Here is a 461,373-nt window from a genome sequence, read left to right on the forward strand (position 1 = left end):
TTCCCGATTTTAAAAACACTGTCATATATCCGTTGTGTACAATTGGAATATACTGAACATATTCGTGATCATTGGTCCATACTTTTCTTCCGAGATTTAATGTAGATCCTAAACCTTCTCCAAAAAGTATTGCTCTATTTCCGTTTGCCGAAACTTGGTTTACAGCAATTATATTCTCAAATGATCTATAATTGTCATTAAAATCTTTCCAATCATCCTTGTCGATTCGAGTTTTAAAAGCTTCTTTTGGAGCGATTTTTATTTTATATAAAAAGGCTTGGATTCCTCTTCCTTCCCTTTTCGGATTAATATAAACAATGGCTGCATAGCCGATAATCGCAGCCAGTACAATGGATAAAATTACTTTTAAAGATCTTTTATTAAAGGTTAAATATCCTTTTAAACCAACATATAAAATCACAAACTGAATTAAATTTGTACGTGCCAAATATAAAAAACTTGACAAGCCTATTGTTGCTATTAAAAATAATCTTTGATTCTTTGAAATTTCTAGTTTAAAGTCTTTATAGAAAATGAGAATAATTAGTATATAAATCTCATAATCACTAAAATACCCTCCACGATCTCTTAAAAGATTTACACTTAAAGTTCTAAATTCTATTACTGCAAAAAGTAACATTATTAAGTGTATAATAGAAATTGCTAATCCGGTATAAACCAATACTTTTAAAGCTAGTTTGCTACTAAATCTGCAGAGTTGATATCCTACTAATAATCCTAAAATAGGTTTAACCAAATACGTAAAATCTCTTATAAATAAAAAAGCGGTTGTTTTATTGAAAAAAGTAGAAACAATTGCAATTAAAAGTATGGACAAAAAAATGGCATTGTACTGAATTATCGTAAAAGAGTATTTTCTTTTAATTGTTATCAATAACGTTAAAGACCAAACAGCAAAAGTAAGTTCATAATTGGCAAACAAAGAAACCACAATGCAAAGCAAAAATAAAATCTGATAGGGAAAATTTTTATAAATTGTGATATTCATTATTACTTATTCAATTTAATCATTGGTTTTAAAACTAAACAATAGGCAATTATCACCAGTATTTCGATAATAATTGTAGCAATAAAAGCACCTTGCAATCCGATGTTTTTTACTAATAGAAAAAATACAAGTAAACTAAAAACAGAAGAACCAATTGTAATATGTATATATACCCTATTTCTGTCTAATGCAAAAAGCAATTGTTTTAAAGCAAAAGAAATTGCCATAAATATGGGTATAATTAAACCTAACCTAAAAAAGAATGCCATTGATTCTAATTCATTTGAAGGAATATTGAAATATAACAAAATCTGCTCTGTTAAAACAAATGCAATAAATACTAATGATAGAACAAATAGATAATTTAAGCCATTATATTTCAGCCAATTATAAATACCTTTTTTTAAATTCAAGTGTATCTGCAAACAAACATCGGCATATATAAAATTAAAAAACATTTGCAGATATGTTCTAAAAGTCATTATAATCTGTTCTATAATTCTATATTGTCCTGCCATGCCATTTCCGCCCACATAACTAATTATCATTATGGGCAGATATTGATAAAACGAAAGAAACAATTGTGAAAATGTTAGAGAGAATTCCTCTTTTAACAACTGTAAAGCGTCTTTAGTAACATTGTTGTAGAACCTTAAATTGTATTTTTTTATAAGACTAGCCAATCCTATCAAACTTGAAATTATCAATCCTAATCCCAAATAAGCATTGGCATAAATATAATCATCCTTTTTATGGATAAAAATAAAAATGCCAGCCACATAGATTATTTTAGAAATAATATTAATGAAAGAGATCCATTTGTAATTTTCTAAACCCTGAAAAATCCAAGTGGGATTTATTAATTGACCTATTACATACAAAAAACTAAAAAAGAAAACGGCTTGTTCCTTATTAAAAAATGGGACAAAATAAATAAGTAAAAGAGCTGCAAATAGTAAAATTACAGTCAAAAACAATTTCATTACATAAATAGAAACTATTTTCTTTTTTATAATTTCAGGATTGTTTCTGTTAATTGATATTTCTTTAGTTCCGTTAATGTAAGAACCATAATCAACTAAAACATTTAATATTAAAGCAAACGAAAAACCAACCGCAATCTTTCCTAATCCTTCTTTTTCGCAAATAGCAACCAAATATGGTACAACCAGCAGCGGACTAACCAGATTAATAATCTGACCAATGCCGTAAATAACAAAATTTTTCATTCGGTTATTCTGCAATATCTTTAAGTATTTTGATCTAAACAAGATAATAAGATTGGTTTACAAATGCGACAAAGATTCAAGATGATTTAAAAAATAGATAGAAAGTTACAGAATCTTTTATAACGAAACTAGATAAAAAGAGCCACAAAATTGTGGCTCTTAGATATTTATAAAGTAAAGTTATTTTACGATTAATTGAATTTGATCATAAAGCGCTTTCTCTGAATAAAACAACGGATCATATTTTCCTTCTTTTGTTTTGAAGTTTTGAATAGTTGAATTTTTCTTGTCTAGAATTTTTATACAATCATTTGGTATAAAATAGTTAAAAAATAGCGAGTCTTTAGCTTCAAAACTTTTGCTATAGTATTTCATTCTAAAATTCTTAATAACAATTTCTTTTTGCGCTTCATTAGTTCCAAAATCAATTCTAATGTAATTTGGAATTACATCTTCTGGTAAGTTAAAAACAATATCTTGCTGATTCTCGTTAGCTTTTACAGCTGTCCAAACAGAATTTTCTTCTTTATAAGGAACCTCATAAGCATCCTGGCTATAATACAACTGAAAATTATCGTCTGCTTTTACAATTGCTGATAACGTTACTTGAAAATTGTTGTTCTTTACTTCAACTTCGGCTGGTTTAACCTCATCTTTATTGGCTTCTTTTTTACAAGAAGTAAACGTTACAAATAAAATTAAACTTACAAAAAATAGTTTTGTTTTCATTTTGGAAATTTTTGGCTAATTTAGTTTTTAAACTTTAAAAAAAGCTTTACCTCGATAATACTATTATATTTTTTTTAGACTGTTTTTTCTACAATTAATGACTTTTGTTTTCTGTAAAAATTCTTAAAATATTGTAGAGAAATATAAATTAAAATAAACAAGAAAGGAAATAACAATTTCTTGTGTCCATAAAGAATACCTTTTTTCTCGATATTTATTGTTGTACTAATATCTTTGATAATTTTATCGTATCCTATTAATTCAAGTCTATGGCTTCCTTGTTCATTAACTAAATCTCCTTTTGTTCTAATGACATCATTAAGCTGATTATTTTCATTATAATAAACTAATTTGTCACTTTTTTGAGAGTTTGCGTTAGCAGAAAATTCATTTAAGACCCCATCTATTTGAGCAATAGTGACTTCATTTTGTGCCATTTTTGCTTTGACATTTGCCAGTTGTGCTTCCTGAATTTTTTTATAATATTCCGCTTCGTTTAAATATTTCAAGATAGGCTCTATAATTTCTTTATCATCAATTAAACCATCAGTTCTAATTGAAATACTATGAAAACGGTAATTCTTACTAGTTATATCATCCGAAATAATCTTTTTTATATCTCCATTATCAGCCATTAACTTTATTAATTCAAAATTTTCAGGCTTATTATTTATAAAATTATAAACGTCTGCAACAGGTTCAATTTCTATAGTAACCAGTTTATTTGGTTTTTTAATACCTACATTTTTCTTTAAAAATAAGCTATCGTCTTCATTGATTTTTGAGCTTATCAAATCAATTTTTGAATATAGATATTCTATGCTTCCAAAATTTGGCGCCACAATAATCTGATGGTCATATTTCTTTTGAGTTTTGTCTAAAAAAAGACCAATACCAAACCCAACAATAATTAAAATTGCCGAAATCTTCCAATTCTTAATAAAGAACTGAATTGCATTGAAAATAGATCTTTTAGTAGATTCAAAAAATCCATTAATCTTTTTTGAAACATCAGCTAAATCAATCTCTTGATCTGTATTATCCTGCGGTACTTTTGTACTCATTCACAATTTATTTTATATTGAAAATCTGCTCTAAAATTTTAATCGTAATTAAATAAGTAGGTTTTACACCAGTTGTTCCCAATCCGCCTGAAGCCAAAGTGCTTCCTGTTTCAAGAGGATTATCTGATGCATAATAGGCGTAACGAACTTTTATATCGTGCGGAACGCTTTTTCTAATTTTTGATGCTGACTGAATCGCTTTTTGGTAATAAGAACCTTCCATTTCTAGACCGATTACACCCCAAGTCGATTCGTGGAAAAACTTCAATAAATCTCTGTTTTGCAATGACGTTCCTAAAACAGTAACCATTGCTCCTTCGTAAATATCAATGTCATTTCCTTCGAACATAGAACCTGTTAGTTCATTTTCGAAGAAATAGTTATCGGCCGTTCCTTCGTTAATATGAGCAGAAGGAATCATGATATCTCCTTTTCCACCTTCTAGAATTCCTGCTTTACCCATAATAGAAACCGATTTTATATTTAGTAAAGTTTCTTTTTTATATGGTTTTAAGAGCTCATCAATAGTTTCATAAGCCTGCTCACCAAAAGCATAATCCATTACAATGATTACCGGTTTGTCTTCGCCTACATTTGCATGTGAAAATGCTGTTTTTGACCAGTCAATTTTTGCTGTATCAAAAATCTGAACATCGATATTGGTTCCTGAACAATCTGGCAACGAAATCATTCCGTTTTTTAAAGCCAAATCTTCTACTTGAGCTCTAATTTCTTTTGAGCCAGAACTACTTAATTCTTCATAAATAAAGAAATCTGTTTTTCCTTTATATTTTGTTTTCAGCAAAGGTGTTGCAAAGATCGAATTCATTACACTATGCATATTGGCACTAATTACGTGAATTGGTCTTTTCAACAAATCGTTTGCTTTTAAAACTTCTTTAATATTTGTTGCCCAGATTTCTCCATGAATATGATGACCAAGACGCTCACGTAAAACTGGACTAAAAGTAATTGTACGTTTATTGTTTTCAACAATTTCTTCGATTGCTAATTTTCCTAACCAATAAATTACGTGCAGGAAACGATCTGGTGCAGTTTCTGAACCAAAAGCATCATAGATATCCAAAACTTCCTCAAAAGTTCTCGCTAAAATATTTGCAACATGCGAAATGGCTTTTTCTTTCTCAATCTGTGTTAGCTTTTTAGTTTGCATAACAGCTTGCTCCAGTTTCTGCCAATCGCGAGAAACCTCTCCACCATCATCGATTAAAACTCTATTTTTAATTTTATGAGATTCAATAAAAATGAAAGTCAAATGTGTTAGAATATCATAAATGTCAGAACGTCCACGTGTGATTTCTACATTCATTTGTTCTTCGTCTATTCTGTAGCAATTTCTTCTTCTTTTTGGAGGAACAATCGGCTGAAAATGCGATTTAGAATATCCTTCGTCTGAAGTTAAATTAATAAAACGGCATTGCTCAATTCCAATTGGAAGACGCTCAATAACGTATAAAAGTCCGTTTAATTCTACTTTTTCTTCTGCAATATTCCCATAAATTTCTGGACGTAACGCTAATAATGATTCTCTTAAACTATCACCAGAAACTCCCATTGGTTTGTAAAAACCACGGTTGAATAAATGGCGCATTGTAATGTACATTTTTTCTATCGCCGCAGAAGATTCCTGTGCTCTTGATCTTGATATATGTTTAGTTTCTTTCATGCTTTTTTATTTTAAAAATCTTCTTCATTTTTTTTAAGAAGATACAAATATTTCGATAAACGAAATTAGGAATTATATACAAAACTTTAATGAATTCCCATTTAACAAATTGTTAGATGACCTTTTTAAAAGCCGATTTTACTTCAAATTATCTGCAATATCCCTATTATTTGATAATCTAGGTATTTTATTCTGTCCACCCAGTTTTCCTTGCGATTTCATATAATCTTGAAATCCGTTTTTAGAAACTTTAGTGATCACTACTTTTCTTAAAACATTTCCGGTAATTAAATCGTCATAATAAATGTTTTGCTTTCGCATCGAGTTATCAATCTTTTCGGCAAAAACTTCCATGTTTTCTGGCTCTTTTTCAAATTCTACAAACCATTCGTGGTAAGGTAATCCGCTAGCTGGCGTAATTTGTGGTGCTACGGTAAATTCGTTAATAACAATATTGGTAGAATTTATAGCTTCTTTCATCGCATTTTCGACTTCATTAGCAATTACGTGCTCTCCAAAAGCCGAAATATAATGTTTAATACGTCCAGAAACTATAACTCGATACGGATCCAAAGAAGTAAATTGAATAGTATCTCCAATATTATAACGCCAAAGTCCTGCATTTGTCGAAATAATCAAAACATAGTTTACTCCTACCTCAACTTCGCCAATTGTGTATACTTTCGGGTTTTCGTTAAAGAATTCATCTGCTTTTATAAACTCATAGAAAATACCAGATTTTAAAAGTAATAACATTCCTTTTTCTTTCTGTGAATCTTGGTACGCAAAAAAACCTTCAGAAGCTGGAAACAATTCTATACTGTCTACTTTCTTGCCAATCATCTGCTCAAATTTGGCACGATACGGCTCATAATTTACACCTCCGTAAATAAACAGATTGAAATTTTTGAATATTTCACTAATCTTTTTACCACCGCTTTTTTGCTGTAAACGTTCAAAATACATCTGTACCCAAGACGGAATTCCAGAAATAACAGACATATCTTCTCGTATTGTTTCATCGACAATTGCATCTACTTTGGTTTCCCAATCTTCAATACAATTCGTTTCCCAAGATGGCATTCTGTTTTTCTGCAGATATTTTGGAACAAAATGCGCCACGATTCCAGAAAGTCTTCCAAACTTAATTCCGTATTTCTCCGTTAGAATAGGACTTCCTTGCAAAAAGATCATTTTTCCGTCAACAAAATCGGCTTTTCCCGTTTCGTTAATATAATGAAGAATTGCATTTCGAGCCGCTTCTATATGAAATGGCATAGATTCTTTAGTTAACGGAATAAATTTTGCGCCAGAAGTTGTTCCAGAAGTTTTAGCAAAATATAATGGTTTTCCTTTCCAAAGAATATCAGCTTCTCCTTTTACAACCTTTTCGACATACGGTTTTAGATCTTCATAATCTCTAACTGGAACACGTTTCTGAAAATCTTCAAAAGTTTTTATCTCATTAAAATTATGATCTTTTCCAAATTCAGTGTTTTGTGCAATCTCAATCAAACTTTTAAAAACCTCATGTTGGGTTTGAATTGGCTTATTTGCCCATTTAAGAGTTTGTTTATATATTTTTCGGGCAAAAATTTTTGCCGCAATTGACTTAATTGACATTTTTAGTGGTATTATTTTTTGTCACTTTTCTTTTTGTCTTTAGATTTTGTCTTCGTTTCTTTTTCGGTTTCAGCGACATCTTCTCTTAGTTTTATTTCGGCCTCTGAGGCTTTCATATTTAAATCTAAAGCGTCTTCAACAGACTCTGTTAATATAGAATCTTTGTTAAATTTTGAATATTCTAATTCTCCTTTTAAAACTTTCTGGATTCCTTTTATATAAATTTCATTGTGTTTTAAAGCCGTTTCTAAAGAATCTGATTTAATTGCCAGTCTCGTAGCATTTCGTTTCAATTCTGTAGAAGAATATCCCGAATAAATTCGCGAAGCGGAGTAAATGCGATAATGAAAGTAGTAACCAAAATTAGAAATATTCCGCCTAAAGTAAACGTTACAAATACATTCATTAAAGTAAGCCTAAAAGAAAAGATCTCTTCAAAAGTGTCTTCATTTAAAATTACTAATCGGTTTTTAATGAACAGTTTTTTTCTAAAATTCTTTTTATTTTTCTTAGTCATTATCCTTCTTTATGCTAGCAAATATAGTAATTAATCATCATGATATTTATTCGAAAAATTTCATGAAGAGCTATAATCTACGATTTTATAAAATATTTAACGTAGTCTTATTGAAATATTTTAAACTAAAAATACTTCTATTTCGTATATTTCTATATACCTTTGCGGGATAATTAATAAAAATCAATTTGCTTCGGCATTAAATATAGTTAGTCATGGGAAGATTAGGTCTTACAGAAATCCTTGTTATCGTAGGTATTGTGATATTACTTTTTGGAGGTAAAAAAATTCCAGAATTAATGAAAGGTTTAGGAAGTGGAATTAAGGAATTTAAAAACGCCGCTAAAGACGATCAACCTGCTGCTTCTAAAAAACAAGAAGAAGAAGAAACAAAATAAGAAATTCGAAAAAATTAAAATCCCAAACTACAATGTAGTTTGGGATTTTTTTTATGGCTCATAATGAACCTACTCAATAGTTTTGTGATTTCTCCCTTCGGTCGAAATCTTCGCTAGAAACTCTACAAAAATTGGACAATTGTAACGGAGTTACTTGTGAAGATTTTCCCTTCGGTCGAAATGACAAGATTACGCAAGTTTTTGGAATTTGGTATTTAAAAAAATTGGAATTTTTACAAAATCATCGTCAACTGAATTCTCTTTCTATCTTCATCAATCTCAGTCACTTTCACATCAACATGCTGGTGTAATTTTACCACTTCGTTTACATCACTCACGAAACCAGCTTTTAACTGTGAAATATGCACTAATCCGCTTTCTTTGATTCCGATGTCAACAAAACAGCCAAAGTTGGTAATGTTATTCACAATCCCTGGTAATATCATTCCTGTTTTCAAATCTTTGATTGATTTTACATTGGCATCAAATTCAAAAACCTTAGCCGACTTTCTTGGATCCAATCCCGGCTTTTCAAGCTCTTTTATGATGTCTTTTAGCGTAAGTAAACCAATTTCAGGTGTTACATATTTTTCGGCCTTAATAAGCGCTGTTTTATCTTTGTTTGCAATTAAGTCATTTAAAGAAATATTCAAATCCTTCGCCATCTTTTCAACAACCGGATATGCTTCTGGGTGTACAGCCGAATTATCTAACGGATTTTTAGCATTTGTAATTCTAATAAACGCTGCTCCTTGTTGATATGCTTTATCTCCTAAACGTGGCACTTTTTTAAGTCGCTTTCTATCTTCAAAAGGTCCGTTTTCAGAACGGTATTGTACAATGTTCTCTGCTAGCTTCTCCCCGATTCCACTCACGTAACTTAATAAATGCTTACTTGCAGTGTTAATGTTAATTCCAACCGAGTTTACGCAACGAATAACCGTATTATCTAATTCTTCTTTTAATTTTGTTTGGTCAACATCGTGCTGATACTGTCCTACTCCAATCGCTTTTGGATCAATTTTTACCAATTCGGCCAACGGATCTGAAAGTCGTCTCCCAATAGAAACCGAACCACGAACGGTTACATCATAATTTGGAAATTCTTCTCTCGCAATTTTTGAAGCAGAATAAACCGAAGCTCCTGCCTCAGAAACTACAAATACTTGAATTGGTTTATCAAACGCGATTTTTTTGATGAAAAATTCTGTTTCGCGAGAAGCTGTTCCGTTTCCGATAGAAATGGCATCAATTTGATACGCATTTACCATCGAACGGATTTTCTTTATCGCCATTGATTCCTCATTTTGAGGCGCGTGCGGATAAATGGTTTCGTTGTATAATAAATCACCTTTTTCGTCCAGACAAACTACTTTACAACCGCTTCTAAATCCTGGATCAATTGCCAAAATACGTTTTTCTCCCAATGGCGGAGCTAATAAAAGTTGTCCTAAATTGTTAGCAAAAACCTGAATTGAGTTTGCATCGGCTTTTGCTTTTGCTTCTTGCGCCGTTTCGTTTCCAATTGCTGGATTCAACAAACGTTTGTAACTATCTTCAATCGCCAGCTGTAAATGCGCTGTCGTATTATTTTGTTTTTTAATGATGATTTCGTCAATTACATCGTAAGCATCGTCGATATCAACATCAATTTTCATTTTAATAAAACCTTCATTTTCTGCACGAAGCATCGCTAATAAACGGTGTGCTGGCGCTTTTGTTAAAGGCTCTTCCCAATCAAAATATTGGTTGAATTTTTGTGCACCTTCTTCTTCAGCTTTCTTTTTAACCACTTTTGTAGCGATAGTTGCTTTTCGCTGAAATAATCTACGCAACTGTTTACGAACATAAATATTTTCATTAATCCATTCTGCTACAATATCTCTTGCGCCTTGAATAGTCGCTTCTTCGTTAATAACATTTTCATTAATGTATTGTGTCGAAATAAAATCGATATCGGCATCACTTTCAGATATAATCAGTTTTGCTAAAGGTTCTAAACCAAATTCGCGCGCAACATCGGCTTTTGTTTTTTCTTCTTTTTGTACGGAAGGTAGAAATCTTCTATTTCTTGTAAATCAAAACTGTCTTCAATTTTTTTCTTCAATTCTGGCGTAAGTGCTTTTTGCTCTTCGATCGATTTTAAAACAGCTTCTTTACGTTTTATAAGCGTATCGTATTCTTTCTGCAATTTTGCAATATGCTCAATAACAGTTTCATCAAGGTTTCCGGTCGCATCTTTTCGGTAACGCGAAATAAACGGAATTGTACAGTCTTCCTCTAATAATTTTACTGTGTTTTGAATACTAACTGCCGGTGCCTGAACAGACTTGGCAATAAATTGAATATTAGTCATACTTTTAATGAAATGATTTTCTTACTTAAAAATGATATAATTTACTTGTTAAAGCATTTCTGCAAAATAGTAAATCATTCGGCTAAAATAATATCTTTGTTTCTAATTTTAAGCCAATGGAAGTTTTATTACTATATTTTTTATTTATAAATGTGCTCGTTTTTATTTTCGCTGGATATGACAAATCTCAAGCTCGAAAAAATAACCGACGTGTTCCTGAAAAAACCTTGTTTCTCATGGCTCTAACGGGTGGTTCACTAGGGTTATTAACAGCAATGTTATTATTTAAACATAAAACGAGTAAAACTTCTTTTATTGTAAAGTTTACTGTGATTTTAGCAATCCAAGTAGCACTTATATATGCTCTTTTGAATTATAAAAAGTAGATATTAACATTGTTGATAACTCAAAAAACAATGTTTTTATAGAAGTTAAATAATTGAATTATAAATACTTAAATAAAAAACCGAGCAAATTAAAAATCGGCCCGGTGTGTTTATGAATAGGTGCGAAGCACCGAATTTTTTTTTGACTTTTTACGAACAAGCAATTTTATTTACTCTATTTTGGTGTCTTCCGCCTTCAAAAGCAGTATCAAGAAAAGTTTCAACGATTTCAACAGCTTGATGAATAGATGTGAATCTCGCTGGAATACTAACAATATTTGCATCATTGTGTAAACGAGTTAGATATGCAATTTCTTTAGTCCAGCATAAACCAGCTCTTACTTTCGGGTGTTTATTAACAGTCATTGCAATTCCGTTACCGCTTCCACAGATTACGATTCCAAAATCAGCTTTTCCTTCAGATACATCATTGGCAACTGGATGCCCAAAATCTGGATAATCTACTGAAGCATCAGTATCTGTTCCATAATTTGTTACCTCATATCCTCTAGCTTTAAGCATTTCAACAATTGCTTTTTTATATTCTGGCCCTGCGTGGTCGTTTCCTATCGAAATTTTCATTTTTCTATACTATTTAGTTGTGTCATGCAAATTTACTTAATAAATGTATGTTTGCCACGAATTGCACCAATTTTCACAAATTATTTTCTTTTTCAATACTATATAAACATTACAATATAAATTCGTGAACATTCGTTCAATTCATTGCAAAAACCCTTATTTTACAACTATCTTACTGTCAAAACCTTATAGGTTATTAACAATTTTGATAACTCTATAAGTATCTCAAAATCAATAAATAATATTCAGAATATTTGTTAAAATTTTGAGGTGTTAATAGGAGTTTGTAATTGCTTGATATTCAATTAACTTTAAGTTAACAGAAAATGTTAATAAGTTCGAAAAGAAAATTAGAAGTTTTTTTTGGTTGTTTAAGAAAAATGCTTAATCCAAAACGTGATTTAAATATGCAAGAAAAGTTTCGTGAATTTTTGGAAAAGTTATCAATATTAAAAATACCATTTTCAACACAAATCAACATATCAACTTATCTACAAAATCAATTCAAATTTGGTTGTCAACCGTTGTTAATTAAAATACAAAAAGTCTTAAAAATTAATCATTTAACCAAAAATAACTATGTTGATAACTCAGAATAAATAAGTAAAACGAGATTTCAATGACTTCAAAAAAAAATTTATTCGACATATTAACACGCTATAATAACCATAAATTTTTTTTAAATTTTTAAAAATCTTTTTTGTTGTATTTAATATATGTTGAAAACTAAAAAAGTTGAAAAGGAAAAAAATTTTTTGATGAATTGAATTTTACTCTGTTTTGAGTTTGTTTGAATTTTGTTTTAGACGATTTTGAGAGGATTGTTGAGATTGTCCAAGATTTGCTGAACTTCTTCGAAATCGTTTGGATGAACTTTGAGTTTGATTCCGCCAAGTGCTGTTGAGTATAATGGAACGACTGAGAGCGTCATTTCGTTTTCGAAAAAATAAGGAATTCCTTCTTGTTCCAGTAAGTGTTTGAGAACCACTGTTTCGTGCAGATAATTGAATACGGCAATCGTTTTAAAGCTTTCCATTTTAGGTCTTTTTGTAAATGTACGAAAAGTTATATTTTTAATAATTCTATTTGCTAAAAAGTATTATCTGATATCTTATTTGTAATTTTAAGCCTTATTAGAAAAGATATATGAGTAAGAAAATTAGAAAGCCGATAAAAAAAGAGAAAGATTTCTCTGGAAAAATACTTAAGATTTTATCGCAAAATGCTAATAAACCTTTCAATTACAAACAAATAGGAGCTAAGCTAGAATTAGACGATACAAAAAGCAGAAATCAGATCATAAAAGATTTAAAGATTCTTGTGACTCAAAAGAAGATTATAGAAACAGAACCTGGAAAATACTTGATTAAAGCAGTAAGCCAGGATTATTACGAAGGAACAATAGATATGACGAGCAGAAAAACGGCATATTTTATTTGTGATGAGTTTGAAGAAGATGTTTTTATTCCTACCAATAATTTGAATCGTGCATTAGATAAAGACAAAGTAAAAGTTTACGTTTATAACAGAAGAAAAGGTAAAAGACCTGAGGGTGAAGTTATTGAAGTTATAGAAAGAGATAAAACAGAATTTGTAGGTGTAATAGATATGCAACCAAATTTTGCTTTTGTGTCTACTGCAAACCCTAAAATGTATACCGATATTTTTATTCCTAAGGATAAACTTGGTGAAGCAGAAAACGGTGATGTAGTTTTAGTGAAGATTGAAGATTGGCCAAAAAGAGCCGATAGTCCGTTCGGATCTGTAATTAGAGTTTTAGGAAAACCTGGAGAACATAATACTGAGATTCATGCTATTTTAGCGGAATACGGATTGCCTGCAGATTTCCCTGTAGAAGTTGAAGTCTTTGCACAAAAACTAGATACTTCAATTCAGGAATCTGAGATTGCAAAACGTCGTGATATGCGTGATACGCTTACGTTTACGATAGATCCAAAAGATGCAAAAGATTTTGATGATGCCTTGTCTTTCAAAAAGTTAGAGAATGGAAACTTCGAAATCGGAATTCATATTGCTGATGTTTCCTATTATTTAGAAGAAGGTACAATTCTGGATGATGAAGCGTATCAAAGAGCAACTTCGGTTTATTTGGTTGATAGAGTAGTGCCAATGCTTCCAGAAGTATTGTCTAACTTTGCGTGTTCGTTACGTCCGAATGAGGAGAAATATACATTCTCTGCAATATTCGAAGTTTCTCCAACTGCACAAGTTATTAACCAATGGTTTGGAAGAACTGTAATTTATTCAGATCAGCGTTTTGCTTATGAAGAGGCTCAGCATATTATTGAAACAAAAGGAAATAATACAATTCCAGTTGATATTTCTATTACAGGAGATTCTTATGTTGTTTCAGATGAAATTGTTGAAGCTACTTTAAAACTAGATGAATTAGCTAAGATTTTAAGAAAGAAAAGAATGCAACAAGGCGCTATTTCTTTTGATAAAGTTGAAGTTAAATTTAATCTAAATGAAGAAGGAGAACCTGAAGGCGTTTATTTCAAAATATCAAAAGATGCCAATCATTTGATTGAAGAATTTATGCTTTTAGCCAATAGAAAAGTGGCAGAATATATTGGAAAACAGAAGAAAACCTTTGTCTACCGTATTCACGACGAACCAAACGAAGACAAACTGGTTGCAATGCAAACAGTTATTGCTAAGTTTGGTTATAAAATTGATTTTAGAACAAAAGGTGATATTGCTAAATCAATAAATGCTTTGATGGAAGAAGTAAACGGTAAGAAAGAACAAAATCTTATTGATACTCTTGCTATTAGAAGTATGAGCAAAGCCAAATATTCGACTGATAATATTGGTCATTATGGTTTAGCTTTTGATTATTATAGCCATTTTACATCGCCAATTCGTCGTTATCCAGACGTTATGGTACACCGTTTGTCGCAGTATTATTTGGATGGAGGAGCTTCTGTAGACGAAGAAACTTACGAAACCAAATGTCTGCATTGTTCAAACATGGAAAACTTAGCAACAAATGCTGAGCGAGATAGTATTAAATACATGCAGGTTAAATACATGCAGGATCATCAGGATGAAGAATTCCTTGGTGTTATTTCTGGTGTTACCGAATGGGGAATTTATGTTGAAATCGTTTCTAACAAATGCGAAGGAATGGTAAGAATCAGAGAAATAAAAGAAGACTACTATACTTTTGACGAAAGACAGTATGCATTGGTTGGAGCAACTTCAAACCGTTTATTGCAATTGGGAGACGAAATTTATGTGAAAGTAAAAAATGCCGATTTAGTTAAAAAACAACTTGATTTTCATTTTTTAAGAAGAGCAGAATAAATATTAATTTAAAAATAAAAGTATGAAAAAGCTAATTATAGGAGCAAGCAATTTTATTTGTACAAATGTCTTTTGGTCAGGTTACCAAAGAGTTGGGCGATTTTGATACCGTAAAAGTATTTGATAAATTAAGTGTAAAATTAGTTCCAGGTTCTGAAAATAAAATTGTAATAAAAGGAACAAGAGAAGCAGAATTAGAAGCTGTTAATAAGAATGGTATTTTAAAATTGAGAATGCCTTTTCCAAAACTCCTTTCAGGAAATGAACTTCAAGTAACTTTGTATTACAAACATTTAGAATTGATAGATGTTAATGAAGGAGCAGAGGTAAATAGCACTGAAGCTATTAAAGCAACTTCTTTTAAGGTTAGTGCTCAAGAAGGTGGTATTATTAACGTTGATTTGGATGTTGATAAATTAAAAGTAAGTTCAGTTTCAGGAGGTAAAATTACTTTAACTGGTAAAGCAACAAATCAAGATGCAAGTCTAGGAGCAGGAGGATATTTACTAGCAAGTAAATTAGAGACGTCTCAGACTACTGTAAGCGTTTCTGCGGGAGGAAAAGCTGATGTTAATGCTTCTACCCTTGTTGATGCAAAAGTAAGCGCAGGAGGCTCTATTTACATTTATGGAAAACCAAAACAAATAAATCAGAAAACAGTTTTTGGTGGTAAAATCGAAGAAGTAAAATAACACGAGATATTTGATGATAAATGATATTCTGGCTGGACTGCCATGGGGACTTGTTCTTAGTTTTATGGTTGGCCCAGTATTTTTTGTTTTATTAGAAACCAGTATTACAAAAGGTTTTAGATCTGCAATTGTTTTCGATTTAGGCGTAGTATTAGGAGATATTTTCTTTATTGCTATCGCTTATTTAGGAAGTTACAGATTGATTTCAAGTTTAAAAGACGATCCAGCTCTTTTTATTTTTGGAGGGATAATTATGCTTTCTTATGGAATTATTTCTTTTGTAAAACTAAAAAAAGAAGAAAAAATAAACGACGAAGAAATTGACCGTGATATTTTAAAAAGAAACTACGCAAGTTTGTTTGTAAAAGGGTTTTTATTGAACGTTATCAACATTGGAGTCTTAGGATTCTGGTTAGCAGTAATTATTTCTGTTGGACCAAAACTAGAAATGCAGACTCCTAGAATGATGACTTTTTTTGCCGCTGTAATCATCACTTATTTATTAATTGATTGTGCTAAAATTTTATTAGCCAAACAGTTAAAATCAAAAATGACTCCAACTAATATTCTTAAAATTAAAAAAGGAATTAGCGTTGTTTTAATGGTTTTCGGATTTGCATTAGTAGTTCAAGGTTGGTTTCCAAAAGAAAAGGAAATGGTTAAAAATGCCTTCGAAAGAATAGAGAAGAAGTAGTTGTTAATAACTCAAAAATATAAAATTAAACCTCTGAATTTCAGAGGTTTTTTTATGTTTATAACTGTTAGTTTTGAACTTTGTCAAAGTTTCAAACTTTGATAGAGTTGACAACAGTTTGTCATTTCGACGAAGGAGAAATCTTCGCAAGTAACTCCGCAACAATTATCCAATCTTTGTAGAGCTTCTCGTGGAGATTTCTCCTTCGTCGAAATGACAAGATTGTGTATAATTACGTTAAATAGAAAACCCTAGAGGTTTTTAAAACCTGTCGGGTTAATATATAGGCTTTAATTTTTTTTTAATTATACATAAAAAAAGAGACACATTTCCATATCTCTTTTTGAAGCATTGTCCGGATTTGAACCAATATATTTAATTAATTTTTCCTAAAAATTAAACACAAAAAAAGAGACACATTTCTGTATCTCTTTTTGAGGCATCGTCCGGATTCGAACCGGAGTAGGAGCTTTTGCAGAGCCCAGCCTAGCCGCTCGGCCACGACGCCATTACTTGAACGGTTGGCAAAAGTAACTAAAATCTTTAAATTTCAAAAGTTTCATAGTAACTATTTTAAAATTTTAGGAATTTAATTTTAAAAATTACTTTCTAATTTCCGTCATTTTTATAGTAACTGACTCAACATCACCACCAATAGGCGGATTTATTTTAGAAACCCAAACTGTTGTTTTTTCTACCATTTCTATCTCTGCCAGCACACGAATATTGATTCTTTTGGCCACATGTTCCAATAAATGCGAACGAATTGCCATTTCTTCGGCTACAATTTTGTTCAAATGAACATAATCAACAGTGTCTAAAAGATGATCTGTTTCTGCTGATTTCTGTAAATTGGTTTTAATTTTTAGATCTACTTTGTAATCAGATCCAATTTTTCCTTCTTCAATTAAACATCCGTGGTAAGAAAAAGTACGGATATTTTTCAATTTTATAACTCCCATTTTTATGTTGTTTCACGTTTAAAGTTTCAGGTTTTATGCCAGTTAGATAACTTTAAACCTGAAACCTGAAACCTTTTTTTTATCTTTGCTAAAATTACTATAAAATAATGGCATCAGAAGAGAAATCACTCAATTTTATTGAACAAATCATAGAGGAAGACGTAAAATCAGGTCTTTCAAATACTAAACTTCGCTTTCGTTTTCCACCAGAACCTAATGGTTATTTGCACATTGGGCACGCGAGTTCTATTGCGTTAAATTTTGGTTTAGGAATTGATTATCAATCTCCTGTGAATTTACGTTTTGATGATACAAACCCTGAAAAAGAAGAACAGGAATTTGTTGATGCTATTAAAAAAGATGTAGAATGGCTAGGATATACTTGGGCTGAAGAATGTTATGCATCAGATTATTTCCAACAATTATACGATTGGGCAGTTTTCTTAATTAAGAAAGATAAAGCGTATGTTGACAGTCAGACTTCTGAAGAAATGGCGATCCAAAAAGGAACTCCAACAACTCCAGGAACTGATAGTCCGTACAGAAATCGTTCTGTTGAAGAAAACTTAGATTTATTCGAAAGAATGAAAAATGGTGAATTTGAGGCTGGTACTCATATTCTTCGTGCAAAAATTGACATGAAATCAACAAACATGTTAATGCGTGATCCTATCATGTATAGAATTTTACACAAACATCACCACAGAACTGGAGATGCTTGGAAAATCTATCCAATGTACGATTGGGCACACGGACAAAGTGATTATTTAGAACAAATTTCGCACTCATTTTGTACACTTGAATTCTTGCCTCACCGTGAATTATACGATTGGTTTTTAGATCAGATTTTAGATGAAAATAAACTACGTCCAAAACAAAGAGAATTTGCTAGACGTAATTTATCACATACTGTTGTTAGTAAAAGAAAATTACAGCAACTAGTTAAAGAAAAGCATGTTAACGGTTGGGATGATCCAAGAATGTCAACCATTTCTGGATTAAGAAGACGTGGTTATACAGCTGCTTCATTACGTAATTTTGCTAATACAATTGGTATTGCAAAACGTGATAATTTGATCAATGTATCGGTTTTAGAATTCTGTATTCGTGAAGATTTGAATAAAATTGCACCTCGTGTAATGGCTGTTTTAGATCCTGTAAAACTGGTAATTACCAATTATCCAGAAGGAAAAGAAGAGTGGTTGGAAGCAGAAAATAATCAAGAAGATGAAAATGCTGGTTTCAGAAAAGTGCCTTTTTCTCGTGAATTATATATTGAAAGAGAAGACTTTTTGGAAGAAGCTCCAGCTAAGTTTTTCCGTTTGACTTTAGGAAAAGAAGTTCGTCTTAAAAATGCTTATATCATTAAAGGTGAATCAGTTGTAAAAGATGGAAACGGAAATATCACAGAAATTCACGTAACATATGATACTGATTCTTTAAGTGGAAGTGGGACAGAAGCAAGCCAAAGAAAAGTGTCAGGAACATTGCATTGGGTTTCTATTCAACATGCTTTAGAAGCAGAAGTTCGTTTATATGATCGTTTGTTTACAGATGAAGCTCCGGACAGTTATAAAGAGAAGAATTTCTTAGATTTTGTGAATCCAAATTCATTAGAAATTGTAACTGGATATGTTGAACCAAGTTTATCAACAGCTCAAAATGAAGATAAATTTCAGTTTCAACGTTTAGGTTATTTTACTGTTGATAAAGATTCAACTGCTTCAAAATTAGTATTTAACAAGACTGTTGGATTGAAAGATGCTTGGGAAGAAAAGGGTAAAAAAGAAGAAAATAGCATCAATAATTCTTTGAAAGATATCAACAAATATTTTAAAGTTGAGACTAAACCAGAAAGAATTGCAATTGAAAGTGCAATAGGGGAGAACATTAAAAATATCTCGACTTTTTCACTTTTGCAGAATTCTTTAAAGAAGAATATCAACAATAATAAGGCTTCGCTGTTGTTTTCTCAGTTTATTTTGAAATATTCAAACTGGAAATCAACAGATTTTGAAGAAGAGGATATTAAGAAGTTATATTCAATGTCTCTAAAAAGTGAATCGACTTATGTTAGATCAAAAGCACTTTTAAATTTAAGAGATATTGAAAGTGAAAGTTTCAAAAATCAGTTTGATGATGAAATTTTGAAATTATATTCAAATCCACCAAAAAATGCTTCTGAGAGAGAAATTGAAATTCTTTCTGAAATGGTGAAGAAGTAATATCAGATAAATTTATTAAAAGCGCTTTTATAAGCGCTTTTTTTTATTATATAGGTTAACTATTAAAAAGTAAAATTTTATAATTTTTATAGATTAAAACTGACTTTCATAAATTTAATTTAATCGAAAATAAAATTTTATTGGATAAGGAATTCATTTTTTTATTTTAAATCTATTAGAAAGCTTTATTTTGATTATGTACTTTTTTTATGTCTAATTTTTGTTTTAAATCCTTAATAATAAAATTTAATTATTTAAAATGTGTGATTTTTAATATTTTATCTATTATTAGTAAAATCTATTAATTTTAATATTTTTATTTGTTTTATATATTAAAAGTGACTTTCATAATTTAATTTTAAAGAAGAATAAAAAATATTCGAGTAGAGAAGACCTTTTTTTACTTTTCATTCATTAAAACTCTTTATTTTATTTTTTTACTTTTTTGCTTCCAGTTTTCTTCTAAAAAAACTAAAATTAAGGTTTTTTCTTATTTTTTATATTTTTGACTTTAATTTTTATAATCATAAGTTTTGATTATTATTATTGTCTAAAATTTAGTTTGTATTTATTATTTATAAAACTAACTAAAGAATATTATATAATAGTTTTTAATTATTTACAAAGCCCTTTATTTTAGTTTTTCTATTTATAAATTTTTATTATAGATTTTTTAAAAGTTTAGTTTTTAATTATTATTTATAAAAATGATTGAATTATTAAATATAATAGTTTTTGTATATTAATTTTAACCTTCATAAATTAATTTTAAGGCATTTTTTAAACGTGTTTGATAGATAACTCGTTTTTGTGATAATCGTTTATTTAAGAGCTTTATTTTAGTTTTTACTGTTATTTTAGTCAGTTTAACGGGTTGTTAACACACAATTGTTTATAAAACTGCTATTTTTAACTCAATACCAAAAGTCAGAGATGATTTTTGTAAAAAATTAAAATTTGCCGTAAAGAATCTAAGTTGAAATTTATTGTTTTTAGAAACTCGTAATTTTTATAACAATAAGTTTTCAAAACTGATTTCCTAAAAAGACAATTTTATGTTCTCATTTTTATTATGATGTAATTCTGATAATATTTCCCGTAAAAGATATTTTTTCAAATTGTGTCATAATATACAAAATACCATAATGTTGAATTTGAGTGAAAGTTTAGTTTTTAAATTTCAGGTCTGACAATTTTTAATTTAAATCTAATTTATCATGAAAATTTTATATTTCACACTAGCATTATTATTTGCAAATGTTGCAATTTCTCAAACACATCAAATTACAAAACACAACGGAGAACAACTTGATGTAAATTTTATTAAATCTGAAAATGGTTTTGTTTACTATTCTTTAAACGGAAGTTCTGAAGAAATCAAAATCAGTAAATATGCAGTTTCATCTATTACAAATAAAGAAACAAAACAAACTCAAAAAGTTTCTGATAAAATAGTAGTTGATTCAAAAGACGATTACAAAATGGTAACTGTTCTTCCGCAAGAAAAAACAATAGGACTGAAACAAGCGACTAGTTTTACAGGAGTCTCAACAAGGACAAAAGGTGAACCGCCAATTGCTAATCAGAACCAGACTGCTATGAGAATTAAATCTAGATCGGCTTCAAATGGTTATCCTTTTGTTAGCATTGTTGAAAAAGCAGATGGTAAGTACGAAGCTGTAGCTTATGTGTATTAATAAGATTGTTAATTTTTTGTAAATTGCAATTAATCAAAGTTTTATCATTTTAAAAAAGAGTATCTTTATTAATAATTTTAAATTGTAACTATCATGTCTAAGAATTTAAATACAGCAGCGACAATTTTGGCTGCGGCGGCTGCAGGAGCGGCAATCGGAATTTTATTTGCTCCAGATAAAGGATCAAAAACAAGAGCAAAAATTAAGGAAGGTATCGATGATGCTAAACATAATCTGAAAGATTCTTTTGATGCCAGCTCTGAAGTTCTTCGTGAAAAATTTACAAGTGCTACTCATAATCTTGACGGAACTTTGAATGAGTTACTTTCTAATGTCAGCCATAAAACAGAAGAAGTAATTACTTTTTTAGAAACTAAATTGGCTGAGTTAAAAGCACAAAACGCTAAACTTCAGAAATAATATTTTTATAAAGCACATTACTTGCTTATTTTTATAAGAAAGTTTTGTGCTTTTTTTATCTAAAATTTTAAATATGGCTTTTGAAGAATTAAAAGAAAACACTGAAAAAGTTCAGGATCAAGCTAAAGAATACATTGAAAGTCATTTAGCTTATTACAAACTTTGGGGTTTTAAGGTTGCAATGAAATCAACAACTTTAATCTTTAAGTTTACTTTAATTTTATTGTGTTTCAGTATGGTGATGATTTTTGGATCTTTCGCCGCAGCGTATGCTTTTGGTTCTCTGTTTGAAAGTAATGCTCTCGGATTTTTGACGGTAGGAGGAATCTATTTGGTAATAACTATTTTGCTTTTCTTTATAAAAGACAAATTTGTTGAAGGACCAATTTTGGAGAAATTTTCAGAAATCTTTTTTAATGATTAATTATGGAAAGAAAAAAATACTCTTCGTATGCTGAGATTGAAAGAGATCTAGAAATTTTGAAATTAGAAAAAGAAATCAATTATCAGAAATTGGTTTTGAGTTTTCAGAAAACTAAGGAAAGTATCACTCCACAAAATATTGTAAATGGTTTCATTTCATCTTACACAGATTACTTTTCAAATTCTTATGTAAAAATTATCCAGACCATTTTACCGTATGTAATAGGTTGGTTCATAAATAGAAAAAGAGGCGATTAAGCCTCTTTTTTATTTTATAATTATTGTTGAACATCTGGTTGAACATCATCTTCATAACCAGATTGTCTGTGAGTTGGTTTTGGTTTTTCAATTTTCTTATTTCCCTTTTTCATCATTTCGCCAACTTGGTTTGAAGCCGTAAAAGAAGCAACCATGTTATTTAGCATATCGCTTCCGGCTTGTGGAGAATTCGGAAGAAGAATTAAATTTGAGTTTGTATCAGAACCAATAGATTGTAAAGTATCATAATGTTGAGTAACTACAATTAGGGCAGAAGCTTCTTGAGAATTAATACCGACATTGTTCAAAACTTCAACACTTTCTACAAGACCTCTTGCAATTTCACGACGCTGATCTGCAATACCTTGACCTTGTAAACGTTTACTTTCTGCTTCGGCTTTTGCTTTTGCAACGATTCTAATTCTTGAACTTTCTGCTTCAAATTCAGTTGCAGTTTTTTCTCTATCAGCTGCGTTGATTCTGTTCATTGCATTTTTTACCTGAATGTCCGGATCAATATCAGTAACCAAAGTATTGATAATATCATATCCGTAAGTTGACATTGCTTCGTTCAATTCACGTTTTACTGCAACCGCAATATCATCTTTTCTTTCAAAAACGTCATCCAATTTTAGTTTCGGAACTTCGGCACGAACTACGTCAAATACATAAGAAGTAATTTGATCATGCGGATATTCTAATTTATAAAATGCTTCATACACTTTATCTTGAATCACTTTGAACTGAACTGAAACTTTCATTTTGATGAAAACGTTGTCTCTAGTTTTAGTTTCGATGATAACATCTAGTTGCTGAATTTTAAGATTTACTCTTCCGGCCAATCTATCAACCATCGGAATTTTAAGTTGTAATCCTGAATTTCTTACACTCTGAAATTTTCCAAATCGTTCGATAATTACGGAAGATTGTTGTTTCACAGTAAAGAACGACGACATGAAAATGAAGAATGCCAATACTAAAAAGATAATAAATGCTGTACTCATGGTTATTTAGTTTAATTTATGAATTTCGGTAAATTACGAAAATTCTTCTAAAAAGGAATTATCAAACATTAAAAAAACGCTAAGAACATTTGGTCGATGTTTCTTAGCGTTTCTATTTTTGAATGAAATTTTTAATTATAAAGTTTCAATTGCTTTCTGGATTCTAGAAATAGTTTCTTCTTTTCCAATGATTTCAACAATGTCAAATAGGTGAGGACCTTTTAGAGCTCCAACTAAACTTAGACGGAAAGGTTGCATTACTTTACCCATTCCGATTTCGTTTTTGGTTAACCAATCTTTTACGATTGCTTCAATATTTGCAGAAGTAAAATCTTCGATATTTTCTAAAACAGAAATCAGTTCTTGCATTAAAGTAGGAGTTTCTTCTTTCCAGTTTTTACTTGCTTTCTCATCATATGATGTTGGCGCTTGGAAAAAGAAATCAGTTAAATCCCAAAATTCAGAAACGAAATTTGCTCTTTCTTTGATAAGTGATACAATGCGAGTTGTCACTTCGAGCGGAGTCGAGAAGCCTTTTTCTTCTAAAATAGGAGAGAAGGTTTTTGCTAAATCAGCATCATTTTGTTTTACTAAATATTGGTGATTGAACCATTTGTTTTTCTCTGGATCAAATTTTGCTCCAGCTTTGTGAACTCTGTTCAAGTCAAAAGCTTCTGCTAATTCTTCTAAAGAAAATAATTCTTTATCAGTTCCATCATTCCATCCTAAAAGAGCAAGGAAGTTTACAACTGCTTCTGGAAAAAATCCTTTTTCTCTGTAACCAGATGAAACACCTTCTTCAGTTTTCCATTCTAAAGGAAATACTGGGAATCCCATTTTGTCTCCATCTCTTTTTGATAATTTACCATTTCCAATTGGTTTCAAAATCAAAGGTAAGTGAGCAAATTCTGGAGCTTCCCAACCAAATGCTTTGTATAATAAAACGTGAAGTGGCATAGAAGGCAACCATTCTTCACCACGAATTACATGTGAAGTTTCCATCAAATGATCATCAACAATATTCGCTAAATGGTACGTTGGCATTCCGTCACTTTTGAATAAAACTTTATCATCCAAAAGATTAGTTTCAAACTTCACATCTCCACGAATGATATCTTTCAAATGTAAAGTTTCATCAACTGGAGTTTTAAAACGAATTACATAATGTTCTCCATTTGCAATTCTTTTAGTAGTTTCTTCTGCAGAAATTACCAATGATGTATCTAGTTTTTCACGATTGTGGTGATTGTAAATAAATGTTTTTCCTTCAGCTTCGTGTTGTTTTCTATGTGCATCCAAAGCTTCAGGAGTATCAAATGCATAATATGCCCAACCAGAATTGATCAACTGATCTGCATATTGTTGGTATAAATCTTTACGTTCGCTTTGTCTGTATGGACCAAATTTTTCATTTTTCCCAACCGTTTCTTCAGGAGCAATTCCTAACCATTCAAGAGCTTCCATAATGTAAGCTTCTGCACCAGGAACAAAACGAGTCTGATCTGTATCTTCAATTCTCAGATAAAAAACACCATTATGTTTCTTTGCAAATAAATAATTAAATAAGGCAGTACGAACTCCGCCAATATGTAACGGTCCAGTCGGACTTGGTGCAAAACGCACACGAACTTGCTTTGACATTTGTTTAAATTTTGTTGCAAAGATACGATATTAGTCAAAAGCCAAAAGTCGAAAGTTTGAAAGGTTTTTAGCTGTGTGCTAAACTTTTGACTTTCGACTTTTGACTTTCAGACTTATTGTTATAATTACTACTTTTATAGGTTATAATTAAAACAGATTTATTTTGAAAACATCATCTGCAATATATCAAAAGTTAGAGGCTTTCATTAAGAAATATTATACCAACGAACTGATAAAAGGGATATTACTTTTTACCGGTTTTGGATTATTATATTTTCTATTTACGCTTTTTGTGGAGTACTTTCTTTGGTTAAAACCATTAGGAAGAACTTTACTATTTTGGTTATTTGTCGGAGTTGAAGTTTTCCTTTTAGTCCGTTTAATTCTTTTTCCTTTGTTCAAGTTGTTCAAACTTCAAAAGGGAATTGATTATAGTCAGGCTTCAAAAATTATTGGAAATCATTTTACAGAAGTGAGTGATAAGCTTACTAACTTTTTGCAATTGTCTTCTGAAAATAATTCAGAAAGTTCAGAATTGGTTTTAGCTTCAATTGAGCAAAAAGCAAATTCATTACAGCCAATTCCTTTTGGAAATGCAATCAATTTTAAAGCTAACAAAAAATATTTACCATTGGCTTTAGTTCCAATTTTGCTTTTTGCTGTGTTTTATATTTCTGGAAATAGTAATGTAATTTCTCAAAGTTTGAATAGAGTAGTGCATTTCAATTCTGCATTTTTGCCACCAGCTCCATTTAAGTTTGTGGTTTTGAATTCGAATTTACAAGCTGAACAAAATAAAGATTTCGTTATTAAAATGGAATCTGTTGGAAATATAGTTCCAGAGAATGTTATGATTCATATTGGAAATGAAAGCTATTTTATGGAATCTTCTCAACCTGGAAAGTTTGAATTTAAAGTGGAGAAACCAGCTGAGAATATTCAATTTTCTTTTGAAGGAAATTCTGTTGTTTCAGAAGAATACGAATTGAAAGTAATCACAGTTCCGTCTATTGCAAACTTCGAAATGGTTTTAAATTTTCCTTCTTATCTAAAGAAAAAATCAGAGACAATTCAAGGAACTGGAAATGCAATTGTACCTGAAGGAACGACCGTAACTTGGAAAATGAATACCAAATCTACACAAGAAGTTGAATGGAAAAGAGATAATGAAGTATTTAAGTTCAATAAGGTTGAAAATGACTTTAAATTGAGTAAAAATATTAGTCAAAACACAGAATATCAAATTCTTACGTCTAACGATAAGGTTAAAAACTACGAAAAACTCGATTACCAGCTCTCTGTAATCAAAGATCAGTATCCAACTATCAATGTTGGTCCTGCACCTGATAGTTTGAAGCTAGATAAGAACTATATTCTAGGAAGATTAGGTGATGATTATGGACTTTCTAAATTACAAATTGTGTATTACGAGCGTAACAAACCTCAATCTGCTAAGCGTGGAAACATTCCTGTTAAGGCTGGAGTATTTGATCAGTTTGTTTTTAATTTTCCAAGTAACCTTCCAGTAGAAGAAGGTGTTTCATACGAGTACTATTTTGAAGTTTTTGATAACGATGCACCACACGGATTTAAGTCTACAAAGTCTTCTACGTTTTCAGATCGTGTAGCTACAACAGATGAAATTCAGGATCAAGAATTACAACAGCAAAATCAAAACATCAATAGTTTATCTAAATCTTTGAAGAACCAAACAAAGCAGATTTCAGAAATGGATAAGCTTCAGAATACTGGAAAAGAAAAAGATAATTTAGAGTTTAAAGATCAGCAGAAGATCAATGATTTTATCAAACGTCAGAAACAACAAGACGAAATGATGAAGCAATTTTCTGAAAAGATGAATCAGAATCTAGATAAGTTTAAAGAGGATAAGAAAGATAAAACTGCCGAAGATTTACAAAAGCGTTTAGATAATGCACAGAAAGATTTAGAAAAGAATCAGAAATTATTAGACGAGTTGAAGAACTTAAACGATAAATTAAACAGTGAAGAGCTGTTTGATAAGATTGAAAAGTTCAAGCAAATTAGTAAAAACCAATCTCGTAATCTAGAACAATTGGTTGAGTTAACCAAACGTTTTTATGTTTCAAAGAAAGCAGAACAGGTTGCTGAGAAATTAAATAAACTGTCAGAACAACAGGAACAGTTATCAAATAAAGAGAAAGAAAATACTAAAGAAAAACAGGATGAAATCAATAAATCTTTTGATAAGATTCAGGAAGATTTAAAAGATTTGAAAGAGGAAAATAAGACCTTAAAGAAACCTTTGGACATTCCATCTGATGCTTCAAAAGAGAAAGATGTAGATAATGATCTTAATAAAGCTTCTGAAGAATTGAGTAAAAAGAATACTTCTGGAGCTAAACCAAAACAGAAAAGTGCTTGCAAAGAAAATGAAGTCTATGGCTCAAGAAATGCAGAGCGAAATGGAAGGTGGAGAACAAGAACAATTGGAAGAAGATGTAGCAATGCTTCGTCAGATTCTAGATAATCTTTTAGCTTATTCTTTGTCGCAAGAAGATGTGATGAAACAGTTCAAAGCAATGAAATTAGGTTCTTCTGCATTTACAAAAAACATAAAGATTCAGCAGAATTTGAAACAGCAGTTCAGACATGTTGATGACAGTTTGTTTGCACTTTCGCTACGTAACCCAAAGGTAGCTGAAGATGTAACTAAAGAAATTGGAAATGTTCAATATAACATGGACAAGGCTATAGAAACTTTAACTGATGTTCAGATTCCAAGAGGAGTTTCACACCAACAATATGCAGTTTCATCAGCCAATAAGTTAGCCGATTTCTTAAGTGATTTATTGAATAATATGCAGATGTCTATGTCTAAACCGGGAGCGGGGAAACCTAAACCTGGAGACGGACAAGGAATGCAATTGCCAGATATTATTCAGAAACAAAAAGGACTTGCTGATAAGATGAAAGAAGGTATGAAACCTGGACAGCAATCTGGAGATAAACCTGGAGAAGGTAAAGATGGAAAATCTGGGCAGGGACAAAATGGGCAAGGAAAAGATGGTCAGGGTAAAGAAGGACAAGGTAACAAAAGTGGAGATAAAGGTTCTTCGGGTAAAGATGGAAAGAATGGAAAAGGAGAGAAGAACGGTAATGAAGGAGAAGATGGAGAAGGAGATGCTGAAGCTATAATGGAGATTTACAAAGAGCAAGTTAAACTTCGTGAAGCACTTCAAAAAGAATTAGCAAAGAAAGGTTTAGACTCTCAAGGTAAATCTGTAATAGATCAAATGAAACAATCTGAAAAGCAGATTTTGAACAAAGGATTTAAGAATGAGAACTTGCAACGTATATTAAATATTCAGCAAGAATTATTGAAATTGAATAACGCAGTTCAGCAACAAGGTCAAGATACACAAAGACAATCTGAAACTAATAAGGCTGAATTTACTAATCGTTCCAATGCTTTGCCAAGTTCACTATTGGAATATTTAAACAGTGTAGAGATATTAAACAGACAATCACTACCTTTGCGCTCGAATTTTAATCAAAAAGTTCAAGAATACTTTAATACAAAATGATAAATTTTAATTACGAAACAGATTTTACTTTAGGAGACGAGCAGGCTTTTAGTGACTGGCTTAGTGCTGTAATTGTTTCTGAAAACAAGAATGAAGGAGAAATCAATTATATATTTTGTGATGATGAGTATCTTCATAAAATCAATGTAGAATATTTAGATCACGACACTTTAACTGATATAATTAGTTTTGATTATTCAGTTGGTAACGAGTTAAATGGAGATATTTTTGTTTCTGTAGAACGCGTTGCAGATAATGCAAAAGACTTCAATGTTTCATTTGCTGAAGAACTTAAAAGGGTGCTATCTCATGGTATACTACATTACTGTGGATACAAAGATAAGTCAGAGGAAGAAGCTCAATTAATGAGACAGAAGGAAGAAGAGAAAATGAAGATGTTTCACGTGGAACAGTAATTAAACATCTTTTTAATACATATGTTCCACGTGAAACGTTTTGGATTTTTAAATTTTTATAACGTTCCACGTGAAACATATCCGAAGAAAATAAAAGAATTTTACAACGTTCCACGTGGAACGTTAATGTAAAGAATTTGAATTAAAGATTAAATCGTTCCACGTGGAACGATTTTTTAAGTTTGAATTTGAAAGAGAAAGAATAGGATGTTTCACGTGGAACATGATTTTAAAATGTTCTTTGGAAGTTTAGAATGGAAGTTTAGAATGGAAGTTTAGAATGGAAGTTTAGAATGGAAGTTTAGAATGGAAGTTTAGAATGGAAGTTTAGAATGGAAGTTTAGAATGGAAGTTTAGAATGGAAGTTTAGAATGGAAGTTTAGAATGGAAGTTTAGAATGGAAGTTTAGAATGGAAGTTTAGAATGGAAGTTTAGAAATGTTTCACGTGAAACATTTATTGAAAAGATTCTGTTTGAAAGTTCTGTTTGAAAGTTCTGTTTGAAAGTTCTGTTTGAAAGTTCTGTTTGAAAGTTCTGTTTGAAAGTTCTGTTTGAAAGTTCTGTTTGAAAGTTCTGTTTGAAAGTTCTGTTTGAAAGTTCTGTTTGAAAGTAAATAAAAAGATGTTCCACGTGAAACGTTTTTATTTGTTTTCTGAATTTGAAGATATCAGTTTGCAGGTTTCAGTTTGAACTTGAAACTTGAAACCTGAAACTTGAAACCTGAAACTTGAAACCTGAAACTTGAAACCTGAAACAAAAATAAAAGTTCCACGTGGAACAAGAAAAATATAAATGTAATTCTAGAAACCGCGTTAGCGGTTTTTGGAGAATAATAAAACAAAATGTTTTTAGAAGAATACGATGTTATTGTGGTTGGTGCAGGCCATGCTGGTTCTGAAGCTGCGGCTGCGGCTGCAAATTTGGGATCGAAAACTTTATTGGTTACAATGAGTTTGCAAAACATAGCACAGATGTCTTGTAATCCTGCGATGGGTGGAATTGCAAAAGGACAGATCGTTCGTGAAATTGATGCGCTTGGTGGATATTCAGGAATTGTTTCTGATAAGACTGCGATTCAGTTCAAGATGTTGAACAAATCAAAAGGACCTGCAATGTGGTCGCCAAGAGTTCAAAGTGATAGAATGCGTTTTGCAGAAGAATGGAGAATGATGTTGGAGGCAACTCCAAATCTTGATTTTTATCAAGAGATGGTAAAAGGGTTGATAATCGAAGATGGAAAGATAAAAGGAATTAGAACTTCACTTGGTGTGGAGATTCGTTCCAAATCTGTGGTTTTGACGAATGGTACTTTTTTGAATGGTTTAATTCATATCGGAGAAAAACAATTCGGAGGAGGTAGAGCAGGAGAAAGTGCTGCAACCGGAATTACAGAAGATTTGATCAAAGCAGGTTTTGAAGCTGGAAGAATGAAAACAGGAACGCCACCTCGAGTAGATGGACGTTCTTTAGATTATTCTAAAATGAATGAAGAAAAAGGAGATGCAACGCCAGCTAAGTTTTCTTATTCAGATGTGACTTCTCCGTTAACGCATCAGCGTTCTTGTTACATGACGTATACGTCTTTGAATGTTCATGATATTTTGAGAGAAGGTTTTGATCGTTCTCCAATGTTCAACGGAAGAATCAAAAGTTTGGGACCAAGATATTGTCCGTCGATTGAAGATAAAATAAATCGTTTTGCGGATAAAGAACGTCACCAATTATTTGTTGAGCCAGAAGGATGGAATACTTGCGAAGTTTACGTAAACGGATTTTCAACTTCACTTCCAGAAGATATCCAGTTCAAAGCGCTTCGTTCAGTTGCAGGTTTTGAAAATGTAAAATTCTTTAGACCTGGTTATGCAATCGAATATGATTTCTTTCCTCCAACGCAATTAAAACATACTTTGGAAACAAAGTTAGTTGAAGGATTATATTTTGCAGGACAGATTAACGGAACTACAGGTTACGAAGAAGCAGCTTCTCAAGGTTTGATGGCTGGAATAAATGCACACTTGAAAGTACATGAAAAAGATCCATTGATTTTAAAACGTGACGAAGCGTATATCGGAGTTCTAATTGATGACTTGATTACGAAAGGAACAGAAGAACCATATCGTATGTTTACATCAAGAGCGGAGTATAGAACTTTGTTACGTCAAGATAATGCCGATTTCAGATTGACTCCAATGTCATACGAAATTGGTTTAGCTTCTGAAGATCGTTTACGAAGAATGGAAAAGAAATTAAACGAATCTGAAAAGATGGTTCAATTCTTTAAAGAAACTAGTGTTACGATTGCAGAAACAAATCCGATTTTGGAAGCAAAAGAATCAGCACCAATTTCTCAAGGAGATAAAATGTTTAAGATTTTTTCTCGTCCACAAATTGAATTAGAAGATATGTTGAAATTTGAAAAGGTTGAAGCATATATCAAAGAAAATGATTTGGATGAAGAAATTGTAGAACAAGCCGTAATTCAGGTTAAATATTCTGGTTATATCGAAAAAGAAAGAAATAATGCAGATAAATTAAATCGTTTGGAAGAAGTGAAAATTCCAGACAATTTTGATTATAATAAAATCAAGTCGATGTCTATTGAAGCAAAACAGAAATTAAGCAAGATTCGTCCTGTAACTATTTCACAAGCTTCAAGAATTAGCGGAGTGTCACCAAGTGATATTTCCGTGCTTTTGATTTATATGGGAAGGTAAAAAAGTTTGCATTCCTAGTTTTCAGTTTTTACTGAGACTTTAAACTGGGACTAAAAACTTTTAAATGTTCCACGTGAAACTATAATGCTTTTAGTTTTTTATTTCAGAATCGAGAATAAATCTAGAATCTAAAGTCTGAAATCTTAAATTGTTTCTGTTCCACGTGAAACCTTTTGCTGAAATAAGAATGATTTTTTTTGAAATAATTTGAATTATTAGCCGTTTCAGATGGAAAGAAAATCAAATTTGAAAAGGATATTAATTTGTAAAGAGGCTGAATAAAGTAGATTTGCAATTGTATTGAATTATCAATTTTGAAGAAATCAAAAAGAGTTTAGAAGAATAAAAGAAAAAAACAAAAATCCTAAAAGCGATAAAATTTCGTTTTTAGGATTTGCTATAAATTAAACCCAAATATCTATAAATTTAAAAAATGAACGTTTTAAACAAAAAACACTTTCTTACGGTAAAAGACCATTCTGTTTCAAAAGAAATTTTTGATTTGTATTACGATGAAGAATTAGATATGCTAATTACTTCTCCGCAGCCCGAACTTCAAAATTTAGGCAAATACTACGAAAGCGAAGATTATATTTCGCATACAGATAACAAACGTTCGTTATTTGAAAAAGCATATCATTTTGTAAAAAATATTGCGCTTAAGAATAAATTGAATCTAATCAATAGCCAGCAATCGAAAAAAGGAAAACTTTTGGATATTGGAGCTGGAACTGGAGATTTTCTTCTAACAGCAAAAAATGATGGTTGGGAAACCATTGGGGTAGAACCAAGCGATCGAGCAAAAAATATTGCGAAAGAAAAAGGAATTTCATTTGTTGAAGAAACTAGCACTTTAGAAAGTAATTCTTTGGATGTAATTACAATGTGGCATGTTTTGGAACACGTTCCAGATTTAGAACTTCAGATTCAAGAATTGAAGCGTTTATTAAAACCAACTGGAACTTTAATTGTTGCGGTTCCAAACTATAAATCGTTTGACGCAAATCACTATCAAACTTTTTGGGCAGACTTATGATGTGCCAATTCACTTTTGGCATTTTTCAAAAAAATCAATCCAAGTGCTTTTTGAAAGGGTTGATATGAAATTGGAAAAAATCCTTCCAATGAAGTTTGATTCGTTTTACGTGAGCCTTTTGTCCGAAAAATACAAAACGGGAAAGATGAATTATATTAAAGCTTTTTTCGTTGGTTTGAAATCAAATTTGAAAGCAAAAAACACAAAAGAATATTCATCGCATATTTATGTTCTAAAGAACAAATAGAGTTCAAAATAATAAATAAAAAGCTATTTCTTAAAAACATGAAGAAATAGCTTTTTTGATTAAAAAAAATGATAAAAAACAATGGTTTTTATGTTATAAAGTTGAATTATTGGTATTATTTTTTCGATAAATAAAAACAATATCATAAAATTTGCGCATTTTTTAAACTTTATGCTGATGCTATTGATTTTTTTATATTTTTGTCTTCAATACTTAAAAAAATAGAATTTAAAAAAATGAAAAAAGCATTAGTTATTATCGCACTTTCAGTTTTCGCAGTTTCTTGTAATAAAACAGCAGAGGTAAAGGAAGTAAAAACAGCTTACGTGGATACTTCGGTTTTAATGAAAGAATACACTGAGGCAAAAGATTTAGAGGCAAAGTACAAAGCTCAAGCGGAAGAAAAAGGTAGACAATTACAAGCTGAGATTTCACGTTTTAAACAAGACGCCGCTAATTTTCAAAGCCAGGCACAAGCAAACGGTCAAGCTTGGGCACAGCAAAGAGGAGCTGAATTGCAAAAAAGAGAGCAAGCAATTAGGTTATGCACAACAAGCATTAGCACAACAATTACAACAAGAAAGTGGTGTTGAAATGGATTCTCTTGTTAGTGGAGTTAAAAAATTCATTAAAGACTACGGAAAGAAAAATGGTTACTCTTACATCTACGGAACAGGAGATGCTGCATCAATTTTGTATGCTGAAGAGAAATACGATATCACAAAAGATATTGTAAAAGCATTAAACGACAAATACAAAGCAGAGCCTAAAGCAGATGCAAAACCAGCAACTGAAACAAAAGAAGGCGAAGCAAAAAAATAAAAACTACCAAACTAACTAAATTACTGAAAACCTAAATCAACTGCGATTTAGGTTTTTTCTTTTTATAAAAATGCGGTAATTTTATTTTTTTAATACAAGCCCAATGCAGAACGTTTCAGAAGCGGCAACTTATACTTTACAATTCATCAATCAGACTCAAAAATCTATTTTCCTTACGGGAAAAGCAGGTACTGGAAAAACTACGCTTTTGCGTGAAATCATCGCAACAACGCATAAAAATACTGTGGTCGTTGCACCAACAGGAATCGCAGACTTTGAATGCCGGAGGAGTAACAATCCATTCCATGTTTCAACTTCCATTTTCTGCTTTTATTCCGTCGTACGAAGCGAGCGCACAATTTACGGAAACGGTAAAGTTTGAAAACAAGGAATCACTTCGTCGCCATTTCAAAATGAATAATGTCAAGCGAAATGTTATCAAAAACATGGAGCTTCTGGTTATTGATGAAGTCAGTATGATGCGGGCCGATTTATTAGATGCTGTCGATTTCATGATGCAAACCGTTCGAAGAAACACACAGCCTTTTGGCGGAGTCCAAGTTTTGTTTATTGGAGATTTGCCGCAATTGCCGCCGGTTATTCGTGATGAAGAATGGCGAACACTGAAAAATTATTACCGAGGGAAATTCTTTTTTCATTCTCATGTTCTCCAAACGTATCCGCCAATTTATATTGAATTGTCAAAAATCTATCGCCAGACAGACGATGCTTTTATTTCGGTTTTGAACAATCTTCGAAATAATCAGATCACTCCAGAAGACATAGCCATTCTAAATCAGTATGTTAAGCCAGATTTTGATTTCAAAGAGAACAAAGGATATATTACACTTACGACACATAATGCCAAAGCAGATTCTATCAACTCACAGTCAATCAGTGATTTAGATGGTAAAGAATATGTGTATACGCCATTTGTGGTGGGAGATTTTCCAGAAAAGATATTTCCTGTCGAGGAAGAACTGAAATTAAAAGTGGGCGCACAGATCATGTTCGTCAAAAATGATTTGTCTTTTGAGAAAAGATATTTTAACGGAAAGATGGGCGTAATCAAATCTCTTTCTGAAGAAGAAATCTTTGTTCACTTTCCAGAAGAGAACATGACGCTTGAAGTTGAAAAGTACGAATGGAAAAATATCCGCTACAAAGTCAACGAACAAACCAAAGATATCGAAGAAGAGGTTTTGGGAACTTTTGCGCATTACCCAATCAAGTTGGCTTGGGCTATTACGGTGCACAAAAGCCAAGGTTTAACTTTTGACAAAGCAGCGCTCGATGTATCGCAAGTTTTTCTTCCTGGGCAGGCCTATGTAGCACTTTCGCGTTTGCGTTCGTTAAACGGGCTTATTTTGCTTTCTCCGATGCAGATGAATGGCATTTCGAACGATCAAGATGTGATGGATTACGCTTTGAATAGAGCGACAGAAGAGACTTTGGAGAAAGCGCTTCACTTCGAAACCAAAAATTTTATTCATAACTATTTGATAAACAGTTTTAATTGGGGAGAATTGGCGCAAGAATGGCGAAATCATCGTTTTAGTTATAACGAAAATGTCGCTGGCTCCGAAAAAACGAAACATGCAGTTTGGGCACACAAGCGCATGGAAATTATGGAGCAGCTTTTAGATCCTTCGCAGAAATTCATTTCGCAACTCAATAAAATTTTCATCAAAGAAACGGTCGATTTGTTTTTTGTGAAAGAAAGGGTAGATGCGGCCTACGATTATTTCTTCAAACAAATGGATAAGTTGGTCGATGATCTAATCTACAAAATGGCTGAAATTCAAAGATTTAAAAAAGTTAAAGAGTTCTATGAGGAACTTAATTTTTTAGAAGATCTTCAAACCAAAGCCGTTTTGCGATTGATGAAAGCCAAGTTATTGATCGAAGTTGTTGTTGCCGGCGAAGAAATCAGTAAAGAAAAGCTGACGTCGCCAAATATTAAAAATTACAAAGCGAACAAAACGGAAAGGATAAGAGAAGAGCTGAAAACGACAAATACAGACATTTTTAGAACAGAAGAACCCGTTGTTCGATACAAATCAGCTAAGACAGAGAAAAACGAGCTTAAAACGGCTAAAAAAACGACAGTCGAAGAAACGTACGATTTGTGGATGGATAAAAATTCTATTGAAGATATTGCGAGAATGCGTAAATTGAATGTTCAAACTATCGAAGGCCATTTGATAAGACTTATTCAGTCGAAGAAAATCGAAATTACTGATGTTCTTCCGTATGATAAAATTTTGGCCTTGCGTGAAGCGTTCCAGTTTTATCAAGAAGAATCTTTGAGTCCTTTGAAAGAAAAATATGGAGATGAATTTACTTGGGACGAATTGAAAATGTTTAAAGCGAGCATAAATTAATTTCTGAAGCGTCCTACGTGAAACACTGTTTTCTGTTTTTCAAAAATCTAATTTCTAACGCATTAAATTATTTTTGACATGAAAACATTTAAAATATTGCTAACAATTTTGGTGTTTAATTCTTCGTTTTTGATTGCTCAGGATTTGAAACCAGAATACCAGAAATTTATTTCGAAGTTTATTTTGGAAGTGAAAACAGGCGATAAAGAAGCAATTGCAAAGCGAATAAAATTTCCGTTCAAGAGAGAATATCCAATTCCGTCAGTAAAGGATAAGGCCGATTTTGTAAAAAGATATAATCAAATTTTTGATAAAGTTCTGGTTGAAAAAATAACAAAATCGGATCCTGCAAAAGATTGGTCAGAAGTAGGATGGAGGGGAATTATGCTCAATCGAGGAGATATGTGGATCGATACAGATGGAAGAATCATCAGTATCAATCATCAATCTGATGAAGAACTGAAAATGAAAAATGAACTAATCGCAAAGCAGAAAAATGCAGTAAATAATTCACTTTCAAAATTTAAAAAACCTGTTGCAATTCTGGAAACATCCAAATTCAGAATTAGAATTGATGATTTAGGAAATGATAATTATCGTTACGCTTCATGGTCCATCAAACAGGAAATGACTGAAAATCCAGATCTTATAATAGAAAAAGGAGTTTTTGTTGCAGACGGAACAGGAGGAAATCATTATTTTGATTTTAAAAAAGGCAATTTCAAGTATAGATGTTATTTTATTGTTTTGGGTCAGAAAGATTCGCCACCTGCAGTGTTGACGGTTTATCAGTCCGGAAAAGAAATTCTATCGCAAGACGCAAAAATTGTTTCACGATAAACAAAAAGCCCGATTCGTTTAGAAATCGGGCTTTTATGTTAAATGGCGAAAATTGCTTTGTCAAGTTCTTGGTAATCTACTGTTTGTTTAGAATCATGGATTTAGTAGGTAATATTTGTGTCGCCAAAGTAGGACATACAATTCTATCTATTAAATCTTGCTATGGCGCCAAAAATAATTTCATCTGTTTATTGCCAGATGATGTTATTGTTGAAATGAAAACCTCTCCAGATTGTCCACAGGTGCTGTTTAGCAGAATAAAAAATAGAATGGTAAGCGTCTATTTTTCATAGGTTCCATTTTTTAATCCTCAAGTATCAGTAATACTTGAGGATTTTATATATAGGCTATTGTTTTATCATCAAATATTTACCGCCTTTTATAATTGCTGGCTTTGGTTTTGGCTGGCCTTCCCTAACAGCCATTGGTCCCGTATACCAAATTTCTGCGATAATTGCAGGTTTTCCATTGACAGTAGTTTTTCTTATATCAATTTCTCCTACTTGAGGAGACAGTTCATCACTAAAACCTAGTCTAAGGCGTTTTTCATCTGTTGAGCAATCATCGCAGCCTAATACAGTACCTGTCAGAACCCTTTTGCCACTTATATTATTACTGTTGCTTGTCGGAGTTAATCTACTTAATGTGTTGACTTTTTCAATTCCATTTTCAATTAATTGGTATTCTCCAACAATTAAGTCTTCATAATAAGCACCATTCATAGAAGTCTTTATATTTTTCTGGAGTTTTATTTTCAAGGATGTATTGCCATTGGTATACACATAAGTGCCATCATACCCGTTTAACACATTTTTTGTATCTTTATAATATGCGCCTCTTATGCCGACAAATCCTTCTTTTGGTGTTGTTATGTCTAATATCTGACTTTGTCCCGAACAGCTATTTAAAAAATAAAAAATACTGCTAAAAAATTAATATAGTTTTTCATAATCATTTTATTATTGTTAAGTACAAGGTACAAGATTTGCTTTTTTTGTAGTTGGATTAAGTTCTAATTTGCTCCATTTAGTCAATAATGGATCTGCTTTATAAATGGATATGCCAAAAGCGCCAAATTGTTTGAGAAAACTTTCTTCTAAGGCTCCTCCGCTTTCATCATATAATACAGCCTGTTCATCATGTATTTTTTTTAATTTTTCTTTTTCTGACTTATCATTTAAATTTGGATTATTCCAGACTGAATTTACCTTACTGTCTAATAACGCAAAATCGTTAACTTTTATAGAATAAGTATTTACATTCCCGGCTTTATCTTTGGCGACCATTATACAAAAAACATCTTCTTTTCTGCTTGGAGATGCATCATTATAAGCATTTCTTAAAAATTTTACATCTCCAAAAGAAAACATTGCATAGCCATTTTTTGGGTGAGAATGTGCTCCACCAATATATGAAGAGCCTGTTGATAATGGAACTGAAAATTCATCTAGTGATGATATCTGATTATACTCATACCTGTAAGTCCCATCTGGATTCATGAGTTTTTTTACTTCAACACCGTGTTCCAATCTATTGACAGAAGCCATTACTTTTCCCTTTAACCAATCAATACTAGGTTTCATATTTCCTGTTTTTGTAACGTCTATTAATGCTTTCATTTGTCCGCAAGGATCTGTTGAATTTCCATTTTGATCTTCTCCACCTTCAGAACCAGAACCTGTACCTGTACCATGATTGGTATAAGAACCAGCATCTGAGTAATTTGGATTAGTACCACCTGTGCCATTGTAAATAATACCTCCTCCTCCCGAAGGATTTTGATAATTATTGTTTACTACAACTTCTTTTAATTGTATACCTGTATCTGTAGTTCCTCCTCCATCTACGTCACATTCTATTCCGGCAGGACAGGCGACTTGATTTGAAGGGGCTTTACCTGTAGTTTGTTTGTTTTTAAGGGCTAAGGTAAGAACACCATTTTCAATAAGTCTATTGTTTTCGAACTTAGCAGTTTTTACAAAACCCTTTTTTAAATCCCACCCTACTATATAGCCATTAAAAGAAGGACTATTAATTGATAAATTATCTGCATCTGGATATATTTCAAAGACCATCGCTTCGTAATTGTTTTCGGATAGTTTATAAATATACAATTTTTGTTCCCAAAGCTCTGTTTGATCTTTTTTTACTTCAATTATAGGAACTATAATTGTTTGTGTTCCATCTTTTGAATTTGTAATTTCTGCATCATTCCAATTGTAATTTAAGTTCTTAAGTAAAGCAAAATTTTCACCTTTTGCTTCATAGTTTTTAAACCATACTTTGGCAGATTGCATAATTTTAGCATCTGTCTGTCCTACATCATTGTCATCTTTTTGACACTTGATAGAAGTAGCAAGAATTAAAAAGACAATCATAAATCTTGCGGCATTCTTAATTTTTCTTCTCATATTTTGGCATTTAAAGGTTAATATTCTATGCAACTATTTAGGATTATAGATGTAATTATAATGATAAAATATAAGAAAAAGATTATTTTTATGGTTTTATTTGTTAAATAATGTAATATTTATTTTATAAATTTATTTTATTTAGATAAAATAATGCGAGAAGTCTAGGAAAGAAGTATAGGTATCTTACTAAATACTTTTGTTTTGATATTTTGATATCAATTGGAAATCATCAGTACGAATAAAAAAGGGAATTTTAAAGATGAATGTCATTTTACAATTTAGGCGATAATAATAGGCGCCTTAGATGTTATTAAAATATCAATTGGAAAAAGAAATTCTATCGCAAGACGCAAAAATTGTTTCACGATAAACAAAAAGCCCGATTCGTTTAGAAATCGGGCTTTTGTATTAAATGGCAAGAAGTGCTTTTCAAGTTACTTTTTCTTGAGTTATTTGTGTCAATTTTAATTTCTGCAGAGCAATATTATTCTTCTATGTTTTTTTTATCTTTTGTTTTTGAAGTTCTTCAGAGAATGAGGTTGTTGCGATTTTTGTTTTCCAAAGACAACGAATAAGTCGGCAGGAATGTTTCGCGTGGAACTTGTAATGGCTGAAAGAAATATTCAGGCCAATTCCAAATTTGATTCAATCAGAAAAAGGCAAAAAAAAATCCTGTTCGAAAGAACAGGATTAAAAGTATTTTATAGGTTTTCTACCAGAATCCAAGCTTGTGGATTTTCGCCTTTTTGTATTTCTTTTTGAGCTTGTTCAGCTTCTTTCATTGTAGCATAACTTCCGTACAAAACAGGAAATAAACCGTGTTTGTTTTCTTTGAGCATTCTCGCTTTGAAACCATCTTTAATTAGTTGGTTATAAGCTTTTCTAGCATTTTGCTCACTTCTAAACGCGCCTGCCATAATGTGATATGGCATTGTTGGTTCAACAGTTTCGACAGCAGTAGAATCTACTGAAAGAGTTACAGCTGGAAGCGGACTTTTGATAAAGAAAGTTGCTTCTTGAATTTTGTTTTGTACTTTTTTCTGAACAGCTTGTTCTACAACAAGTGTTTGATTGTCAATTTGATTTTGGTACAAAGGATAACCAATGCTTCCTGTAATTCCAAGTCCTAAAACAAGAATTGCAGGCATAACGTAAGAATCGATTTGAAGATTTGGTTTCTTCTTCATTTTCGTATAATAAAGTGGCATCTTTTTCTTTTGCTCGCAATCTTTTCGATCTTTTTCTCGAAAACCTCTTTTTTCACCATCGGAGAAACAAAAGGACTTAATCCAAAAGAAGTCGCCAAATAATTGGTCTGATCGTTTGGTCTGAAAATTATATTGCTTTCTGAATTTAAGCGCAATTCTCCAATATTTTTTAAAAGGATTACGCCACCTTCTTCCAAAGTTTTTTTCCAATTTAAAACCTCAAAAGCAATTGCGCTAACTGCAAAACCGTAAGATGTTTTCTCAGCTTGAGCAATATGATTTGCTAACAAACCGTCGTTATTTTTGATACGACTGTTGAAAGAAATGGTTTTTTTTGGAGGAAAAAACGAATTAGTGCTTTCATTCAGTTGCGCTGAGTGAGTTTCGGTTAAAAATGCACCAAATCCTGGAACCGTTACACACTGATAACGATACAATAACTGTGAGATATATACTTCGATTTTCATACTAACAAAGTTATGCATCGTGTATAGTTATCAAAATTTTATTCACAATTTTTATTAACAATTCAGAATTATTTTTATACAATTCGTTTTCAAATATTTAGCTCTTTAGTTTCTGTGTGTGGGTTTCGTTTTAGAAAAATTAGATTATATTTTAACAAGAAATAACTTTGTTTTAATGATATTTGCGATTCAAAAAATCAAAATTATTTTTTCTATTTTACATAATGTTTTAAAAAGATGACCGATCAGGATTTATTTAGTTTACTTGCCTTGTTGAAAGTTGATGGAGTGGGTGATATTTTAGGCAAAAAACTGCTCCACTCTTTTGGATCGGCTTCAGACATTTTTAAAGCCAAAAATTCTCAGCTGGCGGCGGTTGACGGTATTGGATCTGTTTTGTTGAAGAATTTGAAGGACAAAACAATATTTGAAAGGGCGGAGAAAGAATTATTGTTCATTAAAAACAATACTATTCAGGTTTCTTTTTTTCAAGATGAAAGCTATCCAGAAAGACTTAAACATTGTTTTGATGCTCCAATTTTGCTTTTTACAGCAGGAAACATAGATCTTAAAAACAGAAAAATAATTAGTATTGTTGGCACTCGACAAATCACTTCTTACGGAACCGATTTCTGCAAAAAGTTGATTGAAGAAATAGCTCCGTTAGATCCAGTAATTGTGAGCGGGTTTGCGTATGGTGTTGATATTGTAGCACATCAAGCGGCTATAGATTATAATTTGCAAACAATTGGCGTTTTGGCTCATGGCCTGAATCAAATTTATCCTCGATCGCATAAAAAATACATGGCAAAAATGGAGGAGAATGGTGGATTTATAACAGAGTTTTGGAGTGATTCAAATCCCGATAAAGAAAAATTTGTTCGTAGAAACCGTATTGTTGCTGGTATGACTGAAGCAACAATTGTAATTGAATCTGCCGATAGAGGAGGATCTTTGATTACTGCAAATATGGCAAATGAGTACAATCGTGATGTTTTTGCTGTGCCTGGGAGAGTCACCGATAAATACAGTCAAGGTTGTAATAATTTGATTAAAACTCAGAAAGCGAACGTACTGACAAGTGCAGCAGATTTAATCTATATGCTAAATTGGGATATTAAAGAAAATCCCAAAAGCATTCAGAAACAGCTTTTTGTAGAATTAGAAGCAGATGAACAAAAGATTTATGATTTTCTTCAAAAGGCTGGAAAAGAATTATTAGACATCATTGCAATAGAATGCGAAATTCCAATTTTTAAACTTTCTGGAATTCTCATAGGGATGGAATTAAAAGGAGTCATTAGGCCACTTCCTGGAAAACTTTTTGAGTCAATTTAACGCAGAAAATCTTATATTTATTTTTTTGTAAAATGTTTGTACAATCGGTATAAAATATAGATCGCCAATAATCCAAAAACGATGTTTAGGATTTGAAATACATACGGTGGAACATTATAATCTTCAATATACTTATCCATCTTTGTTTTTTTAAATGATTAATATACTTAAAGTTACAAAAAGTAAAAAGAACTTTAAAAGAAAAACGCTGACCATTTTAAAATGATCAGCGTTTTTTAAGAAACATTGTTTTGAAATTAAGATTTAGGATAATATTTAGAAATTTCAATAGAAAAAAGAACGCTTGTTATCTTCCATTTTCCATTAATCTTAATTAATTGCCAGTATTCTTCACCCCAATTTGTCATCGAATCTTCTGACCAAAAACTGTAATCGAATGTAACACTGGCAATAACATCGTCATTTTGAATAATTATCTTTTCAAACTTTTCCTCACTTTTTTTGCTTTGCAGAATAGATTGAATAAAGCTACTGTATGTGCCAGTAAAATAATTTTTTGTGATTGTTGGCTTAGCTTCGAGTCTTTTGGCTTGACTTTTTTCTTTGATTACACTAATCCAATTCACGGTTTCTTTAAAAAACAAACTATTAAAAGTTATAGAATCTTTTTTTGCGATACTTTGCATAAATGCATTTAGTATTTGATGTATTTCTTCTTGATCTTTTAATGTTTGTTGAGCAAAAGTAAAGTTTAAAGAAATGAATGATAATAAAATTGTAATTGCTGTTTTCATGTTTTTAAGATTTAATTTTTAGCATATAATTTTTAATTTTTGAAGAAGGTTTTTCTACTAAATATTTAATAAATAAGCTGATTATAATGCAGTTTATAAAACAGATGAGCAGAGCGATTTGTCCTTCGTTATCAATATTTAATTTTTGCAGAACTATTTGAGTTAAGTGAATAATTCCTTTGTGTGTGAGATAGATAGAAAAGGAAAGTGATGCGAGTTGAGTCGATAAAATCGATTTTGAATGGTATAAAAAGCAAGATTTTGAAATGGCAGACATTACAATCAATCCATAGCCAATTGAAACAGTTGTAAATCCAACCGTTGATGCTAATTGTGAAATTTGATTACTGCAAATCCAAAATGAAAAACCAACAATTATTAACCCAATTAAGAATAATTGATTGCCATATGAATTAACGAAATTTTTGAAACGCTTGGAATATTCATAGAAGAATGCAATACTAATTCCAATTGTTAAACCATCTAATCTGGTGTATGTTGGGTAATAAATTTTCATATACCAGATTCTCCATAAATCTGAGCTATTTAGGTTTGGAACTATTAGCAACTGCCATGAAATAATTCTTAAAGACAAAGTGAATAACAAGAGAAAAAGCAGAAAATATTTGATGTAGGATACTTTTTTGAATTTTAAAAATAACAGAAGAATTATGGGAAAAATTAAATAAAATTGCTCTTCTATGCATAAAGACCAAGCATGAGAAAATGTTCCAAAATGGAGAAGATCAAGTCCGATGTTTTGAGTAAAAGTGATAAACTTCCAAAATGGAGGCAGAGCTTCTTTTTCTCTAAAAAAAGGAAAAGTAAAATAAAGAAACAGGGTTAAAGCATAAGCCGGAATGATTCTGAAAAAGCGTTTGATATAAAACTCTTTGAAGCGAATGTTGCTTGAGAATTTAAGTTGTTCAAAAAGCTGTTTTGAAATGAGAAACCCGCTAAGAACAAAAAATAAATCTACACCAGTCCAGCCAAATTGCCCATATTTATCAACCCAATCTGGATGTTGAAACATGCGATAATGATATAATAGAACCATTAAAATTGCTAAAGAGCGCAAATGATCTAGGCCAAGAAATTTTTCAGATGTTTGAGAATTCATTCGTTTTTTTCGGCAAAACTATAGCGAATTTTTTCAGATTTTTTAATGGTATTTGTAAAGTCAGTTTTGATGTTTGAATAACTTAAATTCATATTTCAATGACATTATTTGCAGTTCATCATCAAAATTAAGCTGTTTACAATCAACTTATAAAAAATGAACCCCAATTACCTATTTTTGAAGCATGATAAAGAGTAATTTAAACCATAACGTGAAGCAAAGTGTCGTCTTTCAGATTTGTTTTTGGCTTCTTTTTTTTTTAATTGGGGAAGCCAAAATTTATGCTGAATATGAGCATCCGCTTTTTTCTATGATCATTCCGTATGATTTGAGTCATTTGATTTTTCAAATATTATGTTCCAATTTTATTTATTTCTTTTTAATAAAAAAGATGTTCTATAAAAAGCATTATTTTTTATTTGTTATTTCAATAATTGCCTGTATTTATTTATTTTCTGTTTTAAATAGAATTTTTGCGATTTATGTTGCCGAACCTTTTTTTATAAATGAACCTCAAGACAATTTAATAAGTATTTTGACAGATTTGAGTTATTTGTTCTGCTATTACGTAGTTCCAATCGTGACGGCTTGTTTTGTTTTTGTTTCCGTAGCATTTATGTTTGATTTAAGGAACGAAAAACAATATTCGGTACAAATACTCAAAGAAAAGGCAGAATTAGAATTAAACGCCTTAAAAACGCAATTAAATCCACATTTTTTATTCAACACGCTAAATAATATTTATTCGCTTTCAATTATTGATTCTGATAAAACATCTGAGTCGATAAGCCGTCTTTCAAATATTTTGGATTATATCTTGTATAAAGGCCAGAAAAAATTAATTCCGATTTCTGATGAATTGAAAGTAATTCATGATTATGCCGAATTAGAAAAACTGAGATATGATTCTAGGTTAGAACTTAAAATTACGGAGGAAATTAGTGCTTTAAATCTTGTTCCGCCTTTATTGTTTTTATCTTTAGTAGAAAATGCTTTTAAGCATGGAGCAGGAAGCATTTCCGGAAATATTTTTATTTCAATTTTAATTAAAACGGATGCCGAAAAAACGATTTTTAAGATTGAGAATTCTTTTGTTCCGAAAGAAAATAACAATGAAAAAAGTTTAGGCTTAAAGATAATTCAGGAACAATTAAAAATTATTTACGGAGGTCGAAGTTCCAATTTAATTCAAAATCAAGACAATCTCTTTAGTGTAGAAATAATAATTCCAGCAAATGAAAATTAATTGTATTATAGTTGATGATGAACCACTTGCAATTAAACTTTTAGAAAATCATATTTCTAAAATAGAAGAATTGCATTTGGTTGGCACCGCTGGAAATGCTTTAGAGGCTTACAAATTGACAAAGTCTAAAACCGTTGATTTGGTTTTTTTAGATATTCAAATGCCAGATTTAACTGGAATAGATTTTTTGAAATCATTAAAAAACAGACCCAAAACTATATTTACAACCGCATACAGAGAATTTGCAATAGAAGGTTTTGAACTTGAAGCGGTTGATTATATATTGAAACCAATAACATTCGAACGCTTTTTTAAAGCTGTTGAGCGTGTTTTAAGGGAAAATACTGAAAGTAAAGAAGATGAATTTATATTGTTGAAATCAAAAGGACTTCAATATAAAATTTTACTCAAAATGATTTTATTTTTTGAAAGTCAGGCCAATGACGTCAAAGTGGTTTTAAAAGAAGGAAAACCAATCATTGCAAAATATAAAATAAGTGATTTGGAGGTTTTAGAATCGAAAGGTTTTTTGCGTGTTCACCGTTCTTTTTTAGTTAATTTAAAAGAAGTTAAAGCTTTTGGCAATACGGAGTTAATAATCGAAAATTATGCAATTCCAATTGGCAGAAGTTATAAGCAAAACTATGAAAAGTATAAAAGCCGTTTTTGAAATTAAATTTAAAAAAACCTAACAGATTTAAAATTCTGTTAGGTTTTATAAATTATTTTTGAAATCCTAAAATCTCTCTAACTTTTGCTAGAACACCATCGGCAATTACAGAAGCTTTTGCAGCCGCCTTTTTTCAATAAAGCATCTACTTCTTCGAGATTGTTGATGTAGTAATTATATTTCTCTCTTTCTGTTTTGAATTTTTCAGTAATCAATTCAAACAAAGCTTGTTTCGCATGACCATAACCATAGTTTCCACCTAAATAGTTTGCTCTCATTTGCGCAGTTTGCTCTTTATTTGCTAATAAAGAATAAATAGCAAAAGCGTTGCAAGTATCTGGATTTTTTGGTGCTTCAAGAGGTGTACTATCAGTTTCAATACTCATAACTTGTTTACGTAAAGTCTTATCATCCAAGAATATATTGATAATATTATTTGCAGATTTACTCATTTTTCCTCCGTTCGTTCCTGGAATCAACATGATGTTTTCTTGAATTTTTGCTTCAGGAAGAACAAATGTTTCACCCATTTGGTGATTGAAACGAGCCGCGACATCGCGAGTAATTTCTAAATGCTTGCAACTGATCTTTTCCAACAGGAACAAATTCAGCATCATATAATAAAATATCGGCAGCCATTAACATCGGATAAGTGAAAAGTCCAGCGTTAACATCGTCCAAACGATCCGCCTTATCTTTGAAAGAGTGCGCTAATGTTAATCTTTGAAACGGAAAAAAACAGCTTAAATACCAAGTCAATTCTGTAGTTTGAACCACATCAGATTGTCTGTAGAAAGTAACTTTTTCAGGATTTAAACCACAAGCAAGCCATGCAGCAGCAGTGCTATAAGTGTTTTCTCTTAAAGTTTTTCCGTCTTTAATTTGTGTGATTGAATGCAAATCGGCGATAAACAAATAAGATTCATTTGTTGGGTCGTTTGATAACTCGATTGCCGGAATAATTGCTCCTAATAAATTTCCTAAATGCGGTGTTCCTGTGCTTTGAACACCAGTAAGTATTTTTGCCATTCTCGTTTTTTCTGAAATGCAAATGTCGTGATGTTTTTTTTAACTACAAAGTTTGTAGTTTTTTAACGCAAAGAGCGCAAAGGGTTTTCGCAAAGTAAAGAAGTTTTAATTCTTTAAGAAATTGCTTTGCAATAAGTCCGCAAAGCTTTGTTTATAAAATATAAGAAAATATTTATAAATTTAACGTTTTTTAATTATGACAGAAAACGAAATATCAAATATTGTAATTGGACTAGCCATTGAAATTCATAAAAAACTTGGACCAGGATTATTGGAAAATGTTTATAAAGAATGTTTGTTTTATAAAATTAAGCAACGTGGACTTTTTGTTGAAAAAGAAAAATCTTTGCCGTTAGTTTTTGAAGAAGTTAAGCTAGATTGTGGATACCGCATTGATATACTTGCGGAAAACAAATTGTTAATCGAGATAAAAAGTGTGGAATCTCTTACTGTTAATCATTTAGCTCAAACATTAAGCTATTTAAGACTAGGAAATTTTAAACTTGGCTTACTCATAAATTTCAATGAAATTCTTTTAAAAAATGGTATTAGAAGAGTCGTTAACAATTTATAGATAGAGCTTTGCGAACTTATCGCAAAGCAAACCTTCACAATAATCGCTTCAAAAACTTTGCGAAAATCCTTTGCGTTCTTTGCGTTAAAATAAGCGATGACTAAGAAAAAATCTTTATAATATTCATTTCGGTTTTACTACTTTTGAAGCTATGAAAATATTTAAAATTGCTTTTTGGATTCTTTGGAGAGTTTGGTTTTATGTTTTGATGGCCATTCCGATACTCATTATGTTCCCTTTTCTGGTCGTTTCTATTCTTTCTGAGAAAGGATATCCATATTTCTTTAAAATGGCTCGCATTTGGGCTAAATTTATCCTTTTCGGAATGGGTTTCTTTTATACCGTAAAACGGGAACAGAAGCTTATTAAAGGCAAAAGTTACATGATCGTGGCCAATCATACCTCGATGACCGATATTATGCTTACGTTGGCTATAATTAAAAATCCTTTTGTTTTTGTTGGAAAGAAGGAGCTGGTAAAGATTCCGCTTTTTGGATTTTTCTACAAGAGAACTTGTATTTTGGTTGATAGAAATTCTTCGAAAAGTAAAAATGAAGTTTTTAAAAGAGCTCAGAGTAGATTAAATCAAGGTCTAAGTATTTGCATTTTCCCAGAGGGTGGAGTTCCAGATGACGAAAGTATTTTGCTGGACGAGTTTAAAGACGGTGCATTCAGATTGGCAATCGATCATCAGATTCCGATTGTGCCGATTGTTTATCCAGATAATAAAGAGCGTTTTTCATATACTTTTTTGAGTGGAAGTCCAGGAAAGATGCGTGCTAGAATTTTGCCTTTCGTAGAAACAAAAGAATTAACAAGCGACAACAGAAAAGAATTACGAGATCAAGTTAGGAATATGATTTATAATGGTTTAATGGATTATCAAAAGGAATAACCATAAAAACATTATGTAAAATACAAAAGCCGGTAGACTTAATCAGTCTACTGGCTTTTCTTTGAATTAAAAACCCCCTATTTTTATTCAAAAGTTTATTATCTGTGAATTATTTTTTCTGAAATAAAACGCAGTACTTTTTTAAATCTTAATTTGGTTTTTCTTCGGTTTTTATTGTACAACAATTCTATTTTTTCTTTCATGGTTAAAAATATTAATGGTTGATAATAAATAGTTTAACTAAAAACTCAAGTTAATGCCATATTATTATGATGAAGAAAAACTAAAAAGGTTGCGTGTGAAATTTAAAAAAAATAAAAAATTGATAAAACCCGCTAGATGAAGAAAGCTAACGGGTTTTTACTCAAATAACCAACCAAAGTAAATTCTAAAAAAATACCAATATTGATATATGGCAGTATCAATGGTACACTGTTTTTTTAATAGATGAAGATTTTGTAGAAAGGTTGCGTCAAAATTTCATCTTATTTTTAAAAACAAAAAAACCGAGAGATTGTAAAAATCTTCTCGGCTTTTTAATAGTCTTTTTTTGACTTATTTTTTAAGTATTTGCCAATTCTTTTATGTGTTCTTTAATTTTAATTTCCAGTTCTTCAGCAAGTTCTGGATTATCTTTAATTAAAGTTTTAACTGCATCACGACCTTGACCTAGTTTTGTATCGCCGTAGCTGAACCAAGATCCTGCTTTTTTAACGATATCAAATTCAACAGCTAGATCTAAGATTTCACCCGTTTTAGAAACTCCTTCTCCGTACATAATGTCAAATTCGGCAGTTTTAAAAGGTGGTGCTACTTTGTTTTTAACAATTTTAACTTTAGTTCTGTTACCAATTACATTTTCACCGTCTTTAATTTGTGCAGAACGACGAATATCTAAACGTACAGAAGCGTAAAATTTAAGTGCGTTACCTCCAGTTGTAGTTTCTGGATTTCCGAACATAACACCAATTTTTTCACGAAGCTGGTTGATAAAGAAAACGGTACAATTTGTTTTACTGATAGTTCCAGTAAGTTTTCTTAAAGCTTGAGACATTAAACGTGCGTGAAGCCCCATTTTAGAATCTCCCATTTCGCCTTCAATTTCACTTTTTGGTGTTAAGGCTGCAACAGAGTCAATTACAACAATGTCTATAGCTCCAGAACGAATTAAGTTTTCGGCAATTTCTAAAGCCTGCTCTCCGTTATCTGGTTGAGAAATGATTAAGTTCTCGATATCAACATTTAATTTTTCAGCATAATTTCTATCAAATGCGTGCTCAGCATCGATAAAGGCGACAATACCGCCTGCTTTTTGAGCTTCTGCAATCGCGTGAAGCGTCAAAGTTGTTTTTCCAGAAGATTCTGGACCGTATATTTCGATGATTCTTCCTTTTGGATATCCATTAACACCAAGAGCTAAGTCAACACCTAATGAACCAGAAGAAATCGTTTCTACTTCTACAATGGCTCTGTCGCCCATTTTCATTACGGTTCCTTTTCCGTAGGTTTTGTCAAGTTTATCAAGCGTTAATTGTAGCGCTTTTAATTTGGCTTCTTTGTCTGAACTCATTTTTTTCTAAATATCTAAAATTATTATTTTGTCTTTCTGGATAAAAATAGGAAAATTCTCCTATAATTTTATTGATCAGTTTTATAATTTGTAAAATTACTTCTTTTTTGAAGTTTGATTGTTCCAAATTGTCACAAAATCAGTCTATAAAAATAAAGCCTTTAATTCTGTAGCGTCAGATGGTTTTATTTTGCCTGCAAGCAATAAACTCAATTGTTTACGACGAAGCGCGGCATCAAAACGTTGGATTTCTAGTTCGGTTTCTGGAATAATTGCTGGTACTTCAACAGGTCTTCCAGTGTCGTCTACAGCTACAAAAGTGTAGATAGCTTCATTGGCTTTTGTTCTATTTCCAGATTCGCGGTCTTCTACCCAAACGTCAATAAAAACTTCCATCGAACTTTTAAAAGATCTTGAAACTTTAGCCTCTACGGTTACAACGCTTCCAAGCGAAATTGCTCTGTTAAAAGCAACGTGATTTACAGAAGCCGTTACTACAATTCGGCGTGAATGTCTGCGAGTCGCAATACTTGCTGCGCGATCCATTCTGGCTAATAATTCGCCGCCGAAAAGATTGTTTAAAGGATTTGTTTCGCTCGGTAAAACTAAATCAGTTAAAATAGTTAGAGATTCTGAAGGATGTTTTGGATTCATTTTTTGAATAATAAATTTTGTTTTTCAGCCACAGATTTCACGGATTAAAATGATTAAAAAAAATCTGTGAAAATCTGTGAAATCTGTGGCTAACTTTTTAATAATTGAAACTGATTAATTCAACCAGTAAACAGCCATTACAGCTGGTATAAAATATATAACAATGGTTCTCGCACCATCGTAATCTTTTGCAAGTCTTTGTCCGAAAAGCATCATTAACAAACAAATACATGAAAATATAGCTCCGTAAAAACCAAATTCTCTTCCGTTATTTGTGAATAATTGAATACCTCCAACAACGCACAAGATTCCAGAAATTAATTCTAAAATTAGTAAATGTAAAAGAGCTAATGGAACTTGATTTTTTAATGGAGTTTTGGCAAAATGCTCTTTAAGCCAAGCTACATTATCTTTCCAATAAAAAATTTTTTCGTAACCTGATTGTAAAAAAGTTAAAGCTAGAAAAGCTAAAAGTAGAATTGAGGCAACATTGTTCATTATGAATTATTTTTTATGAATTAAACGAGTCAACTTGATTGATAAATCGGTGAGGATTATTTTCGCATTTCCATTTCTTTCAATATGATACATGGCATCTGAAAGTTCTTTGAATATTTCGTGAATGTTATTTCCGTTTACGAAGGGAGCAAAATTTTCCAATTTAAATTTATCTACTTTCGGTTCAATGTAAACTAAACTTTGCGCTTGGTAATTTAACATCAAGGCTTGTCGGAACATTTCGATACAGTATTGAATAAATTTTTTCTGACTTTCGCGTCCTAGCGCAGCAATCTGTTCACTCCAAGAAATTAAATCTTGAATAGCCGCAGCATTTCCTTTTGCTCTAAAAGCGGCGCGAACCCAATTGACAAACCATTGCTCGAATGGAAGATCATCATCATCTTCTTTTAATAAGTGAAGTGCTTTATTAAAATTTCCTTGTGCTTGATGCGCAATTTTTTTGGCTAGATTCGAATCTATATTTTCTTGTGCAACCAAAGCCTCAGCGATTACTTTTTCTGGAAGTCCGTTAAAGTGAATTACCTGGCAACGTGAACGTATGGTTTGGATAATATCTTCTTCATTTTCAGAAATCAGAATAAACATTGTTTTGTCTGATGGTTCTTCTAAAAGTTTTAAGAGTTTATTTGATGTCGCTATATTCATTTTATCTGCCATCCAGATAATCATGATTTTATAGCCGCCTTCGTAAGATTTTAGCGAAAGTGATTTTAAAACTTCCTGTGCATCTTCTACACGAATTTCTCCTTGTTTGTTTTGAACACCCAAAATTTTATACCAATCGAATAAACCTCCGTATGGCATTTCTTGAATAAAACCGCGCCAATCCTGAATGAAATCTAAACTCTTAGGTTTTGTCTTTACATCTTCGGTGGTAACAGTTGGATAGATAAAATGCAGATCGGGATGAGAGATGTTATCAAACTTTAGATTACAAGAATCGTTTCCGTTTGAATTTTCGTCGCCGGTATTGTTGCACAAAATGTATTGGGCATAGGCAATGGCGGTAATTAATGTACCACTTCCTTCCGGACCAACGAATAATTGTGCATGGGGAATTCTACCAGAAGCGACACTTTTTATCAAGTGGCTTTTGATATAATCTTGACCTAAAATTTGAGAAAATTGCATTGGGCAAAGATAGAAGAAAATGTGTAGTCAAAAATTTTAGAGATAAGATTATTTCGTAGTTATAATTTTCAAATTTAGAAATCGAATTTTGAAAATTTTTCTCGTCACTTTCGACAGAATTTTGTTAATAAATATCTTCAAGTTAGTAAATATCAAGATGTTTTTGTTAATATTTTTTTCCAAAAATCGTCAAACGAAGGTTTTTTTTGGTTATTTATAGAGTCAAAATCTTATTTTTTATAGTTAATATCTTACGGATTTTTAATTAACATTTTTAACAAAAAGCCCGTTAAAACGCACATTTTCTCGACATAACACTGGTTTTTAAGGTTTTTTTAAGATATTTTTTTGAAAAAAAATCCATTACAGTTGTAATTTAAGTTAATTTCTATATTTTTGTTTTTATCAACAACCAATTATAAAATAAGAATCTATGAAAGGGAAAATTATTCTATTTAGTGCTTTTTTTATCTTAACTACTGCGGCTGTTTCAGCACAAGCTAAAAACGCACCAAGAAGTATTATCAGTACAACTGCTCTTATCCGAAAATACCATGATCAAAAAGAATTGAGTGGTATGCAAAAGGGTGAACTTTTGGAATTATACATCGAGCGTATTAAAGTATTAGTTAAAACTCTCCCTTACATTGCTTTGGTTACTAAACCAGGTGTTACTATGGCAGACTTAGGTATTCCAGACGATAACGAACACAAAAAAGTTTTAGATGCTCAGGCAGTTGGTACAACAACTTTCTTGGATACTACGGTAGATTTTCAAAGAAAAATGATGCCTTACTCTGATAAAGGAAATCTAATCGCCGCAATCTTATTCTACGAAAGTACATTGAAATCATTACACGAGTTCAACGATTTGAACGAAATGTAATAAAGCATTTTTTAAAATCTTTTTTGAGAAAGTCTAAGTGAATACCAGCTAGGCATTCTTAAAAAACAAAATAAAAAAACAACTCATTCTCGAGGGTCCTGAAAAACTTCAGAAAACTCGAGAGGAGTTTTTGCATTTACGCATACCCAAATTTATTATTAACCGTAATACCCCCCTTATCATGAAAAAAATTACTCAATTGATCTGCGTTCTTTTGACAGTAGCGAGTATGAATGCTCAACAAGAGAAAGGAATTATGGGCTACACCAATTGGTTAAACAACTGGACTGAGTTTAAGCCTAATAAAGTTGATTATGGAGAAGCAAACCAAATTTTGGCAGGAAATATTTCTGTTAATACCAAATTGCTAAAAAGAAACATCTACGTTCTACAAGGAAACGTTTATGTTACAAACAATGCTGTTTTAACAATCGAACCAGGAACTGTAATTATTGGTGATTTCGAAACAAAAGGAACATTGGTAGTTACAAAAGGTGCTCAATTAGTAGCTGATGGTTTAGAAACAGATCCAATTGTATTTACTTCAAACCGCAGTATGAAAAAAGCTGGTGATTGGGGTGGAATTGTAATTCTTGGAGATGCACCAATTAACAAATTCGGAAATGTAGGTTCTTATAACCTTGATCTTGATCCTTCAATGACTACTTACGGAGGAGACAATGTAGCTTCAAACTCAGGAATTTTAAGATTCGTTAGAATTGAATTTGCTGGTAAAAAAGTAAAAGGAGCCGATACTTTTAACGGTTTGACTCTTGCTGGTGTTGGAAGCAAAACAGTTCTTGAAAACATTATGGTAAGTTATGCTGGAGGAGACTCTTTCGGAATCTTAGGTGGTGACTTAAATGCTACAAAATTCGTATCTTATAAATCAGTTAACGACGACTTTAAATTTTCTCAAGGAGTTCAATGTCGTTTCTTCAACTCTTTAGCAGTTAGATCTTCTTACTTCTCTAGTACTAAAGATGGATCTCGTTGTATGGAGGTTAAATCTTATGAGAAGAAAAGTGAAACAGATTTCACTAAAAAACAAACTTTAGTTGTTGCAAGTAATATTACAATGGTTAACGACAGTGAAAACATTAAAGCTGACATTCAAGCAGGTTTAGTAAAAGAAGCTGTTTATGTAGCAGAAAATGCTTCTCTTGAAATGAAAAGAAGTGTAATCTCTGGATTTAACCCTGCTGTATTATTAGATAGCAAAACTGAAATCAATGATGCCAACCTTAAAAAAATCAAATTTGAGGAAATGTATTTCAACTTATGTAATGGAAACATCTTTACAGAATACAATTCTAACAATGAAGATTTAGAAAGCTGGTATGGAAACAGTGTGTTCTTTAACGTGATGTCACAAAGTGACAACAAAGAAACATTCATTGACATCTTCAATCCTAAAAAGCCAGATTTCAGATTACAATTAGGAAAAATCACAGCTTCTAGCGGTAATAGATAAATAGTTTCGATTTTTATTTCCCACGCGTAAATTTTATTAATTAAGTCCCCAGACACAATTTATGTATCGTCTTACGGGCCCAAATAAAGATCAAGACATAATGGTATCTACGAAAAAATATTTTTTATATATAATATTTTTGGTTTCGCCTATATCGTTAACTCTATATGCACAGAATACAGCAGAAAAACCTACTGAGGCTGCTGATTCTGAGTGTGTGTTAACTATGGCTTTTAATAACCAAAACAACAATACTAATGCTGTTGAAAACGGCAATTTTAATCAGTTTATAGTAGGGATGTCCACCCCCAAGGACAGCCTTACTATAGCGGCTGAGTCAAATACTGTATCTAACGATTGTGAAGAGATTTCATCGGTTGCGGCTACTTCAATTCTAGCAAAAGAAGTAATTGAAAACTACAAATATGATTTCTCAGAAACATTTATAGATATCTTGTTTTTTGAGCGTATAGATCTAGCAAGAACACGCACTATATGATTCAAAAAATTACTTTATCTTTTTTTAAAGTTTTACTATTATTCAGCATAATCCTTTTTACTGAATCGAATACTTATGCGCAATCATCAATATCTCCGCAACAACTACCTTTTAAAGATATTTGTGCTGGAGATATTGTTAATGGCGCTAAATACAATGAATATCTAGCAACTTTTTCATATTTAAATTTTGCTTCAAATGTTACTTTTTCTGTTCAATTGTCTGATGAGTTTGGTAGTTTTACCAACCCAACAGCTACTACTACTCTTGATGTTATTCAATTATCAGGTACAGAGCAAACCATTAAATTCGCAATTCCTACGACACTAAAAGGTTCTAATACTTACAGTTTAAGAATAGTAAGTAGTAACGGAATTAATAGTCCGAGAGCACAAAATTTTTCAGGGTCATATTCTTTTTCAGTTTTCTATAAAGATTACGTGTCTTCGTTTTTAATAAATCAAAATAGAAATACTGCTACTTTCTGTTCTGGAGGCAGTTTTACTTTGTCAGTTGATAATCTTACTCCTGAAGTGCCAGAATCATCACCTGCAAACTATTCGAATATTAAATACAAATGGTACAAGGATGATGTTCTAATTTCAGGTCAAAATTCGTCTTCTTTAGTAGTAAATGCTGCAGGCGTTTATTATGCAGAACTTGATTATGGCCAATGTTCGAATGTGAATTTCAGTTCAAATAGAGTTACCGTTTCTTCATCATCTTCTGGGTCTGCAATTACAATAAACTCATCTTTAGGAAATCCTTTTTGTGCCAGTGGTTCAGGAACGATTTTAACTGCTACATCTGGTAACAGCTATCAATGGAAAAAAGATGGTGCAGCCATAGCAGGAGCTACTAATCGTACTTATAGCACTAACGAGTCTGGTGTTTATTCTGTAGACGTAGATTTTGGCGGTTGTATAGCAACAGGAAGCATCGATTTGAAAAGCAATAGTTTCAACGCAAGTATTGACGCTCAAGACGGATATAAATTAAATGAAGGCGAGACTATAACAGTCACTATAACTACAGACGCAACAAATCCGACTTATGAGTGGTATTTGAACGGCAACTTAATTCCTAATGAAACATCGCCATCATATGTGGTAGCTGTTAAAGGTATTTATAAAGCAAAAATTGCTCAGGCATCTGGCTGTGTTGCTAGTAAAGAATTTTCATTCAAAATAAATGGTGATTCTGCATCATCAAGCGTTATTCCGAACATTATTAAGTTAAGCGGAATGAATCCTTATTGGAATATTCCAGATGAGTATAAAAATGCAAATACAAAGGTAATGATCATTAGTTCAAACGGAGAGATGGTTTTGGATGTCGTGAATTACCAAGGCGATTGGCCTCAAAACAATATAGATTTTAAGAATGTAAATCCCGTTTATTACTATGTCATTCAATCCGACACAGGTGAAAAAAAAGGATCAATAACTGTTATAAAATAATATGAAGAAACTTTTACTATTCATCACTTTATTTTACGGTTTATCAAATGTACTCTATTCTCAAAGCGCTAGCGAGGATGGAGTTGTTTCGTTTTCATTACCTATCAGAAATTCTTTAAAGTTTAATAGATATATAATTAACCCAACATTCAGCTTTGTTAGAGAATCAAATCCATATGTAAGTTTCTATAACAAAAGGCAATGGGTTCAATTTGAGAATAACCCACAAACTTATTTTGCTACTTATTCAGGACGTTTTAGAGAAAACGAAGCATTTGCTGTTGGTCTATTTCAACAAAATTATGGTCTTATGACTGTTTTTGGAGGAATTGCCAATTTCGCTCATAATATCGTTCTGGAAGAAGATAGTAATTTGACTTTTGGTTTAAATGCGGGAATTTATCAAAGCGGTCTTAATACAGGAAAAATTATATCAGATGATTCAAGTATTCTAACTGGAGATTTTCCAAAAAGTACGCTTTTAACGGTAAATCCAGGGATTAACTATGGTACTACTTTTTTTGATTTCGGAGTAGCGATTAACAATTTAGTGCTTTACAATTTTGGATCAGGAATGGTAAAAGAAGATCCAGAAAGAGCGATTCAATTGCACGCCATGTACACGGGATACATTGACAGTTATGGTTTTTTTGACAGAAGTAAATTTTCTGGAATTGTTAGAACAGAAATTAAAAAAGATAAAACAGTTATTTCAGGTCTAGGAATGTTAGCACTTCAGCAAGGAGTTTGGGCACAATTAGGCTATAATACATTGTATGGAGTTTCTGCAGGACTTGGGGTTAATATTTCTCCAAGTATTGCTATTGAATACAATTACGAAAGAGGAATGGGCAATTTCTCTAATTTGGGCGGTTCTCATGAATTTGCTATTGCTTACAAATTCAAAAATAGAAATTACTATTACGGAGATGACGATGAGGGTTCTCTAATTGATCCTTCAAAACCAAAACCAGTTCCAGCTAAACCAAAATCTCAAGCAACTCAAGTTAATAGAACTGAAATTGCTGAAAAGAACAGATTAGTTGCTGAAGAAAAAGCAAAAGCCGATGCAGAAGCAAAACAAGCAAGATTGGCAGCAGCCGAGAAAGTTAGAGTAGATGCTGAAGTCTGCAGCAAAAGCAAAATTAGAAGCAGACAATAAAGCTAAAGCAGATGCTGAAGCTGTTAAAATAAGATTAGTCTGCTGAGGCAAAAGCAAAAGCCGATGCTGCAGCTGCTGCGAGAGCACAAACTGTAACGGCAAACAGAGCCGTTGCTACAACACAAAAAACACAAGCTCAATTGGCTGCTGATAAAGCAAGAGCTGATGCAGAAGAGCGCAGATTAAAATTAGCCGCAGATAACAAAGCGAGAGTAGATGCTGCGGCAGCTGCGAGAGCACAAGCAGTGGCAAATAAGCCAACAGCAACAGCAGCACAGAAAACACAAGCTCAGTTAGCTGTCGATAAAGCAAAAGCCGATGCAGAGGCAATGAAGTTAAAATTGGCTGCAGATGCCAAAGCGAAAGCTGATGCAGAAGCTGCGGCTAAAGCAAAAGCAGAAGCCGCAAAACCAGCTTCGGCACCGCAAAAAACAGTCTGCCCAATTAGCTGCAGATAAAGCACAAGCTGACGCAGAGGCAATGAAATTGAAATTGGCAGCAGATGCGAAAGCTAAAGCGGATGCAGAAGCAGCTGCGAAAGCAAAAGCAGAAGCCGCAAAAGTGGCAGCTCCAGCGCCGCAGAAAACAGCCGCACAATTGGCTGCTGACAAAGCAAGAGCTGATGCAGAAGCTGCAGCAAAAGCAAGATTAGCTGCTGCAGAGAAAGTGAAAGCTGATGCAGAAGCCGCAAGACAAGCTAGATTGGCCGCAGCAGAAAAAGCTAAGGCTGATGCAGAGGCTGCAAGATTAAAATTAATAGCAGACAATAAAGCGAAAGCCGATGCTGCAGAAGCAAAACGTAAAGCTGACGCCAAAGCAAAAGCAGAAGCGGCAGACATGCAGTCAATATTAGCGGCAGATGCTAAAGCAAAAGCAGATTCAGATGCATTGCAAGCGAGATTAGCGGCAGATGCTAAAGCAAAAGCAGCTGCAGAGGCTAAGACTAAAACGTCTATTGATGCTGCAAATAGAGCTAAAGCAGCAAGCAGATTTAAAAGCAAAACTTGCTGAGGAAGTCGCTCTTAAAGAAAAAGCATATGCAGATGCAAAAGCAAAAGCAGATGAAGAGGCAAGACAAGCACTTATAGCCGCAGAAGCAAAAGCAAAAGCTGATGCAGAAGCACTAAAAATAAAACAAGCTGAAGAAGCACGCCAAGCACAATTAGATGCTGAAGCAAAAGCAAAAGCCGATGCAGAAGCGCTTCAAGCTAAACTTGTTGCAGATGCCAAAGCGAAAGCTGATGCAGAAGCAGCGGCAAAAGCAAAATTAGAAGCTGAAGCGAAAGCTAAAGCCGATGCAGAAGCAGAAAAAGTGAGATTGGCAGCGGAAGCAAAAGCACAAGCTGATGCAGAAGCTGAGAAGGCAAGATTGGCTGCAGATGCCAAAGCAAAAGCAGATATGGAGGCTTTACAAGCTAAATTAATTGCTGACGCTAGAGTGAAGGCTGATGCAGAAGCTACAGCAAAAGCAAAAGCTGAAGCAGAAGCGAAAAAATTACAAGAAGAAGAAGATGCACGTCAAGCGAAATTGGCTGCAGACGCAAAAGCAAAAGCTGATGCAGAAGCAGAGAAAGCAAGAGTAGCGGCAGAAGCGAAAGCAAAAGCTGACGCTGAAGCAGAAAAAACAAGATTAGCCGCAGAAGCAAAGGCAAAAGCCGATGCAGAAGCATTACAAGCTAAACAAGTTGCTGAAGAAAAAGCAAGAGTAGAAGAAGAAGCTCGTCAGGCGAAATTAGCGAGCAGATGCGAAAGCAAAAGCTGATGCTGAAGCAGAGAAAGCTAGATTGGCGGCAGAAGCATTACAAGCTAAACAAGTTGCTGAAGAAAAAGCTAGAGTGGAAGAAGAAGCTCGTCAAGCGAAATTAGCAGCAGATGCGAAAGCAAAAGCTGATGCTGAAGCAGAGAAAGCTAGATTGGCGGCAGAAGCAAAAGCAAAAGCCGATGCAGAAGCATTACAAGCTAAACAAGTTGCAGAGGAAAAAGCTAGAGTGGAAGAAGAAGCTCGTCAGGCGAAATTAGCGAGCAGATGCGAAAGCAAAAGCTGATGCAGAAGCCCTTCAAGCGAAACTTGCCGCAGACGCGAAAGCAAAAGCAGATATGGAAGCTCTTCAAGCAAAATTATTAGCTGATGCAAAAGTAAAAGCCGATGCAGAAGCAACAGCCAAAGCGAAGGCAGAAGCAGAAGCTAAAAAATTACAAGAAGAGGAAGATGCACGTCAAGCGAAATTGGCAGCAGATGCAAAAGCAAAAGCCGATGCAGAGGCATTAAAAGCACAACAAGTTGCTGAAGAAAAAGCTAGAGCAGAAGAACAAACTCGTCAAGCGAAATTAGCGGCAGATGCAAAAGCAAAAGCTGATGCAGAAGCTCTTCAAGCGAAACTTGCTGCAGACGCCAAAGCAAAAGCAGATATGGAAGCTCTTCAAGCTAAACTTCTAGCGGACGCGAAAGCAAAAGCCGATGCAGAAGCGACAGAAAAATTAAAGGCTGAAGAAGAAACTAGGCTGTTAAGAGAAGAAGAGGAGCGTCAGGCAAAATTAGCGAGCAGATAAAGCTAAGGCAGATGCGGCAGCAGCAGCACTAGCAGCGAAAGCGAAAGATGATACTGGAAAAGCTATTGAAAACTTGACTCAGTCTGTTGAAAGTACAAGTAAAGTACAAACAGATTTATTAGATCAGTTTAAAGCAACTGTTGCGAATAAGCAAAAAGACTTGAACGATTTAAAAGAAGAGAACGATTTAAGTGAAAAGGGTATTTATAAAGAGCCAAAACCATTCAAAAGTGTAGCGGCAGAAAACAGCCAAATTGAAGCATTGAAAGTTCAGATTGCTGATGCAAATGCTAGCATGAAAAATGAGATTGCGAAACTTACAAATCTTTATAACGATAGGCTTAAAAAGTTCCCTAAAGATGATCCTTTGAATAAAGCTTATCTTGAAAAGATAAACGAATTAAAAGCGGCTCAGTTGAAAATGGAAAGTGAAGGAGCAGCTTTAATTGCCGACTTAGAGCGTATTAAAACAGGAACTGAAATTGAGCGTAAACGTAGAATTAAACGTGCGAGCTTATGAGAATGATGAAGGAAGATATGCACAAGATATTGCCGCTCTTAAACGAATAAAAGAGACAACAAAAGTAAGTAGCACGCCATTAAAAGCAAATGATTTTGATTTTGGTGAAGAGCAGTCAAATATGCAGATTATTAAAAATATTAAAAACTCTGATAGCGGATATTATTTGATTCTTGCAGTACACAACAGTGTTGAGAAACGAGATGAGTTTTTAATTAAAGCAGTAGCTGCAGGACTTACAGATGTGAATTTCTTTTATAATGTAACAACAAGTAAGTATTACATCTATTATGAAAAATACGACGGTTTACAAGAAGCGACAAAGGCATTGGAAGCAAAAGGTAACAAGCCATACAACGGTAGAATGGCTGTCGTAAAAGTCGAGAATTAGTAAAAGCACTAGTCTCTCTTAAAATGGGAAGAGAGACTTTGAAATAAATGTTATCAAATACAAATTTTTTTATTCGCTAATGCCCCTTAGAGGATAAACAGAAGTAACAAAAAAAGATTATGAGAAAGCCTACTAACCTAAGATTGATTTTATTGACTTTGTTTTTATTGCAAAGTTATCTAATGCTTGGACAAAATCATGTGCCTTTTGCACCAAGGTTTGACACAAGTATTAGAGGAGATATGATGCTTATTGGTAATAATATTGTTAATAGAGATAACAATAAAACGAATGAGCGCCCAAATGATGCTTTTACAGGAAAGACGGATAATAACTCGGAGAACATGCAATACATTGATGTTGATAATGATCCCGATACCTTTAGTTCGAGTTCTGCGACTTTAAAAGTGCCAGATGCCAGTAGAGCATGTTACAATATTGTGTATGCAGGATTGTATTGGTCTGGTATTTATACACAGGGCTCTTTAGATAGTAAAGCAGTAAAGCGAAGTGATTTAGGCAATATAAAGTTTAAGCTACCTGAGGAAACAGCTTATAATAATATTACAGGAACTTTAATTTACGATTATTATAATAATAATCCAAAAACAACAAATGGTGACCAAATACCATATGCTTATTATGCTAATGTAACACAACTTTTAAAAGATTCAAAAAATCCTGAAGGAGAATATACAGCGGCAAATATCAATTCTGCTCGAGGTAATTTGAGTAATGGAGGATATGCAGCAGGATGGTCATTATTTGTTATTTACGAAGATCCAAACTCAAGTGCAAAATATATTACTGCTTATGACGGTTTTAGCTGGATTAAAGCTGGTGGAGCCGATTTGACGTATGGTATATCAGGTTTTAAAACGATTCCAACAGGGAATGTAAAAGTAAAATTAGCTTTTGCAGCTTTAGAAGGAGATAAAAATACGTCGGGAGATACTTATTCTATAAATGGTACACAGGTTTATACTACAGAGCGTGCAACAAACAATTTCTTTTGTAGTGTAATTAATGATCTTTCGGGAATTAATCCTAATAGAAAGCCAGCCAGTACAAATACACTTGGTTTTGATGCGGGTATTATTGAATTGAATAATGCCAAAAATGCTATTATTAAAAATGGTGATACTAAAGCTAATTTAAAATTAACGACCAGTGGAGATGGTTATGGTGTTTATTTTAATGCTTTTAACGTCGAGGTTATCGCTCCTCAAATTGCGCTGACAAAAATTGTAAAAGACACAGACGGGAAGAATATCGGAGGACAGAATGTAACTCTTGGTCAGCAATTGGTCTATGAAATTACGATTCAAAATAAAGGTAATGATGATGCAACTTCATTAGTTATTACTGACCAGTTGCCAATAAACGTTATATTTAATCAAAAAGATGATTTGCTTCCTTTACCAGATGGAATTATAGTTAAAACACCTTATGACCCTGTTACAAGAAAAATTGTTTTTGAGGTAACAGATCCTAAATTAATAACAAAGAATAGTCCTACTGTAAGTAAAATCTCTTTTAAAGTTCAAGTAGTTCCTGATTGTCATTCACTAAGCGAGGCTTGCTCTAACAGTATCGACAACCAAGCTTTTGCTACTTATAAAGGGAAGGAAAATACCAGCTTTTCAATCGATGAAACAGCTCCTCAAGGAAGTGTTAATTCAACTGATGGATGTGCTGTAACACCAAAAGCCACAAACTTTTTAGTAGGAGTAGATGGTTGTGAATATACTGAAAATGTAACCCTATGTACAGATACTGTAGATCTTATTCCTGCAAAAGGATATGATAAGTACACATGGTATAGTGATGCTAAAATGACCAATAAAATTGGTGAAGGTAGTCCATTTACTGTGAGTAAAGAAGGAACATATTATGTGTATAACTTGGCTCAAGCACCATGTAGATCTATTTCTCAATCTTTTGTTGTAACTCGTTTTAAAAGTACAAGCAAAAACCCGGTGTTAGATTTCGCAAGTGAAACAGTAATTTGTGCCGATACCGGTCAACCATTTCCAAACATTTATTTGTGTGGTGGTAACGATAAAAAAGAAATAAAAACAACTATCACGGATGCTTCCAATATAGTATGGGAACGTTTTGTTGAAGGCAGCTGTACGGTGTCAACAGGTAAAAACTGTCCAAACGAATCATTGACAAGTACAGGAAATCCGAATGAATTTTGTAAATGGGAGCAAGTAGAATCAGGGCCTGATTATACTGCAGATGCAAAAGGAAGATATAGATTGACAGTTACCTATAAAGGTGGAGTTTGTTTCAATCGTTTTTATTTTGATGTTTATCAAAACCCATTAACTCCAACAGAAAAGCATAAAGATATTATTTGTTCAAGTAATGGTAGTATTACTGTTGAAGGTGTTCCAGCTGGATATGAGTATGCCATCAGCAAGGATCCTAATGGACCTATAGGAGCATACCAGTCAAGTAATATATTCCCAATTGCTACTGAAGGTTCTTATACTGTCCATGTTAAACAAACTAATGTAACTACGTTTCCATGTGATTTTGTAGTTAAAAATATTCTTATTAGAAAAACAGATGTTGATGTTAAGACAGTAATAACACAACCTCTTTGTGCAGGTAGTAAAGGTAAAGTAGAAGTTGCGGCAAATAATTCGAATCCAAATTACACTTTTGTTATTAAACAAGGTAATGCAACAGTTCAGACTATTGGGCCAGTTTCTAGTAATAAAGCTATATTCGATTTACTTGCAGGAGATTATACACTTACTGTAACAACATCTGATGGTTGTACCAGTATAAGCGATGTAAAAATAGTTGCACCAGATCCGCTTACTGCAACTTATGACGTAAAATCACTAACGGCATGTTCAGATGGAGAGATTACAGTAAATCCTAAAGGAGGTACAGCACCTTATTCTTACTCTATAAATGGTCAACCGTTTGTTTCTGAAAATAAGATTACTGTAAAAAATCCAGGCGGTAGCTACAGTATTAGTGTTGTAGACAGTAATGATTGTGAATATATAATTCCGACATTTTCAGTAAATCCTATTGCTAAACCAACAGTTACTATAAATTCGAAAAATGTAAGTTGTTACAATACTAAAGAAGGAGAAATTTCAATTTCAGTTTCTCCTGCAGATTCTGGCTATACCGTTTCTTATAGTGTTGCTGGAGTTGCTGGTGATGCATATACAACTTTACCAACAACGGGCTTAGCTGTAGGAGATTATAAGGTTACAGTAAAATATACAATAGGCGGAGTAGATTGTACTGACCCAGAAAAAGTTATTAAAATTACAGGACCTGCATCTACGCTAAGTGCTTCTGCAGGTGTTGCTGAATTATCAGGTTGTGGACCGATAGGGAATACTAAACAAGGAATGGTTAGAATTACCAATCCTCAGGGAGGTGTGCCTTTTCCTGCACCAAATTTATACCGCTATAGTTTTGACGGAGGAAATACTTATATTACAGATAATTTCGCCTACATAAACCCAAGTACATCTCCAATTACATTATATATTAAAGATGCTTGCTGGGTGTATTTTCCCAATGTCAGGTATAATGTTAGACGAAAAACCTGCTGATCCTATATTTAGTGATCCTGTTTTAACTTATAATTGTAAAGGAGAAGGTACAGCTACAGTAACGGTTAATGCTGATGCAAGTCCAAATTATAACTATTCTTACTATTTAGGTAAACCAGATCCGGCAAACCCTTCTAATTACATTTATACTTTAAATACAAATACTCCAGCTAATATTTTTAAAGATATTCCTGTTGGAGATTATAAAATTAAAGTAGAGTACAATTTAGTAGCAGTTGCTACTTATAGTAATTTATTAATAGAAGATTTTGGTAATGGTCCACCAACGACTACTACTGGTATTGCTGATGAATTTACAAATCCACCATATAAAGGATATTGCTTTAATGATCAAAGAACAGTTGGTCCATTCCCTTGTGGAACACGATCTGTTGAAGATAACCAATATTCTGTAGCTAGTTTCTTCTGGAGAAATGATACATCTTGGTTTCCATTTAAAGACCATACAACAAACCCAAATAATTTACCGAATACAGGTAGAGAAGATGGAAGATATTTATTAGTAAATATTGGAAAAGAAGCTGGACCATATGGTAGATTATACAGAAAACCTATTATTGATGTAATACCAAACCAACCTGTTATTGTCGATCTTTATATTGGTAATTTATTGAATTACGGTAAAAGCGGATATGCACCAGAACTAAGATTCGAATTAGTAAATGGAGCGGGTCAGGTTGTGGCTACTCAAAATACAGGTAAAATTGCCGAGGGTGCATATGACCCTAATAGAACAAAGTGGGTTAAAATCTCTTTATCTTTAAACCCAGGTAATTACACAAATTTAGATTTCGTTATTCGTTCAGGAAGCCAAGAATATGATGGAAACGATTTAGTAATCGATGATATCTGGGTACGCCAGTTACCAAAATCATGTTTGCAGGACAAAACTTTAACTCTTAAAGTTCCAAGTGGACAAGGATTTTCTGCAGAAGTTACAAATCTAAACGGAGTTTTATGTAAAGGAGACGCAAACGGTACCTTCAGTATTGTTGCTAAAAACTTTGACACAGATAAAGGATTTTATTATACATTAAACGGAGGGGCTACAAATCCTACTTGGGTCAATTCGAAAGTTTCGCCTGTTAATTTTACAGATAAAGCTGCAGGAAGTTATGATATTAGAGTTCGTTATGATAATAATGCTTGCCTCTTGTAACTTTACTATTCCAACGGTTGTTAAAACTCCAGATGCATTTGTTGTAGATGCTAGTGCTGGAACAGCAACTTGTAAAGTTGGTGCTACTGTAACAGCAACTGCTGTTGGAGGTACGCCAGATTATACTATTACAATTAAAGATAAAAACTCTGCATTTACTAAGACGTTCCCTAGCAGTTTAATTCTAACGGATATTCCTCCAGGAACTTATACAGTTTCAGGAAAAGACGCTAACGGATGTTTAGATGCAAAAGATACAGATTTAATTATTGGTACTCCTCAAAAGCCGACTGCTGAGATAGTTCCAAACTCTGGATTATGTTTTGATAATACTAACGCTAAAATTACCGTTAAAGTAAGCGGAGGTGTTGGACCTTACAGCTATCAGGTAAGTACAGACGGAGGTAAAACATACAGTGATCCAAGTCCAACTTTTAACGGCCCTACATTTACTTATACAGCAACAGCTGTTGGAACGTATGATTTCTTAATTTCTGACTTTAATAATTGTGAGGCTATAGCAATAAGTCAAACTATTAATAAAGCGATCACAGCGAAAGCTGATATTAGTGTTCCATTATCTTGTAAAACAGGTACTGCTGCAAATGCTACTATAGATGTTACTATAGATGGCGGAACATCACCTTATACTTATACTGTTACAAATAAAGGAACAGGTGCGGTACTAGTAAATAATGGTACTACTGCTGGTCCAACATTCTCTTATTCTGCTACAACAGCTGCGACTTATGTATTTGCTATTAAAGACAAAAACGGTTGTCCTATTACTGTAGAAAAAGAAGTGCTTGCTAAAGTTCCGGTTACGGCTACTCACGCTGTAAATCCAGTTACATGTTTTGGAAAAGCAGATGGTTATATTGATATTACGCCACAAAATGGTGTTGCACCATTTAAGATCCAATTTAATGGTACAGGAGCTTTTACAACAGTAACAACATCACCTGTTCGTTACGGTTCATTAGCAGGTTCTGTTGGTGCCGGTACTAAATATACTTATATTGTTGAAGATGCCTTAGGATGTCAACAACAATATACATTCTATGTAATCCAACCAGCTGCTGTTACACTTACAGTTTCTATTACAACGCCTTATAATTGTACCACTAATGCGGCTACTATTACAGCAAGCGCAGGTAACGGAAACGGTGGCTTTACTTATGTATTAAAAAATACAACTACTGGTGCAACTATAGAAACTAACACTACTGGTGTATTTAATAATTTAACTATTGCAGGAACTTACGAAGTAACAGCAACAGATAGTAAATCATGTCCAATAACAAAAGTTGCTGGAACTATTAATGCGTTGAATCCTCCAAAAGGAATGACACTTACGCCAACGGCAGTAAAATGTCCAAGCAATACAACAGATGTAACGATTACAAATGTTGTTAATGCTGCAGGAGTTGCTGTACCTACAACAGGTTTAGAATATAGAATTAAACTTCCTGTACCTCCGGGTACTTCTACTTACCAAACTAGTAATACTTTTACTGGATTGGCAGCAGGTAAAACATATACTTTTGAAGTTAGGGATGCTAATTTCTGTGTGTATGAAAAAATACTTGATGTACCATCATTACCAGTATTTGCTGTAGCTTTAAAATCTCAGAATAATATTAGCTGTTCTACTGCAACTGATGGTTCTGCAATATTTACTGTTACAGGATTAGGTAATGGTACTGGATACAGTTATAAAGTAGATGCATTGCCTGCGGTAACAGGATTAACAACTCCACCAGCAGGAAGTTCATTTGAGATTTCTGTACCAAATTTAAGTCCAGGACTTCATACAATTGTAGTAACAAATACAGTTACAAATTGTCCACAATCTCAATCGGTTACGATTGCGGCACCACCTGCTGCATTGGTATTAAATCCATCAACATTAGTACACGTAACTTGTGATAATAAAGGAAAAGCAACAATTAATGTAGTTGGAGGTTGGGGAACTTATGAATATACAGTTACGCCTACATCTCCAGCAGGATCAGCGATTGTTCAAACAACGACAAATGTATTTTCTAATTTAAATGCTGGTGCTTATTCTGTTTCTGTAAAAGATTTAAATGGTTGTACTGTAACAGGAACTTTTACTATTAATGATAAAGTTAATCCTACTGCGAGCATTGATGTTTCAAACTCAGATTTTTGTGTTGTAGGAACTGGAGCAAAAATTGTAGTATCGCCTAACAGTGCTCCTAATTATACGTATGTTCTAGATAATGGTGCTGTTCAAAATACTGGTACTTTTACAGGAGTAACTCCAGGAATTACTCATAAAATTAGAGTTACTGATACTTCTACAGGATGTTATACTGATTTAACTGTGCCAACAATTAATGCACCAATATCTGCTAAATTAAATCCTTTAGTAAAAGATTTAACTTGTGATGCTACAAATCCAAATGCAGTTATTGAAGTTTCTATAAAAGATGGTTATCCAGATTATAGCTATAGAGTAAGTACAAATGGCAGCGGATTTAGTGGTTCTAATATTCCAGTAGCAGCTGGTGCGACTACATTTACGTACCAAACAACTACAGGTGCTGCAGCTGCAACTTATGAATTTGAAATATTTGACAGTAAAGGATGTAGAACTACTGTAACGCAAAATATCGCGGCGAGAGTATCTCCAACAGCTACAACTACACCAACAAATCCTACTTGTTATAATGGAAATGATGGTTCTATTATCGTAAACGCTAGTTCAGGATTAGCACCTTACACTTACGAAGTTTCAACAGTTTCTGCTACAGGACCATTTACTACCATGACTAGTAAAACATATTCTAATGCTACGGCTGGAGATTACTGGTTTAGAGTTACGGATGCGAAAAAATGTCAGTTTGTAACAGCAAAAACGACTGTTTCAAACCCGCCACAATTAACAGCTAAAGCTGATCTTACTACAGCTTTAAGTTGTGGAACATCAAACGCTACACAAGCTGCTACTATTACAGTTACGGTATTATTGCCAGGAACACCATATAGCGGAACAGACAAATACAGATATAGTTTCAATGGAGTTTTACCGGCAGGAACATCAAATACCTACACGACTAGCACTCCTGGTGCAGTTACAGTAGATGTATTCGATGCAAATAATTGCCCTTACAGAATTCGGTTTCACCTGTCGTTAATACATTAAATCCGCCATCAAATATGGCTTTTTCACAAGCCAATGTTATTTCTTGTATGGCTACACAATTAGATACAGATTTAACAGTATCTTATTCAGGAGGTGTAGGACCATTTAGAGTTGAAATTACATCTACAGATGCAGTTCCAGCTCCGGCAGTTGCTGTTGCAACAGGTGTAACGGCTCAGTCTTATGTATTTAAAGATTTAGCTCCAGGTAACTACTCTTTTAAAGTTACAGATGCTAATAAATGTACAACTACTGGCGATTATAAAATTGAAAAAGTTGAATTGCCTATTGCCAACGGTTCAGTAATTTCAAATGTAATTTGTAAAGGTGCATCAGATGGTAAACTTAGTTTTACAGTTTCTGGTAATGTAGGTGCTACATACACTTATGAACTAAGAAACAGCGTAAATGCACTTGTACCAATTATTCAATCTTCAAAAACAGGAAATGTTATTGATTATGTAGGATTGCCTGCAGATACTTATACATTTAGAGTTACAAACTCAACAACAACTTGTTACGCAACAAAGGTTCTTGAAGTTAAAGAGCCGAAAGATCCATTGGCTCTTCTAGCGCCAACAATTACTCCTATCACTTGTTCACCAAACAATGGTAAAGTAGTTATTAATACAACTGGCGGTTGGGGTAACAATAGATATACATTAACTCAACCTGACGGAACTTTAGTTGGTCCTCAGCCAAGTTCAACTTTTGCCAATATAACTCAGTCTGGTACTTATGGTATTTCTGTTACAGATTTAAATGGAAACGGATGTACTGTTACAGATACATTTACTGTTGATGCAAAAGTATTGCCAAGCGCAAGTATCGATTTGACAGCTTCAGATTTATGTTATGATTCAGTTGGTAAAGCGACAATTGTAGTTACACCTACAGTTCCGTCTCCTACTTACATGTACAATATCAATGATGGTGTTTATCAAAGTAGTGGTACTTTCCCTAATTTGGAGCCAGGAAGGTATAATGTTAAAGTAAAAGATATGGCAACGGGTTGTATTTTACCATTGTCAGCAATAGATATTGAATCTGAATTGAAATTCAATGCTACTTTGAGCAAATCAGCAAACTGTCTTACTCAGAATACTGAGATAAAAGGTATTGTTTCTGGTGGAAAACTTAATTATTCTTATACTGTAACTAAAAATGGAACATTAGATCCAACTGTTATACCAGTAACTGGTACAACTTTTACTTATACAGATCCTGTAGATCCTCCGCAAGTTGGAAATACAACTTATATATTTACGTTAACAGATGCGTCAGATGCTAAATGTAGTCTTACATCTACAGTTGTTGTAGGACCAAGAACAGATCCTGATTTTACATTAACTCCTAATTCAACTATTTTATGTAATGGAGATGCAACGGGTTCTATTACAGTAGCAATTGACAAGACAAAAGGAGTATCTCCTTATACAATCTCTGTCTACAATACAACAACTTCTACCTCTTATGGTGCACAAACTACTGGTCTTCCAGCTGGTGATTATACAGTAAGAGTAACAGATGATAAAGGTTGTTATCTTGAGAAAACTACAGATATTAAACAACCTGCTAAAATTGAATTTGATATTGATGTTAAACCTATGACTTGTGATACTAGTGGTAGCGGAATATCTTATGGATCTATTACGGTTCACAATTTTACAGGAGGTTCAAGTGATATTGCTCCACTAGGACCATTTACTTATACTTTAACAAATAATGTTAATGAGCCAACGCAAGTTGCTCCACATGCAATTTCAGATGTTAGAGGTGATTATACTTTTAATATTTTAAATTTTGGTATTTATCAATTAACGGTTTCTGATAAAAACGGCTGTTCAGTTACCAAAACAATCTCGATGGCATCAAAACCAGAAGATTTAAAAATTGAGGTTAAAGCAGGAACAGCGTCATGTACAACAGCAAGTCTTGTTGTGACTGTAAATACGCCGATTATTGGAGGGCCTTATCATTTTGCTCTTTATCCAATCAATTCAGCTTCTACGCCGCCATATAAATACGCTGATAATACAGGATCATACCAAGATTCAGATTCAACGAATCCTGCAGATCCTGAATATACACAATCGACTTTTAACGGTTTATTACCAGGGGTTACTTATTCGTTCATCGTTTATGACGTAACAACAGACTGTTATTTCTTTAAACAAGCAGAAGCACCAACATTGACTTCTTCTAATTTAAATATTACTGTAACACCAGCTAATGTAACATGTCAGGGAGCTGGTAATGGAAATGTTTCATTCACGTTCACGGGTACAAAACCAACAACAGAAACAGTTAAATACGAAGTTTACAATTCGCAAAGTAATACACTAGTTACTCCTGCAGTTGGGGGTACAGTGACATTACCAACTAATTCGGCAACAAATGTAGGACCACTGGTTCCAGGGACATATTATATCTTATTTACAGAATTGGATAATACTTCAACTGTAGTTTGTATGAATACGTCTAAAACTTTTACAATAAGTGAATCAGTTGTTCCATTAACATTAAAGGTTAGTTCTCCTAAAAATGATAATTGTGGAACTGATCAAGGTATAATTGAAGCTTTTGGACAAGGAGGAACGGTTACTAAAGTAGTCGTTGATCCATCAGATCCAACAAAAACTATTACAGTTCCAGCGCCTTATTTATATCAAATTTTCCCAGATACAGGTGTGGCTGGTGTAATTGATGGTTCAGATAAACCAGTGACTGATGCTGGGCTTTCTGCTTCTTTCGACCCAGCTCTTCATACAGGAAGTACTTTTAATAAAGAATGGGGTCACTATTTAGTTTATGTAAAAGATGCAAATGGCTGTATTCAGGTAGAGTTTGTTGAAGTGAAATTAGATCCAACTCCAGTAATAACAGCTGATGTAAACAGTGTTTGTGCTGAGGAAGACTCTTTTGTAATCGATGTTGATATGACAACATTCGGTATTGCTCCATATACTTATAGTTTAGATGGTTTTGATTTTGTTCCTATGCCTGCAACACCATTTTCTATATCTAATCTTCATTCAGGAAATCATACTGTAGAAGTTAGAGATTTTAATGGTTGTGGTAATAAAGTAACATTAAACCCTATTGCTGTACCTTTAGACATCAAAGCTAAATTTACTATAGACCCTACATGTAGAGATGCTGACGGTACAATTACTGCTGTTGTAACTGGCGGATTTGCACCAAATAATTTTGAATACACTTTAAAAAATAATACTGTAGCGACAGTAGATGTTGTGCAAATTAACAATCCAAAATTTGTAGGTCAGGCAGCGGGTAATTATACTGTAACAGTAAGAGATTTAAACACAAATTGTTCTAAATCAGTTATTGTTGATTTACTTGTACCAACTCTTGTAGATTTAGTTCCAGGAGATATTACAACAACTGCTGTTGATTGTAACGGAACACAAGGAACAAACAATAACGGAACTCTTACGGTTAACTTAAGAGTCTGCTAACGACAATCCGGATTATAAATTTATCCTGACACCTGTTTTACCAGCAGGACCTGCTATTACACAGGATAGTAATTATTTTACAGGTTTAATTGCAGGAGATTATACAGTTAAAGTTATTTCTTCTAGAGGCTGTGAATTTGAGGTGCCTGCTAATGTACCTGCTCCAAGTGCAGTTTATGCAACTGCTACAGCAACACCATTTAGTTGTGCTGTTGATCCAACTACAACTACAGTTGTTGTATCGGCTGCAGGTGGTACAGGAACTGGTACATTTACTTTCAGTAAAGACGGTACTAATTATTTTACAAGTAATAGCACACCAGCTGACGATAATTACACATTTGAATTATCTGATACAGGAAGTGTTCAAGACCCTCATTATTGGGTGAAAGATGCTAATGGATGTATTTATGAAACAAGTGGTTTAGTTGCACCATTAGACCCACTACCAAAATTAATTTCAGCTACAGCTAAGAGATCTCCTTTAGCAGGATCTCAAATTGATTGTCAAAATGGTAGAGAGGTAATTCAAATTGATGTAGTTGGAGGATCCACTCCAGCTGATTTCACTTATCAAGTTTCAATTGACGGAGCTGGTTATACAACTCTTACAAATTCTGCTGGAACACCATATACTTATAATGCTACAACAGCGGGTAGTAAGTACCAGTTTAAAATTATTGATAATGAAACAGGTTGTGAGATTTTAACTAACATTTATGAGGTTCCTTTATTCGATCTTATTAGCGTAACAGCTACTACGGCTTCTGATGTAAAATGTATATCAGAAAATAATGGAACAATTCAAATCAATATTGCTGGGTATTCTGGTGCATACGATTATCAAATTTTTGATGGTCTAACTGCAGTAGTTGGAGTTGGAGCAAGCGGTTCTCACGATACTGCAACTTCAAATCCGTTTGTAATTCCTTTCGGATTACCTGCAGGAAATAATTATACAGTACACATTCAAGAAACGGGTCATCCAAAATGTCCTTCGATTTCAAATCCGTAATTATCAAAAAACCAACTGCGGCTTTAGCTTTAGATCCGTTAGTTGTTACACCATTAGGTTGTACTACTTTAGGAGCTGTAGTAATAACTGCTAAAGATGGTTGGGGTGATTATACCTATACTTTAACGCAGCCAGACTTAACAGTTGTAACAAACAAAAATGGTAAGTTTGATAATCTTAATCAAGTAGGACCAGCAGGATCTTATAAAGTTTCTGTAAAAGACGCTAATGGTTGTGAGGTGACTGATTCATTTAATTTAAGTACACCGGTTCCTCCAACAGCAAGTATCGACCCTACAACAGATTATTGTTATACAAATGCTGATAAAGCAACTATTGTGGTAATTGCTTCATCTACATCGCCTTTTGCATTGCCAACAGATACTTATGATTATAGTATTAATGGTGGTCAGACATGGCAAATTAATAATAATACATTCACTGATTTAACTCCTGGAGATTATACATTTACAGTTAGAGATAAATTTGGATGTACTGGTACTACTTCAATTACTACAATTGAAGGACAGCTTTATTCTTCAGCAGAAAAAACAAAAGATATTTTCTGTACAGGTACAGTTGAAGGTACTATTAGAGTAAAAGCATCTGGTGGATATGCGCCTTATAGCTACACTGTAGCCATAAATGGTGGTGCAGCCTTCTGCTCCAATTGCATTTGTAAACGGAACATATTCTGATTATACAGTTGTTTCTCCTCTTACAAGTACATACGATTTTGTAGTGTATGATGCTCATAACTGTCCAACTCCAGTTAGTACAGTGACTATGGTAGCGCCAACTGCAGTTACGTTTACTGCAACACCAACATCTCCATATTGTTCAGGAACACAAGGAAATGTTGATAATGGTTCTATCTTGTTTACTTTACCAACAAGTAATGATAACCCGCCTTACACATACACTGTTCAGCGTACGGCACCTACAGTTGGTTTAGTATTAACACAAGTAAACAATCCGTTGTTTACAGGATTAAGTGCTGGTACTTATGCTGTAAATGTTACATCTGACAGATTGTGTGACGCTCCAACAACCGTTGTTATTAACCCTCCAATTGCAGTAGTGGCAGAAGCTTCGGCTACAAAGTTTACTTGTACAGGAACAAGTATTAACGAGACGATTGTTACTGTTACTGGTAAATTTGGTACAGGTACAGGTTTAGTAGGAGATTATACTTATAGTAATAACAAAACAAAATGGGAAACAAGTAATACATTTACGGTAGTTGATAACCAAAATGTTCAAACCCTAACATATTATGTTAGAGATAAAAACGGATGTATTGCTGAAGTTCAGATTACTGTGGATCCATTCCCAATATTGAAAAAACCTACAGTTACACAAGGAAGAAGAGCAGCTTGTAATAATGCTGGTGAAGTTATTGATGTTGTAATCAATGGCGGAGCAAGTCCGGCAAACTTCCAATACGAAGTATATCAGGATGGTGTTTTATTAAGCGGCGGTCCATATGCTGTGACAGGAAATACATTTAGTTATACAGCTCCAACGGTTGGTCATTTCTATCAGTTTAAAATAACTGACTTGACAACGTTCTGTTATATTACTACTGATCCTTACGAAGTGCCAGTATTTAATACTGCTAAAGTTATTGCAAATGCTTCTTCGTTAGTTTCTTGTAATGGTTTAAGCGATGGTAAAATCACATTTAATATTGTAGATTACAACGGTCCATACACCTATCAGGTTTACAACAATGGAGTAGCGGTTACAGGTGCTTCAGGATCTGGAACTACTGCAACAGCAAATCCGTTTACAATTCCTTTCGGACTTTCTGCGGGAGCGAAGTATACAGTAGTAATTACTGAGACGGCTTATCCATTCTGTGATATTACATCTGCTGATGTAAACATCACTGAACCGCCAGTACTAGATCTAACGAATATGGTTGTTACGGTTAAAAACCAAAATTGTTGGACAACTGGAGCAGTTATTACTGCTGATGCTTCTACAATTGTAGGTGGAACTCTTGGATCAGGATTTACATTTGCTTTCGTACCAGCAGGAACAGTTCCAACAGCGGGTCAATATTCATCTTCAAACACTAAAACATTTGCAACAACTAAAATTGCACCGTTGTTTGATTCGTATGATGTTTATGTAAAAGATGGTAACGGTTGTCCTAAGTTTAAAACAGTAAATATTTCATTAGATCCAAAACCTGCAATTACAAATGTTGCGGTTGCGAGTCAATGTTATAATGCAGCAGGCTACAGAATCGACGTTACTGCAAATGGTGTTGGTACTCTAGAATATAGTTTAGACGGAGTACAGTTCCAAGGCGCTAGTTTCTTTACTGTTACTGCTCCAGGAAATTATACTGTAACAGTAAGAGATGCAAATAAGTGTACAACAACAGCTCCTGCTGCAGTTACAATTTATGAGCCTCTTGCGTTACGTGCAGAGGTGACAAAAGTGCCTACTTGTAAAGCTGCCGATGGTACAATCACTTTATTCGCTTCTGGCGGAAAAGTGCCAACTCCAAGTTATGTTTACACAAGAGATAATTGGTTGAATACAAGCACAAGTCCTGTATTTATAGGATTAGCTCCTGGAATAAAATATACTTTTAGAGTAAAAGATGTTAATACAAATTGTGAGGTAGAGATTGAAGAAACAATAGATATGCCAACTGATGTTACAGGAATTGTTGCAACAGCGACTCCTACATCTTGTAATGGTTATGCTGATGGTAGTATTTCGGTAACAATTGCAACATCAAACAATAATCCTAAATACAGATATAGTCTTTCTGGACCTGTAAATAGACTACCTCAGGATAGCCCGATTTTCAATGACTTACCATTTGGTAATTACGTTGTAACGGTAACTTCTGGAAGAGGATGTTTTGCGACAGCACCAGCTACAGTTAGTCAGCCACAGTCAGTGGTTGTTGCTAAACCTACAGTAACACAATACCTATGTTCTGCAGGAACAAACAATGCTGGTAACGCTACAATTACAGTAGCGCCAGGTTCTGTAACAGGTGGTTCTAACACTTATATCAGATATCAATTCATGAGAGATGGAGTTCAGGTACAAAATGATGATAGAAACACATATACCGAATCTGATTATTTAGGTGGTGACTATATCGTGAATGTATTTGATTCTAAAGGATGTCAGGGTACTTACGCTACAGTAACAATCGATCCTTACATTGGAATTGCTGATCTGAAAATTGTTGCTACGCAAATTACTTGTAAAAACGATGAAGCTATTCAAGTAACTGCGATCGCTACAACAGGAACATTGCCAGCTTTAGATTATACTATTGTTGGAATAGATGGTAATACATATCCTCTTACACCAAGTGTAAATGGATCATGGAATGATTTGAAAGTAGGTAATTATAAAATTGTTGTGACTAATCCGCTAACAGGATGTAGTGTTGAAAAAATCTATATTGTTAACGAGCCAAACACATTCAAATTTGTAGCTTCTGAAATTAAGAACCTTACTTGTTATAGTGATGAAGATGGAGCAATTACGTTGACATTAGTCGATAATATTCCAACTCCAAAAGATGATGCTGGTAGATTTGATTATGTGATTACACATGAATCTGGAACGATTCTAAGAGGATCAACTACAACAACAGAATTAAAACTTTCGAATCTGAAAAGAGGTAAGTATACTGTTGTGGCAACATTAGTAGGTTCTCCTTTCTGTGACGTTCAAACTGAATTTAACATTGAGGGTCCAGCTACAGAATTAGAAATTCTAGCGTCTAAAAAAGACATTACTTGTGTAACAGGTAATGATGATGGAGAAATCCGTATAAGCGCTCAAGGTGGATGGCCAGGCGATTATCTATATAAATTAGATGGTCCAGTAACAGTAGATTTCTCTGCTCAAAACGTATTCACAGGATTAAAAGCAGGATTGTATACAGTTTCTGTTAAAGATGCTGGAGGTTGTATTGATACCGATCAAGTTACTTTAGTAGTTCCAACACCAATTGTGGTTACAGCTTCGGCAGACAAAACATTATTATTGTGTAATGGAGATATGAGCGCGACTATTACTGCGACTTCGGTTACAGGCGGACAGGGTAGTAATTATTTATATACTTTAAATACTACTTCAGTTACTCCTGTAAGATCTTCAGGACCTCAAACTATACCTTCATTTGCTGGTTTAGGAGCAGGAACTTATACGATAACTGTTACTGACGGATTCAATTGTGTTGGCGAGTCAGCTCCAATAACAATTAATGAGCCTACTGAAGTTAAACCAAGTTTGGCTGAAACTAGAAAAATGACTTGTCTTACACAGACTCAACTTACTTTAAGTGCTACTGGTGGTACGCCTCCTTACACTTATAGTAGTGATGATGTAACATACTCAACAGTTCCTTTTACAAGTTCTGTTTCGTTTGATGTTGCTCCAGGTGCATACAAGTACTATGTGAAAGATGCAAACGGATGTGTTGATTTTGTTTCTAACGAAATTACAATTGACCCGCTTGAGCCATTGAAAGCTAATTTGGATATATCTAATGCTGTAGTATTATGTCGTGAAGATCCAAGTGGTGTAATTGTGGCAAATGCTTCAGGTGGATTAGGAAACTATCAATATACTTTACTAGACGGTGCCGGAAACATACTAAAAGGACCACAGTCAGATGGTAGATTTGATAAGCTTATAGCTGGTGATTATAAAGTGGTTGTGAAGAGTGGTGATTGCGAAACTTTACCAGAAGATGTAAATATCGATCAGCCAAAAGAAGTATTCTCAGCTGAGTTTATTCCAACAGCAGTGAAATGTTTTGGTGGAAATGATGGAACAATTGAAGTAATCGGTAAAGGTGGAACAGGAAGTTATAAATACTCTATTTCACCAAGAAACGATCAATACTTTGACAGTAACATTTTTGAGAAATTGAAAGCTGGTTTCTATACAGTTATAGCAATGGATGAACATGGATGTTATGATACAGAAGTAGTTGAGGTTAAACAACCTACAGCACCACTTTCAGTTGTTGAAACACCTGGAATGACAATGCCAGAAGAATGTGCTGGAGAACTTAATGGAGCATTTACAATTGACATTGCGGGTGGTACACCTCCTTATTTAGTTAGTTTAAATGATATTAATGGTACTTACCAACCGGTTACAGGAACACAACATACGTTTGAAAATCTTGCGGGAGGTGTTTATACAGTATTTGTGAAAGACGGCGGAAACTGTCCTCAAGAAGTAGAAGTTAGTGTACCATTGCCAGTAACGCTTAATCCGGTTGCTGAGGTAACGTATGACTGTGTGAACAACTCACAGGCAAACATGGTAATAGTAACTATTGATGCTTCTATTACAGACCCAACAGATGTAGATTATTCTCTTGATAACAATGGAACATTCCAGCCAAGTAACATCTTTACAAATGTTCCTGCTGGTGATCACTTCATCGTTGCAAGACATACTAACGGATGTGAAGTGCCAACGCCAATCTTTACTGTTAATGCAGTTGCAGAACTTGGCTTAATAGACATTACAAATCAAAGTAAAGACATCAACACAATTGTGGTTCAAGCTACAGGTGGAGTTGCTCCTTACGAGTACAGTTTCAATGGAGAGTCATTTACATCATCTAACAGTTATAGAATCTATAAAACAGGTGATTATGTAGTTATCGTGAGAGATAAAAATGGTTGTGAGAAAACAATAACAGTTCATGGAACATTCTATGATTTCTGTATGCCAAACTACTTTACTCCAAACGGTGATGGACAAAATGATACTATTGGTCCAGATTGTGGTGCATTAGCGTACAAAGAATTAACGTTCGATATTTATGACAGATATGGTAGAGTTGTTGCCAAATACCGTGTAAATGGTAAATGGGATGGTAGATACCATGGAAATGAATTGCCAACAGGAGATTACTGGTACGTTCTTAAACTAAACGATCCAAAAGATCCTAGAGAGTTTGTTGGACATTTCACTTTATACAGATAACAAAATTATAGCCCCAATGATGTTATCTAAAAATATTATTACAATGAAAAAGTTTATTTTATCCTTAGTACTCATGGCTGTAACAACAAGTTACAGCCAAGAGTTAAACCTACCAGTGTTTACGCAGTATTTAGCTGATAACCCTTTTATTCTTTCTCCTGCTTATGCTGGTATTGGAGATAATCTCCGTATTAGAGCCAACGGTTTAACTCAGTGGGTCGGAATTAAAGATGCACCAGATAACCAATCATTGTATGCAGATTTTCGTGTTCTAGATCGTTCTGGAGTTGGTATATCATTGTATAACGACAGCAATGGTAATACAAGACAAACAGGAGCAAAAGTTTCGTTTGCCCACCACTTGATTTTAGATTATCGTTCAGAACAGTATCTTTCATTTGGTATATCATATAACTTTAATAGTTTCCGAATCGATACGGGTAATTTTACAGGAGACGTAAATGGGGTTCCTGTGGCATTAGACCCTTCAATTACAGACAATCGTTACAATTCAAATAACAACTTTGACATTAGTGCATTGTACCGTAACAAAGGATTTTATTTTAGTTTTAACGCCAATAACGTTTTAAAGAAAAATACAGATAAGTATAGAGGAGTAGAACCTGATTTGCTTTCTAATTATCAGATTTATTCTGGATTTACTTTCAGAGATGGAGAAAACAGACGTATCGAATATGAACCATCGGTTTTCTTTCAATATTTTGCAAGTGACCAACGTTCTACAACTGATTTGAACTTCAAATACAGACGTTATAATCGTTACGAAGATTACTATTGGATTGGAGTTTCTTACCGTTTCTTAAATGACCAGTTCCCAAAACCTTTATCAATGGGACCTATGGCTGGTTTTATGAAATCTAAATTCTATTTTGCATATTCTTACCAGATAATGTTTAATGGTCTTGGGGCATATAACTCAGGAACACATTCAATCACCATCGGATTCGATTTCTTGCAATCAATCAGTAACTGTCCTTGTACACAGAGTCCAGTTCACGATTAAACAAGTAATTTTTATCATCTTTGAGAATAATTTTGTTTATTTTCATAATTTACAACGTTTTCGTTTTTATTAATGGATTATTTTTGCTTTTTTGAAATTTAGACTACGCTAAAAGTTCTATATTTGTTATTCTTTCAAAAAATTAAAAAAATTAGCAGATGAAAACTTTAAGCGATTTCGATTTTAAAAATAAAAAAGCAATTATCCGTGTTGACTTCAACGTGCCATTGGATGAGAATTTTAATGTAACAGATACAACACGTATCGAAGCGGCAAAACCAACAATTGATGCTATATTAGCACAAGGTGGCAGTGTGATTTTAATGTCACACCTTGGAAGACCAAAAGGAGCAGAAGAGAAATACTCTCTAAAACATATTTTAAAAACAGCTTCTGATATTTTAGGAGTTCAAGTAAAATTTGCTGAAAACTGCGTTGGAGAACCAGCTCAAACTGCGAGCAAAAGATTTAAAACCAGGCGAAGTTCTTTTATTAGAAAACTTACGTTTCCACGCAGAAGAAGAGGCAGGAGATGTAGCTTTCGCTAAAGAATTAGCTTCTCTTGGAGATATTTATGTAAACGATGCATTTGGTACTGCTCACAGAGCACACGCATCGACAACAATTATTGCACAATTTTTTCCAAACGATAAATGTTTCGGAACATTATTGGCAAAAGAAATTGACAGTTTAAATAAAGTTCTTAAAAACAGTGAAAAACCTGTAACTGCCGTTCTAGGAGGTTCTAAAGTTTCTTCTAAAATCACCGTTATCGAAAATATCTTAGATAAAGTAGATCACATGATTATTGGTGGAGGTATGACTTTTACTTTCATTAAAGCTCAAGGCGGAAAAATTGGTGAGTCTATCTGCGAAGATGATAAATTAGATTTAGCTCTTGAAATTTTAAGATTAGCAAAAGAAAAAGGAGTTCAGGTACATATTCCTGTTGATGTTATTGTTGCAGACGATTTCTCAAACAATGCAAATACTCAGGTTGTAGACGTAACTGCAATTCCTGATGGATGGCAAGGTTTAGATGCAGGTCCAAAATCTCTAGAAAACTTCAAAAAAGTAATTTTAGAGTCAAAAACAATTCTTTGGAATGGTCCATTAGGAGTTTTTGAAATGGAAACGTTCTCTAAAGGAACAATCGCATTAGGAGATTATATCGCAGAAGCTACTCAAAATGGAGCATTTTCATTAGTTGGTGGTGGAGATTCTGTTGCGGCAGTAAAACAGTTCGGATTTGAAGATAAAATGAGCTACGTCTCTACTGGTGGAGGGGCAATGCTTGAAATGTTAGAAGGAAGAATTTTACCTGGAATCAGCTGCGATTTTAGACTAAAAAATCACAATTAACATTTTTTTAAACACTTTTCTTCGATAAAGGGCTTAGATTTGCAAAAATACAACTCTTGTAATTGTTTGAATTACAGAATTTTAAAATAATGTTATATGATTGTAAAAAAATTATCATTAGTGGTTTCGGCTTTCTTCTCGTTAGCTGTCTGTGCGCAAGAAACGGCAAAGACAGATGTAGAATTGAAGCCAGAGGTTAAACTTTCATATTTAGATTCTATTAAAAGTACTTTCAAAAAAGACAATCTAGCTACAAAAGTAGACAGTCTTTGGATGAACGAATTAGTAAGTCTAGATATTTATGATGATCTAACCAAAGACATTCAAACCATTAACAAAGATGTTACTGTTGATGAAGAACTTCCAACCGAATTGCTAAAACAGCGTTTGGCGGCGATGAATCAGAAATCACCTTTTGAAATTCAATACAATCAAGGTTTAGAAAATATAATAAAGTCATTTCTTAAGAACCGTAAAAAATCGTTTTCTCGATTAATGGCTTTATCAGAATATTATTTCCCAATGTTTGAGGATGCTTTTGCAAAACAAAACGTTCCTTTAGAAATAAAATATTTAGCCGTTGTAGAATCTGCTTTAAATCCTAAAGCAGTTTCTAAAATGGGCGCCACGGGACTTTGGCAGTTTATGTACGGAACCGGAAAACAATACGCTTTAAAAATTGATTCTTATATCGACGAAAGAAGCGATCCTCTTAAAGCTACAGCAGTAACTTCAGAATACATGACCAAAATGTTTAATATTTTTGGAGACTGGGAACTGGTTTTAGCTTCTTATAATTCAGGTCCAGGAAATGTTACTAAAGCAATTCGTCGTTCTGGCGGAAAAACAAAATACTGGGACATTCGTAATTATCTTCCAAAAGAAACTCAAGGTTACGTTCCAGCTTTCTTAGCAACAATGTACCTTTTTGAATACCACAAAGAACACGGAATTAATCCAGAAAGAGCCGTAGTTAAAAACTTCGAAACAGATACTATAGCAGTCAAAAATCAAATGTCTTTCAAACAGATTGCAGATTTATTAGACATGCCACAATCGCAAATTCAGCTTTTAAATCCATCTTATAAAATGGGAGTTGTTCCGTTTTACCAAGGAGAACAGCATTTTATTCGTCTTCCAAAAGATAAAGTAGCAACTTTTGTTTCAAACGAAGATCAGATTTATGCTTATGTGAAGTATGATTCTGAAATGAAATCAACTAATTCAAGATTAGCTATAAAGTATACTCCAAAAACAAAACCAGCGGTTGCAAAACCAGCAACAGCAGTTGAAAGTGGAGATTTCGAATTTTACAAAGTTAGAAAAGGAGACAATTTAGGCGCAATCGCTTCTAAGTATAATGTAAGCATTAGCGAGCTTAAAAAATGGAATAATTTAAAAACAAATGCCGTTGCAATAGGCAGAAGTTTAAAAATTAAATCTGAAGAACCTTCACCATCAGCTATTAAAGCAAATGCAGTTATAGATAAAAAAGAAGAAGCTATTGCTTCTGCTGAAGAAAAAACGAAACCTACAGCAGTCGATATGGACTATGTTGTAGTAGCTGGAGATAATTTAGGTAGCATTGCAAAGAAATTCGGTACGACTATTGCGGAGTTAAAAGAATTTAACGATTTAACTTCAAATAACATTGGTTTAGGAAAAACACTTATTATTTCTAAAGCAACAATAGTTATAGAAGAGCCGGCTTCAACAGCAATTGCATCAAACTCGGTTGATTCATTCAAGAAAAAAGCACCTTCTAAAAACGTTAGCGAAGATTATTACGTTAAGAAAGGAGATTCTTTATACAGCATTTCTAAAAAATATCCTGGAGTAACAATTTCAGATATTAAAAAATGGAATGGTATTAAAGATGAAGATATTAAACCAGGAATGAAACTTAAAATAAACGGATAATAGAAAAATCTTATTAAATTTGGGTTTTATTTCATAAATTAAAAAAATGAATAAAACCCATTTTTTATTGCTATTACTTCCGTTTTTACTGACTTCTTGTTTCAAAAGTGAAAAACAAGAAACAGTCTCAGGGAAAACCAATACCATTTCGGTCATTATAGACGACCAGTTATGGTATGGAGAAGTGGGCGATAGTATTAGAAATAAATTTGCCTCACCAGTTCTTGGACTCACTCAAGAAGAACCACTTTTTACCATTAATCAATATCCTGCTAGATTGCTAGAAGGTTTTGTTACCGATAGCCGAAGCATTATTGTGGTAAAAAAAGCTACAGCTGATAAATTCGAAATCATTCGAAGCAAAAACCTTCCACACAATACTTTTCGCATTTACGGAAAATCAGTAGATGATATTATTTGCAGTATAGAATTAAACTCAGCTCAAATAATAAAAATTATTCACGATGCCGAAATTCAAAAGATTCAAGAAGATAATAGCACTTCACTATTAAATAAAGCCATTATAAAAAACAAATTCCATATTAATATTCAGATTCCGACAGGATATGAATACATGTTGCACAAAAGGAATTTTATCTGGCTGAAAAAAGAAATCATAAGCGGTAATACTAGCTTACTGATCTACCAAATTCCGCTTAGCAATTTTAAGAAGAAAAAAGATGTCGTAAATGCAATTGTCAAAATGCGTGATTCGGTTGGCAAATACATTCAAGGACGCGAACCCAATACGCAAATGATTACCAGCGAAGCTTACGCACCGTATTTTTCAAAGGTAACCTTAGACAATAAAGACGCCTTTGAAACAAAAGGAACTTGGGAATTGAAAAACGATTTCATGACTGGGCCATTTATCAATTACGCTATAGTAGATCCAACTTTCAATCGTGTTTTGGTTATCGAAGGATTCTGTTATTCGCCATCACATCAAGAACGTGATCTAATGCTAAATCTTGAGGCAATTATAAAAACAGTTAGAATCGATAAACGATAATGGTTTTTACTTTAGGTTTCAAGTTAATAAAGTTGCGTGATAAAATCTGCGCATTTCTCTGAGAACTTCACGATAAAATAGACAAGGCACATCAACTTAGAAACAGAAATTCGAAACCACGATTTTTTTTCGTAATTTTATTTGTAACAAACATTAAAACAAATAGTTATGAAAAAATTAACCGCAATCTTAGCAATAATAACCTTATGTTTAGTTTCATGTAAAAAAGAAGTAAAAACTGAAACGGATACTGCAAAAGACTCTCTGGCCGTAAAAACGGAAGAACCACTTATTGAAGAGCCATTAGATTCTGCTTGCGCAAATGAAAGCTTGGATCGCTTATGCAACTCCAAGTGAAGCACATAAATTAATGGCCGATGAAGTTGGAAGTTGGAACTGCGATATGACATTTTGGACAGAACCAAATGGTAAACCACAAAAATCGACCTCAGTAGCAGAAATCAAAATGATTTTAGGAGGACGTTATCAAGAAGCTGTTTATAAAGGAACAATGATGGGGCAACCTTTTGAAGGAAAAGCTACACTTGCGTACAATAACGCAAGTGAAGAATATACCAGCACTTTTATCGATAATATGGGAACAGGAATGATGGTTGGCATGGGAAAATACAATCAAGCGACAAAGAGTATGGAATTTAAAGGCGAAATGGTTAATCCTGTTAATGGCGAGAAAACACCATATCGCGAAATTTATACAATCGTTGATCCGAAAACCAGAAAAATGGAAATGTTCGATATGAAAAACGGATCTGAATATAAAAGCATGGAAATTGTAATGACGAAAAAAGTAATTTTTCTACAAGACACAAATTACAAATGAGCAAAGGCATAAAGTTTATATATGAATATAACTTTGTGCCTTTACTATTTCTATTAGAAACTTTAGCATAGCAAAAAAAAATATAACTTAGCGTCTTCGTGCCTTTGTGGCAAAAAATAAGGAAGAATGGATTTAAAATGGAAAATAAAGCCTTTTGAGGCATTAACTGTTCATGAGTTATATGATTTACTCAGATTGCGTAGTGAGATCTTTGTAGTAGAGCAAAATTGTGTTTATTTGGATCTAGATGGTAAAGACAAGAAAGCATTGCACCTAATTGGAGAATTTGAAGGTAAAATCGTTGCCTATTCTCGCTTATTTGATGCTGGAATTAGTTTTGACAATGCTTCAATCGGAAGAGTTACTGTAGATGCAAATTACAGAGATAAAAAATGGGGGCATGAATTAATGCAGGAAGCGATTGCGGGAATTAAATCTAATTTTGGAAAAGAAAAAATAACTATTGGCGCGCAATTGTATCTAAAGAAATTTTACGAAAGCCACGGTTTTGTTCAAACCAGCGAAATGTATTTAGAAGATGATATTCCGCATATTGAGATGATTCGAGAATAACTAAATAATGAAATAAATACGCAATAAGCATAGAATCTTAGTAACTCAGCATCTTAGAAGCTCTAAAAACTTAGATTTTAGTAATCACAAATTCTACCCTACGATCGTAATTATCGCCTTTTCCTAACGGATATTTATTGCCGCAGCCTATATAGGTCATGCGGCTTTTTGATATTTTTTTTGAAATTAAATAATGGAAAACAGTTTTTGCACGGTTCCAAGAAAGCCTTCTTTCTTTAGTATCTCTGTCAATTCCATCGCTATAAATTTCAGGTGTGCGAGAAACATGTCCGCGAATTTCAAAATTTAAGTTTCGATGATCTTGAAGAGTTATGGCAATTTTATCTAATTCCTTTTTAGAATTGGGAGTTAATCTAGCACTTCCAATATCAAATAAAATAGACTCTAGGCAAACTTTATCTCCGACTTTTAAAATGTCTTTGAAGGAAGAATGAATTCCTTTTCCGAAACTATTTTTCTTAACAACAATTAAATCAACCCGCCGATTTCGCAGACGTGTTTCGTGCAGATTTTCTACAGTATCTGCTTTTACAACAACACGTCCTTTTCCTTCTAGAATAACAATTTTACTTTGATTGAAGCCTTTTTTAACTAATAGATTCTGAATTGTATTGGCCCGATTATTAGATAATCTAAAATTATACTCGTCGTTGCCGCGATCATCGCAATAGCCATAAATCTGTATAGACTCTACTTTAGAAGTGTCTATGTTCTTTATAAAGTTAGAAACCACATTGATTTGCTTTTCTGTCAAATCATACCTGTCAAATTCAAAGTAAATGGTTTCAACAGGTTTTTGCTGTGCGTTTACTGTATAAAATGAAAAAAGAATCAGGGCTAGAGGTAACTTCATTCACTACATTTTTAAAATCGTTTTATATTCTGTTTGGTTATTTAATACACTAACTGCTCTTTTAATTTCTGAATTGTTTTTTAGATAATACTGATACAAACCTTCTTGATATTGATATCTCTTAATCAATTCTTCCAAGATCATGTTTTTAATCTCTTTTTGGTTTTTATCCAGTAAAGTCGTTTCGCTTTTTTCTAAAGCATTTAACAATTGCTGATATTCGGCAGTAATCGTCTCGTCTATTTTTTCTTTTTTAGTCGCAACTAAAGTATTTTTCAAAGCCACTTCGGTTTCGGTATCAAAAGTGATTTTGTTGGTTTTTAGGAATTGTTTAAAAGCCGCATAATCTGCATCAGTAAGAGTTGGAATCTTATCTCCTAAATTTGGATTTTTGTAATAATATGATGTAGCATAATCAAAAACGCCATCGTTTTTGGTTAAAGCAGTAGCAATCGGACTTATTTTAGTTTCTTCCAATTCGATATCTGGTAAAACTCCACCTCCGTCATAAACTGTTCTTCCTTTTCTGGTTTTAAAAGCGTTGAAGTTTTTTGCTTCTGTTTTTTGAGCCACACCGTTTTTGTCTTTATGCGCATAATCCAAAGCCTGAATACATCTTCCAGAAGGTGTATAATATCTAGAAATAGTAACTTTCAATTGCGTTCCATAAGTTAAATCAACAGAGCGTTGTACCAAACCTTTACCAAAACTTCTGCTTCCTAAAATAACAGCACGATCCAAATCTTGTAAAGCACCCGAAACAATTTCAGATGCCGAAGCACTTCTTCCGTTTACTAAAATTGCCAACGGAATTTCAGTATCTACCGGTTCTTTCTGTGTTTTATAAGTATTATTATGTTTTTCAATTCTAGATTTAGTTGTTACAATAACTTCATTCTTCGGAACAAATAAATTACAGATATCAATTGCTTCGTTTAATAAACCTCCTGGATTTCCTCTTAAATCCAAAACAATTTGTTTGGCTCCGTCAGCTTTTAATTTCTCAAGAGCGTCTTTTACTTCAGCAGAAGCTTTTCTGCTAAAATGCGCCAAAACAATATATCCTGTTTTATCATCAATTTTTCCGTAAAAAGGAACCGATTTAATATCAACTTCATCCAAAACCAAAACCGTGGTGCTTGGTTTTCCTTGACGTAGATATTTGATGTTGATTTTAGTGTTTTTTGTTCCTTTTAATAATTGAGAAGCGTCGTCTTTAAAATCAGCAATCAAAACATCACCTATTTGGATAATTTCATCTCCCGCTTTAAGTCCCGCTTTATCTGCCGGATAATTTTTATAAGGTTCACGAACAATTAGACGGTCGTTTTTTCTAGAAATCAAAGCGCCAATTCCGGTATATTCTCCAGTATTATTGATTTTAAAGTTAACAACATCTTGCTCGTTAAAATAAACCGTGTACGGATCCAGACTTGCCAACATGCTTTTGATCGCTTTATCCATCAAATCTCCTGGATTCGTTTCATCAACATAATTGGTATTTACGGCCTTGAACAAAGTCGTGAAAATTTCGATCTGTTTGGCAATTTCAAAAAAATCTTCTCTAAAACTGGTTCCAACAAACAACATTCCCGCCGCAGCGACTGGTATAATAAATTTCTTCTTGAAATACGGATACATGATTATTCTTTTTTCTTCTTTTTAATCTTTTTCTAATAAAATAGGCAAATACAACAAATAAAATGACAAACGGCCAAGCGCTTAATAATGAAAGCAATAAATCGGACAATGTATAAAATCCAGATTCAATTGCGCTCCAAAGTTTAGAGCCGTAAGATATTTTGACACCCTCTTTTTCAGGTATTGTTTTATAAAATTCAATAGTGATTGTACTTTCAGAAACTCTACTTTCTAAATATTTCAGCTGACCTTCTTTGGATTCTATTTCTTCACGAATAGTCGAAATTTGTTCTTCAATCTCTAAAATCTCACTAACCTTATTGGCTTTCTTTAAAATTTCTAGATAACGTTCTTCTAGCTTTTTCTTTGTTTTTAATCTTGAAGTCAGATCAATATATTGTTCTGTAACATCTTGTGCAGAGATATTTTTAACTTCAAAATACGAAACACCTTTCGAAACATCATTTATAAAACGGTCAAAATTCTGACTAGGCACTTTTATAGTAAGATTTCTAAAAAGAGTTGCAAAATCTTTTCCTTCAGAATCGTTTATAATTCTAGCCTTACTATTTGCAACAGCTTTTTGAATTTGAGCGAATGAATTTTCTAAATTATCGGTTTCAAATTTTAAAGTTGCTTCTTTTATAATTTTTTGTTCGACTTGTTGATCTACCTTCGGAGGCGGAGGTGCTTGTAGTGGATCTGCTTGTCGGTCATAAGAGACGCTTTCTGCTTTTGCAGGCATTTTAACCGAAGAAATGATTACATTTTCATCAGCCGAAGCTCCAGTTTTGCTACAGCCAGAAAGAACTAAAATAAAAACAACTAAAAGGAGAAGATGTCGCATAAAATTTCAATTTAGAGCTAAAACTACGATTTTTTTGTCTAACTTGATTAATAATCTTACGTTTTGAAATTTACGCTTCTGTTTTTGTTTCAGAATCCAAAGGTTTGTTAATTTGAGTTGCAAATTTCTCAAATAACTGAATCATTTTGGTATTGATTTCATCGTAAGACAAACGGTCTTTGGTTTGATAAAAAAGCATTATCGAATACGGCTGATCCAAGTTATCCAAAAGTAAATGTTTGTTCAAACGATAGGTTTCTCTCAAAACTCTTTTAAAATAATTTCGATCAACGGCTTTCTTGAAGTATTTCTTTGAAACTGAAACGCCTATCTTGGTTTGTTCTTCTGAATTTGCTTCGACCTGACGGTAAACCAAACGAAGCGGATATTTAGATACCGATTTTCCTTCAGAAAACAGTAATCCAATCGTAGTTTTGCTTTTTAAACGCTCGTTTTTAGGGTAAGTAAAGTTCATTTAATTCAGAAAAAATTTGCAAATTCTAGTGCAAAGGTACAATTAAACCATAAAAACAGTTATTGTTTTCAATTTTAATAAGTCTAAAAATATATTTACTACTTTTGCGCATTAATTTTTGAAGCATGGAAAAAATTATTTCTTATCCAATATCGGTAATTTACTATTTATTATTTGGTTTATGTTTGGTTGTTTTTCACCCAATTCAATGGATTTGTTTAAATGTTTTTGGTTACCAGGCTCACAAAAAAAGTGTTGATTATTTAAATTTCTGCCTTTTAAAATGTACAAACCTTGTTGGAACAAGATATACTATTGAAGGTGTAGACACGGTTCCGAAAGGTGTGCCAATCATTTTTGTGGCAAATCACCAAAGTATGTACGATATCGTGGCAATGATTTGGTACTTTAGACGTTTTCATTGTAAATTTGTAAGTAAGAAGGAGTTAGGTAGCGGAATTCCAAGTGTTTCTTATAATTTGAAATATGGAGGATCTGTCCTAATTGACCGAAAAGACCCTAAACAAGCGATACCAGTTATCAAAGGCTTGTCTGAATATATCGAAAAAAACACAAGATCTGCCGTTATCTTTCCAGAAGGAACAAGAAGTAAAACGGGAGTACCAAAAGAATTTGCGCAAAGCGGTTTAAAGATTTTATGCAAATATGCACCATCTGCATACGTTGTGCCCGTGAGTATCAATAATTCTTGGAAAATGGTAAAATTTGGTTTTTTTCCTGTTGGTTTAGGAAATCATCTGAAGTTTACAGCTCATCCAGCTTTAGCTGTCAAAGATTACAAGTTTGAAGAGCTCATGGAGATTACTGAAAAAGCAGTTAAAGAAGGAATAAATGAATATAAACAGGTTTAAGTTTTAGTCCGAGCTAAAATGTAAAACCCAAATCTATAATAAGTAATGTCTATAAAAAACATTAGATTAGAAGTAATGCAGTTTTTGGAAAAAAACGTGGATAGCTTCGTTGAACAGTATTTAATTCCAGTGGAAAAAATTTGGCGACCGTCGGATTTCTTACCAAATTCTCAAGGAGAAAACTTCTTTGAAGAGGTAAAAGAATTACGCGAAATTGCTAAAGAACTTCCGTACGATTTCTGGGTTACGCTTGTTGGTGATACCATCACAGAAGAAGCATTGCCTACATATGAGTCATGGTTAATGGATGTAGAAGGAATAGATCAGCAAGAAGGAAGTCAAGGAAACGGCTGGGCTAAGTGGGTAAAACAATGGACTGGCGAAGAAAACCGTCACGGAGATCTTTTAAATAAATACTTGTATTTGTCTGGTCGTGTAAATATGCGTGAAATCGAAATGACAACACAGCATCTTATCAACGACGGTTTTGATATTGGAACTGGAACTGACCCATACAAAAACTTTGTATACACTAGTTTTCAGGAATTAGCAACTTATGTTTCGCACAATAGAGTAGCTCAGATAGCTAAGAAATTTGGCGATAACAAGTTGTCTAAAATGTGTAAAATGATTGCAGGTGATGAAATGCGTCACCACCACGCATATAGCGAATTTGTTACTAGAATTTTCCAAGTTGATCCAAGCGAAATGATGTTGGCGTTTCAATACATGATGAAACAAAAAATCGTTATGCCGGCTCACTTTTTAAGAGAATCTGGTCAAAAAATAAGCACAGCTTTCGAACAATTCTCAGATTCTGCACAACGTATTGGTGTTTACACAGCAAACGATTATGTTGAAATCATGCAGAAATTAATCAACAAATGGGAAATTGACAAAATCACCAATTTGAATGACGAAGCAGAAAAAGCACGTGATTACTTAATGAAATTGCCAGCACGTATGGCCAAAATCTCTGAAAGAATTGTGATTCCTAAAGAATCTCATATCTTTAAATGGGTTGAACCAGCGAGACTTTAAATTTTAGATTTTAGATTCCTGATTTTAGATTGGAATTTGGAATTTTTAGATTGAAATTTAAAAAAGCAACATTGTTGCTTTAAAACATATTGTTGATTGTTGGAGAATTAAAATTTTCAACAATCAACTTTTTTTGTAAAACGTAAAAACTTCTGTATGAGCGATTCAGCATTGATTATTAAAACTATTGCTTTTGTTAAAGAAAAACTAAACGATGCCGAAGGTGGACACGATTGGTTTCATATAGAACGTGTTTTTAAAAATGCTCTTTTGATTGCCAAAGAAACAGAATGTGATCTTACAGTGGTGCAATTGGGTGCTTTATTGCATGATATTGCCGATAGCAAATTTCATAACGGAGATGAAACTATTGGGCCGAAAACAGCAAGAGCGTTTTTAGAAGCCGAAAATGTTTCTGAGGATATAATTGCGCATGTTGTTAATATCATTGAAAATATCTCTTATAAAGGCGGAAATTTCGAAAGAAAGTTCTCTTCGGTCGAGTTGGATGTTGTTCAAGATGCAGATCGCTTAGATGCAATTGGAGCAATTGGCGTTGCAAGAGCTTTCAATTATGGCGGATTTAAGAATAGGGCTTTATATAATCCAGAAATTGCTCCTGTAACCAATATGACAAAAGAGGAGTATAAAAACAACAACGCTCCGACGATAAACCATTTCTATGAAAAGCTTTTGTTGTTAAAAGATAAAATGAATACCCAAAAAGGAAAAGAAATTGTCGCCGAAAGACATCGTTTTATGGAAACTTTCCTCGCTCAGTTTTATGCAGAATGGGAAGGGTTGAAGTAGATTTCATTTAGATATAAAAAGAAAAACGGCACTAATCTAGAGCCGTTTTTTTATTTGATGATGAATTTCTCTATAGAGACTTATGCAGATTTATAATCTCGATTTTAAAATACACATAATTATAAAAGCGCATAAGAATCCTATTGAAAACCACAATAACTTTGTAATGCTATTATTTCTAACCATTTCTCTTTTTTCAAACCTTGTCATTTGGAATGTATTTTAAACACTTCAAAAGTAATTTTATAGAGAGTATGATTATACCAAGAAAAGTCTTTAAATCATTAGAATAAGACAATTTTTCTTTTAGTCTTAGTCGTCTTTCATCTTTTCCTTATGTAAGTTTCTGAACAAATCTCTCAATCACATTTTTAAATTCCTTGTTTTGTTCGTAATACAAAATATGTCCGCCTTTAATAATCTTAACTTCTTGATTTGGGAATTTGAACAGTCGATAATGTTCGGGACCAATATTGTTGTCTTTGGTTCCTGAGATTATTAGAGTTGGAACTTTAATAGAAGCAGTTTCTTTTGTAAAATCGCCAAAATATAACGGACCGCTTAGTGCATGCTGAGCAAAAGAGGAATTTCTTTTTTCACTATTATCAATGCTATCCAGTTTTTCAACATTTGCTCTATTGTCAGACAACATTTTATAATCTAAGTCAGCTTTTTTAATTTTTGTTTTAGCTTCAAAAAATGTGTTTAAGATTGAATCCTTGCTTTTTACCGCAAAATCTTCTCCAAGAGTTTTACCCATAAAAGCAATTTGATTCAAAAGAGAATCGTTAATATCTAGAGTGGCATTCAATAGAATTAAACCTTTTACATGTTGAGGATATTTCTCGGCATATTTGGTGGCTAAAATTCCTCCGAATGAATGTCCGATTACAAATACTTTATCTGTTTTAAGATAAACTCGAATTTCTTCAATATCAGCAATCATTCTGTCCATGCTGTAATTGTTATCTGCAGAAGATCCTGAGCGGCCGCATCCTCTTTGATCGTAATAACACATTTTGAGTTTATCTTCTAAAACATTTCCGCCAAATTCTTCAAACGACTTGCTCCAAGCGCCAGGACCGCCATGTACAAAAATGCAGACATCTCCTTTTCCTGAAACTTTCAAAAATAAAGGAACTCCGTCTGAAGTTAGGAAAGTATTATTTGAATTTTGTTTTGCATCTGTTTTTGTTTGAGAAATTCCGCTCTGAGCAAAACATAAAAATAGAAAGAAAAATAAAGGAGTTTTTAAATTCATTTGAAAGTTTTTTTTGCTGTTTTAATATGATAAAAGTATAATTAAAACAGCAGAGAAAAAACTAATGATTGGTTTTCATTGTAAAATAGGTAATAACCACTGCGCAGAAAAAACCTATTGCAAACCACAACAATCGGGCAACTCTATTATCCCGAATTACTTCCATTCTATCTTCTGGTGTCATCTTAAATATATTTTAAGCACCAAAATTAATCTTAGAAAATATACTAATTAGCTGTTTTAAGTTTTTAAAACAACAGAATAAGACATTTTTCTCATAAAAAAAGCTTCAAATAGAAATCAAAATCTATTTGAAGCTTTTAGCATTTAGTCGTAGTGCCTTAGAATCTTAGCGTCTTAGAACCTTAAAAATTACGAACATCCGCAATCGGTTCCGCCGCCGCAGTCTTTTTTCTTTTTAGATTTAAAAAAGAATTTTTTGATTAGGAAAGCAACCGCTAATCCTAATATCGCAAAGGCTATAATTTCTTGAAACATAACTTTTTTATTTTAAAAGTTGATACGCAATTAATGCGGCAAAATAGGCCAATCCGCTCATGAAAACTAACTGCATTGCAGGCCATTTCCAGGAATTGGTTTCTTTTTTTGTAATGGCCAATGTACTGGCACATTGCATAGCAAAAGCATAGAATAACAATAAAGAAATTCCCGTTGCAAAGTCAAATACTTTCTTTCCAGTATCTGGGCGAACTTCTGCTTGCATTTTGCTTTTTATGGTCGATTCGTTGTCAGTATCTCCAACGCTGTAAATAGTCGCCAAAGTTCCAACGAAAACTTCACGCGCAGCAAACGAACTAATCAAGGCAATTCCGATTTTCCAATCGTAACCCAGTGGCTGAATTACTGGTTCAATCGCGCGTCCCATTAATCCGATATATGAATTCTCTAATTTTTGAGAATTAACTTCATTTTCAAATTGTGTTTCGTCTAAAGTTGTATTGGCAAATCTTTCTTTTACAATAGTTTCTGCTTCGTTGAATTCTTTTCCTGGTCCGTAAGAAGCCAAGAACCATAATATAATCGAAATGGCAAGAATGATTTTTCCTGCTCCAGCAATAAATGCTTTCGTTTTTTCTACCACATTGATTCCGACGTTTTTGAAAAGAGGCATTTTATAGCTTGGCATTTCAACCACAAAATAAGTTTTAGATTCTAATTTTAAAACTTTATTCAAAATATAGGCAGATAAAATTGCGGCAAAAAAGCCTAAAACATACAGCGCCATTAGTGTTAATCCTTGAACATTTAGAAATCCGAAAACACGTTTGCTAGGAACAACAAGCGATATAATAATGGCATAAACGGGTAATCTAGCAGAACAAGTAGTAAATGGCGTTACTAAAATCGTAATAAGACGTTCTTTCCAGTTTTCAATGTTTCTAGTTGCCATAATTGCCGGAATCGCACAAGCTGTTCCAGAAATCAAAGGCACGACACTTTTTCCTGAAAGTCCAAACTTACGCATGATTTTATCCATCAAAAACACTACGCGGCTCATATATCCGCTCTCTTCTAAAATCGAAATAAATAAGAACAATACGGCAATTTGCGGAATGAAAATAACGACTCCGCCAATTCCCGGAATAATTCCTTGCGAAAGCAAATCGGTTAAAATACCGCTTGGCAATTCTTCTGCAACCCAGTTGCTTAATGAAGCAAAAGTGCTGTCAATGAAATCCATCGGAATAGTTGACCAGCTGAAAATTGATTGGAAAATCAAAAATAAGATAGCAAAGAAAATGAAATAGCCCCAAACCTTGTGAGTTAAAACGCGATCCAGTTTTGCACGAATATCATTTGCCATTGAAGCATCGACCTTTAAACCTTCTTTTAAAACATCATTGATAAACTGATATCTTTTAATCGTTTCTTTTTGCTGTAAGCGCTTTAATTCTGAATGCGATTTGGTAAATGTGCTTCTGATTTCATTTCGATCTAAATTCAAAAAATTGACATCTTGCGTAATTACCAGCCATAATTTGTACATTAACTGGTTTGGAAAAGCTTTTTGTAATTTTTCAAAATATTCTGGATCAATTACAGAGGCATTTAAACAAGGCTCACTCGGAAGTGTTTTATAAGAAACAATTAGTTCTTTTAATTCTTCAATTCCTAAACCTTTACGCGAACTTACTAAAGCAATTTTTGTTTTTAGTTTATCTTCTAAATGCGGAATATCTAAAGAGATTCCTTTGCGTTCCATACGATCTGACATGTTGATGACCAAAATCGTTGGAATTTCAAGATCTTTTATCTGTGTGTAGATTAGCAGATTTCGTTTCAGATTTTCGACATCTGTTACAACAACTGCTACATCTGGATATAATTTATCGTTTTTGTTTAACAAAAGCTCGATTACCACACTTTCGTCCATCGAACTTGCGTTCAAACTATACGTTCCGGGTAGGTCTAGAATATTCGCTTTTACGTTATTTGGTAATTTACAAAATCCGATTTTCTTCTCAACCGTAATTCCAGGATAATTTCCGACTTGTTGGTTAAGACCTGTTAATTGATTGAAAACAGAAGTTTTTCCTGTATTAGGATTTCCGATAAGGGCAACATTAATATTCTGAACACTCATTACAAATTGGTTTTGATAAGTTCAACTTCAATTTCACGAGCTGTTTCTATACGAATTGCAACATGAGAACCATTAATATCTAAATATAACGGATCGCCAAAAGGTGCAACTTGAAGCAATTCAACTAAGCCGCCAGGAAGACAACCCATTTCTAATAATTTAAGTGGAATAAGATCGATATCAAAATCTTTGATAATGGCTTTTTCGCCTTTTTTCAGAGTGTGTATTGTATTTTGCAAGCTTATTTAGATTGAATTTAGATTGCAAAAGTAGGCAATTATTCTTTATTTCAAGGCATTTAACACTTCGACAAATGCTAAATGTTTCTAAAAATAAGGGATTTTACTCTTGAGACAGGAATTCGATGTCTTCTAAAAGGCGTTTTATATCTTCTTTATTTGTTCCATCATAAAAACCCCTAACTCGGCGTTTTTGATCGACCAAAACAAAATTCTCGGTATGTACCATATCATAAAGTTGATCTGGTCTTCCTAATTTAACAGCCAAGTAAGATTTTCTGGCCATAGTGTAGATTTCTTTTTTATCGCCAGTAACCAAATTCCATTTGCTGTCTACAACATGATGTTTTATAGCATATTCTTTTAAAACCGAAACACTGTCTACTTCTGGAAAAACAGTATGAGACAACAGCATTACTTTCGGATTATTTAAAACGGCTTTTTGAACTTCTTCTAGATTAGTTGTCATTTTTGGACAAATAGATCCGCAGGTTGTAAAGAAGAAATCGGCAACGTAAATTTTTCCTTCGTAATTTTTCTGAGTAATGGTATCTCCGTTTTGATTGATGAAAGAGAAATCGGCAATGGTGTGGTACTTGCTTTTATACTGAACGGTACTATCAACCAATTCAGGATTTACATCGGCAGGATTGTAAATTGGAAGTGTCTTTTTTGGTTTTAATGCAGAGTAAAACAAAGATATCGTAACAACCGAAAATACTATTAAAACAATAAAGAATTTGCGGTATTTGTATAAAAGCGATTTCATAAAAATAATTTGGCGCAAAAATACAAAAAGCAGATTTTAAAAACTTTACTGAATTATTTTTTTAACAGGCTTTTGTAACTTTTACTAAGTATTGTAGACAAATACCTCAGTGCTAATTTTCTATTTGTGAAATTTATCTGTCTTTTTGACTTTGCAGTTAGAATTTTAACACAATTTTTGAAATAATAACAATATGTTTGTATTTTCCCTTAAACTATAATTTTTTATGAAAAAACAATTTGCTAAACCTGTGTTTGGTGTGATATCTGCAATGTTTGCAATTACTGCATCCCAGGCACAAAATGCTCCAAAGGAACCGGGTATCAATGTTTCGTATATGGATACGAAAATTAGTCCAAGTCAGGATTTTTTCAAATATGTAAACGGTACTTGGCTAGAAAAAACAGAAATTCCAAGTGATCGTACGACTTGGGGAAGTTTTAATGAACTGATTAAAAAAACTGACAAAGATGTAATGGCAGTTTTGCAAGATGCTTCAAAAAATCCAAAGTACAAATCTAATACAGATCAAGGAAAAGCAATTAATCTGTACAATACTTATTTAGATTCTATTGGAAGAAATAAAAGAGGAATCGAGCCTTTAAAACCTTATCTGAAAAAAATCGATGCAATTAAAAACATTGCTGATGTTCAGAAATATTTGGTTGAAATGGAAAAAGAAGGAAATGCTGGATTTTTCGGAATTTACATTGGAGCTGATGATAAAGACAGTTCTAAAAACTCTGTAAATTTAGGTCCAAGCGAATTAGGGCTTTCTGATAAAGATTATTATACTTCTGACGATAAAGATTCGAAAGAGAAACGTGCAAAATATGAATTGCATGTTGCGAGAATGCTTCAGTTTATTGGAGAATCTCCAGAAAAAGCAAAACAAAGTGTCGCTGAAATTTTAGCTCTTGAAACAGAGTTGTCGCAACCAAGATTAAACAGAGTTGAAAGAAGAGACAGCCGTTTGCAATACAATCCAATGACAATTGCTGAACTTCAAAAGCTAACTCCATCGATCAAATGGAACGAATATTTTGCTGGTTTAGGAATCGTTAAATTAGAAAGTGTAATTGTGTCTGAGCCTAAATATATGGCAGCTTTAGAAACTGTTTTCAAAGAAAACAAAGTTGCACAATGGAAAGAATACTTAAAATGGGATCTGTTAAACAATTCTGCAACTAAGTTGACAACAGCAATTGATAATGCTAATTTTGACTTTTATAGTAAAACATTAAGAGGAGCAATTAAACAACTTCCTGCAGATGAGAGAGGGCTTGCAGTAGTAAATCGCAATGTTGGAGAAGCACTTGGTAAATTGTATGTAGAGAAAGTTTTTCCTGCCGAAGCAAAAACTAAAGCTCTTGATATGATTCATAACGTTATTACGGCTTACCAAAACCGTATAAACAATTTGACGTGGATGTCTACAGATACAAAAGCTAAGGCAATAGAAAAGTTGAATAAAATTACCATAAAAGTTGGATATCCTGACAAATGGAAAGATTACTCTGCATTAACAATCAAAAGTATTGCTGAAGGCGGAACATATTTTGAGAATAATAAAAACATTGCAAAATGGAATTTCCAAAAAGGCATTGAAAAATTAGGTAAACCAGTTGATAAAACAGAGTGGCATATGTCTCCTCAGACAGTAAACGCATATTACAATCCATCTTATAACGAAATTGTATTCCCAGCTGCAATCCTTCAGCCACCTTTCTATAATTATCAAGCTGATGAAGCAGTTAATTATGGTGGAATTGGTGCGGTAATCGGACACGAGATTTCTCACGGATTTGATGATTCTGGAGCACGTTACAATGCTGAAGGAAATTTAGTAGACTGGTGGACAGAAGATGATTTGAAACAGTTTACCACTTTAGGAAACGATTTGGCAAATCAATACAGTGCTCTTGAGCCATTGCCAGGCATTCACGTTGATGGTCATTTTACATTGGGTGAAAACATTGGAGATTTGGGAGGAATTAATGCGACTTACGATGGTTTGCAATTGTATTTGAAGCAACATGGAGACCCAGGTTTAATTGACGGATTTACTCCTGAGCAAAGATTCTTTATTTCTTGGGCTACCGTTTGGAGAACAAAAACAAGAGATGAAGCAATTAAAAACCAAGTAAAAACAGATCCGCACTCACCAGGAATGTACAGAGCTTATGTGCCAATTCAGAATGTTGATGCTTTCTACAAAGCTTTCGATATTAAGAAAGGTGATAAAATGTACGTTGAACCAGAAAAACGAGTTAAAATCTGGTAATCATAAATTTTTATAATACTAAAAAAGGCGCTTGATAAAAGCGCCTTTTTTTATGAGATAAAAGTCAATTATTTCAAATGACTGTAGATGTAAGCTTCAATTGCTTTTAATTCTTCATCAGACATAGCCTGTGTTATCGCAAAATTGGTTTTCATAACCTCAAACTGACTTGGGTCAACAATTGGTTCTGCATTTCCTTTCAGGAAAGTAACAATATCGCCATTTTTGTCTTTATAGATTTTGGCAATTTCTTTAATGCTTGGCCCAACTACTTTTTGATCTGGTTGATGGCAAGCAAAACAATTTCCAGTTCCTTCAAAAAGCTGTTTTCCTAATTCTTCTGGACTTTTGGCTTTCGCCGATTCTCCTTCAGAAACAGATTCTGTTGTTGCGTTTGTTGGCTCAGAAGTTTCTTTTTTGCAAGAAGCAAATGCTAAAACTGCAGATAGGAATAATACCTTTTTCATGTTTTTAGATTTTATTCAATTGTAATTCGGTCGTTATTTGTTGATGGTCTGCGATATCACTAAAAAATCCAATTGTTCTTGGTTTTCATTGGCAATATAATGCTGTGTTTTCGCTTCAATCAACAAACCTTGATTTGCATTTACAATTTCAGTTTTTTCTCTATGATAAAAAGTTGCTGTGCCTTTTAGAATGAAAAAGAACTGCTGAGCATGATTATGAAAATGCAGTTTTTCTTTGGTTCCGCTTGGCATGCTTTCTTGTTTGACAGATAAACCTTCAGTATCTGCCAAAACCCAGCTGTCGCAATTGTCTCCCCATAAATAATGAGAAGCATTTTGTTTATCGACGATCATCTTATTTGTTTAATAAAATTGCGACTTCTTTTGCGAAGTATGTCGAAATAAGATTAGCGCCCGAACGTTTGATGCACATTAACTGTTCCATCATAATTTTGTCGTGATCCAGCCAGCCTCTTTCAGATGCCGCTTTAATCATAGCATATTCTCCAGAAACCTGATAAACAGTTACAGGAACATGTACAGTATTTTTTATTTCGCGAACAATATCCAAATAAGCAATTCCTGGTTTTACCATAACCATATCTGCGCCTTCTTCTACGTCAGACAAAGCTTCTTTAATTGCTTCGATGCGGTTGGCATAATCCATTTGGTATGTTTTTTTGTCTTTTGGAACCACAACATCAGCTTCTTTTGGAGCAGAATCTAAAGCATCTCTAAATGGACCGTAAAAAGCTGAAGCATATTTAGCAGAATAACTCATAATTCCAACATTCTGAAATCCTGCCGCATCTAAACCTTCGCGAAGGCGTAAAACGCGTCCGTCCATCATATCACTTGGCGCAACAAAATCGGCACCAGCTTCTGCGTGCGAAACGGCCATTTTTACTAAAGCATCAACTGTGCTGTCATTTTCTACATCGCCATCTTTTATGATTCCGTCATGACCATAAATTGAATACGGGTCTAAAGCCACATCTGGCATAACGATCATTTCTGGACAAGCAGCTTTTATGGCACGAATAGCTTGTTGCATTAATCCGTTAGAATTCCAAGCTTCTTTTCCAGTATTGTCTTTTAGATTTTCGCTAACTTTTACATAAATATTTACAGCGCGAATTCCTAAATCATAAAGTTCTTTTACTTCTTCAACCGTTAAATCTATAGATCTTCTGAAAATTCCAGGCATAGACGGAATTTCGACTTTTACATTTTCTCCTTCAGCAATAAACATTGGAAACATAAAATCCGATGGACTTAAACTGGTTTCACGAACTAAAGAACGAATTGATTCATTTACTCTTAATCTTCTGCCTCTTTGTAATGGGAACATATAATTTTAGATTTAAAATTTTAGATTTTAGATTTTGATCTGAATTTGAAATCAGATTCATAAATCTGTATTCTAAAACTGCAGTTGTTTTTTTATTTTTTTGAAGTTTACCTTACTTTAATAGGTGGCGCAAAGTTAAAGAAAAAGGAACAGAATAAGGCGTTTAGCTTGCCTCAGAATCCGTTAATATTATCTAAAAATTTAGATTTTTTATTGTTTGAGCCAAAGCATGGTTTTTCAGAATATTCCATCTAAATTTGTAAAATGAAGAAAATTCTCGCTTTATTATGCTGTCTGCTCTTAACGAGCTGTTTTGAGATTACCGAAAGAATCAAACATCACGACGATCAAAGTGGTGAATATACGCTGATGGTCGACTTTTCGAAATCCTGGTTTAAGACCAAATCGGCTATTTGGTTGGAAGAAGTTGATGGTGTGAAAATTCCGAACGAACAGGAAATTACCGCGAAACTTAATGATTTTAAAGAAAAAGCGTTGAAGATTGATGGAATTTCAAATGTTGTTACAAAAACAGATTTTCAGAATTACGTTTTCATTATCAAACTTAATTATGCCAATTTAAAAGCGTTAAACGCAGTTGTAAATACGATAAACAATCAGCGCGATCAGATTCACTTTAGCGGAAGCGGTAAAACTTTTGAAAGAATTGCCTCGTATCCAATTCCCGAAAAAATAGTAAATGACCCAAAGAAAAAGAAAGATCTGGAAGAAGCCAGAATTATTTCTATTTATACTTTCGATAAAGATATTTTGTCTGTTGATAATACAAACAGTCAAATTTCAAAAAATAAAAAAACGGTTTTTTTAAAACAAAGTATGTACAGCGTATTTAAGAAATCGACCTTAATGAATAATACCATCCAATTAACGCCTTGATTTTATGAAGCACTTTTACACTCTAGTTTTTCTATTTACCGCCTATTTTACTTTTGGACAAACGAGTCCAGACAAATACGATTATTTTGTTCAGTTTAACGGAAATCAGCTTTCGAAGAAAGTAAACATAAACGAAGTGCTGAACCACTCAATTATTACTAGATACACTAGTAAAAAACCTGATTTTGATCTTCGTCAATATACTTCGATCATTCAATTAGATCAAAAAATTACGGTTCATGGGAATTTCTTAGATAGCGTTCCGTTTTATCAAGTTACCATTCCGATAAAAAACAAAGAAGTAGTAAGACAATATCTGATTGAAAAACAAGGTGCAAACGGAAAGAATAGTACAATTGAAGAATTTGGAAAATATGCTGTTTTTACACCAAGCGGTTTAAAGAGATCATTTGTGTGGAATGATAATTATTTGGTCATATTTGAATTGACAAAAAGACTTCCTAATAAATTTTATGCTTCTCCAGACGGACCTCCTGTTTTAAACGATTCAATAGGAATTTCAGAGCCGTATGAAGAAACGGTAATTGTAGATGCTCCGCCAGTATACGGAGTACAAGAAGCACCAAATCCGCCAAAAATAGCCGAACCGTCTGTAATGCGAGACGAACCAATAGCCGTTGAAGCACCAGCTGGATCAGTAGAAACAACAGACCAAGATTATCTGTACGATGGAAATCCGTATGAAGAATATACCGTAGAGCAGGCAGAATTTGATAAAAAACTAGCAGAACAACAAAGCCAAATTATAAAAGGTTTATTTGATAATGGTTTTACAGCGCCAAGTTTTTCAAAAATAAATGCTTCGGCAGATATTTCGACTTGGGTAAATTATGGCGGACTTATGTCGAGTTTTTATTCGCTATACAATTATCCTTTAGCACTATTTGGAGGTTATGATAAATACTTGCCGATGCAGAAGAACTTTGGGAATTTTGTAAAAGGCATCAATCTGGATTTTTATTTTGATAATGATAATTCACGAATTGAAGAAGTGATTGAATATGCTCCAGAAATTGCAAGTGTTGTAAGCAAAATCAGCGATAGAAAAATCAACAGAAATATCTTTAATTATTTTCCTGCGGAAAAACCTTTAGGCTACATTTCATATCATGCGAATACAAAAGCAGCGCTTGAAAATTTTCCGTCATTGATGTCAGAATTATTTCAAAATCCAAAATTTGCCAAAGAAGATATTATACTAATTACAGATTTGATTTCTACAATAGTTGACGAAGAAGCAACAGCAAAGCTTTTTGACGGTGATTTAAGCGCTTTTTTATACGATGTGAAAGAAGTTGAGGTGTTGAGCAAAAAATACGGTTATGACGAAAATTATGAAGAAACAATAACGGAAGAAAAAGTGAAAAAAGATGTTCCGCTATTTTCTGTGATTTTTACTTCTACGCATCCAACATTTGGAGATAAATTATTGCAATTGGGTGTTCGCAAAAAAGTATTGATCCCAAACGGAAATTCATATATTGTTGCAGGTACACAAGATTATGGTGATATTTTTATTGCAAAAGACAAAGATGTAGTAATTGTTGCTAACACAAAAGATTATTTTGGTTCTGGAAAAGGATCTTTTGCAAAAGACACAAAGAAAGATTTGAGTAAAAACTATATTTCTGGAAAACTAGATCTTGCGAAAACCGTGAAAACATTTGGTAAGAAAGCAAAAGATTCAGAATTGGATCGAATGACTAAAATTTCGGCTCAGTTTTCAGATATTTCTATTGAATCTCCTAAAAAGCTAATCGACAATAAATTGAAATTTGTTTTTAAACTAAACTCTTTTAAATCTGATAAAAACATTATTCTACAGACATTAGATTTAGCCAAAGAAATGACTTCTAAATAATTGAAAAGAAAAATCCCTGAAGCAATATTGTTTCAGGGATTTTTTTATGTTTTCTAAGTAATTGAAGCCTGATAAATACCTTTGATGGTTTCTTTTAATTCAGCATTAAAATCTTGATCAGACTGACCTGCGGTTAGTCCTTCGGACAATGCTCTAGAAAAACTGGCAATCAATCCATGGTTTTGGGAGAGTTTTTGATTTGCTTCTTCTCGAGAATAGCCACCAGAAAGCGCTACAACACGAACCACATGAGGATCTGAAATAAGATCTTTGTAAAAATCGTTTACGGTCGGAATTGAAAGTTTCAGCATTACTTTTACCTCTTTATCCAATGCATTAAGCTGTTTTTGGATTTCTTGTTTCAGAATCTGTTCGGACTTTTCTTTATCAGGACTGTAAATATCAACTTCAGGTTCTATAATTGGAATTAAACCTTTGCTGAAAATTTGTTTTCCCACTTCAAACTGCTGGGCAACAACATCTCGTATTCCTTCGGGATTGGCTTCTTTTATTACAGAACGCATTTTAGTTCCAAAGATATTACGTTCTACAGCCCGATCAAGCAATTCGTTTAAGCCAGAAATGGGTTTCATTAGTTGTACGCCATTTGCAGTTTCTGCAAGACCTTTATCTACTTTCAAAAAAGGAATAATATGTTTTTTCTCCCATAAATAATCTGCTGTCCACTGTCCATCGATTTTACGATCCATCGTGTTTTCAAACAAAATGGCACCGAGAATATATTGACTGTCAAATGCTGGACTTTTAATAATTCTAGTTCTCATTTCATGTACAAGAGTGTACATTTCTTCATCGTTTGTATATTGGTTTTCTGCCACTCCATATTGTAAAAGTGCTTTAGGAGTACTTCCACCGCTTTGATCTAATGCTTGCAATAAATCCTTTTCCAGAATGCATGAGATTTAATTGTTCTGTGTTTTTATTTCCCATAATAATGAATTTTAGTTTTTCATAAATCTCTGTAATTTAAGCATTTTTATCCTATTGGCTGTTTATTTCAGATTAAGATTTATCAAAGACCTATTTTTTCATTCACCTTATCGTAAACTTCTTTTACTTTTTTAGGAGGATCAAATCGATACCCAACAGACAGTTTTAGAGTAGAAATATTGTCATTCAATCGCGGATCGACTTTGTCATCTTGCGCAAAACCAATTGTGTTAAGACTGGCAAAACCAAAAAAACGATCTTTGTTATAAGCCAATTTCAAATTGAAATCTGCTTGATATAAAGCAGAGGTGTCGCCGTCAATAATATTAATTCCGGCACCCAAAGCGAGTCCAGCACCTATTAAGACCCGATCACTAATTACGAAATTGTAAAAATAGGAGGGCGCAAGCGTTATAACATAAATATCGCCAGGTGACGAATCGGGAGTATTTAAATCTAAATTGGTGTAATAAAAAGAGAAAGTCGGAATAAAACTTCCAGAGCTTTTGGTCTGCCATTCATTTTGGCTTACCAATGTTTTAAAAGAGAATTTATCATTAAAAACATAAGCAGTCGACCCGCCAATTTTTGTGGTACGCATATTGGGCAATTGTGCTGTAATGTTGTCATCACTAATATAAAATCCTTTCTGATTGATAAAAGTAAACGACTGCATCCATTTTTTTAAGTAAAAACGGGTATTGAAATTAAAATTCTTCGAATGAGAATCGCCCTTATTCTGACTTAGAAATTTGGGAGCAAAACCAATTGTGATATCAATGATTTTATAATTTAAAGTAAAACCGATTTGTTCTCTTCGATTCGGAATTAGATTTACATATGTTTTCGGATCGGTATTATCTGAAGCAATCTGAAAACTATTGGAAGTATCTAGATAATAAATACTAGCAGTAATTTTATCATTATATGATTTAAAATACGGATTTTGCAGGGAATCTTTTTGGGCAAAACACCCAAAAATGCTGATAAAGAATGTGGCGTAAATCAGTTTCAAGATCATGTGGTATTTAAAAATGCTTCGGAGAAGCAAAATATTTATAGCAATTATAATAATCGAATAAGATTTGAAGCTCCATAGGAGCGACATAAATTAAACATCATCAAACAGATATTCATTTTTAAAATCAATATTAAATATTTTTAGAAATGCGATATATTCTTCTTTGAACGTTTTGGTTTTATGATGCTCTTCTTGGTTTTCAATATAATTTATTACAGGTGTTAATTGTGAATGACCATACGAAAAAGCACCAAAACCAGTCTGCCATTCGAATTTTCCGTTTATCCATTTTTGTTCATTTATGAATTTGGATGAACTTGATTTAATGTCTCGTACCAAATCCGATATTGAAACATTTGGTTTTATTCCAACTAAGATATGAATATGATCTGGCATTCCGTTTATTGCAATCAGTTTTTGTTTCTGATTGGTAATAATTCCTGTAATGTATTTATAAATTTCATTTTTCCAATTTTTGGAAATTAAGTTCTGCCTTCCTTTTACAGCAAAAACAATTTGAATATATAATTGAGAGTAAGTGTCTGCCATTTTTTTAATTAAAATTATAATGAGTAAAGCTAATTAATAATTTTAATTTGTAGGATAAGTATTGTTTTTTTTGTGGTATAGAAAATATGTCGCCCCTCTGGGGCTTTATGCTAGGGGATGTAAATTGTTCTATAAATATTTTGCTTCTCCGAAGCTTCTTTAATAATACTCTAACATTTTACAGGAACTAGTCGTATATAAAAATGCTCCAGCGGAGCAAAATATTTATAGTAATTGAATTGACAACAAAAAGAAAGAAGCCCCAGAGGGGCGACATATAATTATCAAATTAAACAAATTTTTAAGCTACGAAACCCACTCACGAGGATTTGCCAATACATGGATCAATTTTTCTTCTTCGCTTCCAACTTCTGGATGATGATCGTAAACCCATTGAACATGCGGAGGCAAACTCATTAAAATACTTTCGATTCTTCCATTGGTTTTTAAACCGAATAGCGTTCCTTTATCATGAACAAGATTGAATTCAACATAACGGCCACGACGGATTTCTTGCCAGGTTCTTTGCTCTGGAGTATAAGAAAGGTTTTTTCTTCTTTCTACAATTGGAACATAAGCTTCAAGGAAACTATTTCCCACTTCGGTTACAAAATCGTACCAGTTTTCCATTGACATTTGCTCATTTGCTTTGCAATAATCAAAGAACAAACCGCCAAGTCCACGGGCTTCATTTCGGTGTGCGTTCCAGAAATACGAATCACATTGTTTTTTATATTTAGGATAAAACTCTGGGTTGTGTTTATCGCAAGCTGTTTTACAAGTTTGATGAAAGTGAATTGCATCTTCTTCAAACAAATAATAAGGCGTTAAATCTTGTCCGCCACCAAACCATTGTTCGATTACTTTTCCAGATTCATCATACATTTCGAAATATCGCCAATTAGCGTGTACGGTAGGAACCATAGGGTTTTTTGGATGCAGTACTAAACTTAATCCGCAGGCAAAGAAATCTGCTTCGCCAACACCAAACATTTTCTGCATTGTTTCAGGAAGTTTTCCGTGAACGGCCGAAATGTTTACGCCACCTTTTTCGAAAACAGCTCCGTTTTCAATAACGCGAGTTCTTCCGCCACCACCTTCTGGACGTTTCCATAAGTCTTCACGGAATTTTGTTGTTCCATCAACGGCTTCTAATCCAGCGCAAATCTGGTCTTGTAAGTTTTGTATGTATGCGTAAAATTTGTCTTTCATGATTTTATATATTCTGATTTAAGAAGTCCAAAATAAACGGTGTTTTGCAAAGTGCCGTCACCATTTCTAAATTCGTCCCTTAAAATTCCTTCTTGTTTAAAATTATGTTTTAGAGCGATTCGCTGACTTGCTAAATTTACTTCTGATGTACAAATGAAAACTTTATTCATTTTTAATTCATCAAAACAAAATTCAAGTGCTTCTGAAACCATTTTTGAAGTAATTCCTTTTCCTTGAAAATCCTCATCGATAAAATAACCTAATTCACATTTTGAAATACGATAATCGATAGTTTTTACACATAAATAACCAATTAGATTATTTGTTTTGATGTCTCGGGCGAAGAAATAATATCCTTCGCTATTTCTTTCCTTGTTTTTATTAACTGAGATAAAATTTTCTGCTTTTTCTGGTGAGTCAGAATTAGCTAGTGTTACAGGAAATGTTTTTCCTATATGATCTTTATTCTTGTCGATTAGTTTGTAAAACTCCTCAGAAAGAACGTTCTCAATTCGATCTGTTTTCCAATCTATAAAACTCATATGCGGTTGTTTTTTTAAAGATGCGATTTTAGTATTTATTCCAAAAGAAAAAACCTTGCTTTCTTGCTGAATATATTGATAAACCGCTAATGCTTTTTCTGAAAAATTATAACTTTCGGTTTTAGAAAATTCAATTAAAATATCAGCAAATTGTTCTAATTGATCCCAATCAAGATGAAGGCGCATTAATAATGTGATTAAATCCTCATTTGAGTAATCGACTAAAGTTTCAATGTTTAAAGCGAATTCTTTTAGTTGATTTTCAATTTCTGTCTTTTGTAAATCATCCAACGGATAAGGCACAAAAATAAGAGTTCGTAACGTTTTGAGAACGTTATCAATTCTTATTTTTTCTTCGTCTCGTAAGCCTTTATTTAGCATAATTTAGAATTTATTCGATTTGACAGTTGTTCGGCTAAAAACTAGTTTTTCATTTTGAAAAGAATCTCTTTTACCAAAGTTTTTTAGTATTCGATAAACAAAATACAAAACAGGCAAAGCATAATAAATAAATCCCATACAGATAGGCACATAAGGCTTTTCTATAAATAACCCGCTTGATTTAACGGTTTGGAAATAATGTGATTTTTCTAAAAATTCCTGTGTTAATCCGAATGGAGGGACTATAGAATTTCCAATGCAAACTGCTAGGATTAGGAAAAAGTAGAAAACCGCTTTTTCTTGCAGATTTTCCCATTTGATACATTCTGACTTCTTGCGCTACATTTGAAAAGGCAAATCGCATTCTATTTAAAACCGTAAGTAGATAAATATATAGAATGTTAGTATTAACTACTGATTCATTAAAAGAGTAGGCAAATAATCCGTAGAGTGGGAAAAACACAAAAAGTGACCATTTTTTTGGCATAACCGCCATAAAAACTCCTGAATGAACCATTATAAACTCAAAAGCCATCAAAACCGCTAAGTCATTTATAAGACTTACTGGGTGCAATTCTGGATGCGTCCAAACCATCAAAAACACATAAGCGTAGTACGCCTGAAATCCGTATTCGATAAATGAAAACGGTGAGTTTCTGTTGAGGTTTGTTAGCATATTTTTGAGTTTAAAGCTTTCAGTCGCAGTTTCCAGCCTCAGAATAAAACTGAATACTGCGACCGCGACTGAAAACTAAGTACTAATTCCCGTATTCTTTCACCGCGTCAATAAACGCTTTTGCGTGATCTACAGGGATATTTGGTAAAATTCCGTGACCTAAATTTACGATATATTTGTCTTTTCCGAACTCGTCGATCATTTCGTGAACCATTTTCTTGATAGTCGGAATCGGAGAAAGTAATCTTGACGGATCAAAATTTCCTTGTAAAGTAATGTTTCCACCAGATAAGTAACGAGCATTTCTAGCCGAACAAGTCCAGTCAACTCCTAATGCAGAAGCTTTACTTTTACCCATTTCGCCAAGAGCAAACCAGCATCCTTTTCCGAAAACAATAACCGGAGTAATTTCAGCTAAAGCATCAACAATTTGGTTGATGTATTTCCAAGAAAATTCCTGATAATCAACAGGAGAAAGCATTCCTCCCCAAGAATCAAAAATCTGAACGGCGTTTACTCCCGATTTTACTTTTTCTTTTAAGTATAGAATTGTTGTATCTGTGATTTTTTGCAATAAAGTATGCGCTGCAACCAGGTTTGAAAAGCAAAATCCTTTTGCAGTATCAAAACTTTTAGAACCTTTTCCTTCCACAGCATAACAAAAAATTGTCCAAGGCGAACCAGCGAAACCAATTAACGGAACTTCATCATTCAACATTTCTTTAGTCAATTTCACAGCGTCAAATACATAACCTAAAGTTTCATTTACATCTGGAACAATAACTTGATTTACTTGTTCCATTGTACGAATTGGATTTGGAATAATCGGACCTAAATTATCTTTCAATTCAACATGAATTCCCATTGCGCGTGGTACTACTAGAATATCTGAGAATAAAATCGCAAGCATCTGGAGCAATTCTACGAATTGGCTGAACTGTAATTTCAGTCGCTAATTCTGGAGTTTCGCAACGTGTAAAAAAATCATACTTGTCACGAAGTTCTCTAAACTCTGGTAAATATCTTCCTGCCTGACGCATCATCCATACTGGTGGGCGCTGAACTGTTTCTCCTTTTAATGCTTTTAAAAATAGGTCGTTTTTTAACATCTCTTATTTGTTTTTCCTGCAAGGTTTTCAAAACCTTGTAGGTATTATTTGTTGATTTATATTTAAACCTACAAGGTTTTGAAAACCTTGCAGGAAGTCGTAAACATTATTTGTATTCGTGAATTACATCTTCGATCACGTCGTCAATTGTTGGTTGATCTGCGATGATGATATTCTTTGTTATTTTTGATAAAGCTTCTGCGGTGGTATCTCCAATGCAGAAACAGATTTGTTTATTTATGGTATTGTGTTTCAGATAACTTTTAACTCCAGACGGACTAAAAAACAAAATCGCTTCGGGATTTGCTTTTATTTTCTGAGGTTGCAGTGTAGTTTCGTAAACCTGAATTTCGTTGAATTTAATACCGTTTTCTTTTAAAGCGTCTGGTAAAGTGTCTCTTCTTAAATTACCACTGAAAAAAGTATAGCTTTCATTGCCATAAATCAAAGTGATAATTTCGGCCAAATCTGATGCATAACCGGTGTAGGCAATAACATTAAAACCGTTTTCTTCTAAAAGATTTTTGGTTTTAAGTCCAACGCAGTACACATTTTTCTTTTTTAGTTCTTCTGATTTTGGATCTGATAAAACACTATGAACAGCATTTTGACTTGTAAAAATTAGACTTTCGTTGAGGTCTTTTAATTCGAAAGGTTTGTTTTCTGTTTTAATAAAATCGGCTTCAAGTAATTCAACGCCATATTTCATTAGTTCTTGCTTATGAAAAGGAGATAATATTTTAGTAGATAGTATTTGAACTGATTTTGCCATTATTTCTTCAGAGATTCTTTGATTTTCTGCATTAACTCCGTTCCTCCATTATTCAAAATCTCTTGCGCAGAGTTAAAACCTAGTTTTTTCCATTCTGAAATGTCAACCGTTTTGTCAATTTCCAATTTTTGTTTTCCATCAATAGAAAGCAAAACGCCTTGAAAATGCAAAGTGTCTTCATCTTCATTGTATGTAACCAAAGCTCCAATTGGCGCTGTACATCCGCCTTCAAGAGTTCTTAAAAACTGACGTTCAATATGCGTACAGATTTCAGTTTCAATATCATTTAATTGAGAAAGCGCATCCAAAGTATAGTTGTCATTTTCCATTGCCACAACAAGCATTGCTCCTTGTGCCGGCGCGGGAATCATCCAATCTAAATTGATAAAATTTTCTGGTTTTAAGTTGATTCGCTCTAAACCTGCAGCGGCAAAAACAGCTCCGTCCCAATCATTGTCTTGAAGTTTTTGCATACGTGTATTTACGTTTCCGCGTAAATCAACTACTGTATGATTTGGGTATTTGTTGAACCATTGTGCCTGACGACGTAAACTTCCGGTCGCTATGGTACTTGGATTTATAAAATCAGGATTTCCTTTATGTACTAGAATATCCAAAACATTGGCTCTTGGTAAAACTGCACCTTGAACGATACCTTTTGGCAAAGCCGTTGGAACATCTTTCATAGAATGCACTGCAATATCAATATCGCCATTGATCATGGCAATGTCTAGCGTTTTGGTAAAAATTCCGGTAATTCCTAACTCATAAAGAGGTTTGTCCAGAATAATATCACCTTGAGATTTAACAGCCACAATTGAAGTTTTATAACCTAAATCGTTTAGCTTTTTCTCGACAGTATGTGCTTGCCAAAGTGCTAATTCGCTATCGCGCGTTCCTATTCTGATTGTTTTTTCAGCCATGTTTTATTTTTTGAACCATATAAGTTATATAAGTAATTTAAGCAGTTTGGATAAAACACAGTTTTTAAATGAACTTATATAACTTATATGGTTTAAATTTTATTTAAGATGCTTTTATTTTGAAGACTTTCTCGATCCATTCGATGCTTTCATCGACCATGGTATCGTCGTCTTTTAAATGATTGGCAAAATGTGTAGTGATTTTTTGAATGATTCGGTTACTGATGATTTCAGCTTGCTCTTCATTAAAGTCGGCGATTTTTTTACTTTGAAAATCTAGTTCCGAAGCTTTAATAGCGTTTAGTTTCTCTTTTAAAGCATTAATTGTAGGAGCAAATTTTCTGCCTTTCATCCAAGTAACAAATTCTTCTTTGATTTCTTCGATGATTGCTTCAGTCGCTGGAATGTGTAATTTTCTGTTTTCTAGAGTTTCATCTGTCAATTGAGACAAATAATCCATGTGAATTAAAGTTACACCTTCTAATTCCTCAACGTTTTCATGAACGTTTTTCGGAATCGATAAATCCAAAATCAACAAAGGTTTTTTAAGATTTAAAATGGCTTTGTCAACTGTTGGGTTTTGCGCTCCTGTTGCAACAACTACAACATCGGCTTTTTGAAGTTCTAAATGCAATTCAGAATAATCTTTAACAATCAAATTTAATTTTCCTGCTAATTTCTCTGCTTTATCTTTAGTACGGTTTATTAAAGTGATGTGCTCGTTTTTAGTATGCTTTACTAAATTCTCGCATGTATTTCTTCCGATTTTTCCAGTTCCAAAAAGTAAAATATTTTTGTTGCTGATATCTTCAACATTTTTAAGAATGTATTGTACCGATGCAAAAGAAACCGAAGTAGCGCCAGAGCTAATTTCCGTTTCGTTTTTAATTCTTTTACTCGCTTGAATAACGGCATTTACTAGTCTTTCCATAAAAGCATTCGCTAAACCTAAAGATTTTGAATGAATGAAACTAGTTTTAATTTGAGATATAATTTCGAAATCGCCTAAGATTTGACTATCTAAACCAGTTCCTACACGAAATAAATGATTTATTGCTTCTTGATTTTTGTAAACGAAACCAACTTTTTGAAAAGCATCAACAGAACCGTTGCTGTTGTCGCAGATAAGTTTTATTAATTGAAATGGATGTTCAGCAAAACCGTAGATTTCAGTTCTGTTGCAAGTTGAAGTAACTAGTAAACTTTCTATTCCATCGTTTTTAGCTTGTTCCAGCAGGCGAGTTTTCGCAACGGCGTCCAAACTAAATTGACCTCTAACCTCAGCATCAGCTTTTTTATAACTCAGACCAACTGAGTAAAAATAAAGGTGTTTCGGTACGTTATTGTTTTCCATAAATTCACTTTCATAAAAGTGCAACAAAATTATTACTATACCATCGATAAAAATAACGCTAAAAGTACTTTTTATGTCGCTGTATGTTTTTTTGAACCTAAATAGGTGTTTTTGAGTAAAAAGGACTACTTTTGTAGCAAAATCAACTCCTTTGAAGTGATTAGTTTAGAGTCGTTCTAAATAACATTTTGAGTTTGTTTTGATTTTCGTTTCAAAAAAATATCGCTATGAGTTCTCAAGAAGTTATAAAAATTGAAGACGACTTTACGCTGATCCGTTTTCAAAACGATGGTTCAGAACCTTTTTATGCACAGCACGAAATAATAGGTACTGGCCTGATACAGTTTCACTTCGGGATAAAAGGAAATGCAAAATTTTTATTCAATCAAGGCAATTATGCTTTAGAATTGAAAGAAGAAAAAATCGTTGCTTTTATACAATCCACAGAAAGAATTGCCGCTAAATTTAGAGCTGGCTCCAAACTCGTGGGCAATTTCGGTAATTGTATCAATCAAGAAATTTCACGCCTTATTTTCTGCCGAAGCCGATTATATTACTTTTCTAAGTCCTGATAATAAGGATAAAAAGTATTATAACGAAGGAAATATTAGTCCTTCTATGGCGATTGTTTTAAGTCAGCTGTTTCATTATAACCTTCATCCGTCCATAAAAAACCTTTATTATAAAGGAAAAGGATACGAATTATTGAGTTTGTATTTCAACAGAACCGAAGATCCAAATGCAGAACAATGTCCATTTTTGATTGATGAAGATAACGTTTTGAAAATCAGAAAAGCTAAAGAAATTATTATCGCTAATATGGCCGAACCACCAGGACTGCAAGAACTAGCAGATGAAATTGGTTTAAATTTGAAAAAACTCAAAATGGGTTTCAAACAGATTTATGGCGATACGGTTTACGGTTTCTTGTTCGATTACAAAATGGATTTCGCCAGAAAACTTTTAGACAGCGGTTCTTATAATGTAAATGAAGTTGGGCTGAAAATAGGTTATAGCACAGGAAGTCATTTTATCGCGGCATTCAAGAAAAAGTTTGCCACGACTCCAAAAAAATATTTGATGTCGATTAATGCGAATGTTTAATTTTTTTTTCGCTACTAAATTAGCACGAATTAAAAAATCTGCAAGATCTGCGAGAATAAATTTCTCGAATTAGCTAAATCAATTTTGAATATTCAATAATAAAGAAAAAGTAATAATTATCATATTTCGAATAAAGTACAGCGTTTACTTTTGCCGAAATTTTTAAAAACAAATAAAAAGCTTAAAGCCTAGCGCTTAAAGCCTAAAGCAAAAAACACATAATGAAAGGCGCACTTTTAATAAACTTAGGATCACCAGACAGTCCAACTCCAAAAGACGTAAAACCTTATTTAGATGAATTTTTAATGGATAAATACGTGATCGACGTTCCGTATTTATTAAGAGCATTATTAGTTCGCGGTATTATTTTAAGAAAAAGACCAGAAGAATCGGCTCACGCGTACGCGAAAATCTGGTGGAAAGAAGGTTCGCCGTTAATTGTTCTTTCTGAAAGAATGCACAAAAAAGTACAGCCTTTATCAAATGTTCCAGTTGCGCTTGCAATGCGTTACGGATCTATGACAATCGAAAAAGGTTTGCAGGAATTAAGCGATCAAGGTGTGACAGAAGTTTTACTTTTCCCGCTTTATCCGCAATATGCGATGGCTTCTACATTAACGATTTTGGTTTTGGCAGAAGAAATTCGCAAGAAGAAATTTCCTCACATGAAATTCTCAGATGTTCCTGCATTTTTCAATAAACCAGATTACATCAAAAACGTTGCTGATTCAATTAAAAAACATCTGCGTGATTTCGATTACGATCAGTTAGTGTTTTCTTACCACGGAATTCCAGAGCGACATGTTCGTAAAACCGATAAAACAAAATCGCATAAAAAATTCGTAACCAACGAAATGTGTTGCGAAGTTGGAACTCCAGAAGCTGAATTCTGCTATAGAACACATTGCTACGAAACTACTCGTTTGGTAGTTGAACAATTGGGAATTCCAAAAGACAAATATTGCGTGACTTTCCAATCGAGATTGGCGGGCGACAAATGGCTTGAGCCATATACAGATGTTGAAATCGACAATATGCCTAAAAGAGGAATCAAGAAAATTGCGGTTGTAACTCCAGCTTTCGTTACGGATTGTTTAGAAACTTTAGAAGAAATCGCAATGCGCGCCAAAGAAGATTTTGAAGCAAATGGAGGAGAAGAGTTCCTTGCAATTCCTTGTTTGAATGATGATGATGAATGGTGTGAGACTGTTTCTAATTGGATTAATGATTGGGCAAAATAGAAAATAGAAGAAAGAGTAAAGAAAAAAGACTTTATGATGGAGTACTATAATTACTTAAAATCACTGCATCTTATATTTGTGATCACTTGGTTTGCGGGTTTGTTTTATATTGTGCGTTTGTTTGTGTATCAAATTGAGGCAAATGAAAAACCTTCGCCAGAAAAAGAGATTTTGCAAGCGCAATACAAAATAATGGCCTACCGTTTGTGGTATATTATTACATGGCCATCGGCGGTTTTGGCAAGTATTTTTGCTTTTTGGATGCTGTTTTTTACAGATGCAGGAAGCGTTTGGATCAAAATGCCGTGGATGCACGTAAAATTATGTTTCGTTTTCCTTTTATATTTATATCACGGAAAATGTCATCAGATTTTTAAGCAATTACAAAGAGATGAGGTAAAATATTCCAATAATTTTATGCGTTTGTGGAATGAAGGCGCGACCATTATTCTATTTGCTGTTGTCTTTTTAGTAGTTTTAAAAAGTGCCATCAACTGGATTTTCGGCGTAATCGGAATTATATTATTCTCGGTTTTAATTATGTTGGGATTCCGTTTTTATAAGCGCATTCGAGAAAAAAATAAATGAGTTTGCCACGAATTACACGAATTGTCACTAATTTTATTTAGCCACAGATTAAAAGGATTATTTAGATTTATAGATTCTTTAAAAAATCATCTTAATCCTTTTAATCTGTGGCTGAAATTATCAAAATTTAATTCGTGCGAATTTGTGTAATTCGTGGCAAAAACAAAAAAATATGCTAAACTTCAAAATGACAATGCTTTCACTTCGTACCAGGATTTTCCTGTCGATGATTGTATTGATTGTTGTAGCATCTTTTTTATTGGCTTCGATTTCGATTATTCAGTTTAAAACTGAGGCCAAAGAATATCATCAGGAACGTTTAGAACGAAAAGAAAATGCGGTAAAAGAACATATCAATTACGTTCTGGCAACTACAACTTATCCGCTAAAAACTCAGAATCTGGATTTGATTTTTAAAGATAAAATCCACGAGCTGGCACAGATTCATAAAATCGAAATCAACATTTATAGTCTTGACGGCAAACTTTTAAAATCTTCAAAAGAGTCTTTTGCGGTTGACAAAGCACCGCCACCAATTCCAGAATACATTCTCAAATTAGTTCGATCTTCTATCGAAAAGCGATTTGTAGACATAAAAACGATTGATGGAGTTAAAAACCGATCGTCATACAGTTTAATTAAAGACGAAAAATTCAAACCACTCGGAATCTTGAATCTTCCATATTTAGAAGACGACGGATATTACGATAACGAATTGAATACTTTTCTAATCCGTTTAAGTCAGGTGTATTCTTTTATGCTTATTGTGGCTTTTGCGTTAGCATATTTCCTTTCAACTTATATTACAAAATCACTTAAAACCATTTCAGATCGTTTGGAAGAAACCAATTTGGATCAGAAAAACGAGAAAATTGTTTTAGAAGCAAACAGTAAAGAAGTTAACTTCCTGATAAAAGCGTATAATGGAATGGTTGACAAACTGGAAACGAGTGCAATTAAATTGGCACAAAGCGAACGTGAAGAAGCTTGGCGCGAAATGGCGAAACAAGTCGCACACGAAATTAAAAATCCGCTTACGCCAATGCGTTTGACGGTTCAGAGTTTTCAAAGAAAATTTGATCCTACTGCTCCTGATGTGAAGCAGAAAATGAATGATTACTCCGAAACCTTGATTCAGCAGATTGATACTATGACAGCTGTGGCCTCGGCGTTTTCGAATTTTGCTTCAATGCCGGCGCAACAAAATGAAACGCTGAATGTAGTTGAAGTTGTCGAACTGGCTTTGGACATTTTCAACGAAGATTATATTTCTTTCGAAAAAGAAGAAGAAGAAATCATTTCTAAAATGGATCGTACGCAATTGATCCGTGTAATTACCAATTTGGTAAAAAATGCAACTCAGGCCATTCCCGAAAGCCAGTTTCATAAATCAATTGTAGTATCTGTAAAAAGAAGTGGCAATAATGTTGAGATTGCAGTAAAAGACAACGGAATCGGAATTCAGAAACAAGATATAGGAAGGATTTTCGAACCAAAATTCACTACCAAAACCAGCGGTATGGGACTTGGACTCGGAATTATCAAAAACATTATAGAAAATTACAAAGGAACAATTACCTTTGAGTCAACTTATGGAAAAGGAACTACGTTTACAGTTTCTCTCCCGATCACGAACTCATAAAATATAGCGTCATGAACTACGAAAATCTTTTAATTTCTATTGAAGAAAATATCGCGACAATTACCATAAACAGACCAACAAAATTGAATGCTTTGAACAAAGCAACAATTAGTGATCTAAGTAAAGCGATAAAATTATTGGGTAAAAATGATGATATCCGCGTTATTATTTTAACGGGAAGCGGTGAGAAAGCATTTGTCGCTGGAGCTGATATTTCAGAATTTGCTAATTATACTATTGTTGAAGGCGCGCAATTGGTCGCTGAAGGTCAAGAATCTCTTTTTGATTTAATCGAAGGGTTGAAAAAACCTGTTATTGCAAGCAATAAACGGATTTGCATTAGGAGGCGGATTAGAATTGGCAATGGCATGTCATTTTAGAATTGCTTCTGATAATGCAAAAATGGGACTTCCAGAAGTTACTTTAGGATTAATTCCTGGTTATGGAGGAACACAGCGTTTGCCTCAATTGGTTGGAAAAGGCCGTGCGATGGAGATGATCATGACCGCTGCAATGATTTCTGCAGAAGAAGGAAAACAATACGGTTTAGTAAATCACGTAGTTTCTCAAGCTGAGCTTTTGTCTTTTACGAATGTAATTGCTCAAAAAATCATTAAAAATGCGCCTTTCGCTATTGCGAAAGCTATAAAAGCAATCAATGCTAATTTTACAGATGGTAAAAACGGTTTTGATGTTGAAATAAAATCATTCGGAAAATGCTTTGGAACTGCTGACTTTAAAGAAGGAACAACAGCATTTTTAGAAAAACGTAAAGCCGAATTTACAGGAAAATAAAATTTTCTTAACCGTAAAAAATATTAATTTTTAGCCACAGATTATTTGGATTAAAAGGATTTACAGGAATCTGTGTTAATCTCTATAATCTGTGGCTGATTTTTTTGCTCAATTCTTGTGTTCTTTGCGTAAATCTTTGCGACCTTTGCGGTTAAAATAATAGACAAAGATTGTAAAAACCTTAGAATCTCAGAACCTTAGCAACTTTAAAAAAAATGTACGAACCAATATTTGCCCTTTTTTGTGAACGAGTTAAAGAAAGCATCCAAAACGGAACTTTTGCAAAACTGACTTTGGCCAAAACCATGGGCGATACAGAACTTAAAAATGTATATTTCCGATTGGTTCTCAATGAAGATAATACATTCTCAATTTCGCTGACTTTTAGATATAAAACAGAAGAAGTAGAAAGCATTCATACATTGGATGAAGCCTTATTGATTTTAGGCACTCACATTAAAAAACCTTTTTTAACCGCACTTTTATTTACAACTAACGATGATGTTACTTTTAAAGTAAATAAAAAAAATGCTGGAAGTATTATCGAGCAAGCACCAACTTTTAAAAATGCTTCGCCGGTTATGTTGGAAATGATTGAAAAGGGAATTGTTTAGAACTCTAATTTTCAAACTCAAATAATGGAAGAATTAAAGGGGATATTATGGCGACAATTTGGAGCTGTAATAGATATGCTGGAAAGTTCAATTTTAGTTTGTCCTGATAATTTTTGGGATAAAAAAGATTTTTGGTATTCTGTTTATCACACCATTTTTTGGATTGATTATTATTCGTCTGTAAAACCAGACGAATTTTCTCCGCCACAACCATTTTCCTTATCTGAGTTTGATCCAGAAATAATTTTGCCTGAAAGGATTTATCTAAAAGAAGAATTGCTAGAATATCTTGAGCATTCCCGTAAAAAGGTTTTTCTTTTAATTGAAGGCTTAAATGAAGAAACTTCAAAAGAAAGATTCATTACAAAGAATAAGGATTTTAACAGAATTGAAATGATTTTATACAACATGAGACATGTTCAGCATCATGTTGGCCAGTTGAATTTATTGCTAAGACAAAACGTAGATGTAGCTGGAGAATGGGTTTCTCAAACGGATAAAAAATATTGATATTTGTGAAGGCCCTAAGAACCGTTACATATAGCTCTGCAAAACAACCTCTAAACCAGCTTTACAAACAAATTAGAAGCAATTTTATTCGAAATAGATAATTCCGTACCATTCACTTTAATTTTAACTGATAGATCGAAGGATTCTTTAGAAAGCAATTCAATTTTTGAACCCAAAGCAATTCCTTGTTTGTCCAGATATTTCAAAAACTCCGAAGAAGTATCTTTTACGCCAACACAAACTCCAGTTTGATTTTCTTCAAGCTCTGATAAAAGGTATTTTTCAATTTTAATGATTCGCCCATTTGCATCTGGAATAGGATCTCCGTGCGGATCTTCGGTTGGATTTCCAAGAAAATCATCCAAACGGTTAATCAATTGTTCCGATTTGATGTGTTCGAGCTGTTCTGCGATATCGTGCACTTCATCCCAGCTAAAGTTTAATTTTTCAACCAAAAACACTTCCCAAAGACGGTGTTTTCTCACAATCATTTTTGCGACTAACTTTCCATTTTCAGTTAGTGATACACCTTGGTATTTTTTATAATTCACCAAATCTTTCTCTGCTAGCTTTTTAAGCATATCGGTTACAGAGGAAGCTTTCGTTTCCATAATTTCCGCAATAGCATTCGTGCTAACTTCTGTTTCTGAAGCAGCAGTCAGATGATAGATCGATTTTAAGTAGTTTTCTTCTGAAAAGGTCATTTTTTTAAGCTTCTAAGTTTCTAAGATGCTGAGGTGCTAAGTTTTTTTCGGGCTTTTTAATAAAAAGCTTAGAATCTTAGTAGCTTATCATCTTAGAAACTTTATTTAACAATCAACAAAGGTATCGAAATTTTATGTCTCAATTTATCTACTGTTGTGCCGAAAAGAATATCTTTCAATCCAGTGTGGCCGTGGGTTCCCATGACTAGAATATCGAAACTTCCTTCGTTTATAATTTTCGGAATTACGTTGTTTGGTTTTCCAAATCCAAGTTCGGTTTTAATTTTGAACCCTTTTTCGGAAAGCATTTCTTTATATTTTAATAATAATTTTTCGTCGATTGTAGTTTCATGATCGTGAATATTAACACCATACATTAAAGCACCAACGGTTTCTACAATGTGAATGAGCGTATATTCGGTGTCAATGCCACCCAATTCAAAGGCTTTGTTTAAAGCTACTTCGTCTGCACTTGAGAAATCTACTGAAATAGCAATATTTTGAATGCTCTGACTTTGTTTAGGCGAAAAATGAAGATTAAGCTTATGCGGTGAATGGTTTATTGTTTTTGATTTGAATTTGGCAATAAATGGTTTGAAAATGATATATAATAATAACGCCGAGAATCCAAAAGCCAAAGGAACAACAGTAAGCCAGAGAATTGTTGGATGATCGGAGCTTGCTAACCATGAAGTGATTTCGTCATAAACCAATTTCGCATTCAGAGAAACAATAATCGAAGCAATAATCCAAGAAACAACCTGAGTGGTTCTAGAAATATGAAAACCATTCATTTTAGATTTATCGCTCACAAAGTGAATCAGCGGAATAATGGCAAATCCCAATTGTAAACTCAAAATCACCTGACTTAGAATTAAGAGCTTTCCCGTGACGCTTTCGCCATAAATTAAAATTACGATTACAGCAGGAATAATAGCAATTAAACGCGTTATGATTCTACGAACCCAAGGTTGAATTCTAAAATGCAGATAACCTTCCATTACGATTTGACCGGCTAATGTTCCTGTTACCGTCGAACTTTGTCCAGCAGCGATTAAGGCGACAGCAAATAAAACGGGTGCCCATTTGGTTCCTAACAACGGTTCAAGAAATTGATGCGCGTCTTGAATTTCTGCGACTTCAAACATTCCGTTTTTATGGAAAGTGGCTGCGGCAAGAATTAAAATGGCGACATTTACGAAGAAAGCAAGATTTAAAGCTATGGTTGAATCGATTAAATTGTATTTTAAAGCTTGTTTGATTCCCGCTGGCGTTCTGTCAAATTTTCTTGTTTGTACTAAGGACGAATGCAAGTACAAGTTGTGAGGCATTACAGTTGCTCCGATAATTCCGATCGCAATATATAAAGCCGCAGAGTTTGGAATTGAAGGAATAAGTCCTTCGAAAATCTTATGAACTTCAGGTTCTGCAAAAATCATTTCAAAAATGAAAGAGAAGCCAATAATCGCCACTAAAGCAATAATGAATGCTTCCATCTTGCGAATTCCTTTATTGATTAGAAAAAGCAATAAAAAGGTGTCTAAAACGGTAATGAGAACAGCTTCGAGTAACGGAATTCCGAAAAGAAGATTAATTCCTATAGCCATTCCAAGAACTTCGGCAAGATCACAGGCTGCAATTGCAATTTCAGCAAGAAAATATAAAATGTAATTAATGTATTTGGAATAGGTTTCTCGAGAGGCTTGCGCAAGGTCGCGCTGAGTTACAATTCCGAGACGGGCGCTCAAACTCTGCAAGAGCAAAGCCATTAAGTTGCTCATTAATAAAACCCAAACTAAAGTGTAGCCAAATTGGCTTCCGCCGGCAATATCTGTCGCCCAGTTTCCGGATCCATATAACCAACGCTTACTAAATATGCAGGGCCTAAGAAGGCTAAAATTTTTCTAAAACCTTTTTTTTGTTTTCGGTAGAAACCGATTCATGGACTTCTTCTAAAGATTTAGTCATTGTAAAAGTATTGTTTTCACAAATATAGAGAAAAATTATATTCGCGAAACAATATTTTTAGACAAGTCTAAAAGTTAAATGTTAGAATTTAAACAATTCGGGCATAATCCAGATAACGTAAAATTGATTTCGTTAACTTTATAATTGTGTGGCATAATATAACTCGGTTTTACACTTTCAAGACAAGTTATCTCATGACAATTCTCACAGCTAAAATGAGCATGGTTATGAATATGTACGCGCTGATGCGAATGATTGCATTTGGCATATTTTACGGTTCCGTCTAGATTCGAAATTTTATGAATAACATCTTCATTAACTAATCGATCTAGAATTCTGTAAATGGTTACGCGATCGCATAAATCATTTAATTGTTTTTGAATTTCGGTATGCGAAAGAGCGGTCTTAGATTTCTCAAAAACTTCTAAAACGGCTGTCTTTGTCTGCGGTATTACGTGTAGTTTTCATTTTTTACGGAATTAAAAATTAAATGCAACTTGGTTGCAATTAATAAAATTGTATATATTTGCAACAAAATTGCATTAAGCAAAAGTACACATAATGAAGAAAATAAGCACATCCTTTTACGATATTTTAGGAATTTCGAGCGCAACCATTTGTTTGGTTCATTGCTTGATTTTTCCTCTTTTAACGATTCTTCCTTTAGGTTTGAGTCACAACCCAATTATAGATTTACTATTTGCTTCGATAGGTTTATTTGCAATTCTCAAAATTATAAAAAAATCAGCTCTTTTGGTATCGTCCATTTTAGTTGTTTCAATGGCCCTAATTTGGATTAGTATTTTGACAGAACTCTTTTTCGAAATTCATCTTGATTTGATCTATTTTGGCGGAATTGGAATGATCATCGGGCACTTAATCAATTATAAATTACATAAAAAACAAAATCATTAAAAATAGAAATATGGAACAGAAGCATTTTGAAGTGATTATTGTTGGCGGCAGTTATAGCGGATTGTCTGCGGCAATGAGTTTAGGGCGTTCTTTGCGTCAGGTTTTGGTTATTGATAGCGGTTTGCCTTGCAACAGACAAACACCGCATTCTCATAATTTTATTACACAAGACGGTGAGAAACCAGCAGTTATTTCGGCGAAAGCCAAACTGCAAGTTGACATTTATAAAACCGTTCAATTTTATAATGGATTGGCTGTACAAGTTATTAAAACAGAAAACGGTTTCGAAATCACGACCGAATCTGGCAATATTTTTACTTCGAGAAAAATATTGTTTGCAACTGGAGTTAGAGATTTACTTCCAGAAATTGAAGGTTTTGCTCCATGCTGGGGAATTTCGGTTTTGCATTGTCCATATTGTCATGGTTATGAAGTTAAAAATGAAAAAACGGCCATTATTGCCAATGGAGAAATGGGGTACGAATATGCCAAACTGATTTCAAACTGGACAAAAGACCTTCGCTTGTGTACTAATGGAAAATCAGAACTGACTGCAGAACAAACAAAAACTCTTAAAAATCATGGTGTTCTAATTTTAGAAGAAGAAATAGATTCTTTAGAACATAATGATGGCTATGTTTCAAACATCATTTTCAAAAATGGAGAAAAAGTTGAGGTAAAAGCTATTTATGCGAGACCGCCATTTGAACAGCATTGTCCTATCCCCGAAACTTTAGGATGTGATAGCGACGAACAAGGATTACTGAAAGTAGATGCCATGCAGAAAACTAATATTTCTGGCGTTTTTGCAAGTGGCGATTGCACAACGCAAATGCGATCTGTAGCAATTGCGGTTTCTACGGGCTCTTTTGCTGGAGCGGTGATTAATAAAGAACTTATTGACGAAGATTTTAGTCAATAGAAAAGAATGTTAAACCACATAAGTTATATAAGTTCATTTTAGCACTAACTTAAATTAGCTTATATAACTTATATGGTTTAAAAAAATATAACATCTTGAATTCAATCAGTTTGAAATTTTTTGTTTTAAGAATAAATATTTGTCAAATTTAATTTTTAGTTTTGTCTAAATTTAATTTTATAATAATGAAATATTTATTTTTGACAATATTAATAATTTCAGCTAAAAGCCTTTATTCCCAAAATATATCAGGAAAAATAGCAACATCAATTCCTGTTAGTCAAGAAATTAAAGTTAGTTTGTTAAATACAAACTTTAAAGCTCAAACAGATTCTTTAGGAATTTATCATCTTCAAGATATTCCAAAAGGAACTTATAAAATACATGTAACCTCTGCAGGATTTAAACCGATAACCCAAAAGATTTTAGTTTTAGAAAATGAAAGTTTGAATTTAGATTTTGAATTAGAAGAAGATCAAAATGAATTGAACGAAGTTGTCGTTTCTGGAACTTTAAAACCTGTAAAACGATTGGAAAGCGCCGTTCCGGTTGAGGTTTATTCACCAACATTCTTCAAGAAAAACCCAACGCCAAGTATTTACGATGCGCTTCAAAACATAAATGGCGTTCGTCCGCAGTTAAATTGTGGTGTTTGCAATACGGGAGATATTCACATAAACGGATTGGAAGGCCCATACACTTTAGTAATGATTGACGGAATGCCAATAGTGAGTAGCCTTTCGACGGTTTATGGTTTGTCGGGAATTCCGAATTCTTTAGTCGAACGAATTGAAATTGTAAAAGGTCCAGCGTCGTCGCTTTACGGAAGTGAAGCCGTTGGAGGTCTGATTAATATTATTACAAAAAATCCAACGACAGCACCGACTTTTTCAGCCGATTATTTTACAACTTCTTATTTTGAAAGCAATCTCGATTTGGGAACGAAATTTAATGTCGGTAAAAAAGCGACTTCTCTTATTGGATTAAATTACTTCAATTACGATCAGGTTATTGATAAAGACAAAGACAATTTTACCGATGTAACGCTTTCTGAACGTATCTCGGTTTTTAATAAATGGAGTTTTAAGCGAAATTACAATCGCCTTTTTACGATTGCAGCGCGCGGAATGTATGAAGATCGTTGGGGCGGAGACATTCGTTGGGAAAAGAAATATCGAGGTGGTGATGAAATCTATGGCGAAAGCATTTATACTAAAAGAGCCGAATTAATTGGAAGTTACCAATTGCCATTTGAAGAAAAACTAATGCTTTCGTTCTCAGGAAATGTGCATTATCAGGATAGCCGCTACGGAACAACTTCTTATATCGCCAATCAGAAAATTGGATTTTTGCAATTGACTTGGGATAAAAAAATTGGAAGAAATGATTTATTAGCAGGAATTGCAAGTCGATACACCTATTATGATGATAATACACCAGCAACAAAAGATCCAGAAAACAGTTGGCTTCCTGGAATTTTTGTTCAAGACGAAATTACCTTTTCTCCAAAAAGTCAGGTTTTGCTAGGAATGCGTTACGATTACAACTCAATTCACGGATCTATTCTTACACCAAGATTTGCTTACAGATTTAAGGCAAACGAAAACACCATTTTTAGATTAAATGCAGGAACTGGGTTTCGTGTTGTGAATTTGTTTACCGAAGATCATGCTCGCTTTAACAGGTTCTAGAGATGTTATTATTAAAAATGATTTGAAACCAGAAAAATCTGTAAATGTGAATTTAAATTACATTCAGAAAATCAATTTTGGGAATGGAACGTTTATGGGGATTGAGACGACTGCTTTTTACACGAGATTTAGCAATAAGATTATATCAGATTATGAAACAAATCCAAATGAGATTATTTACGACAATATTGACGGTTATGCGATAAGCCAAGGAATTAGTACAAATGTGGATCTTAACCTTCCGTCGGGGTTAAAATTTATTGTCGGAGCAACGGTTTTAGATAATAAAAATGTCGAGAACGGAATTTCAGAAAGACCGTATTTGACGGAGAATTTTACAGGAACTTGGAGTATTTCGTATAAAATTCAGCCTTGGAACTTGTCGATGGATTATACTGGAAATGTTTACAGTCCGATGAAATTGCCGTTGTTGAGTGAAACCGATCCAAGAAGTCCGAAATCACCTTGGTATAGTATTCAGAATATTCAGTTTACCTATTCGGGTTTGAAAGATTTTGAAGTTTATGGAGGAATCAAAAACCTGCTTAACTTTACTCCAAAACAAAATAATCCGTTTTTGATTTCGAGAACAAATGATCCTTTTGATAAAAATGTGCAATACGATTCTACAGGAAAAGTTCTAGTTACGCCAGATAATCCGTATGGTTTGACATTTGACACGACTTATGTTTATGGGCAGAACCAAACAATTCGCGGATTTTTAGGATTGAGATATACTTTTAGATGATTTTTTATAGCCACAGATTTCACAGATTAAAAGGATTTTTTACTTATTTTGATTGCATTTGTCAGGCTGAGCGAAGTCGAAGCCCTTTTCCAATTGGCGCGTCCTTTGACTTCGCTTAGCATGAAAAAGTAAAATCCGTTTAATCCTTCTAATCTGTGGCTAAAAAACAAAAAAATGAAAAAGCTATTTTTCTTCATAATTCTTTTCGGAATAACTTCAACAGGATTTTGCCAATTAAAAAGCAGAACTTTTGAAGAAATAGATAGCTTGCAACAAATTCAAAAACGAAAAATCATTGTTTTCATTCATACCGATTGGTGTCAGTTTTGCCAGCGAATGAAGGCTACAGCTTTTAAAGATCAAGAAATTATAGAAAAACTAAACTCAGATTTCTATTTCATTGATTTCAATGCTGAAGAAAAACGAAATATTACGTTTGCTAACCATATTTTCAAATATCAGCCTTCAGGAAATAATGTTGGCGTTCATGAACTGGCCTTAGAATTGGGGATAATAAACAATCAAATGTCATATCCCATTTTATGTGTTCTGAATGACAAGAATGAGATTGTCTTTCAGTACAACAATTATTTAGCATTAAAAGATTTTAAACTGTTATTAGAAAATCTGGAAAAGTAAATTTTCTTATTTTTGAGAATGAATTCTTCGCAAATCCGACATTTCGACTACATCTTTACAGGAACAGGACTCGCATCTTTGATGACTGTTTACAAAATGATTTTGTCTGGAAAGTTCTCCGATAAATCGATTTTACTTCTTGATCAGGATTCAAAGAAAATCAATGACAGAACTTGGTGTTTTTGGGAAAAAGAAGCTTCTATTTGGAATCCGATTATTTCAAAAAAATGGAATTCAGCTCTTTTTGCTAATCAAGATTTTAATCGCCATTTGGCTCTAAAGCCTTATCAATACAATCAAATTAAAGCAATTGATTTTTATAATTTTGTTTTTACGGCACTTTCCCAATATTCAAATATTACTTTTTTAAACGAAAAGGTAACTGACATTAATGAACTCGAAACGCATGTTTTTGTTGGTACTGAAGAAAACCGATACACAGGTAATTATCTTTTAAATAGCATTTATACTAAGGCTTTCGCCGAAAGGCAAAACAAATATCCTGTTTTGCAACAGCATTTTGTGGGTTGGTTTGTGAAATCAAAAGAAGAAGTTTTCAATCCAGAAGAAGTCACTTTTATGGATTTTTCGGTAGAACAGAAAGGGAATACGCGATTTATGTATGTTCTGCCAACTTCAAAAACCGAAGCTTTGGTTGAGTATACTTTGTTTTCTGAAAACTTGCTTGCCAAAGAGGAGTACGAAAATGAGATTAAAATCTACTTGCAAAAGCTTGGAGCGTATCAATATGAAATTACAGAAAAAGAGCACGGAAGTATTCCGATGACGTGTTATCCGTTTTGGAAAAAAATACTAAAAGAGTACTTAATATTGGAACTGCGGGCGGCTGGACAAAAGCTAGTACAGGTTATACTTTTAAAAACTCAGATAAAAAATCTTCGGATTTGGTGGAGTTTATTCAAAGCAACGATTTTAAAATGAAGAACTTTCAAGGAAAGTCTAAGTTTTGGTTTTACGATTTATTGCTTTTAAATATTCTTTATCGACATAACGAATTGGGAAGTTCTATTTTTTCATCATTGTTTAGAAAAGGAAATCCCGAACTCATTTTTAAGTTTTTAGATGAAGAAACAAATCTTTTTGAAGATCTTCAAGTGATCCTAAAATGCCCGAAAGTGCCATTTATAAAGGCTTTATTTAAAGTTGTTTTTAAATAAAAACAGACAGAATTTAGGCTTTCAACTTTATGCTTTTTCAACTTTCAAGTAAATCGATTGAACTATAACAAAACTTTATACTTCAAATTAACTAGTTGCGAGTAAACTTTGTAACTTTGCAGTTCAAAAAGTACAATTTAAAAGACAAAAAATATGTATCCACTAGACATGGTAAAACCAATGGAAGCTGAATTAACAGCTGCAGGTTTTCAAGATTTACATAGTGCTGAAGCTGTTGAGAATGCTATCAAAGCTGAAGGTACCACTTTAGTAGTTGTAAACTCTGTTTGCGGGTGCGCTGCAAGAAATGCACGTCCGGGAGCAAAAATGAGTTTGGATAATGCTAAAAAACCAGATCATTTAATTACTGTTTTTGCAGGTGTAGACAAAGAAGCTGTTGATGCTCGCAAGACAACACATGTTCCCATTCCCTCCATCTTCGCCATCTATGGCTTTGTTTAAAAACGGAGAATTGGTTCACATGTTAGAGCGTCACCACATTGAAGGACGTCCAGCTGAATTAATTGCTGAGAATTTACAGGATGCATTTAACGAGTTCTGTTAATTTTTAAGATACTAAGTTGCTAAGATTCTGAGATACTAAGTTTAGGATTGAAGTGACAATGATTTAAAAACAAAAAGCACTATGAAAATAGTGCTTTTTTGTTTTTTATGCGTTTCGGTTCAAAAAACTTAGAACCTTAGCAACTTAGAATCTCAGAATCTTAGAGATTCCATCCTCCACCAAGTGCTTTGTACAATTCAACCATTGAACTTAATTGTCTTTCAGATAATTGTGCTAGACTTAATTGTGCATTGAAAAGGTTGGTTTCTACATCTAAAACTTCTAAGTAAGAAACGTAACCGCTGTCATATCTTTCGTGAGATAGTTTAAAGTTTATTAAAGCCGCTTGAACTTGTCTATTGCGGGCTTTCCATTCTTCTTGATAAGTTCTAACGTTTTGTATAGATTGTTCTACTTCAGAAACAGCACCAATATAGGTTTGTTGATAAAGAAATTTGAACTGTTCTGCTTGTTGTCTGTTTATTTCAACCCTTCTTTTGTTTTTTCCGAATGCAAATATTGGTCCTGCAATTCCGCCTGATGCATTTTGCATATAAGAGCTTCCTAAAAATAGGTTACTCAAATCGGCACTGGCAAATCCGGCAATTGCGACTAGATTGATAGATGGAAAACGCATTGCCTGAGCTACGCCAATTCTTTCGTTTGTCTGCTGCATATCTTAATTCGGCCGCTTTTACATCGGGTCTGTTTTCTAATAAGGCAGACGGAATTGATAATGGAATCTTGCTGACTATCTGTAATTCGGTATTGCTTTTTCCTCTCGGAATTTCAGTAGGTAGCTGACCTGTAAGCAACGCAATCGCATTTTCTTGATAGGTTATTTGTCTTTCGATGTTAGGAATTGCTCGCTTCGGCAATGGCAACTTGCTGTTCAATCTGTACTTTGTCCACTTCTGAGATGTACCCTTTTTCAAATCTCTCACTTATGATTTGATAGTACTTCTCTCTTGTTTCAAGAGTATGCTTGGTTATTTCCAGCTGATCATCAAAATTTCGCATTTGAAAATAGGCTATTGCAATATTGGCAACGATATCAGACAATACTACTTTACGCGCTTCTTCTGTGGCAAGAAGTTCATTTTTGACCGCATTGTTTTCATGACGAAATTTTCCCCAGAAATCAAGTTCCCAAGACATGCTTGCACCAGCGGTCGATGGAGTAATGTATTTTTTGTTACTGTTTATAGTAGCTCCATATTGAAAAGCCGGAAATAAATCGGCTTTAGAATAACCTAATTCAGCACGAAACTGTTCAATTCTTGAAACTGCAATTTTTAAATCGTAATTATTCTCAAGACCTTTTTGAATAAGACCTTTTAAAACATCATCATTAAACAAATCAAACCATTTTAAGTTGGTTACCGAAGCGAGACTGTCTAAATTTCTTTCGTTTTTATAAGAATCTGATTTTAACTGCTCAGGTTTTTTATATTTTGGTCCGACCATACATCCCACTGGAAGTAAGGAAACAACCAATACAATAACGATTATTTTATATTTCTTACTCATGGTCTGTAGTATTTGATTCTACATTGTTTTCTCCTTCTACGATTGTTTCCTCTTTCTTATGTCCAATTCTTTCAATCATAACAAATAGACCTGGTACAATTAAGACCCCTAAAACGGTGGCAATCAACATTCCGCTAAATACGGCCATTCCCATTACAATACGAGCTTGAGAACCTGCACCTGTAGCGGTTAATAACGGCACAACTCCAAGAATAAAGGCAAAAGCAGTCATCAGAATCGGGCGAAAACGAAGTCTTGCCGCATACATTGCCGATTCGTAAAGCGGTTTTCCTCTTTCGTATTCTTCTTTGGCAAACTCAACAATAAGAATGGCATTTTTTGCCACTAATCCGATAAGTAAAACGAGTCCGATTTGGGCAAAAACGTTGTTGACATAAGCATCACTCCCAAATCTTGCCAAAAGAAGTCCTAAAAAGGCTCCAAATACTGCAAAAGGCGCTCCAAGAAGTACACTAAATGGCGAGCTTCCAGCTTTCGTATTGTGCGGCAAGGATTAAGAATACAAAAACCAATGCCATAATAAATACAGAAGATCCACCTGGCGAATGCTTTTCTTGATACGATAAATTGATGTAATCGAAACTCATGTCTGCAGGTAAGGTCTCTTTGGCGACTTCTTCTAATGCGGTCAGAGCCTGCGAGCTACTATAACCATCATTCGGACTACCTCCAATTTCTGCAGATCGGAACAAGTTTAAACGATTCGTAAAATCGGGACCAGATACTTTTGTCGCCGTAACCAATGTCGAAACCGGAAGCATATCTCCTTTATTATTTTTTACATAAATCAGGTTTAGGTCTTCTGGTTTTACACGATTAACAGCTTCTCCCTGTACATAAACTTTATATTGACGACCAAATCGGTTAAAATCATTCACATAACTTCCTCCCAAAAAGGCACCGAGCGCTTCGGTAACTTTAGAAACAGGTATTCCTAATTTCATGGCTTTATCATTGTCGATATCCAATTTAATTTGTGGTGTACCAGCATTAAAAGTGGTGTAAATTCGTTTAATCTCAGGACGCTGTTGCGCAGCAGCAATAAATTTTTGTGTTTGTTCTGCTAAGTATTGAGGCGTATTTCCTCCTCGGTCTTGCGAGCATCAAACTAAATCCGGCTGAAGCACCAAGACCCTGAATTGCGGGTGGACCAAATGAAAAACAAGTCGCAGTTGTAATTTGAGTGGCTAGTTTTTTATTGAATCGGTCTACAAACTGTTTAGCCGTTTCTGCTCTATCTTCCCAAGGTTTTAGGGAAATAAATATAAAAGCGTTATTTGGCTGATAAGAGTTTGTAAGCATACTAAATCCGTTTATCGTGGTATAGGATAAAATAGATTTTTCTTCCTTAAGGAAACTATCTACCTTTTTCGATATTTCATCAGTACGCTGTAATGATGATGCAGGAGGCAGAGCAATATTTACTAAAACATAACCCTGATCTTCCTCAGGAATGAATCCTACTGGAATCTTTTTGCCTAAAAGCACAATTGAAACAAGAATAACAGCTAGTAAAACAACAATACGCATTGCTTTTTTGGCGAAAAATGTTGCTCCACCAATATATTTTCCTGTAACATTTTCGAAAACCTTATTAAACCAAGTAAAGAATTTAGCAAGCCATCCTTTTTGCTGATCAATAGGTTTTGTAGGTTTTAATAGCATGGCACAAAGCGCGGGACTTAAAGACAAAGCGCTAAATGCCGAAAAGGCGACCGAGACGGCAATGGTTATGGCAAATTGCTGATAAAAACGTCCTGTAATTCCTGGAGTCATAGCTACTGGAATAAAAACGGCACATAGAATTAATGCAATCGCTATTACTGGTCCCGAAACCTCTTTCATTGCTTGAACTGTGGCCTCTTTAGGAGTTTTTCCATGCTCGATATGATGTATTACGGCCTCTACAACCACAATTGCATCATCGACAACGATACCAATTGCGAGTACTAATCCTAAAAGCGAAAGGGTATTGATCGAAAATCCTAACATTGGGAAAACGGCAATGGTACCAATAAGCGAAACGGGAACTGTAATTAACGGAATTAAAGTAGCGCGCCAGTTTTGCAGGAATATAAATACTACTATAATAACCAATATAATAGCCTCAAAAAGAGTGTGAACAATATCATCAACCCCTGCAGTGATAGCAAGTGTTGTATCTAAAGATTCTTGGTATTCGATGTCTTGCGGAAATCTTTCAGACAATTGTTTCATGGTGGCTTTTGCAATTTCTGCCACCTCGAGAGCATTACTTCCTGGCATTTGGTACATAGCAATAACAGCACTTGGAGAACTGTTTCTTCTGGCTGTTGAGCTGTAATTTTCGGTTCCTAATTCGATTCGGGCAATATCGGCAAGTAAAACCTGTGCTCCATCTTCTTTGCTTCGAACTACGATGTTTCCAAATTCTTTTTCGGTTACCAAGCGGTCTTGAAGTGTTACGCCATATGTAAATTCAGTATTAGGAGGCGCTGGTTCAGCTCCAAATTTTCCTCCCGGACTGATCATGTTTTGTGCGTTTAGTGCATTTTTTACATCTTCAACTGTTACGCCGAGTTTACTCATCATGTCAGCTTTTAGCCAAATACGCATTGAGTAATCACTACCTCCAAAAAGAGCAACCTCTCCAACACCTTTGATACGAGCCAGCTGGTCAACAACATTGATACTTGCGTAGTTATTTAAAAATTTAGCATCATATTTTGGATTGGTAGATGTAATGGTAAATAACATCATCGGAAACGAAAGCGATTTTTTTACCACAACACCCTGTTGTTTTACACTTGATGGCATAAAGGGAGCAGACTGGTTTTGTCTGTTTTGCGTAAGCATATTAGCGTTGTCCAGATTGGTTCCTACGTCAAAAGTTACCTCGATAGTACAAGCACCATCCGAAGTATTGATCGATTTCATGTACAACATGTTTTCAACACCGTTTACCTTTTGCTCAATTGGAGTTGCAACTGCTTGTTCAACATTCAGCGCATTTGCTCCAGTAAAAGAAGTGGTAATTTTTACAACTGGCGGATTAATATCCGGATATTGCGAAATAGGTGTTTTTTGTAATGCCAGTAATCCAAGTATCACAATAATAATACTAATAACAATGGCAACAATTGGTCTTCGGACGAAAAATTCTCCCATAATAGTATGTGATTTAGATTACTTTGCGGCTACAGTTTCTGGATCGCCCAATTGCCATTGAACGATTTTCGGGGTAATGACACTTCCATTCTTCAATAAAGAAGTACCTCCCATGGCTATCTTGTCGCCAGGTTTTAATCCATCTTCAATAATATAACCGTTTTTAACGGTAGGGCCTGGTTTTACAATTTGCATTTGCACTTTGTTGTCATTGCCTACGACATAGACTTGATAGATTCCTTGGACTTCAATGACTGCGCGTTGCGGAATTACGATTGCTTCTTTGCGAATATCAGTAAGCAAAGCAAGTTTTACATATTGGCCAGGACGCAATAATTTATCTGGATTAGGAAAAGCGGCTTCAAAAGTGATGGCTCCTGTAGAAGGATCAATTTGTCTGTCGGCAAAACTTACTTTTCCTGTATGCGGATAAGTGGAACCATCAGATAGTTTGATGGTAACACTTGCTCCAGAGCCTTTTAAAGGAGAATTTGGTTTGTTGAATTCTCTAAAAAGACGCAAAAATTCCTGTTCGCTTATTGTAAATCGAACTCTGACATCTCCTAGATCAGATATTGTATTTAGAACTGACAAAGGCCCAGGTTGCACATAATCACCTACTCTCACTTTTGACAAACCAATTAATCCTGAAATTGGTGCTAAAATTTGGCAATAACCCAATTCGATTTTAGCATTTTGAACCGAAGCGTCTGATGCTTTAATCTGTGCCAATGAAGCATTGTACGCCGCTTTTGCCGAAACCAATTCTCTTTGGCTGACAGCATTCATTTTTGCCAAAGGAGTAATCATATCCAAATCTGATTTGGTTTTAGATAATCGTGCCTGCGATTCTGCGGCAACTCCTTGTGCTTCGTTAAGTTTCGCTCTATATGGTAAAGGGTCAATTGTATAAAGAACCTGTCCTTTCTTGACAAAACTTCCTTCTTTGAAGTTCATACTTTCAATTATACCATCAACTCGCGGGTTAATTTGTATATCAGATTGACCAAAAGTCTGCCCCGTGTATTCAGATTCTAATTTTACATCTTGCTGTAAAACCGTTGTGACTGAAATTTCAAGTGGTTTGGGTGCTGGAGGTGTTTCTTTTTTGCAAGAAATCATTAAAAGACATAGTAAGACTGCGGAGGAATAGATTTTGTTCATTGTTAAATTCTTTTAGGTAAAATTCATTAAATACAACTAACTAAAAACCAATAAAGTGCAATAGCTAAGTTAGCGTTTTTTTAGATAGATGGATATATATTGTCTGAATTTTGTTAATTTTAGTTAAAACTTTATGTGTCTGTCTATCAGGTTATAGTGGTAAATGAGATGAACTGCTATTTAATGCCGATAAAATGCATTTTTTGTAAGATTAATTTATTTGGTAGATAAGTAATAATAATTCAAAACTTTTGTAATCATGTCAAAAAATAACAAGAAAAAACACAAAAAAGAGGAAAGAGATGATAATGATTTAAAAAAATTAACTAAAAAGGAATTATTACATCGGGCAAAAAAATTTTCTGAGCAATATTGTGTTGGAGACGATAAGAACTTCACATTAAAAGGTAAACCAACTTCTTATGCTATAGAAAATGACAATATCTCGGTTCGGAAAACATTAAAAATGGGAGTTAAGGCTCTAGCTGCCATGCAGGATATTTTGTATGCGCAAGATAAATGGTCGGTTCTTATTATTTTTCAAGCTATGGATGCAGCTGGAAAAGATGGTGCTATAAAGCATGTAATGTCAGGAATAAATCCGCAGGGTTGTCAGGTTTCTTCTTTTAAAGGACCCAGTTCAGAAGAATTAGATCATGATTATTTATGGCGTTGTCAAAAACACCTTCCAGAAAGAGGCCGAATAGGAATCTTTAATCGTTCTTACTATGAAGAAGTCTTGGTGGTTCGTGTTCATGAACAAATATTGAGAGGGCAAAAACTTCCTGAGAAATTGATTACCAAAGACATTTGGGATAATCGTTTTGAAGACATTCGAAACTTTGAAAAATATCTGAGTAGAAACGGAACCGTTGTCATTAAGTTTTTTCTAAATGTTTCTAAAGAAGAACAAAAAGAAGATTTATTGAAAGAGTTGATAATCCAGATAAAAACTGGAAATTCAGTGCAGCCGATGCCAAAGAGCGAGGCTATTGGGATGATTATATGCATGCGTATGAGGAATTAATTAAAAACACATCGACCAAAAAATCGCCTTGGTATGTAATTCCTGCCGATGATAAATCTTATGCCCGAATTGCAATTGCTTCGGCAATAATTCATGCTTTGGACGAAATGGATCTGGAATATCCTAAAGTAAGTCCAGAGAAAATTGCAGAACTCAATGAGGTTAAGAAAGCATTATTAGAAGAGAAAGAGTAACCTTTTGCAACTATAAACATTCATTTATAATTGTGAATTAGTACTATCTTAATCTTTTTTAATATGATTTCTAAGCTTTTACCCTCACTAGATTGGATTAAAAATTATGAAAAACAGAATTTCAAAAGAGATTTCATTGCAGGAGTAACTCTTGCCGCTTACGGAATTCCTGTTTCTCTTGCCTATGCAACTCTTGCAGGTTTACCTCCTCAATATGGAATTTACGGATACCTCATTGGCGGCATATTTTATGCTTTGTTAGGATCCAGCAGACAGCTTGCGATAGGTCCAACTTCTGCAATTTCTTTATTGGTTGGAACTACTATTGCAAGTATGGCAAATGGCGATGTAGAACGCTGGTCTGAAATCGCATCACTTACGGCATTAGTATTTGCTGGAATGGCCATTGTTGCCTATTTGCTGAGGTTAAGTGGAATTATTAATTTTATTAGTGAAACCATTTTGGTTGGATTCAAAGCAGGCGCGGCGATTACTATCGCTTTGACACAATTGCCGAAATTATTTGGAGTTAAAGGCGGCGGGGATAATTTCTTGGAACGAATTGTTATTCTTTTTCATCAAATTCCAGATATGAATACAGCTGTTTTTATTTTTGGAATAATTGCTATTCTGATATTAATTATAGGAGAAAAGATAGCGCCACAGTTTCCAGTTGCAATAATAATTGTCATTTTATCTATTATTCTTATTTCGGCTACATCATTACAATATGCCGAATTCAATACAGTTGGAATTATTCCGACTGGTCTTCCTGAATTTCATCTGCCTTCGCTTCGGATTCGAGATGTTGACGGAGTTTTGCCACTCGCAATGGCTTGTTTTTTATTGTCTTATATCGAAAGTGTTTCTGCTGGACGCACCTTAGCACAAAAAAACGGATATATTATCGATCCGCGTCAGGAACTTCTGGCACTTGGAGTTGCAAATGCTGCCGTTTCATTCGGACACGGTTATCCTGTTGCGGGCGGTTTGTCGCAATCAGCTGTAAACGATGCTGCGGGTGCGAAAACGCCATTGTCGCTTTTGTTTGCTTCGAGTGCAATTGTTTGCTGTCTCTTGTTTTTAACAGGATATCTTCAAAATCTGCCAACCGTAATTTTGGCCGCCATTGTTCTAGTAGCGATAAGAGGGCTTTTTGATTGGAAAGAAATGAGACATCTTTATAAAATAAACAAACAAGAATTTGCTGTAGTTATGGTTGCGCTTGCCGGAGTATTAATCTGGGGAATTCTCGCGGGAGTTTTGCTTGCAACACTCGTAACCTTGTTGCTTTTATTAAAAGCGGCTTCAAAACCTCATGTAGCTTTTTTAGGAAGAATTCCAGGAACGAGAATTTACACCGATTTGAAAAGACATCCTGACAATGAGATAATGGAAAACATATTGATCGTAAGAGTAGAATCGTCCATCTTTTATTTCAATGCTGAATACATTAAAGAACGGATTTTGGAAAAAATCTACAGCGAAGAAGATTCTTTAAAAACAGTAATATTAGATCTCAACTCTTCACCTCGCATCGATATTGCTGGCGCACGTTTCTTAAAGAATTTATTTATTGATTTGCAGGCAAAGAACATTACTCTAAAAATAGCCGAAGCCCGTTCAGATGTCAGGGATAGCCTGCGTGCAGAAAATCTTGAAATTCTCTTTGGGCATATTAGCCGTTCTGTTTCTGTAGATGATTTAGTGCAAGCATACTTTACAAGATAATAGTAAGTAAAAAGTGAAGTTCTCTAGTAATACAATCCTTTTTTGATGTTAAAAAAATCAGATAATTAAGGGAAGATCATTTTTAATCTCAAAATAAACCCTAAATTTGCCGCAGATTTAGAGAAAAATCTAAAAAAACATATATTCTTAACTTAAAACTGTTTATAGCATGCAACTGTATAACACTTTGAGCGCAGAAGAAAGAGCTGTCATGATCGATGATGCGGGTAAACAACGACTAACGTTGTCTTTCTATGCGTATGCCAAAATTCAAGATCCACAAAAATTTCGTAATGACTTGTTCGTAGCCTGGAATGCTCTAGATGCATTAGGTCGAATTTATGTTGCCAATGAAGGAATAAATGCTCAAATGAGTATTCCTGAAGAAAATTTGGAAGCTTTTAGAACAACTCTTGAAGCTTATGATTTCATGAAAGGCATTCGTTTGAATGAAGCTGTAGAGCATGATGACCATTCGTTTTTAAAATTAACAATCAAAGTTCGTCACAAAATCGTTGCCGATGGATTAAACGATGATACTTTTGATGTAACCAATATAGGCGTTCACTTGAAAGCCAAAGAATTCAATCAGATTTTAGATGATCCGAACACGATTGTAGTTGATTTTAGAAATCATTACGAAAGTGAAGTTGGACATTTTAAAAATGCGATTACTCCAGATGTTGAGACATTTAGAGAAAGTTTGCCAATTATCAACGAACAGCTTAAAGATCACAAAGACGATAAAAATCTGGTAATGTATTGTACTGGAGGTATTCGTTGTGAAAAAGCAAGTGCTTATTTCAAACACCAAGGTTTCAAAAACGTGTATCAATTAGAAGGTGGAATTATTAATTACGCTAAACAACTGAAAGAAGAAGGTTTAGAAAGTAAGTTTATTGGTAAAAACTTCGTATTTGATAATCGTCTGGGCGAAAGAATTACGGATGATATTATCTCACAATGCCACCAATGCGGAAAACCTTGTGATAACCACACGAATTGCGAAAATGACGGCTGTCATTTATTGTTTATTCAGTGTGATGATTGTAAAGCAACAATGGAAAACTGTTGTTCTACAGAATGTTTAGAAATCATCCACATGCCTTTAGTTGATCAAGTTCGTTTAAGAACTGGAAAACAAGTTGGAAACAAAGTATTCAGAAAAGGAAAATCTGAAAACTTGAAATTCAAACATTCAGGGGAATTGCCAGAAACTGCTTTGGCAACAGCTCAAAAGCCAGCAGATATCCGTCAGAAAATAAAAGTAAAGAAAGTACTTCTTGGAAAAGCAGAACACTATTACGTAAAAGCTCAAGTTGGACAATTTACAGTAGAAAATCACGAATTAAACAGTGGTGATAAAATCTTAATTTCTGGTCCAACAACTGGAGATCAAGAATTGATTTTAGACAAAATCATTGTTAACGGCGCAGAAACTCAATCTGCTAAAGTTGGTGATAAGGTTACTTTTGAGGTTCCTTTCAGAATTAGATTGTCTGATAAAGTATACAAGATTTTAGATTGAATTTAATAGGAGTGCTGCGGCATTTACGTTAAATTTTGATAATATAGAACAAAGCCCATGGTTTCAATCGTGGGCTTTTTTAATAATATCTTGCGAATAATTTTTAAAATATAGACTATGATATATATCATAGAAATCTAATCTATACCCACATTAATTTTGTCATTTGAATAATAAATCGAAAATGACAATTAACAATACAATTGAACTCATGTCTCCAGCTGGAGATTTTGAGTCGCTTCAGGCTGCTTTAGATAATGGCTGTGATTCAGTATATTTTGGAGTTGAACAGCTTAATATGCGTGCTCGTTCAACGGTGAATTTTACAATTGACGATTTAAAAGAAATCGCCAATCGATGTGAAGCAAAAAAAGTTCGAAGTTATTTGACTTTAAACACGATTATTTACGATCATGATTTGTCAGTTGTAAAAACATTATTGAACAAGTCCAAAGAAGCTAATATTACAGCTGTAATTGCATCAGACCAAGCCGTAATTGCAATGGCAAGATCAATTGGAATGGAAGTTCATATTTCGACCCAATTGAATGTTACCAACATAGAAACCATCAAATTCTACAGTTTATTTGCAGATACAATGGTTTTAAGTCGTGAATTAAGCTTACGTCAAGTAAAAAATATTACCGATCAAATTGAGAAAGAGCAGATAAAAGGACCAAATGGAAATTTAGTCGAAATCGAAATTTTTGGTCACGGTGCTTTGTGTATGGCGGTTTCAGGGAAATGTTATTTGAGTCTGCATTCGCATAATTCATCTGCAAATCGTGGCGCATGCAAACAGAATTGCCGTAAAAAGTATACCGTAATTGATCAGGAAACAGGTTTCGAAATCGAATTGGATAACGAATACATGATGTCGCCAAAAGATTTATGTACATTGGATTTCTTAGATCAAGTTATTGATTCTGGAATTAAAGTTTTAAAAATCGAAGGACGAGGCCGTGCGCCAGAATATGTGGCAACGGTAACCAAAACCTACCGTGAAGCAATTGATGCGTATTACGATCGAACTTTTTCAAAAGAAAAAACCGCAGTTTGGATGAAAGCTTTAGAAACAGTTTACAATCGTGGATTCTGGTCGGGTTATTATCTAGGTCAGGAATTAGGCGAGTGGAGCGATATTCCTGGATCTGCAGCGACTCAGAAAAAGGTTTATGTTGGGAAAGGAACACATTATTTCCCAAAAGCAGAAGTTGGGCAGTTCACAATAGAAGCTTACGATATTAAAGTCGGAGATAAAATATTGATAACAGGACCAAGTACTGGAGCTCAAGAAATGATTATCGGTGAAATGTTTGTGAACGATCTTACAACAGAAAAAGCCACAAAAGGAGATGACTGTACTTTCAAATTGCCATTCAGAATTAGGATGTCAGACAAACTGTATAAAATTGTTGAAGCATAATGGTTATCATCACTTTACAAAGAGATAAATGCATTGGCTGTAATTATTGCGTTGAAATGGATCCAATTCATTTTCAAATGTCTAAAAAAGATGGGAAATCGGTATTGCTTCATTCGCAGAATGCAAAAGGATTTTTTACTTTAAAATCTCCAAATCATGCGATTGTGGAAAGCTGCGAATTGGCGGCAAAAGCTTGTCCAGTGAAGATTATTACCGTTAAGGAAACTTAAGCAGTTTTTTTTAGCTTCCATTTCCAAGAATAATCCAAAAACTAAATGCTGAATAACAGAAACTAAGTAGTTTTGTTATTCAGCATATTCAATATCATATTGACTTAAAAAGTCTTTAAAATTATCAGCTATTTTTCCAACACTGCCATCATCTAACCAAAACTCCCAAACAGAAAAATTATCTAAGGGATCAAAATAGAGGTAAACTCCATCATAACCTGCAATAATGATACTGCTGTTAATACGTTCTATTTCTATAAAACTGTTATTTGAATGGCAGGATACATTTTCGGTAGTTAGGGAATCTTCTTTTACAAGATATCTAAGTTTCTCAAAGTAATAAATATCTTCATCTTTTTTAATCTGTTCTTTTTCTAATAAAGCTTTAATAGGATCAAAATAGAAAATGTTTCCTGTATCTTTTTTCTCTTCTGCTATTAAAAAATTAGTAAAAAGTTCAAGAAACTCCTTGTATTCATCAGGAAGTTTATTGGCTATTAATTGCTCAAGTAAAAGTATTGAACTGTTAGATGTATATGACATTTGTTAAAATATTTCGTATTGATATTTATTAGAATAAGGTAGTTTAGAAATTATTCCTTAGTTACATTTTTGAAATTAACATTTACTAATTCGGCTAGAGTTCCAGTTTTAGCTATTCCTTTCCAATCAGATAATTTTCCACTGACATAAATCTTGATTCCAAATTCATTGGAAGTTTCATAAATTGTATATTTTATACTACCGCTATTAAACTCCAATTCATAATTGGTGTTTTGTTTTTTGAATTTAAATGTTGCTTTGTCAGCTTTCTCTGGACTTGACGGATATGCGAACGATACAAATTTATATTCATCGTTTTGTTGAAATGCATAATACAAAACATCCTTATCCTTGAATAGGAGCACACGGCCTTTTTCATTTTTTGTATCAAAAGAAAACACTTTATCTAAGTTTGGCTCATAGACAGATAGAGAAGAGAATGAAACCCAATTATTGTCTTTCCATTTTTTACCTGTTATTTTAGAAAATGGAGAATATGGATCACCTTCTTCTTCAAAATTTGCAACCTCTTTAGCCTCCATCCCAGAAATGATGTAGTACGAAGAGACATGAAGTGCCGCACCGCCACTACTCGAAGTAATAATGCGTTTGTTTTTAGTGTCAATTTCAAATGAACCGCCTCTTACACAATAAGCATCATTATATAGGCGACTTATACTTGGACTGCTAAGAAAACCGTTTGTTGTATTGATAAAAACATGAGCTGTTGCCTGAGCGGTATAACAGCCGTCGTCGTTAATTTCGGTTTCATGGATTACGATATCCTGCCTTCCGTCAAAATTCAGATCTCCCAAAACACGAATGTTGCTTTCAGGAATACTTTTGAAAGAATTGATTTTAGCCGTTTTTAGCGTTTCTGAATTAGAAAATTCTTTAGAGCCATATTCGAGTACCGTTTTCTTGGTTTGATTCTCTATAAGTTTATAATATTCTTTTATTTCTGAATTCTTGGTTTGTTTCAGAAAATATAAAGTATGACCTTTTAAAAAATCATTACTTATATAAGCTTTTTGGGCATTTGAGATGTACACCTGTGCAATTAGAAAAAGGAAAAGCTTTATTTTCATGCTTTATTCGGGATAAGGTTTATGAAACTATTCATCAAAAAAACGAAGTTCATCAAAATCTTTAATTCCAGATAATTTCAGAAGCTTAGTTCTTGCAATTTTTGTTTCGGTTTTTTCGAACACTTTTTCACCGCTGTCTGCATCATCATTTGTGTTTACATTGGTAATCTTTTTTCTGGTAAGGAAGTTTATACTGGTTTCGACATTTACTACAGGACCATTATTACTGCTAGAGTCATAACCAATAAGAGCCAAATCATTATCTTGAAGCCTAAACATATATTGCCAGTAACCGTATCTTCCATACGCGTAACTTATAAATAGTTTTTCTTTCGTTATTTCTACTTCTAACTCAGGAGCATAATAAGCGCCACCATCTTCATTTTCAGAAGAAAAACAGCTTTCATTTTTTGTAAACAATTCGTAACTGCCTTTTTTGTTAAGGAGAACAATAATACCTCTTCGATTTCTATCCAATTCGCCACGATATTCATCTGTAATTACTTTGCTTTTATCGGTGCCTTTAATAATTAGTACACAATCGTCTAATCCGTCTTTATTTAAATCGCCGTAAATAGTGTCAAAAGCCACAAAGTTTTTAGGAATAAAGTCGGTTGGATTCTTTTTGGTCAAAATAGCCGTTTCATCTACTTCTGGAATTTCTTTTAAATCTGTGATTTCGGTATTATTTGATTTTTTATTACTGTTTTTATCATCTTTACAACTAATAGTAATTGCTAGCAATGCAAATGTTCCAATAAATAGAAAGTATTTTTTTATCATATTTTTTGAGCTTGTTTTACAATTTTCTTGCTAAAATCTAATGCTGGCGTCAGTATAAAACTTGCGCCAGCAGGAGAAAATTTAGATTCCAATTTTAGCATTTATATTATGCTTATCAACATAAGTTTGTGCAACATTCATCAATTTGGTGAATTTTGCATCTATTTCGGTTTGAGTTGAAGCGTCAAAATCAGCTATCGCTTTTTCAATTTGCTCTTGCGAAGCTTTTTCGTCTTTCAGTTTAGCAATTGGCAAATAACCTTCTTTTTGTTTAGCAATCGCATAAGAAAATAAATCTTTTGATGCTTGAAGAAGTTCTTTATTGTCATCATCCTCAGGTATATCTTTGATAGTTTGAAAACGTGTTTCCAGATTCGTAATGTCATATTTAAAGGCATCGTAGTAAGAAGAAGAAACCATCTTTTTTTGACTTTCATCATAAACTTGTGCTTCTGATTGCAGTTTTTCATTTATTTCTTTACTTCCAAAACGAGACAATAAATTGGAGTTTAAAGCGACTGATTTCAAAGGTTTTTTCTGGAGAAAGGTTATTGCAAGACGTAGAAAGCAGACTTCCGATGATTAATAGTAAAAATAGGGTTGCGGTATTTAAAATTCTTTTCATTTTTAAGTTTGTTATTATTTATCCTTTTAAAATTTTACTTTTCTCAGCGTCAAATTCTTCAGAAGTTAAAATCCCAGCATCCAAAAGTTCTTTTAAATCTAATAATGCTTTTTTCTTGGCCTCCATCGAATTTGAAGTGTCTGTTTTTGGAGTGTCAGCATGTGTGGTTTGAATTGGATTTACAACCGTTCCTGAAGGAGCATATTTCAAAATTAATTCTGTGATTTCATTAAAGCCTTTCACATTCGAATAATCAATTGCTTTTTGTTCTTTTACGTTTACGATTGAAGCATCTGCTTTGTTGTCTAGTAAATACTTTACAACATCTTTCTTTCCGTTGGCAGCGCTATAATGTAATGGTGTATTTCCAGATTCGTCTTGGATGTTGATGTTTGCTCCAGCTTCAATCAGTAGCTTTACCATACTTAGGTTTCCTTTTTTGGTAGCAACATGCAGTAGACTTTCTCCGCCGTAAGTATAAGAATTGTTTAAGGTAAAACTAGATTCGTTAGAGATATTAGTCGCACTAACAATCCAGTCCAAATAATCATTCATTGAAGAAGTATCTTGAGCGACGGGTTTGCTGTAATTAACGTCAACTCCGTTTTCTAAAAACAAAGCGACAATCTCCTTTTTGATTATTTGCGCAAGCGTACCAAATAGGAGAATATCCATTGTTACTTGAAGTAAATACATCAGAACCTCTTTCAATCAATAATTTAGCTAACATTCTATTAGTTTCATAACAAGCAATCAAAAGAGCATTTTCGCCAGAATGATTTACATGATTTATATTAGCTCCATTATCTAGAAGCAAAGTCACCATCGGAATCGATTTGGTGTAACAAGCATAAAGAAGAGGTGTATTTCCTTGCTTATCGGTAACATTTATGTCAGCCCCTTTGTCTAAAAGCAATTGAATAATTTCTCTATTTAGTTTTGCTGAAGCCAATATTAACGGAGTTTCTCCGTTGTTATTCAGTAAATTAACATCGATACCTGCTTCAAGCAACTTTGTTGCAATATCGATTTGAGCCGTCTGAACGACCAAATGAAGCAGACTATTTCCGTATTTGTCGTTTTTGGTAATTTCTGCTCCATTTTCTAAAAGATGCAACGCCGTTTGTTTTTGTTTTTGAAGGCAAGCAAAGTACAAAGGCGTTTCTCCTTGATGATCTTCATAATTGATATCGGCACCATCTTCGGTTAGAATTTTTACGATATCAAGGTAACCTCTATGAGCTGCGTAATGAAGTGCAGTTCTTCCAAGTTCGTCTGTATATTTTACATCTACTTCTTTATTTTGAAGAAGTAATTCTGCTATTTTTCTGTTTCCGTTTTCGCAGGCAACTATAAATGACATTGACATGTGTATTATTTTTTAAATAGATAATCGATTTATTGTTTCATTAAAAGTTCAACCGTTTTGATTTTTAGGTTGTCATCAGAAGCAAGTTTTAAAGCCGTTTCGTCTTTATCGTTGGTAATTTCTTTATCTGCACCGTTTTCAAGAAGTAATTTTACTTTTCTATAGGTTTCTTTTGCGGCTTCAGCATCATAATTAACATTATACGCGCAAACTTTGTGTAAAACAGTGTTGCCCTGATCGTCTTGTTCGTTAACGTCAACAGATCCACTCTCAAGCACTGATTTTAAAATACCCGATTTTTTCTCAACAATATAATCCACACCTGATTTCGGATTTCCATAATATTCAGCACAATGATTTAAATCGGCTCCATCTGACAATAATTTTTGTAGTGAATTTAGATCATACTCAGAATCAGACATCATTCTGATAAACTCGGTAAGTAAGGTTTTTCCGTTTTTATTGATATTATTAAAATTGGCTGATGATGATTCTGCTAAAAGTTCGTACATCTGAAAAGAAAACTGTTCGGCTGCAGCGTAGTAGAAAGCGCTGTTTTCTTGGTTATCAGTTTCATTAGGATCGGCACCATTTTCTAATAAAACAGGCAGAAGTTCTTTTTGGTTTCTTTTCACAGCACACATTAAAGGTGTTGTCCCAACAATGTTTTTCTCATTAATGTCAACTCCGTTATCTATTAAAATGGTAATGTATTCTTTTACTTTCTCTGGATCAAGACCATAAGTATTCAAAATTGTGTAAATAAAATTTTCACCTGCATTGTTCTTATACTGAGTATTAGCTCCAAAATCATCAACTAATACTTTAACTATTTTTGGCGAAATTCCTTTTTCAAGAAAATAGCCAAGAAGGGTTTTATCGCTTATTTCATCGTTAATGTTATCCATTTTCGACATCAATTCCTTGAAAAAAGCAATTGATTCTTCATTATCTTTTAAGTATAAAGCCAATGGTTTAAAAATAGATTGATCAAAACTGTCCAATTCGTAAATATCGGTCTCTATAAATCCAGCTTTTATTAATTTTTCAATGAAGTCAATTTCTTTGGCTTCAATAATTTTGGACATTATCTGCGAAAAATTATTTTTCAAGTATTGGTCATTAAATTTTTCTCCGTTATTTAGGCATTCTCTGGCCTCGTCAAATTTTCCCTGAAAAAGGAAATTTTCAATTTGGTTTTGTGTTTGCATTGTGATGAATTTTAAAATGAAAGATTAAGATTTGAAAGTGCCTAAAATTGGAATTTTTCAAACCATGTTGTAAGATAAAACATAAAAATGCCAAATATATTTCAGGATAAAAAGTTAAATTACCATTTTAGGTCATAAAACTTGCACAATAAGGTTTTTTGAAGAATATTTTAAAAATAAGAAGAAAAGTTGAGTAATTTGGTAAAAATTTGCGTACAAAAAAACTCGTTTTTTTATTTAACAGGCCTTTAGTTTTTATGCATAAAAAGCAAAATAAAAAAAATACTATCTTTACCGATCAAACGTTTATGAACTTAAGTCAGCGTTTTGGCAACACTACATATATAATTATGGCATGTACAAGTTGTTCAACCTCAGACGGTGGCGCACCAAAAGGTTGTAAAAATAATGGGACTTGCGGCACCGATAGCCGCAATAAATTGACGGTTTTTGACTGGCTTTCGAACATGAGCCCGTCTAATGGAGAGGCGATTTTTGATTGTGTTGAGGTTCGTTTTAAGAATGGACGCAAGGAATTTTTTAGAAATTCAGAGAAATTAACTTTAAGTATTGGCGATATTGTAGCAACTGTTGCTTCGCCTGGACATGATATTGGAATTGTGACTCTTACAGGAGAATTGGTAAAGATTCAAATGAAGAAAAAAGGGGTAAATTACGAAAGTAATGAGGTTCCAAAAATTTACAGAAAAGCATCTCAAAAAGATATTGACATTTGGTCTGTAGCACGTGATCGTGAAGAACCAATGAAAGTTCGCGCACGAGAATTGGCAATTCAGCATAAATTGGAAATGAAAATTTCGGATATCGAATTTCAAGGAGACGGATCAAAAGCAACTTTTTACTACACAGCAAATGATCGTGTCGATTTTAGAATGCTGATCAAAGATTTTGCTAAAGAATTCAGTACCAGAGTAGAAATGAAACAGGTTGGTTTCCGTCAGGAAGCGGCACGTTTAGGTGGAGTTGGTTCTTGCGGACGCGAACTTTGCTGTTCGACTTGGTTAACCGATTTTAGAAGTGTTAATACATCAGCGGCTCGTTATCAGCAGTTATCATTGAATCCGCAAAAATTAGCAGGACAATGCGGTAAATTAAAATGCTGTCTAAACTATGAGCTAGACACTTACATGGATGCTTTAAAAGATTTTCCAGATTACGATACCAAACTAATCACAGAAAAAGGCGACGCAGTTTGCCAAAAACAAGATATTTTTAAAGGATTAATGTGGTTTGCTTACACCAACAACTTCGCAAACTGGCATGTTTTAAAAATTGATCAGGTAAAAGAAATTATCGCTGAAAATAAACAGAAAAACAAAGTTTCTTCTTTAGAAGATTTTGCCGTTGAAGTAATTTCAGAACCTGAAAAAGATTTTAACAATGCAATGGGTCAAGAAAGCTTAACTCGTTTTGACCAACCAAAAAGAAAGAAAAAGCCAAATCGCAAGCGTAAACAAAATGCAGAAACGGCTGGTGTTGCAACTCCAGTAAAACCGCAACAGGATAAAAATGTAAATACTGCTAAACCAGCAGCAAATACTAATAATCCGAACAATGGTAATGTGAATAATGGCAATGCAAATAAGCCAACCAATCAAAACAATCCGAATAAGCAAAATCATAAGAAAAAGCATAATTCGAATAAGCCAAACAATCCGAATAAGCAAAATTCAAATGAAAATAAACCGGCTGAACCTAGAAAACCAATAACGAATACTAAAAATGAGAATAAAAAATAGCGGAATTCTTCTTTTGGTAGCAATACTTCTTTTTTCTTGTGATAAAAAAAGAGTATTTGATCAGTATAAATCTGTTGGAAGTGCTTGGCACAAAGACAGTATTGTGAGCTTTGATCTGCCAGTTTTAGATTCTACAAAAAAATACAATGCTTTTGTAAACATTCGAGACAACAATAATTATCCTTTTAATAATTTATTTTTAATTGTTGCTCTTGAAACGCCGAGCGGTTTTACAAAAGTCGATACATTAGAATACCAAATGGCAGAACCAGATGGAACATTGTTAGGAAACGGATTTTCTGACATAAAAGAAAGCAAGCTTTTTTATAAAGAAGATGTAAAGTTTACAGGAAAATACAAAGTGCACATCAAACAAGCTGTTAGACAGTCGGGTAAAATTCCTGGTGTTGAAGCTTTAGAGGGAATTACAGACGTTGGTTTTAGAATAGAACAAAAAGATTAGATAAATATTTATGGTCGCTAAAAAAAATAATCAATCCAATACCACTAAGGATATTAATTACTACAAAAAGAAATTTTGGCGAGTTTTTGCCTACTCTTTATTAGGGGTTTTAGCCTTCTTTTTATTTGCTTCTTGGGGTTTATTTGGATCCATGCCTTCATTTGAAGATTTGGAAAATCCAGATTCAAACCTTGCTACAGAGATTATTTCTTCTGATGGAGTTTTAATTGGTAAGTACTTTAAAACCAATAGATCTCAGCTTAAATATTCTGATTTGCCTAAAAATTTAGTAGAAGCGCTTGTTGCAACTGAAGATGCACGTTTTTATGAACATTCTGGAATTGACGGGCGCGGAACTTTAAGAGCCGTTTTTAGCTTAGGAACAAATGGTGGTGCAAGTACATTGACACAACAGCTTGCAAAACAGTTGTTTCATGGTGAAGGATCTAAATTTTTACCTTTTAGAATTGTACAAAAAATAAAAGAATGGATTATTGCCATTCGTTTAGAAAGACAATATACAAAGAATGAAATCTTAGCGATGTACTGCAACGTGTATGATTTCGGAAATTATTCGGTTGGAGTAAGTTCTGCTGCACAGACTTATTTCTCTAAAGATCCAAAAGACTTAACCATTGACGAATCGGCTATTTTGGTTGGAATGTTTAAAAACTCAGGTTTATACAATCCAGTAAGAAATCCTCAGGGAGTAAAAAACCGTCGTAATGTAGTTTTGTCGCAAATGGCAAAAGCAAAAATGATTTCTGAGGCAGAAAAAGAAAGACTTCAAGCACTGCCAATTACGCTGAAATTTAAATTGGAAAGCCACCGTGAAGGTATGGCAACTTATTTTAGAGAGTATCTTCGTGATTACATGAAAAAATGGGTTACTGAAAATAAAAAACCTGATGGATCTGAATATGATATTTACAAAGACGGACTTAAGATTTATACTACGATAGATTCTAGAATGCAGTCGTATGCTGAAGAAGCTGTTGCGGCGCACATGAAAAATCTTCAACAGCAGTTTTTTATTGAACAAAAAACTAATAAAAATGCTCCTTTCGTAAATATTACACAAGCTGAAACAGATAGAATCATCATGCAAGCAATGAAAAATTCTGTTCGTTGGGCTCAGATGAAAGAAATGGATAAAAGCGAAGATGATATCATTGCTTCATTCAAAGTAAAAACAAAAATGCGTGTCTTTACTTGGAAAGGGGAACGTGATACTATAATGACGCCAATTGATTCTATTCGTTATTACAAGCACTTTTTACAATCAGGTTTAATGGCAATGGAGCCTCAAACAGGAGCAATTAAAGCTTGGGTTGGAGGTATTAATTACAAATTCTTCCAATATGATCACGTAGGACAAGGAGCTAGACAAGTTGGTTCAACTTTCAAGCCTTTCGTTTACGCAACAGCTATCGAAGAACTAAATATGTCACCATGCGATTCTATTCTTGATGGGCCTTTCATGATTCATAAAGGACGCCATCACGTAACAGAAGACTGGGAGCCTAGAAACTCTGATTATAGATATAGAGGAATGGTTACTTTAAAACAAGCTTTGGCAGCTTCTATTAATACCGTTTCTGCTAAATTAATTGACAGAACTAGTCCAGAAGCAGTTGTTGAGCTGACTAAAAAATTAGGAGTAAAAACAGAAATTCCAGTACAGCCTTCAATTGCATTGGGAGCTGTGGATATTACAGTCGAAGATATGGTTGCGGCGTATAGCACATTTGCCAATCAAGGAGTTTATGTAAAACCACAATTTTTAAGCAGAATTGAGAATAAAAGCGGTGAGGTAATCTACGAACCAATTCCTGAATCGCATGATGTTTTAAATAAAGATATTGCTTTTGCGGTAATCAAATTACTTCAAGGGGTAACAGAAAGTGGTTCTGGTGTACGTTTACGTACTCAAGGAGGCGGAAGCGGAGACAATCGTTGGACAGGTTATCCGTACATGTTTACAAACCCGATCGCAGGAAAAACAGGAACAACGCAAAATCAATCTGATGGTTGGTTTATGGGAATGGTTCCTAACTTAGTGACTGGAGTTTGGGTTGGATGTGAAGATCGTTCTGCACGTTTTAAAAGTTTGACCTATGGACAAGGAGCAACTGCAGCATTACCTGTTTGGGGTTATTTCATGAAGAAATGTTATGCAGACAAAGATCTTCAGGTTTCTAAAGGAGAATTTGAACGCCCGGCAAATCTTTCTATCAAGGTAGATTGTTACCCAAGACCAGCAGTTGTAAAAGATACAACGCAGACTGAACAAAATACTGATGAATTTGAATTGTAACAATGTTGCAATAAAACTCAATTAATTATATATCAATCCCTTTATAAATCTTTTAAAAAGATTTATAAAGGGATTTTTCTTTTGGTTTTATTTTTACGAAATCGTTATAATTTCATCTAAAAATCTTATTTTTATCAAAAATATTCAGCATTAAAGATAGTTTGTTATGATAACAAAAAAAGTAAATGGCGTTCAAGAAGCTATTGAAGGAATTAATAGTGGTATGACAATCATGTTTGGTGGTTTCGGTTTATGCGGTATTCCTGAAAATACAATTGCAGCTCTGGTAAACACATCAATTTCAGATTTAACTTGTATTTCTAACAATGCAGGTGTAGATGATTTTGGTTTGGGATTGTTGTTGCAGAAAAAGCAAATCAAAAAAATGATTTCTTCTTATGTGGGAGAAAATGCCGAATTCGAGCGTCAGATGCTTTCTGGAGAATTAGAGGTTGAATTGACCCCCAAGGAACTTTGGCAGAACGTTGTCGTGTCGCTCAAGCTGGAATTCCTGCTTTCTTTACACCAGCAGGTTATGGAACTGAAGTTGCAGAAGGAAAAGAAGCACGAGAATTCAACGGAAAAATGCACATCATGGAAGAAGCTTTCAAAGCTGATTTTTCTATTGTAAAAGCTTGGAAAGGTGATGAAGCTGGAAATCTTATTTTTAAAGGAACAGCTAGAAACTTCAACGCTTGTATGGCAGGTGCTGGAAAAATAACAATTGCAGAAGTCGAAGAATTAGTTCCTGTTGGGACCCTAGATCCAAATCAGATCCATATTCCTGGAATTATGGTGCAGCGCATCTTCCAAGGAGAAAAATTTGAAAAACGAATTGAACAACGTACAGTAAGAGCTAAAATTAGATAATTAGAAAATGAGGCAATTAAATAATTAATTTAGGTTGCGTATAGAATTATCTTATTATCAAATTGACTAATTGACACATTAAAAATATGACCAGACTTAGTATAGTTCTTTTTTCGTTCTTATCGTTTCAGGCTTTTTCTCAGGGTACAAATGAGCTTCGAAATCAATTGCGACAAATTATATCGACTAAAAGTGTTACTGTAGGTATTTCTATGAAAGGCATTGAAAATAAGGATACTTTGAGTATTAATGGAAATTTAAAAATGCCGATGATGAGTGTGTTTAAATTTCATATTGCATTGGCAGTTTTGCATAAAGTTGATGAAGGTAAACTCAATCTTACGCAAGAAATCTTTATAAAAAAGAAAGATTTAAAGGAAGATACGTGGAGCCCAATGAAGGAAGATTATCCAGAGGGAAATGTAAGTTTGACTTTAGATAAAATACTCCGCTACACGGTTTCTCATAGCGACAATAACGGGTGTGACATTCTGATCAATTTAGTTGGAGGTACAAAGTACATTCAAAAGTTTATAAATGAGCATGGAATCAAGGACTTTGTTATTAAAATGAACGAAGATCAAATGAAGGCGTGGAAAAATCTTTATGTCAATACTACAACTCCGTTGGCAACAACAGAATTGCTTGAGAAGTTTTTTAAAGGTGAAATTTTAAAAGAAGAAACCACAAAGTATTTGTATCAAATAATGGTAGAAACCTCAAGAGGGCTCACTTGGATGAAAGCTGGACTTCCTGAAAACACCGAATTAGCACACAGAACTGGAATTTCTGGAACTAATGATGCTAATTTGAGAGTTGCAATGAATGACGTTGGAATTGTAAAACTTCCAAACGGAAAACATTTCATTCTGTCGGTTTATTTAAAAGATATTACAGAGAAAAGAGAGGACACAGAAAAAATAATAGCGGACGTAACAAAAGCAGTCTGGAATTATTTTAATAATTGAGATAATTAGACAATGTGCCATTAGATAATTAATTTAAAATGCAGATAGCATTATCTAATTGGCAAATTCACAAATTGACACATTAAAAATTATGGCACTTAGTAAAGAAGATATAGCAAAACGAATTGCAAAAGAGGTAAAAGATCGTTATTTCGTAAATCTTGGAATTGGGATTCCAACTTTGGTCGCAAATTATGTTCGAGAAGATATAGCAGTTGAATTTCAAAGTGAAAATGGTGTTCTCGGAATGGGGCCTTTTCCTTTTGAAGGAGAAGAAGATGCTGATATTATTAATGCAGGAAAACAAACCATTACGACACTTCCAGGAGCAAGTTTCTTCGATTCGGCTTTTAGTTTCGGAATGATTCGTAGCCAAAAAGTAGATTTGACGATTCTTGGAGCAATGGAGGTTTCTGAAAACGGAGACATCGCAAATTGGAAAATTCCAGGTAAAATGGTAAAAGGAATGGGTGGAGCAATGGATTTGGTGGCTTCCGCCGAAAATATCATCGTTGCCATGATGCACGTAAACAAAGCAGGAGAGTCCAAAATCTTAAAAAGATGCACTTTGCCATTAACGGGCGTAGGATGCGTTAAAAAGGTCGTAACTGAGCTTGCGGTTCTCGAAGTAACAGAAAAAGGTTTTAAGCTCTTAGAACGCGCGCCAGGCATCTCAGTCGAGCACATTATCGCCTCAACCGAAGCTGATTTGATCATTGAAGGTGAAATTCCTGAGATGGTTTTTTAAGGTTCAAAGGCTCAAAGGTGCAGAGGCTCAAAGTTGAAGCACTAAAAATAAATTTAGATAAGAGAACTTTCTTAAGAGAAGGTTCTCTTTTTTGTTTTCTGCTAGAGCGTATAATGAAAAAGTAATCTTTTTCTTTACATTTGCTGTAATTTAAAAAATACACCTTTGGAAAAGTTTGAAATCGATGTTAAGTGGAGTAGTTATTTCATTATTACAAATATAGTTACTTCATTCATTATAGTGTTGCTAATGCTTTTGATAGATATTCAGAGTTTATTATATTTATCTAATGTTCTTATACCAGTTTTTATAATTCAGTTTTTATATTTTACAATAAAAGCTATTAGAGAAAACAAAAAACATGATTTAAGTAGAGGTTTTAGAAATTTCTTTGTTTTTACAAGGTTTTTTGTAATTTATTTCTTCGTGGTGTACTTGTTAAACGTGGGTTTACAGACAATGATTGACTATCCTTCTTTAATGTTTTATCACCGAAAAAAAACCTTTCAGAATTTTTAATAGAAGATAGTTTGTCTGAAAATAAAGATATTACACTTAACGAGTTTATTATCTCATTAAAAAGAAAGTTTAACCGAGCATAAATCAACATATATAAAAAAATAAAAGACCACTTATATAGTGGTCTTTTATTTTTAAAGTCTTAGAAACTTAGGGTCTTAGCATCTCCAAAATTATAAATTAAACGAAGCTCCTAAGCTAAAAGTAGCTTGATTATTCAAATGATAGAAAGGATCATTGTTTGAACCATATTTTGCAATTGGGAATCCGATTTCTGTGAAAACACCAAATCCGTCAGTGAAGAAATAACGACCACCAACGTGTCCGCCGAAATTATGTAAACCTAAGCTTAATCCAGGGTAAACGTCTAATTCTTTTACACCAATTACACTAGATAAGTTAGCATTGATTCTTGCTTTAGCATCAAAACGATCTGAGAAATCTGGTTCAGCATCGTGATAAAGATCTGAACTTCCGTGGTAGTAACCATTAAAATTATCAAATCCTAGTATATAGTTTGCTACAAAACCAAAAGAGAAATTTTCTCCTAAACCAAAATCAACAGAACCTTGAATTCCAGAACCACCATCTTGTAAATTAGCTCCTACGTTTACTTTAATATCTCCCTTTCCTTTGAAAGCTTCTTGAGCATTAACAAATCCGAATGTCACTAAAAACACAAGTGTAATAATCTTTTTCATAAAAATTTAATATTAATTATTTGGGAAGCAAATGTAACTTTTAAACAAATTAATTCCTACCTTTTTCGTTAAAATAGAGTTCGTTTAATGGTTCACTTTGCCAGTATTCCTTAGTGTCAACGTCTAAAATAGTAAGCGGGCCTCTAAATGCTGCACCTGTATCTACATTCCAGACACAAGCTCTATTTACAGGAACCGTTTCGCCGATTCGGGTAACTGGTGTATGACCAATATAAACTTCCTTATAAACGGTAAATCTTTTAGGATAGTGTAAGTCGTCTATTTTTAATTTTGGGTCTAATGACAAAGCTGTTTCCCAAAGAGTTCTGTCCCAATAAAATAGCTTCGAAAAATATTCCCATTTTACACCATTTAAATTGGTGAATCCGGCATGAACGAACAATCGATTTTGATCATCAAGGTAATAATCCTGAAGGTTTTCAAGAAATTCTATGTGAGTTCTTTTTTCTCTTCCGAAATCTTGGCGTAACCTTCAACAGTTGCTTTCCCTCCGTGTTTATACCACGTTTCTTCGTCAAAATCATCATGTCTGTTTTCTAACCAGTCCAGAGTAAGCTGGTCGTGATTTCCTCTTATGCAGATGCAGTTTTGTTTGCTTTTTAAATCGATCAAATAGTCGATTACTTCAACAGACTGACTCCAGCCGTCAACATAATCGCCCAAAAAAATTAGAGTATCTTCTGTGGTAACTTTAGCTCTCTCGATTACTTGTTCAAGTGCAAGTAATCCGCCATGAATGTCACCTATAACAAATGTTCGCATTATTTAATTTTTCGAGTAGAAGAACAAAAATAGAAAGAATAATTGGTTTGAACTCATTGAATTCAGATTCTTTAAAAATTGATATGATTTATAACTATTTACAGTACTTTTTTATTGTTTTTCCTCAGTAAATTTGCAAAATGTCTGAAACACCAACATATCGTAAAATTATTCATATTGATATGGATGCCTTTTATGCATCGGTAGAACAGATGGACAATCCAGAACTAAGAGGCAAACCAGTTGCAGTTGGAGGTTCGGAGAATCGAGGAGTGGTTTCGGCCGCAAGTTACGAAGCAAGAAAGTTTGGTGTTCGCAGTGCCATCAGCGGCGTTTTAGCCAAAAAATATTGTCCAGATATTATTTTCGTAAGACCAAGATTTGATCGATACAAAGAGATTTCATCCAAAATCCATAAAATTTTTCATGAATATACCGATTTAGTCGAGCCACTTTCGCTTGACGAAGCTTATTTGGATGTTACCAAAAATAAAAAAGGAAATCCTAGCGCAAGTCTTTTAGCACAAGAAATTAGACAAAGAATTTTAGATGAAGTTGGACTAACCGCTTCGGCAGGTATTTCAATCAATAAATTTGTGGCCAAGATTGCCAGCGATTATAATAAACCGAACGGACAAAAAACGGTAAATCCTGACGAAGTAGAAGCTTTTTTGGAAGATCTTCCAATTCGTAAATTTTATGGCGTTGGGAAAGTGACAACAGAAAAAATGTATCAGCTCGGAATTTTCACAGGAACCGATTTGAAAAGCAAGTCTTTAGAGTTTTTAGAAAAACACTTCGGAAAATCTGGAGCGTTTTATTACCATGTTGTGCGTGGCATACATAATAGTGAAGTAAAGTCTTCGAGAATAACCAAATCTGTGGCCGCAGAACATACTTTTGATGTGAATCTGTCTTCTGAGATTTTTATGATGCAACAACTAGAACGTATAGCGGTTTCGTTAGAAAAACGTCTGCAAAGGCATAATATTTCTGGAAAAACAATTACACTTAAAATCAAGTACAGCGATTTTTCGCGACAAACGAGAAGTAAAACTCTCCCTTATTTTATTTCTGATAAAAGTCTGATTATGGAAAATGTTGAGGAGTTGTTATATCAGGAAAAGATGAAAGATTCGGTACGATTGCTCGGAATCTCATTAAGCAACTTAAATAACGAGGAAAAAAAGGCAGTGGTGGTGCGGCTAAAATTTACTTTTTAATAACAATTTTTAAAAGTTCAAAATAAGGAATGGAATGCGAGCGATAAGATTTTTCTGCTACCTTTGAGTAAAAAGATTTATCTGTCTTCTGAATTGATTTTGTATGAAAAATAGAAATTCTGATGATCCGCTGCGGCGAAATTCAGTTCCAATCCTATCTTGGGATTTCCACTATGAATATCTGAATGAACTAAAAGCACTAAGTACTGATTTAAAAAGGGTAAGCCAAATCTCAGATGAATTTATCTGGGATGAAAAAATGCTCAATATTCAGGAAAGACTCAAAAACGAAGTGGTTTTAGTAACCGATTTAGATTTGAAAATAGTTTTCGCGTCAAGCGGAATAAAAAAAATGACGGGCTACAAAGAGGAAGAAATCTTAGGAAAAACACCAAAGATGTTTCAAGGCCCAGCAACTTCACAAAAAGATTTAAAGGAAATAAGAGAAGCGGTAAAAAAAGAAGATTCCTTTTGTAAAAACACTTGAAAACTATAGAAAAAACGGCCAAACGTATAAATGTAAAATCGAGGCTTCGCCAGTTTATAACCTAAAAGGCGAAATATCGCATTTTATAGCTTTTGAAAAACAGGATTTAAGCGCTTAATGATTTTTAACCGCAAAGAGCGCAAAGTTTTACGCAAGGAACGCCAAGAATAAAAAAACCGTCTCAATTGAGACGGTTTTTTATTTTCTATGAATTTTGCTTTGTGAACTTCGCGTAAAACTTTGCGCTCTTTGCGGTTAAGAAATGACTATAGGTTTGCAAAGAAATCATTCCCTTTATCATCGGTAATAATAAAGGCAGGGAAATCTTTAACAGTGATTTTACGAACAGCTTCCATTCCTAATTCTTCAAAATCAACCACTTCTACTTTAAGAATATTGTCTTGAGCCAAAATAGTCGCAGGACCTCCAATAGAACCTAAGTAGAACCCGCCGTATTTGTTGCATGCGTCAGCAACTTGTTTGGTACGGTTTCCTTTTGCCAGCATAATCATACTTCCACCATTTTTCTGGAATTCATCCACATAAACGTCCATACGTCCAGCAGTTGTTGGTCCGAAACTTCCTGAAGCCATTCCGTCTGGAGTTTTTGCAGGCCCAGCATAGTAAACAGGGTGGTTTTTGAAATAATCCGGCATTGGTTTTCCAGCGTCTAACAATTCTTTAATTTTTGCATGAGCAATATCACGAGCCACAATTACAGTTCCGTTTAATTTTAAACGAGTTTTAACTGGATATTGAGATAATTTAGCTAAAATATCCGACATTGGCTGATCTAAATCAATTTCTACAGGCGCTTCTAAATGCGGAGCCGTTTCTGGTAAAAATTGTTTCGGATTTACTTCTAGTTGCTCAACAAAGATTCCGTCTTTAGTAATTTTTCCTTTGATATTTCTGTCTGCAGAGCAAGAAACTCCTAACCCAACTGGACAAGAAGCCGCGTGACGAGGCAAACGAATTACACGAACGTCGTGTGTGAAATATTTTCCTCCAAACTGCGCTCCAATTGCACTTTCCTGGCAAATTTTCTGAACTCTTTCTTCCCATTCAAAATCACGGAAAGCCTGACCTGCCATGTTTCCTGAAGTTGGAAGATGATCATAATATCCAGCAGATGCTTTTTTAACAGCGCTTAAGTTCGCTTCTGCAGAAGTTCCACCAATTACCAAAGCCAAGTGGTATGGAGGACAAGCAGAAGTTCCTAAATCTTTGATTTTTGTGCGAATGAATTCATCTAGAGATTTTTCATTCAGCAACGATTTTGTTTGCTGATATAAGTATGTTTTGTTTGCAGATCCTCCACCTTTTTGCCATGAACAAAAAGTCGTATGAAGCTCCTTTTTTAGCATAAATATCAATTTGCGCAGGAAGATTTGATCCTGAATTTTTCTCTTCAAACATCGAAATCGGAACAATCTGCGAATAACGTAAATTTCTTTTTTGGTACGTGTTGAAAATACCACGGCTTAACCATTCTGCATCATCAACACCAGTAAAAATGCTTTCGCCTTTTTTAGCCATTACAATTGCAGTTCCTGTATCTTGGCAGCTTGGCAACTGGCCCTCGGCAGCTACAGAAGCATTTTGAAGTAAATTGTATGCCACGAAACGATCATTATCTGTTGCTTCTGGGTCGTCAAGAATTTTTCTTAATTTTTGTAAATGTGTCGTTCTCAACATAAACGAAACATCAGTCAAAGCTTCTTCAGCCAATAACTCTAAACCTTTTGGATCAACTGTTAAAACTTCGCGTTCTCCAAATTTCTCTACTTTCACAAAATCAGAAGTGATTTTGCGGTACTGCGTATCATCCTTTAAGATCGGATAAGGATCTTGGTATATAAAATCGATCATTGTTTTGTTTTTTTACAAATTTAGAAATTATTTACCTAAGAAAGAATTTGAATTAGGGCTCTTCTGCAACTGTTTTTTTATTCTGCGGCGTTAAATTGATCAAACGTCATCTTTTTTTCAAAATACGGTTTGTCTTTTGCAGAAAGCGACATCTTTTTCCATTTATTGTCTTTTAATTCAAAAGAGATTGAGTCTGAGTGTTGAAGAATTCCCATATCCATGTTCTCATCCTCGTCTGCAGGTAAAAACGCAACAGTTTTGCAATAAAAAGATTTTGGATCAGATTTGGTAGAAGGATTTACGATTTCAACCCAGTTCCCCCAGCCGCTGTCAGACATTGAGCTCCATTGGTGTACTAATTGTAGTCCGCTGTTTTTTAAATAATAAAGATAGTTTTCGTGTGAATAACCACAAGCAGGATATCCAAAATTGATTTGTATAAAAGGAGAATTTTTAGCAGTCTCAGATGTTAATCCGTAAGAAGCTGTCCACTCAGAACCTTTTTGAAAACTTTTAATCGCAACTTTAGAAGATGCGGTTTTGGTTTTATTCTGATAAAAGTCTAATCGGTATTTTACAGTAACAATGCTGTCTTTATCTGCTTGCTGATCTACCAAATGCGCTAAAATAAAATCTGTCGAAGATTCTGTTTCTCCAGTATAAATCGCTACAGTATCGGTTTTAATAATTTTTTCATTAGCTGAAACTTCTAATGTCTCCTGTGGTTCAATGATTTCTGCTGTTGGTGGTGCAGCATCTGTAGGTTTTGTTTTTTGGCAACCGATTAAGAGCAATACGAAGAAAAAGGGGGCTATTTTCATAAGGTTTATATTAGATTTTCAAATATAAATTTTTCATCGTAATCGACATTAAATTTATTTAGAAAATTCAGAAATTCATCATTAAAATTTTGCTTTTTATGATGTTCCTTTTGATTTTCAATGTATTTGTAAACAGAATTAATTTGAGATTGACTATATGAGAAAACGCCATATCCGACTTGCCATGAAAATTTGGATTTGGTTAATTGATTGTCGTTGATATACTTTGAAGATTTTGCCTTAACATTTTTCATGAGTTCAGATATTGAAATACTTGGCTTAATGGCTAATAAACAATGTAGATGATCTTCGACACCATTTACAATAATTGTTTTGCCTCCATTTTCATTAATTAAATTTCCAATCACGCCAAGCAATTTTGATTTCCAGCTTTCCTCAATTACGGCATTTCTATATTTGACTGCAAAAACTACTTGAATGTAAATTTGATGATAGGTATTTGCCATACTTTTTTTGGCAAAATAAATCATATCTCTTTAATTATTGTAGTATTTGTCTTTCTTTTTTTTGAATGTGTCGTTCCGCTGGAACTTTTGGAATTATTAATTATATTATTTTCCACGGATTAAAATCCGTGGCTACAATATTTAAACGTTCCTACGGAACTTTGTCAAATGTTTATTTGTAAAAGAGCCATTGGCTCGAAATATTTTGTAGGGCCGGATTTTAATCCGGTTAACAATGAAAAAAATCCGCATTTAATTTGAAGAGCCATCGGCTCGATTCATATTTTAATCCCAAATTTTAATCTAGCCGTAACATTTAATTTCTACTAAAAAAACCAAGTAGCTACAAAAATTGCTGTAATCACACAAATCAAATCTACCAAAAGCATCGTGCCTAAAGCGTAACGGGTGTTTTTGATATTTACCGATCCAAAATAAACCGCAATTACATAGAAAGTACTTTCGGCGCTGCATTGGAAAATACTGCTTAATCTTGCCGTTAGAGAATCGGCTCCAAATGTATTCATAGAATCAATTAAGAAACCTCTTGAACCAGCAGAACTAAATGGGCGCAGCATGGCAACAGGAAGTGCATTGGTAATTTCTTTATTTACTCCCATATTCGAGAAGACAAAAGCAATTCCGTCACTGATAATTTCAAATAAACCGCTGTTTCTAAATAGCGAAATTGCAACCAGCATTCCTAAAACATAAGGAAAAATTGTAACTCCTGTTTTGACTCCGTTATTGGCTCCAACAACAAAAGTATCGAAAACAGTCGTTTCAGCTTCTTTGAATTTCTTTTCATGTCGGAATGAGAAAATCAAAGTAAATGCTATGATCGCAATTAAGATTAATCCAGAAAGATTAGAGGTAAAATAGTTTTTTCCAATCAAATCCAAATGATTTACATACATCAGTAACCCCACAATTGCAAGCAATTAAAACCATTAAACCAATAAGAAGAGAGGCGCTTTTGAAATTGATTTTCTGTTTGATTCCAACAATCAAGAAAGCGAGCAATGGTGCCGATAAACGAAGTTATGATACAAGGCAACATTACATCGGCAGGATTACTTGCGTTTGCGGCAGCTCGATAACCAATAATAGAAGTTGCAATTAAAGTCAATCCAGAAGCGTGAAGACACATAAACATGATTTGTGCATCACTCGCTTTGTCCTTTTCGGGATTTATTTCCTGTAAACTTTCCATAGCTTTTAATCCAAATGGAGTTGCAGCCGAATCTAATCCCAAGAAATTGGCAAGCAAAATTTAAAGTCATATAAGATATCGAAGGGTGATTTTGTGGAATGCTCGGAAATACCTTAACAAAAACCGGACTCAGTGCTTTTGCTAATTTTCCAGAAGCTCCAGAAACGATTAAAAGTTCCATCAAACCACAGAAAAAAGCTAAATAAGCGATAAGCGGCAGAATTAAATCAACCAAAGTGCTTTTACAAGTTGGCAATAAACCATCAGATTTTTGAAGTCCGCTATAAATTTTTACGGTTTTGTTTTTGTAAACATACGTTGTATCGGCATTTAGTGTATCACGATTGATAATCATGGTCTGATCTGGCGCTTTCTTAATACTGTCTTTTAAGAAAGCAGGAAGTTCTTCAAGGTATTTTTCAGAAACTAAAATAGGATCATCTTTTTTTCCATTTAAAATAGAATCAATGGTATACGTATTGGCAGTAAACAAACTGACTACAATAAAAACAATCGAAGAAATAAAAATCGCTAACCAAAATCTGCTTAATACCATAATTGTAATTTTTTGTAAATGTAATTATTTAGCAATAATACGCATAAAGATTTTAGGAGTGAAACCCGAAGTAAGAGTTATAAGCAACAAAATTTTTATAAAAATTCAGATTATTCAATAACAATTTTGGTTCCCAAATAGGTTTCAAAAGATTTAATTCCTTCAAATAAGATGTGTTTTTTGTCGGTTTCGATTTCTTTGAAAAGCTCCGTTTCTATTTTAGCATGATCTTTTTTGATTGTCCTTTTCCAAATGCCGATCACTTTTCCATTTTCTAAAATTATGGGTTTAAAGATGCCATTATTAGTAAAAACTTTCGATTGATGATCTGTTTGAAAAGAAGCTTCTCGTGTTTTATACGAAATCAGGATCTCATCAAAAGCGGGAAGAAAATGTACGATTTCGCGAAAGTTATCTGTATTGTTAATGTCTTTTTTAAGCCAATATTGCTGATTATCAATAGTAATTTTGTTTAATTGCAACTCTATTGCGTTAATTGCTTTTTGGCAAATTGTGGGAGCAAAACCCGACCACCAAGAGAAATCAAGTACTGTTGCAGGACCATGACTTTCAAAATAACGTAAAGCAAGTTTGGCTAAAGCTTCTTCTTTATTTAGTTTGGAGTTTGGTTTAGAAACTCTTTCTTCGAGCAAAGCATACGTAATTTGTTTGCCTTTCATTTCTCCATTGCAGACTAAACCATCCAATTCGGCATTCATCATAATGGCGGCACTCAAGAAATCGGCGCTTGAAGTTTTCTTGATGCCAAGTTCCTGCATGATTTCATCTCGAGTCAAATGATTGTTTCCTGCCAATAGTTTTTCGATAGAAGTATTAGCTTGGTTTAGCTTTTTCTCATCAAAACTATATTTTTTAGTCGCAGAAGAAGTGAAACGTTTTACTTGCGGAGCCGAAAGATCCAGCATCCAATAAATATCATCAGGAGAAACAAAATGCCAAGTCGGACGCAGAATATGAGTTCGGATAATTTTGCCCGAATTTATAGCCTCTTCAATCTCTTTTTCGCCAGCATCACAACGAGAACCAATGGCCCATTTTGCCATTGCATAATCTTGAGCCTGCATAGCACCAAGATGTTTTACAATTTCTTGTGGCGAACAAGAAGTTGTTTTATAAAGCTTTTGCGAAACCAAACGGTAATGCGAAATTTCGTCGTGTGTCATTTTTAGACCATTTAAGTCGTTGAAGTTTATTTTAACACGATGGTTAAAAATCTTAGCATCTTAGTAGCTTAGCAACTTAAAAGCTATACATGAATAATCTCTTCATCAATCAATAAATCTTCTCGACGCAAGCGCAAGAAAACCTGAGCAACTGCAATGGTGTCTTTTTCGCAATAGGTAATGATTCGGTCAATATCTTTTTCAACATAATAGACATGTGCAACCTGACTTCCGTCAATATCACCTTTTGGAGAAGGAACTCCAAGAATCTTGGTGAGCAATTTTAAAGATGTAAAATGCTTATAATCGCCAAATTTCCATAATTCTAAAGTATCCAAATGCGGAACTTCCCAAGGCTTTTTACCAAATAAATTCAGTTTATCTGGAATTGCCATTTGATTGATAATCATCCTTCTTGCAATAAACGGAATATCAAATTCTTTTGAATTATGCCCACACATCAAATGCTGCGGCTGATTAAAATGATTGTTAACCAGATTCGAAAAGTCTTTTAGAATTTTCTTCTCATCGCCAAAAAATGAGGTAACTCTAAAATTTCTAATATCTCCTTTGATCGTAAAAAAACCAACCGAAATGCAAATTATCTTTCCAAATTCAGCCCAAATTCCAGCACGTTCGTAAAATTCTTCGGGAGAAAACTCGTCTTTTCGTTGATATTGCGTTTTCAAGTCCCAAAGCGTTTGCATTTCAGCGTCAAGCGAATTGAAATTCTCTTCTTCAGGAACTGTTTCTATATCAAGAAATAAAATGTTATTTAGGTTTATTTTTTCAATCATATTTTTTTTGCCACGAATTCACGGATTGAACTAATTTTGATTCTGTATAAATGTACACAAATTTAAATTTTTAATCTATCGTAAATAAAAATTGAGATGAATTATCCTGCTTTTTTGACAACAAATTAAAACAAACTTTGCTGTGGAGATGGGCTTTCATGTTCCAAAAGCCATTTTTTACGAGATAACCCTCCAGCATATCCAGTCAAGGATTCGTTTGTTCCAATCACGCGATGACAAGGAACTACAATCCAAAGCGGATTTTTACCATTTGCCGAGGCTACAGCGCGAATTGCTTTTACATCTCCAAGTTTTTTGGTCTGATCCATGTAACTTACCGTTTTTCCGTACGGGATTTCCAATAAAGCTTTCCAGACTTTCTGCTGAAATTCGGTTCCTTGCGGATTCAGTTTTAAATCAAAATCGGTTCTTTTTCCTTCAAAATATTCATTTAATTGCAAAACTGCATTTTGTAAAACTTCTGGAATAGTTTCTGAAACCTCATTCGTACCAATATCAGAAACAGAAATTACCGAAATGCCGTTTTCATCTCCAATGATTTTGGTGATTCCGAGAGGCGAATTGATGAAAACTGTTTCCATGATTTTTTGAATTTTAACCGCAAAGAAGCAAAGTTCGCAAAGTTTTTTAAAACTATGTAAGTAATTTAAGTTTTTGCACGACAGTTTAGACGATTGTCACCCTGAGCGAAGTCGAAGGCTTATGAAAACGAAATGGGCTTCGACTTCGCTCAGCCTGACAGTAAGATTTAATAATCTCCCAATCTGAATTTATAATCTAAAACGGTTTCAATTTTTTCACTTGAAATTACCTTTTTAATATTCGATTTTTCTGAACTAAAATTTGGTAAAGGCAAATTCATTTTGGTAGCTTTTTGAGTGTAGTAATCCTTTCTTGACAGATGAAAGGGCGCAACGGCATTAAAAACCTCATTCCATTTAGATTGATTTAGGATTTCTTCAATAATACCAATACAATCTTTTTGATGAATTAAATTAACAGGAGCATCTGGATTTTCTAGGTTTTCTTTTCCTGCTAAAAACTTAACAGGATGACGATCTTCGCCAATTAAACCTCCAAAACGAAGAATTGTAGTTTCAAAGTTTTGATTTTGTCTGCAGAAGCTTTTCGACTAAAAACAATTGTTTACCACTTTCCGTTTCTGGATTCGGAATGGTTTCTTCTGCTATAAAACCATTATCATCACTATAAACAGAAGTCGAACTTACAAAAAGCACTTTCTCAACCGTTGATTTTTCTATAAACGGAATTAAATTTTTGATTTTATCTACAAAAGCTTTCTTTTCAGAATTAGGATCGACTGCTCTTAATTTTGGCGGAATATCTATAATTAAGATTTCGCTTTTTGCTAAAAAAGAATCAATGTTTTGAGAAACTTCTTTTTCTTCAATTTCAACCAAAAACGGATTTATTCCCGCATCTTTTAGAATCGAAAGTTTATTCTCTGAAGTTGTAGATCCGTTTATCGAATTGCCTTTCGTAATTAATGTTTTTGCTAAAGGAAGTCCCAGCCAGCCACAGCCTAAGATGCTAATTTGTTTCATTTTTTTAAGGTTACTGCAATTAATAATCTCGCAAAGTCGCAAAGTTTAATTTTCTTTATTTGCGTGATTAAAAGTCACAGAGATATTCTTTGGTTACAAAGTTAAAGTAAATCGGACTTTGTCTTTTCCTTTTGCGCCCATTCTGTTATAAAATTTAATCGCTCTTGTATTGAATTCCGGCGTTTGCCATTGAATGTTAACGCAATTGTTTTGTTTTCCTATTTCTTTTAATCTCTCGATTAAGATTTCTCCAATTCCAAAACCTCTGGTTTCTTCTTCCAAGAATAAACAATCCATGTAGAGAAAGTTTTGTGCGTTCCAGGTCGAAAAATCAAACGTATAAGAAGTGTAACCAACAATCGTTTCGTTTGTAGCCACAACCAAGCAAAATAATTTTGGATTTTGGCCAAATAAAGCGTTTTTTAAACCATCTTCTTTTCCTTCAGGAGAAAACTCAGCTTTTTCAAATTCTGCGTGTTTTTCAATTAAAACAAGTAGTTTGGGCAAATCTGTGATTTCACAGTTTCTTATTGAATATTCCATTGTAAGTTAATTTCATTTTGTAAAAAGCTAATGAAATGATGAAAATAATCGGGATAACTTTCTTTAGCACGTGTGGCAATAAAGTGTTTTCTTTTCAATCCATTTTTTCCAACTTTCACTGCTCGTAAAGAAGTGGTTTTTAAATAGGGTGTAAATGCCCATTTTGCCATTGACATCACGCCCATATCGGCTTTAACCATTTCGAGCGAAGCTTCGGTTAATGGCATTGGCGTTATTTTCTTCGGATTTACTTTGGCAGGAGCCAAAAGAAATTGGTGAATAGTAACGGTCTCCAAAGGAAGTGAATGAATAATCAAATGTTCGTTGATGAAGTCTTCTGCAACTACATATTTTTTATCAGACCAAGCATGGTTTTCTGAAACTACCATAACCATTTCATCCTGAAAAAGCTCTTGATATTTGATGTTGCTGTCTTTTATCTGATCGCTTACAATGGCAATGTCAATGGTGTTTTCCAGCAATTTTTGCAACGGAATATGAGTCGCCTCGGCTACGATTTTCAATTCTACATTCGGATATAAAAGATGAAATTGCTTTAAAACCGAAGGAAGCCAATGATAACTTGAGAAACATTCAGTACTGATTCTGATTTCGCCATGTTCACCAAAGACCATTTGTTTGATTTGAGTTTCGGTTTCGGCAAGTTTATTCAGTATTTCGTTGGCAATTTCGTAGATTTTTTCACCAGCTTTTGTAAGCACTAATTTTTTGTTTGTTCTTAAAAATATGGCGGTTCCCAATTGATATTCGGCTTCTTTAAGCTGATGGCTCAAAGCCGATTGTGTTAAATGAAGTTTGTCGATCGCTTTTGTGATGCTTCCTTCTTCGACAATTGCTTTGATCAATTTTAAGTGGCGTATTTCCATTTTTGAAGAATTAATACGCAAAGTAACAAAATTTTAGACTGGCTTTGGTATGAAAAAAAGTAATGCTCATGATGAATTCTTTTCGTTTTTATGGTGTTTGATGTTCATCTACTTTTGGAAAAGTAAAACATTAAAACCTAAACAACATGGAAGCACAAATTAAACATTATGAAAACAAGTTAGCTTTTGAAATGGATCCGTCAGATTTATTCGAAGCTTTAAATAATGGTGAAAAAATAATCGTAATCGATGCCAGAAGAGCTTTTGGTTATGATGAAGAGCATATTCCGAATGCGATTAATATTCCGCATCGCGAAATGAATCTAGAAACGACAAAGGATTTAGATAAAGATGTTTTGTATGTAACGTATTGCACCGGAATTGGCTGTAACGCGTCTACAAAAGGAGCTTTGAATATGACGAAATTAGGTTTTAAAGTAAAAGAGCTAATTGGCGGACTGGAATGGTGGAAAATCGACGGATATGCAACCGAAGGAACAAAAGGCGAAAAACAAGGTTTAAAAATAGAATGCGCTTGTTGATTTTGAGTTGCAAAGGTTCAGAGAAACAAAGGCGTAAAGGTTTCTCAACATATCTTAAAAAAACAAAAGCACTATGAAAATAGTGCTTTTTATCTTGGTGTCTCTAAACTTAAATTTTACGATTCTATTAAAGCTTTTAAGCCTTGTAAAATCGGATTCTCTTCGCCTTGCGGTTCTTCTTGAACTGCGCCTGGACGATTATCTTCTTGAATTATTTCAAGTTTTGTTTTCTGATTTTCTTCAGATAAAACATAATTCATTATAAAATAATTCTCCGGTTTATCTTCTAAACCAGGTCTTGGAAAAAACAGAGAGTATTTGATTTTCTGATTTGGAACAACTTCTAAAACAGTTCCCCATTGTTCAAAAACTTGACCATCCCATTCATTTCTAAATCTGATTTCGCTTCCAGTTTTCCAAGTCGTAAGCAAATCGCTTCCGTATTGCCATTGTTTGACTAATTCTGGTTGTGTTAATGCATTCCATACTTTTTCAACTGATGCATTTAAAACGATTGTAGAAATATTTGTTGCCATGTTTATTCTATTTTAACGTTGTTTTTCTCAGCGATTTTTTTGAATAAATCTTCTTTGTTTTCCGATTTCATTTTCTGATAAATAGCACCAAGGAGTTGTTCAGAATCTTTCGCATATTCAGAATTTTCGTTGGTATAAATGATATGTGCAATAAAAATATTATCTAATGCTTTTTCATCGTCTTTGAGCATGAAATAGTTCTTTCCTGCACCAAAATAACCTTCGGCGTTGTCTGGATGATATTGAATTAGTTTTTCGTAATAACCGATCGCGGTTTTAAAATCAGATTTTAAAGTATAAACAACTCCAATGTTCATTAAAGCAAAATTTCCTTCGGGATAAATCTCTAGTGATTTTTTGTAATATTTAATGGCATTATCATAATCGTTTAACTGTCTATAAGAAACAGCAATATCATCAAGTGCAAGAACAAAGTTTGGATCTGATTTTAAAGCCAGCTGAAAACTCTCAACAGCCATTTTATAGTTGTTCTGACGCATAAAATCTTTTGCAATTATATAAGAGTTCTGTGCGTTTTTGTCTTTTGATTCACTATAGAAAATATTGTCTTTGTTTTCTATTACTTCTGGAACTAAGTTTGGACATTTTTTTGAAATGATACCTTGAACTCTCAGAATCATGCCTTGAATGCCCTCAACTGTATTGATAGATTCTCTCACTTTTGGATCTTTATCTGTCAGAATCAGTTCGCCCATTGGTTTAGTTAGACAGTCCCTAAAAACATCTTCAGTAATTTTTGAACTTTTTTCTAAACACTCGCATGCTTTTGCCGCTATTTTTTCTTCGACATTTTGTGCATTAAGTGCTAGAAAGCTGTTGAAAGTCAAGAACAACACGAAGTTTTTTTTCATTTTAAATGATTTTGGGTTAGTCCAATTTCCTTATTCTGGTTTAACAACTACAGGTTTCAAACTATCTTTACTTACAGCCAAACTATCTACAGGCACAACAGGGGCAATTGGTTTTACTGGTGGCGTATATCTTTTGATTTTTTGTTGTATTAATACTGCGTCATTTAAAACGAATGGCGTTGGCATCATCCAATTATTTCTTGGTTTAACATTTAATAGCGGATTGCTCATTAAATCGAACGAACTCTCGATTAAATCCATATCAAAAATAGATGATTTATTGATGTAGAATTCCATTTCAAGCGGTTCGTTGCCTACAACATAATAACATAAAATTTTACTGTCTTCTCTTTGCAGACGGTTTCCTTTTTCGCCAGAAGTTGTCACTCCGTTTGCTTTAAAGTTAAAAAATGTCATTTTTGGATTAGCATAAATGTCGTAACGGTTTACTTTTCTGTTTGGAGTAATTTTGATTTTCAGATATCTATTATTTCCAATTACGCTGTCTCTTAAAAATTGAATTGTCGGTTTTGGCACTTCAACAACTGGAGCAATTGCGCTATAAGTAAACGTTGTATTGTATTTACTTGCCAGCGGAAGCGTATTTAACCCAACTGCTTTTTGATTTTTCTCGCCTAAATACGATTTAGTCCATTCGTCTAAATTTGTGTCATAAGTGGTCCAAACAGCAGAATTGTTATCGGCATTGTAAACATATAACAAGCTGTTTGATTTGGCTTTTCCGTATTCGTAGCCAGAATTGTATCCTGCGTAAACGAAAAATGCGATAGAAGTAAGAAAGAAAACAACAATCCAAGCTCCTTTTTTAGCAAAAGCTCCAAATATCGGAAGCAATAATCCGAATAGCAAAACGGTTAAAACGGCACTTCCATATAATATTTTAAGTCCTAAACCAATTGGAAACATTACAATAAAAGGCGCAATAATTGCTAGGGCAGGAATAGAGAATATTAAATTCAATCCTAAACTATAGTGCTGTGTAAAGACAAAGATTCCGAATAATAAAATTCCGAAATATACAGGAATGATTAAAAAGCCTGCACCAGTTAAGCTGTTGGCTAAAAAAGCATTAATGATAATCCAAAGCAATAGAGGCGCCACAAAATGGTTCATGGTAATTTTAGCTTCAGAGAAATGATGATAGAAAGCAAAACAAATAGCAATGCTCAAAGTAACAAAAGCACCAATATAGGCATGCCCGTTATAGGTAAATCCGTTTAGAAGATCAGAATATTGCGGATAAATTTCAAGAAGAAGTTTCCATCCTAAAAAGGTTACTAATCCTGCAATTATAATAGATCCTAGAAGCGGAACAAACCCTTTGAAAATTTCTGTGAAAGTGATGATTCTTTTTGCTTTTCCAACAAAAATGAAAACAATCAATAAACCTAGAGCAATAAGTGTCATTGGCATTACCCAAGTAAACGGATAACTAATGAAGGTAAAAGGAACATTGAAATAAACATTATCTTCTGTAGACTCCGTTTGGTTTAAATCAATATTGGTGAAGTATTTCAGCAAAGGCATGATGTAAGTGCCTTGATGTGCTAATGTAGTTTTGTTTAGATGCTGAACATCATCTTGTTGTGTGTGATAGTTGAAATGACCATCGATAAAAGCAAAATTGAAACCTTGAATGTTTCCTTGTTCTCTAAAGACAGTTAGATCAGTGTCGTTAGGAAGCATTTTGTAAATACTGTACATCAAAGAATTTGAGACTGGGTAAGAAGGTTTTGCTTTAGTAAATTCTTTAACTAGCGCTTGGTTTCCTTTATTGGTTTCCATTAGCATGTAGCTTGGCCCAGAACTTCCTCTTGCTTCAAAATTTAAAACCAAACCAACATCTTTTGCCCAAGGATGCTTGTTTACGAATAAAGCTGCTCCGTTTAACCCTAATTCTTCTGCATCAGAAAATAAGATGATAATATCGTTCTTTTGAGGATGTTTTGAGTATAAAAAGGCACGTACACCTTCTAAAATTGTTGCAACGCCAGAAGCGTCATCGCTTGCTCCTTTTGAAAAAGAGTGAGGTGCACTGTCATAATGAGAAAGAAGTAAAAGTGCTTTTGTATTGTTTGTTCCTTTAATTCGAGCCAAAATATTTTTTGACTTTACCAAAAGACCTTTATCATTTAGAGTAAAACCTTCCTGAACACTTGTTTCTAAACCTATTCTATTTAATTCAAGCTTAAGATAATTAGCAACTAGTTCGTGATTGGTAGATCCGACATAGTGCGGTTTCTGTGCAATAATTTCAACCTGATTTAAGGCTCTTTCGGTCGAAAATTCGGCCAGCGCTTCGTCATCTTTCGAAATTCCTTGCGGCATCATCGTGGCATATATAATACCGAGTAAAGCTAAAACGCAGACTATGGCGAGAATTGAGGTGGGGTTTTTTCTCATGGTGAATAATACTAACTATATTTCTTTTTTAACAAGCATAAAATAATCATTGTCCAAGGAACGATAGCCTTGATCGTACAAGAAATAATATGTATTTCCTGTCTTGGTTTGTAAAATGTTTGTAAAGAACTCAAAATCAAAGCCTTTTGTTAATAATTTGTCTCGAGAAGCTTTCGATTTTCCGTCTACATTTAACTCTGCCAAAATACGGTAATTTTTGCGTAACTTGTTGTTTATATTTCGCATGAAATTTGTACTATCTTTATTTATTTTGTTATTGTACGCATTTCTACAACTATCAGAACAGAATTTCTTGTCTTCGCGACCGAAAATTTTGGCTGAGCATTCGAGGCATGTTTTCATGAATTCAATTTTTTAATTTCGTAAAGGTCAGATCTACGGTCTTTTAATGTTTTTACACTTCCATGTTCGTGAAGCTCTTTTAATAAATTTAAATCAACATCAACAATAAGCGTCATTTCTGTGTTTGGAGTAGCTTCTGCTTTGATTCCGTTACTTGGAAAAGCAAAATCTGATGGCGTAAATACAGAAGACTGCGCATATTGTATATCCATATTATTTACTTTCGGAAGATTTCCAACGCAACCTGCTATGGCTACATAACACTCATTTTCGATAGCACGCGCTTGCGAACAATGTTTTACACGAGTATAACCGTTTTGAGTATCGGTTAAAAATGGCACAAACAAAATATCCATTCCTTCATCTGCTAAAAGTCTCGAAAGTTCAGGAAACTCGACATCATAGCAGATTAAAATTCCGATTTTACCACAATCGGTATCAAAGGTTTTAAATTGAGATCCGCCTTTCATTCCCCAATGAATAACTTCATTTGGTGTAATATGAATTTTGGTATACATTTCTGAAGTTCCGTCTCTTTTACATAAAAATCCAACATTGTAAAGATTTCCGCCTTCTAAATAAGGCATACTTCCTGTAATAATGTTGATATTGTATGAAATGGCAAATTCCTGAAAACGCTTTCTAATAGGATCAGAGTGGCGGGCAAGTTCACGAATGGCTTCTGCCTCAGATAGATGATTATAATCGGCCATTAATGGCGCAATAAACAATTCTGGAAACAAAGCAAAATCAGAACCATAACCCGAAACGGCATCAATAAAAAATTCTGCTTGTTCAAAAAGTGCTTCAACATTATTAAGCGGACGCATCTGCCACTGAATTAGTCCTAGACGAATAATGTTTTTCTTTAAATTAATCAGTTTCGGACTATCATCATAGTAAATATTATTCCATTCCAATAGAACCGCAAATTCTTTCGATTCTTCGTCACCTTCCAGATAATTCTTGATGATTCTCAAAACATGAAAATCGTTGCTTAACTGAAAAGAAAGAACTGGATCGTACAATTCTTTGGTACGCACTTTTTCGATATACGTTTTTGGAGACATCTTTTTGGCATGTTCTCTATAGTTCGGAATTCTCCCTGCAAAGACAATCGCCTTGAGGTTCAATTGTTCGCAAAGTTCCTTTCTTGCATCATACAAACGGCGCCCTAAACGCAAGCCTCTATAATTGGGGTGAATAAAAACATCTATGCCGTATAAAATTTCAGCATTTGGATTGTGGGTCGAAAAGGTATAATCGCCACTAATTTGCTGATAATTATGTCTTTTTTCTACTAATTTTTCGTCAACAATAAGAGATAGGGCAGAGCCAACAACTTTTCCGTCAACCAAAATCACCAGCTGTCCTTCTGGAAAAATTGAAAGAAGTCTTTCTATATCCTCAGATCTCCAATAAGAATCTGCCATTTCTGGATATGACTCAATCATTGATTTCTTTAATTGTTTATAGTCTTCTATTTCAAGATTTCTTAACTCTACTTTTTTAATTTTTGCTTGCATATCGTAAGATTTATCTCAAATATACAAAAAACAAATTCCATTTACAAACGCTTACAAATAGTTACAGTCGATAGTAAATAGTTAACAACCGACTGTCAATGTTGAGGTTTGGCATCTTTGCAGTGTTGAATTCAATAAACGATTCAATTTAATAATAACATTAAAACAGTATACGCCATGAGTGCAATTAGAAACAAAGTACAATTAATCGGGAATGTTGGTAATGATCCAGAAATTAAAACATTAGAAAGCGGGAGAAAACTTGCGCATCTTACAATCGCAACAAATGAGATTTATAGAAATGATAAAGGCGAAAAAGTAGAGCAAACCGAATGGCATCGCATAACTGCTTGGGGGAAAACAGCGGAAATTATCGAAAAGTATGTTGTAAAAGGGAAAGAAATCGCTGTTGAAGGAAAACTAACGCACAGAAGCTACGATGACAAAAACGGCGAAAAGCGCTATATAACGGAGGTTGTTATAGATGAAATTTTACTGTTGAGTAAATAATCTTTTTTGCGAAATAATAAAACCCGACAGGTTTTTAAAACCTGTCGGGTTTTATACTTTACGGAAAATTGTTTTTATAAAATTGAAACGCCATTAGCATCGGTTATAAGTACTTCGCTCATATAATCAAAGAAAGGTCGCATGTTTTTGAAAGCATCTAAAGCCAGTTCTAAAAATTGTGGACTCAATACTTCTTCATCAGTAAAACGTTTTATAACCAAAAATTGTTTGAAACGAAGTAAATCAATTGCAGGATGATCTACATCAAAACCTTTTGGTTTTGTTTTAAGCTGTTCGCCTTGCAAAGTTCCAAAATTGCTTTTAAAAGATTCTGAATTCAATATTTCCTGAAAGGTTTCGGGATCTTGAGCAAATTCTGTTCTTATTCGTTTTAAATCTGTTGCGTTTGGTCCCCAAAAACCACCTGCAAAAAAACTGTTTCCTTTTTCGAGATGAAAATAATAACCGCCGCGTCGTGCTGCAGTTGCACGTGTGTAACTTCCGCCCCAATAATGTTTAAAAGGTGTTTTATCTTTAGAAAAACGAATATCGCGATAGATTCTATAAACGCTTTTTTTGCCAGAAGTATTTTCTAAAACATCAGTTTTGGAAAGCTCTTTTAGTAAAGCGCCTGCAAAGTTTTCAATATGATTAAGTTCTATTAAATATTGTGATTTATGCTGTTCGAACCAGGGTTTGTTGTTATTTTGTTTTAGCTCAACCAAAAAGTCAAGACTTGATTTCGGTATTGTAATATCGTTTTTCATAATGGAGTTTAAGAATCGAGAAATGACTGCAATTTAAAACTAAAAAACCCACCAGAGAAATCTGATGGGTTTTTCTATATCGTGTTAAGCAGTTTTTTTGAATAAATCAAACATAGGACAGCGTGAGCAGCGTTTCTTTTCACTTTTCTTATACTTCTCGCGAGCAAGAAGATTTACAATTTTCGATCTTCTTAATTTTGTCAAGGATAACAGCGTTTTTCTTTTTCTTCTTATCCTTTTTTTTGTCCTTGTCTTTTTCTTTCTTGCTCACTTTTTCCTCTGAATTTTAAAAACAGAGACAAATATAAACCAAAAAAGTTATTTTTAAATATTCTAAATAAACTTTAACTTTTTTATTTAGGATTGATAGCGATCGAACTAGTAACTGTTAATTGCTGAATATCACGATCAAACAAATAAAGTCCTCCTTTGTCCTCGCCAATCAAGTTGATTTTGTCCAAAATAGATTTAGCTGTTGCTTCTTCTTCGATTTGTTCAGAAACGTACCATTGCAAGAAATTATGAGTTGCATAATCTTTTTCTTCAAAAGTAATGTGTACTAATTCGTTGATAGATTTTGAAACAAAAAGTTCGTGGTTATATAGTTCCTCAAACATTTCTTTAAAAGTAGAATATGTTATTTTAGGCGCTTTTAAATCTGTAACTTGAGCATGTCCGCCACGTTCATTTACATATTTTACCAATTTAAGCATATGTGCACGCTCTTCGTCTGATTGTGTGTACATAAATTGAGCAATTCCTTCCAATCCTTGTACTTCTGCCCAACAAGCCATTGACAAGTAAGTTTGCGAAGATTCTGCTTCTATTCTGATTTGCTTGTTTAAAGCCGATTCAATATTTTTTGATAGCATAATAGGTGTCTTTTTTGTAAAATTAAGAAAAATTATTCATTTCATTTTTGCGAAAGCTCGAAAACATTAGACTTTTAGATCGATTTTCGTTGAAATTAATAGGAACTGATTTTCTCAAAAGTAGCGGGATTTGAAAATATCGATTTGCTTATGATTGAATTTCTATTGTTTTCTATCATAAAACCATCGGTAAATTTTCTCATAATAAATTGCTTTGAAGCATCATCGTAATAGCTTAGAATGTAATAGTTCTTTAATTCTAGAGCATGGTACAATGTTATTTTTTTATTGAAATTCAAATAGTAAAACAAGTTCTCACTTGCCATTGGTTCTGATTGTTTGTCGCTTATGAAATCTAAATTTTCATTTAACATTGCATCAAAATAAACTATTTTATTTATTGAATAATATTCGCGAACTCCAAACTCTTCGGGAGAATCAGATTTAAAATAGTAATCGAAAGATTCTCCAAAACCACTAAAAGTAATAAAACTGTTTTTTTTGTTTTTAATTACAGAAATACTAGGAGTAAGTCCGTCCAAATCTTTAAGAAATTTTGCAGTGTTTTTTAATTGCTGAGGTTTCTTGTTGTTAATCTGAAGAAAGAAAGGCGAGTTTTTAAAGGGAATAGTATCATTTTTTGAAAAGGAATACTTCTTAATGCTGTTTTTAGTATCAAAATCTTTTACTTCAAACAACAATTCGTCTTTATTTGTTGCAATTTGAAATAGCTTTTTATCATTATAAAATGAATTTACTGTTCTTAGTGGACTTTTAGAAACAGAACGATCAAAAGTTCTTCCCTTCATAATACCAGTATTCAGGTTAACCTCAAAAACTTGTGTTCGCTCTAGACGATCATCAAATGTAAAAATGAGACGTCCATCAGCCAAATAGAATTTGCTTATTTGTGATGTGAGATTAGGAGGATTAAGTACTCCCGATTCTATTTTTTTAATTGGAAAGTATTTGAGGAGAGCATTGAAAGAAATATTTACATTCTGTTTGTTTTTAAAAGTAAAAGCAGAAAAATCAAGCATTTTAATTTCACACTTTTGATTCTCAAATTTGTAAAGAAGCAGATGTTCAAGTTCTTTTTCTTTGGCAAGAATGTAAAAGGTATTATTCTCTTGAAAAAAATTTATAATGTACTCGTGATTTCTCGGAAAATCAAAATTTAAGGATTCTGATTTTTTTTGAGCTAGATTGTAAGTGGTAATGAGAATATTTTTATTATTTCCTGAAATCCAATATAATGTTGGTTTTTGTCCCGCACTAATAGTAGCGCCCAATAGGTTTCTATTTGCTTCTTTCTTTATTAAATCTGTAAATTGATTGGTTAGAAACAATGACTTATTGTATTTCAAAATATTTATGTTCTGATTGTCCCAAACAAAGGCATAAATGTCTTTAGATTCTTTGTCTTCAATATTTAGAATTTGAGTTTTTTCCAGATTATTTAAAGATAATGGTAACGAATTTAAGACTGTTTGACTGAACAGAACGCTTTTAGAAAATAATAGAGAAAGGAGTAGCAGTTTTTTCATAAATGAATTTTATCAAATTTTATTCCAAATTTTATGAGATATTTCTGCTGTTTTAAATTTTGAAGCATAAAAAAGTCCTTAAGATTTTTTCTTAAGGACTTTTGAATCAAGTCTTCTTAAAAGGAATTATTTTACAATAAAAGTAACTCTTCTAGCCAATCTTCTAGCTTCATCAGAATCTTTTTGAATAGATGTATCTGCACCGTTTGCAACAACATTTAAACGAGAAGAATCAATTCCAGCTTTTTCAAAAATAGTTTTTACGTTTTTTGCTCTAGCATTAGACAGTTTCTCATTGTACTCAGCTTTTCCAACTTGATCTGCATAACCTACAAGGTCAAGAGTAGCAGAAGGATTTTTTCTTAAGTAATTTAAAACAATATCAATTGCAGCAGTTGAGTTCTCAATTGGAGTTGTTTTATTGAAGTCGAAATAAACACTGAAATACTTGTCATTAATCATTTTTCTGATTAATTCATTATCATTTGGTTGTGGTGCAACTACTTGTTTTTCTACAACTACCTCTTTTTGTGCAGGTCTGTTTTTGATTTGTGATTCTAGATCTGCTACTTTGCTTTCTAAAGCAGAAATATCACTGTCCTCATCTGAAATTACAGTCCAGTCTGCATGTTTTGTGTTTTTACCTAAGTAAACATTTAAACCAACAGTTCCGTTAAAGATCAATCCAGAAAACCCCCTGTTGCCAGGAACATATGCTCCGTCAAAAGTACGGTCTTGCGATGCGTTTATAATAGTTGAGAAATCACCCGTTAAAGCAACTCTGTTTGATAATCTAATTTGCCCAGTTACTCCAGCAATGAAGTTACCCATTTCATCTGCACCTTTAAAATTATCACTTCTTAATTGAGCATACCCAAAACCAGCATGTCCTAATAAACCAATGGTGTTAGTCCAGGTTTCAAAATTCATTATACGCCCTAAGTTAGCAACAGCTTGTAAATCTACTCTATAGTATTTTGAATCAAAATCGATAGAGCTTCCTTTTGCAGTAAAACTGTTGTATCCAAAATCTGCTTTCAAACCGAATTTGTTGTTCAACATGTAACGCACACCTATATCTCCAGTCCAAGGACTTAAAGTATTGGTAGAATACCCAGCATTAAATGGTCGCTGCGGTTTATTAACCCCTGCGCCTAAATCTATAGACCATTTATTATACCCGTTATTGTTTTCTGTTTGCGCATGTACTCCAGTTAATGCTAGGGCAAATGCAAGAGTCATTACAACTTTTTTCATTGTTTCTAAATTTTAAATTTTAGTCCAAAACAACGACAAATTGTAGGTAAAAACTTTCTTTAAAAGCCAAAAAAGTATTAGAATAAGATTAGTGATAAAAATTTAAAGACTATAAAAACAGTAAAAAAAACAAAAACACATAAATGGTTTTATTTATAAGTTATTGATAGGTAGTGTCTTTAGTCAAAGCCATCGGTAAATTTGCGTAACACAATCTGTCTTGACAAAACATCATAATAACTCAGCAGAATGTAATTGTTTAACTTAAGCGTATTAGCAAGAACAGCTTCTTTATGTGTATCTAAGAAGTAAAAGACTTTGTCAGTAGCAAAAGGCTGGTGCGTTTCTCGAGTTAGTTCTAGCTTTTTTGTCCAGATGCTTTCGAAAAATACAGAATAATTGGTTTCAATATTGTAAAAATTGTTGGAAGGAAAATCTCCCATAGGATCGTTAAAATTAAAACCGTTCATAGATACTGTTTTCAAATCACTGCCCGATCCTCCTAAAGTGATAAAAAGATTGTTTTGATTTTTGTACACCGAAAGTCCTGCATCAAGAGAAGATAATGTTTTTAAAAATCTTGCGGTATTCTTTAATTTTCGGGGTTCACGATCTTCAATCTGCATTAGTAAAGGCGAATTACTAAAGCGGATTGTGTCTTTTTTTGAAACCGTAAAGCTTTTTATCGATTCTCCAGATTCATAATCTTTAATATCAAATAAGAGTTCATCAGGGTTTACATTGATTTGATATAATTTATTTTCATGGTAAAAAGAATTAGACGTCTTTGGATTTTTCTCTCCAACAGGTTTCATAAATGTCTTCTCTTTTATTTCCATACTTTCTAAATCAATGTCAAACAGTTGAGTTTTTCGGAAACTTTGATCCAAAGATAAAATCAAACGGTTTGGAAGAAGATACATTTTACTTTTGGCTGTAACTTTATACAACGGATTGTATTCGCCTGAATCCATTTTTTCGATGGGATTTTCATTCAAGATTTGAGAGAATGTTTTGGGTTGCGTTCTGCGATCAATAAATTTGAAAGAACTAAAATCTAAAAACTTTTCTTCAGCCAATCCGTTTTTAAAGATAAAAGCCGTTAATGCTTCTTTTGTTCTCTCTTTCATTATCAAATAGAAATTATTGTCTTTTTGATAATTTGTGAGAATGAATTTATCTTCCAGCGGAATCTGAAATTTTAAGGCTCTAGAAGTTTTATTTTCCAGAAAATATTTAATTAAAATGATTGATTTTTCTTCTCTAGAAAACCAATATAAAGTTGGATTTCCGTCTTCGCTAAAGCTATATCCCATCAAAGATTTATTCTCAGTATATTGACGGTTGGTTATAAACTTATCTCTTAAAAATAAGGCGCTATTGTATTTTAATATTGAAAGACTATCTGGGCTGGCCGCAAAAACAAACACATCATGAGTAGCGGTGTTTTCGCCAGTCATAATTTGAGATTGAGCAATTTTGTTTTTTAAATCAACTGCATAAGAAGTCAGCACTGTTTGACTTAGCATAACAGTACTAGAGATTAAAAACAAAAAAAGAAAAATTCGTTTCATGTGTTTTTAGGGCACAAAAATTATTCCGTTTATTTATTGATTCATAAGCTCTTGAAAAAGATCTACAAATTGCCCCATGTGCATTCCATCCATTAATGCGTGATGAACATAAACTGCCATTGACATGGTTCTTTTTCCTGTTTCAGAAAGCATCATTTTTCCAAATGAAACTTTAGGACAACTGTCAGGATAAGTAAAACTTCTTGCATGAGTAAGTGACGTAAAATTCAACCACGGAATTGCTGAGAAATGTATCAAATTATCAGTGTCAAATGATCTTGTAAAAAGCCCAGTTGTGTTTTGAATGCGTTCAATTTCTGCTAATGCATTTTGTTCGAATGTTTTAAAATCCGAATGGTATTCAATTAAAGAGAATCCAAAAGTGCCATCTTCTCGTCCAATCGTTGCCGAAGCGTCTACACGGTCGTTAATGTAAATTTGATCTCCTGAAATTCGGTATTTAAAGTTCTCGATGGCGTTTACCGCAACTAAAGTTTTGTGTAAATAGAAAATGAAAAAAGAAGCGTTTAAACTTTTGGCCGTTTCATATGCTTTAGTACAATCGATTTCTACGGTTGCGCCAAAAAAAGGTTCTTCCATTTGTTTGAAATGGGCAAAATGCTCTTTTCTATTCCAGTTTTCTAAGTCTAAAAGTGTTTTCATTATAATAAATTCGGAACGACTTCTGCAATAGTTTCAAATGAACTAAAGTGCTCGTGTTCTATAGTATGATTAATTTTTTCGTGTTCCCAAGTAGTATGAAACGGAATATGAACAGCATAACCGCCAATTCCTAAAACTGGAAGTACATCTGATTTTAATGAATTTCCAATCATTAAAAATTCGTGCGCTTCAATATCTAGACGCCCTAAAAGTTTTTGATAATCAATTTCTTGTTTGTCTGACATTACTTCGATATGATGAAAATAATGACCCAAACCAGAACGATGCAATTTGCTGTGCTGGTCTTTTAAATCACCTTTTGTGGCAACGACTAATTTGTATTTTCCTTTTAAAGCTTCAAGCGTTTCTTCAATTCCGTCTAAAAGTTCAATTGGTTTTTCGAGTAATTCTTTTCCGTATTGAATGATTTTTTCAATGACTTCAACAGGAATGGTATTGTTCGAAATGTTCATCGCAGCTTCAATCATCGAAAGAATGTAACCTTTAATTCCATAGCCATACAAAGGCAGATTGGCAATTTCAATTTTAAATAATTCCTGCGAAATACCTTGATGCGAAAGATAATCTTCCATCAAAGCACAAAATTTATGTTCGGTTTCTTGAAAATAAGGTTCGTTTACAAACAAAGTATCATCGGCATCAAATGCGATTACTTTTAAGTTCGGTATTTTAGTTTTATGTAACATGGTGTTTTTGTTTCAAGTTTAAGGTTTTTTTGCCACGAATTTCACGAATTATCACTAATTTTTTTCTAATGCCTTCTATTAAGATAGAAAATAAATCAGTTCGATCTGCAGAATCTGCGAGAGATTTTTTTGCCACAGATTATTGGGATTAAAATGATTTTTAAAAATCTGTTCAATCTGCCAAATCTGCGAGAGATTTTTTTAGCAACAAATTACTCGAATTGCACTAATTTTTTTGCCACAGATTCTTAAGATTAAAATGATTTTTTAAAATCTGCTTATATCTGTTGAATCTGCGTGAGATTTTTTTTAGCCACGAATTCACGAATTAAACTAATTTTTTAGCCACAGATTATGAGATTAAAATGATTTTTTAAAATCTGTTCAAATCTGCTGAATCTGCGTGAAACCTTTTTCTTAATTCTTAGAAAAAAGCCCTTTCAAAGAAATCGTTTTATCATAAAAAGTAATTCGGATTCCGAAAAGCAGAATGATTCCACCGAAAACCATCTGTAAAGTTATTTGTTCTTCCAAAAACAACCAAGCTAAAATTGAGGTAATTACAGCTTGACTCAATAAACTTAGTGAAACTCTCGTTGCGCGCATGTGCTGAGTGGCATAACTAATAGAAAGCCAAGCACACAATTGACAAATTACGGCCTGAAGTACCAAAACAAACCAGCCAGCATCAGAAAAACCAGTGAATGGTTCGCCTAATGAGTAACACAAAATTCCTAAATAAATGCTAGAAGCCATTAAACTGATCGTCATAAACGAAAGAACATCAACAGTAGAAAGCACATTCTTGCTAACTAAAAGATAAATCGAATATAAAATTCCAGACAAAACCGCAAATAGAAATGCCTGATCGAAGTTTAAATCGATAAAAAATTCAAAACCGACTAAAGTTACCATTCCGAATAAAGAAACAATCGTACCAATCCAAAAATTAGTAGCAGGTTTTGTTTTTAGAAAAAAGAAAGAACCAATACCAACCCAAACTGGTGATAAATTTGTCAAAAGCGAAGCCTGCGTTGCACTCGATTCCTGAATGGCGATATTCCAAACTGCAACATCTGAAGCAAACAAAATACCACAAAGTCTTGCTAAAAGTGCAAATTTTAGATTTGGAAGTTTAAAGTTTCCGCTGAAAAGTACATAAGGCAACAACAAAACCACAGCAAAAAACATTCGGTAAAAAGCCGAAATTAATCCTGGAGTTAAGCGTAATTTTACTAATATTGGAAAAATCGATATGCAAAGTATACCGCAGATTAGGGCTAATCTTGGTTTTGTGAGTTTCATTAGATGTATTTATTCTTGTATTATTTTTCAAAGATAACTTAGAAAACGAGTATTTTGAAAGCAAAAAGCGCAAATCGATTAAAAATCTTAATCGGTTCGCGCTTTTTTATATTAAAAAAAGGTTTTTATTCTTTTGTTTCTTCTACTTGAATAGTTGGAGGAACTTCAGGAGGAGTATCTTCGCCTTTTAAATAAGTTGGAAGGTTTAAACCTGCCATATTGAATAGATCATTTAATGGCGGAACTGTCTTCATCATTCCAGAAACAAAGTTAGCTGTAGAACCGTTTTCGCCTTGACCATTTCCAGAATCCCAAACCGTGATTTTGTCAATTTTGATATTTTTAACCGCTTCGACTTGAGTTTTAACCAATTCAGGAAGTTTTTCCAATAATAAAAGTTGGAATGCTTTGCTTGGATCTCCGCCTGCTGCAGCCACAACATCTTTATAACCTTCGGCTTGTTTCGTTAATATTTCAAATAAACCTTTTGCTTCTGCTTCCATTTTAGCAAAGATTGCATCAGCTTCTCCTTTTGCATTCTCTCTAATAGTTTCTGCAGCAGCTTGTGCTTCGATAATCGCTCTTTGTTTGGCAATTTCGGCAGGAACTACAATGTTGGCAATTTGAGTAGAACGCTCTCTTTCAGAACGTGCTAACTCGGCTTTTTGTTCAGCAAGGTAAGATTCTTCCAATGCTTTTGCCTGCTGTACTTTTTCTGCAAGCAATTGCAATACGCAACGATTCTGCTTCTTTTTCTCTACGAATAGCTTCAGAATTGGCAATAGCAATTTTCGCTTCGTTCTCTCCCTGAATCGCAATTGCGTTTGCTTCAGACGTTTTTACCCTTGTATCTCTTTCTGCTTCTGCTTTACCAATCGTTTCGTCTTTAGCCGCTGTTGCAATGCTAATTTCACGATCTTTTTGAGTAATCGCGATTTTTACATCTCTGTCTCTATGTGTTTCAGCAATTTGAGTGTCTTTTTCTCTATCAGCAAGAGCTTTACCAGTTTCTCCGATTTTTTCCTGCTCAGCTACGCTAATTTTAGCTTCATTGATTGCTTTTGCGCAGCCTTCTTTTCCTAAAGCTTCGATATAACCAGACTCGTCACGAATATCGGTAACGTTTACGTTGATTAGTTTAAGACCAATTTTCTTTAATTCGCTGTCAACGTTTTTAGAAATGTTATCTAAGAATTTATCACGGTCTGAGTTAATTTCTTCAATAGTCATCGTTGCAATAACCAAACGCAATTGACCAAACAAAATATCTTTTGCAAGCTCTTGAACTTGTTCTGATGACAAACCTAATAATCTTTCTGCAGCAGTATTCATACTGTCAGTTTCCGTAGAAATGGCGATGGTGAATCGACAAGGAACATCGACTCTAATGTTCTGACGGCTTAACGCATTGGTCAGATTCGCTTCGATAGAAAGCGGTTTTAAATCTAGAAAAGAGTAATCCTGAATTACTGGCCAGATAAAAGCACCACCACCGTGTACACAACGTGCTGAGGTTCCGCCAGTACGACCATAGATTACTAAAATTTTATCTGAAGGACAGCGCTTGTACCTCGAGATTAATGCTGAAATGGTTACGAATAGAACGATTGCCGCAACTGCAATCAAAATAATTGGGTTGATCATTATAATTTATGTTATATGGTTTCTACGATTAAAAGATTGTTGTTTTCTATTTTGACAACTTTTACAGCCGAGCCAGACGGAATTCTTTCATTTTCTGTCATAGCTTCAAGTTCATGAAAAGCGCCATTTACGCTAATCATAATTTTACCTTTTCCGGTTTTATTTTCTGGAATGGTCAAATAAACTTCGGCAGTTTTATTTAGCGTATTAGTGATTTTAAAAGAATTGTCTTCGGCTAGTTTTTGCACTTGTTTGATTACAAAGAAAAACAATAGGACAAATAAAACTCCAACGACAAAAGCGAGTGTAATAAGAAACCATGGCTTTTCGCCAATTGTAGCATAAAATGAAATGCCTGTCCAGCTAAAACCTAAAAGAAAGTTGATTAGATTTCTTAACGAGAAAAGCTGAAAATCGCCATCGTGAACATGTGCATCAAAATCGGTATCGAAACCATCGGCAATGTCAAGGCCCGAAAAAGTAATAATGGTTTGAATAAGAAAAATTAAACTTGTTGGAATCGCGATGTACCAAAAAGATTTAAGCAACGTAGGTAAACTGTCTAATAGCTCCATAATTTTCAGTTTTTCGAATAACTTTTGGCGCTAATATCTCATTTTTTTTGTAAGAAAACTAATTTTAAAGAAAAATGTGCTTTACAGTATTTGTAGAATAAAAAAAGCGTGAAATCAATAAAGAATTTCACGCTTTTATTTTTTAAGCCACTAAAATTTTACTGCAGGCCTTCTGAATTTGTTTATCCGAAAACGGTTCTAGTGTTTCGGCAAGCATTTCACTGGTTTTGATGCATTCCATCATTTTTGATCTTAGCTCTTTGTCATCTCCCAAATCTGTTTCAAGAATTCGCTTGAAAATTTCAGACAGATAATGGGGCTGTTCTCTAAAATCTCCTTCAAACCATAAGTCTGAAAGGAATTTTGCCATTGATGGCATTACATCGTGATGTGTTGGTTTTTGATTTTCCTCTGTCATGATCGAAAATTTTAAACGCACGAAACCCTCATTTTAGGTGTGACAAAATATTCAAAAGAATAGATCAAGGGCAGTTTCCTGCTCCAGCACCATGATGAGGGTTTCGCTTATCGTTACTCTAAATAAGTTTATTATCGAAAGTCTCTTAAATATTTTGTCAGTACAAACGTACAAATATAAATTTGAAAGAAACAATAAAATGTAAGAATTTTATTTAGTTAATGTTGTCATTTCGAGGAACGAGAAATCTTCGCGAGAGGCTCTACAAAGATTGGATTCTCATTGCGGAGTTACTTGCGAAGATTTCTCGTTCCTCGAAATGACAAACTATATGTTTAGTATGTAAAATCAGTTTAGTTTACTGTCGCTCCATTCGGTGCATCAGCATCTGGATTTACAAAAACCAATTTTCCTTCAGCGTTTGTTGTCATTAAAATCATTCCCTGACTTTCAACACCACGTAAAGCTCTTGGAGCAAGGTTTGCTAATACAGAAACACGTTTTCCGATGATTTCTTCTGGCGAAAAACTCTCAGCAATTCCTGAAACAATCGTACGAACATCAATTCCTGTATCTACTTTAAGAACCAAAAGTTTGTTTGCTTTTGGCATTTTTTCAGCCTCAAGAATAGTTCCGATACGAATATCCATTTTCGCAAAATCCTCAAACTGAATTAAATCTTTTTGCGGATCTGGTTGTTTGCTCTCAGCCAAATTAGCTGTTTTTGTTGCTTCCAATTTATCTATTTGTTTTTGTATTTCTTCGTCTTCGATTTTAGCAAAAAGTAATTCTGCTTCACCAATTTTATGTCCTGCTGGCAATAAATCTGAATGCTCAGAAATATCATTCCAACCTAATGTTTTATCCAAAATAACATCTGTAGCTCCAGGATGGTTTTCTTTTAAGAATTTGCTGAATCCTTTAAAGTGTTCTTTCAAATCACCTAAATTTAAGATTCTTGACAATTTAGCCGCTGTGAATGGTAAAAACGGCTCAGCTAAAACGCTTAAAGCAGCTGGCAATTTGCAAGGCCACATACATTTGAGTTTTTACACGCTCTGGATTGTCTTTCATAACTTTCCAAGGCTCTTCGTCTGCAAGATATTTATTTCCTAAACGAGCCACATTCATCAATTCGCCCAAAGCTTCACGGAATCTGTAACGCTCAACCGAGCTTGAAATCACAGCCGGATACGCTTTTAATTCTGCCAAAGTTTGTTCGTCAACTTCTGTAAATTCGTTTGGCGTCGGGATAACTCCTTCGTAATATTTGTTGGTTAAAACCACAACACGATTTACGAAGTTTCCGAAAACAGCAACCAATTCGTTGTTATTTCTAGCTTGGAAATCTTTCCAAGTAAAGTCGTTATCTTTTGTTTCAGGAGCGTTAGATGTTAAAGCATAACGCAAAACATCTTGCTTATCTGGGAACTCTTCTAAATACTCGTGCAACCAAACCGCCCAGTTTTTAGAAGTCGAAAGCTTGTTTCCTTCCAAATTCAAGAACTCATTTGCTGGAACGTTGTCTGGTAAAATATAGCTTCCTTCAGCTTTTAACATCGCTGGGAAAATGATACAGTGGAAAACAATATTGTCTTTTCCGATAAAGTGAACTAATTTAGTGTCTTGGTCTTTCCAATACGGTTCCCAATCTTTTCCTTCGCGCGCTGCCCATTCTTTTGTAGAAGAAATGTAACCGATAGGTGCATCAAACCAAACATAAAGTTTTTTGCCTTCGGCACCTTCAACAGGAACATCAATTCCCCAATCTAAGTCACGTGTTACGGCACGAGGTTCTAAACCTGCGTCGATCCAAGATTTTACTTGTCCATAAACGTTGGTTTTCCAGTCGCTTTTATGCCCAACTAAAATCCACTCAGTTAAAAAATCAGTATATCTGTCTAAAGGTAAAAACCAGTGTTTTGTTTCTTTAAGAATTGGAGTTTCTCCAGTAATAGTCGATTTTGGATTGATCAAATCAGTCGCGTTCAAAGTCGATCCGCATTTTTCGCACTGATCTCCGTAAGCTTCTGGATTATCACATTTCGGACAAGTACCGACAACAAAACGATCTGCTAAAAACTGATTTGCTTTTGCATCGTACAATTGTTCTGTCACTTCTTCGATAAAATCTCCTTTATCATACAATGTTCTAAAGAATTCCGAAGCCGTATCATGGTGAATTTTCGCCGAAGTTCTTGAGTAATTATTGAATGAAATTCCGAAATCTTCAAAAGATTTGCGGATAATTCCATCATATTTATCAATAACTTGCTGTGGTGTAACTCCTTCTTTTTTAGCTTTCATAGAGATTGCAACCCCGTGTTCATCGCTTCCGCAAATAAATGCTACATCTTTTCCTTGCAATCTTAAATATCTGGAATATATATCTGCAGGCACGTAAACCCCAGCCAAATGCCCAATATGAATAGGCCCGTTGGTGTAAGGCAATGCCGCCGTGATCGTATATCTCTTTGGATCTTGTATCATAATTCAATTTTATTGAGTGCAAAAATAAGCAATAGAATTGAGATTTTAATATTACACGGAGATTCGCAGAGTTTTTCCTAGAGATTCGTTAAGATTTTTGCCACGAAGGCACTAAGACACGAAGTTTTTTTATTGCCATAGATTAAAAGGATTAAAAGATTTTTAAATATGAATTGCCTCCAGCTTTAGCTGGAGGTTAATAATGTAAAGTTGTGAGGCTTTAGCCAAACGCTCATTTTTTGGCTAAAGCCATTTTATTGAATCACTATTATGACATCCAGCTAAAGCTGGACGCAATTCAAAAAATCATTTTTAATCCTTTTAATCTGTGGCATATTTTACTTATGGTCTTTTTGACTATATTTGAAAAAAATATCAAAAACATGAAGAAAATATATCTAACCATTTTAATATTGTTTGTGTATTGCGGTTATTCTCAATCACAATCAGAAAAAAGTTTAAAGCAAGGACAATATTCAAACCCGATTTTTGCGGGTGACTATCCAGATCCTAGTTTGTTGCGCGACGGAAAAGATTATTATGTCGTTCATTCTTCTTTTGATTATTATCCCGGGCTTTTAATTTGGCACTCAACCGATTTAATGAATTGGGAACCTGTAACCAATGCACTTCATAAATATGTTGGAGCCGTTTGGGCGCCAGATTTAATCAAATACAACAATAAATATTACATCTATTTTCCTGCGAATAATACCAATTTTGTAGTTACTGCAGATTCTATTAACGGACCTTGGAGCGAACCAGTAGATTTGAAAATTGGCAACATAGATCCTGGACACGTAACAGATGATAAAGGAAACCGCTTTTTATATTTCAGTAACGGCGGTTATGTGGCTTTATCAAAAGACGGACTTTCGGTAACCAGCGAATTAAAACATGTTTATGACGGTTGGAAAATTCCGCGCGAATGGAGTATTGAATGTTTTTGTATGGAAGGACCAAAATTATTCAAGCGCGGAGAATACTATTATTTGACCGTTGCCGAAGGTGGAACCGCTGGGCCAGCGACAAGCCATATGGTGATTTCGGCAAGATCAAAATCGCCTTTGGGACCTTGGGAAAACTCACCACATAACCCGATTGTTCGCACGAACAACAGTTCTGAAACTTGGTGGTCAAAAGGACACAGCACTGTTTTTGAAGATGCAAACGGAAAATGGTGGATGATTTTTCATGGTTATGAAAAAGACTATTATAACTTAGGCCGTCAAACTTTGTTACAACCTGTGGAATGGACAAAAGACGGTTGGTATAAAATTTCTGATAACATTCAAACTGATAAACCGATTGCAAAACCTGAGGGAAAGACGCTTCCTGAGTTTTCTTTGAGCGATAATTTTGGAGGTTCGGCCTTAAAGCCACAATGGAAGTTTTATAATGAAGTGGAAAATTCAAGATTTAAAGTGGCTAACAATACTTTGACAATTGAAGGAAAAGGCGATGGAGTAGGAAACAGTTCTCCGCTAGTAGTTGTACCGGGTGGACATTCTTATTCTGCAGAAGTTGAAATGGAAATTGAAGGTGAAGCAACTGGCGGATTGGTGCTTTTTTACGATAATAAATATTACTCAGGGATTTTAGCCGATCAAAATAACATTTTGGCCAATTTGAGAGGATGGCAGTTTCCAACGGAGAAAAATACGCATGCGCGAAAAGTCTTTCTTAAACTGAAAAACATTAAAAACACTGTAGATATGTTTTACAGTATTGATGGAAAAGACTGGAAAAAAATCGAAAACTCTGTAGAAGTTTCAGGATACAATCATAATGTTTTGAGTGGATTTTTGGGATTAAGGATTGGTCTTTGCTCTATTGGAAAAGGAAGTGTGAAGTTTAAGAATTTTGTTTACAAGGCGCTTTAGTTTTTTTTCTGCCACAAAGGCGCTAAGGTGCAAAGATTTTTTATTAAGAATCTAAGTTTTTTAAGTTAGTCATCTGTGCTAATGTGCTTAAATCTTTTAATCCCGATAGCTATCGGGAGCGTGAAACAATAAAACTTTGTGCCTTCGCGTCTTCGTGGCAAAACCCACATAAAATAGAACCAGTTTAAACTACGTTTCGAGCTTATAAATGAGAATATATTTCGTAATCTTTGCAGCGGAAAAAAACAAATTTATGAGCAAGACTAAATTAATCATCAATAAAAATGGTTCTATCAAAATTGAAGGAGATTTTGAAATCATGGATCCAGAAGGAGCACTTTACGGTTTACAAGGAAGACAAGCGCTTGGACTTTGTCGTTGCGGACATTCTTCAAACAAGCCATTTTGCGATGGGGCACACAGAAACAACTTCGAACACGATTCAAAGGCTTTCGATTTACCGCCAATGAAAACGAACTAAGAAGTTCTATAGTTTTAAATATTTGAAACCGCATTCTGCCAGATGCGGTTTTTTTGTTTGATTTAATAAACGATGCAGTTTTTGGTTTTTAAATAAAAACCTTGACTTTTTATGCTTTTCAGTTGCCCCAAAGAATCAATAGAAACCAGAAATGATTCTTTAGATTCAGGACAGCTAATATATTTCATGACTTTTAAATCATAACCATTTTTTGTTTTGAGATAACCATTTCCTTTTGGATTATATGGGTCAATATCAAAATCTTGAATTTTAGCAATTAGAAAAGCTTCTTCTGGGTTATCAATTTTATTTATATAAGTGATTAATTCTTCTTTTTTTAAAACATAGTTCCATTTATTATTATCGAAATAAATTATAGTGTAACTACAACTCATAGGTTGACAACCCGTGAAAAAACCACTTTGGATGGGTTGGTAATTGTTTTTTTGTTTTAGCTTTTTATCTCCCTTGTAAAATATCACTTTAGGAGTAAGTGGCAGAGAAAAGTTAATTTCCCAATAAGCATATTCTTTATTAGGATTGATCTTTTTTAGCAAACTTTCAACATCTGCTTCTTTCGAAGTTAGAGGTTGGTATTTTGTGTCCTTGCAAGATATCAGAACCAGAAAGATCAATAGAATAATTTTTTTCATGAATATTTCGGCATTAAATATAAAGTTCTCCTTTCATGGTTATAATCGAAGAACCTCCAACCAAAATATCTTCCTGACGATTCATAACTTCAATCAAAGAGGCCTGTTTTAGTTTGACACCTTGAAGAATTTTATATTCTTTATCAGATTTAGTGAATTTCTTTTCTGTTAAAAATCCAATTAAAGGTCCCGCGGCCGTTCCTGTTGCAGGATCTTCATTAATTCCGATTATCGGATTAAAGAATCTTGTTTCAACGATATGATCTAGGCCTTCATCTGCTGGAGCGAAACAATAAAAACCTTCAAAATTATATTCTTTAGAGATCTGAATTAAGAGCTGATTGTCTGGAACAAAGCTGTTTAATATTTGGCTATTCTTTATCGGAACCATTGTATGGGCAACTTCTGTTTTAACTATTGTCGGGACAAAAGAATTTACATCCAAGTCCTCAATTTTTAAACCTAGCGCCACCGCAATTCTATATGTTGGGATTTCCTGTTTGATCACAGCCGATTTCTGGTGCATTTTAACAACCGGAAAAAAAGTATCCAAATCAAAACTTACCGTTACCGGAATTGCCGAATGATTCATAATTACAAAAGGTTCACTTTCGTTTTGTTCATCAAAAATTGGCATTCCTTTTAAAAGAGCGCCACAAACTGCACCCAATAAATTATGGCCTGCACCGTCGATTTCGATTCCGGTTGGGGTAAATGAGCGAACAACAAGTGCTTTTTCTCTTGTAGAATAATAAACAAAAGAAGTTTCAGAATAGCCAAATTCTTTAGAAATATCCTGATAGGTTTCTAATTTTAAATTTCCATCTGTAAAAACAACCGAAAGCGGATTTCCTTTGTAACTTTCGTTTGAGAATACGTCTAATACGTAATATTCTAATGCTTTTCTTCCCCCCATATTTTCTTGTTTTTAAGCTTAACCCTCTCTTAAAGGAATAAAATTACGCTTTATTCTTGTATTTCATAAACACGTTTTATTTTTCAAGGTTATTTTAAGATTACTGTTTAATTAAAAATTTGTTTCTAATTCAGAAAATAAAATCAGAAAAAGTTAAAAATCAATGAACAAGCATTTTAGTTTGAATTAATTCAAGTAATTTTAAACTTTAAAAAATAATGTTGTTATTTTTATGATGGTTAAGAGACTTTCGATAGGATTCTTTTTTCTTTTTCTAGTCAATGAGGGAGTTGCTCAAAATAAGATTAATCTATTTTCTGAGATTAACTATAACTCAATTCCTGCGGTCAATTTGAGTGAATACAAATCGGTTCAGGATCGAGACAGCCGACTCCAAAACCCTAATATTGCTTTGGGAGTTGCTATTTCTGGCGGAGGATCTAGAGCGCAGTTTTTTAGTATGGGCGTTCTTTTAGGTTTGGAAGAAATTCAAGAAGATAACTCGAGCCGTAATTTTCTTAATGAAATAGATTATTTTTCGACTGTTTCTGGAGGCTGTTACTCGGCAGGTTATTATTTGACCATTCTGAAAAACAAATTGCAATATGATAATTGCAGTTTTAACGAATTTTATTTTTCTAAAGCCGATGCTTTCAAATCAGATGTCAATAAATCGGCTACTATTTTTTCTCTTTTAAATAACAGCAGAAACGAAAAAGGAGAAAAAATTTCGATGGCACAACGGCTTGATCTGGAAGTTTTGCAATATGATAGCGCTAACCCAGAAAATCAGAATAAGTTTAAGACTCAAATGTTATTGTCTGATTTCTTTATTCCAAAAGACAGCAAACTTAATCCGCAATTGCCAATTATGGTAGCAAATGGAACGGCTTATAATAATGGAGAACGATTTCCATTCATGCCACACATTATTCGTGCTTTAAAAATTGATGCGTCTTTGGCTCCTAATAAAGCTTCACTTTCGCTTGACGAAAACCATATCAATAACGGTTACGACTTTCCGCTGACTTATGCAATTACGGCAAGTTCTGCTTTTCCTGGTATTCTTCCTAAGACCAAATTCGGAATCAAAAATCAAGATAAAATTTTATGCGTTATTGATGGTGGTGCGTCTGATAATATGGGATATGAAACCTTAATAGAACTGCTTCACAACGATTCTAAAGTGAAAGATAAGAATAAAAAAGCGCTTTTTATTGATTGTTTAGGGCAAGGAAAAAAAGCACCTTTTATAAATGATGAAAAGATTAGGTTGCTTTCTTTGTTAGAGACTGCTTCTTTGTATACGGTTCAAACTAGATATATGACTTTTGAAAAAGATGTCGAAAATGTGCTGGATAAATACAAAATCCCGACTTCAAATTATCAAGTAATTGGTTTTACAACTTTGCGTGATTATTTAATAACCTTGAAAAAAGATAAGGCTTACGAAGAGTTAGTAAAACAATTAAAAGATACTGATGATGAAGGCTGCAAGTTGGCTGAAACTTCACGATGATTTTCGAGCCAAATTGATTGCAAAGTTTGGTATGGACAGTTTTAAAAAAGATAAATTTGGTGAACCCCAATTGTCTAGTTTGGATAGAGAAAAGTTTAAAGATTTTGATGCAAGCGAACTTTTAATGCTTTATGAGTATGCTTCGCATGTTGAAACCAAATTAAAAATAACCCCAGAAGAAAAAGAAATGCTATTACTGTCTGGGCGTTTTGCGGTTTTTTTGAAAACCAATGAACTGAAAAACTTGTTAGTAGAAAATAAAGGAATTTAGCTATTGCTCAAAAATAACCTTTTTGTCTGTTTTGTCTGTTTTAATGATATCGTAAGGTCTTGATAGCTTTAAAGTGCTATTGCCATTTTTTAGTTTTTCTACTTTGACGATAATGGTATTTCGGTTTTCGGTAATTTCGACAATATCTATAGAATGTCCGCCACTGTTTTGGGTTTTGTCTATAACAGCAATGACTTGATATTTACTGAAATCGATGTTTATTTCTTTAAAATCTTTTGATAAATCACTAGAAACATTCATTTCTGTAATTAATTTATCCCAACTTTTTTGATCTTTAATTATTAAATGTCGCGGAGCAAGACTTTTATCATTAGGAAAAGAATCTCCTTTGGCAACTAACGAATATTGTACATCAGAGTTTGGTAAATCATCATTTTCACAACTTGTCAAAACAAGCAGAATGCTAAGAATTAAGATGATCTGTTTCATGATTTTGGTTTTGGTTGCAAAAACTTTTATATAAAGTTTTATCTATATAATCAGATGCATTTGTCTCCAAATAGTTGCGTTAAAGGTGTTTAATTTATTAGCATCTTTATATTAGATAAAGATAACGCTAATTTTGATTAAAGATTGTGCTCAATAACAAATAAAAATAATGCAAATGGTATAATTTTATTTAATATCATTCTCATCCATTAACATTTGTTCTCTTATATAAGTTTGAAACGACTTATTAGTGTAATAAAGTTCTCCGCTTTCGTGCCAAAATTCAACGATTTTACCATCATTCCGATCAAAGTCAAAACCAGAAAAATCGCCAGAAAAATTATCTCCAAAAAACCAAATGTTTGATTTCAATTCGTAGTGATTCTCCAAGCCTAAGTCTTCTAAATTAAATAATGAAGAGGCAATATTAAATTGACAGTTTCTAAAACTTCCCGAACCAACTTCTTGTAAATAAGTAATATAATCTTCGGGTAGTTTTGGAAATTCTGAAAGAAGATCTTCAATTTGATTTACGGTTAAGGCTGTTCTGTTATTGTTGTCTTCTACCTTTTTGAGGAATTCTATTTCTAAATTGTAGTTTATTGCCATAAATTTTAGTCTTCAAGTTCTTTCTTGCAAATATCTATTTCGCGTTGTACTTCTTTTTCCAATTTTGGTAATTCGTTGGTAATCCAATCTTGGCTTTCTTTGCTGAGGTAGTTTTTATTCTCGTCTAGCTTGTACTTCATAGCGCCATTAATCACCGTTATCATTTCTTCGACTTTACATGTGCCGTTTGCAAAGTTTGGATCTATTAAATATTTTAAAATTTCTTTTTCGGACATAGGTTTGTAATACAAAATATGACTGACTAAAGGAAAATAAAAGTAAAAGTAATTATTGGTGTTAGAAGCAAATCGTATTTTGTGTAAGGCTAATATCAAAGAGTCTAATTCTGAATTTGTAGTTTGAAAATTCAACTTTTTTAAAAGATCAAAACAAATTTTGGAGTAAGGCAGTATTTTTCCAACTTCTTCCAGATAAGTAAATGTCTTTTCAAAATTATTACAGTCGTTATTTCCAAAAGAATTCATAAGAGAGCGAATTTTATTTTTCATTTTAAATCTATACAGTAGTCTAAATGATACATTTTTGAGGTCTATTTATTTGGAAGTTTTTAATTGATGGGAAGGGTTTCAGATAGTGCTAAAATACAGTTTTTCTATTTAAAAGAATTAATACATTTTCTGTTATCATTGAGTAAAAAATAGCAAGATAACTATTGTCTTCAGTTTTGTTAATGCTTGAAATAACTAATTTTTCTCTCTTTTTGTTTTTTCAATTTTCAATTAGTTTTACAGTCATCTCGATTATTTGCCGCAACTTTGCAAAACAATCTTTTAAATAAAAACTCAAATGGAATTCGGTAAAATCATAATTTCAGAAACTGCTTCAAAAAGCGAAAACCCGCAAGATGTTGTTAATTCGAATATTTCGGTAATCAATTTAATGAGAGAAGAAAAAATAGACGACGACTTGATTCACGAAGATGCTTTAATGAGTTACTATCTGGATTTTTACGCCTCAAAATATGCGGAAGGTAATTTTTCGAAATTCGTTTATGATTCAGGATGGAATAAAGAATTGAACGAGTTAATTGAAGAAGGCTTAGCTTTAATAGGCGCAGAAAAACATTTGGAATTGTTTAAAGAGCAATGCCGTAAACTGCGTTTGCAAAGCAACATTAAATTAGGAAAATTTCTAAAAGAAAAATACGACACACCAAATGCTTTCAAGGATTTGCTAAACAATAATGCTTATTTTGAATTGGATGAAAACTTGGCAGAGTTGAATGCCGCTTTCTTAAAATCGCATCCTGATACAGAAGTACTTTCGGTAGAAGAAATGTTTAAAACACTGGAAGAATTTGTAGGACACGAAATTAAGAGAGATTAAGTTTTTATTTTTTTGCTGTGGTTTGTAAGAAAATTATATATTTGGAATGCCCTAAATTTTCTAACAAACCAAAGCCTATGAAAAAAACGATTCTTTTAAGTGCCGTTTTGATGTTTCTGTTTTCCTGTGGGAAAAAGGAAAATGTTAAAAACGATGCCGAAGTTCAGTATCAGGAATTGCTTTCAGAAACACAAGCACATCTTGGTCTTGGTAAGAAGCCGATAAAAAAACTCATTTTTAAAAATCCTGATGAAATTGAAGATTCAGAAGAATTAAATCTGGAATTACTTTCTAAAGTCGCTTCCAATCTGCAAATCAAATATTCTAGCATTAGAATTAAGGAAACAAGTTCTATCAACTACGATGATAAAACGACATTTTTTGTTTTGACTACAGTTGAACATAGGAAGAAAGCACTTCGATCGGAGGATGAAGAAGAATTAGGAGATTTTTTTCAGCGTAAATATTTATTTGTAAATAGAGAAGACGGAAGTGTAATTGCTGAAGAATTTGATGAGAACTTAGGTTATTATGATAATGAAGCCATTCAGTTTTCTAAATCGCACATTTTAAGAGATTTGGTTTTTCTAAATGAAAAAACTCCTGCTATTGCTTTTTATACAGAAGCCAGTGCAAGCAGCCGAATCGTACTGTATTCTGAACAAAAATTTACGTTGATTACTTTGGCTGACAATGAAATTAAAAAGGTTTTATACGAATATCCTATTCGATTGACCAACGGTGATTCTAACGGAGGCGGAACCTTTCAGGTAGAAACTTTAGAAACGGGAATGAGTTTTTCTGATCAGAAAACAAACGGTTATTTTGATTTGATAATCACCAAAAACTTTTCTTATGAAGAAGCTGTCGAAAGTGATTTAGAAAACGGAATTGAAGAAAAAAGCGATCTGAAAACCAAAAAAGAACTTGAAAAAATTAAGTTTAATGGCAGAGATTATGCTTTTCATAGAGACGATAGACATCGTTTTTTGGAGTAAAACTTTATAAAATTCAAATAATAGCAAGAGCACTTTTAGAGTGCTTTTGCTATTTATAGGAGATTTAGGTTTTCCTGAGAAAGTTTGTCCTTTTGTTAACAAACATTTCCTTAAATTTGCTTCCGTTATAAAAATACAATAGTTATAAAAATCAAGCTATGTTACAAATTGCATTTATTAGAGAAAATCAAGAGAAAGTAATCAAGGCTTTAGCAAAACGAAATATCGATGCTAAAAGCGTTGTTGAAGAAGTGGTTCAATTAGACGAAAATCGTCGTGTTGCACAAGTGGAATTAGACAATACTTTATCAGAATCTAATAAATTGTCCAAAGATATTGGTGAATTGATGAAAGCTGGAGAGAAAGCTAAAGCGACAATCTTAAAAGAAAAAACAGTTTCGCTAAAAGAAAAAAGCAAAGAACTGAGCGAAAAAGCAGAAGCTTTGGCCGTTGAGTTAACGAATAAATTATACACTTTACCAAATCTACCGGCTGATATTGTTCCTGAAGGAAAAACTCCAGACGATAACTTAAATGTTTTTCAAGAAGGAGATATTCCCGTTTTGCACGAAGGAGCACAACCACACTGGGAATTGGTGAAGAAATATGATATTATCGATTTTGAATTGGGTGTAAAAATCACTGGTGCAGGATTTCCTGTTTATAAAGGAAAAGGAGCTCGTTTACAACGTGCTTTAATCAATTACTTTTTAGACAAAAATACCGCTGCAGGATATAATGAAGTTCAGGTTCCTCATTTAGTAAACGAAGCTTCAGGATTTGGAACGGGACAATTGCCAGACAAAGAAGGACAAATGTATCATTCTACAATTGATGATCTATATTTGATTCCAACAGCTGAGGTTCCAGTTACCAACTTATTCCGCGATGTTATTTTAAACGAAAGTGATCTTCCTGTTTTACATACAGCATATACACCATGTTTTCGTCGTGAAGCAGGTTCTTACGGAGCTCACGTTCGCGGGTTAAACCGTTTGCACCAATTTGATAAAGTAGAAATTGTTCGTGTAGAGCATCCAGATAATTCTTATGCTGCGCTTGATGGAATGGTTGAACACGTAAAAGAGATTCTTCAAGAATTGAAATTACCTTATAGAATTTTACGCCTTTGCGGAGGTGATATGGGATTCACATCTGCGTTGACGTATGATTTTGAAGTGTTTTCTACAGCACAAGATCGTTGGTTAGAGATCAGTTCTGTTTCTAACTTTGAAACTTTCCAGGCAAATCGCTTGAAATTACGTTTCAAAGACAAAGACGGAAAAAACCAATTGGCTCATACGCTTAACGGAAGTTCATTGGCGCTTCCGCGTGTTTTAGCTGGAATTATTGAAAATTACCAAACTCCAGAAGGAATCGTAATTCCAGAGGTTTTACGTCCTTACTGCGGATTTTATATTATAAATTAATTTAGTTTACAGTCTCAGTCTCAGTTTACAGTTTCGGCTGTGGACTGTGACTGAAAACTGTGACTAAAAATTACAACTTATGAAAAACGGAATATTAAATTGGAACGTAGATCCTGTCATTTTCTGGATTACGGATAGTTTTCCGTTAAAATATTACGGAGCTCTTTTTGCCTGCGGACTTCTTCTCGGGTTTTATATCGTCAGAAACATATATAAAAAAGAAAATCTTTCCTTAGACAATCTCGATTCTTTACTTATTTATGTCATTGTCGGAACCGTTTTAGGGGCAAGACTTGGACATTGTTTCTTTTACGAACCAGACTATTTCTTCAAACATCCTATAGAAATTCTTTTACCAATACAAAAGATAAAAGGAGCTTATCAGTTTGTTGGTTATCAAGGTTTGGCAAGTCATGGAGGTTCGATCGGAGTTATTACGGCAATGATTTTATATTGTCGAAAATTTAAAGTTCAATTTTTAGGGCTTTTAGATAAAATGTCTGTTGCGGTTCCTGTAACGGGTGCTTTTATCAGAATGGGAAATTTTATGAACTCTGAAATTTATGGAAAACCTACTGACGGAAGTTGGGGAGTGATTTTTCAGAGAGATGATTTAATTCCTAGACATCCAACGCAATTGTATGAAGCTTTTGCTTATATATTGATTTTTGGAATTCTGTTTTATATGTACAAATCAGAAAAAATCAGAAATGCGCAAGGATTAATCTTCGGAACTTTCTTAACTTTATTATTTACAGCTCGTTTTATAATTGAATTTTTCAAAGAAAATCAAGAAGCTTTCGAGAATAATATGCTGATTAATATGGGACAAATTTTAAGTATTCCATTTATTTTAATTGGTTTGGGCTTGATTTTTTGGAAAAGTAAAAAAGTCTCAGTTTACGGTAACAGTTTACAGTAGCTAAAAACTAAAAAGTCAGAATTTATAGTCCTAGTACTGGCTGAGAACTGCGACTGAAAACTAAATAAAAAGCAGTATGAAAAACATATTGATGGGTATCGTTTTATTATGTTCTGGTTTTGCGTTTGGACAAAACGAGCAGTTGGCTCAATACTATTACGACAAAGGAGATTTTGATAAAGCGAAAATTAGTTATGAAGAGCTTTTGCGAGCTGCGCCATCTAATACTCAGTACTTTTTAAGAACGATCGATTGTTATCAGCAATTGCGGCAATTTGCAAACGCCGAAAAAGCAATTCAAGATCGTTTTAATCGCTATAAGCAAGGTGTTTTTTTAGTTGAAATGGGATACAACTTTCAATTGCAGAAAAACGATTCGAAAGCCAAAAATTACTACGAACAGGCAATCGAGAAAATAAAAACAAGTCCGAATGATGTTTACGGAATTGCAAGTTCATTTGAGAAAAAAGTATTGCTAGAATATGCTTTAAAAGCTTATCAGACTGCAATGCAAGTTCAGCCCAACTTTAATTTCAATTTCCAAATCGGAATGCTGTACGGTCAGTTAGGAAAAACCGATTTAATGATTGATTTGTTATTGACAGAATCTTTCACAAATCCGCAGAATACTAATCTGATTCAGACGCAACTTTCTCGATTCATGAATGGAGAAACCGATAATACCGCTTTTAAAGATGCCATGCGAAAAGCATTAATCTTAAAAACTCAGAAAGATCAAGATGTTTTCTGGAATCATTACTTAAGCTGGTTTTATGTGCAAGAAAAAGAATTCGGAAAAGCATTCATTCAAGAAAAAGCCATTTACAAACGCGAACCAGAATCGTTGATGAGCATTGTCAATTTAAGTCAGTTTGCATTGAATGAAGGAGACAATGATACGGCAGAAGAAATTCTAAATTTCATTCTTCAAAATACTAAAGACCGTGATTTGCTGATTCAAAGCAATGCGAGTTTAATGCAAATAAAGATCGATAAAGCGCAGGAAAAAGATTATCCAGCAATCAGTCAAGAACTGCAAGCAATTGTTGGCAACTTACGAAATAAATCCTTTTACCTTATCTTTGCAAATCATTCAAGCTCATTTTCTGGCTTTTAATTTGAAAAAAACAGAAGAGGGGAAAGCTGTAATGAAAAAGGCTTTGGAATTGAATTTAAACGAATATCAAAAAGCCGATGCAAAAATGGAGTTGGCGGATATTTTGCTTTTGGAAGAAAAAATACAATCAGGCGCTTATTTATTATTCGCAGATTCAATTGGATTTAAAGAATGATGTAATGGCGCATGAAGCCAGTTTGAAAGCGGCAAAAACAAGTTATTACAAAGGTGATTTTGAATGGGCAAATAAACAGTTTAAAGAATTAAAAGCCGCAAACACACAATTGATCGCCAATGATGCTTTAGAATATTTTCTGTTAATTAATGATAATACCGCAGCAGATTCGACTCAAGTGGCGCTGAAACAGTTTGCAAAAGGAGATTTTTTAATTTATCAGAATAAAAAGCAAGAAGCGATAGCGCAATTTCAAAATATTCTAAAAACGTATAAAGGGCAAGAAATTGAAGCGGTAACTTTATTGCGTTTAGGCAAAGTTTATGAAAGTCAGAAAGATTTTGCTTCGGCTTTAAGCCAATATCAGCAAATTATTGACAATCACAGCGACGGAATTTATGTAGACGAAGCGCTGTTTTTCTCGGCTGAAATTTATAACGATGAATTAAAAGATCCAGAAAAGGCAAAACCTTTATATGAAAAGGTAATTTTTAACCATCAAGACAGTATTTATTTTGTCGATGCCAGAAAAAAATACCGCGAGTTAAGAGGAGATAAGAATTTATAGTTCGGTTTAATCGTTTATTCGGTTAATCGATTAACCGAATAAACGATTAAACAAGAAAAATTAGTAAAATGATGATTTGAAAAGATTTAAGAATCAAGAGAAAAAAACTCAGAACCTTAGAATCTTAACATCTCAGAACCTTAGATTAGAAAAGAAATGATTATTTATAACGTTACCACAAACATACACGAAAGCGTTCATGACCAATGGTTAAAATGGATGCAGGAAAAACACATACCCGAAATTCTCGCAACTGAAAAATTTTCTTCTGCACGAATTGTAAAAGTTTTGGTTGAAGAAGAAATGGGCGGAATTACATATTCTGTACAGTATATAACAGACAGTAAGGAAACTTTGGAGAAATTTTATATTGAAGATGAACCAGAATTTCATAGAGAAGCTTTAAGTCTATTTGCAGACAAAATGCTTTCTTTCAGAACAGAATTAGAGGTTATTTCGGAGCATTAAATTTTTAATTCTCGGTCTTGGCTCTCAGTTTTTGGTTTATAATTGAGAAAAAAGCATAAAAACTTGCCGTCTTTGAGACTTTATTGCAAAAAAACAAAAATAAAGCTTTGCTTCTTAGTGCCTTTACAACAAAAAGAATACTTTTGCAGACCTCGTGGCAAACAAGAAATGAAATGGAAAAAGTAAAAGCCAAAAAACATTTAGGACAGCACTTTCTTAAAGACGAAAGTATTGCAAAAGCTATTGCAGATACTTTGACTTTTAAAGGATATGAGGAGGTTTTAGAAATAGGACCAGGAATGGGTGTGCTTACTAAGTATTTGCTCGAAAAACCAATTAATACACACGTTATTGAAATCGATACCGAATCTGTAGCGTATTTGGATGCCAATTATCCGAAATTAAAGAATAAGATTATCTCTCAGGATTTCCTGAAGTATAACATAAATGAAGTTTACGAAAATAAACAGTTTGCCATAATAGGTAACTTTCCTTATAATATTTCTTCTCAGATTGTTTTTAGAACTTTAGATCTTAAACATCAGATTCCAGAGTTTTCTGGAATGTTTCAGAAAGAAGTAGCTGAGCGCATCTGCGAAAAGAAAGGCTCAAAAACCTACGGAATATTATCAGTTTTAGCTCAGGCTTTCTATAATACAGAGTATCTGTTTACGGTTGATGAAAACGTTTTTATTCCTCCGCCCAAGGTGAAATCGGGTGTGATGAGAATGACCCGAAAGGAAGATTATAACCTTCCTTGTAGCGAAAAGTTATTTTTTACAGTTGTAAAAACGGCTTTTCAGCAGAGACGAAAAACATTACGTAACAGTTTGAAAACATTAAATTTATCAGACAATTTGCGAGAAGACACTATCTTTGATAAACGTCCGGAGCAGACTTAGCGTAGATGAATTTATTGAACTAACTCAAAAAATAGAAGCCAATGGAGTTCAAAATCAGTAAAGAATTAATCAAACAGATTGCTCAACTTATTCAGGCAAAAAATAATAAGGAGCTTGAAATCTTGCTAAATGATATTCACCATGCAGATTTCGCCGAAATTCTTGATGAAGTAGAAATTGATGATGCAACTTATATTTTCAAAGTTTTAGACAGTGAAAAAACCGCCGAAATTCTACTTGAATTAGACGATGATTTACGTGAAAAAATCTTAAGCCGACTTTCTCCAAAAGAAATTGCGGAAGAACTTGATGAGCTTGAAACCAATGATGCGGCAGATATTATTGGTGAACTTTCAAAAGATCGTAAAGCTGAAGTTATCTCAGAACTTCAGGATGTTGAGCACGCAAAAAGCATCGTAGATTTACTTCGATACGATGAAGATACCGCTGGAGGTATAATGCATAAAGAATTAGTGAAGGTAAATGAAAACTGGAATGTTTTAACCTGTGTCAAAGAAATGCGAATTCAGGCAGAAAATGTTTCCAGAGTTCATTCTATATATGTAGTTGATGATGAAAATCGTTTAAAAGGAAGATTATCACTTAAAGATTTATTGACTACTTCGACCAAAACACAAATCTCGGATATTTACATTAGAAAATTAAATTATGTAAATGTTGAAACGCCAGATGTTGATGTTGCGCGTTTAATGGAGAAATATGATTTAGAGGCAATTCCAGTTGTTGACGAATTAGGACGCTTGGTTGGTCGCATTACAATTGATGATATTATCGATGTCATTAAGGAAGACATCGAGAAAAGAGATACCGAAGATATTCAGAAATTCGGGGGATTAGAAGCCTTAGAATTGCCATATGTGCAAACACGACTTGTAGAGATGGTTAAGAAAAGAGCGACATGGCTTGTTGTTCTTTTTATTGGAGAAATGTTCACTGCTTCGGCAATGGGATTTTTTGAAGGAGAAATCGAAAAAGCTGTTGTTTTGGCATTATTTGTTCCGCTTATTATATCGAGTGGAGGAAATTCAGGATCACAAGCTGCAACTCTTATTATTCGTGCAATGGCTCTAAAAGAGTTAACGCTAAAAGATTGGTGGTATGTAATGAAAAAAGAAATCGCTTCGGGTTTCTTATTGGGTGCCATTTTAGGGATTGTCGGTTTTATCAGGATATTTATTTGGCGACAAACTGGGCTTTATGAATATGGAGAACATTGGCTTACAATTGGTCTTGCCGTATCGCTTTCATTGGTGTTTATCGTTTTATGGGGAACTTTGTCTGGCTCGATGATTCCGTTTTTATTAAAGAAACTTAGGCTAGACCCCGCAACTTCATCGGCACCTTTTGTAGCTACTTTAGTAGATGTAACTGGATTAGTAATCTATTTTACAATTGCTTCTTTGCTTTTAAAAGGAAAGTTGCTTTAAAATAATCTATTTGTTTCTAAAAAAATAGCTAGATCTGATTCTTGAATTCTAGATTTTTGCCACAAATTAGCAGTTTGCAGTGATTTAAAATCTCTAAAATCTGCGTAATTTGCAAGCGGAAAATGCTGTTTACCAACCAGAAATAAATTAAAGCCAAACCAAAATGAAAGTACACATTATTGGAGGAGGAAACCTTGGGGTTTCTATTGCCTTAGGGATTGCTAAATTCTCGAAAAACAACCAAGTTACTGTCACTAGAAGAAACACTGCAAGTATTCAATATTTATCAGAATATGGCATTACGGTTTCAAACGATAATAAACACAACATTCAGGAAGCTGATGTTATAATTTTAACCATAAAACCGTATCAGGTAGATATTGTTTTGGCTGAGATTTTGCCAGTTATTAAAAACAAAACAATTGCTTCTGCAGTAAGCGGATTGTCTTTGGATGTTTTTCAAACCAAAACAAACTACGAATATCCTGTAGTGCGCATTATGCCAAATATAGCGGCGCAATTTGGAGAATCGGCAACTTGTATTTCTTTTCCAGAAAAATATAAAGAAAATGCTACTCCAATTGTAGATTTATTCCAAGATTTAGGAACAGCTCCTGTGATCGACGAAAAATTGATGGACGCGGCAACAGTTTTAGGTGCTTGCGGAACAGCTTATGCATTGCGTTATATTCGTGCCTCTATGCAAGCGGGAATCGAAATCGGTTTTGATTCTAACACTGCTTTAGCAATTGCAAGCACAAACAGTAAAAGGAGCCGCAAAAATGCTTTTAGAAGAACGAGTGCATCCAGAACAATTGATCGATCGTGTAACGACGCCTCAAGGCTGTACGATTGTCGGTTTAAATGAAATGGAACATAATGGTTTCAGCTCATCATTAATTAAAGGAATTAAAACTTCTTTAAAACAGATCAAAGGTTAGTTTTAAAGAAATTCCAATATTTAAAAAATCCAAATTCCAGTTTAAACTCGAATTTGGATTTTTTTGTTTCAGAAATTAATGATTTCGTTTTATTGAACAGTAATCTATTATTAAATTCAAGTCTTTTTCTTTTACGCGTTCTGAAAACATCGTTCGATGATAATCTATTCCTAATTGTTGAATTTTTGTAGTATCGATTTTATGATTTTTACCAATAACCCATTTTACAAAAACTAATGAATCTACTCCACGAAGCGGTGGCCCTGTATTTTTGAAATCTAATTTATGACAAGCAGCGCAGTTTGAATTGAATATCTCTCTTCCTTTTTCTTGATTTTTGGATAGCTTTGGTATTCCACAAAAGACAGGAACAGGTGTCGCACAGTAAAAATCTGAAATCGGCGGTTTATATGTTATGACTTGATAGAGAATAATACCAACAAGCAATATTATGAGAGATATTGATATTGCAAGTATTTGTCTAATTCTTTTCATCAGTTAAACTCAGTAATTAGAATTTAAAACATTCGAAATTTACTTTCTGTTTAATGTATATTTTAAATAAAAGAATCCCATTAATCCTGCTAAGAAGGAAGCAATCAGAATGGCTATTTTAGAAAAAACGACAATTTCAGGGTTTTTGAATGCTAAAACTGTTATGAAAATTGACATAGTAAAACCAATTCCGCCTAACATTCCTGCTCCTAAAATGTGTGCCCATTTCAAGTTTTTCGGTAAAATGCATAAACCCGAAGTTACACCTACTGAAGAGAAAAGCAAAATTCCAAGAGGTTTTCCAACTACAAGCCCCAAAATAATTCCGTAAGTATTAACATGACTAAGACCTTCGTGCCAATTGTCTGAAATTGTTAAAGCAGTATTTGCAATTGCAAACAACGGCAAAATGAAAAAAGCAACTGGCCTATGTAAAAAGTGCTGTAGCCTATATGAAGATGTTTTTTCGCCACCATCTCCAAACGGAATAACAAACGCTAAAATCACACCAGTTATGGTTGCGTGAACTCCAGAATTAAGCATAAAATACCACATTATTGCTCCACCGATCAAATATGGAATTAGATTGTGAATTTTCATTCGGTTTAAAACAAATAGTAGCCCCCAAATTCCAAGAGCAATTCCAAGATTTAAAAAAGAGATTGATGTTGTGTAAAAAATGGCAATCACGATAATTGCTCCTAAATCGTCAATTACAGCCAAAGCAGTTAAAAAAACTTTTAATGAAGTAGGAACTTTATTGCCAAGAAGCGATAAAATCCCGATTGCAAAGGCAATATCGGTTGCCATCGGAATTCGCTCCGTTTTGTGTAGTTGTTCCATAGTTTAATGCCAAAAAAATTGTCGCAGGAACAAGCATTCCGCCAAAAGCGGCCATAATTGGCAGTGAAGCATTCTTAATGTTGGATAATTCGCCATGATAAATTTCGCGTTCCAGTTCTAATCCGATCAAAAGAAAAAAGATTGTCATTAATCCATCATTAATCCAATGCGTTATAGAGTGCCCCGAAATTTCTTTCTCCCAAAAAGCAACATATGGAACTTGAATAGAAGAGTTGGCAAGATAAAGAGATAAAATCGTGACAAATAGCAAGATAATCCCTCCCGATTTTTCGTTTTCAAAAAAGGCTTTAAAAGTCTTGGTTAATTTCATTGGGAAGATTTTCTGAAGATTTATATGATGGATTTGAAAAATCCTTATTCTTTCAAAGTTAGAAAAAAAACCGCGCAATAAAAAAGTATTTGCCATGAAGCCTTGAACAGATAAGGTTTTTTCAGGTTTTTTTGGTTTTAAATTATCTCTTACGACTTTATGAGGTTATATTTCCCGTATTTTTGTATTTATAAAATTCAGTAAAAAATGAGCATAAAAATTCTTCATATCGACAGCAATAATCCAATTCTTTGGAATCAATTGGAAGAAGCTGGTTTCGAAAATCACGCCGATTTTAAATCTTCAAAAGAAGAAATCGAAACTAAAATTCATGATTACAATGGCGTAGTAATTAGAAGCCGTTTCAAGATTGACAAGACATTTTTAGATGCTGCAACAAAGTTGCAATTTATTGCGAGAGTTGGCGCAGGTCTAGAAAGTATTGATTGTGAGTATGCTTCTGCAAAAGGAATTCATCTTATTGCCGCTCCAGAAGGAAATCGCAACGCTGTTGCAGAACATTCGCTTGGCGTGATTTTATCTTTATTCAATAATTTAAATCAAGCTGATGCTGAAGTGAAAGCTGGACATTGGAATAGAGAGAGCAATCGTGGCCACGAGTTGGATTTGAAAACAGTGGGAATTATCGGTTACGGAAACATGGGTAAGGCTTTTGCTAAAAAACTGAGAGGTTTTGATACAGAAGTTCTTTGTTATGATATTTTGGATAATGTTGGAGACGAAAATGCCAAACAAGTTTCTCTAGAAGAATTACGCGAAAAAACAGATGTTTTAAGTTTGCACCTTCCTTGGACACCAGAAACAAATAAAATGGTTGATAGTGGCTTTATAAATGCGTTTAAAAAGCCTTTTTGGATTATAAATACTTCACGTGGTAAAAACATTGTTACAGCAGATTTGGTTGAGGCTATGAAATCGAAAAAGATTTTGGGTGCAGGTTTAGATGTTTTAGAGTACGAAAAGTTGTCGTTTGAAACCCTTTTTCAAGATAACAGCACGCCAGAAGCACTTCAGTATCTTATGCAGGCAAAAAATGTGTTATTAACGCCTCATATTGCGGGTTGGACATTTGAAAGTCATGAACGATTGGCTCAGGTTATTGTAGATAAAATTAAAGCGGTTTACAACAAATAATAGCCTACAGCCTTTAGAATTTAATAACGAGTTTTTTCCTGTAAATTTTATTTGGCAAGATTAGTTTTATTTGCTAATTTTTAATAATATTGTTTCCGAATTTCAAAAGAATCAATCTAAATAAGTTCTTTTAGGGGTTTGGAGAAGCCGAAAATCCAAAGAGTAGGAATTAACGAATTTTATAAGGAAAAAGATGGAATTACAACAAACATCGAATAATTTTGAAGAACCAATCCCGGTATTTAAAGTAGACCCAATTATGGTGTTGCTTTTTGGATTTTTAACATGCGGATTGTATTTGATTTATTGGAATATTAAAGTAGCCGAAGTTTTTAATGCTGTAGCAAAAAAAGAAGTTATCTCGCAACCAATTGCAATTTTTGCAGGTTGTTGTATGCCAGTTAATATTTATTTCTATTACTTAGCAGGTAAAGAAGCATTACCAAAAGTATATGAGAAAACTGGTGAACTTCAAAAAGATCAATCTACTTTACTAATTGTTTTAGGATTCTTTTTTCCTATTGCTACTGCAATGATCGTTCAAGGTGATATCAACAGATTATATAACTAATACGCAAACAAGACGTAAAATTTACGGAATTATCGGTGCATTAATTACACTGATAGTTCCGTTTTTTTTAATGCTTGATAATCATAATGACCATTTAGAAACAGACCAGTCTTTTTGCCCTTTTAAAATGCTGACAGGGTTTCCTTGTCCAGGATGCGGGATCACAAAATCTTTGGTTTATTTTTATCAAGGAGATTTATACAAATCAATCAGCTATCATGTTTTAGGTCCTTTTGTCATTGCATTTTGTATTGTGACTGTTTTAGTGCTTACATTAGAGCTTATTACCAAAAAAGAATACTTCACAGGGCTTTTGTATAATAGAAGGCTGGCATACGGACTAGCTATTTTTTTAGGCGTTTATCATTTTATAAGACTAATTTTCTTTGTAAAAAATAATTCTTTTGATGATATTCTGCATCAATCAATTTGGTTTTAATAATGTATAAACTGGTTTTATTCACGAATCAGTTTTTTTGTTCGAGTACTATTTTAAGAAATAATAAAAATTAAGATTATGGAAAATACAAAAAGAGAAGATTGGAATAATCCACGTTATCAAGAAGAAAATAAAAAAGTAGTGGCTGGAATTCTAGCTATTTTGCTAGGATATTTAGGTATCCATAAATTTTATTTAGGTTATACAAGAGAAGGAATAATTCAGCTGATTTTAGGGTTAATGTTCGGAATTGGCGGCATAATCGGAATTATAGAAGGTATTATATATCTAACCAAGAGTGATGAGGAATTTTATCAAACTTATCAAATTGGTCAGCGAGGCTGGTTTTAAAAGAAGCACGAATATATTAACGAAGATCCCATTCAGAAATGAATGGGATTTTTTTGTTTTAATATGTCTTTTTTTAATACAATTTTGGCTTTTATGTACTGAAAATTAAATCAATAGTAGGTAATCTTGCTCCTTATTGAAAAAATAATGGAGGAGCCGAAAATCCAAAAGAGTAGGGGAAAATTAATAGATTTTATTATGTTAGAAATGTACAAAAAGGTGGTTTTTGAAAACTACGCAAATTTTAATGGAAGAGCAAGAAGACAAGAATATTGGATGTTCTTTTTAGTAAACTTAATCATCAGTTTTGTTCTTGGTTTTATTGCTGGATTAATTTCGCCAAGTTTAGTGATTATTGCGAATATTTATAGCTTAGCAGTTTTAGTGCCTGGAATTGCTGTTGCGGTTAGAAGAATGCACGATGTTGGTAAAGAATGGTGGTATATCCTCATTCCATTTTATAACTTATATTTATGTTGTATAGAAGGTGAAAAAGGATCAAACCAATATGGTGCAGATCCTAAGAATCAATTAGAAGATATTAGTGAAATTGGAAAAGAGTAAGGTTTTCTAATTTTAATGATACAAGAAAAGCCGTTTCAGTTGAAACGGCTTTTCTTTTTTATTAATCTTCTTTCTCAGATAGTTTCTTTTCCAATTCAATCTGAAACTCTTCAATTACAGGTTTCATGGTGCTTTCAGGAATATCTGCAATTCTAATGTACATTAAACCATCAATTGCATTATTAAATAACGGGTCAACATTAAAAGCAACTACTCTTGCGTTTTGTTTGATATATTTTTTAATTAAAACAGGCAAACGTAAATTTCCTGGTTCCAATTCGTCAATAATTTTGTCAAACTTATTTAAATCAGATTCTGCTTCGTCAAAAATAAAATCTTTATCAGCATCTTTTAGTTTGACTTTATATGCTTTTTTAGGGTGGATATATTGTGCGATATACGGATCGTAATAATTTGATTTCATAAACTCAATCATTAATGATTTAGAGAAATCTGAAAATTGATTACTGATACTTACACCTCCAACCAAATATTTGTGTTCTGGATGACGCAAAGTGGTGTGAATAATACCTTTCCATAATAAGAACAAAGGCATTGGTTTTTGCTGATATTCTTTTACGATAAATGCACGTCCCATTTCGATCGATTTGTGCATCATATCATGAAGTTCTGGTTCAAATCTGAAAAGATCAGTCAAGTAAAAACCTTCAATTCCGTATTTTGGATAGATTTCAGAACCTAATCCCATACGGTATGCTCCAGCAATTTTTTTGGTTTCATCATCCCATAAAAACATATGGTGATAATATTGATCGTATTCATCTATATCAATAGATTCATTTGTTCCTTCTCCAACTTCACGAAAAGTAATTTCGCGTAAACGGCCTATTTCGTGTAAAATGTTCGGAATTTCTTTTGCGCTTGCAAAGAAAACCTCATAGTTTTTACTTTGTAAAAACCTGCTGTCACTATCTCTTAATGCTTGAACTTCGTCAATAAGTTTTGACTCGTTTGCAGGAGTAACGATTTTTTTAGGCGCTTTTGGTATTTTTAAACTTGCTGTGTCAATCAGTTTCGTGTCTTTTTCAAAAGGATTGGCAAGCATGTAGGTTTTCTTTCTCAAGAATTCTGAATATTCTTCGAAAGATTCGATTTCGTTTTGCTCGCTTACAGAAATTGGCTTTCCAATACGAACTTTAATTACACGATCTTTCTGAGTTAATAGCTCAGAAGGTAATTTTGCTGTACGCAAAGTGTCATCAATTTTAGAAAGCCAGTAGAATAATTTACTGTTTTTAGCATGAAAGTAAATTGGAACAACAGGAACTTTTGCTTTTCTGATTAATTTCAGCGCGCCTTCTTCCCAAGGTTTGTCAACTACTAATTTGCCATCTTTATAAGTCGAAACTTCACCAGCGGGAAAAATCCCCAAAGGCTTTCCGTCGCTTAAATGGCGTAATGTTTCTTTAATACCAATTACGCTCGATTTTGCATCCTTATGATTTTCAAAAGGATTAACTGGCATAATGTATTTTTTCATTGGAACAATTCTGTGTAACAGAAAATTGGCAATGATTTTGAAATTTGGCTCTCTTTCAAGCATTAATTTCAAAAGCAAAATTCCATCAATTCCACCAAGCGGATGATTTGAAATGGTAATATACGCACCATCTTTTGGCAAACGCTTTAAATCTTCTTCAGGGATTTCGAACTTAATTTCCATTTCGTCCAAAATTCCATTCAAAAAAGTCAAGGTCTGTCAAATGTTTATTACGATCGTAAATTTTATTAAGGGTCGAGATCTTAAGAACCTTCATAAGAATCCAGCCAGAAAAAGTACCGAGAACCCCGTACTTTTCAACATTTATTGCCTTTGCAACTTCTTTCGCGGTAACTAAACCCATGTACTACTTTTAAATTATTAGAACAGCGAACAAAGATAACAAAAAAGTCTACTTTTCATTGTTTCCAAGATAAACTTTGCACTTTTTTATTACATTTGAAATCCTAAAAAAATCACTGATGAAAATTATTTCTTATAATGTAAACGGAATTAGAGCGACAATAAACAAAGGGTTTATCGAGTGGTCGCAACAAGCAAATCCTGATGTTATCTGTCTTCAGGAAATAAAAGCTACACAAGATCAAATTCCTGTAGACGATATTACTGCCGCGGGTTATCCGTTTCAATATTACTATCCTGCAACCAAAAAAGGATACAGCGGAGTAGCTATTCTTTCGAAAACAAAGCCAAATAATATTGTTTACGGAACAGGAATTCATCATATGGATTTTGAAGGAAGAAATCTTCGTGCAGATTTTGACGATGTTTCTGTAATGAGTTTGTATCTTCCGTCTGGGACAAATATTGAAAGATTGGACCATAAATTTATGTTTATGGATGATTTTCAAAATTATATCAATGAATTGAAACTTACGATTCCGAATCTGATTATATGCGGAGATTATAATATCTGTCACGAAGCAATAGATATTCATGATCCGGTTCGTAACAAAACGGTTTCTGGATTTCTTCCGGCAGAACGCGCTTGGTTAGATACTTTTATGAAATCTGGTTTTATCGACAGTTTCCGTCATTTTAACAAAGAACCACATCATTATTCATGGTGGAGTTACCGTGCAGGAGCGAGAGGAAATAATAAAGGCTGGCGTATCGATTATAATTTAGTTAGCAATGTTTTAGAAAACAGGCTAAAAAGAGCTGTTATACTACCAGACGCTATGCATTCAGATCATTGTCCGATTTTAGTCGAAATTGACTAATTTTTGGTATTGTTCTTGTTGAGAATATCTCGGTTTAAAATCAATGCTTAGAATTTGCAAAATTTCTAGGATTGGTTTTTTACGAAGTTTAAAAGATTAAACGCCTAAATAAAATCAATTAAAGATGATTAAAAAAGCCTCCATCGGATTACTAGCATTAGCTTTGTCCACAACGTCATGTGTTTCTAAGAAAATTTACAATGATTTAGAAACCAAATACTCAGATTTGAAGAAAGAAAGTCGTTCTATTGCTGATGAAAATGAAAATTTAAAGAAAGCAAAGAATCAGTTAGAAGTCGATCGCGATAAACTGACTAAAGATTTAGCAAGTGCTAATGATGATTTGGCAAAACAAAAAGCAGATTTAGCGGCGGCTCAAAATAAATATAAAGTTTTACAAGATTCGTATAATGCGTTAGAGAAAAACAGCAACGATGCATTAGAGAAAAACTTGGCTAAAAACCGCGAATTGTTAGCACAATTAGAAGCAAAAGGTAAAGCTCTTGCAGAAGAACAAGCCCGTTTAGACAAAACGGCAAATCGTCTAAAAGAATTAGAAGATATGATTGTCGCGAAAGAAGAAGCAATGCGTAAACTGAAAGAAACTTTATCTAAAGCATTAACTGGTTTTGAAGGTAAAGGTTTGACTGTAGAACATAAAAACGGAAAAGTATATGTTTCTATGGAAAACAAATTGCTTTTCAATTCTGGAAGCTGGGCTGTTGGTGCAGAAGGTAGAAGAGCAGTTGTAGAACTTGGAAAAGTTTTAGGTGACAATCCAGATCTTTCTGTTCTTATCGAAGGACATACAGACGACGATCCGTACGCAGGTTCAGGACCAATTGCAAACAACTGGGATTTATCTACAAAAAGAGCAACTGCAATTGTTGCTATTTTAAGCGAAAACCCAAAAATCAATAAACAAAAACTAACAGCAGCAGGAAGAAGTGAATTTTCTCCTCTGGCAAGCAATGCGACTCCGGAAGGAAAAGCTAAAAACCGAAGAATCGAAATCATCTTGACTCCAAGATTAGATGAGATTGCGGAGATGTTGAATAGCATTAACTAAAGTTGCTAAGGTTCTAAGATACTAAGTTTCTAAGATTTAAAAAAAAGGGTTCAAAGTTTTACTTTGTGCCCTTTTTTATTTAGAAAAAAACTTAGAATCTCAGAACCTTAGTACCTTAGCCTCTTAAAAAAGAATCTTATTCTTTTTTTAACTCTTGTCTCCTTTCGCATTGCACAATCACTTCGTAACTTTGAGGCTTTATAACTCAAAATAAGAAAACTTAGAATCTTAGCCACTTAGAACCTTAGAATCTCAAAAGAATGAAATACACTACATTACCTAACACCGATATAAAAGTTAGTAAAATCTGTCTTGGAACAATGACTTTTGGACAGCAGAATACAGAAGAAGAAGGACATGAACAAATGGATTATGCTCTTGAAAGAGGCGTAAATTTCTTCGATACAGCCGAAATGTATTCGGTTCCTGCGAGTGAAGCGACTTACGGAAGCACAGAAAAAATTATTGGAACTTGGTTTAAGAAATCGGGAAATAGAGATAAAGTTGTTTTAGCGTCTAAAATTGCGGGTCCGAATCCGAATTTTGGATATATGCGTGAGAAACTGGATTTTTCTCCAGCAAGTATTAAATACGCGGTTGAAAATAGTTTAAAAAGACTGCAAACAGATTATATCGATTTGTATCAAATGCATTGGCCAGAAAGAAAAACGAATAATTTTGGACAGCGTGCTTTTCACGGGCACGATGATGTTTGGCAAGATAACTTTAGAGAAATCTTAGAAACTTTCGATGGATTAATTAAAGAAGGTAAAATCAAACACATTGGAGTTTCTAATGAAAACGCTTGGGGAATGATGCGCCTTTTGGAAGAAAGCAAATACAACAATCTTCCAAGAATCAAAACTGTTCAAAATCCGTATTCTTTATTGAATCGTTTGTTTGAAGTGAATTCTGCAGAAGTTTCAAAATATGAAAATGTTGGTTTGCTTGGATATTCGCCTTTAGCATTCGGCGTCTTGACTGGAAAATTCTTAACTGGAGAAAGTCATCCAAAAGCGAGAATTAATCTTTTTCCGCAATACAAACGTTACAATAGCGACCAATGTACCGAAGCAACAAAATTGTATCTGGAAATCGCTAAAAAACATGGTTTAACGCTAACGCAATTGGCAATGGGATTCGTTTTGCAACAACCATTCTTAACAAGTGCTATTATTGGAGCTACGACATTAGAACAATTAAAAGAAAACATCGATACAATTGATGTCACGCTTTCTAAACAAATCTTAGCAGAAATTGACGCGGTTCAGGCTATATTTCCTGATCCAGCACCGTAATTAGCAAATTAAATAAATATAAAATCCCGATAGCTGAGAAACTATCGGGATTTATTTTTTAGGAGATATTATAAATTTAAAACCTGATCTTTAGGATATTTTACACGATAACTTATTCTGATCTTCTTGGTTTCATTTGGTTTCAGCTGTAATTGCCAAGTTAAGATTCCTGTTTCAGAATTTACTTTTGCGCTGTCACTTTGTAATAATTCTACCTCGATTTCCTTATTGGTTGTCAACGGATATTGATCTTTTAATAAAAGTTCAACCAATTCTTTTTTATTATTTCGAACGGTAATGTCGTAGGTAAAAGTTTGTTCTTTTCTAGAAGACAAAAACTTCGTTCCCGATTTGTCTGCTACTTTTTCACGTTTTATAGAAACTTTTTTGTCGCGCCCCATACTTAAATTCAAAGTATCACTGGTTTGACTTGGTTCTATAAATGTTTTTCCAACATACATCCCTTCAAAAATGATATTCGCTTCGCCTTGCAATAAATTGTATTTGCTGTAATCTGCAATTTCGGCAAGTAGGAAAGCCTCGTTTTCTACTTTTGGAGCAGCGTAATATTTATATGTTGCTGGAAGTTTAATTTCTTTTAGAGAAACACTATGTACTTTTCCATTAGAAAGAATATCGTACGGAATATCAATATCAAAAGCTATATTAAGTTGGTTTTCTGCAACAGTTGTAAAATCAGAAACCGAAGATTTTTTCATCTTTGGCAATGAAGATACTACGACGTCTTCAATTGCTTTATCTTTCACTTCTCCGTAAGCACTACTTTGCAATTGGTTGGCAACAGCTCTTTGATTGTAACCATAATTGGCATTGTTTCTTAAAAACCAAGAACTTAATATTGGAGCTTGATTGTTTTGGTTTGGATAACCGCTGGATAATGTCAGTTTTACTTTTTTCCAGTCGATGCCACTATTCTGAACAACCTGTGCTTTATAAACCATATTGATTGGTGCATTTACACTTTCGGTACGCAAATCATAAAATGGTGTCCAAGATGCGCTTTGTGTTAAATACGAAATCTCTAACGGAACAATTCCTGCTGCAGTGTTCATTACCTGAACAATTAATTTGCCTGATGAAGTTCGTTCTTCTTTGTTTGTATCAAACTCAAGTTTATTGTTCAGTTTCTGAAGTGTCTCGTCAAGTTTTTTCTGTTTATCGGTTAAGGTATTGATATTATTGGCAATTTCGATTTGTTTGTTTTTATAATAATCTACCATTTTCATTAATTCAGCAACGTTCAATCCAGAATTTACTCCCGAAATCTGTTGGTTTCGATCGAGTAACTGCATGGTTTTGTTTTCTGAATTAATCGTATTGACTACTTTTTGAAGTTCTTTTTGAACCAAAACAATACTATCATTAACTCTTTTGATTAAAGGCGATTTAGAATCTGTTTCATATTCTGAAATATAATTATTGGTAAACTGAACAGACAATACCGTTACATTTGCTGGAGCGCCAATTTGCACTGAATTTTCATTTAAATACGAAGCCACATTTTTAATGACAATTTCACTTGTTCCTGCAGGCAAAGTGGTACTTGCAGTCTGAGAAATTTCGGCAGACATTAAAATATACAGTTGCGGCTTTTACTTTTGCTGTTGTAAAAATTGGCTTTTGTGCATTCGCGAAAGCGCTGATCAATAATATGATGAATAGAATTACTTTTTTATTCATGAGGTCAAATTTAAATTAATGGGAAATATATGATTATTACTGTTAAATAAAAATAGATTTAATAGTACATCACTAGAATTATTTTCTTTTTAGAATTGTCAATTAGTTTTTCGAGAACTCCGAAGAATTTTTCGTTTACCATTGGACATCCCAAACTATTGCAAATTGGGTAAGGCTGTTCATCAAAAGGAATTTCTGAGTATTTATGAAGCACTATATTTCGATCAAAAGCGTTATTGTTGGTTTTGTCTAAACCATACAATTTATAGGCTTTTCCAAATGTTCCAACATACGAACCGCCAATGGCGTATTTGCCTAACGAACTGCAATTTGAATTTTTAACATTGCTGAATTTTAGTTCCCCAGGAATTCCTGTTTCAGAACCAGAACCGTGTCCAACCAAACCTTTATCCAGTAATTTGTTGTTTTTTAAATCATAAATAAAAAACCGATTTCTTCCAGATTCTATCTTCATATCTAAAAATAATGCCACATCTGAATTGTATTTTGGAGATTTCCCAAGAAGCTCCTTACTTCAGTTATTTCATTTTTTAGTTTCTTTTCATAAGAATAGATCGGTTTTTTAGTTCTTGTGTCTTTTGTTTTCTCTTTTTTATTTTCACAACTCAAACAAATCAACGGAATCACTGTAAACAGCAGAAAGAAGATTTTCTTTTTCATTTGGATTTTTATTTCTCAACCGTATAGCCTTTTACTTTAGCGAAAGCTAGAATAGAAGAGTTAATTGTATTTCCAAGATCATCCTGAGATTTAGTTTTTTTAGCTTCAGTATCAATATATTGCTGACGCTTTTTAGCTAAAACACTAATTTCTTTCTGAATTGTTTCTCTTTCTTTTGTTTTTTCGGTCACTATTTTTTGCAATTCTGCAGTGCTTTTGTTTTGCAGTTCGATCGGTAATTCTTCTTTTTTGATTTTCGAAATTGCTCCGGCATCATCTTTTACTTTATCTACCAAATCCCAAGTATCATTTTTATAAACGGCTTTTGATTTGCTTACGGCACGATCGGTATAATTGGAAGCCGAAACTTTTTTAGCATTCTGATCCTGCATTATCTGGTTTCTTTTTTTATCGGCACCTTTCGCTCCGTAATTGATATAGGTTTTATTGATTTTTTCATCACATTTAGCGATTTCATCGTCATATGGTGTTGCAATATATTGAACCGCTTTGTCTGAATCGATATTGAAATATTTTCCTTTTCCGCGATCTGCGCCGTCTTTCCAAAATGAATTAATGCCTTCTGTTTTGTCTCCACAGAAAATAGTATTCACATAAATATTATTTTTTAAAGCATCGCTAATTGTTTCTTTATAACTTATTCTTCCTTGATCAAAACCTTCATTTCCTGCAATGTAAATCAGTTTCATGCTGTTTTTGTCAGAAGCCCATTTTAATCCCTTAGTTGCATCTTGAATTACAGCGCCGCAATATTCACTTCCGCCATTAGTTCTTAAAGCAAATAATTTCTCCGAAATCAAATCGAGATCTGTCGATAAAGGTGTTACTTGTCTGATGTAATTCGATCTTTCAGATAAACCATCGTTTCCATATTCGTATAAAGAGATTTCGATGTCTGGAGTTTTTCCTTCGTATTTTAAAGTCGTCAAAGTGTTTACAATGTTCCATAATCTTGATTTCGCCTGATCGATTAATCCGTCCATACTGTTAGAAGTGTCCAATAAAAGAGCGACTTGAATTTTGGTCGTTTCAGCCGAATCTGGCTTTTCGATCTCTGTGTTTTTTACTGGTTTTGCATTAGACGAATTACAGCTTGCAAAAAATATTGCTGAAGCCAAAAGCGCTGTTATAAAAAGATTTGATTTCATGATTTTAGTTTTTAATTGAATGATTATAGATCAAACTTAAAAACTAAAAAAGCTCACTTTTTGGACAAATGGTGAAACAGTCTTTTGACTTGGTGAAACTTTCCAGATTAATGTATTTGTTTTGGAGTATTGATATTCAGGTTTTTTAAATCGCCATTTGGAGTAATCAGAATAAATTCTTTGTCTGTTTTGGCAACTTGCTTCTTTTCTTTTTCTCTGTTAATAAAAATCTTTACTTCATATTGTACTTGAATAACAGGTTCCAGAACCGAAGAATTAATGATGAAATCGAATTCTTTACCAAAAATAGGCTGGTAATAAAGCGTAGTCGATTTATTGGCTTGATTAACATCTGCCGATTTTTTTAAGTTTAAAGAAGAACTATTATACGCTTCGTACGATTTGTACATTTCTACTGGTAAATTCACAACAAAACCATCGGTAATTCTTTTTTCAACGTTTGTAAATGTCTCTCCAAGAAGAAGTTCATAGTTCTTGATTTTTTCCTGAATCAGCAGTTTGGCTTTGTTCATCATTTCCTTTTTGATGGTTTCTAATGAATTGGAGAAATAATCAACTCGAACCAAATCGTATATTTCATGATTTGATAAAATCGAAATAAAATCGTTCAACTGATTTGGATCGGAAAATTTTATGTGGATGTTTTTCTTTAACTCAAATCCCACAGGAACTTCATTGTACGTTTTACGGCTGAAAATCTTTTTCTCGACTTCATATTCATAAACAGGAACAAAAGAAATCATATCCACAAAAATCTCAACGCCTTTTTTAAGTTTGATTTCGTTAAGCGAACGTTCAATTCTCTGGTCAAGCAAATCATTGACTTCTTTGGTTGTTTTGCCCGTTTGAGTAGTGCTGAAAATTGCCGTATAAGTATCTGCTTTAACATTAGCAAGACCTTTTACAGTTGCTACAATACCTTCGCTAGACGGAAAACCAATATCAATTGTAGTATTTGCGACGATATTGATTCTGATAATTGACATTTCCAGAAACTTGTCCGATAATAAACTGAGAAAAAAGGATAAAAGAGAAGTAAAATAGTTTTTTCATAATGATGGTTTTTAAGATTACGAGGTAAAAGTATTGATCGAAAAAACGTATTTTTGAGAGAATGGGTCAACAAGCCTTTTGACTTGGTGAATGTTATAGGATAGGAATTTGAAATTAAGTTACTTTACACTTTCTAAATAACTTGTTTGTGAAACGTCATGTGTTAATTGTTTTTAGTCTGCTTTTTTTAGCGTTTTTATTTCCTCAAGAAATAACTGCGCAGTCACTTCCTGAAAAAAGCGAAAAAAAGAGTAAAGCCGTAATAAGTAAAACCGCTGAAGAATTATCTAAATCTTTAGATGAAAACGATGAATCGAAAATTGCTCAAAACTATGAAAAGCTGGCTAATGATTTTTTAAGCAAAGGCGATAATGCAAAAGCAGAAGAGTATTTTAAAAGAGCTTTAAATTCTTATACCAAATTAAAACTAACCGAAGATAAAACGCGTGTCACCAGAAGTTTGGCCAAAGTTCAGGAAAACCAAAAAAACTTCGATTCTGCGATTAAGAACTATGAAGCGGCAGGTTCTCTAACCAAAGATGCATCTGAAGAAAAAATAAACCAAAATGATGCTAACCGACTCAGAAATCAATCTAATCCTGCAAGTCAGACCAATTATGTTGATTCGAATATTGAATTGCTGAAAAAAGACAAAAAAGTCGCTGAAGTAAGTGAAGCATATGTACAGAAAGCACAGAATTCTTTGCAGTTAAATGACAAAGCAGTTGCAATTGAAAGTTATAAAAAAGCTTTAAAATACGCTAAAGACAAACCAGAAGAAGTTAAAATTAAAAACGAAATCGCAAAAGTTTACGTTGCTGATAATCAGTTTGACAAAGCACTTGCCATTAACGAAAAATTGCTTGCTGATGCTAAAACCAACAACGATTTTACCACAGAAATAAAACAATTGCAATCGCTGGCTTCACTTTATTTTGAAAAGAAAGAACCAGAAAAAGCCATTTCTTCTTTAAAAGAAGCCTATAATTTATCTTTTCAAAAAGGAAATTCATCTGAAGCCAGAAAGAGTTTGTCTTCTTTAATTAAATATTATAAAACAAAAGGCGAAGACAAGGAAAGCATGGCTTTGTACGAACAGTTTTTTGATAATTTCGAGCAGTTAATAAAATCCGATACTACTTTAATTGATGCTAAAACTTTTCAGGTTACAGAAGATAAAATTCGTCAGCTTGAAAAAGAAAAGGTTTTAAAAGACGAATTGATTTCGAAGAAAAACTCTTTCAATTATTTCCTATTAGGTTCAATTGGTTTGTTGTTGCTTTTGTTTTTCTTCATTGTAAAAGCATTGTATTCTATCAGAATCAAAAACAAAGAAATCGCTTTACAGTCATTGCGCCGTGAAATGAATCCGCATTTTATTTTTAATAGTTTGAATAGTGTCAATCAGTTTATTGCCGAAAACAAAGAATTGGAAGCCAATAAATACTTGACTTCTTATTCAAATTTGATGCGAAATATGATGGAAAATTCTAATAAAGATTTTATTTCGTTGGACAAAGAAGTAGAGCAATTAAAGAAATATCTCGATTTAGAACACCTGCGTTTTCAGGATAAATTTGACTTTGAAATTGTGGTTGATGAATCTCTAGATACCGAAAGAGTTTTTGTTCCGAATATGATTATGCAACCGCATTTAGAAAATGCCATTTGGCACGGATTGCGTTATTTGGACAAGAAAGGTTTTTTGTCGCTTCGATTTGAGTATAAAAACGGAAAAATTAATGTGATTATTGACGACAACGGAATTGGTTTAACCAAAAGCCGTGAACTCAAAACGACCAACCAGAAAATTTACGAATCTCGAGGTTTAAATAATACTAAAGAAAGAATTGACCTTTTGAACGAATTATACAAAAAGGATATTTCGTTTACTATTTCAGAAAAAGAAGAACCAAAATCAGGCACGATCGTTCAAATTGTTTTTCCATTAATTGATAAAATATGATGACTTTGCAGAAAATAAAAAGCGTAATTGTCGAAGATGAATTGGCAGCGCGCGAAGTGCTTAAAAATTATTTGAGCAAATATTGTCCGCAAGTTGAGGTTGTTGGCGAAGCGCAGAATATAAAAGAAGCCGTTCCGTTGTTGCATGAAATTAAACCGCAATTGGTTTTTTTAGATGTAGAAATGCCTTTCGGAAATGCTTTTGATGTTTTAGAAGCCTGCAAAGAGCTACAATTTGAAACCATTTTTGTAACCGCTTTTTCTGAATATTCGCTTCGTGCTTTAAATCAAAGTGCGACTTATTATCTTTTAAAACCAATTAGCATTGAAGAACTGATTATTGCGGTAAACAAAGTGCATCATCAGATTTTGAATCATGAAATCTTCAATCGAAATAAAATTATTGTTGAGAATTTCCACGAACAAAAACCAGAAAAACAACAAGTCATTCTTCCAACGCTTGAAGGTTTTGAAGTCGTAAAAATGGAAGATATCGTGCGTCTTCGCGGAAACGGAAATTTTACTGATTTGTATTTAAACAATGGAGCAAAAAAAATGGTCTGCCGATTTCTGAAGCATTTTTCAGAGATTTTGCCTTTGCCTTTTATTCGTGTTCATAAATCGCATATTATCAATCTCAATTGCGTGAAATCGTATAATAAAGGCGGAATTGTAACATTGAACGACGGAACTGAAATTGAAGTTTCGCCAACTTATAAAGAAGAGTTTTTAAAGAACTTTAAATAGTTGTTTTTTAACCGCAAAGTCCGCAAGGATTTACGCAAGGCTCGCAAAAGGAATTGTTTTCTAAAACTTTGCGTTCTCTGCGTAAATCCTTGCGGACTTTGCGGTTAAGTATTATTTACAAATCAAATTCATCATCGACAGCCAAAGAATCTGTTTTGATTGCTGTCGAATCTGGAACTTTAATTTTTATTAAAGAACGTGCATTTCCAGAAATATAAACAGGCAATAGACCAATTGTGTCTTCTGGAACTAAAAGCCCTCTTCTAAACATCAAATTCTTCAGGAAATTTTGGTTTTTAATAGCATAATCCTTCAGATTACCTTGGTCATTAAACTGATACATGAATTTTCTAGGTTTCGGAATAATCGTTGCTAAATACAAACATTCATCAACATTTAAAGCCGAAGGACTTTTTTGGAAATAGAAATGACTCGCTTCGCCAATTCCGTACACATTTGGTCCCCATTCGATAATATTGAAATAAACCTCTAGCATTCTTTCCTTACTAACAATTCGGTTGTTTTCTAAAATGTAAACTAGCAGAATTTCTTCAAGCTTTCGCGAAAGCGTTTTTTCACGAGTTAAAAAGACATTCTTAATTAACTGCATGCTGATTGTGCTGGCACCGCGAGAGAATTTCTTAGTTCGAATGTTCTTAAGAATTGATTGTTTGAAAGCTTCATTTATAAATCCGCGGTGCGAGAAGAAAGAAGGGTCTTCGGTCGTTAAAACACATTTTCTTAAATATGGAGAAATTTGGTCTAGCGGAGTATAATTAGGATTGGCATTTCCAACTAAAACTGGTCTTTGCAATACATTTTGAATAATCGCTCGATATACAAATTCGCCATTTAATTTATTTAAATCTGCTTCGCCATATTTAGTAATTCGCAAATCTTCTTTGTTTAATTTGCTGTCAAAAACAAGCGTATTTGGTTTGTTTTTATTGAATTTGAAATCCAGTTTATAATCGAAGTTTCCAGTGGCCTGCATGCCTTGAAAATGCGTGAACAAACCATCTGGAAGCGAAACGATAAAATCTTGCGCTTTCATTTTCGGAATATCGACTTTCAAAGTATAAATTGTGTCTTTTTCTGTATCGTAAGAAATGTACGGACGGACTTTAATTTTATTCAACTGCATAGTCGAAGTACTGTCAATCGAAATAAAACTGTCTCCCAATAAAAAGCGGTAATCAAAACGCGCATTTTTTATAACCACATCTTTGCTGGCAATTTTCGGGTGATTGATTGTAAGATTGGCGATAGAAGTAAAACCGTCAATATGCAGTTCGCCGCCACTTTTGTCAATGTTTTGAACATTTAGACGAATAGAATCAAAACTTGCTTTTAAATTGTAGCGTTGATCTAAATAAGGCACACGAATGGCACCAGTATCTAAGTTGAAAAAGCGAATATCTGCCTTTTTATTTCTCGGATCGGCAAAACCTTTAATATTCCAACGCTGATCAAAATCTTTTGCTTGAACGTGAAGATTGGTTTCTAATTGTTTGTTGTTTAAAACCAGTTTGTCTACATCAATAGAAGTTAGTTTGTCATTGTCGTTGATTTTGAATTTGAAGTTTTTCAAATCCATATCGGTTGGAACCAAATTCAGCACTTTAGAAATGATTCTGTAAGCAAAAGCGGCGTATTTACGTTTTTCGTTTGAGTCTGTTTCTTCACGATCTCTTTTTAGAAAAGCATCAAAATTTCGTTTGTTGCCTTTTTTTACTAGTTGGATATAACCGTTGTCGACTTTTAAAGTTCCAACCTGTACATCTCCAATCAATAAATTGCTTAAACTGATGCTGGTTTCTACGTTTTTTATTTTTACAAGTGTGTCTGCATTTATAGGTGCTAGCACAACATTTGTTAAATGTATGGTTGATAATCCATCAAAAGAAGCAGATTCTACAGAAAAATTACTGTTGTACTGAACAGCCATTTTGTGTGTCACTTTTGCAATTGCTTGATTTAAAAGTGAGTTGCGAAAAAAATAAAGTCCAACGCAAAGTAAAACCAATATTGCGGCAAGTATTTTTAATGCTTTGTATATTTTTTGTTTTGGAAAATTCATAAAGTTGGTTTTCAAAAGAATTTAGAAATTTTTGAAACGTAGTATTTTTTGTTTGTCACGAATTACGCGAATTAATTTTAGATAATGTAAAATGTATAAATTCAGATTTTAAATTTAAAATAAAATTCGTGTTTAATTTGTGTAATTCGTGGCAAAAAGAAAAAATTAACCAAAAAGTATACTTGCGACATCTTCAATTTTTGCAACAAGTTCAATTTTAATTCCAGTATTCTTTAAAGCAATTTTGTTGTATTTAGAAACAAAGATAGTATCGAAGCCTAATTTTTCAGCTTCTTGAATGCGCTGATCCACACGATTTACAGGACGAATTTCGCCAGAAAGTCCGACTTCGCCAGCAAAACAGAAACCTTTTCCAACAGGAATATCTTCATTAGACGATAAAATTGCCGCTACAACCGCTAAATCAATAGCAGGATCGTCAACAGAAATTCCTCCTGTAACATTCAAGAAAACATCTTTTGCACCTAAACGAAATCCGGCTCTTTTTTCTAAAACAGCCAAAATCATGTTTAGTCTTTTTGCATTATAGCCTGTTGTGCTTCTTTGAGGTGTTCCGTAAACAGCTGTACTAACCAAAGATTGTATTTCGATCATTAACGGACGCATGCCTTCAAGAGTTGTGGCAATTGCTGTTCCAGATAATTCTTCGTCTTTATGAGAAATCAGGATCTCAGAAGGATTGCTGACTTCTCGTAATCCGCTACCGAGCATTTCGTAAATTCCAAGTTCTGATGTTGAGCCAAAACGGTTTTTTAGCGAACGTAAAATTCGGTAAATATGGTTTCTATCACCTTCAAACTGCAAAACGGTATCTACCATATGTTCCAAAATTTTTGGACCAGCGATGTTTCCGTCTTTGGTAATATGTCCAATCAAGATTACTGGAATATTACTTTCTTTAGCAAATTTGATTAATTCTGCTGTGGTTTCGCGAATCTGAGAAATACTTCCGGCAGTCGATTCGATATAATCTGTGTGTAAAGTCTGAATAGAGTCAATTATGACTACTTCAGGCTGAATGGTCTCAATTTGTTTGAAGATATTTTGCGTTTTAGTTTCAGTAAGAATATAACAATTGTCGCTGTTTGGCGTAATTCTTTCTGCACGCATTTTTATTTGTTTCTGACTTTCTTCACCAGAAACATATAATGTTTTATAAGGTAATTTAAGAGAAACTTGAAGTAAAAGTGTACTTTTTCCGATGCCGGGTTCACCACCCAAAAGCGTTAAAGATCCAGGAACAAGTCCGCCTCCTAAAACACGATTCAATTCGCTGTCCGTTGTGTCCATTCGAACTTCTTGAGCAGAATCAATCTCGTTAATTTTTAAAGGTTTTGGCGCTTTGCTTGTTGGAGTAGGTTCGCTTTTCCAAGCAACCTTATCCTGTTTCTGAATTATTTCTTCGGCAATCGTATTCCATTCTTTGCATGCGTTGCACTGCCCTTGCCATTTGGCATATTGAGTTCCGCAGTTTTGGCAGAAAAAGGAAGTTTTAACTTTTGACATTATTTACTTTTTTGGCAAGTGTATTCATTTCGTCAATTTTCTCATACATCAAGTCTTTGTTCAAATCGCCAATTGGCTCCATTTGCGAAGCATTTTGGTATTTTCTTGATGCATGTTTAGGATCGCCTTGTTTTTCATACATTAATCCTAACTCATATTCTCCTAACATGGCTTTCGGGTAATTTACATTTCCTATTTCTGCCATTTTTCCTAGTTCGCTGTATGCATTTCTTTTTAAAATAAGACTTTCCACTACTTTAAAATCGCTCATTCGAACTGGAATCTGAACTCCTAAAACTTCAGACATGTCAGCGTATTTTTTTTCTAAATATTCAGCGTAACCTTCTTGAAGAACCGCAATTTTGTCGTTATATTCGGCAGAATTTATAGGTCGATAAGCTTCAAAAATATGGTACAATGCACTTGGTATAGAATGCAATACTTCTGTATAATGTGTTGCGCCTTTAAATACATCATATTTATAATTCACTAACGAATTATTAGCAATTTTAATATTACTGTTTAATTTATCTATTGGCTCTTTAATTTTTTTAATATCGCCTTCTCCAGCAGAAAGGTAATAGAAAATTGGTTTTTTTACTTTGGCAAATTTCTCTGCAATGCGCACTTCCATTTTTGGAGCAAGCTCAGGGCTTAAACAGATGTATGCATTAAAAAGCGGCATTTCTTTATACAAATAAAAATTAGCAAAACTTGCTGTTACATCGTGACCTGCAATAAGCCTAAAAGGTGAGGTGCGATATTTTTTTCAATATATGGCACTAACTCAGCTCCGATGAATTCGAAAAATTTTGCGCCTTTTTCAAACGGAAGACCTTCATTTTGATCAATTGTTGAGTCGTCATAACGCTCTCCATCTTTATTTTGATGAATTCCGATGATAATCATTTCTGGAATGTCATCCCAATAAGTTCCGTAACTAACGGCTCCTGAAAAGGGATCAAATAAATAATCTCCATCCAATAAATATAGAACCGGATATTTTTTGTCTTTATTGGTTTCGTAAGAAGCAGGAAGTCCAATTGTAATTCTGCGTTCTTCTCCGAGTTTCTCCGATTTAATGTTGTCGAACGTTTTTTGGGCAAACGATGAAAACGAAATTAATAAAAATAGTAGGTAAACTTTTTTCATGATTTGTGGCATTTCAGTGAATTAAAAAAGTATTGAAAATAGTGTAGCAATATACTATTTTATTTGCTTCTTTACTAAGTGGGTTAAAAATTGAAGCAGAGTATTTTAGCGCCAAAATCATTTTTCGATTAAGACAAAAGAAGGATTTTTTGTGCAAAATTGGCTTTTGACAAAGTAGGGGAATTCGGTAAGAAAAAGAAAATCTTAGGTTAAAGAATTGTCGTTTTCATTTGGGAAAATGATCCAAGGCTTGAAGGTTTTTGCTTCTTCAAAATCCAGTGTAGCATAAGAAATAATAATGATGATATCATCTTTTTGTACTTTTCTAGTCGCAGGACCATTTAAAGTAATTTCTCCTGAATTTTTTTCGCCTTTAATAGCGTAAGTTTCAAAACGCTCGCCATTATTAATGTTAACAATAGATACTTTTTCGCCTTCAATAATGTTTGAAGCCTCTAGTAGAGTTTCATCAATAGTAATACTGCCAATATAATTTAAATCGGCTCCGGTTACTTTAACTCGATGAATTTTTGATTTTATAACTTGAATTTGCATGATGCAAAGTTAGATTAATTTAATGAAATGGTGTCAATCAGTCTTATAGAATTAACAAATACCGCTATAAATGCACGATATTTTTTATCATTCTCTTTCTGATCGATAGATAAAAGTGTAGATTCGTCAGCAATAACAAAATACTCCAGTTCAAATTCCTTGTTGTCTTTGAAAGAATTTTCTACAAATTCGATTGTTTCTTGCGGACTATGATTTTGGAAGATCTCTTTTGCCTCTGTCAAAACTTTGTAAATAATAGAAGCGTCTTTTCTTTCTTGAGAAGTTAGACGTTCGTTTCGCGAACTCATAGCAAGTTCATTTTCTTCTCTAAAAATGGGACAGCCCACAATATTTACTGGCAATCCTGTTTTTTCGACTAATTTTTTAACAATTTGAAGTCGCTGAAAATCTTTTTCGCCAAAATAAGCATTGGTTGGCGTTACGATTTCGAAAAGGCGTTTTACAATTGTTCCGACACCATTAAAATGACCTGGACGGAATTTTCCTTCCATCTGGTTTTCTAATCCATCAAAATCAAAAGTCTGCGAAACGGTATTTCCTTCATAAATATCATCAACCGAAGGAGCGTATAAAATAATTTTATCGCTTAATGTACGCATTTTCTTAACATCTTCTTCTAGTGTCCTAGGATATTTTGCTAAATCTTCGGAATTATTAAATTGAGTTGGATTGACAAAAATACTTACTACGGTGTCGTTGTTTTCTTTCAGCGAACGTTGCATTAAAGCCAAATGTCCTTGGTGTAAAGCGCCCATTGTAGGTACAAATCCGATAGTTGAATTTGCGGTTTTGATAGTTTTAAGATAGGCTATCAACGCTGCTTTACTGTAGAAAATATGCATTGAGGTATTATTAAAATTTATGCAAACATAATATATTAGTTATAAACTGCATAAAATTTTGTAATTTTGCGACGTTTTTATTACCAAAATTAAGTAAAATACTATTATGAAAGATAAGAGGATATTATATGTATCATCTGAAGTCGTGCCTTACTTGGCTGAAAATGAGGTTTCTTTAATGTCTTATGACGTTCCGAAAATGATTAATGACCAAGGCGGCCAGATAAGAATTTTCATGCCAAGATATGGGAATATAAATGAGAGAAGACATCAATTGCATGAAGTGATAAGACTTTCAGGGATGAATTTGGTAGTGAATGACTTAGATATGCCATTGATTATTAAAGTAGCATCGATTCCAAAAGAAAGAATTCAGGTTTATTTTATCGATAATGATGAATATTTCAAACGTAAAGCAACTTTTACAGATGAAGAAGGTGCTTTATACCCTGATAATGATGAAAGAGCAATTTTCTTTGCCAAAGGTGTCGTTGAGACCGTAAAAAAATTAAACTGGGTTCCAGATATTATACATGTTCATGGCTGGCTTGCGGCAATGCTTCCTATATATATGAAGCATTATTATAAACATGAAGCATTGTTTTCTGAAACGAAAATTATTACTTCTGTTTACGGGCAATCGTTTGATGAGAACTTAGACTTAGAAATGATAAATAAAGTTAAATTTGATGGTGTTCCTCATGAAGCAGTATCAGATTTAGAAGTGCCAAATTATGAGAACGTTTTAAAAGCTAGTATTTTACATTCTGATGGCGTAATCATTGCGTCAGAAAATGTTTCCCCAAGTTTAACAAAATTTATAGAATCTTCAGGAAAACCTTTTTTACCTTTCGCCACGAAAGATGCATTTGCTGACGCTTATACAAATTTCTACAGAACATTTGGACTTTAAATTTTAATTTTATTATTAGACATGTATAGAACTTCTTTTTTTAAGAAAACTCTTTTAGCTGTAATGGCTGTTTTTTTATATTCTTGTGACAAAGATTTTAATGCGATTGGTGAGGGTTTAGTTGGTGATGATCATTTTGGACTTGAAGCTGTAAAATACGACGTTTTAGCATATAATCAAGAAGTGACTCCTATTCAGTCAAGTAATATAGCTCCAAACAATGCTTTGGGTATTTTTGATAATCCGCTCTTTGGAACTACAACTGCAAATTTTGTTACTCAGCTAGGGCTTGCTACTTATTCTCCAACAATTGGAGAATCTCCTGTAATTGATAGTGTTAGAATACAGATTCCGTATTACAGTCATATTACAGCTACTGATGCTAACGGGAATAATACTTATGAGCTTGATTCTATTTACGGAGATAAAAACGGGAAAATAAAGTTAAGTATTTACGAGTCTGGAATCCAGATGAGAACCAGTTACTTTAGTGGAGGTAGCCAGTTGCCACAATATTATTACACAGATCAAAATACTGAATTTAATAGTAAAAAAATTGGAGCATTATTAAATGATAGTGCTAATAGACTTGAAAACGAGGAATTCTTTTTCAGTGCGAAAGAGTACAAGGATAGTATTACAACTGATGGTAACAAAACGCTTTTAAGGGTAAAGCCTGAAATGCGTTTGCATTTAAAAAAGCAATTTTTTCAAGATAAAATCTTGAAAGCGGTTGCATCAAAACTTTCTACAGAAGATCTTTTTCAGGAATATTTTAGAGGTTTATATTTTAATGTTGAAAAATCTGGGTCTAGTCCAAGCAATATGGCATTGATGAATTTTAGTGAAGGTAAAATTACGATTTACTACAAAGCTAAAACAGCGTCAACTGAAGACACTGATAGTACCATGGAAGACAAAACAATTGTCTTGAATTTGAAAGGAATTAATGCAACGACATCTAGTACAGCTAACTTTCTTCAAGATACTCGAAGTTCGGAATATCAGAACGCTATTACAAGTGCAAATAAAACAGATGGAGACGATAAGCTCTATTTAAAAGGAGGAGAAGGATCTTTGGCAGTTGTAAAACTTTTTAATCCGACCGATGTAATGGGTTATGATGATAACGGGCAGGTTGTAAATAAGCCAAATAATGTTCCAGATGAATTAGATGAAATTAGGCATAATGTTACTACTAAAAACTGGAAAGTTAACGAAGCTAATTTGGTTTTCTACATCGATGCTGATAAAATGAAAGGCACAGAAGAACCAAATAGGGTTTATTTATACGATTTGACAAATAATGCCGTTTTAGTAGATTACTCTACAGATGCTTTATCTACCTATGGAGGATTAATTACTCTTGATTCTGATAAAAGAGGAAAAAGTTATAAAATTAGAATCACAGGACATATTCGTAATCTGATAAAAGATGCAACGGCAAAAAATGTTGATTTAGGTCTGGTTGTTTCTCAAAGTTCAGCAGTACTTGCGTTTAATGCATTGAAGAATAAAAATGAGCTTATATCTGTAGCACCAAGAACATCAGTTATGAGTCCTTTAGGCACAGTCTTATTTGGAGGGAAAAAGGGAGGAGCTCCTGACTCAGATCAGGAAAAGAAAAGATTGAGGCTTGAAGTCTACTACACGAAACCAAATTAATAAATATATATGTGTGGAATTGTTGGATATATCGGTCACCGAGATGCCTATCCTATTGTAATAAAAGGATTAAAGCGTCTTGAGTACAGAGGATATGATAGTGCCGGCGTTATGTTATATGACGACGAATCGGGAATTAAAGTTTGTAAAACCAAAGGAAAAGTTTCTGATCTTGAAGCTAAAGCTAATGAGGGTTTTTCAACAATTGGTAATATTGGAATTGGACATACGCGTTGGGCAACTCACGGGGTTCCAAATGACGTGAATTCTCACCCTCATCTTTCTAATTCTGGAGATTTGGCAATTATCCATAACGGAATTATTGAGAATTATGCTCCTTTGAAAGAAGAGCTTATCAAAAGAGGATATACTTTTAAGTCGGATACAGATACTGAAGTTTTAGTTAATTTAATAGAAGAGGTTCAGAAGAAAGAAAATATTAAATTAGGTAAAGCTGTCCAGGTTGCATTAAACCAAGTTGTAGGTGCGTATGCAATTGCTGTTTTTGATAGAAAAAATCCAAACGAAATTGTAGCGGCTAGATTAGGAAGTCCGTTGGCAATTGGAGTTGGAGAAGGGGAGTATTTTGTTGCTTCTGATGCTTCACCGTTTATCGAGTACACTTCTAATGCTGTTTATTTAGAAGATGGCGAAATGGCGAATATCAGGTTGCATAAGCCAATCAAAATTAGAAAAAATTCAAGATGACTCTTTAGTGGATCCTTACATTCAAGAACTTCAAATGAACTTGGAGCAGATTGAAAAAGGCGGGTATGATCATTTCATGCTTAAAGAAATCTACGAACAGCCAAGCGTAATTAAAGATACTTACAGAGGAAGACTTCATGCTAATGAAGGAATTGTTCAGATGGCCGGTGTAGAGGATAATCTAGAGAAATTTTTAAACGCAAAAAGAATTTTAATTGTTGCTTGCGGAACTTCTTGGCACGCAGGGTTAGTAGCAGAATATATCTTTGAGGAATTTACACGTATTCCTGTTGAAGTAGAATATGCTTCTGAATTTAGATACAGAAACCCAATTATAAATAAAGATGACGTAGTTATAGCGATTTCACAATCTGGGGAAACTGCAGATACTATGGCAGACTATTAAACTGGCTAAAGAAAACGGAGCGTTTGTATTTGGAGTATGTAACGTAGTGGGTTCTTCTATTTCTAGAGAAAGTCATGCTGGTGCTTACACGCACGCAGGACCAGAAATTGGAGTAGCTTCTACAAAAGCGTTTACTACTCAAATCACAGTTCTTACTATGATTGCTTTACGTTTAGGAAAAGCAAAAGGGACATTGTCAAATACAGATTTTCATACTTACCTACAAGAATTAGAAATTATTCCTGAGAAAGTGTCTGAAGCGTTAGAAACTGATGCTAGAGCTAAAGAAATTGTCTGCTGCTTTTAAAGATGCGCCAAACTGTCTTTATTTAGGTAGAGGATACAATTTCCCTGTAGCATTAGAAGGTGCATTGAAATTAAAAGAGATCTCATATATCCATGCAGAAGGTTATCCAGCTGCCGAAATGAAACACGGTCCGATTGCTTTAATTGACGAACATATGCCGGTTATTGTTATTGCTCCTAAACAAGGACATTACGACAAGATTGTGAGTAATATTCAGGAAATTAAATCAAGAAGCGGTAAAATCATTGCGGTAGTTACAAAAGGAGATACTCAAGTACGCGAATTAGCAGATTATGTAATCGAAATTCCAGATACTTCAGATGCATTATCGCCACTGGTTACTACTATTCCTTTACAATTGCTTTCTTACTATATTGCTGTAATGAGAGGTTGTAATGTAGATCAGCCACGTAACTTAGCAAAATCGGTTACGGTAGAATAAGTTTGTTTTTCAAAATATAAATATGTTAAAAAAGCGAGATTTAGGTCTCGCTTTTTTTTATTGCCAATAATTTTTTTACGCATATGTATTTTTATGAAATTTTCAATTTTTTGATAAAATATTATATGTATGCATAGTAAACTGATTTTTCTTTAGGTTTTCTTTGTTTTTATTTTAATAAAATCAATTAGTGAATAGTTAAAATATAGTGCAAAACAATGATAAATATCGATTTTATTTAACATTTTTTTATGCATATTAAAATATTTGCTTATTTTGGCTATATATACTAACAAAAAACTAACCCAAAATGAGAGTCTACTTGCTAATTATGTTGTTATTCAGCGGAGTGTCCTTTGCACAGAATACAATTACAGGTTCGGTTACCGATGGTAACAAACAATCTATCCCTGGTGCCAATGTTGTTGTTGTCGGAGAAAACAGTGGTGCTTCTACTGATTTTGACGGATCGTTTAAATTAACTACTAATGCTAAATTGCCTTTGTCTATAAAGGTTTCTGCGGTAGGATTTGAGACTAAAACGATAAGCGTAACAACGGCAAATCAAAAAGTGAATGTGATTTTAAAAGATGAAGAAACTAAACTGGATGAAATCGTTGTTGCTGCATCGAGAACACCAGAAAGAATTCTAGAGTCTCCTGTAACTATTGAAAGAATGGGTGTGCAGGAAATCAAAAAAACTGCTTCTCCTTCTTTTTATGATGGTTTAGAAAACATGAAAGAAGTGCAGATGAATACTAGTAGTATGTCATTCAAGTCAATCAATACGAGAGGATTTGCTACTGTGGCTAATACTCGTTTTATGCAGTTGGTAGATGGAATGGATAACTCGTCTCCATTATTAAACTTTGTTTTGGGGAATATGATTGGAGTTTCAGAAATTGATGTTCAAAGTGTTGAGTTGCTTCCAGGAGCATCATCTGCTTTGTATGGAGCAAATGCTTTTAATGGAATTTTATTTATGACAAGTAAAAGTCCGTTTACCAATCAGGGTGTTTCAACTTATTTTAAATATGGTGCGACTTCGCAAGAAGCAGCTGGAACAAATAGTTTTTATGATTTTGGTATCCGATTCGCTCATGCTTTTAATAAATATTTTGCAAGCAAAAGCAAACTTTACTTATATGCAAGCTACAGATTGGTATGCAACAAATTATAATGATAAAACGAGAGCAGGTATTGATAGAACAGATCCTAACTATGATGGTATTAACGTTTATGGTGATGAGGCTTCGACAAATATTAGAGGTGTTGGTCAAAAATTGGAAACGATGGGATTGATTCCTGTTGGAGCATCTAATCTTCTTCCGAATTCAAATGTTAGTAGAACGGGTTATAACGAAATTGATTTGACAGATAATAAAGCGGCTAATAAGAAAATTGATTTCTCTTTGCACGGAAGACCTTTTGGCGATGAAAGATTGGAAATTATCTGGCAGAGTAAATTTGGAACTGGAAATGCGGTTTACCAAGGAGCAAACAGATATTATTTAAATGACTTTTTTATGCAACAGCATAAATTAGAGTTTAGAGGAAAAAACTTCTTCGTGAGAGGGTATATGACAGGAGAGGATGGAGGTCATTCTTACGATATGGTATTTACAGGAATTAATGTAAATAGAAAATGGAAAGACGATAATACTTGGTTTGGACAATATGCGGGAGCTTATATTCAAGGAACTTTAGCAGGTATGAATCCGCAACAAGCCAATGCTTTGGCAAGATCTACAGCAGATACAGGTCGTTTTTTACCAGGTACAGCTGAATTTAAAAATGCATTTAATCAAGTTATAAATGATCCAGATGTTTTAAGCGGATCGAGATTGGTGGATAATTCTAAAATGTATCACTCAGATGCAAACTATAATTTCAGAGATATTATAAAATTTGCTGAAATTCAAGTCGGAGGTTCTTTTAGATCTTATGAGTTAAATTCTCACGGAAGAATTTATACGGATGCTACTAGCTTGATTAATTATAATGAGTACGGAGCTTATGCACAGTTGATGAAAAAGTTTCTGGATGATAGAATGAAGTTTACAGGATCGCTTCGTTATGATAAATCTAAAAACTTTGATGGTAATTACTCTCCTCGTTTATCTCTTGTTTATTCTGCTGGAGAAAAGAGAAACCATAATTTCAGAGGATCTTTTCAAACAGGTTTTAGAAACCCGACAACTCAAGATCAATATATCGGATTTAATATTGGTAATGCAGTATTGTTAGGTTCTGCTCCAGATAACTTAACTAGATTTAATGAAACTTTCAGTCTTAGCGCAGAAGGTCAGCTTTATGCTGGAAGTCCTACAAAGATTATGAATGGTAATGATGCTTATGGCAACTCTTACTTGGCAAGTTCTGTTACAGCATTTTCTGCAATGGCAGGAACTAATCCTGTGGCAGCGGCTGCGTTATTGAAAAAATCAAGAGCTAATTATGTGAAGCCAGAAGAAGTAAAGGCTTTTGAGGTTGGATATCGTTCTATTTTTGAAGGTACATCAATCGATATTAATGGGTATTATAATATCTACAATAATTTTATTGGTAATTTAAATGTGGTTTCTACTTTTTACGGGACAGCTCAGGATAGTCCTAATCTGCCAGTGCCTGGTAATCCTGTTACAGATGCTGGTGCACAATCTATACGTGCTCTTCAAAACGGAGAATATAGAGCATATCAATTGTATACAAATTCAGATGTAGAGATTCATTCATTAGGATTTGGAGTTGGTCTTTCTAGAAAAATAATTAGCGATTTCGAATTAGGATTAAACTATAATTATGCTCAATTTGATTTTGATCAAGCTAAAGACCCAAGTTTTGAGGCTGGATTTAATACGCCAAAACATAGAGTTAAAGTATCTCTTGGAAATGATAAATTATTCAAAAACTTCGGATTTAATGTAAGTGGAAGATGGAACAGCGAGTACGAATGGGAATCTAACTTTGCAGATGGTACAATCAAATCTGCGACAGTAATTGATGCTCAAATAAATTATGGAATTCCAAAATTGAAATCTGTTGTAAAATTAGGAGTCGCTAATATTGGCGGTAAAGAATATTACCAAGTTATTGGAGCTGGATTAATCGGACAGCAATATTTTGCTTCTTGGACTATTAACCCATAATTGATTATTAACTCTAAGTCAAATTCATTATTTGTGTTTCTAGATCTATGTCGAGAAACAGATAATTATAAAAAATATAGATTATGATAAAAAATTTCAAGTGGCTTTTATTGGTTTCATTGACCTTTGTAGCCTGTAATAGTGATGATAATACCTCGGAAGTAATTGATTCAACAGATGGCTTGCCTTTAACTTCCGGTTCGGCTGATTTTGCTAAATATGTTGCTTTGGGAGATTCCTTTGCGGCTGGTTTTAGTGACAATGCTTTATTTATTAAAGGACAGCAAGGAGCATATACTAATATTATTGCTCAGCAATTTGCTTTAATAACTAATGCAACTTTTAGTACTCCACTAACTAATGATAATATAGGGGGATTATTATTAGGCGGTAATGTTATTAGTGGACCGCGCTTGTATTTTAATGGAAAGGCTCCTGTTCCTGTAGAAGGAGTTCCGTCAACAGAAGTTAGTACACATCTTTCAGGTACTTTTAATAATTTGGGAGTTCCTGGTGCAAGAAGTTATCACTTAGTTGCTTCGGGTTATGGTAACGTGGCTGGAGTAGCAACGGGGAAAGCTAATCCGTATTTTGCAAGATTTGCAAGTTCTCCAACAACAACAGTTTTAGCCGATGCAATTGCACAATCACCCACTTTTTTCTCTTTATGGATTGGAGGAAATGATGTCTTAGGATATGCTACATCAGGAGGTACAGGTAAGGATCAAACAGGTAATATGGATCCGTCGACTTATTCGGGAAGCGATATTACAGATCCAACCGTATTTAAAATGGTTTATACTAGTATAATTGATGGATTAACGGCTAAAGGGGCAAAGGGCGTAATAGCAAACTTGCCTAACATTACATCATTGCCTTATTTTACAACTGTTCCGTATAATCCTGTAGGATTAACAGCAGAGAAAGCGACTCAATTAAATGCTGGATATGCAACTTATAATGGAGGCTTGCAACAATTAAAGTCTTTAGGGCTATTGAGCGCTGATGAAGTTGCAAAAAGAACGATAAAATTTGTAGTTGGAAACAATCCCGTTGTAATTGAAGATAGTTATTTAACGAATCTTTCCGCTTATAGGCTTCCTTCATATAGACAAGCTACAAAAGATGATTTAGTGGTTTTAACTGCTATGAACTTTATAGGTACGCTTGTAGGTGAAGATCAGACAAAGGTTAATGGGGTTTCTGTGCCTTTAGAAGACAAATGGGTGTTAACTAAAGATGAAATTGATGAAGTGGCTAAAGCAACGAAGTCTTATAATGAAACTATTGTGGAAGTGGCTACGGCTAAAAATTTAGCTATTTTAGATACGGAAACTCTAATGAAGCAAATTGCAGGTGCTGGAATTACGGCTAATGGCTTTACAATGAAGTCTACATTTGTTACGGGAGGTACGTTTTCTTTAGACGGAGTTCATCCGTCACCAAGAGGGTATGCTCTGATTGCTAATAAATTCATCGAAGCTATCAATGCTAAGTATGGATCAAACTTAAATGGAGTAAATATTGGTAACTATCCGGTTATGTTTCCTAAAGTTTTATAATTGTAATATTGCCATTATTTTAATATCAAAAAACCGCTCATTTTTACAGATGAAGCGGTTTTTTTCTTTTATTAAAAAAATGCTGTTTTTGTTATTTTTTAGCCAAGTTTTATGAATCAAACAAAATCATGGTATTTTTTATGAAAAAAAATTGATTTTATATTTTAAAAAATTATCTTTGCGCTCTGAAAAAAGAGGTATTTTCGATAAACCTAAATAGCTATTTAATAAATACATAAGTAATGTCAAAAGTAATAGGAAAAGTTGCTCAAATCATTGGACCAGTAGTTGACGTAGTTTTCAACGGTAAAGATGTTGAACTTCCAAAAATTTATGATTCACTAGAAGTCACTAAAAAAGATGGAACTATCTTAGTTCTAGAAGTACAATCTCACATTGGGGAAAACACTGTTCGTACAATCTCTATGGACTCTACAGACGGTTTGTCTAGAGGATATGAGGTAGTTGGAACTGGTAATCCAATCCAAATGCCAATCGGTCCAGACGTATATGGACGTTTATTTAATGTTGTTGGAGATGCCATTGACGGTTTAGGTAATTTACCTAAAACAGGAGAAAACGGTTTGCCTATTCACAGACAAGCTCCTAAATTTGAAGATTTATCAACTTCATCTGAAGTTTTATTCACAGGTATTAAAGTAATCGATTTGATCGAGCCTTATGCAAAAGGAGGTAAAATTGGATTGTTTGGTGGTGCTGGTGTTGGTAAAACAGTATTGATTCAGGAGTTGATCAACAATATCGCAAAAGGTCACGGTGGACTTTCAGTATTCGCTGGAGTAGGTGAAAGAACACGTGAAGGAAATGACTTGCTTCGTGAGATGTTAGAGTCAGGAATTATTAAATACGGTGATGATTTCATGCACTCTATGGAAAATGGAGGATGGGATTTATCTAAAGTAGATATGCCAGGAATGAGAGAGTCTAAAGCTACTTTCGTTTTCGGACAAATGAATGAGCCACCTGGAGCTCGTGCACGTGTGGCACTTTCAGGATTATCTATCGCTGAGTATTTCCGTGATGGAGCTGGATCTGATCAAGGTAAAGATGTATTATTCTTCGTTGATAATATCTTCCGTTTTACACAAGCAGGTTCTGAGGTATCGGCACTTTTAGGGCGTATGCCTTCTGCGGTAGGTTACCAACCAACATTAGCAACAGAGATGGGTGCTATGCAAGAGCGTATTACATCTACAAACAAAGGATCTATTACATCTGTACAAGCGGTTTACGTTCCTGCGGATGACTTAACTGACCCTGCGCCAGCTACAACTTTCGCGCACTTAGATGCAACAACTGTATTGTCTCGTAAAATTGCTGAGTTAGGTATCTATCCTGCGGTTGACCCGTTAGATTCTACTTCAAGAATTTTGACTCCACATATCTTAGGAGATGAGCACTACAACTGCGCACAGAGAGTAAAAGAAATTCTTCAAAAATACAAACAATTACAAGATATCATCGCGATCTTAGGTATGGAAGAATTATCTGAAGAAGATAAACTTGCAGTATCTAGAGCACGTCGTGTACAACGTTTCTTGTCTCAGCCATTCCACGTAGCAGAGCAATTTACAGGTATTCCAGGTGTTTTAGTTGATATTAAAGATACTATCAAAGGATTTAACATGATCATCGACGGTGAGTTAGATCACCTTCCAGAAGCAGCTTTCAACTTGAAAGGTTCTATTCAAGATGCAATCGAAGCTGGAGAGAAAATGTTAGCTGAAGCATAATAATATTGGTTGTTAGTTGTTAGTTGTCAGTTGTTAGAAAGCAACCATCAACCATCAACCATCAACTATTAACTAAAAAAAATATGATTTTAGAAATAGTATCACCAGAAGCGAAATTATTTTCAGGAGAGGTAACATCCGTTACTTTACCAGGAGTTAATGGAAGCTTTCAGATTTTAAATCATCACGCGCCAATTGTTTCTATTTTAGAAGAAGGGACAATTAAAATTGCAGCTCCAAGCTTCAGTTTTTCTAAAGAGGCTGCTGATAAATTTACGAGAGTGAATGACCAAACTTATACTTTAGAGATTAAGTCAGGAACAATCGAAATGAAAAACAATAAGATAATTGTATTAGTTGACTAAGACAATTTCAAAATAAGCAGAAAAGCCAGACAACATTGTCTGGCTTTTTTTATTTTTGGCACATGGGAGAAAAAAAGAAAATGAAATTTCGATTTTTACTGGTAAACGAGCTTGGTACGAGCTATTATTAGCATCAATTTTTTTTGGAGCTTTCATATACATGATTGTTTTGTTTGTATATTTTGCTTTTATTGAAGTGTCGATTAAAATAGCCATCAGAGCTTTTGTTACATTTCTTTTATGTGGAACATATTGTTTAGTCTATGGATTCAAATTTTCGGCGACCAAAAACATGCTGATAAACTTGGAGACTAATACAGTAATTTCAAGATACATTATTGGACCATTTTCTTATGATGTGAAATTGAAAGCTACAGAGTTTGAATATATTTCTTTTTTTGAAGATAGATATGGGGAGTTTGGGACAAATCTTTGGTACGTTAAAAACAGACATTATAAAATGTACAGTTTTGAAGATAAAGAATCAGCATTTCAATTTTCTCTCAATCTTTCCAACAAACTCAATATTGATTTGCTTGACGCTACAGAGAAAGGAAATTTTAAATGGGTGGAGAAAGAGAATATACAATAGTTAGTATTTGACTTTTGTATTGTTTTGTTTGAGTCTGATATTTTATATGTCAGAAAATTAACAAAAAACATGAAAAAGCCATTTTAAAAGTTGTAATATTTTACTGATTATTAACTACGTTTGTAAGTATAATAACATTTAAAAAAAATATTATGAAAAAAGTTTTTTTAGGAATACTGCTAATTGCATTAAGTTTTGGGACAATGTCTCTAACTACAAGTTCTGAGAATGTTACTAAAGCTTCAATAGAAGCTACAAATGTCGTCGTTGGTCCAACATATACTGCCCCTTGGTTGGGAATCTGTTGCGAGTCGCCACTTACTGCTGCAGAACGTGATATTGTAAAACGAGGTTATCCTGCGACTACTCAATATACTATTAATAGTACGACGAGTAATACGGTGACGTATACAATCTTTTAAACTGTTAAAAAAAATACATTTAAAGCTAGATTTAAAGTCTGGCTTTTTTTATTTCTGTATTTTTGAACTATCAAAATCTCTTTATAAAATATTTGATCAATTGTAAAAGCTCAGTAAGCTTTTATGTTATTGCTTCGTCTTATTTGACGGGGCATATATTACTTATGTCAAATTTTATAAAGAATATATATGAAAAATATATCAAAAGTTGCTGTTCTTGGCGGTGGCGGAAGAACAGGGAAATATCTTGTAAACCAATTATTAGAAAACGGTTTTAGTGTAAAACTTCTATTAAGAAATCCAGACACTTTTACCTTTCAAAATTCAAAAATTGAAATCATTAAAGGCGATGCTATTAATGAAGAATCTGTAAAATTATTGCTTAGAGATTGTCAGGCTGTAATTAGCACTATTGGTCAGAGACCGGGAGAACCGATGGTAGCGAGTGAGGCAACAAAGAATGTTCTAAATGCTATGAATGATTATGAAATTCAGAGATACATTCTTCTTGCAGGATTGAATATCGATACTCGATTTGATAAAAAAAGTTCAAAAACAATCATGGCAACCGACTGGATGAAAACTAATTTTCCTGAAATTCAGAAAGACCGTCAATTAACTTACGATCTTTTAACTAACAGTAAGGTTAATTGGACGCAGGTTCGTGTTCCGTTAATTGTTTTTTCTGATGATAGTGATAAAATCTCTGTAAGTCTTGAAGATTGTTTAGGAGATAGAATTACAGCATTGGATATTTCGAAATTTCTAGTAAAAGAAATGGTTGAATCTAAATATAGTCATCAATCGCCTTTTATTAGCGTAATTTAAATTTAGAAAAGCGGCGAATTTCACAGAAATTCGCCGCTTGTTTTATTCTAAAATGAATTGTCTAACTTTGTTTTTATGAAGTCTGCCAGAAAATCTTAATCGTAAATTGGAAACTTGTATACAGAACAATCTGTTTAGAAAATGGCCTGTATTTAATAATCTGATTGATTTTTCGTCTAATGACTACATCGGATTTTCGAAGTCAGAAACTATTTTCAAGCACACTCATGCTTATTTATTAGAAAATGAGATTTTCCAAAACGGAGCGACAGGTTCAAGATTAATCTCAGGAAATCATTCTCTTTATCAAATTGCAGAAAGTTTTATAGCGGAATTTCATGAGGCAGAAGCGGCTTTAATTTTCAATTCGGGATACAATGCCAATTTGGGATTTTTTAGCGCTGTACCGCAAGAAAATGATGTTGTTTTGTGCGATGAATTATGTCATGCCTCAATAAAAGATGGAATCGCAATGTCTCGAGCTAAATCTCATTATTATATTCACAATGATGTTGAAGATTTAGAGCGACTTATTCTTAACCATTCAAATGCTACAATTTATATTGTAACCGAAACTGTTTTTTCTATGGATGGCGATAGTCCGAATTTAGAAGAACTGGTGTATCTTTCAGAAAAATACAATTGCTATTTGATTGTTGACGAAGCTCACGCTTTAGGCGTTTTTGGAGATAAAGGAGAAGGTCTAACTCAATATTTGCAATTGCATAATAAATTTTTTGCTCGAATTGTAACTTTTGGAAAAGGTTTAGGATATCAAGGCGCCGCAATTTTAGGAAGCGATAGTCTTAAAGAATATTTAATCAATTTTGCGAGAAGCTTTGTTTATACAACTGGATTATCTCCTCATGCTGTAGCAACAATTCTTATAGCGTATCAACAGTTGGAAATCGAAAAAGAAACCCGTGAAAAGCTTCGTCAAAATATTGTGTTTTTTAATCAGCAGAAAAATTTATTAGGTTTAAAACCAATGTTTGTCCATAGTAAATCTCCAATACATTCTGCTATTGTTCCTGGTAATAAAAATGTAAAAGAATTGTCGGAGAATCTTCAAGATAAAGGATTCGATGTTCAATCTATTTTTTCTCCAATTGTTCCAGAAGGCCAAGAACGTATACGTTTTTGTCTTCATAGTTATAATTCCGAGGAAGAGATTAATAAAGTTTTAGAATTGGTTAGAGATTTTGTTTTTTAAGTATGAAAGAAGATTTTAAATTAGTTAGAAGTTATCAATATTCATCAGAAGCCCAAATATTCTGTGGCAAGCTAGAATCTGAAGGAATAGAAGTTTATTTAAGGGATAATCACATAGTAGATTCAAATCCGATTTGGAGTAATGCTGTTGGTGGGGTCAAGCTTTTTGTGAGAGAAGAAGATTTTAAAAAAGCAAGTGAAATTCTTTCGACAGTTAGTCAATATTCATTAGATGAAAAGAATGATTTAATTCAATGCCCAAATTGCGGTGCCGAAAAAGTCGAAATGATTACTTCACTAAGAGATACGAAATCATTAGTTGCATTTATTTTTTCACTGCTTTTTGTTCTGATGCCTTTTTATTCAAAATACCGTTATCAGTGCGATTGTTGTAAAACTGAATTTTAAAAATAAAAACAAAAAACCCATCTTTTAAGATGGGTTTTTGCTATTAATTAAATATGATTTTCTTTTTTGTTTCATTGCCATTTTCAAGAATTACTTTTACCAATAAAACTTGATTGCTTGAATGTAAGTTTGGAATCTGCAATTCTTTAGCTTCAATTTTGTTTTTGTTGTAAAGCATTTGGCCGCCAATAGTATAAATCTGAACTTCTTTAATGTTTTCAGTTCCACTGGTTACATTTACAACTTTTGATTTTACAGCTACTAAAACTCCATCGGCTACATTTTCAAAATCATCTGTGCCAAGTGTTTTGTTAGTGTAACGTAATACAAAACGATCTGGAAAAGTTCCGACAAGAGTTGTAAAAGTGTAATTTGAAGCACGTAAATCTGTTATTATACCTGTTGTTTTATCTTCAAGATAAACTGCTTGTTGGTCGAAAAATCCGTCTGCGTGATCTATTGAGATTGTAAGCGAAGTTTCTACAGTTGCTTTATAGCCAAGAGGAATTATTTCTGTGTTGTCAAAAGGTAAAGCTCTTGCCTGAATAGCCAATTTTTTTGCTTCGTTAATCGTATAAAAATCTACATACGAATTAGTCGCTAGTGTAACGGCATCATAATTATAATCGAAAGTATTTGTTGCGCCTTCTGCATATCCTATTAATAGCTGTTTAAAAGCATCTTCATTATTACTCAGATTTAACCATAAGCGATTTACTTCAGTTTCGGTTTCTTTCGCAGTAGTTTTGAAAAACTGCGTATTTTGTGCTTTTACACGTAGATCATTGTTGAAAATAATTGAAGTTACTTTTGGTTTTACAAAGAAGCCTTGTCCTACTCCAATATATCCAGAAGGCATTTCTCCTCCAGTTGTCGCTCTTGTCCCTCCTAATGATGTAAATATTGCATAATCTGGACTGCTGTATGTAGCAGTGTTGCTACCATTTTCTTTTTTTGGCAACGATGCATGTGTCCAAAAGTATAAAGGTCCAACATCTCCATTTGCTTTAATAAATTTTCGAGCATCAATAGCAGATGGATAAGGATTTCCAGTAAAATAATATTTATCTGCGGCGGTTTGAATTACAATATCTCCATTATTTGGTATTCCATAGAATTTTCCTGTAAAATCAGAGGCCGATTCATTATTAAAAGACTGTGGGCCTCGAATACTGTATCCTTTTCCAACTTCCATTGGCAATGTTCCATACAGATTGGTTGCCCATTTGAAATCAGAAGACCAGTAAAGATATTTATCAAAATAGGTTTCAGGAGACAAAGTATTCATTTTAAAATCTGGGTTATTTACTGGTGGCGACCAATAAGTTAGATCAAAACGACGTATTTTAGTAATCCTTTGTACTTCAAAAGCCTGCATGCTACCTGAAAACATGTCTTTACTTGTTGAAGTTTGAAGTAATGATCCGCCGTCTAGAATTAGTAATTTACCTCCTGTTTCAACTTTTATATTTTCATCAACAGTTAGGGTAACATCTTTTTTAACGGTTAGAGTAATATCTGGATTAATCGTGCAGGAGCAAACTTTAAGATCAGATTCTAAAGCAGTGTCTTTATTGATTACTAAGCTACTTCCATCAGGAATAGTTCCAGTCCCATTGTAAATAATATCTGTTTTTGTAAAATTAATTCCAAGGTTAGCATCGCCCCCATCTTCTCTTAAGCGTATCTCTACTCTAGACTCGCTGTTTAAAGGGTAAAGATCTCCACTGTTAATTAAATATGTAGCATTATCCCAACCATAGTTAGAAAATATTAATTTATCATCGATGTAAAGCTCAATAGCATCATCATGATTCATGTGCTTTAATTGGTATAATCCACAATCAAAACCTTTACGTTTGTAAACCACTGTAAAATTGTTGTCTGGTATTTGAGAACCTTGCCAGATGGTCGCAGCTGAAGGAGATTTATCTTTTGGCCAATAATTTGTTGAATCGGGATTTAAATTTGGATCAACATAATAACCAGCATATCTTACATTGGCTAACGTTATATCGTTGTTCACATAACCATAAACGTTCCAAACTTTGTCTCCATATTCAGAAGGATTTCCTTTTGGAATGCCAAAGAAAAAAGAAACTCTTGAATCACCTCCGTCTTCATAATACTCAAGAACAAATTTATGTTGGCCTATAGCTAAATCTTGTGTAGCATAATCCATAGTGTAGCCATGACCATTCCATCTTGATATAAGAGGTGTAGCTACATCATCGATATATAGTCTTACCCCGTCATCGCTTCCAATGTCAAAACTGTATACACCAGCTTCAGTAATATCAGCAAGCATTTTATATCGTACAAAAAATCGATCTGAAGGAGCAAGCATCGCAAGCAAAATTCGAAGTTTGACCAGTAACAGCACCGCTTCCAATATTTCTATCAAAGTTTTTGTTTTCAGTTACAGTTCCTATATAAGTTGCAATACTAGTGCTTGGCAAAGCAGGATAAGAAATATTTGGAGGCATGGTATTGGTTGTTAATTTATAAACATATCCATTCCAAATATTTGATCCAAAAGCAGTTTGGTCACCTGTTGGTGCGCAAGTCGCCAACTCATGAGCTCCGATGTAGGGTTTTATTCTTGTATTGTTGTCAATGTCTGTTGTGACAGTTGCAATTAAAGTTCCGATAAGAGTTTTGTTTATCGCACTATTCGCGTCTAAATATAAATTGTTGTTTAGAAATAGTGGATTTGCATTTTTAGAGTTAGTATCTTTATTTGTTGTTTGTTTCCAATCGTCAAGAGTAGTTTTTTTGTTTGCTGAAGTGTAATAGCTTCCAAAAGTACCTACGTACTGTGAACTATAGTAGTTGTTGTAATCTAATGTTGGGAATTTTGAACCGTCTGCAGATTCTAAATATATCGCAAAACGTTCGCTTCCTGATGTTTGAGCATTTACAAATATGTTATTTCTAATATCTAATCCAGAACAATCTCTTACGTATAAAGCAGAAGAGCATCCAGAAGGTTGGTTTGTAATAAGTTTTACGCTATTGTGATATAATTTAATACTAGAACCAGAATCAATATAAATACCAAAGGCATTTTGACTACTTACACCGCCACCTCCAGCCGAACTTGCATCAAGTACAAAGTTGTTGTATAGTAATTGATTGTTTCCTGTTGCGTAGATTCCGCTTGCAGTTACTGCTTGGTCAGAAATTATAGAACTAATTTTATTGTTAAATATTGAAGCATTATTTCCTTCTAGTTTAATTGCTATTGCTCCAACACTAGATGAATTTGAAAAGTAATTAGAGATGATGTTTTTAGAAATAATTACGTTATCTCCTTTAATATACACAGGATAACCTATGCCGTAACCTCTACGGTTTTCTATATTTGAAATAGTATTATTTGAAACAGTTCCATCACTTGCCTCTTCTAGATATATACCAGAAAAATTAAGTGTGCCATCAAAATTAGAAGGGATTTTTATTTCGTTTAAGATATTTCCTGTTACAGTATAATTGCTCACATTTAAAAGAGAAATACCTAAAAATGCTTTTGAGCCGATCTTATTGTCTAAAATTTTCCATCCCTCATTATTTTTGTTTTGACCTTTTACAACTATACCCTGTTTAACATTGACAAAAGTTACATTTTGAATGGTATTATTGCTATTATTTGCATTGCTGTCGAAGCTGTCTCCAGAGGCCAAAATACCAGTAGATGTTGTTCCTATTGCGTCGCCCAAAGTGTTTAATTCGATGGTTAAATTCTTAATGATATTGTTCTCAGACTTTTTATACAGCCAAATTGCAACTCGACTAGAATAGCTATTGCCGTCAAAGTTATTGTAAATTTTTAATTTGTTGTCGTCAAGAGTATTATTTCCATCAATGGTAATATAATCGGCATTATTAAATGCAATCAATGCTCCACTACCAACTTTTCCAGAGATGATAATTTCTTTTCCATCATTGGGTCTTATGGTTACCGTGTTTTTATTTTTGTTCTTAAAGCTTGGAATTGTTAATTGAGAAGATAAATTTTGATTATCATCTAATAGAAATTGGACATCTTTATCTATTCCCTCATTTTTCAGTTTCTCAATTGCTTCAACAAGATTTTTGAAATCTGCATCAGTTCTGGTTGAACTAATGATGTAATTACGATTCAATTGAGCAAACGTTAAAAAAGGTAATAATAAGAATAAAAGTAAAATTTTTTTCATGTTAAATGTTTTCTATCAATTTGTTATGCTGGCATAGAACTTTCGAAGCGCGGCAAAGATAGATACATCTACGAGCTAGAATTTGGTAGGGTTTTGAGAACCCATATATAATCGATGAATTGTTAAAATAGTCGATGAACTACATTAAAAATTTTAATGTTCGATAAATATTCTTATAAAAGAATGGAAAATATTATAAGAATAATCGTAAAAAATTGAATTTTTCGAGGTTGTTTTTTGCGCTTTTAGACTAAAAAACGTCAGATTTGCTATAAAATCTTAGAAACAGGAATATTTTATAACTATGAGTTGTGTTGTTTTTTTGAGGATGAGAAGTTTTAAGAATTTAGAAAATTTATAAAAATTCTTCTTTTTGGAGGATTAAAAAACAAGTTTAGTTTTCTTCTAATTCTTTTACTTTTTCGTAGACTAAATTGCTTTCGAAACCTCTTCGAAGCATATAGTCACAAAATTTTTTACGCTTTTTAAGAAGATTAGTTTCAGAAATAGTATTCCAAGATCTTTCTGCAAGATTTTCGAAAGTTTCAAAATATTCTTCGGGAGAAATTTCTTTTAAAGCCAATGTAATATTTGTTGAAGAAATGTTTCTCGCTTTTAATTCGTTTGTAATTCTGATTTTTCCCCAATTTTTAATTCTGTGTTTACCTCTAGCAAAACTGCAAGCAAAACGAGTCTCGTTTAAAAAATTGCCTTCAATAAGCTGAACTACAATAGTATCGATCTCATCACGAGTCATTTTTAGGCTGTATAATTTATCAACAACTTCATCGTGACAGCGCTCTTGATAAGCACAAAAATGCTCTAATTTTTGTAAAGCTTCTTTGATGGTAAAAGTGCTGTTCGTCGGTTTTTTCATGCGTTTTAACGTTTAAATGAAGTTATAGTCAATTAGTTATAAAATATTTCTAAAATTTGTTAATATTTTATAAAAAGAAATAAATTATAACCTTGTGTATTAGGCTAATTTAAATATTTTTGTACGGAATTTTAACATTTTTAAATTTCACCTAAATGCCAAGATTTTAACATTTTGGATTTCAATATAATACCAAAAGAACATTTATTTTTTTTTGAAAGAAATGCCTTTTTTGCTTTAAGCAAACCAAAAACAAATTTAAAACAAATACCTACTGTTATATGATGAGAAAATTACTTTACTCGTTTTTATTCTTCATTTCCCCTAAGATTTTATCCAAAAAATCAAGCACATCAAGTTTAGGATTGCTTTGTGTTGGGATGTTTTTTGTGGTTTCTAGTAATTACGGGCAGTGTGCCTATCCCTCTAGTGCTAGTTCTGTTGGAAGTTATAGCTTTTGTATCGGTAGAAGTTCTACCAATCCAATAGTTTCAGCAAATGTTTCATCAGGAAATTATATTACACTAGATGTTATAAGTGGTTTTGTCTATAATTTTTCTGTACCTAATGCGTTTACAGGAAATGAAAATTTGACATTATTTAATGCAGATACAAATACCAATTTCGGATCATTGGGATATAGTAGTGGAGGGAGTGGTACTAGTTTTGATTGGTTATCTACAATAAGTGGACGAATAAAAATTTTATTGACAAATGGTAATTGTGCTACTAATGCAAGTGGAAGTAGAGCGATAACGATTACATTAAAATCAGTTGGAAATAATTTTGATGATCAAAGTGCTTATGGAACTAACAATTGGATTGGACATATCTATACAGCAGGCGGTGAGATGCCTACAACTTTTACAGCCAACAAATACTTAGGGTATTATAGAATTAATTCAGAATCTATAAATGAAAATTTTGGTGGAAGTACAAATTGTTTTTCGTTTATGTCTAATTCGGTAAATAGGGCTCAGGTGTACACTGAGGGCTTTGCAGTACGATATAGAATGAAAACCACTAAAAGTGGTTGTTATGTGATTACTGTGAGTGCAGATGATGGAATTAGATTGTACTTAAACGGAACAAATATTTTAGACAGATGGGTAGAGCAATCCTCAACAACATATAGTAATGTCGTTGTAAATTTAGATGGAGATGATGATTTAGTCTTTGATTATTATGAAAATGGCGATGCAAATACAGTAACATTTTCGATAGCTCCATTTGACGCAGGAACCAATACTATAACAGCTCCGGGAACAGTTGATTTTTGTGGAAATGGAACACCTGGACAAATTACAGGATCTCTTCAATACAGTTCTGGAGATTCTAATTTACAAAATCCTCAATTAAGTTTTCAATGGCAGTCATCAACAGATGGGGTTACTTTTAATAACATCAACGGTGCAACTTTAAGAAATTATACACCACCAACAATAACTGCTCCTAATATATTTTATTATAGACGATTGGTAAGTATAAACGGAATTAGTTCAGGCTGTTCTTACTCACCAAGTAATATTGTTAGAATAACTGCGAGTAGTAATAGCGCTCCTACATTTACAGGAAACACTATGACAGGAGCAACAAATCAATGTGCTTTGGCTACAGGACAGGTTTATTCTGTTGTTGCTACAAATGCTACATCTTACATTTGGTCTGTACCATCTGGATGGACAATAACATCAGGACAAGGTACAAATAGTATTACGGTAACAATAGGAACGGCTGGAGGATCGGTTAGTGTTACTGCCGCAAATGGCTGTAATAAAAATGCATCAATTTCCAAAACAATAACAGTAAACCAAAATCCTACAGCAAACGCGGGAACAGCTGTCGCGGCAATATGCCAGGGAGCCACGTCAGCAGCTATGGGGGGATCTGTTGGCGGTGGAGCCACAGGAGGAACATGGACTACATCAGGATCAGGAACTTGGACTAATGCTACGAGTCCTTCAGGGGCAACATATACTGCTGGCGCATCTGAATCAGGAAATATTACATTAACGCTGACAACTACTGGAGGTTCATGCGGCAATGCTACAATAACCAAAACAATTACCGTGAACCCAAAACCAATTGCTAATGCAGGAACAACTTTAGCAGACAATCTGTCAGGGAGCTACATCAGCAGCTATGGGTGGATCAATTGGTGGCGGAGCTACAGCAGGAAAATGGTCTGGCGGTGCAGGAACTTGGTCAAATGATACAGATCCTTCAGGCGCAACATATACGGCTGGTGCATCAGAATCAGGAAACATTACTTTGACATTGACTACCTCAGGTGGCTCATGCAATGTAGCAACAGCTAGCAAAATAATCACCGTTAATGCAAAACCGACAGCTAATGTGGGAACGGCTGTGGCGGCAATCTGCCAAGGAGCTACATCAGCTGCCATGGGCGGATCAATTGGTGGCGGAGCTACAGGCGGTACTTGGAGTGGCGGATCAGGAACTTGGAATAATGCTACGAGTCCTTCAGGTGCAACATATACTGCTGGCGCATCAGAATCAGGAAATATTACATTAACACTGACGGCTACCGGAGTTTCATGTAGCCCTGCAATAGTTACCAAAACAATCACAGTAAACCCAAAACCAACAGTAGCCAATGCGGGTGCTGATCAATATGGCAATGGAGCATTTACGTTAGCAGCCAATGTACCTACAGCTGGTACAGGTACATGGAGTATAGCGAGTGGTCCAAGTACAGCTCTAACTCAGTTTAGTAATGTTAATGTCGCTAACGCTACATTTACTCCTCTTGGAGCAGGAGTATATACATTAAATTGGACAATAACTACTGCTAGTTGTGGTTCATCTACAGATGATGTAGTTCTTTCGAATTGTGTAGGTAATTTAGTTCAAAACGGAGATTTTAGTAATGGTGCAAATAATTGGTCAAAAGCTACTACGAAAGGAACGAAGGTTGAAGTTTTAAAAGAAAATGTCTATTTTCCAAACGGCAATAGTGAAAATTATACTGCAGAATTAGATGTAGAAGCATCATTAGGACAAACGGTATCAGTTATTCCTAACGTTCCTTATACTTTAAGTTTTATTTACGCTCGTAGACCGGGATCTTCTCCTACTGTTGCGGTTGATGTCAAAATAATTGACGGATCAAATACAATAACAAGAAATTATACAACTAGTGATACAACTAATAGTTCTGTGTTTCAGACTATTCAATTTACACCATCAACTTCTTCTATATGGATTGAATTTTACAACTCACTTGAAACTACTACACTTGGTTCTATTGTAGACAACATTGTTTTACTTCCTACTTCTCAAGTGAACCCTGTGGCGACAACAACACCTAAAGGGAAATTTAAAACTGTAGATGCTTGTAATGGTGCAAGTGTTCAGTTAGATGTTGAAAATGTCCCTGCTTCAGGTGTATCATATTCTTGGACAACTACATCGACGGGGGTGACCTTTTCGCAAAATGATATAAAAAATCCTAAAATAACGGTTACAGGAACAGGAATTAAGAACGCGACGGTTGTTGTAACTACTGCAGGAGGTTGTTCTTCTGTTTCTTCTACTACTTATGTTAATGTATTGGCTTTACCAGTAGCAGGCTTAGTCAGCAATGACGCAGATAATACTTTTTGTGAAGGAACATCAGTGACTTTTACTGCATCAGGTGGAACGAGTTATGCATTTAAAGTTGGTTCTACTACAGTTCAATCGGGAGCTAGTGACACTTATACAACAACAGCTTTAACAAATGGACAGACTGTAACTGTAGATGTTACAAATGCATCAGGCTGTACATCAACTAGTGCAGGAATTACTAATACTGTAACTCCAAACAATACCATAACCCTAACTTCAGCTGCAGGAACAGACTCACAGACCGTATGTGCTAATACAGCAATTACAAATATTACGTACTCTACTAATGGAGCGACAGGAGTAAATTTTGGAATCCTTCCTGCTGGAATTTCAGGAATCTGGTCAGGAAATGTTGCAACAATAAGCGGAACTCCAACAGTAAATTCTACAAATTCTTATAATTATACGATTACTTTAACTGGCGGTTGCGGAACTATTACTGCAACAGGAACTATTAATGTAGATTCTTTGCCAGTAGGAGGAAGTATTGCAGGTGGTACGACAGTTTGTTCAGGTACAGGCGATACTGTATTAACATTAAGCGGTAATTCAGGAATCGTTGCACATTGGGAATCTTCATTGGATAATTTCGCAACGGCAGGTACAGTTATAAATAATACGAGTACAACACTTACAGTTTCTAATTTGACAGCAACTACATCTTACCGAGCTGTTATAACAAACGGTGTTTGTGCTTCTATTAATAGTGCTACTGCAACAATAACAGTAAAACCACTTCCAACAACCCCAACAATTACAAAAAACAACAACGTATCTTGTGGCGGTTTCGGAATTATAACATTAACTGATTTACCAGCAGATTGGACAATTAATCAAACAGGATTAACTACTGGATCAAGAAGTTTTTCTGGAACAGATTCTTCTGTACCTATCCAAAATCTAACAATAGATACATATAGTTTTACCGTTAAAGATAATGCTACAGGTTGTACGTCAAACGCTGCAACGGTTAGCATAACAGACGAAAGTTCTATTACAGAATGGACAGATTCAGGATGGAGTAATGGTGAACCCGATGGAAGCAAAAGTGTTGTAATTAAATCTGTGGCAGTAGATCAACCTTTTAAAAGCAATAAACCAAATGTAGTGGCATGTTCTTTAATTATTGATGTTCCAACTACAGGACCAGATGTAGAAATCCCGTCTAATGTTACTTTAAGAATTACAAACATTGTAAAAAGTAATGGAAAATTAGTATTTAAAAGTGGTTCTAGTTTAGTACAAAAGAATAACGTCCAAAATGAGGGTGATATCGTTTATATTAGAGCAACCGACGTACGCCGTTTTGATCTAACTTATTGGTCAAGTCCAATTAAATCAACAAAACCAGAAGGTTTTAGAATGCAAGACTTGTCACCGACTACCTATTTCGATAAATTTTTATACTGGTCTTCTGAGTATAAATGGGCAACTAATTTGTATGGAACATTGCCAATGGAAGTAGGAAAAGGATACAGCATTCGAGGACCTCAAGAATTTGATAATGTTGATGGAGGTACCTTTGAAGGAAAATTTATTGGAGTTCCAAATAACGGTAATATAGACGTAACAGGTGTAGCTGTAGATAAATACTTTTTCTTAGGAAATCCTTATCCATCACCGATAGATGTAGAGAAATTGTGGGATGCTAATCCTGATGTTCTGGGCCCACTTTATTTCTGGATACATGCTTTACTTCCGCAGAAAGCTCCTGGAGACAATACCGCTCGTTACAGTAGTAATGATTATATAATTTGTACGGCTGCTGGAAGTACAGATATTAATGGAGAAACAGCACCTAAATCATTTGATGGATTTATTGCCGCAGGTCAGGGATTTTTTGCTAAACCAAAAACGACAGTAATACATTTTAATAATGATATGCGTGAAGGAGCAACAGAAAATACTAATTTCTTTAAAACAGCTAAAAGTGCTAGTATTGAAAGAAATCGTATTTGGCTGAACATTAGAAATACTGAAGGTGCCTTCAAACAAATATTAGTAGGTTATATTCAAGGTGCTACTAATTCCGTAGATTTTAATTATGATGCTTGCAACGCTTGGAGCTAATTCATTTATCGACTTTTATAGTATAAACGAAACAAAGAAATTAACCATTCAAGGGCGTGCTTTACCGTTTGACGATACAGATGTTGTTCCGTTGGGTTATAAAAGTACTATAGATAGCGATTTTACTATAGCAATAGATCATGCTGATGGATTCTTTGATAAACAAGAGGTTTATTTAGAAGATAAAATTACAGGGAAAATAATCAATTTACGAAATGAGAATTATACGTTCTCTACATTAGCAGGAACTTTTGCAGATCGTTTTGTTCTTCGTTATACCAATAAAACATTAGGTACTGGTGATTTTGAAAATATTGAAGATAGCGTCTTAATTTCAGTGAAAAATAAAGTAGTAAGTATTACTTCTTCTAAAGAAACAATTAAAGACGTAAATATTTTCAATGTTGGAGCTCAGTTAATGTATAGTAAAAACAAAGTAAATTCGTCAGAATTACAAATTAATAATTTGCATTCTAGCGATCAGGTTTTATTAGTTAAAGTAACTTTAGAAAACGGTTCTACAGTTTCTAAAAAAGTTGTTTTTTCTAATTTACCATAAAAAAATAATACTTCATCAAAGCCCATTTCTTCTCTAAGGAATGGGCTTTTTTTTAATAAAATATCCCTAAATCTAGGTATTGTATTTTTAATAACCGCTTTATAATTTTAGCTTAATTCTTACAAATATTAACTTCAATTATATAGTCTTGATTAAAAATATATTTTATTTACTAATCATAATTTCAATATCACTTCGTACGGTTTCTGCTCAGCAAGGCAAAATTGACCACTCTTTTAACATTCTTGATGATGGACAAAATGGTGATGGGTTTGATAGTACTGTTCGAACTCTTCTCATGCAAAAGGATGGAACTTTACTTGTTGGTGGCGATTTTTTGCGATTGAATGGAACAGCTGTTTCTTACCTCACCCGCTTAAATACAGATGGATCCATAGACGAAAGTTTCAATACGGGAACGGGTTTTAATGGTAAAATCTATTCTTCTTGTTTACAATCAGATGGAAAAATTATAATTGGAGGAAACTTTACAAGCTATAACGGAATTAGTGCAGGAAGAATAATCCGTTTGAATCAAGATGGTTCTTATGATCCTACTTTTAATACAACAATTGGAGCAACTTCAGGAATTGTCTATGATATTGCCTTACAGTCTGACGGGAAAATAATTATTGTAGGCAGTTTTACCAACTATAATAGTAGTAAGATAAACAGGGTTGCACGCTTGTCGCCAAATGGATCGCTAGATTCTACATTTCTTATTGGTTCGGGATCTTTATTAAATGTTACACAAGTAAAAATTTTAGCAGACGAGAAAATACTTCTAACCGGTAATTTCACCATATTTAATACTATTTCAGCTAATCGTATTATTAGACTCAATGCTAATGGGACTTTTGATTCTAGTTTTAATTGTGGAGGAGGCTTTGACAATGATGTTAATGCCATTGCTTTGCAACCTGATGGTAAAATAGTTTTAGGAGGAAATTTTACTTCTTTTAATAATATTACCGCTAATAGGATCATCCGTTTGAATGAAGACGGAACTAGAGATGAAAGTTTCGTAAGTGGTTCTGGTTTTAGTAAAGAAGCAGTTGAAACAATCAAGATTAATAAGAATGGAGAAATAATGGTTGGGGGTTCCTTTACGGGATTTTACAATACCAACGAAGTGGTGAGACTAATTTTATTAGAACCCGATGGAAGCATAAAACCTAATTTTGATATCGGTTCTGGGCCAGCAACAGCTTCAGTACTCGCTTTAGAATTTGATGAAGAGGGGGCTTGGTTTGTCGGTGGTTCTTTCAGTGTTTTTAATGGTCTAAATCAAGGAAGATTAGTAAAAATCAGTAACGAAGGAGAACATGATATTTCATACTTGGCTTCAGGTATTGGTTTTGACAATTCTGTTTTTAGCATTTTGCCTCTTCCAAATAGAAAAACTATAATTGGCGGAAACTTCAAAAAGTTTAATGGAAATGTTGCTTCAAAAATTACTTGTTTATTAGAAAATGGCACAACCGATCCTACTTTTAACGCCACGAATTCAGGAAGTAATAATGCAGTAAAAGCTACCATATTGCAATTGGATGGAAAGATAATTTTGGGTGGTAATTTTACAAAATACAATGACTTTACGAATAATCGTATTGTTAGAATATTTCCAAATGGAGATATCGATAACTCATTTAATAGTGGAGATGGATTTAATGGACAGGTTAGTGCATTGGCCATTCAATCCGATCAAAAAATAATTGTCGCAGGAACATTTACAAAATATAATGGATCTTCCGTCAATGCTAGTAGAATTGTCCGAATTCTTCCAAACGGAGCAAGAGATCCTGATTTTAATATTGGTTTAGGCGCAGACTCTTTCATAGAAAGTTTGGTTGTGCAAAAAGATGGGAAAGTACTCGTAGGAGGTCGTTTTAAAACTTTCAATAATATACCCTTTGCAGGTTTAGTAAGATTAAATCAAGATGGAAGTATTGACGAGAGCTTTAATATAGGAGTTGGTTTTGATAAATATGTTTTTGCAATTGCACTTCAATCCAATCAGAAGATTATTGTAGGTGGTTCTTTTTTGACTTTTAATGAGGTTTCACAAAAGCGTATTGTTCGGTTAAACAAAGACGGAAGTTTTGATGATACCTTCGATTCAGGTAGTGGCTTCAATAAAGGAGATGTTCGTGCTATTTTAGTGCAGCCAGATGATAGAATTTGGGTAGGAGGAACTTTTTCTGGAACATATAATGCCATTTCTTCTTCTAGATTGATCCGGTTATCATCTTCAGGAATCTTTGATAATTCTTTCGTAGCACCACTAAACAACACCTTGTATGCGATGAATTTTAATGAAGATTATAAATTGATAATTGGAGGAAATTTTAACTCCGTTTCGGGCAAGTCAAAACATAGAATAGCTCGTTTAAAATTTTGCATTAATACAACAACTTGGAATGGAACTTCATGGTCAAACGGTTTTCCTTCCGCAGGAAAAGAGGTATACTTTAAAGAAAATTTTCAAAATTTGACTACTACTAATATTTGCGGATGTAATATAGACAGTGGAAAAACGGTTACTTTGCTTGAGAATAATACATTAGGAATTGAGTTTGCCTATACTGGCCAAGGAATACTGGTTTTAGAAAATGCCGCCAGTCTATATCAAGATGACGATGATATAGTAAACACCGGAATTGTTCATGCAAAAAGAAAAACAAAACCCGTAATCCGATTCGATCTTACTTATTGGTCTTCGCCAGTAGCAAATATGAAATTATGTGATTTTTCGCCAGAAACATATTTTGATAAATATTTATGGTTTGATCCAATCTTAGGATGGAAAACAAATCTTTACGGAACATTCACTATGGATCCAGGGCATGGATACAGTGTCAGAGCACCTCAAAGTTTTTCTAATAGTGAGCGAGGAATATTTGAAGGTGTTTTTAAAGGAATTCCAAATAATGGTAAAATAAAAGTTGAATTTATTGCACCAGAGCGGTATTATTTCGTTGGTAATCCATACCCTTGTGCAATAAATGCAGATGATTTCTTAAGGGGTAATGCTCCAAAAACAAAAGGAACGTTATATTTCTGGACACACAATACGCCGCCCAGAATAACGATACCCGGAACTAATACCGCTCGTTATAGCAATGATGATTATGCAGTTTATAATTTACTAGGCGGAGTTGGCACAAGTTCAGCTTTAAATTCGGAATAAGTAATGATGCGCCAGATGGTCTTATCGCTTCTGGGCAAGGTTTTTTTGTGAAAAGCAATCAGACTGGTTATTTAGAATTTAATAATAGCATGAGAGTCAGAGATAGAAATACTTCTTTTTTTCGACCAGCTCCAAATTCAGAAGTGAAATCGATTAATGAAAAGTATCGATTTTGGCTAAACATTAGAAATAATGGAAATGAATTTAAACAGATCTTATTAGGCTACGCGACAGAAGCTTCAAATTCTTTAGATTTAATGTATGATGCAGAATATTTGAGTTCAGGAACGGCAGTAGATTTTTATAGTATAATAGAAGATAAAAAGTTAGTGATTCAGGGGCGTGAATTGCCTTTTTCGGAGAATGATTCAATTTCTTTAGGATATAAAACGACTATTAATGATAGTTTTAAAGTAGAAATCGATCATCAAGATGATTTTTTTAATGACAAACCTATTTTTTTAGTAGATAAAAATTTAAATCTGGTTCATAATCTTTCTGAAGGGCCTTATCAATTTACGTCTGAGGTCGGAACTTTCCATAATCGTTTTTCGATAATTTACAATGATAAAACTTTAGGAAATGCAACTTTTAAGGATAATTCTAATAACGTTTTAATATCTGCTAAAAATCAGATTATAAATATCGAATCTACCAAAGAAAATATAAGCGAGATTATAATATTTGATGTTTTGGGAAATCAAATCTATAAAGAAGATAAACTTGAAACTAAAAAAATTGCTGTTCAAAAGTTGATCTCTTCTCATCAGGTTTTATTTGTAAAAGTCATTTTTGAAAGTGGCAAATCCAATTCAAAAAAGGTAATTTTTTAATAAATTGAAAAATTATTGGAACAAATCCTTCTTGTTGACGCAATACACTGATAGTCAACAAAATAGTCTTTGTAATTTTATTTTTTAACAGTTTTTTCTTATTTTTTATAGTTTTTAGATTTTAGCTGTTAAAATTATGTGTTTAATACTACATTATGAATTTCAATGTAAATAAAATCGTACCTTGTAGTTGCTTTTAATCGATTAAAAGCGTTTTTAATCGATTAAAAGTATTTCTATAAGCCTTTGTATTATAATTTTTTTCTTCGAAAAGGACAGTTTAAAAACTGTCGTTTTATCTGCCTTAAGTTGATTGTAAAAATTGGAGGGTTTCTTTAATTCCATATTCTTGCTAAGCTGACTCCCAAACTTTAATCTTCCTGATTTTGCAATTTATCTTGTTTTGAGTTTGAATTTATTTTTCAATTACTAAAATGCCACAAGATGAAAAAAGATTTACTTACGATGCTGAGTTTCTTCAGCCATTTATCTTTAATAGCAGATATTGAAAAACTATTAAAATCAAGTAGAAGATTAAGAATTCTGCTAGTTTTAGTTTTATCAATTTTTTATACAACGTCAAAAGCACAAATATCACACCCATTCACAACTAGCGGATCTCTTCTTCTTCCTGCCGGTATGGATGTAGTTACTGTTGAAGCTTGGGGAGCCGGTGGCGCTGGAGGTGGAGCCAAAGTGACGCCTCTTGAAGGGAGAAGCGGCGGCGGCGGCGGCGGCGGAGCTTATGCTAAAGGAACAATTAACACAATAGGTGTCTCAAGCTTGAATTATGTAGTTGGAACAACTGTTGCCGGAGGAGCTGGTGACGGAGCATCAGGAGGAGCAACATACATAACGGGATTTACAAGTGTCTTCAATGCGCCTGGAGGTCTAGGAGGAAAAGGTAATATTGCAACAACTTCTACTCCAACAGGAGGAACAGGAGGTACTGGTGCTATTGGAAATCTTGGAACTGCAATAGGTGCAAATGGTACAAATGGTAAAGTTGCGAGCATTAAGTTTACTTCTTGCGTCTGGTGCTGGAGGAAATGCCGGTAATTATGGTACAGTAGCTGGAGCTGGAGCTGGAGGAGCTGTACAATCTACTCTAGCGCTAACAGATTTAGCAGGAACTAATGGAGGTCCTAACGGCGGCGGCGGCGGCGGAGCTCTAAGTGCTAATGTTGCACAAAATGGAGGGAGTGGAGCAAGAGGTAATATTAACATTACTTATACTTGTAAAACGTATAGCCTTACTGGAATATCTGCGCCAAATGTTTGCACAGGAACCACTTCACAAGTGCAGTTAACAGGTACAGCAACAAGTCTTCCGGCTGGAACATACACCGTTACTTATAATACAAGTCTGCCAAACGCAACAGGAAAAACAGAACCAATGGTAGTTAGTACTGCAGGATCTGGAAGTTTTACTGCAAGAGGATTAACTACTTTAGGGAATTGTATTATTACAGTTACTTCTTTGACTTCTGTAGATTGTACTTCATCTATTAGCGCAAATGGTGTTGCAAATATTATTGTTAGCGCTCAGCCAGCAATAACTTTAGGAACAACTACTGCCGTATGTGCGAGCGCAAGTCTACAAAATGTAGCATTACCTTATACTGGAGTTACAAATACACCAACAAACTATAGTATAATATGGAATGCGAGTCCTGCAAATAGTTTTTTGCCTGTTACAAATGCCGTATTGCCAGCAACTCCAATAAATATTGCAGTTCCTGCTGGAACTGCTGCGGGCACCTATACAGGATCACTAACGGTTAGTAATGCGGCTGGATGTGTATCTGCTGCCGCAACGAATTTTACTATAACAGTAAATCCACTTCCGACAATAACATTAGGTGCAACTACTACAGTTTGTATAAGTTCAGGCGCACAAAGCACGGCATTGCCTTATAGCGCTCCAGCAAATTCGCCAACTACTTATAGCATTACGTGGAACGCTAGTCCAACAAATACTTTTGCGTCGGTTTTTAATGCTCCATTGCCAGCAAGTCAGATCAATATCCCTATACCGGCAAATACAGCGGCAGGAACATACACTGGGACTTTAACTGTTAGCAATGCGAATGGATGTGTATCAGCAGACAAATAATTTTACAGTTACGGTCAATCCTCTTCCGACAATCACGCTCGGATCGGCAGGAGCGGTATGCTTTAGCGCTGGCGTGCAGAGCGCCAGTCTGAGCTACAGCGCTGTGACAAACGCGCCGACCAGCTACAGCATTGTCTGGAATGCCAGCCCGACAAATAATTTTCTTCCCGTTACCGATGCATCTCTATCGGCCAGTTCAATTAATATTGCCGTACCTGCGGGAACAGCTGCTGGAACTTATACGGGAACTTTAACGGTTAAAAATGCAAACGGCTGCGTTTCCTCTGGAAACAGTTTTACGGTTACGGTCAATCCTCTTCCGACTATCACGCTCGGATCGGCAGGAGCGGTGTGCTTTAGCGCTGGTGTGCAGAGCGCCAGTCTGAGCTACAGCGCTGTGACAAACGCGCCGACCAGCTACAGCATTGTCTGGAACGCCAGCCCGACAAATAATTTTCTTCCCGTTACCGATGCATCACTAACAGCCGGTTCAATTAATATTGCCGTTCCTGCGGGAACAGCCGCCGGGACTTATACGGGAACTTTGACGGTTAAAAATGCAAACGGCTGCGTTTCCTCAGGAAACAGTTTCACGGTTACGGTCAATCCTCTTCCGACAATTACGCTTGGATCGGCAGGGGCAGTGTGCTTTAGCGCTGGTGTGCAGAGCACCAGTCTGAGCTACAGCGCTGTGACAAACGCGCCGACCAGCTACAGCATTGTCTGGAACGCCAGCCCGACAAATAATTTTCTTCCCGTTACCGATGCATCTCTATCGGCCAGTTCAATTAATATTGCCGTACCTGCGGGAACAGCTGCCGGAACTTATACGGGAACTTTAACGGTTAAAAATGCAAACGGCTGCGTTTCCTCTGGAAACAGTTTTACGGTTACGGTCAATCCTCTTCCGACTATCACGCTCGGATCGGCAGGAGCGGTGTGCTTTAGCGCTGGTGTGCAGAGCGCCAGTCTGAGCTACAGCGCTGTGACAAACGCGCCGACCAGCTACAGCATTGTCTGGAACGCCAGCCCGACAAATAATTTTCTTCCCGTTACCGATGCATCACTAACAGCCGGTTCAATTAATATTGCCGTACCTGCGGGAACAGCCGCCGGGACTTATACTGGAACTTTGACGGTTAAAAATGCAAACGGCTGCGTTTCCTCAGGAAACAGTTTCACGGTTACGGTCAATCCTCTTCCGACAATTACGCTCGGATCGGCAGGAGCGGTGTGCTTTAGCGCTGGTGTGCAGAGCGCCAGTCTGAGCTACAGCGCTGTGACAAACGCGCCGACCAGCTACAGCATTGTCTGGAACGCCAGCCCGACAAATAATTTTCTTCCCGTTACCGATGCATCACTAACAGCCGGTTCAATTAATATTGCCGTACCTGCGGGAACAGCCGCCAGGACTTATACTGGAACTTTGACGGTTAAAAATGCAAACGGCTGCGTTTCCTCAGGAAACAGTTTCACGGTTACGGTCAATCCACTTCCGACAATCACGCTCGGATCGGCAGGGGCAGTGTGCTTTAGCGCTGGTGTGCAGAGCGCCAGTCTGAGCTACAGCGCTGTGACAAACGCGCCGACCAGCTACAGCATTGTCTGGAACGCCAGCCCGACAAATAATTTTCTTCCCGTTACCGATGCATCCCTAACGGCCGGTTCAATTAATATTGCCGTACCTGCGGGAACAGCCGCCAGGACTTATACGGGAACTTTGACGGTTAAAAATGCAAACGGCTGCGTTTCCTCAGGAAACAGTTTCACGGTTACAGTCAATCCTCTTCCGACAATTACGCTTGGATCGGCAGGGGCAGTGTGCTTTAGCGCTGGTGTGCAGAGCACCAGTCTGAGCTACAGCGCTGTGACAAACGCGCCGACCAGCTACAGCATTGTCTGGAACGCCAGCCCGACAAATAATTTTCTTCCCGTTACCGATGCATCACTAACAGCCGGTTCAATTAATATTGCCGTTCCTGCGGGAACAGCCGCCGGGACTTATACGGGAACTTTGACGGTTAAAAATGCAAACGGCTGCGTGTCTTCAGGAAACAGTTTTACGGTTACGGTTAATTCTCAGCCAACAATTACTACATCAGGAAATTTAACATCAATTTGTCAAAGTGCATCGGCGCAAGTAACTTCGTTATTATATTCTGCAACAACAGGTTCGCCAACGAGTTACTCTATAGACTGGGCGACATTAAATGATCAAGGAAATACATCTTTCTCTTTTAACTCAGGAGGAGGAAATATCAACAATATTAATGTTCCTTTAAATACTCCTGCAGGAACTTATAGTGGAATTATGACAGTTTTTACCTCAAATGGATGCTCAATAACACAAGCAGTTTCTTTAACAGTTTATGATGCCCCAACAATAAGTACAGGGGGAGTCTTTTCTCCCGTTTGTCAAAGTTCATCATCTCAAACTACTACTTTGAGTTATAATTCTACTACAGGATCACCAATTAGTTACGAGATCGATTGGATTGCCTTAACAGATCAAGGAGCAACACCATTTCCTTTTAGTTCAGGATCGGGTGATATTATAAATGTAAATGTTCCAGCAAACACAGTAGCAGGTACCTACAATGGTGTAATGACTATTACAACATCTAATGGATGTCTGGCAACTCAAGCAGTTTCTTTAACAGTGAATTCGGTTTCAGTTGCACCAACAGCTTCAGTAACACAGCAACCTACCTGTGTAAACAATACGGGTATTATAACGGTTACTTCGCCTGCATCTGGAACAGGATATACTTATAGCATTGACGGAGTCGATTTTAGTAATACTACTGGAATATTTACTGGTTTGTCTTCTGGAATTTACTATGTAAACGTGAAAAATAGTACATCAAATTGTGAATCTGAAGCTACCTCCGTTACAATAAATGCTTTTGTTACTAAAGTATGGAATGGAAATACTGATGCCAGTTGGGGGAATCCTGCAAATTGGACACCGACAGGAGTTCCTATTGCTTCTGATTGTGTAGATATTCCTGATGTAGGTATTGATCCTATTATTTCTGGAACCAATGCAAGTTTTTTCGCTAGCAGATTAACAGTTGAAAACAATGGATCTCTAATTGTAGAAGAAACAAATTCAATAACTGTGACCAATGAAGTGACTGTTCTTGGTAACGGAATTTTAATTTTTGAAGACAAATCAAGCTTAGTTCAAGTTGCCGATGTAGCTAATGTTGGCGTTATAACTTATAGAAGAAAAACACCCGTAAGACGATTTGATCTGACTTATTGGTCTTCTCCAGTAACAAGAAATCCAGGCATTACGATGAATGAGTTTTCACCAGAAACATATTTCGACAAATATTTATACTGGACTTCTGATTTTAAATGGGGTACTAATTTGTACGGTACAATGGTAATGAATGCTGGGGAAGGCTACAGTATCAGAGGACCACAATCTTTCAGTACCGTGACAGCAAGTGTTTTTACAGGCGAATTTATTGGAGTACCAAATAATGGAACAATCCAAGGGCCTCCAGCTAGAGCTGAAAAGTATTGCTTTTTGGAAATCCGTATCCTTCAGCAATTTATGCAGATCAATTTATTCACGATAATGCGACTAATTTTTATGGTACGTTATATTTTTGGACTCATAATACATCTCCTAGAATTGCTGTGCCAGGAGGCAATACTGCTACTTATTCAAACGATGATTACGCAATTTATAATTTATCTGGAGATACTACAGTTGGCAATTTAAGTGGTACCGGTGCGACATCTCCAGGAAATCAAGAACCATTACATGGTTATATTGCTGCAGGACAGGGATTTTTTGCAAAAGCAAGAACAGGACAAAGTGCTGTTTTTACAAATTCGATGCGAGTACCTAATTCTAATAGCCAGTTTTACAAATCTGCGAAAACCGAGGTTGTTGAAAAACATCGTGTATGGCTGAATTTTACAAATACGCAAGGAGCTTTTAAACAATTGCTAATTGGATACATAACAGGAGCAACAAACTCGTTTGATTTTAATTATGATGCAGCCACACTGAATGCAAATCCGTATGTTGATTTTTATAGTATCAATGAAGGAAAAAAACTTGCTATTCAAGGGCGTGCGTTACCTTTTGCTGTTACAGATACAATTCCGTTAGGATATAAGTCAACCATTGAAGAAGGTGATTTTACAATTGCAATAGATCGTGCCGATGGAGATTTGGCAAATCAGGATATTTATCTTCAAGATAAAGTGACAAACACTATTTACAATCTTAGGTCTGGCGGTTATACGTTTACATCAGCGCCAGGAACTTTTCTAGATCGATTTGTATTGCGTTATACAAATTCAAATGGAGGAAAACCATTAGGAAATGAAGATTTCGAAAATCAAGATCAGCAAATTTTTGTTTCGGTGAAAGATAAAAACATCAAACTCGAGTCTTTCTCGGAGCAAGAGAATCTTCAAGAAGCTGCTGTTTATGATACGGGCGGGACATTGTTATATCGTAAAAAACAAATCGGAAATAAAGAATGGGTTATAACAAACTTTCAGTCTGGTCCACAAGTTTTATTGGTTAAAATAACTTTAGATAGTGGTAAAATAGTGACGAAGAAAATAGTATTTAAATAAAAAAAGCGGTTGAGAATTTTATATCTCAACCGCTTTTTTTTTATTTGATTAAGCGGTACGCCGTAAATTTTGGTGCGTATTGGTAATTGCTTTTTCATTTTTATAATCAATCCATTTTTGACCTTGAATTTTTCGCATCATAATATCAAAATGTCGCATAATAAAAACATTATAGGCTGCTTTGGACAAATTGAGAATGTTTTTTGGAAATGACCTCAAACTCATAGAAAATCCTGGCGTTAGGTATTTCATATAATGCCAATATCCTTCGGGCATATAAAGCATTTCGCCATGTTTTAGATTAGTGATATAACCTTCGACGTTTTTGAGCGCTGGAAATTTTTCGTAATCAGGATTATCAAAATCTATATCTTCTCTCGAAATTAAAGCATGTGGCACTTTATACATGAATTTTGACTGGTTTGGCGGGAAAATCATGCATTGTTTTTCTCCATGAAAATGAAAATGAAGAATATTCGAATAGTCAATGTCATAATGCATAAAAACTCTTGAATTTTCTCCTCCAAAAAATAGCATTGGCATCTGCTTGACAAGTTTTAAGCCAATATCGGGCCATAAAAAGTCATTTTTTAACGAAGGCACTTCTTTCATTAAATTATAAAGAAAAATACGGTAATTGGTAGGCTTTTCTTCTAATAAGTCGATATAATCACTCATTTTCATTGTGGTATGCGCCTCATTGAATCCGTCTTCGTGATTTACAGGTCGATCATCGTATAAAGGAACGACTGAATCTCCTGCGATTTCTTTCATATAAGATAATTTCCATTTGTTGTAAGCTGGCCAATCTTCGGTCAATTGTTCGATAACAACAGGAATTTGTTTTTTGACATATTGGGAAACAAAATCGTCTCTCGAGATTTTTTTCACCCTTTCGATTTGTTTTAACTTCATTTTACTAAATAAAAAAAATTGCTTATAGCACTGATCTATAAGCAATTTAAAAATATTTTTTGAGATAAATGAACTCTTTTAGCTAATTTTTTGATTTAATCGAATTAGAAATCATTAAATCTGCGGATTTAAAAAAATTAATCTGCGGCATATTTGTTACCCCAAATTAGCATCATCATTAAAGTAACAATTACAGAAGAAGCAATTCCTTCAAATAATAGACAAATACAATAAGTTGGTACTGATGGATTTCCTCCAAACATAAAAGTTTCAGATAAAGTTTTTACGTAAGCATCTCCGCCTCGAGCGTAACTATAAACTAATAATCCAAATACACTCATACATACACCAACTACAGAAGTGGTCATTGCAGAAATAGCATTTGATAGAAAATTGGTTTCTCCTTCATGAAGGTTCATTTGCATTGTCCTGTTAACACCGTAGAAGATAAAGAAAACGTTGAGTGTTCTCAAATAAAACAAATTTGCTAGACCTAGCACATTCATTAATAAAAAATAAATGCCAATTCCGAGGAAAATCAAAAACCCGTTGGTAATTTCTTTAGGTAGTTTCATAGTGGTTATTTTTTAGAAGTTAATAGTAAATATTTGAAAAACAGAGTTATATCAAATTTACTAAAAAAATAACTACGATGATTTAAAAACAGTAAAAACTATACGGTCAGATTCTTTAGAGAAGTGTTTATAAAAGCCAAAGAATCGATTTTGTCCTGATTAAGTTGTGCTTTTAACGCATCTAATGAACTAAATTTTTGTTCTTCGCGAATATAATGCAATAAAGAGACTTCAATATTTTGATCGTAAATGTCTTTGTCAAAATTAAATAAATGAACTTCGATGGTTTGTTTATCTCCATTAACAGTCGGATTAAAGCCGATGTTCATCATTCCATAAACAGTTTCTTTGTTCACCACAGCTTTTACTACATAAACACCAATTTTTGGAATCAGTTTATAATCTTCTTCAATATGAATGTTTGCTGTAGGAAATCCAATTGTTCGTCCCAATTGTTTTCCCTTTACGATAGTTCCGTTCAAGAAATAGCTGTAACCTAAATATTCGTTGGCCAAAGCCATATTTCCTTCATTTAAAGCTTTTCTAATTTTGGTTGAACTAACAGAGACATCTTGGATTTCTTCGGCAGAAATTTGCTCTACTTCAAATCCATACTCAATTCCAAAAGCAATTAAATCATCAATATTTGCAGTTCTATTGCGACCAAAACGGTGATCATGTCCGATAATAATTTTTTGAATCTGAAATTTATCTACCAAAATTGTACGAACAAATTCTTCAGCCGTTAATCTAGAAAAACTTTCATTAAAAGGATGCACAATTAAGTTTTCAATGCCTGTCGCTTCCAAAAGTTTTACTTTTTCGTCGATGGTATTTAATAATCTTATTTCAGATTTTTCTTGAAGAACCATTCGCGGATGCGGAAAAAAGGTAAGAACCAGACTTTCATATTTTCCATTTTCAGTATTCTGCGTAATTCGTTCCAGAATTTTTTTATGACCAATATGCACACCATCAAAGGTACCAAGAGTTAAGATTGTTTTCTTGGTTGACTGAAAATCGTTTATAGAATGAAAGAGCTTCAAAACAAATTATTTAAGATGCTTGCAAATTTATACTATTCTCTTTAAAATTTAATACTATGCCAAATCGAATTTTAAGGGATAATCTATCTTTTTATAAAAATAAGCCAACTCGTCGATTAAAAATCAATAATTGTCGTATAGATAATATGATTTCAAATTAATTGAAGTAATTTTGATATTATATTTTGAAGGTATGAGAAAACAACTACTTTATATATTTCTTATTTTTTGTTTTGCTAGTGCAAATGCACAAGATGCTTTATGGCAAAAAGTAACTTCTTCATCGGTTTTACGAAAAGCAGATGGCCTAAGTTCTAATAAATTATATTATAGATTAAATGCTAATCTTCTTAGTTCCAAGCTAGCTTCTGCATCAAGTAAAACGGCAAAAACAACAGCTTCAGAAATTACGATTCCGAATGCTGATGGAAATTTGGAGCGTTTTTCTGTATGGGAATCGTCTAATTTTGCACCAGAATTACAAGCGAAATATCCTGAAATTAGAGCGTATGAAGGTCGCGGAATAGACGATAAAAATGCTAAGATACATTTTAGCGTTGCTCCAATCGGAATGCAGACAATGGTTTTTAGACCAGCAAAACCAACAGAATATATTGAGCAAAATCCAGAGAATAAATCGGAGTACGTTTTGTTTAGAGCACAAGATAATGCTGAGTCAAAGATGATTTTAGATTGCAAAACAACCAATCTGGTTTCTGAAAATAAATCTGCTACTGCAAAAACGGCTTCAAATGCAAAACAGTTTAAAACGCTAAGATTGGCATTATCCTGTACAGGAGAATATGTCGCTTATTTTGGCGGAACAGTTGCGGGAGCTTTAGCAGGAATGAATGCTACATTAACTCGAGTAAATGGTATTTTTGGAAGGGATCTTTCTGTAAAGGTAATTTTAATTGCTAATAATAATGCCGTTATTTATACAGATGCTTCCACAGATCCTTATTCTATAGCATCGGTTGGAGCAACTGGAGATAATCCTATTTGGATGAAGGAAGTGCAAACCACATTAACCAATGTTATCGGCGAAGCCAATTATGATATTGGCCATTTGTTTGGAGCTTCTGGCGGAGGAGGAAATGCGGGTTGCATTGGTTGTGTATGTGTAAGTCCAACAACGAACCAGCCAATAGGAAAAGGTAGTGCTTTTACATCTCCAGCAGACGCAAAACCAGAAGGAGATAATTTTGATATTGATTTTGTTGCTCATGAAATGGGGCATCAACTTGGAGGCTCACATACTTTTTCTTTTCAAAATGAAGGTAACGGAACATGCTATGAACCAGGAAGCGGTTCAACTATTATGGGATATGCAGGAGTGACAAAAGGATATAATATTCAAGATCATTCAGATGCTTATTTTTCGTATGCCAGCATTAATCAGATACAGAATAATTTGGCGGGAAAAACTTGTCCCGTAACAATACCAATTGATAATAATAATCCACCAGTAATAAAAGCAGGTTTAGATTATACGATTCCAATTAGCACACCATTTATTTTAAAAGGAACAGGTTCTGATCCTGAAGGAAATACGATAACCTATTCATGGGAACAATACGATAGTGCAATGACAACTTTTGCTGGAAATAGTTTTACATATGCTACAAAACCAGATGGGCCAATGTTTAGATCTTTTTCGCCAACAACTTCTCCAGTTCGTTATATGCCTGCTTTAAGTTCTGTTTTAAATAATCAATTAACGACAAGTTGGGAATCTGTTTCTTCTATCGGAAAAACAATGAACTTTACACTTACGGGAAGAGACAATGCTGCAGAAGGACTTGCACAAACCAATACAGATGCAATGGTTGTTACTGTAAATGCAGCTGCGGGACCATTTGCTGTTACTTCTCAAAAAGAGGATAATTTAGGATGGGCAAAAGGATCAGCGCAAACCATTACTTGGAGTGTAAATAATACCAATACACTTCCAGGGTCTTCAAATGTAAATATAAAATTATCTCTTGATGGCGGATTGACATTTCCAATCGTTTTAGCAAGTAATACTCCAAATGATGGTTCAGAAACAATATTGATTCCGTCAGAAATTGATGTTTCTACAAATTGTAGACTTCTAATTGAGCCGGTTGACAATATTTATTATGCAGTAAACAGTAAGCCTTTTGCTTTAGGCTATACAGTTTCGACATCTTGTACGAATTATAATTTTGAAGGTGGTTATTCATTAGGAACAAGCACAACCTTTATAAACAAAACAGTAACAGTGCCAGCTTCTACAGGAACTATTTCAGATGTAAATGTTTCTGTTAATGTTAAGCACGAAAGATTTGAAGATCTTGAAATTGAAATTGAGAGTCCAAGCGGTACTATTGTTTCGTTATTTAATAAAAGCTGTGGTACAACAAATTCGACTCTCGCACTTCAATTTGATGATAGCGGTCTTGCTTTAAATTGTGGCTCAACAATCAGTCAAATTGTAATTCCTGCTAGTGCTTTAAGTGCTTTTAATGGAGAAAATCCGCAAGGAAATTGGACTTTTAAAGTTCGTGATGCAGTTGTCGGAATGTTTGGCACTATAAATTCTGCTTCTGTAAATATCTGTACTAAAACTTATACATTAGGAAACAGTGATTTTGAGAATGTTGATTTTATTGCCTATCCAAATCCAAATAAAGGAAGTTTCACCGTACAATTTAATAGAGATTCTGTAAGTGAGATTAAAGTTTACGTTAATGACATTGTAGGTAAATATGTTTACGATAGAACTTTTCAAGGTTCAGGATATTTCATTCAAGATATTCAATTGCCAAATGTGCCATCCGGTCTGTATTTCTTAACAGTTACAGATGGACAACGAAAAATAGTAAAAAAGATATTGGTAAATTAATTTTAAAAAATTTAATGTGCCATAGCCATACAAATCATACTTATTTTTGCGCCAGGAATTTTTAATAAAGCTCTGGCGCATGCTTCGATAGTTGCCCCTGTAGTAAAAACATCATCTACAATCAAAAAGTGTTTATGATGATGGGTTTCATCAAACTTGACATCAAAAATGTTTCCGATATTTTCAGATCTTCCTAAAAGATTTTTCTTGGATTGGGTTTTGGTGTACAATTTTCGAATTAAGATGTTTTCTTCAAAAGGAATGTCTAAACCTAATGCGATTTCTTTTCCAAAAGTAGTAACCTGATTATAGCCTCTTTCCTTAAATTTTCTTTTATGGAGCGGAACAGGAATTATAGCATCAAAAGGAACTTCGAATCGAATTTCTTTTAAATCTTCCGAATACCAGCTTCCCAACACACTTCCAATTTCCTGATGTCCTTTGTATTTTAAATTATGAATTAACTCTTGAACAATTCCTTTTTTATTGAAATACAAAAATCTTGCCGCAAATTGAATATCAATCTTGCCATAGAATTTTTTAACAGCCTCGTTTTTTGGGTCTAAATGATAGTAAGTTAAAGGCATTTCATGTCGGCAAATAGTACAGAAAACTGTTTCATTCTGAAGCAAAAGCGAACGACAGCCACTACAGACCTTGGGGAAAAATAAATTTATTAGATAATTAATCACAAAAAGAGAGATTTTATTTACAAAAGTAACAAAAACAGTACTTCAATCTTCATAATTTTTCTTTTTTATATAGGTAGTTTTTATATTTTTGCATCACTATGGCAAAACAAGAAGATATATTTAAGAATGTGGTTTCGCACGCAAAAGAGTACGGATTTATTTTTCCGTCAAGCGAAGTTTACGACGGATTAAGTGCTGTATATGATTATGCACAAAATGGTGTCGAATTAAAAAAGAATATCCGTGAATATTGGTGGAAATCAATGGTTCAAATGAATGAAAATATTGTCGGCCTTGATGCTTGCAATATTGATGCATCCAACAACTTGGAAAGCTTCTGGACACGTTGATGCTTTCAATGATCCATTAATTGATAATAAAGATTCTAAAAAGAGATATAGAGCTGACGTCTTGGTTGAAGATCATGCTGAAAAAATTCACCAAAAAGCACAAAAAGAAATTGACAAAGCAAAAGCTCGTTTTGGCGATGCATTCAACGAACAAGAATTTGTAACTACAAATGCTCGTGTAATTGAATATTTAGCTAAAGAAAAAGAAATTAGAGAGCGTTTAGGACGTTCTTTAGGAGCAGGTGATTTGGCTGATGTAAAAGCATTAATTGAAGAGCTTGAAATTTCTGATCCTGAAACTGGTTCTAAAAACTGGACAGAGGTAAAACAATTTAACTTAATGTTCGGAACAAAATTAGGTGCATCTGCTGAGAATGCGATGGATTTATATTTGCGTCCAGAAACAGCTCAAGGTATTTTTGTTAACTTCTTAAACGTTCAGAAATCGGGTCGTATGAAAGTTCCTTTTGGAATTGCTCAAACGGGTAAAGCATTCAGAAACGAGATTGTTGCAAGACAGTTTATTTTCCGTATGCGTGAATTTGAACAAATGGAAATGCAATTTTTTGTACGTCCAGGAGAAGAAATGAAATCATACGAATACTGGAAAGAGACTCGTTTGAAATGGCATTTATCTTTAGGATTAGGAAAAGAAAATTACCGTTTTCATGATCACGAGAAATTGGCTCACTACGCAAACGCAGCAGCAGATATCGAATTTAATTTCCCATTCGGATTTAAAGAATTGGAAGGAATTCACTCTCGTACCGATTTTGATTTGAAAGCACACGAAGAATATTCTGGAAGAAAATTACAATATTTTGATCCTGAACTTAACGAAAACTATGTTCCTTATGTAGTAGAAACTTCTGTAGGTTTAGATCGTATGTTCTTGGCAGTTTTTGCTACTTCATTAAAAGAAGAAACATTAGAAGACGGTTCTACAAGAACGGTTTTAAAATTGCCAGCAGTTTTAGCACCAACAAAAGCAGCGGTATTGCCATTGGTTAAAAAAGATGGTTTACCAGAAGTTTCAAGAAAGATCATCGAAGATTTGAAATGGGATTTCAATGTTGCTTATGATGAAAAAGATGCTGTAGGACGTCGTTACAGAAGACAAGATGCTTTAGGAACACCTTTCTGTATTACAGTAGATCATCAGACGCTTGAAGACGAAACAGTAACAATTCGTCATAGAGATACAATGAAACAAGATCGTGTAAAAATTACTGAATTAAGAGGTATTATCGAAAACGAAGTTTCGATGAAAAACTGGTTAATGAAAATGTAATCTTTACAAGTTATTTTATAGATCCCAAATTCCGTCAAGGAGTTTGGGATTTTTGTTTTTTTAAATAGGTATTTTATCGGCTTTTTTTGCATTTCATCTTTATGTATCAACATTTTTGTTTAATGTGTTAACAATGAGGTGTTTGAAATTTTTAAAAGTGTAATTTTAGATTTGTAATACCATCAAGAATAATTTTTTTCTTCAATGCATCGATTTAAAACTATTTTTTGATTATGATTGTGCAGTGAGAAAACCAACCAAACCTGAAATTGAAAAAGTATTCCTATATTATAATTGATGATGACGCTGAGAGTATTTTGAAAACCCAAACAACCGCTTCTGGTTTTTCAGAATTATCTTTTATGGCATCGGCATCAAATTTTCAGGATGGTTTAGACTTGGTTTTAGAACACAAACCAGCGTTGATTTTTCTCGAAATCGAACCGAGAAATCTGTCAAGTCATTTGTCTCTGGCTTTTATTAGCGAACTTCATCGTTTTTTGCAAGACATTCCTAAAATTATCGTTACAACGAAGCAAAAAGACAAAGCATTTGATGCTATTCAATACGGCATTTTCGATTATCTTCTTAAGCCAATTGCATCAAGTGATCTTTTAAAAACAATTTTAAAACTCAATAGAGCTAATTTAGAGCCCCAAATAGCTCCGTTTAGAGAAGAACCAGTTTCTGTTATTGTTGAAGCTGGAACAATTCCGCAAAACATTCAAAAGCCATTAATGATCTGTATAAAATCGTACGGAGATTATCGATATCTAAATGCAGAAGATATTTGTTATTTTCAGGCTGATAATAATTCGACAGATATTTATTTGAACACAGGTGAAATGATTACGGCGTTTAAAACGTTAAAGCATTTTGAAAGCGTTTTGACGTATCCTTTTATCCGTATTCATAACAGTTATGTAATTAATCGAAATTACATTTCTAGGATTCATAGCGGAAACTCAATCTGTTACATAAAAAACTCTACCAAAAAGATTCCTTTTTCTAAAACCTACAGAGCAAATGTAGAGCAGATTATTGCCGATTTTGCAACAGGAAATTATCTAGAATTCTAAAAATTAGACGATTACATTAATTTGCTATCCATTGACTATCAATTGGGTACGATCTACCATAAACTCAATTTTTCATATAAATTTTTTTCGACCTCGGTGTTAGTTTTACACTCTGATTCGTCGCAAATAGCGAATCATCTCCAAAAATTAAAACAAACATTAAAAACCTCAGGTCATGAAAAAAACAGCTTTAACATTCGGATTATTCTCATTAGTAGTAGTAGCAACTTCTTTCGCAAATCCAACAACTCCTATTGTTCCAACTGAAAAACTAAGCGTTGTTCTTCCGGTTGATGGTAAAGGATCTACAGGAGGTAATAGAAAACACGATGATTTAATGAGCAATCAAGAATCAGTAGCAAAAAACAACCAAGCAAGTTTTGATGCAATTAATCAATCTTTAGGTGCAAACAAAAAACTAGATTAAGTTTCGTAATAAAAACGAACATTAAAAATATTTAAGCTGTCAAATTTTTGACAGCTTTTTTTTTAGTATTTTTGGGAAAATTCGCAATTATATTGAAAAAAAGCTTCCAAATATTATTGTCTTCATTTTTGGTGTTGTTTTTTATTGGGTGTACCAAGAAAAATGATTTAACCAAGAACACAAATTCTACAGAGGATAGCCTTTCTGTTTATTTATCATTAGCTAATGACATAAGTTTAAGCTATGAATCTAAACAGAAGTATACTCAAAAAGCACTATCTGTAGTAGAAAAAAAGAAAAACGATTCTCTTACTAGAGCAAATTTGTTCAAGATTGCTAATAGATACTTTAATATGAATGATTTAGAATCATTTAAAGTAATATCTGAGCTTGTCTTGAATAGAGCAATAATTGCTAAAGATTCTGCTTATATGGCAAAAGCCTATACTTATCTTGGAGATTATTATAGTAATAGAATGATTTCTGATAGCGCTTTCAGAAGCTATTTCAAAGCTCAAAAGATTTATTTGCAAATTAATGATCAGTATAATTTGGCAAAAACACTAATAAGCAAAGCAAGCCTTCAGTATAATGAAGCAGATTTCTTTGAAAGTGAAATATCGGTTTTTAAAGCTTTAGAAATTTTAAAAACTAAAAAAGATGTCAATGAGCTGACTTTATGAATGTTATAACCTTCTCGGTATACTTTCTAACGAAAGAGAAGAATATAACAAAGCAATAGATTACCAAAATAAAGCACTGAAAACTTTAGACGATAAATCTATTCCGTCAGATTTTCAATTAAAAGCTACTTCATTAAACAATATTGGTTTTGTTTACCTGCGTATGAAGAATTATACGCAAGCAATATCTTGTTTTGAGAAAGGATTAGAAGAAAAAAATCTATTTGAAGAAAAAACCATTCTGTATGCGATGTTGTTAGATAATTTAGCCTATTCTAAATTAAAATCTAACAGAGTGGATGGTCTGCCTGCTCAATTTTATAGATCTTTAAAAATTAGAGATAGTTTAGGATTAAAAATGGAAATGATATCCAATCAGATTCATCTGTCGGAATATTATGCTTTAAAAAAGGATACTGCAAAAGCTGTTGAATTTTCTAAACAAGCTTTACTTCTTTCGCGTTCATCTGATAAGCTAAACAATACTTTACAAGCATTGAAACAAATTGTCGCCGTAGATCCTAAAAACGCAAGACAAAATATTCTAAAGAGTACATTCAGTTAAATGATAAAATGCTTAAAGCAGAGCGCAATATGGGAGAAAAATTCTCTCGTATTGAATATGAGACCAACGAAATTAAAGACCAAAATTCTAGCCTTCAAGAAAAGAATAAAACTTTGGTTTATGTATTTAGTATTTGTACATTGCTCGGGTTGTTTTTTTATGTTTATAAAACACAACAGGCCAAAAATCGCGAACTTCTTTTTAAGCAACAACAGCAGATTGCAAATGAAGACATTTATAATTTGATGATTTCGCAACAGAAATGAAATTGAGCTTACAAGAATAAAGGAAAAGAAAAGAGTAGCGCAGGAATTGCATGATGGTATTTTAGGGCGCATGTTTGGTATTAGAATAAGCTTGGACAGTTTGGATAAACTTGACGAAATCGAGGCTGTTCCTAAAAGAAAAAAATATCTTACCGAACTAAAAAATGTGGAACAAGATATTCGAGAAATTTCGCATGATTTAAATAGAGAGAAATCGGAATTAATTAATAATTTTGTTTCGATTTTGAATAAACTATTTGAAGATCAGATAAATACATATAGTTCAAAATTGATTACTTTTTTTGATCCCGAGATAAAATGGGATTTGATGAGTAATATTGAAAAAATCAATTTGTATCGAATTGTTCAAGAAGGACTCCAGAATTGTAATAAATATGCTGAAGCCGATATTATTAGAGTGGAATTTAAAAATGAAAACAATAATTTGGTTCTAAGGATAGAAGATGACGGAATTGGATTTAATACCAATAGAACCAAAAATGGAATAGGTTTGCATAATATAGAATATCGAGTAAAAGAATGTAAGGGCACAGTTACGATAAAATCTGCCAAGGGAGAAGGAACAATTCTCTCTATAGAAATCCCAATAGACCCAAATAATAACCTGCATAATGACATTTGACTTACCAACTTCAGTTCCACAATTAGTTAAAAAGAATATTTTAATAGTAGACGACCATCCGTTTATTATTGAAGGATATAAAAATGCTATAACTCGTTATAATACAAAACAATACGATTTTTTTATTGCACAGGCACATGATTGTAGATCTGGTTATGATATAATAGAAAATGAGAACACGCCCGAGTTTGATATTGCTTTTTTAGATATCAGTATGCCTCCTTACGAAGAAAAAGAGATCTTTTCTGGTGAAGATCTTGCAAAGCTACTTCTGAAAAAAATGCCTTCGTGCAAGATCATTCTTTTGACAATGTATACAGAATTGCTAAAGATCAAAACTATTATTAGAACAATTCAGCCAAACGGATTGATTATTAAAAATGACCTTACTTTTGACGAATTGCTTTTGGCTTTTGATAAAGTGATGAAAAATGAAAAATACTATAGCCAATCGGTTGTAAAAATGCTCAATCAGTCCACACATAATGCTATCGAAATAGATCAATACGATAAACAAATATTAGTTCATTTAGCAAAAGGAACCCCAATTCAGGAAATGCTCGCAAGCATGTTCCCATTTCTTTAAAAGCTATTGAAAAAGAAAAAAGCATTTGAAAGAGTTATTGAAAATTAAAAATGATTCTGATTCTGATTTGGTGAAAGAAGCAAGAAGCAAAGGACTTTTAGGATAAAATTAAAATCGTAAGAAACAATAAAAAAAATTCCAAATTCTGATAGCTAGACTAGCTTTTGGAATTTGGAATTTTTTATTTAGAGTTTTGTTTGCTTTATTCTGTCAAAGCATCCCATCCGCGCGCTTTTAAAGCAATTTTTGTGTTGGCGCGGGTTACAAGATGAATTCCTTCATTTTCTTCTGCCATATGGCCAATAACAGAGAAATTCGGATTTCCTTTTATTTTATCAAAATCATTAATGTCAATTGTAAATAAAAGTTCGTAATCTTCACCGCCATTTATGGCAACCGTCGTGCTGTCGATATTAAATTCTTCGCAAGTAGAAATAAACTGCGGATCTAACGGAAGTTTATCTTCATATAAATTACAACCCACTTTAGATTGCTTGCAGATATGAATAATCTCAGAAGATAATCCGTCTGAAATATCGATCATTGCTGTTGGTTTTATATCTAAAGCATGAAGTAAAGTGCGAACATCTTTTCTAGCTTCAGGTTTCAATTGGCGTTCTACCAAATAAGTATAAGGATCTAAATCGGGCTGATTGTTTGGGTTAACCTGAAAAACTTGTTTCTCACGTTCTAAAACCTGCAATCCCATATAAGCGGCACCAAGATCGCCAGTTACAACCAATAAATCAGTTTGTTTGGCTCCGTTTCTGTAAACCAATTCATTTTCGTCAGCTTCTCCAATTGCGGTAATACTGATAATTAATCCTTTTTGAGATGAGGTTGTGTCACCGCCAATAACATCAACTTTGTATTCTTTTGCAGCGTGTGTAATTCCTGCAAATAATTCTTCTAAAGCTTCAAGAGGAAAACGATTTGAAACAGCAACCGAAACCGTAATTTGTGTCGGTTTCGCATTCATTGCACAAATATCAGAAACATTTACTACGACCGCTTTATAACCTAAATGTTTCAAAGGCATGTAAGCCAAATCAAAATGAACGCCTTCAATTAATAAATCGGTTGAAACTACTACTTTCTTATCTTTAAAATCAAGAACGGCAGCATCATCGCCAATACTTTTTAAAGTCGATTCCTGAGTAACATCAAAGTTTTTGGTTAAATGGTCAATTAAACCAAATTCGCCCAATTGAGCTATACTAGTTCTCTGCTGATTTTTATCTTCAATCATTTCTGTTAAGTTCCAAAGTTATTAAGGTGCAAAGGTACAAAGGATTTTTTTAAAGATGCTAAGATTCTGAGATACTAAGGTTCTAAGTTTTTTTCTAGGAGATTTATATTGTTGTCTAAAAAAATAATTGCCTCCTGCTTTAGCTGGAGGTCAGCTTAATGCAAATATAAAAAGGCTTTAGCCGAACTTTAACGTTTTGACTAAAGCCTTTTTTCATAATCTTTTTTCACCTAGCGGAAGCTGCGTTTCTACAGCAGGAAAAAATATTTTAAAATTATTTTTTTACTGCTGACAAACTGTTGTCACCAGCCCATTTTACTTTTGAAGTATTAAAAATATTTAAACTTTAAAACCATGAAAACATTAGAAGCACAAGTTATTACTTCAGAAGATTTATTAAAACACTGGCAAGGACACAGAGCACTTACACGTCGTTTAATTGAGATTTTTCCAGAAAAAGATTTCTTCGAATTTTCGATTGGCGGAATGAGACCTTTTGCAAAATTAGTAGATGAGCTTTTGGCTATTGCAGTTCCAGGTTTAAAAGGAATTGTAACGAAAGAAACTGCACCATTCTCAGAAGGAACTGAAAAACTAATTTTCAAAGCACAATATCTTGAAAAATGGGATCAAGCAACAGAAGAAATCAATAAATATTGGGAACAATTATCAGTTGAAGATTTTAGCGAGACCTTTAACCTTTTTGGACAATATGAATTTCCTGTAATTCAGAATATCTTATATTTTATTGATAATGAAGTGCATCACCGCGGACAAGCTTATGTTTATTTAAGAGCTTTAAATATCGAACCACCATTTTTCTGGGAAAGATAATTGATGTTTTTTTAGTAACTTAATATCAGAAATCTAAAACTAAGGCTATGAGTTTAAAGAAGATAATGTCCAATTATGCAGATTATAATTTATGGGTAAATCAACAATTTGTAAATTGGCTTTCGCCGAAATCGGCTGAATTGCTTTATGCAGAAGTGCCGTCGAGTTTTTCTACAATTATGAAAACGCTTGATCATATCTGGTCTACTGAGGAATATTGGTTTTCTGTCATTTCCGAATCTTCATTAACAGAAAAGAAAGCAGAAAGCGATTTGTCAAAAGAGGAAATATTTGCCGGATTATTAAATTCGTCTACAAAATTGAAACATCTTATTAACTCATTATCTGAAGAAGATTTAATGAAAGAAGTTAAAATCGTAAATCCGTGGTTTGAATGTGAACTGCCCATTTCCGAATATTTAATCCAAGTTATCAATCATGGAACGTATCATCGAGGCCAGATTGTAACAATAGGACGAAATGTTGGAATTACAGATGCCTCAAACACCGATTATAATTTTTATAATGTTGTAAAGGCAAATCAATAAATAAAAAACTCCCAAAGATGAAATGAATTTCTTTGGGAGTTTTTTTATAGGAGCCTTTGTCGATTGATTTCTAATAATTCTAAAACTCTTGTTTTTAAAGATTCTGGTTCCAAAATTTTGGCATAATCTCCAAACATTAAAAACCATCTCGGAAAACCATCTTGCAGACTGTGAGACATAAAGGTCATTTCGATTTCGTCTCCAATTTCTTTTTGAGAAATAAAGCCGTGATATTTCCTTTCGGTTGCTAAGTATCGCGCGATTTTTTTCTGAACCAGAATTCGAACTTTTGTGGTTGGAATCTTATCAGATTTTGTTAAATAAGTTTCCAGAGAATCGTGTTCTATTGTATAATCAAGATCTGTTTTTTTTATTTCCTGAATTCTATCGGTTCTAAACTGGCGGTAATCTTTTCTAAGATGGCAATAACCCAGAAAATACCAATTGTTATTATCATGAAAAACGCCAACAGGTTCTAAATTTCGTTGTGTGGTTTCTTCTTTTTCAAAGGTTTTATAAGTTAAAAGAATTTGTTTTTTCTCCGCAATTCCCTCAAAAAGCACAGCCAAAGTATTAGGCGAATTATCATTAAACATTGGTTCTGCTTCCTGCATTACAATTCTTGATTCGATGTTTGAAAGATAATCTTTATCATTGCTTCTTAAAACCGATTTCAGTTTGTACATCGCCGACGCATAATGTGTTCCCAATGTAGGATCAGTAAACTTTTGCATTAACTTTTCGGCCGCAATAAAACTGCTCACTTCTTCGCGCGTGAACATAACTGGCGGAAGTCTATATCCGTCCATTAAAGCATAACCAACTCCAGCTTCACTATAAATAGGAACTCCAGATGCTTCCAAAGTTCTAATGTCTCTATAAATAGTTCTTAAACTGCACTCAAAACGATCGGCCAATTCTTGTGCTTTTACAATCTTTTTAGACTGCAATTGAATAAGAATGGCAACAATTCGGTCAAATCGTTTTGGGGTTTCGTCAAGCATTTTTTCTGTTTTAGTTTCAAAGGTTAGAGGTTCAAAGTTACAAAGGTTTAATCTTTATATAAATAAAAAAGCTGTTCCAAATTGAAACAGCTTTTACTTTATAAGTCAAATGAATTTAAACATTTTTTCGCATCTTTACAGAATTATAGTATTAAATTTTAAAGTATCGAATGAAGCTTCCTTTTGAGCCAGTTATTTTTGGTTATGAAATTAATATCCATTTAGTTCTAGAATATTTGGCATTTTTTTTAGGATACCGATATTATGTTTTTTTGAGAAAAAGAACGAATGATACTATTGTTTCCACAAACAGGTTTTCGATTATTTTGGGTGCGGCAATTGGAGCTTTTTTGGGGTCTAGAATTATGGGTTTTTTAGAAAATCCTATTTTTCATTCTGATGTCAAATCTATTTTAGAACTCTTTAATGCCAAAACAATTATGGGAGGATTGTTTGGAGGATTATTAGGTGTCGAACTTGCTAAGAAGATTATTGGAGAAAAAGAATCATCAGGAGATTTATTTACCTTTCCGATTATTCTAGGAATTTTTATAGGCAGAGTTGGCTGTTTTTTATCTGGAACCAATGAGTTTACGTACGGAAAAGAAACGACTTTTTTTACGGGGATGAATCTTGGCGACAATATTATGAGGCATCCAATTGCTTTATACGAATTAATTTTTCTGATTGTTCTGTTTTTTCTTTTGAAGAAATTGAAAACCAAAAATTTAAAAAACGGATTGTTATTTCAGTATTTTATGATTGCCTATTTTGCGTTTCGCTTTTTCGTAGAATTTCTGAAACCCAATTATTTCCTAATTTTCGGAATTAGTTCCATTCAGATCTTATGTTTAATTTGTCTGCTCTATTATAACAAAACAATTTTAAATTTATTTGTAAAAAATGCCAGTTAGAAAATATACTTATTATGATTTTACATTAAGCCTTTGTCCAGAATGCTTAAAAAGAATTGATGCTAAAATTGTTTTTGAAGACGAAAACGTCTATATGCTTAAAAGATGCCCAGAGCATGGAAACTCAAAGGTTTTAATTGCCGACGATATTCAATATTACAAGAATATCCGAAATTATAATAAACCATCTGAAATGCCGTATACTTTTAATACAAAAACGCATTATGGTTGTCCGTACGATTGTGGTTTATGTCCAGATCACGAACAGCATTCTTGTCTTACAGTTGTTGAGGTTACAGATCGTTGTAATCTAACTTGCCCAACTTGTTATGCAGGTTCATCACCTAATTATGGTAGACACAGAACTCTCGAAGAAGTAAAAGCTATGCTTGATACGGTTGTTAAAAATGAAAAAGAGCCAGACGTGGTGCAGATTAGTGGAGGAGAACCAACCATACATCCTGAGTTTTTTGAAATTTTAGATTATGCAAAATCAATTCCGATAAAGCATTTAATGTTAAACACAAACGGAATTAAAATTGCAAAAGAGAAAGAATTCGTTCAGAGACTAAAAAGCTATGCTCCAGATTTTGAGATCTATCTTCAGTTTGATTCTTTTGAAGATAGTGTATTGCAAGAGTTGCGTGGAGCTGATTTAAGCGAAATACGAAAACAAGCTTTAGAAAATCTAAACGAAGTTAATCTGTCTACAACTTTGGTGGTTACGCTTCAAAAAGGATTAAACGATCATGAAATAGGTAAAATTATTGAGTTTGCCCTAAAGCAAAAATGCGTTCGTGGCGTTACATTTCAGCCAACTCAAATTGCGGGCCGATTGGAGAATTTCAATTTAGAAACCGATCGAATGACATTAACAGAAGTAAGAAGAAAAATTCTGGAGCAAACCAATGTTTTTAATTCAGATGATTTACTTCCAGTTCCTTGTAATCCCGATGCTTTAGTTATGGGTTATGCTTTGAAACTAGGAGAAGAAGTTTTTCCACTAACACGATATATTAATCCGAACGATTTATTAGACAATAGTAAAAACACGATTATTTACGAACAAGATGAAGTGCTCCGCGGCAAAATGATAGATCTGTTTAGCACGGGAAATTCTGTAGAAGTAGCGCAAGAAAACTTGAAATCGATTTTATGTTGCCTTCCTAATATTGATGCACCAGAATTAGGTTACGACAATCTCTTTAGAATTATTATCATGCAGTTTATCGATGCATATAATTTTGATGTAAGAGCAATAAAAAAATCATGTGTGCATATTGTCAATAAGGACAATAAAATAATTCCTTTTGAAACCATGAATTTGTTTTACAGAGATGATAAAGTAAAAAGACTAGAAGAATTAAGAACTAATGCATAAAGTATATGACAGCACTAGAAGTAGGTAATTTAGGAGGTTTGGTCGCATTTTTTATAGCGATTATGGTGGGACCGCCAATTTTAATGACAATCATTGGCTTAGCAATTAAGAAAAATCATCCCAATGGAGCAAAGGTTTGTTTTATTATCGGAGCGCTTTATCTCATTATTGGTCTAGGAATATGCGGGACACTCATGTCTTAAGAAAAACCCCTCAATAAACTGAATTATTGAGGGGTTTGAGTTATATTATAAACGAATTAAAATCTAAACAATAATCCGAATTTTGGTTGATCGAAGATGTTTTCAAATAAGTTGATGTTTAATTGAAAAGTATCTGAAGATGGGCCGTTTTCTGGAGAAACACTGTTGTATGATAATAAATTAGCAAGAGTAAAAGTAACTGCAATGTTTTTAGTTAAGAAGTAATTTAACCCAACATTGATATTGGCTGTTAGACTATTGCTGTTGTCTGTACCAGTAATTGGGCTTTCGTATTTATTTCTACCGTATCCTAAACCTACTTCTCCGTAAGCTTTGAATCGTTTTTTATCGAGTTCCAATACATAATATCTTGCGAAACCACCGATTCCAAAAATATTAGTTTTTTCATCGGTTGCTTCAACTTTATTGCTGGAATAGCTCAATTGTCCTCCAACGGCAAATTTATCATTAAGAAAATATCCAAATTTGGGATTAAAAGCATAATAGTCTTTATCTCCACCAGTAGTGATCTGGATAGAACCTTCTATAAACATATCTCCATGTTGAAAAGTAATTCCTTTTGCAGAATTCATTTCTGAATCAACTTGATCTTGCTGAGCACTTGCAAAGTAAAATGTAAATAACGCTAGAATAACAGAAAATTTGGTTTTCATAATCTTTTATTTTTTAAAGTTGTAAGATTAAAAATACAATTTTATCTTAAAATTAACTTTAAATTTATCTGAAAGCGTTAAAAAACAAGCGATTAAGTTAATAATTTCATAAATTATAAGTTTTGGCTTACAAATTTTAAAAGATAAGAAATGGATTATATTCAAATAAAAAACCCGACAACTTTCGTTATCGGGTTTAATCTATATTCTTGTTTCTTTCTTCTATTCTCTAAAAAGAAAAACTTAGTCATTCAATTTCAAAACAGCCATAAATGCTTCTTGCGGAATCTCAACGTTTCCTACCTGGCGCATACGTTTTTTACCTTTTTTCTGTTTTTCAAGAAGTTTACGCTTACGCGAAATATCTCCACCGTAACATTTTGCGGTAACGTCTTTACGAAGTGCTTTAATCGTTTCACGAGCGATAATTTTAGCTCCAATTGCCGCCTGAATCGGAATATCAAATTGCTGTCTTGGGATTAATTCACGTAATTTCTCAGTCATTTTTTTACCGATATTGTAAGCGTTATCTTCGTGGATCAATGCTGAAAGAGCATCAACTGTCTGAGCATTCAAAAGAACGTCCAATTTAACTAATTTCGAAGTTCTCATTCCGATAGGAGAATAATCAAAAGAAGCATAACCTTTAGAAACTGTTTTTAAACGATCATAAAAATCGAATACAATTTCTGCCAAAGGCATGTCAAAGTTCAATTCAACACGTTCAGTTGTTAAGTAGGTTTGGTTGGTAATTAAACCACGTTTTTCAATACATAAACTCATTACGTTTCCAACAAAGTCAGATTTTGTAATGATAGTAGCTTTAATAAATGGCTCTTCAACTCTATCCAATTTTGAAGGCTCTGGTAAATCTGAAGGATTGTTTACAACGATTGCCGTTTCTGGATGTTTCTTCGTGTAAGCCAAATACGAAACGTTAGGAACTGTTGTAATTACAGTCATGTCGAACTCGCGCTCTAAACGTTCTTGAATAATTTCCATGTGAAGCATTCCTAAGAATCCGCAACGGAAACCAAATCCTAATGCTGCAGAACTTTCAGGTGTAAATACTAGTGAAGCATCATTCAACTGTAATTTTTCCATTGAAGAACGTAAATCTTCATAATCTTCTGTGTCAACAGGATAAATACCTGCGAATACCATTGGTTTTACATCCTCAAAACCAGCAACCATATTAGTTGTTGGAACTTTTGCATCTGTAATTGTATCACCCACTTTTACTTCACGAGCTTCTTTAATTCCAGAAATCAAGTAACCAACATCTCCTGCCGAAACTACATTTTTAGGAACCTGATTTAATTTTAAAGTTCCAATTTCGTCAGCAAAATATTCGTTGTCAGTAGCCATGAATTTAATTTTCTGGCCTTTTTTGATTTCACCGTTTACAACTCTAAAGATTACCTCGATTCCACGGAATGGATTGTAAACCGAGTCAAAAATCAAAGCTTGCAATGGTTCTTCTGGATTACCTTTTGGAGCAGGAATTTTTTCGATAATGGCAACAAGAATGTTCTCAACACCAAAACCAGTTTTTCCTGACGCGTGAATAATATCTTCTAATTTACAACCAAGTAAATCGATAATATCATCACTAACTTCTTCTGGATTAGCACTTGGCAAATCGACTTTGTTTAAAACTGGAATAATTTCCAAGTCGTTTTCAAGAGCTAAATATAAGTTTGAAATTGTTTGTGCCTGGATACTTTGCGCAAGCATCTACAATCAAAAGCGCACCTTCGCAGGCAGCAATCGATCTTGAAACTTCGTACGAAAAGTCAACGTGTCCAGGAGTATCAATTAAGTTTAAGATATATTCTTCGCCTTTGTATTTGTATTCCATCTGAATGGCATGACTCTTAATGGTAATTCCACGCTCGCGCTCCAAGTCCATGTTGTCAAGCAATTGCGCTTTTTCTTCACGAGCTGTAACGGTTTGTGTAGCACTTAGTAATCGGTCTGCTAATGTACTTTTACCATGGTCAATGTGTGCAATAATGCAAAAATTACGTATCTTCTTCATTTGTATATATCAGTTCTCTAATCGAGTTTTAGTGTTTTTTTTGGGAATAAAACACGATAAAACAATTGCTTTATAACGTGTTGTTAAGGCGCAAAGATAGCGCAAAGTTTTGGATTCTGGAATTTAGTTGCTCGATTTTGAATACAGAAGTCAAAAACCTGTTTTTCAGCTTTTAAACTTTTTGCTTTCCTATTGTTTTTTGAGGTTAAAACTTGAAGAATATTTTATTTGATTAAGATTGACGGAATTAAAATTTAGTAAATAATGGTGAAATAAACATTTTGGTGATGAAAATGTATTTTTTGTACGAATAATTGTCACTTTGGATTAATTTGATTAAACTTGTAGTCATTTTAACCATAAGATTGATCTCCTTTTGGTTTCATATATTTTTTTTGAAATGTCAGTGTACAGGACAATTCAAATTCAAGAATACTAATGAAATGTTTATTTACTAATTAAACCCCAAGAATTATGGAAAAAGAAATCACAAAGCTTACTCAAAAGTATGAAAAGCTTACCAGAGAACAAATGAAAAGTATTACAGGAGGAACATTGGGAACAGTATGCGGACCAAGAAATGGTGTGCCAACATCAATCTGTCCAAGTGGCCAAGGAGTTGCCGCTAATTCTGGAACAGAAGATCCTTCTAAGTTTCCCGGCATTGTCGGAGGTTATTGTAATGTAATAATCGTCTGCATTCCGTAAAAAATAAGAAACAGCCTAAAGATTTTCTTTAGGCTGTTTTGTTAATACTCAAAATTGAATCCTTTTTGAGTTAGTTTTTTATACATTTCGTCATCAAATTTGTAGAGTTTTGCGGCTCTATGCGAAACGTCTTTTTGTTTTTCATCCAATTCTGTCAGCAGTTTCATATGAAGAATTTTTCTTCTAAAATTGGACTTATCCAATTCAATTCCGAGAATTTCCTCGTATAAATGCATTAATTGTAATAAAGTAAATTTTTCTGGCAGAAGATTAAATCCGATTGGAGCTTGACGCACCCGATTACGCAATTGCATTAAACTGACATTCAGGATTTCGTTATGATCAAAAATCAAATCAGGAATCTCATTTATTTTATACCATTTTGCTTCAATAACTCGTAAACTGGCTTTAATATTATAATCTTCACGATTAACCAATGTATAATAGCCAATAGTGACAACACGTCTTTCTAAAACACGCTTCGGATTTGTAAAGGCTTTTAGCTGTTCTAGATAAATATCTTCAAGTCCAGTAAGTTCCTGTAAAATACGTTGTGCGGCATCATCGGCACTTTCATCAGCTTGAAGCCATCCGCCAAGTAACCCCCATTTACCGATACTTTCGCCTTGAGCGTGCTGAACCAAGAGAACTTCTAGACTCTCTTTGTTAAAACCAAAGAAAACGCAGTCAATTGTGATTCCGTCTACGGCTGGTTTATGTTGATTAGTGGTTATTTCAGTCAATTTATTATTATCGTATTATTAATTTGTATTGAAAATTAGAATTCAAAATTGAATCCTTTTTCAGTTAGTTTTTTATAAATTTCTGGATCAAACTTATACAATTGTGCGACTCTGTGCGATACATCTTGTTGTTTTTCGTCTAATGCAACCAGAAGTTTCATATGAAGAATTTTTCTTCTAAAGTTTGGTTTATCCATTTCAATTCCTAAAATTTCTCCATACAAATGCATTAATTGTAATAGAGTAAATTTTTCTGGCAATAAGTTAAAACCAATAGGTGTTTGGCGAACTCTACTTCTAAGATGTTTTATGCTATAATCTAAAATTTCATTGTGATCGTAAATCAAATCTGGAATTTCATTGATTTTATACCATTTTGCGTCCGAAGCCGTAAAACCTGCTTTAATGTTATAATCTTCTCTTTTTACTAGCGCATAATATCCAATTGTGATAACGCGTCGTAGCGGAAAACGATCTGGATCTCCAAATGCTTTCAACTGTTCCAGATAAATATTATCAAGACCCGTAAGCTCATTCAGCAAACGATGAGCGGCGTTGTCGGTACTTTCTTTTTTATAAATCCATCCACCCGGAAGTCCCCATTTTCCTTTACTGATTCCTTCAGCATGCTGCACCAAAAGCACTTCAAGGCTGCCTTTATCAAATCCAAAAATAACACAGTCAATCGTGATGGCATTCATCGCACTGTTTTCATTTTTTAGAGCAGTTTTGTCTTCTACATTTTCAACCATATGTGAGATAAATTTTGACAAATTAAATAAATAAAATCATTACTAACCTTTTTGAAAGACTTATATTTTTTTTAACGAAATAAAATTTTGATAATCAGGTGTTTAAAAATGTGCTAAAAAAGTTCTCTTTTTAAATTATTTCTTAAACAGCTGATTGTCAATTTTATAAAACGTTGGCTTTTCTATATTTTTTATTTCAATTCTTGTTTGGATTTTACAACATTAATAAAAATGAATTAGGATTAATCAGAATTGAAAAAAATAACCTTAATATTTTGTTAATATAGAAAATTTGTTTTACACTTGTAGTCAAATTTACCATAAGATAAATTCAAACTGACCATAAGCAAAAAAAGAACAAACTTACACTTAACTTAAACTTACCACAAATGTTTTTTATAAAAATTGATTTAAATAGCTTTTTGATGCGATTACCATCATCAAATTTTGCCCAAAGAATCGATTTTGAAGTTGTTTATAGTCTGCAAGTATTAAATGTTAGAAATGAGATTCAGGCCCTCATTTTTGGCACGACCTGCTTGGGAAGTTTTTCCGGATTTCTCCTAAGGTAAAAAAACACTAACTATAACTTAAACTTAATCAATTCTTATTATGAAAAGCAAAAATTGTATTAAAACAACAAAGCTTCCATATTTTATGGCGGTGCTTGCTTAGCGTATTTATGATGCAGTTTGGATTTGCTCAAGAATCCAAAACTGTAAGTGGGACAATTACCTCTTCCGAAGACGGATTTGGAATTCCGGAGCAACTGTACAAGTACAGGGAACAAAATCGAGTACTATTAGCGATTTTGATGGAAAATATAAAATTGAGGCTAAAACAGGAGATGTTTTAGCAATCTCTTTTGTGGGTTTCAAAACACAGAATATTACTGTTGGAGCTCAAAAAACGGTTAATGTAGTTTTGAATCCAGAAACGGCAGAACTTAAAGAAATTGTAGTAATCGGATATGGTTCTCAGAAAAAAGCAATGGTAACCAATGCTGTTTCGCAGGTAAGTGGCGAGAGTCTTGTAAAAACCAATACTACAAATGCGCTTCAGGCACTTCAAGGACAAGCTGCGGGACTTCAAATTACTTCTACATCAGGACAGCCAGGCGAAAGCTTAAATGTTGTAATTAGAGGTGTTGGTTCTACTGCAGGAAGTAATCCTTTGTATGTAGTTGATGGCGTTTTGACTGGAGATATTTCATATTTAAATAATGCAGATATCGAATCGATTTCGGTTTTAAAAGATGCGGCTTCGGCTGCTATCTACGGATCTCAAGCGTCTAATGGAGTTGTTTTAGTAACTACTAAAAAAGGAAAACGTGGTGCTCCGGGCCAAATTACTTTTGACCAATATTATGGTGTGCAGTCTGTAGCAAGAAAAGTAGATTTACTAGATGCAAAAGAATATGCGACAATATTAAATGAAGCGGCTGTAAACTCAGGTAAAAATCCATATTTTACAAACGATCAAATTGCAGCTTTAGGATCTGGAACCAATTGGATGGAGAAGATGCTGACTGAAAATGCAGCGACTAAAAACTTTGCATTTGGTGCTTCTGGAGGTTCAGAAACTTCTGTTTATTCTACCTCTTTATCTTATTTAGGCCAAGAAGGTGTTGTTGGAGGAAAAGATTTATCAAATTATCAACGATACAATTTCAGATTCAACTCAGAACATAAATTATACAAAGATGTAGTGACATTGGGTGAAAATATAAGTTTTGCTCATGTGGATAAAAACGGAATTGGAGTTGGAAATCAATATAATAACTCTTTGAGAAGTGCTTTTCAAGCGACTCCATTATTACCAATGTATGATGCAAACGGAAATTATTTTGATACAACAAAAAGTACAGAGCCTTGGTTGACAGGAGTATCAAACCCATATGCGATGATGGTTTATAACAATCAGAATGAAAGTGACAGCCAAAAATTGTTAGGAAATGTTTACTTGCAGATTGAGCCAATTAAGAATTTAACTTTCAAAACTACTTTAGGTCTTGACTATAATGTAAATGAAGGACACTCTTATTCTCCAATTTACAGTTTATCTATTTATGCAAACAATGCTTTTGACAGAGTGAATCAAAACATGAACAAGAGCAGAAGCATTAACTGGGATAACTTATTGACTTATAAATTTAATGCAGGAGAAAATCATCATTTTGAAGCATTAGCAGGTTCTTCTTACATCACTTATAATGTAACTTCTATTGAAGCAGACTAACGCAGATTCAGTTTTTAACGATTTAGAACATGCTTGGTTAGATAACACTACCAATAAAGATGGTGCTAAAATGAGTATGAAAGGAAGTAAGTACGAGAACAAATTAATGTCATACTTCGGAAGATTAAATTATAACTACAGAGAAACTTACTTGTTAAGTGCAACGCTTAGAGCTGATGGTTCTTCAAAATTTGCACCAGGAAATCAATGGGGTTATTTTCCATCTGTTTCTGCAGGTTGGATTGCATCAAACGAAGAATTTTTGAAAGATTCTAAAGTATTCAATTTCCTTAAATTTAGAGGAAGCTGGGGACAAGTTGGTAACCAAAGTATTCGTCCTTTCCAATACTTAGCATTAGTAAAATCAAACACTACTAATTATACTTTTGGTAATGAAGAAGGAGTTCTTACTCCAGGTGCTTATCTTGAAAATTTAGCGAATCCTAGTTTAAAATGGGAAACTTCAGAGCAGATTGACCTTGGTTTTGACGCAAGATTTTTAGACAATGCATTAAGTGTAAACTTCGATGTGTACAAAAAGACAAACAAAGATTGGTTAATTCTAGCTCCAATCTTAGCTACTGCTGGTGCAAATCCGCCGTTTATCAACGGAGGAGATGTAGTAAACAAAGGGGTAGAGTTGAGCTTAAATTACCAAAACAAAATTGGAGATTTTAATTACAGCATTAGTGCAAACGGTGCTTACAATAAAAACACAGTTGGACAAATACCTACTTCTGATGGAATCATTCACGGTTTGAGCAACGAACTTTATGACAATGCTGGAGAATTCTATAGAGCAGAAAACGGACATCCGTTAGGATATTTCTGGGGATACAAAACAGGCGGGGTTTTCCAAAATCAAGCTCAGATTGATAATTATAAATCAGCAAACGGTGTAGTATTACAGCCAAATGCAGCACCTGGAGATATTATTTATGTAAATACAAACGGAGATGACAAAATTGATGCTTCTGATAAAACAAGTATCGGAAACCCGAATCCAGATTTTACTTACGGATTCTCTTTGTCAGCAAGTTATAAAGCTTTCGACTTCTCGCTTAACGCGAATGGAGTAGCTGGAAACCAAATTGTACAATCATACAGAAATCAAGCTGGAGCTTACGGAAATTACACATCAGCAATTTTAGGACGTTGGCATGGTGAAGGTTCTTCTAATACAATGCCAAGAGTAACAGAAGACAATAGAAACTTTACGCAATTTTCAGATTTATATGTTCAAGATGGTGACTTCTTAAGAATTAATACCGTTACATTAGGATTTGATTTAGCAAAAATGAAACAATCGAAACCTTTTTTCGCAAGTCAGTTTAGACTTTATTTCTCTGTTCTAAACCTATATACCTTTACAAAATATGATGGAATGGATCCTGAAATTGGATTCGGTTCATCAAATACTGACCAAAAGTTTTCATCAGGTGTTGACGTAGGTTACTACCCAAGACCAAGAACATTCATGATGGGATTAAATGTTAAACTTTAATAAATAAAAAAATGAAAAATACATATTTATATATTTTCTGTTTTAGTTTACTTTCTCTAGGTTCTTGCAGTCTAGAAACAGAACCTTTGACACAGCAAACAGATACAAATTTTTACAAAAATAAAGACGATGCTTATACTGCATTGGTAGGATGTTATGACGGAATGCAAGTAGCGACTGGAGCTTCGGGAATGGGAGTTCCTGTAGTGAGTGAAATTATGTCTGATGATTGTTTTGGAGGAACTGGAAATTCAGACGGATACAATTATGCTCGCTATTGATGAATTCGATATTACACGTTCTCCATCAGATGTTGATATGTTAAATGGTAACTGGATTGGTTACTACAAAGCACTTTACCGTTGTAATGTTCTTTTACAGAAAATGGATCAAATTGACTGGGAAGGCGATACGACTTTGAGAAAAACTTATGAGTCTGAAACAAGATTTATTAGAGCTTATTTGTATTTTGAAATGGTACGTTTATGGGGTAATATTCCTCTTTTGACAGAGCCTTCAACAGACAACATTCCACAAGCAAATCCAGATGATGTCTATAAAGTAATTGCAGAAGATTTAGTTTTTGTCGCAAACAATTTACCTTCAGTAGCTTACAATGCAACAACTAGCGGACGTGTTACTAAATGGGCGGCAAAATCGCTACTTGGACGTGTTTACTTGTATTACACAGGATACTACGGAAAATCTGATTTGGTTGGTGTAGTTACAAAAGCACAGGCATTACAACACTTAGAAGATGTTATAGCAGGAAGCGGACATGCTTTGGTTGATGATTTTTCTACACTTTGGCCTGCAGCTTCAGTTGATAAATATGCTGGTGAAGACAATAAAGAATTTGTGTTTTCTATAAAATATACTTACACAAGTGATTATAACGGAAATACTGACGGTAACCACTGGCTAGTAATGTTCGGAATGAGAGAGTTTTCTTCTTATCCATACGGACGCGGCTGGGGTGTGACTGTAAATTCTAAATTGTATAATGCTTACGCGGCTAATGATACAAGACGTACAGCAACTGTAATTGGAATCACAGAAGAAAAAATACCATTTGATAAATTAAATAACCAAAGAGAATACACTGGTTACTACAACAAAAAATATTCTCCAATGGTAGATAAAGATGGAAAAGACCTTCCGTTAACTATGGGAAGTCAGTTTTGGGATATCAGCCAGTTTCAAGATTATGTTGTGTTAAGATATGCTGATGTATTATTAATGGTCGCTGAATTAGGAAGCGGTAATGCACAAGCTTATTTTGATGAAGTTAGAAGAAGAGCTTACAAAACAAACTTTACTTCTTTGGCTGTGAATAGTGATAATATTATGAAAGAAAGATATTTAGAGTTTGCTCTAGAAGGAGTTAGATATTGGGATTTATTGCGTCAAGGAGTTGGAAAAGCTTCTACAACAATTGCCGAAACGACTCAACTTCTTAGCGGAGGAAGTCCAGTTACTAAAACTATTTCTGCAAGCAAAAATCCTAGCAACACAAGGATTACAGCAAATTCCGAATACACAAATTACATTGTCGAACGGAGTGTTAAAACAAAATGCTGGCTGGTAATTCTAACTAAAAACATATGAAAATGAAAAATATTAAATCATTCATCACCTCATTATTGATGCTGGCAATGCTAGTATCATCTTGTTCGCCGGATAGTTACTCTTTAGACGGCCCGATTGATAAATCGGATATACATTTTGAAATTACTCAGGATTTAGCAAAAGATCCAGGAGGAAATACTGTAATCTTAAAAAACACAACACCAGGAGTTGTACTAAACTGGGATTATGTAACAGGAAAATCGGATAAAGCAGTACAAACAGTACAATATGCTTTTAAAGGAAATTATACCATTAAAATTTCAGCTATTACAGGTGGTGGTATTGTAGAACTTGATCCAGTAACGGTAACAGTAACAGAAGATAATTTAAATTATGTTAACGATGAACTTTGGACAGCTCTGTCTGGAGGAGTAGGAAAACAAAAAGTATGGATTGCTGATAATGGTAAATACGGTATGGCTCTTGGAGCAATGTCTTATGCAGATCCTAGCACAACAGTAGAATGGAATAATTTTACACCAAACTGGGAGCCAGAAGGTAATGCAAATTCAAGTACAGATGCAGACATGCATTGGGGAAGAACCATGACCTTCAGTCTAGAGGGAGGACCGTTTATGAAAGTGAATGAAGCAGACGGAACTCTAAAAGAAAGCGGTACTTATTTCTTAGATATTAATACGCATACTTTAACAACAACTGGAGCAACAATTTTAAGACCAGATAATTATATTGCAAACGCAAGCAACTGGAATAATAATATCAAAATCTTAAAACTTACTGAAAACCAGTTGAGAATTGCCATTATGAGAACCAACAGCGAAGGGCCATGGTGGTATATCTGGAATTTTGTTTCAAAAGAATATGCAGACAATTACGTACCGCCAGTAACTGGACCAACTTATGACGAAGGTTTTAATCCAACTTTTGCTCCAGGCGAATTATTAAAAATGCTTACTGGAGGTACTGGTACAGGAAGAGTTTGGGCTTTAGACGGAAACGGAAATCCAGTTGACTGGTTAGGAAAAGGAAAAGGTTGGACAACAGGAGCTTCAAGTTCATACAACTGGGGATGGAATGACGATTGGGCAGCAGCTGCAGGTAATTCATGGATTCGTTTTGATCAATTTGGAGGAAAACTAAACTACACAAGAAGTCAAGATGGTGTAGTAACTACTGGATTGTTTACAATAAATGAAGCTGAAAATGAAATTAACTTGGGTTCTAATACCTTAATTCAAAACTCAGGAAGTTGGATGAACCCAACAACCAATGTTATTAAAGTCGTAAAAGCTTACAATAATGACTATCTTACAAAAGGTATTTGGTTTGGAACTTCTTATGATGCAGGAAAAGACGAGTGGTTTGTATTCCATTATATACTCCCTTAAATGAAATAAATTTTGGTTAACTAATAACTTGGAAGCGACCTAAAAACTGCTTTCAGGTTATTAAATTTTAAAAACATTATGTTTAAGCCCACTGCACATAAAAAAATAGGATTACTCTTTGCAAGCTTGCTATTACTTACAGCATGCAAAAAATCTGTAGACGAAAAATTTGGTAACCGAAAAGTTTCTTTTAATGAAGATTGGAGCTTTCATCTTAATGACAGTATTGTTGATAAAGATACAATTGGAACTTCAACAAAATGGAGAACTTTAGACGTTCCTCATGATTGGAGTATCGAAGGAAAGTTTGATGAAAAAAGTCCTGCCGGATATGGAGGCGGATCGCTCAGCGGAGGTTTAGGCTGGTATACAAAAACATTTAAAGTTGCTCGCAGAAGACAGCACAAAAATAACTTCAATCACTTTTGACGGCGTTTACAGAAATAGCGAAGTTTGGGTAAACGGACATTATTTAGGAAAACGTCCAAACGGATATATTGGTTTTCAATATGAAATTACTCCATACTTAAATTACGGAGACAAAAACAACGAAATCATTGTTAAGGTTGACAATTCAAAACAACCAAATTCACGCTGGTATTCTGGTTCGGGAATTTTTAGAAATGTCTGGATCGAAACAACAGATAAACTGCACGTTGGACAATGGGGAACTTACATTACAACTCCAAAAGTTACAGCTGAAAAAGCTTTAGTAAATATTGAAACAACGATTAAAAATCAGTATAAAGAAGATAAAAAGGCAAAAGTAACGACAACTATTTTTAAAGAAGATACCAAAGTAACATCGGTTACTCAAGATATAACAATCAGTGCAAATGGAAATCAAATTGTAAAGCAATCAGCCGAAGTTGAAAACCCTGCATTATGGTCAGATGAAAAACCAGAATTGTACACAGCAGTTACCGAAATTTCGCTTGACGATAAAATCATCGATCAATACAAAACCACTTTCGGAATCAGAGATTTTAAATTCGATTTGAACAAAGGTTTTATTTTGAATGGAAAACAAGTCAAAATAAAAGGAGTTTGTATGCACCACGATTTAGGTCCGTTAGGTTCTGCAATCAATACGCGTGCTATTGAACGTCAGTTAGAAATTCTGAAAGAAATGGGTGTAAACGGAATCAGAACTTCACATAATCCGCCTGCTCCAGAACTTTTACAGCTTTGCGACAAAATGGGATTCATCGTTATGGATGAAGCTTTTGATATGTGGAAACAAAACAAAACAAAATACGATTATGCAAATGATTGGGACAAATGGCACAAACAAGACTTAATCGATCAATTGTTGCGCGACCGAAATCATGCTAGTATTTTTATGTGGAGTATTGGAAACGAAATTCCAGAACAATGGAATGAAACAGGTATTGAAATTGCAAAAGAATTAGTCGCAATTACGCGTCAATACGATAAAACAAGACCAATTACTGCAGGAATGAATCCGCCAGTAAATATGAATATTGATGATGTAACTTTGCAATTTGAGAAAAAAAATGTTTCGATTAATCCGCTTGCTGGATCTGGAGTTTTAGATTTGATAGGATACAATTATGCACATCAGACATTTGAGTATCATTTAAAGAATTTTCCAAATACGCCTTTTATTGCAACTGAAACCACTTCAGGTTTGCAGACAAGAGGATATTATGATGCGGTTTCAGATACTATAAAAAAATGGCCAGTTAGTTGGGATAAAAAATTTGAAGGTGGAAATCCTGGAAATACGGTTTCAGCTTACGATCAAGTTCAAACTCCGTGGGGTTCTACACACGAAGCAACTTGGAAAGTCATTAAAAAACACGATTTCTTGGCAGGAATGTACGTTTGGACAGGTTTCGATTATATCGGAGAACCAACGCCATACGAATGGCCATCGGTAAGTTCATATTTCGGAATTGTAGATTTAGCCGGTTTCCCGAAAGACGTTTATTATATGTACCAAAGTGAATGGACAGATAAAACCGTTCTGCACATTTTCCCACATTGGAATTGGAAAGCAGGACAAACTGTTGATGTTTGGGCATACTACAATAAAGCCGATGAGGTTGAACTTTTCGTAAACGGAAAATCAGTTGGAAAAAGAAGCAAAAAAGGAGACGATCTGCACATAATGTGGAGAATTCCTTTTGAAGCAGGAACTCTAAAAGCCATTTCTCGTAAAGATGGAAAGGTAGTTTTAGAAAAAGAAATCAAAACAGCTGGAAATCCATCCCAATTAAAATTAACTGCAGATAGAAACACTATAAAAGCAGATAAAAACGATTTGTCATTTATTACAGTTGATATTTTAGATGATAAAGGAACGATTGCACCAAATGCGAATAACGAAATTAATTTCTCTTTAAAAGGAAATGGAAAAATTATAGGCGTTTGCAGCGGAGATCCTGTAAGCCATGAATCGTACAAAGGAACTAAACATACCGCTTTGGCTGGAAAATGTTTGGTTATTGTACAATCTGGAGATAAATCGGGAAGATTGGAATTAACAGCAAAAGCAAACGGATTAAAACAATCCACAATTGTAATCACAACAGAATAATTTTTGAAATTTTAAATATAGCCACAGATTAAAAGGATTAAAAAGATTTAAATCTGAATGATCTGCTAAATCTGCGAGAGAAAAGAGAAAAGAAAAAATCCTTTCGAATCCTTTTAATCTGTGGCAAAAAAAATAAAAAGTAACCAATGAAAAACTCAAAATTAACCGCATTGTTTTCTGCTCTTACGTTTGGATTTTTGGCAGTTCCAAATGCTAATGCCCAAATCCAAAACGCAGATGTATTAAATGCTCCAATAGATATCAGTAAAGATTTTCAGAACTATCTGAACACTTTTTATTTTGCAGACGAACTAGCTTCTTTTGATCCTGCAACAGGAAAAGGAACGATTAAATATCTGAGATACAATTATAAAACTCGTCAGGCTTTCAACAACATGATGATGAAACCAGATGTTGAAAAAGCAAACGAATTTCCAACAACAGAATATGCAGAATCTCCTGTTTTGCCATTCGAAATTCAGTTTGTTTCAGATAGAACGGTTCGTATCAAAACGACTTCTGGACCGCAATTTCATCCTCAAAAAGAATCTCTAATGTTGGTTGACGGCGTTGCGCCAAATCACCCAGAATTATGGAAATATGCTAAAATTGAAGGCGGTCACAGTTATACAAGCAAACACGGAAGAGTTGAAATTTTGACAAAACCTTGGCATGTAAAAATCTACGATGAAAAAGGAAAATTACTGACAAGCACACTTCACGATACTGATTTTAAAAACACGTATACTCCAACACTTCCGTTTTCTTACGTTCGTAGAAACAGCGATTATTCAAGAAGTATGGGAGCAGCTTTCAGTTTAGAACCAGACGAAAAAATATTTGGTTGTGGTGAATCATTTACACAATTCAACAAACGCGGTTCAAAAGTAGTTTTATGGACGGATGACGCAAACGGAATCCAAAATGAAACAATGTACAAACCGATTCCGTTTTACATGAGCAGCCGTGGTTACGGAGTTTTCATGCACCATTCTACACCAATTACAGTGGACTTCGGAAAATACTTTTCAAGTGCCAACGAAATGTATATTGGAGATGACGAAGCCGATTTGTTTTTCTTTATCGGAGAACCAAAAGATATTTTAGATCAGTACACGAATTTGACTGGAAAAGCAGCGATGCCACCACTTTGGTCATTCGGTTTCTGGATGAGCCGTATTACCTATTTCTCAGAAAAAGAAGGACGTGACGTAGCAAGAGATTTACGTAAATACAAAATCCCAACAGACGTAATTCACTTTGATACAGGTTGGTTTGATGTAGATTGGAGAAACAATTATGAGTTTGCAAAATCTCGTTTCCCAGATGCCACAAAAATGATGTCTGATTTAAAGAAAGACGGTTTCCAAGTTTGTCTTTGGCAGTTGCCTTATTTCACGCCAAAGAATACTTTGTTTCCTGAAATTATGGATAAAAATTTAGCCGTAAGAGACAGAAAAGGAAATCTTCCTTATGAAGATGCGGTTTTAGATTTCTCAAATCCAGAAACGATTTCTTGGTACCAAGGAAAATTGAAAAAGTTATTTGATGAAGGTGTTGCAGTTTTCAAAGTAGATTTTGGAGAAGCCGCTCCGCCAGACGGAATTTACCATTCTGGAAGAACTGGTTTCTATGAGCACAATTTATATCCATTGAGATACAACAAAGCAGTGGCGGAAATCACTCAAAAAGAAAAAGGCTATACTTTAATTTGGGCAAGAAGTACTTGGGCAGGATCACAGCGTTACCCTTTACATTGGGGAGGAGATTCTGAAACTACAAACGGAGCAATGTCGGCAGAATTACGCGGCGGACTTTCTTTAGGTCTTAGCGGATTTAGTTTCTGGAGTCATGATGTTGGAGGTTTTGCAACTAAATCACCAGAGAATATTTACAGAAGATGGACACCATTTGGAATGTTCACGTCACACGTAAGAAGCCACGGAGAACCGCCTCGCGAACCTTGGTTGTATAGCAAAGAATTCTTAGAAGGATTTAGAAAAGCAGATAATATGCGTTACGAATTAATGCCATATATCTACGCTCAAGCAAAAGAAAGTTCTCAAAAAGGATTGCCAATGATGCGCGCTCTTTTTGTAGAATATCCAAACGATCCAGGAGCTTGGTTAGTTGATAACGAATATTTATTCGGATCAAGTATGTTGGTTGCACCGCTTTTTGAAGAGGTTGAAGAAAGAGACGTTTACCTTCCAGAAGGAACTTGGATTGATTATCAAACTAAAAAAGTATATCAATCTGGCTGGCATAAAATCAAAGCTGGCGAAGTGCCAATCGTAGTTTTAGTAAAAGATGGAACAGCAATTCCACACATTGGTTTAGCGCAGTCTACAAAAGATATGGATTGGAGCAAATTAACGTTGAAAGTTTACGCAAGCGACAAAACGACTTCGGCAACAGCCAAAGTATTTTTACCAGAAGGAGATGCAGTACAAGAAATAAAAGTGAACAAAAACGGAAACAATTTCGATGTTGCAACAAATCCGTTAAACGGAAAAACCACTTTTAAAACCGAGTGGGCAAAATAAAAAAGTTAGCCACGAATTTCACGAATTTAATTTATGATATTCGTGAATTCGGACAAAAAAATAGCCACAGATTACACAGATTGAAAGGATTATTACTCTCGCAGATTTAGCAGATCATGCAGATTTTTTTTAATATTTAAAATCAGCTCACTCGAGCGATAGCGAACAGGCGAAGCAATCTGCCAAATCTGCGAGAGAAAAATAAAAAAAATCCTTCTAATCTTTTTATCCCGATAGCTATCGGGAGTGGCAAAAAAATATAATACCAAAAAACATGAAAAACTATCTAGTTCTCCCAGCCGTACTGTTTTCAATAGCAGTTGGCTATAGTCAAAAAACGAAAAATGCTTACGAATTGGCATCGCCAAACGGAAAGAATACAATCAAATTTGAGTTAGTAAAAAATGCTCCAAAATATGCAGTTTCTCACGGAAAGACTGAAGTAATTTCTCCGTCTGATATGGGATTTGTATTGAAAGGAAATGAAGATTTAAGTTCAAATTTTGAAATTAAAGGAGCTAAAACTTCTACGTTTGATGAAACTTGGGAACAAGTTTGGGGAGAGAAGAAAAATATTAGAAATCACTACAATCAATTGGTTGTTGATTTACAGCAAAAAACAGGAAACAAAAGAAAATTACAAATTCAGTTTCGTGCTTTCGACGATGGAGTTGCTTTTAGATATGTTTATCCAAAACAAAATGTAAAAGACAGTATTTTCATCATGGATGAAAAAACGACTTTCAACTTAAAAGAAGACGGAAAAGCGTGGTGGATTCCAGCCAACAGAGAAAACCGTGACGAATATCTATTTAATGATGCTCCAGTAAGTAAACTAGATACGGTTTTAACTCCACTAACAATCGAAAGTAAAAGCGGATTAGCGTTAAGTTTCCATGAAGCAAACTTGATCGATTTTGCAAGTATGACTTTGGTAAACACTAAAGGAACAGAGTTAAAATCAGATTTAGTGCCGTGGGCTGATGGAGTAAAAGTTCGTGTAAAAGATTCGTTCACTTCTTCTTGGAGAACGCTTCAAATTGGAGAAAATCCAGGCGAATTGATTACTTCTTATTTGGTTTTAAATCTAAACGAACCAAACAAATTAAAGAATACAAACAGTTATTTCAAACCATACAAATATTTAGGAATCTGGTGGGGAATGCACATCGGGAAATATACTTTTTGGGAGAGTGATAAACAAGGAGCAACTACAAAACACGCCGAAGAATATATCGACTTTACAGCAAAAGAAGGTTTTCATCATTTATTAATTGAAGGATGGAATAAAGGTTGGACTCCAGGTTGGTATGAAAACCGTATGCACATGTTTAGCTTCACAAAAAGTGCAGACAATTTCGATCTTGAAAAAGTGGTTGAATACGGAAAGAAAAAGAATATCGAATTAATCGGATATCACGAAACAGGTTCGAACTTAATTAACTATTTAAAAGAAGTTGATGAAGGTTTTGCTTTGTACAAAAAACTTGGAATACACACCGTAAAAATCGGTCACGTTGGTTCTAAATTGAATATGAAGCAAATGCACTTTGGACAGTTTGGAGTAAATTATTTCAGATACATTTTAGAAAAAGCGACTCAATATGATTTAGCCGTTTTATACCACGAATCGATAAAAGATACAGGAGAGCGTAGAACTTATCCAAACATGGTTTCAAGAGAAGCAGCGCGCGGACAAGAATATAATGCTTGGAGCGAAGGAAATCCGCCAAACCACTTAAGCATTATTCCGTTTACAAGATTGCTTTCTGGCCCAATGGATTTCACACCTGGAATTTTTGATGTTGAGGTAAAACAAGGTTATCCAGGAAAAAGAATTCAAGGAACAGTTGGGCAACAATTGGCGTTGTATGTGACGATTTATTCTCCGATTCAAATGTTGGCAGATCTTCCAGAAAATTACGAAGGAAAACCAGCTTTACAATTCTTAAAAGATGTTCCAACAGATTGGGAAGACACTAAAATCCTAGAAGGGAAAATTGGCGAATATATCACAACAGCAAGAAAAGACAGAAACAGCGCCGATTGGTATTTGGGAACTTTAACAAATGAAAATCCAAGAAATGTAAATGTTTCATTGTCATTCTTAGATCCAAATGCAACTTACGAAGCACAAATTTATGTTGATGCTGAAGGAACAGATCAAAAACACAATCCAGAAGCAGTGGCAATTTCTAAGAAAACAGTAAAATCTACAGATTCTCTAAAATTGAATTTAGGTGGAGCTGGCGGTGGAGCAGTGAGATTTAAAAAATTGTAATTATTAATTTCTAAAACCCGACAGATTTTCAAAATCTGTCGGGTTTATAAACACAATAAAAATTAGTCCTTCTTCTAAAAAATGAAAAACAGTATTTTTTATATCTTTTTTCTTTTATCTGCTAATTTGATGTTATCGCGGCAAAAGCAATATCCTTTTCAGAATCCGAACTTAGATACTGAAAAGCGTATTGATAATTTGCTGTCTTTGATGACGCTGGATGAAAAAGTTCAGGCTTTAAGCACAAATCCGTCAGTAAAAAGATTAGGGCTTATTGGTACAGGTCATGTAGAAGGATTGCATGGTTTAGCTTTAGGCGGACCAGGCGAATGGGGAGGAAAAAATAAAAAGCCATTAACAACAACCACTTTCCCTCAAGCGTATGGCTTAGGAGAAACTTGGGATGTTGAGTTACTTCAAAAAGTGGCAAATGTAGAAGGTTATGAAACGCGTTTTGCTTTACAAAAATACAATCGGGGCGGATTAGTAGTTCGTGCTCCAAATGCAGATATTGCAAGAGATCCGCGCTGGGGACGTACTGAAGAAAGTTACGGAGAAGATGCTTTTTTTAACGGAACTATGACAGTTGCTTTTGTAAAAGGTTTACAAGGAAATAATTCCAAATACTGGCAAACAGCTTCCTTGATGAAGCATTTTTTGGCAAACAGCAATGAAGACGGAAGAACCTATACATCATCTGATTTTGATGAAAGACTTTGGAGAGAATATTACGCACTTCCTTTTCAAATGGGAGTTGTTGAAGGAGGTTCGCGTGCTTATATGGCGGCGTATAACAAAGTAAATGGAATTCCGGCAATGGTACATCCGATGCTTAAAAATATTACGCAGAAAGAATGGGGACAAAATGGTATTATTTGTACCGATGGTGGTGCTTTTAAACTGCTTCTTTCAGATCATAAATATTATACAGATAAATACTTAGGAGCGGCCGCAGCTGTAAAAGCGGGTATTAACCAGTTTTTAGATGAATTTATAGATGGCATTTATGGTGCTCTTTCTAATGGATATTTGAAAGAAAAAGATCTTGATGAAGTTTTGCGCGGAAATTATCGAGTAATGATAAAACTTGGAATGCTTGATGCTTCAGAAGAAAATCTATATTCGAAAATAGGAAAAGATAAAGACACAATTGATCCTTGGAAAACAGAAGCGCACAAAAAAATCGCTTTAGAGGCAACTCAAAAATCTATTGTTTTATTGAAAAATGAAAACGGATTTCTGCCTTTACAAAAAGAAAAAATAAAAACACTTGCTATAATTGGATCTCGAGCAGATGAAGTGCTTTTGGATTGGTACAGCGGAACGCCTCCTTATGTTGTTACACCTTTGGAAGGAATAAAAAAGAAGTTGGGAAATAATGTTGAAGTTTTAGTCGCAAAAAATAATATCGACGGAAAAGCGGCGAGCAATCGCAAAAAAAGCAGATTTTGTAATTATGGTTGTTGGAAATCATCCGGTTTGTAATGCTGGATGGGCAAATTGTCCTGTTCCAAGTGAAGGAAAAGAAGCGGTTGACCGCCAATCTCTAACTTTAGAACAAGAAGATTTGATTAAGTTAGTTTATCAGGCAAATCCGAAAACGGCGGTCGTATTAATGAGCAGTTTTCCTTATGCAATCAATTGGACTCAGGAAAATGTTCCAGCAATTGTGCATATGGCGCAGAATAGTCAGGAAACAGGAACAGCATTGGCAGATGTATTATTTGGAGATTATAATCCTGCAGGACGTTTAACGCAAACTTGGGTAAAAGATATTACCGATCTTCCAAATTTATTAGATTATAACATTCGAAATGGAAGAACATATATGTATTTCAAAAAGAAACCATTATATGCTTTTGGTTACGGATTAAGTTATACGACTTTCAAATACAATTCGATTGAAACAAGTTCTGAAACTATTTCGAAAATTGAAGAATTAAAAGTAACAGTTTCTATTACAAATACTGGAAATAAAGATGGCGATGAAGTGGTTCAGCTTTACTTAAAACAATTAGAATCGAAAGTAGAACGACCAGAAAAAGAATTGAAAGCATTTAAGAGAGTTTTCTTTAAAGCTGGAGAAACCAAAAATGTTGATTTGATTGTAAAAGCAAAAGATTTAGAATATTGGAATACTGGAAAACAAGTGTTCGAACTAGAAAAAAATACAATTGAGATTCAGATAGGAAATTCTTCAGATAATATACTTCTGAAAAAGAAAATTTCAGCTAAATAATTGTAAAAGAATAAAACTTAAACATGAAAAAAAGTCTAATTATACTATTTGTTTTTGTTGGTTTGGCAAGCTTTAAATCATTTGCACAAACAACAAACGCTGATTCTCAAAATAGAATTATAAAAGTAGATTTCAAAAAAGAAGCTGGAAAATTAAACACCATGTTCAAAGAGTGCATTGGCGCTGGAAGAGCAAATGAAGGTCTTCGTGCAGATTGGCGGCAGCAATTGGCATTGGTAAAAAAAGAATGCGATTTTAAATACATCCGCTTTCATGGTTTATTGACCGATGACATGGCCGTTTATCGTGAAGACGAAAAAGGAAATCCAGAATACAATTACCAATATGTAGACGTTTTGTTCGATTATATTATTAGTCTAAAAATGAAACCATTTGTAGAATTAGGTTTTATGCCAAATGCTTTAGCAAGCGGAAAAGAAACCATTTTTTGGTGGAAAGGAAATGTTACGCCTCCAAAAGATTATAAAAAATGGGAAGATTTAATTAAAAACTTGACTCAGCATTTCACAGAAAGATACGGAGCAGAAGAAGTAAAAACATGGTATTTTGAAGTTTGGAATGAACCCAATTTATCTCCAGGATTTTGGACAGGAACGCAGGCAGATTATTTTAAATTATATGAATATAGCGCTAGAGCAATAAAAAGTGTAAACACAGCCTATAGAGTTGGCGGTCCAGCAACGGCGGGAGCAGCGTGGGTTCCTGAAACAATTGATTTTTGCGCAAAGAATAATGTGCCAATGGATTTTGTTTCGACACATACTTACGGTGTCAAACACGGATATCTGGATGAATTTGGAACGTCGGGAACTATTTTAAGTCAGGATGAATTTAGCGTAAGCGGTGATATTTTAAATTCAAGAAAACAAATTGCAACTTCGGCTAAACCAAATTTGGAATTACATTATACCGAATGGAGTACCTCTTATACTCCTGCAGATCCAATTCACGACAGCTATCATTCGGCAGCTTATATTTTGCAGAAAATAAAACAAGTTGGAAACGCAGCAAACTCAATGTCGTATTGGGTTTTTACGGATATTTTTGAAGAAGCAGGGCCAAGATTTACGCCTTTCCACGGCGGTTTCGGATTATTGAATACGCAGGGAATTAAAAACCGGCTTATTTCTCTTATTATTTAATGAATAAATTAGGAGAAACAGAACTTCAAAATTCTGATAAAGCTTCTTGGACTTCTAAAAATGTAAAAGGAGACGTTCAGGTTTTATTGTGGGATTTTACGAATACGCATCCAGGAGATAAAGAGCTGAATCAAACCTATTACATTAAAGATCTTCCATCAAAAGAAAAAGGAAAAGTCAAAATTGAAGTGGACGGAATGCAAAAAGGAAAATATGTATTGGAAATTTACAAAGTTGGATACAAAGTAAACGACGCTTACGCAGATTATCTAGCAATGAATAAACCAAGTCAGTTAACACGCCAGCAAGTCAATTCAATAAAAGAGAAAAATAACGGAGCGCCAATTGCAACAGAAAAAATTACAATTGACGCAAAAGGAACTTTCAGCAAAGAATTCAAAATCAATGAAAATGATGTTGTAATGCTGAATTTGATTAAACAATAATTTCAGATAAAACCACAAACATAAAAGCAGTATTAACTTGATTTAAAGATGACGTGTGAGGAATCAAGGATCTTTAAATTCAAAAAACACCTAACTATCTATGAAAAACAAAATGATATACCTTTCGGCGGCTTTGGTTTTTGCATTATTTACTTCTTGTAAAAATGAAACACCGACTGTAGCTTCAAATTCGACGGAGACTGAAGAATACGTTGGAAAAGAAATAGATACTGAACATGATGCCGAAATCGACAAGCTGATTTCGCAAATGACATTAGAAGAAAAAATAGGAATGCTCCACGGTAATAGTATGTTTGCTAACACAGGAGTAAAACGTTTAGGGATTCCAGAATTAAAAATGGCAGATGGTCCGTTGGGAGTTCGTGAAGAAATTTCTAGAGACAATTGGGCTCCGGCAGGATGGACAAACGATTTTGCAACGTATTATCCAGCTGGCGGTGCTTTGGCAAGCAACTTGGAATGCCGAAATGGCTCATACTTTTGGAACCAGTTTAGGAGAAGAATTACGTGCAAGAGATAAAGATATGTTGCTTTCGCCAGCAATTAATATGGTAAGAACACCGTTAGGAGGAAGAACTTACGAATACATGTCAGAAGATCCGTTTTTGAATAAAAAAATCGCAGTGCCTTTGGTTGTAGGTTTACAGGAAAAAGATGTAATGGCTTGTGTAAAACACTATGCGAGCAAACAATCAGGAAACCAATCGTGATTTTGTAGATGTGCAAATTGATGAGCGTACACTTCGCGAAATTTATCTTCCAGCTTTTGAAGCTACTGTAAAAGAAGCAAAAGCTTACAGTATCATGGGAGCATACAATAAATTCAGAGGAGAATATTTATGTGAAAATGATTATATGCTGAATAAAATCCTTCGTGATGAATGGGGATTTAAAGGTATTGTAGTTTCAGATTGGGCTGCGGTGCATTCTACAGCAAAATCTTTGAAAAGCGGTTTGGATATTGAAATGGGAACGCCAAAACCTTTCAATGAATTTTTCTTGGCAGATAAATTAATCGCGGCTGTAAAATCTGGAGAAGTTTCAGAAAAAGAAATTGATTTGCATGTAAAACGTATTTTAAGAGTTTTATTCCAAGTAAAAGCAATGGGTGGAGGAGAGCGTGCAAAAGGAAGTATCGCAACCGAAGCACATTATCAAGATGCGTACAAAATTGCGACTGAAGCGATTGTATTGTTGAAAAACGAAAATAATGCATTGCCTTTAAAACTAGACGGAGTAAAATCTATCGCAGTAATTGGAAACAATGCGACAAAGAAAAATGCTCTTGGCGGATTTGGAGCTGGAGTGAAAACGAAAAGAGAAGTTACACCTCTTGAAGGTCTTAAAAATAGGCTTCCTGCATCAGTTAAAATTAATTATGCTGAAGGATATTTAGAGCGTTACGATAAAAAGAACAGAGGAAATTTAGGAAATATCACGGCTAATGGGCCAGTTACAATTGATGAACTAGATCCAGCAAAAGTTAAAGAAGCAGTAGAGGCAGACTAAAAACTCTGATGTGGCGATTATTTTTGCGGGTTCAAATCGCGATTATGAAACAGAAGCTTCAGATCGTAGAGATTTACATTTGCCATTCGGACAAGCAGAATTAATCAAACAAGTATTGGCGGTAAATCCAAAAACTATTGTAGTTATGGTAGCTGGTGCTCCATTTGATATTAATGAAGTGAGCCAAAAAACTTCAGCTTTGGTTTGGAGTTGGTTTAATGGTTCTGAAGGCGGAAATGCTTTGGCTGATGTGATTTTAGGAAAAGTAAATCCGTCAGGAAAATTACCTTGGACAATGCCAGTAGCTCTAAAAGATTCTCCTGCACATGCGACAAACAGTTTCCCTGGAGACAAAACAGTAAATTATGCCGAAGGACTCTTAATTGGATACCGTTGGTTTGATACTAAAAATGTTGCGCCATTATATCCTTTCGGTTACGGATTATCATACACCACTTTTGCTTTAGATAACGTAAAAGCAGACAAAGATTCGTATGCTCAAAATGATGTAATAGAAGTTTCTTTAGATGTTAAAAACACAGGAAAAGCAGAAGGAAAAGAAGTAGTACAGTTATATACTTCAAAATCTGATTCTAAAATTACTCGTGCAAGACAAGAATTAAAAGGTTTCAAAAAAGTTGCTGTTAAGGCTGGAAGTTCAGAAAAAATAACGATTAAAGTTCCTGTAAAAGAATTGGCATATTATGATGTTGCTTCTAAAAAATGGACAGTTGAACCAGGAAAATATACTTTAAAAGTAGGAACTTCTTCTAGAGATATCAAAAAAGAAATTCAAGTAACAGTTAAATAAAACTTTTTATTGCTATAAAATAACCACACTATTAACGCCAGCCCACTAAAAGCTGGCGTTGATTTTAAAAACTTAACTTAACTTAAACCAAACGAAATGAAAAAAACAATCAAAGACTATATCTTGAGTTTTGTATTATGTTTTGCTTTTTTAGGCGTTTTAGCCTGCAGTTCAGACAAAGAAAGCACACCAGAAACAACGATAAAAACACTTACTGCAAGTACCAATAAAATTGATTTTGACGGTAAAGAAAATACTTCAGATATCACTATTAATTCAGAAGCCACAGTTTGGAATTTGGCTAGTTCTGAAAGTTGGTTAAAAGTGAGCCAGGCAACTGGAAGTAAAGGAAGTGTAATTGTTAGAATAACGGCTTCTGCCAATACAGAAACGACTACCAGAACAGCTTCAATCACGTTAAGCTCAAGTGAGGCAAAAACGGTGACAATAGCGGTTTCGCAAACTGCGGCTACAGTTGTTGCAGGTTTGTATCCTAGTTATAATACCAATCCAATTGCGGCAGATGCTTCTGGAATGGGAAGTTCTGCTGTTGAATTGGTCGCAAAAATTAAATTAGGATGGAATATTGGAAACACTTTGGAAGCAACTGGAGGCGAAACTGCTTGGGGAAATCCAAAAGTGACAAAAGCTTTGATTGACGCCGTAAAAGCAAACGGATTTAATGCTATTCGTATTCCATGTTCTTGGAATCAAAATTTAGAAAATGCTACAACGGCCAAAATCAAAACAGAATGGCTTGATAGAGTAAAAGAAGTGGTACAATACTGCGTAGATAATGATATGTATGTAGTCGTAAATATCCATTGGGACGGCGGATGGCTAGAAAATAATATCACAGAAGCTAAAAAAGTTGAAACGAATGCAAAACAAAAAGCTTTCTGGGAGCAAATCGCAACTCATTTACGCGGATTTGACGAACATTTACTTTTTGCAAGCGCCAACGAACCAGCGGTTGAAGATGCAACTCAAATGGCAGTTTTGACTTCGTATCACCAAACGTTTATTGATGCTGTTCGTTCTACTGGAGGAAAAAATGCAACTCGTGTTTTGGTAGTTCAAGGGCCAACAACAGATATCGAAAAAACAAACAAATTAATGACTACATTGCCAACAGATAAAGTTGCAGGCAGAATGATGGTCGAAGTGCACTACTATTCTCCATGGAATTTTGCTGGTTTAACCAAAGACGAAACTTGGGGTAAAATGTTCTATTACTGGGGAGCAGGATTTCATTCTGCAACCGATACTGAACGAAACCCAACTTGGGGAGAAGAAGCCGATTTAGAAAAGAATTTCAAATTGATGAAAACACAGTTTGTTGACAAAGGAATTCCAGTTCTTTTAGGAGAATTTGGAGCAATTAGAAGAACAACTTTAACTGGAGATGCTTTGACTTTACATTTAAATTCAAGAGCGTATTATTTAAAAACGGTAGTCAAAACAGCAAAAGCAAACGGATTATTACCTTTTTATTGGGACGAAGGCAGACTTAGGAAATAATGGTTTTGGGATTATAAATAGAAGCGATAATACCGTTTTTGATACGCAAGCTTTAAATGCTTTAATAGACGGATTAAAGTAAAAAAATGCGGTTAAACTCTATAAGTGATATAAATAAACTTAAGTGCACCGATAAAAATAAACTTAAAACAACTTATATCACTTATATGGTTTTAAAAATATTTAAATTGAAAAAATGAAAAAGAGTGTAATATTTATTTTTCTGTTAATTAGTGTTTTAGCTAATGCTAATGTGAGAATGCCTTTAATATTCTCTGACGGAATGGTACTCCAAAGAAACAAGCAAATTCCGATTTGGGGTTTTGCAGATGCAAATGAAAGTGTAGAAATTCATTTTAACAAACAAATCAAGAAAACTACGGCTGATAAAAATGGAAAATGGACGGTAAATTTAGCTGCGGAAAAAGCGGGCGGACCATTTGAATTAATCGTAATTGGAAAAAATCAAATTACTATTAAAAATGTTTTGGTTGGAGAAGTTTGGATTTGCAGCGGACAATCGAATATGGAATTTCAGGTTTTCAAAACCATGAATGCTGAAAAAGAAATTAGCAGTGCCGATTACCCAATGATTCGTCATTTTGGTGTTGCACAAGATTTAAGCGGAACTCCAAAAGACGATTTGAAACAAGGTAAATGGGAAGAAGCTAACAAAGAAAATGTAGGCAACTTTACAGCGGTTGGATATTACTTTGCTAGAAAACTATATTCAGAATTAAAGATCCCAATTGGAATTATCAATACTTCTTGGGGCGGAACCAATGTTGAAACTTGGACAAGTCGTGAAGCTTTCGAAAAAAGCGACGAGTTTAAATCGATGATTGCTAATGTACCAACGGTAGATATCAATGCCATTTTTGAAACCTATAAAAAATCGGTTTTAGATAATCTTAAAAAAGTGCAAGGTTTTGATGTTTCAATGGAAAACGAAGAGCAATTCAAAAATCTAGACTTTCAAGATAACAACTGGCCAGAAATAAAAGTACCATCACTTTGGGAAAACCAACAAATCGGAAATATAGACGGAATTGTTTGGATGCGAAAAACAATAGTTTTAACAGCAGAACAAGCCAAAAAAGAAGCCGTTTTACATTTAGCAAAAGTAGATGATGAAGACAAAACCTTTGTAAACGGCGTTGAAGTTGGAACCAATAATCTTTGGGATGCCAAAAGAATTTACAAAATTCCAGCAAACGTTTTAAAAGAAGGTACAAACGTAATCGCCGTAAGAATTACAGATTACAGCGGCGGAGGCGGAATCTATGGCGATCCAGAAGATTTAAAAATTGATTTTAAAGATTCAAACTTTCCACTTGAGGGACTTTGGAAATTCAACGTTATTAAAGTAAGAATCGAAGTTTCGCCAAACAGTTATCCATCATTATTGTACAATGCAATGGTAAATCCGTTGGTTCCTTACGCAATGCAAGGTGTTTTATGGTATCAAGGAGAGGCGAATGTTTGGAGAGCAAAACAATACAAAAAAGCATTTCCGTTAATGATCAACGATTGGAGAACCAAATTTAAACAAGGCAATTTTCCATTTTATTTTGTGCAATTATCCACTTTTGACGAATTTGGTGGCAACAGCCAAAAAGGAAGTCGTTGGGCAGAACTTCGCGAAGCACAATCTGAAACTTTAAAATTGCCAAACACCGGAATGGCCGTTACAACCGATATTGGAAATGCAAAAGATATTCATCCAACCAACAAACAAGACATCGGTTTGCGTTTGGCAGCAATTGCGATGAATAACATTTACGGCAAAAAACAAGTTCACAGTGGACCAACTTATAAATCTCAAGAAATAAAAGGAAACCAGATTATCTTAAGTTTCGATAATATTGGCAGCGGATTATCAACGCCAAACAATGACGAATTAAAAGGTTTCGAAATTGCAGGTGCAGACAAAGTTTTTCATTCCGCGAAAGCGATAATTAAAGATGACAAAATAATCGTTTCAAGCGATCAAGTTCAAAATCCAGTTGCAGTGCATTACGGTTGGGCAGACGACGATACAAAGATTAATCTCTTTAATAAAGAAAAATTCCCTGTATCGCCTTTTAGAACGGATAATTGGGAAATGATTACGGCAAATGAGAAATATGAAGTGAGCAAGTAGTTCGTAGTAAAAAGCAAAGAAAACAAATTGATGATGTTCCGTTAGGAACATTTCATCGGTAGCAACGGATGAAATCCGTTGATCAAAATGGATATAATAAAAAAATGTTCCGTAGGAACATCTGATCGGTAACATAAAAACGTTCCAAAATGAATTTAACCTTTATGAAAAAAACATTTTTCGTCTTACTTCTCACGTTTTACTATACAACCATTTCGGCGCAATCCAAAAATGTTTTATGGTACAAACAACCAGCAGAATTCTTTGAAGAAAGCTTAGTTTTAGGAAACGGAAAAATGGGAGCAACCGTGTTTGGAGGAGTAAATTTGGATAAAATTTATTTGAATGATATCACACTTTGGTCTGGCGAGCCCGTCTATCCATACATGAATAGCAATGCATCTAATAATCTGCCAGCAATTCGTGATGCATTTAATAAAGAAGATTATAAGTTGGCTGAAGAATTGAATAAAAAAATTCAAGGGAAAAACTCAGAATCTTATGCGCCCCTTGGAACATTGGAAATAAAAAATCATCATACAGGAGAAGTTTCAAATTACTACAGAGAGTTAGATCTTTCGAATGCGACTTCAAAGATTACTTATGAAATTAATGGTGTAAAATTTACGAGAGAATATTTTGTTTCGGCTCCAGATCAAATTATGATTATTAAATTGACAAGCGACAGAAAAAGGTGCTTTAAATTTTGACATAGAAAGCGACAGTTTGTTAGAATCAAAGGTTGAAATTAAAAAAAATGTTCTTTCTCTTAGTGGGCGCGCTCCAATGCATGAGAATCCTGGTTATTTTAAATATACTCAGGAGTATCTTCCAGCAGGTTATTTTGATAGGGAGAAGGCATTAGCTAATCTGAAAAAAGAAACTTTAAAAGAGCAAAAGATCATTAAAGGGACACGTTTTGCCTCTCTATTAAAAATTAAAAATACTGATGGAACAATAGTAAACACAGATACAACTTTGGGTGTAAAAAATGCAACAGAAGCAATAATTTATGTTGCTGTAGCAACCAGTTTTACAGGATTTGATAAATCTCCATCAATTGATGGAGTAGCAGAGCCAATTGCAAAAAAAGAATTAAATAATGCTTTTACAAAGTCATACGACAAATTAAAAGCCGCACATATTGCTGATCATCAAAAATTCTATAATCGTGTTACTTTAGATTTAGGCAAAACTACAGCGCCAGATTTACCAACAGATGAACGTTTATTACGCTACGCTGACGGAAAAGAAGATAAAAATCTAGAAATCCTCTATTTTAATTATGGGCGATATTTGCTAATAAGTTCTTCAAGAACAATAGGCGTTCCAGCTAATTTACAAGGACTTTGGAATCCATATTTAAATCCGCCTTGGAGTAGTAATTATACAATGAATATTAATCTGGAAGAAAATTATTGGTTGGCAGAAAATACCAATCTTTCAGAAATGCATCAGTCACTTTTAAGTTTTATAAAAAACCTTTCGGTGACTGGAAAAGTTACTGCTGAGACTTTTTATGGGGTGAAGTCGGGTTGGGCAGCAGCGCATAATTCAGACATTTGGGCGATGACCAATCCGGTTGGACAATTTGGAAAAGAAGATCCAATGTGGGCTTGTTGGCCAATGGCAGGAGCATGGTTGAGTACACATATTTGGGAACATTATATTTTTACTAAAAATCAAGATTATTTAAAGAATGAGGGATATCCTTTAATGAAAGGCGCGGCAGAATTTTGCATGGGATGGCTAGTAGAAGATAAAAAAGGAAATTTGATTACAGCTCCATCAACTTCGCCTGAAAATCAATATAAATTGGCAGATGGTTTTGTAGGAGCAACGATGTATGGAGGAACAGCCGACTTGGCAATGATTCGTGAATGTTTCGATAAAACGATTAAAGTCGCTAAAATTTTAAACATTGATGCTGAGTTTGTAAAAAAAATGGAAGCAGATTTAGCCAATTTGCATCCATACCAAATTGGTAAAAAAGGAAATCTTCAAGAATGGTATTTTGATTGGGACGATAATGATCCAAAACACCGTCATCAATCACACTTATTCGGACTTTTTCCTGGCGATCATATTACACCTTTAAAAACTCCAGATTTGGCCGAAGCTTCTAAGAAAACTTTAGAAATAAAGGGCGACGAAACCACTGGTTGGTCAAAAGGATGGAGAATCAATCTTTGGGCAAGACTTTGGGACGGAAATCGTGCTTATAAAATGTTCCGTGAATTGTTGCGCTACGTTGATCCAGACGGTAAAAAAACAGAAACGCCAAGAAGAGGAGGAGGAACATATCCAAATTTATTCGATGCTCATCCGCCATTTCAAATTGATGGAAATTTTGGAGGTACGGCCGCAGTTGCCGAAATGTTAGTGCAATCAGACGAAAATGAAATTAGATTATTGCCTGCTTTGCCAGACGCTTGGTCAGAAGGTTCTGTAAAAGGAATTTGCGCTAGAGGTGGGTTTGAAATTGAAATGAATTGGAACAATAAAAAGCCAGAAAAAGTAATTGTTTCTTCTAAAAATGGAGGAAAAACAACTTTGATTTATGGAGATAAAAACCAAGAGGTTGTTTTGAAAAAAGGAGAAAAGAAAGAAATCAATTTTTAAAAAGATATTCAATTTTATAGTTAAACCCGACAGGTTTTAAAACCTGTCGGGTTTCTTTTTTAATATAAGCTTCGGAGAAGCGAAATATTTATAGAATAAAATAGATAGTTACAATATAAAGCTCCAGCGGAGCGACATATAAATTATTTACAATTCAAATATTTCGCTTCGCTGAAGCTCTTTACATTCGGACGGCTTAATTTCTATAAATATATCGTCTCGCTGAGGCTTTCTAACAATAAACCCGACAGGTTTTTGAAACCTGTCGGGTTTATTTATTTGTAAACGAAAGGCTTCGACTTCGCTCAGCCTGACAAAATGAATTATTCCTTGTTTGTGGCTTGCTCTTGATCTTCTGATTTCTCAGAATGATCTTTTTTAAACGTTTCGTACCATTTCTCAATTGATGGATAAACAAAAGCGACGACTTTCTTTACTGGATTATAAAAAATAGATTTGTCTAAAGTTTCTTCTTTGGCAAAAGTGTGATTGAAATTGATCTTTTCGAACAAAGCAATAAAAATACTTAAAATAAGAATCGTTTTTAATATCCTGAAAAATCCGCCGCCAAGTTTGTTCATCCAGCCTAGCATGGCAAAATCGGCAATTCCAGTTAATATTTTCGCTAAGAAATAAACGCCAATTACAACTAAAATAAAAGTCAGGATAAAAGCCGTAATCTGAATGTTGGTCGGATTCCAAGAAACATGTTTTGAAATCCATCCTGTCATTAACGAAGAAAATTTAATCGCAAGATAAATTCCTAACAGCAAAGAAATAAAAGAAGCAACTTCTACAAAAAGTCCGTTTTTAATGCCTTTGTACAAACTATAACACAAAAGTGCACCAACGATAATATCAAAAAAACTCATGTTTGGGTTTGGTGTTTAATGAGGCGCAAAGATATATCTTTTTTTAGGTTCAAAGGTTCATAGTGACAAAGGTTGAGAGGTTTTTGCAGTTCTGTTTTTCGATGTATTTATTTTTTTTAGGTACATTGAGTTTGAACTCTGTATCTTTGCAAATCAAATTTAGAGTTCAGATTGCATTCTGCCCCCTTCAGAAGTGATTTTTAAATCAGCAATCTAAAATCTACAATCAAAAAACAAAAATTAAATGTCTAGAGATACACAATTAAAAGAGCGCTGGGAAAAGCTCGTTGATATACTTTCCAATCAATTTTCGCAAGGCGAAGATCTAGATTTGGATGCCATAATTTACTTAATCGGAGTTCAGGAATACGGAAAAGTGCACCGCGAATACAAAAAAGACGAAAAACTGAATTTAATGCACATTGCAATTTGTCGATTGCTGGAGCCATATGGATTTTATGAATTCGAATATTTCGACGATGAAGGCTGGCCTCATTACAAAGTAAAAGAAAATTTGCCACCGTTAAAAGCCGGTGAACAATCGGTTTTAATGAAAGAAGCGATAGTAAGTTATTTTTTAGAAAGAAAACTTATTGAGTAGAATTTTTAGTTTACAGTCTCGGTTTGCAGTGACTGAGACTGAATACTGAAAACTAAAGAGAATGTGTAGATACGCAATGACATCTTATAAACCTCATTATGCTTGTTTTAATTGTCGAAAGACCTTTAAAAGAAGATTGATGGTTGATATAAAAAAAGGAGAAGCATCGGCTTTTGAAGCCAAATGTCCGCAATGTGGTGAATTTATGGCAAACATGGGACTAGATTTTGAATCGCCTAAAAAAGACGATGTCAAAAAGTGGGAGCATATTAAAAGTTTATTTTCTGTGGGCATTACGTTTCACTCCTGCGGTTGCAGTGGACCAGGTTATATTCCGAATTCAAAAGAAAAGCTAGTTGAGTATTTTGAAGAGATCAAAAAAAGATATATTGAAAATATGGATTTTTGGCGCACCAGAATTGAACCAACAAATAAGCAAGAAAGAGAACGGGATTTAAATAAAAACTGGCATAAATTAAGCAGTATTTCTCCTAACTACAAAAAGGAAATAGTAACCAATCAGGAAGGTTTAGATTATTGGCATGTAAAGATCAAACAGGTTGAAGAAAAGTTAAATCTGATAAAATAATTTACAGAAAACCTAAAACTGCGAGTGTGACCACGCACTTTCAACTAAAAACACTAAATTTGTACTCTCAATTATCGAAGGAAAATGATAGATAAGATAAAACAGCACATAGAGGAAGCTAAAGCCTTTAATGAGAAGAATAAAGAATCGTTAGAACAATTCCGTATTAAATATTTAGGAAGTAAAGGTTTGCTGAAAGAACTTTTTACTGAATTTAAAAATATTCCAAACGACCAAAAAAAGGACTTTGGACAAGTTATAAATACTTTAAAAGCTGTTGCTGAAGAAAAAGTAAGAGTTATTCAGGAAGAACTTGAAAGTAAAGAAGAATCAAAAGGTATTTTTGGAGATTTAACGCGTGCGGCAGAACCCGTAATTATTGGTTCTCGTCACCCAATTTCTATCGTTAAAAATCAAATCATCGATATTTTTGCTAATATCGGATTTAACGTTTCTGAAGGACCAGAAATCGAAGATGATTGGCACAACTTTACCGCATTAAACTTGCCAGAATATCACCCAGCACGCGATATGCAGGATACGTTTTTCATTCAGACCAATCCTGATGTGTTGTTGCGTACGCATACATCATCTGTTCAGGTGCGTTATATGGAAAATCATAAACCGCCAATTCGTACAATTTCTCCAGGACGCGTTTTCCGTAACGAAGCGATTTCATCTCGTTCACACTGTATTTTCCATCAAGTGGAAGGATTGTACATTGACAAAGATGTTTCTTTTGCCGATTTGAAACAAACGTTACTTTATTTCACAAAAGAAATGTTCGGAAAATCTAAAATTCGCCTTCGTCCGTCATATTTCCCATTTACAGAGCCAAGTGCCGAAATTGATATTTATTGGGGATTAAAAACGGAAACTGATTACAGAATTACAAAAGGAACTGGTTGGTTAGAAATTGGAGGTTGCGGAATGGTAGATCCAAACGTTTTGAAAAACTGTGATATCAATCCAGATGAATACAACGGATTTGCTTTCGGAATGGGAGTAGAGCGTATTGCAATGCTTTTATACCAAATTGGCGATATTCGTATGTTCTACGAAAATGATGTTCGTTTCTTAGAGCAGTTTAAAGCAAATATTTAATTTAAGTCATAAAGTTGTAAAGTCGAAAGTCAAAAGTCTCAGAGTGATGGCTTTTGACTTTCGACTTTCGACTTTAAAACTTTTGACTCATATGAAAAAAGATATAATAATTCCAGAAGTTGAAAACGTGTTTCTAGCCGCAGTGCAGGAATGGAGCGACGATTTTATGGAAAAAGTATGGTACGCTTATTTAGTGAATGATAGTGATTTTAACTTAGATAGCGTAATGGTAGTTTCAAAAGCATTTGGAACTATTGATGGAGAGATGAAAAAAACGTCAATTCTGCGTCATGCTTTTGTTGAGGTTCCTTCGGTTTCTGTTGTGAAGATAGAATTAGTAGAAAAGAGCCTTTTAGCGCTTAATAACGAGTTTATGGTGACTTTCTTCATCGGAAATACTTTATACGATAAGAAGTTTATTTTTAAAGCCAATTCGCTTGACGAAAACAAAACGGAAGAAGTGCCGATTTTGTTTGTTGAAGGAATAATGGTAAAATAAGAAATTCTAAGAATTACTATTAAATCACGATCCTCTATGGTCGTGATTTTTTATTTAAAAAAATAGTTGTCAATTTTTCGGTTGCAGAAGGCTTTCGTTCAAAAGTACTTTTGTCAAAACTAAAAGAGTAAAATATGACAACAAGATTTGAAGAATTCAAAAAACTGCACTATAATGAAATTCCGCTTTTACTTGGAAATGTTTGGAATGTTCAAAGTGCGTTGCAATATGAAAAATTAGGATTTAAAGCGCTTGGAACTTCAAGTGCGACAATTGCTTCTGATTTAGGTTATGAAGATGGCGAAAATATGCCTTTTGAGGATTATTTTTTTATGATTCGAAGAATAAAATCGGCTGTAAAAATTCCTTTAAGTATAGATTTGGAAGCTGGTTATGGTGATACTGTTGAGGAAATAGTTGCAAATATTTTGAGATTGCATGAAATTGGAATAGTTGGAATTAATATTGAAGATTCGGTTGTTATCAACTCAAAAAGAGAAATAACAGAAACGGAATCTTTTGCAGACAAAATTAAAATCAATCGCAGAAAACTTAAAAAAGAAAGACATCGGCATGTTTATAAATGTACGTTCTGATGTATTTCTTTTGGATTTTCCGAACAAAATAGAAGAATCTAAATACAGATTAAAACAATATGAAATGGCTGGCGTTGACGGTATTTTTCTTCCGTGTATTACAAATGAAAATGATATAAAGGAAATTGCTGAAACGACAAAACTACCCCTAAATGTAATGTGTATGCCTAATCTTCCTAATTTTGAAAAGCTAACTTTATTAGGAGTAAAGCGTATTAGTATAGGGAATTTTGCAAATGCCTTTCTAAATAAACAATTAGAAAAAGTTACTTTACAGTTACTGGAAAGAAATAGTTTTTCTCCCATTTTTGAATAATTGGTTATGGAACTTACAGATGATATAATGTATCAGGCCGCCGTAAATAAAGACACTTCTTTTGAAGGAGTATTTTTTACTGCAGTTAAAACAACTGGCATATTTTGCAGACCAACTTGTACAGCTAGAAAACCAAAAAGAGAAAATGTAGAATTTTTTACCAGTTCAAAAGAAGCTGTTTTAAAAGGATATCGACCTTGTAAAGTTTGCTTTCCATTAGAAAAATATAATGAGACGCCTGATTTTATAAAAGAGATTTTAAAAGAGCTTTCAGAAAATCCAGCTCTAAAATTCAAAGATGCCGATTTAATCCAACGCGGAATTGAACCAAGTAAAATGCGACGATGGTTTTTAAAAAATCATAAGATTACATTTCAAGCTTATCAAAGAATGTTTCGTATTAATATCGCTTTCAAAAAAATAAAAGAAGGAGAAAGTATTACTTCAACAGCTTTTGACACGGGTTATGAATCTTTGAGCGGTTTTAATGATTCTTTTAAATCGATATTTGGCTTTTCTCCTAAAAATAGCAAAGTGCAAAATATAATTGATCTCAAAAGAATAGAAACTCCGCTCGGAACGATGTATGTCTGTGCAGTAAAAGAAGGAGTTTGTTTGCTTGAATTCACAGACAGAAAAATGCTGGAGACAGAATTTAAGTCATTGGCAAAAAGATTGAATGCTTCAATTATTCAGGGAGATAATATCCATTTTGAAATTTTAGAAGAACAGTTAAAAGAATATTTTGAAGGAAAGAGAAAGAAATTTACAGTGCCGATTTTCTCTCCAGGATCTGATTTTCAAAATAAAGTTTGGACAACACTGCAAAATATACCTTATGGAGCCGTGAGAACATATAAAGAGCAGTCTATTGCCATTAATAAACCAGAAGCAATTAGAGCTGTAGCTAATGCAAATGGAGCGAACAGAATTTCGATACTTATTCCGTGTCATCGGGTTATAGGTTCAAATGGAGAGCTAACAGGATATGGAGGCGGATTATGGCGCAAGCAATGGCTTTTGGAACTGGAGAAAAAGAATGCTGAAAGATAGAGGAAAGGAGAAAGAGGCAGGAAGCAAGAGTAAAGATTTTTATTTCAAGATAAAAAAAGAGCCAAACTGAATTAGTCTTGGCTCTTTATTCTATATTCTTTAATAAGGTCTTTTCTTTTGTCTCTTTTCACTAAAAAAACTTAATCCAAAGACTCAGTCAATTTCTTGAAAACCGTTTTAGCATCTTTTCCTTCGTATAAAACGGCATAAACAGCATCGATAATTGGTGTTTTAGCTCCGTAACCTTGATTTAGTTTATAAGCACTTTTTGTTGCATAATAACCTTCGGCAACCATACTCATTTCCATCATGGCACTTTTTACGGTGTAACCTTTTCCAATCATATTTCCAAACATTCTATTTCTAGAGAAAACAGAATATCCTGTAACCAATAAATCGCCTAGATAAGCAGAATCATTAATGTTACGTTTCATTCGGTGCACTTTTCTGATGAATTTCTTCATTTCGCGAATAGCGTTACTCATTAAAACCGATTGAAAGTTATCGCCATAACCTAAACCATGTGCAATTCCGGCAACAATAGAATAAATGTTTTTTAGCATTGCAAGCATATTCAGTTCCGATGATATCGTCTGAAATTTTTGCTTTAATATAATTTCCAGAAAGTGATTTTGCTACAACTTTAGCTTTATCAGGGTCGCCACAAGCAATCGTCAAATATGAAAGTCTTTCTAAAGCTACTTCTTCTGCGTGACAAGGTCCTGTAATAACTCCAATATTGTAATATGGAATGTCGTATTGAATATGGAAATGTTCGCCAACAATTAAACTAGTTTCAGGAACAATTCCTTTAATCGCAGAAAAAATAATTTTATCTGATAAAGAAATCGTCATGTTTTTTAATTCGGCATCTAAGAAAGCTGATGGAATTGCAAAAATGATATAATCTGCATATTCTATCGCTTCGTTTATATTATTGGTTAATTTGAGTTTTTTGGTGTCAAATTCAACAGAACTTAAATAGTTTGGATTGTGTTTGAATTTCTCGATATGCTCGATAGCGGCATCATTGCGCATGTACCACGAAATTTCAGAAAGATTTACACATAACATTTTTGCAATTGCCGTTGCCCAGCTTCCTCCACCAATCACTGCAAATTTTAAATTTTCGCTCATTATTTTAATAATTTAAAACAAAAGTACTTAATAATGTGCTAATAAAGCAAAATCTGCTTTAAGAAATTTTGAAAACACGCTTTAATTGCAATGACTTTCAAGAAGTTTAAGAATAAAAATATTTTTTTTAATAGCTAAACAATAAAATGATCTCACTTGCGTTATAACAATTTATAAATTAGAATTTTAATGAATTTAAAAAAAATTGAGTTAGTTAGTTTTGTTTTAGTATTTTGAAAAGGCGTTCCTAAACTTGTTAAGAACGCCTTTTTTAATGAAATTCCAATAAAAAAATTCCAAATTCCAAAAGTTTAAAATTGGGATTTGGAATTTTTAAAATTTGGAATTTATCTTAATATGAAAGTTCAACAATAGATCTTACTTTATCTAAAGTTATTAATTGTTTTTCTCCTAAACCTTTCCAACCTCTTTCTTCAAAACGATTTACGATAAAATCGGCTGTTTTAGAATAATCTTCTGTGTACTGAGAAAGTTTAGTATCCATTCCCATTGTATGAAAAAATTCAACAGTTTTGTTAATGGCTTCTTTTGCCACTTCTTCGTCAGAACCAGTTAGATTGAAAATTCTTCTTCCGTATTGCGCCAGTTTTTCTTTTTTGCTTTCAAACATTACATGATACAAACTTGGACCAATAATAGCCAAAGTTCTCGCGTGATCAATTTCGTAAAGCGCTGTCAATTCATGGCCAATCATGTGTGTTGCCCAATCGCTTGGAACACCTTTCTGAATTAATCCGTTTAAAGCCATTGTACAGCTCCACATAAAATTAGAAGCCAAAGTATAATCGGTTGGGTTTTTTACAACGCCTGGACCAACTTGAATTAGAGTCTGTAAAATTCCTTCGGCAATTCTATCCTGAAGAAAAGCATCAGTTGGATACGTTAAATATTGTTCCATTACGTGTGTGTAAGCATCTACAACACCATTTTCGATTTGTCTTTTTGGTAAAGACGAAATTACTGTAGGATCACAGATTGAAAACTGCGGAAATAAAGCACTTCCTCCAGAAGATAATTTCTCTTGAGTTGCTTCAATTGTTACCACATATCCAGAATTCATTTCGCTTCCCGTTGCTGGCAGCGTTAATACAGTTCCAAATGGCATTGCATTTTCTTTAATCAAAATCCTTTTTTGAAGAATGTCAATCGGATTTCCTTCAAAATTTACAGCCGCTGAAATAAATTTAACGCCATCAATTACAGATCCACCACCAACAGCAAGAATAAAATCGATTTTTTCTGCTTTGATCACATCAACGGCTTTCAGTAAAGTTTCAAATCTTGGATTTGGTTCGATTCCGCCAAATTCTACAATTTCAAAACCTTTAAGATTATTGATTACCTGATCGTAAATTCCGTTTTTGAAAATACTTCCGCCACCATAAGCCAAAAGCACTTTTGCTCCTTTTGGAACTAAAGTAGAAAGTTTTTCAATTTGTCCTTTTCCGAAAACTAAATTCGTCGGATTGTATAATTCAAAGTTTAGCATTTTTTTTAGGTTCTAAGATGCTAAGGTTCTGAGGTTCTAAGTTTTTTGTTGAAACGTAGATTCTCAGAACTTAACATTGTGATTGATTAATTTTTATTTGTAATTAGTGAATAAGAGATTGAGTTTTTTTAGGTTTTTAGAAGAACTTAGAACCTTAGTATCTCAGTCCCTCAGTCCCTTTTATTTCAATTCTTGTAGCAATTTTGCAGCTACCAATTTAGATGAAGCTGGGTTTTGGCCCGTGATTAAAAGTCCGTCGGCAACAGCATAAGGCTGCCAGTTTGCGCCTTTAGAAAAAATTGCTCCGTTTGATGCTAAGGCATCTTCCAATAAAAACGGAACTACTTTTGTCAATCCAACAGCTTCTTCTTCTTCATTAGTGAAACCGGTTACTTTTTTACCTTTTACTAAATATTCGCCTTTTACTTTTACGTTTTTCAAGACGGCAGGGGCGTGACATACAAAAGCGACTGGTTTATTGTGTGTGTAAAAAGATTCAATTAAAGCAATTGAACTTTTATCTTCAACCAAATCCCAAAGCGGACCATGACCTCCTGGATAAAATACAGCATCGTAATCTTTTTGGTTAACTGTAGAAAGTTTTAGTGTGTTTTTTAATTTTTCTTGTAAAACTTTATCAGCATCAAAACGTTTGGTGTCTTCAGTTGCCGAAGCGGGATCGGCACTTTTTGGATCAATCGGGGGTTGGCCTCCAAGAGGAGATGCAATTGTAATTTCAACTCCTTGATCTAAAAGTTCATAATATGGCGCAGCAAATTCTTCTGACCAGAATCCTGTTTTTTCTCCTGTATTGCCCAGTTTGTCATTGCTGGTTACAACAAATAATACCTTTTTCATACTCTTTTTATTTGATTTTTGAGCTTCAGCAGAAATGCTTACAGCTGTAAATGCAGTTATTGCGAATAGTGTTATTTTTTTCATATGTATTAAATTTTGAACAAATTTACAGCTAATGTGATATCAGTAAAAATAAAATAAACTATGTTTGTTATAAATAAATTTATATCATGGTAAATCTAGAATGGTACAGAACTTTTAAAGCAGTTTACAAAAACGGTAATTTTTCAGTGGCTGCGAAGGAATTATTTATGAGTCAGCCTGCGGTTAGTCAGCAGATTTCAATGCTTGAAGCACACGTGGGAAATAAATTGTTCAATCGGAAATCTAAAGGAGTAGAACCAACCGAATACGCTAAGTTACTGAATAATTTGATAATAGACGCATTAGATCGTCTCGAAAGTGTTGAAGTTGGCTTTAGAGCAAAAGCTGAAAATGCAAACAGATTAATTTCTGTCGGAATTTCAAAACATCTTTTTGACTGCGTTGGCAATCTATTAATTGCTAAGTTTGATTTAATCGATTTTACTTTTGCAGAAAACGATGAACTTTTTGCATTGGTGGATGCTAAAAAATTAGACTTTGCTATAACAACAAAAAGATTTGACACTTTTGATACTACTTATGAAATTGTCGGAAAAATAAAATTGATTTTGGTTGCTCCAGTAAGTTTAGATATAACCGAATTTCGCCAAAAATTAAAAGCAGACAATTATACAGAAATAGAGCAATGGCTGAATACGCAGAAATGGTATAGTCATGACGCACGTATTCCGCATATAAAATTATTTTGGTCGCATGCTTTCAATAAAAAAAGACCTTCTATGGTGCCTAATTACATTATTCCTTCAGAATCTGAAATGCTTAGGCTTTTATCTAAAAATGATGGAGTTGTCGCTACTTGGAACTGTAACGCAAGAAATTTTATCAAGGAAAATAAGTTGCAGTTGTTATGGAACAGTTTTCATGTGCCAGAAGAATTTGTGTATTTATTAGCTCCAAAAAATAATAACTTAAAGTCATTTTTTGATATTATTGAAAAAGAACTGAAATTGTTTTTTGGAAATAGATTGTAGTTTTTTTATTTTTATTAATTGAAATTCAGGTGTTTAATGGCCTTTGTGGAAAAAAATAACTTTGAGTTCAGTAAATTAACTTCTAAAACTAGATTGATTATGAGAAAGATTGCAACATTTTTGGTACTTGTAACAGTTTTATATACTAGTAATTCATGCAGTAAGCATGATGACGAAGCTATTGTAGATTGTTTTGGAGATTCTATATTAACAGAATTAAAGCATTCGACAGATGGTACAAATTCAAAAATAATAAATTACTCCATTCAATATGGTGGAAGCAATACCATAACTTCAGTAAAATGGACTTTTGGAGATGGAAAAACAGAAACCATAAATACTTCGACCGGTGCTGTGTCTCATACTTATAGTGCCGCAGGAACTTTTGAAGTTAAAGCAGATGTAACGATAAAAAAAGGCGATGGGAGTTGTACTGTTAGCCCAAAGAAAAGTGTAACGGTGAACTAAAATACTGCTTGTAAAAATAGTAATGAGGATCAACTTTGTAATTTATTGCGTAAGCATAGATTACAAAGTTGGTCCTCATTCGTTATATTTGTTTGATAGGATTGAGGATTATGGAAAAATTACAAAATATTAGAATTGCTGTAGATGCAATTGTTTTTGGCTACAAGAACAATGGTTTATACGTGTTATTGATTGAGCAAAAATTTGGTTCGGCAGATAAATATTGGGCATTACCTGGAGGTTTGGTTAAAAATGATGAATCTTTAAGCGATGCAGTTATTCGTGAATTACATGAAGAAACGAATGTGCAATTGACTTTTATGGAACAGCTCTATACTTTTGGAGATGATATAAATAGAGATTCTAGAAATCGCGTTATTTCAGTTGCGTATTATGCTTTGGTTGAAGCTTCAAACTTAGAAATAAAAGCCGATACAGATGCTGAAAGAGTACAATGGTTTAAAATTGACGAAATTCCGCCTTTAGCATTCGATCATAATTTGATTTTAAAAAAAGGTATAGAAAGATTGAAAGCGAAATTAACTTATGAGCCAATTGGTTTCGATTTACTTCCAGATGAGTTTCTGTTTTCAGATTTGGAAAACCTTTATTGTACCATTCTAGAAAAAGAAATTGATCGCAGAAATTTTAGAAAAAAATACTAAGCTTCGGCATTTTAGAGCAAACAGATAATTTTTCACCTATAAAAAGCGGAAGACCTGCTAAATTATTTAGATTTAATAAATTGAAATATAGAGATTTAGCCTCTAAAGGTTTTCACTTCGAAATAAAGTTTGCGTAATTTTTACACAAAATAAATTGTTTATTCAAAATTAAATTCTACATTTGCGTATAATTAACGCAAACTAAAAAACTATGATACTAAATCTCGACCCAAAATTCGCTCCATTTCAAAATCAGGAAGAAATTAAATTTCAAAGTTTTACTTTCTCTGGAGGAGAACCACACATCAAAATCGCTCCAGATTTTGATCCAAATGAAAAAGTTACTATTACGCATAGATTAAATTCATTCAACGATTTAGGTTTGTTGTGTGTTACAGTTGACGCTTTACGCAGAATGGATGTTAAAATCATAGATCTTTTCATTCCGTATTTTCCAGCGACAAGACAAGACCGTGTTATGATTCCTGGTGAGCCTTTATCTGTAAAAGTTTATGCTGATATAATCAATGCAATGCAGTTGAACAAAGTATTTGTTTTTGATGCGCATTCTGAAGTTACACCAGCTTTGTTGAATAATAGTACTGTGATTCCAAACTATACTTTTATAAAAGAAGTTTTAAATAAAATAGGCGAAAACGTAAAATTGATTTCTCCAGATGGAGGAGCTTTGAAAAAAATCTATAAAGTATCTGAGTTTTTAGGAGGTGTTGAAGTTGTAGAATGCAGTAAAAGCCGTGATGTAAAAACAGGAAAATTATCTGGTTTTAAAGTTTACAATGATGATTTGCAAGGAATGGATTGTTTAATTGTAGATGATATTTGCGACGGAGGAGGAACTTTCGTAGGATTAGCCGAAGAACTTAAAAAGAAAAATGCCGGAAAATTATACTTAGCAGTAAGCCACGGAATTTTCAATAAAGGTTTTGAAGTTTTAAACTGCTTTGATGGAATCTTTACAACCAATTCTTTTAAAGATTTTGAAGGCGAAAGCGTTCAAGTGATCAGATTGGAGAATTTAGTTTAAAAAGTTTCAAGCTGTTTTGAGAACGTGAAACCTAAAAAAAAATCTATTAACCGTTTCAAGCTTAAACTCCCAAATTTCAAGTCTAGCATGCAACTTGAAACAAAGAAAACTTGAAATAAAAACAACCAAAAATTATGAGCGACGATTTAAAACCACGATTTATTGAATCTCTAAAAAGAAACAATGATCAGATAAGAGAAGACAGAGCCAAAGTAATTGGTGAGGATTCTGAATTAATTTACAGAAGAAGAGTCGAAGATATCGAATTAAAAATCAAAAGACTCGAAAGAGAACAAGAAGGACTGATTGATATTAGTCCGCTTGATAAAAACAGTTTAACTTTTGCCGATTTTCAGCCAGAAGCTTTTGTTCAAAAAGACATGGAACTTTCGCTGACAATCAGAAATTTAAACATTCAGTTTGAGGTTACAAAAAAGAGATTTGAATATTTATTTGGTAAAAAATATTAGTCATGGGAGGAACAAGATATGATTTCGGTGCTCGCGAAAGCAGAGCAAAAAAAGTAGGTTATGCTAGCAAATCTGCAGCAGAGATATTTACACAGAATGCGTTACATATGGCTCATGAATCTATGAATCCAAATGGAGTGATTTTTAGAGAAGCTAGAGATTCTGATGTTCATCCCAATACAGTTCCGATTATTTTAGGATTAGACGTTACAGGAAGTATGGGGCATATCCCGCACGAATTGATTAAAGAAGGACTTCCAAAATTAATGGGAGGAATTATTCAAGGTGGCGTTCCAGATCCAGCACTTTTATTTTTAGGAATCGGAGATCACGAATGCGATAGATATCCGCTTCAAGTTGGACAGTTTGAATCTGGTGACGAAGAATTGGATATGTGGTTAACAAGAACCTATATTGAAGGCGGTGGAGGAGGAAACGCCGGCGAAAGTTATCTTTTAGCATGGTATTTTGCAAGCATTTCACACTAAAATTGATGCATTCGAAAAAAGAGGACAAAAAGGATTGTTGTTTACAGTTGGTGATGAGCCAGGTTTAAAAACACTTCCAGCTTCGGCAATAAAAGAAATAATGGGGCAAGGACAACAGACTTACACGCATCTTGAATTATTAGCAGAAGCGCAAAAAAGATACGATGTCTATCATATTAGTGTTTTGCATTCAGGACAAGCAATAAATGCCGATGTTGAATGGAAAGAACTACTTGGACAAAATTGTTTGTCTATAGAAGATCATAGAGAAATTCCAAACGTAATTAAAAAGATTATCTGCGATAAGCATAAAAGTTCTGGTTTAGGAACAATACCAGTTTCTGATGCAAGTGATAACAGCTTAGATAATATAGAAATGCTTTAAAAATGAAAACAGCGAAAATAGTTATAGGTTTAGGATTTGGTGATGAAGGAAAAGGCATAACAACAGATTTTCTGGCTAAACAAAACCCTGAATCTATAGTTATTCGCTTTTCAGGAGGACAACAGGCTGCTCATACCGTCATGATCGGCAATAGAAAACACGTGCATTCGAGTTTTGCAAGTGGAGCACTTCGCGGTCTTCCGTCTTATTACAGCGAGCACTGTACGATTCATCCGCTTTTTTTGTACAACGAAAGAGAAGAATTGAAAGAAAAAAATGCTAATCTGGATTTGTATATTCATCCTTTAGCAAAAGTTACCACTCCGTTTGACGTCTGGCACAACAGAGGAAATGTGAGAAACATTGAAAACGGAACCTGCGGAAAAGGCATTGGTTCAACGATGAAAAGAAATGAAGGTCCGTATAAATTGTTTGCCATCGATTTGATTGCTTCTCGCGAAATGCTTTTAGAAAAACTAAACCAAATCGCATATTACTATGGCCTTTTAAATGAAAGTGGAATTGAGGAAGAAATCAATGCATATTTAGAAGCAATAGATAAATTAAAGTGGAATATTGTCGATTATACGTTTCTTTCAAAATACGAAAATCTGATTTTTGAAGGCAGCCAGGGAGTTCTGCTCGACATGGATCACGGTATTTTTCCAAATGTGACCTATGCCAATACCACTTCAAAAAATGCAATTGAAATTTGTAATAAACTAAAGATTGAAGATGTAGCTGTTTATTACGTAACCCGAAGTTATTCAACCCGCCACGGACACGGCTGGATGGCTAATGAAGGAGAAATTGAATTAAAAAATAACGAAGAAGAAACTTGTGTTTTTAACGAATACCAAAAACATTTACGTTTTGGAAGTCTGAATTACGAACTTCTTAATTACGCTCTAAAACTCGATGTCGCTTACAGCCCAATGGTACAAAGAAATTTGGTTGTAACTTGTATGGATCAACTAGAGCAGGATTTTGAATTCGAAAATCTAACAACAGAATTCAATGAAATCTACGGATCATTTTCACCCGATTCAAAAGATTTTAAAAACATTACTTCTTTGTTTCAATAAAATAGAAAAAATGAAATACAATATAGATACCATAGCTCAAGAAAGTAAATTTTTATTTTTCTGGGGACACCAACCAAGTAAAGATGGAAAAATTCTCAAAACCTGTTTCAGTCAATGGTGGTTGAGTTCTTTTAAAGTTGATAAAATAACTTACAAAACTGCCGAACATTGGATGATGGCCAAGAAAGCGGAATTATTCAACGATCAAGAAATCTTAGAAAAAATCCTTAAAGCTGATTCTCCTGCCGAAGCTAAAAAATTGGGTAGAGAAGTTAAAAATTATGTTGATACAGTTTGGTTAGAAAACCGATACGAAATTGTAAAACAAGGAAACTATCACAAATTCAGCCAAAACGCCGATTTGAAAACGTTCTTACTAAACACTAAAGAACGAGTTATTGTAGAAGCAAGTCCAGTCGATCCAATTTGGGGAATCGGAATGGCAGAAGATCACAAAGATGTTCTAAAACCAGAAGCTTGGAAAGGATTAAATCTTTTAGGTTTTGCTTTGATGGAAGTTAGGGATGAATTGAGATAAAAATTATGAAAATTGAATTGTTAAAAGCAGATATAACAGAAATTCAGGTTGATGGAATTGTAAATGCAGCGAATACTTCTTTGCTTGGAGGTGGTGGCGTTGACGGAGCAATTCATCGAAAAGGAGGAAAAGCAATTTTAGATGAATGTGTCCAAATTAGAAATAAGCAGGGAGGATGCAAAACAGGTGAAGCTGTGATTACAACTGCAGGAAATCTGCCTTCTAAATATGTTATTCATACGGTTGGGCCTGTTTGGAATGGTGACAAAGAAGAAAAATCAAAATTGCTTGCAGATTGTTACAAGAACAGTTTGAATCTTGCTGTTGAAAACGGAATCAAAACAATTGCTTTTCCAAATATCAGTACAGGGATTTATCACTTTCCAAAAGATAAAGCCGCAGAAATCGCAGTAAGAACTGTAAAAGATTTCGATAAATCAAATGAAATAGAAAAGGTAATATTTGTCTGTTTCGATGATGAAAATTACAAGATTTATAAAGACCTTTTGTAAATGTTCCGCAGGAATATTTCGTTGGTAAAAGAAAACACTAACATGAATGAAAATATAGCAAAAAGCGTCAGCAAGTTTTTGAGTCTGGTGCTTAGACATTCGCCAGAAAAAATCGGATTAAAATTAGACGAAAATGGATGGGCGGATGTAGAAGAATTAATTATAAAATGTAATAAAAAAGGGCAACGTTTGGACGCAGAACTTTTAGATTACGTTGTAGAAAATAACGATAAAAAGCGTTTCGCTTACAATGAAGATAAAACCAAAATCCGTGCAAGTCAGGGACATTCCATTTCGGTTGAATTAAATCTGGCAGAAACGGAACCTTTGGAATATTTGTACCACGGAACTGTCGGGAAATTTATAGAAAACATTCGCAAAGAAGGTTTGAAAAAAATGAACCGTCAGCACGTACACTTAAGTAAAGACAAAGAAACGGCAACAAAAGTAGGAAGCCGAAGAGGAGTGCCACAAATTTTAACCGTTAGAAGCGGCACGATGCATAGAGACGGATTTAAATTTTATTTATCTGAAAACAATGTGTGGTTGACAGATGAGGTTCCTTCGAAATACATTGAATTTTAAAAATGAAAAGAACACTAGTTTTTGGAGATATTCATGGAGGATTAAAAGCTCTTGTTCAGTTATTGGACCGAGTTACAGTAACTGAAAATGATCGATTAATTTTCTTAGGAGATTATGTCGACGGTTGGAGCGAATCTGCACAGGTAATTGATTTCCTTATCGGTTTATCTCAAAAACACGAATGTATTTTTGTAAAAGGAAATCACGATGCATGGTGTCAAGATTGGTTGATGAATGATGTCATAAATGATATCTGGTTTCTTCATGGAGGAAAATCGACTATAGAAAGTTATCAGAATGTTGATTTTTCGGAAAAACAGAAACATCTCGAGTTTTTTAATCAAATGAAAGATTATTTCGTAGATGAAAACAACAATCTTTTTATTCACGCTGGATTTTCATCGATGCACGGACCAGAAAAAGAGCATTACCAAACCAATTTTTCGTGGGATAGAACGTTATGGGAAATGGCACTGACAATGGATAAACGAATTAAAAAAGATTCACTTTCATATCCAAAACGATTACTGCTTTTTAATGAAATCTATATTGGCCATACGCCAACGCTTCATTACGATGTAGAAATTCCAATGCAAGGTTGCAATGTTTGGAATATTGACACAGGAGCAGGTTTTTATGGAAAATTAACCTGTATTGAGGTTGAAACAAAAGAATTCTGGCAGAGCGATGTAGTGCAGACATTTTATCCAGATGAAAAAGGAAGAAATAAATGATGGAAAATAAAATAGAATCAGCTTTGTTTGGTGTTGCAGTTGGCGATGCGTTAGGTGTTCCTTATGAATTTCTTTCGAGAAACGAGATAAAAAAATCCCCTGCGGTTGATATGATTGGGTATGGAACACACAACCAACCTGCAGGAACTTGGTCAGACGACAGTTCATTGACATTTTGCCTTGCAGAAACATTAGCAGAAAAATATGATCTGCAGAAACTGGCCAATCGTTTTGTAAACTGGAAAGAACATAGTTATTGGACACCGCATGGCGTAGTGTTCGATATCGGGATTGCAACATCCATTGCCATTCATGAATTGCATTGTGGAAATGATCCTTTACTTGCGGGTGGCGATACGGAGGACAGTAATGGGAATGGTTCTTTAATGCGTATTCTGCCATTGCTTTTTTACATTAAAGATATGCCGATACACCAGCGATTTCAGCATGTAAAAGAAGTTTCGTCGCTTACACATCGTCATATTCGTTCTGTAATGGCTTGTTTTATTTATCTGGAATATGCTTTGAAGTTATACAACGGAAAGAGTAAAACTGATGCTTTAAAAGAAATGCGGGAAATTGTGAAATCATTTTTTGAGAATAAAGATATGCCTCAATCAGAAATTGATTGTTTTCATAGAATCCTTTCTATTAAAGTTGGTGATTATGATGTTCAGTCTTTGGAATCTCTTTCTGAATCAGAAATATTTTCTTCGGGTTATGTATTGAATACTTTAGAGGCATCTATATGGTGCATTCTTAAAACCGATAACTATAAGGATGTTGTATTGAAAGCCGTTAATCTTGGGAGTGATACTGATACCACGGCTGCTGTAGCAGGCGGATTGGCTGGAATTTATTACGGCATTGAAAATATATCGGAAAACTGGATTCAGAATTTAGCAAGGGCTAGTGATATAAAAGATTTAGCGAATAGATTGTCGAAGAAATTATCACAGTCATGACCGAAGAGAAAAATAGAGATACTGATTGGGATGCGGTATTAAAAATACTTGGAATAATTAAGTCTAAAATTACCGAGGAAACAGATTTATTATGGACAAATTATAATTCGGCAGAAGAATTAATTGCCGAAATAAATATAATTGATAATTTGCTGCAGGATAGAAACATAAAAGGGGTACAGGTTTTAGGATACTTATTTGCTCCAACCGGACTTTACAGGAAATTGCAATGCAGAATGACTGGATTCAGGAATATTTGAATTTGTCTTCAAAATTTGATACTTTGTACGAAAATTTAAAATAATACTATAAAATATATGAACCCACTATTATTAACTGACGGTTACAAAGTTGACCACAGAAGACAATACCCAGACGGAACTACAATTGTATATTCTAACTGGACACCAAGAAAATCAAGAATTGAAACCGTTGATGAAGTAATCTTTTTCGGATTGCAATATTTCATTAAAAAATATATTATTCATGATTTCGAAGAAGAATTCTTCAAAAAACCAAAAGAAGAAGTAATCAAAAAATATTCTCGCAGAATCAATAATTATTTGGGAGAAAATTTAGTTGGAACTAAACATATCGAAGATTTACACGATTTAGGATATATTCCGATGGTTTTTAAAGCTTTGCCAGAAGGCGCGAGTGTTCCGTTAAGAGTTCCAATGTTTACGATGTACAATACAATTCCGAATTTTTCTGGCTGACAAATTATTTCGAAACTTTACTTTCAGCAGTAGTTTGGTTGCCTTGTAATTCAGCTACAATTGCAAAAGAATATAGAAAAGTATTAGACAAATATGCAGCAGAAACTTCTTCTGTTCCAGAATTTGTAGACTGGCAGGCGCACGATTTCTCAATGAGAGGAATGGGCGGAATCGAAGCGACTTTAACTTCTGCAGCTGGGCACTTGTTAAGTTTTACAGGATCTGACACAATTCCTGCAATTGATTTCTTAGAAGAATATTACAATGCAAACTCAGATCAAGAACTTGTAGCAGGTTCAGTAGCAGCAACAGAACATTCTGTTATGTGTATGGGAACAACAGAAGGCGAATATGAAACTTTCAAAAGATTAATTACTGAAGTTTACCCAAAAGGAATTGTTTCTATCGTTTCTGACACTTGGGATTTATGGAAAGTTCTAACGGATTATCTTCCAAGATTGAAAGAAGAAATTGTTTCAAGAGAAGGCAAAGTTGTAATTCGTCCTGACAGTGGTGATCCAGTAGATATTATCTGCGGAAATCCAAACGGAAAAACAGAACAAGAGAAAAAAGGTGTTATAGAATTGCTTTGGGATGTTTTCGGCGGGACTACAAATGCGAAAGGTTTCAAAGAATTGGTTCCGCAAATTGGAGCGATTTACGGAGACAGTATTACAGTAGCCAGAGCAACTCAAATCTGTGAAAGATTAAAAGAAAAAGGATTTGCTTCTACAAATGTTGTTTTAGGAATTGGATCTTTTACTTATCAATACAATACCAGAGATACTTTCGGATTTGCGATGAAAGCAACTTACGGAGAAGTAAACGGAGAGGGAAGAGCGATTTTCAAAGACCCAATTACAGACGACGGAACTAAAAAATCGGCTAAAGGATTAATGAAAATCGATTTAATCGACGGGAAGTATCATTTGACTGATAATGTTTCTTGGGAAGAAGAAAAACAAGGCGAATTGAAAGAGGTTTTTAGAGATGGAAAACTTTTGGTTGATCAATCGCTGAGTGAAATCAGAACGAGAGTAAAAAGTGAAGTGAGTGTTGAAGCTTAATTATAAAATGAAAGCCTGAATTTTGAATTCAGGCTTTTTTTATCTTAAGAACAGTATTTTGTTTTAAATTCCTGAGCATCTTTGTTTGATTTAAATTTTATTAAACTAAGACCTTCCTTGCATTCAATCTTTTTCTCTGCAATCAATTTTCCAACTAAAAATTCGAAAAGAATATAAGATCGATGTTCTTCATTAATAAAATCTAAATATTCTTTTTTGAAGGGAATTTTTTCAGAGGAAATAATATGAATTAAAGTGTTTTGTAATTCGTCAAGATGGCGTTCTGAATTTAATTGAAAGTGTTTTTTAATTTTAATTCCGTTATGAGTAAATGAAATTAGATTTTCAATTCCATTTCCATACATTGGTCCAGATCTATAGTTTTGTGTTTTTTCTCCCGAGAAAGAATTTCCATAAATCGATAGATTTTCTAATTCTGTGTATTTGTATTCAATTTCATTTATCATTAATAAATCTTCCTGAAATGAAATTGTTCCTTCAAAATGACCATTAAGATTTTCGAATTCTGTTAATCTAATAATAGAACTTACTATCTGTAAGATCAAAGGAATTATCACAGGATAGTAATAATAATTGGGTAATTTATAATCTATTAAGCGTTCAATTAATAATGATATTAAAAAGTATAGTATGATTGCTCCAAAAGAAAAATAAGATAATTTTTCTGATTGAGTCAAATTGAAGAATTTGGTTTTTTCAGGAATAAAAATTGAAGCAGAAAAAAGCATCTACTTCTTATAAAAATTATTATGATCAATATATTCCCAAACCTTTGATGGCAATAAAGGCTGAATATTTTTACCTTCTTTAATGCTGTTTCTAATAAAAGTCGAAGAGATTTCTACAATTGGCGCATCTATAACATGAATTTTTGAATGCGATTTTAACTCTACATTTTCAGGTTCATCAGAAATTCTCGGATACACATAAATATTATGGTTTTCTAGAATTACTTCATAGTTTCTCCATTTGTGAAGCGTTTTCAGATTGTCTTCGCCCATAATTAAAGAAAACTCATGATTTGGATATTTCTCTTGTAAATGTGCGAGTGTAATAACGGTATAACTCGGCTGAGGTAATTTAAATTCGATATCAGACGGTTTTATTTTCGGATAATCTTCTGTTGCCAGAAAAACCATTTGCAGGCGCTGTTGGTCGTCCAATAAAGTGGCTTTCTTTTTTAACGGATTATGAGGCGTGACCACCATCCAAATTTGATCTAAATCTGCAAACTCAGCCATATGATTGGCAATGATTAAATGACCGACATGAATGGGATTATATGTTCCGAAATATAGACCTATTTTCATTTTGTATAGTTTCGCAGAGAGTTGCTAAGATAGCACAAAGATTCGCAAAGTTTTATTTCAACTTGGCGAATCTTTGTGTTTTTTCTTTGTGTATCTCTGTGGAATAAAAATTATTTACTAATGAAATCTTTCACTAATTGATGCGCTTCTTCAAGAGCAACAGGCAAATCATAGTTTTTAATAATCGCATCAAACTGTGGTGCTGTTGCCAATTCTACAGAAGCTTTTGCGATACGCATATTGATTTTGTCTTCACTTTCTGTAGAACGTTGTTTTAATCGACGTTTTAATTCGTCAACACTTGGTGGTTTTACGAAAACCGCTAAAGTTTCTTCTGGAAATTTATGTTTAATACGAAGACCGCCAACCACGTCAATATCAAAAATGACATTTTTTCCTAAAGCCCAGATTCTTTCAATCTCCGATTTTAAAGTTCCGTAGAAGTTATCACGATACACTTCTTCCCATTCCAAGAAATCCTCCGCTTTAATGTGCTTTTTGAATTCTTCCAACGAAATGAAATAATAATCTTTTCCGTGTACTTCTTCGCCACGTGGCGCACGTGATCTTTGCCGAAATCGAGAATTCAAGATTTAAATCTTCTTGACCTAATAAATGTTTTACGATAGTTGTCTTTCCTGAACCTGAGGGTGCCGAAAAAACAATTAATTTTCCTTTGTTCATTGTGTATGCTTTAGGCTTTAAGCAGTGTACTCAAAGCTTTATTGTGTGTTGGATTTTGTGTCGCTTAAAGCTTTATAATACGTTTAAAACCTGCTCTTTAATCTTCTCCAATTCATCCTTCATCATCACAACCAATTTTTGCATTTGAGCATGATTCGATTTAGAACCCATTGTGTTGATTTCACGTCCCATTTCCTGAGTAATGAAACCAAGTTTTCTTCCGTTTGCTTCAGAACCATTAAGAGTTTCTATAAAGTAGTCTAAATGGTTTCCTAAACGAACTTTTTCTTCGGTAATATCTAATTTCTCTAAATAATAGATTAATTCCTGTTCAAAACGGTTTTCGTCAACATTAACCTGTAATTCTGAAATTGCAGTCTGCAAACGATCTTTAATTGCTTGTACGCGTTCTGGATCAAGTGCCAGTGTATCGTTCATAAGCTGACGGATATTTCCAATTCGTAAATTGAATTCCTTTTCAAGAGATTCGCCTTCGTCTTTACGGAAATTTAAAATATTTTGAAGTGCTTCGTCTATAATAACCTGAATTTGATCCCAATCATCTTCATCAATTTCTTCACGTTCTGTTTTTAATGTATCTGGCATACGAACAGCCATTTTCATCAATTCAGTTTCATCTGCGTCAGGATTTACTTCTTTTAACTGGGCTATATAATATTTTACAACAGGGACATTTACTTTAGTAGAAGTTTGTTCTGCGGTACTTTCTACATAGATCGCAAAATCAATTTTTCCTCTTTCTAGTTTTGTTGAAATAAGAGTTCTTAAACCAAGTTCCATTTCGCGGTAAACTGATGGCATTCTTACATTCAAATCTAAACCTTTCGAGTTTAGAGATTTTACTTCAACGGTAATTTTTTTGTAGGCAATTGCAAAGAAGCTTTGCCAAACCCTGTCATAGATTGTATCATATAATTGAGTATAAAGGCGCAAAGATAATTAAAAGTTTAATGTCTTGCGTTGTAAATTGTGAATCAGTTTTATAGATCAAAATTTACGGTTATTCTTACGATAATGCTTTTATAACTTCGGCTACATTTTTTTGGCTGTTGCCGATGTAGATTTTTCCGTCAATAATAAAAACCGGACGGCTTAAGAAAGTATAATGTTCTAGGATATATTTTTTAAAATCGGCCTCTGTCAATGATTGGTCTTTTAATCCCATTGATTTGTACAATTGAGCTTTTTTGCTAAATAATGCTTCGTAACTTCCAGAAAGTTTATGCATTTCATCCAATTGTTCTTCTGTAATTGGATCTTGTCTGATGTCTTGAAAAACAAGATTGTTTTCTGGAAGACTTTTAATGATTTTGCGACAAGTATCGCATGAAGCTAAATAATATATTTTGTTCATAATTTGATAAATTTGTGAGAATGCAAAGAAAATCCATTTGGAACTTAAAAATGACTAATTTTAGAAAAAAAATAAAATTATGAGTTCAGTTTTTGATGTGCAAAAAACAATTAGAGAAATTCTTTTGAAAATCTTAGATAGTCATTCATTAGAACAATTAAACAAAATTCCAGATGGTTTTAGCAACAATATTATTTGGAATATAGGCCACTGTATTTCTTCGCAACAGGTTTTGGTCTATAAATTATCGGGTCTTCCAACAATGGTTTCTGAAGATTTCGTTAACAAATATAAAAAAGGGACCAAACCAGAAGGAGATGTTTCTCAAGCTGAGGTTGATGAAATTAGAACATTGCTTTCAACAACATTAGAAAAAACAAAAAATGATTTTGAAAGCGGTCTGTTTGTTAATTATCATGAATACACTACCAGCGTCGGATTCACACTTCTTCATATTCAAGGGGCTTTAGATTTTAATAATTTTCATGAAGGACTTCATACTGGAGTTATAATGTCGTTAAGAAAATTTGTTTAAATAAAAAAATCCCGCTTTAAGCGGGATTTTTTTTTATTCGATTATGGTTTCAATAGTGACCTTCATTGCGCCGGCTCCTTTATTTTTTGATATATCCATAAAAGCTCTTTTAGATAAATCAATTTCGCGGGTTTTTACAAAAGGGCCGCGGTCAGTAATTTTTACAATGACAAATTTGCCATTAGCTTCATTTGTTACTTTTACTCTTGTTCCAAAAGGAAGTTTTTTGTGAGCTGCAGTATAGCTGTTATTGTTGAATCGGCTTCCGTTAGCAGTTCTTTTTCCGTTAAAACGATCAGCGTAGTAGGAAGCGTGAGCGTTTTTCTTGTATGGTCTAAGTTTTAAACCTTTGTCTGTAAAGACAGAATCCGGTAAAGGGATAATAGTCGGTTTTACATTTTTAACAGTATCTTGAATGATTTTAGGTTCTGTTGTAGGTTTGGTCTGGCTTATAACATACGTAAAGCCGCTAATTAAGGTTAAAGCGATTGTGGCGAATAAAATGTTTTTTTTATTTCTCATGGGTTATTCTTTTTCAGACTTGGGGGGAGTTTGTACAAATAATGTGCCGAGATGAAAAAAGCCCTGTAGGAAGGGCTTTAATTGGTGTTTTTTTAGAACCAAAGGTTCCAAGGGATTCTACTTAAAATAAGCAATAATCCTAATCCGTAAAAAATAGCAAAGGTTTTAAATTTAGCTTCACTATTGATTATTTTTTTATGTTTAGACCATCCAATAGTAATTAAGATGATAGCAATGATATTAATTAGAGGGTGCTCTAATGATGTTAGTCTTAATTCTGCATTAGACATTTGCCCGAATGCTCGCTTTTCCAAGTGGAGAAACAAAATATAAGATTAAGCCAATCAATAATTGAGTGTGTGTTCCAATTAAAGCAAATAAAGCGATTTTACGATCTTTAGCTGTAAACTCTTTTTTTGAAGTAAATCCAATGATTGCATTTACAACCGCAACTAGCAAAAGAAGCAATGCTAAGTATGCCCAACCAGAGTGGAATTTTTGTAGAAAATTATACATAAACTTTGTTTTTTGTTGAAAACAAATATAACAAAAAAGGCTATAAAAAAACGGCATTAAACTTAAAAGTCAATGCCGTTTTTATTATTTATTTAGATTCTAAATTTTAGAAATCGTAACGTAATGCAAAGTTCCAAGTTCTACCGAAACCAAAGTATACTTGGTTATTTGTAGAAATTCCTTTATACGTTGGCTGAGTTGGGTAATCAGCAAGCAAAGTAGTTAGTTTTTGCTTCAGCAATGTAAGTGTAATCAAAAACGTTGTTTACGTTTAATCTGAAACCTACAGAGTTGCTTTTGGTTTTACCAACTAACCATTTGTATGATAAACCAGCATCAGCAGTACCATAAGATGGTAATTGTAATGCTCCTCTGTTATCAGCTTTAGTAAAGTTACCTGGAGAAATAGCCGCATACAATCTGTCAAAGTAGTTGTAGTTTGCATCAACAGTAAAACGAGGTAAAATTTCGTAAGTTGCTCCTAAAGCTGCAGTTGTTTGAGCAAGCATCCCCAACTCTTACACCATCAAGGTATAATGTTGAAGGAGTTCCTCCACCGATAGGGTTGTTTCCAGAGTCGTAACGGTTACTTGTACTTGTACCTTCATATTTCCAGTCTCCAATAGATAACATACCTGTAATAGTAAGTTTGTCAAGTACTTTTGCAGTACCATCAATCTCAATACCTGAGTGAATTTCAGTAATTCCAGCGAAGTCATAGTAACCTCCAGGGTTGTCTGTAGCTCCGTCATTAGATCTTTGGTATCTGTCTTTCCAAGACGTACGGTATAAGTTTACGTTTGCAGAGAACATTCTTGTACGTAAACCGTATCCAGCTTCGATACCAAAAATTTTCTCATTTGTTAAGTTACCATTTACAAGAGATGCATTGTTTGGGTAAACTGCATTAAAGAATGGCTGTTTTGAGTAATATCCTGAGTTAACAAAAACATTATGATGCTCGTTGATGTTGTAATTAACACCACCTTTTACGTTTCCACCTAAGATGTTTTCGTAATCTGTACTAGATAATGGATCTGTACTTTTGTATTTGAAATAATCAACTCTTTTGAATCCTTGTTGAGAAAGAGCACCTTGAACGAATGCAGTAAATTTATCATTAGAATATTCTAATTGAGTAAATCCACCATACCATCTAACATCACCGTCATTGTTGAAGTTGATTTTTTCTTCTTTGTCAGTATCTTTAAATACATTCCAAGGAGCATATGTAGAATATGTACTGTATAAAACTCTATTAGGGTTGTTAGTATCAAAATTGTCAATGTAAGAATCTGCACCTAATCTGTCGTTTACGTTTTGGTAGTGAAGACCTTTGTAACCTCTTACGTCAACTCCAAGATCCCAAGTTAAGTTTTCTGTGAATTTTTTGTTGAAGTTAACAATTGCTCCGTACCAGTTGTGTGAATTAACAGAAGATATTTGAGAAATACCTGATGTATTGTTGTAAACATATGGAGATTGTGGAGTTCCTGATCCAGTTCTTCCTGTGTTAGAGCTGTTTTGGAATTGTCCACTCGTACCATTTGTTGCACGAGTATTGTCTGTGTTGTTAAATCTGATAACTTCTTGTCCTGTATTCCAACGAACGATTTTATCATAATCAACTAAACCATCTGCAGTTCTAAATACATCACTAGTGTAGTTGTTGTTTCCAGCACCACCTGCTCCTCTAGATCCTCCTCCACGTCCGAAAGAAACGTAAGCTACAGTAGATAATTTAGATGTTTCATTGATTTGGAAATCATAGTTTAATGAAACAACTGGTTTGTGGTAGTAGTTTCTTACCATGTTGAAAGCTTGACCATCTTTGTAACCCCAATCAGAGTTGTATTTAATGTTTGGGTCAGATACAGAACCATATTTTTGGTACTGTGCTATAGTGATAAAAGTAGATCTTTGATCGTGCCATTGTGGAGCACCAGTAACTGTAAATTGGAAATCGTGTTTATTGTTTTTTGTAGAATAACCAAGAGCTACATAGTAGTTATCTCCGTTAAATTGAGTTCCATCTACATATCCATCACCTTGAGTGTGGCTGTATAAAACAGACGCAGAGAATCCGCTGTCTAATTTTCCTGTGTTGTAAGCAACGTTAGATTTAAAGAAATTGTCGTTACCAAAAGAAGTACCAACTGTTCCACCTTGTTTTAAATCAGAAGCTTTAGTTACGTAGTTCATTGTACCCCCAACAGAAGCGATAGCTAATTTTGAAGAACCTAAACCTCTTTGAATCTGAATTGCAGAAGTAACATCAGATAAACCAGCCCAGTTACTCCAGTAAACAGAACCATTTTCCATGTCGTTAACTGGCATACCGTTAACCATTACCGCAACGTTGTTTTGGCTAAATCCACGAACTGTAATTCTTGAATCTCCAAATCCACCACCAGATTTAGTTACGTAAACAGATGGAGTGCTTTTTAACAATTCAGGAAGTTCTTGGTTTCCTAATTTTGCTTGAATTTCAGAAGCTTTAATTGTAGAAACTGCAACAGGAGTTTTTCTGTCTTTTGCAATATCTACAGTGCTACTTTTAACTACAATCTCAGTTAATTCGTTAGAGTTAGAAACCAAAGTAATAGTTCCTAAGTTTGTAGTTGCGCCGTTTGACACATTAAATTTCACAGTTTGGTTGTCATAACCTAAGAAAGAGATAACAATCTCACCTGTGCTTGATGTTGAAGTAAGAGTAAATTTACCATCAAAATCTGTTGAAGTTGCTGTAGTAGATCCTTTGATCACCACATTTGCTCCTGGTAATCCACCTGTTCCGTCGGTAATTTTACCAGTAACTTTTCCTTGAGAAAATACGGTTGAAACTATCATAAAAAATAGTCCGGTCAGTAACCAATTTTTCATTTTCTTCATTTTGTTATTGAGTTTATTGTTTTTGGCAAAATTATAACAAATAACTCAGATAATGTTATCGAAATGTTAAGAAAAACAAGTTTTGCTTTTTATGCTTGCGCATTAAAATGAATTTTTGTCTTTTTGTTGGATAAAATATTGATTTGTTGAATTTAAGTGGTACTTTTTTGTTAAAAATATAATTATTCTGATAAGTTTGTAAGATGGGTGTTGTAGTTAAACGATTATTTGTGTTTTTAATCGATTTATAATGTAGAAAACGTCCTAATTTTACTAGAAAATAGGACGTTTTAGAAGTTAAAAAATATTTAAGTAAATGTTTCTATTTGTTTTTTAAGAAATGTTTTAACAAAAACGAAGTCGAACTGTCGTGATTTTTAACAGTCTTAGAATTGATTTCGTCTAAAATCGAGTTTGCCAATTGCTTACCTAATTCAACTCCCCATTGGTCAAAACTGAAAATATTCCAAATAACACCTTGAACAAAAATCTTGTGTTCGTATAATGCAATTAAAGAACCTAAGCTTCTTGGAGTAAGTTTTTGAATTAGAATTGTATTAGTTGGTTTGTTTCCAGTGAATACTTTAAAAGGCAATAAATAAGATGCTTTTTCAGCAGAAAGTCCTTGTTTGTCAAACTCTGCCTGAACTTGTGCTTCTGTTTTTCCATTCATTAAAGCTTCAGTCTGAGCAAAGAAGTTTGACATCAATTTATCGTGGTGATCTTCGTTACCATAAAGAGGTTTTACAAATCCCACAAAATCTGTTGGAATTCTCTTTGTTCCTTGGTGAATTAATTGGAAGAAAGCATGTTGTGAGTTTGTTCCTGGCTCTCCCCAAATGATTGTTCCAGTTTGGTAATTAACAGGTTTTCCGTCACGTCCAACACTTTTTCCGTTGCTTTCCATAAAAGCTTGCTGTAAATAAGGGGCAAGTTTGTGTAAATATTGTGTGTATGGAATCAAAGCTTCGCTTTCGGCACCATAAAAATTATTGTACCAAACACTTAACAAAGCTAAAATAACCGGAATGTTTTCATCAAATTCTGCCGATTTGAAATGTTCATCCATTTCATAGGCGCCATTTAATAAATCATTATAATTATCAAATCCAACAGCCAAAGCAATGCTTAAACCAACTGCGCTCCATAAAGAGAATCTTCCTCCAACCCAGTCCCACATTGGGAAAACGTTGTCTGGATTAATTCCGAATTCTGTTACATTTTTAATGTTTGTAGAAACCGCTACGAAGTGTTTTGCAATGTCTTCTTGAGAAGCCGATTTTAAAAACCATTCTTTTATAGTTTCTGAATTCGAAAGCGTTTCTTGAGTAGTAAAAGTTTTAGAAACAATTACGAAAAGTGTCGTTTCAGGATTTAGTTTTTTGATAACTTCATTTACGTGGTCACCGTCAACATTTGAAACGAAATGTGTGTTTAGGTGATTTTTGTAAAATTGTAAAGCTTCAACAGCCATAACAGGACCAAGGTCAGAACCTCCAATACCAATATTTACAACATCTGTAAAAGCTTTTCCAGTGTAGCCTTTTCTTTGTCCAGAAATAATTTCTTCAGTAAATTTTTTGATTTTATTTTTTACTTCGTAAACTTCCGGAATTACATTTTCTCCGTCTACTTTGATAACTGCCGATTCTGGAGCACGCAATGCTGTGTGTAAAACCGCGCGATTTTCAGTCTGATTAATTAATTCTCCTCCAAAATATTGTGCAATTGCATCTTTCAATCCGATTGAGTTTGCTAATTCTAATAAAAGAGAAACTGTTTCTTGACTGATATTATTTTTTGAATAATCTACTAAAAAGTCATTCCATTGCAAATTGAATTTTTCAACGCGCGCACTATCTTGTTGAAACAATTCTTGTATTGTGGTTTCGTGAATTGCGTTATAGTGGTTTTGTAGATTTTTCCACGCTTCAGTCCCAGTTGGGTTTGTTGTGTTTAAAGCCATTTTATCTATAATTGAGTTTGTTTTCTGAAACACAAAAATACTGAAATAACTTTTAAAAGGGGAGCGGTTTGCGATTATATAACAATTAGTTACGAAAACGTTTTATGAAGAGTGCGTCATAACTTTTTCCAGACAACTTCTGCTATCACCGATTTTCCACCTTGTGTAGTATTGGTTACAGAATATTTAAGTTCGTTATTTGTAAAAGTGTATGATCTCTTTTGAATTGTTCCTTCCCAATTTGGAAACGATGCCGTTTTTATTGTAAAAGTTATAGTCTTATTTTTTTCGTCAATTTCATATTCGCCAAAATGTGAATTACTTCCCCGTACAATTGCGGCGTTTTCTTCGGGTGTACATTTATTTTTATCTCCTGAAATAATTTTGGATCTTTTGTCTTTGTAAATCTGAACTGCATAATTTCCTATTTCATCAAAGAACAAAAAACCTTTCGGATTTACATCATAGGGAAGGTTTTTTGTTCCGTCAGAATTTGTGTTTTCTACTGAAACCAAAGTCCATGAACCTGAAAATTCAGATTTTTTTTGTGCATTAATTGAGTTTGCAATCAAAAGCAATATCATCAAAATTGTGTTTTTCATCTTTTTAAATTTAGTAGTTTACTTTAATGATTTCTCCATTTATAGATTTTTCAATGCTCTTTGCATAAGCGTTTATTAAATCTTCGCTCAGAATATCTGCAACTTTTGCTGGACTTATACCATTTAATCTAATTCCTCTTTCTAATTCTAGCGAAGCGGCGAGAACAAAACTATTGACTCCGCCATTTACAATCGCTTTGCTAATATTGTTCTTAACTGGTTTATCACCCATCTTTCCTGATGTAAGTGTAAATGACCCATTATCGTTTAGGTATTTTTGTCCAACTAAAACCAGATTAATTTGCCCAAGTAATTTGTTTTGAATGCCAATGTTTAGTTTTTTTTCGTCAAGCGAAAGTAGATCTCCTGTGTAGCAATCGCCCGCAACACAAATGCAAGCATCAATGTTTTTGACTTCTTCAAATAATTTTTCAATCGATTTTGAATCTGATAAGTCGATTCTGAAATCACCACTGTTTCTTCCAGCCGAAATTATTTCATGATTTTTTGCTAAAGCAGGATGCAGTATTTTGCCAATTTCTCCATTTGCTCCAATTAAAAGTATTCTCATTTTGTCGATTTTTAGTTTGTTATCTGAAACAAAATTAAGTGGTTAGCAATCGTGAAAAATTGTACTTATTGGTACTAAAATTGTATTTTAGCATAATGACAAACAAGAATTTATATCTTCCTTTTGAAGTTGATTTTAAAGAATTGGAGCAGTTTCCGAAAACAATTCGGAAGAATAATTTCTTTGAACTGATTTATATTGTTGATGGAACAGGAATTCAAGTTATTAATGATAATAAATTTCAATATCGAATGGGAAATCTATTTCTTGTAACACCGCAAGATGTGCATTCATTTGAAATTACAACACCAACAAAATTCTTTTTTCTCCGATTTAATGAATATTATGTAAAAGCGAGTTCTCAAAATGGGCAATCTGAAGCTGTTTTGCGAATGGAATATATTCTTCAAAATGCAAGCCATCGCCCAGGTTGTATTTTAAAAAATCAAATTGATAAACCATTGATTGCTTCATTAATAGGGAATATAATAAGTGAGCAAAACAATCAGCAGATTTACCATCAAAAAATTATTGAGCAGATTGTAAATACAATTATTACAATTGTTGCAAGAAATATTGCTTTGAAACTTCCTAAGAATATTAAAGAAACAACAGGAGAAATGGTTCTTGAAATTCTACATTATATTCAAGAGAATATTTACAATCCAAAAGAGTTAAAATCAGAAAAAATAAGCGACCATTTTAATATTACGCTTAATTATTTAGGTAAATATTTTAAAAAGCAAACAGGAGAAACACTGCAAGAATATATTGCAAACTATAAATTGAGATTAATTGAAGCTAGACTTTTGAACAGTGATATGCGAATTAACGAAATCGCAGATGAATTAAATTTTTCTGATGAAAGTCATTTAAACAAAGTTTTTAGGAAACATAAGGGAATGAATCCTTCGGAATTTAGAAAAAAATATTCCTAGTAATTAAGAGGTTTAATTACCAAAATTTCCACCAAGGTTTTTTATTAATCTGTATGATTTTCTTCGAAACATCGACATCAATTCTTTTTGGAAATTCAGTTTTAATTTTAGAATCATCAAAAAAAAGTTCGCCATTATCACTCATTCCGAGTGGAGATTTTGTTCTTTCTTTCCAATTTTCGGTCTGTAATTCCGGAATTAAATCAGTATCGTTTTTTTCGCGAAAGCGTTTTTGAGCTTTTTCTATAATTTCTTCTTCTAAGTTCGAAGATGAATTTTTGAAAAGTGAAATCGAATTGTCTGGAATATTTAAAAGGAAAACTTGAGTTTTATCACCAATTTTCTGAATGTCCAATACTTTGAAATATGCAATCGAGTCTAAAAGAAAATGACCAATTTTTGCTGAATCCGGATTAAACTTTGATAAATCTTTGGCGTGTGCACTTGCAATTAAATACCTGAAATTTCCCGAAAGTCCGCCGCCAATTGAACTCATATCAGTAAATCCTTTTTCTTGAATAATCTGTCCGACTTTGTAATTTAAAATTAAACTTTCAGAAAGATTTGTGTCTCTGTAAAATAATTTTAAACCAGAAAAAGTTTCATGATACATGGTTTTAAGGCGTTCATTTTTCATGATTTTCGATTCAAAAAATTACAAAAAAGGATTTTTTATAAATTACCAATACTGTCCAACTCTCTTTTCAAAGGCTCAATCTGAGTCATGAAACGAGTTCTGTCGTTTCCTGTTAAAGATTCTCCAGTTGGAAGATTCAATCGAAGCGCATCGACTTGAACACCGTTTTTCCAAAAACGATAACAAACATGCGGACCAGAAGCTAGACCTGTACTTCCTACCAAACCAATTGTCTGTCCTTGAGTAACGCGCTGTCCACGGCGAACTAAGATTTTAGACATGTGTAAATATTGAGTAGAGTAGGTTCCGTTATGTTTTACTTTGACAAAGTTTCCGTTTCCTGCCGTATATCCAGTTGTTTCTACAACTCCAGATGCTGTTGTAGAAATTGGTGTTCCGGTTGGGGCAGCGTAATCGGTTCCTTTGTGTGCTTTCCAAGTATGCTGAACTGGATGAAATCTGTTCATTGTAAATCTTGAAGTGATTCTGCTGAATTTGATCGGAGTTTTTAGAAAGAAGTTTTTAAGGGTTCTTCCTTGATCGTCATAATATTCAATTTTTCCAGAAGTAGTATCTCTTTCAAAAGGAAAGGCATAAACGATTTTACCTTTATATTCAAAAAATGCCGCTTCAAGATCTTCAACTCCGTCGTACGTTTTTCCGTTAATGAATCGTTCGGTAAAAATTAATCCGTATCGATCTCCTTTTTTAAGCTTAAAGAAGTCAATAGACCAAGAAAAAACTTTTGTTATTCGACTTGCCAAAGCAGTTTCGACACTTTCGTTTCCTAAAGTTTCAGACAATGAACTTTTAAGAACGCCACCGATCATTTTTCTTTTTAAAGTAACGGGTTTTATTTTTTTGTATGCTTTTGCAATGCTATCTCTTAAGTCGATAACATAATAACTTAATGCGTCTGGCTGATAAACAAAAACTTGAAGATTATTTGTTTTGTTTTTAGAGCGAAGTAAAGTAAAAGGTTTGCCGTAACGGATGCTTCTCACATTGAACGAATCTTTTACCTGTTCAACAATATCATGAACTTTTTTGTCTCCAATATTTTGGCTCTGAAGTATTGATCCAAAAGAGTCTCCTTTTGAAATAGTATCATTAACAACATTAAAATCTGCGTAATTAAAACCGAATTCTATTTTTTTGGTTGCTGGTTTAGTAATTTTGGTTTCTACTTTTTCTTCTGCTTTTTTACATGAAAAAATAGAAAACAAGACAATTAAAATTACGACTGCTTTTTTCAAACTTTATAAATTTTTTGTGGTGAAATTAGGCTTCAGTTTCATTTCCCCAATTGGACAATTCTTCTTCGGTCCACAATTTAGGAAAAAAGATGCGTCTTTGGTATTTTGGATGCATATATTTTTGCCAGTCACTTCCTCCTGTCGCTTCTCCATTGCCTTTTCCGCTTTCTAAAATATATTTTCTGGCAGTATTAAGGTGTTGCATTACCCAGGTAATATTTACCGTTTTGTCATAATGGCGCATAGCATCAATCAACGATGCATTTTGTTGATCTTCAAGAGGTAATTGGATGAATTTTTGCCAAAGGTTTTTTGTTTTAAATGAAGCCATTTGTCTTAAAAATGGTTCTTTGTACTTCTTTTCAAACTCATTAAGTAAATATGATTTTTCGCCAGTATGATAGTCTTTCCCAGCAGCTTGCCAATAAAGATGTTCAAAGCTAGTTTCTAAGTCGGTGTTTTCGTCAAAATTTGCTTTATATCTGCGATCTGTTAAATTGATAACGTCGGTCGATGCAAATTCGATCATTCTATATTGTGCGCTCTGAAAACCACTAGCTGGAGTAAGCGTATTTCTGAATTTCATGTATTGATCTACTTCCATACCATTTTCCATGATGCTGAAAGAGTTGGTAAGCATGTCAAAATATCTTGTGATTCGTGATAATCTTTCGCTGAAAAATCTACTTGAATGTTTTCTGTTTCAGCAATCTGATCAATTTCCCACAGAATCATTTTAAAGATTAATTCGTTTACCTGATGGTACATGATAAAAACCATTTCGTCAGGAAGTGTGGTGCGCTGAATTTGTAAATTTAATAGGGCATCGGTTTGAATGTAATCCCAGTAAGTAATTGGTTTGGCCCAAAGCAATCCTTCTAACTGAACATCAGTTTTTTGATTTATGGCTTGAAATTTTAGGTCAATTTCTTTTAAAATTGCTTCAGAATGATCTGTAGGGTTCATTATTTTTTTGCTTTAAGTGGACTTTTCAATCCTTTATATTCATCAAGATCAGCCTTAAGAGATCCTACAGCTAAATCTGCTTTAATTCTAATTGGAACTTTATTTACATCGTCTGTGATCCAGAGTGTTAAGCTCTCTTTTTCTTTAAATACTCTACCTGTCTGTACCAATGGCTTAAAAACCATCGTAGAAACGGTACCAAATTTAGTCGTAATATCTTGACGACCTACATATTTTAACTTAAATTTTGTGATTTCATCATCAAAAAACATATCGATTGTGATGGCTTCTCCAGATTTGAGTTTGTCGATATTTGGGTGATTCCTCAAAAAGTAAAAAGCCGATACAATATCTTGTACTTCTTCTGAAACCATTATGGTTTTTTCTGATTTTCGTTTATAGTCTTTTACTAAAACTTTGTTTTCATTTTGATTAAAAAAACCTTCTTGATTTTTGGTATAACCGCCTTCGTCAATTTTTCTAACATAACGATATGGTTTTCCTGTCTCTTTGTCAAAATAGCTTTCGTATAAATCTTCTACTTTAAAGAAAAATTTAGACATTCCAGTTGTGTAACCTTTTCCGACAGAGTGATATACCTTTTTGTTGTTAATTGTGGCATCTTTGACTTCAAGTGTTGCATAACCGGCGTTTACAATTCCGTAATGTATTCTAAATTTGAAATATTCTCCAGTATCGAAAGCATCTTCTTTTTGAGGCGCGAATGAGAGTATCGTTAGTGCTAATATAGTGAGAATGAACTTTTTCATAGTATAATCTTTACGTTTATTATAAAGGTAGACAAATGCAAAATCTATTCCAAATGTACCAAAACAAAAAAACTCAGTCAAAGATGACTGAGTTTTTATGCTATTAACTAACCAAAAAACTATAAATTATGAAATTTATATCAATTCGGAAGGAAACCACCCCTTCCTGATTTGCGGTGCAAAGATAGATAGAAAGTTCAAAAATAAAATAGCAAAAGTCAAGTTTAACATAACATTTGCAAAAAAAGCATCGTTTTTTGGAGAATTATGCGGTTTTCTATATGAAAATTAACATTTTATAGCGTTCCTCTCAATTCTTGCTCTCTTTCGATAGACTCAAAAAGGGCTTTAAAGTTACCTGCACCGAATCCTTTTGCACCCATTCTTTGAATAATTTCGAAGAAAAGCGTCGGTCTGTCTTGAACAGGCTTCGTAAAAATCTGTAATAAGTATCCGTCTTCATCGGCATCAACCATGATCGCTAATTTTTCGATTTCGTTCAAATCTTCTTTCATCATATCCATATGAACACCTAATCTTTCAGGAATTGCTTCATAATAAGCATGAGGAGGAGCAGATAAAAATTCAACGCCGCGCGCTCTTAGCTGTGAGACAGTTTTAATAATGTCATCTGTTGCAATAGCAATATGTTGAATTCCAGGTCCGCCGTAAAAATCTAAATATTCTTCAATCTGAGATTTTTTCTTTCCTTCGGCTGGTTCGTTGATTGGAAATTTAATTCTTCCGTTTCCGTTAGACATTACCTTACTCATCAAAGCAGAATATTCTGTAGTAATTTGTTTGTCGTCAAAAGATAAGAAATTCACGAATCCCATAACTTCCTCGTAGAATTTTACCCAAGTATTCATTTCATTCCATCCTACATTTCCAACCATGTGGTCGATATATTTTAAACCAGTTGATTCTGGGTTAAAATCAGATTTCCATTCTTTGTAACCTGGTAAGAAAACACCATTATAGTTTTTTCTTTCTACAAAAATGTGAACCGTTTCTCCGTAAGTGTAAATTCCAGAACGAACTACCTGACCAAATTCATCTTCTTCAACAGTTGGTTCCATAAAAGAACGAGCGCCACGTTTCATAGTTTCTTCGTAAGATTTTGTCGCATCTTCAACCCAAAGTCTTGCAACTTTTACTCCGTCACCGTGTTTTTTCAAATGTTCGTTAATTGGAGAATCAGCTGTTAAAGGCGTTGTCAAAACAATTCTGATTTTATCTTGCTTTAAAACATAAGATGCTCTGTCTTTTACTCCAGTTTCTAATCCGGCATAAGCTAATGACTGATATCCAAATGCAGATTTATAGTAATGTGCTCGCTTGTTTTGCATTTCCCACATAAAATTCTACATAATCTGTTCCTAATAATGGAAGGAAATCTTGTGCTCCTTCAAATATTTTTTCTAATCCGTATTCTACTGATTTAACTTCTTTTGACATGATGTTTATTTGTTTAATCGGTTAATCGTTTAATTGATTTTTCCGAATGTTGTGTTTAGATTTTTTTTTAACGCAAAGGGCGCAAAGATTTTTTAAGTTATATTTTGTAAAATCGCTAAGAACGCAAAGCTTTGTGAACTCGTTTGAGTAAAACGTCATTAATCTTTGTGAACTTTGCGAAAAATCCTTTGTGAACTTTGCGGTTAAACTCGATTAGTTACTCCATCCAAGATTTATAATATTTCCCGTCATCCAGACCCATAGCTTCTTCAGTAACCATTAATGGACGGAAAGTATCCACCATAACGGCTAATTCTTGAGTTTCTTTGTGACCAATGCTTGCGTTCCATTGCGCCCGGTGCTGGCCCGTGCGGAATTCCTTTTGGGTGTAAAGTGATGTGACCTTGTTCAATATTATTACGGCTCATAAAATCGCCATCAACATAATATAGTACTTCGTCAGAATCTATATTACTATGATTGTATGGTGCCGGAATAGCTTTTGGGTGATAATCGTAAAGTCTAGGGCAGAATGAACAAACTACAAAAGCAGCTGTTTCAAAAGTTTGATGCACTGGTGGCGGTTGGTGAACACGCCCAGTTATAGGTTCGAAATTATGAATTGAAAATCCGTAAGGGAAATTGTATCCGTCCCAACCAACAACGTCAAACGGATGTGTGGCATAAACCACTTCATGAATCATTCCTTCTTTTTTGATTTTGATTAGAAAATCGCCTTTTTCGTCATGCGTTTCCAATTCATTTGGCAGAATAAAATCACGCTCGCAAAATGGAGAATGTTCTAAATGCTGACCTGACTGATTTTTATAACGTTTTGGAGTATAAAAAGGAGAATAAGATTCTACGTAAAATAGTCGGTTATCTTCCGTTTCGAAATCGATCTGATAAATAATACCACGTGGAATAATTAAGTAATCGCCATATTCAAACGGAATATTTCCTAACATGGTTCTTAATTTTCCTTTTCCTCTGTGAATGAAAAGCATTTCATCGGCATCGGCATTTTTGTAGAAATAATTTCGAAGCGATTCTTTCGGCGCTGCCAAACCAATAATGCAGTCTTTATTGACTAACATTGCTTTTCGGCTGTCTAGAAAATCATTTTCAGGTTTTAATTCAAAACCTTTAAAAAGAAGTGATTTTATATTTTTTCCGATTGCAATTTTAGGTTCAACCGAATAAGAGTTTAAAATTTCTTTAACCTGTGTTGGTCTGTGTACATGATATGATAGCGACGAATGTCCGTGGAAACCTTCGGTTCCAAACAATTGTTCGTAGTAAAAACCGCCATTTGGTTTTTCAAATTGGGTGTGTCGCTTTTGAGGAAAATCCCCAAGTTTATGATATAGTGGCATGGCTTTTTCAATTAGATAATTAGTAAATTAGATAATTCGAAAATTTGAATTGCAGAGATAATAACCAGTTCAATTTTTGCAATTGACTGATTATTTCAATTCGATAGAGCCATTACTCAGGATTTCTCTTGATGAGGAATTGAAGATACTCTAATAAACCTGTCCAATTTGTTTTCATTATAACAAATGTCGTAATTTTTTTCGAAGTAAAAATAAAAATTATATTATTTATAACTATAAAATAACTTAGTTTTTTTGATATAATTTTTATGATGTAAAAAAAAAGGCAGAATTTATTGAAGTATTCTCGGTTATCGTACTAAAATTGAAACCCGATACTAAACCATGTATAACTTTTTGACATTTCTGGAGACCAAGATTGTTTTACTTCTATAGGACCAATAATGGTTTCTAGACCGTAACCAACTGCGTATCCTGTGTATTTTGGCATAGAAACCCAATCTACAGAAGAAAAAATATCATCTCCTAAGTTGGCAAAATTAGCAGATAAATTGATGTGATTTTTTTTGAAGATTTCATAATCAATATTAATATCCGTTTTAATATAGCTGTTGCCGGCAATACTTAGAAAATCGTATCCGTAGAAATAATTGAAATTGTTTATTTTGTTGTAGCCATAACCTCCAAATATAAAGTCAAAAAACGGAACGCTATCGCTACCAATATTAAATCCAGCATCGAATCCAAATTTTATGGTTGCTTTTCTAAATAGTGGTCTAGCAATTGCTACTTCGGCTTTTGCAATCGAAAAAGGTTTAAATTGCTTCGTATAATCTGATGATGCCATATAAGTTTGCAAATCTGTAGAAAAATATAATCCAGAACTTGGGTAATATTTTTCGTCTAGCGAATCGTATTTTAGATAAGCAAAGGCGCTAACATAATTGCTTTTTTCAATTGTGTTATCTTCATTTGTAAGTGTTGGTGAGTTAATTTTTAGATACTTATATTCTAAACCACCACCCATTAAAAACTTCTGTACAAAAATAGTCTGGAAATAAGCCTGATTGGTAATATCCATGAAGTCAACATTAATAAGGTTGACATTTGGAGTCTCTTTAAGAACGCTACTCAAACTCGTAGTCACATTTCGATTAAATTGATTTAATCTAGAACGGAAACCAAAACTGATATTAAAACCATTTTCGACATAATAATTAAAATCGTATCTGAAATTATCGCCTAAAATGATATCAAGAGAAGTAACATCATTTTTTAAAAAAGTCTTTTTATGGGTTAGATTTAATAAAACGGCACTTTTGTATAGACCATCATAATGAAGCCCAAGTTTTAGATAAGTTTGAGTTGGGTTTTCCTTTAAAACCAAATCAAGATCGTCTTTATCTCCATTTGGCTGAAGACAATAGGAGATTGTGCTAAAGTTTTGTGTCGCATTCAAGTTGTTTATTCCTGTTTTAAGACCATCGTAAGTTATGGTGCTTTCAGGTTTGAAACGAAGTTTACCGCGAATATATTCTTTAGTATAATTTTCTAATTTATCTGTATTTATTTTTTGAATATGAAGTGTATCAGTTGCAACTTTCAGTTTTGGTTTTTTATAAAAGTTATTTTCATCGCTTAATGCCTTGATTTTTTCGTAAACGGCAAAAGCCGCTTCTTCTCCTTTTCTGATGATTTCTTCTCCTCGGTCAAACGAAATAACACCAAAATCACGAATATCGGGTCTGATATAAATATCGGTGTCTTTTATTTTGCTTTTCATTTTGTCAATAGACTGTAGATTGGTAATCTGAACTAAGATTCTGGTCGCATTTTTCAGATTTTTTCTTTTCAGCAAATCATCCTGAACATCAACGCCAATAATAATATCGGCGCCAAGTTTTCGAACTTCTTGAATAGGATAATTATTTACAACTCCTCCATCAACCAACAAATTTCCGTCAATTTCAACTGGCGTAAATAAGGAAGGAAAAGCCGAACTAGCCATCATGGCCTGAACGAGATTTCCTTTATTTAATAAAACTTCTTCACCTGTTTCGATATTCGTTCCAATACATAAAAAAGGAGTCGGCAGTTGATTAAAATCGCGAACATGACGCACGTTTCTAGTTAAACTGCTCAATAAATTGTAATTGTACATTCCTTTTGAAAGTGCTTCTGGAATGCCGACTCTAAAATTACTGAATGGCAAAACAACAGCATACAATTCGTCATTCTTCTTACCGTAAAAATTCTTAGAAGAACGCGGAATATAGTCGTTTATTAATTCGTCAAAATTGGTTTGTTTGAAAATAGAGTCGATTTGAGAAGCGTTGTAACCAGAAGCATAAAGCCCGCCAATTACAGATCCCATACTGGTTCCGCCAATATAATCAATTTTGATTCCAGCTTCTTCCAAAACTTTCAAAACTCCAATATGCGCAAAACCTTTGGCGCCACCACCACTTAAAACCAATCCTATTTTGGGTCTTTTGACACTGTCTTTTTTTATTTCTTGAGAAAATGATTTTGACGAAAAGAAAAATGCCGTTAAAAAAACGAATATAAATACGCGCCAAGAAACTCTTTTTTCGAATTTAGTTAAAATTCCTTTTGACCAAATATTTGAAATGTATAATTGGGATGGACGCATATAATGTTTAGTTGGTTTTGTAAAAGTCGACAATTTTTTTTGCTTTGGAAGCACCTATAACTTCTGAAATTTCTTTTTCTGTAGCTAATTTTAATCTTTTAACACTTTTGAAATGTTGTATTAATGCAAGCATGGTTTTTTCTCCAATTCCGGAATGCTTTCTACAGAAGAATTAAGTGCAGATTTGCTTCGTTTGTCTCTATGGAAAGTGATTCCAAATCGATGCGCCTCGTTTCTTAAATGCTGAATCACTTTTAAAGTTTCTGATTTTTTATCTAAATATAACGGAATCGAATCTCCAGGATAGAAAAGCTCTTCCAGACGTTTTGCAATTCCGATAATAGCAACTTTTCCTCTTAATCCTAAATCATCAATACTTTTTAATGCTTGCCGAAAGTTGCCCTTTTCCACCATCGATAATAATCAATTGCGGTAGAGGTTCGTTTTCATCCAACAATCTTTTGTAACGGCGGTACACGATTTCGGTCATAGAAGCAAAATCGTTCGGTCCTTCAACCGTTTTGACATTAAAATGGCGATAATCTTTTTTACTTGGTTTTCCGTCTTTAAAAACTACACAAGCCGCAACAGGATTTGTTCCTTGAATGTTTGAGTTATCAAAACATTCGATATGTCGAGGTTCAGAAGGAAGACGTAAATCTTTCTGCATCTGAGCCATAATTCTATTCACATGTCGATCGGGATCTACAATTTGCAACTGTTTCAATTGTTCGATTCGGTAGAATTTCGCATTTCGAATAGATAAATCTAGAATTTGCTTTTTGTCTCCAAGTTGCGGAACAGTTACTTTAATGTTTTCGCCCAAATCCATTTCAAAAGGAACAATAATTTCTTTAGATAATAATTGAAAACGCTCACGAAGTTCTACAATGGCCAATTCTAATAATTCTTCATCACTTTCGTCTAGCTTTTTCTTCATTTCTAGAGTATGCGAACGAATAATTGAACCATGTGAAATCTGTAGAAAGTTGACATAAGTCGCACTTTCGTCAGAAATAATGGAGAAAACATCAATGTTGGTAATCTTCGGATTGATAATGGTAGATCTAGATTGATAGTTTTCTAGTACTTCAATCTTTTCTTTTATTTTCTGCGCTTCTTCAAATTGTAAATTTTGCGCATAATTATTCATCAATTTCTTGAAATCCTTTAAACTTTCTTTGAAATTTCCTTTCAGGATTTCGCGAATAGCATTGACTTGCCTTTGGTATTCTTCCAAAGGTTCCAAACCTTCGCAAGGGCCTTTACAATTGCCAATGTGATATTCCAAACAAACTTTAAATTTTCCTGAATTAATGTTTGATTGGCTCAAGTCATAATTGCAGGTTCTAAGCGGATACAATTCTTTAATAAGATCCAAAATAGTATGTACTGTTTTGAAACTGGTATATGGGCCAAAATATTCAGAGCCATCTTTGACCATGTTTCGAGTTGAAAATATTCTCGAAAAAGGTTCTTTTTTAATACAGATCCAAGGATATGTTTTGTCGTCACGAAGCAAAACATTGTATCTCGGTTGAAGTGTTTTAATTAAATTGTTTTCTAATAAAAGCGCATCGGTTTCGGTTGGAACTACAATGTGTTTTATGGTCACGATTTTTTTTACCAAAACATTCGTTTTGGCAGTATCGTGAATTTTATTGAAATAGGATGAAACCCTTTTTTTAAATTTTTGGCTTTTCCGACATACAAGATTTTCCCGTCTTTATCATAATATTGATACACGCCTGGGTTATCAGGCAAGGTTAAAATTTGAAGATCTAAGGTCGATTTTTGCATTCTATTGTATTTCTGAAGATGTTCGAGAAGCTTTTCAAAAACCATTCCGATTTCTAAAAGAAGCTTAACATTGAATTAGTTTCAAATTTACGAAATCAAAAGAATAATTTCTATATTTAGATTTTATAATTCTACATGAAAAATAGTACTCCATTGGTTATTTTTGGCGAATCGATTTTGCCGGAGAACACAGAACCATAAACGTCGAAATTGCCCGACTGCATACTACAACCAAGTTGAATATTCCTGTTATTGTGCGCCGTTCTAAGCATGAAGGACCAACTGTTTTATTTTCGGCAGGAATTCATGGTGACGAAATTAACGGTGTCGAAATTGTTCGTCAGATCATTAGTAAAAAAATAAACAGACCAGCTCGAGGCACAATAATTTGCATTCCAGTTATCAATATGTATGGTTTTGTGAACAAATCTCGAGAATTTCCAGATGGTCGCGATTTGAATCGTGTTTTTCCAGGAAGTAAAAAAGGTTCTCTGGCAAGTAGATTTGCTTATCATATTGTCGAAGAAATTTTGCCAATTTTAGATTATGCTGTCGATTTTCATGCAGGTGGCGCGAGCCGATTCAATGCTCCACAAATTAGAATTACCGAAAACAATCCTGAATTGAAAGTTCTGGCAGATGTTTTTAATGCTCCTTTTACACTTTATTCTAAAAATATAAATGGTTCTTTTAGAAAAACTTCTGAAAGTGCCAATGTAAAAATGCTTCTTTTTGAGGGAGGAAAATCTTTAGATATCAATAACGAAATCGCAAATCAAGGTGTTTTAGGAACAAAGCGTTTGCTTGATTATTTAGGAATGCTAGATTCTAAACAAATTGTTGAGCGAGCATTAACACCATCAATTTATATTAAACAATCGGTTTGGCTTCGTGCAAAATGTTCGGGTTTGTTGCACGATTTTAATTTGGTCGGTAAATTTGTAACCAAAGGCACTATCTTAGCCATTATTACAGATCCGTTTGGGAAATTTGAACAAAAAGTCAAAGCTCCTCATGATGGTTATGTAATTAATGCCAATCATTCGCCAATTGCTTACGAAGGCGATGCTATTTATCATTTATCTAAAATTCCAGACAATGCCGACGAGTAAAAAAGAACTTCGAATAGAATATAAAAATTTCAGAAAAAAACTTTCTTTTGATGAAGTAGAAGAGAAGAGTTTGGCGATTGCAAACCAATTGATTCAAATGCCAATTTGGGATAAAATTTATTATCATGTTTTTCTCCCAATTGAAGAACAAAAAGAAGTCAATACTGAATACGTTTTACATTTGCTTTCTGGCAAAGACAAAGAAATTTTAGTTTCTAAAAGTGATTTCGAAACCAGAAAAATGATGCATTTTCTATTGACTGATAATACCAAAATCAAAAAGAACGAATACAATATTCCAGAGCCTGTTGACGGAATTGAAGTGCCTTCTTCTAAAGTTGAAGTAGTTTTTGTACCGCTTTTGGCTTTTGATGTTTTTGGAAATCGAATTGGTTACGGAAAAGGTTTCTACGATAAATTCCTTGCCGAATGTAAACCAGAGACCTTAAAAATCGGACTTTCTTTCTTTGAAGCCGTAAATCAGATTGATGATGTTTTTGAATCTGATATCAAATTGGATTATTGCGTTACGCCAGAGAAAATTTATACATTTTAATTTTACATCGCATATTCTGTAAAGAAGCACAGCAGTGCGTCTAACACATTGAATATAAATTTTTGCCACAGATTAAATGATTTCAAAAGATTAATCTATTTTAATCCTTTAATCTGTGGCAAAAAAAATTTCGCATCCACAAAAAATATTTCACATTAAATCCCTTTAAAAATCAGGGTTTCTGATTTTATTTTCAAGTAAGAAAAATAATTGTAATTTTTTTGGCACGATTTTGCATACTCGAAAATTGCAAATAATCGTCTCTAGTACATCCGGAATGCTAGTCCTTATTTGAAGCCAATAACCTATTTATTAATTTTAAAAAATTTACTTTATGAGAAATTTTAATTTCTTTATGATGGCATTCCTTGTACTTACTATTTTCAGCTGTAAGAAAGCATATGCACCAGACGCGAGTTATGAAACAGCAGACATGGCTGTTGCAGTTACCGACGAAGTTCCAGAAGAAAATTATACAGATCCAAACACAGAAAGTTACGCAGGATTAGAAGAAAATCCGTTTGAATCTCCACTAAAAACTCCACTTTCTACTTTTTCTATCGATGTTGATAATGCATCATACACTAATATTCGCCGATTTATAAATGAAGGACAAAAAGTTCCTAAAGACGCTGTTCGTGTTGAGGAGATGATCAATTTCTTTAAATACAAATATCCGCAACCAGAAGGACAACATCCATTTTCTATAAACACAGAATATAGCGATTGTCCTTGGAATAAAAACAGCAGACTATTAAAGATTGGTTTGCAGGGAAAAAATATTCCAATGGCAAATTTGCCAGCTTCTAATCTAGTTTTTTTAGTTGATGTTTCGGGTTCGATGGACGAGCAGAATAAATTGCCTTTGCTAAAAGAATCGATGAAGATTTTGGTAAAAGAACTTAGAAGTATCGATAAAGTTTCGATTGTGGTTTATGCAGGATCTGCTGGAGTGGTTTTAGAACCAACATCTGGAGATAATAAAGACGAAATTATAGATGCTTTTGACGATTTACATGCAGGAGGAAGCACAGCAGGAGGAGAAGGAATTGAATTAGCCTATAAACTAGCACAGCAAAATTTTATTAAAGAAGGCAATAATAGGGTAGTGATAGCTACTGATGGTGATTTTAACGTTGGCGCATCATCAGATGATGATATGTTGAAATTGATTGAGCAAAAGAGAGAATCTGGTGTTTTCTTAACTGTTCTTGGTTTTGGAATGGGAAATTATAAAGATTCTAAAATGGAAATTTTAGCTGATAAAGGAAACGGAAATTATGCTTACATTGATAATATTCAAGAGGCAAATCGTTTTCTTGGAAAAGAATTTAAAGGATCAATGTTTGCTATCGCTAAAGATGTAAAAATCCAAATCGAATTTAATCCAAGCCATGTTCAAGCTTATCGATTGATTGGTTATGAAAATCGAAAATTAAATGCTGAAGATTTTAAAAATGATAAAATAGATGCAGGTGAATTAGGCAGCGGGCATTCAGTTACTGCTCTTTATGAGATTGTTCCGACTGGAGTAGAAAGCAATTACGTTCCTTCAGATTTAAAATACACTAAAACAGAGAAAGTAACTGGAAATCATAGTGATGAGTTAGCAACTGTAAAATTTAGATATAAAAAACCTGATGGCAATAATAGTATTGAAATAGTAAATGTGATTGCAGATAGAAAAACAGACATAGAAAATAGCTCTCCAGATTTTAAATTTGCAACTGCTGTTTCTTGGTTCGGATTAAAACTGCGTGATTCAAAATATATTGCAAACAGTTCAAGTTCGGATATAAAAAGATTAGCAAAATCTGGTTTGTCAAATGACGAAGAAGGGTACAGATCTGAATTTGTGCGATTGATCGATGCAGTGAATTAATCATTAAATTCTAAAACATAAAAATCCCAAATTCCAGCAAGATTGGAATTTGGGATTTTTACAATTAATATTTTTAAACTTATTTTACTTCTTTGATAGTCGAAGAATCGATCCAACCTTGGGTTCCATCTGTCAATTCGATTTTTTTCCAGCCAGCAATACTTTCCAGTACGTAAACTTTTGCTCCTTCATGTAATAAAATAATTCCATTTGAAGATTTTTTTGGTTCATGTCTCACTTGGCTTAATTCAGAAAAAACAATGGCAACACGGTCATTTTCAAAATGATTTTTTTCAGACATTCCAGCAGAAATACTTAAAGCGAAAGCAATTAAAACAATAAACATTCCGACAAAATAAATTCTTTTTGCAAGCGTAGCGTTTGAGAAATAGTAACCTATAAAACTCAATAAGAACGCAAAACCAAGTGCAACAGAAATTTTAGCCCAAGTATTATAATCAAAAATAGAAGTAAAGTTCTGAATTAGTTTTGCAAAACCTACTTTTGGAACCTCCTTAATTTCGTCAATCGTTAGTTTCTTAGCAAACTTTAAATTGTTTAAAGTCTCTGGATCATTTGGTTTAAGAACCAAAGCCTTTTCATAATTGTAAATCGAAGGTGCAACTTGATTTAGTTTGTAATAACAATTTCCCAAATTAAAATATAATTCGGCAGAATGTAATTTGTCTTCCGTTACAATGTTCTCATAAACCTGTGCGGCTTCTTTGTATTGTCCTTTTTGGTACAATGCATTGGCCGATGCAAAGCGCCCTTGCGCAAAGAAAACCTGCGAGATTAATAAAAAGATATATAGTATGTTTTTCATCTTATTTTGTTTAAACAATCTGTTTTTCTAATTCAGAAATAATCATAACAGCTTTATCATAATCTTGCTGAATTGAAGCGCTCGACGCCGGTGCATAACGAGCAAATTCACAGTTTTCAGTCAGAGCAATAAAATTCTGAACCGTTTCGGCATTTGCATTTCTAGACAGCAGTAATTCTCTGATATTGTCTTTACTCATTTCTGAAGTTTCAATGTGCAGTTTTGCTTTCAAGAAATTATGCATAGCTTTTTCTAGTGCGATATAGAAAGGCTCTTTGTTATTAAGATGTTTTTTGGCTTGCGATAAATATTTCTTCGCCAGCTTATTGTTCATTCTAATTCTATTTCCAGTAACATCATTATCCATAGCTTCTTTTTTCTTTCTAGCCAAAATGATAATCGGAATAATGATAAACGGTGCAAACAACAATCCTAAATACAAACTTGAATCGTAAAAATCATGTTTAATAATAGGAATTAGTGCTGTTTTAGATTTAATATTCTTGAATTGATCTGTTGTTGCCACAGTATTTTTAGAAGCCGATCCTGTATTTGCTTCTGCTGGCGTTGGTCCGTCCAGAACATCAATCATAATTTCTTTCGAAGTAATGGTTTTATAAGTGCCAGTACTTAAATCGAAATACGAAAATTGCATTGGTTTTATAGCATATTTTCCTCGGTATTGCGGTACAATAGTATATTTGTCTGTGACTCTTCCAGACATGCCACTTAGAGATGTAGTTACTTGTTCGTCGTGAACAGGATCGTACATTTCTAATGCATTTGGAACAACTGGTTTTGGAAGTGAAAATAACTTCATATTTCCAGTTCCCTGCGCACTTACGATTAAGTCAAGACCTTCACCGTTTTTAAGTGTTGTTTTTGAAGGCGTAACAGTAAAATTCAATCTTCCGACAGCACCAGTAAAACCTTCTGGTTTTGTGCTTTCAGGAAGTGGTCTTACATTAATTGTTTTTGCTCCAGCAGAAACCACTTTATTGTCTTCCGTAATAATCATTTGGCCAAACATATCACGACGATTTGTTGGTAATTGCACGCCAATATCTAGTGAAAGAGGTTCAATTGTAAGTTTTCCTGATTTTTGTGGATATAAAATGGTCTTTTTCAGAATAACATAATAACATTTTTGGCCTTGAAAATTTCCTTCTTCAATTGCCAATTGTTTGATGTCAATGTTCTGATTCCAGAAATCATTGTATTTAGGTTTTGCCAATTCTTTAAAACCAGTAACACCAATGTTATTGAAATACAGTTTGTAAACCGCTGTAATTGGCTCGTTTAAGTAAGGGTTTGTTTTTGAAATTTCAGCAACAAGAGTCAGTAATTCATTTCCAGATCCAGGAGGTCTGTCATTTGGATCTCTTTCTTGAGCCACAGCATTGGTTACCGTAACCTTTATCGGATTCGTTTTGTAAATCTGACCATTAAATTCTATTGCAGCCTGTTTAATTGTGACAATTCCCTTTTTTTCAGGCTGTATGATATAAGAATATATTTTTTGAAAAGAGCTTCGGCCATTTATCCAAGACTGACTAATTTGTTGGCTTGGCCCAGCAACCATTCTAAATCCCTCAAAAGAAGGCTGTTCGAAATTATCTCCGTCAACATTCATGATGAAATCTACACGAAGCCTTTCGTTTATTCCAAGTGTGTTTTTACTGACTCTGGCTTCAAATTGCACCTGAGCCATTAGTCCTTGAAAAGTGAGTAGAAATAGAATTAAATATCTTTTCATTACTTGTTTAATCGTTGTTTATTTTAACTGTTTAATCGTTTAGCCGTTTTTGAATATTTCTTGTAATAAACAATTAACGACTAAACGATTTAAATTATTTTACCAGTCTTTTTCTGTTTTCTTAGGATTAGTTTTTACTTTTTGAGCGTTTACTTTGTCTTGAATTTTCTTTTCTTCATTGTTTACCGCATCTAACAAATTCTGAACACGCTCTTTTGATATTCCTCCAGGTTGTGGTTTTGGCTCTCCTTGATTGTCAGACTTGTCATCTTTCTTTGGATCGTTTTTACCATCTTTTTTGTCTTTATCCTGGTCGCCTTTATCGTCTTTTTTATCCTTGTCTTTGTCTTTATTGTTGTCCTTGTTCTTGTCTTTGTTTTTATCCTTATCCTTGTCTTTGTCCTTGTTTTTATCTTTATTCTGATCGTTTTTAGGAGGATTCTCTTTTAGCTTTTGTTTGGCGTAAGCATAGTTGTAGCGTGTTTCTTCATCTGTTGGATCGTTACGAAGTGCTTGTTTGTAAGCTTCAACGGCTTGAGTATAATCTTTCTCTTTCATGAAAACGTTACCAAGGTTATGATAAGCTTTATGTTTCTCAGGCTTTGTTTTAGCATTTTTTATTGCTTTCGCGTAAGCATATTTAGCTTCCGAAACCTGATTTTGTCTATAAATAGTATTACCTAAATTATAAGGTGCTGTTGATCGTTTCGGAAATTTAGATTCCGAAATTCTATAGTTTGCCTCAGCATCAATAAATTTATTCTGTTTATATTCTTCATTACCAGTAGGCAACGTTTTGTCTTTTTCTTGAGCAGAAACTGCAAAAGAAACGGTTAGTAAAATATAAAGGAGTAAATTTTTCATTCTAATTTTGTTTTTTTTCGCCACGAATTTGCTTCGCCTGTTCACTATCGTTCGGGTCACAAATTGGCACTAATTTTTTTATTTCTTTTTGAATTTCACAAATTAAATAATTTGTTATCCGTGTAAATTCGAGCAATTAGTGGCTAACTTTTTTATTTCTTTTCATTAAATAAATCCAACTCTTTGATCCAGCTTGTTTTTCTTTCTAATAAGAAAATGTCTAGGAAAAGCAATAAAAATGCAAACCCGATAAACCATTGAAACTGCGATTGAAATTCGGCCATTTGCGTAGCTTCAAATTCTGTTTTTTGGATATTGTTTAAAGCATTTTTTACGTATTCTAAAACTTCTTTTGTGCTTCCGCCGTAAACATAGCCACCTTTTGTTGCTTTTGCAATTGTTTTTAAACCTTCTTGATTTAATTTGGTAATTACAGTTTCTCCGTTTTGATCTTTTTGATATCCTCTAACAACACCATTTTCTTTTAACGGAATTGTTCCTCCTTTTTCTGTACCAACACCAATAGTGATGATTTTCATTCCTAATTTATTCGCTTCTTCTGCCGCAGCAGCTGCACCTTCAGAATGATCTTCACCGTCAGAAATCAGGATTAATAGTTTGCTTGTTTTGCTTTTTTCGTCAAAATATGTCGAAGACAGTTTAATTGCTTCGTCCAGAGATGTTCCTTGAGACGAAACCATTCCTGGGCTCATACTCTGCAAAAACATTTTTGCAACGCTATAGTCTGATGTAATTGGCAAAACTGGGAAAGCGCTTCCTGCGTAAGCTACGATTCCAATTCTATCGCTTCCTAAATTATTGATAATCTGAGAAACCAACTGTTTACTTTTATCTAAACGACTAGGAACAACGTCTTCTGCAAGCATACTTTTAGAAACGTCTACAGCAAAAACAATATCGATACCTTCTCGTTTTACGGTCTCCATTTTGGTTCCGATCTTCGGATTTACCAAACCAATAATCAAACAAGTAAGCGCCAAAAGAATCACTACGATTTTTAGAACAGGTTTAAAAACCGATTTCTCAGGGCTCAATCTTTTTACCATTTCCAAATCACCAAATTCGCGTTGCGTTCTTCTTTTCCAATACATATTGAAAAGGAAAATACATACCACAATTGGGATAAGTAATAAGAGATATAAATATTTTTTTTCGTCTAATTCCATAAATGTTTTTAAATTCCAATATTGAAATTCCAAATTCCAAATCCTTTTCTAATTTTTAATCTTTAAATTCCAAATTCCAATTTGTTATTTGGAATTTTATTGTTGGAATTTTTTGATTTTGAAAAAAATCAAATAAAGCTTCTATAAACTGTATTTCTTAATCCAACTTCAAGTAATAACATCAAACCTGCAAATAAGACAAAAAACCTGTATTTTTCATCGTAATCGTAGAATTTCAATTCCTGAATTTCTGTTGTTTCCAATTTATTAATTGAGTTGTATATTTCTGCTAATTTATCGTTGCTTGTAGCTCTAAAATAAGTTCCATCTGTTTTTTTAGCGATGTTTCTCATTAACTTTTCATCGATTTCTACTTTCTGCATTTTGAATAAGAAACCGCCATTTGGAGCATATGCATATGGAGATTCTGCCATTCCGTTAGTTCCAAGACCGATTGTATATACTTTAATTCCGTATTGTTTTGCAATATCAGATGCTGTTTCTGGCTCAATAAAACCAGCATTATTTACACCATCGGTAAGCAAGATGATAACGCGGCTTTTTGCTTTACTGTCTTTCAAACGATTTACAGCAGTTGCTAATCCCATTCCAATTCCAGTTCCATCTTGTAAAGTCGTATCGTATTTAATTCCTTTTATAGCTTCGAGAATAATCGCTTTATCACTTGTAACCGGAGTTTTTGTGTAAGCTTCAGAAGCATATAAAACCAATCCGATTCTATCGTTAGGTCTTTCTTCAACGAAATCTGCTTGCAACTCGTTTTAAAGCTTCCATACGATTTGGCTTTAAATCTTTTGCTAGCATAGATCCAGAAACGTCAATTGCCATTACGATGTCAATTCCTTTTGTCGTTTTGGTCTGGTTGCTAATATCTACAGTTCTTGGACGCGCCAATGCTATAATTAACGAGCATAAAGCCAAAATTCTGAAAACATATAAAGCAGGTTTGAACTTGGTCCAAAACGATTCGCTCTTCTGGAATCCTGCTGTCGAGCTCATTTTTAAGGTAGCCGACTGCTGGTTGCGTTTCCAGAAAAACCAAATTATTGCAATAGGAATTAATAGAAACAACCAAAGAAATTCTGGATTTAAAAAACTGATATTGCCCATTAGTTGTTTGCTCTTTGAAGTTCAACAGAATTTAATATTCGGGTCGTGATTTCATTTGCATACGTATCGCCCTCTTCGTGTAAGATCATGATTTGTTGTAAACCTTGATCTTGTTTGAAAAGCAACAATTCATAGTATGCTTTTGTGCTCGTTTTAGTTGCAGGATTCAGAACTGTCATCGTTCCGTAACCTTTTATTCCCTGAATACCTTCGTTAGTTTGAAAATCTTCTTGTTTTACAATAATATTTTGTCCGCCTTGAGACTCCATAATTTTTATAGTCCCCTCGAGAGCTTTGCTTAAATCTATTTCGGTTGGCTGTTTAAATTTGGATGTAGAAACTGTTACATAGAAATTGTCAATCATACTTCCGTATGCAAAAAGTCGCATTTCTTTGATAAGTGCCATTGCTTCTTTTGGAAGCACTTTTTGAGTATCCATTCTTTTTAAAACCTTTGGAGTTTCAATAAGAACTGCTGGATTTCCGTAAGCGCTTTTCACCCATTCGCCTTCTAATAATTCTTTAGAAGGATGACCAATTATATTGTCTTTTACGTAATTGAAACCTTTTGTAACCACAAAATAAGTTGTAGTTACAAACAACAATAAGATTACAGCCGCAACAGAGTAACCGATTCTTGCATTTCTTTTTTTGCGAAGCTGCGCCTGAATTTGTTTTTGTCTTTGCGCTTCGTTCAATAACTGATCCTCAATGTCTTCTGGAACTTCAGTTGGAATAGCATTATCAAGGGTTAAAATTACTTTCTGAATTTTATTTCGATCTTCAGTAATTTCAAAATCAAGTGGCTTAGATTTCGCAAATTTTACCAAATCGGCCTGACGTAAAACACGTTCAAGATTCTCAACAGTTTCTGGTGTAAGCGTCATTTTCTTTTTGGTAGATGCTTCTCTAATTGCTGTAATTAACTCAGAAGTTGTACTTTCCATCGCTGGAATATGGATGGCTTCTTCGATATAATTTCTCGCAATATCTGTTAATTCACTATAATATTCTTTTACTTCTCCTTTTTGAACAAGTTCTTTTTTCTCTAGGTTGTTTAATAAACTTGTCGCTTTTTCGATAGGAGTTTTGTAAACTTCTTCCTCGATTTTTTTCAGCTGACGTTTTTTAACATACCAATAAACGAATGCGCCAATTCCTAAAATTGCTAGCACTATTAAAGTATAAATCCACCAATTTCCTATTCCTTCATCAACAGAAGAGATGTCTTTAATATCGTACATCTTTTGCTGTAAAGTATCAACTTTTACAGGGGCTACTTCAACTTTTAGAGAATCTGTATAAAAAGGCTTTTTATCGATTAAAATTTTAATGCTTGGAATTGTATAACGACCAGAATCAAATTGTGTTAAACCATATTTTTTAACCAGCTCGTAAGTGTCATTTTTCTTAACGGTATCAATCGGATAAGACTCAATAACTTCTAGCGGACCAATATTTTTAAGTTTTGGAAATTCAACTTTAGATTTGGAGCTTACAACCGTTTTAAGCGTTAGCTTGAACTCAGCACCAATTTTATTTTTGGTGGTATCAATACTTGTTTCTACTTGTTTATCTTGCGCAAAAATCATAGTAGAGAAAAGCAATAAAAATATATAAAGTTTAAATTTCATTTGATTAACGATTGAAGATTTTAGATTAACGATTTTTGATGGTTAATCAAAACTGCCAAATTTTTATCGTGATTTAAAATAGCCTAATAATTTAGTAACGTAATTTTCGTCTACTCTGGTATTTACAATTCCTGCTCCAGATTTACGGAAAGTATCTTTAAAGTAATTTAGTTTCTCCTGATAGTGCTTCTCATAATTCATACGAACAGCTTTTGAACTTGTATCAACCAATTGGATTTTTCCAGTTTCGGCATCCAGCATGTGAACCATTCCTAAATTTGGAATTCTTTCTTCACGAATGTCGTACACGCGAACACCTGTGATGTCATGTTTTTTAGAAGCAATTTTTAATGTATGCTCATAAGAATCAGACATAAAATCGGAAATCATAAAAATGATGGCTTTCTTTTTCTGGGTTCCAGATAAAAACTTCAAAGCTTGCGCGATATCTGTTTTCTGGCTTTTTGGTTCAAATTCGATCAATTCACGAATGATACGCAGTACATGCGAACGTCCTTTTTTGGGCGGAATATATAATTCTACTGTATCAGAAAACAATATTAAACCAATTTTGTCATTATTCTGTGTAGCCGAAAAAGCCATTGTTGCTCGCAATTTCGGTTACAATGTCTTTTTTGAATTGATTTTTAGAACCAAAAGATTCCGAACCCGAAATATCAACCATCAAAACCATGGTTAATTCACGTTCTTCTTCAAATACCTTAACATGAGCTTCGTTGTAGCGTGCGGTTACATTCCAATCGATGTTACGAATATCATCTCCGTATTGGTATTGACGCACCTCGCTAAACGTCATTCCTCGTCCTTTAAATGAAGAGTGGTATTCTCCCGAAAAGATATGATTACTCAGTCTTTTCGTTTTGATTTCTATTTTCCGTACTTTTTTTAAAAGCTCTTTTGTATCCATTTTTTGTTTGGTTTATGGTTTAGGGTTGTTGGTTGATGGCGTATAAACCATCAACAAAAAACTATCAACCATCAACTTTTTAAGGTACTTCAATCTCGTTAACGATTTTGTTGATAATGTCTACAGAAGTGATGTTTTCTGCTTCTGCTTCGTAAGTGATTCCAACTCTGTGACGTAATACATCGTGAACAACTGCACGAACGTCTTCTGGAATTACATAACCACGACGTTTGATGAAAGCATAACATTTTGTCGCATTAGCCAAGTTGATACTTCCACGAGGAGAAGCTCCAAAACTGATAAGCGGTTTTAAATCGGCTAATTTGTATTTTTCTGGGTAACGTGTTGCGAAAATGATATCAAGAATATATTTCTCGATTTTTTCATCCATATAAACTTCACGAACAGCTTCCTGAGCACGTAGAATCTGATCTACAGAAACTACCGGATTAACTTTTTCGTAAGTTCCTTTTAAGTTTTGACGAATTACAAAACGCTCTTCATCAATTTTTGGATAATCAATAACAGTTTTCAACATAAAACGGTCAACCTGTGCTTCAGGAAGTGCATACGTTCCTTCTTGCTCAACAGGGTTTTGTGTTGCTAACACTAAAAACGGACGATCTAATTTGAAAGTAGTGTCACCAATAGTAACTTGTTTCTCCTGCATCGCCTCTAAAAGTGCTGACTGAACCTTTGCAGGAGCACGGTTAATCTCATCGGCAAGTACGAAATTGGCGAAAATTGGTCCTTTTTTAATTGAGAACTCGTTTGCTTTAATATTGTAAATCATGGTTCCGATAACATCGGCAGGTAATAAATCTGGCGTAAACTGGATACGGCTGAAAGATCCTTGAACCGCTTGAGAAAGCGTGTTGATGGCTAAAGTTTTTGCCAGACCTGGAACTCCTTCCAATAAAATATGCCCTTGTCCAAGTAATCCGATCAATAGACGCTCGACCATATGTTTCTGACCCACAATAACTTTGTTCATTTCCATTGTAAGAAGGTCTATAAAAGCACTTTCTCGCTCAATTTTTTCATTTATCGCTCTAATGTCTAAAGTCGTTGTATTTTCTTCCATATAAATATTTTTAAAACCTTGATTTTTACGCCTAATTTTTGAGAGTGCAAATTGAATATTTTTTGAGAAGTAAGATGTTAAAGAATGGTTAAAACTTCGACCAAAGACCTAATTTTAAGGACTAATTGTGAATCTATTTTTATATTTTTAAGAACTTTGATGATTATGCTTTATGAAAGCATAATTATTACCAAAAATAACGCATAACTATTATGAGCAAAACAGTCTTATCGCCTATAATTTCGGGCACTATGAATTGGGGAGTTTGGGATAAAAACCTTACAACTAGCGAAATGGAAAACATGATACAAGTGAGTATCGAAAACAAAATTACGACTTTTGATCACGCGGATATTTACGGTTCGTATACGACCGAAGCCGATTTTGGAAAAGCTTTTCATGCAAGTAAAATTGATCGCGAAAAATTACAATTAATTACAAAGTGCGGTATTCAGATGATTGCTGAAAAACGCCCAGAAAACAAAATCAAACATTATGATTATTCTAAAGACTATATTATTAAGTCTGTAGAAAAATCTCTAAAAAATTTAAAAACAGATTATGTAGATGTTTTTCTGCTTCACAGGCCAAGTCCATTAATGCAGGCCGACGAAATTGCCGAAGCTGTTGAGAAATTAAAAGGAGAAGGAAAAATTATTGATTTTGGACTTTCTAATTTTACTAGTTCTCAAACAGAATTAATTCGTCAGAAAACAGAAGTGAGTTATAATCAGGTACAATTTTCTGCAACACATTACGAGCCAATGTTGGACGGAAGTTTAGATTATATGCAAACTAACGGAATTCGCCCTCTATCATGGAACCCGCTTGGAACTGTTTTTAGAGAAGATACCAAACAGACTCGCCGTTTGAAAAAACTGTTCTCTACTTTATTAGAAAAATATCACTTAGGTGCAGATACACTTTTATTGGCATGGATTTTAAAACATCCTGCAAAAGTAATTCCGATTGCAGGTACCGTAAATATTGCTAGAATTCAAGCTTTATCAAAAGCAGTTGAACTGGAAATGGATACAGAAGATTGGTTTGCAATCTGGACAGAAAGTATGGGTGACGATGTGCCTTAATTTGGACTGTTCTGAAAAATGATACGCTTAGAAAATTTTGAGAAAAAAGATTATTCTGAATTAATCGATTCTGTTAAGAATGCAAAAGCTTTAATGCAATTTGGCGGACCAGAGTTTACTTTTCCTTTAACAGAAAGCCAAATAGACAAAACGCTTTCTGATGAAAATAGAGTTGCTTTTAGAGTTGTAAATATTTCGAATGGCGAGCACTATTGGACATTGTGAAATTTATTTTTACGATGGTTTTGCAAAATTAGGTCGAATCTTGATTATGGATGAAAATCAAAGAGGAAAAGGAATCGGCGAGCAGATGGTGACTTTATTGTTGCAATATATTTTTGAAAACAGGAAAGAAAGAAATATTGAATTGAATGTTTTTGACTTTAATGTCGGAGCTCAAAAATGTTATGAAAAAGTTGGGTTTATTTTAAATCCTGATAAAAAATATTTGAGAGAAGTAGATGGAGAAACTTGGACAGCGCTCAATATGGTGTTGAATTTGGAGGAATGGAAAAATAAGAATTAAAATATTTTACCACAGATTAAAAGACTTTTACAGATTTCAAAAGAATCATTTTAATCCTTTAATCTGTGGCAAAAAATAAAAAAAATGAAATGAAAAAAACAGTTTTAATTACTGGTGCTACAAGCGGAATTGGAAAAGCAACCGCTCAGATTTTAGCGAAAAACAATTATAAAGTGATCCTTTGCGGAAGACGTAAAGATCGTTTGGAAGAACTTCAAAAAGAACTTTCGGCTTTTACAGAAGTTCATTCTCTAACATTTGATGTTCGCGATAAAGAAGAAGTTTTAAAAAAATTGGAGCTTTGCCAAGCGATTTTTCTACAATCGACGTTTTAATCAATAATGCAGGAAATGCCCACGGTTTAGATCCGATTCAAAATGGAAATTTAGACGATTGGGATGCCATGATTGATATTAATGTAAAAGGTCTTTTGTATGTTTCAAAAGCTATAATTCCGCAGATGGTTGAAAGACAATCTGGACATATTATTAATATTGGTTCAACTGCTTGCAAAAGAAGTTTATCCGAATGGAAATGTATATTGCGGATCTAAACACGCTGTTGATGCCATTACTGCAGGAATGCGAATTGACTTGAATCCGTTTGGAATTCGAGTTGGAGGTATTCATCCAGGAATGGTGGCAACAGAATTTAGCGAAGTTCGTTTTAAGGGAGATGTTGAGAGAGCGACAAATGTTTATAAAGGATTTGATCCGCTGCAGGCAGAAGATATTGCCGATATTATTCACTTTGTGGTTTCAAGACCTTATCATGTAAATATTGCCGATTTGGTTGTTATGAGTACTGCACAGGCCTCTTCGACGATTGTTAAAAAGAATATTTAAATAAAATCGAATATAGAGACGCACAGTAGTGCGTCTTTTTTTTAATTTTAAGTTTTAATAAATTAAATTACTGCGAATTAGTGCAATTCGTGGCTAAATAAAATCGACATGATTAATAAACGCCTTTTAATTAAAAATCTCCTCGCTCATAATGACGAAAGCAGTTTTTATGATAAAAAAAGGCAGTTGAATCTCCATTCTCGTGAAGGGAAGGGAAAGTTTCTAAAACACATTTGTGCTTTATCCAATTCTAACCCAAACAATAACTCTTACATCGTAGTTGGAGTAGAAGATCAAGATAACGAAATTGTCGGCGACGATTTCTTTGATGATAGTAGAATTCAGAATCTAGTCAATGCTTTTTTAGAAAACCCTCCAAAAATTCAATATGAAAACGTCCCTTTTCCTAATCTTCCAAAAGATAAAGTAATTGGTCTCGTTACAATAAAGCCTAAAAGTAAAATCTCTTACTTTAAAAAAGGAATTCATACCATTCTTGCCAATAGTGTTTTTATAAGACGCGGTAGTAATTCGATTCCTCTGGAAGAACACGAGGAAATTGAAAAAAACAATCAGAATACAGAAACGGTTATTGGAATCGAAAATAGTTCTCGAAATAGTATTCAATATACTTTAGACGGTGTTATTGATTTTATGAATTTCAGGCATAAAGATATGTCCCCGAAATATCGTGTTTTTAAAGAATTGTTTGTGATTTGTTGGGCTGGAGTTCCAAAAAAATTACGTGATAAAACATATTTGTCTCGTGTAGATATCGAATTGATAAACGAACAGATTAAACTTTTTTATTCGGCACAAGATGTTGTTACAATCGAATATAATGACGATACTTTTACCATTACAGAATATGTTCCGCTAGGATTAAATGACAAAACAAGTTATTATCCATTAGAAGAGCAAACCATTTATTTTTTTGATAACGGTTATTATAAAATCGACCGTCAGATGCTTTTTCAGTCGCCAGAATTCAATAGAAAAATGCTATATCATATTTATAATTCGAATATGGCTCTATTGGGTAAACTCCAAAAAGAAATCACTTTATCGGATCGTGAAATGAAGGATTTAGAAAATCTGCCTTCTACCTTTATGATTTGTCATTTGAATGGTTTTGAAGATGCCAGACAAAAATTAATCGATGCGAAATTGCTTTTAAAGCCTTATAAAAATGTATATTCTTCGTTTAAAGAAGCCTTGAGGGTTTTGCGTAAAATGAAGTATGATGTTCAGTGAAAAAAGATTCTAAGTTGCTAAGGTTCTAAGATTCTGAGGTTTTCTATAGAGACACACTGCGGTGCATTTAATCGATGCTGAAATTATTTAGTGAAAATTCAAATATTTTTTTACTTCTTCATACGGGAATAAAAGCTCTTTTGGGCCATCTGCGTATGATGCGACTTCATATGAATTGTAATATAAAAGTAAACCCGCAGAAGTATAGAAGATGTTTTGAGGAAGTTGAAATTTGTCATTTTCAAACATTAATCCTGTAGCATTAATATTGGCTTTTTCTGGAATTTTATATTTTGATCTGAAAGTTTTTTCAGCGAAAGCTTTAAACTCTTTTTCGTTTTTAAATAACTGATTGTTAAAAATCGTTTTTCCTGTTTTTTTATCGAATAATAAAGAGCGATAACCTTGATAGCCATGAGCGCCGCCTGTGAAGGTATAATGGTCAATTTTAAGATTTAAGATTTGCTCTGACTGAAATTCTACATTTCCTATTATTCTTGCTTCCCAGCCAAAGGTGTCATTTGGGAATTTTTGATGCATTTCTTCGTATGAAACAATGAACGATTTTGCTAATGATTTATAATCATCAACTTTTACCGAATCTTCTTCAAAAAATGCAATCTCTTTAATTACAGCAAATACTTTTTTATTAATGCTGTCTGATGTTACTTTAACATTTTTAGCAATTGGAACTTCTATCGTAATTCTTGGGCAATCTTTTTTGCAGGGAATAGTAGATTTTTCTTCAAACGTTTCATTGTCAAATGAAAGCTCTTTTTTGCAACTTGTAAAAATCAAACACAAAAAGATTATAAATATGTAATTTTTCATATCAAAAAGTGTTAATTATCTACAAAGGTAAGAACTTGTGTCGCGATAAAATAAATTAAGCGGTAAATTTGTAAAAGAATTATGGAATTAAAATTTATAACTATATGAAATTCAATACAAAAGTTATTCACGGAGGACAGCATCATGATCCAAGTACAGGAGCTGTTATGCCGCCAGTGTATCAAACTTCAACATTTGTTCAAACAAGTCCAGGGAAACCTTTGGCAGATTACGAATATAGTAGAGCTTCAAACCCGACGCGTACGGCTTTAGAAGACGCTTTGGCTAGTATTGAAAACGGAACTCGCGGATTAGCATTTTCATCTGGTCTTGCTGCGACAGACTGTGTTTTAAGATCTTTTAAAGCCGGAGACGAAATCATTGCAATGGATGATTTGTACGGAGGAACATACAGAATGTTCTCTCGTGTTTATAAAGATTCGGGTATTAAATTTCATTTTGTGGATATGACGAATATCGAGAAACTGAAAAGTTTAATTAACGAAAATACCAAGTTAATCTGGGTAGAAACGCCAACCAATCCGTTAATGAAATTGGCAGACATTCAAGATATAGCAAAAATCACTCAAGAGAAAAAAATTCTTCTTGCGGTAGATAATACTTTTGCAACGCCTTATTTGCAAAAACCTTTAGATTTAGGAGCAGATATTGTAATGCATTCGGCTACAAAATATTTAGGAGGACACTCTGATGTTATTGCTGGAGCATTAATTGTAAAAGATGCTGAGCTTGGAGAGCAATTGCATTTTCAGCAATTTGCTACTGGAGCAACACTTGGGCCGATGGATAGTTTTTTGGTTTTAAGAGGAATCAAAACTTTAGCTCTAAGAGTGCAGAGACATTGTGAAAATGGAGAAAAGGTAGTTGAATACTTGAGTAATCACCCAAAGATTAAAACAGTTTATTATCCAGGTTTGAAGAATCATCCGTTTCACGAAATTGCTAAGAAACAAATGAAAGCTTTTGGCGGAATGGTTTCTTTTGATTTTAAATCAGGAAAGAAAGAAGATTCGATTGCATTTTTAGAAAAACTGAAAGTCTTTACTTTAGCAGAGTCTCTTGGTGGAGTAGAATCATTGGCAAATCATCCAGCTTTAATGACGCATGCATCTATTCCTGCAGATAAAAGAGCAGAAGTTGGTATTACAGACGATTTAGTTCGATTAAGCGTTGGTATTGAAGATGCAGAAGATTTAATTGCAGATTTAGAGCAAGCTTTAGCTTAATAAATATATCTAAAAATAAAAATAAAAATAAAAATCCCAAATTCCAATTTTAATTATTTTGGAATTTGGGATTTTTTATGTTGTAAATTTTCTTGATTTAGAACTCTAAATAATAAATATATCCGAAGTTAAACCAAACCTGCCAGTCGTTAGATTTGTTTTCTTTATAAATATCTTTATTTGGATTCAATCCGTCAATCCAATCTGAATTATACATAGAGAAACGAGTCTCAAACATTAAATCGCTCAGTTCAGATAATTTGTAATGAACACCAACAGCAGCTGTTGCAGATAAAACTACGCCTGTTTCTGTAGAGAATCCATGTGCACGTCCATCAGATGGGGTTAAGTATTTTCCTGGAGTAACAGTAGGTAGTGTGATGTCTCCTAAATGAGATCCAACTTTTGCTGAATAATAGCTAACCTGAAATCCTAAACTTCCATACGGACTAAGGCTACCAATTGTGTTTTCGTAATCGTGGATTTTCATAAAAGGAGAAAATTCTAACTGAGCACCTAAACCTAATATGCTAGAACTTGCGTGCATATTTTTTAATTGCTGTGCAATTATTCCGTTAGGTTTTCTTTCAACCCATTCTCCATAATGTTTTAAAGTAGTTCTGCTGAAAGATAGATCAGTTCTTACTTTAAAATGCTCTGTAAAAAAACTTTCTCTATTGTTGTTGCTAGAAAAGTTAAGAAAGTGCATAATTCCAACACCAAAACCAGTGTTTCCTACATTGGTATCGAAGTTGTGTCTTTCTCCAAAATCAGACTGTAATGTAACTGGTCCGGCATAAATTCCGATCTCTTGAGCTAGTCCTTGTGCTGATACAGCAGTTGATATGCCAAACAAGGCAAGTAATGTGATAAATAGGGGTTTAGACATTTTTTAGGGCTTACAAATCACGGCAAATATATAAAAAACATAATCGATTCAAAATATTAAATCGCTCTATTGAAAAATAACTAGCAAAATACTTAATTTACTAACTTTTAAAGAGTGATTTGCATGTAAACACCTACATGTAAAATGTGTTTTTTTGTAATGTTTGAAAAAAACACAAATCGATTCAAAAAAGTGAAAAATATAACATCGAATCATTATTTGATATATCTTTGTCTGTTAAAACGAAAACGTTTTCTTAAACATGATTTCTTATTTTTATAAGAGTAAAGATTAAACTTAATTATCTGAAAAATTTATTTCAAAGATGGAACAAAAAATAAATGAATTTATGGCTCTAATTGAGTCAAAAAATCCAAACGAGCCAGAATTTCTTCAAGCTGTTAGAGAATTTGCTGAAACTGTAATTCCTTTTATATCAGAACGTAAAAAATACGATGGGAAGAATATACTTCTAAGAATCGCTGAACCAGAGAGATCAATTATATTTAGAGTTCCGTGGGTAGACGATAAAGGAGAAATTATTGTAAACAGAGGTTTTAGAATTCAGATGAACTCTGCAATTGGACCTTATAAAGGAGGAATTAGATTTCACCATACAGTAAATTTATCAGTTTTAAAATTCCTTGCTTTCGAACAAGTTTTCAAAAACAGTTTGACAACTCTTCCAATGGGCGGAGGTAAAGGTGGTTCTGATTTTGACCCAGAAGGAAAATCAGATGGCGAAATTATGCGTTTCTGCCAATCGTTTATGACAGAATTATGCCGTCATATTGGTCCAGATCTTGACGTTCCAGCTGGAGATATTGGTGTAGGAGCAAGAGAAATTGGATATTTGTTTGGCCAATACAAAAGAATTAGAAATGAATTTACGGGAGTTTTAACTGGAAAAGGTTTGGCTTACGGTGGTTCATTGATTAGACCAGAAGCAACAGGATATGGAGTAGTTTACTTTACAGATCAAATGCTTCGTACAATTGGTCATGAAATTAAAGGTAAAAGAGTTGCTATTTCTGGATTCGGAAATGTGGCTTGGGGAGTTGCTTTAAAAGTAAATGAATTAGGAGGTAAAGTAGTTACTATTTCTGGACCTGATGGTTATATTTATGATGAAGAAGGTATTTCTGGAGAAAAAATTGACCATATGGTTGAAATGAGAGCTACTGGAGATAATAGAGCAGAAAGATATTTGGAGAAATATCCAAATGCTATTTTCCATAAAGGAAAAAGCCCTTGGGAAGTAAAAGTAGATATCGCTATTCCTTGCGCTACTCAAAACGAGTTAAATGGAGATGATGCTAAGAAGTTAATTGATAATGGCGTTTTATGTGTTACAGAAGCCGCAAATATGCCTTCTACATTAGATGCTATTAAACTTTTCTTAGACAATAAAGTATTATTCGCACCAGGAAAAGCCGCAAATGCTGGAGGTGTTGTCGCTTCTGGATTAGAAATGACTCAAAACTCAATACGTTTAAACTGGACTAGTGAAGAAGTAGACTTGAGATTGAAAGAAATCATGATCGGAATTCATAACCAATGTAAAAAATACGGTGCAGAAGAAGACGGATATGTTAACTACGTAAAAGGAGCTAATATTGCCGGATTTGTAAAAGTTGCCGATGCTATGCTTGCTCAAGGTGTAGTTTAAGATTTAATTACAATAATTAGAAATGCCCTCGTTATCTTCATAAGATATCGGGGGTATTTTATTTGTACTAAAAATTAAATAAAATTCCGTTTGTAGTATATTTGTCTATTCGAATACATTATATGATGAAAAAAGTTTTTTTCTGCGGTTTGTTTTTACTTCTAATTCAGTTTTGCATGGCGCAGGGCAAATTGTCTTGGCAAGGTTATTTTTCATTTAATGAAGTAAAGGATATCTCAGAATCAACGACAGCTGTAATAGCGACTTCAGAAAATGCATTGTTTTCAAGAAACGTAACGACAAATATCCTTAAATCGATTACTACAGTTGACGGACTTTCAGGTCAGACAATTTCTGCAGTTTACTACAGCGAAGCATTCAAAAAAACAATAGTTGGCTATGAAAATGGATTAATGATTTTAATTAATGATGCTGACGGAAGTATGTTGAAAGTCGTTGATATTATTAATAAACAACTGCCGGCAAATACTAAAAAAATCAATCACTTTATGGAGAATAATGGATTGATATATGTTTCTTGCGATTTTGGAATTGTTCAATTCAATCTTAAAACTTCACAATTCGGAGACACTTATTTTATTGGTGATAATGGAGCAGAAATAAGTGTAAAACAAACGGCAATGTTTAACGGATTTATTTTTGCGGCCACTTCTAGCGGTATTAGAAAAGCTGATAGTGCAAACGCTAATCTTGTAGATTTTAGTCAATGGTCAATTGTAAATGGAGGAGATTGGTCTAGTGTTGAAGCTTTAGATACAGAACTTATTGCAATAAATAGTTCTGGATATATTCATCGATTCAATTCAAATGTATTTGTGGGCTTTTTGCAATTACCTCAAGCGGCTATTGATGCAAGAGTAAAAAATCATAATTTATTTGTTACAACCGCCAATACTGTTTATGTCTATAATAATCAAATGGTATTGAATAGGCAAATTACAAATGCTCAGGTTTTAGATAATAGTTTGAATTTTAGTTGCGCAACCGCAGTTGGGGATCAGATTTTCATCGGGACAAAAGAAAAAGGTTTGTTTGTTTCTTCGTTAAATAACGTCACGGTTTTCGAAAATAGTACTCCAAGTGGACCAGTACGCAACAATATTTTTTCTGTAGATGCTGGTTCAAATGTTTTGTGGGCAGTATATGGAGATTACGATGCTGTGTACAACCCTTATCCTTTAGATAGTTACGGAATTAGTCGCTTTAATGCTTCTGGATGGTTAAATATTCCATATTCTGATGTTTTTGACGCAAAATCAATAACCAGAATTTATATCAATCCGAATAACGAAAAGCAAGTTTATGCCGGTTCTTTTTTTCTGGATTGTTGAAGATTGAAAATGATGTTCCAACTCTTTTGTATAATGAAAAAAACAGCGGTTTGGAGTCAATTACAACAGAAGGTCCAAATTATATAGATGTTCGAATTAATGCAACTGCTTTTGATAAAACTGGAAATCTTTGGGTGACCAATAGTAGAATCAATAACGGATTGAAAGTTTTAAAAACAAATGGGCAATGGGGCAGCTATTCGATGGTCGCAATATCAGAAGATGTGGGGGAAGAGAATTATTCGAGTATAGTAATAGATCGCAATAATGTAAAGTGGATCGGGACTTATAAAACTGGAGTTGTCGGATTTAATGAAAGCACTAATACCTTTAAAAAAATGACTTTTGGTGCTGATGCTGGTAATTTGCCAATTGCAGATGTAAGGGCGATAGCTTTAGATATAAAAAATCAACTTTGGATTGGAACGACAAAGGGTTTGAGAGTTTTGTCTAACGTCTCGAGTTTTCAATCTGAAAGTCAGCTAAAAGCAAATCCAATTATTATTACAGAAGATAATTTGGCTCAAGAATTATTATACGAGCAGTTTGTAACTTCTATTGCGGTTGATGGGGCAAATAACAAATGGATCGGAACTGCAGATTCTGGAGTATTTATGGTTTCGCCAAATGGACAGGAAACAAAATATCATTTTACGATAAACAATTCGCCATTGCCAAGTAATTATGTAAATGATATTAAGATAAATGGTAGAACAGGAGAAGTTTTTATTGCAACCAGTAAAGGATTGGTTTCGTTTGGCGGAATTTCAACAGATGCCAATGAAGATTTAAGTAATGTTTATGTTTATCCAAATCCAGTTCGTCCTAATTACACAGGAACCGTTAAAGTTGCAGGATTAATTGATAAGGCAAATGTCAAAATTACTGACATTGAGGGTAATTTAGTTTACGAAGTAACATCTTCGGGCGGAACAATCGAATGGGACACAACTGCTTTCGGAAGATATAAAGTAGCATCTGGAGTTTACATGGTTTTTATTTCTGCTCAAGACGGAGGCGAAACTAAAGTTAAAAAAGTGATGATTATTCGGTAGAAAAGTAACATCTTTGAACCCCAAAATAAATTAAACTCGAAACAAGTCTTTGCCTACATGCTTTTTAATTCTTTAAATTTTGCAATTTTTTTGCCAATTGTATTTTTCCTTTATTGGTTTGTTGTAAATAAATCACTAAAATCACAAAACATATTATTACTTGTGGCGAGTTATTTTTTTTATGCTTGCTGGGATTGGAGGTTTTTGTTTTTATTGATGTTCTCTATTGCTTTAGATTTTTTCTCTGGAATAAAAATAGCAGAATCTAGTAATCAAACTACACGCAAATTTTGGTTTTGGTTGAGTATATCAATAAATCTTGGCTTTTTAGGCTTTTTTAAGTACTATAATTTCTTTGTTGAATCTTTTACGGAAGGTGTAGCTAATTTTGGTTTCAAGATAAATCCTCTGACACTAGATATTTTGTTGCCAGTTGGAATTTCATTTTATACTTTTCATGGTTTGTCATATGTTATTGATATTTACAAAGAAAGAATACCAGCAGAAAAAAATATTGTGGATTATTCTGTTTTTGTAAGCTTTTTTCCTTTGCTTGTCGCTGGGCCTATTGAACGAGCAACTCATCTTTTGCCACAAATTAAAAGAGAGAGACAATTTGATTATGAAAAGGCGGTTGATGGACTGAGACAAATTTTATGGGGATTATTTAAAAAAATTGTAATTGCTGATCAATGTGCTCAATATGCAAATGATATTTTTAATCATTCTTCTGAATATTCTGGGAGTACGCTTGTTCTTGGTGCAGTTTTTTTTGCTTTTCAAATTTATGGTGATTTTTCAGGTTACTCAGATATCGCGCTTGGAACAGCGCGTCTCTTAGGTATAGATTTATTGAGGAATTTTGCTTTTCCTTATTTTTCAAGAGATATTGCAGAGTTTTGGCGAAGATGGCATATTTCACTATCAAGTTGGTTTAGAGATTATCTGTATATTCCTCTTGGAGGAAGTAAAGTTGGAATGTGGCAGAAAATTCGCAATACATTTGTGATTTTTTTGGTTAGTGGATTTTGGCATGGTGCAAATTGGACTTTTATTATTTGGGGGCTTTTGCATGCATTATATATTATGCCTTCAATTATTTTTCAGACCAATAGAAAAAATATTGATATTGTAGCTAAAGGTAAATTTTTGCCAAGCATTAAAGAAGTTTTTCAAGTTGCTCTAACATTTAGTTTGGTGGTTTTTGCATGGATTTTTTTTCGAGCAAATAATGTTGAACATGCGTTGGATTATATTTCTAAAATATTTTCAAGTTCATTGTTTACTTCTGTTAAATATGATGGTGATGATTTTAAGAAGGTATTATTTCTTCTTTTGTTTATTTTTATGGCCATTGAATGGTTGGGTAGAGAAAATCAATTTGCGATAGCAAAATTGGGGCAAAGTTGGAAGCCTGTTTTTCGCTATTTATTTTATTACATGATTTTAATAGCTATTTTTTGGTTTTGTGGTAAAAAAGAACAATTTATTTATTTTCAATTTTAATGCATGAAAAAGTTTCTCTTTAAAACTTTATATTTCTTTTTGCCAATTATAATTATCTCTTACCCATTTGATTATATTGTTTCGTCTTATTTAAATAAATCTAATCGATCTCTGGGGGAATTTGAAGTTATGGATGATATTTATAATTCAAAAGCAAATTGTGATATAGCAATTTATGGGTCTTCAAGAGCTTGGGTTCATTTTGATCCTAAAATCATCAGTGATTCCCTAAATTGTAAAGTTTATAATTTTGGAAATGATGGGCATGCATTTGATTTACTGTATTTACGTCATTTGGAATTCCTGAAGCATAATAATAAGCCTAAAACAATAATTCTTTCAGTTGATGTATTGTCTTTTCGTAATCCTACTGGCTTGTATGAAGCAGGTCAATATCTACCATATATGCTATGGAATTTTGATATTGAGAGGTATACACGCTCTTATAATTATTATAGTAGATTAGAATACTTTATTCCGGCCGTTCGGTATTCAGGAAAAAGGGATGAATTGAAAATTGTTTCGGAATATATAACCAAGGGAGTGCCAGCTGAAAAATATAGACATAATGGATATTTAGGTATGGACTTGGAATGGAATGGTGATTTTGACAGAGTTAAGGCTAAAATGCAAGCATATAGAATTAAATGGGATCAAGAAAGGATAAATCTTTTTGATAAGTTTGTTAACGAGTGTAAAGAAATGGAAATCAATTTGATTTTGGTATATACTCCAGAATATATAGAAGGTCAGAAATTTGTGACAAACAGAAAGGAACTAATCAAACTTTACAAGAAATTTGCTAAAAAATATAATTTAAAATTTTATGATTATTCAAATGATGAAATTTGTTTTGATAAGACGCTTTTTTATAATGCAATTCATATGAATAAAAAAGTCGCTGAAATTTTCACAAGTAAATTTTCACATGTCTTAAAAACAGAATTAAAGATTGATAGGTAATTTAGAAATCAGTTTTTGGCTTGAAAAAGTTTTTAATTTAGAAAAGTAGAAAAAATAAGCGATGCAAGTCAAAACCAAAGCGATAGTAATCTCGTCCTTAAATTATGATTTCACCAAATGGGTAGGAAACAAAATATCTTTTACAATAAACAATTTGCCATTACCAAGTAATTATGTAACTGATATTAAGATAAATGGTAGGACAAGAGAGGTTTTTATTGCAACCAGTAAGGAATTGGTTTCATTTGGCGGAATTTCAACAGATGCCAATGAAGATTTGAGCAATGTTTATGTTTATCCAAATCTGGTTCGTCCTACTTACACAGCAACCGTTAAAGTTGCAGGATTGATTGATAAGGCAAATGTTAAAATTACCGATATTGAAGGGAATTTAGTTTACAAAGTAACATCTTTGGGCAGAACAATCGAATGGGACACAACTGCTTTCGGAAGATATAAAGTAGCATCTGGAGTTTATATGGTTTTTATTTCCGTACAAGACGGAGTCGAAACTAAAGTTAAAAGTGATGATTATTCGATGAAGTATCATTTTTATTTGTTTTTTTGCCCAGCAAAAAATTAAGTATTATACTTACTATTATTTCTGAACTAAAAAAACAAGGAATGCTCTTTAATTCTTTCAACTTTGTAATTTTTCTGCCAATAGTGTTTTTTTTATATTGGGTTATTGTAAATAAAACACTTAAGTTTCAAAATCTTTTACTTCTTGTTTCCAGTTATTTCTTTTATGCCTGTTGGGATTGGAGGTTTTTATTTCTACTAGTCTTTTCTACTATGCTAGATTATTTTTCTGGTATAAAGATTTCTGAATCTAAGAGTCTAAAAGTTCGAAAGTTTTGGTTTTGGTTGAGTATATCAATAAATCTTGGCTTTCTGGGCTTTTTTAAGTACTATAATTTCTTTGTTGAATCTTTTGCGGAAGGACTAGCTAATTTTGGTTTGAAGGTAAATCCTCTGACTCTAGATATTTTGTCGCCAGTTGGAATTTCATTTTATACTTTTCATGGTTTGTCTTATGTTATTGATATTTACAAAGACAGAATTAAAGCAGAAAAAAATCTTATTGATTATTCTTTGTTTGTAAGTTTTTTTCCGTTGCTCGTTGCGGGACCAATTGAGCGAGCGACACATCTATTGCCTCAGATTAAGAAAAAAAGATCTTTTGATTATTCAAAAGCAGTCGACGGCTTAAGGCAAATTTTATGGGGATTGTTTAAAAAAATTGTTATCGCAGATCAATGTGCTCAATATGCTACAGATATTTTTAATCATTCTTCTGAATATTCTGGAAGTACGCTTGTTCTTGGCGCAGTTTTTTTTGCTTTTCAAATTTACGGTGATTTTTCGGGATATTCTGATATAGCAATTGGAACTGCACGACTTTTTGGTATCGATTTATTGAGAAATTTTGCTTTTCCTTATTTTTCGAGGGATATTGCGGAGTTTTGGAGAAGGTGGCATATTTCACTTTCTACTTGGTTTAGGGATTATTTATATATTCCGTTAGGAGGAAGTAAGGGCGGAACTTGGATGAAAATTAGAAATACCTTCATCATTTTTTTAGTTAGCGGATTTTGGCATGGTGCTAATTGGACTTTTATTGTATGGGGTTTACTGCATGCATTATATATCATGCCTTCAATTATTTTCAATACAAATAGAAAAAACTTAGACATTGTAGCTCAAGGAAGATTTATACCTAATGGAAAAGAAATTCTTCAAATGATTATGACGTTTTGTTTGACTGTTTTCGCTTGGATATTCTTTAGAGCAGATAGTTTGAAGCATGCTGTAAGCTATATTTCCAAAATATTTTCAAGTTCATTGTTTACTTCTGTTAAATATGATGGTGATGATTTTAAGAACGTATTATTTCTTCTTTTGTTTGTTTTTATAGTTGTTGAATGGTTGGGTAGAGAAAATCAATTTGCGATAGCAAAATTGGGGCTAAGATGGAAGCCTTTATTTAGATATGCTTTTTATTTTGTAATCATTATTGCAATATTTTGGTATAGTGGTGAACAACAGCAATTTATTTATTTTCAGTTTTAGCGTATGAGAAAAATTATCCTGAAAACCGTTTTATTTGTATCTCCTTTCATAATTCTTCATCTTATTACAGCAACGTTTTATTTTAGTTCACTTGCGGCTCCAGATTTATTGCGAGTAGGTTACTTTCCTTTTTTTAAGGAATATAGAAGTGTTTTTCAAAAAGAATTTGAGAGGAAATCTTATTTTAATGAAATTTCAAAGGCAAAAAATAAGAAAGCAAAAATTCTTATCATGGGAGATTCTTTTTCAGGGCAAGGTAATTATGGTTACAAAAATTATTTAGCAGAAAAACATTCTGTTTTGCACTTAGATACATCCTTTAAGGGGAATAGATTGCAAATTTTGTATGAATTTTTGAATAGTGATTTTTTTGAAGAATATGAAGTTGAATATGTAGTCTTAGAAAATGTTGAGAGAAAATTTGTATACAATTCAAAAAAAATAGACGTTTCTAAAACAAGAAAGCGGTTTGAGTTTAATAAAACGGAAAATAATCACAAGGCATTGATAAAAAAAGAAAAAGGAGGTTTCTTTTCGAGAGAAACAATCTCTTTTCCTTTTTCGATGTTTAGATTTTATTTAGATGAAAACTATTTGTCTAAAAATGTGTATAATGTTACTCTGAAAACAAACAAATTATTCAGCAATAATTCCTCCAAATTATTATTTTCAGAAGAAGACATGTTGGGTGTTCAGCTAAATAATAATTTGGAAGGAGTCATAAAGTTAAATAATGTTTTAAATGACTTGTCAAAAAAGCTAAGAGAAAAAAGTAAAGCTTATAGTCTTGCCAGCTCCTGATAAATATGATTTATATTATGATTATATTTTAGATAAAACAAATTTTCCAAAGCCATTGTTTTTTCAATACTTAGGCTTCCTTAAAAAAGATTATATTTATATAGATTCAAAAAGAAAGCTTTTAGATCAACTGGAAGTTAAGAAAGACATGTATTTTTATGATGACACACATTGGTCTCCTGTAGCTTCCAAAATAATAGCGAATGAGATTGATAAAGTGGTGAATTAATAAACGGAGTTAAGTTGTTGATTTTAACTTGAAGAAATTAGAAAATAAATGCAAGTCAAAACCAAAGCCATAGTAATTTCATCATTAAAATTTCAGGAAAAAAGCTTGATCGTAAAATGTTTTACACTATCCAGTGGACTGAAATCTTATTTTGTACGTGACGCTTTTTCTAGCAGAAAGGCAAGTCAGAAAATTGCTTATTTTCAGCCGTTTTCGATTTTAGAAATTGAAGCCGTTCACAAAAATAAAGGCACTTTAGAAAATTTTAAAGAAATAAAAAGTGCTGTTCCATTTCAGACTATTCATACTGATATTGTGAAAAGTACAATGGTTATGTTTCTTTCAGAGATCGTTGCATTATTCTATTCAAGAAGAAGAAAAAAACGAACAGTTATTTCTCTTTTTAGAAACGGCATTAACTTGGCTAGATCATCATGATGAAATTTCTAATTTTCATTTAATTCTGCTCTTAGAAATCACAAAATATCTTGGTTTTTATCCCGATACTTCTGAGATCGATTTGCCTTTTTTTGAAATGAATGAAGGCGTTTTTACACTTTTTCAAAAAGCAAATGTGCTTTCAGAACATGAAACCAATTTGTTTAAAAAATTACTGGAATTAAAATTTGATAATGATCAAAAAGTCTTTCATGTTTTAGAAAGACAAATTCTTCTGAAAATTCTAATCGATTATTATAGTCTTCATTTGGAAGGATTCAAAAAACCTAAATCTTTAGAGATTTTAAAGGAAGTTTTCTCTTAAATAGATAAAAAGAACATTATTTGTTGCGGAATCTACTCAAAATTTCCCGAAATCGGTCTTTTTTCCGTTATCTTTTATCTATTTCCCTCAAAATTCCTTACTTTCGCACCTCGTTTAAGAAAAGGATAAAATGAGTACAAAATTTACTGAATACAAAGGACTTGACTTGCCAACTGTAGCGTCTGAAGTTCTTGATTTTTGGAAGAAAGAAAATATATTTGAAAAGAGTGTGACAACTCGCGAAGGTGCTGAGCCTTTCGTATTTTTTGAAGGTCCGCCTTCAGCAAACGGATTACCTGGAATTCACCACGTAATGGCACGTGCGATTAAAGATATTTTTTGCAGATATAAAACTCAGAAAGGTTTTCAGGTTAAAAGAAAAGCTGGATGGGATACTCACGGTTTGCCTGTAGAATTGGGTACCGAAAAAGAATTAGGAATTACAAAAGAAGATATTGGTAAAACAATTTCGATCGAAGAATATAACGAAGCGTGTAAAAAAACCGTTATGCGTTATACCGATGTATGGAATGATTTGACCGAAAAAATGGGGTATTGGGTAGATATGGAAGATCCATATGTGACTTATAAGCCAAAATACATGGAATCGGTTTGGTGGCTTTTGAAACAAATCTATGATAAAGGTTTATTGTACAAAGGATACACAATTCAGCCATATTCTCCAAAAGCAGGAACCGGATTATCTTCTCACGAAGTAAATCAGCCTGGAGCTTACCGTGATGTAACTGATACTACAATTGTAGCACAGTTTAAAACGCTTCCCGAAACTTTGCCTTCATTCTTGCAAGGTTTTGGAGATATTCACATTTTAGCTTGGACGACAACTCCTTGGACATTGCCATCAAATACAGCTTTGACAGTTGGTCCAAAAATCGATTATGTTTTAGTTAAAACTTTCAATCAATATACTTTTGAGCCAATCAATGTTGTTTTGGCTAAAAACTTAGTTGGAAAACAATTCGGAAAAGGATTTTTCTTAAGTGAAGACGATGCTGATTTTGACAATGTGAAAAACGGTGACAAAAAACTTCCTTACAAAATTTTAACCGAAGCAAAAGGAGCGGATTTAGTAGAAATTCGTTACGAGCAATTATTGCCTTATGTACTGCCTTATGAAAATGCTGAAAACGCATTTAGAGTAATCGCAGGTGATTTTGTTACAACTGAAGATGGAACTGGAATTGTACATACAGCTCCGACTTTTGGTGCAGATGATGCTAAAGTGGCAAAAGAAGCAAAACCAGAAGTTCCGCCAATGTTGGTTTTAGACGAAAACGGAACTCCAGTTCCATTAGTAGATTTACAAGGAAAATTCACTTCACATTTAGGTGATTTAGCTGGTAAATACGTTAAAAACGAATATTACGATGCAGGACAAGCTCCAGAGAAATCTGTAGATGTTGAAATTGCGATTCGTTTAAAAGAAGAAAATAAAGCATTTAAAGTTGAAAAATACGTGCACAGTTATCCGCATAGCTGGAGAACAGACGAGCCGTTATTATACTATCCTCTAGATTCATGGTTCATCAAAGTAACCGATGTAAAAGATAGAATGTTCGACCTGAACGAAACTATCAATTGGAAACCTAAATCTACTGGTGAAGGACGTTTTGGAAATTGGCTTAAAAATGCTAATGATTGGAACTTATCTCGTTCTAGATATTGGGGAATTCCGTTGCCAATTTGGAGAACAGAAGATAAAACAGAAGAAGTTATTATCGGTTCTGTTGAAGAATTGTACAATGCAATCGAAAAATCGATCGAAGCAGGTTTCCAAAAAGAAAATCCGTTTAAAGGATTTGAAATCGGAAATATGTCTGAGGCAAATTACGATTTAATCGATTTACACAAAAATGTGGTTGATGGACTTACTTTAGTTTCGGCTTCAGGGAAACCAATGAAGCGTGAAAGTGATCTAATCGACGTTTGGTTTGATTCTGGAGCAATGCCTTATGCACAATGGCATTATCCTTTTGAAAACAAAGAAAAAATTGATGATAACAAAGATTTTCCAGCGAACTTCATTGCCGAAGGAGTAGACCAGACACGTGGATGGTTCTATACCTTACATGCTATCGGAACTTTGGTTTTTGATAAAATAGCGTACAAAAACGTAGTTTCAAATGGTCTTGTTTTGGATAAAAACGGAATTAAAATGTCTAAGAGTAAAGGAAATACCATAGACCCATTTAAAACCATTGCAGAAAACGGTCCAGATGCTACACGTTGGTATATGATTATGAATGCAAATCCGTGGGATAACTTGAAGTTTGACCTTGAAGGAATTGCTGAGGTTAAACGTAAATTCTTCGGGACACTTTACAATACCTATTCATTCTTCTCGTTATATGCTAACATCGACGGATTTAAATACGAAGAAGCTGAAATTCCGTTAAACGAAAGACCAGAAATCGATCAGTGGATTATTTCTGAATTACATTCGTTAATCAAATTTGTTGACGAATGTTATGAAGATTACGAGCCAACAAAAGCGACAAGAGCCATTTCTGATTTCGTTCAGGAAAACTTAAGTAACTGGTACGTTCGTTTATGTCGTCGTCGTTTCTGGAAAGGAGAATACGCTAAAGATAAAATTGCGACTTACCAAACGCTTTATACTTGTTTGCTTACCATTAGTAAATTAAGCGCTCCAGTTGCTCCATTTTTTATGGATAAATTATACAGAGATTTGATAGCTTCTACGGGAACCGAGGATTTTGCTAGTGTTCACTTGGCAGAATTCCCAAAATTTGTCGAAAACTTTGTTAATAAAACGTTGGAAAGCAAAATGCAGAAGGCGCAAACGATCTCATCTTTGGTGTTGTCACTACGTAAAAAAGAGATGATAAAAGTTCGTCAACCTTTGCAAAAGGTAATGATTCCAGTACTTGACGAGAATCAGCGTGCTGAAATCGAAGCGATTTCTGACCTTGTAAAAGCTGAGGTAAATGTTAAAGAAATTGAACTTTTAGATGATGCTTCAGGTATTTTGGTAAAACAAATTAAGCCTAATTTTAAGGCGCTTGGCCCACGTTTTGGTAAGGATATGGGGTTGATTTCCAAAGAGATACAAAGTTTTTCTGCGGATCAAATCAATCAGCTGGACAAGCAAGGGACGCTAGATATTGTTATTGCAGGAAATAGTGTAACTTTATCATTAGAAGATGTGGAAATTACATCGCAAGATATCGAAGGATGGTTGGTTGCTAATTCAAACGGAATAACAGTTGCGCTTGATATTACTCTTACCGAAGAATTAAAAAATGAAGGTATCGCTAGAGAATTAGTTAATAGAATACAAAACATTCGTAAAGACTCAGGATTTGAGGTTACGGATAAGATTAAAGTTCAAATAAAACGAGACGGTATTTTAGAAGATGCAGTTTCAAAAAATGAAGACTATATTAAGTCTGAAACATTAACAGATGAACTAGTTTTTGCTGACGTTTTAGAAAACGGCACAGAAATTGAGTTTGATGACATTAGAACCATTATATTAATTTCAAAATAGTAGAAAATGATAGATGAAATTATTAGATACTCAGATGCAGATTTAGCAGAGTTCAAAGAAATAATCCAAGCAAAAATTAAAAAAGCACAAGAAGATCTTGATTTGATCAAAAGTGCCTATATGAACGATTTGAATAACGGAACTGACGATACTTCTCCAACTTTTAAAGCTTTTGAAGAAGGAAGTGAGACCATGTCTAAAGAAGCAAACTCTCAGTTGGCTATCAGACAAGAGAAATTCATTCGTGACTTAAAAAATGCTTTATTCCGTGTGGAAAATAAAACTTACGGTATCTGCAAAGTAACAGGTAAATTAATTAGCAAAGAAAGGCTTAAAATCGTTCCTCATGCAACAATGAGTATCGAAGCTAAAAACTTGCAACGATAAGATTGCGTAGAAATATGTAATAAAAAAGCGCTCCTTTATGGAGCGCTTTTTTTGTTTAATGTTTAACTATGAGCTAGTTTACTAGTGAATTTGTACTTTGAAAGAAATTGTTTATAATTAATCAAAATAAAATTAAAAATGCGGTATTGATTTTTGTAAGAACAATTTCGTTTGTTTTACTTTCATTCATTATAAGCTATAAAAAAACCGTCTTGAATTAAGACGGTTTGTAATGGATAAAATTTAAGAAAAATTATGCTAGGTTTTTTTCAACGTCAGCTTTGTGTTTTCTTAAAATAGCTCTTGTCATACCCAGATTAGCTTTTGAAGCATCTGCGGCCAAGTAAATCATGAACTTTTTGTTTGGAGAAATGTCGATAATATGAATTTGATTAGAAAGTGTAATCAAAATATCTTCGATATCCTGGTTTAAGTTTAATGCTTTTACAGCACTTAGTTTAGCTTTTACAACCTCTAGGTTATAAGTCACGCAAGTTCAGGGTCAAAACTAGGGTCGATAGTTAAATTTCCAAAACTTAATCCAGATTCAATTTCAGTTACTGCTACAGCGATAAAGCCGTTCACGTTTGTTTTCATTTCATTTAAAAACACGTTTAAAAAATCATTACTCATAGTTCATTTGGGTTATTTGTTAATAGAATTTATTGTTATTTCAATAATGAATTTTTGCTTAATTCAGCAGAAACTTCTTCTGTAGAACGCATCAATAATGCAAGGTTGCTTCCTTCTCGAGAAAAAGCAACAATGAAATTGGAACCGCTTATTTTGTTTCCAACGATAACGCCTTCGGCGCTTTTTAAGTACAATTGTTTTAAAGAGCCTTTTTCTAAATCAAGTAAGAATTTTTCGCTCATAGATAAAATTGTCGCGCTCATTGCGGCGATACTATCTCCATAGTCTAAATTCAGTGAGGTAATGAGTTTGCCTTTTCCATTTAAAATTAAAGTCGCTGTAGATTTTGTGCTGACAAGAAAGTCATTTAGGGTAGTTGTGATTTCATTCATGATTTTGTAGGATTTTGGGATGAATGTTAAATTCAGTTCATTTGGAATTTGGATTTAAAAATTAATTGCTGTTTAACCTAAACAAGTGTTAATTTTTATTAACAAATATAAATTAAATTATGTATCATTGTAGTACCAAATCAGTAATAATTTAAATTATTTACTACAAAAAACTTACATTATGGCTAAAGTATTGAAATTCAAAGAAGTAAACTCTGATGTAGAGCGCAGAATGAAAGAATTTGAAAAACTGCGCGTTAAGTTTAAAGCTGATGTAAAAAAGGGAGAAGCTAAGAAGTTGGCGGCGGAAAAGAAAGCAAGGGAATATTTAAATCTATTTCAGAATTTTTTTCCGACAGTCCAAAGACACCAGCTAAAGCTGCCGTAAAAAAGTAAACTTCATCAGGTTTAGATTAGCAGATAAACTTGTTTAGTTTGTTACAAAAGAATTAACGCTCCTTTAGGAGCGTTTTTTTTGATTAAATTGTTATTTTTGCCCATCAAAAAATTATAAAATGTCATTACGAAAAGCGTATTTCCTTATATTCTTAGTTTTAATTGTTGATCAGCTTTCTAAAATTTATGTCAAAACAAATTTTGTTTTAGGCGAAGAAGTTGTAATTGCTGATTGGTTTAGAATTCATTTTATTGAAAATGAAGGAATGGCTTGGGGTACAAAAATACCAGGTGAATACGGAAAACTAATCTTGACCGTTTTCAGAATCTTTGCTGTTGTTGGAATTGGATGGTGGCTTTCTGATTCAGTAAAAAAGCGTCATTCAAATTATCTGATAGCGACTATTGCATTAATCTTCGCAGGAGCGGCTGGAAATATTATCGATTCTGTTTTCTACGGAGTTATTTTTGATGACAGCACACATAACTTAGCAACTATTTTTTCTCCAACTCCATATGGTACGTGGTTTCATGGTTTGGTTGTAGATATGTTTTACTTTCCTATTTGGGAAGGTGAGCTTCCAAGTTGGTTGCCAATATTTGGAGGAAAACATTTTGCATTCTTCAATGCAATTTTTAATATTGCCGATGTGGCAATTTCTACTGGTGTAGGTATACTTTTGGTTTTCAACAAAAGAGCTTTTCCAAAACACTAATTTTATCGATTTCTCAATTTTATTTGATTTTTTAATTAATACTGCGCTAGAAGTGCTATTTTTACGATATAAAAAATCAAAACCATGCAAAGTCCGTCTTTTTCTATTTATGATGCTTCTGCAGGATCAGGAAAGACGTATACTTTGGTTAAAGAATATTTAAAGATTATTCTTTCTTCTCCAAAAAACGATGCATATCGAAATATTTTAGCAATTACTTTTACCAACAAAGCGGTTCATGAAATGAAAAGCCGTATTGTTGGGAATTTGTCTGAATTTGCAAAAGACGATCCGTCTCCGAAAGCAGCTGATTTGATGGAAGATTTGTCACGCGATACTGGGCTTTCAATCATTAAAATTAAAACCAAATCGCAGCAGATCATTAAGCACTTAATTCATAATTATGCGGCTTTTGATATTTCTACCATTGATAAATTTACCCATAAAGTTATTCGTGCTTTTGCGCACGATTTAAATCTTCCGATGACTTTTGAAGTTACTCTGGATACCGAAAATTTATTGGTTGAGGCTGTTGATGCAATTATTGCTCAAGCAGGAGAAGACGAAACATTGACCAAATTGCTTATCGATTTTACAATGGAAAAAACCGATGATGACAAAAGTTGGGATGTTTCTCGAGAAATTCTCGACACAGGAAGATTGGTTTTGAATGAAAATAATAGAAATGAAATTTTGCATTTTCAAGATAAAACAATCGGAGAGTTTGTTGAAATTAAAAAGAAAATGCAGGCGCTTTGCAAAGAACTGGAAGAAAAAAATGAAGGTCTTGCAACGAAAGCAATTGAATTAATTGATAAAAACGGAATTGACCCAAAATCATTTTCAAGAGGAACTTTTCCAAATCATTTGGAAAGTATTCGAAGCGGAAAATTCAATCCAAAAAATAAAACCTTTCATGAGTTTGATGATATTGCAATTAACAAAACGGCAAAAGACCGAGCGTTAATCAAAAATATTATTCCAGAATTGCTTCAGATATTAAAAGAGGTTTATCAAAATTTCGAAAAAAGAGATTTTTATAAGGCTTTCTTAAAAAACATAACTCCGCTTTCTTTACTGAATACGGTGAGTAATGAACTTGCTAAAATTCAGTCGGAACAAAATGTTTTATCGATTTCAGAATTCAATGCGATTATTCATCGCGAAATTCAGAATCAGCCAGCGCCTTTTATCTATGAACGTTTAGGTGAGCGTTATCGCAATTTCTTTATTGATGAATTTCAAGATACATCAGAAATGCAATGGCAGAACTTGATTCCGCTTATTGATAATTCACTTTCTGGTTTGGATGATTATGGTAACAAAGGAACTTTGATGATTGTTGGAGATCCGAAACAGTCAATTTATCGTTGGCGCGGAGGAAAAGCAGAACAGTTTATCGAGTTAAGTAAAGAAGAAGTCGCTTTTTTTCATCACGAAAAAAAAGTGAAGCATTTAGATACCAATTATAGAAGTTATAGTGAGGTTATTGAATTTAATAATGCTTTCTTCCAATTAATTTCGGCTGAATTTACAAATGCAGATTATAAGGATTTATACGAAAATCACAGCTTCCAAAATACGAATTCGAAAAAAGGGGGGTATGTGAATATTTCTTTTCTTCCAATTGCCGAGAAAAATGAATTTATAGATGACGAAGAAGTTGTAGAGAAATCAGATTTGTATGTCTTAGCAACTTTAAATACGATCAGAGAAGTCGTTAAGCAGGGTTTTGAATATAAAGATATTGTAATCTTGACGAGAAAAAGAGATCAAGGAATTGCGGTTGCAAATTATTTGACCGAGCAAGGCGTTCCGCTTCTTTCTTCAGAAACTTTAATGATTCAGAATGCATCAGAAGTTCGTTTTATAATTCATCTTCTTCGGTATTTAAATAATAGCGCCGACTTAGAGTCGAAAGCTAACTTTTTGCATTTCCTTTCTTCAACAAAAGACTTGTCTATGCCGGTTCATGATTTCATTGCATTGGGAATGAATCATAGATTTGAAAAAGAATTTGAAGAATGGCTTGTGACTTTTGATGTTTCTTTTTCTTTTGAAGATGTTCGGAAGAAATCTTTATATGAGGCTGTTGAAATCATTATTTCTAAATTTATTCTTCTGTCTGAAGGAAATGCTTATGTGCAGTTTTTTCTGGATATTGTTTTAGAAAGAGATATTCGGAATCAATCTGGAGTTGCAGACTTTTTGATTTTCTGGGATAAAAATTCGGATAAATTTAGCATTCCGTCTCCAGAAGGAAATAATGCAGTTCGTATTATGACGATTCATAAATCTAAAGGATTAGAGTTTCCGGTTGTAATTATGCCTTTTGCAGATGAAGATTATAACCGAAAGCCAAAAGATAAGTTGTGGCTCGATACTGAAGAAATAGATTTAGGAGTTCCAAAAGCTTTGGTTGATAATAGCAGTGCGGTTGAAAGTTTTGGAGAAAGTGCCTCGGCAGTTTTTAATTTGAAAAAACAAGAAGAGCTTTTAGATAATATAAATGTGTTGTATGTGGCGCTAACGCGTGCCGAAGAACAATTATATGTGATTTCTCAATCATTAAAAGCTAAAAGTGATGGCGAATATCCGAACAACATGGCTTCTTTTTTTATTAAATTTTTGATTCATGAAGGGGTTTACGAGGAAGAAAAATTGAGTTATGAATTTGGAAATGAAACTAGGCTATCAAAAATCACGAGAACAGTCGATACAGTTAAATCGATTCCTGTTGTCAGGGAAGTTTTAAATCCGAAAAATATTAAAATTGCACAACGCGAAGCTTTAATGTGGGGAACGCATCAGCAGGAAGCTATTTCGTACGGAAATATTGTTCATGAAATTTTGGCTTTTGTTAAAGATAAAACAGATGTTGATTTGGCGGTAACTAAAGCTATTGAAAACGGTTTGATAACTTACGATCAAGTAGATCAAGTATTGCAAACTTTGAGAGAAATTGTGAATCATCCAGAACTAAATGTTTGTTTTGATGGAAAAGATACGGTTTTGAATGAGCAGACGATTGTTCAGAAAGAAGGGAGAATTTTAAAGCCAGATCGAGTTGTCTTTTTAGAAAATAAACAAGCCTATTTGTTAGATTATAAAACAGGTGCTGTAAATGCAAAATATCAACAGCAGATTCAGGAATATCAAGATGCAATTGAAGATTTGGGATATGCAGTTTTGAAAAAGGCTTTGGTATACATTGGGACAGAAATTGAGGTGGTAAATTTGTGAAAAAATTAATCAGATGTTAAAGAAAAAGCGAAGCTGAATTTTGGTTAAGCTGTTAATATTTAACGTTTTAAATAAATAAAAAATGTACGGTAAAATAAAAGAACATCTGCAAAAAGAATTGCAGACAATTGAAGAAAATGGAATCTTTAAAAAGGAGCGTATTATTACTTCTCCTCAAGGTGCAGAAATCACAATTTCAACAGGAGAAACAGTGTTGAACTTTTGTGCTAATAATTATTTAGGACTTTCATCGCATCCAGAAGTGGTGCAAGCAGCAAAAGATGCAATGGATACGCATGGTTTCGGAATGTCGTCTGTTCGATTTATTTGTGGCACACAAGATATTCATAAAACATTAGAGAAAAAGATTGCTGATTTTTATGGTACAGAAGATACTATATTATATGCCGCAGCCTTTGATGCAAACGGAGGTGTTTTTGAGCCTTTGTTGGGAGAGAATGATGCAATTATTTCAGATAGCTTAAATCACGCTTCTATTATAGATGGTGTTCGTTTATGTAAAGTCGCTAGATATCGTTATGAAAATAATAATATGGAAGACTTGGAGCAGCAGTTGATAAAAGCAAACGAAGCTGGAGCTCGTTTTAAATTGATTGTTACTGACGGAGTTTTTTCTATGGACGGATTAGTAGCGCCACTAGACAAAATCTGTGATCTTGCTGATAAATACGATGCAATGGTAATGGTAGATGAATGTCATGCCGCTGGTTTTATTGGGGCAACTGGAAAAGGAACTCTTGAAGCAAAAGGAGTAATGGGAAGGGTAGATATTATAACAGGGACTCTTGGAAAAGCTTTAGGTGGAGCAATGGGAGGATATACTACTGCAAAAAAAGAAATTATTGAGTTATTACGTCAGAGATCTCGACCTTACTTGTTTTCAAATTCATTGGCTCCGGCTATTGTTGGCGCTTCGATAAAAGTATTTGAATTATTGGAAAGAGACACAACACTTCGTGATAAATTAGAATGGAATACCAACTATTTTAAAGAAGGTATGAAAAAAGCAGGCTTCGATATTATTGATGGAGATTCTGCAATTGTTCCAGTTATGTTATACGATGCAAAATTATCTCAGACAATGGCAAACGAACTTTTGGAACAAGGAATTTATGTTATTGGATTTTTCTTTCCAGTGGTTCCGAAAGATAAGGCTAGAATACGAGTACAGCTATCTGCGGCGCATGAAAAAGAACATTTGGACAAAGCTATAAATGCCTTCACAGTTGTCGGTAAAATGTTAAAAGTTATATAATTACCACTTCTGTTAAATTTTTGTAGGTTTTTTTTAACATTTCATTTTGTATTTAAAAAATTTGGTGTTACTTTTGCTTGTAATTAACTAAATTGTAATTAAAAAAATTAAGTATGAAACATCTTAACAAACTTTTAGTTGCTGTATTGATGGCGATGGGTTTAAATGCTCACGCGCAAGACAGTAACAATCCATGGGCGATCTCTTTCGGAGTTAATGCTGTGGATACTAGAACAAGTTCAGGTGCTGGTAGTGGATTTTTCGATCAGCACTTCTCTCAGCCATTCGCTGTAAAAGACAACTGGAACATTTTACCTTCTTTATCTTACATTGGTGTGTCTAGATACGTAGGTAGCGGTTTCTCAGTTGGTTTACAAGGATCTGTAAACAAAATTGATAAATATGTTACTTTTAATCCAGCTGCTCCAGGGCATGATGGTAGAGGTAACGTTGTTACTAATCCTGGTGACTTAATGTACTACGGAATTGATGCTACTATCAAATATAGCTTCCAAGAATTAATCAAATCTAAAGTGATTGATCCTTCGTTATCTGTTGGTGGTGGTTATACTTTCTTCGGAGATAGTAGCTATGGAACTGTTAACCCAGGTGCTGGTGTTACTTTCTGGTTTACTGATGCTATTGGTCTTGAGTTAGCTACAAGATACAAATGGGCTGTTAGTGGTGATAGACAAGATGCTTCTGGAACTCCAGATGCTCCATCTCACTTCCAACACACTGCAGGTTTAGTTTTCAAATTCGGAGGTAAAGATACTGACGGAGACGGAATCTACGACAAAGACGATGCTTGTCCAGATGTTGCTGGTTTAAAACAATTCAACGGATGTCCTGATACTGACGGTGACGGAATCGTTGATGCTTCTGACGCTTGTCCAGATGTATTTGGTTTAGTCGCATTAAACGGATGTCCTGATACAGACGGAGACGGAATTGCTGATAAAGATGACGCTTGTCCAGATGTTGCTGGTTTAGTCGCTTTAAAAGGTTGTCCTGATACTGACGGTGACGGAATCGCTGATAAAGACGATAAATGTCCTACAGTTGCTGGTCCTAAAGAAAACGGTGGTTGCCCATTCTTAGATGCTGATAAAGACGGTGTTGCTGATAAAGATGATGACTGTCCTACAGTTCCAGGTCCTGCAAGTAACAGAGGATGTCCAGAAGTAACTTCTGCTGCATTAGAAGATCTTAAAGTTCAAGCTAGAGCAATCTACTTCAACTCAGGAAAAGCTACTTTCAAAACTGGTGACAAAGAAACTCCAGCTAGATTAGATGCTATTAAAGAAATCCTTAAAAACTATCCAAACGCGAAATTCTCTATCGAAGGACACACAGATAGTACAGGTTCTGCTAAAGTTAACCAAAAACTTTCTGAAGATAGAGCTAACGCTGTATTAAACGCTTTAGTTGAAAGAGGTGTTAACCCAGAAAACTTAGAAGCTAAAGGATTTGGTTCTAGCCAACCAGTTGCAAGTAACAAAACTGCTGCAGGTAAAGCACAAAACAGAAGAACTGAAATTAGACACATTGGTTCTAAATACCAAGGTAAACTATAATTAGTTTTCTAAATAAACATGAAAAGCCATTCTTAATTGAATGGCTTTTTTTATTTTTATCCTATGGTAAATACTTCTTTTCTTCAAAAAATTGCCTCTGTTGTAATTCAGGACTTTGCAGAGAAACTCTCTGAAATAACAATAATACTTCCGAATAAAAGAGCAAAAGTTTTTTTGATTGAAGCTCTTAAAAAAGAGACTTCGAAGACTATTATTGCTCCAGAGATTACAAGTATTGAAGATTTTGTTCAAGATGTAGCTTCAATACGTTCAGTTGATTCGATAGAGCTGTTGTTTGAGTTTTACGAAGTTTATTTATCAATTACAGAGCAGAAGCATCAGCAATCTTTTGAGCTGTTTGCAAATTGGGCAAAGACCCTTTTGCAAGATTTTAATGAAATTGATCGCTATCTTTTAGATCCATCGCATGTTCTCTCTTATTTAAAAGATATTGAAGATATAAAAAGATGGGGGCTAGAAGTAGATCAAAAAACTAAACTTCTTGAAAATTATATTGATTTTTGGAAGTTACTTCCGTTGTACTACGAGTCACTGTACAGTCATTTGTTGTTTAAGTCAATTGGATATCAAGGTTTGATTTACAGAGAAGCGGTAAATAATCTCAATCATTTTTCGAACACTATTGGAAAACGTACTTTTATTTTTGCGGGTTTCAACGCTTTAAATGCAGCAGAAGAAAAAATCGTGCAACGATTTATTAGCTTTAGATCAAGCCCGAATTTATTGGGATGCTGATCAAGCTTTTCTTAATGATCCATATCATGATGCTGGACTTTTTTTGAGACGTTTTAAAGAAAGTTGGAAGCATTATAAGTCAAATATTTTTGAATGGATTGTGGATGATTTTTCACAGTCAAAAAATATTCAAGTTATCGGAACTCCAAAAACAATTGGGCAAGCAAAATTAGCGGGTAGTATTATCGAAAATTTAATTGATCAAAATCCAGAAGCTTCGTTAGATAAAGTTGCCGTTGTGCTTGGTGAAGAGAATTTATTGGTTCCTGTTTTGTATTCGCTTCCTTCATCTGTTGGGGCTTTAAACATTACAATGGGATATTCTGGAAAGAACAATCCGTCGCAGATTTTTGTTGCCAAATTATTTAAAATGCATACCAATGCCCTTTCTCGAAAAGGCGGCAGTTATGTTTTTTATTATAAAGATGTACTTGATATTTTAACTCATCCGTTGGTTGAGCCTTATGCAAATGCGCATAGATTAGTAAGAATTATTAAAGAAAACAATTATACTTTTATTACTCATCAGAAAATTTTAGAACTTCATCCTGAGCCTTCGAGTTTCTTTGATTTGTTGTTTGAAAAATGGATAAATGGGTCTGTTGCGGTTTTAAAAAACATTTCTGCTTTATTAATTGCAATTAAAGATCATTTTAGTAATGATAACGAAGAAGAAAAAATTGCGAAAGCTTTTGTTTATGGAGTTTTTAAAGTAATTAATAAACTTATAAATTACTATTCTAAACATCATCATATTGATAATATTGATACGCTTCATTCGATTTATAAGCAAATTATAGATTTGGCCGAAGTGTCTTTTGAAGGTGAACCGTTGCGTGGTTTGCAGATTATGGGAGTTTTAGAAAGCCGTGTTTTGGACTTTGAGACTGTAATTATAACTTCTATGAATGAAGGTAAATTTCCAGCTGGAAAATCGCAGAATTCATTTATTCCTTATGATGTAAAAAGAGAGCTAGGGCTTCCAACTTTTAAAGAGAAAGATGCGATTTATACCTATCACTTTTATCATTTATTGCAAAGGGCTAAAAATATCTATTTGATTTATAATACGGAAAATGACGGATTGGATGCAGGAGAGCGAAGCCGTTTTATAACGCAATTAGAAGTCGAAAAGAAATCACAGCATAATATTACGTTTGATATTTATAATCCGGATCTCCCAAATACGGCTTATGAGCCTATTTCTGTTCCAAAGTCTGATTTGGTGATGGAGCGTTTGAAAGAAATTGCTGTTAATGGGTTTTCTCCGTCGGCTTTGACTAGTTATATTCGGAATCCAATTGAATTTTATTTTCAGAAGATATTAAGAATTCGTGAAGTTGAAGAAGTTGAAGAAAACATTGCGTTGAATACTTTAGGGACTATTATTCATGAGACTTTAAAAGCATTGTATGAACCTTTTATTGGGAAGTTTATTTCTGAGAATGATCTTTCAAATTGCTTTAAGTTGCTGGATGACGAAGTTCTTAAGCAATTTAAGTTGGTTTATAAAGAAGGAGAAATCAAGAAAGGACGTAATCTTCTGGCTTTTGAAGTGGCAAAAAGAAACGTCTCTAATTTCTTGAAAATGGAATTAGAATCGGTTAAAAATAATGAAGCGATTCAGATTGTCGCTTTAGAACAAACTTTTGAACGTGAGTTTGTCCATCCAAAATTGCCATTTCCTGTTTTAATTAAAGGAAATGTCGACCGTATAGAGCGTCGAGATGGCAAAATTCGAATTATTGATTATAAGACTGGAAAAGTAGAAAAGGCTAGCGTTGTGTTGAAAACTTGGAACGGATTGACGCAGGAGATTAAAAACGATAAAATTATTCAGGTTTTGGCTTATGCTTTCATGTTTGAGAAAGAAGCGGGCGGACTTCCGATAGAAGTTGGAATTATTTCATTCAAAAACCTCAAATCGGGATTTTTGCCTTTTGGCTTTAAAGAAGAAAAAGATCTAGATGTCATAGTGACGCCTCAAATCTTAAACTCTTATCTGGAAGAAATAGCCAATTTGTTAGCGGAGATTTTTGATATTAATATCCCTTTTGAAGAAAAAATATAAGTCTGCTTTTTGTAAAATGCAATATTTTGAAATCAGTTAATTTTACAAGTTATTTTTTTGATGTAATTGGTTTATTTTGAGTGGTGTTCCTTTTTGTGTGCTTTTTTTAATGAGGCGATAAACAAAAGTGGAAGTTGATATTTGTTTATTATGTTTAAATTTCTTTAAAATCAAAAAACTAGAAAGTGGTATTTTGAAAGAAAGAGTGTTTTTGGGGATAAGGTGGATAATTTTTTAATCAATTAAGACGTAAGTTTTTTGAGCGATTTTTTATTGATTTGTCTTTAAAAAGGAATGGAATTCCAACGAATCAAATTAAAGAAAATTCTTATTGAAAAGATATGGTTATTGCCGCTTGAAATAAACGAAGTATAATATGAAATACAGTCGCTTTCAAAATTTTAAATGCAGTTAAGTCGCATATAACCAATGAAAAAGCCGAATTTGTTTCAAACAAATTCGGCTTTTTTTGATGCTTTTAGCTGAATATTTTTTTGAAGAAACCTTTCTTAGATTTTTCTTCAGAAGTCGTGTTGTTAATGTGTCCGTTTTCAATACGAAATCTTCTAAACTTCTCCAGTTTTACATTTAAATCAAAGCGTAATTCGTCAACAGTTTTCATTTTGATAAATTTTTTTTGCAAAGCTATATAAAAACTTTTGTCAAATGCAACAATCTGCAAATGTTAATTTTAGAAATGAGTTTTGTTAAGTAAAATGTTACGTTTTTAGTATTATTTACTTTTTATGTTAAGATTTTTTGCAGATTTTTTGCAAAAAAACAACATTAATTAAGTGATAAATAAAAGTGCGTCAGTACGTTATACTGCATCTTTTTTTAACAAGTGTTTAGCTTACAATTACTAATATTAAAATATCTTTGGCGCTTCCAAAAACATGACAAATAAAAGAATATGATTGATTTACAAACACTAGTAGAAGAGACTGGCGCAGAGTCTGGACTGAGTTTTAATATTGATGGCGTCTTAAACGAGTCTGTTAATTTAGAATATGACGGGAATGTTGCAAGCAATGATCGGAATGATTTTAAAGATGTGCCTTGAAATGTCTGAAGACGTTAACAATGGAGATCTTAAGCAGGTTATGATTAAAAATAACGACGGAATTGTTGTAGCAAGCAAAAATCAAGATGATAATTGCATCGCGTTGCTTTCTAAAGATTTAAGTAAAATGGGATTATTGCTAAGAAAAATGGATTCTATTTTTAACAACTAATTTAAAAACCAAATATTTTAATACACATGTCAGATTTTTTACAAAATTTTCAAAACGATTTAAAAGAAAATATTAACGGATTTATTGCTGTTTCGGTTACAGAAGTTGAAACAGGAATGTCTTATTGCTCTCTAACAGTAAAATCTGATTTTGATCCAGAATTGGCTTCTGCATATAATTTAGAAGTTGTAAAAGCTAAATTAAATGCGCTTAGAGCCTTAGGATTAAATCAAAAAATTAATGATATTTTAATTACACTTACAGATCAGATTCACATTATTGATGTTTCTGAAGATGGAAGATACTTTATCTACTTAGCAGTAGATTCTACTAAAGCAAATCTTGGTTTAACAAGAGCGACTTTATCTAAATACAAGAAAGACATTACTTCAAAGTTATAACGATATTTTGCCCCCAAGAATGAGAAAAAGGCTATTTCAACCCTAGGTTAGAAATGGCCTTTTTTGAATTTTAATGTTTGGTTTTTTATTCAAAGAAATGTTGTAAAACTGTTTTCAATTCTTCTTTGTTTTCAATCTGGCTCATGTGGCCATCTTCAAAAGAAACTAATTCTGCAGTTGTGTCTTCAATTTGAGAAATGGTTTCGTTGTAATTTAAAACAGGATCTTTTTTTCCAAGAATCAATAAAACAGGGAAACGTTTTTCTTTTAAAAGCCATTCTCTGTCTTTTCTTATTTTCATTCCTTCCAAAGAAGCGACAATTCCCTGTAACGGAGTTTTAAGCGCTTGTTCTTTTACTTTTTCAATTTGTTCGGCTAATCTTGTTCTGTTATTTTCGCTAAATAAATTGGCAATTGCCAAACTTACAAAACTTATATAATTTTGTTTTACGGCTTTTATGGCTCTTGTTCGGTTTAATTTTTTTTCGGCGCTATCTTCTCTAGAAGTTGAATTTAGCAAAACTAATTTTTGAATTTTCTTTGGATATAATTCGGCGAAAGCCAAACCAACATAACCACCCATCGAATGTCCAACAATTGTAGCTTTTTCAATTTTCAGATTTTCCAAAACTTCATTTATTGCATTGGCATTATCTTCCATTTCGTGAACGTAACCTAATGGCTCAGATTCACCATGACCTAATAAATCGATTGTAATGACACGATATTTTTCTGAGAAAAAATCAATATAATCTTTCCACATTTTTTTGTTTTCCAGAAAGCCGTGAAGAAAAACTATTGTGTTTCCAGTTCCAGAATCTGAGTATGATATTTTAGTGTTTTTATATAAAAGAGTTTTCAAAATGAAAGATTTTTTTGTTCTGAGGCACAAAGTTAAGAAAGCTGAACTAAAATATCGTGATGTCTTGATTTAATTGGGAAATCTTTAAAATAGCTATAAATTTATTTATAACATTACGGTTTTGAAATAAGAAAAAAATGGCTTTCAGAAATGAAAGCCATTCTAAATTAAAATCTATTATCCCCATCCAAAAGATTTCCTAATCCGCCAAGAAGACTGCCTTCCTCTCGGCTGTTTCCGCCTGATCTTGGTGCCGAGGCAATAATACGATCAGCCAATCTTGAGAATGGAAGTGATTGTATGTAAACAGTTCCAGGACCTTTTAAAGTGGCATAAAATAATCCCTCGCCCCCGAAAATAGAATTCTTGATGCCACCAATAAATTCAATATCATAATCTACATCTTTGGTAAAACCAATAATACAACCTGTATCTACTTTTAGAACTTCGCCATGACCCAAAACTTTTTTAGCCATTGTTCCGCCAGAATGTACAAATGCCATTCCGTCTCCTTCGATTTTCTGCATGATAAAACCTTCACCGCCAAATAAACCGCGTCCTAATTTCTGCGAGAATTCTATCCCAACAGAAACGCCTTTGGCAGCGCATAAAAACGAACTCTTTTGACAGATGAATTTGCCTTGAAATTCTGTTAAATCAATTGGAAGAATTTTTCCAGGATATGGTGATGCAAAAGAAACTTTGCTTTTGGTGTTGCCTTGGTTTAAAAATGCTGTCATAAATAAGCTTTCGCCTGTAAGTACTCTTTTGCCTGCATTTAAAAGTTTTCCAAACAAACCTGATCCTTGTTGCTGAGAACCGTCTCCAAATATAGTTTCCATTTGAATGTTGTTTTCCATCATCATAAAACTTCCAGCTTCGGCAATTACAATTTCCTGTGGGTCTAGTTCTATTTCAACATACTGCATTTCTTCTCCAAAAATCTGATAATCTATTTCGTGTGCTTGCATGATTTCTTAGTTATTTGTTTTTAAAATTAGACTTATGATCCTTTAAAACGTTACATTTTTTTATGCACTATAGCTGTTTTTAAGAACATTAAGTAATTTTGTTATTTTAAATTAGTCTTAATTATGTGTTTAATTACTTTAAATTCTATATTTTTGCACCGTTATTATATTTTATCAGAATGGCATTAGTTAGTGATTTGACCACCAAAGTATTATTTGAAACCGAAAAAGGATACAGTTACCAATGTGATTTGACCAATAGTATAATCATCAATTTTGTTGATACAGTGTCAAGTTATAAAATTCAAGATTTTTTGATTTTTCAAAGAAAGGTTAATAGTGTTGATATTCTTAACATGCTTTATGACTTGTCTGATCAGTCGGATGCACAGCTGATTGAAACTACCAAAAGAAATTTCTCTAGAAATCTTACTATCTGCGAAATAGTGCAGTTGAGAGATTTACTTAACGGAACAAAATTTACCCTTACATTGCATTCTATGCTTTGCAATATTGTTAATGTAGAGCTTATTTAGATTCTTACTTAGATTAAATCCAAATTTTCAAGCAGTTACAGATGCCTCCTTTAATTTTTGTAATTTTACACGTATAAAAATTAAAGGTTATGAAAGATTTACTAAGAACAAGTACTTCATTAGTTGAAGGAATCGAAAATATATTGAACTTACAGGCAAAAATAGAAAGCGACGCTTCTAATAAATATTTAGCTATGGCTGCATGGTTAGATAGAAACGGTTATGCAAATACAGCATCTTACTTATACAAGCAAGCCGAAGAAGAAAGAGAGCATTTTCTAAAAGTTTTCAAATATATTACAGACATGGGAGGGATTGCAGTTACGCCATCTGTTCCAGAAGTACAGCAAGAATTTGCTTCTTTTAGAGAAGTATTCGAAATTGCTTTACAAAACGAAATTGCAGTTACTCAAGCAATCAATAAAGTAATTGCAAAATGTAGAGCTGAAAATGACTACGCTACAGAAGATTTTATGATGTGGTATGTAGCTGAGCAAAGAGAAGAAGAGAAAAATGCAAGAAGAGCATTAGAACTTTTCGAACTAATTAACGGAAACGAAGCTGATGGCAAATTTCAATTAGACCTTCAGATTTCAAAAATCGGATAATTAACGGATTTATATAATAAAAGAAAGCCCTTAATATTTTTATTAAGGGCTTCCTTTTTGTCTATTCATCATTAAGCTTTTAATCTGTTTAGGCTTCGGAGAAGCCAGATATTTATAGAAATTCTATTTATTATAGAACGATAAAGCTCCAGAGGAGCGACACATGTTTTTGACCATTCTATTATATTTCGCTCCACTGGAGCTCTTTTGCATCTGCATGATTGAATTTCTATAAATAGTTAGCCCCGTTGGGGCTTAATAAAAAAAGGCTGTCCGAAAATATTGGACAGCCTCTTGTTTATCTATTCATTCATCAAAGTTTCAATCTCGTCAGCTTCAAGCGGAATGTTGCGCATCAAGTTAAAAGGTTCTCCTTTTTCCTGAACCACAACGTTATCTTCTAAACGAATTCCGAATTTTTCTGCCGGAATGTAAATTCCTGGTTCAACCGTGAAAACCATATTCGCTTTCATTGGTTCATGAAGCAATCCGTAATCATGCGTGTCAAGTCCTAAGTGGTGAGACGTTCCATGCATGAAGTATTTTTTGTAAGCAGGCCATTCTGGATTTTCGTTCTGAACATCGGCTTTGTCAATTAATCCTAAACCAAGCAATTCAGAAGTCATGATTTTACCTACTTCAACATGATATTGTTTCCAAAGCGTTCCTGGAGTAAGCATTTTAGTAGCTTCATTTTTTACTTTTAAAACCGCATTGTAAACTGCTTTCTGGCGATCTGTAAAACGTCCAGAAACAGGAATTGTTCTTGTCATATCGCTAGAATAGTTTGCGTATTCTGCGACAACATCAAGCAAAATTAAATCTCCTTCTTTACATTGCTGATTGTTTTCGATATAATGCAAAACATTCGCGTTGTTTCCAGAAGCGATAATTGGTGTGTAAGCAAAACCCTTAGAACGGTTTCTGATGAATTCGTGAGCCAATTCAGCTTCGATTTCGTATTCTGTAACATTTGGTTTCACGAATCCTAATAATCTGCGGAAACCTTTTTCTGTAATATCACAAGCGTGCTGAATCAAATCGATTTCTTCGCTTTCTTTTACAGAACGAAGTCTTTGTAAAATCGGGTTGCTTTTCGCGACATTGTGTGCTGGATAACGCTCTTTCCACCATTTTACAAAACGAGCTTCACGAGTTTCTGTTTCAACAGTCGCACGGTAATGTTCGTTGGTATTGATGTACATCGTATCGGCATACGTCATCATTTCGTTCAAAATTTTATGAAAATCCTGTAACCAATAAACCGTTCTAATTCCAGAAACCTGAAAAGCACGTTCTTTAGTCAATTTTTCGCCTTCCCAAACTGCGATATGATCGTTGGTTTCTCTCAAGAAAAGCATTTCTCTTTGGTGCTCATAAGGCGCATCTGGAAACAAAAGCAATACACTTTCTTCTTGGTCAACACCACTTAGATAAAAAATATCTCTGTGTTGAGCAAAAGGTAAAGTACTATCGGCACTAACTGGGTAAATGTCATTTGAATTGAACACGGCAACAGAATTAGGTTTCATTTCTGCCATGAACTTTTTGCGGTTTTTTACAAAAAGACCACTGTTTATTTGATGATATTTCATAATTATTTCATTTTTGAACTTCGAATTTCAAAATTACTAATTTTTGATTTAGTGGCGTATAGCAGATTTATTAAAGTTTTCTTATTTGTTTTGGTTCTAATTTTTTAGCCACAGATTTTACGGATTAAATGATTTTTTTCTCATTATAAACCATTTTTGTATTCCTGATTATCATTATAGAATTGATTGTTTAAGAATACGGTTTCCCGTAAAGAAATTATATTAGAAAGAATAATATTTGCAGTCAGTAAACTAACCTTAAAATTCATGAAAACTAAAATTAACCTATTTTCAATCCTCTTTTTTATCTCTCTTTTAATGGTATCCTGTGCTTCGGAGGAAAGTTTAAGTAACGAAAATACAATTCAATCTTTTACTATAACAAAAGGAAGTGTTACCAAAGAATTTTCAATTGAAGAAAACTCAATAAAAGGTATTGTAGAAAGTACATTTGAATTAGAAGATATAAACTTAAATGTTTTGATTCCTAGAGGTGCAACAATAATCCCAGATCCAGTAACGATTAAATCTATTAATGGGCCTCTGTTTTTTGTAGTTACGGCAGAAAATGGAGAAATGAAAAATTATAATGTAGATATAAAAAGAGAACCAAGTACTGATAATTTTATTTTGGAAGTAAATGTGAAAACTCCAAATTTGTCATTAAGTGCTGATATTGATAATGAAGAAGGACTGGTAACAAAAAGAATTCCTGAAAGTAACGACCTTAAAAATTTAAATGTCGAAATTAAATTTTCAAAATATGCCACTATAACCCCTGATCCTAAAACGATAAAAGACTATTCTGAGCCTGTAAATTTCACTGTTACATCAGAATCTGGAATAGAAAAAGTTTATCAAGTAAAATTAGAGCATATGAATAGTTACATATTTAGATCATGTTCAGAAGCAAACGCTTGGAAATGGTTTGGCGGTGACAGTAGGGTTAACGCTCCAGATATATTAGCTTATGATAGAAATGTAGGTACAGGACAAATAGTTATAGTCGATAAAAATTTGGTTCCTTCTACTTTTAGTATACATCTTCGTGAAGGATTTACTTACTATGACGAAAAACTAAGATATGATAAACCAGTAACCCTTAAATTAATTATTAAAGATGCAAATTTTAATATTTTAGCAGTTACAACTACTGAGGTTTCGGAATACTTTAGCGGAGGTTTTATTCCGTTTGATCTGCAAAAACTAAATCTTTATTTAGAGGCCAATAAAAAATATAGCTTTTATTGGTATCTAATTGATGGAGAAAAATTGGGTATTTATGCAGGTAGCTCAGCTAACAATAAAACTGGAGATGGATTCTGTTATAGTAGTGGTTATTCTGGAGAGTCCAGAATTAGTAAAAAAAATAGCCTCGAAGATTCAAATGTTTGGTTTGACCATGATTGGCATTTTAATATAGAATTAGAAGGAAAAGAATAAATCGAATCTAAAAAAACCGAAGTCAATATAAGGCTTCGGTTTTTTTCTTTTAAAAGTTAGAAATAATCACAATCTTGTTATTTCGACGAAGGAGAAATCTTTGCAAGAAACACTACAAAGATTGGCGATTTTATCTCTCGCAGATTTAGCAGATTTGGCAGATTTTTTCTTTTCAAATGGCAAAGTATTTACCCAATCTTGTCATTTCGAGGAACGAGAAATCTTCGCAAGTAACTCGACAAAGATTGATGATATTCTAAGGGGAGTTTCTCACGAAGATTTCTCGTTCCTCGAAATGACAAACTTTGATTATAAAAAAAACCGAAGCTTGAATTGAGCTTCGGTTTTTTCTCTAAATATATCTTTCTTAGAATTTATTTCTTATCAAGCAACTTTTCCAAAAGAGCCACTTTCTCTTTTTCAGCTTGAATTAACTGCTGGTAAAGTTTTTTATTCTCTTCAAAAGTTTCAAGAAGTTTGTCCAACGGATTAAAAGTACATCCGAAACTAACAACTGAAGAACTATTTTCTGCGGTGTTTCCGATAATATTAAAAACAGCTTCTTCGGAGAAATTCTTAATTACTTCGGCTGGTACTCCCAAAGCTTCTGCAATTCTGTTTAATTTTTCATCATCAACGTTTTCACTTCCTTCAAGATTAGAAATAGATTGCTGACTAACACCAAGTGCAATAGCAAGCGCTTCCTGCTTCATATCTCTCAGTTCTCTAATTCGGCTAATGTTTCTGCCGATATGTTTTGGTTTTATTGCTGTGCTCATGATTCAAAGATATTTAAAATTCTTTTACCTTTTTTGGTTTATGCAGAAAACAAGTTTGCAGTTACAGGTTCTTTTTTGTGAAGTAAAAATACAATTTTTCTGACTATTGTTTGATTTTGAATTTAGAATTATGTAATCTTGGTGCTCAAAAAATCAACTTCGATTAATATCAATAAAATGCAGAATTCTAATTTTAAATTAACAACAATAGCCGAAATCAAAACCAAATATCCTTTTTTAATTGAAGATCAAAACTTCGATTTATATGAGGACTGGAGCGATGAAGATTTTTTTCTGGTTTCAGAAGAAGATGTCGATTTTGAAGGAAATTTTTATTTAGATCTTTATGAAGATAAAGAGAAAAAATGGCTAGCCAATTTATTAAATCTTCCAACTAAAGAAATGGAAGAAATAAGAATTGACGGTATTTTTATAAATGGAAATTTATCTGTTAGCGGTTCAATTATCAATTCCGAAGGCGATTATGGCCCGTATATTTTCATTAGCGGAAGCGTAAATTGTCAAAGTCTTTTGCTTGGCGGTGCTAATGTTGAAATAAACGGAAATGTTACAGCAAAAGAAGTGGTGATGACATATTATAATCACGGAAATTTTAATTGTTCGGGTTTAATCGATTCTCCTGTTTTTATCGTTACAGATCATAATACAGGATTTGCTGATAGAAAAAATAGTTTGTTCTATTATAATGATAGAGCCAATGATATTGATTTAAAAAATGAACGAGAATATGACGAAGAAACGGGCGATGAAATTATCTCAAATAAACTTCGAAAATTACTAGATAATCCGTTAATTGAAACTTTTGAAGAACTTGAAGAGTTTTTAAAACGTGGAGAATTGGTTTTAAAACAAAATAATCCTCCTGTTAAGACTTATGATTATTGGAAACAATTTGCAATATCAAATTACAGAGGCTTAAAATTGGTTCCACTTCAATATAGAACCAAAGAATTATGTGATGAAGCAGTAAATGCATCTCATTATGCAATTCAGTTTGTGCCTTTGGAGTTTATTACGGTAGAATTGTGTGAAAAGCTAGTCATAAAAAACGGTTTTGCGATAAATCAAATTCCGGATGAGTTTAGTACAAAAGAATTATGCTTTTTAGCGACTAAAAGCGGAACAGTAATAACATTAATTCCAGAAGAATATTATTCGGAAGAATTAATACTAATGGTTTTTAAAAACGGTAGAAATGAACCAGATATTAACGATGTTCCTCCTCAATTTATAACACAAAATTTTCTTGTAGAATATGTAAAAATTGGAAAAGGACTTTGGCTGGATAAAGCTTGCAAACAAAATGGAATTGATAAATTGCAGGTTTTAAAACAAGTAATCGATTCGGGAATTGAATATTTGGACAATATTTTTGCAAATCATTTCAGTAAAGAAACCGTTGAATATGCTTTTTCTGTTTATAAAAATCAAGAAGAGTGGAGTCAATATATTCAAAAATACAAACAGAAATTTGAACGACTTGGGTTGAATGAATATTTATAAAAAATTTAGACTATGACCAACAAAGAACAAATAATCCAAAATTATATCGAAGGATATAATCAATTTGATATTGATAAAATGATTGCCGATTTTGACGAATCGATTGTTTTTGAAAACATTCAGAATGGAGAAATCAACATGACTTTGAACGGAATAAAAGAATTTACTGCTCAAGCCGAAAACGCCAAAGAATATTTCTCAGCGAGAAAACAAACTATTACTTCACTCATACAAGATGAAATTACAGCAATTGTCGATATCGATTATCATGCAGTTCTAGCAATAGATTTTCCAAATGGGTTAAAAGCAGGGCAGGAATTGAATATGAAAGGAAGGTCAGTTTTTCAGTTTTCTGATGATAAGATTGTCAAATTGACCGATATGAGTTAAAGTTATGAGTCTAAAAATAAACATCAGAAAAGTAGAAAAACAAGACTTGGATTTTATCTACAAAGCAATCTGCGAACTCGAAAATGAAATTTTAGATTTTGAAGTTTTCGAAAGAATATTCGATGAAAACATTTCAAATCCTAGAAATGTCTATCTGATTGCCGAAAACGAAAATGAAGGTGTCGGATTTATTAGTTTTCACACGCAAAACCTTTTGCATCATTGTGGTTTAGTTGGTGAAATTCAGGAGTTTTTCATTCATCAAAAATATCGTAGTCAAGGCGTTGGAAGATTATTAATAAATGAGATTTTAGATTTTGCTGAGAAAAATAATTTGAAAAGTATTGAAGTGACGACAAATAAAAAGCGAGTAGAAAATGTCGTAATTTATGAGAATCTTGGTTTTACTTTGAGTCATAATAAGTTTACGATTTATAAATAGGTACAAAATTATCAGTCTAGTTTGTCATTTCGACCGAAGAGAGAAATCTTCGCGAGGAGCTTGACAAAGATTGGCTTGTTGGAACGGAGTTACTTTCGAAGATTTCTCTCTTCGGTCGAAATGACAAGATTGTGTTTAGGCAAGTTTTGTAAAGGTTTTAATTGATTTTAATTTCACATATTTTCAAATCCATGATAATTCAAAAAGCCAACATAACCGACAACGAAATTCTAACTTCAATAACCAAAAAGTCAAAAGCTTATTGGGGATATTCTGTGGAACAAATTCAGAAATGGGATAAAAATTTGACTATTTCTCAAGATTATATTAGAGAAAATAACGTTTTCAAATTGATAGATAAAGGTTTTGTTATAGGATATTATTCTTATGTTTTCAAAGATGAAAAAGTAATCGAACTTGATAATTTATTTATCTTACCGGAACATATTGGCAGAGGATTTGGAAAATATTTGCTTCTTGATTTCTTAAACCGAATTAAAGAAACTGGAATAGAAAAAATAAAGCTGGATTCAGAACCAAATGCAGAGGATTTTTATGCCAAAATGGGATTTGTAAAAATTGGAGAATTTGAAACGTCTATAAAAAACCGCTTCATGCCTATTATGGAGATGAAACTTTAAAAACTAAATCGAAAAGTGAAACAGCTAAACATTTCTATAAAACATAATCTAATTGTCGGTTTACTGATTGGGTTATGGCTTTTTGTTTTTGCTTTCATTATAAAACCTTTTGACGATGGAACCATAAATTTTAGAGCTTGGTTTTTAATCAGTTTTGGTTTTAGTGTAATGGCATTTTTGTGTTATGGTCTCTTAGCATTTATTCAAAAAAGTTTTTACGAAAGAATAGGGAAGTGGAATGTGGGTTTAGAAATAACAGCCATTTTTCTTTTTCATTTACTCTACTTAATTGGTGTTTTTACTTTTTATAAAAGTCCAATTTTAAATGGCGGATATGATTTCTTAGAATTCTTTTCGATAATATTTATAAAAGTCGTTCTAATTTTAACTCCAGTAATTATTCTCGCAAGAAGATATTTAATTAAACTAATTCCCATAACGGATGATGTTTTGCTATTTAAAGGAGAAAACAGATTAGACATTCTAAAAATCAACAAAGCCGATTTGGTCTGTATTTCGAATGCTCAAAATTATGTTGAGATTTTTTATCTCGAAAACGGAAAACTCCATTCTAAATTAATTCGTTCCTCGCTCAAAAAAATTCAGGACGATTTCGATTTTTTAGTGCAAATTCATCGTTCGCATTTAATAAATCCGTCGCATTTTAAATCTTGGAGAAATGCAAATACAATTATTTTGACTCAAATAGAACTTCCGGTTTCGAGAAATTATAAAGATGTTTTAATGGCATTGTAAATTTCGTACCTAAAACAATACATTTTATACCTAAGTTAATAAAATTAGGGTTTTAGAAAAGGTTTCATTTTAGTTTTGCTTCTTCAATTTTTAAAATAAATTATGAAAACAAAACATTTTTGCATGATCGGAGCAATACTTTTTTTAGTTAGTTATTTATTTTTTTCAGGCCTTTTACCAAGTTTAAGCCAATCTGTAGATTTTGCGCATTGGTTCAATTTAATTGGAGCTTGTTTTTTATTATCATTTAATGACGCGTTTCCAAAAACGAAAATTAATAAAGTTGCTTCTGCGTTGACAACTTTTGGTGTTATTGCCCATATCGGACTTTGTACAATCGATTTTATCATGTCGAGTTACGGAAATAACGAAATTGCAAAAGAGGCATTAAGTCAACATATCAGTAATTCTCCATTGATTTTTTATCCATTCGTGGCTGTTGGTCCTTCTTTGCTTTTTCTTGGTTTGGCTTTGCATGCATTTACTTTTATAAAAACAGAAACCGTAAAATCTTTAATGGTAATTGTGGGTTCGGTTGCTGTTGGATTTTCATTTTTTGTTTTGAAAAATGGCGTTTGGATGTTTTTAAGCTGTATCGTTTTTGTTTTTGGATTGGGGTTGTTGCTCTATAAAAAAGGAATTGAAAAGTCATAGGATTAGTAATAGCTATGTTTTGAACTGAATTTTGACAAAGGTTTTTGCACACAATCTTGTCATTTCGAGGAACGAGAAATCTCCACTAGTGACTCTACAAAGATTGGAGACATTCTGTACGGAGCTTCTTGCGGAGATTTCTCGTTCCTCGAAATGACAACTGAGTGGAAAATTAAAAAAGTTGAAATATTTACTTCGGTTTCTTTATTTGAAATGTGTATTTTCGTTTAAAGAATCCGCCATTCAAAAATAAAACTAATTGAAAAAACATATAAAATACTTAATTGCACTCTTTCTGACTTTTGTCGTGATTGCGGGTGATGGTGCTTTATATTCTCAATCTAAATCGGCAGAATATTATCAGTCTTCGTTTGTAGTTTTAAGAAAAAAAATAGAGCTTAAAAGTTCTCGTTTATATAAATTCGGGCAAGTTGTTTCCTGGAATGAAATAAGATTTTCAGTTGTTTTGAATTTTCTTAAAACGGAAACTATTTTTACTTTTCAAATTAAGAAACTACTGAGACTTCAAAATATAATTCATCAAAAATTAACTTCATTTATAAATCAGTCGATTTTTATAAATGAAATAATCACTTCAAAACACTTCGATAAAAGTTTATACAGCGCTTAAGAAAATCTATTTCTGAGCATAGATGATCAATAATGTCTAATCATTTATCATTTTCAAAATGTATAAACAAAATAAAAACTCTCGTTTGGAGCAATCTAAACGACCGCTTCTTCATTGGATAAAAAGAAAATTTATAATTGTAATAACAGCCTTTATGCTAGGAATGGCAAACGGAATGCATACAGAAGATACTCGAATCAAGGGAAATCAAAATTATACTGAACAGCATAAAAAGGATTGATTATTTAATTAGAGAATATGTCAATGTGATAATTGGAGAATGCTTTCTATTTGTCGTGACCTTTGTCAAAGTTTTAAACTTTGACAAAGGTTTTTGCACACAATCTTGTCATTTCGAGGAACGAGAAATCTCCACAAGTAACTCTACAAAGATTGGCGACATTCTGTACGGAGCTTCTCGCGAAGATTTCTCCTTCGTCGAAATGACAAACTGGAGGTATAAAAACAAAAAACCGAAGCATTTGCTTCGGTTTTTATTTGGAATTTGGGATTTCAAATATTGGAATTTATTCTACCCATTTATAATATCTCGCTCCAATTAAAACAGGAATCTCTTTTTCGATTCTTTCTAAAACCCATTCGTTTTTTGGAGTTCTTACGCTTTGTTTTTGTTCTTTTTTGTGAAGGCTTTCGTAAGTGTTGAAATCAATTTCTACGCTTTCGGCTAAATTTTCGAAAAGTTTTACATTTTCTAAAGCCGATTTCCATTCTGATTGAATTGTTCCTTCAAAAACTTTCGATTTCGATCCGCTTCCATAAGCTAAGAAACCGAATTTAGTTTCAGCTACTTCTTTATTTGTATCATAAAAATGAGCTAGTGTAGATAACAATCCCATGAAAATAGAACCTGTGTAAAGGTTTCCTATTAAAGAAGAAGCCAATTCTGCAGGTTGCAATTTCTCAGTTACAAAACTTCTGTAATCATCAGATTTTGCTACTTCTTTAATTTTTGTCTGATAATCTGCTGGCGCAATATCATCAGCAATAATCTTTTCGGCACTGTCTAACGCGTAGATTTCAGATAACATTCTTCTTCCTTGAAAAGAATATGGCAAGTGCATCACAATACTGTGCCAAGTGTTATATAAAGTTTCGGTAGTGTTTTTTAATTTTTTGAATGAAAAATACGCATTACGCGTACGATCCATGTAACATTGATTTGAATATTGACCGTCAAAAACAGGCTGGTCTTTATGGATTTCGATTTCGGCTTCTAAATTATCAAACCACGAATCATTGTTTGTGTTTTTGGTAATTTCCTCTTTAGAAATCGTTCTGTAAGGTTTAAAGAAATCGAAAACACCTTTTGTGCTCGTTGCCCAATTATTATCAAAAGCAATGATTTTTGGGTTTGCAGTAATTAACATGGCAACAGCTCCTGCACCTTGCGTGTATTCTCCGCCTGAGTTTAAATCGTATTTTGCAAAATCAGAAGTAACTACGATTGCTTTTTTAGTTGGATTTAATTTTACGAAATCTAAACAGTTTTGCATCGCATCAACTCCACCAATACAGGCAAAAGTGAAATCTACAACATCACATTCCGCTAGAGAATCTTCGCCAAATTTTTGCTCCATTAAACTAATTAAATAGGAAGCAATTGGTTTAGAACTGTCAATACCACTTTCGGTACCAACATAGATTCGGCTTATTTCGTTCAGGTTTATTTTATTGTTAACTATAAGTTTTGTTAAGGCGTTTGCTCCAAAAACTACAGCATCTTGGTGAACATCTGGAAAAGTCATTTTTAGTAATCCAAGACCTTTTTCTAATTTTTCTGGCTCAATATTTCTGGCGATTGCCAAAGTTTTTATGGGTAAATGTATGTTTGCTACATCAAAAGAGATAGCATCAATTCCTGTTTTCATTATTAATTTTTTGAGCCGCTAAAGGTAAAACTATGTTGCGGAATGACAATTTTTTACTTAGACAAAATTTCTGTAGAAGAACACTTTTGAAGAAAATAAATCAAAAGTTTGAATAAAATAACAATATGATAAATTTTTCGTAATCTGCTTAAGAACCAATTTTCGGCCTAAGGCTTAAAAAACAGTTTTTTAGAGTTTCTATAGTGAATTATTTTTTAGTAGCTTCATTTTTGTACGTAAAAATACGTAGAATCGTGCTATTTTAAAATCATTATAAATAACAGCGAAATGGTTGTAGTTCTTTCGTAATTGAATTATTTTTGTGTAATTTTTTAAAACAAACTACTTAACACTTATGGCACAATCTGCACAGTTGAATGCTTCCATCTTAAAGAAAGTGGCTATGGCTCTTTCGGGAATATTCTTAATCACGTTTTTAGCGCCGCATGTTTCCTTAAATTTTATTTCTATTCTTAGTGAAGATGTTTTCAATGAAGCTTCTCACTTTATGGGATACAATCCGCTGATTCAGTATGTAATGCAGCCAGTTTTGGCATTTGGAGTAATTTTCCACTTCGTAATGGGATTTGTACTTACAGCACAAAACAGCGCAGCAAGACCAATTGCTTATGCTAAATACAACGGAGCTGCAAACGCTTCTTGGAGTTCTAGAAATATGATTATTTCTGGATTGGTTATTTTAGCTTTCTTAGGATTGCACTTCTACGATTTCTGGTTTCCTGAAGTTACCTACAAATATATTGCAGGTACAGCACCAGATGCTACAAGGTATTATGGTGAGTTGGTTCACAAATTTCACGACCCAATCCGTACAGCATTGTACTGTGTGTCTTTTATCCTTTTAGGATTTCACTTATGGCACGGGTTTGCATCTTCTCTTCAATCTGTAGGGATGCACAACAAATACTCTAGATTTTTATCAAAAGTAGGTTACTGGTTTGCAGTTGTAGTTCCAGCGCTTTTCGTAATTATCGCTTTATTTCATCATTTCAATAATTAATATCAATTATAATGGCATTAGATTCAAAAATTCCAAATGGTCCTATTGCGGACAAATGGACAAATTATAAAGATCATATTAATTTAGTAAACCCTGCTAACAAACGTAATCTTGATATTATCGTAGTTGGTACAGGTTTAGCTGGAGGTTCGGCTGCGGCTACTTTGGCTGAGTTAGGATATAACGTAAAAGCATTCTGCTTCCAAGATTCTCCACGTCGTGCGCACTCTATTGCAAAGACAAGGAGGTATCAACGCGGCAAAAAACTATAAAGGAGACGGTGACTCTATTTACAGATTGTTTTATGATACTGTAAAAGGTGGTGATTACCGTGCTCGTGAGGCAAACGTTTATCGTTTGGCTGAAGTTTCAGGTAATATTATTGACCAATGTGTGGCTCAAGGGGTGCCATTGGCTCGTGAATACGGCGGACTTTTAGATAACCGTTCTTTTGGAGGAACTTTGGTTTCTCGTACATTTTACGCACAAGGACAAACTGGACAGCAATTATTGTTAGGAGCTTATTCTGCAATGAACCGTCAGATTGGTCGTGGAAAAATTAAAATGTACAACCGTCACGAAATGCTTGACATTGTAATCGTGAACGGAAAAGCGAGAGGTATTATCGCTCGTAACTTAATCACTGGAGAAATAGAAAGACATTCTGCTCACGCGGTAGTAATTGGTTCTGGAGGATACGGAAACGTATTTTTCCTTTCGACAAATGCTATGGGAAGTAACGCAACAGCAGCTTGGAAAATTCATAAAAAAGGAGCGTTTTTCGCAAATCCTTGTTACACACAAATTCACCCAACATGTATTCCGGTTTCAGGAGACCACCAGTCAAAACTGACTTTGATGTCTGAGTCTTTACGTAATGATGGTCGTATTTGGGTTCCAAAAAATCTTGAAGATGCAAAAGCTATCCGTGAAGGAAAGAAAAAAGCAACTGATTTATCTGAAGATCAAAGAGATTATTTCTTAGAAAGAAGATACCCTGCATTTGGTAACTTAGTACCTCGTGACGTTGCGTCTCGTGCGGCTAAAGAAAGATGTGACGCTGGTTTTGGAGTTAACAAAACTGGAGAAGCAGTTTACTTAGATTTCGCAGCGGCTATCAAACGTTACGGAACTGAAGATGCTTATGTAAAAGGTTTAGATGATAAAGATGCTCGCTCTTGTAACTAAATTAGGAGTCTGCAATCGTGAAAAGTAAATACGGAAACTTATTCCAAATGTATTACAAAATCGTCGATGAAGATCCTTACACAACACCAATGATGATTTATCCAGCGGTTCACTACACAATGGGTGGAACTTGGGTTGATTATAACTTAATGACTACAATTCCTGGATGTTTCTCAATTGGAGAGTCTAACTTCTCTGATCACGGAGCAAACAGACTTGGAGCTTCTGCTTTAATGCAAGGTTTAGCTGATGGATATTTCGTATTGCCATACACTATCGGAGATTATTTAGCTCCAGATATTAAAATGGGTGAAATTTCTACAGACTTACCAGAATTCGTTGAAGCTGAAAAAGCTGTAAAAGATCAAATCGAGAAATTCATCAATAACAACGGTAAACATTCTGTAGATTATTTCCACAAAAAACTTGGAAAAATCATGTGGAATAAAGTAGGTATGGCTCGTAATGCTAAAGGTTTAACTGAAGCTATCGAAGAAATTGTCGCTTTACGTGAAGAATTTTATAAAGATGTAAAAGTTCCTGGAAACGCTAACGAATTTAATCAGGAATTAGAAAAAGCAACTCGTGTTGCCGATTTCTTAGAATTAGGAGAATTGTTCGCGAAAGATGCTTTACACCGTAACGAATCTTGTGGAGGTCACTTCCGTGAGGAGTATCAAACAGAAGAAGGAGAAGCACTTCGTGACGACGAAAACTTTGCATACGTTGCAGCTTGGGAATACAAAGGAAAACCAAGTGACGCGGTATTACACAAAGAACCTCTTAATTACGAAAACATTAAATTAGTTCAAAGAAGTTATAAATAAGAATTTGGTCGAAAGCCCAAAGTCTTAAAGTCAAAAGGCAAAATGTGCCGAGCGACTTGCGACTTTCGACTTTATGACTTTCAAACGAAAAAGGTATGAAACTTACATTAAAAATATGGCGTCAAAAAAACGCTCAAGATAAAGGAGGGATTGTAGAATATCCTATCGATGGAATCGAACCAGACATGTCTTTCCTTGAAATGCTAGATGTTCTTAACGAAGATCTAATCAACAAAGGAGATGAGCCAGTAGCATTTGACCACGATTGTCGTGAGGGAATCTGCGGAATGTGTTCTTTATTCATCAACGGTGAAGCGCACGGACCAGATAGAGGAGTTACAACTTGTCAGTTACACATGCGTATGTTTAAAGATGGCGATACAATTTTTATCGAGCCATTTAGAGCAAAAGCTTTCCCAGTAATTAAAGATTTAGTTGTTGATAGAAGTTCTTTTGACAGAATTCAACACGCAGGAGGATTTATCTCTGTAAATACTTCAGGAAATACAATCGACGCGAATACTATTCCAGTTCCAAAAGACGATGCAGATAAATCATTTGATGCTGCTGCTTGTATTGGTTGTGGAGCTTGTGTTGCAACTTGTAAAAACTCTTCAGCAATGTTATTCGTTTCTGCAAAAGTTTCTCAATATGCATTATTGCCGCAAGGTAAAGTTGAAGCAACAGATCGTGTTTTACACATGGTTCACCAAATGGATTTAGAAGGTTTCGGTAACTGTACAAATACAGGAGCTTGTGAAATCGAATGTCCAAAAGGAATCTCGCTTGAAAATATTGCACGTATGAACCGTGAATATTTAGCGGCAAGTTTAAAAGGATAAAGAATACAATTTAGTATATTTGAAAAAACGCATTCATTAATTTGGATGCGTTTTTTTGTTGGTTTAGACTACGAAGCTGTTGTATTGTTGTTTTGTCTTTAATTTGTTATTTAAACAAATACCATGACCTTATGAAGTCCTTTTTTAAGGTTTAACGACTTCGTGGGCTACATTTAAATTCTTACTTTTGTAAGTAGAAAAAATTAAATGGCATGAGCACTGAAAATGAAGTTTTAAATTACAGTAAAGAAGAACGTAAAAATCATATTTTAAAAGAGATTAACTTGCATACACGTGTGAGTTTTGAAACTCTTTCGGCAAAACTTGGAGTTTCTGAAGATACTGTTCGCCGTGATATTAATGAGCTTGATGCCGATTCGCTTTTAATTAAGGTAAAAGGTGGTGCGATGACCAAAGGATATCACTATTCTTCTTCCAATCAAACTTATGCTGTAGAAGCTAAACAAGTTATTGCGCAAAAAGCTGTTGGACTTCTTCATGACGGAATGGTTTTAATTGTGGATGGAGGAACCACGATTCGTGAGTTCATCCGATTAATACCAAACGATCTTAATTTGACTGTTTTTACTATTACAGCCTTAACAGCAGTTCAGCTTTTAGATAAACCCAATATAAAAACAATCATGATTGGCGGCAGTATTTCTTCTTACAGTCAAATGTGTGTAAGTGGAGAAGCTTTTCATCAATTAGCCAATATAAAAGCCGATTTATTGGTTTTAGGAACTAATGCTTTAGATGTAGACGGAGGTTATTCTGATTCTGACTGGGAAACGGTTCAGGTAAAAAAGGCAATGATTCAAGCTTCTAAAAAAACAGCAGTTTTAACCATTACTGAAAAGCTAAATACAGTTCTTAAAATGAAAATTGCAAGTTTGTCTGAGGTAAATTATGTTATTACAGAAGAAGAACCAACAAGTGGCAAATTAGCGACCTATAAAAGCGCTGTTCCGAGTTTGGTTGTAATCTAATTTCAAATCGTTTTTTGACTTTCATATTATTTAAAAATGAAAATTGCTTTAATCCAAACTGATCTTTTTTGGCAGAATGCCAGTAAAAACCGAGAAAACTTTGATTCAAAAATCAATGAAATTCAATCGGAGGTAAATCTAATTGTGCTTCCTGAAATGTTTTCGACCGGATTTACAATGAATGCTTCTGAAGTTGCGGAAACGATGCAGGGAGACACGATTGAATGGATGAAATTGAAGGCAAAACAAAAAAATGCGACTGTTGCAGGAAGTGTTGTCATTACAGAAAATGAAAAATATTACAATCGTATGATTTTTGTTTTTCCGTCAGGCGAATTTCAATATTACGATAAGCGACATTCGTTTTCACTCGCAGGCGAAGACAAGGTTTATACGTGCGGAAATCAAAAAGTTATTGTCGATTATCTAGACTGGAAAATATGCCTTCAAATTTGTTATGATTTGAGATTTCCTGTTTTTGCACGAAATGTAGAAAATTACGATCTCATTTTATATGTTGCCAATTGGCCAAAAGTGCGTACCAATGCTTGGGATGCTTTGCTAAAAGCCCGCGCTATAGAAAATCTTTCGTATGTAGTTGGAGTAAATAGAATTGGTAATGATGCTCACAATTATGAACATATTGGGCATTCGCAGGCGATAGATTTCTTAGGAAATTATGTTTTAGAACCGCAAGAAAAAAATGGTGTTTTTGTCATTGAATTAGACAAAAACACCATGTATGAAACGCGTAAAAAATTAGACTTTTTAAGCGATAAAGATCAGTTTGAAATTAAACTCTAGAAAGCTTTCCGTTTCTTTTCTGCTTCTTTTTTCTTTTTATCGTCTTCTTTTTTCTCGACTGCTGGATTAAACGGAATGCTCAGGTCAATTGTTTCGTTCCGATCCCAATTGGCGCGGACATCAAATTCCTCCTGATTGTAAAATACTTCTTCGGCATATTTCTTTTCTAAGAAACTACCTGTATCATATTGCTTGTTTTTGTTGTCATCGTAAATAACGCGAACAGTAAATACATCTGGTTGCAGTAGATTGAATTCTAATGTAGTTGCACCTTCAGAATATCCTTCTGCCAAAACAACGTCTCCTTTTTTATTGGTCAATTCGACAATTATAGGAAAGCGTTTTACATTTTTAAGAGTCAAAATAATATTTCCGTAATCGGCATATTCTTTTGTACTTAGTTTATAAGACAAAGTATCGTTTGATTTTTCATAGAAATCGGTCAAAGCACCTGGCAAGAAAGTGAAACTATATTTGTCTAAAGGCTCTTTTTTGAAATCAATGTAAAGCTTCTGATCAAATTCATCATATTCTGTTGTGTAAGGAACAGCAATAGAGTCTTTGTTTATTAATGTAATTTTAGATTTGTCAAATTTTACCAGTGGCGTTTCGGTTTCTAAAGTAAAACGTTCTCTAAAATTAATCTGCCCATTTTGTAGCGCTTTAATATTTAAAGTATCTTTTTTCAAAGCTTTAATCTTGAAAGAAAACTTTTTATTATAGCTTCCTTTTTCAACTTCCATCGATAAAGAATCTACTTTTATTGGTTTGTACCAAACTTGAAGCGAATCTTTTTTAGGGAATTGCGTTATAATAGTTTCGAGAACCTCATTGCCGTTTTTAAGAACAACTTTCGGTTTCGAATTCTTGAAATTCTGTTTTCCTTCATAAGGAAGATATAGGCGATTTCCTGAAGCCTGAATAGGTTTGAAAACTTTTAGAGGCAATGTTTCTTTAAACAATTCTAAGTCATAAACAGAATCTGTCGGAATGGTAATGTAATTTTTCAAAAATCCGATTTTATCATCTTTCGGATTAAATTTGTTGTTCGATCCTTTGTCTTTTAATGCTACTAAAAGATATTTTCCTTCTTTTAAATTTTCAAACTGAAAAGTTCGCATACTGTCCAGAGTGTTAGTTATGTAACGAGGAAATTCTTTGTAAATAGTAGAATCTTTGAATTTGTCATTTACTTCGTATAACATTACAGAAACGAAATTGTCGACATATTTTCCGTAAGAATCTTTAATTCTTCCGCTCAGTTTTAAGGAATCAATATAAGGTCCAGTAGAGAAAACATATTTAAACTGATTTAAAGGATTCCCTTCATTATTATCCGTAATTGCTTGTCCGAAATTAAAACTATAAGTCGTGTTTGGCTGTAAAGTATCTCGAATTTGAATCTTTATAAACTTGCTAACATTCGTAGGAGTGATTAACGGCTCATTTTTTAAAGGAGGAGAAATAATTAGCTGTTTGTTTGTGTTTTTAAGTTTGACATATTCGTCAAAATTTAAAGTGATAGTATTTCCTTTAAAATCGGTTGAAAAATTTTTAGGAATGCTCGATATTAAAACAGGTGGCAATGTATCTTTTAAACCGCCGGTAATGCTGCCTCGTTTGGCACAGCTTATCATTGAGATTAAAATTATAAATGCAATGTATTTTAGAGTGTTTTTCAACATAATGGTTTTTCAATTTGATTGCACAAAATAACGATTATATTTGCTTTAATCGAAATTTTTTAGCCATTTATTAGGATTTGGCACTTTTAGATTCCTTCTAAGTTTTTAGGGTTTCAAACGCTTTAAGGCGATATAATTTCTTACTTTTGCTCTAAAATATAATTATCTAAAGTTTTGTTTAAGCGTTTTTTTTTAGTTTCGTTTCTCTTTTTAATGCTGTCATGCACTAAAAGCGAAAAGCCAGTAATCTCTTTTTATTACTGGAAAACAATTTTCAAATTTTCAAAAACAGAAAAAGAAGCATTAATCAATAACAATGTTCAAAAACTTTATATACGATATTTTGACATTGGGCTTCATCCAGAATCAAATTTTCCAATTCCTATAAGTCCTGTTCGTTTTGAAGAAAATCCCCAAGTATATAAAATTGTTCCGGTTGTTTTTATTCAGAACAAAGTCATGTTGCAACCCAATTTGGATGTAAACGATTTGGCTCAAAAAACGTTTGGTTTTATCGAGCAAATCAATATTAAAAACAAAATTGAGTGTCAGGAAATTCAAATTGACTGCGATTGGACTTTAAAAAGCAAAGAGAATTACCTGAAATTTATTGAGGTTTTTAAAAAGCTTTCGAAAAAGAAGCTTTCTGCGACGATTCGATTGCATCAAGTGAAATACTTCAAAAAGACAAAAATCCCAAATGTCGATTCTGGAGTTTTGATGTATTATAATATGGGATCAATTGCGCCCGATTCTTTAAATTCTATTTATGATAGGAAAGTGGCAGAAAAATATCTTAAAAGTGTAAAAAGATATCCGCTACATTTAGATTTCGCGTTTCCAATTTATTCGTGGGGAGTTCATATAAGAAATAACAAAGTAATTGGACTTCGTTCTAAAATGAATAGCGACCAACTAGAGAAAGATTCCAATTTTGAAAAAACAAGTCCGATTTTTTTCAGAGTAAAACAATCCAATTATAAAAATGGAGTTTTTTATGAAGAAAATGATCTCTTGAAAATAGAAGAAATAAAACCAGAAGATTTAAAAGAAATGGCAGAAGATTTGCAAGATCATCTTGTCGAAAAGCCAAACGAAATTATATTTTACGATTTAGACGAATTCAATTTAAACAATTATGAAAAAAATACTTTTAAGCAGATTATTTCTTGCTTCTAGTGCCGTTTTGCTTTCTGCATTCGGAATTATATACGCCTGCGCTGATGGAGATTGGGATTATTTAGGTTCTTACAATTCAAATTTTACTCCAGAAACTTTTGCTGATAAATCGTATTCGCCTTTGTTTTTGTCGGGCGGAATTTTCTACGGAATTGGTTTTGATACCCAACACAATTCTCGTTTTAATAAAAATATAAAATCAGATTGGGCAGATTATTTAAAGGGAAAAGTTGATACGACAACGGTCAATTATTTTTTAATTGGAGATGAAAAGCCAAGATATTATTCTGATGACAAAAATACCATCAAAAACAAAGAAGAAATTGAAGGCTTGCATGTTTATTATAAAACGAAAAAAGAAAATAAAAGCACGCAAAAATGGGGCAAAAAGCTTAATCTGAAAGATGAGAAAGTGAAGAACTTTGTCGAATTTCTGTATTTAGCCCAAAAGATAGAAACGGTTTCAATTGGTGAAGATTATTGGAGTTACGATCCTGTTGTGGCAAAAACTTTCAATGATGCCAAAATGATTCAGTCCATAGAAAATGTGTATAATACTTTGTCGGATCCGTTTTTGAAAAACAGATATTGGTTCTTGACCATGAAAGCTCGTTTCTATAGTAACGACAAACAAAAAGCAATTGATTTTTTTAATAAAACAGAAAGCTCAGTTGCTAAAAATACTTTGTATTATCGCGCTTTGGCATATGTTGCTGGAATTAATTATAAGCAGAAAAAATTTGCGACTTCGAATTATTTATACGCTCAAGTTTTTGATAAATGTCCAGAATTAAGAGTGGTTACAGCTTATAGTTTTAAACCAAAAAATGAGTCAGATTGGACTAAGGCTTTGGCAATGGCAAAAAATAATAAAGAAAAAGCGGCGCTGTGGGCAATTCACGGATATTATAAAGATGAAAAACAAGCCATTGAAAAAATCTACGAATTAGACCCAAAAAGCGAACATCTAAATTATTTAGGGACAAGATTGGTTAATTCGCTAGAACAAAAAATAAATAATTCGTTTCAGGTCGATGGGCAAGGAGAAAATCAAAAACCGAAACCGCAGACTGTTGCCGAAAATAAAGCAGAAAATAAAACAAAAGTAGACAATAGCGCTGTTGATTTGATAGCTAAAATTTCTGCTCGCTGGAAATACTGAAAAGCCATATTTGTGGGACATTGCAATTGGATATCTTCAAACGCTAAAAGGCGATTATGCTAATGCAGATAAAAATTATACCAAAGCTGAAAAAACGCTTCCGAAAACAGAATTGGCAGGAATGCAACTTCGCTTATTGCGTTTTGTAAATAATTTAAGCAAGATCGATAAACTGACAGATAAAAATGAGAAAACCATTCTAGCTGATTTGAATTGGCTGTACACTGAGCTTCCTAAAAATTATAAAGGAGACACATTTCGTTATCAAAATGCTTCTTCATGGAGCAGAAGTTATTTGTCGCATTTGTATAAAGAACAAGGCAATTTGGTTATGGCTGAGATTTATGGAGAATCACGCTATAGTTATTGGAACGATGGAAATGCATATTATGACAATGAAAAAAATCTGCTTGCAATAAAAGGCTTTTTAGAAAAATCTAATAAATCTGAAATTGAAAAAATTGGCGCAGGAATTTATAGTTTAAAATTGAAAGACATTAATAACTTTCAGGCGGTTCAGGCAACTTTCAAAAACAAAATTCCAGAAGCAATTGCTTTTATGCAACAAACAGATTCAGTTCAAAATTATAAGTTCTTAGGAAATCCGTTTAACGGAAATATAAAAGATTGCCACGATTGTGAACATGCAGCGTATCAAAAGAGAAAATATACTTTTATGGATTTCTTAACTACCATAAAAGAAATGCAAGATAAATTAGCGCAGAAAGAAGATGTTTATACGAACAGCCTTTTGCTAGGAAATGCGTTTTACAATATTTCTCATTTTGGAAACGGAAGAACTTTTTATGAAATGAGCATTGTAGGTTATGGTTCAAGTCCGTATTCATTTAGAGATTCGATGAAAGAAATGATTACAAATAATTCGGTTTCTAAAATGTATTACCAAAAAGCATTTGAGGCAGCTTCGAACAAAGAACAAAAAGCAAAATGTTTGTATCTGATTTCGAAATGTGAAAGAAATGATTATTACAATAAAAAATACAGCGCCGTAAACAGTTATTGGGAAATTCAAGATGATAAAGTTAATTTTATTGCCTGGAATTCATTCAAAGCCTTAAGAAAAGATTATTCTGATACTAAATATTATCAGGATGTAATTGCAGAATGCGGTTATTTTAGAACATACACAAATCAATAAATTTGAAGAGATGGTAAACAAAATAGAACATATCGGGATTGCGGTAAAAAACATGGACGATGCGAATGTTTTGTTCGAAAAAATGCTTGGCGTTCCGTCTTATAAAATGGAAGCTGTAGAAAGCGAAGGTGTATTAACTTCTTTCTTTCAAACCGGAAATAACAAAATCGAACTTTTGGTTGCAACAAATCCAGAAAGTCCGATTGCAAAGTTTTTGGAGAAAAAGGGGGAAGGTATTCATCACATCGCTTTTGATGTTGATGATATCGAAGCTGAAATTGTACGTTTAAAAAACGAAGGTTTTGTCTTAATTAATGAAGTTCCGAAGAAGGGAGCCGATAATAAATTGGTCGTTTTTCTTCATCCAAAGAACACAAATGGTGTTTTGGTTGAGCTTTGTCAAGAAATTAAATAAAAAAATGTCATTTTAATTTTTGAATAAGACGTTGAAAATCAATTTCGTTTTTGAGATTCAAAAAAAGATTTAAAATAAAATACAAATGATGTCTTAAAATATTTGGAGTGAATGAAAAATAGTAGTAATATTGCATCCTCTAAACCGGTCCTATAGCTCAGCTGGTTAGAGCACCTGACTCATAATCAGGTGGTCCCTGGTTCGAGCCCAGGTGGGACCACTTCTATTTAGAACAAAAGCCTTTACATTTCTGTAAAGGCTTTTTTGTTTTTCAGCACATTTGAAATGTGAAAATTGAAAATTTTTCAGATCATGTTTAAGTTTTCCTTTTTGTAAAATGCATTAACTTTATCCGTCCAAAACAAATTTAATCTTCAGATGGATAGATTAACTCCCGAACAGAGGAGGAAAACTATGCAGGCGATAAAAAGCACTGCTACAAAAGGCGAAGTAAGGCTTGCTAAAGCATTATGGAAATTAGGTCACAGATATCGAAAAAATAATAAAAAGGTATTTGGAAGGCCTGATCTTACTTTTGCCAAATATAAAATCGCCATTTTTGTCGATAGCGAGTTTTTTCATGGAAAAGATTGGGAAACGGAGCAGCTGAGAATTAAAACGAATCGCGAATATTGGATTCCGAAAATTGAAAGAAATATACAGCGGGACGAAGAAGTCAATGCCTTTCTGGTTTCTGAAAATTGGACTATTTTGAGGTTCTGGAGTAAAGAAATTGAAAAAAATCTGGAAGTTTGCCTGGCAAAAATAGAAGGAACAATTATGCTTTTAAGTATTTAAACTTTTTCGGTTTTTAATTGTCTTGTTTCAGCCTTTTCAATGCATTTGAATATTTCGGTGGCAAGTCTTTCTATGACAGGCATGCTTACTGAGTTTCCAGCTTGTTTGTAAAGGCTGGAATTTGAAATTTTAGGCAATTTATAATGATCAGGAAAGCCTTGAAAACGAAAACACTCTCTTGGCGTTAATTTTCTAAAACCAAATTCAGTTGTGATAATGGGAACATTGTGACCGCCAGTTCCCATATTTGCAGTTAACGTGGGACAAACTTCTTTCTTGTTTTCTCGTACATATTGCCTTCTGAACTGATAAATTCTATCTTTTCTTACAACAGATTCTTTCAGCATGTTGTACATGTATTTGTCTTCGGTGTAATAGAATTTTTTATCGACTTTTTCTTTTGTGATTAAATCGGTAACTTTTTTGGTTAATTCTTCTTTTTCGGGAAAATTGAATTTAAAACCTTTTTTGACGAAATCTTTGTCAAACGCAACCATGAAAATTCGTTCTCGATTGTGCGGAATGTTTCCGAAATCTTTTGTGTTTAAGATAGCGCTGTCAAATGTGTAATTGCGTTTTTTTATTTCTCGCTGAATTACTTTCATGGTGTTTCCTTTGTCGTGGCCTTTTAGGTTTTTGACATTTTCAAGAAATACTACTTTTGGTCGCATTTCGTCAATAAAATCTAATATTTTAAAGAAATGATTGCCTCTACTGTCTTTAAAGCCTTTTCTATGACCAGCAAGAGAAAAGGGCTGGCACGGAAATCCAGCAGTAAGAATGTCAATTTTATTGAGATCTTTTGCTTCAAGTTGCATTACATCGCCTTCGATAAGAGTATGTTCGAAGTTATTTCTGTAGGTAACGCAAGCTTTTTTGTCAAATTCATTCGCCCATTCTAATTTAAAACCTGCATTTTCAAAACCTAGACAAATGCCGCCAACACCTGCGTATAAACTTCCGACTGTATATTGGTTTTTCATTTGCTTGATTGAGAGTTGTTAGTTGCTTTGAATTTGAGTGGTCGAATTTATTTTTTACAAATATATTAATTTGAGAGTATTCTCTATTGTATCTGAATTGAATCTAAACTTAGTTTTGATAGGTTTGTTTTGCAGAATTTTTTGAAAAGGCTAAAAAAATAGATTTTTTTAAAATCAGGAAATTCTTATAAGCTTGTAAGAGTTGAGATTAGTAATAGAAAAAAGGTATTGTCCTCTGTGGCGTTTTCTGAAAAGGATTATTAGGGTTTTAGTTAAAACTGTTAAAATTTGTTTTGTATTTTTGATTTTAAAAGTTGGTTTTGTGCAAAAAACTTATACTTTTGTCCAAGATTTTGGAGATAGAAAAGTATTTGTGTGAAATTTCTATCAAAGAATATTTGTCAATAATTATCTAGAATTGCAGTTTGCAATAGCTTGAATTTATGAAGAATCTAAAAGCCCCATTTTTAGTAATTGCCTTATTATTAAATGTTTTATTAGTTACAGCTGGATCTGAGCATCCTCCAAAGCCAATGCTAAATAGCGCTAAAGTGAATACAACAGCAGGTGACGATGATGAAGAATGTGATGACCTGACTCAAAACTGCGATAACCATGCTGGTATACCAATAGATCAAAATATTGTTTTTTTAGCAATCGGAGGTTTGGCTTTAGGTTTTGCCGTGATATATAAAAACAACATAAAAAAAGCTTCAATTTAAATTGAAGCTTTTTTTATGTTGAAATGTGAAACGTTATTTGTTGATCGAATAAAGTCTAGAAATATATTTTCCTACGACATCAAATTCAAGATTTATTTTTGTTCCAACTTTGAAATCTTTAAAATTAGTGTGTTCATAAGTATATGGGATAATTGAGACGCTAAATTCATTTTCTTTAGAATTTACAACCGTAAGACTTACTCCATTTACAGTAATCGAACCTTTTTCGATCGTAATATTGTTTTGGTTTTTATCGTATTCAAAAGTGTAATTCCAGCTTCCGTTTGCTTCTTCGATTTTAATGCAAGTTCCAGTTTGGTCTACATGGCCTTGTACAATATGTCCGTCTAGACGGTCGCCAAGCTTCATTCCTCTTTCTAAATTTACAATATCACCAGCTTTCCAATCGCCAATATTGGTTTTTAGAATGGTTTCGTCTATTGCTGTTACGGTATAAAGAGAGTCTTTAATTGCAACTACAGTAAGGCATATTCCGTTATGCGAGACGCTCTGGTCTATTTTTAATTCGTGAGTTATTGATGAGTCAACGGTTACGTGAAGATTGTTTTGGTCTTTCTGAATTTCATGAATCCTACCAAGTGTTTCTATAATTCCTGTGAACATTGTGGTTTTATTTTACTAAATTTGCACATCAAAATTAGTAATAAATAAACTGAGCTCATGAATAAAAAAGCAGAAAATATAATTGTTGGAATTTCAGTGGGAGATTTAAACGGTATTGGAAGCGAAGTTATACTGAAAACATTCGAAGATTCTCGTATGTTGGAATTGTGTACGCCGGTTATTTTTGCAAATGCTAAAATTCTTTCTTTTGTTAGAAAAAGTTTTACATCGACAGTTCAATTTCACGGAGTTGATAAATTAGATCAAGTTATTCCAGGTAAAGTAAATGTTTTAAATCTTTGGAGAGAAGGTGTTGATATTAACTTTGGAGCAAATGATCCTAAAATAGGAGAATACGCAATTAAATCTTTTACAGCAACTACACAAGCATTAAAAGATGGTGAAATCGATGTTTTGGTAACAGCTCCTATTAATAAATACAATATACAATCTGAAGATTTTAAATTTCCGGGTCACACAGATTATTTGAATCAGGAATTAGAAGGTGATGCGCTTATGATGATGGTTCAAGATAATTTGCGAGTAGGTTTAATTACGGATCACGTGCCATTAAGTGAAGTGGCTTCTCATTTAACTGAAGAGTTAATTGCTAAAAAAATTGAAACTATAAGAAAATCTCTAGTTCAAGATTTTAGTATCGTTAAGCCGAAAATTGCAGTTTTAGGTCTAAATCCGCATGCTGGTGACGGTGGTGTAATTGGAAAGGAAGACGATTTGGTTTTGAAGCCAACATTGAAAAAAATATTTGATTCAGGAACGATGGTTTTCGGTCCATTTCCAGCAGATGGTTTTTTTGGAAGTGGTCACTACGAAAAATATGACGCTATTGTAGCAATGTATCACGATCAAGGATTAATTCCGTTTAAGACATTGTCTTTTGGAAAAGGAGTGAATTATACAGCAGGTTTGAATAAAGTTAGAACCTCTCCAGACCACGGTACAGCTTATGATATCGCTGGAAAAGACATGGCAGATTACAATTCGTTTAAGGAGGCAGTGTATCTTGCGATCGATATTTTTCGCTCGCGTAATCAGTATGAGGAGATTAGCCAAAAACCTCTTAAAATAAAAGAAAAACAGTTATAAACAAAAAAAGGTGAATAAGATTATTAGATTTGTAATAATTTTATATCTTTGCACCCCAATTCAGATATCTAGTTTTAGAACTGAATTGTTCAAATTGATGTTGAAATGAGCAAAACAAAAGAATTTTTAATTCCTTTCGTAGGATTAAAACTAGGAAAACACCATTTTGAGTATCAGATAAATAACGAGTTCTTTAAGAATTTTGAGTACGATGAGTTTCAAAATTCTGATATTAAAGTCAATTTACTTTTTGATAAGAAAAGTAATATGTTAGAATTAGAATTCAAACACAAAGGAGCGGTAAACGTACCTTGTGATCTAACAGGCGAAGATTTTGATTTACCTATAAAAGGGAAAATGAAGTTAATAGTTCGCTTTGGAGATGAATTTAATGATGATAATGAAGAATTGTTGATTTTACCACATGGTGAACATGAGATAGATGTGGCGCAGTATATTTATGAAATGATCGCGCTTTCTGTACCTCAAAAAAGAATTCATCCAGGGGTTAAAGACGGAAGCCTTCAGACAGAAGCTTTGACAAAACTGAATGAGCTGAGTGTAAAAGAACAAAAGGAAGAGAGTAACAAAGAAGAAGATATTGACCCGCGTTGGGAAAAATTAAAGAAACTATTAACGGATAAATAATATAGTAAAATGGCACATCCTAAGAGAAAAACCTCGAAAACAAGAAGAGATAAGAGAAGAACACATTACAAAGCTACTGTAGCTCAAATCGCTACATGTCCTATTACAGGTGAGGCACATTTATACCACAGAGCTTACTGGCATGAAGGTAAAATGTACTACAGAGGGCAAGTTGTTATCGATAAATCTGAAGCGGTTGCTTAATACGTTTTTGTAAATTATACTAGAACTCTCACATAGTGAGAGTTTTTTTTGTTGGTTATAATTTTCGTTTTTTAGGAAAATATAGACAAATTCGTTACGTTTTTTTTTGTAATTTTCGGGTCTTTTAAAAATTTTTCAAATTAATCATAATTTGAAAGGAAAATAATAGAATATAATGAATACAATCACAGCCGCAATTACCGCTGTTGGAGCTTATGTTCCTGACTTCGTTCTTTCGAACCAAGTGCTAGAAACAATGGTTGATACCAATGATGAGTGGATTACCGCTCGAACAGGAATTAAAGAAAGAAGAATTCTTAAAGATGCTGATAAAGGTACATCGTACCTTGCTATACAAGCAACAAAGGATTTGATTGCTAAAGCAAATATTGATCCGCTTGAGATTGATATGATTATAATGGCAACTGCAACGCCAGATATGATGGTGGCTTCTACAGGAGTTTTTGTTGCAACAGAAATTGGAGCGACAAATGCATTTGCATATGATTTGCAGGCTGCATGTTCAAGTTTCTTGTACGGAATGTCTACGGCTGCAGCATATGTTCAGTCAGGACGTTACAAAAAAGTACTTTTAATTGGTGCCGATAAAATGTCATCAATTGTAGATTATACAGACAGAGCAACATGTATTATTTTTGGTGATGGAGCTGGAGCAGTTCTTTTTGAACCAAATTACGAAGGCTTAGGTTTGCAAGATGAATATTTACGAAGTGACGGTGTAGGACGCGACTTCCTAAAAATTCCTGCAGGAGGTTCTTTGATTCCGCCTTCAGAAGATACTGTAAAAAACAGACAGCACAATATTATGCAAGACGGTAAAACTGTTTTCAAATATGCTGTAACTAATATGGCTGATGCCAGCGAATTGATTTTACAAAGAAACAATTTGACAAATCAAGATGTTGACTGGTTAGTACCACACCAAGCTAACAAACGTATCATTGATGCTACTGCTGGAAGATTAGAATTAGAAGATTCTAAAGTTTTGGTAAACATTGAAAAATACGGAAATACTACTTCTGGAACTTTACCATTAGTATTGGCTGATTTTGAAAATAAGCTTAAAAAAGGAGATAACATTATCTTTGTCGCTTTTGGTGGTGGATTCACTTGGGGATCTATCTACTTAAAATGGGCTTACGATAAGAAATAAATTAAAACTAAAAACGAATCATTATGGATTTAAAAGAAATTCAAAACCTAATCAAATTTGTTGCAAATTCGGGCGTTGCAGAAGTGAAGTTAGAAATGGATGATGTAAAAATCACGATCAGAACAACTTTAGAAACAAATGTAACTGAGGCAACTTACGTACAGCAATTACCTGCTCAGGCAGCTTTACCTCAAGCGGCAGTTCCACAAGTTACAGCTCCAACAGTTGTAAGTGTAACTCCAGAAGCACCAGCTGCTAACGATTCTAAATATATTACTATAAAATCTCCAATCATTGGTACATTCTATAGAAAACCATCTCCAGATAAACCAGTTTTCACTGAAGTTGGAAGCACTGTATCTAAAGGTGATGTTCTTTGCGTAATTGAAGCAATGAAATTATTCAACGAAATCGAATCTGAAGTTTCTGGTAAAATTGTAAAAATTCTTGTTGACGATATGTCTCCAGTAGAATTTGATCAACCTTTATTCTTAGTAGATCCATCATAATTTTTAAAAATTCCAATAGACAAGTCACAAAATCCAATGAGTTGGAGTTTGGCGATTGGAATTTGTAATTTTTAATTTAAATAAGATGTTTAAAAAAATATTAATTGCGAATAGAGGAGAAATTGCACTACGTGTAATTCGTACATGTAAGGAAATGGGAATCAAAACTGTTGCAGTTTACTCTACAGCCGATGCAGAAAGTTTGCATGTTAAATTTGCTGACGAAGCGGTTTGTATTGGTCCTCCTCCGAGTAACTTATCGTATTTGAAAATGTCAAATATTATTGCGGCTGCAGAAATTACAAATGCAGATGCAATTCATCCAGGTTATGGATTTCTTTCTGAGAATGCTAAATTCTCTAAAATCTGTCAAGAGCACGGAATTAAATTTATCGGTGCTGCTCCAGAAATGATCGACCGTATGGGAGATAAAGCTTCTGCTAAAGCTACAATGAAAGCTGCAGGAGTTCCTTGTGTACCAGGTTCAGACGGATTATTAGAATCTTACGAACATGCGCAAAAAATAGCTAAAGAAATTGGTTATCCAGTTATGATGAAAGCTACTGCTGGTGGTGGTGGAAAAGGAATGCGTGCAATTTGGAAAGAAGAAGAGCTTTTAAAAGCTTGGGAAAGCGCGCGTCAAGAAGTCTGCTGCAGCATTTGGAAATGATGGAATGTACATGGAGAAACTTATTGAAGAACCACGTCATATCGAGATTCAAGTTGTTGGAGATTCTTATGGAAAAGCATGTCACCTTTCTGAAAGAGACTGTTCAGTACAACGTCGTCACCAAAAACTTACTGAAGAAACACCTTCGCCTTTCATGACAGATGAACTTCGTGCAAAAATGGGAGAAGCTGCTGTAAAAGCTGCTGAATTCATTAAGTATGAAGGAGCTGGAACTGTAGAATTTTTGGTTGATAAACACAGAAACTTCTACTTCATGGAAATGAATACTCGTATTCAGGTAGAGCACCCAATCACAGAGCAAGTTATTGATTATGATTTGATCCGTGAGCAGATTATGGTTGCTCGCTGGAATTCCAATTTCAGGAAAAAACTATTTGCCACAATTACATGCTATTGAAGTTCGTATTAATGCTGAAGATCCTTATAACGATTTTCGCCCTTCACCAGGAAAAATTACTACGCTTCATATGCCAGGAGGACACGGAGTTCGTTTAGATACTCACGTTTACTCAGGATATAGCATTCCGCCAAACTACGACTCTATGATTGCTAAGTTAATTACAACTGCACAATCTCGTGAAGAAGCTATCAGCAAAATGCGCAGAGCTTTGGATGAGTTCGTAATCGAAGGTGTGAAAACTACAATACCTTTCCACAGACAATTAATGGATGATCCAAAATATATTGCAGGAGATTATACAACTGCATTTATGGATACATTTAAAATGAATAGTCCAGAATAATTAAAAAGGCTTCCAAATTTGGAAGCCTTTTTCTTTTATAAACCGTTATTAATTGCAATATTCAAATCCCAAATTCCAATATTGGAAAACTAAACTTTAAATCAGGAGCTTAAAACTTCACTGTAAACTTTGGGATTTGGAATTTTATTTATTGAAATTTTTCTAAAGGTTACACTTTAAGTGTTTACTTATTACACACTTATTTTCTCTTTTACACACCTTTCACGGTATTTCTTTTTTTGGTATATTTGATGTAAAGTCTTTAAAAACAGGATTTTATGATCTTTGGCATAGCTCTTTTCTTTTACGGCATAATAATTTCATTACTTCAAGCGTAAACAACTATTAATTTAAATATATACGTTATGAAAAATTTATTTTTATCAGCCGCAATTGTTTTAGGAGGTTTAACTTCATTCGCTTCAACTACACAAGTAACAAATACAATCGTAAAAACGATTTCTATCGAAGACGAATACACTGAAATCAAATTAGAAGAATTACCAGCTGCGATTACAGAATCTTTGAAAAAAGCATATCCGGAAGCAGTAATTACTAAAGCATACAAAAACGAAAAAGCACAGTATAAACTTGACGTAACTGTTGGTGACAAAGTAGGAAACCTTTTTGCTAATGCAGACGGAACTTGGATCAAACAATAATCTAATCTAAGGTATTGTGAAAATCCAGATCAAGAATACTAAGATCAAATTAACTATATTAAAATACAACTATCATGAAAAATTTATTTTTATCAGCCGCAATCGTTTTGGGAGGTTTAACATCATTTGCTTCAACTTCGCCAATTTCAAATACAATCGTAAAAACAATCTCTATTCAAGATGATTATACAGAAATTAAATTGGAAGAAGTTCCAGCAGCAGTAACAGATGCTCTTAAAAAAGCGTATCCAGATGCTGTGCTTTCTAAAGCATTTAAAAATACAAAATCTGAATATAAGCTTGAAGTAACTGTTGGCGATAAATCAGGAAATCTTTTTGCTAATGCAGATGGAACTTGGATTAAAAAATAATTAAGTCTAACCCTTAAAAACTATTACTATGAAAAAGTTAATCTTATCGGCAGCAATTGTTTTAGGCAGTTTGTCGATGAACGCAGAGACCCCTGTTGCAACCAATCAATTGGTGCAAACAGTAAATGATCAGGATGGATACAAAGAAGTAGATGGAGTTCCAGCAGCCGTAAAAAAAGGCTTAGATGAAGCTTATCCTGGTGTAGTGCTTGAAAAAGCATGGGTTAATGATAAAAAGGAGTACAAAATTGAGATAACCGTTCGAGGTGAAAAATCGATCGTTTATACAGATGCTTCTGGTAACATTCTTAAAAAATAATTTAAACCACTAAATATTATGAAAAAGTTAATCTTATCAGCAGCGATTGTTTTAGGAAGTCTTACAGTAAATGCTGCGATTCTTCCAGCAGTTTCGATTTCTCAATCAGTACTTATTCAAAGTGAGTTTACTGAAGTATCTGCAGATGCTGTTCCAGCAGCTGTAAAGTCTACACTTGAAAAATCTTTCCCGAATACTAAGCTTGAAAAGGCTTATAAAAACGAGAAAAATGAGTACAAACTTGAGATTTCAAGTGGAGAAAAGAAGTATACTATTTTTACAGATGCTTCTGGAAATATCATTAAAAAATAATTAAAATCAGCATCATGAAAAAACTAATCTTATCTGCAATAGTGGTTTTAGCAACCATGTCAATGCATGCAAATGTATTGTCTGTTTCGCAAGACGCTAAAGCAACTGTAACAATTCAGACAGAATATACAGAAGTTACAGTAGATGCTGTGCCTGCAGCTGTAAAGACAGCGTTGCAGACCGCTTATCCAGGAGCAAAACTGGATAAAGCATTTGTTAACGACAAAAAAGAGTACAAACTTGAAATATCAGTTGGAGACCAGAAGGCTACTGTCTATTCAGATGTCAATGGTAACTGGTTGAAGATATAATTAGGTGAATTTAGATTTATGTTTTTGGTGAAAAAGAGATTGCGTGATGCAATCTCTTTTTTTACATATTTTACATAATTTTATGAAATAACAAGTTTAATAATACTATTTTAGCAAAAAAGTCCCTAAAAGCAAATGCCGAAGATATTACTGATAGAAGATGATATTGCGTTCTGTAAATTATTAGAGAAATTTCTAATCAAAAAAGCGTATGAAGTAACAACTACTTTTTCTGCGACAGAAGCGCGTGAAGCAGTTAAAAACGAATCGTTTGATTTGATTTTGACAGACCTTCGCTTGCCTGATTCTGATGGTATAGGACTTATGTCTGAATTTAAAAATTCGCACCCACATATTCCTGTTATTTTAATGACGGGCTACTCTGATGTAAATACTGCTGTAAAAGCCATTAAAAATGGCGCGGCAGATTATATTTCGAAACCATTTAATCCAGACGAAGTTCTTCTTGTAATTACGAATGCATTACAAACACCAAAAACGGAAGAAGAAGAAACTCCTGTAAAAGAAAAAAGACGATAAAAAAGCAGGCGTCAACAGGAGAAAACGAATTTGTTAAAGGAATTTCTGTCGCTTCTAAAAAACTTTTAGATCATATTCAGCTGGTAAGTCCGACCGATATGTCTGTTTTGATAATTGGCGAAAGCGGAACAGGAAAAGAAATTATTGCAAAAAGCATTCATCAGCAAAGCAGAAGAAAAAGACAATAATTTTATTGCAGTCGATTGTGGAGCGATTCCGAAAGAATTAGCCGCAAGTGAATTTTTTGGACATTTAAAAGGATCTTTCACCGGAGCAATCAGCGATAAAAAAGGATATTTTGAAGCAGACAAATGGCGGAACTTTATTTTTAGATGAAATTGGAAATCTTTCCTACGAAAATCAAATTCAGTTATTAAGAGCGCTTCAAGAAAGAAAAATTAAACCCGTAGGAAGCAATAAAGAAATAAACGTCGATATACGCATTATTACGGCTACAAATGAAGATTTACGTGAGGCAGTAAAAAACGGCGATTTTAGAGAAGATTTATACCATCGAATCAATGAGTTTTCAATTCAGTCACCATCTTTAAAAGACCGCGGAGAAGATTTAATGATTTTCGCAGATTATTTCTTAGAAAAAGCCAATCAGCAATTGCATAAAGATGTAATTGGGTTTTCTCCAGAAGTAGTTTCTATTTTTCAAAATTACTCTTGGCCAGGAAATTTACGTGAATTGCAAAACTGTGTAAAACGTGCAACTCTTTTGACTCGCGGTGATTTTATAGAAAGCGATGTGCTTCCGGCAGAATTTTTCCAGATTCAGAAACAACAACCTGCGGTAAATGAAGTTTTTTCATTATCTGAAAACGAAAAAGAAACTATTATTAGTGCTTTGTCGAAAACACAAAATAATAAATCTGAAGCGGCAAAACTTCTTAAAATTACTAGAAAAACACTTTATAATAAATTGAAACAATATAATATCGAATAAAAAAAGCAGTCTTTTTAGACTGCTTTTTTTTAGTATTAAATCTCTTGCTTCAATTCCGTAAAAAGAACTTTAATTCTTTCGTTTAAATCTGCATATGCCGCTTGTATATCAATTGTGTTTAAATCTTCTTTCTCTAAATTTTTTAAAAGTTCGCCAATTTTATTAGCTTGAATTTGTTTAAACATTGGAGCAATACGATGTGCAATAGACTTTATTTCATCATGATTTTTCTCTTGAACAGCAATTTTCAAATAGCCTAAATTTTCAATTGTTGTTTCTATAAAAGATTTTAAAACTTCTTTTATAGCCGATTCGTCTTGACCTAGAAAATCTTTCAAAGTTTCTAGAGAATATATTTGAGAAGCGTTTTTATTGTCATGGTCTGTAGATTCGATTTCAGGAATTTCTTCATGATCCAAAATATGCTGAATCGTTTCAAGCAAAATTTTTGGAGAATAAGGCTTTTTTATAACCGTAGTAAAACCAGCATTTTTATAAACTGAAAGATCCAAATCGGTACGTCCTGTAAGTGCAATGACAGGCTGATTTTTGAAAACCGTATCAGGAAGTTCTCTAAGTTTTTCTAAAAACATAAAACCATCTATTTCCGGCATTTGAATATCTGTTATAACAAAATCAAAAGGCGTAGTTTTAATTATTTCTAAAGCTTTGGCGGGATTAGTAAACGAAAAAACATGATGCTGTTCTTGTCTTAAAACACCGCTTGTTAGATTTAAAAGATTAATATCATCATCAACGACAATAAAAGTCTGTTTTTTGGTGTTTCTTGGCATCTTAGGTTTAAGTTCGACAGTAGGATTATTTTGGCTATTATCAAATAATAAAGGCAACTGAATAATAAAGGTGCTTCCTTTTCCAAAAATGCTGTCTAAACTTAAATTACCGCCTAAAATAGAAATAATCTTCTGGCAAATTGATAGGCCTAAACCAGTTCCGCCGTATTTCTTTTCAATGCCTTCATTTGCCTGTGCAAATTCTTCGAAAACCAATTTCTGATTGGCTTTTTCAATTCCGATTCCAGTATCTTGAATCGAAATCGTGAAAAACTGGTCGTCATTCGCGTAAGCGAGCAATTCTAATATGACCTTCTTCGGTAAATTTATATGCGTTTCCGATAATGTTGGTTAAGATTTGTTTTAAACGAAATGGATCGCCAACAATGCGTTTCTGAAATTGCTCGTCTATATTGATGATAAGATCAATATCTTTTTGCTTGTAAACAGTTTGAATGTTTCTCGCAACATCTTCAATAATTTCGGGTAACGAAAATGGAACTTTTTCTATCGAAATTTTTCCTGCTTCGATTTGCGAAAAATCCAATAAATCTTGAACGAGCTGTGTAATATATTCAGACGAATTTTTAATGTTTTTAATGAAATACGATTGTTTGGTATTGACATCTGAATTGCCTAATAGTTCAGAATAACCGACAATTGTACTCAAAGGCGTTTTCAAATCGTGACTCACGGTCGAAATTAATTGTTCGCGACTCTTTAGCAGATTCTTGGTTTTGAAGTTCGCAATTTCGAGTTGTTTTTTATATACTTGAGATTTCGAATAATCGCTAACAATTAGAATAGAGAAAAAGACTGTCAACAATAAACCAATAACTGCAGAAGCCGTTACAATCTCGTTGACTCTTTTTAATGATTTTTCTTTTAATGAATTGTTTTTGATCGAATTGATGATAATTTCTCGTTCGATAATTCGAAGTATTTTTCTAAGCTGATCCGAAATGGCAATTTCGTTCTGAAGCAGTTTGTTTTCTTCAAAATTCAATGATTCTTTTTTCTTTTCGGCCTTCAGTTTTACCGAACTCAAAAGCTTTTTAGAATTAGCTAAAATAGAATCAGAAGCTTTTTTGCTTAATGTATTGGTGCTGTCATCAGGAATATTCGAATTTAAATAATCTACATATTGCTGTAAAACACTTCGCTGATAACTTCCTAGCTGATTTGGGTTTTTAGTGAAATCCTGAAGTTCGAGCTTTCTTAAGTTAAACTCCATTTTTGTGATTTCATCAATTGCCGTATTTACAGAAGTTTCGTCGTCTGCTTTGTTTTTTATTTCTCTTAATTGTTTGATGTTTTCTGTCTTTTCAGCCAAAAAATAAGTAACACTATCCAAAAGTGTTTTTTGATACTCTGTGGTAACAATTTGTTTTAATGTATCGATACGTTTGCGAAGCGAGTCGGTTTCAATCAGATAATTTTTAAAATCTTTTTCAGAGTTATTTTGAATTGTCTGTCTGGCTAAACTTTCTGTTTTGTAAACATTAGAATAAAGTCTGCTGACTCTAAGAATTTTGGTTTTTTCTAAAGCAATCTTATCTTCGAGTTTGTTGTAAACGACATTTTCAGAATAAAGAAACCATCCAACTGTAACAACCAAAGCCAATAATGCAACATAGCTAAACAAAACTTTGATTGCGGTGTAACTTTTTTTGGTCTCCATATTTTGCTGAAAGATTTGAGGGAATTCGGGATTATTAAAACATTGCAATTTATCTAAAAAAATCTGTTTTACGAAGAGTAAATCTAACCAATATGTTACATAATTGTAAGGTGCGTAAATAAAAACAGCCGCAGATTATGTAAATCTGCGGCTGTTAAAAATGTTGTTTTATGAATTACAAAGTTTCATCTAACCATTTGAAGAATTCACCTTGCCAAACCTGAGCATTTTGTGGTTTTAAAACCCAGTGGTTTTCGTCTGGGAAATACACAAATCTACTTTTGATTCCTCTTAATTGAGCCGCTTGAAAAGCTTCTTGTCCTTGTCCGATTGGCACACGGTAATCTTTTCCTCCTTGGAAAATCAAAATTGGCTTATTCCAGTTTTGAACCAAAGTTGCAGGATTAAAAGTAGTATATGCTTTTTGTGCTACAGCATTATCTTTTTCCCAGTAAGGTCCGCCAAAATCCCAGTTGTTAAAGAAAACTTCTTCAGTCGTTCCTAACATAGAAACTGTATTGAAAACCCCATCGTGAGCAATAAAAGTTTTGAAACGGTTTTTGTGAATTCCAGCTAAATAAAATACAGAATATCCTCCGTAACTAGCACCAACGCAACCTAAACGGCTTTTGTCAACATAACTTTCTTTTGCAACATCATCAATTGCAGAAAGGTAATCGTCCATAACTTGTCCACCCCAATCTTTACTAATTTGCTCGTTCCACTCAACACCGTGTCCTGGCATTCCGCGACGGTTTGGAGCAACAACTACATAACCTTTAGCGACCATTAAAGAGAAATTCCAACGGAAAGAATATGATTGTGTCAACGCACTTTGAGGTCCGCCTTGGCAGAATAATAAAGTTGGATATTTTTTAGAAGCATCAAAATTTGGAGGAAGAATCACCCAAACCAGCATTTTTTTACCGTCGGTTGTAGTAACGTAACGTTTTTCTGTTTTGCTTAATGCCAAAGTTTTGTAGGTATCTGTATTTACATTTGTGATTTGTTTCCAGCTGTTTTTCTTTAAATTAAAAGAATAAATTTCTGGAGCATGATTCATGTCGTTTCTTGTTACGATAATATCATCGCCAGCAAAACCTACTAAATCATTTACATCAAAATCACCGTTTGTCAATTGACGAACGTTGATCGCGATTTTAGTTAAACCAGGAAAATTAACCGAGAAAATTTGTTTTGTTCCATCAACTGGCGCAACAAAAAATACTGTTCTGCCGTCTTTGCTCCAGATAAAATTATCTACAGTTCCGTCCCAGTTTGCAGTTAAATTAGTTTTGATTCCTTTAAACTCAACAATAAGGTCGTTTTTATCAGCTTCATAACCGTCACGTTTCATTTGCGACCAAGTTAAATTTCCTGTTGGAGAAAATTGCGGTGCTGTGTCGTAACCTAAATTACCTTCAGTTCTATTTGTTGTTTTTTGAGTTTCTAAATTATACTCATAAATATCTGTATTGGTAGAAATAGCATAAGCAGTTCCTGCTTTTTTCTTGCAAACGTAAAGAATGCTTTTGCTGTCTGGCGACCAGATATAATCTTCGTCACCACCAAAAGGTTTTTGTGGAGAATCGAAAGTTTCACCTTTCATGATATCGATTCCTTTTGCACCGTCTTTGTTTTCTTTATAAAAAACGTGGTTAAATTTTCCTTCATTCCAAGTATCCCAATGGCGATAATCTAAACCATCATAAATTTGAGCATCAGATTTGCCAAGACTTGGATAGAAATCTTTACCTAAAACTTTTTCTAATTTTACTTCATCATTATAAACCACAAATTTTCCGTCAGGCGAAACGTTTTTATCAGCCAGAATGTCTTTTGTGTCTTTAATTTCAACGGCAGTTCCACCATTTACAGGAATAGTGTAAATTTTAGAACTTGATTTGTTTTCTTCAACCGAAGGGGTAGAAACCTTAAAAACTATATTTTTTGCATCTTTAGAAATTCCAAGTGGAGTCACTCGACCTAATTTCCATAACAATTCTGGAGACATAACGTTCTGTCCGATAGCGTTTAAACTCATCATTATTAAGGTTGTTAATAATACTTTTTTCATAATCTATTTATTCTATTTTTTTGTGCGCTAAAAATACAACTTTTAAATCCCAAATTGTTAAATCCCAAATCCCAAATTTTGTTAAAGTTTATTACTGTCACCCTGAACTAAGTCGAAGGTCACATAGTTGAGAGGCTTTGACTTCGCTCAACCTGACAAAGATTTTAAATGAACTTTAATTACTTATATGGTTCAAAAAAATTATTATTTTTATAAAAACTCTGAAAATGGAACTAAGCTATTGGGAATTAAAAAACTGGTTCGCGAATATTGATTATACTATTGTTGGAAGCGGAATCGTGGGTTTGCATACAGCATTACGCTTACGCGAAAGATTTCCTGTCGCTAAAGTTTTGGTTCTCGAACGTGGAATGTTACCGCAAGGTGCCAGTACCAAAAATGCAGGTTTTGCTTGTTTTGGAAGTTTGTCTGAAATTATGGATGACTTAAAAACGCATTCAGAAGATGATGTTGTGCATTTGATTGAAAAACGCTGGAAAGGTCTTCAATTGCTTCGTAAAAGATTAGGCGATCAGGCAATTGATTTTAAACCTCATGGCGGATATGAATTATTTCTAAAAGAAGATGAATTTGGATTTAACGAATGCATTTCTAAAATTCCGTTTATAAATGAAATCTTAAAGCCACTTTTCAAAGTAGATGTTTTTTCGAAAGAAGTAGACCGATTTGGATTTCAAAATATTCACGAGTATTTAATTTTTAATCCGTTTGAAGGACAAATAGATACCGGAAACATGATGCAGGAATTATTGAAGCAAGCTGTTTCTACAGATATTTTAATCTTAAATCAGCAAACCGTAAAATCGTATGCTGATGCAGGAAATCATGTTGAAGTTGTGGTAAACGATTTTAGCTTTAAAACTAAAAAACTACTTTTCGCAACAAACGGTTTTGCGAGTGAATTGACCAATGGCGCTGTAAAACCAGCAAGAGCGCAAGTGCTTATTACCGAGCCGATTCACAATTTAGACATTAAAGGAACGTTTCATTTAGATCGTGGTTATTATTATTTCAGAAATATAAATGACTGTATTTTGTTAGGCGGAGGAAGAAATCTTGATTTTGAAGGAGAAACAACAACCGAATTTGGACAGACGAAAATTATTCAAAATAGATTGGAAGATTTACTGAAAAATGTAATTTTACCAAATCAGGATTTTCAGATTGCGCACCGATGGAGCGGTATCATGGGAATAGGAAATAGTAAGAATCCTGTCGTAACCCAACTTTCTGAAAATGTGTTCTGTGGAGTGCGTTTAGGCGGAATGGGAGTGGCGATAGGAAGTTTAATAGGAACAGAATTAGCAGATTTAATAGAATGAAAGTAACCAAAAAACCAGCATCCAAAACAACTACAAACAAACCAAAACCAAAGACAGCTTCTTCAAAAAAATCGAATCGTTCTTTTGGAGAAAAAGTAAAATGGTTTTTTATTAAAGCCGCTTTGTGGTTTTTTGGAATTTCTATCGGGTCGGTTATCTTTTTTAAATATGTTCCAGTGCCGTTTACACCTTTAATGCTTATTCGTGCCATCGAAAATAAAATGGCTGGTAAAGAAGTTTATTTCGATCATGATTGGGAACCAATCGAAAAAATCTCAATGAATTTGCAAAAAGCGGTTATTGCCAGCGAAGACGGAACTTTTTTAACTCACAATGGTTTCGATTTTAAAGCACTTCAAAAAGCATATAAAAGCAATGAGCGCGGACGCCGAATTCGAGGCGGAAGTACTATTTCGCAACAAACAGCCAAAAACGTTTTTTTATGGCAGGGAAAAGTTATTTCCGTAAAGGACTTGAAGCTTATTTTACGGTTTTAATAGAAATAATTTGGGGTAAAGAGCGTATTATGGAAGTTTACTTAAATAGTATTGAAATGGGTGATGGAGTTTACGGTGCCTATGCAGCAACAGAACATTGGTACAGACGCGATGCTTCTAGTTTAACTCCAATGCAAGCGGCAGGAATTGCGGCAATATTACCAAACCCAAGAAAATTTAAAGCTACGGGCTCATCAAGTTATATTAACAGAAGAAAAGAACGAATTGTTCGTGAAATGCGTTATGTTGGAAAAATCAATTACAATGGTAAAGAGGAAAAGAAGTAAAAAAGCGCTTTTTGCTTTTCTGATTTTGACAACGTTAACTTTTGGACAAGGAAAAACTAAAGAAATAGGTTTTATATCTGATAACGATTTGTACACATCGTCTAAATATGATATGTATTATACCAATGGGTTGGAATTTTTTTCCGATTCTTATCTAAAAACGATAACCCTAAAATTAACAAAGAGATTACCGAATTTAGATTCGGTCAATATCTCTATAATCCGAGGTTTTTAAACAAAGAAGCCATTACAATAAACGACCGCCCTTTTGCAGGTTATCTTTTTGCCGAAGCAGGAAAAAGTTTCTTCTATCAAAGCGAGTCGGTTTTAAAGACAGATTTTAGAGTTGGTTATCTCGGACCAAATGCGTTTGGTGAAGAATTGCAAAAAGGTTTTCATAACATGATTGGCTACAAAAAAGTGTACGGTTGGGAAAACCAAATTCATAATGCTTTAGCTTTGCAAGCACATGCTATTTATTCTAAAAAACTGTTTCCTTCTAAACATAATGATTTTGTAGATTTTCATTGGCAGTCAGAAGGTAATCTGGGAACTATTTTCTCTGGAGTTTCAACAGGATTTATGGCGAGATTTGGTTTTAAGAAACTAATTCCACTTTACGATTCTAATATGCATAATGCTTCAGTAAGTGCAAATGCACAGCCAAATATTAGAGAGTTTTATTTCTACGCTGCGCCAAGTGTCAATTATCAGTTTTACGATGCTACTATCGAAGGAAGCATGTTTAACGATACAAGTCCAATTACTTTCGATTTGGAACCGCTTCGTTTCAACGCCGAAGCTGGTTTGAAGTACCGACACAATAACTTCAATATGTCATATTCTTTTCTTTATCGAGGACGAGAACTGAATGATCCTGGAATTGATACTAATTCAGGATATTTTTATGGGTCGATAAGGATGGGGTTTTTAATTAAATAGTGTGCTATATCAAGCTTTCATCCTAGAGCTAAAGATAGCTCTCAAAAAAACATAACCATTAAAATAATACAACAAACTATTGAGAATTGAAGTAACGCGTTATGAACATGAATGAATTCAATTAATCAAGGCCTGAAAGTGTAACAGTCTATTCTCAAAGATATATTTGTCATAAGTTGTATGAAAAACAAAACTAAAAGGCAAATTGTTGAAAGAGAGCTAGCAAAGTTATTTTAAGCAAATAAAATATAAAAGCCATTTCTGTTTCCAGAAATGGCTTTTTTAATTTATATCGTAATCGAAAACTATTTCACCTTCAATAATTTTTCTAAATACTCAACTTTATCTTTCTTTGCTTGAGCCAGACAAAAATGTAATTTTTAATAGCGGTTTGCAGTCTTGCATCGCTATAAATGTTTTACATGTGAAATTTCAGGAAGTATTTACAATTGATATTTAGAATGACTTTTTATGGGTTTTGTTTGTAGAACTTTATTCTCTCTATTTCAAATTTATCCGATGTGAATTCCAAGGCAGTATTTATTTGTTCAGATCCTGTGTAGCTTGACAATGATTCAGAGAAAGAACTTTCCAGGCGTATGTTTAAGAAATTTAATCTTCTAAGAGGATATCCTGCAGAAGATAAAAAAATAACTTCTGCTTCTAAATGAGCTTCCTGAGCTTTGCGATAGTCGCTAAAAGAATCAATAGGCAGAGATTTTTGTTCATTTATAGTTTGGGCTATTTCTTCCAATAAAAAAATATCCATACCATGTAGCATACTCACATTAATATGAAGGATCGGTGACTCATTTCCTGCCGCTATAGAATAGCTGCATTTACTTACGTCATAGGTGCGTTGACCTCCTGTTTCTTTTCTTTTTAGAGTAAATTGTATCATTTTTGGTTTTTAACTTTTGGTGAGACCACAATTTTGGCCATAGTTAGTACTGGTTTGTTTCTTTAGTTTTAGTGGAAGGAAAAGTTCTGCTTATGATATATAATGGGAATTTTTAAGAGTTGCGAAATCACAGAACGTTTATTTTCTTTCAATCACATCAAATGATAATTTCATTGTTTCTCCACCTAATATTTGACCTTATGTGAGCCATTTTATTATCATTGTCAGAATTTGGAAATTCAAAAAAAGTACCTCCAAGAATAAAATCTGATTTACTGATTTTATATTCTTTTTTATTGAATGTTGCTTCATGAGAAAGTTTTTCCCAATCATTTTCTTCGTAAGTCATAGGAATTGATTCAATTGATTTTGAAACAAAAGGAATAACGAAAGACAAATACAGAATTATTCGAATATATACTGTTTTTTTGTTGATGAAGATTTCCATGCCTGGGCGCATAATATTTAAAATTGAATGGTTCTGTAGGTAATTATTTGATAGTGTGACGAATAATTTGCAAAAATATGATTGCTTAATTTTGAGTATAGCTCATAAAAGATTTATTTATGTCACTTTAAGACAAGAAAGCTTGATATGCAGAATTATTTTTCAACAAAAATGCCACTCCTTTTGGGAATGGCTTCTTACATTTTTGTAATTGATTTTCGAAAGATCTAATTTTTATGGCTTAGTCAAAGTCCATATTATTTGCCAGATTATCCCATTTTTTGTTGAGATAATCTTTTGTCAAGTTCAGTACTTCAGGATCAATATCATTAGTGGTTTGTACTGTCGGACTTAAAATGGCGTTACTTTTTTCAAAATGAATATAAGCATGAACATCAGTGTCTCCCCAAAAGAAAGGAAAAACAACTGCCATGTTTTCTGGACTTTCGCTTACATATTTTTTGAGACTAATTATGAAAGTAAACATTGGTAACATTTCGACATAATTTTCACTAAAAAATATCATTCCCCATTGCCATTCTTCTGTAGTTTCGTTATAATCAGAAAATGCCATCGCTTCTTGATAGTTCATCCAGATGTCAAGAATTTCTTGATTATTGCTTTTACGGTAAGCTTCAAGATCTTCTATGGTCAAATCTGGTTTTGAGTACATTCTACGGCTGTCCCACCATTTTAGCCAATTTTCATTTAGTTCAGCATTTTCGGGAGCATCATTTAAAAATTTCTCCAGCTGAGGTTTGGTTATTTTTACTTTACAGTATAAAGAACTTAATTCAGACATGATTTTAGGGTTTTGTTAAAGTTTATTTGATGATGATCTAAATAGTTTTGTTTGATTACTCTATCCCGAATGATCGACATACAAATACCAAACACCATTTATCTTTCGCATTATTCCTGAAAAGTTACCAGAACTATTTTTGCCATTCGGAGCGTCGACATTAAATTTTGCGCTCACAAAAGCATCTTTTTTAGAAAGAGGTTCAACAACAAAATCGGTCATAGTTAATTTTCCCATTCTTTCTTTTGGCCAATATTTTTTAAAGAAATCGGCGATATTGTTTTTTCCGTATACCACACCACCGCTGTAAATCATTCGAACCGAATCTACGGGAGCATAAAAATCAAGGTAACCTTCAAGATCGCCATTGTTCCAACAGGTTTGCTGTGCTTTTAGACGGTCGAGCACTTGTTGCGAAATTTTATCTTGACAAATGCCTTTGAAAGAAAACATTAGAAACAATCCAAGAAGTAAAAATTTTAAGTAACGCATATAGATAGTTTTAGTTATACAATTAATTGTTTTGTATTGCCGTAATATTTCCAGTCTTTTTATGGAAAGTAATGGTTTTGTTTGGTCCGCCATAATAGAGCGTCAAAGTCAGCGTGCTATCGGTTTCCTTTTTAAAAAGAATATCTTTTGCGGTTCTGATTTTGATATCCAAATTATCATTCATGATCTCAGAATCGGTGCATTTGATAATTCTTTTTCAAACAAACCTTTCTTTTCAATTACTTCCAACCACGGTTGAACCATTACGCCGTAGCCCACAATTTGTGCTCTGTAATTTTCGTTGAGATCTTTATTTTGATATAAACCTAAAGATGTGCTTGAAAGCAATAAAGTATAAAAAGGAAGCATCATGGCTATAATGCTCAGTGCGAATGTTACCAGTATTCGTCGCCAAGAAAAGTTTTGCCAAGAGTTTTTTCCAAAAAACAATTATAATTACAAAACTGCTTAGTAGCCAAAGCCATGATAAAAATACATCGCTATAATAACCGCGAAGACTAATTTCTTTAAAGTAATACAAAAGACAATCGAGCACAAAAATAGCGCAGATAATAAAGTAGATTCGTAAAAATGTTTTTTTGCCTGAACTCATATTTTTTTAAAGATATAGTTTAAAGTAAATACTGTAGCGAGAGATAGGATTAAAATAGGGAAGAAAGAAAATGTAATGGTATACATTATTTCTTCTTTAAAAAGATACGTACTCCAAGCAGATTCTCGATCTACAAAAAGAGTATAATTCCAGAAAAACCATACTGAAATTACAATCAGTACTTGAAGCAAATTTTTTAGATTGTTATTTTTAATAAAAGAAAGAGCCAGAAAAATTATTGATAAGAAAACAGTAGAAAACAAAGTCATTAAATAAACATCGTCAAAAAAAGAACAATCTAAACAAGCGCTCGATGGTTTGTCAGAAAAACTTCCCATTGACCAATAGATTTCTACGAAAGTAAAAACAAAGAGTAAAACTGCAATTATAAGAGGTTTCTTTATGAATGCGAATATTTTGTATTTTAATGTCTGGTTCATTTTTAAGGACTTACGATTGTTGTCAATATTCTCTTTTGAATAATTGGAGATGTGCAAAAATAAGAAACAATTTTAAAGAAATATCTTTCAAAAGTTTTAGTTGTGACAGAATAAGTTCTATCAAAAAATAAAACGCTTAACTGTTTGATAACATGAAAGATGTTTTTAATTATTTACTTTTAATTAAAAATTTGAATTATGGATATCAATTGGAATATAATAGGAGTTGTAGCAATTTTGGTAATTATTCTTGTTGTGCTGACAATCAGAAAAAATCAGAAAGAGAAAAAGAAACTTGAAAAATTGCTAAACAACGATTTTAAAAAAGCAGAAAAAGATAGAGTAGATGCAGATGATTCTGCTAATGAGAAATAATTAACCTATTGTTTTTTTTATGTCATGGCTTACGGAAAGACGTAATCGCAATATTGTTTTTAATTATATATTTACCAGGTAATTAAAAAAAATATCATGAAAAAAACAATTTTAGGGTTAGTCCTATTTTTAAGTCTTATAGGTTGTACGAGTGACGATTCAGATCCAGTTGGAACTGGAGAATCTAAAGAAGGAAGTATGAAAATTGGCTTTGTAAATTCTAATTTAAAATTATCTGGAAAAGATGTTTTGAGAAATACATTGCCTGTTGAAATAAAAAGTGTTGTAGTTACTTCTGTCAATGCAGGTGTTTCCTATGATAATGTATTTAATTTGGTTGAAAATGGTACAGTAGGAGCTGAGAGCGATTTTATTCTAAGAAATTTGAAAACTGGAACTTCAGAGTTTTCAGTATTAACTACAACAAATGTAGCCTCAGAAGCTTGGTATCAGACGGGACCAGTTATTGAAAGTGAAAATGAATCTTTAAATACAATATCTCAAAGACTTTTAAATAAAATACCTTCAGTTGTTTATAAATCTAAGGCGACAATTAGTAGAAATGTTGTTGCTGGAGAAAATGATGCTATTCAATTTGAATTAGAACCTTTAAATGGAAGATTGATTTCATTATTTAGCTTTGCAGAGGACTTAAAAAATCAAGGTTATACAGCTAAATTGTTTTGTGGTCAAATTTCATATACAATGGGAGATTATGAATGGAACAAAACTCCCAACCCAATTGTTTTTACAAGCGAACAGATTGTAAGTGATTATTTGTGTTCAGGTGACAAAGTTAACGATGCTTATTTTTGGACAACAAATACAGGAAATGGAAGAACTTATAAAATAGAGGTGTATGATGTTAACGGTGATTTGGTAAAAATTACCGAATTTCAAGTGCCATATGAAAATGGTGTTTCGTTAAATAACCTTTATACTATAACTTCTGACGGTATGTTAGACAAATCAAGTACACAATCTACTTTTGTTATCAAAGAGCTGACTAACCTTCCATTTGTTCCTGTTACCAAATAATGTAAAAAAAATTTAATTCAAAGTCATAAAAAAAACCGTATTACAATTGAGTAATACGGTTTTTTTGTGGAGAATACCGATTCGAACCGGTCACCTTCCCGATGCATCGGGATACTCTAGCCTTTTGTTCCTATTAGGTTTTCAATATATTTTCTACTTTTCATTTTTTTTATTTGCAATTCTCTTTTATATGCTTCACTTCTTGTAAAGAATGTCTCAGAATATTTTAATTCCCAATCTTTCGCAACTTTTGTGAATTTGCTTCTGCTATTTAAATGATCTTGTAAACGCTGTTCAATATTTTGGCAGGAACCAACATAGTATTTGTCTAAGGTTTTCGAATATATAATGTAGATATAAAACATAAAATGTATATTAAAAAAATACCCAAGCAGAATCAGTATCTGCTTGGGTATTTTTAAATTATTAGTGGAGAATATCGGATTCGAACCGATCACCTCTACGCTGCCAGCGTAGCGCTCTAGCCAAATGAGCTAATCCCCCGTTTGTTGAGAAATAGAATTCGAACTGTCACCTTCCCGATTTTTCATCGGGACGCTCTAGCCAAATGAGCTAATCCCCCGTTTGTTGAGAAATAGAATTCGAACTGTCACCTTCCCGATTTTTCATCGGGACGCTCTAGCCAAATGAGCTAATCTCCCGTTTGTTGAGAAATAGAATTCGAACTGTCACCCTCCCGATTTTTCATCGGGACGCTCTAGCCAAATGAGCTAATCCCCCAAAGTGTTAACAAATAAAGTCAATTAATTCTCAAAAAACAAATTTCCAGAAGTTTCAGAGGAATTATTTTCAAAAGCGTAACTTTACCTTAAATCTGGTTTTTTATGAGTTTAGAAAATACAAACGGAAGCTTAGAAACTTCTTTTCAAAATACGATTGCAACAGTTCAGTTTGGTCATCCAGCCAGTAATTCTTTTCCGCGTGAATTATTAAATAGGCTTACAGCTGAAATTAATTCTTTAAGCAGAAATGAAGAAGTTTCGGTTATTGTTTTAAAAAGTGAAGGAGAAAAAACGTTTTGTTCAGGAGCTTCTTTTGATGAACTTTTAAAAGTTGAAAATGAAGAACAAGGCGTAGAATTTTTTTCGGGTTTTGCACATTTGCTGAATGCCATGCGAAATTGCAACAAAATTATAATTGGACGCGTACAAGGAAAGGCTGTTGGAGGCGGTGTCGGAATTATTTCGGCTTGCGATTATGTATTTGCGACTTCACAAAGTGATATTAAATTATCTGAATTAGCGATCGGAATTGGTCCTTTTGTAATAGAACCAGCCGTTTCTCGAAAAATAGGAAAAACAGCAATGACTGAAATGACTTTAGCGAGCTCACGAATGGAAATCGGCTGATTGGGCTTTTGAAAAAGGACTTTTTTCTGTTTTATGTGATGCTGAAAATCTGGATACTAAGGTTGAAAGTTTTGCTCAAAAATTGAGTTCTTATAATCCTGAAGCGCTTTATGAAATGAAAAAGATTATTTGGGAAGGAACTGAACAATGGGAATCACTTTTATTTGAACGTGCTGCGATTACAGGTAAATTGGTTTTGTCTGATTTCACTAAAAATGCTTTGCTACAGTTTAAAAAATAGGTATGATATAAGTCATTGATTTTAGAAAAATAGGGGCATAGCTTTGAAAAATATTTTAAAATCAAATTTTCACTATATAAATTATTGAACATGACTATTATTTCGTTAATGCAAAAAGTAGACATTGCAGAGAAAATTAAAGATGCTCCAGACAGAGGTTATCAAATTGGCGTTGTCATTGGATCTTTCATTCCGTTTCTAGTTTTGGGCGGAATTGCTTTGTGGATGTATACTCGTGCTAAAAAAAGAGCTAAAAACGGCAATTAATTCGTAAATTTGCAAGCTTAAAATTAAAAATCGATGAGTAATATCAGAATTACAAAACAATTTAGTTTCGAAACCGGTCACGCTTTGTACGGTTACGACGGAAAATGCAAGAACGTTCACGGACACAGTTATAAATTATCGGTAACGGTTATTGGTTCGCCAATTACAGACCGATCGAATGTAAAGTTCGGAATGGTGATTGACTTTTCTGATCTAAAGAAAATTGTAAAAGAAGAAATCGTCGATCAATTTGATCATGCAACTGTTTTTAATCAGACCACACCGCATATCGAATTGGCAAATGAATTGAAAAACCGTGGGCATCATGTGATTTTGGTAGATTATCAGCCAACAAGCGAAAACATGGTGGTTGATTTTGCAGAGAGAATCGTTGCAAGACTTCCAGAAGGAATTTCTCTTTTCTCATTAAAACTTCAGGAAACAGAATCATCTTTTGCAGAATGGTACGCATCTGATAATTTGTAAAAAAGTTAAAAGTTAAAAGTGAAATGTGAAAAGTAAATTGTAAAATGCTTTTTCATTTCGCATCTTACATCTCACAATTCACATCTCACATTAAATGAAAAAAATATATTTTGCTTCAGATCAGCATTTTGGTGCGCCAACTCCAGAATTGAGTTTACCGCGTGAAAAGAAATTCGTAGCTTGGCTTGATGAGGTTAAGGAAGATGCAGAAGCAATTTTTTTATTGGGAGATTTATTTGATTTTTGGTTTGAATATAAAACGGTAGTTCCAAAAGGTTTTGTTCGAATTTTAGGCAAGCTGGCTGAAATTCGCGACAGCGGAATTCCGATTTATTTTTTTGTCGGAAATCATGATTTGTGGATGAATGATTATTTTGAAACCGAATTGAATATTCCAGTTTATCATGATAACAAAGAATTTACTTTTAACGGAAAGACATTCCTGATTGGTCACGGAGACGGAAAAGGTCCTGGCGATAAAGGCTATAAAAGAATGAAAAAGGTATTTACAAATCCGTTTTCAAAATGGCTTTTCCGCTGGCTTCATCCAGATGTTGGCGTAAGTTTGGCTCAATATTTATCAGTAAAAAATAAACTGATTTCTGGTGACGAAGATGTGAAGTTTTTAGGTGAAGAAAACGAATGGCTTGTTTTATATGCCAAACGAAAACTAGAAACTAAACATTATAACTATTTTATCTTCGGACACCGCCATTTACCAATGATTATTCCAGTTGGAGAAAATTCCGAATATGTAAATCTTGGTGATTGGATCGGATATTTTACTTACGGTGTTTTTGATGGCAAAAAATTCGAGCTTAAAAAATTCGAAAAATAAGCAAGTCCAAAGCCGAAAGTTGAAAGTCAAAAGTTGAAAAGGGCAAATATTATTATTGAACTTTATACAAAGTCTTTTGCTAAAAAAAATAAAACAAAATTTTTATTTTGCGCTCGTTGGATAAATGCCAATTTTATGCGTTCGCAAAATATATTCTGAAAGCTGTTTGCTATTTGAAAGCTGAAACTTAATTGCTCCAGACGCTTTTTTCGGCATGTGGCATTCTACACAATTGCTGGCTAATAACTTCTCAGGCATTGTTTTTAAAGTAGTTTCTTTGTGCTTTAAGCCTTGATGGCAACTCATGCAGATTTTAGAATACGAAGCCAAGTTTTTTGAAGCATTTTCATGCGGATTATGACAGGTAATACAATCCATTTTATCACTTTTGATAAAGCATTTGCTTTGCGCCATCAATCGATATTGATTGCCATGAACATCAAAATTTGTTGTATCATTAATACTTTTAGTCTCACGAAAGAATTCTGATAAATTATCTCCAGGTTTAAATTCAAAACGCGATTTTAATTTCATTCCATCATTTCCTGCGTGACATAAAGCGCACGCATCCAATTTTTGCTGTCTGTTTAGAGTTTTAAAACTAGTAATGCTATTGGCAACTTTTACGTTTGGATTTTTTAGATGAAATTCTACATGCTTTTTGCCAGGACCGTGACAACGCTCGCAATCAATTCCGTAAACAATTGTTTCTTTTCTGATGATATCTTCAACGTCCATAGACATCATATTTCTTTCTTCAGAATTTTGATTTACACTTCGGCTGCTGGCATTTGAGGCGTGGCACGAATAGCAATCTTTAACCACCATTCGATCAAAATAAGGCTTGTCGGCAGGAAAACCTGGACTTGTTGCCCAATTGTTTATGGAGTGATAAAAAGAAACTGGTAATTCATATGTATTATTGTCTTTCCAGTAAACTGAAGTTTGAGCATGTTTGGTTCCAAAAACAATTTCAAATTTGTATTTGGCTGTTTCTTTGCCATTTTTGTAAACGACTTGATACAAACTATCTCCACGTTTTTCCATCACCAATTTGGTCTCTTTATCGTAAATGAAAGTATGATTCTTGGAATCGAAGTCGCCCGAAACATTTGCTAAAATTGCTGGAGCGGTCGCTTTAAAATGCGAACTTTTGAACGCCATATCAGATTGTACTTTATGGCATTGTATGCAACTTTCTGAACCTGCATAATCAGTTCCGCGAGGATCAATATATTCCTCTGATTTATTATTGCAACTGGCAAAAAGAAGTGCCAGAACGGTTATGGTAAGTAGAAATGCGACTTTTTTCATTGCTGTAAATATACTTTTTTTTGAATTGAATCAAAATATATTTCAATAATGAAAAAATGCTGTTAAAATATTTAGAATGCTTCTTAATTCATGCCAACTCCATAAACATATTCATCCAGTTCAATTTTAAATAAAGAACCTTCAACTAAATCTTTAATCGATTTTAATTCGGTCATGTTTACAGCCAAATCTATAGAATTGCAAGGCGTTTTCAATAAAAATTTGTGGCAAGAATATTTCATTTCGCAAGCTTCACAACAAGCATTTTCTATCATGCTGTCTTCAATTAAATCGCAGAAATGATTTAGTTCCTGAACCGTAAAATAAAAGCCAGTTTCTTTAAAAACCAATTGCACTTTGTCGGAAATCTTAGTATTGTGATCTTTCCAGTAAAAAGCTATTCCAAAGTTGTTATGATATATCTGCTCAATTTCTCTCATCGTAAATCCTTTTATTTCAACAAATATAAATATTATTTATATTAATTCTAAATAAAAAAATCATAAAAATTTGAAAAATTATTTTTTGAGCGCACTTTAGTTCATACCCGAACCATAAATATATTCATTAAGATTAAGTCGAAATAATGAACCATCAACCAAGTCTTTTATTGAGTTTAATTCCATTGGTGATATTTCTAAATCTATAGCAACATAGGGTGTCTTCAATAAAAATTTATCGAAGGCGCGTTTTACGCCACGTGTATCGTAGTTATTATGGTCTGTGACGCAGTCTTCGATTAAATCGTGAAATTCATTTAATTCTTGAACTGAAAAATAAAATCCCATTTGTTTAAAAAGCGACTGAACTTTATCTGATATAATTTCGTTGCCTTCTTTCCAATAAAATGAAATTCCAAAATCGTTTCTGTATATCTGCTCGATGTCTTTCATGACAAATTTTTTAGGTCACAAAGATACGAACTGTTTGTATTAATACTTGACTAAGAAAAGCATAAAAAAAAGCTAAAAACCAATATGACTATTTGATTTTTAGCTATTTATGAAGTTTTTGTGATTTTGTTTTTTTATGGAATTCTATTTCATAATAAGATTATTTCAGCCAATTTTTTAGCTTAGAAATAAATGCTCGCCTGTTGGTCAACAAATAAATAATGAGAGCAATTGTCAAGAAAAGCGAAATGTTTTTCTCCAGTTATTAATTTAAGAGAATTGATTTGATCCGATGAAAAAATCCCATCATCTTTTCCGTAAATTCCATAAATAGGAACTCCAGCAGTTTTGATTTTCTTTAAAAAAGGCCTACTATCAATGTTGTTTTGCTTTTCGTTTTGATAGAATAGAAGTGGAGCATTTTTATTTCGAATATTAGTTTTATAAAATTCGCCAGCTTCATAATCGGCATATAATTTTTTAGATGCTGTAGTTGGATTTGGCATTTTAAAAAAGCCGTTTTCACCAGCAAGCTCATAGCATTCTTTTCTGTATTCAGCTGAGTTTTTATTTAGATTCTCAACAATGCTGATTTTTTTTAATTGTTCAGAATCCTTGCTGTACTTTTTCTTCAGCGTATTTAAAATGTGATCGTAAGTTTCCTGTTGAGAAAATAAAGCACCCGCCAAAACCAATGCACTTACATTTTTCGGATATTTACTTGTATAAAGTGTCGCCACCAAGCCGCCAAAACTATGACCTAAAATAACAGCTTTCTTTAAGTGATATTTTGCATAAATCGAATTTAAATCCTGAAAAGCTTCTTCGTAAGTAAATTTAGCATTTGGATCTGCAGATCTTCCTTCGCCTCTTCGGTCGTAAGCGATAACATAAAAACCTTGATCGGCTATTTTTTGAGCTGTTGTTCCTTCAAATAAAGTTGCGTTGCCACTTGGTCCGCCATGAATGAAAATTAAGGGTTTGTTCTTTTC

General features: G+C 33.6%; 377 protein-coding genes, 6 tRNA genes and 61 pseudogenes (2 of these 444 running past the window's edge). 256 read left to right on the plus strand and 188 right to left on the minus strand.

Annotation, left to right across the window (positions count from 1 at the left end; genetic code table 11):
- The 7 genes and pseudogenes from P5P87_RS16675 to P5P87_RS16705 all read right to left on the minus strand — a co-directional run.
- On the minus strand, positions 1-1,009 hold the 5' portion of the coding sequence (locus P5P87_RS16675; protein WP_278019994.1) for a hypothetical protein. It extends 254 nt beyond the left edge of the window; only the first 1,009 of its 1,263 coding nucleotides appear in the window; it begins with the start codon at positions 1,007-1,009; its stop codon lies off the left edge, out of view.
- A gap of 2 nt (positions 1,010-1,011) precedes the next feature.
- Entirely contained in the window at positions 1,012-2,238 is a 1,227-nt protein-coding gene (locus tag P5P87_RS16680) for an oligosaccharide flippase family protein (RefSeq protein ID WP_278019995.1), read from the minus strand.
- Positions 2,239-2,418: 180 nt separating this feature from the next.
- Positions 2,419-2,967 (minus strand): hypothetical protein, encoded by a 549-nt coding sequence (locus P5P87_RS16685; RefSeq protein ID WP_198855060.1) that lies wholly within the window; start codon positions 2,965-2,967, stop codon positions 2,419-2,421.
- Between the two features lie 74 nt (positions 2,968-3,041).
- Positions 3,042-4,031 (minus strand): hypothetical protein, encoded by a 990-nt coding sequence (locus P5P87_RS16690; RefSeq protein ID WP_278019996.1) that lies wholly within the window; start codon positions 4,029-4,031, stop codon positions 3,042-3,044.
- Between the two features lie 7 nt (positions 4,032-4,038).
- A complete protein-coding gene (locus tag P5P87_RS16695) occupies positions 4,039-5,718 on the minus strand; it encodes a DUF6909 family protein (protein WP_278019997.1) in 1,680 nt (559 codons plus the stop codon).
- Between the two features lie 138 nt (positions 5,719-5,856).
- Positions 5,857-7,341, minus strand: coding sequence for a GH3 auxin-responsive promoter family protein (locus P5P87_RS16700; RefSeq protein ID WP_278019998.1), 1,485 nt, complete (start codon positions 7,339-7,341; stop codon positions 5,857-5,859).
- Between the two features lie 11 nt (positions 7,342-7,352).
- A pseudogene (locus P5P87_RS16705) lies at positions 7,353-7,858 on the minus strand (peptidase).
- A gap of 215 nt (positions 7,859-8,073) precedes the next feature.
- Here P5P87_RS16705 and P5P87_RS16710 point away from each other — a divergent pair.
- Complete coding sequence (locus P5P87_RS16710) at positions 8,074-8,256, plus strand: Sec-independent protein translocase subunit TatA/TatB (RefSeq protein ID WP_111378739.1); 183 nt, start codon at positions 8,074-8,076, stop codon at positions 8,254-8,256.
- A 233-nt stretch (positions 8,257-8,489) separates the two neighbouring features.
- On the opposite strand, the pseudogene P5P87_RS16715 reads toward P5P87_RS16710, so the two are convergent.
- Positions 8,490-10,612: pseudogene (locus P5P87_RS16715) on the minus strand (Tex family protein).
- A gap of 116 nt (positions 10,613-10,728) precedes the next feature.
- Between P5P87_RS16715 and P5P87_RS16720 the strand changes: the two are divergent.
- Positions 10,729-10,998: a DUF1294 domain-containing protein gene (locus tag P5P87_RS16720; protein WP_278019999.1), complete on the plus strand. Its 270-nt coding sequence runs from the start codon at positions 10,729-10,731 to the stop codon at positions 10,996-10,998.
- 150 nt (positions 10,999-11,148) lie between these two features.
- On the opposite strand, the gene rpiB is transcribed toward P5P87_RS16720, so the two are convergent.
- Complete coding sequence (gene rpiB / locus P5P87_RS16725) at positions 11,149-11,580, minus strand: ribose 5-phosphate isomerase B (RefSeq protein ID WP_091129181.1); 432 nt, start codon at positions 11,578-11,580, stop codon at positions 11,149-11,151.
- An 802-nt stretch (positions 11,581-12,382) separates the two neighbouring features.
- The gene (locus tag P5P87_RS16730) at positions 12,383-12,616 is read right to left on the minus strand and encodes a putative signal transducing protein (protein WP_017498760.1); all 234 of its coding nucleotides are present in this window, start codon (positions 12,614-12,616) and stop codon (positions 12,383-12,385) included.
- A gap of 110 nt (positions 12,617-12,726) precedes the next feature.
- Between P5P87_RS16730 and rnr the strand changes: the two genes are divergently transcribed.
- The 3 genes and pseudogenes from rnr (at position 12,727) to P5P87_RS16745 (ending at position 16,296) form a co-directional block, all read left to right on the plus strand.
- Positions 12,727-14,910, plus strand: a complete 2,184-nt coding sequence (gene rnr / locus P5P87_RS16735) for a ribonuclease R (RefSeq protein ID WP_278020000.1) — start codon at positions 12,727-12,729, stop codon at positions 14,908-14,910.
- Between the two features lie 22 nt (positions 14,911-14,932).
- Positions 14,933-15,602: pseudogene (locus tag P5P87_RS16740) on the plus strand (head GIN domain-containing protein).
- Positions 15,603-15,615: 13 nt separating this feature from the next.
- Positions 15,616-16,296, plus strand: a complete 681-nt coding sequence (locus tag P5P87_RS16745) for a LysE family translocator (RefSeq protein ID WP_198855069.1) — start codon at positions 15,616-15,618, stop codon at positions 16,294-16,296.
- Between the two features lie 437 nt (positions 16,297-16,733).
- Here the strand turns inward: P5P87_RS16745 and P5P87_RS16750 are convergent.
- Both P5P87_RS16750 and folB read right to left on the minus strand, forming a co-directional pair.
- Positions 16,734-16,804 (minus strand) — tRNA-Cys (locus P5P87_RS16750).
- A gap of 94 nt (positions 16,805-16,898) precedes the next feature.
- Positions 16,899-17,258, minus strand: coding sequence for a dihydroneopterin aldolase (folB, locus tag P5P87_RS16755; RefSeq protein WP_111422890.1), 360 nt, complete (start codon positions 17,256-17,258; stop codon positions 16,899-16,901).
- A 107-nt stretch (positions 17,259-17,365) separates the two neighbouring features.
- Between folB and P5P87_RS16760 the strand changes: the two genes are divergently transcribed.
- The 5 genes from P5P87_RS16760 (at position 17,366) to P5P87_RS16780 (ending at position 22,281) form a co-directional block, all read left to right on the plus strand.
- Positions 17,366-19,483 (plus strand): glutamine--tRNA ligase/YqeY domain fusion protein, encoded by a 2,118-nt coding sequence (locus tag P5P87_RS16760; RefSeq protein WP_198855070.1) that lies wholly within the window; start codon positions 17,366-17,368, stop codon positions 19,481-19,483.
- A gap of 1,217 nt (positions 19,484-20,700) precedes the next feature.
- Complete coding sequence (locus tag P5P87_RS16765) at positions 20,701-21,180, plus strand: hypothetical protein (RefSeq protein WP_278020002.1); 480 nt, start codon at positions 20,701-20,703, stop codon at positions 21,178-21,180.
- 93 nt (positions 21,181-21,273) lie between these two features.
- The gene (locus P5P87_RS16770; protein ID WP_278020003.1) at positions 21,274-21,600 is read left to right on the plus strand and encodes a YtxH domain-containing protein; all 327 of its coding nucleotides are present in this window, start codon (positions 21,274-21,276) and stop codon (positions 21,598-21,600) included.
- A 73-nt stretch (positions 21,601-21,673) separates the two neighbouring features.
- On the plus strand, positions 21,674-22,024 hold the full coding sequence (locus P5P87_RS16775; protein WP_198855072.1) for a competence protein: 351 nt from the start codon (positions 21,674-21,676) through the stop codon (positions 22,022-22,024).
- 2 nt (positions 22,025-22,026) lie between these two features.
- On the plus strand, positions 22,027-22,281 hold the full coding sequence (locus tag P5P87_RS16780) for a DUF6327 family protein (protein ID WP_111378724.1): 255 nt from the start codon (positions 22,027-22,029) through the stop codon (positions 22,279-22,281).
- Between the two features lie 20 nt (positions 22,282-22,301).
- On the opposite strand, the gene P5P87_RS16785 is transcribed toward P5P87_RS16780, so the two are convergent.
- A complete protein-coding gene (locus tag P5P87_RS16785) occupies positions 22,302-23,285 on the minus strand; it encodes an SPFH domain-containing protein (RefSeq protein WP_278020004.1) in 984 nt (327 codons plus the stop codon).
- Between the two features lie 135 nt (positions 23,286-23,420).
- Positions 23,421-24,926 carry a glutamate--tRNA ligase gene (gltX, locus tag P5P87_RS16790; RefSeq protein ID WP_278020005.1) on the minus strand — a complete coding sequence of 502 codons (1,506 nt, stop codon included), beginning with the start codon at positions 24,924-24,926 and terminating at the stop codon, positions 23,421-23,423.
- Between the two features lie 163 nt (positions 24,927-25,089).
- Between gltX and P5P87_RS16795 the strand changes: the two are divergent.
- The 7 genes and pseudogenes from P5P87_RS16795 to P5P87_RS16825 all read left to right on the plus strand — a co-directional run bounded on the left by P5P87_RS16795 (position 25,090) and on the right by P5P87_RS16825 (position 36,951).
- Positions 25,090-28,492 (plus strand): annotated as a pseudogene (locus P5P87_RS16795) (hypothetical protein).
- A complete protein-coding gene (gene ybeY / locus P5P87_RS16800) occupies positions 28,489-28,908 on the plus strand; it encodes an rRNA maturation RNase YbeY (protein ID WP_177211524.1) in 420 nt (139 codons plus the stop codon). Before P5P87_RS16795 ends, ybeY begins: the two are co-directional and overlap by 4 nt.
- 842 nt (positions 28,909-29,750) lie before the next feature.
- Entirely contained in the window at positions 29,751-31,622 is a 1,872-nt protein-coding gene (gene mnmG, locus P5P87_RS16805) for a tRNA uridine-5-carboxymethylaminomethyl(34) synthesis enzyme MnmG (RefSeq protein ID WP_278020006.1), read from the plus strand.
- 433 nt (positions 31,623-32,055) lie between these two features.
- Positions 32,056-32,905: pseudogene (locus P5P87_RS16810) on the plus strand (class I SAM-dependent methyltransferase).
- A gap of 236 nt (positions 32,906-33,141) precedes the next feature.
- Positions 33,142-33,727: pseudogene (locus tag P5P87_RS16815) on the plus strand (OmpH/Skp family outer membrane protein).
- 103 nt (positions 33,728-33,830) lie between these two features.
- Positions 33,831-36,111, plus strand: a pseudogene (locus tag P5P87_RS16820) (helix-turn-helix domain-containing protein).
- Positions 36,112-36,189: 78 nt separating this feature from the next.
- Entirely contained in the window at positions 36,190-36,951 is a 762-nt protein-coding gene (locus P5P87_RS16825) for a hypothetical protein (protein WP_278020007.1), read from the plus strand.
- A gap of 347 nt (positions 36,952-37,298) precedes the next feature.
- Here the strand turns inward: P5P87_RS16825 and P5P87_RS16830 are convergent, their stop codons facing one another.
- From P5P87_RS16830 to P5P87_RS16845, 4 genes are all read right to left on the minus strand, one after another.
- Positions 37,299-37,871 (minus strand): DUF6705 family protein, encoded by a 573-nt coding sequence (locus tag P5P87_RS16830; RefSeq protein WP_340696695.1) that lies wholly within the window; start codon positions 37,869-37,871, stop codon positions 37,299-37,301.
- A 45-nt stretch (positions 37,872-37,916) separates the two neighbouring features.
- Positions 37,917-39,362, minus strand: coding sequence for a hypothetical protein (locus tag P5P87_RS16835; protein ID WP_278020009.1), 1,446 nt, complete (start codon positions 39,360-39,362; stop codon positions 37,917-37,919).
- A 704-nt stretch (positions 39,363-40,066) separates the two neighbouring features.
- Positions 40,067-40,552 carry an SPOR domain-containing protein gene (locus tag P5P87_RS16840; RefSeq protein ID WP_278020010.1) on the minus strand — a complete coding sequence of 162 codons (486 nt, stop codon included), beginning with the start codon at positions 40,550-40,552 and terminating at the stop codon, positions 40,067-40,069.
- The gene (locus P5P87_RS16845; RefSeq protein ID WP_278020011.1) at positions 40,549-41,040 is read right to left on the minus strand and encodes an HU domain-containing protein; all 492 of its coding nucleotides are present in this window, start codon (positions 41,038-41,040) and stop codon (positions 40,549-40,551) included. Before P5P87_RS16845 ends, P5P87_RS16840 begins: the two co-directional genes overlap by 4 nt.
- A gap of 237 nt (positions 41,041-41,277) precedes the next feature.
- On the opposite strand from P5P87_RS16845, the gene dprA reads away from it, so the two are divergent.
- Positions 41,278-42,378, plus strand: coding sequence for a DNA-processing protein DprA (dprA, locus tag P5P87_RS16850; RefSeq protein ID WP_278020012.1), 1,101 nt, complete (start codon positions 41,278-41,280; stop codon positions 42,376-42,378).
- 17 nt (positions 42,379-42,395) lie between these two features.
- Here dprA and P5P87_RS16855 read toward each other — a convergent pair whose 3' ends face one another.
- From P5P87_RS16855 to P5P87_RS16865, 3 genes are all read right to left on the minus strand, one after another.
- Positions 42,396-42,518 carry a hypothetical protein gene (locus P5P87_RS16855; RefSeq protein WP_278020013.1) on the minus strand — a complete coding sequence of 41 codons (123 nt, stop codon included), beginning with the start codon at positions 42,516-42,518 and terminating at the stop codon, positions 42,396-42,398.
- 117 nt (positions 42,519-42,635) lie between these two features.
- Entirely contained in the window at positions 42,636-43,133 is a 498-nt protein-coding gene (locus P5P87_RS16860; RefSeq protein ID WP_278020014.1) for a nuclear transport factor 2 family protein, read from the minus strand.
- Between the two features lie 4 nt (positions 43,134-43,137).
- Complete coding sequence (locus P5P87_RS16865) at positions 43,138-44,253, minus strand: acyltransferase family protein (protein WP_278020015.1); 1,116 nt, start codon at positions 44,251-44,253, stop codon at positions 43,138-43,140.
- Between the two features lie 391 nt (positions 44,254-44,644).
- Between P5P87_RS16865 and P5P87_RS16870 the strand changes: the two genes are divergently transcribed.
- Positions 44,645-45,499, plus strand: a complete 855-nt coding sequence (locus tag P5P87_RS16870; protein WP_278020016.1) for a sensor histidine kinase — start codon at positions 44,645-44,647, stop codon at positions 45,497-45,499.
- A complete protein-coding gene (locus tag P5P87_RS16875) occupies positions 45,489-46,169 on the plus strand; it encodes a LytR/AlgR family response regulator transcription factor (protein WP_198855087.1) in 681 nt (226 codons plus the stop codon). The genes P5P87_RS16870 and P5P87_RS16875 overlap by 11 nt, the downstream gene beginning before the upstream one ends.
- A 52-nt stretch (positions 46,170-46,221) precedes the next feature.
- On the opposite strand, the pseudogene trpS reads toward P5P87_RS16875, so the two are convergent.
- Positions 46,222-47,198 (minus strand): annotated as a pseudogene (gene trpS, locus P5P87_RS16880) (tryptophan--tRNA ligase).
- A gap of 196 nt (positions 47,199-47,394) precedes the next feature.
- On the opposite strand from trpS, the gene P5P87_RS16885 reads away from it, so the two are divergent.
- Positions 47,395-47,772: a GxxExxY protein gene (locus P5P87_RS16885; RefSeq protein ID WP_278020017.1), complete on the plus strand. Its 378-nt coding sequence runs from the start codon at positions 47,395-47,397 to the stop codon at positions 47,770-47,772.
- Between the two features lie 151 nt (positions 47,773-47,923).
- Positions 47,924-48,667 (plus strand): lysophospholipid acyltransferase family protein, encoded by a 744-nt coding sequence (locus tag P5P87_RS16890; protein WP_198855088.1) that lies wholly within the window; start codon positions 47,924-47,926, stop codon positions 48,665-48,667.
- A 562-nt stretch (positions 48,668-49,229) separates the two neighbouring features.
- Here P5P87_RS16890 and recA read toward each other — a convergent pair.
- From recA to P5P87_RS16910, 4 genes are all read right to left on the minus strand, one after another.
- Positions 49,230-50,237, minus strand: coding sequence for a recombinase RecA (recA, locus tag P5P87_RS16895; RefSeq protein ID WP_278020018.1), 1,008 nt, complete (start codon positions 50,235-50,237; stop codon positions 49,230-49,232).
- 144 nt (positions 50,238-50,381) lie between these two features.
- Entirely contained in the window at positions 50,382-50,891 is a 510-nt protein-coding gene (locus P5P87_RS16900) for an acyl-CoA thioesterase (protein WP_278020019.1), read from the minus strand.
- Between the two features lie 114 nt (positions 50,892-51,005).
- Positions 51,006-51,389 carry a DoxX family protein gene (locus P5P87_RS16905; protein WP_095930182.1) on the minus strand — a complete coding sequence of 128 codons (384 nt, stop codon included), beginning with the start codon at positions 51,387-51,389 and terminating at the stop codon, positions 51,006-51,008.
- 6 nt (positions 51,390-51,395) lie between these two features.
- A complete protein-coding gene (locus P5P87_RS16910; RefSeq protein WP_278020020.1) occupies positions 51,396-52,544 on the minus strand; it encodes a DNA polymerase III subunit in 1,149 nt (382 codons plus the stop codon).
- Positions 52,545-52,977: 433 nt separating this feature from the next.
- Between P5P87_RS16910 and P5P87_RS16915 the strand changes: the two genes are divergently transcribed.
- From P5P87_RS16915 to P5P87_RS17040, 26 genes and pseudogenes are all read left to right on the plus strand, one after another.
- Positions 52,978-53,430 (plus strand): hypothetical protein, encoded by a 453-nt coding sequence (locus P5P87_RS16915; RefSeq protein ID WP_198855090.1) that lies wholly within the window; start codon positions 52,978-52,980, stop codon positions 53,428-53,430.
- 181 nt (positions 53,431-53,611) lie between these two features.
- The gene (locus P5P87_RS16920) at positions 53,612-54,904 is read left to right on the plus strand and encodes a hypothetical protein (protein WP_198855091.1); all 1,293 of its coding nucleotides are present in this window, start codon (positions 53,612-53,614) and stop codon (positions 54,902-54,904) included.
- Positions 54,905-55,004: 100 nt separating this feature from the next.
- Positions 55,005-55,403 carry a hypothetical protein gene (locus P5P87_RS16925; protein WP_233074026.1) on the plus strand — a complete coding sequence of 133 codons (399 nt, stop codon included), beginning with the start codon at positions 55,005-55,007 and terminating at the stop codon, positions 55,401-55,403.
- Complete coding sequence (gene sprC / locus P5P87_RS16930; protein WP_278020021.1) at positions 55,400-56,863, plus strand: gliding motility protein SprC; 1,464 nt, start codon at positions 55,400-55,402, stop codon at positions 56,861-56,863. The genes P5P87_RS16925 and sprC overlap by 4 nt, the downstream gene beginning before the upstream one ends.
- 1 nt (position 56,864) lies before the next feature.
- The gene (locus P5P87_RS16935; RefSeq protein ID WP_278020022.1) at positions 56,865-58,025 is read left to right on the plus strand and encodes a PorP/SprF family type IX secretion system membrane protein; all 1,161 of its coding nucleotides are present in this window, start codon (positions 56,865-56,867) and stop codon (positions 58,023-58,025) included.
- A gap of 140 nt (positions 58,026-58,165) precedes the next feature.
- Positions 58,166-58,483, plus strand: coding sequence for a hypothetical protein (locus P5P87_RS16940; protein WP_278020023.1), 318 nt, complete (start codon positions 58,166-58,168; stop codon positions 58,481-58,483).
- 22 nt (positions 58,484-58,505) lie between these two features.
- Entirely contained in the window at positions 58,506-59,036 is a 531-nt protein-coding gene (locus P5P87_RS16945) for a hypothetical protein (RefSeq protein ID WP_278020024.1), read from the plus strand.
- A complete protein-coding gene (locus P5P87_RS16950) occupies positions 58,984-59,787 on the plus strand; it encodes a hypothetical protein (RefSeq protein WP_278020025.1) in 804 nt (267 codons plus the stop codon). Before P5P87_RS16945 ends, P5P87_RS16950 begins: the two co-directional genes overlap by 53 nt.
- Positions 59,788-59,809: 22 nt before the next feature.
- A complete protein-coding gene (locus tag P5P87_RS16955; RefSeq protein WP_278020026.1) occupies positions 59,810-60,070 on the plus strand; it encodes a hypothetical protein in 261 nt (86 codons plus the stop codon).
- A 52-nt stretch (positions 60,071-60,122) separates the two neighbouring features.
- Positions 60,123-60,575, plus strand: a complete 453-nt coding sequence (locus P5P87_RS16960) for a hypothetical protein (RefSeq protein WP_278020027.1) — start codon at positions 60,123-60,125, stop codon at positions 60,573-60,575.
- Between the two features lie 73 nt (positions 60,576-60,648).
- A complete protein-coding gene (locus P5P87_RS16965) occupies positions 60,649-61,095 on the plus strand; it encodes a hypothetical protein (RefSeq protein ID WP_278020028.1) in 447 nt (148 codons plus the stop codon).
- Positions 61,058-61,486: a hypothetical protein gene (locus tag P5P87_RS16970; protein WP_278020029.1), complete on the plus strand. Its 429-nt coding sequence runs from the start codon at positions 61,058-61,060 to the stop codon at positions 61,484-61,486. The genes P5P87_RS16965 and P5P87_RS16970 overlap by 38 nt, the downstream gene beginning before the upstream one ends.
- A 119-nt stretch (positions 61,487-61,605) precedes the next feature.
- Positions 61,606-65,079 carry a hypothetical protein gene (locus tag P5P87_RS16975; RefSeq protein ID WP_278020030.1) on the plus strand — a complete coding sequence of 1,158 codons (3,474 nt, stop codon included), beginning with the start codon at positions 61,606-61,608 and terminating at the stop codon, positions 65,077-65,079.
- Complete coding sequence (locus tag P5P87_RS16980) at positions 65,021-66,259, plus strand: hypothetical protein (RefSeq protein WP_278020031.1); 1,239 nt, start codon at positions 65,021-65,023, stop codon at positions 66,257-66,259. Before P5P87_RS16975 ends, P5P87_RS16980 begins: the two co-directional genes overlap by 59 nt.
- Positions 66,243-69,431 carry a SprB repeat-containing protein gene (locus tag P5P87_RS16985; RefSeq protein WP_278020032.1) on the plus strand — a complete coding sequence of 1,063 codons (3,189 nt, stop codon included), beginning with the start codon at positions 66,243-66,245 and terminating at the stop codon, positions 69,429-69,431. The genes P5P87_RS16980 and P5P87_RS16985 overlap by 17 nt, the downstream gene beginning before the upstream one ends.
- A 14-nt stretch (positions 69,432-69,445) precedes the next feature.
- On the plus strand, positions 69,446-72,910 hold the full coding sequence (locus P5P87_RS16990) for a hypothetical protein (RefSeq protein ID WP_278020033.1): 3,465 nt from the start codon (positions 69,446-69,448) through the stop codon (positions 72,908-72,910).
- 142 nt (positions 72,911-73,052) lie between these two features.
- Complete coding sequence (locus tag P5P87_RS16995) at positions 73,053-73,925, plus strand: SprB repeat-containing protein (protein WP_278020034.1); 873 nt, start codon at positions 73,053-73,055, stop codon at positions 73,923-73,925.
- A complete protein-coding gene (locus P5P87_RS17000; RefSeq protein ID WP_278020035.1) occupies positions 73,901-74,623 on the plus strand; it encodes a SprB repeat-containing protein in 723 nt (240 codons plus the stop codon). Before P5P87_RS16995 ends, P5P87_RS17000 begins: the two co-directional genes overlap by 25 nt.
- Positions 74,571-79,922, plus strand: coding sequence for a T9SS type B sorting domain-containing protein (locus P5P87_RS17005; protein ID WP_278020036.1), 5,352 nt, complete (start codon positions 74,571-74,573; stop codon positions 79,920-79,922). The genes P5P87_RS17000 and P5P87_RS17005 overlap by 53 nt, the downstream gene beginning before the upstream one ends.
- Positions 79,923-79,965: 43 nt before the next feature.
- A complete protein-coding gene (locus P5P87_RS17010) occupies positions 79,966-80,946 on the plus strand; it encodes a PorP/SprF family type IX secretion system membrane protein (protein WP_233074027.1) in 981 nt (326 codons plus the stop codon).
- Positions 80,947-81,104: 158 nt separating this feature from the next.
- Positions 81,105-82,308, plus strand: a pseudogene (locus P5P87_RS17015) (phosphoglycerate kinase).
- A gap of 96 nt (positions 82,309-82,404) precedes the next feature.
- Positions 82,405-84,228 (plus strand): LysM peptidoglycan-binding domain-containing protein, encoded by a 1,824-nt coding sequence (locus P5P87_RS17020; RefSeq protein WP_278020037.1) that lies wholly within the window; start codon positions 82,405-82,407, stop codon positions 84,226-84,228.
- A gap of 46 nt (positions 84,229-84,274) precedes the next feature.
- Positions 84,275-85,240: a DUF4837 family protein gene (locus P5P87_RS17025; RefSeq protein WP_278020038.1), complete on the plus strand. Its 966-nt coding sequence runs from the start codon at positions 84,275-84,277 to the stop codon at positions 85,238-85,240.
- Between the two features lie 168 nt (positions 85,241-85,408).
- Complete coding sequence (locus P5P87_RS17030; RefSeq protein ID WP_278020039.1) at positions 85,409-85,597, plus strand: hypothetical protein; 189 nt, start codon at positions 85,409-85,411, stop codon at positions 85,595-85,597.
- Positions 85,563-86,081, plus strand: coding sequence for a DUF1579 domain-containing protein (locus P5P87_RS17035; protein ID WP_278020040.1), 519 nt, complete (start codon positions 85,563-85,565; stop codon positions 86,079-86,081). Before P5P87_RS17030 ends, P5P87_RS17035 begins: the two co-directional genes overlap by 35 nt.
- A 126-nt stretch (positions 86,082-86,207) precedes the next feature.
- Complete coding sequence (locus tag P5P87_RS17040; RefSeq protein WP_198855101.1) at positions 86,208-86,654, plus strand: GNAT family N-acetyltransferase; 447 nt, start codon at positions 86,208-86,210, stop codon at positions 86,652-86,654.
- Positions 86,655-86,724: 70 nt separating this feature from the next.
- Here P5P87_RS17040 and P5P87_RS17045 read toward each other — a convergent pair whose 3' ends face one another.
- The 4 genes from P5P87_RS17045 to rnpA form a co-directional block, all read right to left on the minus strand.
- Positions 86,725-87,528: an OmpA family protein gene (locus P5P87_RS17045; RefSeq protein ID WP_278020041.1), complete on the minus strand. Its 804-nt coding sequence runs from the start codon at positions 87,526-87,528 to the stop codon at positions 86,725-86,727.
- 3 nt (positions 87,529-87,531) lie between these two features.
- On the minus strand, positions 87,532-89,169 hold the full coding sequence (locus tag P5P87_RS17050; protein ID WP_278020042.1) for a S41 family peptidase: 1,638 nt from the start codon (positions 89,167-89,169) through the stop codon (positions 87,532-87,534).
- The gene (locus tag P5P87_RS17055; RefSeq protein WP_278020043.1) at positions 89,093-90,016 is read right to left on the minus strand and encodes a DUF4349 domain-containing protein; all 924 of its coding nucleotides are present in this window, start codon (positions 90,014-90,016) and stop codon (positions 89,093-89,095) included. The genes P5P87_RS17050 and P5P87_RS17055 overlap by 77 nt, the downstream gene beginning before the upstream one ends.
- A gap of 70 nt (positions 90,017-90,086) precedes the next feature.
- Positions 90,087-90,491 (minus strand): ribonuclease P protein component, encoded by a 405-nt coding sequence (rnpA, locus tag P5P87_RS17060; RefSeq protein WP_278020044.1) that lies wholly within the window; start codon positions 90,489-90,491, stop codon positions 90,087-90,089.
- A gap of 125 nt (positions 90,492-90,616) precedes the next feature.
- On the opposite strand from rnpA, the gene P5P87_RS17065 reads away from it, so the two are divergent.
- The 3 genes from P5P87_RS17065 to P5P87_RS17075 all read left to right on the plus strand — a co-directional run bounded on the left by P5P87_RS17065 (position 90,617) and on the right by P5P87_RS17075 (position 93,214).
- Positions 90,617-91,363, plus strand: a complete 747-nt coding sequence (locus P5P87_RS17065; protein WP_198855106.1) for a lysophospholipid acyltransferase family protein — start codon at positions 90,617-90,619, stop codon at positions 91,361-91,363.
- A 45-nt stretch (positions 91,364-91,408) separates the two neighbouring features.
- Complete coding sequence (locus P5P87_RS17070) at positions 91,409-92,404, plus strand: acyl-ACP desaturase (RefSeq protein WP_278020045.1); 996 nt, start codon at positions 91,409-91,411, stop codon at positions 92,402-92,404.
- Between the two features lie 156 nt (positions 92,405-92,560).
- Positions 92,561-93,214, plus strand: coding sequence for an HD domain-containing protein (locus P5P87_RS17075; RefSeq protein WP_278020046.1), 654 nt, complete (start codon positions 92,561-92,563; stop codon positions 93,212-93,214).
- 334 nt (positions 93,215-93,548) lie between these two features.
- Here P5P87_RS17075 and P5P87_RS17080 read toward each other — a convergent pair whose 3' ends face one another.
- The 6 genes from P5P87_RS17080 to P5P87_RS17105 all read right to left on the minus strand — a co-directional run bounded on the left by P5P87_RS17080 (position 93,549) and on the right by P5P87_RS17105 (position 98,088).
- Positions 93,549-94,475: an alpha/beta fold hydrolase gene (locus tag P5P87_RS17080; RefSeq protein WP_278020047.1), complete on the minus strand. Its 927-nt coding sequence runs from the start codon at positions 94,473-94,475 to the stop codon at positions 93,549-93,551.
- Positions 94,476-94,536: 61 nt separating this feature from the next.
- On the minus strand, positions 94,537-94,659 hold the full coding sequence (locus P5P87_RS17085) for a hypothetical protein (RefSeq protein WP_255562386.1): 123 nt from the start codon (positions 94,657-94,659) through the stop codon (positions 94,537-94,539).
- Between the two features lie 188 nt (positions 94,660-94,847).
- On the minus strand, positions 94,848-94,973 hold the full coding sequence (locus P5P87_RS17090) for a FeoB-associated Cys-rich membrane protein (RefSeq protein WP_198855110.1): 126 nt from the start codon (positions 94,971-94,973) through the stop codon (positions 94,848-94,850).
- Between the two features lie 7 nt (positions 94,974-94,980).
- Positions 94,981-97,080 (minus strand): ferrous iron transport protein B, encoded by a 2,100-nt coding sequence (gene feoB / locus P5P87_RS17095; RefSeq protein ID WP_278020048.1) that lies wholly within the window; start codon positions 97,078-97,080, stop codon positions 94,981-94,983.
- Entirely contained in the window at positions 97,080-97,319 is a 240-nt protein-coding gene (locus P5P87_RS17100) for a FeoA family protein (protein ID WP_278020049.1), read from the minus strand. The genes feoB and P5P87_RS17100 overlap by 1 nt, the downstream gene beginning before the upstream one ends.
- Positions 97,320-97,422: 103 nt before the next feature.
- Positions 97,423-98,088, minus strand: coding sequence for an SCO family protein (locus tag P5P87_RS17105; RefSeq protein ID WP_278020050.1), 666 nt, complete (start codon positions 98,086-98,088; stop codon positions 97,423-97,425).
- 226 nt (positions 98,089-98,314) lie between these two features.
- On the opposite strand from P5P87_RS17105, the gene P5P87_RS17110 reads away from it, so the two are divergent.
- Positions 98,315-100,372, plus strand: a complete 2,058-nt coding sequence (locus tag P5P87_RS17110) for a M13 family metallopeptidase (protein ID WP_278020051.1) — start codon at positions 98,315-98,317, stop codon at positions 100,370-100,372.
- Positions 100,373-100,440: 68 nt separating this feature from the next.
- Here the strand turns inward: P5P87_RS17110 and P5P87_RS17115 are convergent, their stop codons facing one another.
- Genes P5P87_RS17115 through hemB form a run of 3 tightly spaced genes read right to left on the minus strand, consistent with a single transcriptional unit; the run spans position 100,441 to position 102,190 of the window.
- Positions 100,441-100,839 (minus strand): c-type cytochrome, encoded by a 399-nt coding sequence (locus P5P87_RS17115; protein ID WP_278020052.1) that lies wholly within the window; start codon positions 100,837-100,839, stop codon positions 100,441-100,443.
- Positions 100,840-100,872: 33 nt separating this feature from the next.
- Positions 100,873-101,193: a cupin domain-containing protein gene (locus P5P87_RS17120; RefSeq protein WP_278020053.1), complete on the minus strand. Its 321-nt coding sequence runs from the start codon at positions 101,191-101,193 to the stop codon at positions 100,873-100,875.
- Position 101,194: 1 nt separating this feature from the next.
- Positions 101,195-102,190 (minus strand): porphobilinogen synthase, encoded by a 996-nt coding sequence (hemB, locus tag P5P87_RS17125; RefSeq protein WP_278020054.1) that lies wholly within the window; start codon positions 102,188-102,190, stop codon positions 101,195-101,197.
- Positions 102,191-102,454: 264 nt separating this feature from the next.
- Between hemB and P5P87_RS17130 the strand changes: the two genes are divergently transcribed.
- Together P5P87_RS17130 and P5P87_RS17135 are read left to right on the plus strand one after the other, a co-directional pair.
- The gene (locus tag P5P87_RS17130) at positions 102,455-103,087 is read left to right on the plus strand and encodes a hypothetical protein (RefSeq protein WP_198855117.1); all 633 of its coding nucleotides are present in this window, start codon (positions 102,455-102,457) and stop codon (positions 103,085-103,087) included.
- Positions 103,088-103,091: 4 nt separating this feature from the next.
- The gene (locus P5P87_RS17135) at positions 103,092-104,969 is read left to right on the plus strand and encodes a hypothetical protein (protein WP_278020055.1); all 1,878 of its coding nucleotides are present in this window, start codon (positions 103,092-103,094) and stop codon (positions 104,967-104,969) included.
- Positions 104,970-105,022: 53 nt separating this feature from the next.
- On the opposite strand, the pseudogene P5P87_RS17140 reads toward P5P87_RS17135, so the two are convergent.
- The 10 genes and pseudogenes from P5P87_RS17140 to hemA form a co-directional block, all read right to left on the minus strand.
- Positions 105,023-105,920 (minus strand): annotated as a pseudogene (locus tag P5P87_RS17140) (fructose bisphosphate aldolase).
- 82 nt (positions 105,921-106,002) lie between these two features.
- Positions 106,003-106,941: a DUF4421 family protein gene (locus tag P5P87_RS17145; protein WP_278022806.1), complete on the minus strand. Its 939-nt coding sequence runs from the start codon at positions 106,939-106,941 to the stop codon at positions 106,003-106,005.
- Between the two features lie 90 nt (positions 106,942-107,031).
- Positions 107,032-107,490: an IS200/IS605 family transposase gene (tnpA, locus tag P5P87_RS17150; protein ID WP_278020056.1), complete on the minus strand. Its 459-nt coding sequence runs from the start codon at positions 107,488-107,490 to the stop codon at positions 107,032-107,034.
- Positions 107,491-107,796: 306 nt separating this feature from the next.
- Positions 107,797-108,702, minus strand: a complete 906-nt coding sequence (gene hemF / locus P5P87_RS17155) for an oxygen-dependent coproporphyrinogen oxidase (protein ID WP_278020057.1) — start codon at positions 108,700-108,702, stop codon at positions 107,797-107,799.
- On the minus strand, positions 108,699-109,625 hold the full coding sequence (locus P5P87_RS17160; protein WP_278020058.1) for a GNAT family N-acetyltransferase: 927 nt from the start codon (positions 109,623-109,625) through the stop codon (positions 108,699-108,701). Before P5P87_RS17160 ends, hemF begins: the two co-directional genes overlap by 4 nt.
- Positions 109,626-109,806: 181 nt before the next feature.
- Positions 109,807-110,301: a hypothetical protein gene (locus P5P87_RS17165; protein ID WP_278020059.1), complete on the minus strand. Its 495-nt coding sequence runs from the start codon at positions 110,299-110,301 to the stop codon at positions 109,807-109,809.
- Positions 110,302-110,383: 82 nt separating this feature from the next.
- Positions 110,384-111,410 (minus strand): annotated as a pseudogene (hemE, locus tag P5P87_RS17170) (uroporphyrinogen decarboxylase).
- A gap of 106 nt (positions 111,411-111,516) precedes the next feature.
- Complete coding sequence (locus P5P87_RS17175) at positions 111,517-112,182, minus strand: uroporphyrinogen-III synthase (RefSeq protein ID WP_278020060.1); 666 nt, start codon at positions 112,180-112,182, stop codon at positions 111,517-111,519.
- The gene (hemC, locus tag P5P87_RS17180; RefSeq protein ID WP_278020061.1) at positions 112,182-113,105 is read right to left on the minus strand and encodes a hydroxymethylbilane synthase; all 924 of its coding nucleotides are present in this window, start codon (positions 113,103-113,105) and stop codon (positions 112,182-112,184) included. Before hemC ends, P5P87_RS17175 begins: the two co-directional genes overlap by 1 nt.
- Before the next feature lie 103 nt (positions 113,106-113,208).
- Positions 113,209-114,459: a glutamyl-tRNA reductase gene (gene hemA, locus P5P87_RS17185; protein WP_278020062.1), complete on the minus strand. Its 1,251-nt coding sequence runs from the start codon at positions 114,457-114,459 to the stop codon at positions 113,209-113,211.
- 227 nt (positions 114,460-114,686) lie between these two features.
- Between hemA and P5P87_RS17190 the strand changes: the two are divergent.
- The 7 genes and pseudogenes from P5P87_RS17190 (at position 114,687) to P5P87_RS17220 (ending at position 120,953) form a co-directional block, all read left to right on the plus strand.
- A pseudogene (locus P5P87_RS17190) lies at positions 114,687-115,563 on the plus strand (helix-turn-helix domain-containing protein).
- A gap of 221 nt (positions 115,564-115,784) precedes the next feature.
- Positions 115,785-116,804, plus strand: coding sequence for a ferrochelatase (gene hemH / locus P5P87_RS17195; RefSeq protein WP_278020063.1), 1,020 nt, complete (start codon positions 115,785-115,787; stop codon positions 116,802-116,804).
- A 36-nt stretch (positions 116,805-116,840) separates the two neighbouring features.
- Positions 116,841-117,392: a CopD family protein gene (locus tag P5P87_RS17200; RefSeq protein WP_278022807.1), complete on the plus strand. Its 552-nt coding sequence runs from the start codon at positions 116,841-116,843 to the stop codon at positions 117,390-117,392.
- Between the two features lie 226 nt (positions 117,393-117,618).
- Positions 117,619-119,034 (plus strand): sensor histidine kinase, encoded by a 1,416-nt coding sequence (locus tag P5P87_RS17205; RefSeq protein ID WP_198855529.1) that lies wholly within the window; start codon positions 117,619-117,621, stop codon positions 119,032-119,034.
- A gap of 11 nt (positions 119,035-119,045) precedes the next feature.
- Positions 119,046-119,829 (plus strand): annotated as a pseudogene (locus P5P87_RS17210) (enoyl-CoA hydratase/isomerase family protein).
- Between the two features lie 215 nt (positions 119,830-120,044).
- Positions 120,045-120,443 (plus strand): hypothetical protein, encoded by a 399-nt coding sequence (locus tag P5P87_RS17215; protein WP_278020064.1) that lies wholly within the window; start codon positions 120,045-120,047, stop codon positions 120,441-120,443.
- 24 nt (positions 120,444-120,467) lie between these two features.
- Positions 120,468-120,953, plus strand: coding sequence for a DinB family protein (locus P5P87_RS17220; RefSeq protein WP_198855134.1), 486 nt, complete (start codon positions 120,468-120,470; stop codon positions 120,951-120,953).
- Positions 120,954-121,003: 50 nt separating this feature from the next.
- Here P5P87_RS17220 and P5P87_RS17225 read toward each other — a convergent pair whose 3' ends face one another.
- The 3 genes and pseudogenes from P5P87_RS17225 to P5P87_RS17235 form a co-directional block, all read right to left on the minus strand.
- Positions 121,004-121,657: a metal-dependent transcriptional regulator gene (locus P5P87_RS17225; RefSeq protein ID WP_278020065.1), complete on the minus strand. Its 654-nt coding sequence runs from the start codon at positions 121,655-121,657 to the stop codon at positions 121,004-121,006.
- 101 nt (positions 121,658-121,758) lie between these two features.
- Positions 121,759-123,625, minus strand: a pseudogene (locus tag P5P87_RS17230) (Nramp family divalent metal transporter).
- A 74-nt stretch (positions 123,626-123,699) separates the two neighbouring features.
- Positions 123,700-124,093, minus strand: a pseudogene (locus P5P87_RS17235) (Fur family transcriptional regulator).
- A 93-nt stretch (positions 124,094-124,186) separates the two neighbouring features.
- Between P5P87_RS17235 and P5P87_RS17240 the strand changes: the two are divergent.
- The 6 genes and pseudogenes from P5P87_RS17240 to P5P87_RS17265 all read left to right on the plus strand — a co-directional run bounded on the left by P5P87_RS17240 (position 124,187) and on the right by P5P87_RS17265 (position 130,283).
- Complete coding sequence (locus P5P87_RS17240; protein WP_198855138.1) at positions 124,187-124,540, plus strand: MerC domain-containing protein; 354 nt, start codon at positions 124,187-124,189, stop codon at positions 124,538-124,540.
- A gap of 10 nt (positions 124,541-124,550) precedes the next feature.
- Complete coding sequence (locus tag P5P87_RS17245; RefSeq protein ID WP_278020066.1) at positions 124,551-125,462, plus strand: NAD(P)/FAD-dependent oxidoreductase; 912 nt, start codon at positions 124,551-124,553, stop codon at positions 125,460-125,462.
- A gap of 185 nt (positions 125,463-125,647) precedes the next feature.
- A pseudogene (locus tag P5P87_RS17250) lies at positions 125,648-127,901 on the plus strand (TonB-dependent receptor).
- Between the two features lie 174 nt (positions 127,902-128,075).
- Positions 128,076-128,540, plus strand: a complete 465-nt coding sequence (locus P5P87_RS17255) for a thioredoxin family protein (protein WP_278020067.1) — start codon at positions 128,076-128,078, stop codon at positions 128,538-128,540.
- 18 nt (positions 128,541-128,558) lie between these two features.
- A pseudogene (locus tag P5P87_RS17260) lies at positions 128,559-129,718 on the plus strand (lycopene cyclase family protein).
- A 153-nt stretch (positions 129,719-129,871) separates the two neighbouring features.
- Positions 129,872-130,283 (plus strand): annotated as a pseudogene (locus tag P5P87_RS17265) (BrxA/BrxB family bacilliredoxin).
- Positions 130,284-130,443: 160 nt separating this feature from the next.
- Here the strand turns inward: P5P87_RS17265 and P5P87_RS17270 are convergent.
- From P5P87_RS17270 to P5P87_RS17295, 6 genes are all read right to left on the minus strand, one after another.
- A complete protein-coding gene (locus P5P87_RS17270) occupies positions 130,444-130,959 on the minus strand; it encodes a TolC family protein (protein WP_278020068.1) in 516 nt (171 codons plus the stop codon).
- 179 nt (positions 130,960-131,138) lie between these two features.
- Positions 131,139-131,813, minus strand: coding sequence for a TolC family protein (locus tag P5P87_RS17275; protein WP_278020069.1), 675 nt, complete (start codon positions 131,811-131,813; stop codon positions 131,139-131,141).
- Entirely contained in the window at positions 131,806-132,324 is a 519-nt protein-coding gene (locus P5P87_RS17280) for an efflux RND transporter permease subunit (RefSeq protein ID WP_278020070.1), read from the minus strand. Before P5P87_RS17280 ends, P5P87_RS17275 begins: the two co-directional genes overlap by 8 nt.
- A complete protein-coding gene (locus tag P5P87_RS17285) occupies positions 132,287-132,877 on the minus strand; it encodes an efflux RND transporter permease subunit (RefSeq protein WP_278022808.1) in 591 nt (196 codons plus the stop codon). Before P5P87_RS17285 ends, P5P87_RS17280 begins: the two co-directional genes overlap by 38 nt.
- On the minus strand, positions 132,852-134,981 hold the full coding sequence (locus tag P5P87_RS17290; protein ID WP_278020071.1) for an efflux RND transporter permease subunit: 2,130 nt from the start codon (positions 134,979-134,981) through the stop codon (positions 132,852-132,854). Before P5P87_RS17290 ends, P5P87_RS17285 begins: the two co-directional genes overlap by 26 nt.
- An 18-nt stretch (positions 134,982-134,999) precedes the next feature.
- A complete protein-coding gene (locus P5P87_RS17295) occupies positions 135,000-136,103 on the minus strand; it encodes an efflux RND transporter periplasmic adaptor subunit (RefSeq protein ID WP_278020072.1) in 1,104 nt (367 codons plus the stop codon).
- A gap of 532 nt (positions 136,104-136,635) precedes the next feature.
- Here P5P87_RS17295 and P5P87_RS17300 point away from each other — a divergent pair.
- From P5P87_RS17300 to P5P87_RS17320, 5 genes and pseudogenes are all read left to right on the plus strand, one after another.
- Positions 136,636-137,366: pseudogene (locus tag P5P87_RS17300) on the plus strand (PPK2 family polyphosphate kinase).
- 63 nt (positions 137,367-137,429) lie between these two features.
- On the plus strand, positions 137,430-139,097 hold the full coding sequence (locus tag P5P87_RS17305; RefSeq protein WP_278020073.1) for a SulP family inorganic anion transporter: 1,668 nt from the start codon (positions 137,430-137,432) through the stop codon (positions 139,095-139,097).
- Between the two features lie 169 nt (positions 139,098-139,266).
- Positions 139,267-140,625, plus strand: coding sequence for an oxygen-dependent tRNA uridine(34) hydroxylase TrhO (gene trhO / locus P5P87_RS17310; protein WP_278020074.1), 1,359 nt, complete (start codon positions 139,267-139,269; stop codon positions 140,623-140,625).
- 184 nt (positions 140,626-140,809) lie between these two features.
- Positions 140,810-142,051, plus strand: coding sequence for a peptidase U32 family protein (locus P5P87_RS17315; RefSeq protein ID WP_278020075.1), 1,242 nt, complete (start codon positions 140,810-140,812; stop codon positions 142,049-142,051).
- The gene (locus P5P87_RS17320; RefSeq protein ID WP_278020076.1) at positions 142,051-142,281 is read left to right on the plus strand and encodes a ferredoxin; all 231 of its coding nucleotides are present in this window, start codon (positions 142,051-142,053) and stop codon (positions 142,279-142,281) included. The genes P5P87_RS17315 and P5P87_RS17320 overlap by 1 nt, the downstream gene beginning before the upstream one ends.
- Positions 142,282-142,356: 75 nt before the next feature.
- Here the strand turns inward: P5P87_RS17320 and P5P87_RS17325 are convergent, their stop codons facing one another.
- The 7 genes from P5P87_RS17325 to P5P87_RS17355 form a co-directional block, all read right to left on the minus strand.
- The gene (locus P5P87_RS17325; RefSeq protein WP_278020077.1) at positions 142,357-142,824 is read right to left on the minus strand and encodes an SMI1/KNR4 family protein; all 468 of its coding nucleotides are present in this window, start codon (positions 142,822-142,824) and stop codon (positions 142,357-142,359) included.
- Positions 142,825-142,874: 50 nt separating this feature from the next.
- A complete protein-coding gene (locus P5P87_RS17330; protein WP_278020078.1) occupies positions 142,875-143,912 on the minus strand; it encodes an XAC2610-related protein in 1,038 nt (345 codons plus the stop codon).
- 27 nt (positions 143,913-143,939) lie between these two features.
- Positions 143,940-144,695 (minus strand): hypothetical protein, encoded by a 756-nt coding sequence (locus P5P87_RS17335; RefSeq protein ID WP_278020079.1) that lies wholly within the window; start codon positions 144,693-144,695, stop codon positions 143,940-143,942.
- 81 nt (positions 144,696-144,776) lie between these two features.
- On the minus strand, positions 144,777-145,223 hold the full coding sequence (locus P5P87_RS17340) for a hypothetical protein (RefSeq protein ID WP_278020080.1): 447 nt from the start codon (positions 145,221-145,223) through the stop codon (positions 144,777-144,779).
- Positions 145,224-145,338: 115 nt separating this feature from the next.
- Positions 145,339-145,938, minus strand: a complete 600-nt coding sequence (locus tag P5P87_RS17345) for an ankyrin repeat domain-containing protein (RefSeq protein ID WP_278020081.1) — start codon at positions 145,936-145,938, stop codon at positions 145,339-145,341.
- Positions 145,916-146,689 (minus strand): ankyrin repeat domain-containing protein, encoded by a 774-nt coding sequence (locus tag P5P87_RS17350; RefSeq protein ID WP_278020082.1) that lies wholly within the window; start codon positions 146,687-146,689, stop codon positions 145,916-145,918. The genes P5P87_RS17345 and P5P87_RS17350 overlap by 23 nt, the downstream gene beginning before the upstream one ends.
- Before the next feature lie 29 nt (positions 146,690-146,718).
- Positions 146,719-147,900, minus strand: a complete 1,182-nt coding sequence (locus tag P5P87_RS17355) for an ankyrin repeat domain-containing protein (RefSeq protein WP_278020083.1) — start codon at positions 147,898-147,900, stop codon at positions 146,719-146,721.
- Positions 147,901-148,250: 350 nt separating this feature from the next.
- On the opposite strand from P5P87_RS17355, the gene P5P87_RS17360 reads away from it, so the two are divergent.
- From P5P87_RS17360 to P5P87_RS17385, 6 genes and pseudogenes are all read left to right on the plus strand, one after another.
- On the plus strand, positions 148,251-149,660 hold the full coding sequence (locus tag P5P87_RS17360) for a PSP1 domain-containing protein (protein ID WP_278022809.1): 1,410 nt from the start codon (positions 148,251-148,253) through the stop codon (positions 149,658-149,660).
- Positions 149,644-150,123, plus strand: a complete 480-nt coding sequence (locus tag P5P87_RS17365; RefSeq protein WP_198855159.1) for a gliding motility lipoprotein GldH — start codon at positions 149,644-149,646, stop codon at positions 150,121-150,123. The genes P5P87_RS17360 and P5P87_RS17365 overlap by 17 nt, the downstream gene beginning before the upstream one ends.
- A gap of 10 nt (positions 150,124-150,133) precedes the next feature.
- Positions 150,134-152,440 (plus strand): penicillin-binding protein 1A, encoded by a 2,307-nt coding sequence (locus P5P87_RS17370; protein ID WP_278020084.1) that lies wholly within the window; start codon positions 150,134-150,136, stop codon positions 152,438-152,440.
- 166 nt (positions 152,441-152,606) lie between these two features.
- Positions 152,607-153,310: pseudogene (locus P5P87_RS17375) on the plus strand (CoA transferase subunit A).
- An 86-nt stretch (positions 153,311-153,396) separates the two neighbouring features.
- On the plus strand, positions 153,397-154,278 hold the full coding sequence (gene bla, locus P5P87_RS17380; RefSeq protein WP_278020085.1) for a class A beta-lactamase, subclass A2: 882 nt from the start codon (positions 153,397-153,399) through the stop codon (positions 154,276-154,278).
- Between the two features lie 91 nt (positions 154,279-154,369).
- Positions 154,370-155,026 (plus strand): CoA transferase subunit B, encoded by a 657-nt coding sequence (locus P5P87_RS17385; RefSeq protein WP_198855163.1) that lies wholly within the window; start codon positions 154,370-154,372, stop codon positions 155,024-155,026.
- Between the two features lie 692 nt (positions 155,027-155,718).
- On the opposite strand, the gene P5P87_RS17390 is transcribed toward P5P87_RS17385, so the two are convergent.
- Positions 155,719-156,246 (minus strand): DUF6646 family protein, encoded by a 528-nt coding sequence (locus P5P87_RS17390; RefSeq protein ID WP_278020086.1) that lies wholly within the window; start codon positions 156,244-156,246, stop codon positions 155,719-155,721.
- Between the two features lie 49 nt (positions 156,247-156,295).
- A pseudogene (locus P5P87_RS17395) lies at positions 156,296-157,029 on the minus strand (metallophosphoesterase family protein).
- A 140-nt stretch (positions 157,030-157,169) separates the two neighbouring features.
- Between P5P87_RS17395 and dinB the strand changes: the two are divergent.
- Both dinB and P5P87_RS17405 read left to right on the plus strand, forming a co-directional pair.
- The gene (dinB, locus tag P5P87_RS17400; protein ID WP_278020087.1) at positions 157,170-158,252 is read left to right on the plus strand and encodes a DNA polymerase IV; all 1,083 of its coding nucleotides are present in this window, start codon (positions 157,170-157,172) and stop codon (positions 158,250-158,252) included.
- 103 nt (positions 158,253-158,355) lie between these two features.
- Positions 158,356-158,739 (plus strand): PAS domain-containing protein, encoded by a 384-nt coding sequence (locus P5P87_RS17405; protein ID WP_278020088.1) that lies wholly within the window; start codon positions 158,356-158,358, stop codon positions 158,737-158,739.
- A gap of 266 nt (positions 158,740-159,005) precedes the next feature.
- Here the strand turns inward: P5P87_RS17405 and P5P87_RS17410 are convergent.
- The 10 genes and pseudogenes from P5P87_RS17410 to P5P87_RS17465 all read right to left on the minus strand — a co-directional run bounded on the left by P5P87_RS17410 (position 159,006) and on the right by P5P87_RS17465 (position 168,665).
- A pseudogene (locus P5P87_RS17410) lies at positions 159,006-160,608 on the minus strand (fumarate hydratase).
- An 80-nt stretch (positions 160,609-160,688) separates the two neighbouring features.
- Positions 160,689-161,432 carry a hypothetical protein gene (locus P5P87_RS17415; protein WP_278020089.1) on the minus strand — a complete coding sequence of 248 codons (744 nt, stop codon included), beginning with the start codon at positions 161,430-161,432 and terminating at the stop codon, positions 160,689-160,691.
- Positions 161,433-161,437: 5 nt separating this feature from the next.
- Positions 161,438-161,899, minus strand: coding sequence for an IS200/IS605 family transposase (tnpA, locus tag P5P87_RS17420; protein WP_278020090.1), 462 nt, complete (start codon positions 161,897-161,899; stop codon positions 161,438-161,440).
- Between the two features lie 326 nt (positions 161,900-162,225).
- Positions 162,226-163,668: pseudogene (locus tag P5P87_RS25965) on the minus strand (nucleoside recognition domain-containing protein).
- Positions 163,669-163,778: 110 nt separating this feature from the next.
- Positions 163,779-164,852: a winged helix DNA-binding domain-containing protein gene (locus tag P5P87_RS17440; protein ID WP_278020094.1), complete on the minus strand. Its 1,074-nt coding sequence runs from the start codon at positions 164,850-164,852 to the stop codon at positions 163,779-163,781.
- Positions 164,853-164,935: 83 nt separating this feature from the next.
- A complete protein-coding gene (locus P5P87_RS17445; RefSeq protein ID WP_278020095.1) occupies positions 164,936-165,649 on the minus strand; it encodes a 3'-5' exonuclease in 714 nt (237 codons plus the stop codon).
- Between the two features lie 125 nt (positions 165,650-165,774).
- Complete coding sequence (locus P5P87_RS17450; protein WP_278020096.1) at positions 165,775-166,251, minus strand: methylated-DNA--[protein]-cysteine S-methyltransferase; 477 nt, start codon at positions 166,249-166,251, stop codon at positions 165,775-165,777.
- A gap of 516 nt (positions 166,252-166,767) precedes the next feature.
- A complete protein-coding gene (locus tag P5P87_RS26180) occupies positions 166,768-167,235 on the minus strand; it encodes a Rossmann-fold NAD(P)-binding domain-containing protein (RefSeq protein WP_422854074.1) in 468 nt (155 codons plus the stop codon).
- Positions 167,236-167,328: 93 nt separating this feature from the next.
- A complete protein-coding gene (locus P5P87_RS17460) occupies positions 167,329-167,778 on the minus strand; it encodes a GNAT family N-acetyltransferase (RefSeq protein WP_198855177.1) in 450 nt (149 codons plus the stop codon).
- Entirely contained in the window at positions 167,763-168,665 is a 903-nt protein-coding gene (locus P5P87_RS17465) for a LysR family transcriptional regulator (protein ID WP_278020097.1), read from the minus strand. The genes P5P87_RS17460 and P5P87_RS17465 overlap by 16 nt, the downstream gene beginning before the upstream one ends.
- A 146-nt stretch (positions 168,666-168,811) precedes the next feature.
- Here P5P87_RS17465 and P5P87_RS17470 point away from each other — a divergent pair, with 146 nt between their 5' ends.
- Positions 168,812-169,207 (plus strand): rhodanese-like domain-containing protein, encoded by a 396-nt coding sequence (locus P5P87_RS17470; RefSeq protein ID WP_198855179.1) that lies wholly within the window; start codon positions 168,812-168,814, stop codon positions 169,205-169,207.
- Positions 169,208-169,323: 116 nt separating this feature from the next.
- Here the strand turns inward: P5P87_RS17470 and P5P87_RS17475 are convergent, their stop codons facing one another.
- From P5P87_RS17475 to P5P87_RS17495, 5 genes are read right to left on the minus strand one after another with little or no spacing between them, the layout of a single operon-like run.
- Entirely contained in the window at positions 169,324-169,743 is a 420-nt protein-coding gene (locus P5P87_RS17475) for an SRPBCC family protein (RefSeq protein WP_278020098.1), read from the minus strand.
- A 2-nt stretch (positions 169,744-169,745) separates the two neighbouring features.
- Positions 169,746-170,615: a tetratricopeptide repeat protein gene (locus tag P5P87_RS17480; protein ID WP_278020099.1), complete on the minus strand. Its 870-nt coding sequence runs from the start codon at positions 170,613-170,615 to the stop codon at positions 169,746-169,748.
- A gap of 30 nt (positions 170,616-170,645) precedes the next feature.
- Positions 170,646-173,039 carry a M28 family peptidase gene (locus P5P87_RS17485; RefSeq protein WP_278020100.1) on the minus strand — a complete coding sequence of 798 codons (2,394 nt, stop codon included), beginning with the start codon at positions 173,037-173,039 and terminating at the stop codon, positions 170,646-170,648.
- 15 nt (positions 173,040-173,054) lie between these two features.
- Positions 173,055-173,402: a hypothetical protein gene (locus tag P5P87_RS17490; RefSeq protein ID WP_008465546.1), complete on the minus strand. Its 348-nt coding sequence runs from the start codon at positions 173,400-173,402 to the stop codon at positions 173,055-173,057.
- The gene (locus P5P87_RS17495) at positions 173,399-174,928 is read right to left on the minus strand and encodes a bifunctional GNAT family N-acetyltransferase/carbon-nitrogen hydrolase family protein (RefSeq protein WP_198855183.1); all 1,530 of its coding nucleotides are present in this window, start codon (positions 174,926-174,928) and stop codon (positions 173,399-173,401) included. Before P5P87_RS17495 ends, P5P87_RS17490 begins: the two co-directional genes overlap by 4 nt.
- A gap of 177 nt (positions 174,929-175,105) precedes the next feature.
- On the opposite strand from P5P87_RS17495, the gene P5P87_RS17500 reads away from it, so the two are divergent.
- Entirely contained in the window at positions 175,106-175,438 is a 333-nt protein-coding gene (locus P5P87_RS17500) for a single-stranded DNA-binding protein (protein ID WP_198855184.1), read from the plus strand.
- Positions 175,439-175,512: 74 nt separating this feature from the next.
- On the opposite strand, the gene P5P87_RS17505 is transcribed toward P5P87_RS17500, so the two are convergent.
- From P5P87_RS17505 to metG, 12 genes and pseudogenes are all read right to left on the minus strand, one after another.
- Complete coding sequence (locus P5P87_RS17505; RefSeq protein WP_278020101.1) at positions 175,513-176,205, minus strand: DUF2461 domain-containing protein; 693 nt, start codon at positions 176,203-176,205, stop codon at positions 175,513-175,515.
- Positions 176,206-176,558: 353 nt separating this feature from the next.
- Positions 176,559-177,077: a ferritin gene (locus P5P87_RS17510; protein WP_179003006.1), complete on the minus strand. Its 519-nt coding sequence runs from the start codon at positions 177,075-177,077 to the stop codon at positions 176,559-176,561.
- 95 nt (positions 177,078-177,172) lie between these two features.
- Positions 177,173-178,624 carry a hypothetical protein gene (locus P5P87_RS17515; protein WP_278020102.1) on the minus strand — a complete coding sequence of 484 codons (1,452 nt, stop codon included), beginning with the start codon at positions 178,622-178,624 and terminating at the stop codon, positions 177,173-177,175.
- Positions 178,625-178,750: 126 nt separating this feature from the next.
- A complete protein-coding gene (locus P5P87_RS17520; protein WP_278020103.1) occupies positions 178,751-179,881 on the minus strand; it encodes an OmpA family protein in 1,131 nt (376 codons plus the stop codon).
- Positions 179,882-180,060: 179 nt separating this feature from the next.
- Positions 180,061-181,455: a hypothetical protein gene (locus tag P5P87_RS17525; RefSeq protein ID WP_278020104.1), complete on the minus strand. Its 1,395-nt coding sequence runs from the start codon at positions 181,453-181,455 to the stop codon at positions 180,061-180,063.
- 33 nt (positions 181,456-181,488) lie between these two features.
- Positions 181,489-182,118, minus strand: coding sequence for a chloramphenicol acetyltransferase (locus tag P5P87_RS17530; protein WP_198855189.1), 630 nt, complete (start codon positions 182,116-182,118; stop codon positions 181,489-181,491).
- Positions 182,118-182,825: an HAD family hydrolase gene (locus P5P87_RS17535; RefSeq protein ID WP_198855190.1), complete on the minus strand. Its 708-nt coding sequence runs from the start codon at positions 182,823-182,825 to the stop codon at positions 182,118-182,120. Before P5P87_RS17535 ends, P5P87_RS17530 begins: the two co-directional genes overlap by 1 nt.
- Before the next feature lie 417 nt (positions 182,826-183,242).
- On the minus strand, positions 183,243-184,130 hold the full coding sequence (locus P5P87_RS17540) for a DMT family transporter (protein WP_278020105.1): 888 nt from the start codon (positions 184,128-184,130) through the stop codon (positions 183,243-183,245).
- 125 nt (positions 184,131-184,255) lie between these two features.
- Positions 184,256-185,774, minus strand: a pseudogene (locus tag P5P87_RS17545) (flotillin family protein).
- 11 nt (positions 185,775-185,785) lie between these two features.
- Positions 185,786-186,349, minus strand: a complete 564-nt coding sequence (locus tag P5P87_RS17550; protein WP_198855193.1) for an NfeD family protein — start codon at positions 186,347-186,349, stop codon at positions 185,786-185,788.
- Between the two features lie 142 nt (positions 186,350-186,491).
- Positions 186,492-186,767 (minus strand): hypothetical protein, encoded by a 276-nt coding sequence (locus P5P87_RS17555; protein ID WP_198855194.1) that lies wholly within the window; start codon positions 186,765-186,767, stop codon positions 186,492-186,494.
- 353 nt (positions 186,768-187,120) lie between these two features.
- Positions 187,121-189,257: pseudogene (gene metG / locus P5P87_RS17560) on the minus strand (methionine--tRNA ligase).
- 383 nt (positions 189,258-189,640) lie between these two features.
- On the opposite strand from metG, the gene P5P87_RS17565 reads away from it, so the two are divergent.
- Positions 189,641-191,140: a family 43 glycosylhydrolase gene (locus P5P87_RS17565; protein ID WP_278020106.1), complete on the plus strand. Its 1,500-nt coding sequence runs from the start codon at positions 189,641-189,643 to the stop codon at positions 191,138-191,140.
- A gap of 253 nt (positions 191,141-191,393) precedes the next feature.
- Positions 191,394-191,621: a CDGSH iron-sulfur domain-containing protein gene (locus P5P87_RS17570; protein ID WP_198855197.1), complete on the plus strand. Its 228-nt coding sequence runs from the start codon at positions 191,394-191,396 to the stop codon at positions 191,619-191,621.
- 62 nt (positions 191,622-191,683) lie between these two features.
- Here P5P87_RS17570 and P5P87_RS17575 read toward each other — a convergent pair whose 3' ends face one another.
- Both P5P87_RS17575 and P5P87_RS17580 read right to left on the minus strand, forming a co-directional pair.
- Positions 191,684-192,274, minus strand: coding sequence for a hypothetical protein (locus P5P87_RS17575; RefSeq protein ID WP_198855198.1), 591 nt, complete (start codon positions 192,272-192,274; stop codon positions 191,684-191,686).
- A 13-nt stretch (positions 192,275-192,287) separates the two neighbouring features.
- The gene (locus P5P87_RS17580; RefSeq protein WP_278020107.1) at positions 192,288-193,190 is read right to left on the minus strand and encodes a PhzF family phenazine biosynthesis protein; all 903 of its coding nucleotides are present in this window, start codon (positions 193,188-193,190) and stop codon (positions 192,288-192,290) included.
- Between the two features lie 232 nt (positions 193,191-193,422).
- Here P5P87_RS17580 and P5P87_RS17585 point away from each other — a divergent pair, with 232 nt between their 5' ends.
- Together P5P87_RS17585 and P5P87_RS17590 are read left to right on the plus strand one after the other, a co-directional pair.
- Positions 193,423-194,709 (plus strand): patatin-like phospholipase family protein, encoded by a 1,287-nt coding sequence (locus P5P87_RS17585; protein WP_278020108.1) that lies wholly within the window; start codon positions 193,423-193,425, stop codon positions 194,707-194,709.
- Positions 194,672-194,980, plus strand: a complete 309-nt coding sequence (locus P5P87_RS17590) for a hypothetical protein (RefSeq protein WP_278020109.1) — start codon at positions 194,672-194,674, stop codon at positions 194,978-194,980. The genes P5P87_RS17585 and P5P87_RS17590 overlap by 38 nt, the downstream gene beginning before the upstream one ends.
- On the opposite strand, the gene P5P87_RS17595 is transcribed toward P5P87_RS17590, so the two are convergent.
- The 3 genes from P5P87_RS17595 to P5P87_RS17605 form a co-directional block, all read right to left on the minus strand.
- Positions 194,981-195,430: a protease complex subunit PrcB family protein gene (locus P5P87_RS17595; protein WP_198855201.1), complete on the minus strand. Its 450-nt coding sequence runs from the start codon at positions 195,428-195,430 to the stop codon at positions 194,981-194,983.
- Positions 195,431-195,616: 186 nt separating this feature from the next.
- Complete coding sequence (locus tag P5P87_RS17600; protein ID WP_198855202.1) at positions 195,617-196,039, minus strand: SMI1/KNR4 family protein; 423 nt, start codon at positions 196,037-196,039, stop codon at positions 195,617-195,619.
- Between the two features lie 5 nt (positions 196,040-196,044).
- Positions 196,045-196,548 carry a hypothetical protein gene (locus P5P87_RS17605; protein WP_233074028.1) on the minus strand — a complete coding sequence of 168 codons (504 nt, stop codon included), beginning with the start codon at positions 196,546-196,548 and terminating at the stop codon, positions 196,045-196,047.
- A gap of 298 nt (positions 196,549-196,846) precedes the next feature.
- On the opposite strand from P5P87_RS17605, the gene P5P87_RS17610 reads away from it, so the two are divergent.
- From P5P87_RS17610 to proC, 9 genes and pseudogenes are all read left to right on the plus strand, one after another.
- Positions 196,847-197,386, plus strand: coding sequence for a DMP19 family protein (locus P5P87_RS17610; RefSeq protein ID WP_198855203.1), 540 nt, complete (start codon positions 196,847-196,849; stop codon positions 197,384-197,386).
- A gap of 77 nt (positions 197,387-197,463) precedes the next feature.
- A complete protein-coding gene (locus tag P5P87_RS17615; protein ID WP_198855204.1) occupies positions 197,464-198,384 on the plus strand; it encodes a hypothetical protein in 921 nt (306 codons plus the stop codon).
- A 158-nt stretch (positions 198,385-198,542) separates the two neighbouring features.
- Complete coding sequence (gene serS, locus P5P87_RS17620; protein ID WP_278020110.1) at positions 198,543-199,814, plus strand: serine--tRNA ligase; 1,272 nt, start codon at positions 198,543-198,545, stop codon at positions 199,812-199,814.
- A gap of 79 nt (positions 199,815-199,893) precedes the next feature.
- On the plus strand, positions 199,894-200,736 hold the full coding sequence (gene lgt, locus P5P87_RS17625) for a prolipoprotein diacylglyceryl transferase (protein ID WP_278020111.1): 843 nt from the start codon (positions 199,894-199,896) through the stop codon (positions 200,734-200,736).
- A gap of 76 nt (positions 200,737-200,812) precedes the next feature.
- Positions 200,813-202,596 (plus strand): annotated as a pseudogene (locus P5P87_RS17630) (tetratricopeptide repeat protein).
- Positions 202,597-202,752: 156 nt separating this feature from the next.
- A complete protein-coding gene (locus P5P87_RS17635) occupies positions 202,753-203,064 on the plus strand; it encodes a DUF4286 family protein (protein ID WP_198855208.1) in 312 nt (103 codons plus the stop codon).
- A gap of 173 nt (positions 203,065-203,237) precedes the next feature.
- Positions 203,238-204,027, plus strand: a pseudogene (rsmA, locus tag P5P87_RS17640) (16S rRNA (adenine(1518)-N(6)/adenine(1519)-N(6))-dimethyltransferase RsmA).
- Positions 204,008-205,414 carry a magnesium transporter gene (gene mgtE, locus P5P87_RS17645; RefSeq protein WP_278020112.1) on the plus strand — a complete coding sequence of 469 codons (1,407 nt, stop codon included), beginning with the start codon at positions 204,008-204,010 and terminating at the stop codon, positions 205,412-205,414. The pseudogene rsmA and the gene mgtE overlap by 20 nt, the downstream one beginning before the upstream one ends.
- Positions 205,415-205,577: 163 nt before the next feature.
- Positions 205,578-206,355, plus strand: a pseudogene (proC, locus tag P5P87_RS17650) (pyrroline-5-carboxylate reductase).
- A gap of 75 nt (positions 206,356-206,430) precedes the next feature.
- On the opposite strand, the pseudogene P5P87_RS26185 reads toward proC, so the two are convergent.
- Both P5P87_RS26185 and nhaA read right to left on the minus strand, forming a co-directional pair.
- Positions 206,431-206,682 (minus strand): annotated as a pseudogene (locus tag P5P87_RS26185) (c-type cytochrome); the annotation flags it as partial.
- 207 nt (positions 206,683-206,889) lie between these two features.
- A pseudogene (gene nhaA / locus P5P87_RS17660) lies at positions 206,890-208,024 on the minus strand (Na+/H+ antiporter NhaA).
- A gap of 207 nt (positions 208,025-208,231) precedes the next feature.
- Here nhaA and P5P87_RS17665 point away from each other — a divergent pair.
- The 5 genes from P5P87_RS17665 (at position 208,232) to P5P87_RS17685 (ending at position 211,104) form a co-directional block, all read left to right on the plus strand.
- On the plus strand, positions 208,232-209,179 hold the full coding sequence (locus tag P5P87_RS17665) for a 2-hydroxyacid dehydrogenase (protein ID WP_278020114.1): 948 nt from the start codon (positions 208,232-208,234) through the stop codon (positions 209,177-209,179).
- A 193-nt stretch (positions 209,180-209,372) separates the two neighbouring features.
- On the plus strand, positions 209,373-209,750 hold the full coding sequence (locus P5P87_RS17670; protein WP_278020115.1) for a DUF4234 domain-containing protein: 378 nt from the start codon (positions 209,373-209,375) through the stop codon (positions 209,748-209,750).
- A complete protein-coding gene (locus P5P87_RS17675) occupies positions 209,725-210,189 on the plus strand; it encodes a DUF2752 domain-containing protein (RefSeq protein ID WP_278020116.1) in 465 nt (154 codons plus the stop codon). Before P5P87_RS17670 ends, P5P87_RS17675 begins: the two co-directional genes overlap by 26 nt.
- Positions 210,190-210,267: 78 nt before the next feature.
- Complete coding sequence (locus tag P5P87_RS17680) at positions 210,268-210,540, plus strand: TM2 domain-containing protein (RefSeq protein ID WP_198855217.1); 273 nt, start codon at positions 210,268-210,270, stop codon at positions 210,538-210,540.
- A 198-nt stretch (positions 210,541-210,738) separates the two neighbouring features.
- The gene (locus P5P87_RS17685; protein ID WP_198855218.1) at positions 210,739-211,104 is read left to right on the plus strand and encodes a DUF805 domain-containing protein; all 366 of its coding nucleotides are present in this window, start codon (positions 210,739-210,741) and stop codon (positions 211,102-211,104) included.
- Between the two features lie 61 nt (positions 211,105-211,165).
- Here the strand turns inward: P5P87_RS17685 and P5P87_RS17690 are convergent.
- Positions 211,166-212,969, minus strand: a pseudogene (locus P5P87_RS17690) (GNAT family N-acyltransferase).
- Between the two features lie 118 nt (positions 212,970-213,087).
- Here P5P87_RS17690 and P5P87_RS17695 point away from each other — a divergent pair.
- The 3 genes from P5P87_RS17695 to P5P87_RS17705 all read left to right on the plus strand — a co-directional run bounded on the left by P5P87_RS17695 (position 213,088) and on the right by P5P87_RS17705 (position 216,216).
- Positions 213,088-213,849 (plus strand): exodeoxyribonuclease III, encoded by a 762-nt coding sequence (locus P5P87_RS17695; protein ID WP_278020117.1) that lies wholly within the window; start codon positions 213,088-213,090, stop codon positions 213,847-213,849.
- Between the two features lie 124 nt (positions 213,850-213,973).
- Positions 213,974-214,918: an OmpA/MotB family protein gene (locus P5P87_RS17700; protein WP_278020118.1), complete on the plus strand. Its 945-nt coding sequence runs from the start codon at positions 213,974-213,976 to the stop codon at positions 214,916-214,918.
- 260 nt (positions 214,919-215,178) lie between these two features.
- Complete coding sequence (locus tag P5P87_RS17705; RefSeq protein ID WP_278020119.1) at positions 215,179-216,216, plus strand: aldo/keto reductase; 1,038 nt, start codon at positions 215,179-215,181, stop codon at positions 216,214-216,216.
- Between the two features lie 68 nt (positions 216,217-216,284).
- Here P5P87_RS17705 and P5P87_RS17710 read toward each other — a convergent pair.
- From P5P87_RS17710 to P5P87_RS17725, 4 genes and pseudogenes are all read right to left on the minus strand, one after another.
- Positions 216,285-217,917: pseudogene (locus P5P87_RS17710) on the minus strand (DUF4139 domain-containing protein).
- 58 nt (positions 217,918-217,975) lie between these two features.
- Positions 217,976-218,410, minus strand: a complete 435-nt coding sequence (locus P5P87_RS17715; RefSeq protein ID WP_340696574.1) for a murein L,D-transpeptidase catalytic domain-containing protein — start codon at positions 218,408-218,410, stop codon at positions 217,976-217,978.
- Between the two features lie 196 nt (positions 218,411-218,606).
- Positions 218,607-219,767, minus strand: coding sequence for a vWA domain-containing protein (locus P5P87_RS17720; protein WP_278020120.1), 1,161 nt, complete (start codon positions 219,765-219,767; stop codon positions 218,607-218,609).
- A gap of 107 nt (positions 219,768-219,874) precedes the next feature.
- Positions 219,875-220,774 (minus strand): SIMPL domain-containing protein, encoded by a 900-nt coding sequence (locus P5P87_RS17725; RefSeq protein WP_278020121.1) that lies wholly within the window; start codon positions 220,772-220,774, stop codon positions 219,875-219,877.
- A gap of 215 nt (positions 220,775-220,989) precedes the next feature.
- On the opposite strand from P5P87_RS17725, the gene P5P87_RS17730 reads away from it, so the two are divergent.
- Together P5P87_RS17730 and P5P87_RS17735 are read left to right on the plus strand one after the other, a co-directional pair.
- The gene (locus P5P87_RS17730) at positions 220,990-222,807 is read left to right on the plus strand and encodes a tetratricopeptide repeat-containing sensor histidine kinase (protein WP_278020122.1); all 1,818 of its coding nucleotides are present in this window, start codon (positions 220,990-220,992) and stop codon (positions 222,805-222,807) included.
- Complete coding sequence (locus P5P87_RS17735; RefSeq protein WP_278022810.1) at positions 222,807-223,553, plus strand: LytR/AlgR family response regulator transcription factor; 747 nt, start codon at positions 222,807-222,809, stop codon at positions 223,551-223,553. Before P5P87_RS17730 ends, P5P87_RS17735 begins: the two co-directional genes overlap by 1 nt.
- A gap of 115 nt (positions 223,554-223,668) precedes the next feature.
- Here the strand turns inward: P5P87_RS17735 and P5P87_RS17740 are convergent, their stop codons facing one another.
- The 6 genes from P5P87_RS17740 to panC form a co-directional block, all read right to left on the minus strand.
- Entirely contained in the window at positions 223,669-225,633 is a 1,965-nt protein-coding gene (locus P5P87_RS17740) for a transglycosylase domain-containing protein (RefSeq protein WP_278020123.1), read from the minus strand.
- Between the two features lie 165 nt (positions 225,634-225,798).
- Positions 225,799-227,160 carry a DNA repair protein RadA gene (gene radA / locus P5P87_RS17745; protein ID WP_198855229.1) on the minus strand — a complete coding sequence of 454 codons (1,362 nt, stop codon included), beginning with the start codon at positions 227,158-227,160 and terminating at the stop codon, positions 225,799-225,801.
- Positions 227,147-227,794 (minus strand): hypothetical protein, encoded by a 648-nt coding sequence (locus tag P5P87_RS17750; RefSeq protein WP_278020124.1) that lies wholly within the window; start codon positions 227,792-227,794, stop codon positions 227,147-227,149. Before P5P87_RS17750 ends, radA begins: the two co-directional genes overlap by 14 nt.
- An 86-nt stretch (positions 227,795-227,880) precedes the next feature.
- On the minus strand, positions 227,881-228,312 hold the full coding sequence (locus P5P87_RS17755; protein WP_278020125.1) for an alpha/beta hydrolase: 432 nt from the start codon (positions 228,310-228,312) through the stop codon (positions 227,881-227,883).
- A gap of 204 nt (positions 228,313-228,516) precedes the next feature.
- The gene (panD, locus tag P5P87_RS17760) at positions 228,517-228,867 is read right to left on the minus strand and encodes an aspartate 1-decarboxylase (RefSeq protein WP_278020126.1); all 351 of its coding nucleotides are present in this window, start codon (positions 228,865-228,867) and stop codon (positions 228,517-228,519) included.
- A gap of 14 nt (positions 228,868-228,881) precedes the next feature.
- Positions 228,882-229,730 carry a pantoate--beta-alanine ligase gene (panC, locus tag P5P87_RS17765; protein ID WP_278020127.1) on the minus strand — a complete coding sequence of 283 codons (849 nt, stop codon included), beginning with the start codon at positions 229,728-229,730 and terminating at the stop codon, positions 228,882-228,884.
- A gap of 106 nt (positions 229,731-229,836) precedes the next feature.
- Here panC and P5P87_RS17770 point away from each other — a divergent pair, with 106 nt between their 5' ends.
- From P5P87_RS17770 to P5P87_RS17825, 12 genes and pseudogenes are all read left to right on the plus strand, one after another.
- The gene (locus P5P87_RS17770) at positions 229,837-230,643 is read left to right on the plus strand and encodes a glycogen/starch synthase (RefSeq protein ID WP_095930313.1); all 807 of its coding nucleotides are present in this window, start codon (positions 229,837-229,839) and stop codon (positions 230,641-230,643) included.
- A gap of 63 nt (positions 230,644-230,706) precedes the next feature.
- Complete coding sequence (gene bamH, locus P5P87_RS17775) at positions 230,707-232,308, plus strand: BamH family beta-barrel-assembly machinery protein (protein ID WP_340696575.1); 1,602 nt, start codon at positions 230,707-230,709, stop codon at positions 232,306-232,308.
- A gap of 9 nt (positions 232,309-232,317) precedes the next feature.
- Positions 232,318-234,171, plus strand: a pseudogene (gene glmS / locus P5P87_RS17780) (glutamine--fructose-6-phosphate transaminase (isomerizing)).
- Positions 234,172-234,481: 310 nt separating this feature from the next.
- Positions 234,482-237,320: pseudogene (locus P5P87_RS17785) on the plus strand (TonB-dependent receptor domain-containing protein).
- 83 nt (positions 237,321-237,403) lie between these two features.
- A complete protein-coding gene (locus P5P87_RS17790; RefSeq protein WP_278020129.1) occupies positions 237,404-238,882 on the plus strand; it encodes an SGNH/GDSL hydrolase family protein in 1,479 nt (492 codons plus the stop codon).
- Positions 238,883-239,124: 242 nt separating this feature from the next.
- Positions 239,125-240,636 (plus strand): F0F1 ATP synthase subunit beta, encoded by a 1,512-nt coding sequence (gene atpD / locus P5P87_RS17795; protein ID WP_198855236.1) that lies wholly within the window; start codon positions 239,125-239,127, stop codon positions 240,634-240,636.
- A gap of 83 nt (positions 240,637-240,719) precedes the next feature.
- Positions 240,720-241,001 carry a FoF1 ATP synthase subunit delta/epsilon gene (locus tag P5P87_RS17800; RefSeq protein WP_177211684.1) on the plus strand — a complete coding sequence of 94 codons (282 nt, stop codon included), beginning with the start codon at positions 240,720-240,722 and terminating at the stop codon, positions 240,999-241,001.
- Between the two features lie 304 nt (positions 241,002-241,305).
- Positions 241,306-241,593, plus strand: a complete 288-nt coding sequence (locus P5P87_RS17805; protein ID WP_278020130.1) for a hypothetical protein — start codon at positions 241,306-241,308, stop codon at positions 241,591-241,593.
- 152 nt (positions 241,594-241,745) lie between these two features.
- The gene (locus P5P87_RS17810; protein ID WP_198855238.1) at positions 241,746-242,015 is read left to right on the plus strand and encodes a hypothetical protein; all 270 of its coding nucleotides are present in this window, start codon (positions 241,746-241,748) and stop codon (positions 242,013-242,015) included.
- Positions 242,016-242,204: 189 nt separating this feature from the next.
- Positions 242,205-242,843, plus strand: a complete 639-nt coding sequence (locus tag P5P87_RS17815; protein ID WP_278020131.1) for an NAD(P)-dependent oxidoreductase — start codon at positions 242,205-242,207, stop codon at positions 242,841-242,843.
- A 106-nt stretch (positions 242,844-242,949) separates the two neighbouring features.
- The gene (locus P5P87_RS17820; RefSeq protein ID WP_278020132.1) at positions 242,950-244,056 is read left to right on the plus strand and encodes an aminotransferase class I/II-fold pyridoxal phosphate-dependent enzyme; all 1,107 of its coding nucleotides are present in this window, start codon (positions 242,950-242,952) and stop codon (positions 244,054-244,056) included.
- Between the two features lie 2 nt (positions 244,057-244,058).
- Positions 244,059-244,463, plus strand: coding sequence for a putative signal transducing protein (locus tag P5P87_RS17825; protein WP_278020133.1), 405 nt, complete (start codon positions 244,059-244,061; stop codon positions 244,461-244,463).
- A 43-nt stretch (positions 244,464-244,506) separates the two neighbouring features.
- Here the strand turns inward: P5P87_RS17825 and P5P87_RS17830 are convergent, their stop codons facing one another.
- The 3 genes from P5P87_RS17830 to P5P87_RS17840 form a co-directional block, all read right to left on the minus strand.
- A complete protein-coding gene (locus P5P87_RS17830) occupies positions 244,507-246,810 on the minus strand; it encodes a T9SS sorting signal type C domain-containing protein (RefSeq protein WP_278020134.1) in 2,304 nt (767 codons plus the stop codon).
- A complete protein-coding gene (locus tag P5P87_RS17835; protein ID WP_278020135.1) occupies positions 246,773-248,662 on the minus strand; it encodes a right-handed parallel beta-helix repeat-containing protein in 1,890 nt (629 codons plus the stop codon). Before P5P87_RS17835 ends, P5P87_RS17830 begins: the two co-directional genes overlap by 38 nt.
- A gap of 394 nt (positions 248,663-249,056) precedes the next feature.
- On the minus strand, positions 249,057-249,539 hold the full coding sequence (locus P5P87_RS17840) for a regulatory protein RecX (protein ID WP_198855243.1): 483 nt from the start codon (positions 249,537-249,539) through the stop codon (positions 249,057-249,059).
- Between the two features lie 281 nt (positions 249,540-249,820).
- Between P5P87_RS17840 and P5P87_RS17845 the strand changes: the two genes are divergently transcribed.
- The 9 genes from P5P87_RS17845 to P5P87_RS17885 all read left to right on the plus strand — a co-directional run bounded on the left by P5P87_RS17845 (position 249,821) and on the right by P5P87_RS17885 (position 266,545).
- A complete protein-coding gene (locus P5P87_RS17845) occupies positions 249,821-251,752 on the plus strand; it encodes a PA14 domain-containing protein (protein WP_278020136.1) in 1,932 nt (643 codons plus the stop codon).
- Positions 251,682-255,239 carry a beta strand repeat-containing protein gene (locus P5P87_RS17850; RefSeq protein WP_278020137.1) on the plus strand — a complete coding sequence of 1,186 codons (3,558 nt, stop codon included), beginning with the start codon at positions 251,682-251,684 and terminating at the stop codon, positions 255,237-255,239. The genes P5P87_RS17845 and P5P87_RS17850 overlap by 71 nt, the downstream gene beginning before the upstream one ends.
- On the plus strand, positions 255,214-255,798 hold the full coding sequence (locus P5P87_RS17855) for a T9SS sorting signal type C domain-containing protein (protein WP_278020138.1): 585 nt from the start codon (positions 255,214-255,216) through the stop codon (positions 255,796-255,798). Before P5P87_RS17850 ends, P5P87_RS17855 begins: the two co-directional genes overlap by 26 nt.
- 148 nt (positions 255,799-255,946) lie before the next feature.
- Positions 255,947-258,988, plus strand: a complete 3,042-nt coding sequence (locus P5P87_RS17860) for a calcium-binding protein (protein ID WP_278020139.1) — start codon at positions 255,947-255,949, stop codon at positions 258,986-258,988.
- 89 nt (positions 258,989-259,077) lie between these two features.
- A complete protein-coding gene (locus P5P87_RS17865) occupies positions 259,078-259,821 on the plus strand; it encodes a T9SS sorting signal type C domain-containing protein (RefSeq protein WP_278020140.1) in 744 nt (247 codons plus the stop codon).
- Between the two features lie 444 nt (positions 259,822-260,265).
- Entirely contained in the window at positions 260,266-260,880 is a 615-nt protein-coding gene (locus P5P87_RS17870; RefSeq protein ID WP_278020141.1) for a glycine-rich domain-containing protein, read from the plus strand.
- Positions 260,828-261,937, plus strand: a complete 1,110-nt coding sequence (locus P5P87_RS17875) for a hypothetical protein (protein ID WP_278020142.1) — start codon at positions 260,828-260,830, stop codon at positions 261,935-261,937. The genes P5P87_RS17870 and P5P87_RS17875 overlap by 53 nt, the downstream gene beginning before the upstream one ends.
- Complete coding sequence (locus P5P87_RS17880) at positions 261,906-265,673, plus strand: beta strand repeat-containing protein (protein WP_278020143.1); 3,768 nt, start codon at positions 261,906-261,908, stop codon at positions 265,671-265,673. The genes P5P87_RS17875 and P5P87_RS17880 overlap by 32 nt, the downstream gene beginning before the upstream one ends.
- Entirely contained in the window at positions 265,589-266,545 is a 957-nt protein-coding gene (locus P5P87_RS17885; RefSeq protein WP_278020144.1) for a T9SS sorting signal type C domain-containing protein, read from the plus strand. The genes P5P87_RS17880 and P5P87_RS17885 overlap by 85 nt, the downstream gene beginning before the upstream one ends.
- Before the next feature lie 48 nt (positions 266,546-266,593).
- On the opposite strand, the gene P5P87_RS17890 is transcribed toward P5P87_RS17885, so the two are convergent.
- The 3 genes from P5P87_RS17890 to P5P87_RS17900 form a co-directional block, all read right to left on the minus strand.
- On the minus strand, positions 266,594-267,460 hold the full coding sequence (locus tag P5P87_RS17890) for a cupin-like domain-containing protein (RefSeq protein ID WP_198855247.1): 867 nt from the start codon (positions 267,458-267,460) through the stop codon (positions 266,594-266,596).
- A gap of 137 nt (positions 267,461-267,597) precedes the next feature.
- Positions 267,598-268,035, minus strand: a complete 438-nt coding sequence (locus P5P87_RS17895) for a hypothetical protein (protein WP_198855248.1) — start codon at positions 268,033-268,035, stop codon at positions 267,598-267,600.
- A 98-nt stretch (positions 268,036-268,133) separates the two neighbouring features.
- Positions 268,134-269,081: a bifunctional riboflavin kinase/FAD synthetase gene (locus P5P87_RS17900; protein ID WP_198855249.1), complete on the minus strand. Its 948-nt coding sequence runs from the start codon at positions 269,079-269,081 to the stop codon at positions 268,134-268,136.
- A gap of 193 nt (positions 269,082-269,274) precedes the next feature.
- Here P5P87_RS17900 and P5P87_RS17905 point away from each other — a divergent pair, with 193 nt between their 5' ends.
- On the plus strand, positions 269,275-271,950 hold the full coding sequence (locus P5P87_RS17905; RefSeq protein ID WP_278020145.1) for a zinc-dependent metalloprotease: 2,676 nt from the start codon (positions 269,275-269,277) through the stop codon (positions 271,948-271,950).
- A gap of 11 nt (positions 271,951-271,961) precedes the next feature.
- Here the strand turns inward: P5P87_RS17905 and P5P87_RS17910 are convergent, their stop codons facing one another.
- Complete coding sequence (locus P5P87_RS17910) at positions 271,962-272,537, minus strand: ComF family protein (protein ID WP_278020146.1); 576 nt, start codon at positions 272,535-272,537, stop codon at positions 271,962-271,964.
- A gap of 203 nt (positions 272,538-272,740) precedes the next feature.
- Between P5P87_RS17910 and P5P87_RS17915 the strand changes: the two are divergent.
- From P5P87_RS17915 to P5P87_RS17950, 8 genes and pseudogenes are all read left to right on the plus strand, one after another.
- A pseudogene (locus P5P87_RS17915) lies at positions 272,741-274,283 on the plus strand (glycine--tRNA ligase).
- Positions 274,284-274,552: 269 nt separating this feature from the next.
- Positions 274,553-275,362: a LytR/AlgR family response regulator transcription factor gene (locus P5P87_RS17920; RefSeq protein WP_278020147.1), complete on the plus strand. Its 810-nt coding sequence runs from the start codon at positions 274,553-274,555 to the stop codon at positions 275,360-275,362.
- Between the two features lie 175 nt (positions 275,363-275,537).
- Complete coding sequence (locus tag P5P87_RS17925) at positions 275,538-275,789, plus strand: hypothetical protein (protein ID WP_198855253.1); 252 nt, start codon at positions 275,538-275,540, stop codon at positions 275,787-275,789.
- Positions 275,790-275,836: 47 nt separating this feature from the next.
- The gene (locus P5P87_RS17930; RefSeq protein WP_278020148.1) at positions 275,837-276,472 is read left to right on the plus strand and encodes a hypothetical protein; all 636 of its coding nucleotides are present in this window, start codon (positions 275,837-275,839) and stop codon (positions 276,470-276,472) included.
- Positions 276,473-276,635: 163 nt separating this feature from the next.
- Positions 276,636-277,037 carry a hypothetical protein gene (locus P5P87_RS17935; protein ID WP_278020149.1) on the plus strand — a complete coding sequence of 134 codons (402 nt, stop codon included), beginning with the start codon at positions 276,636-276,638 and terminating at the stop codon, positions 277,035-277,037.
- 29 nt (positions 277,038-277,066) lie between these two features.
- Positions 277,067-277,303, plus strand: a complete 237-nt coding sequence (locus P5P87_RS17940; RefSeq protein ID WP_278020150.1) for a hypothetical protein — start codon at positions 277,067-277,069, stop codon at positions 277,301-277,303.
- 70 nt (positions 277,304-277,373) lie between these two features.
- A complete protein-coding gene (locus P5P87_RS17945) occupies positions 277,374-277,946 on the plus strand; it encodes a sensor histidine kinase (protein ID WP_278022811.1) in 573 nt (190 codons plus the stop codon).
- The gene (locus P5P87_RS17950; protein ID WP_278020151.1) at positions 277,936-278,532 is read left to right on the plus strand and encodes a response regulator; all 597 of its coding nucleotides are present in this window, start codon (positions 277,936-277,938) and stop codon (positions 278,530-278,532) included. Before P5P87_RS17945 ends, P5P87_RS17950 begins: the two co-directional genes overlap by 11 nt.
- 202 nt (positions 278,533-278,734) lie before the next feature.
- Here P5P87_RS17950 and thiL read toward each other — a convergent pair whose 3' ends face one another.
- Positions 278,735-279,781, minus strand: coding sequence for a thiamine-phosphate kinase (gene thiL, locus P5P87_RS17955; RefSeq protein WP_198855256.1), 1,047 nt, complete (start codon positions 279,779-279,781; stop codon positions 278,735-278,737).
- A gap of 354 nt (positions 279,782-280,135) precedes the next feature.
- Here thiL and P5P87_RS17960 point away from each other — a divergent pair, with 354 nt between their 5' ends.
- Positions 280,136-280,615, plus strand: a complete 480-nt coding sequence (locus P5P87_RS17960; RefSeq protein ID WP_198855257.1) for a DinB family protein — start codon at positions 280,136-280,138, stop codon at positions 280,613-280,615.
- Positions 280,616-280,662: 47 nt separating this feature from the next.
- The gene (locus tag P5P87_RS17965) at positions 280,663-281,163 is read left to right on the plus strand and encodes a DinB family protein (RefSeq protein WP_198855258.1); all 501 of its coding nucleotides are present in this window, start codon (positions 280,663-280,665) and stop codon (positions 281,161-281,163) included.
- 44 nt (positions 281,164-281,207) lie between these two features.
- Here the strand turns inward: P5P87_RS17965 and P5P87_RS17970 are convergent, their stop codons facing one another.
- On the minus strand, positions 281,208-282,167 hold the full coding sequence (locus P5P87_RS17970; RefSeq protein ID WP_198855259.1) for a helix-turn-helix transcriptional regulator: 960 nt from the start codon (positions 282,165-282,167) through the stop codon (positions 281,208-281,210).
- A 170-nt stretch (positions 282,168-282,337) separates the two neighbouring features.
- On the opposite strand from P5P87_RS17970, the gene P5P87_RS17975 reads away from it, so the two are divergent.
- The 3 genes from P5P87_RS17975 to P5P87_RS17985 are packed head-to-tail and all read left to right on the plus strand — an operon-like array spanning position 282,338 to position 284,665.
- Positions 282,338-283,081: a prolipoprotein diacylglyceryl transferase gene (locus P5P87_RS17975; protein WP_198855260.1), complete on the plus strand. Its 744-nt coding sequence runs from the start codon at positions 282,338-282,340 to the stop codon at positions 283,079-283,081.
- Complete coding sequence (locus P5P87_RS17980; RefSeq protein WP_278020152.1) at positions 283,071-284,462, plus strand: radical SAM protein; 1,392 nt, start codon at positions 283,071-283,073, stop codon at positions 284,460-284,462. Before P5P87_RS17975 ends, P5P87_RS17980 begins: the two co-directional genes overlap by 11 nt.
- 5 nt (positions 284,463-284,467) lie before the next feature.
- Positions 284,468-284,665: a hypothetical protein gene (locus P5P87_RS17985; protein ID WP_233074030.1), complete on the plus strand. Its 198-nt coding sequence runs from the start codon at positions 284,468-284,470 to the stop codon at positions 284,663-284,665.
- Positions 284,666-284,721: 56 nt separating this feature from the next.
- Here P5P87_RS17985 and P5P87_RS17990 read toward each other — a convergent pair whose 3' ends face one another.
- Positions 284,722-285,339, minus strand: a complete 618-nt coding sequence (locus P5P87_RS17990; RefSeq protein ID WP_198855262.1) for an outer membrane beta-barrel protein — start codon at positions 285,337-285,339, stop codon at positions 284,722-284,724.
- Positions 285,340-285,582: 243 nt separating this feature from the next.
- Positions 285,583-287,380: pseudogene (gene lepA, locus P5P87_RS17995) on the minus strand (translation elongation factor 4).
- 474 nt (positions 287,381-287,854) lie between these two features.
- Between lepA and P5P87_RS18000 the strand changes: the two are divergent.
- Positions 287,855-288,088, plus strand: coding sequence for a hypothetical protein (locus P5P87_RS18000; RefSeq protein WP_198855264.1), 234 nt, complete (start codon positions 287,855-287,857; stop codon positions 288,086-288,088).
- Positions 288,089-288,129: 41 nt separating this feature from the next.
- On the opposite strand, the gene P5P87_RS18005 is transcribed toward P5P87_RS18000, so the two are convergent.
- Together P5P87_RS18005 and P5P87_RS18010 are read right to left on the minus strand one after the other, a co-directional pair.
- Positions 288,130-288,831 (minus strand): NUDIX hydrolase, encoded by a 702-nt coding sequence (locus tag P5P87_RS18005; protein ID WP_198855265.1) that lies wholly within the window; start codon positions 288,829-288,831, stop codon positions 288,130-288,132.
- A gap of 35 nt (positions 288,832-288,866) precedes the next feature.
- Entirely contained in the window at positions 288,867-289,583 is a 717-nt protein-coding gene (locus P5P87_RS18010) for an NUDIX hydrolase (protein WP_278020153.1), read from the minus strand.
- 801 nt (positions 289,584-290,384) lie between these two features.
- Between P5P87_RS18010 and P5P87_RS18015 the strand changes: the two genes are divergently transcribed.
- From P5P87_RS18015 to P5P87_RS18115, 20 genes and pseudogenes are all read left to right on the plus strand, one after another.
- Positions 290,385-291,821 carry a SusC/RagA family TonB-linked outer membrane protein gene (locus P5P87_RS18015; protein WP_278022812.1) on the plus strand — a complete coding sequence of 479 codons (1,437 nt, stop codon included), beginning with the start codon at positions 290,385-290,387 and terminating at the stop codon, positions 291,819-291,821.
- Positions 291,808-293,325: a SusC/RagA family TonB-linked outer membrane protein gene (locus P5P87_RS18020; RefSeq protein ID WP_278020154.1), complete on the plus strand. Its 1,518-nt coding sequence runs from the start codon at positions 291,808-291,810 to the stop codon at positions 293,323-293,325. Before P5P87_RS18015 ends, P5P87_RS18020 begins: the two co-directional genes overlap by 14 nt.
- A gap of 11 nt (positions 293,326-293,336) precedes the next feature.
- A complete protein-coding gene (locus tag P5P87_RS18025; RefSeq protein ID WP_278020155.1) occupies positions 293,337-293,606 on the plus strand; it encodes a hypothetical protein in 270 nt (89 codons plus the stop codon).
- Positions 293,593-294,933: a RagB/SusD family nutrient uptake outer membrane protein gene (locus P5P87_RS18030; protein WP_278020156.1), complete on the plus strand. Its 1,341-nt coding sequence runs from the start codon at positions 293,593-293,595 to the stop codon at positions 294,931-294,933. Before P5P87_RS18025 ends, P5P87_RS18030 begins: the two co-directional genes overlap by 14 nt.
- 2 nt (positions 294,934-294,935) lie before the next feature.
- Positions 294,936-296,303: a hypothetical protein gene (locus P5P87_RS18035; protein ID WP_278020157.1), complete on the plus strand. Its 1,368-nt coding sequence runs from the start codon at positions 294,936-294,938 to the stop codon at positions 296,301-296,303.
- 78 nt (positions 296,304-296,381) lie between these two features.
- Positions 296,382-298,866, plus strand: a pseudogene (locus P5P87_RS18045) (glycoside hydrolase family 2 TIM barrel-domain containing protein).
- Positions 298,867-299,012: 146 nt separating this feature from the next.
- Positions 299,013-301,412, plus strand: a complete 2,400-nt coding sequence (locus P5P87_RS18050) for a glycoside hydrolase family 31 protein (protein WP_278020160.1) — start codon at positions 299,013-299,015, stop codon at positions 301,410-301,412.
- Positions 301,413-301,686: 274 nt separating this feature from the next.
- Positions 301,687-303,693 carry a glycoside hydrolase family 97 protein gene (locus P5P87_RS18055; RefSeq protein ID WP_278020161.1) on the plus strand — a complete coding sequence of 669 codons (2,007 nt, stop codon included), beginning with the start codon at positions 301,687-301,689 and terminating at the stop codon, positions 303,691-303,693.
- An 81-nt stretch (positions 303,694-303,774) separates the two neighbouring features.
- A complete protein-coding gene (locus tag P5P87_RS18060; protein ID WP_278020162.1) occupies positions 303,775-305,178 on the plus strand; it encodes a glycoside hydrolase family 3 protein in 1,404 nt (467 codons plus the stop codon).
- Positions 305,150-305,932: a glycoside hydrolase family 3 C-terminal domain-containing protein gene (locus tag P5P87_RS18065; protein ID WP_278020163.1), complete on the plus strand. Its 783-nt coding sequence runs from the start codon at positions 305,150-305,152 to the stop codon at positions 305,930-305,932. Before P5P87_RS18060 ends, P5P87_RS18065 begins: the two co-directional genes overlap by 29 nt.
- A gap of 23 nt (positions 305,933-305,955) precedes the next feature.
- Entirely contained in the window at positions 305,956-307,095 is a 1,140-nt protein-coding gene (locus tag P5P87_RS18070) for a GH39 family glycosyl hydrolase (protein WP_278020164.1), read from the plus strand.
- Positions 307,095-307,541: a hypothetical protein gene (locus P5P87_RS18075; RefSeq protein ID WP_278020165.1), complete on the plus strand. Its 447-nt coding sequence runs from the start codon at positions 307,095-307,097 to the stop codon at positions 307,539-307,541. The genes P5P87_RS18070 and P5P87_RS18075 overlap by 1 nt, the downstream gene beginning before the upstream one ends.
- A 100-nt stretch (positions 307,542-307,641) precedes the next feature.
- Entirely contained in the window at positions 307,642-308,082 is a 441-nt protein-coding gene (locus P5P87_RS18080) for a hypothetical protein (RefSeq protein WP_278020166.1), read from the plus strand.
- Positions 308,030-308,272, plus strand: coding sequence for a glycoside hydrolase family 3 N-terminal domain-containing protein (locus P5P87_RS18085; RefSeq protein ID WP_278020167.1), 243 nt, complete (start codon positions 308,030-308,032; stop codon positions 308,270-308,272). The genes P5P87_RS18080 and P5P87_RS18085 overlap by 53 nt, the downstream gene beginning before the upstream one ends.
- Positions 308,241-309,071 (plus strand): glycoside hydrolase family 3 protein, encoded by an 831-nt coding sequence (locus tag P5P87_RS18090; RefSeq protein ID WP_278020168.1) that lies wholly within the window; start codon positions 308,241-308,243, stop codon positions 309,069-309,071. The genes P5P87_RS18085 and P5P87_RS18090 overlap by 32 nt, the downstream gene beginning before the upstream one ends.
- Positions 309,072-309,081: 10 nt before the next feature.
- A complete protein-coding gene (locus tag P5P87_RS18095; protein WP_278020169.1) occupies positions 309,082-309,882 on the plus strand; it encodes a glycoside hydrolase family 3 C-terminal domain-containing protein in 801 nt (266 codons plus the stop codon).
- A 96-nt stretch (positions 309,883-309,978) separates the two neighbouring features.
- Entirely contained in the window at positions 309,979-311,403 is a 1,425-nt protein-coding gene (locus P5P87_RS18100; protein ID WP_278020170.1) for a cellulase family glycosylhydrolase, read from the plus strand.
- Between the two features lie 196 nt (positions 311,404-311,599).
- Positions 311,600-313,546, plus strand: a complete 1,947-nt coding sequence (locus tag P5P87_RS18105; RefSeq protein WP_278020171.1) for a sialate O-acetylesterase — start codon at positions 311,600-311,602, stop codon at positions 313,544-313,546.
- 164 nt (positions 313,547-313,710) lie between these two features.
- Positions 313,711-314,256 (plus strand): glycoside hydrolase family 95 protein, encoded by a 546-nt coding sequence (locus P5P87_RS18110; RefSeq protein ID WP_278020172.1) that lies wholly within the window; start codon positions 313,711-313,713, stop codon positions 314,254-314,256.
- Positions 314,257-314,272: 16 nt separating this feature from the next.
- Positions 314,273-316,168, plus strand: a complete 1,896-nt coding sequence (locus P5P87_RS18115) for a glycosyl hydrolase family 95 catalytic domain-containing protein (RefSeq protein WP_278020173.1) — start codon at positions 314,273-314,275, stop codon at positions 316,166-316,168.
- Positions 316,169-316,491: 323 nt separating this feature from the next.
- Here the strand turns inward: P5P87_RS18115 and P5P87_RS18120 are convergent, their stop codons facing one another.
- Positions 316,492-317,040: a CvpA family protein gene (locus P5P87_RS18120; protein WP_278020174.1), complete on the minus strand. Its 549-nt coding sequence runs from the start codon at positions 317,038-317,040 to the stop codon at positions 316,492-316,494.
- 244 nt (positions 317,041-317,284) lie between these two features.
- Here P5P87_RS18120 and P5P87_RS18125 point away from each other — a divergent pair, with 244 nt between their 5' ends.
- From P5P87_RS18125 to P5P87_RS25970, 7 genes are all read left to right on the plus strand, one after another.
- The gene (locus P5P87_RS18125; protein ID WP_111377556.1) at positions 317,285-317,641 is read left to right on the plus strand and encodes a hypothetical protein; all 357 of its coding nucleotides are present in this window, start codon (positions 317,285-317,287) and stop codon (positions 317,639-317,641) included.
- A gap of 139 nt (positions 317,642-317,780) precedes the next feature.
- Complete coding sequence (locus tag P5P87_RS18130; protein ID WP_233074032.1) at positions 317,781-318,230, plus strand: hypothetical protein; 450 nt, start codon at positions 317,781-317,783, stop codon at positions 318,228-318,230.
- Between the two features lie 84 nt (positions 318,231-318,314).
- On the plus strand, positions 318,315-319,334 hold the full coding sequence (locus tag P5P87_RS18135; RefSeq protein WP_198855280.1) for a phenylalanine--tRNA ligase subunit alpha: 1,020 nt from the start codon (positions 318,315-318,317) through the stop codon (positions 319,332-319,334).
- Positions 319,335-319,425: 91 nt separating this feature from the next.
- The gene (locus P5P87_RS18140) at positions 319,426-319,833 is read left to right on the plus strand and encodes a hypothetical protein (RefSeq protein ID WP_111287353.1); all 408 of its coding nucleotides are present in this window, start codon (positions 319,426-319,428) and stop codon (positions 319,831-319,833) included.
- Between the two features lie 134 nt (positions 319,834-319,967).
- A complete protein-coding gene (locus P5P87_RS18145) occupies positions 319,968-320,429 on the plus strand; it encodes an isocitrate lyase/phosphoenolpyruvate mutase family protein (RefSeq protein WP_278020175.1) in 462 nt (153 codons plus the stop codon).
- Entirely contained in the window at positions 320,407-320,745 is a 339-nt protein-coding gene (locus P5P87_RS18150; protein WP_278020176.1) for an isocitrate lyase/phosphoenolpyruvate mutase family protein, read from the plus strand. The genes P5P87_RS18145 and P5P87_RS18150 overlap by 23 nt, the downstream gene beginning before the upstream one ends.
- A gap of 6 nt (positions 320,746-320,751) precedes the next feature.
- Entirely contained in the window at positions 320,752-321,798 is a 1,047-nt protein-coding gene (locus tag P5P87_RS25970; protein ID WP_340696576.1) for a bifunctional transcriptional activator/DNA repair enzyme AdaA, read from the plus strand.
- A gap of 140 nt (positions 321,799-321,938) precedes the next feature.
- Here P5P87_RS25970 and P5P87_RS18165 read toward each other — a convergent pair.
- The 3 genes and pseudogenes from P5P87_RS18165 to P5P87_RS18175 all read right to left on the minus strand — a co-directional run bounded on the left by P5P87_RS18165 (position 321,939) and on the right by P5P87_RS18175 (position 325,387).
- A pseudogene (locus tag P5P87_RS18165) lies at positions 321,939-322,935 on the minus strand (NAD(P)H-dependent glycerol-3-phosphate dehydrogenase).
- Between the two features lie 352 nt (positions 322,936-323,287).
- The gene (locus P5P87_RS18170) at positions 323,288-324,445 is read right to left on the minus strand and encodes an iron-containing alcohol dehydrogenase (RefSeq protein WP_198855284.1); all 1,158 of its coding nucleotides are present in this window, start codon (positions 324,443-324,445) and stop codon (positions 323,288-323,290) included.
- 180 nt (positions 324,446-324,625) lie between these two features.
- Positions 324,626-325,387, minus strand: coding sequence for a type 1 glutamine amidotransferase domain-containing protein (locus P5P87_RS18175; RefSeq protein WP_278020177.1), 762 nt, complete (start codon positions 325,385-325,387; stop codon positions 324,626-324,628).
- 86 nt (positions 325,388-325,473) lie between these two features.
- On the opposite strand from P5P87_RS18175, the gene P5P87_RS18180 reads away from it, so the two are divergent.
- The 15 genes and pseudogenes from P5P87_RS18180 to P5P87_RS18250 all read left to right on the plus strand — a co-directional run bounded on the left by P5P87_RS18180 (position 325,474) and on the right by P5P87_RS18250 (position 336,105).
- Positions 325,474-326,379, plus strand: coding sequence for a LysR family transcriptional regulator (locus P5P87_RS18180; RefSeq protein ID WP_278020178.1), 906 nt, complete (start codon positions 325,474-325,476; stop codon positions 326,377-326,379).
- Between the two features lie 99 nt (positions 326,380-326,478).
- A complete protein-coding gene (locus P5P87_RS18185) occupies positions 326,479-326,847 on the plus strand; it encodes a PKD domain-containing protein (protein WP_278020179.1) in 369 nt (122 codons plus the stop codon).
- A gap of 110 nt (positions 326,848-326,957) precedes the next feature.
- Positions 326,958-327,649 (plus strand): annotated as a pseudogene (locus P5P87_RS18190) (NUDIX hydrolase).
- Between the two features lie 74 nt (positions 327,650-327,723).
- Positions 327,724-328,557 carry a ribose-phosphate diphosphokinase gene (prs, locus tag P5P87_RS18195; RefSeq protein WP_278020180.1) on the plus strand — a complete coding sequence of 278 codons (834 nt, stop codon included), beginning with the start codon at positions 327,724-327,726 and terminating at the stop codon, positions 328,555-328,557.
- A gap of 134 nt (positions 328,558-328,691) precedes the next feature.
- On the plus strand, positions 328,692-329,027 hold the full coding sequence (locus P5P87_RS18200; RefSeq protein WP_095928446.1) for a hypothetical protein: 336 nt from the start codon (positions 328,692-328,694) through the stop codon (positions 329,025-329,027).
- Between the two features lie 2 nt (positions 329,028-329,029).
- Positions 329,030-329,515, plus strand: a complete 486-nt coding sequence (locus P5P87_RS18205) for a hypothetical protein (RefSeq protein ID WP_278020181.1) — start codon at positions 329,030-329,032, stop codon at positions 329,513-329,515.
- Positions 329,496-329,900, plus strand: a complete 405-nt coding sequence (locus P5P87_RS18210) for a hypothetical protein (RefSeq protein ID WP_278020182.1) — start codon at positions 329,496-329,498, stop codon at positions 329,898-329,900. The genes P5P87_RS18205 and P5P87_RS18210 overlap by 20 nt, the downstream gene beginning before the upstream one ends.
- Positions 329,901-329,902: 2 nt before the next feature.
- Complete coding sequence (locus P5P87_RS18215; RefSeq protein WP_278020183.1) at positions 329,903-330,985, plus strand: adenylosuccinate synthetase; 1,083 nt, start codon at positions 329,903-329,905, stop codon at positions 330,983-330,985.
- A gap of 10 nt (positions 330,986-330,995) precedes the next feature.
- Positions 330,996-331,523 (plus strand): NADAR family protein, encoded by a 528-nt coding sequence (locus P5P87_RS18220; RefSeq protein ID WP_278020184.1) that lies wholly within the window; start codon positions 330,996-330,998, stop codon positions 331,521-331,523.
- Positions 331,524-331,528: 5 nt separating this feature from the next.
- Positions 331,529-332,035, plus strand: coding sequence for an O-acetyl-ADP-ribose deacetylase (locus tag P5P87_RS18225; protein ID WP_278020185.1), 507 nt, complete (start codon positions 331,529-331,531; stop codon positions 332,033-332,035).
- A gap of 42 nt (positions 332,036-332,077) precedes the next feature.
- The gene (locus P5P87_RS18230) at positions 332,078-332,620 is read left to right on the plus strand and encodes an RNA 2'-phosphotransferase (RefSeq protein WP_278020186.1); all 543 of its coding nucleotides are present in this window, start codon (positions 332,078-332,080) and stop codon (positions 332,618-332,620) included.
- A 2-nt stretch (positions 332,621-332,622) separates the two neighbouring features.
- Positions 332,623-333,354 carry a metallophosphoesterase family protein gene (locus tag P5P87_RS18235; protein WP_198855294.1) on the plus strand — a complete coding sequence of 244 codons (732 nt, stop codon included), beginning with the start codon at positions 332,623-332,625 and terminating at the stop codon, positions 333,352-333,354.
- Complete coding sequence (locus P5P87_RS18240; RefSeq protein ID WP_340696577.1) at positions 333,351-334,319, plus strand: ADP-ribosylglycohydrolase family protein; 969 nt, start codon at positions 333,351-333,353, stop codon at positions 334,317-334,319. The genes P5P87_RS18235 and P5P87_RS18240 overlap by 4 nt, the downstream gene beginning before the upstream one ends.
- Positions 334,316-334,579: a hypothetical protein gene (locus P5P87_RS18245; RefSeq protein ID WP_278020187.1), complete on the plus strand. Its 264-nt coding sequence runs from the start codon at positions 334,316-334,318 to the stop codon at positions 334,577-334,579. The genes P5P87_RS18240 and P5P87_RS18245 overlap by 4 nt, the downstream gene beginning before the upstream one ends.
- A 57-nt stretch (positions 334,580-334,636) precedes the next feature.
- Positions 334,637-336,105 (plus strand): annotated as a pseudogene (locus tag P5P87_RS18250) (nicotinate phosphoribosyltransferase).
- Positions 336,106-336,149: 44 nt separating this feature from the next.
- Here P5P87_RS18250 and P5P87_RS18255 read toward each other — a convergent pair.
- From P5P87_RS18255 to P5P87_RS18275, 5 genes and pseudogenes are all read right to left on the minus strand, one after another.
- Complete coding sequence (locus tag P5P87_RS18255) at positions 336,150-336,854, minus strand: hypothetical protein (protein WP_278020188.1); 705 nt, start codon at positions 336,852-336,854, stop codon at positions 336,150-336,152.
- Positions 336,855-337,436: a nicotinate (nicotinamide) nucleotide adenylyltransferase gene (gene nadD / locus P5P87_RS18260; protein WP_198855297.1), complete on the minus strand. Its 582-nt coding sequence runs from the start codon at positions 337,434-337,436 to the stop codon at positions 336,855-336,857.
- A gap of 110 nt (positions 337,437-337,546) precedes the next feature.
- Positions 337,547-338,120: pseudogene (gene gmk, locus P5P87_RS18265) on the minus strand (guanylate kinase).
- 72 nt (positions 338,121-338,192) lie between these two features.
- A pseudogene (locus tag P5P87_RS18270) lies at positions 338,193-339,052 on the minus strand (YicC/YloC family endoribonuclease).
- A 95-nt stretch (positions 339,053-339,147) separates the two neighbouring features.
- Positions 339,148-339,495: an arsenate reductase family protein gene (locus P5P87_RS18275; RefSeq protein ID WP_198855300.1), complete on the minus strand. Its 348-nt coding sequence runs from the start codon at positions 339,493-339,495 to the stop codon at positions 339,148-339,150.
- Positions 339,496-339,574: 79 nt separating this feature from the next.
- Here P5P87_RS18275 and P5P87_RS18280 point away from each other — a divergent pair, with 79 nt between their 5' ends.
- Positions 339,575-340,030 (plus strand): DinB family protein, encoded by a 456-nt coding sequence (locus P5P87_RS18280; RefSeq protein WP_198855301.1) that lies wholly within the window; start codon positions 339,575-339,577, stop codon positions 340,028-340,030.
- Between the two features lie 33 nt (positions 340,031-340,063).
- Here the strand turns inward: P5P87_RS18280 and P5P87_RS18285 are convergent, their stop codons facing one another.
- From P5P87_RS18285 to P5P87_RS18310, 6 genes and pseudogenes are all read right to left on the minus strand, one after another.
- Entirely contained in the window at positions 340,064-340,552 is a 489-nt protein-coding gene (locus P5P87_RS18285) for a septal ring lytic transglycosylase RlpA family protein (RefSeq protein ID WP_198855302.1), read from the minus strand.
- A 92-nt stretch (positions 340,553-340,644) separates the two neighbouring features.
- Positions 340,645-341,068 (minus strand): annotated as a pseudogene (locus tag P5P87_RS18290) (hypothetical protein).
- A 106-nt stretch (positions 341,069-341,174) separates the two neighbouring features.
- Positions 341,175-343,960, minus strand: a pseudogene (locus P5P87_RS18295) (TonB-dependent receptor).
- A gap of 322 nt (positions 343,961-344,282) precedes the next feature.
- A complete protein-coding gene (gene pgi / locus P5P87_RS18300; RefSeq protein WP_278020189.1) occupies positions 344,283-345,926 on the minus strand; it encodes a glucose-6-phosphate isomerase in 1,644 nt (547 codons plus the stop codon).
- A 116-nt stretch (positions 345,927-346,042) separates the two neighbouring features.
- The gene (locus P5P87_RS18305; protein WP_278020190.1) at positions 346,043-346,528 is read right to left on the minus strand and encodes a lipocalin-like domain-containing protein; all 486 of its coding nucleotides are present in this window, start codon (positions 346,526-346,528) and stop codon (positions 346,043-346,045) included.
- Between the two features lie 10 nt (positions 346,529-346,538).
- Positions 346,539-347,099: a short chain dehydrogenase gene (locus P5P87_RS18310; protein WP_278020191.1), complete on the minus strand. Its 561-nt coding sequence runs from the start codon at positions 347,097-347,099 to the stop codon at positions 346,539-346,541.
- A 95-nt stretch (positions 347,100-347,194) separates the two neighbouring features.
- Here P5P87_RS18310 and P5P87_RS18315 point away from each other — a divergent pair, with 95 nt between their 5' ends.
- Positions 347,195-348,037 carry an AraC family transcriptional regulator gene (locus tag P5P87_RS18315; RefSeq protein WP_278020192.1) on the plus strand — a complete coding sequence of 281 codons (843 nt, stop codon included), beginning with the start codon at positions 347,195-347,197 and terminating at the stop codon, positions 348,035-348,037.
- Between the two features lie 16 nt (positions 348,038-348,053).
- On the opposite strand, the gene P5P87_RS18320 is transcribed toward P5P87_RS18315, so the two are convergent.
- From P5P87_RS18320 to uvrC, 8 genes and pseudogenes are all read right to left on the minus strand, one after another.
- Positions 348,054-348,674 carry a hypothetical protein gene (locus P5P87_RS18320; protein ID WP_278020193.1) on the minus strand — a complete coding sequence of 207 codons (621 nt, stop codon included), beginning with the start codon at positions 348,672-348,674 and terminating at the stop codon, positions 348,054-348,056.
- 35 nt (positions 348,675-348,709) lie between these two features.
- The gene (locus P5P87_RS18325; protein WP_278020194.1) at positions 348,710-349,930 is read right to left on the minus strand and encodes a peptidoglycan DD-metalloendopeptidase family protein; all 1,221 of its coding nucleotides are present in this window, start codon (positions 349,928-349,930) and stop codon (positions 348,710-348,712) included.
- A 25-nt stretch (positions 349,931-349,955) separates the two neighbouring features.
- Positions 349,956-350,896, minus strand: a pseudogene (locus P5P87_RS18330) (tryptophan 2,3-dioxygenase family protein).
- Positions 350,896-351,666, minus strand: a complete 771-nt coding sequence (locus P5P87_RS18335; RefSeq protein WP_198855312.1) for a DUF3108 domain-containing protein — start codon at positions 351,664-351,666, stop codon at positions 350,896-350,898. The pseudogene P5P87_RS18330 and the gene P5P87_RS18335 overlap by 1 nt, the downstream one beginning before the upstream one ends.
- Positions 351,667-351,962: 296 nt before the next feature.
- Positions 351,963-353,124 (minus strand): annotated as a pseudogene (hppD, locus tag P5P87_RS18340) (4-hydroxyphenylpyruvate dioxygenase).
- A 217-nt stretch (positions 353,125-353,341) separates the two neighbouring features.
- A pseudogene (locus P5P87_RS18345) lies at positions 353,342-354,500 on the minus strand (homogentisate 1,2-dioxygenase).
- Positions 354,501-354,819: 319 nt separating this feature from the next.
- Positions 354,820-357,114, minus strand: a complete 2,295-nt coding sequence (locus tag P5P87_RS18350; RefSeq protein ID WP_198855315.1) for a patatin-like phospholipase family protein — start codon at positions 357,112-357,114, stop codon at positions 354,820-354,822.
- A 7-nt stretch (positions 357,115-357,121) separates the two neighbouring features.
- Positions 357,122-358,914 (minus strand): annotated as a pseudogene (gene uvrC / locus P5P87_RS18355) (excinuclease ABC subunit UvrC).
- A gap of 135 nt (positions 358,915-359,049) precedes the next feature.
- On the opposite strand from uvrC, the pseudogene P5P87_RS18360 reads away from it, so the two are divergent.
- From P5P87_RS18360 to P5P87_RS18370, 3 genes and pseudogenes are all read left to right on the plus strand, one after another.
- Positions 359,050-360,026 (plus strand): annotated as a pseudogene (locus tag P5P87_RS18360) (succinylglutamate desuccinylase/aspartoacylase family protein).
- Complete coding sequence (locus P5P87_RS18365) at positions 360,013-360,582, plus strand: 5-formyltetrahydrofolate cyclo-ligase (RefSeq protein ID WP_278020196.1); 570 nt, start codon at positions 360,013-360,015, stop codon at positions 360,580-360,582. Before P5P87_RS18360 ends, P5P87_RS18365 begins: the two are co-directional and overlap by 14 nt.
- A 334-nt stretch (positions 360,583-360,916) precedes the next feature.
- Positions 360,917-362,464: a vWA domain-containing protein gene (locus tag P5P87_RS18370; RefSeq protein ID WP_278020197.1), complete on the plus strand. Its 1,548-nt coding sequence runs from the start codon at positions 360,917-360,919 to the stop codon at positions 362,462-362,464.
- A 79-nt stretch (positions 362,465-362,543) separates the two neighbouring features.
- On the opposite strand, the gene P5P87_RS18375 is transcribed toward P5P87_RS18370, so the two are convergent.
- The 8 genes and pseudogenes from P5P87_RS18375 to P5P87_RS18410 all read right to left on the minus strand — a co-directional run bounded on the left by P5P87_RS18375 (position 362,544) and on the right by P5P87_RS18410 (position 371,874).
- The gene (locus P5P87_RS18375; protein ID WP_278020198.1) at positions 362,544-363,290 is read right to left on the minus strand and encodes a tetratricopeptide repeat protein; all 747 of its coding nucleotides are present in this window, start codon (positions 363,288-363,290) and stop codon (positions 362,544-362,546) included.
- A gap of 10 nt (positions 363,291-363,300) precedes the next feature.
- Positions 363,301-365,046 carry a BatD family protein gene (locus tag P5P87_RS18380; RefSeq protein ID WP_278020199.1) on the minus strand — a complete coding sequence of 582 codons (1,746 nt, stop codon included), beginning with the start codon at positions 365,044-365,046 and terminating at the stop codon, positions 363,301-363,303.
- A 99-nt stretch (positions 365,047-365,145) separates the two neighbouring features.
- Complete coding sequence (locus tag P5P87_RS18385; protein WP_198855322.1) at positions 365,146-365,910, minus strand: tetratricopeptide repeat protein; 765 nt, start codon at positions 365,908-365,910, stop codon at positions 365,146-365,148.
- Between the two features lie 152 nt (positions 365,911-366,062).
- Complete coding sequence (locus P5P87_RS18390; protein ID WP_198855323.1) at positions 366,063-367,097, minus strand: vWA domain-containing protein; 1,035 nt, start codon at positions 367,095-367,097, stop codon at positions 366,063-366,065.
- Positions 367,098-367,225: 128 nt separating this feature from the next.
- A pseudogene (locus P5P87_RS18395) lies at positions 367,226-368,228 on the minus strand (vWA domain-containing protein).
- Complete coding sequence (locus P5P87_RS18400; RefSeq protein ID WP_278020200.1) at positions 368,228-369,862, minus strand: hypothetical protein; 1,635 nt, start codon at positions 369,860-369,862, stop codon at positions 368,228-368,230. The pseudogene P5P87_RS18395 and the gene P5P87_RS18400 overlap by 1 nt, the downstream one beginning before the upstream one ends.
- Positions 369,863-369,925: 63 nt before the next feature.
- Positions 369,926-370,790: pseudogene (locus tag P5P87_RS18405) on the minus strand (DUF58 domain-containing protein).
- A 79-nt stretch (positions 370,791-370,869) separates the two neighbouring features.
- Positions 370,870-371,874, minus strand: coding sequence for an AAA family ATPase (locus P5P87_RS18410; protein ID WP_278020201.1), 1,005 nt, complete (start codon positions 371,872-371,874; stop codon positions 370,870-370,872).
- Positions 371,875-372,086: 212 nt separating this feature from the next.
- On the opposite strand from P5P87_RS18410, the gene P5P87_RS18415 reads away from it, so the two are divergent.
- The 5 genes and pseudogenes from P5P87_RS18415 to P5P87_RS18435 all read left to right on the plus strand — a co-directional run bounded on the left by P5P87_RS18415 (position 372,087) and on the right by P5P87_RS18435 (position 375,587).
- A complete protein-coding gene (locus P5P87_RS18415; RefSeq protein ID WP_278020202.1) occupies positions 372,087-372,962 on the plus strand; it encodes an aldo/keto reductase in 876 nt (291 codons plus the stop codon).
- A gap of 18 nt (positions 372,963-372,980) precedes the next feature.
- A complete protein-coding gene (locus P5P87_RS18420) occupies positions 372,981-373,187 on the plus strand; it encodes a hypothetical protein (protein ID WP_278020203.1) in 207 nt (68 codons plus the stop codon).
- Positions 373,162-373,488: a GNAT family N-acetyltransferase gene (locus P5P87_RS18425; RefSeq protein ID WP_278020204.1), complete on the plus strand. Its 327-nt coding sequence runs from the start codon at positions 373,162-373,164 to the stop codon at positions 373,486-373,488. The genes P5P87_RS18420 and P5P87_RS18425 overlap by 26 nt, the downstream gene beginning before the upstream one ends.
- 89 nt (positions 373,489-373,577) lie before the next feature.
- Positions 373,578-374,333: pseudogene (locus tag P5P87_RS18430) on the plus strand (SDR family NAD(P)-dependent oxidoreductase).
- A 108-nt stretch (positions 374,334-374,441) separates the two neighbouring features.
- Complete coding sequence (locus P5P87_RS18435; RefSeq protein WP_278020205.1) at positions 374,442-375,587, plus strand: ATP-binding protein; 1,146 nt, start codon at positions 374,442-374,444, stop codon at positions 375,585-375,587.
- Positions 375,588-375,674: 87 nt separating this feature from the next.
- On the opposite strand, the gene P5P87_RS18440 is transcribed toward P5P87_RS18435, so the two are convergent.
- On the minus strand, positions 375,675-376,418 hold the full coding sequence (locus P5P87_RS18440) for a DUF3298 and DUF4163 domain-containing protein (RefSeq protein ID WP_278020206.1): 744 nt from the start codon (positions 376,416-376,418) through the stop codon (positions 375,675-375,677).
- Positions 376,419-376,522: 104 nt separating this feature from the next.
- Between P5P87_RS18440 and P5P87_RS18445 the strand changes: the two genes are divergently transcribed.
- A complete protein-coding gene (locus P5P87_RS18445; protein ID WP_278020207.1) occupies positions 376,523-377,665 on the plus strand; it encodes a cystathionine gamma-synthase in 1,143 nt (380 codons plus the stop codon).
- Between the two features lie 97 nt (positions 377,666-377,762).
- Here the strand turns inward: P5P87_RS18445 and P5P87_RS18450 are convergent, their stop codons facing one another.
- Complete coding sequence (locus tag P5P87_RS18450) at positions 377,763-378,554, minus strand: THC0290_0291 family protein (RefSeq protein ID WP_278020208.1); 792 nt, start codon at positions 378,552-378,554, stop codon at positions 377,763-377,765.
- 325 nt (positions 378,555-378,879) lie between these two features.
- On the opposite strand from P5P87_RS18450, the gene gdhA reads away from it, so the two are divergent.
- The 11 genes and pseudogenes from gdhA to P5P87_RS18505 all read left to right on the plus strand — a co-directional run bounded on the left by gdhA (position 378,880) and on the right by P5P87_RS18505 (position 392,884).
- A complete protein-coding gene (gdhA, locus tag P5P87_RS18455) occupies positions 378,880-380,223 on the plus strand; it encodes an NADP-specific glutamate dehydrogenase (RefSeq protein ID WP_278020209.1) in 1,344 nt (447 codons plus the stop codon).
- Between the two features lie 176 nt (positions 380,224-380,399).
- Positions 380,400-382,630, plus strand: a pseudogene (gene porZ, locus P5P87_RS26295) (type IX secretion system anionic LPS delivery protein PorZ).
- Positions 382,631-382,687: 57 nt separating this feature from the next.
- Positions 382,688-384,136, plus strand: a complete 1,449-nt coding sequence (locus P5P87_RS18465) for an MBOAT family O-acyltransferase (protein ID WP_278020210.1) — start codon at positions 382,688-382,690, stop codon at positions 384,134-384,136.
- Between the two features lie 3 nt (positions 384,137-384,139).
- Positions 384,140-385,099 carry a hypothetical protein gene (locus tag P5P87_RS18470; protein ID WP_278020211.1) on the plus strand — a complete coding sequence of 320 codons (960 nt, stop codon included), beginning with the start codon at positions 384,140-384,142 and terminating at the stop codon, positions 385,097-385,099.
- Between the two features lie 61 nt (positions 385,100-385,160).
- Entirely contained in the window at positions 385,161-385,682 is a 522-nt protein-coding gene (locus P5P87_RS18475; RefSeq protein ID WP_422854075.1) for a T9SS type A sorting domain-containing protein, read from the plus strand.
- A 41-nt stretch (positions 385,683-385,723) separates the two neighbouring features.
- Complete coding sequence (locus P5P87_RS18480; protein WP_278020212.1) at positions 385,724-387,172, plus strand: MBOAT family O-acyltransferase; 1,449 nt, start codon at positions 385,724-385,726, stop codon at positions 387,170-387,172.
- A gap of 3 nt (positions 387,173-387,175) precedes the next feature.
- Entirely contained in the window at positions 387,176-387,973 is a 798-nt protein-coding gene (locus tag P5P87_RS18485; protein WP_278020213.1) for a hypothetical protein, read from the plus strand.
- Positions 387,960-388,202: an alginate O-acetyltransferase AlgX-related protein gene (locus P5P87_RS18490; RefSeq protein ID WP_278020214.1), complete on the plus strand. Its 243-nt coding sequence runs from the start codon at positions 387,960-387,962 to the stop codon at positions 388,200-388,202. The genes P5P87_RS18485 and P5P87_RS18490 overlap by 14 nt, the downstream gene beginning before the upstream one ends.
- 48 nt (positions 388,203-388,250) lie before the next feature.
- Positions 388,251-388,965: pseudogene (recO, locus tag P5P87_RS18495) on the plus strand (DNA repair protein RecO).
- Positions 388,966-389,095: 130 nt separating this feature from the next.
- Complete coding sequence (gene ileS, locus P5P87_RS18500) at positions 389,096-392,497, plus strand: isoleucine--tRNA ligase (RefSeq protein ID WP_278020215.1); 3,402 nt, start codon at positions 389,096-389,098, stop codon at positions 392,495-392,497.
- Between the two features lie 6 nt (positions 392,498-392,503).
- Complete coding sequence (locus P5P87_RS18505) at positions 392,504-392,884, plus strand: TraR/DksA family transcriptional regulator (RefSeq protein ID WP_008465297.1); 381 nt, start codon at positions 392,504-392,506, stop codon at positions 392,882-392,884.
- Between the two features lie 253 nt (positions 392,885-393,137).
- Here the strand turns inward: P5P87_RS18505 and P5P87_RS18510 are convergent.
- Both P5P87_RS18510 and P5P87_RS18515 read right to left on the minus strand, forming a co-directional pair.
- A pseudogene (locus tag P5P87_RS18510) lies at positions 393,138-393,517 on the minus strand (hypothetical protein).
- A gap of 35 nt (positions 393,518-393,552) precedes the next feature.
- Positions 393,553-393,909: a roadblock/LC7 domain-containing protein gene (locus tag P5P87_RS18515; RefSeq protein WP_278020216.1), complete on the minus strand. Its 357-nt coding sequence runs from the start codon at positions 393,907-393,909 to the stop codon at positions 393,553-393,555.
- A gap of 181 nt (positions 393,910-394,090) precedes the next feature.
- Between P5P87_RS18515 and P5P87_RS18520 the strand changes: the two genes are divergently transcribed.
- From P5P87_RS18520 to P5P87_RS18545, 6 genes and pseudogenes are all read left to right on the plus strand, one after another.
- Positions 394,091-394,297 (plus strand): hypothetical protein, encoded by a 207-nt coding sequence (locus P5P87_RS18520; protein WP_278020217.1) that lies wholly within the window; start codon positions 394,091-394,093, stop codon positions 394,295-394,297.
- Positions 394,298-394,424: 127 nt separating this feature from the next.
- Positions 394,425-395,021 (plus strand): lipoprotein signal peptidase, encoded by a 597-nt coding sequence (locus P5P87_RS18525; RefSeq protein ID WP_278020218.1) that lies wholly within the window; start codon positions 394,425-394,427, stop codon positions 395,019-395,021.
- Between the two features lie 84 nt (positions 395,022-395,105).
- Positions 395,106-398,264 (plus strand): UvrD-helicase domain-containing protein, encoded by a 3,159-nt coding sequence (locus tag P5P87_RS18530; protein WP_278020219.1) that lies wholly within the window; start codon positions 395,106-395,108, stop codon positions 398,262-398,264.
- A gap of 82 nt (positions 398,265-398,346) precedes the next feature.
- Positions 398,347-399,540, plus strand: a complete 1,194-nt coding sequence (kbl, locus tag P5P87_RS18535) for a glycine C-acetyltransferase (RefSeq protein ID WP_278020220.1) — start codon at positions 398,347-398,349, stop codon at positions 399,538-399,540.
- Positions 399,541-399,653: 113 nt separating this feature from the next.
- Positions 399,654-401,117, plus strand: a complete 1,464-nt coding sequence (locus P5P87_RS18540; RefSeq protein ID WP_278020221.1) for an OmpA family protein — start codon at positions 399,654-399,656, stop codon at positions 401,115-401,117.
- Between the two features lie 63 nt (positions 401,118-401,180).
- Positions 401,181-403,944: pseudogene (locus P5P87_RS18545) on the plus strand (PD-(D/E)XK nuclease family protein).
- Between the two features lie 478 nt (positions 403,945-404,422).
- Here the strand turns inward: P5P87_RS18545 and P5P87_RS18550 are convergent.
- Complete coding sequence (locus P5P87_RS18550; protein WP_198855343.1) at positions 404,423-404,566, minus strand: hypothetical protein; 144 nt, start codon at positions 404,564-404,566, stop codon at positions 404,423-404,425.
- Between the two features lie 397 nt (positions 404,567-404,963).
- Here P5P87_RS18550 and P5P87_RS18555 point away from each other — a divergent pair, with 397 nt between their 5' ends.
- Both P5P87_RS18555 and P5P87_RS18560 read left to right on the plus strand, forming a co-directional pair.
- Positions 404,964-405,179: a roadblock/LC7 domain-containing protein gene (locus P5P87_RS18555; protein ID WP_278020222.1), complete on the plus strand. Its 216-nt coding sequence runs from the start codon at positions 404,964-404,966 to the stop codon at positions 405,177-405,179.
- Between the two features lie 26 nt (positions 405,180-405,205).
- Complete coding sequence (locus P5P87_RS18560; RefSeq protein ID WP_198855345.1) at positions 405,206-405,580, plus strand: hypothetical protein; 375 nt, start codon at positions 405,206-405,208, stop codon at positions 405,578-405,580.
- 85 nt (positions 405,581-405,665) lie between these two features.
- On the opposite strand, the gene P5P87_RS18565 is transcribed toward P5P87_RS18560, so the two are convergent.
- Positions 405,666-406,442, minus strand: coding sequence for an alpha/beta fold hydrolase (locus tag P5P87_RS18565; RefSeq protein WP_278020223.1), 777 nt, complete (start codon positions 406,440-406,442; stop codon positions 405,666-405,668).
- Between the two features lie 167 nt (positions 406,443-406,609).
- Positions 406,610-407,413 (minus strand): TIGR00266 family protein, encoded by an 804-nt coding sequence (locus tag P5P87_RS18570; RefSeq protein WP_026728296.1) that lies wholly within the window; start codon positions 407,411-407,413, stop codon positions 406,610-406,612.
- Between the two features lie 179 nt (positions 407,414-407,592).
- On the opposite strand from P5P87_RS18570, the gene P5P87_RS18575 reads away from it, so the two are divergent.
- Together P5P87_RS18575 and P5P87_RS18580 are read left to right on the plus strand one after the other, a co-directional pair.
- Positions 407,593-407,949: a hypothetical protein gene (locus P5P87_RS18575; protein ID WP_274254603.1), complete on the plus strand. Its 357-nt coding sequence runs from the start codon at positions 407,593-407,595 to the stop codon at positions 407,947-407,949.
- 89 nt (positions 407,950-408,038) lie between these two features.
- Positions 408,039-408,557, plus strand: coding sequence for a ferritin (locus tag P5P87_RS18580; protein ID WP_198855348.1), 519 nt, complete (start codon positions 408,039-408,041; stop codon positions 408,555-408,557).
- Between the two features lie 302 nt (positions 408,558-408,859).
- Here the strand turns inward: P5P87_RS18580 and P5P87_RS18585 are convergent, their stop codons facing one another.
- Positions 408,860-410,152: an aminopeptidase P family protein gene (locus P5P87_RS18585; RefSeq protein ID WP_278020224.1), complete on the minus strand. Its 1,293-nt coding sequence runs from the start codon at positions 410,150-410,152 to the stop codon at positions 408,860-408,862.
- 267 nt (positions 410,153-410,419) lie between these two features.
- Here P5P87_RS18585 and P5P87_RS18590 point away from each other — a divergent pair, with 267 nt between their 5' ends.
- Positions 410,420-411,595, plus strand: coding sequence for a DUF5018 domain-containing protein (locus P5P87_RS18590; protein ID WP_278020225.1), 1,176 nt, complete (start codon positions 410,420-410,422; stop codon positions 411,593-411,595).
- Positions 411,596-411,969: 374 nt separating this feature from the next.
- Here the strand turns inward: P5P87_RS18590 and P5P87_RS18595 are convergent, their stop codons facing one another.
- Positions 411,970-412,374 (minus strand): helix-turn-helix domain-containing protein, encoded by a 405-nt coding sequence (locus tag P5P87_RS18595; RefSeq protein ID WP_278020226.1) that lies wholly within the window; start codon positions 412,372-412,374, stop codon positions 411,970-411,972.
- Between the two features lie 141 nt (positions 412,375-412,515).
- Between P5P87_RS18595 and P5P87_RS18600 the strand changes: the two genes are divergently transcribed.
- The 7 genes from P5P87_RS18600 (at position 412,516) to P5P87_RS18630 (ending at position 417,412) form a co-directional block, all read left to right on the plus strand.
- Positions 412,516-413,898 (plus strand): polymer-forming cytoskeletal protein, encoded by a 1,383-nt coding sequence (locus P5P87_RS18600; RefSeq protein WP_278022814.1) that lies wholly within the window; start codon positions 412,516-412,518, stop codon positions 413,896-413,898.
- A gap of 12 nt (positions 413,899-413,910) precedes the next feature.
- Positions 413,911-414,288, plus strand: a complete 378-nt coding sequence (locus tag P5P87_RS18605; protein WP_278020227.1) for a nuclear transport factor 2 family protein — start codon at positions 413,911-413,913, stop codon at positions 414,286-414,288.
- Positions 414,289-414,292: 4 nt separating this feature from the next.
- Complete coding sequence (locus P5P87_RS18610) at positions 414,293-414,730, plus strand: GNAT family N-acetyltransferase (protein WP_278020228.1); 438 nt, start codon at positions 414,293-414,295, stop codon at positions 414,728-414,730.
- 191 nt (positions 414,731-414,921) lie between these two features.
- Positions 414,922-415,371, plus strand: a complete 450-nt coding sequence (locus P5P87_RS18615; protein ID WP_278020229.1) for a GNAT family N-acetyltransferase — start codon at positions 414,922-414,924, stop codon at positions 415,369-415,371.
- A gap of 15 nt (positions 415,372-415,386) precedes the next feature.
- The gene (locus P5P87_RS18620; protein WP_278020230.1) at positions 415,387-416,127 is read left to right on the plus strand and encodes a LytTR family DNA-binding domain-containing protein; all 741 of its coding nucleotides are present in this window, start codon (positions 415,387-415,389) and stop codon (positions 416,125-416,127) included.
- Positions 416,128-416,250: 123 nt separating this feature from the next.
- A complete protein-coding gene (locus P5P87_RS18625) occupies positions 416,251-416,781 on the plus strand; it encodes a hypothetical protein (protein WP_278020231.1) in 531 nt (176 codons plus the stop codon).
- 259 nt (positions 416,782-417,040) lie between these two features.
- Entirely contained in the window at positions 417,041-417,412 is a 372-nt protein-coding gene (locus P5P87_RS18630) for a hypothetical protein (protein WP_278020232.1), read from the plus strand.
- Positions 417,413-417,939: 527 nt separating this feature from the next.
- Here P5P87_RS18630 and P5P87_RS18640 read toward each other — a convergent pair.
- A complete protein-coding gene (locus tag P5P87_RS18640; protein WP_278020233.1) occupies positions 417,940-419,301 on the minus strand; it encodes a hydroxymethylglutaryl-CoA synthase family protein in 1,362 nt (453 codons plus the stop codon).
- A 355-nt stretch (positions 419,302-419,656) separates the two neighbouring features.
- On the opposite strand from P5P87_RS18640, the gene P5P87_RS18645 reads away from it, so the two are divergent.
- The 5 genes and pseudogenes from P5P87_RS18645 to P5P87_RS18665 all read left to right on the plus strand — a co-directional run bounded on the left by P5P87_RS18645 (position 419,657) and on the right by P5P87_RS18665 (position 424,972).
- Entirely contained in the window at positions 419,657-420,322 is a 666-nt protein-coding gene (locus tag P5P87_RS18645) for a succinate dehydrogenase cytochrome b subunit (RefSeq protein WP_278020234.1), read from the plus strand.
- 11 nt (positions 420,323-420,333) lie between these two features.
- Positions 420,334-422,337: pseudogene (locus tag P5P87_RS18650) on the plus strand (fumarate reductase/succinate dehydrogenase flavoprotein subunit).
- 95 nt (positions 422,338-422,432) lie between these two features.
- The gene (locus P5P87_RS18655; RefSeq protein ID WP_144217078.1) at positions 422,433-423,179 is read left to right on the plus strand and encodes a succinate dehydrogenase/fumarate reductase iron-sulfur subunit; all 747 of its coding nucleotides are present in this window, start codon (positions 422,433-422,435) and stop codon (positions 423,177-423,179) included.
- 212 nt (positions 423,180-423,391) lie between these two features.
- Positions 423,392-424,168, plus strand: a complete 777-nt coding sequence (locus P5P87_RS18660; protein ID WP_278020235.1) for a DeoR/GlpR family DNA-binding transcription regulator — start codon at positions 423,392-423,394, stop codon at positions 424,166-424,168.
- A 36-nt stretch (positions 424,169-424,204) separates the two neighbouring features.
- The gene (locus P5P87_RS18665; protein WP_278020236.1) at positions 424,205-424,972 is read left to right on the plus strand and encodes an amidohydrolase; all 768 of its coding nucleotides are present in this window, start codon (positions 424,205-424,207) and stop codon (positions 424,970-424,972) included.
- On the opposite strand, the gene P5P87_RS18670 is transcribed toward P5P87_RS18665, so the two are convergent.
- The gene (locus P5P87_RS18670; RefSeq protein WP_278020237.1) at positions 424,969-426,657 is read right to left on the minus strand and encodes an Ig-like domain-containing domain; all 1,689 of its coding nucleotides are present in this window, start codon (positions 426,655-426,657) and stop codon (positions 424,969-424,971) included. The two genes, P5P87_RS18665 and P5P87_RS18670, sit on opposite strands and share 4 nt — an antisense overlap.
- Positions 426,658-426,831: 174 nt before the next feature.
- On the opposite strand from P5P87_RS18670, the gene P5P87_RS18675 reads away from it, so the two are divergent.
- The 6 genes from P5P87_RS18675 (at position 426,832) to P5P87_RS18700 (ending at position 431,370) form a co-directional block, all read left to right on the plus strand.
- Positions 426,832-427,836 carry a hypothetical protein gene (locus tag P5P87_RS18675; RefSeq protein ID WP_278020238.1) on the plus strand — a complete coding sequence of 335 codons (1,005 nt, stop codon included), beginning with the start codon at positions 426,832-426,834 and terminating at the stop codon, positions 427,834-427,836.
- Positions 427,796-428,998: a hypothetical protein gene (locus P5P87_RS18680; protein WP_278020239.1), complete on the plus strand. Its 1,203-nt coding sequence runs from the start codon at positions 427,796-427,798 to the stop codon at positions 428,996-428,998. The genes P5P87_RS18675 and P5P87_RS18680 overlap by 41 nt, the downstream gene beginning before the upstream one ends.
- A gap of 10 nt (positions 428,999-429,008) precedes the next feature.
- Positions 429,009-430,157, plus strand: a complete 1,149-nt coding sequence (locus P5P87_RS18685; protein ID WP_278020240.1) for a hypothetical protein — start codon at positions 429,009-429,011, stop codon at positions 430,155-430,157.
- A 10-nt stretch (positions 430,158-430,167) separates the two neighbouring features.
- Positions 430,168-430,572: a methylmalonyl-CoA epimerase gene (mce, locus tag P5P87_RS18690; RefSeq protein ID WP_179004308.1), complete on the plus strand. Its 405-nt coding sequence runs from the start codon at positions 430,168-430,170 to the stop codon at positions 430,570-430,572.
- A 146-nt stretch (positions 430,573-430,718) separates the two neighbouring features.
- Positions 430,719-430,792: transfer RNA gene (locus tag P5P87_RS18695), tRNA-Ile, on the plus strand.
- Positions 430,793-430,950: 158 nt separating this feature from the next.
- The gene (locus P5P87_RS18700) at positions 430,951-431,370 is read left to right on the plus strand and encodes a very short patch repair endonuclease (protein WP_198855380.1); all 420 of its coding nucleotides are present in this window, start codon (positions 430,951-430,953) and stop codon (positions 431,368-431,370) included.
- Here P5P87_RS18700 and dcm read toward each other — a convergent pair.
- A complete protein-coding gene (gene dcm / locus P5P87_RS18705; RefSeq protein WP_278020241.1) occupies positions 431,367-432,353 on the minus strand; it encodes a DNA (cytosine-5-)-methyltransferase in 987 nt (328 codons plus the stop codon). The genes P5P87_RS18700 and dcm overlap by 4 nt on opposite strands.
- Positions 432,354-432,796: 443 nt before the next feature.
- Here dcm and P5P87_RS18710 point away from each other — a divergent pair, with 443 nt between their 5' ends.
- Complete coding sequence (locus tag P5P87_RS18710) at positions 432,797-433,075, plus strand: hypothetical protein (RefSeq protein WP_278020242.1); 279 nt, start codon at positions 432,797-432,799, stop codon at positions 433,073-433,075.
- Positions 433,076-433,108: 33 nt separating this feature from the next.
- Here P5P87_RS18710 and P5P87_RS18715 read toward each other — a convergent pair whose 3' ends face one another.
- Complete coding sequence (locus tag P5P87_RS18715; protein ID WP_278020243.1) at positions 433,109-433,699, minus strand: riboflavin synthase; 591 nt, start codon at positions 433,697-433,699, stop codon at positions 433,109-433,111.
- A 57-nt stretch (positions 433,700-433,756) separates the two neighbouring features.
- Here P5P87_RS18715 and pdxA point away from each other — a divergent pair, with 57 nt between their 5' ends.
- From pdxA to P5P87_RS18775, 12 genes and pseudogenes are all read left to right on the plus strand, one after another.
- Complete coding sequence (pdxA, locus tag P5P87_RS18720) at positions 433,757-434,806, plus strand: 4-hydroxythreonine-4-phosphate dehydrogenase PdxA (RefSeq protein WP_278020244.1); 1,050 nt, start codon at positions 433,757-433,759, stop codon at positions 434,804-434,806.
- 105 nt (positions 434,807-434,911) lie between these two features.
- Positions 434,912-435,454: a YceD family protein gene (locus P5P87_RS18725; protein ID WP_198855385.1), complete on the plus strand. Its 543-nt coding sequence runs from the start codon at positions 434,912-434,914 to the stop codon at positions 435,452-435,454.
- A gap of 9 nt (positions 435,455-435,463) precedes the next feature.
- On the plus strand, positions 435,464-435,658 hold the full coding sequence (rpmF, locus tag P5P87_RS18730; RefSeq protein WP_008465217.1) for a 50S ribosomal protein L32: 195 nt from the start codon (positions 435,464-435,466) through the stop codon (positions 435,656-435,658).
- A 175-nt stretch (positions 435,659-435,833) separates the two neighbouring features.
- Positions 435,834-436,832, plus strand: coding sequence for a beta-ketoacyl-ACP synthase III (locus tag P5P87_RS18735; RefSeq protein ID WP_278020245.1), 999 nt, complete (start codon positions 435,834-435,836; stop codon positions 436,830-436,832).
- A gap of 23 nt (positions 436,833-436,855) precedes the next feature.
- On the plus strand, positions 436,856-437,341 hold the full coding sequence (accB, locus tag P5P87_RS18740; protein ID WP_095928350.1) for an acetyl-CoA carboxylase biotin carboxyl carrier protein: 486 nt from the start codon (positions 436,856-436,858) through the stop codon (positions 437,339-437,341).
- Positions 437,342-437,426: 85 nt separating this feature from the next.
- A pseudogene (gene accC / locus P5P87_RS18745) lies at positions 437,427-438,775 on the plus strand (acetyl-CoA carboxylase biotin carboxylase subunit).
- Positions 438,776-439,140: 365 nt separating this feature from the next.
- Positions 439,141-439,437 (plus strand): hypothetical protein, encoded by a 297-nt coding sequence (locus P5P87_RS18750; RefSeq protein ID WP_177211835.1) that lies wholly within the window; start codon positions 439,141-439,143, stop codon positions 439,435-439,437.
- Positions 439,438-439,511: 74 nt separating this feature from the next.
- Positions 439,512-439,808: a hypothetical protein gene (locus P5P87_RS18755; RefSeq protein WP_198855387.1), complete on the plus strand. Its 297-nt coding sequence runs from the start codon at positions 439,512-439,514 to the stop codon at positions 439,806-439,808.
- A 28-nt stretch (positions 439,809-439,836) separates the two neighbouring features.
- Positions 439,837-440,127: a hypothetical protein gene (locus P5P87_RS18760; protein WP_198855388.1), complete on the plus strand. Its 291-nt coding sequence runs from the start codon at positions 439,837-439,839 to the stop codon at positions 440,125-440,127.
- An 18-nt stretch (positions 440,128-440,145) separates the two neighbouring features.
- Positions 440,146-440,439 (plus strand): PepSY-like domain-containing protein, encoded by a 294-nt coding sequence (locus P5P87_RS18765; RefSeq protein ID WP_198855389.1) that lies wholly within the window; start codon positions 440,146-440,148, stop codon positions 440,437-440,439.
- Positions 440,440-440,453: 14 nt separating this feature from the next.
- Entirely contained in the window at positions 440,454-440,750 is a 297-nt protein-coding gene (locus P5P87_RS18770) for a PepSY-like domain-containing protein (protein ID WP_198855390.1), read from the plus strand.
- Between the two features lie 135 nt (positions 440,751-440,885).
- Positions 440,886-442,242: pseudogene (locus tag P5P87_RS18775) on the plus strand (sigma-54-dependent transcriptional regulator).
- Positions 442,243-442,277: 35 nt separating this feature from the next.
- Here the strand turns inward: P5P87_RS18775 and P5P87_RS18780 are convergent.
- The 3 genes from P5P87_RS18780 to P5P87_RS18790 form a co-directional block, all read right to left on the minus strand.
- Positions 442,278-443,336, minus strand: a complete 1,059-nt coding sequence (locus tag P5P87_RS18780) for a response regulator (protein WP_278020246.1) — start codon at positions 443,334-443,336, stop codon at positions 442,278-442,280.
- The gene (locus tag P5P87_RS18785) at positions 443,317-444,717 is read right to left on the minus strand and encodes a sensor histidine kinase (protein ID WP_278020247.1); all 1,401 of its coding nucleotides are present in this window, start codon (positions 444,715-444,717) and stop codon (positions 443,317-443,319) included. The genes P5P87_RS18780 and P5P87_RS18785 overlap by 20 nt, the downstream gene beginning before the upstream one ends.
- A 175-nt stretch (positions 444,718-444,892) precedes the next feature.
- Complete coding sequence (locus P5P87_RS18790; RefSeq protein WP_278020248.1) at positions 444,893-446,794, minus strand: S9 family peptidase; 1,902 nt, start codon at positions 446,792-446,794, stop codon at positions 444,893-444,895.
- 227 nt (positions 446,795-447,021) lie between these two features.
- On the opposite strand from P5P87_RS18790, the gene P5P87_RS18795 reads away from it, so the two are divergent.
- The 3 genes and pseudogenes from P5P87_RS18795 (at position 447,022) to P5P87_RS18805 (ending at position 449,863) form a co-directional block, all read left to right on the plus strand.
- The gene (locus P5P87_RS18795; RefSeq protein WP_278020249.1) at positions 447,022-448,137 is read left to right on the plus strand and encodes an NAD(P)/FAD-dependent oxidoreductase; all 1,116 of its coding nucleotides are present in this window, start codon (positions 447,022-447,024) and stop codon (positions 448,135-448,137) included.
- A pseudogene (gene mtgA / locus P5P87_RS18800) lies at positions 448,134-448,921 on the plus strand (monofunctional biosynthetic peptidoglycan transglycosylase). The gene P5P87_RS18795 and the pseudogene mtgA overlap by 4 nt, the downstream one beginning before the upstream one ends.
- 186 nt (positions 448,922-449,107) lie before the next feature.
- On the plus strand, positions 449,108-449,863 hold the full coding sequence (locus P5P87_RS18805) for a lipid A deacylase LpxR family protein (protein ID WP_278022815.1): 756 nt from the start codon (positions 449,108-449,110) through the stop codon (positions 449,861-449,863).
- 469 nt (positions 449,864-450,332) lie between these two features.
- Here the strand turns inward: P5P87_RS18805 and P5P87_RS18810 are convergent, their stop codons facing one another.
- The 7 genes from P5P87_RS18810 to P5P87_RS18840 all read right to left on the minus strand — a co-directional run bounded on the left by P5P87_RS18810 (position 450,333) and on the right by P5P87_RS18840 (position 453,559).
- Positions 450,333-450,764 (minus strand): hypothetical protein, encoded by a 432-nt coding sequence (locus P5P87_RS18810; protein ID WP_278020250.1) that lies wholly within the window; start codon positions 450,762-450,764, stop codon positions 450,333-450,335.
- A gap of 157 nt (positions 450,765-450,921) precedes the next feature.
- Positions 450,922-451,161 (minus strand): hypothetical protein, encoded by a 240-nt coding sequence (locus tag P5P87_RS18815; RefSeq protein WP_278020251.1) that lies wholly within the window; start codon positions 451,159-451,161, stop codon positions 450,922-450,924.
- Positions 451,162-451,453: 292 nt separating this feature from the next.
- Positions 451,454-452,014 (minus strand): hypothetical protein, encoded by a 561-nt coding sequence (locus P5P87_RS18820; protein WP_198855399.1) that lies wholly within the window; start codon positions 452,012-452,014, stop codon positions 451,454-451,456.
- 60 nt (positions 452,015-452,074) lie between these two features.
- Complete coding sequence (locus P5P87_RS18825) at positions 452,075-452,506, minus strand: YybH family protein (RefSeq protein WP_278020252.1); 432 nt, start codon at positions 452,504-452,506, stop codon at positions 452,075-452,077.
- 22 nt (positions 452,507-452,528) lie between these two features.
- The gene (locus P5P87_RS18830) at positions 452,529-452,690 is read right to left on the minus strand and encodes a hypothetical protein (RefSeq protein ID WP_278020253.1); all 162 of its coding nucleotides are present in this window, start codon (positions 452,688-452,690) and stop codon (positions 452,529-452,531) included.
- Positions 452,687-452,878 carry a hypothetical protein gene (locus P5P87_RS18835; protein ID WP_278020254.1) on the minus strand — a complete coding sequence of 64 codons (192 nt, stop codon included), beginning with the start codon at positions 452,876-452,878 and terminating at the stop codon, positions 452,687-452,689. Before P5P87_RS18835 ends, P5P87_RS18830 begins: the two co-directional genes overlap by 4 nt.
- A 237-nt stretch (positions 452,879-453,115) precedes the next feature.
- Entirely contained in the window at positions 453,116-453,559 is a 444-nt protein-coding gene (locus P5P87_RS18840; RefSeq protein ID WP_198855402.1) for a hypothetical protein, read from the minus strand.
- Positions 453,560-453,757: 198 nt separating this feature from the next.
- Between P5P87_RS18840 and P5P87_RS18845 the strand changes: the two genes are divergently transcribed.
- Both P5P87_RS18845 and P5P87_RS18850 read left to right on the plus strand, forming a co-directional pair.
- On the plus strand, positions 453,758-453,934 hold the full coding sequence (locus P5P87_RS18845; RefSeq protein WP_198855403.1) for a hypothetical protein: 177 nt from the start codon (positions 453,758-453,760) through the stop codon (positions 453,932-453,934).
- 96 nt (positions 453,935-454,030) lie between these two features.
- Complete coding sequence (locus tag P5P87_RS18850) at positions 454,031-454,972, plus strand: hypothetical protein (RefSeq protein ID WP_278020255.1); 942 nt, start codon at positions 454,031-454,033, stop codon at positions 454,970-454,972.
- 116 nt (positions 454,973-455,088) lie between these two features.
- Here P5P87_RS18850 and P5P87_RS18855 read toward each other — a convergent pair whose 3' ends face one another.
- The 5 genes from P5P87_RS18855 to P5P87_RS18875 all read right to left on the minus strand — a co-directional run bounded on the left by P5P87_RS18855 (position 455,089) and on the right by P5P87_RS18875 (position 455,713).
- On the minus strand, positions 455,089-455,337 hold the full coding sequence (locus P5P87_RS18855; RefSeq protein ID WP_198855405.1) for a GIY-YIG nuclease family protein: 249 nt from the start codon (positions 455,335-455,337) through the stop codon (positions 455,089-455,091).
- Positions 455,338-455,402: 65 nt separating this feature from the next.
- Positions 455,403-455,476: transfer RNA gene (locus P5P87_RS18860), tRNA-Ala, on the minus strand.
- 6 nt (positions 455,477-455,482) lie between these two features.
- Positions 455,483-455,555 (minus strand) — tRNA-Phe (locus P5P87_RS18865).
- A gap of 6 nt (positions 455,556-455,561) precedes the next feature.
- A tRNA-Phe gene (locus tag P5P87_RS18870) sits at positions 455,562-455,634 on the minus strand.
- 6 nt (positions 455,635-455,640) lie between these two features.
- Positions 455,641-455,713 (minus strand) — tRNA-Phe (locus tag P5P87_RS18875).
- A 104-nt stretch (positions 455,714-455,817) separates the two neighbouring features.
- Here P5P87_RS18875 and P5P87_RS18880 point away from each other — a divergent pair.
- From P5P87_RS18880 to P5P87_RS18895, 4 genes and pseudogenes are all read left to right on the plus strand, one after another.
- Positions 455,818-456,583, plus strand: a pseudogene (locus P5P87_RS18880) (enoyl-CoA hydratase/isomerase family protein).
- Positions 456,584-456,673: 90 nt separating this feature from the next.
- On the plus strand, positions 456,674-456,850 hold the full coding sequence (locus P5P87_RS18885; RefSeq protein WP_278020256.1) for a hypothetical protein: 177 nt from the start codon (positions 456,674-456,676) through the stop codon (positions 456,848-456,850).
- A gap of 33 nt (positions 456,851-456,883) precedes the next feature.
- Entirely contained in the window at positions 456,884-457,336 is a 453-nt protein-coding gene (locus P5P87_RS18890; protein WP_111365769.1) for a 6-pyruvoyl trahydropterin synthase family protein, read from the plus strand.
- Between the two features lie 94 nt (positions 457,337-457,430).
- The gene (locus P5P87_RS18895; protein WP_198855408.1) at positions 457,431-458,174 is read left to right on the plus strand and encodes a UDP-2,3-diacylglucosamine diphosphatase; all 744 of its coding nucleotides are present in this window, start codon (positions 457,431-457,433) and stop codon (positions 458,172-458,174) included.
- Positions 458,175-458,276: 102 nt separating this feature from the next.
- Here the strand turns inward: P5P87_RS18895 and P5P87_RS18900 are convergent, their stop codons facing one another.
- The 4 genes from P5P87_RS18900 to P5P87_RS18915 all read right to left on the minus strand — a co-directional run.
- Positions 458,277-459,488, minus strand: a complete 1,212-nt coding sequence (locus P5P87_RS18900) for a cytochrome c3 family protein (RefSeq protein WP_278020257.1) — start codon at positions 459,486-459,488, stop codon at positions 458,277-458,279.
- A gap of 83 nt (positions 459,489-459,571) precedes the next feature.
- The gene (locus P5P87_RS18905) at positions 459,572-459,928 is read right to left on the minus strand and encodes a hypothetical protein (RefSeq protein WP_278020258.1); all 357 of its coding nucleotides are present in this window, start codon (positions 459,926-459,928) and stop codon (positions 459,572-459,574) included.
- Between the two features lie 96 nt (positions 459,929-460,024).
- Positions 460,025-460,381: a hypothetical protein gene (locus tag P5P87_RS18910; RefSeq protein WP_278020259.1), complete on the minus strand. Its 357-nt coding sequence runs from the start codon at positions 460,379-460,381 to the stop codon at positions 460,025-460,027.
- Positions 460,382-460,563: 182 nt separating this feature from the next.
- A protein-coding gene (locus P5P87_RS18915) for an alpha/beta hydrolase (protein ID WP_278020260.1) crosses the window boundary here: on the minus strand, positions 460,564-461,373 show its 3' portion. Its footprint extends 84 nt past the window's final position; the window shows 810 of its 894 coding nt (coding positions 85-894); its start codon lies beyond the right edge, outside the window; the stop codon is at positions 460,564-460,566.

The organism is Flavobacterium ginsengisoli (assembly GCF_029625315.1).
Classification (GTDB): Bacteria; Bacteroidota; Bacteroidia; order Flavobacteriales; family Flavobacteriaceae; genus Flavobacterium; species Flavobacterium ginsengisoli.

Bases quoted from the DNA above. Each gene is read 5' to 3' on its own strand.
- P5P87_RS17405 (WP_278020088.1), top strand. From the start codon at position 158,356: ATGAAAAATAGAAATTCTGATGATCCGCTGCGGCGAAATTCAGTTCCA.
- P5P87_RS17475 (WP_278020098.1), bottom strand. From the start codon at position 169,743: ATGGCAACAAATATTTCTACAATCGTTTTAAATGCATCAGTTGAAAAA.
- P5P87_RS18445 (WP_278020207.1), top strand. From the start codon at position 376,523: ATGAAATTCAATACAAAAGTTATTCACGGAGGACAGCATCATGATCCA.
- serS (WP_278020110.1), top strand. From the start codon at position 198,543: ATGTTACAAATTGCATTTATTAGAGAAAATCAAGAGAAAGTAATCAAG.
- P5P87_RS16985 (WP_278020032.1), top strand. From the start codon at position 66,243: ATGCTTGCCTCTTGTAACTTTACTATTCCAACGGTTGTTAAAACTCCA.
- P5P87_RS17355 (WP_278020083.1), bottom strand. From the start codon at position 147,900: ATGCAAACACAAAACCAAATTGAAAATTTCCTTTTTCAGGGAAAATTT.
- P5P87_RS16935 (WP_278020022.1), top strand. From the start codon at position 56,865: ATGAAGAAACTTTTACTATTCATCACTTTATTTTACGGTTTATCAAAT.
- P5P87_RS17090 (WP_198855110.1), bottom strand. From the start codon at position 94,973: ATGTTTCAAGAAATTATAGCCTTTGCGATATTAGGATTAGCGGTTGCT.
- P5P87_RS17460 (WP_198855177.1), bottom strand. From the start codon at position 167,778: ATGGAATATTCAATAAGAAACTGTGAAATCACAGATTTGCCCAAACTA.
- P5P87_RS18310 (WP_278020191.1), bottom strand. From the start codon at position 347,099: ATGAGAATACTTTTAATTGGAGCAAATGGAGAAATTGGCAAAATACTG.
- P5P87_RS17035 (WP_278020040.1), top strand. From the start codon at position 85,563: ATGAAAGCTTGGATCGCTTATGCAACTCCAAGTGAAGCACATAAATTA.
- P5P87_RS17600 (WP_198855202.1), bottom strand. From the start codon at position 196,039: ATGGCAATAAACTACAATTTAGAAATAGAATTCCTCAAAAAGGTAGAA.
- P5P87_RS18645 (WP_278020234.1), top strand. From the start codon at position 419,657: ATGGCACAATCTGCACAGTTGAATGCTTCCATCTTAAAGAAAGTGGCT.
- P5P87_RS16720 (WP_278019999.1), top strand. From the start codon at position 10,729: ATGGAAGTTTTATTACTATATTTTTTATTTATAAATGTGCTCGTTTTT.
- trhO (WP_278020074.1), top strand. From the start codon at position 139,267: ATGCAACTGTATAACACTTTGAGCGCAGAAGAAAGAGCTGTCATGATC.
- P5P87_RS18525 (WP_278020218.1), top strand. From the start codon at position 394,425: ATGTCATTACGAAAAGCGTATTTCCTTATATTCTTAGTTTTAATTGTT.
- hemH (WP_278020063.1), top strand. From the start codon at position 115,785: ATGAAAGGCGCACTTTTAATAAACTTAGGATCACCAGACAGTCCAACT.
- P5P87_RS18835 (WP_278020254.1), bottom strand. From the start codon at position 452,878: ATGATGCTTCCTTTTTATACTTTATTGCTTTCAAGCACATCTTTAGGT.
- P5P87_RS18515 (WP_278020216.1), bottom strand. From the start codon at position 393,909: ATGAATGAAATCACAACTACCCTAAATGACTTTCTTGTCAGCACAAAA.
- P5P87_RS17470 (WP_198855179.1), top strand. From the start codon at position 168,812: ATGGAAGCACAAATTAAACATTATGAAAACAAGTTAGCTTTTGAAATG.
- P5P87_RS18520 (WP_278020217.1), top strand. From the start codon at position 394,091: ATGGCTAAAGTATTGAAATTCAAAGAAGTAAACTCTGATGTAGAGCGC.
- P5P87_RS17275 (WP_278020069.1), bottom strand. From the start codon at position 131,813: ATGAGTAAGAAATATAAAATAATCGTTATTGTATTGGTTGTTTCCTTA.
- P5P87_RS17255 (WP_278020067.1), top strand. From the start codon at position 128,076: ATGAAAAAGCTATTTTTCTTCATAATTCTTTTCGGAATAACTTCAACA.
- P5P87_RS17595 (WP_198855201.1), bottom strand. From the start codon at position 195,430: ATGAAACAGATCATCTTAATTCTTAGCATTCTGCTTGTTTTGACAAGT.
- P5P87_RS18795 (WP_278020249.1), top strand. From the start codon at position 447,022: ATGGAACTAAGCTATTGGGAATTAAAAAACTGGTTCGCGAATATTGAT.
- P5P87_RS18380 (WP_278020199.1), bottom strand. From the start codon at position 365,046: ATGAAAAGATATTTAATTCTATTTCTACTCACTTTTCAAGGACTAATG.
- P5P87_RS16695 (WP_278019997.1), bottom strand. From the start codon at position 5,718: ATGAAAGAAACTAAACATATATCAAGATCAAGAGCACAGGAATCTTCT.
- P5P87_RS16745 (WP_198855069.1), top strand. From the start codon at position 15,616: ATGATAAATGATATTCTGGCTGGACTGCCATGGGGACTTGTTCTTAGT.
- P5P87_RS17950 (WP_278020151.1), top strand. From the start codon at position 277,936: ATGACATTTGACTTACCAACTTCAGTTCCACAATTAGTTAAAAAGAAT.
- P5P87_RS18175 (WP_278020177.1), bottom strand. From the start codon at position 325,387: ATGAAAAAAATAACACTATTCGCAATAACTGCATTTACAGCTGTAAGC.
- P5P87_RS18900 (WP_278020257.1), bottom strand. From the start codon at position 459,488: ATGAAAAAAGTCGCATTTCTACTTACCATAACCGTTCTGGCACTTCTT.
- tnpA (WP_278020056.1), bottom strand. From the start codon at position 107,490: ATGGCAGACACTTACTCTCAATTATATATTCAAATTGTTTTTGCTGTA.
- P5P87_RS17855 (WP_278020138.1), top strand. From the start codon at position 255,214: ATGATGCTTGCAACGCTTGGAGCTAATTCATTTATCGACTTTTATAGT.
- rpmF (WP_008465217.1), top strand. From the start codon at position 435,464: ATGGCACATCCTAAGAGAAAAACCTCGAAAACAAGAAGAGATAAGAGA.
- P5P87_RS18770 (WP_198855390.1), top strand. From the start codon at position 440,454: ATGAAAAAACTAATCTTATCTGCAATAGTGGTTTTAGCAACCATGTCA.
- P5P87_RS17990 (WP_198855262.1), bottom strand. From the start codon at position 285,339: ATGAAAACCAAATTTTCTGTTATTCTAGCGTTATTTACATTTTACTTT.
- P5P87_RS18605 (WP_278020227.1), top strand. From the start codon at position 413,911: ATGACCAACAAAGAACAAATAATCCAAAATTATATCGAAGGATATAAT.
- P5P87_RS18830 (WP_278020253.1), bottom strand. From the start codon at position 452,690: ATGAATGATAATTTGGATATCAAAATCAGAACCGCAAAAGATATTCTT.
- P5P87_RS18105 (WP_278020171.1), top strand. From the start codon at position 311,600: ATGAAAAAGAGTGTAATATTTATTTTTCTGTTAATTAGTGTTTTAGCT.
- P5P87_RS17530 (WP_198855189.1), bottom strand. From the start codon at position 182,118: ATGAAAACACTTTTAGACTTAGAAAACTGGAATAGAAAAGAGCATTTT.
- P5P87_RS18640 (WP_278020233.1), bottom strand. From the start codon at position 419,301: ATGAAAACAGGAATTGATGCTATCTCTTTTGATGTAGCAAACATACAT.
- P5P87_RS18055 (WP_278020161.1), top strand. From the start codon at position 301,687: ATGAAAAACTATCTAGTTCTCCCAGCCGTACTGTTTTCAATAGCAGTT.
- P5P87_RS18575 (WP_274254603.1), top strand. From the start codon at position 407,593: ATGGCATTAGTTAGTGATTTGACCACCAAAGTATTATTTGAAACCGAA.
- P5P87_RS16900 (WP_278020019.1), bottom strand. From the start codon at position 50,891: ATGAATCCAAAACATCCTTCAGAATCTCTAACTATTTTAACTGATTTA.
- P5P87_RS17215 (WP_278020064.1), top strand. From the start codon at position 120,045: ATGTACGAACCAATATTTGCCCTTTTTTGTGAACGAGTTAAAGAAAGC.
- P5P87_RS17065 (WP_198855106.1), top strand. From the start codon at position 90,617: ATGGAAAAAATTATTTCTTATCCAATATCGGTAATTTACTATTTATTA.
- P5P87_RS18765 (WP_198855389.1), top strand. From the start codon at position 440,146: ATGAAAAAGTTAATCTTATCAGCAGCGATTGTTTTAGGAAGTCTTACA.
- P5P87_RS18540 (WP_278020221.1), top strand. From the start codon at position 399,654: ATGAAACATCTTAACAAACTTTTAGTTGCTGTATTGATGGCGATGGGT.
- P5P87_RS17685 (WP_198855218.1), top strand. From the start codon at position 210,739: ATGTTAGAAATGTACAAAAAGGTGGTTTTTGAAAACTACGCAAATTTT.
- P5P87_RS18130 (WP_233074032.1), top strand. From the start codon at position 317,781: ATGGTTGATATAAAAAAAGGAGAAGCATCGGCTTTTGAAGCCAAATGT.
- P5P87_RS18820 (WP_198855399.1), bottom strand. From the start codon at position 452,014: ATGTCTGAATTAAGTTCTTTATACTGTAAAGTAAAAATAACCAAACCT.
- P5P87_RS18240 (WP_340696577.1), top strand. From the start codon at position 333,351: ATGATGGAAAATAAAATAGAATCAGCTTTGTTTGGTGTTGCAGTTGGC.
- P5P87_RS17735 (WP_278022810.1), top strand. From the start codon at position 222,807: ATGACTTTGCAGAAAATAAAAAGCGTAATTGTCGAAGATGAATTGGCA.
- P5P87_RS17135 (WP_278020055.1), top strand. From the start codon at position 103,092: ATGAAGCACTTTTACACTCTAGTTTTTCTATTTACCGCCTATTTTACT.
- P5P87_RS18725 (WP_198855385.1), top strand. From the start codon at position 434,912: ATGAGCAAAACAAAAGAATTTTTAATTCCTTTCGTAGGATTAAAACTA.
- P5P87_RS17450 (WP_278020096.1), bottom strand. From the start codon at position 166,251: ATGGAAACAGTTTTCATCAATTCGCCTCTCGGAATCACCAAAATCATT.
- P5P87_RS17680 (WP_198855217.1), top strand. From the start codon at position 210,268: ATGGAAAATACAAAAAGAGAAGATTGGAATAATCCACGTTATCAAGAA.
- P5P87_RS17370 (WP_278020084.1), top strand. From the start codon at position 150,134: ATGGTCGCTAAAAAAAATAATCAATCCAATACCACTAAGGATATTAAT.
- P5P87_RS18905 (WP_278020258.1), bottom strand. From the start codon at position 459,928: ATGAGAGAAATTGAGCAGATATATCATAACAACTTTGGAATAGCTTTT.
- P5P87_RS18085 (WP_278020167.1), top strand. From the start codon at position 308,030: ATGGCTCATACTTTTGGAACCAGTTTAGGAGAAGAATTACGTGCAAGA.
- P5P87_RS17565 (WP_278020106.1), top strand. From the start codon at position 189,641: ATGAAGAAAATATATCTAACCATTTTAATATTGTTTGTGTATTGCGGT.
- P5P87_RS17515 (WP_278020102.1), bottom strand. From the start codon at position 178,624: ATGAAAAAACTGCTACTCCTTTCTCTATTATTTTCTAAAAGCGTTCTG.
- P5P87_RS18760 (WP_198855388.1), top strand. From the start codon at position 439,837: ATGAAAAAGTTAATCTTATCGGCAGCAATTGTTTTAGGCAGTTTGTCG.
- P5P87_RS16920 (WP_198855091.1), top strand. From the start codon at position 53,612: ATGAAAAAAATTACTCAATTGATCTGCGTTCTTTTGACAGTAGCGAGT.
- P5P87_RS18655 (WP_144217078.1), top strand. From the start codon at position 422,433: ATGAAACTTACATTAAAAATATGGCGTCAAAAAAACGCTCAAGATAAA.
- P5P87_RS17270 (WP_278020068.1), bottom strand. From the start codon at position 130,959: ATGCAGCAGACAAACGAAAGAATTGGCGTAGCTCAGGCAATGCGTTTT.
- P5P87_RS16770 (WP_278020003.1), top strand. From the start codon at position 21,274: ATGTCTAAGAATTTAAATACAGCAGCGACAATTTTGGCTGCGGCGGCT.
- P5P87_RS18415 (WP_278020202.1), top strand. From the start codon at position 372,087: ATGAGCAAAACAGTCTTATCGCCTATAATTTCGGGCACTATGAATTGG.
- P5P87_RS17705 (WP_278020119.1), top strand. From the start codon at position 215,179: ATGAAATACACTACATTACCTAACACCGATATAAAAGTTAGTAAAATC.
- P5P87_RS17510 (WP_179003006.1), bottom strand. From the start codon at position 177,077: ATGCTATCAAAAAATATTGAATCGGCTTTAAACAAGCAAATCAGAATA.
- P5P87_RS18385 (WP_198855322.1), bottom strand. From the start codon at position 365,910: ATGAAAAATTTACTCCTTTATATTTTACTAACCGTTTCTTTTGCAGTT.
- P5P87_RS17895 (WP_198855248.1), bottom strand. From the start codon at position 268,035: ATGAAACTACCTAAAGAAATTACCAACGGGTTTTTGATTTTCCTCGGA.
- P5P87_RS17940 (WP_278020150.1), top strand. From the start codon at position 277,067: ATGGGAGAAAAATTCTCTCGTATTGAATATGAGACCAACGAAATTAAA.
- P5P87_RS18825 (WP_278020252.1), bottom strand. From the start codon at position 452,506: ATGCGTTACTTAAAATTTTTACTTCTTGGATTGTTTCTAATGTTTTCT.
- P5P87_RS16910 (WP_278020020.1), bottom strand. From the start codon at position 52,544: ATGCAATTTTCTCAAATTTTAGGTCAAGATTATATCAAAAGCCACTTG.
- P5P87_RS18450 (WP_278020208.1), bottom strand. From the start codon at position 378,554: ATGTCTAAACCCCTATTTATCACATTACTTGCCTTGTTTGGCATATCA.
- P5P87_RS18505 (WP_008465297.1), top strand. From the start codon at position 392,504: ATGATAGATGAAATTATTAGATACTCAGATGCAGATTTAGCAGAGTTC.
- P5P87_RS16875 (WP_198855087.1), top strand. From the start codon at position 45,489: ATGAAAATTAATTGTATTATAGTTGATGATGAACCACTTGCAATTAAA.
- P5P87_RS18735 (WP_278020245.1), top strand. From the start codon at position 435,834: ATGAATACAATCACAGCCGCAATTACCGCTGTTGGAGCTTATGTTCCT.
- P5P87_RS18285 (WP_198855302.1), bottom strand. From the start codon at position 340,552: ATGAGAAATAAAAAAAACATTTTATTCGCCACAATCGCTTTAACCTTA.
- P5P87_RS16780 (WP_111378724.1), top strand. From the start codon at position 22,027: ATGGAAAGAAAAAAATACTCTTCGTATGCTGAGATTGAAAGAGATCTA.
- P5P87_RS17115 (WP_278020052.1), bottom strand. From the start codon at position 100,839: ATGAAAAAGGTATTATTCCTATCTGCAGTTTTAGCATTTGCTTCTTGC.
- ileS (WP_278020215.1), top strand. From the start codon at position 389,096: ATGAGTACAAAATTTACTGAATACAAAGGACTTGACTTGCCAACTGTA.
- P5P87_RS17490 (WP_008465546.1), bottom strand. From the start codon at position 173,402: ATGAAAACATGCCTCGAATGCTCAGCCAAAATTTTCGGTCGCGAAGAC.
- P5P87_RS17085 (WP_255562386.1), bottom strand. From the start codon at position 94,659: ATGACACCAGAAGATAGAATGGAAGTAATTCGGGATAATAGAGTTGCC.
- gltX (WP_278020005.1), bottom strand. From the start codon at position 24,926: ATGTCAAAGCAAGTTCGTGTGCGTTTTGCACCAAGTCCGACTGGACCG.
- P5P87_RS18200 (WP_095928446.1), top strand. From the start codon at position 328,692: ATGAGCGACGATTTAAAACCACGATTTATTGAATCTCTAAAAAGAAAC.
- P5P87_RS17130 (WP_198855117.1), top strand. From the start codon at position 102,455: ATGAAGAAAATTCTCGCTTTATTATGCTGTCTGCTCTTAACGAGCTGT.
- P5P87_RS17870 (WP_278020141.1), top strand. From the start codon at position 260,266: ATGAAAAAAGATTTACTTACGATGCTGAGTTTCTTCAGCCATTTATCT.
- P5P87_RS17020 (WP_278020037.1), top strand. From the start codon at position 82,405: ATGATTGTAAAAAAATTATCATTAGTGGTTTCGGCTTTCTTCTCGTTA.
- P5P87_RS17980 (WP_278020152.1), top strand. From the start codon at position 283,071: ATGCCAGTTAGAAAATATACTTATTATGATTTTACATTAAGCCTTTGT.
- P5P87_RS18060 (WP_278020162.1), top strand. From the start codon at position 303,775: ATGAAAAACAGTATTTTTTATATCTTTTTTCTTTTATCTGCTAATTTG.
- P5P87_RS18145 (WP_278020175.1), top strand. From the start codon at position 319,968: ATGACAACAAGATTTGAAGAATTCAAAAAACTGCACTATAATGAAATT.
- P5P87_RS18810 (WP_278020250.1), bottom strand. From the start codon at position 450,764: ATGATACAATTTACTCTAAAAAGAAAAGAAACAGGAGGTCAACGCACC.
- P5P87_RS18110 (WP_278020172.1), top strand. From the start codon at position 313,711: ATGAAAAAAACATTTTTCGTCTTACTTCTCACGTTTTACTATACAACC.
- P5P87_RS17800 (WP_177211684.1), top strand. From the start codon at position 240,720: ATGATTTTAGAAATAGTATCACCAGAAGCGAAATTATTTTCAGGAGAG.
- thiL (WP_198855256.1), bottom strand. From the start codon at position 279,781: ATGATTGAAGATAAAAATCAGCAGAGAACTAGTATAGCTCAATTGGGC.
- P5P87_RS18885 (WP_278020256.1), top strand. From the start codon at position 456,674: ATGACTATTATTTCGTTAATGCAAAAAGTAGACATTGCAGAGAAAATT.
- P5P87_RS17725 (WP_278020121.1), bottom strand. From the start codon at position 220,774: ATGTCAATTATCAGAATCAATATCGTCGCAAATACTACAATTGATATT.
- P5P87_RS18410 (WP_278020201.1), bottom strand. From the start codon at position 371,874: ATGGAAGAAAATACAACGACTTTAGACATTAGAGCGATAAATGAAAAA.
- P5P87_RS16950 (WP_278020025.1), top strand. From the start codon at position 58,984: ATGCTGCAAATAGAGCTAAAGCAGCAAGCAGATTTAAAAGCAAAACTT.
- P5P87_RS18420 (WP_278020203.1), top strand. From the start codon at position 372,981: ATGATACGCTTAGAAAATTTTGAGAAAAAAGATTATTCTGAATTAATC.
- P5P87_RS17075 (WP_278020046.1), top strand. From the start codon at position 92,561: ATGAGCGATTCAGCATTGATTATTAAAACTATTGCTTTTGTTAAAGAA.
- P5P87_RS18205 (WP_278020181.1), top strand. From the start codon at position 329,030: ATGGGAGGAACAAGATATGATTTCGGTGCTCGCGAAAGCAGAGCAAAA.
- P5P87_RS18090 (WP_278020168.1), top strand. From the start codon at position 308,241: ATGCGAGCAAACAATCAGGAAACCAATCGTGATTTTGTAGATGTGCAA.
- P5P87_RS17205 (WP_198855529.1), top strand. From the start codon at position 117,619: ATGATTGTATTGATTGTTGTAGCATCTTTTTTATTGGCTTCGATTTCG.
- P5P87_RS18255 (WP_278020188.1), bottom strand. From the start codon at position 336,854: ATGCTTTTTTCTGCTTCAATTTTTATTCCTGAAAAAACCAAATTCTTC.
- feoB (WP_278020048.1), bottom strand. From the start codon at position 97,080: ATGAGTGTTCAGAATATTAATGTTGCCCTTATCGGAAATCCTAATACA.
- P5P87_RS16825 (WP_278020007.1), top strand. From the start codon at position 36,190: ATGAAAACATTTAAAATATTGCTAACAATTTTGGTGTTTAATTCTTCG.
- P5P87_RS18855 (WP_198855405.1), bottom strand. From the start codon at position 455,337: ATGTTTTATATCTACATTATATATTCGAAAACCTTAGACAAATACTAT.
- P5P87_RS17040 (WP_198855101.1), top strand. From the start codon at position 86,208: ATGGATTTAAAATGGAAAATAAAGCCTTTTGAGGCATTAACTGTTCAT.
- P5P87_RS18135 (WP_198855280.1), top strand. From the start codon at position 318,315: ATGATAGATAAGATAAAACAGCACATAGAGGAAGCTAAAGCCTTTAAT.
- P5P87_RS17925 (WP_198855253.1), top strand. From the start codon at position 275,538: ATGAAAAAAACAGCTTTAACATTCGGATTATTCTCATTAGTAGTAGTA.
- P5P87_RS18080 (WP_278020166.1), top strand. From the start codon at position 307,642: ATGAAAAACAAAATGATATACCTTTCGGCGGCTTTGGTTTTTGCATTA.
- P5P87_RS18670 (WP_278020237.1), bottom strand. From the start codon at position 426,657: ATGTTGAAAAACACTCTAAAATACATTGCATTTATAATTTTAATCTCA.
- P5P87_RS18895 (WP_198855408.1), top strand. From the start codon at position 457,431: ATGAAAAAAATATATTTTGCTTCAGATCAGCATTTTGGTGCGCCAACT.
- P5P87_RS17505 (WP_278020101.1), bottom strand. From the start codon at position 176,205: ATGAAAAACGATATTACAATACCGAAATCAAGTCTTGACTTTTTGGTT.
- P5P87_RS16960 (WP_278020027.1), top strand. From the start codon at position 60,123: ATGGAAGCTCTTCAAGCAAAATTATTAGCTGATGCAAAAGTAAAAGCC.
- P5P87_RS17390 (WP_278020086.1), bottom strand. From the start codon at position 156,246: ATGAAAAAGATTATTACACTTGTGTTTTTAGTGACATTCGGATTTGTT.
- hemF (WP_278020057.1), bottom strand. From the start codon at position 108,702: ATGAAAGACAAATTTTACGCATACATACAAAACTTACAAGACCAGATT.
- P5P87_RS17835 (WP_278020135.1), bottom strand. From the start codon at position 248,662: ATGAAAAAAATTTTACTTTTATTCTTATTATTACCTTTTTTAACGTTT.
- pdxA (WP_278020244.1), top strand. From the start codon at position 433,757: ATGAATAAAAAAGCAGAAAATATAATTGTTGGAATTTCAGTGGGAGAT.
- P5P87_RS17610 (WP_198855203.1), top strand. From the start codon at position 196,847: ATGGAATTCGGTAAAATCATAATTTCAGAAACTGCTTCAAAAAGCGAA.
- P5P87_RS17045 (WP_278020041.1), bottom strand. From the start codon at position 87,528: ATGAAGTTACCTCTAGCCCTGATTCTTTTTTCATTTTATACAGTAAAC.
- P5P87_RS17810 (WP_198855238.1), top strand. From the start codon at position 241,746: ATGAAAAAAGTTTTTTTAGGAATACTGCTAATTGCATTAAGTTTTGGG.
- P5P87_RS18485 (WP_278020213.1), top strand. From the start codon at position 387,176: ATGAGAAAAATTATCCTGAAAACCGTTTTATTTGTATCTCCTTTCATA.
- P5P87_RS18570 (WP_026728296.1), bottom strand. From the start codon at position 407,413: ATGCAAGCACACGAAATAGATTATCAGATTTTTGGAGAAGAAATGCAG.
- P5P87_RS16890 (WP_198855088.1), top strand. From the start codon at position 47,924: ATGAAAATATTTAAAATTGCTTTTTGGATTCTTTGGAGAGTTTGGTTT.
- P5P87_RS17790 (WP_278020129.1), top strand. From the start codon at position 237,404: ATGATAAAAAATTTCAAGTGGCTTTTATTGGTTTCATTGACCTTTGTA.
- P5P87_RS17330 (WP_278020078.1), bottom strand. From the start codon at position 143,912: ATGAAAATAAAGCTTTTCCTTTTTCTAATTGCACAGGTGTACATCTCA.
- P5P87_RS18280 (WP_198855301.1), top strand. From the start codon at position 339,575: ATGAGTTCAGTTTTTGATGTGCAAAAAACAATTAGAGAAATTCTTTTG.
- P5P87_RS17555 (WP_198855194.1), bottom strand. From the start codon at position 186,767: ATGACAGAGGAAAATCAAAAACCAACACATCACGATGTAATGCCATCA.
- prs (WP_278020180.1), top strand. From the start codon at position 327,724: ATGATACTAAATCTCGACCCAAAATTCGCTCCATTTCAAAATCAGGAA.
- P5P87_RS17540 (WP_278020105.1), bottom strand. From the start codon at position 184,130: ATGAAACTCACAAAACCAAGATTAGCCCTAATCTGCGGTATACTTTGC.
- P5P87_RS17615 (WP_198855204.1), top strand. From the start codon at position 197,464: ATGAAAAAAACGATTCTTTTAAGTGCCGTTTTGATGTTTCTGTTTTCC.
- P5P87_RS17010 (WP_233074027.1), top strand. From the start codon at position 79,966: ATGAAAAAGTTTATTTTATCCTTAGTACTCATGGCTGTAACAACAAGT.
- P5P87_RS18180 (WP_278020178.1), top strand. From the start codon at position 325,474: ATGGTAAATCTAGAATGGTACAGAACTTTTAAAGCAGTTTACAAAAAC.
- P5P87_RS17000 (WP_278020035.1), top strand. From the start codon at position 73,901: ATGTCCTTCGATTTCAAATCCGTAATTATCAAAAAACCAACTGCGGCT.
- P5P87_RS18000 (WP_198855264.1), top strand. From the start codon at position 287,855: ATGGAAAAAGAAATCACAAAGCTTACTCAAAAGTATGAAAAGCTTACC.
- P5P87_RS18315 (WP_278020192.1), top strand. From the start codon at position 347,195: ATGACAAACAAGAATTTATATCTTCCTTTTGAAGTTGATTTTAAAGAA.
- P5P87_RS16980 (WP_278020031.1), top strand. From the start codon at position 65,021: ATGCTTGCTGGGTGTATTTTCCCAATGTCAGGTATAATGTTAGACGAA.
- P5P87_RS17160 (WP_278020058.1), bottom strand. From the start codon at position 109,625: ATGCTAAATAAAGGCTTACGAGACGAAGAAAAAATAAGAATTGATAAC.
- P5P87_RS18125 (WP_111377556.1), top strand. From the start codon at position 317,285: ATGTCTAGAGATACACAATTAAAAGAGCGCTGGGAAAAGCTCGTTGAT.
- P5P87_RS18755 (WP_198855387.1), top strand. From the start codon at position 439,512: ATGAAAAATTTATTTTTATCAGCCGCAATCGTTTTGGGAGGTTTAACA.
- P5P87_RS18710 (WP_278020242.1), top strand. From the start codon at position 432,797: ATGAAGAATCTAAAAGCCCCATTTTTAGTAATTGCCTTATTATTAAAT.
- P5P87_RS17485 (WP_278020100.1), bottom strand. From the start codon at position 173,039: ATGAGAAAAAACCCCACCTCAATTCTCGCCATAGTCTGCGTTTTAGCT.
- P5P87_RS25970 (WP_340696576.1), top strand. From the start codon at position 320,752: ATGGAACTTACAGATGATATAATGTATCAGGCCGCCGTAAATAAAGAC.
- P5P87_RS17105 (WP_278020050.1), bottom strand. From the start codon at position 98,088: ATGAAATCGCTTTTATACAAATACCGCAAATTCTTTATTGTTTTAATA.
- P5P87_RS17070 (WP_278020045.1), top strand. From the start codon at position 91,409: ATGTCTATAAAAAACATTAGATTAGAAGTAATGCAGTTTTTGGAAAAA.
- P5P87_RS17165 (WP_278020059.1), bottom strand. From the start codon at position 110,301: ATGCTAACAAACCTCAACAGAAACTCACCGTTTTCATTTATCGAATAC.
- hemA (WP_278020062.1), bottom strand. From the start codon at position 114,459: ATGGAAAACAATAACGTACCGAAACACCTTTATTTTTACTCAGTTGGT.
- mgtE (WP_278020112.1), top strand. From the start codon at position 204,008: ATGGAGTTCAAAATCAGTAAAGAATTAATCAAACAGATTGCTCAACTT.
- P5P87_RS16885 (WP_278020017.1), top strand. From the start codon at position 47,395: ATGACAGAAAACGAAATATCAAATATTGTAATTGGACTAGCCATTGAA.
- P5P87_RS18425 (WP_278020204.1), top strand. From the start codon at position 373,162: ATGGCGAGCACTATTGGACATTGTGAAATTTATTTTTACGATGGTTTT.
- P5P87_RS17365 (WP_198855159.1), top strand. From the start codon at position 149,644: ATGAGAATAAAAAATAGCGGAATTCTTCTTTTGGTAGCAATACTTCTT.
- rpiB (WP_091129181.1), bottom strand. From the start codon at position 11,580: ATGAAAATTTCGATAGGAAACGACCACGCAGGGCCAGAATATAAAAAA.
- P5P87_RS16915 (WP_198855090.1), top strand. From the start codon at position 52,978: ATGAAAGGGAAAATTATTCTATTTAGTGCTTTTTTTATCTTAACTACT.
- hemC (WP_278020061.1), bottom strand. From the start codon at position 113,105: ATGGCTGAAAAAACAATCAGAATAGGAACGCGCGATAGCGAATTAGCA.
- P5P87_RS26180 (WP_422854074.1), bottom strand. From the start codon at position 167,235: ATGAAACAAATTAGCATCTTAGGCTGTGGCTGGCTGGGACTTCCTTTA.
- P5P87_RS18555 (WP_278020222.1), top strand. From the start codon at position 404,964: ATGTTGCAAGCAATGATCGGAATGATTTTAAAGATGTGCCTTGAAATG.
- gdhA (WP_278020209.1), top strand. From the start codon at position 378,880: ATGGAACAAAAAATAAATGAATTTATGGCTCTAATTGAGTCAAAAAAT.
- P5P87_RS16680 (WP_278019995.1), bottom strand. From the start codon at position 2,238: ATGAAAAATTTTGTTATTTACGGCATTGGTCAGATTATTAATCTGGTT.
- P5P87_RS18335 (WP_198855312.1), bottom strand. From the start codon at position 351,666: ATGAAAAAGTTCATTCTCACTATATTAGCACTAACGATACTCTCATTC.
- P5P87_RS18235 (WP_198855294.1), top strand. From the start codon at position 332,623: ATGAAAAGAACACTAGTTTTTGGAGATATTCATGGAGGATTAAAAGCT.
- P5P87_RS18625 (WP_278020231.1), top strand. From the start codon at position 416,251: ATGATCGGAGCAATACTTTTTTTAGTTAGTTATTTATTTTTTTCAGGC.
- P5P87_RS16865 (WP_278020015.1), bottom strand. From the start codon at position 44,253: ATGAATTCTCAAACATCTGAAAAATTTCTTGGCCTAGATCATTTGCGC.
- P5P87_RS18850 (WP_278020255.1), top strand. From the start codon at position 454,031: ATGAAAAAAACAATTTTAGGGTTAGTCCTATTTTTAAGTCTTATAGGT.
- P5P87_RS17975 (WP_198855260.1), top strand. From the start codon at position 282,338: ATGAAGCTTCCTTTTGAGCCAGTTATTTTTGGTTATGAAATTAATATC.
- P5P87_RS17865 (WP_278020140.1), top strand. From the start codon at position 259,078: ATGAGAGTCAGAGATAGAAATACTTCTTTTTTTCGACCAGCTCCAAAT.
- P5P87_RS17360 (WP_278022809.1), top strand. From the start codon at position 148,251: ATGGCATGTACAAGTTGTTCAACCTCAGACGGTGGCGCACCAAAAGGT.
- P5P87_RS17025 (WP_278020038.1), top strand. From the start codon at position 84,275: ATGAATAAAACCCATTTTTTATTGCTATTACTTCCGTTTTTACTGACT.
- P5P87_RS17175 (WP_278020060.1), bottom strand. From the start codon at position 112,182: ATGGCAAAATCAGTTCAAATACTATCTACTAAAATATTATCTCCTTTT.
- P5P87_RS17670 (WP_278020115.1), top strand. From the start codon at position 209,373: ATGGAATTACAACAAACATCGAATAATTTTGAAGAACCAATCCCGGTA.
- P5P87_RS18475 (WP_422854075.1), top strand. From the start codon at position 385,161: ATGCAAGTCAAAACCAAAGCGATAGTAATCTCGTCCTTAAATTATGAT.
- lgt (WP_278020111.1), top strand. From the start codon at position 199,894: ATGAAAAACGGAATATTAAATTGGAACGTAGATCCTGTCATTTTCTGG.
- P5P87_RS16760 (WP_198855070.1), top strand. From the start codon at position 17,366: ATGGCATCAGAAGAGAAATCACTCAATTTTATTGAACAAATCATAGAG.
- P5P87_RS17290 (WP_278020071.1), bottom strand. From the start codon at position 134,981: ATGGGAGAATTTTTCGTCCGAAGACCAATTGTTGCCATTGTTATTAGT.
- P5P87_RS17605 (WP_233074028.1), bottom strand. From the start codon at position 196,548: ATGAAAAATAAAATTCGCTCTCTTATGAATTCTTTTGGAAATAACGAC.
- mnmG (WP_278020006.1), top strand. From the start codon at position 29,751: ATGTTTTTAGAAGAATACGATGTTATTGTGGTTGGTGCAGGCCATGCT.
- panC (WP_278020127.1), bottom strand. From the start codon at position 229,730: ATGCATATTTTCTACAGTAAAGCAGCGTTGATAGCCTATCTTAAAACT.
- P5P87_RS18030 (WP_278020156.1), top strand. From the start codon at position 293,593: ATGCTCGCTATTGATGAATTCGATATTACACGTTCTCCATCAGATGTT.
- P5P87_RS16835 (WP_278020009.1), bottom strand. From the start codon at position 39,362: ATGAGAAGAAAAATTAAGAATGCCGCAAGATTTATGATTGTCTTTTTA.
- bamH (WP_340696575.1), top strand. From the start codon at position 230,707: ATGGCTGTTTTTTTATATTCTTGTGACAAAGATTTTAATGCGATTGGT.
- P5P87_RS18750 (WP_177211835.1), top strand. From the start codon at position 439,141: ATGAAAAATTTATTTTTATCAGCCGCAATTGTTTTAGGAGGTTTAACT.
- P5P87_RS16775 (WP_198855072.1), top strand. From the start codon at position 21,674: ATGGCTTTTGAAGAATTAAAAGAAAACACTGAAAAAGTTCAGGATCAA.
- P5P87_RS16730 (WP_017498760.1), bottom strand. From the start codon at position 12,616: ATGGAAAGCTTTAAAACGATTGCCGTATTCAATTATCTGCACGAAACA.
- P5P87_RS17970 (WP_198855259.1), bottom strand. From the start codon at position 282,167: ATGCTTGACGAAACCCCAAAACGATTTGACCGAATTGTTGCCATTCTT.
- P5P87_RS18480 (WP_278020212.1), top strand. From the start codon at position 385,724: ATGCTCTTTAATTCTTTCAACTTTGTAATTTTTCTGCCAATAGTGTTT.
- P5P87_RS17755 (WP_278020125.1), bottom strand. From the start codon at position 228,312: ATGAAAAAAGTTTACCTACTATTTTTATTAATTTCGTTTTCATCGTTT.
- tnpA (WP_278020090.1), bottom strand. From the start codon at position 161,899: ATGGCAAATACCTATCATCAAATTTACATTCAAGTAGTTTTTGCAGTC.
- P5P87_RS18245 (WP_278020187.1), top strand. From the start codon at position 334,316: ATGACCGAAGAGAAAAATAGAGATACTGATTGGGATGCGGTATTAAAA.
- folB (WP_111422890.1), bottom strand. From the start codon at position 17,258: ATGGGAGTTATAAAATTGAAAAATATCCGTACTTTTTCTTACCACGGA.
- P5P87_RS18320 (WP_278020193.1), bottom strand. From the start codon at position 348,674: ATGAAAAATGAACGCCTTAAAACCATGTATCATGAAACTTTTTCTGGT.
- P5P87_RS18035 (WP_278020157.1), top strand. From the start codon at position 294,936: ATGAAAAATATTAAATCATTCATCACCTCATTATTGATGCTGGCAATG.
- P5P87_RS18070 (WP_278020164.1), top strand. From the start codon at position 305,956: ATGAAAAAAAGTCTAATTATACTATTTGTTTTTGTTGGTTTGGCAAGC.
- P5P87_RS16710 (WP_111378739.1), top strand. From the start codon at position 8,074: ATGGGAAGATTAGGTCTTACAGAAATCCTTGTTATCGTAGGTATTGTG.
- P5P87_RS18585 (WP_278020224.1), bottom strand. From the start codon at position 410,152: ATGAAATATCATCAAATAAACAGTGGTCTTTTTGTAAAAAACCGCAAA.
- P5P87_RS17385 (WP_198855163.1), top strand. From the start codon at position 154,370: ATGGCACTTAGTAAAGAAGATATAGCAAAACGAATTGCAAAAGAGGTA.
- P5P87_RS17465 (WP_278020097.1), bottom strand. From the start codon at position 168,665: ATGGAAATACGCCACTTAAAATTGATCAAAGCAATTGTCGAAGAAGGA.
- P5P87_RS18365 (WP_278020196.1), top strand. From the start codon at position 360,013: ATGCCGACGAGTAAAAAAGAACTTCGAATAGAATATAAAAATTTCAGA.
- P5P87_RS17570 (WP_198855197.1), top strand. From the start codon at position 191,394: ATGAGCAAGACTAAATTAATCATCAATAAAAATGGTTCTATCAAAATT.
- P5P87_RS17905 (WP_278020145.1), top strand. From the start codon at position 269,275: ATGAGAAAACAACTACTTTATATATTTCTTATTTTTTGTTTTGCTAGT.
- P5P87_RS17325 (WP_278020077.1), bottom strand. From the start codon at position 142,824: ATGTCATATACATCTAACAGTTCAATACTTTTACTTGAGCAATTAATA.
- P5P87_RS16860 (WP_278020014.1), bottom strand. From the start codon at position 43,133: ATGAAAACAGCAATTACAATTTTATTATCATTCATTTCTTTAAACTTT.
- P5P87_RS17845 (WP_278020136.1), top strand. From the start codon at position 249,821: ATGATGAGAAAATTACTTTACTCGTTTTTATTCTTCATTTCCCCTAAG.
- P5P87_RS17665 (WP_278020114.1), top strand. From the start codon at position 208,232: ATGAGCATAAAAATTCTTCATATCGACAGCAATAATCCAATTCTTTGG.
- P5P87_RS18170 (WP_198855284.1), bottom strand. From the start codon at position 324,445: ATGCTAAACTTTGAATTATACAATCCGACGAATTTAGTTTTCGGAAAA.
- P5P87_RS18010 (WP_278020153.1), bottom strand. From the start codon at position 289,583: ATGGTTGAAAATGTAGAAGACAAAACTGCTCTAAAAAATGAAAACAGT.
- P5P87_RS18840 (WP_198855402.1), bottom strand. From the start codon at position 453,559: ATGAACCAGACATTAAAATACAAAATATTCGCATTCATAAAGAAACCT.
- P5P87_RS17910 (WP_278020146.1), bottom strand. From the start codon at position 272,537: ATGCCTTTAACTTACTATCATTTAGACCCAAAAAACGAGGCTGTTAAA.
- P5P87_RS17535 (WP_198855190.1), bottom strand. From the start codon at position 182,825: ATGTTACATAAAACTAAAATACCGAACTTAAAAGTAATCGCATTTGAT.
- nadD (WP_198855297.1), bottom strand. From the start codon at position 337,436: ATGAAAATAGGTCTATATTTCGGAACATATAATCCCATTCATGTCGGT.
- P5P87_RS18845 (WP_198855403.1), top strand. From the start codon at position 453,758: ATGGATATCAATTGGAATATAATAGGAGTTGTAGCAATTTTGGTAATT.
- P5P87_RS18680 (WP_278020239.1), top strand. From the start codon at position 427,796: ATGAAAAAAATACTTTTAAGCAGATTATTTCTTGCTTCTAGTGCCGTT.
- P5P87_RS17935 (WP_278020149.1), top strand. From the start codon at position 276,636: ATGAAGAATTATACGCAAGCAATATCTTGTTTTGAGAAAGGATTAGAA.
- P5P87_RS17960 (WP_198855257.1), top strand. From the start codon at position 280,136: ATGAAAACATTAGAAGCACAAGTTATTACTTCAGAAGATTTATTAAAA.
- P5P87_RS17415 (WP_278020089.1), bottom strand. From the start codon at position 161,432: ATGAAAATAGCCCCCTTTTTCTTCGTATTGCTCTTAATCGGTTGCCAA.
- P5P87_RS17525 (WP_278020104.1), bottom strand. From the start codon at position 181,455: ATGAAACGAATTTTTCTTTTTTTGTTTTTAATCTCTAGTACTGTTATG.
- P5P87_RS18065 (WP_278020163.1), top strand. From the start codon at position 305,150: ATGGTTGTTGGAAATCATCCGGTTTGTAATGCTGGATGGGCAAATTGT.
- P5P87_RS18790 (WP_278020248.1), bottom strand. From the start codon at position 446,794: ATGAAAAAAGTATTATTAACAACCTTAATAATGATGAGTTTAAACGCT.
- P5P87_RS18465 (WP_278020210.1), top strand. From the start codon at position 382,688: ATGCTTTTTAATTCTTTAAATTTTGCAATTTTTTTGCCAATTGTATTT.
- P5P87_RS18075 (WP_278020165.1), top strand. From the start codon at position 307,095: ATGAATAAATTAGGAGAAACAGAACTTCAAAATTCTGATAAAGCTTCT.
- P5P87_RS16765 (WP_278020002.1), top strand. From the start codon at position 20,701: ATGAAAATTTTATATTTCACACTAGCATTATTATTTGCAAATGTTGCA.
- P5P87_RS17550 (WP_198855193.1), bottom strand. From the start codon at position 186,349: ATGGAGCTATTAGACAGTTTACCTACGTTGCTTAAATCTTTTTGGTAC.
- P5P87_RS17850 (WP_278020137.1), top strand. From the start codon at position 251,682: ATGGGTGGATCAATTGGTGGCGGAGCTACAGCAGGAAAATGGTCTGGC.
- P5P87_RS17840 (WP_198855243.1), bottom strand. From the start codon at position 249,539: ATGAAAAAACCGACGAACAGCACTTTTACCATCAAAGAAGCTTTACAA.
- P5P87_RS18225 (WP_278020185.1), top strand. From the start codon at position 331,529: ATGAAAATTGAATTGTTAAAAGCAGATATAACAGAAATTCAGGTTGAT.
- P5P87_RS18350 (WP_198855315.1), bottom strand. From the start codon at position 357,114: ATGCGTCCATCCCAATTATACATTTCAAATATTTGGTCAAAAGGAATT.
- P5P87_RS16845 (WP_278020011.1), bottom strand. From the start codon at position 41,040: ATGAAAATCGAAGTATATATCTCACAGTTATTGTATCGTTATCAGTGT.
- P5P87_RS16785 (WP_278020004.1), bottom strand. From the start codon at position 23,285: ATGAGTACAGCATTTATTATCTTTTTAGTATTGGCATTCTTCATTTTC.
- P5P87_RS18595 (WP_278020226.1), bottom strand. From the start codon at position 412,374: ATGAGCACAGCAATAAAACCAAAACATATCGGCAGAAACATTAGCCGA.
- P5P87_RS16690 (WP_278019996.1), bottom strand. From the start codon at position 4,031: ATGAGTACAAAAGTACCGCAGGATAATACAGATCAAGAGATTGATTTA.
- radA (WP_198855229.1), bottom strand. From the start codon at position 227,160: ATGTCAAAAGTTAAAACTTCCTTTTTCTGCCAAAACTGCGGAACTCAA.
- P5P87_RS18050 (WP_278020160.1), top strand. From the start codon at position 299,013: ATGAAAAACTCAAAATTAACCGCATTGTTTTCTGCTCTTACGTTTGGA.
- P5P87_RS18910 (WP_278020259.1), bottom strand. From the start codon at position 460,381: ATGAAAGACATCGAGCAGATATACAGAAACGATTTTGGAATTTCATTT.
- P5P87_RS17585 (WP_278020108.1), top strand. From the start codon at position 193,423: ATGATGGTTAAGAGACTTTCGATAGGATTCTTTTTTCTTTTTCTAGTC.
- P5P87_RS18580 (WP_198855348.1), top strand. From the start codon at position 408,039: ATGAAAGATTTACTAAGAACAAGTACTTCATTAGTTGAAGGAATCGAA.
- P5P87_RS17750 (WP_278020124.1), bottom strand. From the start codon at position 227,794: ATGGAAGTGCGCATTGCAGAGAAATTTGCCAAAGTAAAAAAACCAATT.
- P5P87_RS17055 (WP_278020043.1), bottom strand. From the start codon at position 90,016: ATGCGACATCTTCTCCTTTTAGTTGTTTTTATTTTAGTTCTTTCTGGC.
- P5P87_RS18150 (WP_278020176.1), top strand. From the start codon at position 320,407: ATGTTTATAAATGTACGTTCTGATGTATTTCTTTTGGATTTTCCGAAC.
- bla (WP_278020085.1), top strand. From the start codon at position 153,397: ATGACCAGACTTAGTATAGTTCTTTTTTCGTTCTTATCGTTTCAGGCT.
- P5P87_RS17740 (WP_278020123.1), bottom strand. From the start codon at position 225,633: ATGAATTTTCCAAAACAAAAAATATACAAAGCATTAAAAATACTTGCC.
- P5P87_RS16945 (WP_278020024.1), top strand. From the start codon at position 58,506: ATGAAATTGAAATTGGCAGCAGATGCGAAAGCTAAAGCGGATGCAGAA.
- P5P87_RS17315 (WP_278020075.1), top strand. From the start codon at position 140,810: ATGACAATTAACAATACAATTGAACTCATGTCTCCAGCTGGAGATTTT.
- P5P87_RS17080 (WP_278020047.1), bottom strand. From the start codon at position 94,475: ATGAATTTAAAAACTCCTTTATTTTTCTTTCTATTTTTATGTTTTGCT.
- rnpA (WP_278020044.1), bottom strand. From the start codon at position 90,491: ATGAACTTTACTTACCCTAAAAACGAGCGTTTAAAAAGCAAAACTACG.
- P5P87_RS17120 (WP_278020053.1), bottom strand. From the start codon at position 101,193: ATGATCGTCGATAAACAAAATGCTTCTCATTATTTATGGGGAGACAAT.
- P5P87_RS18560 (WP_198855345.1), top strand. From the start codon at position 405,206: ATGTCAGATTTTTTACAAAATTTTCAAAACGATTTAAAAGAAAATATT.
- P5P87_RS17635 (WP_198855208.1), top strand. From the start codon at position 202,753: ATGATTATTTATAACGTTACCACAAACATACACGAAAGCGTTCATGAC.
- P5P87_RS18100 (WP_278020170.1), top strand. From the start codon at position 309,979: ATGAAAAAAACAATCAAAGACTATATCTTGAGTTTTGTATTATGTTTT.
- P5P87_RS18140 (WP_111287353.1), top strand. From the start codon at position 319,426: ATGAAAAAAGATATAATAATTCCAGAAGTTGAAAACGTGTTTCTAGCC.
- P5P87_RS18220 (WP_278020184.1), top strand. From the start codon at position 330,996: ATGAAATACAATATAGATACCATAGCTCAAGAAAGTAAATTTTTATTT.
- P5P87_RS18590 (WP_278020225.1), top strand. From the start codon at position 410,420: ATGAAAACTAAAATTAACCTATTTTCAATCCTCTTTTTTATCTCTCTT.
- P5P87_RS18120 (WP_278020174.1), bottom strand. From the start codon at position 317,040: ATGAGTTTTTTTGATATTATCGTTGGTGCACTTTTGTGTTATAGTTTG.
- hemB (WP_278020054.1), bottom strand. From the start codon at position 102,190: ATGTTCCCATTACAAAGAGGCAGAAGATTAAGAGTAAATGAATCAATT.
- P5P87_RS18435 (WP_278020205.1), top strand. From the start codon at position 374,442: ATGATTAATAAACGCCTTTTAATTAAAAATCTCCTCGCTCATAATGAC.
- P5P87_RS18305 (WP_278020190.1), bottom strand. From the start codon at position 346,528: ATGAAAAACACAATTTTGATGATATTGCTTTTGATTGCAAACTCAATT.
- P5P87_RS17305 (WP_278020073.1), top strand. From the start codon at position 137,430: ATGATTTCTAAGCTTTTACCCTCACTAGATTGGATTAAAAATTATGAA.
- P5P87_RS17500 (WP_198855184.1), top strand. From the start codon at position 175,106: ATGAGTGCAATTAGAAACAAAGTACAATTAATCGGGAATGTTGGTAAT.
- P5P87_RS16855 (WP_278020013.1), bottom strand. From the start codon at position 42,518: ATGGATAAGTATATTGAAGATTATAATGTTCCACCGTATGTATTTCAA.
- recA (WP_278020018.1), bottom strand. From the start codon at position 50,237: ATGAGTTCAGACAAAGAAGCCAAATTAAAAGCGCTACAATTAACGCTT.
- P5P87_RS17890 (WP_198855247.1), bottom strand. From the start codon at position 267,460: ATGAAGTTAAAACAAATCGAAAGGGTGAAAAAAATCTCGAGAGACGAT.
- P5P87_RS16840 (WP_278020010.1), bottom strand. From the start codon at position 40,552: ATGAAGAAGAAACCAAATCTTCAAATCGATTCTTACGTTATGCCTGCA.
- kbl (WP_278020220.1), top strand. From the start codon at position 398,347: ATGTACGGTAAAATAAAAGAACATCTGCAAAAAGAATTGCAGACAATT.
- P5P87_RS17575 (WP_198855198.1), bottom strand. From the start codon at position 192,274: ATGAAAAAAATTATTCTATTGATCTTTCTGGTTCTGATATCTTGCAAG.
- P5P87_RS17225 (WP_278020065.1), bottom strand. From the start codon at position 121,657: ATGACCTTTTCAGAAGAAAACTACTTAAAATCGATCTATCATCTGACT.
- P5P87_RS18275 (WP_198855300.1), bottom strand. From the start codon at position 339,495: ATGAACAAAATATATTATTTAGCTTCATGCGATACTTGTCGCAAAATC.
- P5P87_RS17050 (WP_278020042.1), bottom strand. From the start codon at position 89,169: ATGTATCCGTATTTCAAGAAGAAATTTATTATACCAGTCGCTGCGGCG.
- accB (WP_095928350.1), top strand. From the start codon at position 436,856: ATGGATTTAAAAGAAATTCAAAACCTAATCAAATTTGTTGCAAATTCG.
- P5P87_RS17005 (WP_278020036.1), top strand. From the start codon at position 74,571: ATGGTGGTGCAGCCTTCTGCTCCAATTGCATTTGTAAACGGAACATAT.
- P5P87_RS17030 (WP_278020039.1), top strand. From the start codon at position 85,409: ATGAAAAAATTAACCGCAATCTTAGCAATAATAACCTTATGTTTAGTT.
- ybeY (WP_177211524.1), top strand. From the start codon at position 28,489: ATGATAAATTTTAATTACGAAACAGATTTTACTTTAGGAGACGAGCAG.
- P5P87_RS18390 (WP_198855323.1), bottom strand. From the start codon at position 367,097: ATGGAATTAGACGAAAAAAAATATTTATATCTCTTATTACTTATCCCA.
- P5P87_RS16685 (WP_198855060.1), bottom strand. From the start codon at position 2,967: ATGAAAACAAAACTATTTTTTGTAAGTTTAATTTTATTTGTAACGTTT.
- P5P87_RS17440 (WP_278020094.1), bottom strand. From the start codon at position 164,852: ATGACACACGACGAAATTTCGCATTACCGTTTGGTTTCGCAAAAGCTT.
- P5P87_RS17985 (WP_233074030.1), top strand. From the start codon at position 284,468: ATGACAGCACTAGAAGTAGGTAATTTAGGAGGTTTGGTCGCATTTTTT.
- P5P87_RS17770 (WP_095930313.1), top strand. From the start codon at position 229,837: ATGAAAGATAAGAGGATATTATATGTATCATCTGAAGTCGTGCCTTAC.
- P5P87_RS18400 (WP_278020200.1), bottom strand. From the start codon at position 369,862: ATGAAATTTAAACTTTATATATTTTTATTGCTTTTCTCTACTATGATT.
- P5P87_RS18615 (WP_278020229.1), top strand. From the start codon at position 414,922: ATGATAATTCAAAAAGCCAACATAACCGACAACGAAATTCTAACTTCA.
- P5P87_RS16700 (WP_278019998.1), bottom strand. From the start codon at position 7,341: ATGTCAATTAAGTCAATTGCGGCAAAAATTTTTGCCCGAAAAATATAT.
- P5P87_RS18370 (WP_278020197.1), top strand. From the start codon at position 360,917: ATGAGAAATTTTAATTTCTTTATGATGGCATTCCTTGTACTTACTATT.
- P5P87_RS18215 (WP_278020183.1), top strand. From the start codon at position 329,903: ATGAAAACAGCGAAAATAGTTATAGGTTTAGGATTTGGTGATGAAGGA.
- P5P87_RS16905 (WP_095930182.1), bottom strand. From the start codon at position 51,389: ATGAACAATGTTGCCTCAATTCTACTTTTAGCTTTTCTAGCTTTAACT.
- P5P87_RS17445 (WP_278020095.1), bottom strand. From the start codon at position 165,649: ATGATTGAAAAAATAAACCTAAATAACATTTTATTTCTTGATATAGAA.
- P5P87_RS16975 (WP_278020030.1), top strand. From the start codon at position 61,606: ATGAGAAAGCCTACTAACCTAAGATTGATTTTATTGACTTTGTTTTTA.
- P5P87_RS18440 (WP_278020206.1), bottom strand. From the start codon at position 376,418: ATGAAAAATTACATATTTATAATCTTTTTGTGTTTGATTTTTACAAGT.
- P5P87_RS17590 (WP_278020109.1), top strand. From the start codon at position 194,672: ATGATGAAGGCTGCAAGTTGGCTGAAACTTCACGATGATTTTCGAGCC.
- P5P87_RS18700 (WP_198855380.1), top strand. From the start codon at position 430,951: ATGGATAGATTAACTCCCGAACAGAGGAGGAAAACTATGCAGGCGATA.
- P5P87_RS18785 (WP_278020247.1), bottom strand. From the start codon at position 444,717: ATGGAGACCAAAAAAAGTTACACCGCAATCAAAGTTTTGTTTAGCTAT.
- P5P87_RS17295 (WP_278020072.1), bottom strand. From the start codon at position 136,103: ATGATTTCTTGCAAAAAAGAAACACCTCCAGCACCCAAACCACTTGAA.
- P5P87_RS18890 (WP_111365769.1), top strand. From the start codon at position 456,884: ATGAGTAATATCAGAATTACAAAACAATTTAGTTTCGAAACCGGTCAC.
- atpD (WP_198855236.1), top strand. From the start codon at position 239,125: ATGTCAAAAGTAATAGGAAAAGTTGCTCAAATCATTGGACCAGTAGTT.
- P5P87_RS17240 (WP_198855138.1), top strand. From the start codon at position 124,187: ATGAAGAAAATAAGCACATCCTTTTACGATATTTTAGGAATTTCGAGC.
- P5P87_RS17825 (WP_278020133.1), top strand. From the start codon at position 244,059: ATGAAAGAAGATTTTAAATTAGTTAGAAGTTATCAATATTCATCAGAA.
- P5P87_RS17720 (WP_278020120.1), bottom strand. From the start codon at position 219,767: ATGAAATCAAATCTTTTTATAACAGCGCTTTTGGCTTCAGCAATATTT.
- dinB (WP_278020087.1), top strand. From the start codon at position 157,170: ATGTCTGAAACACCAACATATCGTAAAATTATTCATATTGATATGGAT.
- P5P87_RS17200 (WP_278022807.1), top strand. From the start codon at position 116,841: ATGGAGTACTATAATTACTTAAAATCACTGCATCTTATATTTGTGATC.
- P5P87_RS17700 (WP_278020118.1), top strand. From the start codon at position 213,974: ATGATTAAAAAAGCCTCCATCGGATTACTAGCATTAGCTTTGTCCACA.
- P5P87_RS18665 (WP_278020236.1), top strand. From the start codon at position 424,205: ATGAAAATTGCTTTAATCCAAACTGATCTTTTTTGGCAGAATGCCAGT.
- P5P87_RS17945 (WP_278022811.1), top strand. From the start codon at position 277,374: ATGTTTGGTATTAGAATAAGCTTGGACAGTTTGGATAAACTTGACGAA.
- P5P87_RS17350 (WP_278020082.1), bottom strand. From the start codon at position 146,689: ATGTCAATGTCATTTATAGTTGCCTGCGAAAACGGAAACAGAAAAATA.
- P5P87_RS17815 (WP_278020131.1), top strand. From the start codon at position 242,205: ATGAAAAATATATCAAAAGTTGCTGTTCTTGGCGGTGGCGGAAGAACA.
- P5P87_RS16925 (WP_233074026.1), top strand. From the start codon at position 55,005: ATGGTATCTACGAAAAAATATTTTTTATATATAATATTTTTGGTTTCG.
- P5P87_RS18715 (WP_278020243.1), bottom strand. From the start codon at position 433,699: ATGTTCACAGGAATTATAGAAACACTTGGTAGGATTCATGAAATTCAG.
- pgi (WP_278020189.1), bottom strand. From the start codon at position 345,926: ATGGCTTTAAACACAACAAACCCAACTGGGACTGAAGCGTGGAAAAAT.
- sprC (WP_278020021.1), top strand. From the start codon at position 55,400: ATGATTCAAAAAATTACTTTATCTTTTTTTAAAGTTTTACTATTATTC.
- P5P87_RS17965 (WP_198855258.1), top strand. From the start codon at position 280,663: ATGAGTTTAAAGAAGATAATGTCCAATTATGCAGATTATAATTTATGG.
- mce (WP_179004308.1), top strand. From the start codon at position 430,168: ATGGTAAACAAAATAGAACATATCGGGATTGCGGTAAAAAACATGGAC.
- P5P87_RS17495 (WP_198855183.1), bottom strand. From the start codon at position 174,928: ATGCAAGCAAAAATTAAAAAAGTAGAGTTAAGAAATCTTGAAATAGAA.
- P5P87_RS17110 (WP_278020051.1), top strand. From the start codon at position 98,315: ATGAAAAAACAATTTGCTAAACCTGTGTTTGGTGTGATATCTGCAATG.
- P5P87_RS17220 (WP_198855134.1), top strand. From the start codon at position 120,468: ATGGAAGAATTAAAGGGGATATTATGGCGACAATTTGGAGCTGTAATA.
- P5P87_RS18530 (WP_278020219.1), top strand. From the start codon at position 395,106: ATGCAAAGTCCGTCTTTTTCTATTTATGATGCTTCTGCAGGATCAGGA.
- P5P87_RS18230 (WP_278020186.1), top strand. From the start codon at position 332,078: ATGAATGAAAATATAGCAAAAAGCGTCAGCAAGTTTTTGAGTCTGGTG.
- dprA (WP_278020012.1), top strand. From the start codon at position 41,278: ATGACCGATCAGGATTTATTTAGTTTACTTGCCTTGTTGAAAGTTGAT.
- P5P87_RS18660 (WP_278020235.1), top strand. From the start codon at position 423,392: ATGAGCACTGAAAATGAAGTTTTAAATTACAGTAAAGAAGAACGTAAA.
- P5P87_RS18025 (WP_278020155.1), top strand. From the start codon at position 293,337: ATGAAAAATACATATTTATATATTTTCTGTTTTAGTTTACTTTCTCTA.
- P5P87_RS16870 (WP_278020016.1), top strand. From the start codon at position 44,645: ATGTTCTATAAAAAGCATTATTTTTTATTTGTTATTTCAATAATTGCC.
- P5P87_RS18550 (WP_198855343.1), bottom strand. From the start codon at position 404,566: ATGAAAACTGTTGACGAATTACGCTTTGATTTAAATGTAAAACTGGAG.
- P5P87_RS17695 (WP_278020117.1), top strand. From the start codon at position 213,088: ATGAAAATTATTTCTTATAATGTAAACGGAATTAGAGCGACAATAAAC.
- P5P87_RS18610 (WP_278020228.1), top strand. From the start codon at position 414,293: ATGAGTCTAAAAATAAACATCAGAAAAGTAGAAAAACAAGACTTGGAT.
- P5P87_RS18185 (WP_278020179.1), top strand. From the start codon at position 326,479: ATGAGAAAGATTGCAACATTTTTGGTACTTGTAACAGTTTTATATACT.
- P5P87_RS17320 (WP_278020076.1), top strand. From the start codon at position 142,051: ATGGTTATCATCACTTTACAAAGAGATAAATGCATTGGCTGTAATTAT.
- rnr (WP_278020000.1), top strand. From the start codon at position 12,727: ATGAGTAAGAAAATTAGAAAGCCGATAAAAAAAGAGAAAGATTTCTCT.
- P5P87_RS17245 (WP_278020066.1), top strand. From the start codon at position 124,551: ATGGAACAGAAGCATTTTGAAGTGATTATTGTTGGCGGCAGTTATAGC.
- P5P87_RS17580 (WP_278020107.1), bottom strand. From the start codon at position 193,190: ATGGGGGGAAGAAAAGCATTAGAATATTACGTATTAGACGTATTCTCA.
- P5P87_RS17480 (WP_278020099.1), bottom strand. From the start codon at position 170,615: ATGAAAAAAAACTTCGTGTTGTTCTTGACTTTCAACAGCTTTCTAGCA.
- P5P87_RS18375 (WP_278020198.1), bottom strand. From the start codon at position 363,290: ATGAAAAACATACTATATATCTTTTTATTAATCTCGCAGGTTTTCTTT.
- panD (WP_278020126.1), bottom strand. From the start codon at position 228,867: ATGCAAATTCAAGTTATAAAATCAAAAATTCATCGAGTTAAAGTAACC.
- dcm (WP_278020241.1), bottom strand. From the start codon at position 432,353: ATGAAAAACCAATATACAGTCGGAAGTTTATACGCAGGTGTTGGCGGC.
- P5P87_RS17335 (WP_278020079.1), bottom strand. From the start codon at position 144,695: ATGATAAAAAAATACTTTCTATTTATTGGAACATTTGCATTGCTAGCA.
- P5P87_RS17880 (WP_278020143.1), top strand. From the start codon at position 261,906: ATGCGAATGGATGTGTATCAGCAGACAAATAATTTTACAGTTACGGTC.
- P5P87_RS18470 (WP_278020211.1), top strand. From the start codon at position 384,140: ATGAAAAAGTTTCTCTTTAAAACTTTATATTTCTTTTTGCCAATTATA.
- P5P87_RS17520 (WP_278020103.1), bottom strand. From the start codon at position 179,881: ATGAAAAAAGTTGTAATGACTCTTGCATTTGCCCTAGCATTAACTGGA.
- P5P87_RS17830 (WP_278020134.1), bottom strand. From the start codon at position 246,810: ATGCTTGCTCCTTCAGATCGATTTTTTGTACGATATAAAATGCTTGCT.
- P5P87_RS17145 (WP_278022806.1), bottom strand. From the start codon at position 106,941: ATGATCTTGAAACTGATTTACGCCACATTCTTTATCAGCATTTTTGGG.
- P5P87_RS16990 (WP_278020033.1), top strand. From the start codon at position 69,446: ATGGCTTTTTCACAAGCCAATGTTATTTCTTGTATGGCTACACAATTA.